Consider the following 444524-nt stretch of genomic DNA (forward strand, 5'->3'; position numbering starts at 1 on the left):
GACATCGCCGGGCGGCGTGACGCTCTGGCCGACCATCAGCGTCAGCGCGACGAGCGCCAGAACCACGGCGGCGAGCGCGGCAAGCTGCCCCGCGCGCCGGCGGCCACGCTGCCGCCGGGCAGCGGCGAGCGTGTCGGTCAGGGTTCCGGTGATGGGCGGCCGGCTCACAGGTCTTTCAGCTTCTGCCGGCGGACGATCCAGATGAAGACCGGCGCGCCGAGAAAGGCCGTCACGATGCCGACGTCAAGCTCCGACGGCCGGGCGATGACGCGGCCCGCCACGTCGGCGCCGATCAGAAGGGCCGCGCCCGTCAGGGCCGACAGCGGCAGCAGCCAGCGGTAATCCGGCCCGAAGATCAGGCGGCAGAGATGCGGCACCGCGAGCCCGACGAAGCCGATCGGCCCGCAGATCGCGGTCACCGCCCCGGCCAAGAGCACGGCCCCGAGCGCGGCGGCGGCCCGCGCCAGCATCACGCGCTCGCCGAGGCCCGCCGCCATCTCGTCCCCCAGCGCCAGCGCGTTCAGCGCGCCCCCCGAGGCGAGCGACAGGGCGCAGCCCGCGGCCAGGAAGGGCAGGACGGCGCGGATGCCCGCGAAGCCGGCGCCGCCGACGCCTCCCACCTGCCAGGCCTGCGCGCCACCGGCGATATCGGCATGGGGCAGAAGCACGGCGCTGATGAAGGCGCCGATGGCCACGGTGCTCGCGACGCCCGCGAGCGCCAGCTTGAGAGGGGTCGCCCCGCCGGGGCCGACCGAGGCGATGGCATAGACGAACCCCGCGGTCAGGCCGGCACCGGCGATGGCAGTCCAGATATAGGCGTGAAACCCCGCGAGGCCGAAGAAGGCGAGGCCCAGCGTCACCGCCAGCGCCGCCCCGGCATTGACGCCGAGGATGCCCGGATCCGCCAGCGGATTGCGCGTGACGCCTTGAAGGACGGCGCCGGAGAGCCCGAGCCCGGCGCCCGCCAGCGCGGCGAGCAGCGTCCGGGGCAGGCGCTTCGAGACCGCCGCCTCGCCGATGGTCTCGGTGGCGCCGGTGAGGCCGCCCCAGATCTCGGCGAGGCTGACGCTCCGCGTGCCGATGGCGACCGAGAGCGCGCAAAGCACCGCGAGCCCCGCGAGCACGGCCAGAAGCCAGAACCCGCGGGGCAGGGCGGCGCGCCGGTGGTGCGGCGCGGCGAGGCTGGCCTCGCTCACTCGCCCGCCCGCGCCGCCTCGGCGAGGAGCGCGACGTAATCGCCAAGCACCCAGGAGAGCGCCAGAGGCGTCGGGTTGGCGGCGGTGCCGAGCGGGTCATTGCCCAACGTCACGATGGCGCCGTTCTCGACCGCCGGCATCTTCGAGGTCAGCGGGTCGGCCTCCAGCGCGTCGATGAGCTCCTGCCCGCCATAGGTCACCACGAGGTCGACATCATCGAAGGCGTCGATCTGTTCGGCGCTGACCGAGCCGGAATAGGAGCCGCCGGCGGAGGCGTCGATGACGCTCTGCGGCATCTCGAGACCGAGGTCTTCGAAGAACTTCACCCGCGTGTCGGCGGTGGTGTAGAAATTGAGGACAGACAGGTCTGTCGTGTCGAGATGGGTGATGAACATCACCGACTTGCCGTCGAGCTCGGGATACTGGCCGATGGTCTCGTCGATCTCCGCCTCGATCTCGGCGATCAGCGCGTCGCCCTCTTCGGCCATGCCCATGCCGGTCGCATTGATGCGGATCGACTGGCGCCAGTCGGTCGCCCAGGGCGCATCGGGATAGGCGATGGTGGGCGCGATCTGGCTCAGCGTGTCGTAATCCTCCTGGCTGAGGCCGGAATAACCGGCGAGGATCACATCGGGCTCCGTCGCCGCGACCGCCTCGAAATCGATTCCGTCGCCTTCGTCGAAGAGCACCGGCGCCTCGGCCCCGAGCTCGGCCAGACGCTCCGTGACCCAGGGCAGGAGCCCGTCGCCATCGTCATCGCCGAAATTTGCGGCAGCAAAGCCCACGGGCACGATTCCGAGCGCCAGCGGCACCTCGTGATTGGCCCATTGCACCGTCGACACCCGCTCGGGCTTTGCGGTCAGAACGGTCGTTCCGAGCGCATGGGTGATGGTGACGGGATAATCCTCCGCCGCCTGGGCGAGAAGCGGCCCGGCCGGGAGAATGGCGGGCAGGGCGGCGACAAGAGCGGGGGCGAGGCGGTGCATGGAGAATCTCCTAGTGAATCTGTCGGATTTCTCAGACCAAGCCGCGCGGCGCTTGTCAACGCCCCCGCTGGCCCTCGCACCGCCGGAAGCGCCCGGAGGACGGGGTGGAACCTCCCGCGAGCCGGGTTAGTTTAACCATGACCGGCGGGGCAACCCGTCCGGCAACAGGGACGCTTTTCAGCGACGGAGGGACAGGAATGCCCAAAGAGGCAACGCCAGCCACATCGCCAAGCTTGCAGGATCTTGCGGCACATCGCCTCGCCATCGAGGCGGTCTCGCCCCAGGTCGATGCCGGCCGCTTCGCCGCCAAGGGCGTCGCCGGCTGGCCGCTGACCATCGAGGCCGACATCATGTCGGACGGGCATGAGGTCATCGCCGCCACCGTGGTGACCGCAGCCGGCGAGACGCCCATGACCAAGGGCCAGAACGACCGCTGGGAGGCCGATGTCTCCTTCGATCAGGTCGGGCCGGCGCGGTTCTCCATCCGGGCCTGGCGTGACCTCTGGGCCACCTGGGCCCGCGACACCGGCAAGAAGATCGCCGCCGGGCAGGATGTGACGGTGGAGGTGCAGGAGGCCGCGCAGCTCCTCGACCGCGTCAAGAAAGCCGGCCCCGAGATCGCCGACCTCATTCGCGCCGCCAAGGCGGGCGACACCTCCGTTCTGCTCTCCGACGAGACGACGGCGCTCATGGCCGCCCACGGCCCCCGCGCCAACGTCACCGAGAGCGAGGCCCTGCCGCTCTGGATCGACCGCGAGCGCGCCGCCTTCTCCGCCTGGTACGAGCTCTTCCCGCGCTCGACCGGCCCCGAGGGTCAGCACGGCACGTTCCGCGACGTGATCTCGCGGCTGCCTTACGTGAAGGACCTCGGCTTCGACGTCCTCTACTTCCCGCCGATCCACCCGATCGGCACGACCAACCGCAAGGGCAAGAACAACTCGCTGAAATCCGAGCCCGGCGACATCGGCTCGCCCTATGCCATCGGATCGCCCGAGGGCGGGATGGACGCGCTGCACCCCGAGCTCGGCACCTTCGCCGATTTCGAGGCGCTGGTGAAGGCGGCGGCTCAGGAGGGGATCGAGATCGCGATGGACATCGCGCTCAACGCCTCGCCCGACCACCCTTGGATCAGGGAGCATCCCGACTGGTTCGAGCGGCGCCCGGACGGGACGATCAAATACGCCGAGAACCCGCCGAAGAAATACGAGGATATCGTCAACTTCCGCTATTACCTCGACGACGGCGCCCCGAATGCGCCGTTCTGGGAGGCGATCCGCGATCTTTTCCTCTTCTGGTCCGACAAGGGCGTGAAGAACTTCCGCGTCGACAATCCGCATACGAAGCCCTTCCCCTTTTGGGAATGGATCATCGCGGAGGTGCGCGCCCAGTATCCGGGGACGGTGTTCCTCTCGGAGGCCTTCACCCGCCCGAAGGTCATGAAGCGCCTCGCCAAGGTCGGCTACAACCAGAGCTATACCTATTACACCTGGCGCAATACCGCTGCCGAGCTGCAGGAGTATCTGGAGGAGCTGACGACGGAGGAATGCCGCCACTACATGCGGCCGAACTTCTTCGTCAACACGCCGGATATCAATCCGATCTTCACTCAATATTCCGGCCGCCCGGGCTTCCGCACCCGGGCGATCATGGCGGCCTCCCTCTCGGGCAACTGGGGGCTTTATTCGGGCTTCGAGCTCTGCGAGGCGGCGCCGCTGCCAGGGAAAGAGGAATATCTCGACAGCGAGAAATACCAGCTCCGCCACCGCGATTTCGATGCCGAGGGGCATATCAAGGACGATATCCGCCTCATCAATCGCCTCCGGCGCGAGAACCCGGCGATGAAGGACTTCCTCAACCTGAAGTTCTTCACCGCCCATGACGAGCGCGTGCTGTATTACGGGCGCTTCGACCCGGTGGCGCGCAATTACCTTCTCTTTCATGTGCTGATCGACCCCCATGCGGGCGCGCAATTCAACTTCGAGGTCCCGCTCTGGGAATTCGGGCTGGAAGATGCCGCCTCCATCGAGGTGGAGGATGCCGTTCACGGCAATCGCTTCATGTGGCACGGCAAGGACCATATGCTGACGCTCGATCCCGAAAACCGACCCTATGCGATCTGGAAACTTTTCCCGCCCGGAGGTGCCGTATGAGTCTCGCCGAAACGACCATGGCCGAAGAGGGCCTCCAGTCGGCGGACTGGTACAAGGACGCAATCATCTACCAGCTTCACGTCAAGGCCTACATGGACAGCAACGGCGACGGGGTCGGCGATTTCGCCGGCCTCATGTCGCGGCTCGACCATGTGCAGTCGCTCGGCGCGACGGCCGTGTGGCTCTTGCCGTTCTATCCCTCGCCGCTCCGCGACGACGGCTATGACATCGCGGAATACAACGAGATAAACCCCTCCTACGGCACGATGGAGGATTTCGACGCCTTCGTCGCCGAGGCGCATCGCCGGGGGCTCAAGGTCATCACCGAGCTCGTCATCAACCACACCTCGGACCAGCACGAGTGGTTTCAGAAGGCGCGCCATGCGCCGAAGGGCAGCCCCGAGCGCAACTGGTATGTCTGGTCGGACGATCCGGCGAAATGGATGGACAAGACGCGGGTGATCTTCAACGACACCCACGATTCCAACTGGACTTGGGACCCGGTCGCCGAGCAATTCTACTGGCACCGCTTCTTCGACCACCAGCCGGATCTCAATTTCGACAATCCCGAGGTGCTGAAGGCCGTTCTCGATGTCATGCATTTCTGGCTCGACAAGGGGGTCGACGGCCTCCGGCTCGATGCCATTCCCTATCTGGTGGAGCGTGACGGCACCAACAACGAGAACCTGGACGAGACCCACGACGTGCTGAAGGCGATCCGCGCCGATCTCGATCAGCATTACGAGGGCCGGATGCTCCTCGCCGAGGCCAACCAGTGGCCGGAGGATACGCGGCCCTATTTCGGCGATGGGGATGAATGCCACATGGGCTTTCACTTCCCGCTGATGCCGCGTATGTACATGGCCGTCGCCCAGGAGGATCGGCACCCGATCACGGATATCATCCGGCAGACGCCGGAGATTCCCGACAATTGCCAATGGGCGATTTTCCTGCGCAACCATGACGAGCTGACGCTCGAGATGGTGACCGACAAGGAGCGCGATTACCTGTGGAATTTCTACGCCAGCGACAAGCGGGCGCGGATCAACATGGGCATTCGCCGCCGTCTTGCACCGCTTCTGCAGAACGACCGGCGGAAGCAAGAACTCCTCAATTCCATGCTGATGTCGATGCCGGGGACGCCGATCCTCTATTACGGCGACGAAATCGGCATGGGCGACAATATCTATCTCGGCGACCGCGACGGCGTGCGCACGCCGATGCAATGGTCGCCCGACAGGAATGCGGGCTTCTCCCGCGCCGAGCCGCAAAGGCTCTATCTGCCGACGATCCAGGATCCGGTCTTCGGCTATGAGGCGCGGAATGTGGAGGCGCAGTCGAACGACCCGTCGTCGCTGCTCAACTGGATGCGCCGCATGGTCGCCGTCCGCCAGAACCACGACGTGTTCGGGCGGGGCGAGATGCGGCTCCTTTATCCCTCCAACCGCAAGGTGCTGGCCTATATCCGCGAATACGAGGGCACGGCCGTCCTCTGCGTCGCCAACCTGTCGCGGCAGGCGCAGGCGGTCGAGATCGACCTCGGCGCCTATGCCGGCCGCGTGCCGGTCGAGCTGACGGGGCATTCTGCCTTCCCGCCGATCGGGGCGCTGCCCTATCTCGTCACCCTGCCGGCCTACGGCTTTTTCTGGTTCCTCCTCGCCGACGAGACGGAGGCGCCGAGCTGGCGCGCCGCGCCGCAGGAGATCCTGCCGGAATTCCTGACGCTGACGACCCGCGACGGCCGCGTCTCGAGCGCGCTTTCGGGCCGCGAGGGGCGGATGCTGCAGGAGGATGTCCTGCCGAACTACCTGCCGCTGCAACGCTGGTTCGCCGCGAAGGACAAGGTGATCAAGTCCACCTCCATCGCGCCCCTGGCCGATCTGGAGGAGGGCCGCGCCGCGCTGTCGCTTCTTGAGGTCGACCTCGGCGACGAGGTGCAGGAGTACCTTCTGCCGCTCGCCGCGCTCTGGGGGGAGGATCACGTCTCCTTCGGCTCGCCGACGCTCGGCTATACGCTCTCCAAGCTCCGCCGCGGGCCCTCCGTCGGCGGGCTCATCGACGGCACGGCCGATGTGCCGGCCATGACCGCGCTCTTCGAGAAGCTCCGCGAAGGCGGGGTGATCGAGGCGCGGGGCGGCCGGCTGATCCTCGACAAGGTGCCGGCGATGGATGCGCTGGAGGATCCGGGCGAGGCGCGCCTCCTTAACGTCGAGCAGTCGAACGCCACCATGGCCTTCTCCGACAAGGCGATCCTCAAGCTCTACCGCCGTCTCCGCGAGGGGGTGCAGCCCGATATCGAGGTCTCGCGCTACCTGACCGGCCCCGGCGGCTTCGACGGCACGCCTGCCTTCCTCGGCGAGCTCGCCTTCGAAAGCGATGCCGGCAAGCGCACCTCGCTCGGCGCCGCCTTCGGCTTCGTCCGCAACCAGGGCGATGCCTGGGCGGCGGTGACCGACGGGCTCGAGCGCATGGTTGCCGAGGCCGCCATCGACGATGGCGCCCCGGATTCCTACCTGCCGGGCCTCGACCTCGCCCCGCTGATCGGCCGGCGCACGGCCGAGATGCATGTCGCCCTCGCCAAGGGGACGGAGCCCGACTTCGCCCCCGAGGAGATGACGAAGGAGCGGCTGCGCGCCTTCACCGACGAGGTGACGGAGGAGCTGGACGCCGTGCTGGCCAGCCTCACCTCCACGAAGGACCTCTCGCCCGAGACCGCCGAGCTGGCGGAGCGGGTGCAGAAGGGCGGAAAGGCGCTGAAGAAGCGCCTGAAGGCGCTCGGCAAGATGACGCCCTCGGGCGCGCTCACCCGCATCCACGGGGATTACCACCTCGGCCAGGTGCTCGTCGCGCAGAACGACGTGATGATCATCGACTTCGAGGGCGAGCCCCGGCGGACGATGGACGAACGCCGCGCCAAGGCGGCGCCGCTCCGCGACCTCGCCGGCATGATCCACTCGCTGGATTACGCCGCCTTCGCGGCCCGCAAATGGACGAGGGGCGCCGGCGGCGACGACGCCGAAGCGGCCGCGCAGATCGACGCCTGGCACGACCGTGCCTCCGCCGAACTGCGCGAGGCCTATGATGCCGCCATCGCCCCCAGCCCCGCGCATCCGAAGGATCCCGCCTTCGCCGCGGCGCTGCTCGATGCGCTCTACATACAAAAGGCCGCCTATCAGGTCGGCTATGAACTCGCGATGCGGCCGACATGGCTCGACATCGGCCTCGCCGCGCTCGCGACGATGCTCCCAGAGGAAGGTGATGCATGACCAAGACACTCGACACGGCCCCGCCGCCGCAAGAGATCGACGCGATCATCCGCGGCCTGCAGGGCGACCCGTTCCGCTGGCTGGGGATGCATCAGGAAGAGGGCGGGCCGGTGACGGTCAGCGTCTTCTCCCCCGACGCCACCGAGATCACCGTGCTCGACGCCAAGGGCCGCCCCGTGGCGCCGCTGGAACAGCTCCGACCCGATGGCTTCTTCCACGGCGCGATGCCGAAGAAGAAGCCCTTCGCTTACCGACTGCACTACCGCAATGCCCAGGGGCATGAGTGGGAGCTGGCGGATCCCTATGCCTTCGGCCCGGTGCTGGGGGAGATGGACGAATACCTCCTCGGCGAGGGCCGCCACGAAGAGCTCTACCGCCGCCTCGGCGCGCATCCTGCGATTCATGAGGGCGTCGAGGGCACCGCCTTCGCCGTCTGGGCGCCGAATGCCCGGCGCGTCTCGGTGGTCGGCCATTTCAACGCCTTCGACGGGCGCCGCCACCCGATGCGCCGCCGCGGCGCGACGGGGGTCTGGGAGCTCTTCGTCCCCGGCATCGGCAAGGGCGAGATCTACAAATACGAGATCGTCGGCGCCTACGGCCACACGCTGCCCTTGAAGGCCGACCCGGTCGGCTTCCATGCCGAGAACCCGCCCGAGACCGCCTCCATCGTCCACGGCCTGCCCAAGCACGAATGGACGGACGACGGCTGGATCGCCGCCCGCGGCCGCGACCAGCGCCGCGAGCCCGTCAGCATCTACGAGGTGCATCTGGGCTCCTGGCGGCGGGGCGAGGGCAACGCCTATCTGAGCTACGACCAGCTCGCCGAGGAGCTCATCGCCTATGTGGGCGAGATGGGCTTCACGCATCTGGAGTTTCTGCCCGTCTCGGAACACCCGTTTTCCGGCTCCTGGGGCTACCAGCCCGTCGGCATGTTCGCCCCCACCTCGCGCTTCGGCGACCCCGAGGGCTTCGCGCGGATGGTCGACCGGCTGCACAATGCCGGCATCGGCGTCATCGTCGACTGGGTGCCCGCGCACTTCCCGACCGATGCCCACGGGCTCGGCAATTTCGACGGCACGGCGCTCTACGAACATGCCGACCCGCGGCAGGGCTTCCACCAGGACTGGAACACGCTGATCTACAATTTCGGCCGGCAGGAGGTGGCGAACTTCCTGCGCGCCTCGGCGACCTACTGGCTGAAGGAGCTGCATGTCGACGCGCTGCGCGTCGATGCCGTCGCCTCGATGCTCTACCTCGATTATTCGCGGAAAGACGGCGAGTGGATCCCCAACCGCTACGGCGGCCGCGAGAATCTCGATGCCATCGATTTCCTCAAGGGCGTCAACGAAGTGGCCCGCGACTACGCGCCGGGCGCGCTGACCATCGCCGAGGAATCGACGGCCTGGCCGGGCGTCTCGCGCCCCGTCCATGACGGCGGCCTCGGCTTCGACTTCAAGTGGAACATGGGCTGGATGCACGACACGCTGGCCTACATGAGCCAGGATCCGATCCACCGGAAGTATCATCACCACGAGATGACCTTCGGGCTGGTCTATGCCTTCTCGGAGAATTTTGTCCTGCCGCTCAGCCATGACGAGGTCGTCCACGGCAAGGGCTCGATGCTCGGCAAGATGCCGGGCGACCGCTGGCAGAAGTTTGCGAACTTGCGTGCCTATTACGGCTTCATGTGGGGGCACCCGGGCAAGAAGCTGCTCTTCATGGGCGGCGAGTTCGGGCAGGAGCGGGAGTGGAACCACGACCAGTCGCTCGACTGGCACCTGCTCTCCGACCCGCACCACGAGGGGCTGCGCAAGCTCGTCCGCGATCTGAACGGGCTCTACCGGGCCGAGCCGGCGCTCCATGAGCGCGACTGCTCGCCCGAGGGCTTCCGCTGGATCGAGGGCGGCGATGCCGAGAACAACGTTTTCTCCTTCGTCCGCTATGGCGAGGAGGGCACCAAGCCCGTCGTCGTCATCTGCAACATGGCGCCGGTGGTGCGCGAGGGCTACCGGATCGGCATGCCCTCGGCTGGAAATTGGGCAGAGCGCCTGAATTCCGACGCGCCCGAATACGGCGGCTCCGGTGCAGGGAACGGTGGGCGGGTCTACGCCGTTGAGGAAGGGCTGCACGGGCTGCCGGCCTCCGCCGCGCTGACCCTGCCACCGCTTGGCACGCTGTTCCTCACACCGGAGTAACCATCCATGAAAGCCCCCGCCGTGGTGACCGAGCGCCCGATTCTCGCCGGATCGGACGTGCCCCTCGGCGCGACATGGGACGGGACGGGGACGAACTTCGCCCTGTTCTCCGCCAATGCGACCAAGGTCGAGCTCTGCCTCTTCGACTCCCGCGGCCGCCGCGAGACGGCGCGGATCGAGCTGCCGGAATACACGCACCAGGTCTGGCACGGCTATCTGCCCGATGTGCGCCCCGGCCAGCTCTACGGCTACCGGGTGCACGGGCCCTATGCGCCCGAGGCGGGCCACCGCTTCAACCCGCACAAGCTGCTCCTCGACCCCTATGCGCTCCAGCACCGGGGAGACCTGCGCCCGCATTCAGCGATCTTCGGCTACCGGATGGGCCATTCGCAGGGCGACCTCAGCTACGACCGGCGCGACAGCGCCTTCGTCGTGCCGAAATCGGTGGTGGTCGACAGCGCCCATACCTGGGGCGGCGACTTCCGCCCAGGGCAACCCTGGGGCCGCACGGTGATCTACGAGGCGCATGTCGGCGGCATGACCATGGGCCGGCAGGACATCGAGCCGAAGCTCCGCGGCACGTTCGAGGGGCTGGCCGACCCGCGCGTCATCGACCATCTGGTGCAGCTCGGCGTCACCTCGCTGGAGCTGCTGCCCGTGCAGGCCTTCTATGACGAAGGGCACCTGACCGACAAAGGGCTCGTCAACTGGTGGGGCTATTCGACCCTCGGCTTCTTCGCCCCGGCGCCGCGCTTCCTCACCGACAACGGCTCGCTCCACGAGTTCAAGCTGATGGTCCGCCGCCTGCACGAGGCGGAGATCGAGGTCATCATGGATGTGGTCTACAACCACACCGCCGAGGGCAACCAGATGGGCCCGACGCTGAGCTTCCGCGGCATCGACAACGCCAGCTACTACACGCTCGCCGACGATCCGCGCTATTACTTCGACACGACCGGCACCGGCAACTCCTTGAATCTGCGCAATTCCCGCGTGCTGCAGATGGTGATGGACAGCCTTCGCTACTGGGTCGAGGAATGCCATGTCGACGGCTTCCGCTTCGACCTCGCCTCCACGCTCGGCCGCGACCGCGACAGCTTCTCGGAACATGCGGTCTTCCTCGAGGCGGTGCGGCAGGATCCGATCCTCGCCGGCGTGAAGCTCATCGCCGAGCCCTGGGACACCGGGCCGAACGGCTATCAGGTCGGCAATTTCCCCCCCGGCTGGGCGGAGTGGAACGACAAGTATCGCGACACCACCCGCGCCTTCTGGAAGGGCGACGGCGGCAAGCTGCCCGACATGGCGGAGGCGCTGCTCGGCTCGGCCCCGACCTTCCAGAAGGCCGGCCGCCGCCCCTGGGCGAGCGTCAATTTCGTGACCGCCCATGACGGCTTCACGCTGATGGATCTCGTCTCCTACAACGACAAGCACAACGAGGCGAATGGCGAAGAGAACCGCGACGGCCACAGCCACAACCTTTCGTGGAACTGCGGCGTCGAGGGGCCGACGGACGATCACGCCATCCTCGCGCTGAGGGATCGCCAGCGCCGCAACCTCATGGCCACGCTGATCTTTTCGCAAGGCACGCCCATGATCCTGATGGGCGACGAGCGCGGCCGCTCGCAGATGGGCAATAACAACAGCTATTGCCAGCCGGGCGAGATCAACTGGCTGGATTGGGAGGCGGGCGAAGAGCAGCTCGCCTTCGAAGAGTTCGTCCGCGGCCTTCTGCAGATCCGCGCCACGCGCGGCCTGTTCCTCGCCGAACGCTACCTCCACGCAGGCCCCGATGCCCGCCACGGGCGCTTCGCTAAATGGCTGCGCCCCGATGGCGAGGAGATGCGCGACGAGGATTGGGGCAATGGCGAGGCGCGCGCCGTGGGGCTCTTGCTGCACGAGGAGGGCACCTTCCTCTTCATGGCGCTCAACGCCTCCGACACCGACGTGGCCTTCCTGATGCCGGGCGATGCGAGCCGCACCTGGCGCCGGCTTGTCGACACCGCGACGGGCGTCGCCGATCCCGACGCGCCCCTGAAACCCGAAGATGGCGGCGCGGCCCTGCCGGCCCGCAGTTTCGCCCTGTTCGAGACCGAAATGCATGGATGATCAATCGTATAGCTGGGGCTGTATCCCGGCCGGCCCCGGCCAATGGCGCTTCCGTCTCTGGGCGCCGGGCTGCGAGCGGCTGACGCTTCGGCTCGGCGGCCACGATCTGCCGATGGTGGCGGAGGAGGGCGGCTGGTTCGCCCTCACCACCGAAGCGGCCGAGGGCGATGCCTATGCCTTCGTCCTGCCCGACGGAACCGCCGTCCCCGATCCCGCCGCCCGCCGGCAGGAGGGCGACGTGCACGGGCCATCGCTCGTCACCGCCCCCCGCACCGCCGAAGCCTGGCCGGGCCGGCTCTGGGAAGAGGCGGTGATCTACGAGCTGCACATAGGCACCTTCACCGAGGCGGGCACCTATCGCGCCGCCATCGACGAGCTGCCCCGGCTGGCCGGGCTTGGCATCACGGTGATCGAGATCCTGCCGCTCGCGCAATTCGGCGGCGACCGGGGCTGGGGCTATGACGGCGTTCTGCCCTATTGCCCCCACCCAACCTACGGCAGCCCGGATGACCTCTCCGCGCTGATCGACGCCGCCCATGACGCGGGGCTGATGGTCCTTCTCGATGTCGTCTACAACCACTTCGGGCCGGACGGAAATTACCTCCACGCCTATGCGGAGCCCTTCTTCGACGCCGCCCGCACCACGCCCTGGGGCGCCGGCATCGATTACACGGAAAGCCCCGTCCGCCGCTTCTTCATCGAGAATGCGCTTTACTGGCTGACGGAATTCGGCTTCGACGGGCTCCGCCTCGATGCGGTCGACCAGATCAAGGACAGCTCCGATCCCGAACTGCTGCTCGAACTGGCGTCGGAGGTGCGCAGCACGCTCAAGGGCCGCATGATCGTGCTGACGACGGAGGACAACCGCAACGTCACCCATCTGCACGAGCGCGAGACAGACGGGTCTGTCTTGCGCCATACAGGCGAGTGGAACGACGATTTCCACAATGCCGCCCATGCCTTGGCCACCGGCGAGGCGGAGGGCTACTACGCCGATTTCGCCGATGACCCGCTCCGCCATCTCGGCCGGGCGCTGGCGGAGGGCTTCTCCTTCCAGGGCGAGGGCGGGCGCGGCAAGCGCTCCACCCATCTGCCGCCGACGGCCTTCGTCGATTTCCTGCAGAACCACGACCAGACCGGCAACCGCGCACTCGGCGAGCGGCTGATCTCCCTGACGGACGCCGCGACGCTGGAGGCGCTGACCGCGATCCTCCTCCTGTCGCCGCATATCCCGCTGCTCTTCATGGGCGAGGAATATGGCGAGACGCGGCCCTTCACCTTCTTCGCCCATTTCGGCGGAGAGCTGGACGAGGCCGTCCGCTCCGGCCGCGCCGAGGAATTCGCGGCCTTCGCCTCCTTCTCCGGCGCCGACATCCCCGATCCGATCGCTGAGAGCACCTTCCGCGCCTGCAAACTCGACCCCGAGCGGCGTGACAGCGCCGAGGGCCGGGCCCATCAGGCGCGGCTCAAGACGCTCCTCGAGCTCCGCGCCCGCCATGTCGTGCCGCGCCTGGCCGAGACCGCCGGCGGCGCCGGTCATCTCATCAAGGCTGAGGACGGCATCCTTGCCGTCGACTGGCGGCTCGGTGGCGCGACGCTGCAGCTCCGCGCCAACCTTTCCGACGAGCCCCGCGACTTGCCGCGGACCACCGGCGAGGAGATTCACCGCACCGCTCCGCCCGGTGCCCCGAAATCCGCCGTGCACTGGATCAACGTGAGCTTATGAGCCTTCCCACCGCCACCTACCGCCTGCAGTTCCGGCAGGGGATGGATTTCGACAGCGCCGCGGCGCTGGTGCCCTATCTCGCCGATCTCGGCGTCTCCCATCTCTACGCCTCGCCGCTCTTCACGGCCGTGCCCGGCTCGACGCACGGCTATGACGTCACCGACCCCGGCGAGATCGAGCCCTCCCTCGGCGGGCTCGACGGCCTCCGCCGCCTGTCGGAGGCGCTGAAGGGCAGGGGGCTGGGCCTCGTGCTCGACATCGTGCCGAACCACATGGCCTTCTCGGTCGACACGCCCTGGCTGCGCGACGTGCTCCGCCACGGCGAGAAGAGCCGCTACGCCAAGCATTTCGACCTCGACCCCGCCGCCGAGCGCATCCGCCTGCCCTGGCTGCCGGCGCCCTTCGTGGAGGTGCTGCCGCAGCTCAAGATCGTCGATGCCGAGGACGGGCCAGTGCTCGATACCGGCGGGTTGCAGGTGCCGCTCTGCGGCACGCCCTCCGACGCCGCCCGCGACGGCGATCTCGAGGCGCTGCGCGAGCTCTACGAGGCGCAGCCCTGGCAGCTCGTCCACTGGCGGACGGAGAACGACATCCTCAGCCACCGGCGCTTCTTCTCGGTCACCGGGCTCGTCGGTGTCCGCGTCGAGGACGAGGCGGTGTTCGAGGATGTCCATCGGCTGCTCTTCCAGCTCGTGGATGAGGGCATCGTGAACGGCATCCGCATCGACCATGTCGACGGGCTGGCCGATCCGGCGGGCTATCTCGACCGGCTGCGCGCCCGCGTGGGCGACACGCCGATCTGGGTGGAGAAGATCCTCTCCGGCCCCGAGACGCTGCCCGATGCCTGGCCCATCGAGGGCACGACCGGCTATGTCGTCGCCCGGGCGCTGTCGCGGCTTCTGACCGACGGTGAGGGCCTCGAGCGCATCGCCGAGGATTACCGCGAGGCGACGGGCCGCACCGACGCGGTCGAGGAGATCATCCAGAGCGCTCGTCATCAGGTGATGACGCAGGACCTCGCCGCCGAGCTCTGGACGCTGCACCGGCTTTTCAGCGAGGTCGCCGCCGCCGATCCGCGCGGCTGCGAGTTCGGCCCCGAGACGCTCCGTGAGGCGCTGGTCGAGTTCATCTCCGCCTTCCCCCGCTACCGCACGTACATGACCGCGACCCGGATCTCCGAGGCCGACAAGGCGCTCGTGCGGGCCACGGCCGAGCGGGCGGCGGCGCGGCTCATCGACCCCGGCGCGCTGCCCTTCCTCGCCGAGGTGCTCACCCATGCGACGCCGGCCACCGCGCGGCTCCGCCTGCGCCTGCAACAGGTCACCGGCGCCGCCGTCGCCAAATCGGCGGAGGATACGGCCTTCTACCGCGAGGTGCGGCTCCTCTCCGCCAACGAGGTCGGCGGCGAGCCGGATGACGACCCGCTCGGCATCGAGGGCTTCCACCGCGCCATGGAGCGGCGGGCGGAGCATATGCCGCTCGGTCTGTCGCTGACCTCCAGCCACGACACCAAGCGCAGCGAGGATGCGCGGATGCGCATCGCCGCCATCACCTACGAGCCCGAATGCTTCGCGGCCTGGTTCCGCATCTGCCAGGGCTTCGCGCCGAAGCGGCTGAATGCCAACCTCGTCTGGTATGTCGCCCAGACCTTCCTCGCCATGGAACCGGGCGACGGCGACATGGCCGAGCGGCTCGCCGAGCATGTCGTGAAGGCGCTCCGCGAGGCGAAATCCGAAAGCTTCTGGACGGCGCCCGACGTGGCGCTGGAGGAGGCCGCGCAGGATTACGTCCGCCGGCTGGCCCAGCACTTCCCCCGCCATGCGCGGGAGGTGGATGCCATCATCACCGCCGCCGACCGGCTGTCGCTGATCCAGACGGCGCTGCACCTGACCGTGCCGGGCATCCCCGATCTCTATCAGGGCACCGAGCTCGCCAGCCATGCGCTGACCGACCCCGACAACCGCCGCGCCGTCGATTTCGACCTGCGGGCGCGGGCGCTGAAGAGCCCCGATCTTCTGCCCCGCAAGCTCGACCGGCAGAAGCTGGCGCTGACGCGCGACCTCCTTTGCCTGCGCCGGGCGGAGCCGGAGCTCTTCCTCACCGGCGGGTATCACCGCCTGCCGGCGCCGCCGGGCATCTGCGCCTATGAGCGGCGGAGCGGGGCGAAGCGGCTGCGGGTGGGGCTGGCGATCTCGGCCGAGGCGCGGGCGCTGGAAGAGGTCATCCAGACGCCGGGCACCTGGTGGCCGGAGGATCCGGCGGGCAGCCCGGTGCGCCTGTCCTTCGAGGGCTGAGGCGAGGGCCGAGACGGGGGCTGAGGCAGGCGGCGCCGCAAGGGCGCCGCCACTCGTTCTTACTCGCTCGCCAGGGGCAGGGTGCCCGCAGCGTCGAACTGCACGGGGCAGCCGTTCTGGTAGATCCCGGCCTCCCGCGTCCGCGCACAGAAATCCTGCGCGCCGGTCACGAGTTCCGAGATGCGCGCCTGCGCCTCCTCATAGCTCGTCACCTCGCCATGCACCGGCATGTTGATCGCCGGATCGAGCCCGTATTCGGCGACATTGGTGGCCATGCCGCCGGCCCAGAAGTGGAACTGCCAGGTGACATCCGAGAAGTCGCCCTCCATCAGCACCTGCTCCTCCGGCAGATAGGCGAAGACGCCGTCCGCCATGTGGAGATGGCCGAGCGTGTGGTAGATCTCGACGCGCCGGAGCTCGTCCTCCAGCACCAGCTCGCCATCGACGGGCAGGAAGTCGAGGGGCGCCATCGCCACGGCCTGCGCGTCGGGGAAGTTGGGCGCGGGGCGAGAGACCATCTCTTCGAAGATCTCGCGGTTGCCCCGCTCGGCGATCACCTGCAGCCCGCGCGACACCGCAGCCCGAAGCCCGCCCGTATGGTCGAAATGGTGGTGCGAGACGATGACCTGCGTCACCTCCTTGCCCGGCACGAGCTCGTTCGCGGCGTCGATCCGGGCGAGGGTGTCGGCCTCGCTGCCATAGGCCTCGAACATCACCAGATGGTCCGCCATCTCGATGACCGCGCCGCCGGCGCCGCCGAAACGGCCGGGGACGCGCAGGTCCCAGACGCCGGTCGCGACCTCGGTCACATCCACCTGCACCGGCGCGGCCTCGCCGCCCGAGGCGGTGACGGCCGGTTCGGGGAAGGCGGGCATCTGCTCGGCCGGCACGTCGATCCGGTAGCTGTCGACCTGGAACATCAGCTCCACCTGGTCGCGCCAGTCCATCTCGGATTGGATGCCCGTCGGCAGCATGATGCCGTCGAAGGGCAGGTAGCCGGTGAAGTAGACGGTATGCGCCACCTCGCCCAATGTGGCGCTCGGCCCGGTGTAGCGGACCCAGGCCGGCAGATCGTCTGCCGGATTGACGGCCATCCACATCGGCGCGCCGCCCTCGGGCGTGAACGAGACGATGGAGAGCCCGTCATCGACGGTGACGGGCCCGAGCGCGGTGCCCTCGTCCAGCGCCGCCAGCACGGCGGTGAGCGGATGGTCGAGCATCGCGTTGCCGGTCTGCAATTCGTTGGTCCGCGCCCAGTTGAGCCCGAATTCCCCCGCGAAGGGGAACTGATAGGCCCGCCGCTCCTGATTGAGCGCCTGCCCCCCCGCCAGATCGAAACTGCGCTGGGCGTCCGAGACGCTCTGCCACTTGGCGGGCACATGCGCCTCGCCCGTCAGGAAGCCGCCGCCGTTCTGGTAGACGCGCTGGCCGAAGCCGGTCATCACCAGATTCTGCAGCCCCTCCAGCCGCTCGGCGCCGCCCATCGCCTCCGCCACCTCGCCGATCAGCGCCTCCGCGGCGCTCTCGTCCTGGGCGAGGGCCGGATGGGCCGCGAGCGCCAGGGCAGAGACGGCCAAAACCGCCCTATGCCTTGCAAATGAAAGCATTTTTTCCTCCCTATATGTGTGGCGGCCCCATTCCTCCTCGGGAACCGCCGCCGCCGACTCTGACGGGGGCGGACCTAAAGTCAACCTTGGCAATGGATGGGTCGGGAGGGGCCCCTGGGGCCCGCGGGGCTCAGGTCTCGGCGGGCGAGAGGAGGGTCGCGAGCGTCCGGCGGAGCAGCGCCTCGCTCACCGGTTTGCGCAGGGTCGGCGCGGCGCGCAGGCGCTCGTTGTCGGCGAAGCGCGAGGAATTGTAGCCAGAGAGGAACATGAACGGCGTGCCGCGCGCGCCGAGAGCTTCGGCGATCGGCAGCGAGGTGCCGGCGCGGCCCAGATTGACGTCGAGGATCGCCACTTCGGGGCCGAAGGCCTCGATGGCGGCCATGGCGGCGGTCGGCGAGCCGTGGGGGCCATCGGCGACGAAGCCCCAGTCTTCGAGGGTCATCACCAGATCCATGCCGATCAGCACCTCGTCCTCGACCACGAGGATCCGGGCTCCGGCGGGCAGGGCGCTGCCCGCATCGGTCATTTCAGGTGCTGTCGGCAGAAACGGAATCGTCGGTCACCTCTCGGATTATTGTGCAGGACAGGCCGTCCTTAGCAAAGACAATGCCGATCTCCGCGCCGAGTTCCCGCTCGAGAAGCTGCCCGATCAGGAACGAGCCGAAGCCCTCGTGCTCGGGAGGGGAGACCTCCGGCCCGCCGGTTTCGCGCCAGACGATGCGGCGGAAATCGCCATTCTCCGCCTCGACCTCGACCGTCACGCGGCCGCCATCGACGGAAAAAGCCCCGTATTTCGCGGCGTTGGTGGCCAGCTCATGAAAGGCCAGCCCCAGCGACAGCGCCGTGCCGGGCGGCAGGAACACATCGTCGCCGCTGTAGCGGAAGCGCCCGCCGTCCTCGCCGGCATAGGGCGCAAGTTCCGTGGCGACCAGTTGGCGCAGCGTCTGTCCGCGCCAGTCGCTTTCCGTCAGCGCGTCATGGGTGCGCGAGATGGCGGCGAGCCGCTGGGTGAGGCTGGCGGCCATCTCCTCGCGCGTGCGGGCCATGCGGGCGGTGAAGCGGGCGATGGCCTGAACGGTGGCGAGGATGTTCTTCACCCGGTGCTCGAGCTCGGCCAGCAGCATGTCCTTGCGCTCGGTCGCCTCGACGCGCTCGGTGATGTCGATGGCGGAGGGCACGATCTCGCGCACCTCGCCGTCATCCCCGAAGATCGGGGCCATCTGGAAGTCGATGACGACCCGGTCGCCGCTGGCCGCCTTGATGGCCACATCGAAGCGCAGCGTCTGGCCTGCGGCCACGCGCGAGACGGCGGAGCGCAGCTCGGCCTGCGCCTCCTGCCCATAGGGCCACCAGAAGGTCTCCCAGATCTTCTTGCCGATGACCTCTTCGCGGGTGACGCCGCTGCGCTCCAGCGCCGCGGCGTTGATCTCGAGGAGCGTGCCGTCCGGGGAGACGAGCCCGACATAGGCGGCGAGAGAATCGTGCAGCCGCTGCAGGCGCTGCTTCTCGGCGACGTCGCGCTGCCGGGCCTTCACCTGGTCGGTAATGTCGAGCGAGAAGGAGATGACGCCCACGACCTTGCCGTCGGCGTCGAACCAGGGCTCGAGCACGTTGCGGTAGATCGCGGCGTCGCCGGTCTCGCGCCGGTGGGGCACCAGCGCCTCATGCTGCTCCTCGTCGCTCGACTGGCCGGTGGCGAAGACCTGCGCCATGCGTTGCATGAGCGGGGAGCCGTCGAGCTCTGGCATGGCCTCGGTGACGGGCAGGCCGATGATCTCGCGGCCGCCGATCTCCATCTGGTTGCGCGGGTTGGAATAGGTGGTCACGAAATCCGGCCCCTCGTGCATCGAGATGGCGACGGGCGCCTGATCGAAGAGCCGGCGCATCCGCGCCTCGCTCTCGAAGACCTGCCGCTCCAGCGCCCGCTGCTCGGTCACCTCGCGGACGGCACAGCCGACGGCGAAGACCTCGTCGCCGGCGCGAATCGGGAAGAAGTCGTCGATCCACTCGCGGGTGATGCCCGGCTCGTGCGGGGTCTGGCCGCGCACGGTAACGCCGAGCACCGGCTCGCCCGTCTCCAAGACCCGCCGCTGGATGTCGGCGATGGCCTCATGCACGGCGGGGATCAGCTCCGCCTGGCTCTTGCCGATATGCTCTTCGGGCGTGAAGCCGTTGATCTCGGCCAGCATCGGGTTGATGCGCAGCCATTTCAGATCGCGGTCGAGGACGCAGAGCCCGACCGGCGTCGTATCGTAAAGCACCTCCAGCTCGGCATATTGCTCGCTGAGGAGGCGGGCGTTCTCTTCCAGCTTGCGCTCGTAATCCTTCCTTGCGGTGATATCGACGAAGGTGATGACCACCCCGTCGAGCCGGTTGTCGACCGTCCGGTAGGGGCGCACGCGGGCCTGGAAGGTCTCGCCCGTCGCCGGCACCTGCAATTCGCGCTCGATGGGCTGGAGGCTGCGCTGCACGTCGGCCGCATCCTCCTTGAGCTGCGGGTAATCGACCTTGCTGGCGAGGTCGTGGATCGAACGGCCGATGTCGCGGTCCTGCACGCCGAAGAGCCGCGAGACCTCGGGCGTGAACAGGCGGACGCAATCGCGCTCGTCGATGAAAAGCGTCGCGATATCCGTGCTTTCCAGGAGGTTGTTCAAGTCGGAATTGGCGCGCCCGAGCTGGCGGTTGTTCTCGCTGAGCTCGGCGTTGATCGTCTCCAGCTCCTCGTTGATCGACTGCAGTTCCTCGCGCGAAGTCTCGAGCTCCTCATTGGAGCTCTGCAGCTCCTCGTTCATGGAGAGGAGCTCCTCGTTCGTGGCGCGGAGCTCCTGTTCGGCGGATTCGTACTCCTGCTGCAGCGCCACCACCCGTTTTCGGGTGAGCGCCAGCTCGCGGTCGAAATCCGGCGGCTGCGGCTGGAGCGGCAGCTCCCCCGATGCCTCGAGATCGCGGGCGCGGACCTCGATCATCGACAGAAGCACCCGCTCGTCCCCGGGCACCATCGGGCGGGCGATGAGGTCGAAGAGCCGCGGGCCGCCGGCCATCTCGACAACGACGTTGCGAACCTCCGCCCGCGCCTGCGTGCGCCGCGCCTCGGTCACGACGCCATGCGCCGGCAGCCGCAGCTCCTGGCGGAGGTAATCCTCGATCGCCATGCCGACCGCGCCGCGCGCGGGGCGGACGAAATCCGCCATCGCCTCCGAGACATAGATGACCTCGTTGTGGCGGTCGATCGCGGCGAAGGGCGGCGAGGCGTGGTGCAGGAAGGCCTGCTCCGCCTCGGCCTCGATGCCGCCGCCGCCGGTGCGCAGAGCCTGCGTCAGCGGCGTCCAGGAGGACGACGGCTGGATGCGGGTGGGCGAGAGCTGCGCGGCGGCCGCCGAATAGCTCGGCGGCGTCCTGTCGTCGCGCTGGAAGATCCGCGCCGTCCGGTCGACGATCCTGAAATAGCGCTCCTTGCGGCCGAGCGATTCCGAGGGCCCGAGCCAGAGATACCCCCCGGGGTTGAGCGCGTAATGGAAGCGCTGCAGGAGCGCCTCCTGGCTCTCCACGTTGAGGTAGATCATCACGTTGCGGCAGGACACGAGGTCGAGCTTCGAGAACGGCGGGTCGTGCAGCAGGTTGTGCGGGGCGAAGACGCAGGTCTCGCGCAGACCCGTGCGCACGTGCCAGTGCTCTTCATCGCGGCCGAAGAACCGCTCGCGCCGCTCGTCGGAGATGTTCTGCAGGGCCGAATCCGAATAGCGCCCCGAGCGGGCCTGGCGGAGCGCGTCGAGGTCGATATCGGTGCCGAAGATCTTGCAGGGCCGCGTGTCGCCCGCCGCCTCCATGATCTCGGTCACGAGCATGGCGAGCGAATAGGCCTCTTCGCCGGAGGAACAGCCCGGCACCCAGATGCGGAAGCTCGGCTGGTCGCGCGACAGGAGTTTCGTCAGCACCTCGCGCGAGAGAGTCGAGAACGTCTCGGGGTCGCGGAAGAACTGGGTGACGCCGATGAGAAAGTCTTGGGTGAGGAGCGTGCGCTCCTCCTGCCGGCTCCTCAGCGTCTCGAGATAGCCGTCGACGGTGCGCTGGCGCAGAAGCGTCATGCGCCGCGCCACGCGGCGGACGAGCGTGCCGGGCTTGTAGCCGGTGAAGGAATGGCCGGTGCTGTCGGCATCGAGGCATTCGAGGATCTCGCCGAGCCGCGCCTCGATCCGGTCCAGGAGCTCCTCGCGCCCGCCGTCATCCTCGACGGCGCGGCGGTGCTCGACGATCTGGAGGATCTTCTGCGGCATGTCTCCGGGGCGGAGCACCACGTCGACGAGCCCCGTGGCGGCGGCGCTGTCGGGCATGCCGGCGAAGCGGGCGGAATGGCTTTCCTGCACCATGGCGATGCCGCCGGCCGCCTTGATGGCGCGAATGCCGGCGGTGCCGTCCGATCCGGTGCCGGACAGGACGATGCCGAAGCCGCCGCGCTCGTCCGCCTCGGCGAGCGAGGCGAAGAACCTGTCGATCGGCGCGCGAAGCTGGTCGCTCTCGGGGATGGGCGTCAGGCGGAAGCGGCCGTTCTCGATATCGAGGTAATGCGCCGGCGGAATGACATGGACCGTGTCGGGCGCGATGGCGCCGCCGTTCTCGATGCGCAGGACGGGGAGCGTTGCATGGGCGCCAAGCAGCTTGGCGAGCAGCGAGGGTTGATTGCGCGCGAGATGCTGGACGATGACATAGGCGATGCCGGAATCGTTGGGGATCGCTTGCACGAATGCCTGCAGCGCCTCCAGCCCCCCGGCGGAGGCGCCAATACCCACGATCGGCGGCACCGTCGCCATGTGATCACACTCCCGCGTCGCTCCGCCGGCCCGGGCCTTTCACCCGGCAACGGCGCTGCACCCCTTTGTCCAGTCCCTCACGAAGGGCCGGGGCCCTTGACGCTGACGTCATGTTTACAACGGATTTTCCGGTGTTGGGGAAAATTGTTCCGGTTTTCGGAAGGAAACGCCGGATCGCGCCGGGGTCAGCGCGCCTCTGACGCCGCTTCGAGCGCGTCGGCGCCGTCGCCGGCCGCCCAGCCCTCCAGCCGCTCCACGACCTCCTGCGAGATGCTGCGCGGCTCGGCGGCGGCGAGCGGGCAGGGGGCCTTCAGCCGCTCTTCCATGTCACCAATGCGGAAGCTGTTCGGCGCATCGAGCCCGGCGAGCTCGTCCCAGGTCACCGGCACGGCCACCGGGGCGCCGGGGCGGGCGCGGAGCGAATAGGGGGCGATGGCCGTCGAGCCCCGCTCGTTGCGCAGCCAGTCGATGAAGATCCGGCCCTTGCGCTTGGCCTTCGACATGGTGGCGATGTAGCGGTCCGGGTGCCGCTCGGCGAGGATGGTGGCGAAGGCGCGCGAGAAGGTCTTGACCGTCTCCCAAGTCGCGGTGCGCCGGAGCGGCACGATCACATGCACGCCCTTGCCGCCGGAGACCATGGGCACCGGGTCGAGCCCGATCTCCTCTAGGCCCGCGCGCAGCTCCTCGCAGGCGGCCTTCACCGCCTTGAAGCCCAGCCCCTCGTCGGGGTCGAGGTCGAAGACCAGCCGGTCCGGCTTCTCCAGATTGTCACGCTTCGCGCCCCAGATATGGAACTCCACGGTCCCCATCTGCGCCGCGCCGATGAGGCCGGAGGCGGAGGAGACATACATGTAATCCTCCGTCCCGCCGTCCTTTTCCTCGATGGGCAGCGGCTTGATGGCGGCGGGCCAGCCCTTGCCGGCGTGCTTCTGGAAGAAGCTCTGGCCGTCCAGCCCTTCGGGCAGTCGGAGGAGCGAGACGGGCCGGTCTGCCGCCGTCACCAGCATCCTCTCGGTGACCCGCTCGTAGTGGCGGGCGATGTCGGCCTTGGTGATGCCGGCATCGGGAAAGACCGGTCTGTCTGCGCTGGAGATACGGATGCCGCCGACCTTGGCCTCGTCGCCGTCCTCGTCACTGAGTTCGCTCATTGTCGCCTCCCGTCCCGCGCTCACCTCTTCGGCCGGCTTGTCTTTCCGGAGCCCGTGGAACACGCCGTGCCGCACCCGGCCCTCTTCGGTGAATTCCGCATAGGCCACCTCGGCCACCAGCTTCGGCGTGATCCACTTGGCGCCTTTCACCTCGGCCGGCAGGTCGCCCGCCAGGGGCGTCGTCTTGCGCGCGAGGGGCTTCATGGCGGCCATCAAGGCCTCCTGTGTCTCGCCGTCGAAGCCGGTGCCGACCCGGCCGCGATAGACGAGTTCGCCGTCCTCGTAGGAGCCGAGGAGGAGGGAGGAGAACGCCCGCCCGCGCTTTTCGGACGGCGCCCAGCCGGCGATGACCAGCTCGGCGCGGCGGGTGCATTTTGCCTTGATCCAGCCGCGTGTCCGACGGCCGCGATAGGGCGCGTCGATCCGCTTGGAGACGATGCCCTCGCCGCCCGCTTCGCCGATGGCCCCCAGTGCCGCGGCACCGCTCCCCGCGAGTACCGGCGAGAGCCGGATCTGGCCGCGGGGCGGCAGAGGGCTGAGCAGCCCCTCCAGCGCGGCGCGGCGATCCTTGAGCGGCGCCTCCGTCAGATCCTCGCCGTCGAGATGCAGGAGGTCGAAGGCGTAGAAGGTCAGGCGGCCGCCCTCCTTCAACGCCCGTTGCAGCGCCCCGAAATCGCCGCCGCCGGAGCCGGCGATGACCTCGCCGTCGATCAGCGCCGCGCCGCAGGGGATGGCCTCCGCCGGCTCGGCGAGGTCGCCGAAGCGGTCCGTCCAGTCCTTGCCGTTGCGGGTGTAGAGCCGCACGCCGCCCTTGCCGAGCGCGATCAGGCAGCGGTAGCCGTCGAACTTCGCCTCGTGCTGCCAGCCGTCGCCCTCGGGCGGCGCATCCTCCAGCGTCGCGAGCTGCAGTGCGCGGAAGCGGGGGAGGGGCTTGCCGTGCCTCTCGGGCGGATCGGCAGGCTTCTCCGCCGCGATCTCACGCATGGTCCGGCCCGTGGTGACCGAGCGGGTGTGCTTGTTCAGAAGCGCATCGGCGGTGCGGGAGGCGTGATCGTCCTTCTCCTTGATGAGAAGCCAGTTCTCGCGGCCCTTGTCGCCCTTGCGGTTGCCCTTCATCCGCACCAAAGCCCAGCCGCCCTGCATCCGTGCGCCGTGCAGGTGGAAATGCAGCATTCCCTCCTTCAGCCCCTCCGCGGGGTCATGCAGCGGCTCCCACCAGCCGTTGTCCCAGAGCATGACGGTGCCGGCGCCGTATTCGCCCTCGGGGATCGTCCCCTCGAAGTTGCCGTAGGCGACGGGGTGATCCTCGGTGCGCACCGCCAGCCGCTTCTCAGACGGCAGGCCCGAGGGCCCCCGCGTCACGGCCCAGGACCAGAGCACCCCGCCCCATTCGAGCCGGAAGTCGTAATGGAGCCGGCTGGCATCGTGTTTCTGCACGACGAAGGCCTGGGTCTCGCCGCCCGCCGCCACCAGCTCGGCCCGCGGCTCGGAGGTGACCTCGAAATTCCGTTTCTTCGCATATGCCTCGAGCGTGTTCACGAAGCCTTCTTCCGTGAGGAGGAGGAGGACTTGCCCGAAGACCCGCCGGATTTCGCCCCGGAGGATTTCGCGCCGCTGCCCTTGGAATCCTTCAGGCTCTTCTTCAGCGCATCCATCAGGTCGACGACGTTGCTTTCTTCCGGCGGCTCGTCCTTGCCGCCCTTGGCGCGCGGCGTGCGCTTGTTCTTCATCTTGCGGTTGATGAGCTCGCGCAGCGCCATCGCGTAGTGATCCTCGAAATTCGAGGGGTGGAACGGGGCGGACTTGCGCTCGATGAGCTGGGTGGCGACCTCGAGAAGCTCGTCGTCCGACGCCTCGTCCTCGATGCCGGAGAAGAGCGGATCGGCGTTGCGGATGTCGCTCTCGTAATGGAGCGTCTCGAGGAGCAGCCCGTCGCCGCAGGGCCGGATCGCGCAGAGATATTCCTTGCCGCGCATGGTGAGCTGGCCGAGCCCGAGCTTGCCGGCCTTGCGCAGCGCATCGCGGACGACGCGATAGGCATCCTCCGCCAGCTCGTCGGTCGGCACGACGTAATAGGGCTTGTCGAACCAGATCGGCGCGATCTCGCCCTGTTCGACGAATTGCACCAGTTCCAGCGTCTTCTTGGTCTCGAGCTTGATGGCGTCGATCTCGTCGGGCTCGAGGAGGATGTAATCCCCGCCGTCGGTCTCGTAGCCCTTCATGATGTCGTCATTCTCCACCGGCCCGACGCCGGCCACGACCTTCTCGTAGCGGACGGGCTTGCCGGAGGGCTTGTGGATCTGCCGGAACGAGACCCTCGCGCCGGAGTTCTTCGCCGAATGGACCTCGACGGGGATGGAGACGAGGGAGAGCCTGAGCTGCCCCTTCCAGATCGCGCGCGATGCCATGGGTTCCCTCCAAGGTGATCCAGCGTCAGAACGCCGGGCCCCGGGGAATGGTTTCCCGGGAGCGTGCGGCTCCCGGGAAGGTGCATCCTTTTCGCCGTCAGTCGCCGTGGGCGCGCTTGCCCTTCACCGACGACCAGAAGGCGGCACCGATGAGGGCGACGCCGATGAAGCCGGTGATGACCTCGGGGATCGGGAAGAAGGCCTGGGCATACATGATGAGCGACAGAACGAGGATCGCGTAGAAGGCGCCATGCTCGAGGAAGCGGTACTGGTTGAGCGTGCCCTTCTCGACCAGCATGACGGTCATGGACCGCACGTACATCGCGCCGATGCCGAGCCCGATGGCGATGATGAAGATGTTGTGGCTGAGCGCGAAGGCCCCGATCACCCCGTCGAAGGAGAAGGAGGCGTCGAGCACTTCCAGATAGAGGAAGGCGCCGAGACCGCCCGCCGCCGTTCTTTGGGTGGAGCGGAGCCCGCCATCCATGATCGCGCCTCCGGCATCGACCAGAAGGAAGGTCAGCAGCCCGTAGGTCGCCGCCACGATGAACTGGCGGCCGTCTTCCTCGCCCGGCAGCAGGATCGAGGCGATGACGGCGAGCCCGAGGACGAGCGCCGCCTCAAGGCCCCGGATGCGCGCGGCACCGGCGACGCGGCGCTCGATCCGCCGGATCCAGTGCACCTCCTTCTCGGGGTCGAAGAAGTAGGTCAGCGCCACCATCATCAGGAAGGTCCCGCCGAAGGCCGCGATGGGCAGATGCGCCTCGTGCATCAGGTGGGAATATTCCTCCGGCCGCGTGGCGGCGAGCTTCAGCGCCTCCCAGGGGCCGACATTCGCCGCGACGACGATGATGAGCAGCGGAAAGACGATCCGCATCCCGAAGACGGCGATGAGGATGCCCCAGGTCAGGAAGCGCCGCCGCCAGACCTCGCCCATCGTCTTCAGCTTGCGGGCGTTGACGATGGCGTTGTCGAAGGAGAGCGAGATCTCCAGCACCGCGAGCACCGAGGTGATGAAGAGGAACGAAAGCGCGGCAGCGAGCGTGCCGCCGTAGATCCAGCCGACGACGAAGCCGAGGATCAGGCCGACCCCGGTGACGATGAAGGCCCATTTGAAATAGGGAAGGTGCGAATGTCCGGGCGCGCCTCTGTCGGGCATGATGGTCCCCTGTCGGGCGGTCGCCTTTCCGGCGCCGCCCTGCGGCTGTTTCTGGGTCTGCGCCGACATCGCAAGCGCGCCGCGAGACGCTTGCCAGAGGGGCCCGGTCGCCGGGGCGGCGCCCGCCGCCCCTTGTTGATCGTCCCTGTCGCAGATGCCGCAAGGCGCTGCAATCTCAGGTCCGCAGCACTCACAGATGGAGCGCCGCGGCGTGGCTTCAAGGCCGCCCCTGACGAGGGCGCGCCTCGGGCCGTTTGACCCTGCCGCGCCGGCAGGCCACTCTTCGCCGCGATACTGGCCCCCCCGGAGATGACATGCCCCAGCTCGACCCCGATCGCCTGTTCCCGGTGGAACCGCGCGCCCGCGCCCTCGCGCGTGAGTTGCACGAGGGCATCAGGGGCCTGCCGATCCTCTCGCCCCATGGCCATACGGATCCTGCCTGGTTCGCCGAGAACCAGCCCTTCCCCGACCCGGCGACGCTCTTCGTCAAGCCCGATCACTATGTCTTCCGCATGCTCTTCAGCCAGGGTGTGACGCTGGAGGATCTCGGCGTCCCCCGCGCCGACGGCGGCCCGGTGGAGACCGACGGCCGCAAGATCTGGCGCCGCTTCGCCGAGCACTACCATCTCTTCCGAGGCACGCCCTCGCGGCTCTGGCTCGATCATGCCTTCGCCGAGGTCTTCGGGATCGAGGCGCCCTTCGGCCCCGCCACGGCGGATGCCTTCTATGACGAGATCGATGCGGCGCTGAAGACCGAGGCCTTCCGCCCCCGCGCGCTCTTCGAGCGGTTCAACATCGAGCTGATCGCGACGACCGAGAGCCCGCTCGACGATCTGCGCCACCACCGCGCCATCCGCGACAGTGGCTGGGGCGGCCGGGTCGTCACCGCCTACCGGCCCGACCCGGTGGTGGACCCGGACACGCCCGGCTTCGTCGAGAACCTTGAGCGCTTCGGCGAGATCGCGGGCGAGGATGTCTCGACCTGGGCCGGCTATCTCGCCGCCCACCGCGCCCGGCGCGCCTTTTTCAAGGAGGTTGGCGGCGCCACCTCCTCCGATCACGGCCACCCGACGGCGCGGACGGAGAATCTCGGCCAGGCCGAGGCCGCCGCGCTCTACGAGGCCGTGCGCACGGGGACGGCGAGCGCCGCCGAGCGCGAGGCCTTCCGGGGGCAGATGCTGACCGAGATGGCCCGCATGAGCCTCGATGACGGGCTCGTGCTGCAGATCCACCCCGGCTCCCGGCGCAACCACGCCCCGGCGATGCTGGAGCGGTTCGGCCCCAATGTCGGCTTCGACATCCCCGGCCGGGTGGATTTCACCCGCGACCTGCAACCGCTCCTTCAGGCCCACGGGCTCGACCCGCGCCTGACGATCATCGTCTTCATGCTCGACGAGACCACGCTCGCCCGCGAGCTGGCGCCGCTCGCCGGTGTCTATCCGGCCCTGAAGCTCGGGCCGCCCTGGTGGTTCCACGACAGCCCCGAGGGCATGATGCGCTTCCGCCAGGCCACGACGGAGACGGCGGGCTTCTACAACACCGTCGGGTTCAACGACGACACGCGCGCCTATCTGTCGATCCCCGCCCGGCACGACGTCGCCCGGCGGGTGGATTGCGCCTATCTCGCCGGGCTCGTCACCACGGGCCGGCTGGGCGAGGCGGAGGCGCACGAGGTTGCGGCCGATCTCACCTACAATCTGGCGAAGCGCGCCTACAGGCTCTAGCGTTAGCGCAAACGGAGCGGCGCGGGGCCGCGAAGAGGGGGAGAGAGAATGATCCGCTGGGGAATCATCGGGCCGGGCGGCATCGCCGGCAATTTCGCGACCGGCCTGCAAGGTGCCGAGGGGGCCGAGCTTGCCGCCATCGCCAGCCGCACGGCCGAGCGCCGCGCCAGCTTCGGCGACCGGTTCGGCGTGGCCGAAGACAAGCGCTACGACAGCTACGAGGCAATGCTGGCCGATCCCGAGGTCGATGCCGTCTATGTCGCCACCCCGCATCCCTTCCATGTCCAGCAGGGGCTTATGGTGATCCGCGCCGGCAAGCATCTCCTCTGCGAGAAGCCGGCGGGGCTCAATGCCGCGGAGGTGCAGGTGCTGGTCGAGGCGGCGGCGGAGGAGGGGGTCTTCTTCGCCGAGGGCTTCATGTGGCTCTGCCATCCGCAGATCGCCCGCCTCGCCGAGCTGGTGGCCGAGCTCGGCGGGCCCGTCCACATCCGCGCGACCTTCGGCTTCAGCGCCGGGTTCAACCCGCAGTCCCGCCTCTATGCGCTGGAGCTGGCCGGCGGCGCGATCCTCGATGTCGGCGGCTATCCCATCTCCGCCGCGCGGATGATCGCGGGGCTGGCGGAGGGGCGCTTCGCCGACCCGGTGACGCTCCGCGGCACCGGCCGTCTGGGTCAGACGGGGGTCGACGAGGTGGCCTATGCGCTCCTCGGTTTCGCCAGCGGCGTGACGGCGGAGGTCGCCTGCGCCGTCGCCCGCACGATGGAGAACACCATCCGCGTCGAGTGCCCCGGCGGCGCCGTCACACTGACCGACCCCTGGGTCCCCGGCCGCGAGGTGGCGCCGGCCGATACAATCCTCATCGTCGAGGCGGGCGGCGAGCGGCGGGAAGAGCGCATCGCGGCGCCGAAGCAGCTCTATGCCTACGAGGCCGAGGCGGCGAGCCGCGCCATCGAGGCCGGGGCGGCGGGGCTGAGCTTCCCGCAGATGACGCCCGCGGGCTCCATCGGCAACAACCTCGCGCTCGACCGCTGGCGCGCCGAACTCGGCTACGCCACCCTCGCCGAGCGCCCGGGGGCCGACCGGCGCCTCTCCGGCGCCCTGCCGGACGGGCTGCCGCAGATCCCGAAGGCCGAGTTGCCGGGCGTCGGCCCGGTCTCGCGGCTCATCATCGGCTGCGACAACCGCAGCACCATCGCCGAGGGCGCCATCGTTTGGGATGCCTTTGCCGAGGCCGGCGGCAACACGTTCGACACCGCGCATATCTACGGGCAGGGCCTGCACGAGCGGGTGCTCGGTCAGTGGATCGCCGAGCGCGGCGTGGCGGGCGAGGTCAACGTCATCGTCAAGGGCGCGCATACGCCCTGGTGCGTGCCGGATGCCATCGGCGTGCAGCTCGAGATGTCGCTGGGGCGGCTGGGGCTCGACCGGGCGGCGATCTACATCATGCACCGCGACAACCCCGAGGTGCCCGTCGGCGAGTTCGTCGAGGCGGTGGCCCGCGAGCGGGACAAGGGGCGGATCGGCATCTGGGGCGGCTCCAACTGGACCATCGAGCGGTTTGCGGAGGCGGTGGCCTATGCCGAAGATCACGGGCTGGAAGGCCCGCGAATCCTCAACAACAACCTCAGCCTGGCGGTGATGGAGAAGCCGGTCTGGGCCGGCTGCCTCAGCTCCAACACGCCCGAGGCGCTGGCCTTCCTGCGCGAGCGGGGCGTCACGCATGTCGCCTGGTCGAGCCAGGCGCGCGGCTACTTCCTGCCCGAGGCGCTCCGGAACCGGCTGCCGGCCGACGAGGGGCCCGAGGCCTGCTTCGGCAGCGAAGCCAATGCCGAGCGGCGGCGGCGGGCGGAGGAGCTGGCGGCGTCGCGCGGCGTCTCGGCCCATAACGTCGCCACGGCCTGGGTGCTGGCGCAGAGCTTCCCCAGCTTCGCGCTCATCGGCCCGAGGAGCCCGCACGAGATCGCGACGACCCTGCCGGGTCTCGGGCTGGAGCTGACGCCGGACGAGGCGGCCTGGCTCAATCTGGAGGATTGAGGGGGCGGGTGGGCCGGGGGGGGCGGGCTGAAGCCCGCCCTACGCCCGCCCTACGCCCGCCATGCGAGGCGGTGGGGTGGAACCCCACCTCCATCTTGGCTCCGCGAGCCCGCCCGGAAGGGCGGGCCGGGCATCCTCCCGCCCTGGCGGGACTCCTGCAAGCCTGACGCAAAAAGGGCGCCCGAAGGCGCCCTCCCGTCCCGCTCCCCGAGGCTTACTTCGCCTCGTCCATCGGGCTGGCGTTGACGAGCGCATAGCGCTCGGCGCCGACGCGCTCGTAGAGGTCGAGCTGGGTTTCGAGGAAGTCGATATGGCCTTCCTCATCCGCGAGGAGCTCCTCGAAGAGCTTCATCGTCACGTAGTCGCCGAGGTCGTGGCAGGCCTCGCGCGCTTCCTTGTAGAGCGCCCGGGCGTCCTGCTCGGCGGCCAGATCGGCCTCCAGCGCCTCCTTCGGATTCTGGCCCACGCGGATCGGATCGAGCTTTTGCAGGTTCGGATGCCCGCCGAGGAAGATGATCCGCTCCATGAGCTTGTCGGCGTGGTGCATCTCCTCGATGCTCTCCGCCCGGCTCTTTGCGGCCATCTTGCCGAGGCCCCAGTCCTCTTGCAGCTTGTAATGCAGCCAGTACTGGCTGATCGCCGTGAGTTCGCTGCGCAGCGCGCTGTTCAGATACTCGATGACCTTTGCGTCGCCCTGCATGTCGCGCTCTCCTTGTTCGTCTCTGTCTGCGATGCCTGCCCGCCGAGGCGCGGCAGCATCGGGACCTCCAGATTATCGCTTCTGCGCATGGTGTCGAGGAAGAGCGGCATGCAACCGCCGCAATCGGCCCGCTTGCCGAGCGCGCGGTAGATCTTGCCGGGGGTGATGATCGTCTCCCCGTCCGAGGCGCGCATCCAGTCGATGGCGGCGCGGATGTCGTGATCCGAGATGGACTGGCAGTGACAGACGATCATGGCATGGCCCCTCGCGCCGCATGACCCGGCGGCGCGCCGAATGGCTGACAGATTCACTCGGGATCGTCAACCGGCCGAGCACCGCCCGGCGGCCGTCGCAGAAATTTACCTTGGGGAAAGAAAATGCAACAGCCCGTGAGCTGCAGAAATCGATGGGAACGCCTTTCCAGCTCGCGGCGTTAGCCTCGCATAATCGGATCAATTGGAACCAATGAAGGAGAAGGGACATGTCCGAAGACGACAAAGACCGCTTCTCCGGCTCTTCGTTCTGGTCCGGCCCCGCTGGCGTGATCGTCGTGGGCGCCCTCGTCGCCATTCTTGCGGTCGGGTCGCTCTTCTACGCGCGCCAGATGGTCTTCGGACACGACACCGGCAGCCTCGCGCTGCCGGCCTTTGAGGAGACACCGGAGGCGACAGCCGGGATCGAGACGCGCGACAGCGGATTGCTCGATGCAGGTATGCGCACCAAGCAGAGCCCGTGAACGGGCCGCTCCGGCAGGTAGGACAAACATCTGAAGCGGGCCGTCCGATGGGCGGCCCTTTTCGCGTCTGAGGGGAGGCCCGTCAGCCGGGCGCGGCGCCCGCATCATGTGCCGCCGAGGCGCCGTAGTAGGGTGCGAGCGCGGCCCGGATGCGGGCGAGCGCGACATCGTTGACGCGCATCGGCAGATCGCCCCGCGCCAGCGCCTCCGCGCAATCGGGCAGGGACTGGGAGACGAGGGGCAGGGGCCAGGGGCGGGCATCGAGATTGGCCTCGAGCCGCGCCACCGCCTCGGCGGCGGCGGGCCGCGCCCAGTAATAGCGGATGCGGTCGGACCAAGAGAAATGTCGCAGCCAGGCGGCCTCCGCGCCGCTGTAATGCCCCTGCCAGTCGGAAGGCGCGGCCAGCATCTCGGCCTCCATCACTGCGCGCAGGTTCGACGGCGCCTCGGGCGCCAGCTCGCGCTCGATGGCCTCGAGCGCATAGAGCGCCTCGCGCAGCGCGAAGGTCACGGCGGGGCCGACCTTGAGGATGGCGAAATGGCGGGCGACGAGGGCGGGATAGGCCTCCCGCCGCTGGTAATCGGTCGAATGCGCCTCATAGACGAGCCCGCCGAGCGCGGGGGCCTCGGCAGCCAGCGCATCGGCGGCGTCGGGGGCGAAATGGTGCACGCTGTCATTGCCGAAATCGAGCCCGGGCTGGACGACGACGGCCACGACGCGGGAGAAGGCGCGCTCAAGCCCGGCGGCGGCGAAGGCCTGCCGATGCGCCTCCACCGTGGCGCGGACGGCGCCGGCCTCCGTCGGGGCGATCTCGTGGCCGGCGCCCATGCCGCCCGGCGGCGGCACCTCGGTGCCGATGACATAGATGGGCCGCGATTCCTCCGGCGCCGTGCCGAGCGCCGCCTCGGCCGCGGCGGCGAGCCGGGCGGCGCGGGCGGCGATCACGGGTTCGGGCAGCGCCTCGGGGTCGCCCGCGCAGCGCATCGAGCAGTCCAGATGGATCTTGCCGAAGCCGGCGGCGACATAGGCCGCGACCATCGCCTCGGCGCGGGTCATCGCCTCCTCCGCCGGCAGATGCCGCCAGGGGTGCGGCCCGAGGTGATCGCCGCCGAGGAGGAGCCGGCCCTCTGCCAAGCCCGCCTCCGCCGCCGCGGCGCGCACGCGGGCGGCGTAATCGGCGGGGGTGAGGCCGGTGTAGCCGCCCTCCTGGTTGACCTGGTTGCAGGTCGCCTCGATCAGCGCGATCTGCCCGGCCTCCCGCGCCGCCTCGCAGGCCCCCCGGATCGCCAGAGGATGGGCGGAGCAGACGGAGGTGAGCGCCAGGGGCGCGCCACCGAGATTGCGCGCCAGAAGCGCGCGGGCGGCGGCCTGGGGGGAGGGGGCTGTGTCATCGCGGGTCATGGCGCCACCCTTGGCGAAGGGCGCGCGGCAGTAAAGCCGGGATCTGGGGCCGCGCCCGCGCCCGGCTACCCCGCGACCAGCGCCCCGACCGTCACCGCCCGGGGCGCGAGGTCGGCGCGGGTCGCCCGGCGGGCGGCCATCGGCGCCGGGGCGCGGGTGACGCGGGCCGCGCTTTTCGCGCCGAAGGCCCGGTCGATGATTGTCTCGTCATAGGCCTCCGGCCGCTCGGCGCTGGCGGCGGAGAGCTGCGTGCCGCCGCCGCCCAGCGTGGCGCCCGCGACCATCTCCTCGAAGGCGGGGCGGGCGAGTTTCTCGTCCTCCGTCAGGTCGTGATACTCGTTGTAGGGGAACCAGCCCACCGTCGTGGGCCAGTCTCCCGCGGGCAGGGCGGTGCCGTCGAGCCGCAGCGCCGTCAGCGCGAAGCGGCGGGGGCCGAGGATCGGCGCGCCCTGGAATATTTCCAGCGTCTCGCCCAGGGGCAAGACGGATTGCGTGATCTCCAGCGCCGCGCCCGGGTCCACCCCCGTCGCCCCCTCGGCCAGCACCACCGGCAAGGCCGCGCCGGTGAGCGCGGCGGGCTTCAGGGCCTCCGGGTCCTCCAGCGCCGTCCTCAGCCGCGCCGCGGCGTCCACGGCCGCCGGGGGCTCCGCCTGGCCGGAGCCGGTGGTGAGGTGGAGGTCTATCGTCTTCTCGAAGCCGAGGATCTCGAAGGTCGCATCGGCCCAGACCTCGATGGGATGGGGTCCGGTGACGCGCGCCGAGACGTCCACCGACAGAAGCACCGTGTTCCCCTTCGAGATCGAGGAGCCGAATTCGGTGCGGAAGTCGAAGCCGAAGGGGTCGAGGTAGATGATGGCGTCGAAGCCCATCCAGCCCCTGGCGGTGAAGCCCTTGAGGTCGGCGATCAGATCGACCCGCCCCCCGGCCATCAGCGCCCCGGGGCCGATGGCGAAATAACCCGAGAGCGAAAGCTCGGCGGCATCGCCCACCGGCAGCGCCGCGCGGATCCTGTTCGGCGTGCGGAAGCCCTCGGGCGGCTGGTAATCGGGGTGGAAGCCCCCGATGGAGAGCAGCATCGACGGCCGCCCCGAGAAGGTCGCCTTGAAGGCCATGCCGCCCGAGAGTTCGATGCGGGGGGCGTCGGGCACCAGCGCCGGGTCCGGCCCGATGAAGCTGTCGCGGAGGATCGCGGTCACCTCGACCAGCGCCTCGGTGAAGTCGAAGATGCCCACCACGTCGAGGTTGATCTGCACGAAGACCGGCACGCCCTCCGGCGCGTCGATCATCGGCAGGGCCAGCTTCATCTGGCCGAGCGTGATGAGGCGGAAGGGCGAGGGCAGCTCGACGACGACGCCCAGATTGCCGAGCGCGAAGACGCCCCAGCGGAACTGCACCAGCGCCCCGAAGAGGAACTGCCCCTCGGCGGCGGGAAAGACCGCCGCCACATCCTCGATGATCTGCGGCGCGTTGGCGATCGGGTCCACGGGGAAAAGCAGCGAATCGAGCGCGCCGTCGGCGAGCCGGTCAAGGAGCGCCTCGGTATCCACCGTGCGGTTGAGGCCGATCATGCCGCCGATGCCATTGAGCGAGAACGAGGGGAAGATCGGCAGCCCGCCGGGGAAGATCACGGTGACGGAGATATAGAGCGACCAGCCCTCCGAGCCGTCCGGCATCCGCGTCTCGATCAGTGCCACGGCGGTCAGCTCGAACTTGACGAAGCGGATGTTGCCGATGCCGGCATAGCGGCCGATGTCGGGCTCGATGGAGAGGTATCCTCCCCCGGAGATGACGCCGGCCGCGTCGATGGCGAGCCCGAGCCCGGTGGGCGGCTTGAAGCCGATGGTGAGGTCGAGATCGCCGAAGAGCCCGTCCTCCCCCTCCGCCGTCGGGTGGAGCCGGGCGGTGAGGCCGATGCCGTCCACCGTGAAGGCGATGACGCTGAGGTCGGCGCCGCCGGTGATGGCGACGAGCGCGGTCAACCCCTCCGCCCCGGCGCTCATGGCGAGGCGGAGTGCGTCGAGCCGGAAGGGCCCGGCCTCGAGCCCGAGCGGGAGCTCGATGTCGAAGCCGGCGCCACCGTCGAAGCGGATGCCGGTGGCGCTGTCGGCGGTGAGGCTGATCCCGGAGGTCACCTCGAAGGCGGTCTCACCGAGAAGGTCGCGCAGGAACCCGTCGCCATCGGCGGCGGTGATCACGGCGCGGAGCCCGTCACGGGCGGCGCCGCCGATGTCGATCGTGGCCGATGCGGCGGGGGGGCTGGTGGTGAGGCTGGCCTCGGCGCCGAACTTCGCCAGCTCCAGCCGGCTGCCGCCCGCTTTGCCGAAGAGGAGCAGCGGCTCGCCATCGCGGCTCAGCCCGGCCCGCGCGGTCAGCGCCGGCGCCGCGCCGAAGAGCTGCGGCCCGCCCGGGTGGATCGCCACGCCCGCCGCGCCATCGAGCGTGCCGGCGAGCGAGAGCGAAAGCGTCAGCCCGGCGCTCCCCGAGAGCGGCACATCGAGGGCCGCCTCGCCCGTGGCGGTGGCAGCGAGCGCGAGGCCGGAGACCCCGGCCTCCCCCGGCGCCTGCCGTCCGGTGAGCGACAGGTCGGCCTGCAGCATCACCCCGTCCGCCGGCGCGGGCAGCGGCGGCACGGGCAGGAGGAGCTGATAGGGCGTGCCCGCAGCATCCGGCTGAAGCTGGCTGCGCTGCGGCTCGGGCAGGGCGGTCAGCACCGGCTCGATCCCGTAGGCGGCCAGCACCGTGCCGAGGTTGCGCAGAAGGAGCGTCACGTCGAACGCCGCCCCGCCCCAGCCGTAGACCTCGGCGACGAGCCCGGCCGGATCCTCGAAGAGCTGCCCGAGTCGCGCCCAGTCGAGGCTGCGGGTGACGGCGCCATGGGGCCGGGGCAGGGGCTCCGCCCGGGCGATGCCGAGCAGGGCGAAGGGCGCCCAGATCTTCGGCTGGTAGACGGCCAGCCATTCCATGAGCATGACCTCGGGCAGCCGCTTCAGCGCCGCTTCCCAGAGGGCGGGGTCGGCGAGGTCCCCCGGCAGGGCGGCGAGGTCGGCGGGCGGGGCGTCCGCCAGGCCCTTCAGCGCGATCAGGAGGTCAGCGGCGGCGAGGGTGAGGGGGGCGAGGTCGTCGCCCGTCACCTCCTCCTCGGCGCTGAGCTCCACGGCGATGGCCACGAGCGCCTGCACCTGAGCGGTGACGTCGAGCAGCGCCGCCACATCCGCCTGCACCCCGTCATCGAGGAACACGTCGAGCCCGAGCTGCGCCAGCAGAAGCTCCATGTCCCGCCGATTGTCGAGCGCGGCGGTGAGCGGCGCGGCGAAATCGGCGGCGAAGGAGATGAGGAGGCGGATCATTGGGGATGCTCCGCCGCCATGACGGCCGTCACCTCGTCGTCGCTCCAGGCCTCGCCGGTGGCGCCGAGCGCGTCCTCGGCATCGGTGCGCCGCGCGGCAGTGTCGATCACCTTGCCGTCCCAGGGGATGAAGCTGTCGCTGCTCCGCCCCGTGACGCTGAGCTGAAAGGGCGGGTTCATCTGGAAGATGCGCCGCGCCAGCGCGGCGTTGACCACGCCGGTGCCGTCATCCATCGCCAGCTTCATCGCGAAGATCAGCCGGGGGGAGGCGGTGGCGAGCGTCGTGCCGCCGACGTCGGTCAGCCCCGCGGCAACATGCTCGAGCTGCTCGCCGATCAGCATCTCCTCGGTCTTGGCGACGCCGTCCACGCGCTTGACGATCCGCTTGAGCTTGGCGCGCACGGCCGTGTTCCGCGCGGCGTCGCCGGGGGCCGCGGCGAGGAAGCCGTTGATCTCGGTCTGGAACTCCTCGGCCCGGATCCGGGCGGCGCCGAGCGGCTCGTCCAGCGCATCGCCATAGACGGCCGGATCGCGCCAATGGCCGATGCGGTTCTCGTTATAGACGAACTCATAGGTCGGATCGACGGCCTGCCAGCCGCTGCCGTCGGCCGTCCGCAGCTTCGGGGGGCTTCCGGGCAGCCATTGCGCGGGGTCCTCCTCGAACATGCGCCGGATGTCGCCACGGAACTGCTTGAGAAACCCGCCGTGGAAGCTCCGCGACGAGCAGACGAGCGACGAGAGCGACCCGTAGCTCTTGAGCTGGCGGATGCGCAGCGCCCCGCCCTGCACCTGATAGACGAAATCCGGCCCCTTCTTGCCGGCGAGATAGACCTGCAGGCGAAGCCCGTTCACGCCCTCTTCCACGAGGTCCACCATGACCTCGAGCTCGAAGATATGGCCCGTCTGCCAGCCGTCGCGGCGTATGATCGCGTCGTAGAGCGCATCGAAGCCCTCGAGCTGGCGGAGCTGGTCGAAGCTCGCCGGATCGCCGGTGATCGCGGTGATCCAGCCGCGGGTCAGATCGTCCGCCTCGATCATCCGATGCGCGAGCTCCGTGGGGTGGAGCGCGCGGGAATAGATCGAGGTGACCCCGGCGGCGTCGAGATCGGCCAGGGTCAGCGCCTCGATCTCCTGATGCGTGGCGGCGGGCATGGAGGCGCCGGGATTGGCCTCGTGCCAGGCCTTGCGCCGGGCGCGGCGGGCATGGTTCGTCAGATAGGCCTCCATCCGCCCGGTCAGCGCATCCAGCACCTCGTCGGCCTGGGCCTCGCCGAGATCGGCGAAGGCCTGGGCGAGATGGCCGCGCAGCCCGGCGGTCGAGTTGAGCGCCAGGGCGCAGTCGGTGGCGGCGGCGGGGCCGGTCTCGCGGACGACGCGGCGCGTGTCGGTGGCCGTCCAGCGCTTCAGCGCATAGCGCGTCGGCGGCACATGGCCGAAGGTGCGCATGGCGGTCGGCCCCATCAGCGCATCGACGAGGATGGCGCCGCGGGTGTTGGAGGGCATCACCCGCCCGTCGCGATGCTGGATCGGGCGCCTGACGAATGACTGCGGGGAGTGGAAGACGGCCGCGATCTGGTCGTCCAACATCGTGTCGGCGCCGCCGACCACCTCCTGGATCCAGGCCCTCCGGCCCGCATCGTCGAGCTCGTTCCAGAGCGCGCGCTGGCGGAACTGCCAGGTGACGAAGGCCTCCTGCAGCTCCGGCAGGATGAAGCCGCTCGCGCCCTCCGGCCAGAGCGTGCGGAAGGCGAGGCCGGCATGGTAGACGGAGCTGCCCGGCAGCCGCGAGACCGCGAGGACCAGCCCGTCCACCGTACCGTCGAGCGCCGCGGTCACGCGCTGGCGCAGCGCGTCGTGGTCGAGCACCAGGGTGCCGTCGGGGCGACGCTCCACCAGGTCGACGGGCAGATCGTCCAGCGTCGCCGTGTCGACCCCGGCGCGGCGGCCCTGATGGTTGAGCGTCGGCGCCTCGGCCTTCTTCATGAGGGTTGTCGTCCGCGCCATGGGTCAGTCCCTCACGCCGTGCAGGAAATTCACATCGGACGGATCCGCCACATCGGCCATCGCCCGCAGGGCCCTGTTCGAGACGAAGGGCAGCGCGATGGCGCCCAACATCAACACCTGCTGCGCATGGGTCACCGGCTGGCCCCATCTGTCGGTGCCCGAATAGAGCGACCAGGCGAATTCGAGGACATCGGCCGCGTCGCCGACGCCGGGGATCAGGCCCAGGCCGACATCGACGAGAAGCTGGCCGGCGAAGGTGACGTTGGCGACGAACTCGGCGGCCTGCGCGCTGTTGAACGTCTCCATCGAATGCTGGAGCAGCACATTGCTCTCCCGTTCGAGGGGAAGGCCATCGGTGAGGTCATGCCAGTGCCCCCGCGCATCGGGCACGTCGGACTCGCTGAGGCCGAAGATCGCATCCCAGATGTCGTGCGTGCTCTCCCAGTCCGCCGGCAGGAAGTCGAGGCGCCCGCCCTGCGGCGCCACATCGGCCATCACGGCGCCCGGCCCCCGCGCCCGCCAGAAGGCGGCGGAGAGCGGGGCGTTGCGCGTGGCGAGGCTCTCCGCGCCGCCCGTCACGGCGGAATCGGGGAAGACATGGGTCGAGTGAACGAGCGCGAGGACGCCGATGTGCTCGGCCCAGCCGAAGGTCCCCTGCTCGATCTCCCGCCATTCCGCCACCCGCCGGCCGCAGAGCTGATAGGTGAACCGCTCGGTGCCCGAGAGCGGATCGACGGTCAGATGCAGCATCGCCTGCCGTGTCGGACCCCGGTAATGGCCGTCCGGCGCGCCCGGATCGCCCGTCATCGAGACCGCCGTGCCGGGCACGAGGATCGTCAGCCCGGTCTGCAGCGGCAGCGGGATCGGCCCGTCCGGGATGATCGCGGGGACGTTCTGCGGCTTCAGGACGACGTTGAAGTATTTCGCGTCGTCCCCGAGGTCGTAGAAGAGCTGGCCGACGCTCTGGTGCGGCGAGAGCGTGCCCGCCGTGATCGCAGTCACCTCATGGGTGAGCTGCTCCTCGGTGACGATCTCGGCGACATTGACCGAACGGCTGGCGGTGTAGATCAGCGGGTTGATCGGCGTGCCCTGCGGCGGGACGGCGCCGGCATCCTGCAGGCGGATCACCGCCATCTCGACGGTGGGCGGCCATTCGAGCCGCTCGATCTGCACGCCCGGCCCGGCGATGATGAGGAGGCGCGGGGTCGAGGTGCCGCCGAGCGCGGCGCGGGTCTCGGCGACGGCCGGCTCCTCCGCCGGCTCGGGCGCCGGCATGTAGGCCCAGGTGACGGCCTCCTCCAGCGTGTAGCCGAGGCTCTGATCGGTCAGCGACAGGCGGATCCCGGCATGGAGGTAATCGGGCAGGCGGAGGCGGATCGCGCCTCCGTCCCAGGTGGCCACCACGTCGTATTCCTCGTCGTAGAGCTCCATGTCCGCCCCCGGCAGGCCGTAGAGATGCGAGACGGTGAAGAGCCCGGCATTCACGACGTTTTCCAGCGCGATCAGGTGGTTGTCCCCGGCGATGCTGAACGAGACGGCATAGGCCTCGGGCGCCCAGCCGCCGGCATGGAGGATCGCCTGATGCGCCTTTTCCGCCACCCGGCGCGAGATGGTGCGGGGCCCGATGAGCGCCTGCGAGGCGTCGAGCGGCCTGACGAGGCCGAGCAGGCCTTCGAGGCGCAGCGGGTCGCGGAGCTGGTCCGGCCCCTGCGGCATCCCCGAGTAGAGCCGGTCGGGCCGCTCCGGGTCGCTGCTCCCCGCCCGGTCGGGCACGGGCCACTGGAAGGGCCCCTCCGTCAGCCGCTGGACGAGAACGGAGGCGGCGCTCACTGGCGCCACCGCCTCCTCCGGCAGGGGTTTGGCCTGGAAGGGCGCGCGGTGGCTCGCGAGGCCGGCGCGGTAGAAATCCGCCCCCGGCTTGTCGATGTAGCGGGGGTCGGCCCATTGTGACGGGCCCATCGGGACCTCACCGACAAAGCCCGGCTCCGCCATCGCCCGGGCGATCCGCCCGTAGCTCTGGCGGAGATAGCCGAGGGACTCGATGATCTCTCCCCGGTCGAACGGGTCGAGCTCCTGCGCCGTCAGAAGCGGGCCGTCGTGCCAGTGGCTCGGGTCGAGAAGCCCCAGCCGCCCCGGCGGCAGGCTGCCGGCCGGCGCCATCGCGGCGCCGGAGGTGCCGGGAGCGGAGCCCAGGAACCACGCCTCCGTCGCCCGCCCCAGATGCCACTGGAAGAAGGCCGTCACCGGCGCGAGGATCATCTGGGCATGGATGAGGATGAGATGCTCCGCCCGCTTCGGCAGATAGCGCCGGAATTGCGGCATGAAGTCCTCCGTCGGCACCATCTGGCCGGTGAGGCCGCTCTGCAGCGTCACCGGCCCCTCCATCCCGGCCGCGACGAAGGCGAAGAGATTGACGTCGAGCACGACATCCATGTCGGGCAGCGGCTGGCTCGTCCGCCGGCTGGCCGGGTCGCCGCCGCCGAGCGCATAGAGAGCATGGATGACGTAATGGTCGATGATCTCCGCCGTCGGCTTCGACCACCAGGCGCGGAAGCTCTGCCGGTAGTCCTCGACATCCAGCGCCGAGACGGAGATCGGCGGCGGCACGGCGCCTGGCTCGAGCCCGGCACCCGCCTTCTCCAGCCAGAGCCGCAGGCGGTGCGGCTCTTCCGGCGGGCCGGGCGGGCGGCTGGCGTGGGAGAGGAGGACGGCGCCGCCCGTGAGGTGCATGCGGGCCGTGTGGTCGTGGCACTCCACGTCGATATAGGGCACGTCGTAGCCGAGAAGGGCGAGCGTGGTGAGAAGTGGCGCCGCCTCGCCGAGAAGCACGCCCATGTCGGCATAGGAATAGCCCGTGGCCTCCTCGAAGGCCCGCGCGGCCTCCGGCCCCGGCCCGCCGGCGCCGACGAGATGGCGCACCCCCTGCCAACCGCGCCCCTGCGGGATCAGATGGCGGAAGAGCCCGGTCATCGCCGCCGCTCCCTGAGCCCGAGGCCGCCTTGGACAAGGGGCCCGCCCAGCCCCGTCCCGAGGCCGCCGCCCGGCCCGCCGGGCCCGCGCTGCTCCGACCCGTCGAGCGGCTGGCCGCTGGCATCCACCAGCAGGTCCACCTCCCGCGTGCTGACCGGCGGGCGGGGCGCCGGCCGCGCCTGCCGCCCGACCCAGAGGAGCAGCCGCCCGTCCGGCCCCCGCGCCGCCTGATAGCTCCGCGTCACCTGCAGCCCCTCGCGGGGCAGGGCGCCCTCGTCGAAGGCGAAGGGGCCGCCCGGGTCCAGCACCTCCGAACGCGGCCCGGCCTCGGCGGCCAGCTCCTCCGGCCAGCGCTCCCAGAGCGACAGGCGCGCGCGGGCGAGCTGGCCGGTCGGCAGGCTCGCCTTGTCGAGCTGCGGCAGGAAGGGGATCCAGTGGGGCGGCGTCTCCGTCTCCATCAGGTAGAGCCAGGCATCGGCCTCCGCCGGGGGCAGGCCCGCCGCCTCGGCCGCCGCCGCAGCCGCGGCACGGGTGGCGGCACGCATCCGCGCCCAGGCGGCGGCGCGGTCGTGGGGCCGGGCGGCGGGGCTTTCGATCTTCGTCTCGATGCCCCAGGCGAGGTTCGCGGCCTCGTCGCGCTTCAGGATCACCTCCTCCACCGGCCGCCCCTCCTGCCGGCTGGCGACCACGCGCGGCAGGTAGAGCCAGGGCGCGGCGCCCTGTTCGGGCGAGAGGTCGCCCGCCAGCTCGAAGAAGCGCCAGCCCCGTCCCGCGCCCTCGGCCCGCGCGTCCTTCACCGCGGCTGCCTCGATGGCGCGCCGCTCGCCGAAGACATCGCGCGCCGTGACGGAGGTGACGCGCGAGAGGGCGCCGCTCGGCAGGGTCAGCGGCGCGAGGTACCAGTCGTCGGAATGCACCGTGGCAAACTCGACGAGGAGGAGTTGCGGCAGCGCCGTCAGCCCCAGCTCCATCCCGCCGAAATTGACCCGCCCGTCCTCGATCGACCAGAAGCGCCGCGCCGGCTGGCCGGGGTAGCGCAGGCGCGAAACGAGGGGCTCCACTGCCGCACCCTTGCCGGGCGCGAAGGCGGCGCCGCTCGGGGAGGCAAGATCGACGCTCATCCAGTCGAACTCGCCGCCGCGGTAGCGCTCGGCGGTGAGCTCGGCCTCGACGGAGGAGGCGCGGAGCGTCGCCTCATAGGCAAAGCGCCCGGCCACCCAGGCGCCGCCGGCCTTCGGCGCGACGATGCGGGCGTTCTGCGCCCCGGCCCAGGCGTCGAGCGTCGCCATGACGCCGGAAGCCTTGCCGAAGATCTCCCCCGCCGCGGTCTCGATTGCCTTGCGGTCGTCGGTGAGCGCGGCGTGGAGCGCGGCGGCGTCGAAGGCGCGGGGGGCGAGCCGGCCGGTCGCCGCATCGCCGGAGGGGGCGGGGGCGAGCGGGTAGCTCTCGCGCAGCCAGTCGGTGAAGGCGGCGCGGCCCCCGGCCGGCAGGCGGGAGAGGAGGTCGAAGGCGGCCTCGATCCGCGCCCGGTGCCAGCCGGGCGTCAGGTGGATGGGCTCCGCCTCGAGGAAGGGCTCGACCGGCGGCGTATCGGCATCGAGCCGCACCGGGTCGGCCTTGCCGATGCTCATCTCGTCCACCGGCGCGCTCTCGGCGGCGATCTCCACGCTGATCGGGCTCGCGGCATCCTCGCCCTGAAGCGCCCCGAAGGCGCGCTGGCGGGCGAGCATCCAGAGCGGGTCGGCCAGCCGTGCCTCCAGCCCCTCGGCGAGCGAGGCATCGCGCGACAGCCCCCGGATCCGCGCCCAGCTCATGGCGAAGCCTCCTCTGCCAGGGGGTAGAGCGCGGCGGCGGTCTCAAAGAGCGAGCCGGAGGGGAAGATCGCCGGCAGGTGCTGGTCGAGCTCCGGCAGCGCCTCGCCGCCCCCGGCGCGGCGGCGCGACCAGGTCATCACCCCACGCACGGCGGAGAAGCCGTGGACGGGCTGCAGCGGTGGCTCGCCCGGTGCCTCGGGCAGGACGAGCACCATGACCTGCGGCGCCTCGGCATTCGGCGTCTCCAGCTCCAGCGCCAGCCCGGCGTCGCGCCGGGCGGGCGGGATGCGGTCGACCTGCGAGGCGAGGACGAGGGCGGTGAAGCCCTCCGTCAGCCGCTCCGGATCCTCGGCGCGGGAGAGGAGCAGGGCGGCGCCGCCGGAGGTGACGCTGCCGAGGGACGCGCCCGGGGCGTGCTCGGCGAACCAGGGCTCGGGGTCCTTCGGTTCGGGCCATTGGACGATCGCCGCCTCCGGCAGGGTCGCGCTGGCGGCCAGCTCGGCCATCAGCGCCTCGGCCACGGCGCGGGGCGCGGGCTGGGTGCGGCCCATGTCGGCGAGCCAGCCGAGCGGGGTGCGCCCCGTGGCGGGCAGGCGCCGGGCGGCGCCCGTGAGGCTGAGGGAAAGCCCGGCGCCGAGCGCCGCGGGCAGCACCGGCGGCACATGCAGGCCCGGGCCGAAGAGCGCCTTGGCGGCGGTGCGGAGGGCGGCGTTGGTCAGGGCCTTGCCGGGCGTGGCGGCGGCGGCGCCCCGCGCCTGCATCTCCGCCAGCACCTTGCGGCCGGTCTCGACGAGCGCCGCGCGGCGGGCGGCGTTGGCCGGGGGCGGGATGTCGGCGAGACCCCAGGCGCCGAACGGGGCAAGCACGGCGAGGGCGCCGTGGAGGGCCGTGAGGTCGGCGGGCAGCTCGGCGCCCTCGGGCGGCAGCGCCTGCCGCAAGGCGGTGAGCCGGCGGGCGAGGGCCTTCAGCGTGGCTTTGAGCGCCGCCGCATGGCCTTCATGCGCCGTGCCCTCGGTATTGGCGGGCGGCGCCTTGCCCGCGGGCAGGCCGAGCGAGAGGAGGTCCTCCGGCAGGGCGGCGCGCGCATCCATGAAGCTCGCCCGCCAGGTCTCGATCCTGAGGAGCGCGCCGGTCGGGTCCGCCGGGTCGAGCGCCGCCTCCCGGTCGCCGGTCAGCGCCGCGGCGGCGCGGGAGAGGGCCCGGGCGAGCGGGCTGCCGCCCTCGCCGGGCAGCGCCATCGAGAGGAGGTCGAGCGCGCCCAGAGGCTCCGGCAGATGCGCCAGCAGATCGGGGAGCGGCACGGTCAGCCGCAGCTTGCCCGTGAGCTGGAACCGCAGCCCTCCCGCCGGCCCCAGCGCCTGCCGCGCCAGCCGTTCGGACGCGGAGTCGAGCGCGGCGCGAAGGCTCCCCTGCGGCCAGCCCGTGGCCTCCGGCTCGCCCCCCGTCGCCAGCATCGTGTGGAGCGTGACCAGCGGCCCGATGTCGGGCGTCTTCAGCACCTGCAGGTCGGGCAGGGGGGCGGAGCCGTCGGCGACGGCGGCCAGGGTGGCGGCGGCGCGGGCCGTCTCGCCCCGGGCGAGGTCGAAGGTGGCATCGGCGAGGGCGAGATCTCCCATGGCGTCCGCGAGGCCCGCGATCTCGTCCGCCGCCTGGCGGATGCGCGCCGGGCGGGCGGGGGCGCTGCCGTCGCTCCGCCGCAGCGCCTGCACCAGCGCCGGCCGGCCGCTGCCATCCGCCCCCCAGAGCGCGGCGAGGGCGAGCCCGTCGAGCGGCGGCGCCGGCCGGCCTGCCTCTGTGCTGCCCGAGAGCTCCGCCACCGCCCGGCGGAGCGGGTCCACGAGGTCGCCCGCCCCGGCGCGGGCCAGCGCCGCCTCCGCCATCTGGCCGAGGAGGTCGCCGAGGTCCGCCCCGTCCCGCAGCGCGTCATAGACCCAGGCCGCCTCCCGCATCCGCGCCGAGGAGAGGTTCACATCCAGCGCCTCCGCCGCCGCGCCCGGGCCGCGCGCCTGCCGGCCGGAGCGCAGGAGCGCCGCCGTCTTGGCATGGGTGAGGCTGGGGGCGAGGACGAAGCTCTCCGACACCAGCGCCCCCTCGCCGCGCCAGCGGGGGCGGAGGTCCTCCACATAGCCGTAACCGCCGATGCGGAGCCCCTCGGGCCGCGCGGCGCGGGTGGCGTCGAGATCCTGCAGGAGCAGCGCCTGCCAGAAGGCATCGAGCCGCCAGCCGGCGAGGTCGAGCGTCTGCCGCAGCGCCAGCGCCAGCGTGCCCGGCCCGTGGCGGCGCATCTCGAGCAGCGCGTCGAGCATCTGCCAGAGGTCGGCGCGGGCGCGCTGGGCGGGGCCGGTGTATGCCCGGATCGCCCAGGCGTCGCGGCCCGCACCGCGCCGGGGCGGGCGGGGCTGGGGGCCGGTGGTGCTCTGGCCGGTGGACGAGAGGGCGGCGGTCAGCGCCCGCCGCCGGCTCTCCAGCCCCCGGGTCATGAGCTCGTAGAGGAGCGGCCGCGCGCCCTCCGCCCCCCAGTCTGGCGCCGGCGGATCCGGCCCCTGGCCGAGGTGAAAGCGCGCCCGGGCGATGAGGTGATCGAGCCAGGCCCCGGCGGGAAGGGGCGGCGGGGCGCCGTCCTCCCCCGGGATCTCCACCAGCCGCTCCTGTGGCCAGGCCCGCGCCTCCTCGCCGAAGAAGGCGAAGGCGATGTTGGGATCTTCGGTGCCGTAGCCGATGGGGCCCTTGAAGACCTCCGGCTCCGCCCCGGCGAGGGCGAAGGCCTCGTTGCGGGCCTCGTGTTCGTCCAGATGGGCGAGGAGGTTCTCGCAGAGGATGAAGGTCTCGGCGACGGCGACGAGGAAGGTCAGCGCCTCGGCCTCCGAGAGGTTCGGGCCGCTGACGGTGATATTGATGGTGTTGATCGTCGCCGCCGAAGGCTCCGTCAGCGGCAGCATCTGGCCGTTCGACAGGCGGCGCGCCTCGACATCGGCCTCGCGGGAGGCGGGCCAGGGATAGGCGGCGACGCGCTTGTCGAAGAGGTTGAGGTCGCTCGAGGCGATGAGGCCGACGATATCGGCCTTCTGCTGGTTTATGCTGTTGCTGTTCTCAGGCAGCCCGCCGTTGACGGCGAGGCGGCTGCGGATGCCCAGCCGCGCGTCGACGAGGTCGACATGCGGGTTCTGTTCCCAGAGCGCGAAGCGATACCACGACCAGTAGCTGTTGACGCTCGCCGTGCCGCTCGTGACCTCGCTCACCGCCAGATCGCGGGGATGCGGGCTGCGGGCGAGGGCTTCGGTGAGTGTCTCGCCGAGGTCGCTGCGGGGCACACCGTCTGCCAGCCGGGGAAGCGCCTCTGCGGCGGCATCCCAGAGCGGCGCCAGCGTCTGGAGGAGCAGCCAGAGCCGGTCGCGGCGGGGATCGCCGGGGCGGGGCCGGGCGGCGCGGGCGCTGAGGGCGAGCCCGTAGGGCACGTCCCCGACACGGAGCATGGGCAGCGCCGCGCCGCCCCGCAGGTAGCCGACGAAGAGATCGCGGAGCCAGAGCCGGTCGGCGAGCGTCAGGAAGTCCGGCGGGTCGAGGGTATTGCCCCGCGTGTAGCCCATCAGCTCCTCGAGCCAGGCGCCCCAGGTCACCGGCCAGAGCGCCTGGTTCATGGCGCGGGGCAGCGCCTCGCCGGAGGCGTCGGCGAAGGGCAGGCCGGCGGGCAGCTCCGCCCCTATGGCGGCGCCAAGGGTCGCGCCGTCGGCGACATTCGCCGGACCGGGCGCGCCGAAGGTGCCGTCCGCCACCGGGATCTCCGGCGGCGCGTTCAGGCCCTTGGGCAGGAGCCGGTCCAGCGCCTCGGCGCCCGGGGGCGGGGCGGCGGTGAAGCCGGTGCGGGCGTCCTCGGTGTTGTTGGTCGGCGTGCCTTGGGGGAGGAAGCCGGCGCCCCGGCTCCAGGCCAGCGCCTGCAGATGGGCGGCGAAGGCGGCGCCGTCCTGGGGCGGGCCCTCCTTCGGCTCCGGCGGGATGCCGAGGACGACGAGTTCGTCGAAGCCACCCGCCGCCGTATCCGGCAGGGCGAAGCGCTCGGCCATGCCGCGGGCGCGGGCCTCGCCGAAATCGGCCATCCAGCCGAGCGCGCCGGCCGTCTTCACGCCGGTATCGCCGAGGTCCTCCGGCAGGGGCGAGGCGGCAAGCCGGGCGGCGACGGGCTGAGAGAAGGCGGCATCGAGCACGATGGCACCGGCCACATAGCCGCGCACCCGCCAGCGGGCGGGGAGGAGCCGTGCGAGCGCCGGGCCCGCCTCCTCCGCCTTGCGGCCGGGTTTGAGGTCGTCCGCAAGGATGCAGGCGAGCAGGAACGCCGCCCGATGCGGGCCGACCTGCGCGGTGAGCGCGGCCCAGGCGGTGAGGCGGGCGGCATCCTGCGGCTTCGCGGCGCGGAAGGCGGGGGCATGGGCCTCGGCGAGGGCGGCCTCGGCGGGGGTGAGGCGCGGGTCGTGCCCGTCGATATGAAGCGCGTCGGGATAGACGCGGAGGAGAAGCTCGGGCTTCTCCTGATTGCGGAAGCGCGTCTCGATCCGCACGGGGAGGAGGAGCATCGGGTCGGTGGTCGCCTCGCCGGCCGCGGGGGCGCCGTCGTTCAGAAGGCCCTCCGCCACCTCACCCAGGATCCCGGCATCGGCCGCGGCATCCACCTCCGGCCGGTCGGGGAAGCGGCGGAGCGGCTGGCTGCCGCCCTCCCGGGGCGGCAGGTCCTGCGGCTGGCGGCCGTCCGGGGAGACCTTGCCGTCGGGCCGGCGGGGGTGCAGCTCGTCCGCGGCCCGGATGTAGGGCCCCGCCCCGGTGCCGTCCCGCCCGAGGCGTGGGCCGACCTTGCCGCCGGGGCGGCGGGGCTGGGCGGCGTCCGGGGCCGGAATGTCAGACCCGGGGGGCTCCCCGGTGCCGTCCCGCCCGAGGCGTGGGCCACCCTTGCCGCCGGGTCGGCGGGCCTTGCCGCCCTTGCCTGGGGAGCCGGGGCGCTTCACGGGCTCACCAGCCGGTCGGCATGGATGAGGACGCGCACCGGCGCCTGGAAGGTCATGGCGGCGACGGCAGCGGCGCCGGCATCCCACCTCAGCCCCTCGATGGGCGTCCCCGCCCAGGGCGGGGCGGCGGGGGCCTGGCGCAGCGCCTGCCACCCGGCTTCATCGGCCACGAGGTGTCCCCAGTGCAGCGCGTCGAGATCGGCGGGCGGCTGGCCGGCGGCGGGCGCCTCATAGGCGTCGAGCCCGAAGCGGGGGGCGAAGAGCGGCTCCTCGAGGGCGATGAACCAGCCGGGCGCCTTGGCCTGCCCGCCGGTGGCGGCGCCGCCGATCATCTCCGCCGCCGGCAGGTCCCAGCCGAAATAGCGCAGCCCCGGGCCGAGCCGCCCCTCGAAGCTCGGGGGCAGGGCGCGGGCGAGCTCGGCCTTGGTGACGCGGCGGGCGCCGGCCTTGGCGTCCCACAGCGCCGGCACGGCATAGATCAGCGTCTCGGGATAGCGCTCGAGCAGCTCGGCGCGGATGAGGAGGATCGTGCTCTCCGCCCCGCCCTCCACCTGCTTCGCGAGCCTGCCGTCATGGGGCCAGGAGCGGATCGGGGCGATGTCGCGGCGGGCGGGGTCGTCATAGGCCCAGAACCTGTCGAACCAGGTGTCATGCGTCGGCAACGGCAGGCCGCGCCAGGCGAATTCCCGCGCCGCTTCGTGGTTGAGCCCGGCGAGATAGGCGGCGAGGAAGGTCGGGTTGCCGGCGACGAGGGCGGCGCCGTTGAGGGGCACATCGCCGGCGCCCGGCACCAGCACCTGCGGCGCGCGCATCTGGATGTCGCGGACGGCGGCGACCTCGAAGCGGAAGCTCTGGGCGAGCGCCCGGGGGAGGGGCGCCTCCGCCCCGGCCGGAGCGGCACCGGCGGTCTGGAGGGGCAGCCGCGAAGCGAGCCGGGGCCCGGGGGCCAGGAGCTGCGGCAGGGCGTCGAGGCAGGCGGTGAAGGCGGCTTCGGCGGCGGGGGCGGAGAGGCTGCGGGGGGCGAAATCGCCGGCCCGGGGCGCGGCGGCGAGGGGCACCTTGCGGAGCGTGAGGGCCCCCGGGGAGAGCCGGCGGCGCGGGCCCGGCCGCGCGCCCTGGCCCGCCGCGAGCAGCGCCCGGCCACGCGCGCCAGTGAGCGCCGCGGCGATCGGCCCGCGCGGATGGGCGCGGGCGGCCCGAGCCTCGGCAGCGTTCAGGAGGGGGCTAGCCGGCCCGCCCACCGGCGCGAGGGTCAGGCCGCCATCCTCCTCCAGCCGCAGGCGCCCGGCGGCGCCGCCGGGGGCACTGAGCTCGAGCGCATAGCCGGGGCTGAGGCTCTTCGGGGCGGGGGCGGACCGGGGGCGCAGGCCGGTGCCGCCCGGCAGACGGGCGGCAAGGATCTCCTCCCCGAGTCCGCCGAGCTCCGCTGCCGCCTCCGGCCCCTCGCGGCGGCCGGGCTTGAGCTGCCGGCGGGCGCGGGCGGCGATGAAGCGGGCGAGCACGGGGCTCGCCGCGGCGCCAGGGCGGCGGGGCAGCGCTTCCATCAGCGCGGCGAGCGAGGGCGCGCCGGGCGCGGTGCGGAGCGCGCCATGGAGCGGGCGTGTCACCTGCAGCACCAGCCCGCGCGGCATCCGCCCGAGCCGCCGGGCGACACCGGCGGAGACATGGGCGGCGGTCCTGAGGCGCCGCGCCTCGGCGGAGGCGGCGCGCGCCTCCTCCAGCGCCTCCCAGGCGAGCGCGACATACTCCTCCTGCCGGGCGCGGAAGGCGCGGGCGGCAAGGCCGGCGGTGGCGCGGAGGCCCGGGTCGAGGTTGAGCTCGAGCGCCCAGTCGGTGCCGAGGGGCGCGGCGGGATGCTGCATCGCCCCATAGCCCGGCGGCGCGAGGACGGGATCGTCGCGGCGGGGGTCGTAGCCCGCCCGGCGCTTCGGCGGCGGGGCTCCGGCGGCGGAGAGGACCTCCTTCAACGCGGCCGCGAAGAGTGTCGCGTGCGGCTCGGGCGGGGCCTCGGCGGCCGAGCCGGTGGCGACCATCACGCCGGCATAGTCGCGGCTGACCCGGTGCCCCGCATCCCGGGGCGACAGCGCCGCCGCGGCGAAGCCGGGCCCGGGGTCGGTCACATCGAGCGGGCGGCGGCCGAGGCGCGGGTCGGGCGGGGCCGGGAAGATCCGCTCCGCCAGTTCCTCGAACCCCGCCGCGCCGGTGCTGAAACGCCAATGGGCATAGGCGGGCAGGGTGAGCGCGCCGGTCTCCGCCCCCCAGGCGGGGGCGGCGGAGCCATCGGGCGCCAGACCCAGCCCGGCGCGGCGGCCGGCCTCGAAGAGGGGGACGAGCGCGGCGATATAGGCGCGCCCGGGATCCAGCCGCGTCGGGCAGAGGATGCGGGCGGTGCCGCCCGCGGCATCCTCCTGTACATGGGCGAAGGCATAGGCGTCCTCGGGGCGGGGCAGGCGGGCGCCGGCCTCCGCCCCGATCTCCAGCAGCCACCGCCCGCCGCCCGCGGCGCGGATGCGGGTGCCCGGCTCCTCCGGCAGGGCGGCGAGCACCAGCCAGGGCGCCAGCCGCCCCTCGGGGGAGGGTGCGGCGGGGGTGTAGCGCCAGGGCAGCGCCGCATCGGCGAATTCAACGAGGGGGAAGGCGTTGTGCTCGAAGGCGCGCTCGCCGGCCTCGGGAAAGCGGCGGATGATGACGCCCTCGGCGAGGCCCGCGATGTCGCCGGGGCCGAGAAGCGTCAGCTCATGGGTGACGGGGGCGGTGAGCCCCTCTGCCTCGATGGCGAGGGTGAGCGCGAGTGCCCCCACAGGGGGCAGGCCCATCGCATCCGCAGGGGCGGATGCCGCATGACGGCCAAGCCCGAACCGGGCGTGATCGAAAAACCGTGCCAAAGCGCTGCCTGAAATGACGTGCGGAAATAATGCAGCCAGTCTGGGCGCAGGGTGGCAGCCCGGTCAAGCACGGAAAACCGGGCTTGCTTCGGGCGATCGCTCGTCTCTGTCGGGAAGGCCCTCGCGCGGGCCGGTCGGCGAATTGGAGCGGGCGATGAGATTCGAACTCACGACCCTTACCTTGGCAAGGTAATGCTCTACCCCTGAGCTACGCCCGCCTCCGTTTCGCTGCGCCGAGATAAGGGAGCAGCCCGGGGGCTGCAAGAGGAATTTTCGCCCTTCCGGCAAGTTCCCCCTCAGACCGCCAGCACCGGGGCGGGGCGGCGGTGGATCAGCCATTCGGCGATGGCGATGTTCGGCAGCCAGCAACTCCAGGCGACGATGACCGAGGCGGCGCCGTAGCTCTCGAAACCGAAACCGATGAAGAGGATCGGCAGTTGCAGGCGCAGCGACACCGCCGCGAGCGTCAGCGCGTAGGAGCGGATCATCCAGCGCCGGTGTGCCGCGATCTCGCGGCGGAGGATGTGGCGGAAGGCGAGGGCCGAGCTGCCCATCCAGGCGAGCGCCAGCAGGCCGAAGCCGAGCGATGCACCGGGCCGGCCGGTGGGCGAAAGCGCGAGGAGGAGGGCGCTGGTGCCGCCGATGGCGATGGCCGCGAGATAGACGCGGCCCGTCCAGCGGTGAAGGCGCGGGCGCCGGGCGCGGAGGCGCGGGAAGAACTGCAGCGCCCCGGTGGCCAGCGCCACGGGGGCGCTGAGGATGTGAACCGCCAGCGTCACCGGGCCCGCGGCGTGTATCGCCACGACCTCGCTGAAGGCCGGGCCCCAGCCGAGCAGCAGGAAGCGGTAGGAGGCGAGCGCGACGATGAACGCGAGGCTCGCCATCAGGATGGTCAGGGTGCGGCTCATGGGGGCTCCGGCGGGAGGGCGCTTTACAGTGTCAGGTAGCGGGCGTGCTTGACACTGTCAAGGCGCTCGGGCAAGGACGCCCGATGACCCAGACGCCCGACCTCCGCGCCGCGCTGATCGACGCCGGCCTCGCCATTCTGGAAGAGAGGGGCCTCGCCGCCCTGACGCTCCGCGCCTGCGCGGCGCGGGCGGGGGTGAGCCATGCGGCGCCGGCGCATCACTTCGCCGGCCTTCCGGGGCTTCGCGCCGCCATCGCCGCCATCGGCTTCCGCCGTTTCGCGGCGGAGATGCTGGCGGAGCGGGCGCGGGCGGGGGAGGAGCCGCGGGCGCGGCTGGTGGCCATCTGCCGGGGCTATCTGACCTTCGCCGAGCGCCACCCCGGGCTCTTCCACCTGATCTTCAACAGCAGCCTGCCGATGGCCGACGATCCCGAGCTATCCGAGGCCGGCGATGCCGCCTTCGAGGTGCTGCGCGAGGGCTGCGCCCCCTTCGCGCCGGTCGGCGACACGGCGATGTCCACCGAGGCCTTCGTCTGGTCGCTGATCCATGGCCGCGCCACGCTCGGCCTCGCCTGCCGCTTCGGCGAGCCCGAGCCGCATCGGCCCGAGCCGCCGGATCTCGCGGCGATGCTGGGGATCCTGACGCTCCGCTAGCCCATCTCGACCAGCAGGTCCTTGGCGTCGATCTGCGCGCCGGCGGAGACGTGGACGGATTTCACCGTCCCGTCCCGGTCGGCGTGGATGCCGGTTTCCATCTTCATCGCCTCGATGGTGAGAAGAAGGTCGCCCTTCTTCACCGCCATGCCCGGCTGGGCGGCGATGGTGGCGACCACGCCGGGCATCGGCGCGCCGATATGGGCGGGGTTGGCCGGGTCGGCTTTCGGCACGGCGGCCTTGCCGCCCTGGGCCTTGCGGTTCGGCACGCGGATCGTCCGCGGCTGGCCGTTCAGCTCGAAGAAGACGCGCACCTCGCCGTCGTCCTGCAATTCGCCGACGGCGGCGAGCCGCGCCTCGAGCGTCTTGCCCGGGTCGATCTCGACGGAGATCTCGTCGCCCGGCTCCATGCCGTAGAAGAACACCTTCGTCGGCAGGGCGCGCACGGGGCCGTAGACCTGATGGCGCGCCACATATTCGGTGAAGACCTTGGGATACATCAGGTACGCCGCGAGGTCGCGGTCGGCGATCTCTTCCAGCTCCAGGCCCGTCGCCTCGGCCAGCTCCTTGCGCTTCGCCGCGAGGTCGGTCGGCTTCATCAGGGCGCCGGGCCGCTCGGTGAGCGGCGCCTCGCCCTTCAGCACCTTCTCCTGCAGGGCCTTCGGCCAGCCGCCGGGGGGCTGGCCGAGGTTGCCCTTCATCATGTCGATGACCGAGTCGGGGAAGGCGACGTCGGTGGCGGGGTCCTCCACCTGCGCGCGGGTGAGGCCCTGGCTAACCATCATCAGCGCCATGTCGCCCACCACCTTGGAGGAGGGCGTGACCTTCACGATATCGCCGAACATCATGTTCACATCGGCATAGGTCTTGGCGACCTCGTGCCAGCGATCCTCGAGCCCGAGCGAGCGGGCCTGCGCCTTGAGGTTGGTGAACTGCCCGCCCGGCATCTCGTGCAGATAGACCTCCGACGCGGGTGCCTGCATGCCGCTCTCGAAGGCGGCATACTGGCCGCGCACCGCCTCCCAGTAGTTGGAGATCTCGCGGACGGCGGCGATGTCGAGCCCGGTGTCGCGCTCGGTGTGGCGCAGCGCCTCGACGATGGAGCCGAGCGTCGGCTGGCTGGTGTTGCCGGAGAGCGAATCCATCGCCGCATCCACCACGTCCACGCCGGCGGCCGCCGCCGCGAGGACGGTGGAGATGGCGGCGCCCGAGGTGTCATGCGTGTGGAAATGAAGGGGGATCGAGATCTCGTCCTTCAGCGCCTTGATGAGCTGCGTAGCGGCGGAGGGCTTCAGCAGCCCCGCCATGTCCTTCAGCCCGAGGATCTGGGCGCCGGCGGCCTCCAGCTCCTTGGCCATGCCGACGTAATACTTGAGGTCGTATTTGGCGCGGGCCGGGTCGAGGATGTCGCCGGTATAGCAGATCGCCGCCTCGCAGATCTTTCCGGTCGCGACCACGGCATCCATGGCGACGCGCATGTTCTCAACCCAGTTGAGCGAGTCGAAGACGCGGAAGACGTCGACGCCCTCCTCGGCGGCCTGGCGCACGAAGAACTGGACGACATTGTCGGGATAGTTCGTGTAGCCGACGCCGTTCGAGGCGCGCAGCAGCATCTGCGTCAGGATGTTCGGCATGGCGGCGCGGATATGGGCGAGGCGCTTCCAGGGGCTTTCCTGCAGGAAGCGGTAGGCCACGTCGAAGGTGGCGCCGCCCCAGCATTCGACTGAGAATAGCCCCGGCATCTTCTGCGCATAGGCGGGCGCGGCGCCCACCATGTCGATGGAGCGCATCCGCGTCGCGAGCAGCGACTGGTGCCCGTCGCGCATCGCGGTGTCGGTGATGAGGAGGGGCTTCGAGCCGAGGAGCCACTCCTGCACCGCCTTCACGCCGCCCTCGCGCAGGAGGTCGGCCGAGCCCTTCGGCACGTCGGAGGAGAAGCTCACCGGCGGCTTCGGCGGCTTGGCCTCGGCATGGGGGCGGGCGCGGCCCTCCGTCTCCGGATGACCGTTGACGGTGATGTCGGCGATATAGGTGAGGATCTTCGTCGCCCGGTCGCGCCTTTGGCGGAAGTCGAAGAGCTCGGGCGTCGTGTCGATGAACTTGGTCGTGTACTGGTTGCTGAGGAACGTCGGGTGCTTGAGCAGGTTGATGACGAAGTCGATGTTCGTCGAAACGCCCCGGATGCGGAACTCCCGAAGCGCCCGGTCCATCCGCGCGATGGCCATCTCGGGCGTGGGCGCCCGGGCGGTGACCTTGGTCAGGAGCGAATCGTAGTAGCGGGTGATGACCGCGCCGGAATAGGCGGTGCCGCCGTCGAGCCGGATGCCGGGGCCGGTGGCGCTGCGGTAGGTGCCGATCCTCCCGTAATCGGGGATGAAATTGTTGGTCGGGTCCTCGGTCGTCACCCGGCATTGCAGGGCGTGGCATTGCAGCGTGACGTCATATTGCGACGCCTTGCCGGTCGCCTCCATCAGGCTCTTGCCCTCGGCGACCATGATCTGGGCGCGCACGATGTCGATCCCCGTCACCTCCTCGGTGACGGTATGCTCGACCTGCACGCGGGGGTTCACCTCGATGAAGTAGAATTCGCCCGAATCCATATCCATCAGGAACTCGACGGTGCCGGCGCATTCGTAGTTCACATGCGCGCAAATCTGCCGGCCGAGGTTGCACAGGTTCTCGCGCTGGGCGGCGGAAAGGTAGGGGGCGGGCGCCCGCTCCACCACCTTCTGGTTGCGCCTTTGGACAGAACAGTCCCGCTCCCAGAGGTGGTAGATATTGCCATGGCTGTCGCCGAGGATCTGCACCTCCACATGCCGGGCGCGCTGGATCATCTTCTCGAGGTAGCCCTCGCCGTTGCCGAAGGCGGCCTCGGCCTCGCGGCGGCCCTCGAGCACCTTCGTCTCGAGCTCCTCCTCGTTCATGATCGGCCGCATCCCCCGGCCGCCGCCGCCCCAGGAGGCCTTGAGCATGAGCGGATAGCCGACCTCTGCCGCCTGCTCGCGGATGAGCGCCATGTCTTCGCCCAGCACCTCCGTCGCCGGGATGACCGGCACGCCGGCCTCGATGGCGACGCGGCGGGCGGAGGCCTTGTCGCCGAGGGCGCGCATGGTCTCGGCCTTCGGGCCGATGAAGGTGATGCCGGCGGCGTCGCAGGCATCGACGAAATCGGGGTTCTCGGAAAGAAGCCCGTAGCCCGGGTGGATCGCATCGGCGCCGGAGGCCTTGGCGACCCGGATGATCTCGGGGATCGAGAGGTAGGCGGCGACGGGGCCCATCCCCTCGCCGATCCGGTAGGCCTCGTCGGCCTTGAAGCGGTGGAGGCCCAGCTTGTCCTCCTCGGCGAAGACGGCGACCGTCTTCTTCCCCATCTCGTTCGCGGCCCGCATGATGCGGATGGCGATCTCGCCCCGGTTGGCGATGAGGATTTTCTTGAAGTCGGCCACGCCTTGTCCCCCGGGGCTGATTGCTGCGCAGCCCAGCCTAGCCATGCCGCGCTGCAGCGCAATCCCCTTCCGGCGGGGAAGTGTTGGCGCTAACGGCGGGGCGTGGGGGTGAGGGTGGCATGCGGGGGCTGCCGCCCCCGGCCCCCCGCCTCGGGGGGCGCTCGCGCCCCCCGAGATCCCCCCTGAGGATTTTTCGGGAGCAAAGACTGGGGGGCCGGGGCGCGGGGCGGGCGACGGCCGGCGCGATGGAGGGCGCCAAATGAAAAGGGAGCGTCCCGGGGGGCGCTCCCTCTTCTCGATCAAGGGCGGGAGATCACTCCGCGGGCTGGGCCTCGGGCTCCGGGCCGCGGCCGCGAAGCTTCGTCTCCTTCAGGCGGGTCGCGATGAGGATGCCCGTGAAGGCCAGCGCCGCGCCGATCAGGTAGTTCGGATGCAGCGCATGGGTGACGATCTCGGCCATCCGGTCGCGCACCTCCGCCGGCAGGCTGGCGAGCACGGCGGGGTCGAAGCCCTCGCCGGTAATCCCCGCGGGGGCGTTCTCGCCGATGCTGGCCGTCAGCCGCGCCGCGAAGATCGCGCCGAAGACCGCCGTGCCGACCGCCCCGCCGATCTGGCGGAACATGATGCCGGCGGCCGTGGCCGTGCCCATCACCTCGCGGGCGACGGAGTTCTGCACCGCCGTCGTCACCACGGGGAAGATCTGCCCCATGCCGAGCCCGACGAAGAGGATGAAGATCGCCGTCATCCAGTAGGGCGTCGTCGCCGTGAGCGTCGACAGGAGCAGCATCCCCACCATCAGCGAGGTGAGGCCGATCAGCGGCAGGATGAAATAGCGCCCGGTGCGGCCCATGTAGCGGCCGGCGAGCTGCGAGGAGATCATGATCCCCAGCGTCATCGGCAGGAGCTGCAGGCCCGAGATCGTCGGCGAGACGCCCTTGGCCACCTGCAGGTACATCGGCATGAAGGTGATCGCGCCGAACATCGCCGCCCCGCCGATCATGCCGATCATCGAGGTGACGACGAAGACGTTCTGCCGGAAGAGCCCGAGCGGGATGATCGGCTCCGCGGCCCGCGATTCCGACCAGATGAAGCCGGCGAGGCCGAGGAGGATCGCGGCGCCGAGCACGAAGGCCGGCATCGAGAGCCACGCGAATTCCCGCCCGCCGAGCGAGGTGAGAAGCACGACGCCGGTCAGGAGGATCGAGAGCGAGATCGCGCCCTCCCAGTCGATCCGGTGCTTCTTGCGCCGGCCGGTCGGCTTGAAGGCCGCGGCGAAGCCGAGCACGGCGAGAAGGCCGATCGGCAGGTTGATGTAGAAGATCCAGTGCCAGGACACGATCTCGACCAGGCCGCCGCCGATGAGCGGGCCGATCACGGAGGAGATCGAGAAGACGGCCGCGAAGACGCCCTGGAACTTGCCGCGGTCCTTCGGCGCGATCACGTCGCCGATGACCGAGAGGACGAGCACGAAGATGCCGCCGCCGCCCAGCCCCTGCAGCGCCCGGGCGAGGATCAGGAAGAGCATGGAATTGGCCATGCCGCACAGGACCGAGCCGATGAGGAACAGCGTCACCGAGATGAACACCATGTTCCGCCGGCCGTAGAGGTCGCCGAGCTTGCCGTAGAGCGGCGCGACGATGGTCGAGGTCAGGAAATAGGCCGTCACCACCCAGCTCAGGTGCTCCACCCCGCCGAGATCGGCGACGATGGTGGGCAGGGCCGTGGAGACGATGGTCTGGTCCAGCGCCGCCAGCAGCATGAGCGTGGCGATGGAGGCAATGATGAGCCGGATGTTGCCCTGGTGGGGCTCCGGCGCGGCGTCGGTTGGAGGCATGTCGGTCATGAGCGTACGGGGGATTCCGGGGAGGGGAGGGTTCGGCCCTCCCTATGCCCGGCGAATTTATGTGTCAACGGAACATTCTTGCTTACCGCAATTAAATTGACAATCCGCCCCGGGCCGCGCATGTCTGTGCCGCAGACAGGAGACCGGCCCCCGTGACGCAGCACAGACTTTCACCGTTCCAGGAGGGCGTGCCGGAGCTGATCGCCGCCCACGGGCTCAGCGCGGCGGCGGCCTCTTCGCTCCTCGATCTGGATCTGGCGATGTTCCAGTGGTCGCGCCGGATGCAGAAGGGCGAATGGGTGGCCGCGCTCCTCGGCCAGACCGGCGCGGATCTGGAGCTCACGCAGTTCCAGGCGCTCGCCGCGGTGGCGCGGCGTTGCCATGCGCCGGGCGGCGGGGATCAGGCGACGGTGGGCGACCTTGCCGAGATGATGCAGATCACGCCGTCGCGCGCCTCGCGGCTCGCCGCCGAGCTCGTCGCCCGCGGCTATTTCCGCCGGGCCGCGGCGCAGGAGGACGGGCGCAAATCCTGCCTCGAGCTGACGCAGAAGGCCGAGACCTTTCTCGCCAGCTTCCGCCAGCACAAGTGGGAGTTCCTGCTGTCGATCTACGAGAGCTGGCCGGAGGAGGACATCGCCACCTTCTCGCGGCTCTTCCGCCGCTATACGGACGGCGTCGCGCAGAAGCTGGCGCAGGGCTGACGGAACAAAGGGCTGACGGAACTCGGGGCTGACGGCAAGTCCGCCGCCGTTAACTCTTCGGAACATTGCGGGAACGAAGGCTTTCCAGCCGCCGCACTTCCCGGTATCCTCCCCCCATGAGCAGCGACCCCTTGCCCCTCAGCCAGCAGGCCATGGCGGCCCGTGGCGCGCCCTATCTCGACGAGCTGAACCCCGCGCAGCGCGCGGCGGTGGAGGCGCTCGACGGCCCCGTTCTCATGCTCGCCGGTGCCGGCACCGGCAAGACCAAGGCGCTGACGACGCGCATCGGGCACCTGCTGCTGACCGGCCGCTGCCGGACCAATGAGATCCTCGCCGTGACCTTCACCAACAAGGCCGCCCGCGAGATGAAAAATCGCGTCGGCCGGCTCATGGGAGAGGCGGTGGAGGGGATGCCCTGGCTCGGCACCTTCCATGCGGTGAATGTGAAGCTCCTCCGCCGTCATGCCGAGCTGGTCGGGCTGAAGAGCAACTTCACCATCCTCGATACCGACGACCAGATCCGGCTCCTCAAGCAGCTCCTCGTCGCCGAGAACATCGACGACAAGCGCTGGCCGGCGCGGATGCTCGCCGGCATCATCGACAACTGGAAGAACCGGGCGTGGACGCCCGACAAGGTGCCGGCCGGCGAGGCCTCCGCCTTCGACCGGCGCGGCGTGGCGCTCTATGGCCAGTACCAGGCGCGGCTGCGCGAGCTGAACGCCGTCGATTTCGGCGACCTCCTGCTGCACATGCTGACAATCTTCCAGACCCATGCCGATGTGCTCGCCCAGTATCAGCGCTGGTTCCGCTACATCCTGGTGGACGAGTATCAGGACACCAACGTCGCCCAGTATCTCTGGCTCCGCCTCCTCGCCCAGAGCCACCGCAACATCTGCTGCGTCGGCGATGACGACCAGTCGATCTACGGCTGGCGCGGGGCCGAGGTGGGCAACATCCTGCGGTTCGAGAAGGATTTCCCCGGGGCGAAGGTGATCCGGCTCGAGCAGAACTACCGCTCGACGCCGCATATCCTCGGCGCCGCCTCCGGCCTCATCGCCGCCAACAAGGGCCGGCTCGGCAAGACGCTCTGGACCGATGCGAACGAGGGCGAGAAGGTCCGCCTCATCGGCCATTGGGACGGCGAGGAGGAGGCGCGCTGGATCGGCGAGGAGATCGAGGCGATGCAGGGCGGCACGCGCGGGATGGAGCCGATGTCGCTGGACGACATGGCCATCCTCGTGCGCGCCTCGCACCAGATGCGCGCCTTCGAGGATAGATTCCTGACCATCGGGCTCAACTACCGCGTCATCGGCGGCCCCCGCTTCTACGAGCGGCTCGAGATCCGCGATGCCATGGCCTATTTCCGCCTCGCCGTTTCGCTGGACGATGACCTTGCCTTCGAGCGCATCGTCAACACGCCGAAGCGCGGCCTCGGCGACAAGGCGGTGCAGACCATCCAGCGCACGGCGCGGGAGCTCGGCGTGTCGCTGGTGGAGGGCGCGCGGGCCTGCGTCGATAAAGGGCGGCTCTCCGGCAAGGGCGCGAAGGAGCTCGGGCGGCTGGTGCAGGGGCTAGACCGCTGGCATGGCCAGGTGGTTGCCGAGGCCGACACCCATGTCGAGCTCGCAGAGATGATCCTCGACGAATCGGGCTACACCGGCATGTGGCAGGCCGACAAGACGCCGGAGGCGCCGGGGCGGCTCGAGAACCTCAAGGAGCTGGTCAAGGCTCTGGAGGAATTCGACAATCTGCAGGGCTTCCTCGAGCACGTGGCGCTCATCATGGACAATGAGAGCGACGCGGAGGACGAGAAGGTCTCGATCATGACGCTCCACGCCGCCAAGGGGCTGGAGTTCCCCGCGGTGTTCCTGCCGGGCTGGGAAGACGGGCTCTTCCCCTCGCAGCGCTCGATGGACGAGAGCGGTTTGAAGGGCCTCGAGGAGGAGCGGCGGCTCGCCTATGTCGGTATCACCCGGGCGGAGCGGGTCTGCACGATCTCCTTCGCCGGCAACCGGCGGGTCTACGGGCAATGGCAGAGCGCCTTGCCCTCGCGCTTCATCGACGAATTGCCGGCCGAGCATATCGAGGTGCTGACGCCGCCCGGGCTCTACGGCGGCGGCTTCGGCGCCGCGGCGCCTTCCGCCGGGCCCTCGGCCGTGCAGGAGCGGGCGATGCGGGCGGATGTCTACAACTCGCCGGGCTGGAAGCGGATGCAATCCCGCCAGACCCGGCCGATGGCGCAGCCGGGCGAGGCGCGGCACGTGACGATCGACCTCGAGGCCTCGTCGAGCTTCACGGAAGGCGAGCGCGTCTTCCACAAGAAGTTCGGTTACGGCGCCATCACCGGGATCGAGGGCGACAAGCTCGAGATCGCCTTCGACAAGGCCGGCGTGAAGAACGTCGTGGCGCGGTTCGTAGTGAGTGCCGATCTGGCGGACGACATACCGTTTTGAGGTGGCCATGTCTGGACGTTTTGACGAAGTTGACCATGCATTTCGAAGAGCGGAAACGTCTCTTGCAGAGCTGAAGAACTCTCAGTCCGGCTTTGAGTTAAAGAACTCTTGGGAAGATTTTCTCTCGCATTTTGGTCGAACGATTGGGAGATTGATTGATGCGTGTGCCGAAGATCCTAAGGGAAGGCCCTTTGCAGCACGATTGAAGAATTCTAGCGCTAAGGATGACATGGGGCTAGTTTACCTTAGAGAGGCCAGAAATCACTTTGAACATAGCCTGACGCCAGTGTCCGAGTATGGAGACGGTTTTTCTTCGCTAGGCGGCTTTGTGGGGTTGGGCCCCAATGTACAGGATGCCTATTTCTCCAACAACGTTTTTAATGGCGTCAACACCGGGACCTTTACTGTCTCTACTGACGGACAGGGGCGGATAAGCAAGCTAGTTAGCGACCGGCCAGTTCCCTTCAAATACCAGCCCGCTTCAATTCGCTTAAGAAGGATCCATTCTAGTAAGAAGAAGAGGTCATTCGATGTCCCCACTTCGTTGGGTGGCAAGGCGATTAGAATAGGGGACCCGATCTCTCTTGCAGAGGAGGCTGTGGAGTGGTTTCGGAGGGTTCGTCGGGAAGCGGGCGAACTTTTTCGTTAGTATTTGAGCACCGGCACCAGCGTCGCCACCAGCAGCACCGCCATGACGATGTTGAAGGCCCTGAGCCGCTTCCGGCCCTTCAGCACCTGCCCGGCGCCGACGCCGAGGGCGGCCCAGCTCGTCGTGCTGATGGTGGAGGAGAGGAGGAACGTCCCCGCCACCAGCGCCACGTCTCCCACCCGGTGCCCGGCCGCATAGGCGGTCGTCGCCGTCATCGCCATCGCCCAGGCCTTGGGGTTGACCCATTGAAAGGCGGCGGCCTGCAGGAAGGTGAAGGGCCGGCCCCGCGCCTCCGGCGTGTCCTCCGGCGGAGCGGCGGTCGCGATCTTGAAGGCCAGCCAGAGCAGATAGGCGAGGGAGGCCCAGGTGAGCACCTGCTCCACCAGCGGGTAGCGCTCGAAGACCAGCGACAGGCCGAGCCCGACGCCGAGGACCATCACCGAGAAGCCGATGCCGACGCCCAGCATGTGCGGCACCGTCCGGCGGAAGCCGTAGTTGGCGCCCGAGGCCATGAGCATCAGGTTGTTCGGCCCCGGCGTCGTGCTGGAGGCGAGCGCGAAGAGCAGCGCGGCGAGGAAGAGTTGCAGGTCCATGCCGGTGAGAATGCGCTCGCCCGGGCGGCATGAAATTGCAAAGATGCGGGCGCAGGAGCTTATGTTGCAACGGATTGCCCGGATGGACGCGATAGACCGCAGGATATTGCAGGAGCTGAGCGCCGACGGGCGGCTCACCAATCTGGCGCTCGCCGGGCGAGTCGGGCTCTCGCCCTCCGCCTGCCTGCGCCGGGTGCAGGAGCTGGAGCGCAAGGGCATCATCACAGGCTATCGCGCGGTGGTCGATCCCAAGGCGGCCGGGCGGGCGCTCGTCGTCTATGTGGCGATCTCGCTTTCGGAGCATACCAAGGCCGCGCAGGCGGCCTTCGAGCGGCGGATCGAGCCGGCAGAGGAGGTCCGCGAATGCCACAACGTGACGGGGGCGTTCGAATACCTCCTGCGCGTCGAGGCGGAGGATCTCGCCGCCTACAAACGCTTCCATACCGAGGTCCTGGGGACGATTCCGGCGGTCCGCCAGATCACCAGCTACATCGTCATGGGCTCCGCGAAGGACGCCAGGGCCTGAGTCGCGGCAGAAACATCACGGTTTTATGTCAGCCCGTGAAGTAAAAAGGGGGTCCTCCGCCTAAAAAAGCGGCGGCGGCACCCGGGAGGAGGTGGGTGCCGCCGCCTGAACACGTGTCCCGGGAGGAGGTGGGACCGCGCTTGGATGAGCGCACACCGGGAGGAGGTGGCGGCGCTCCCGAACGTCGCGGCGGGAGGAGGTGCCGCGCGCCCGGATCTGGGTGGCGGCAGCGCGGGAGGAGGATGCGCTGCCGCCGGTATTGGAAGCCCGGGAGGAGGTGGGCCCCAAAACTTGAAACTTGCGCGACGGCACCCGGGAGGAGGTGGGTGCCGCCGCATCAGGCCTGACGCTCCGGGAGGAGGTGGAGCGCCGGTCTATTCCGTGGCGGCGGCATCCGGGAGGAGGTGGATGCCGCCGCTTTGGTCAGGACCCGTCCAGGGAGGAGGAGGGACGGGGCCGAACCGGGACCGGGCAGGGAGGAGGACGCCCGGATCCCGAAAACTGTTATTCGCCGTATGCCGCAGTGCGGGCGACGGCCTTGATCATCGAGCGATGCAGGCCCAGATCGGCCAGATCGCGGTCGCCAAGCGAGCTGAGCTCCTTGACGGTGGAACGGTATACACGGGCCTGCGCCGCGCGCTCGCCCATGAAGGCAAAGCCCGACAGGAAGCGCTGGCCGATGGTGAAGCCCGCCAGGCGGGAAGAAGTTGCAAGGGCCATGTCAAACTCGTCTGCTCGTGTTACGCGGGTCACATCCGATCGGTTCACCGGGCTCTTTGCCCGCCGCCGACCGCTGCGGTCGTCTTGGACTGAGATTTGGTCCATTTGCTGCAGGTGCACAATGGCCGGTTCTGCAATGCTGCCATGCGGCATATGCATATTTCTTTTGCGGCTAGAATAATTGGCTCCGCTGCGGGTATTTGCCCGCCAATTGGGCGGATGATGAAGGCAAAAGCGCGACTCCGGCCCCGTCGGGCCGCGCGCGACGACGAGAGGAGGCCCCCTTGGCCGAGCGAGAAGACGAGATCCGGGCGGTTCTGAGCCGCCTCGAGCTGCCGGGCGGCGGCAATCTGGTGAGTCGCGACATGATCCGCGCGCTCTCTATCGAGGGCGGGCGCGTGCGCTTCGTCATCGAGGCGCCGAGCCCCGACGAGGCCCGCGCCATGGAGGGGCTGCGCCGCGCCGCCGAGGCGGCCACGGAATCGCTGCCCTGGGTCGAGAAGGCCTCGGTGGCGCTGACGGCGCATTCGGGGGGCGGGCAGGGGGCTGCCCCGTCCCGCGGGCAGCCCGGCGGACGGCCGGCCCCGCAGGAGGCGCCGCCGCAGATCCGCATCGGCGGCCACCCGACGCCGCAGCAGGGCGGGCCGCAGCCCGTCGCCGGCATCAAGCGCATCCTTGCGGTCGGCTCCGGCAAGGGTGGCGTGGGCAAGAGCACCGTCGCCGCCAATCTCGCCGTGGCGCTGGCGCGGGAGGGCAAGAAGGTCGGCCTTCTCGATGCCGATATATACGGCCCCTCCCAGCCGAAGATGATGGGCGTCACCGAGCGGGCGCGCTCGAACGACGGCAAGATCATCGAGCCGGCCCATGCCCACGGCGTCACCATGATGTCCATCGGGCTGATGCTGGAGCCGGAGAAGGCGGTGATCTGGCGGGGGCCGATGCTGATGGGCGCCATGCAGCAGCTCCTCGGCCAGGTGGCCTGGGGCGAGCTCGACGTGCTCATCATCGACCTGCCGCCGGGCACGGGCGATGTGCAGCTCTCCCTCGCGCAGCGCACGGCGCTCTCCGGCGCCATCGTTGTCTGCACGCCGCAGGATGTGGCGTTGATCGATGCCGTGAAGGCGATCGACATGTTCCGCACGCTGAAGGTGCCCGTCCTCGGGCTCATAGAGAACATGTCGATGTTCATCTGCCCGGAGTGCGGCCACGAGAGCCATATCTTCGGCCATGGCGGCGCGGCGCGGGAGGCGGAGCGGCTCGGCCTGCCGCTTCTGGGCGCGCTGCCCATCGACCTCGACACGCGCCTTGGCGGCGACAGCGGCAATCCGGTCGCGGCGGGTGAGGGGCTGATGGCCGAGGCCTACGGGCGACTCGCGCGGGGGCTGATCGAGGGCGGCATGGCCTGACGGGCGCGCCCGGGACGGGCCGGGGGAGCGCCCGGGATGACCCGGGATTCCCGCTGGGATGATCTGGGACGGGCCGGTTTCCGGCCCGTCCGACCCCCGAATCCGGCCCTTCTGCCCGGGATTTAATCGGCCAGAGCGGCATTTCGATCACAGACCCCGTGATCGCCTCCCCCACCAAATCCAGTGCCAGAGAGGGCCCTTTCGCTAGATATGGGGTGGTTCCCCGAGTCGCGCGCAATTTTCTGTGTCAACGATTTAGTTACCATGATTGGCCTCATGAGGCCCGATCCACCCGGAATCCACCTCCGCCCAGCTTATCCCAGATTCTCCCATTGATCGGGGGATCATCCCATGGCACAACAGGTTCACCGAGAGGGCAGCGACAAATACCGGGGCAGCAAACGACCCCAGACCCAGAGCAGGTTTCATACAGGCGGCTCCCTCTCGAACATCGTGATCCGGCGCGCGGGCGAGCAGACATCCCCCCAGGTGGCGCGCGCAGTCGGACCTCCCCCTAGAGGGGACAGGGCGGCGGATCGGTCAGTGGCAGCAGACCGATCCGCCGTTTCCTATTCGGGCAGTGGTTTCGGGGGGTGAGGACCGGGCGCCGCGTGAGCACCTTCACAGGCCAGATCGAGCAGAAACTGGACGGAAAGGGTCGCCTTTCCATCCCTGCCGCCTATCGCGCCGTCCTCGAGCAGAACGATGCCAAGTGGGAGCAGGGCAAGCCCGCCCGCCTGGCCGTCCAGCATTCCCGCGATCTCAAGGGTTACCTCAAGGTCTGGACGATGGACCGCATTACCGAGATCCGCGAGGGCATCGAGAAGATGCCAGAAGGCCCGCACAAGAAGGGCCTCGCCTATCTCTACAGCGTCGAGACGACCGATGTCTCGCTCGACAAGGACGGCCGCATGGTCTTGCCGCAGCGCATGCGCGACAAGCTGGACGTCGAGGGCGAGGCGCCGCTCGCGCTGCTCGGCTACGGCCGCTACTTCGAGATCTGGCGCGACGAGGCGACGACCAGCCGCGAGGACGAGGTCACGAGCTGGCTCGACAGCATCCCCGACGGCGTCGACCCCCTGTCGTTCATCGACTCCCCACCGGAATAGGCGATGGACGTGCCGGCTGCCCCGCATATCCCCGTCCTTCTCGCCCCCATCCTCGAGCGCGCCGCCCCGGTCACGGGCCGCTGGCTCGACGGGACCTTCGGGGCGGGGGGCTATGCCCGGGGCCTGATCGCCGCCGGCGCCGACGAAGTGATCGGCGTCGACAGGGACCCGAGCGCCTTCCGCCTCGCCGAGGGCTGGCGCGACGAATATGCCGGCCGGCTGATCCTCAAGGAGGGCCGCTTCTCGCAGCTCGACACGCTGGCAGACGGCCCGCTCGACGGGGTGGTGCTCGACCTCGGCATTTCCTCCATGCAGATCGACCAGCCGGAGCGGGGTTTCTCCTTCCAGAAGGACGGCCCGCTCGACATGCGCATGAGCGACACCGGCCCGAGCGCCGCCGATATCGTCAACGAGGCCTCCGAGGAGGAGATCGCCGACATCCTCTACCTCTATGGAGAGGAGCGCGCCTCGCGCCGGATCGCCCGCGCCATCGCCCGCGCCCGGCCGCTCGCCACCACGCTGCAGCTGGCGGAGGTCGTCGCCTCTGTCCTGCCGCGGCAGAAGCCCGGGCAGAGCCATCCGGCGACGCGCAGCTTCCAGGCGCTGCGCATCGCGGTGAACGAGGAATATGACGAGCTCTATTTGGGGCTTGCAGCGGCTGAGCGGGCATTGAAGCCGGGCGGCCTGCTCGCCGTCGTCACCTTTCACTCCATCGAGGATCGCATGGTGAAACGCTTCCTGCAGGCGCGGGGCTCCACCGGCGGCGGCTCGCGCCATGCGCCCGAGGTCACGGGGCCGGAGCCGAGCTTCGAGCCGCTCTCGAAGAAGGCCATCGACCCCACGGAAGACGAGATCGCCGCCAATCCGCGCGCCCGCTCGGCGCGCCTGCGCATGGCCCGCCGCACCGGGGCACCCGCCCCGGCGATGCCGGAGCCGAAGGCGCTTGGAATGCCAGTCAGGGGAGGGCGCCCATGAGGGGCTTTTTCTACGTTCTCATGACCCTGTCCGTCATGGGCCTCGCCTTCTGGGCCTATCAGGAGAACTATCAGACGCAGGATTCGCTCCGCCGCGTCGCGAACCTCCATGCCCAGATCGGCGAGAATCGCTCGCGGCTCGGCATCCTCAACGCCGAATGGGCCTGGCTCAACCGGCCCGACCGGCTCCGCGCCCTCAGCGATCTCAACTTTGCCCGGCTGGAGCTTCTGCCGATCCTGCCCGACGCCTTCGGCCATCTCTCCGACGTGCCGGAGCCGCTGCCGGAGCTGGCGGGCATCAACGATGTCGTCGAATTGTCGTCGCAGGGCTTTTCCGGCCCCATCAACCCCGATGAGGAGCCGCTGTGATCCGTCGCCCGCTCCGCCCGCTCGCCCGCATCCTGCAAGCCCGCCAAAGCGGCGAATCGACCGAGGCCATCGAGCGCGAGAACCTCCGCCACCGGCACGAGGAGATGCGCGAGAGGCTGCGCAGCCGCGCCGCCTCGCGGCTCAAGTTCATGAGCCTGTGCTTCTTCGTCGCCTTCTCGCTGATCGGCGGGCAGATGGCCGTCCTCGCCTCGTCCGATGCCGAGGAGCCGACGCTGCAGGCCGAGGGCGGGCCGGCGCCGATCCTCTCCGACCGCGCCGACATCACCGACCGGAACGGCCGGATCCTCGCGACGAACATGGAGACCTACAGCCTCTACGCCCAGCCGCAGGAGCTGATCGACCCCGAATATGCCGCCACCGAGCTGGCGCGCATCTTCCCCGAGCTCGATGTCGAGCGGCTCCGCGCCGATTTCACGGGCGACCGGCGGTTCCTGTGGATCCGCCGCCAGATCAGCCCCGAGCAGATGCAGGCCGTGCATGACATCGGCGACCCCGGCCTCCTCTTCGGGCCGCGGCAGATGCGGCTCTATCCGAACGGGCCCGTCGCCTCGCATATCCTCGGCGGCTCGTCCTACGGGCGCGAGGGGGTTTCCTCCGCCGAGGTGATCGGCGTCGCGGGGGTGGAGCGCTATTTCGATGCGCGCCTGCGCGATCCCTACAGCCCCGAGCCGCTGGTCCTGTCGCTCGACCTCACCGTGCAGTCGACGCTGGAGGAGGTGCTCGGCTCCGGCATGCAGCTCATGAACGCGCGCGGCGCCTCGGGAATCATCCTTGATGTGCATACCGGCGAGATCGTCGCCATGGCGAGCCTGCCGGATTTCGACCCCAACGACCGGCCCCGCCCGCCGACCGAGGGGTCGCCCGCCGATTCGCCGCTCTTCAACCGGGCGCTGCAGGGCGTCTACGAGCTCGGCTCGGTCTTCAAGATCTTCGCCGCCGCCCAGGCGCTCGACCTCGGCCTCGTCAATCCGCAGACCATGGTCGAAACCCGCGGGCCGCTCACCTACGGCCGCTTCCGCATCAACGACTTCCACGATTACGGGCCGGAACTGACGGTGACCGATGTCATCGTCGAGAGCTCCAACATCGGCACGAGCCGCCTGGCGCTGATGATCGGCATCGAGCGCCAGCAGGCTTTCCTCGGCTCGCTCGGGCTCCTGACGCCCACCTCGGTGGAGATGGCGGAGGCGCCGACCGGCCGCCCGCAGACGCCGGACAACTGGTCGGACCTGTCGCTCATGACCATCTCCTACGGCCACGGGCTCGCCGTCTCGCCGCTGCATCTCGCCGCGGCCTATGCCACGATCGTCAACGGCGGCACGCTGGTGACGCCGACGCTGCTGCGGCAGGACGAACCCGAACACGGCGAGCGCGTCATAAGCCCCGAGACCTCCGACCAGATCCGCTCGATCATGCGGCAGGTCGTGACGCGGGGCACCGCGAGCTTCGCCGAGGTCGAGGGCTACAATGTCGGCGGCAAGACCGGCTCGGCCGACAAGCCGCGCGAGAACGGCGGCGGCTATTACGACGACAAGGTGATCTCCACCTTCTCGGGCGTCTTCCCCGCCGATGATCCTCAATATGTCATCGTCATCTCGCTCGACGAGCCCGTCGATACCTCTGGCCCCATTCCGCGGCGGACGGCCGGCTACACGGCGGTGCCGGTGGCGGCCGAGGTCATCCGGCGGACGGCGCCGCTCATGGGCCTGCGGCCCGACGTTGTGCGCTGGGCGCCGGAGAGTATACATCAGGCCTCGCATTGAGGGGCCGGGATGGGCATGAGAACTGACAGGAGCACGTCGCTGGCCGATCTCGGCCTGACGGCACGGGGCGGGCGCGAGGCAGAGGTCACGGGGCTGGCGATCGACAGCCGCGAGGTGCGCGAGGGGATGCTCTTCGCCGCGCTGCCCGGCAGCCGGGTCCATGGCGGCGAGTTCATCCAATATGCGCTCCGCCAGGGCGCCGGCGCGGTGCTGACCGATCCCGAGGGGGCCGAGATCGCCGCCGATGTGCTGGAGGGCGCCGATGCCGCGCTCGTGCTCAGCGAGGATCCCGCCGCCGCGCTCGCCCGCGCCGCGGCGCTCTGGTACGGCGCCCAGCCGGCGGTGATGGTCGCGGTCACCGGCACGAACGGCAAGACCTCCGTCGCCTCCTTCTGCCGGCAGATCTGGCAGGCTCTGGGGCATGAGGCGGTCAACGTCGGCACCACCGGGGTTGAGGGCGACTACACGCTGCCCCTCCGCCACACGACGCCCGATGCGCTGACGCTCCACAGGGCGCTGGCGGAGGCGGCGACGGCCGGCATCACCCATGCGGCGATGGAGGCCTCCTCCCACGGGCTCGACCAGCGGCGGCTCGACGGCGTGGCCCTCTCGGCCGCCGGCTTCACCAACCTCAGCCAGGATCACCTCGACTACCACGCCGACATGCGCGCCTATTTCGAGGCCAAGCTCGGGCTCTTCGAGCGTGTGCTCGACGAGGAGGGCGTCGTGGTCGCCAATCTCGACGATGCCTATGGCGCCGAGATCGCCGGCCGCGCCGCCGCGCGCGGGCAGGAGGTCATCGGCATCGGCCGCGCCGCCGAGGCGCGCTTCCGCCTGATGGCGCAGCGCTTCGATGCCACGGGGCAGGAGCTGCGCTTCAACTGGGAGGGCGCGCCGCACATGCTTCGCCTTGAGCTGATCGGCGGCTTCCAGGCGGCCAATGTCGCCCTCGCGGCGGCGCTCGTCATCGGCGCCGGCGAGGCGCCGGAGGATGTCTTCGCCACCCTGCCGAAGCTGCGCACCGTGCGCGGCCGGATGGAGCTGGCGGCGACGCGTGACAATGGTGCCGCCGCCTATGTGGATTTCGCCCATACGCCCGATGCGGTGGCCACCGCGATCCAGGCGCTCCGCCCGCATGTGATGGGCCGCATCGTCGCCATCGTCGGTGCCGGCGGCGACCGCGACCGGGGCAAGCGCCCGCTCATGGGCCGCGCCGCCGCCGAGCACGCCGATCAGGTGATCGTCACCGACGACAATCCCCGCAGCGAAGACCCGGCGCTGATCCGCGCCGCCGTCATGGACGGCGCCCGCCAGGGCGGCGATGCGACCAAGCTCACCGAGGTCGCCGACCGGGCCGAGGCGATCCTGCGCGGCGTCGATGCGCTGGGGCCGGGGGACGCGCTCCTCATCTGCGGCAAGGGCCACGAGACCGGGCAGATCGTCGGAGACACGACCCATCCGTTCGACGATGCCGAGCAGGCCTCCATCGCCGTCGCGGCGCTCGAGGGCCGGGCATGAGCCTCTGGACCGCCGCCGAGGCCACCGCCGCCACGGGCGGCGAGGTGCGCGGCCGCTGGACGGCCGGCGGCGTCTCCATCGACACGCGGACGCTCAAGCCCGGCGATCTCTTTATCGCGCTGAAAGACGCTCGCGACGGCCACGAGTTCGTCGCCGCCGCGCTGGAGAAGGGCGCCGCCGCCGCCATGGTCAGCCACGTGCCGGAGGGCGTGCCGTCCGAGGCGCCGCTCCTGATCGTGCCCGACGTGCTCGCCGGGCTCACCGCGCTCGGCGCCGCCGGCCGCGCCCGCTCCCGCGCCCGGGTGGCGGCGATCACCGGCTCGGTCGGCAAGACCTCCACCAAGGAGATGCTGCGCGCCGCCCTCGCCGGGCAGGGCCGCGTCCATGCGGCGGAGGCGAGCTACAACAACCATTGGGGCGTGCCCCTGACGCTCGCCCGGATGCCGCGCGAGACGGACTTCGCGATCCTCGAGATCGGGATGAACCACCCCGGCGAGATCGCGCCGCTCGCGCGCCTCGCCCGGCCGCATGTGGCGATGATCACCACCATCGCCGCCGCGCATCTGGAGGCCTTCGACAGCCTCGAGGGCATCGCCGCGGAGAAGGCCGATATCTTCAAGGGGCTGACGCCCGACGGCACCGCCATCGTCAATGCCACGCTGCCAACCTCGCCCCTCATGATCCGCGCCGCCCGCTCGGCCGGCGCCTGGGTCGTGACCTTCGGGACCGAGGCGCCTGCCGACTGGCAGCTCGGCGCGGTCACCGTCTCGCGCGGTGCCACCACGGCGGAGGCGACCGGCGGCGGGCTCGATTTCGTCCTGAAGGTCGCGAGCGAGGGCGGGCATTTCGCACTCAACGCCCTCGGCGCGCTGGCGGCGGCCTCCGCCCTCGGCGCCGACCTCGCCCGCGCCCTCGTCGGCCTCGCCGACTGGGCGCCGCCCCCCGGCCGCGGCACCCGCGAGGAGGTCGTGCTAGACCCCGCCCGCGACGGCGAGACGCTTGACCTGATCGACGATGCCTTCAACGCCAACCCGACCTCGCTCTCCGCCTCGCTGGCGGTGCTGGCGGCGGCGCGGCCCCGCGACGGCGCCGGCCGCGTCGAGAAGGGGCGCCGCGTCGCCATCCTCGGCGACATGCTCGAACTGGGGCCGGACGAGATCGCCATGCATGTAGCCATGGCGGAGGATCCGGCGATGCCCGCCCTCGGCCTCATCCATTGCGTCGGCCCCCGCATGAAGCATCTTCACGAGGCCCTGCCGCTAGAGCGCCGCGGCCGCTGGGCGGCGACGGCCGAGGAGCTGATCCCGCAGGTCGCCCGGCTGGTCGACGCCGGCGATGTCGTGCTGGTCAAGGGCTCCAAGGGCAGCCATGTGTCGCGGATCGTTGACGCGATCCGCAATCTGGGGCATCGCGGCGCCTCGCGCGAACAGGAGGCGTGACAACATGCTCTACTGGCTGACCCTTTTGTCCGATGGCGGTGATTTCTTCAACCTTTTCAGGTATATCACCTTCCGCGCCGGCGGCGCCTTTCTCACCGCGCTCGTCTTCGGCTTCCTCTTCGGGCGGCCCTTGATCGAGGTGCTCCGCCGCCGCCAGGGCAAGGGCCAGCCGATCCGCGCCGACGGGCCGGAGGGGCATCTCGCCAAGGCCGGCACCCCCACGATGGGGGGGCTCCTCATCGTCGGCGCGGTCCTCACCGCGACGCTCCTCTGGGCGCGGCTCGACAATCCCTACATCCTGATGGTGCTCTTCGTGACGCTCGCCTTCGCCATCATCGGCTTCGCCGATGACTACGCCAAGGTCGCGCGGCAGAACACCAACGGCGTGCCCGGCAAGGTGCGGCTCGGCCTCGGCATCCTCGTCGGCGGCCTTGCCGCCTTCTGGGCGATGAGCTTTCACCCCGAGGGGCTGACGGGCGACCTCGCCTTCCCGGTCTTCCGCGAGCTTCTCGTCCATCTCGGCTGGTTCTTCATCCCCTTCGGGGCCTTCATCATCGTCGGCGCCGCCAATGCGGTGAACCTGACGGACGGGCTCGACGGGCTCGCCATCATGCCGGTGATGATCGCGGCGGCCACCTTCGGCGTCATCGCATATGCGGTCGGCCGGACGGACTTCACCGAATATCTCGGCGTCCATTACGTGCCCGACACCGGCGAGATCATCATCTTCTGCGCCGGCCTCATCGGGGGCGGGCTCGGCTTCCTGTGGTACAACGCCCCGCCGGCGGCGGTCTTCATGGGCGACACCGGCAGCCTCGCCCTCGGCGGCGCGCTCGGCGCCATCGCCGTCGCCACCAAGCACGAGATCGTCCTCGGCATCGTCGGCGGGCTCTTCGTGATCGAGGCGCTCAGCGTCATCATCCAGGTCTTCTACTTCCGGCGGACCGGCAAGCGTGTCTTCCTGATGGCGCCGATCCACCATCATTACGAGAAGATGGGCTGGTCGGAGCCGCAGATCGTCATCCGCTTCTGGATCGTCGCCCTGATCCTCGCCATGATCGGCCTCGCCACCCTGAAGGTGCGCTGAGGGCAAACCTGCCTCTGCCCCTTTTCAAATAGCCTTCGGGGGGTCCGGGGGGCAGACAGCCCCCCGGCCTCTCCACCAGGCCAGGAGGTCCCGCATGATCCCCGCCACCGGTTTCGAAGGCCAGCGCGTCGGCCTCCTCGGCCTCGGCCGCTCCGGACTCGCCACCGCCCGCGCGCTCATTGCAGGCGGCGCCATTCCCGTCGGCTGGGACGATTCCGTCCCGGCGCGCGAGGCGGCGGCCGCCACCGAAGGCATCGAGATCGCCGACCTGACGAAGGTCTCCAACGTCGAGCCCCTCGCGACGCTCGTCACCTCCCCCGGCATCCCGCATCTCTACCCGAGCGCCCATCCGGCGATCCGCGCCGCCTGGGAGGCGGGGGTGCCGGTCGACAACGACATCGGCCTTTTCTTCCGCGCCTTCGGCTCCTCGGCCTTCGCCGAATTCGACCGCCCGCCCCGCGTCGTCGCGGTCACCGGCTCGAACGGCAAGAGCACCACGGCGGCGCTCATCCATCACATCCTGACCGAGGCCGGCCGGCCCGCGCAGCTCGCCGGCAACATCGGCCGCGGCGTCTTCGACATCGAGCCGCCGCAGGATGGCGAGGTGATCGTCCTTGAGCTTTCCTCCTACCAGACCGACCTCGCCCGGGCGCTGACGCCCGACATCGCCGCCTTCACCAACCTCTCCCCCGATCATCTGGATCGCCACGCCGGCCCGGGAGGCTATTTCGCCGCCAAGCGGCGGCTCTTCGCGGAAGGAGGCCCGGACCGGGCGGTCATCGGGGTGGACGAGGACGAGGGGCTCTACCTCGCCAACCAGCTCGCCATGGGCCCGGGGGACGAGCGGGTGATCCGCGTCTCCGCCGCGCGCAAGCTGACCGGCCCCGGCTGGCTGGTCTTCGCGCGGAAGGGCTTCCTCAGCGAATGGCGGAAGTCCCGGCAGGTCGCCTCGATCGACCTGCGCGCCATCCCCGGCCTCCCCGGCGCGCACAACCACCAGAACGCCTGCACGGCCTTCGCGGTGACGCGGGCCCTTGGCCTCGGGCCGCGCGAGATCGAGGCGGGGCTCGCGAGCTATCCCGGGCTCCCCCATCGCTCGCAGCGCATCGCCGAGCGAAGCGGGGTGGTCTTCGTCAACGATTCAAAGGCGACGAATGCCGATGCCGCCGCCCATGCCCTCGCCGCCTTCCCGAAGATCCGCTGGATCTGCGGGGGGCTGGAGAAGGAAGGCGGCCTCGGCCGGCTGGAGCCGCATCTGGACCATGTCGTGAAGGCCTATGTCATCGGCCGCGAGGCCGAGGCCTTCGCCCGCCAACTCCCCGGCGTCGAGGCCGAGATCTGCCGGACGATGGAGGTCGCGGTCTCCCAGGCGGCGGCGGAGGCCGAGCCGGGCGAGGTCGTGCTCCTCGCGCCGGCGGCGGCGAGCTTCGATCAATACGACAATTTCGAGCGGCGGGGCGATCACTTCGCGGCGCTCGTGGCGGCGCTGTCGCCCTGACGGGGGCAGGCCCTCAGCGCCGCGATATGATGGAACGGGGCAAGGGGCGTAGGGCCTCCCGGGGGGAGCGGAGTGGCGGGAACCGCTGCAACCGTCGGGTAACTATTCCCGAGGACCTGTATATACAGGTGGGCGCCAGATAACCGGGCCAAGACCCGAACAGAGCCAGCTCCCTCGGATTTGCTTAAGGCCACTGGAATTGACCCGTTGCACGAGAAGAGCAGAAACCCGCCAGCCCCCCAGGTAATCCTCTCCCCCGCGTCCGGCAAGGGGGGCCTGCACCGCGCATCGCCGCCGCCGTAGGGTAGGTTTGCAACCCACCGATGGCTCAGCGCCCGAGCTATTCCCCGCCCGGTACGCGCCGGCACGGCGCAGGGCGAGCGCCGGCCCGTCCCGCGGGCTGGCGCTCTGGCTGGGTCTGGGCATGAGCCCGGAGCGAGGGCGGGGTTGCATTATATAGCGCTCCGACCAGCCGGCAGGAGCGCCAACCCCCGGGCCGGCGCTCGCCCCGCGCGGCCGGCGTTGCGCCGGGTTCCCGGGAAGGGTGGGTTACAAACCTACCCTACGATTGCTCATCTTGACCCGTGTTCACCAATTGTTCATGGTTTGCCCATGACCGATCTTCCCGCCCTCCAGCCCGGCCAGCTCATCGCCCGCGGCGTCTGCCGGCATCTGGCGGCGCATGATTTCGTCACCGTGGAAGAGCTCGTGCCCGATCGGGGCCTCCGCGTCGACGTCATGGCCGTCGGGCCGCGGGGGGAGATCTGGGTGATCGAATGCAAGTCGAGCCGCGCCGATTACATGGCCGACCGCAAGTGGCAGGGCTATCTGCCTTGGTGCGACCGCTTCTTCTGGGCGGTGGGCGAGGACTTCCCCGTCGATCTCCTCCCGGAGGAGACCGGCCTGATCATCGCCGACAGCTATGATGCCGAGATCTTGCGCATCGGGCCGGAGACGAAGCTCGCCGGCGCCCGCCGCAAGGCGCTGATGCTGCTTTTCGCCCGCCATGCGGCGCGGCGGCTCGCGGCGTATCGCGACCCGGGCGTCGGGGCCTTCGTGTCCTGAGGCCTAGCGCTTGCGCGTCTTCATCGCGCGGGCGGTGCGGGCGGCGGCGCGGATCTCTTCCGCGATTTCCTCCGCCTCCTCGGGGTCGAAATCCATCGGGATCTCGGTGGTCCCCGCCTCAATGAACAGCCGCACCATGCCGTGGTCGGTGGGGCCGATCTGCAGGTTCGCCTCGACGTCGCGCTCGGTATCGATGCCCATCTCGTCTCTCTTCGGGTGGTTCGGGATGGGCGGCAATAGCCCGGCCCGGCCCCCGGGTGCAAGCGGGCAAATACCTAACCGAGGCGCGGGGTCCCGGCAACGTTGGGCCCTCCGGCCCCACGAGCGGCACCGCGCCGCCGGCGCGCTCCCTGCGAGCGGCGGCTGGCCGCTCACCTCCTGGGCGCCGAAGGAGGCCTTCGTTCAGAAAACCCTGGACCAGAACTGGCCCCTAACCCTCCGACTGCCCCTTCATCTGGCCGGAAATATGCCGGAGGTGTGGAGGCAGAGCCTCCACTGCCGAAGGCACCCTCTCACCTCTGCCGCCTCACTTCGGCCGCGTCAGCGTGAAGGTCTCGCGGATCACCCCGTAATCCTGATAGCCGAGCCGCGTCAGCATCCCGAAGCGGGTGACGTCGAAGATCCCGTCCACCAGGCAATCCTCGCGGATATGCACGCCCGTGACCTCGCCGAGCACGAGATGGTTGTCGGCGCCGCGGAGGGCCACCACCTCGGTCAGCCGGCATTCGAGCGCCGCCGGCGCGCCGGCCACGCGGGCGCACGGCACTGTCTCGCATTCCTCTTTCTCGATGCCGGCGATATCGAATTCCGACAGGCTCCGGTCATGGCTGCCGGAGGTCTGGTTCATGGCATCGCGCATCGCATATTCCACGATGTTGCAGCAGAAGACCCCTGTTTCGAGGATGTTCTTGAGGCTGTCCTTCGTGCCGGTCGAGGCGAACATCACCTGCGGCGGCGTATAGGCGACGGCATTGAAGAAGGAATAGGGCGCGAGGTTGTCGACGCCCGTCTCCGCCCGCGACGAGATCCAGCCGATCGGGCGCGGCGAGACGAGGGCGTTGAACGGATTGCGGGGCAGGCCGTGGCCGTCTTCGGGGCGGTAGAACATGCGAAAACCTCGGGTTTGCCGCCGGGCCTAGCCTCATGTAAGGCCGGGGTCCAGCCGAAAGGGGGAGGTGGGGTGGAGGCCTATCCACAGGAAACGCCGGAAGATTGGTGGGAGGTCGAGGCGCTTTACGACAGCTGCTTCGCCCCGGGGCGCACCGCGCTCTCCTCCTACCGGCTGCGCGACGGGGTGCCGCCGGTCCCAGAGCTCTGCCGCATCCGCCGCGACCGGACGGGCGTCGTCGTCGGCGCCATCCGCTGCTGGCCGGTCCGGGTCGGCACCCTGCCGGCCTTGCTCCTCGGCCCCGTGGCCGTGCATGCGACGCGCCAGGGCGAGGGGCTCGGCGCGGCGCTCATTGGCGAGGCGGTGGAGCGGGCGCGCGCGCTCGGCCATGAGCGCATGATGCTGGTGGGGGACGAACCCTACTACCGGCGCTTCGGTTTCACGCGGCTGGAAGGCGTTCTCATGCCGCCGCCGACCAACCCCGCCCGGGTGCTCGGGCTGGCGCTCGCTCCCGGCGCGTGGGACGGCGTTACCGGCGAGGTCACCCGCGCCATGTGAGCGCTTGCCAAACGCGCCCTGCCGCCCCATCTCTTGACGCATGGCCGAGATGGATCCGATGCGTACCGTCAATTTCGACACGCCGCTCGACGATGCCGGCCGCGAGGAGATCGCGGCCCTGGCGCGGCGCCAGCTGTCTGCGGGCGGGCTCGTCATCAAGGCCGTGAACCTCGTCGGCGGCCAGGTCGAGGACGGGCTGAAGCTCCTGCCCAAGAAGACCCGCGAGCGCATCGAAGGCGCCGCGCGGCTGGGGCTGGAGCGGGCCTATCATCTGGCGCGCAAGGTCCCGAAGGCGCCGAAGGGCGACGGGATCCACCGGGCGCTCGGCACCGTCTCGGGCGCCATCGGCGGCATCGCCGGGCTGGGGACGGCGCTGGCGGAGCTTCCCGTCGCCACGACGATCATCTTCCGTGCCGTGCAGGGCGTCGCCGAGAGCTACGGCGAGGATCCCGATTCTGAAGAGACGCGGCTGCAGTGCCTCCGCGTCTTCGGCGCCGGCGCGCCGGGCGCGGCGGATGACGGGATCGACACCTCGTTCCTCGGCGCCCGCGTGGCGCTGACGGGGCCGGCGCTCCACCGGCTGCTCGGCAAGGTGGCGCCGAAGTTCGCCGCCGTCATGAGCCAGAAGCTCGCGACCCAGGCCGTGCCGATCCTAGGCGCTGTGGCGGGGGCCGGCACGAACTACGCCTTCGTCGGCTATTACACCGAGGTCGCCCATGTGCATTTCGGCCTGCGCAAGCTCGCCCGCACCTATGGCGAGGAGCAGGTGCTGGAGGCTTTCCACCGCGAGCTCGCCCGCCGGAAGCTGCCGGTGACGATGGCGGGCTGATCCGCCCTTCATCTGGCCCCAAATATCGCCGGGGGTGTGGGGGCAGCGCCCCCACGCGATCCGCGAGCCCGCTTGTCAGGGCGGGCCGAGCCTCACGCCCTCAGGCCACGTACCAGCCGGCGCGGCTCAGCCATTGCCGGAGCGGCCCCCGGATCGATTGCTCGCCGCTCTCGCGCGCGCGGTCGATCTCGGCGCGCACCTCGCGAAGGTCGACCGAGCGCAGAAGGTGTTTCACCGGCCCGATGGAGGCGGGGCGCATCGACAGGCTCGTGAAGCCGAGCGCCGCGAAGCAGAGCGCCTCGAGCGGCCGCCCCGCATCCTCCCCGCAGAAGGACAGCGGCGTGTCCGCGGCGCGGCATTTCTCGGCGATCAGCTCGAGAAAGCTGAGGAAGCTCACGTCGAGCGTGTCATAGCGGCGGCGGACACGCTCGTTCTCGCGGTCGGCCGCGAAGAAGAACTGCTTGAGATCGTTGCCGCCGATCGAGATGAAATCCACCTCCTCGAAGAAGGCCGCCGGCGCATAGGCGAGGCTCGGCGTCTCCAGCATTGCGCCGACCTCGGTGGTCTGCGGCAGCACATGGCCGAGGATGCGCTCGCGGTCCATCGCCTTGTCGAACTCGGCCCGCGCATCGCGGAACTCGTTCGGATGGGCGATGAAGGGGAACATGACGCTGAGCGGCCGGCCGTTCGCGGCGCGGATCAGCGCCTGAAGCTGCATCCGCAGCACCCCCGGCTTGTCGAGCCCGACGCGGATCGCCCGCCAGCCCATCGCCGGGTTCGGCTCGTCATTGGGCTTCATGTAGCTGAGGACCTTGTCCGAGCCGATGTCGAGCGTGCGGAAGGCGACGCGCTTGCCGCCGGCGGCGTCCATCACCCGCGAATAGAGCGCCGAGAGCTCGGCGCGCTTCGGCATCTGGTTGCGGATGAGGAATTGCAGCTCGGTGCGGAAGAGCCCGACCCCCTCGGCGCCCGAGGAGGGCAGGGAGGGCAGGTCGGCCATCAGCCCGGCATTCATCTGCAGCGAGATCGTCGTGCCGCAGCGCGCCGTCGCCGGCAGCTCGCGGATCGAGGCGTAGCGCTCGAGCGCCCGCTCGGCCATGGCGATCTTGTCGCCGAAGGCTTTCTTGACCTGCTCGTCCGGCCGCAGGTGCACCACGCCCTGGTCGCCATCGACGAGGATGGCATCGCCGTTCAGCGCCTCGGTCAGGACGCCGCGGGCATGGATCACCAGCGGGATCGCCCAGGCCCGGGCGACGATGGCGGCATGGGAGCCGACGGAGCCCTCTTCCAGCACGATGCCCTTGAGGCGCTTGCCGTAGTCGAGAAGCTCGCCTGGCCCGATGTTGCGGGCGACGAGCACCGGGTTGTCCGGCATCTCGGCCCCGGTGTCGCGGCCCTGGCCGGTGAGGATCCTCAGGAGCCGGTTGGACAGGTCGTCGAGGTCATGCAGCCGGTCACGCAGATAGGCGTCGCCCGACTGGCCCATGCGGGCGCGGGCGAGGCCCTGCTCCTTCTCCACCGCCGCTTCGGCGGAGAGGCCGGCGGCGACGTCGGCCTCCATCCGCCGCATCCACGAGCGCGAATTGGCGAACATCCGGTAGGCTTCCAGCACCTGGATCTGCTCGGCATCGACCGAGCGAGCGGTCGAGAGCATGTCGTCCACCATCGAGCGGAGCTGTTCGACGGCGGCGCGGAGCCGGCCGAGCTCGACCTCGGGATCCTCCGAGATCGGGTTGGTGACGACGACGCGGGGCTCGTGCAGATAGACATTGCCGGCGGCGGCGCCCTCCTGGCCCTGCGTGCCCCGGAAGAGCACGGGATGCGTGTGACGCGCCGAAAGCGCAGCGCCCTCGCCGACGAAGGCGCCGAGCTCGGCCATCTCGGCCAGCACCATGGCGACGACCTCGAGCGCATAGATCTCGTCGGCGGTATATTCGCGCGCGGCCTTGGACTGGACGACGAGCACGCCGAGCCGGTCGCCGAGCCGCTGGATCGGCACGCCGCAGAAGGAGGAGAAGCGCTCCTCCCCCGTCTCGGGCATGTAGCGGAAGCCGGGGGCGGCGGGGGCATCGGCGGTGTTGATGATCGTCCGGCTGCGGGCCGTGCGGCCGACGAGCCCCTCGCCGAGCCGCATCCGCGTCTGGTGGACGGCCTCGGGCATGAGGCCCTCGGTCGCGCAGAGCTCCAGCGTCTCGGCATCGCGGAAGAGGTAGATCGAGCAGACCTCGGTCTCCATCGAGGTGGCGATGAGATGGACGATCCTGTCGAGCCGCGCCTGCCCGGCGGCATCTTCTGCCAGCGCCTCGCGGAGCCGGCCGAGGAGCTTGCGGCTCTCTGTCTCCGGGCTCACCTCCGGCGACGCGGCAATGTCCGGTTGATCTGTCATGGCGCCCCTTCGCTCTCCGAGAGAGAGTTATAAGGGCTCGCGGCCGGAATTGCGATGGGCCGGACGTCGGGGAGGGGCGATTTGCCGGGTGGGCGACGGCGATCTGCCTCGCCTGGAAGCAGGGCTCGGCCCGCCGTGACGGGCGGGCTTGCGATGGCGTGGCGTCGCTCCCCCGAAGCCAAGAGGCCCGCCGGCGCCGCGCGGGGCGAGCGCCGGGCCGGGGGGTGGCGCTCCGACGGTTGGACGGCGCGCTTTATGGTGCCACACACCTCCCCGCTCGAAGCGATGCGCTGCCCCTCGAGAGCGCCAGCCCGCGGGACGGGCCGGCGCTCGCCCTGCGCCTTCGGCGCGTACCGGGGCGGGGCCCCATGTCACCGTTGCGCCGGCAACGGGATGAGGGAACCCGGCCCCCCTCAATACCGCCCGAGCCGCTCCGTAAGCAGCTCGAAGAACCCGTCGGCATCCACATCGCCGATGAAGAGCGCGTTCTTGGGTCTGTCCGTCACGCCCCACCAGTCGGCGACGGTCATGCCGCGGGTCAGCTCGCTCTCCACCTCGATCTCGACATTGATCTCGCGGCCCGAGAAGAGCTCGGGCTTCAAAAGCCAGGCGATCACGCAGGGGTCGTGGAGCGGCGCGCCCTCGCCGCCGTATTTCGCCACATCGAACCGCTCGAAGAAATCCGTCCAGGCGGCGACCGTCTCGCCGATCCTGCCGAGCGCGCGGAAGGCGTCGATCCGCGCCCGTGTCGTCAGCACCTTGTGCGTCACGTCGAGCGGCAAGACGGTGATCGGCACGCCGGATCCGAAGACCACCGCCGCCGCCTCGGGATCGACATAGATGTTGAACTCCGCCGCCGGGGTGATGTTGCCCACCTCGAAATAGGCGCCGCCCATCAGGACGATGCGGGCGATCTTGCCGGCGATGTCAGGGGCCTTCTGCAGCGCCGCCGCGATATTCGTGAGGGGGCCGAGCGGGCAGAGAATGATCTCGCCGGGCGCCGCGCGCAGCTCCTCGATGATGCGGTCGACGGCATGGCCCTCTGTCAGCGGCAGCTCGGGCTCGTAGACATCGACGCCGTCGAGCCCGGTCTTGCCATGCACATGCTCGGCGGTCACCAGCGGCCGCTTGAGGGGCGCGTCGCATCCCGCCAGCACCGGCACATCCGTGCGCCCGGCGATCTCGCAGACGATGCGGGCATTGCGCTGGGTGAGCGCGAGGGGGACGTTGCCGGCCACCGCGGTGATCGCCCGCACCTCCAGCTCCGGCGAGGCGAGGGCGAGGAGGATGGCGACGGCATCGTCCTGGCCCGGGTCGGTGTCGATGATGATCTTCTGGGCCATGCCGGGCTCCCCTGACTGTCGCGCCGGCCAGTTCATCACGGCCCGCCGCCAGATGCCAGCACCGCGCTCCCGGTTCCCTTAAGCTTGCGCCATCGCCGCGTGTCGGCGGGCCGGTGCCCGTTGCCGCTAGGGCGCATCGGTGGCGAATTGCCGAGCAAGGGCGGGGTGGTTTCCGCTCGCGCCGTTCGGCGGGTAAGCGCCTGTGATACATGCGGAAATCGGCGGGGAAATGTCACTCCCTGCCGGGCCTCTGGCGCTCTGCGGCGAGAGGGGCAATCTCTGTCTCAACCGCCGCGGATGAGCCGGGGCGGACGACAGACCGAAGGAGACGCTTCATGTCCCATACCACGAAACTCACCGCCCTCGGCGCCGCGCTTCTTGCCCTCGCCACCCCCGCCCTCGCGCAGGACGAGATGGTGACGGAGACCGACCCGATGGGGGCGGAGACGCTGACCATCGAGACGCTCGACACCGATGCCGACGGCTGGGTGAGCATGGCCGAACTGGCGGCCGTCTATCCCGAGACGGGCGAAGAGGTCTTCTCTGCCGCCGATGCGAATGCGGACGGCTATCTCGACGCCGAGGAGCTGGAGGCCGCCGTGGCAGCCGGTCTCTTCGATGCGCCTGCGGAGTGACGCGGGCCGCGTGATGCTGTTCGTTTGACCAGGCCGGCGGGGTGGCCTCCTCCCTTGCCACCCCGCCGCGCCGCCCGGTCAGCCCGGGGCATCAGCCCCGGGCGAGGGCGGCGACCCCTGTCCGCGCCAGCTCGTCGAGCCCGAGCGGCCGCATGAGATCCGCGAAAGCGTCGATCTTCTCGGGCGTGCCCGTCACCTCGAAGGTGAAGCTCTCCAGCGTGGAATCGACGACATTGGCGCGGAAGATTTCGGCGAGCCTCAGCGCCTCGATGCGCTTCTCGCCGGTGCCCGCCACCTTGAAGAGCGCCAGCTCACGCTCGACGGCGCGGCCCTCGACGGTGAGGTCATGAACCTCCTGCACCACGACGATCCGCCCGAGCTGGGCCTTGATCTGCTCGACGATGTGATCCGTCCCCGAGGTGACGATGGTGATCCTCGAGAAATGCCCCTCGTGATCCACCTCGGCGACCGTCAGGCTGTCGATATTGTAGCCCCGGCCCGCGAAGAGCCCGATGACCCGGGCAAGGACGCCCGGCACGTTCTCGACGATGACGGCGAGCGTGTGCTTGCGGATCGTCTCGTCCGCCGTCGAGCGGAGGTTGTAGACGCTGTGGCTCGTGGAGCCTTGTTCGATCTTGAGGGCGTTCATGTCAGGCCTCGTTGGGGTCCGTTGGAAAGGCCAGTGCGGCCAGGTCTCGCCGGCCGTGGGGCAGGGCGAGGATCGTGATGGTGTCGTGCGTCTCTCGGTAGACGATCAGGTGCTGGCCGGCCCGGAGCTGGCTGATGCCTTCGTGACCCGGTGCGCCGGTCAGCATGGAGAGGCTCCGCCCCCTCACATGCCCGGCGGCGATGGCCGAGAGACGCGCCGTCAGAGCTTCGGAATACCGGATGACCTGTGCTCGGCCGAAGGCCTCCAACGTCCACGTCTGGATGTCCTCGAATTCGGTCATGGCCCGGGCTGTGAAGACGATGGCTTTCATCCCGCATGGCGCTTCTCGCCGTTCCGCTCCAGCACTTCATTGGTCACGCGTTCGATGACATCCTGCCAGGGCTCGTCGATGATCTCATGCGTCCTGGGATCCGCCAGCAGCTCGTCCAGATACTCGGTCACCCGGCGCACCCGCTCCTCGTCCTCCTCCAAGAGCCGCAGCCCCGCCCGCATCGCCTCGCTGGCGTTCTGGTAGCGGCCGGAGGCGACCAGCCTGTCGAGCAGGCTGGCCTGGTGATCGGTGAGGACGACGTTGCGGGTGGGCATGGGCTCTCTCCTTTTATTGGCAATATATGCCAATCCCTGTCGTCAGACCAGCGCCCCGCCTTCGACGAAGGCCGCCGCCTCCGCCGCAAGCAGCATCTCGTTATGCGCCTTGCCGGAGGGGATCATCGGGAAGCAGTTCTCGTGCTTCTCGACGAGGCAGTCGAAGACCACCGGCCCGTCGTGCTCGATCATCTCCATGATCGCGTCATCGAGCTTCGAAGGGTCGGAGCACTGGATGCCCTTGGCGCCGAAGGCCTCCGCCAGCTTGACGAAATCGGGCAGCGCCTCCGACCAGCTCTGCGAATAGCGCTCGCCATGGAGCAGCTCCTGCCACTGGCGCACCATCCCCAACCGCTCGTTGTTGAGGATGAACTGCTTCACCGGGGTGCGGAACTGCATCGCTGTTCCGAGCTCCTGCATGTTCATCAGCCACGAGGCCTCGCCGGCGACGTTGATGACCAGGCTCTCGGGATGGGCGATCTGCACGCCGATCGAGGCGGGGAAGCCGTAGCCCATGGTGCCGAGCCCGCCGGAGGTCATCCAGCGGTTCGGGTCCTCGAAGCCGAGGAACTGCGCGGCCCACATCTGGTGCTGGCCGACCTCGGTCGTGATGTAGCGGTCATGGCCCTTGGTCAGCGCCTCGAGCCGCTGCAGCGCGTATTGCGGTTTGATCACCTTGTCGGAGCCCTGGTAGCTCAGGCAGTCCGAGCGCTTCCACGCCGCGATCTGCCGCCACCAGCCCGCCAGCTCGGCCCGCGCCGTCTTGCGGCCGCGCGCCGTCCAGATGGCCAGCGCCTCTTCGAGGACGGTGGCGACATCGCCGATGATCGGCAGGTCGACGCGGATGATCTTGTTGATCGACGAGGCGTCGATGTCGATATGCACCTTCGTCGAGCCGGGGGAGAACGCATCCGTCCGCCCCGTGATGCGGTCGTCGAAGCGGGCGCCGATGCAGATCATCAGGTCGCAATCATGCATGGCCATGTTGGCCTCGTAGAGCCCGTGCATGCCGAGCATCCCCAGCCAGTGCTTGCCGGAGGCCGGATAGGCGCCGAGCCCCATCAGCGTGGAGGTGATCGGAAAGCCGCTCGCCTCCACCAGCTCGCGCAGGAGCTGGCTGGCGCGGGGGCCGGAGTTGATGACGCCGCCGCCGGTATAGAAGATCGGCCGCTCGGCCTTTTCCATCAGGCCGACGAGCGCCTCGATGGCGGCGTTGTCGCCCTTCACCTTCGGCTGGTAGCGGGGCGCGATCTCGTCGCGGCCCGTATAGGTGCCGGAGGCGAACTGCACATCCTTCGGGATGTCGATCAGCACCGGGCCCGGGCGGCCGTGGGTGGCGACATGGAAGGCCTCGTGAAGCGTCTTGGCGAGCGCGTCGGGCTCCTTCAAGAGGTAATTGTGCTTGGTGCAGGCGCGGGTGATGCCGACCGTATCCGCCTCCTGGAAGCCGTCGGTGCCGATCATGAAGGTGGCGACCTGGCCCGAGAGCACGACGATGGGGATGGAATCCATCAGCGCGTCGGTCAGCCCGGTCACGGCATTGGTTGCGCCGGGGCCAGAGGTGACGAGGACGACGCCGGGCCGCCCGGTCGAGCGGGCATAGCCCTCGGCCATGTGCACGGCGGCCTGTTCATGGCGCACGAGGATGTGGCGAATGTCGTTCTGCTGGAAGATCTCGTCATAGATGGGCAGAACGGCGCCCCCCGGATAGCCGAAGATCGTGTCGACGCCCTGCTCCTTCAGGGCTTCGACGACCATCTTCGCTCCGGTCATTTCTCTGGACATGGGTCCTCGTCCTTCTCTCTCTCGGCTCTGTCGTTTCGGTGCCTTGGAAAACAAAAACCCCCGGCGGTGACCGGGGGCGCATGGGATCGGAAATGGGCGTGCCGCTCAGGGCCCCATGCGCCTTTTTCCGATAAGGACTACGATCCGCAGCATGCCTGCCTCCATCTGGTGCGGCGGACAATATGGAGCAGATTCGGGAAGGTCAACAGGGGGCGAAGACATTTTTGGCATTTCCCGGCGCGTCTGGCGTAACTTTATGGCGCGCCGAAGGGGCGCCACGCAATGCTGCGCCGGCTGAGAGGCCCCGAAACGGGCCCGGAACGCCCCCGGCAGACCACGCGAGACCGCCCCCCGGGCCGCGCCGATCACGGGTCCGCGATTCGCGCCGCCCCGGCCGGCGACCGGCGCGCCGGCACGTCAAATCGCCCTTCTGACCCGCAAAAACGCCCGCGAAGTGGGCATTTGCGACTTCGCGTTGCGAAAAAAATGTCAAGGTGAGGTATTTCGTCGCGGTCTTTCTCGGCTAAGCTCCCCTCCACCGAAACAAGCGCCCGGGAGGAGAACCGGGGCGACCTCAGGGAGGAGATCCACATGGACCGTCGGTCATTCATCAGAACGGGCGCCATTGGCGGCGCCGGTGCCGCCGCCTCCGCACTGGCCGCGCCGGCCTATGCGCAGGGCAACCGCACGCTCACAATGGTCACGTCGGTGCCGGACGGCTTTGCCGTCTTCGACGATGCCGCCGTCTACCTCGCCAATGCCATCACCGAGATGACCGATGGCCAGATCACCATCGACAAGCGCCCCGCCGGCAGCCTCGTCGGCGCCTTCGAGGTGTTCGACGCCGTCTCGTCCGGTCAGGCCGACATGTATCACTCGGCGGATTACTACTTCATCAACCAGCACCCGGGGTACGCCTACTTCACCGCGGTGCCCTTCGGCGGCACCGCGCAGGAGGTGATGAACTGGTACATGCACGACGGCGGGCGCGATCTGCATGACGAGCTCGGCCAGATCTTCGGCATCAAGAGCTTCCTCGCCGGCAACACCGGCATGCAGCCCGGCGGCTGGTTCAACAAGGAGATCAACTCCGCGGAGGACCTGCAGGGCCTGAAGTTCCGCATGCCCGGCCTCGGCGGCCAGGCGCTCGGCCTCACCGGCGCCTCGGTGCAGAACGTGCCGGGCGGTGAGATCTATCAGGCGCTCTCGTCCGGCGCCATCGACGGCGCCGAGTGGATCGGCCCCTTCGCCGACGAGCGGCTCGGCCTGCAGGAGGTCTGCGAGTTCTACTACACCTCCGGCTTCCACGAGCCGGGCTCGGCACTCTCGGCCGCCATGAACCTCGACGTCTGGGAGAGCCTGACGCCCGCGCAGCAGGCCATCGTCGAGCAGGCCTCGGTCGCCACCCACTCGTGGAACCTCGCGCAGAGCTACGCCAACAACGGCGCGGCGCTCGACCGGCTCCAGCAGGGCGGCACCAAGCTGATGACCTTCCCCGACGATGTCTGGGAAGCCTTCGGCACCGCCTCGTCCCAGGCGCTGGACGACTACATGGACGACGAGCTCTACGCGCAGATCCGCGAGAGCTTCGAGGCCTCCATGCGCAAGTCCTCGCGCTGGCAGACGGTGGCGGAAGACGCCTACCGCCAGCAGCGCGACCGTATCCTCGGCATGTAAGCCGGGCGGCCGGGCCCCCACACCGGGGCCCGGCCATGCAGGGACCGGCCGCCAAGCGCCGGATGAGGGCTCCGCCACGAAGGGCCCGGGGAGGGGATAGGCATGAATCTGGTGGAAAGCTGGGGCGGCAACCCCATCGGCTGGCTCATTGCCAACATCATCGAAGGCGTGCCGAACCTCTTTCTCGCGATCTTCCACTGGCGGAGCTGGCTCGACTGGCTGAGCTGGCAGGGCACGGCGGAGGACAAGGAGAGCGTCCTGCGCTTCATCTATTACGGCGCCTCGGTGGAGCTCTTCTTCGTGCTCTTCGACCTCGTCGTGATCCTCACGATCCTCGGCATCGTCTTTCCGCGCATGATGTGGGCCATGGTCCGGGGGCTCGAGGCCTTCGGCAACGGCGTGGGCCGCGTCTTCGCCTGGGCCGGCTTCCTGATGGTCATGCAGCAGGTCGTCATCATCTTCATGCAGCGCGTCTTCGCGGTCTCGCAGCTCTCCTTCGGCTTCGGGATGACCTTCACCAAGGATGTCTCCTGGTGGTCGGAGGAGCTGAAGTTCTACAACGCCATGGTCGTGACGCTCTGCCTTGCCTACACCTTCATCCAGGGGGGGCAGGTGCGGGTCGACCTCGTCTATGCCGCCGTCCGCCACCGCACCAAGCGCGCCATCGACATGTTCGGCTCGCTCTTCTTCATGATCCCGGCCGCTACGCTCATCTGGATCTACGCCTGGTTCTTCCAGTGGCGGCACCTGATCGTGCCCAACACCTCGGCCTCCGACACACTGGAGCGGCTCCTGCCCAAGGCCCGCGCCATGCGCTGGAGCGTCGAGACGATCGGCTTCAGCCCCAACGGCTTCAACGCCTATTTCCTCTTCAAGACGCTGCTCCTCGTGATGACCGCGATGATCGTGGTGCAGGCCGTCGCCTTCTTCTGGCGGAACGTCCTGGAGTTCCGCGAGGGCGAGGCCTCGGCGGACAAGTATCTCGACAAGGACGTACTGGACGGGGCGGAGGCCGAGATGGCCCATGCCGGCCACGCCAGCCATACGGAAGTCTAAGCCCATGCTCTTCGGTCTCGACGGCGTCGAACTCGGCCTGATCATCGTCTTCCTGACGCTCTTCGGCGCCATCCTCTCCGGCTTCCCGGTGGCCTTCGCGCTCGCCGGGGCGGGGGTCATCTCCTTCGGGATCATCGCCCTGCTCGATGGCGGCGGGCTTCTCGTCCACCAGGCCATCGACACCTCGTCGGAGGCCTATCGCGAGCTGACCGCCACGGGTGTGAGGCCCGATGCGATCTCGGTCTTCCGATATCCCGAGCTGCCCCGGATGGAGGTGCCGCTCTTCCCCGAGGGCTGGGAGCAGGCGCTCGACCGCAATCTCGGCTTCATCGTCAACCGCATCAACGAGCGGGTGCTGGCCGGGCAGTCCATCGAGACGCTGCTCGCCGTCCTCATGTTCGTCATGATGGGTATCACGCTGGAGCGGAGCCGCATCGCCGATGACCTCCTGACCACCATGGCGCGGGTCTTCGGGCCGCTGCCGGGCGGGCTCGCCGTCTCCATCGTCGTCGTCGGCGCCTTCCTTGCCGCCTCCACCGGCATCGTCGGCGCGACCGTGGTGACCATGGGCCTTCTCGCCCTGCCGACCATGCTGAAGAACGGCTATTCGCCGGAGCTCGCCACCGGCGTCATCTCCGCCTCCGGCACGCTCGGGCAGATCATCCCGCCCTCCATCGTCATCGTGCTGCTCGGCACGCTGGCGGGAGACATCTATTCCACGGCGCAGGAGAACCGCGCCCAGCTCGCCGGCTGCACCGATGCGCTGACCTATCTCGGCAAGCCCGCCGTCGTCTCGGTCGGCACGCTCTTCCAGGCGGCGATGCTGCCGGGGATCCTTCTGGCGCTGCTCTATGCCGGCTATGCCTTCGGCTATGCGCTCCTCAACCCCAAGAAGGCGCCCGCCGTGGCGCTCTCTTCGGGGGAGGGGGGCCAGATCTCCACCCGCGGCGAGAAGCTCACCTGGTTCCTCGGCGTGCCGCTGGTGCTGGTGGTGGCGCTGGTGGCGGCCGTCGAGGGCGGCGTGATCGGGGCGCAGAACGTCACCGCGCCGACCTATACCGCCGGCCCGCCGCAGGCGTCGCTCCGCACCAACGTGGGCGAGGAGTGCCAGGCGGCGATGATCGAGCTCCATGGCCAGCGCGCCTGGGATCGCGCTGTCGCCCAGCAGGAGGACATCATCGCCGGCGCCTACGAGCCCGCTCGCCCCCTGACGGACGAGGAGCGCGCCGAGGCCCGTGCGGCGCTCGTCGCCAATGCCGCCCCCATCGGCACGGGGATCGGCATGACGGCACTCCTCTTCGCCATCGCCTTCGCCATCGCCCGGGGCGTCGCGCCCATGGCGCCGCCCCTGCGGCTGGTGGTCGGCGGGGCGGGGATCGTGCTCCTCCTCATCGCTGATGCGGCGCTGGCGCCGCCGGCGATGGGGCCGGCAAGCCGGACGCTGCTCTTCGCGATCCCGCTCCTCATGATGCTCTGGGGCATGGCCGGGGCCGTGCGGATGATGGCGACTTCGGAGATCCTCCGCGTCGTCTTCCCGCCGCTGGTGCTGATCGTCGCCGTCCTCGGCTCGATCCTCGGCGGCATCACCAACCCGACGCCCGCCGCCGCCCTGGGCGCCGCCGGTGCCATCATGCTGGCGGCCTACCGCCGGCTCCGGGAACAGGGGCAATCGGGCGGCGTGGTCATCTGGGCCACCGGCGCCATCGTCCTGATGCTGCTGACGGGGATCAACTTCGACCTGCGGATCGGCCTCGCCGAGGTCGGCTTCAGCAACTGGCTGGCCTTCCTGATCGCGCTCGCGGCCTTCCTCTTCGCGATGTTCGGGCTTTTCTATTCCTGCTGGGTGCTGCTGCGCGGCCGCATCCTCGGGCCCGTCGTGCGCGAGACGGCGAAGGTCACCTCGATGGTCTTCACCATCCTCATCGGCAGCCAGGTGCTGAACCTCGTCATCATCTCCTTCGGCGGGGAGCATTACATCCAGGATTTCCTGCGCTCGTTCGACAACGAATGGACGGTGTTCCTCCTGGTGATGCTCGTCCTCTTCCTCCTCGGCTTCGTGCTCGACTTCCTCGAGATCATCTACATCGTCGTGCCGATCGTCGGCCCGGTGATATACGGCGGCACGCTGGAGCCGGCCTGGGTGACGATCATGATCGCGGTGAACCTGCAGACGAGCTTCCTGACGCCGCCCTTCGGCTTCGCGCTCTTCTACCTGCGGGGGGTGGCGCCGCCCTCCGTCACGACGGGGCACATCTACCGGGGCGTCGCGCCCTTCGTGCTGATCCAGGTGGGGGCGCTGGTGCTGCTGGCCCTCTTCCCGGGCGTCGTGACCATCGTGCCGTCGCTCCTGGGGCACTGAAAGGGGCGCTCGGGCGGCCCTTTGCTCTGACATGGGGGTGAAGGTGCTTCGTTCAAGAATGGCTTGAGCCCCCGGCGGCGCCTAGGATGGCCCGCCAGAAGCGGGAGGGCGCGGCATGGATGCAGCGGACGACAAGGCCCCGGACGGCAGCCCGTTCTACCACGGCACGCGGGCGGAACTGCCCATCGGAGCGCTCCTCACCCCCGGGCGGCCCTCGAACATCCGGCCCGAGATCGTGATGCGGCACATCTATTTCACTGCGCTGACGAGCACCGCCGCGCTGGCCGCCTGCCTCTGCCCGGGCGAGGGGCGCCCGCGCGTCTATCTGGTGGCGCCGACCGGAGCCTTCGAGGACGACCCGAACGTGACGGACAAGAAATTCCACGGCAATCCGACCCGCTCCTACCGGAGCGGCGCGCCCCTGCGCATCCTCGGCGAGGCGGAAGGCTGGACCCCCCTGACGCAAGAGGAGATCGCGGCCTGGCGCGCCCGGATTGCGGCGTCGGACGGGGCGATCCTGAACTGACTTCGATCACGGAATATTACACTTCGCCAAGGCGCTTCGCCGCCGCTAGGCTCCGCCCATGGCTTATGATTACGACGCCCTCTACGCCGCCACCCCCGACGCGCTCGGCCCGCCGACCGAGGTGATCGCCAAACATGCGGCCCGCATCAAGGCGCCCGGGATGCGGGCGCTCGACCTCGGCTGCGGGCAGGGGCGGGATGCGCTGATGCTGGCGCGGCTGGGGCTCACTGTCCACGGCATCGACAGCTCGCCCGCCGGCATCGCCGCGATGCTGGCAGCGGCGGAGGCGGAGGGGCTCGCCGTCACCGGCGAGGTGGCCGACCTTTCGGACTACACGCCGGGTGCGCCGGTGGATCTGATGCTCTTCGACAGGGTGCTGCACATGCTGCCCGAGGCGCCTCGCCACGCGGCGCTGGCCCGGCTCCTGCCCTTCGTGGCGCCCGGCGGGCATCTGATGATCGCCGACGAGACGTCCAACATGGCGGGGCTTCGGGAGATTGCCGCGACCCTCGATTGGGAGGAGCTGCTCGCCCGGAAAGGCTACCTCTTCCTTCGCCGGATCTGAGCGCTGGGATCAAAGAATTTTCGCAGAAAATTCTTAGGCAAAGAATTTTCCTCGAAAATTCTTTGGCCCTACCGCCGCCGCGGCGCCGGGTGGCTGTCGGGGAGCTGGATGCGCGCCACCTGCTCGGCGATGGGCGCGACCGAGAGCGGATGCGTCTCGGCCTTGTGCTCCTCGGGGTCGGTCAGAAGCTGCCACTTGCCGCGGGCATAGACCTCGAGCCCCTTGTAGCGCGCCTTGTAGCCCATCTTCGGCGAGCCGGGCACCCAATAGCCGAGGTAGACGTAAGGAAGCCCCATGTCGCGGGCGATCTCGACATGATCGAGGATCATGTAATTGCCGAGCGAGAGATCCTCGTACGCGGGATCGAAGAAGGAATAGACCATCGAGAGCCCGTCATCGAGCAGGTCCGTCAGGCAGGCGGCGCGGAGCGGCTGGCCGGAGGGCGCATATTCGATGAGCCGCGAGCGGATGGGCGTTTCCTCGATCATCGCCGAGAACTCGAAGATATCCATGTCGGCCATGCCGCCATCGGCATGGCGGGCGTCCAGATACTTGCGGAAGAGCTCGTATTGCGCGTCGGTCGCCCAGGGCGAGGTCGCGCGGCGGCGCAGCTCCTCGTTGCGCTTCTGGACGCGGCGCTGGCTCTTCGACGGCGCGAAGGCCGAGACGCGGATCCGCGCCGAGAGGCAGGCCGTGCAATCGGCGCAGGTCGGCCGGTAGAGCACGTTCTGCGACCGGCGAAAGCCCTGCTTGGACAGCGCGTCGTTGAGCCGTTCGGCATCCTCGCCCTGCAGCGCCGTGAACAGCTTCCGCTCCATCCGGCCGGCCAGATAGGGGCAGGGCTGCGGCGCCGTCACATAGAACTGGGGCGCGATGGGCAGGGAATGGCGCATGGGTCAGGCGGGCTCGGGCGTTGCTGCGGACGGGGTGAGTGGGAAACGTCTCGCGCCCGGAGCCTAGCAATGCCGCCCGCCGCCGCCAAGCCCCGGCCGCCCCCGCCATTTTGGGGGAGGCGGCGGGGCGCGCATGACGGTGCGGGAGGGGGTGGGGCGGGCCTGAGCCCGCCGCGCCGGTGGGGGGTGCCTGGTCCGGGTTGGAGGCCCTCGGTGGGTTGAAAACCCACCCTACCTGCGGCCGTGGCGTGCCCGCCCGGCGACCCAGATCAGGCCGGGCGGTTGATCGCCGCCGTGCCGATGAGGTGGTCGGTGAGGCCCTGCTTGCGGTCGGTGGCGATCATGAGCACCACCGAGATGAGCTGGAGTGGCGCGGCCGCCACCGAGACGAGATAGCCGAGCGTATGCACGGCCGCCGTGCCGGTGGACATCCGCCCGCCGTCGGCCTCGCGGAGCTGGATGCCCCAGAAGGCCATGCCCGGCGTCGCCGAGAAGGCGGCGATCGTCAGCCAGCGGTAGAAGAACGACACGCCCATCCAGAGCGCCCCGAAGAAGAAGATCCCGACGAAGGCGGTGAAGGGCAGCGCCAGGCAGGACAGGAGCAGCGTGGCGATGCCGTCACCGATCCACGCGAGCAGGCGCCGGCCGTTGACGCCGGCATAGAAGTCCGGGCGGCGGGCCGGGTCGGGGAGGGCGGCGGTATAGCTCTGGTCGGTCATGTCCCTGATGTCTCTTCGCAAAGGGTGGTGCCGGGCCCTCTGGCGGGCCGGCGAAGGGGGGAGGGCGCCCGGGCGCCCGCATCGGGGCGCCCGGGCTTTAGGTCAGGCGCGCTGGGCGCTGCCGGCCTGCCAGTCGGCATCGCTGCCGGCATCCCGGGGCTGGAGCGCGTCGCGCGGGGGCTCGTCGGCACTGATGGGGCCGGCCGCGCCGGAGACCTCCTCGGCCTCCTCGATCTCGCTCATCAGCGCCACGCGGGGGGCGGCGGGGACGGGCGGCACCTCGATCACCTCGCCGTCGCGCATATGCGGCGTCTGGGGCGTCTGGGGCGGCTCGGGCCGGCGGAAGGCGGCGATGGCCAGGGGCGAGGCGGCGGCGCGGCGGTTGGCGGCGGCGCGGGCGGCCCGCGCCTCCATGAAGTCGTCGAATTCCGACTGGTCCTTGGCGGCGCGGAGCCGGCCGAGGAAATCCTCGAAGCTGCGCTGCTCGTCCTCGAGCCGGCGCATCATGTCGTCGCGATAGGCGTCGAAGCTGGCATTGCCGGAGGGGCGTGGGCGCGGCCCCGGTTCGGCCTCGGGCGCCACATCGGCCACATCCGCCGGCGCACCGCCGAAATCGAGCGTCTGGAAGCCCTGCCAGATCAGCACGATGGCGATGGCGAGGCCCGCCCAAGTCTCCATCGAGAAGGCGACGGCGGTGGTGACGATGCCGTAGCCCGTGAAGAAGATCAGCGAGAGCACCTTCAGCGAGAGCTCGCGATGCGGCCCGAAGAAGCCGCCCTGTCCCATCTTCCAGGCGATGACCATGGCCAGCGCCAGGCCGGCCGGCCAGAAGGCCACGAAGGCGAGGATGGTGGCGATGAGCGCGAAGGCGGAGAAGAAGATGAGCGAGAGGACCTTCAGCGGGAAGGCGCCCTCTGCCTCGGGGGAACGGTTGGATCGGGGCATGTCATGACTTTCCTGGAAATATCTGTGCGGGGCGGTGCGGCGCTCCTCGCGCCAGTCGCGGTATTCGGCCTTGGCGTTGCGGCGGGCGGCCTTGGCGGCACGGCGCATCTCGCGTTTCGCATCCTTCGCGAACGTCTTCGCCTCGCGGGCCAATGCCCGCGCCTTGTCACGGCGTTCCCTGCGGGAGGGGCGGGTATAGGGGCCGGAGGCGGAGCCGTCCGGGTCCTGGGTCCAGTCCTTGTACATCCGGTCCTCCATCTCGGGAGATCATCTGTCGGGGGCGGCCGGGGGCCGCGGGGCCCGGGGGGTGAACGGGGGAGGGGAAAGGTCCCCCGGGCCGGCGCATGGCCGGCCCGGAGTGTTGGTCTCAGTAGCCGCCTTGCGGGCCCTGGTTCTGCGAGGGCTGATAGCCCTGGGACTGCGGCTCGGGGGCGCGGTCGTCATCGGCCGTGCGGCGGGCGCGCTCGTCCATGAACTGGTCGAACTCCGACTTGTCCTTGGCTTCGCGCAGGCGCTCGAGGAATTCCTCGAAGGCGCGCTGCTCGTCCTCGAGCCGGCGCAGCATGTCGGCCTTGTAGCTGTCGAAGGCCTGGTTGCCGGAGGGGCGCATCGCCGCGCGGGCGGCGTGCATCGGGTGACGGTGGCCGTGCATCGCGCTGCGATCCCAGCCGCGGTTGCAGGATTTGCTGAACATGCGTTTGCTCCAGATCATGTAGGCGAGGATGGCCAGCCCGATGGGCCAGAAGATGACGAAGCCGAGGACCATGGCGGCGATCCAGGCGCCCTTGCCCTTCTCGTCGAGCCAGGCTTCGGACTTGGCGAACCAGGACTGGTGGGCCTCGCCGGAGGGGCGGGGCGGGGTGACGTCGGTGGTACTCATGTGTCGCTCCTCTTGGGATGAGATGTAAATCGCTTTCACATGCTCGATATGGGAACCGGGGCGGACCGGTCAAGAGCCAATGTGAATGTTTTTCACATCTGGGAACGACGGGGCGAATTTCCCCCCTGGAGCCGTCAGGGACGCCAGGGAAGCCTAGGCGCCGTCCGACGGGGCGGTAAAGGCCGCCTCGCGCGCGCCGGAGAGGGCGAGGAGCTGCTCGGGAGAGATGCGGAAGATATGCCGCGGCGTGCCGGCGGCGGCCCAGACCTCATCGAAGTCCCGCAGCCGCGGGTCGAACCACGAGGGGACGGGCGCGGCATGAGCGATGGGCGCGACGCCGCCGATGGCGAAGCCGGTCCTGGCCCGCACCTCCTCGCCGCTCGCGCGCCGGAGCGGCTCGCCGGCAAGGGACGCGGCGAGGCCGGGATCGACCCGGTTGCCGCCGGCGGTGAGGAAGAGATAGACGGCGCCGCTTTCCTCCCCCGCGAAGATGATCGACTTGACGATCTGGTCGAGCGCGCATCCGGCGGCCAGCGCCGCCTCTTCCGCCGTGCGGGCCTGGCCGACCTCGACGGGTGCTTCGGGAAGGCCGGCCTCGGCGAGGGCGGCGGTGACGCGCTTCAGACTCTTGCTCATGGCGGCAAGGTGGCGGGGCGGCGCCCGGAAGGGAAGGGGGCAAAACTCTTCTGCGAAGAATTTTGGGGCGCTGGCGGCGAGGGCGGGCCCTGTGGCGGGCCGGGCCTGGGGGGCTGTCTGCCCCCCGTCGCCTTTGGCGACTCCCCCCGCGGATTCCCCTGGAGCAAAGACATGGGGGGTGGGGCGCGGGACAGGCGCCGTCGCGCTTGACGGGGCGGGGTCGGGGCGGCAGATGCGGGGCATGGAGCTGGCAAGACGCATCACCCGGGCGCCGCGGGCCTTCGACCCGGAGCGCGGGCGCGAGGCGCGCGCGGCGCTGCCGGAGATGTCGCCTGAAATGGGCGCGCTGATCGAGGGCGCCACCGGCTGCAGCCCCTATCTCGCCGGGCTCATGGCCCGCGAAGGGGTCTGGCTGGCCGAGGCCGCCGAGGGGCCGGAGGCGGCGCTCGAGGCGGAGCTGGCGGCCGTGGCGGCGCTGGCGCCGGGTGCGCTCGAGGGCGGGCTTCGGCAGGCCAAGCGGCGGGTGGCGCTTCTCGCCGGGCTCTGCGATCTCGGCGGGGCCTGGGCGCTGGAGGAGGTGACCGGCGCGCTCACGCGGCTCGCCGATGCCGCCTGCGAGGCGGCACTCGGGGCCGAGCTCGAGCGGGCCCGGCGCAAGGGCAGCCTCCCCGAAGGCGCGGCGCCGGCGATCTTCGCCATGGGCAAGATGGGCGCCAATGAGCTCAACTATTCCTCCGACATCGACCTCATCTGCCTCTTCGACGAGACGGCGATCCCCGAGGCGGCCTTCGACGAGGCGCGGGCCGGCATGGTGCGGGTGATCCGCAATGTGGCGCGGCTCCTCTCCGACCGGACGGCGGAGGGCTATGTCTTCCGCACCGACCTGAGGCTCCGGCCCGATGCCTCGGTGACGCCCGTCGCGCTCTCGATGGGAGCGGCGGAGCAATATTACGAGAGCGTCGGACGGAGCTGGGAGCGGGCGGCCTGGATCAAGGCGCGGCCCGCGGCTGGCGATCTTGCCGCGGGCGCCCGGTTCATCGAGACGCTCCGGCCCTTTATCTGGCGCCGGCATCTCGACTTCGCCGCCATCGAGGATGCGCATGACATTCGCCTGCGCATCCAGAGCCACAAGGGCACCGGCGGGCCGATCACCCTGCCGGAGCATGACATCAAGCTCGGCCGCGGCGGTATCCGCGAGATCGAGTTCTACGTGCAGACCCGCCAGCTCATCGCCGGCGGGCGAGATCCGGGGCTGAGGGTGCGGGGCACCGTCGAGGGGCTGGAGAAGCTGGCCGCGGCGGGCTGGGTGCCGCCGGAGGTCGCCGCGCGGCTGGCGGCGCTCTACCGGGCGCATCGCGAGGTGGAGCACCGGCTGCAGATGATCGGCGATGCCCAGACCCATGCGCTGCCGGGCAATGACGAGGGCTTTGCCCGGCTCGCCGCCTTCATGGGCGAGGAGGTGGGCACGCTCAAGAAGGACCTGACGGAGCGCCTGAACGAGGTCAGCGAGCTGACGGAGGGGTTCTTTGCCCCCGGCACCGCGCCCGCCCCGCCGGCCCTGCCTGATTACGCGCGCGCCGTGGTGGCGCACTGGCCCTCCTACCCGGCGCTCCGCTCGGCGCGGGCCGGCCAGATCTTCCGCCGGCTGCAGCCCGACCTCCTCGCGGCGCTGAGCGAGGCGGCGCATCCCGAGGAGGCGCTGGCGGCCTTCGACGGCTTCCTCGCCGGGCTGCCGGCCGGGGTGCAGCTCTTCTCGCTCTTCGAGGCGAACCCCGACCTCACCCGCCTCATCGCCGATATCGCCGGGACGGCGCCGGCGCTCGCGACCTATCTCTCCGCCAATGCCGGGGTGCTCGACGCGGTGATCGGCGGCGCCTTCTTCGCGCCCTGGCCGGGGGCGGCGGGGCTGGCGGCGCGCTTCGCCGAGGATCTGGCGCGGGAGGCGGATTACGAGCGGGTGCTCGACCGGGCGCGCGTGCTGGCCAAGGAATGGCACTTCCGGGTCGGCGTCCATCACCTGCGGGGCCTTGTCGCGGCGGAGGAGGCGGGGGCGCAATATGCCGATGTCGCCGAGGCGACGCTGGCGGCGCTCTGGCCGCATGTGGTGGCGGATTTCGCGCGGAAGCACGGGGCCCCCCCGGGGCGGGGCGCCGTGGCGCTCGGCATGGGCTCGCTCGGCGCCGGGCGGCTCAACGCGGGGTCGGATCTCGACCTCATCGTCATCTATGACGCCGCCGGGGTCGAGGCTTCGGACGGCCGCCGGCCTCTCCCCGCGCGAAGCTACTACGCCCGCCTCGCCCAGGCGCTGGTGACGGCGATGACCGCGCCGACGGCCGAGGGGCGACTCTACCAGATCGACATGCGCCTGCGGCCCTCCGGGCGGCAGGGGCCGGTGGCGACCTCGCTCGCCGCCTTCAAGACCTATCAGGCCGAGGAGGCCTGGGTCTGGGAGCATCTGGCGCTGACCCGCGCCCGCGCCGTGGCCGGGGAGGACCCGCTCGGGGCCGAGATCGAGTGCTTCCGCGAGGGGCTGATCGCCGCGCAGGAGGGGCAGGGCGGGCGCATCGCGCCGGAGGTCGCCGAGATGCGGGCGCGCATCGCCGCGGCGCGGGGCGAGGCGGCCTTCTGGGATGTGAAGGCCGGGCCCGGGCGGCTCCTCGATGTCGAGCTCGCCGCGCAGATGCTGGGGTTGATGGCGGGCAGCCCGGAGCGGCTGCCGGCGGCGCAGATCGCCGCCGGCCTGAATGCCGGGGTGATCGAGCCGGGGGAGGCGGAGGTGCTGGTGGCGGCGCAGCGGCTCTTCTGGCGGCTGCAGGCGACCGGTCGGCTCCTCACCGGCGGCCGGCTGGAGCCGGAGGCGCTCGGCGAGGGCGGGCGCCGGATGTTGCTGCGCGAGGCGGCGGAGGATGATATGCAGGGGCTCGAGGCCGCCGTCACGGCCCGCGCCTCCGCGGCGGCGGAGGTGATCGACAGGTTGATCGCCCGCCATGGCGGCGGGGCATGAGGGAGGCGAAGATGGCGGACGAGACGAAAAAAGGCTCTGGCAACGGCTCCGGCAAGGGCGCCGAGGGCGACCCCCAGGGGCTGATCCGCGAGGCCTACAGGATCGAGGGCATCACCCTCGAGCAATGCCGGACGATCTTCTTCGACTGGGCCGTGGGGCTGCCCGAGGGCACCGAGGCGCGCGACATGATCCCGACGCTGCTGGAACGGCATGGCGACGAGGGCCACCCGATGACCGACGTCCTGCGCGAGGGCCTCGCGACGCCGCCGAAGCCGGAGCGGCGGGGCGGCCGGTCGGCCCGCGTCAGCTGAGGGCGGAGCAGGGGGGCGCTGCCTTCGGGCCGAGACCCCGGCCTGTAACTGGACAATGAGATGGGGCGGCGGCCCCGGGGCAGGTCAGGCCCCGGGCCGCGCCGGGCGATCCTAGCCGCGTTCCGCCGAGCAGAGCTCGCGGCCGGCGAGGCCGGTCTCGATCAGCAGGCAGCGGTCGCGGGCCTCGTAGTAATAGCCCCGCGCATACCACATGACCGCCTCGTCGATGGAGCCGTCGGAGACGAGCCAGGCGCCGCGCAGGTAGCGGCCGGCATATTCGAGATTGGTCTCGGCATCGAGGAGCCCGGCCGGCGGGCCGTCGTAGCCCATGCTGCCGGCAGTGGCGGGCAGTATCTGCATCAGACCGTAGTACGGGCCGTTGCGCGCGCCGGGATTGTAGTCGCTTTCGCGCTGGATGACCCGGTGCAGCAGCTCTTCGGGGATGCCCAGCCGGTTGGCGTAGCTCCGGATGAGGTCGCGCATCTGCGGCGTCTCACCTGGGTAGAGCGCCGGAGCGGAGCGGGTCACCTCCGGTGCCGGGGCGGCACAGGCGGAGAGGGCAAGCGCCGCGAGGGCGGCAACGAGGGCGAGGGGCTTCATGAGGCGTGGACACTCCGCGAAAGACCGATCTCGTCAAGATGTGCGGCCAGGGCGGCGCTCGGCGCGCCCTCCCGGACCGCGGCGTCCTTCAGCGCGTCGAAGCGGCGGCGCAGCGCCGCTTTCTCCGCCCCGCGGCAATCATGCCAGGGGCGGCCCTGAAGGCCCATGACGAGAGCATAATAGCCGATGAAATGCGGGCGGATCCCGGTGCGGAGCACCGCCGTGTAGGCGGCGTCGGCACCGGCGGCCTCGATGGCCTCGGCAGAGGCGAATCCGGCCCGGAGGTAGTCGGCTTCCGAGGCCGGCCCGAGATTCGGTATCGTGGAAATCGCCCGCATGGCGGGCACTCTAGCCACGGGGGGCGGTATTTCCAGTTTGCCCTGAGGCCATCGGCGCCTCTCCGCCCATGGCAGGGCGGGCGGCGCGAAGGCCGGGCGGGTCACCTCGCCCGGCGTGCGCGTTCGGCCGGCGGCTGCCCGGGCCGCGCGCGAAAGTCGAAGCCGTCAGATCGCGGCGTAGTCGCGGAACATCACCGGAACGGGGGCCGGCTGCTTGGGGGGCGTCGCGGGGGTCTTGGGCTGGGGGGCCTGCTTGGTCATCATCTTGCTCGTCCTCAATGTCGCAGCGCCGGTTTCCCGGCGCCATCCACCCGTGGATTCTGAGTCCACTCTCGGATGCGGGCGCTCTTCGGACGCAACTGGGGCGGAATCAAGGTCCGTCGAGAAGCCGACCGCGCTTTCGCCAGATTCCGCCACAGGCGCGGCGGGCGCCGGGGCGAGAGGCGGGAGAAGAAAGCCCGACAAGCCTTTGAGAATAGGTCACAAGTTCCCGTGTTGCCCCTCGGGCTCACGCCCTCTCGCAAATCGTTAAAATTTGCGAGAGCGGCGGGCGGGGATCGCGCCGGAGGGTTGCTGGCCGGTAAACGGCCCCCGCCTCTCTGGCCCCCGGTCTTTCGATGCGGCGCCGCTTGTGAAAAGGTGGCGGTCACAGACAGGGGGTCCGATGGACGGCACGAAGGGCAAACCTCCCCGCCGGTCGCGGCCGGTGCGGGTGGCGGAGGAGATCAAGGGCTGGGTCGTCGCCCATGACCTCCGCCGTGGCGACAAGCTGCCGAGCGAGACAGAGATGATCGCGCGATTCGGCGTCTCGAAGGGCACCGTCCGCGAGGCCATGCGCATCCTCGAGGCGCAGGGCCTCGTGCAGACGCGCACGGGCCCCGGCGGCGGCAGCTTTGTCGGCGAGGTGACGGCGGAGCGGGCCAAGGAGCTTCTCGCCAACTACTTCTATTTCCAGGAGCTTTCGGTCTCCGACATCTACCAGGTGCGCCGCGCGCTCGAGCCCGAGCTCGCCGCCTCTCTGGCGGGCAAGCTCTCGGCCGCCCAGCTCGCCGAGCTGCAGGGGATCGCCGAGGCCTATGCCGCCCCCGCCGCCGATGCGGAGGAGGAGATGCAGCAGCATGTGGCGAGCCTCGCCTTTCACGCGCGGCTGGCGGATTTCTCGCAGAACCGGCTTCTGGGCTTCATCATCGCCTTCATGGCGCGGATCCTCACCGACCTCACGGTCTATCGCCGGCTCTACGAGCCGCCGAATTTCGAGCTCTGGGATCGCGGCCGCCGCCACCAGATCGACCTTGTGGAGGCGCTGCGCGCCGGGCGGGCCGAGGAGGCCCGCGCCATCATGCGCAGCCATATGGAGGGCGCCGAGGCGCTGATGAACCAGCAGGAGGCGCGCGTCCTCCGCCGCTTCATCGGCTGATCAAGGGGGCAGGGGCTCCCGCCCGCTCAGTCGAGGGAGGTGACTTCCGGCGTCTCTTCCGGCGCCCGCTGGCGGGCGGAGGCCACAGGCACCGTGTGCAGCCAGTCGGCGTAGGGCGAGCGCCGCGCCTCTGTCAGGAGCGCCGCGAGGTCGTCGAGCGGCGTCTGGCTCCTGTCGATGCGCAGGTCGAGCGGCGGCGCGTCGGGATGGAGCACCAGAAGGGCGGCGGAGCGGAGGCCGCGCCGGTCGCTCCCCGCCGCCTCGCCGGCGCGGAGCGCCGCGACGAGCCGCTCGGCGGGGTCGCCCGCGGCATCGTCCACCGCCGCCAGAAGCGCATCCAGCACCTTGGGGCCGGTCAGCATGTTGCCGGCGGCGACGCGCCGCCCTTCGGCGATATGCGCGGCGTAGGGCACGGAGGCGGTGCCGGTGAAGCCCGCCGCGCCGCCCTTGAGGTCGAGAAGAGAGAGCTGCCGATGCGCCCGGCCGGTATCCGGCCCGGTGAGCTGTGCCAGTGCCGTCCCCGCCTGTTCGCCGCCCCGCATGAGCGCCAGACCCTCGTCTCGCCAGAAGGTCGAGGGCGCCGTGCCCTGGCTCGCCGCGAGCCCCGAATCGATCCCGCCGCGAAGGACCCAGCCGCCGACGCAGAGGCTCCCCGTGGCCGCCGCGCCCATGTAGGCGCCCGATTTTTCGTCATATGCGAGAATGGAAAAGGTCACTTGGCCCCCGTCGTTGCAACAACAGGGTTGAATTTATCATGAGAATTTGTCCACCCTCAAATTGATAATGAAAAATTACCGCCACCCCGGACCCAAGCGGGGGGCGAAACAGGAGAGGACCAAGGATGAAACTTCTGACCCTGACCCGCCGCGCCCTGCTTGCCGCCGGTACTGCCGGGGCGCTGGCCTTCGCCGCGCCCGGCTATGCCCAGACGCCTCCGGGCGTGCTGATCGTCGGCCAGATCGCCGAGCCGCAGGCGCTCGACCCGGCCGCCGTCACCGCGGTGAACGACTTCCGCATCCTGATGAACATCTACGACGGGCTCGTCCGCTACGCCCCCGGCACGCTCGAGGTCGAGCCGGCGCTCGCGACGGATTGGGAGATCTCGGAGGACGGCACCGAATACACGTTCAACCTCCGCGAGGGCGTCAGCTTCCATGACGGCTCGCCCTTCAACGCCGAGGCGGTGGTCTTCAACTTCGAGCGGATGCTCTTCGAGGATCACCCGTACTACCACACGGGGCCCTTCCCGCTGTCGTTCAACTTCTCCGCCGTGACCTCCATCGAGGCGGTGGACGACCTGACCGTGAAGTTCACGCTGAGCGAGCCCTTCGCGCCGTTCCTTTCGAACCTCGCCTATCCGACCGGCCTGATCGTCTCGCCGGCGGCGGTGGAGGAATGGGACGAGGACTTCGGCCGCCATCCCTCCGGCACCGGCGCCTTCACCTTCGGCGAATGGCGCTCCAACGAGGCCGTCGTGATCGAGGCCAACCCCGATTACTGGGACGGCGCGCCGGAGCTCGAGGCCGTGGTCTTCCGCCCGATCACCGATGCCAACACCCGCACCGCCGAGATGCTGGCCGGTGGCATCGACCTCATGGTCGAGGTGCCGCCCGTGGCGCTCGGCCAGTTCCAGGGCGAGGAATTCGAGATCTACGAGCAGGCCGGCCCGCATGTCTGGTTCCTGATCCTCAACCTCCGCGAGGGGCCCTTCACCGACCAGCTCGTCCGCCAGGCCGCCAACTACGCCGTCAACAAGACGGCGCTGGTCGAGGATGTGCTCGAAGGCACCGCCGCCGTCTCTGCCGGGCCGACGCCGCCGGCGTTCAACTGGGCCTATAACGAAGAGCTGGAGCCCTATCCCTACGACCCCGACCGCGCCCGCGAGCTGCTGGCCGAGGCGGGCGTCGAGAACCCGGAAGTAACCTTCTACGTCACCGAAGGCGGCTCGGGCATGCTCGATCCCATCGCCATGGGCACCGCCATCCAGGCGGATCTGGAGGCCGTGGGCTTCGACGTCACCATCGAGACCTACGAGTGGAACACCTTCCTCGGCGAGGTGAACCCGGGGCTCGAGGGCAAGGCGGACATGGCCGAAATGGCCTGGATGACCAACGACCCCGACACGCTGCCCTTCCTGACGCTGCGCACCGCGGCCTTCCCCGAGGAGGGAGGCTTCAACTCCGGCTATTACTCCAACCCCGAGGTGGATGCGCTGCTCGACGAGGCCCGCGTCGCCACCGATCAGGAACAGCGCGCCGAGCTCTACAAGGAGATGCAGGCCATCGTGCAGGAAGACGCGCCCTGGGTCTTCGTGGCGAACTGGAAGCAGAACGCCGTGTCGAACGACCGGGTGGAGAACTTCGCCCTGCAGCCGAGCTTCCTTCTGGACCTCTCGGACGTGTCGAAGGACTAAAGCGATCCCCCGGGGCGGCCAGCCCGCCCCGGGGCCCGCATTCGATATGGAATGCGCCGGCGTCTTCGATAGGGAGGACGCTCCCCGCGGCAACGGAGGCGCCTGATGGGACGCTACATCGCCAAGCGGCTGCTCTCGGCCATACCGGTGCTCTTCGGCATCTCCGTCATCGTCTTCCTCATCATGGCGATGATCCCGGGCGATCCGGCGACGGCCATCCTCGGCTCCTACGCGACGCCCGAGAACGTCGCCCGCATCAACCGCGACCTCGGTCTCGATAAGCCTCTGGTCGCGCGCTATTTCATCTGGCTCGGCAACATGCTGACCGGCGATTTCGGGCGGAGCTTCTCGCTCAACCGGCCCGTCATCGACGAGGTGCTCGACCGCTTCGGCGCGACGCTGATCCTCGCGGGGACCTCCTTCGTCCTCTGCTCGATCCTCGGCGTCGCGGCGGGCGTCGTCTCCGCCGCCCGGCAATACGGTTTCGCCGACAAAGCGATCACCTTCGTCGTGCTGATCGGCATCTCGATCCCCAGTTTCTTCCTCGGCATGATGATGATCCTCATCTTTGCCGTGAAGCTGCGCTGGTTCCCCGTCTCCGGCATGTGGCCGATCTACGGGGACCGCAGTCTCGGCGCGCTCGGCGAGCATCTGCTGCTGCCGGCGCTGGCCCTCGCGGTGGTGGCTACCGGCGTCATCGCCCGGCTCGCCCGCTCGGCCATGCTGGAGGTGCTGCGGCAGGATTACATCCGCACCGCACGGGCGAAGGGGGTGCACGAGCGCTCCGTCATCTGGCGCCACGCGCTGCGGGCCGCCATGGTCTCGATCATCCCTGTGCTCGGCATCCAGGCGGGCTTCGTGCTGTCGGGAGCCGTCTATATCGAGATCGTCTTCCAGTGGCCCGGCGTCGGCCGGATGCTGGTGGACGCGATCCTGACGCGCGACATCCTCCTCGTGCAGGGCGGGGTCGTCTTCGTCGCCGCCTGCTATGTGCTCTTCAACATCGCGGTGGACGTGGCGCAATCGCTGCTCGACCCGAGGATCAAGACATGAACTTCCTGCGCCTCCTCGCCCGCAACCAGCTGGCGCTTGCCGGGCTGATCGTCATGGCGCTCGTCGTGCTCCTCGCGCTGGCCGTGCCGCTTCTGCCGCTGCAGCCGCCCAACGTCACCAACACCGCCGACCGTTTCATGGCGCCCTTCAGCGAGGGGCACCTCCTCGGGACGGACCACCTCGGCCGCGACCTTCTCTCGCGGCTCCTCCACGGCACGCGCCTGTCGCTGGCCGTGGGCTTCGCCGCCGCCGTCATCGCGGCTGTGCTGGGCGCGGCAGTGGGCATCGTCGCGGGCTATTACGGCGGGCGGACGGACAATGTCATCATGCGCCTCGTCGACATGCTGATGGCCTTTCCCTACATTCTCCTCGCGCTCGCCATCGTGGCGGCGCTGGGGCCGGGGCTCCTCAACGCGCTCGTCGCCGTCGCCGCCGTCAACATCCCCTTCTTCGCGCGGAACATCCGCGGCATCACGGTCGGCATCGCCCACAAGGAATTCGTGGATGCGGCGCGGCTTTCAGGGATGGGCGACCTCAGGATCATGCTCGGCGAGGTGCTGCCGAACGTCATCCCGGTGATCGTCATCGCCATGTCGACGACGGTCGGTTGGATGATCCTCGAGACGGCGGGCCTGAGCTTCCTCGGCCTGGGCAGTCAGCCGCCGGTCGCTGACCTCGGCTCGATGCTGGGCGAGGCGCGGGCGGCGCTGATCTCTTCCCCACATACCTCGGTGGTCCCGGGCGTCATGATCCTCATCATCGTCATGGCCATCAACCTGCTCGGCGACGGCATCCGCGATGCGCTCGACCCCCGGCTCCGCTCCGGCGCGCTCACGCGGCCGATGGCGGCGACGCTGGTCAAGCGCGAGGGGCCGGTGCCGGAGGCGCGGGAGGGAAAGCTCCTCGATATCAGGGCGTTGGAGACGCAATTTCATGTGAAATCCCGCGTCTACCGCGCCGTCGGCGGGGTGGATCTGGAGGTGAAACCCGGCGAATGCCTTGGCCTGATCGGCGAGAGCGGCTCGGGCAAGAGCGTCACGGCGCTCTCCGTCATGGGGCTCGTCGCCTCGCCGCCGGGCGTCATCACCGGGGGCCGGGTCGACTACAAGGGCACCGACCTGATCGGCGCGCCCTACGAGCACCTGCGGGGCCTCCGCGGCCGCGAGGTGGCCTATATCTTCCAGGACCCGCTGGCGACGCTGCATCCGCTCTACAAGGTGGGCGACCAGCTCATCGAGGCGATGAAGGTACATGGGAAGGGCGAAGGCGCGCGGGAGAAGGCGATCCAGCTTCTGAAGGATGTGCGCATCCCCAATGCCGAGAGCCGCTTCGACTCCTATCCTCATGAAATGTCGGGGGGAATGCGGCAGCGCGCCGGCATCGCCATGGCGCTGGCGAACGACCCCGACGTGATCATCGCCGACGAGCCGACGACGGCGCTCGACGTGACCGTGCAGGCGCAGATCCTCGCGCTGCTCAACGACCTGCGGAAGAGCCGGGGCCTCGCGATCATCTTCATCACCCACGATTTCGGCGTGGTGGGGCAGCTCTGCGACCGCGTCGCTGTCATGTATGCCGGCCGCATCGTCGAGGAGGGGCCGACGGCGGAGGTGCTGGCCACCTCGGCGCATCCCTACACCAAGCGCCTCATCGCCTGCGTGCCGGAGCTCGGCGAGGGCCGCCGCAAGCTCGCCGCGATCCCGGGCCTGCCGCCGCCGGTCGACAACCTGCCGGAGGGCTGCGCCTTCGCGCCCCGCTGCGACAAGGCGACGGAGGCCTGCACCGCTCGACCCATTCCGCTCATGCCCTTTGCCGGTGAGCGGGCGGTGCGCTGCATCCATCCCGAGAACGACGCCGCCGCGAGAGAGGCCGCCGAATGACCCATGCGCTTCGCCTGAAAGACCTCGCCAAGACTTTCGACGTGAGCGGCGGCCTCTTTGGCGGCACGCGCGGCAAGGTCCATGCCGTCAACCCGATCACGCTCGACGTCGAGACGGGCGAGACGCTGGGCATCGTCGGCGAATCGGGCTGCGGCAAGTCGACCTTGGCGCGGATGCTCGTCGGCCTCCTGCCGCCGACGGAGGGCTCGATCGAGATCGAGGGCGAGCCGCTCAGCCGCGCTGACCCGGCGGCCTTCGGCCAGAAGATCCAGTATGTCTTTCAGGACCCGATTTCCTCGCTGAACCCGCGCAAGACCATCCGCCAGATCATGGAGGCGCCGCTCAAGCACCTCCACGGCATGGGTCGGGAACAGCGGGAGGCGCGGATCGCCGAGATCTTCGCCGCCGTGAACCTCCGCGAGGAGTTCCTCGAGCGCTATCCGCACGAATTCTCCGGCGGGCAGGCGCAGCGGATCGGTATCGCAAGGGCGCTGGCGGCCAAGGCGCGGATCCTGATCCTCGACGAGCCGGTCTCGGCGCTCGATGTCTCGGTGCAGGCGCAGGTCCTGAACCTCCTGGCCGACCTCAAGCGGGAGTTCGGGCTCACTTATCTCTTCATCTCGCACGACCTCGCGGTCGTCGAGGCGGTGAGTGACCGGGTGGCGGTGCTCTACTTCGGCTCGGTGGTCGAGATCGGCCCGGCGGAGCGCATCTTCGCCGCGCCGCACCACCCCTATACGGCGCTTCTCGCCGGATCGGCCCCCGTGGTCGGCCGCGAGCTGACGCCGCCGGAGGCCAAGGGCACCGAGCTGCCCAACCCGCTCGACCCACCGCCCGGCTGCGCCTTCGCGCCCCGCTGCCCGCGGGCGACCGACAAATGCCGCGCCGAGGTGCCGGCGCTGATGGACATGGGCGACGGGACAAAGGCGGCCTGCTTCCATCCGCTGGGGCAGGGCGCCTGACCCCGGCCCGGGCGCGCATCCGCACCCGGGCCCCCGGGATTTTTCCTCGGCCGCGACAGGGCGTCGCTTGTCATCGCGGGCGCGGGCCGACACGATGGCGCCCGGGGGAGAACGGGGGCAGGCATGGATTTCGCCGACCGCAGACTGGATGACGCCGCGCGCGCGGCCTGGCTGTCGTATATCGCCGGCAAGAAGCAGGACGAGATCGCCCAGATCATGGGGATCTCGCGGCAATCGGCGCAGAGGCTCATCAGCCAGGCGCAGGCCGCGGGGCTGGTCAAGGTGCGCATCGATCACCCGATCGCCCGCTGCCAGGAGCTCGCCGCCGCGCTGACCGACCGCTACGGGCTGACGCTCTGCGAGGTCGTGCCCAGCCTCACCTCGCCCGAAGCCTCGCTCGCGGCCGTCGCCCAGGCGACCGGCGACATCCTCGAGACATGGCTCATGCGGCCCGAGCCGATGGTCATCGGGCTCGGCACCGGGCGGACGCTCCGGGGCGCCATCGAGCACCTGCCGCATCTCGATTGCGCGCAGCACAAGGTGGTCTCGCTCACCGGCAACATCGCCCCCGACGGCTCAACCGCCTATTACAACGTGCTGTTCACCATCACCGACAAGGTGACGGCCCAGACCTTCCCCATGCCGCTGCCGGTCATCACCTCTTCCCCCGCCGAGCGCGAGGCGCTCCTCGGGCAGGAGATGCTGGCGACGACCCGCGCGCTCGCGCAGCGCACCGATGTGCGCTTCGTCGGCATCGGCACGCTCGGCGAGAAGGCGCCCTTGCGGCTCGACGGTTTCATCACCGAAGCCGATCAGGAGCGGCTGCGCGCCAAGGGCGGGGCGGGCGAGGTCATCGGCTTCGTCTTCGACGCCGAGGGCCAGCTCATCGACGACGAGGTGAACGCCCGGGTGTCCTCCGCCGCGATCACCCCGCCGCCGCAGGCGCCGACCATCGCCGCGGCGCAGGGCCCCGAGAAGGTCACCGCGATTCGTGCGGCTCTCACCGGCGGGCTGGTGAGCGGCCTCGTCACCGACGAAGAAACGGCGGCCGCGCTCAGCGCCTGATCTTCCCGGACTGTTTGATCAACGCTCTCCGACTGTTAGCCGGCACTCCTCATGCCGCGGCGCCGCCCGTGCTGCGCTGCGGCGACGAATCCCTGTTGACCTCGCTCACCCGGATTTGAGAAAAAGCCCGAGAGCGTAGCATTTGCTCAAGACCTTGGGAGGATCTTATGACCAAGACCATCCGCGCCCTTCTGGGCGCCTCCGCGCTGTCTGCCGTCGGCATCGCCGCGGCCGCGCAGGACACCACCCTCACCATCGCCACCGTCAACAACGGCGACATGATCCGCATGCAGGGGCTGGCCGAAGACTTCACGTCTCAGCACCCCGACATCGCCCTCGAGTGGGTGACGCTGGAAGAAAACGTGCTCCGTCAGCGCGTCACGCAGGACATCGCCACCAACGGCGGCCAGTTCGACGTGATGACCATCGGCACCTACGAGGTTCCGATCTGGGGCGCGAACGACTGGCTCGTCTCGCTCGACGACATGCCCGAAGACTGGGATGCCGGTGACATCCTGCCCGCCATCGCCGGCGGCCTGACCGTCGACGGCACGCTCTATGCCGCGCCGTTCTACGGCGAGAGCTCGATGGTGATGTACCGCACCGACCTCATGGAAGAGGCCGGGCTCGAGATGCCGGATGCGCCCACCTGGGAGTTCATCCGCGAAGCCGCCGCGGCGATGACCGACGAAGAGGCCGAGATCTACGGCATTTGCCTCCGCGGCAAGGCCGGCTGGGGCGAGAACATGGCGTTCCTGACGGCCATGGGCAACTCCTTCGGCGCCCGCTGGTTCGACGAGGACTGGACCGCCCAGTTCGACACCGAAGCCTGGGCCAACACGCTCAACTTCTACATGGACCTGATGACCAACTACGGTCCTCCGGGCGCGGCCAACAACGGCTTCAACGAGAACCTCTCGCTGTTCCAGCAGGGCAAGTGCGGCATGTGGATCGACGCCACCGTCGCCGCCTCCTTCGTGACCAACCCGAACGACTCGGAAGTCGCCGACAGCGTCGGCTTCGCGCTGGCCCCCGACAACGGCCTCGGCCGCCGGGGCAACTGGCTCTGGGCCTGGTCGCTGGCGATCCCCGCCGGCACGGATGCCGAAGAGGCCGCCAAGACCTTCATCGCCTGGGCGACGTCCAAGGAGTACACCGCTCTGGTCGCCGAGAACGAAGGCTGGGCGAACGTGCCCCCGGGCACTCGCACCTCGCTCTATGAGAACCAGGAATACCTGGACGCGGCGCCCTTCGCGCAGATGACCCTTGAGTCGATCAACGCCGCCGACCCGACCAACCCGACGGTCGATCCGGTGCCGTATACGGGCGTCCAGTTCGTGGCCATCCCTGAGTTCGCCGGCATCGGCACCCAGGTAGGGCAGGAGTTCTCCGCCGCGCTCGCCGGTCAGCAATCCGTCGAAGAGGCGCTCGAGAACGCCCAGGCGCTGACCACCGACGAGATGGAAGCCGCGGGCTACTGAGCCCCGGCGCCCGCCGGGCGGCCCCACGCCGGGCCGCCCGGCCTTTCACGAGTGACGGGCAGGGAGGCCAGGGGCCTCACCCCCGATTGTCCGAGTAACTGGCAGAGGCGGCCCCGCCGCCCCGCGACAAAGAGGCCGGAGGGCGGATCGCCCGCCCTTCGGGATCGCTCCGGCAGGCCGTAGCTGACGGCGGCCCGACGGAGGTGGAGGGGGAGGACACGTCATGGCAACTCAACACTCGCGGTCTGCGGCACGGGTCATGATGGCCCCGGCCGTCATCCTGCTCCTGGCCTGGATGCTCGTGCCGCTCATCATGACGCTGGTCTTTTCCTTCATGGATTACAGACCCTTGCGCGGCGTCGTGGAATGCTGTGTCGGCTTCGACAATTACGTGCGCTTCGCCACCTCGTCGGCCTTCATCGACTCGGTGATCACGACGCTCGTCATGGTCGCCGGCATCCTCGCCATCACCGTGATCGGCGGCATCCTTCTGGCGCTTCTGCTCGACCAGCCGATATGGGGCCAGGGGATCGTGCGGATCCTCGTGATCGCGCCCTTCTTCGTGATGCCCACCGTCTCGGCGCTGGTCTGGAAGAACATGTTCATGGACCCGGTGAACGGCGTCCTTGCGCATCTGTGGCGCTTCTTCGGGATGCAGCCGCACGACTGGCTGAGCCAGTCGCCTTTGTTCTCGATCATCCTCATCGTCTCGTGGCAATGGCTGCCCTTCGCGACGCTGATCCTGTTGACCGCCATCCAGTCGCTCGACAGCGAGCAGCTCGAGGCGTCGGAGATGGACGGCGCGCCGATGCTGAAGCGCTTCTGGTTCATCGTGCTGCCGCATCTCAGCCGGGCGATCACCGTGGTGATCCTGATCCAGACGATCTTCCTTCTGTCGATCTTCGCCGAGATCTTCGTCACGACCCAGGGCTCCTTCGGCACCCGGACGCTGACCTATCTGATCTACCAGCGCGTGCTGGAGAGCCAGAACGTCGGCCTCGGCTCCGCAGGCGGCATCTTCGCCGTGATCCTCGCCAACATCGTCGCGATCTTCCTGATGCGGATCGTCGGCAAGAACCTCGATACCTGAGGGAGGACAGACCATGGCCCGCGCCGTCTCACCGCAGAAGAAGCTCATCACCACAATCGCCGCCTGGGCGATCGGCATCCTGATCTTCTTCCCGATCCTCTGGACGATCCTCACCAGCTTCAAGACCGAGGGCACCGCCGTCGCCAACCCACCGGTGTTCCTGTTCTTCAACTGGACGCTGGAGAATTACGAAACCGTCCAGGAGCGCTCCAACTACGTCCGCTATCTGTGGAACTCGATCGCCATCGCCGGCGGCTCGACCATCCTCGGGCTCATCGTCGCCGTCCCGGCGGCCTGGTCGATGGCCTTCGTGCCCGGCAAGCGGACCAAGGACATCCTGATGTGGATGCTCTCGACCAAGATGCTGCCGGCGGTGGGGGTGCTCTACCCGATCTACCTCATCAGCATCAAACTGGGGCTGCTCGACAGCAAGGGCGCGCTGATAGTGATCCTGATGCTGATCAACCTGCCGATCATCATCTGGATGCTCTACACCTATTTCCGCGAGATCCCGGGCGAGATCCTCGAGGCGGGGCGGATGGACGGGGCGACGCTCCGCGAGGAGATCCTCTATATCCTCACGCCCATGGCCGTGCCGGGCATCGCCTCGACGCTGCTGCTCAACTTCATTCTCGCCTGGAACGAAGCCTTCTGGACGCTGAACCTCACGGCCGTCAACGCGGCGCCGCTGACGGCCTTCATCGCCAGTTATTCGAGCCCGGAGGGGCTGTTCTTCGCCAAGCTCTCCGCCGCATCGACCATGGCCATCGCACCCATCCTGATCCTCGGCTGGTTCAGCCAGAAGCAGCTTGTGCGCGGCCTGACCTTCGGGGCGGTGAAATGAGCCGCCAGACGCAAATACGGGGAGGGGACCGGGCCGACCGCCTTGGCCCGGAAGGGAGAGAGTAATGGGACGCATTCAACTGAAACAGGTCCGCAAGGCCTTCGGCGAGGTGGAGGTCATCCCGCCCTTGGATCTCGAGATCAACGACGGCGAGTTCGTGGTCTTCGTCGGCCCCTCGGGCTGCGGCAAGTCCACGCTCCTGCGGCTGATTGCCGGGCTCGAGGATGTCTCCTCCGGGGTGATCGAGATCGACGGCGCCGACGCGACCATGGTGCCGCCGTCCAAGCGCGGGCTCGCGATGGTCTTCCAGTCCTACGCGCTCTATCCGCATATGAGCGTGCGCAAGAACATCGCCTTTCCGCTCCGCATGGCCAAGCTCGACAAGGCCGAGCAGGACCGGCGGGTGAATGCCGCGGCGGAGGTGCTGAACCTCGGGCCCTATCTCGACCGGCGGCCGGGGCAGCTTTCGGGCGGCCAGCGCCAGCGAGTCGCCATCGGCCGGGCCATCGTGCGCGAGCCGGCGGCCTTCCTCTTCGACGAGCCGCTCTCCAACCTCGACGCGGCGCTTCGCGTCGGCATGCGGCTGGAGATCTCGGAGCTGCACGAGCGGCTCGAGACGACGATGATCTACGTCACGCACGACCAGGTGGAGGCCATGACCATGGCCGACAAGATCGTCGTGCTGCAGGCCGGCAATATCGAGCAGGTGGGCAGCCCGCTGACGCTCTACCGCGAGCCGCGCAACCTCTTCGTCGCGGGCTTCATCGGCAGCCCGAAGATGAACCTCCTGACCGGCCCCGAGGCCGAAAAGCGTGGCGCCAAGACCATCGGAATCCGGCCCGAGCACATCACGCCGTCCTCCTCGGGGGGTGATTGGGCCGGCAAGGTGGGGGTGTCGGAGCATCTCGGCTCCGACACCTTCTTCCACGTCCATCTCGAGGGCCGCGAGGAGCCGATGACCGTTCGCGCCGTCGGCGAGGTCGATCTCCACCATGGCGACCCCATCTGGCTGACGCCGGAGGAGGAGCATATCCACCGCTTCGACGCGGCGGGTCTGCGCATCGCCTGACCAGAGCCATCGGGCGTCCGGGGCCTCTCCCCCCGGGCGCTCACCTCGTTTTCTTGCCAGTCTGGAACATCCCATGTCGGTGACCCTGTCCCTGTCGAACCTGGACGCCCTGCCGGAGGGCGTCCGCCGCCCCGCCTATGGCCGCGACGCGCTGTCCGCCGGCATCCTGCATTTCGGCGTGGGCAACTTTCACAGGGCGCATCAGGCGATGTATCTGGCCCGGCTCTTCGACAAGGGCCTCAGCCGCGACTGGGCGCTGGTCGGGGCCGGTGTCTTCGAGGGCGAGAAGAAGGGCAGGGCGGTGCTTGAGGCGCAGGACTGGCTGACGACGCTCGTCGAGCAGGAAGCGGAGGGCAGCACGGCCCATGTGCTCGGCTCGATGATCGATTTCGTCGAGCCGGCCGACGCGCCGGCGATCATCGCCCGGATGGCCAAGGAGGATATCCGTATCGTCTCTCTGACGATCACCGAGGGCGGGTATTTCCTCGATTCCAAGGATGATTTCGACCCCGAGCACCCGGCGATCAAGGAAGATGCGGCCGACCCGGCGCATCCGAAGACCGTCTTCGGCATGATCCTCGCCGGGCTCCGCGCCCGCCGCGACGCGGGCCTCGCCCCCTTCACCATCATGTGCTGCGACAACATCCCCCATAACGGCGCGGTCACCCGGCGGACCCTCGCGGGGCTCGCGCGCCTCTCCGAACCGGGCTTCGCCACCTGGATCGAGGAGAACGTGCATTTCCCCAATGGCATGGTCGACCGGATCACCCCGGCAACAGGCGACCGCGAGCGGCAGATCCTCGCCGAGGAGTTCGGCGTCACCGACGGCTGGCCGGTCTTCTGCGAGGGCTTCGTGCAATGGGTGCTGGAGGACGACTTCCCCCTCGGCCGCCCGGCCTTCGAGGCGGTCGGCGTGCAATTCGTGCCCGATGTCGCCCCCTTCGAGCTGATGAAGCTGCGCATCCTCAACGGCGGCCATGCGACCATCGCCTATCCGGGCGGGCTGATGGACATCCATTTCGTCCATGAGGCGATGGAGCATCCGCTCATCCGTGCCTTTCTGCGGAAGGTCGAGGAGGAGGACATCATCCCGACCGTCCCCCCGGTGCCGGGCACAGACCTGCACGAGTATTTCGACCTGATCGAGCGGCGCTTCTCGAATCCCAAGATCGGCGACACGATCCGGCGGCTCTGCCTCGACGGCTCCAACCGCCAGCCGAAGTTCATCGTGCCCGTCATCCGCGACGCTCTGGCGCGGGGCGGCTCCGTCGCCGGATTGGCGCTCGAATCCGCGCTCTGGTGCCGCTACTGTGCCGGCACAACCGATGACGGCGCCGAGATCGCTCCCAACGATCCGAGCTGGGACAGGCTCGTCCCCGTGGCGCGGCAAGCGAAGGAGCGGCCGCAGGCGTGGCTGGAGATGACAACGATCTACGGCAACCTCGGGGAGGATCCCCGGTTCGCGGAGGCCTTCGGCGCCTGGCTGCGCCGTCTCTGGGCGGAGGGGACGGAGGCGACGCTCAGGGCCTATCTGGACGGCTGAGCCCGATGGCGGCCTCTGACCGGCTCCCGGGTCCGCCCCCCGCGCTCGTCATCTTCGATTGCGACGGCGTGCTCGTCGACAGCGAGCCGATCTCGCTCGCGGTCACGCTGGACATGCTGGCCGAGGCGGGGCTCAGCCTCTCGCCCCGCGAGGGCTATGACGAGCTGCTCGGCCGCTCGCTTTCCACCATCTCCGCCTGGGCGGCGGCGCGGGGCGTCACGGTGACGCCGGCCCATATCGCCGCGCAGCGCGAGCGGCTCTTCGCCCGCTTCCGCGAAGAGCTGGCGCCGGTGCCCGGGGTGGCGGAGGCTGTGGCGGCGCTGCCCTGGCCGGTCTGCGTCGCCTCCTCCTCCCAGCCCGACCGCATCGCGCTCAGCCTCGAGATCACCGAGCTCCTGCCGCTCTTCACCCACCGCTTCAGCGCCTCGATGGTGGCGAACGGCAAGCCGGCGCCCGATCTCTTCCTCCTCGCGGCGGAGGTGATGGGCGTCGCGCCCGAGGCCGCGGTCGTCATCGAGGACAGCCCCGCCGGCATCGCGGCGGCGCGGGCGGCGGGGATGCGGGTGGTCGGCTTCACCGGCGGCGCCCATGCCGGGCCCGCCGGTCTCACCGAGGCGGTTGCAAATTCCGCCCCCGACGCCATCATCGGCGCGATGGCCGACCTGCCGGGTCTGCTCGGCGCCAGCGGCTGACGCGCCCCGGGGATCACGGGGGCGGGGAGGGGTGATGTCAGGCTACATCTGTGCCGTGGATGTGGGGACGCGTAGTGCCCGCGCCGGGCTCTTCGACGCCACCGGCCGGATGCTGGCGCGCGAGGTCGCGGGCTTCCGCGTCCATGAGGAGGGGCCGGAGCGCGCCGAATACGCGTCCGACGACATCTGGGCCTCGGTCTGCGCCGCCGTCCGGCAGGTGCGCGAGCGCGCCGGTGTGGCGGCGGAGGAGGTGCGCGCCCTCGCCTTCGATGCCACCTGCTCGCTGGTCCTGCAGGATGCCGACGGCGCCCCCCTGCCGCTCGGCCCCGGCGGCCGCGACACCATCGCCTGGTTCGACCACCGCGCCACGGCCGAGGCGGCAGAGGCCTCCGCCACCGGCCATGCGCTCATCCGCCACCACGGCGGCGCCCTCTCGCCCGAGATGCAGACGCCGAAGCTCATGTGGCTGAAGCGGCACCGGCCGGAGCTCTGGGAGCATCTCGCCTTTGCGCGCGACCTGACGGACCATCTGGTGGCGCGGGCGACCGGCCACCGCATTGCCTCCGCCTGCACGCTCTCGGCCAAATGGCCCTATTTGCCGGAGGCGGGCGGCTGGCAGCACGACCTTCTGGCAGAGCTCGGACTGGAGGATCTCATCACCCGCGCGGCCCTGCCGCAGGAGGCGACGCCGGTCGGCGCCCAGGCCGGCACGCTCACCGGCGCCGCTGCCGCCTCGCTCCGCCTCGCGGTCGGCACGCCCGTCGCCGTGGGGCTGGTCGACGCCTATGCCGGCGCGCTCGGCTGCCTGGCCGCGGCGGGGGAGGACGGGCGGGGCCTGACGCTGATCGCCGGCACCTCGATCAGCCTGATGGCGGTCACCGATGCGCCGGTCTTCGCGCCCGGCATCTGGGGCCCGTTCCGCGATGCGGTGCTACCGGGGCTCTGGTGCTCCGAGGGCGGGCAATCGGCGGCGGGGGCGCTCCTCGACTATGTGCTCGACCTCTGGCCCGGCCATTCCGCCGCCGCGCATCCGGCGCATGACGCGGTGCTCGACCGGATCGAGATCCTGCTCAGGGAGCAGGGCCCCGGCTTCGGCCGGCCGATCCACGTGCTCCCCGATTTCCGCGGCAACCGCTCGCCGCTCGCCGACAGCGCCAGCCGCGGCGTCATCGCCGGGCTGACGCTCGACCGCAGCTTCGACGGGCTCTGCGCGCTCTACTGGCGGGCCGCGGTGGGGCTCGCCCTCGGCGCCCGGCAGATCCTCGGCCACATGGCCGAGGCCGGGCTCGCCGCCGAGCGGCTGGCCATCGTCGGCGGCCTGACGCGTTCGGCCCTCATCTCGCAGCTCTACGCCGATGCGACGGGGCTGCAGGTCCACCGCCCCGAGGTCCGCGACGCCGTGCTCCTCGGCACCGCCATGGCCGGCGCCGTGGCCGCCGGCCTGCAGCCCAGCCTCGCCACCGCCGCCCGCGCCATGGCCGGCGCGGTCGAGAGCTTCACCCCCGACCCGGGGAGGGCCGCGGAATACGAGCGGGATTACAGGGCCTTCCGCCTGATGCAGGCGCAAAGGGAGGCGCTGGCGGCGGTGTGAGGGGGGCGTGGCGACAGCCACAAAAAAGCCCTCCACGGCGCTTGCCAGGAGGGCTGTTTTTTGGCTCCGGCGGTAGGGATCGAACCTACGACCAATTGATTAACAGTCAACTGCTCTACCGCTGAGCTACGCCGGACCACCGGCGGCGATATAGCAATGGGGGCGGGGGGTGTAAACGGGGCCGGGGCGAAAAAATCATAGGCGGTGGAAGCGGGCGTCCGGGGTGAGGGGGCCTTCGGGGCGGGCCAGATTTCTTTCCGTCAGATCAATGAGATGCGCGAGGACGTTGCGGGCGGCGGCGGGCAGCATCGCGGGGGGCAGGCCGGCGTAGAGCCGGGCCGCGAGCTCCTGCGGGCTCGCCGGGGTGGCGGCGAGGGCGGCGCGGATCTCTGCCTCGCGGGCGGCGCGGTGGTCGAGGAGCCAGGAGAGCCGGGCCGCGCCGGCCTCGACGACGTCGCCATGGCCGGGGAGGAGGCGCCCGGGCCCCAGCGCCAGCAGCCGCCGGCATGAGGCGCGGAACTGCGCGACGTCGCCGTCGGGCGGCGAGATGAGAGAGGAGGCCCAGCCCATGGCGAGGTCGCCGGTGAAGATGTCGTCCCCCAGGCGGAAGCTCAGATGGGCGCCCATGTGGCCGGGGGTCCAGAGCGCCTCCAGCGCCCAGCCGGGGCCCGAGATCACCTCGCCATCCGCGAGCCGGCGGTCGGGGCAGAAGGCCGCGTCCGCTCCCTCGCCGCCGCCCGTCAGCCCCTCCGCCGCCAGCCGGGCCATGACCGGCGAGCGGCCCTCCGCCGCGCCGCCATGGGCCATCACCGGGGCGCCGGTCGCCTCGGCCAGGGCCGGCGCCAGGGCGGAATGGTCGAGATGCGGATGCGTCACGAGGATCGCCGCGACCGGCCGGCCCCCGATCGCGGCCGTGAGCGCCGCCAGATGCGCCTCATCCGCCGGCCCGGGGTCGATCACCGCGAGCACCTCGCGTCCGATGAGCCAGGTGTTGGTGCCCCGCTCGGTCATCGGCGAGGGGTTGGGCGCGACGAGGCGGCGGACCTCCGGTACACCGCTCACCCTTCCGCTCCCGCCATGGCGGCGCTAGCCTTCGGCATGTTTCTCACCCGGGCCAAACCCCTTCTGCCGCGCGGCCTTTACGGGCGGGCGGCGCTTATCCTGATCCTGCCTGTCGTGCTTCTGCAGCTTTTCGTCTCCGTCAGCTTTGTCCAGCGCCATTACGAGGGGGTGACCGAGCAGATGACCCGCTCGATCCTCTATGACCTCGGGCTCGTGACGGAGGAGCTGGCCGCCGCGCCCTCCCTCGCCGCCGCGCAGCTCCGGGCCGGCGAGCTCGGGCGGGCGCTGCAGATCGCCATCGCGCTGCCCGTGGCGGATGCGCCGGCGGAGGACTGGCGCCAGCCCTGGGATCTCTCTGCCCGCGTCGTGACCGAGATGGCCGGCGCGGCGCTGCCCGGCTTCACGGCGATCAGCTTTCAGGACAAGCGGCGCGTGCGGCTCTGGCTCTCGACCGAGAGGGGGGAGATGCGGGTGACTTTCCGGCGGACGCGCGTCTCGGCCTCCAACCCGCATCAGCTGCTCCTCTGGACCATCGTCTTCGGGCTCCTCTTCGCGATGATCGCCTATGCGTTCCTGCGCAGCCAGCTTCGCCCGATCAAGCGCCTCGCGGCGGCGGCGAGCGCCTATGGCAAGGGCCGCGTGCTGCCCTACCGGCCCGGCGGCGCGGTGGAGGTGCATCAGGCGGGGCAGGCCTTCGTCGACATGCGGGACCGGATCGAGGCGCAGCGCGAGGCGCGGGTGCTCATGCTCTCAGGCATCAGCCATGACCTCCGGACGCCGCTGACGCGCCTGCATCTCGGGCTGGAGCTCATGAGCGAGGAGGAGGCGGAGCCGCTCCGCCGCGACGTGCGCGACATGGAGCGGATGGTGGCGGCCTTCCTCGATTTCGCCCGGGGGGATTCGGGCGATGTGGAGGAGGAGGTGCAGCCCGCCGAGCTCCTCGCCCGCGCGGCGGAGGATGCGGCGCGGGGCGGCGGGGCGGTGACGCTGGGCGAGAGCCCGGCGCTTGGTCCGGCGCGGCTCCGGCCGATGGCAATCCGCCGGGCGCTCGGCAACCTCATCGGCAATGCTCTGCGGCACGGGAAGGAGGTCCGCCTGTCGCTGGAGGCGGGGGAGGGCTGGCTGGCCTTCGTGGTCGAGGACGACGGCCCCGGCATCCCGGAGGCGCAGCGCGAGGAGGCCATGCGCCCCTTCGCGCGGCTCGACCCGGCGCGGAGCCAGTCTCCGGGCGATGTGGGGGGCGCCGGCGTGGGGCTCGGGCTCGCCATCGTGGACGACATCGCGCGGAGCCACGGCGGGCGGCTCGTGCTCGGCACCTCCGCGCTCGGCGGGCTCCGGGCGGAGATGCGGATCGCTCGGTAGGGCGGGAGGGCAGGCAGGAGACGGCCCAGGTGGTGAGGGCTCCGCACCAATCGCAAGGCCACACGCGCGGGGGTAGAAGGCGGCGGCGAAGGTGGGTTACAAACCCACCCTACGCGAGGCCCGAAGGCCGCGCCCCTTTTCGGGGTGATCACCTAGGCGGCGACGGTCCCGGCCGCGGAAGGTGGGTTACAAACCCACCCTGCGCCGTGTCCCTCAAGTGATCACGTTCGGCCCGTCGCGGCCGGAGCGGGCCTTGATGCCGGCGAGGGCCTCGGCGGCGGCGATGACCGGGGCGAGCGCCTCCTGGGGGTCGTCGCCGAGCTTCGCCGGATCGGTCTCCAGCCGCTCCAGATAGAGCCGGATCGTCGCGCCGACGGTGCCGGTGCCGGAGAGGCGGATGACCGCGCGCCCGCCGCCCTCGAAGCCGAAGATCAGCCCCTGCCGCTCGGAGCGGGAGCCGTCCACCGGGTCGTCATAGGCGAATTCCTCCGCGCTCTCGACCGTCAGCCCGCCGACCTTCTGCCCCGGCAGCGTTCCGAGCTGCTCGCGGAGCTCCTCCACCATCTCGCCCGCCACCCCGGCATCGACATCCTCGTAATCGTGGCGCGAGTAGTAGTTGCGGCCGTATCGTTGCCAATGCGCTTCCATCAGCTCGGCCACCGACTTGCCCGACGCGGCGAGGATGTTGAGCCACAGGAGCACGGCCCAGAGACCGTCCTTCTCGCGAACATGGTCGGAGCCGGTGCCGGCGCTTTCCTCGCCGCAGAGCGTGGCGCGGCCGGCGTCGAGGAGGTTGCCGAAGAACTTCCAGCCGGTGGGGGTCTCGTAGCAGGAGATGCCCATCGCCTCCGCCACCCGGTCGACCGCCGCCGAGGTGGGCATCGAGCGGGCGACGCCCTTCAGCCCGCCTTCATAGGCGGGGGCCAGATGCGCATTGGCCGCCAGCACCGCCAGCGAGTCGGAGGGGGTGATGTAAATGCCTTTCCCGAGGATCATGTTCCGGTCGCCGTCGCCGTCGGAGGCGGCGCCGAAATCGGGGGCGTCCTCACTCATCATCCGGTCGACCAGGGGCTTTGCCCAGATCGGGTTGGGGTCGGGGTGGCCGCCGCCGAAATCGGGCTTGGGCTCGGCATTAATGACGGTGCCCGGCGCGGCGCCGAGCCTGCCCTCGAGGATCGCCTTCGCATAGGGGCCGGTCACCGCATGCATCGCATCGAAGACCATGGAGAAGCCGCCCTTGAAGAGCGCCTCCAGCGCGTCGAAGTCGAAGAGCTCCTCCATCAGCGCCGCGTAATCCTCGACCGGATCGACGATCTCGATCTCCATCCTGCCGAGCCGCGCCTGGCCGGGCGCGGAGAGGTCCACGTCCGCCGTCTCGGCGATCTTGTAGCGCGTCAGGGTCTGCGTCGCCGCATGGATGCGGTCGCTGACGCCCTCCGTCGCCGGGCCGCCGTTCGGCATGTTGTATTTCAGGCCGAAATCCTCCTCCGGCCCGCCGGGGTTGTGGCTGGCCGAGAGGATCAGCCCGCCATCGGTGCCCCGCTTGCGGATGAGGTGCGAGGCGGCGGGCGTCGACATCAGCGCGCCCACCCCGACGATCACCTTCGCCGCGCCGTTGGCGGCGGCCATGCGCAGGATCACCTGGGCCGCCTGGGCGTTGAAATAGCGCCCGTCGCCGCCGAGGACGAGCACCTTGCCGCCCACGCCGCCGATGCCGTCGAAGATGGATTGCACATAGTTTTCAAGGTAATGCGGGGACATGAAGACATGCGTCTTCTTCCTCAGCCCCGACGTGCCGGGCTTTTGCCCCTCGATCGGCCGTGTCTCGATCTCGAGAATCTCCATGAGACCTTCCCCCGTGTTCAGTTACGCTTTGCCGTCGTCTCTTCCTGCACGAAGACGACGACGGAACTCTCCCTGACCCGCGCCACCTCGCGCGCCGGCTTCGGGCCGGCATAGGGGCGGGCGGTGTCGATATGGCGGACCCAGCGGCGCCCCTCGGGCGGCGGCGGCAGGGTGACGTTGACGCCCGCGCCGCCATTGTACACGCACAGGATCGCATGTTCCTGCGTCGCATATTCGGGGGTGCCCGAGGCGGTGCGCAATTCCGAGACGATGCAGCGCAGATCCGGCTGCGCCCAATCCTCCTCGCCCATCACCTCGCCGTCCGGGCGCCGCCAGAAGAGGTCGGGCTTGCCGTCGATGAGCCGGGGGCGGGAATGCAGGAAGCGCTTCTGCCGCAGGATCGGGTGATCCTTGCGGAAGGTGATGAGCTTTTGCACGAAGGCGAGGAAGTCGGGATCCGCCGCGCCCCAGTCCACCCAGCCGATCTCGTTGTCCTGGCAATAGGCGTTGTTGTTGCCGCGCTGGGAATTGCCCAGCTCGTCGCCGGCGAGGATCATGGGCGTGCCCTGGCTGAACAGCAGCGTCGCCAGCATGTTGCGCCGGCGGAGCGCGCGGGCGGCGCGGCGGGCCTTGTCGGTCGTCGGCCCTTCCTCGCCCATGTTGTCGGAGAGGTTCTCCGAATGGCCGTCGCGGTTCTCCTCGCCATTGGCCTCGTTGTGCTTCTCGGCGTAGCTCACCACGTCCATCAGCGTGAAGCCGTCATGGGCCGTCAGGAAGTTGACGGAGGAGGTGGCGGGCCGCGTGTCGTGGTCGAACTGCTGGGCCGAGCCGGTCAGCCGGTTGGCGAGCCGCGGCGCATGGCCGGCATCGCCCCGCCAGAAGGCGCGGACCTCGTCGCGGAACTTGTCGTTCCATTCCGAGAAGGGCGGCGGGAAGGCGCCGAGCTGGTAGCCGCCGGGGCCGATGTCCCAGGGCTCGGCGATGAGCTTGACGCGGCTCAGCACCGGGTCCTGCCGGATCGCGTCGAAGAAGGCCGCGCCGCGGTCGAAGCCGCCTTCCTCCGTCCGCCCCAGCGTCGAGCAGAGGTCGAAGCGGAAGCCGTCGACATGCATGATCTCGACCCAGTAGCGGAGGCTGTCCATGATCATCCGCAGGACCATCGGATGGTCGACGTTCAGCGTGTTCCCCGTGCCGGTGTCGTTGATGTAATAGCGCGGCGTCTCGGCGAGTCGGTAGTAGGAGGCGTTGTCGAGCCCCTTGAAGCTCAGCGTCGGCCCGAGCTGGTTGCCCTCCGCCGTGTGGTTGTAGACCACGTCGAGGATCACCTCGATCCCGGCGGCATGGAGCCGGGCGACCATGTGCTGGAACTCGCCGATGTCTTTCGTCGCCATGTAGCGCGGCTCCGGGGCGAAGAAGCCGATGGACATGTAGCCCCAGTAGTTCTTCAGCCCCTTGTCGAGCAGGAAGCGGTCATCGATGAAGGCATGGACGGGCAAGAGCTCGATGGCGGTGATGCCGAGCTTCACCAGATGGTCGATCACCGGGTCGGAGGCGAGGGCGAGGTAGGTGCCGGGCCAGGCCGTGCCGGGCTTCGCCGCCGTCAGCCCCTTCACATGCGCCTCGTAGATGATCGTCTCGTGCAGCGGCGTGCGCGGCGCGCGGTCGTTGCCCCAGGAGAAGCAGGGGTCCACCACGATGGATTTCGGCATGTAGGGGGCCGAGTTGCGGGTGTCGAACGTCAGGTCCTTGTGCATGGCGCTGACGTCGTAGCCCATCAGCGCATCGTGCCAGCGAGGCGCGCCCGAGAGCTTCTTGGCATAGGGGTCGATGAGCAGCTTGTGCGGGTTGAACCGGTGCCCCTCGTCCGGCCGGTAGGGGCCATGGGCGCGGTAGCCGTAATGCTGCCCGGGGCGGATGCCGGTCAGATAGCCGTGCCAGACATGGCCGTCATGCTCGGGCAGGTCGATGGTCAGCGTCTCGTCCTTGCCGTCCTCCGAGAAGAGGCAGAGCGTCATCCGCGTCGCATGTTCCGAGAAGACGGCGAAGTTGACGCCCTCGCCGTCGAAGGTGGCGCCGAGCGGCGTGGCCCGTCCGGGCTTGATGGCAAAGCGGCCGGGCATCAGCGGGCCCCGACCTCGTCATAGAGCCGCGCATAGGCGGCGGCGGAGCCCGCCCAGCCGACGGGCTGCGCCATGCCGTTCTTCTGCATCTGGCGGAAGGTCGGGCCGGCCTCGTAGAGGTCGCAGAGCCGCGAGAGGGCGTTCTTCAGCCCCTCGGCATCGGCCGGCCAGAACTGCAGGCCAGTGGCGACGCCGCGCTCCAGCGCCATGGGCGAGGCGTTGATCACGGTGTCTGCCAGCCCGCCGGTGAGGGCGACGAGCGGCACGGTGCCGTAGCGCAGGCCATACATCTGCGTCAGCCCGCAGGGCTCGAAGCGCGAGGGCACGAGGATGGTATCGGCGCCGGCCATCATCCGGTGCGAGAGCGCCTCGTCATAGCCGATGCGCACGGCGACATTGTCATGCGCCGCGGCGGCGTCGTTCAGCGCCGCTTCCATCGACCGGTGGCCCGAGCCGAGAAGCGCGAGCTGGCCGCCGCGCTCCAGGAGCACCGGCAGCGCCTCGATGAGAAGGTCGATGCCCTTCTGTTCGGTCAGGCGCGAGACGACGATGCAGAGCGGGCCGGCGGCCTCGCCGAGCCCGAATTCCTCGCGGAGCGCCGCCTTGTTGGCGGCCTTGCCGCGCGGCCTGGTGTAGGGCGCGGGGATCAGCGCGTCCTCGCCGGGGTTCCATGTCGCGTCGTCGATGCCGTTGAGAATGCCGGCAAGGTCGGCACGCCGCTCGCGCATCACCCCGTCGAGCCCCATGCCGAATTCGGGCCGCATCAGCTCGTTGGCATAGGTGGGCGAGACGGTCGTGAGCTTGTCGCAGGCCGTGAGCCCGGCCTTCAGCATCGAGACCTGGCCCCAGTATTCGAAGCCGCCTTGCGTATAGCGGCCGGGATCGAGCCGCAGATCCTCGAGCCGATGGGCGGGGACGAGGCCCTGGAAGGCGATGTTGTGGATCGTCAGGATCGTGCCGACATCGCTGACTCCCTGCTTCGCCAGATGGTCCGCCACCAGCCCGGCCTGCCAGTCATGTGCGTGGATCACCGACGGCCGCCAGCCGGGCAGGGCGCCCCCGGCGATGCGCGCGGCGATCCAGCTCAGCGCCGCGAAGCGCTCGGGATTGTCGGGCCAGTCGCGCCCCTCGGGGTCGAGATAGGGCCCGCACTCGCGCGCATAGAGATGCGGCGCCTCGATGGCGAGAATGTCGAGCCCCGCCGCCTGGCCGGCGACGACCCGCGCCGGGCCGCCGAAGAGCTCGGGCTCGTCGAGGAGCGTGCCGGAGGCGGCGCCGAGCGCGGCCATGACCTTGGGATAGCCCGGCAGCAGCGTCAGCACCCGGACGCCCTCGCCCTTCAGTGCTGCCGGAAGGGCGCCGACGACATCGGCGAGCCCCCCCGTCTTCACCAGCGGCGCGCATTCCGACGCCACCGAAAGCACGTCTCTCACAAGGTCTTCCCCGTTTCTCGGCCCCGGTCCGCCGGGGCTCGCCTATTGCGCCTCGGCGCGCCGGTCGAGCATCGCCTGGGTGATCAAGGTCACGCCACGCTCCGTGACGCGGAACCACTTGGCATCCTCGTCCGGATCCTCTCCGACGACCAGCCCCTCGGGGATGGTCACGGCCCTGTCGATCACGACACGCCGGAGCCGCGCCGAACGATTGACCGTCACATATGGCAGGACAACGGCATGATCGAGGACAGCGTAGGAATTCGTGTGCACCTGCGTGAAAAGCAGCGAATTGCGGACCTCGGTGCCAGAAATCACGCAGCCGCCGGACACCATGGACGAGATGGCGACGCCGCGCCTGTCCTTCTCGTCATGGATGAATTTCGCCGGCGGGGCGCCTTCGGAATAGGTCCAGATCGGCCATTGCGTGTCCCAGAGGTTGAGATCGGGGTCGAAATTCGTGAGGTCGATATTGGCCTGGTGGAAGGCATCGACGGTGCCGACATCCTTCCAGTAGGCGGGGCGGCCCGGGTCGCGCACGCAGCTGTCGTCGAAGCGATGCGCCATGGCCTTGCCACCTTTCACGAGGTCGGGAATCAGGTCATTGCCGAAATCGTGGGAGGAGTTGGGGTCCTCCGCATCGCGCACCAGGAGGTCGCGCAGGAGGCTCCAGTTGAAGACGTAGATCCCCATCGAGGCCAGCGCCTTGTCCGGCTCGCCGGGGATGCCGGGCGGGTCGGCGGGCTTTTCGAGGAAGGAGGTGATGCGGTCGGTCTCGTCGACATGCATGACGCCGAAGGCCGAGGCCTCTTCGCGCGGCACCGAGAGGCAGCCGATGGTGACGTCGGCGCCGCTTTCGACATGCTGGCGGAGCATGACCTCGTAATCCATCTTGTAGATGTGGTCGCCCGCGAGAATGATCACGTAATCAACGTCGTAGCTGTCGACGATATCGACGTTCTGGGTGACGGCATCGGCCGTGCCGCGATACCAGGAATTCTCGTCCATCCGCTGGCTGGCGGGCAGGATGTCGAGGAACTCGTTGCGCTCGGCGCGGAAGAAGTTCCACCCCCGCTGGACATGGCGGATGAGGCTGTGGGCCTTGTATTGCGTCGCCACCGCGACCTTGCGGATGCCGGAATTCATGGCGTTCGACAGGGCGAAGTCGATGATCCGCGCCTTGCCGCCGAAATAGACGGCCGGCTTTACGCGGTAATCCGTCAGCTCCTTCAGCCGCGAGCCGCGGCCGCCGGCGAGGACGAAGGCCATGGAGCGCTGGGTCAGTCGTCTCGATTCCATTCTGTCTCCTCCCTTGAGCGCCCCGTTCTGCGGGGCTTATGAGTGCAACTCCGGCCGGGCCCCGGTGTTTCCGCGACCCGCTCGGTCGTCGGCCGGGGCGGGCTGGGGCGCGCGGCGCCTCCATCCGGAAAAACCGGAACAATTGTCTGCATCATAGACCCCAAAGGGGCCGCGACAACCGGCAGGCTCGCGGGCCGAAACGGGGGCGTCACGCGCCCTCGAGCGTCATCGTCAGATCCGCCGGTAGGGCGCGGGCGATGATGCGCTCGGCATTGGGAAGATCGTTGCTCTCCACCCGGCGGATCGCGGCGGCGCGGGAGAGGCCGAAGCTTAGCCAGCGCTGGACGAGGCGGGCGCGCAGCTCGGCCTTCGGCACGTCGAGCCAGGCCGACAGGTCCCAGCCCTCCGCCAGCTCGCGCCAGGGGTGCTCGTCGAAGAGGAGGTAATTGCCCTCGACGATGACCACCGGGCAGCCGGAGGGCACGACCAGCGCACCGGCGATGGAGATGTCGCGCGTGCGGTCGAAGACGGGGCAGACGACCTCCTCCCCCTCGGCGAGGCGGGAGACGAGATAGACGAAACCGGCAGCATCGAAAGTCTCCGGCGCGCCCTTGCGGGAGCGCATCCCCATCTCGTCGAGCACGCCATTGTCGAGGTGAAAGCCGTCCATCGGCAGCACCTCGGCGGCGCAATGCTGGTCGCGCAGGCGCCGCTGCAACTCGCGCGCCAGCGTCGTCTTGCCCGAGCCCGGCGGCCCGGCGAGGGCGACGAGCTGGCGCGGCACCTCCTCCCGCGCGGCATGGATGCGCTCGGCAAGGGCGGAAACCTGGGCGGAGATGTTGAGCAAGGGGGCGCTCCGGCTGGCGGGTCTTCTTCCTCATAACGCCGGCGGCGCCATGGGGGAACGCAAACCGCGCGCCCCCCGCGGGAAATCGCCGCGCCGGGGCCGGGGGCAGGGTGACAAGGCGCTCCGCATCTCCCATGCTCGGCGGCATGAAGAACACCACACCCGTCCGGGTCGGCCGCGCGATCATCGCCAATATCTCCCGCGCCGATCTCGGTCTGGCGGCGGCGGGCGTGGCCTTCTTCGGCATGTTCGCGATCTTCCCGGCGCTGGCCGCGGTCATCGCGCTCTTCGGCATCCTCGCCGACCCGGTGATCGTCGAGGAGCAGTTCTCGCTCTGGCGGCAGTTCATGCCCGAGGATGTCTTCCGCATTCTCTACAGCCAAGTCTCGCGCCTGCTCGAGACGCAGAGCGACGCGCTGGGCTGGGCGACGGTGATCTCGGTGCTGCTGGCGCTGTGGACCTCGCGCGCCTCTGTCTCGTCGCTGGTGCGGGGGCTCAATGCCATCCATGGCGCGCCGGAACGCTCGGGGCTCGCGCATATGCTGCGGGTCGTCTCGCTGACGGGCGGGCTGATGCTCCTCGCCATCGCCGCGCTCCTCGTCGTCGTCATCGCCCCCCTCGTGCTGGCGGTCCTGCCGCTGCCGCTTCTGACGCAGCTCATCGCGCAGGGGCTGCGCTGGGTGGTCGGCGTCTTCATCGTCTTCGTGGGCGTGGGGGCGCTCTACCGCTGGGGGCCGAACGTGCCGGGGGACAGGGCCTCCATCGCCAATCCGGGGACGTTCTTCGCCGTGACCTGCGGCATTCTCGCATCGACCGGATTTTCAATCTATCTCAGCAACTTCGGCAGCTACAACGAGCTCTACGGCTCGATCGGCGCGGTCATGGCGCTGATGATGTGGCTCTACATCATGGCGCTGCTGACGCTGGTGGGCGCGGCAGTCAACGTGGCGCTCCGCGCCGAGCGGAGACGGCGGCGCGAGGCGCGGGCCGAGCGGCTCGCCAAGCGCCAGGCCGAGCGCGAGGCGGTCAAGGCCCGGCGCGAGGCCGAGCGGCATAAGGACGACGAGCAGCACGGGATGGCGGGCGACGAGATGACCCTGCCGAGCGAGGACGACATCTCCGTCGAGGAGTTCCGCGCCGAGATGGAGACGAAGGAAGCCGCCCGCGCCGTGGAGCGCGAGGCGGAGGAGGACGAGCGGCCGGGGCATATCCCGATCCCGGGCGGGTAGGGGGCTTGTGGGGGAGGCGAAGCACGGCTTGAGGCCATTAGCCGCCCGTCGGCTATGCCGTAGGGTGGGTTTTCAACCCACCATGGCGCAGCGCTCGAGCGGTGCCCCCGCCCGGTACGCGCCGGCACGGCGCAGGGCGAGCGCCGGCCCGTCCCGCGGGCTGGCGCTCTGTCGACGTCAGGCGCGGCGGTGAGCGAGGGCGGTGTTGCACCATAAAGCGCGCCGTCCAATCGGCAGGAGCGCCACCCCCCGGGCCGGCGCTCGCCCCGCGCGGCGACGTTCGGCTTGGATGGATGGGGAGGACGGTGGGTTGAAAACCCGCCCTACACCCGACCCGCGCTCTCGCCCTGTGCCGTGGCGTTCGGCTCGATTGAACGGGGGCAAGGTGGGTTTAAAACCCACCCTACGCCAGCACGAGCGCGCTCGGCCCCGATCCGGGCGTAGGGGCCACCTCCCCGCCCACGCTCACCCGAGCATCAGTACATCCGGCACCCCGAGGAAGCCCGGCAGGGTCACCCGGCCGCCGGGCATCGCGCTCATGCCGGCACGATCCGACCAACGGCCAGCGCGAACCGGCCGAGGACCAGTTCCCAGCCCGGCCCGTAGCCCGCCTGGATCGCCGTGGCGGCGCCGCCGAGCGCCTCCCAGCCGTCGTGCACCAGATGCACCATCGTGCCCTGGTCCGTCGGCGTGAAGGTCACCGTGACCTCCGTCGCCTCCGCCTCGTCGCGCCCGACATGCCAGGTGATCCCGAGCCGCGCGCCGGGCTGCCAGTCGCGGATGCGGCCCCAGGCCGCCTCCGTGCCGTCCGGCGCCGTCTCGAAGATGCGCCCGCCCTCGCGGGGCTCGACCGTCAGCCCGGCGGGCTCCTCTTCCCTTCCGGCGGCGATCGAATGCGTCTCGAGCGGCCACCATTCCTCCATCCGCTCGGTGAAGAGCCGGAAGGCCTCCTTCGGGCGAAGCGGGACGTGGACGCTCCGCTCCACCGGGGCCAGCTTGCCGGGATCAATGCCCATCCTTCTTCTCCTTCTCAGCCGCGGCCGCGAAGCCGGCAAAGGCGTCGCTCCACAAGGTCTCCACATAGGCGCGCAGCCGCGCGACGCCCTCGGGCGAGAGCGCGTAGATCCGCCGCGTCCCCTCCGCCCGCGCCTCGACCAGCCCGGCGCCCGAGAGCACCTTCAGATGCTGCGAGACGGCGGGCCGAGAGACGGGCAGCCCCTCGGCCAGCGCGCTGACGGCCAGCGGGCCGGCCCGCAGCCGCTCGATGAGCGCCCGGCGGGTCGGGTCTGCGAGGGCGGCGATCGCGCCATCGGCCTCGGGGGTTGCGCCTTCGTAAGTCATGACTTACCTTATCGCCGGGCCGAGCCTCTGTCAAAGCCCGATCGCAGACGCAGGCCCCGCCGCCCGGGCAGGCCGGCCCATCCGGCCGCTGCCCTTGAAGCCCCGTGGCCGCTTCTTTAAATGAGCCGAAGTTTTTCCGGCCCCAGAATGGCCGGGCGCCCCCCGCGCGAAGGAGCATTCCCATGCAAGACCCTGTCGAGACCTACATGAACCTCGTGCCGATGGTCGTCGAACAGACGAGCCGGGGCGAGCGCGCCTATGACATCTTCTCCCGCCTCCTCAAGGAGCGGATCATCTTCGTGAACGGCCCCGTGCATGACGGCATGAGCCAGCTCATCGTCGCGCAGCTTCTGCACCTCGAGGCCGAGAATCCGAAGAAGGAAATCTCGATGTACATCAACAGCCCCGGCGGTGTCGTCACCTCCGGCCTGTCGATCTACGACACGATGCAGTACATCCGCCCGAAGGTCTCGACCCTCGTCGTCGGCCAGGCGGCCTCGATGGGCTCGCTCCTTTCCTGCGGCGGCGAGGCCGGGATGCGCTTCTCGCTGCCGAACGCCCGCATCATGGTCCACCAGCCGTCCGGCGGCTATCAGGGCCAGGCGACGGACATCATGATCCACGCCGCCGAGACGCAGAAGATCAAGGACAAGCTGATCGCCATCTACGCCCGGCACACCGGCCATTCGCCCGAAGAGGTGCACAAGGCGCTCGAGCGCGACAACTTCATGTCGCCGGAAGAGGCGAAGGCCTGGAACCATATCGACGAGATCCTCGAATCCCGCGCCCAGGCGCCGAGCGCCTCCGAGAGCTGAGGCGAGAGCCGATCCGGGCCGGGGCCTCGCGCCCCGAGACCGAAAAAGCTTAAGAAATCCTTGCCGCCGCCCGGGCCATTGGCTCCGGCGGCGGCATCAACTCTTAACCGTCATTTGGCATTGTGGACCCTATCGCCCTGTTCTAGGCTGAGCCGAAAGCAGCCTTGGGCAGCAAGCGAAGGGCCGAACCAGCCAGGGGATTCAACATGGCGAACGCGAGCGGCGGCGACAGCAAGAACACGCTCTATTGCAGCTTCTGCGGCAAGTCCCAGCATGAGGTGCGCAAGCTGATCGCCGGCCCGACGGTCTTCATCTGCGATGAATGCGTCGAGCTCTGCATGGACATCATCCGCGAGGAGCAGAAATCCTCGGGGCTGAAGAGCGCCGACGGCGTGCCGTCCCCCCGCGACATCTGCGAGGTTCTTGACGATTACGTGATCGGCCAGGCCCACGCCAAGCGCGTGCTCTCCGTCGCCGTCCACAACCACTACAAGCGCCTCAACCATGCGGCGAAATCGGCCGATATCGAGCTGGCGAAATCCAACATCCTGCTGATCGGCCCCACCGGCTGCGGCAAGACGCTGCTCGCCCAGACGCTGGCGCGCATCCTCGATGTGCCCTTCACCATGGCCGATGCCACGACGCTGACCGAGGCCGGCTATGTCGGCGAGGATGTCGAGAACATCATCCTCAAGCTCCTGCAGGCGTCGGAATACAACGTCGAGCGGGCGCAGCGCGGCATCGTCTATATCGACGAGGTCGACAAGATCACCCGCAAGTCGGACAACCCCTCCATCACCCGCGACGTGTCGGGCGAGGGCGTCCAGCAGGCGCTTCTGAAGATCATGGAAGGCACGGTGGCGAGTGTCCCCCCGCAGGGCGGCCGCAAGCATCCGCAGCAGGAATTCCTGCAGGTCGACACGACCAACATCCTCTTCATCTGCGGTGGCGCCTTCGCGGGGCTCGACAAGATCATCTCGCAGCGCGGCAAGGGCTCGGCCATGGGCTTCGGCGCCGATGTGCGCGACCCCGATGCCCGCGGCGTCGGCGAGATCTTCCACGATCTCGAGCCGGAAGATCTGCTGAAATTCGGCCTCATCCCCGAATTCGTCGGCCGCCTGCCGGTGATCGCGACGCTCGAGGATCTCGACGAGCCGGCGCTGGTGACCATCCTCACCCAGCCGAAGAACGCGCTCGTCAAGCAGTACCAGCGGCTCTTCGAGCTCGAGGACACCAAGCTGACCTTCACCGAAGACGCGCTCTCGGCCATCGCCCGCCGCGCCATCGAGCGGAAGACCGGCGCTCGGGGCCTCAGGTCGATCATGGAGGATATCCTCCTCGATTCGATGTTCGAGCTGCCGAGCCTCTCCGACGTCACCGAAGTGGTGGTCAATGAAGAGGCGGTGGGCCCCGATGCCAAGCCGCTGATGATCTACGCGGAATCGAAGAAGGACTCCGCGAGTGTCGGCTGACGGGGCCGCGCCGGAGGGCATCCGGCGCATCTTCTCCGGCAGCGCCTTCGAGCCCAAAATCGGCTATTGCCGCGCTGTTGTTGCAGGCGGGTTCGTCCATGTCTCCGGCACCACCGGCCCGGGGCCGGACGGGACCTTCCCCGACGACGTTACCGCGCAATGCCGCAACGCCCTCGCCATCGTCGGCCGGGCGCTGGAAGAGGCGGGCTCGTCCTTCGCCCGCGTCGTCCGCGTGACCTATATCCTGCCCGACAAGGCGGATTTCGAACCCTGCTGGCCGGCCCTCCGCGAAGCCTTCGGCGACAATCCCCCCGCCGCGACGATGATCGAGGCGGGGCTGCTGACGCCGGCCATGAAGTTCGAGATCGAGGTCACGGCGCTGGCCTGAGAAGGGGCAGGGGGCCCGTCCAACCGTTGCCCCCCTCTTGGCCGCGAGTGGCCAATTCGCCCCCGGAGTATTTGCAAGAAAGCGAAAGGCAGGGTCCGCCCCTCCCCATCGCTGTTCCGAAAACACCGGCGGGGGAGTTTGAGGGGGCTGCAGGCCCCCTCATCGCACCAAAGAAATGCTCCGCAGGCGCTCCGCCTTCTATCAGACGTTGAGCAGAAGGTGCTCCCGCTCCCAGGGCGAGATCACCTGCAGGAACTCGTCGTATTCCGTGCGCTTCACGATCGAATAGACGCGGGCGAATTCCGGGCCGAGCACCTCGTGGATCTCCTTGGCCTCGTCGAAGAGGTCGAGCGCCGCATGCACGCCGCGCGGGATCGCGTCTTCCGCCTCATAGGCGTCACCGCGGAAGCGCTTGTCGGGGCGGATCTCGTTCATCATGCCGAGATAGCCGCAGGCCAGCGAGGCGGCGATGCAGAGATAGGGGTTGCAATCCATCCCGGCGAGCCGGTTCTCGATCCGCCGTTGCTCAGGCGGGCAGACGGGGATGCGGATGCCGGTCGTCCTATTGTCGCGCCCCCATTCGAGGTTGATCGGCGCCGCATGGTCGCGGACATAGCGGCGGTAGGAATTCACATAGGGCGCCATCACGGCGATGACGCTCGGCAGATGCTCCTGCAGCCCGCCGATGAAGTTGAAGAAGGCATCCGTCTCGCCGCCCTGGGGGCCGGCAAAGAGGTTGCGGCCCGTGGCGATGTCGGTGACCGAATGGTGGACATGCATGGCCGAGCCCGGCTCGCCCTCGATGGGCTTGGCCATGAAGGTGGCGAAGCAATCGTGCTTGAGCGCCGCCTCGCGGATCAGCCGCTTGAAGTAGAAGACCTCGTCGGCCAGCCGCACCGGGTGGCCGTGGCGGAGGTTGATCTCAAGCTGGCCGGCGCCGCCTTCCTGGGTGATGCCGTCGATCTCGAAGCCCTGCACCTCGGCGAATTCGTAGATGTCATCGATGACGGGGCCGTATTCATCGACGGCGGTCATCGAATAGGCCTGCCGCGCGGCGGCGGGGCGGCCCGTCCGGCCCATCATCGGTTCGATGGGCAGGCGCGGGTCGGTGTTGCGGCCGACGAGGTAGAATTCCATCTCCGGCGCCACGATGGGTTTCCACCCTTGCGCTTCATAGAGCTCCACCACGCGCATCAGCACGTTGCGGGGGGAATAGGCGACGCGGCGGCCGCGCTGGTCGTAGGCGTCGTGGATGACCTGCAGCGTGCCGTCGGAGGTCCAGGGCGCCGCCGTCGCCGTCGTGAGGTCGGGGCGCAGGATCATGTCGGGCTCGGTGAAGCCCTCGGGCCCCGCGGCCTCGCCCCAGTCGCCGGTGATCGTCTGGAAGAAGATCGAGTTCGGCAGGTGGAACTGCTGCTGCCGCTCCCATTTGGCCGCGGGCACGGCCTTGCCGCGAGCGATGCCCGGCAGGTCGGCGATGACGCATTCGACCTCGTCGAGCTTCTTCGTCTCCAGATAGGCGCGCGCCGCGTCGGGGATCCTGTCGAGCCAGTTCATGCCGGCACCCGTGCCTTGAAGAAGCCGGCGATCTCGTCGCCGAGCCGCGCATTGTCGTTCGGCAGGGGCAGGGAGGCCCGCGCCTGCTGCAGAAGGTGATCGGGCACGACGCCCGCGCCCCGCTTGTCGATCAGCCCCTCGATGAAGGCCGAGCCGAATTCGGGATGCGCCTGCACGGTGAAGATCCTGTCGCCATAGGCCAGCGCCGCATTGGCGCAGAACGGATGCGTGGCGACGACGCGGGCGCCCTTGGGCGCCTCCGTCACCTGATCCTGGTGCCAGGCGTTGAGCGCGCGGGTCTCGCCGTCGAAATCGTAGAGCTGCCGGCCGACGGCCCAGCCGCCGTTGAACTTCTCCACCCGCCCGCCGAGCGCCTGGGCGATGATCTGGTGCCCGAAGCAGATGCCGACCAAGGGCTTGCCCGCATCGCGGATCGCGCGGATCAGCGCCTCGAGCGGCGGGATCCAGGCATGGTCCTCATAGGCGCCGTGGCGCGAGCCGGTGATGAGCCAGCCATCGGCGGCCTCGGGCCCGGGGGGGAACTCCCCGTCGACGACATTGTAGGTGGCGAAGGAAAAGCCCTGGCCGGAGAGGAGCTGGCGGAAGAGATCCTCGTAATCGCCCAGCGCCGGGCGCAGCGCGTCAGGCGCGTGGCCGGTCTGTAGAATGCCGATAAGCATGAAACACCGTATTGGGATTTGTCCGCAAAGCGTAGACGGGGGCAGGCGGCAGGGCAAGCGGTGTCACGCGGGGCGCCGATAATGCAGATCGCGCCCATCCCGCCGGTCGAAGGTGAAGCCGAGCCGGGCGAGGAGAGCCTGCGAGGCGAGGTTCGCCTCGTCGGTGTCTGCGATGAGCCGCGTCACGCCGTAGCGCGCGACCAGCTCCGCGATGGCGAGCCGCGTGGCAGCGAGGCCGATGCCGCGCCCCCAATGGCGGTGGCCGAGCACGTAGGCGAGGCTCGCCTCCTCCCCCGTCACGGTCGCTTGGACGAAGCCGGTGACGGCCCCCTCCGCCAGCACGCACCAGTTGAGCCAGAGCGCGGCGCCGTCTCCCGGGCCACTGAACTGCCGGGCGATGCGGGCGCGGAGCACGTCCACGCTTTCCGGCGGCGGGATGTGCACGGGCGCATAGGTCTCGGCATTGCCGATGGCGGCGTGAAGCGCCTCGGCATCGCCCAGCGTCATGCGCCTCAGCCTCACCTCCATGGTGCCCTCCGTTCCGCGGCGGCGAAGCGCCACCTGCACGATTCCTGCATGCCCGGTGCTGGCCAGATGCGACAGCGGCGGTTATATGGTGCCGTCAGGACGGGCAGCAAGATCAGGAAAAGACCAGAAGATGGCAGACGATTTCGAACTCGATACCGACGATCTCAAGCGGCGGATGGACGGGGCCATCCAGGCGCTGCGCACCGAGTTCGCCTCGCTCCGCACCGGCCGGGCCTCGGCCTCGATGCTGGAGCCGATCATGGTCGATGCCTATGGGAGCCCGACGCCGATCAACCAGGTCGGCACCGTCAACGTGCCGGAATCGCGCATGGTCACCATCAACGTCTGGGACAAGGGCCTCGTCGGCAAGGTCGAGAAGGCCATCCGCGAGAGCGGGCTCGGCATCAATCCGCAGCTCAACGGCACGATCATCATGCTGCCGATCCCGGAGCTGAACGAAGAGCGGCGCCGCGAGTTGACGAAGGTCGCCGGCGATTACGCCGAGCGCGCCCGCGTTGCCATCCGCAACCTCCGCCGCGACGGGATGGACCAGATCAAGAAGGCGAAGGACGGCATGGCCGAGGATGACCAGAAGATCTGGGAGGCCGAGGTGCAGGACCTGACCGACACCTATATCGGTTATGTCGACAAGGCGCTGGAGACCAAGCAGGCCGAAATCATGCAGGTCTGACCTGCAGTCAAGGAGGGCATCTTGGCCCGAGACGATCAGACCGACACCTTCCGCCCCGGCCCCGAGCATGTGGCGATCATCATGGACGGCAACGGCCGCTGGGCGCAGCAGCGCGGGCGGCCCCGGCTCTATGGCCACCACGCCGGCGCGAAGCGGGTGCGCGACATTGTCGAGGCCTGCCCGGATCTCGGCGTGCGGTATCTCACGATCTTCGCCTTCTCGACCGAGAACTGGAAGCGGACCCAGACCGAGATCGCCGGGCTCATGGGCCTCTTCCGCCGCTATATCGAGCGTGAGGCGCGCGATCTGTGCCGGAACGGCGTCTGCGTGCGCTTCATCGGCGACCGGGTGAAGCTCGAGCCCAAGCTCGTCGACCTGATGGACAATCTGGAGCTGATGACGGCGGGCAACACCCGCATGAACCTGACGATCGCGCTCAACTACGGCGGGCGCGACGAGGTGACCCGCGCCGCGCGCCGGCTCGCCTACGAGGTGCAGGAAGGGCGCATCAAGCATGACGAGGTCGATGCCGAGATGCTGGCCCGCTTCCTCGACACCCGCGTCCTGCCCGACCCCGATCTGGTGATCCGCACCTCGGGCGAGGCGCGGATCTCCAACTTCCTGCTCTGGCAATCGGCCTATGCGGAATACGAATTCGTCGACACGCTCTGGCCGGATTTCACGCCGGCCGAATTCGCGACTGTCCTGAAGAGCTACACACAGCGCGACCGCCGCTTCGGGGCGGTCAAGGCCTGATCGGTGGCTGAACCGGCCAGCCGCTGGGCGGACCTGCGCGTCCGCGTGATCTCGGCCTCTGTCCTCGGCGTGGTGGCGCTGGCGGCGATCATCGCCGGCGACGGCTGGTGGCGCGCCTTCGCCGCCATCGCCGCGGGGCTGATGGTCTGGGAGGTCGCCGACATGAGCGCCCCCAACCGCCGCCGCCCCGCCATGGTGCTCTCGGTCGGCGCCGCCGCGGCGCTGACATTGCCCTGGCCGGTCTTCCTGATCATCGGCGCCGGGCTCGGCGTCACCGCCGCGCGGCATCGCGTGGCCGTCGGGCTCTACGCGGCGGCGATCCTCATCGGCGCCTCGTCGCTCGTCGCGCTTCGCGGCGAGGGGATGGGCTGGCTGCTCTGGGTGATCCTCGTCGTCATCGCCACCGATGTCTTGGGCTATTTCGCCGGCCGCTTCTTCGGCGGCCCGAAGTTCTGGCCCAAGGTCTCGCCCTCGAAGACATGGTCGGGCACCGTGGCCGGCTGGATCGGCGCGGCTGTGGTCGGCGGCATCTTCGCGGTGATCCTCGAGGCCGGCTTCGGGCTCGTCCTCGTCTCGGTCGCCGCCAGCATCGCCGGGCAGCTCGGGGATATCGCCGAGAGCTGGCTGAAGCGGCGCTTCGGCCTGAAGGACAGCTCCGACCTCATCCCCGGCCATGGCGGCGTGCTTGACCGGTTCGACGCGCTGACCTTCGCGGCGCTGCTCATCGCGCTCGTCACCCTCGCCGGCTGGATGCCGGGGCCGCTTTGATGCGGTCGGTCACGATCCTCGGGGCCACCGGCTCCGTCGGCCAATCCACCATCGACCTCATCGCCCGCGACCCCGACGCCTACCGGGTGGAGGCGCTGACGGGCGGGCGCAACATTGCTCAGCTCGCCGCCGATGCCCGCCGCCTGAAGGCCCGCCTTACCGTCACCGCGCATGAGGAGGCCCGCGAGGAGTTGGCGGCGCGGCTCGCCGGCACCGGCATCGAGGTCGCGGCGGGGGAGGCGGCGATCCGCGAGGCCGCCGCCCGGCCGGCGGACTGGACGATGTCGGCCATCGTCGGCTTCGCCGGGCTCGCGCCCGGGCTCGAGGTCCTGCGCCGCGGCGGCACGCTGGCGCTCGCCAACAAGGAGACGCTGGTCGCCGCCGGCAGCCTGGTGATGGAGACCGCCCGCCGCCACGGCGCGACGCTCCTGCCGGTCGACAGCGAGCATTCGGCGATCTTCCAGGCGCTCCGGGGGGAGGACCCCTCCTCCGTCGAGCGCGTCATCATCACCGCCTCGGGCGGCGCCTTCCGCGACTGGCCGCTGGAGCGGCTGCCGGAGGCAAGCCCCGAGCAGGCGGCGACCCATCCCAACTGGGCGATGGGCCAGCGGATCACCATCGACAGCGCCTCGATGTTCAACAAGGCGCTGGAGATGATCGAGGCGAAGGAATTCTTCGGCCTCGCCCCCGCGCAGATCGAGGTGCTGATCCACCGTGAGAGCCTCGTTCATGCCCTTGTCGGCCATGCCGATGGCGGCATCCTCGCCCATATCGGCCCACCTGACATGCGCCATGCGATCGGCTATGCGCTGTCCTGGCCCGCCCGCGCGCCGCTGCCCGTCGAGCGGCTCGACCTCGCCGCCATCGGCCAGCTCTCCTTCGCGGCGCCGGACGCGGCGCGCTACCCGGCGCTGGCGCTGGCGCATCGGGTGATGGAGGCGGGCGGCGCCGCGGGGGCCGTCTTCAACGCCGCCAAGGAGGCGGCGCTCGATTCCTTCCTCGCCGGCAATATCCGGTTTACCGACATGGCGGAGATTGTGGCGCGGGTGCTGGACAGATTCTTGTCCACCGAGGGGCGACAAATCGCCATTCTGGACCTAGATACCCTCATTGAGGAAGACAGGCGCGCCCGCGCCTGGGCGATGGAGGCGGTGGCAGAAGGCTCCGCCAGGACAGGAGGATAGCTTGGATCTGACCCAACTCCTGCCGCAGACCGGCTCTATCCTCTTCACGCTCATCGCCTTTCTCGTGGCGATCATCGTCATCGTCACGATCCACGAGCTCGGCCATTACCTGATCGGTCGCTGGTGCGGCATCCGGGCCGAGACCTTCTCGGTCGGCTTCGGCCCCAAGATCTTCGGACGCACCGACAAGCGCGGCACGCATTGGCAGATTTCCGCAATCCCTCTCGGGGGTTACGTGAAATTCGCGGGCGACGCGAATGCCGCCTCGATGGGACATGCCGACGGCGTGGCACGCAGGCGCGACACGATGCTGGGCGCCCCGCTCTGGGCGCGGGCGGCCACCATCGCCGGGGGGCCGCTCTTCAACTTCATCCTCGCCATCGCCATCTTCGCCGGCATCTTCATGCACGAGGGCACGCCGGTCAGCCCCCTGACCGTGCAGAGCGTCGCCCCGCTGCCCGAGACCGTCGAAGGCGGGCTCGAGCCGGGCGACCAGATCCTCGCCATCGGCGGCACCGAAGTGCCGGAAGACGCCCGTGCCTTCTATGCCATGCCGCGGCCCGCGGGCGACACGCTGGATTATCGGGTCCTGCGAAATGGCGAGGAGATCACCGTTTCCGCCCCGCCGTTCAACCCGCCCATCGTCGGCGCGGTGAACCCCAATTCCGCCGCCATGGCCGCGGGCCTGCGCGAGGGGGACGTCATCACTGCGGCCAACGGCGTGGCCGTCAGCCGCTTCTCCGAGCTGGTGGACCTCGTCGGCGCCTCCGAGGGCGCGCCGGTGGACCTGACCGTCTGGCGCGAGGGTGAGGGGACGCGCGAGCTGACCCTCACGCCCCGCCGCACCGATGTGCCCGGCGCCGGCGGCAGCTTCGAGACGCGCTGGCTCATCGGGATCATCGCCGGCGATTACTTCCGCCCGATGACCGAGAACCCCGGCCCGGTCGAGGCGCTCGGCCAGGCGGCGCGGCAGCTCGACTATGTGCTGCGCACCTCGCTCTCGGGCCTCTGGCAGGTGGTCACGGGGGGCATCTCCTCGTGCAACCTCTCGGGCCCCGTCACCATCGCCGAGACCTCCGGCCAGGTGGCGGCGCAGGGGGTGAGCAACTTCGTGTGGTTCCTCGCCATCATCTCCGCCGGGATCGGCCTTCTGAACCTTCTGCCGGTGCCCGTCCTCGACGGCGGCCATCTCGTCTTCATCGCCTACGAGGCGGTGGCCGGGCGGCAACCGTCGGAAGGCTCGCTGCGGGTGCTGACGGCAATCGGGCTGACGCTGGTCATGGGGCTGATGGTCTTCGCGCTGGCGAACGACATCTTCCTTTGCCCCTGAGTCCCTTGCCCCTCAGCCGGGCGGCGCGCTGACCACGACAGCGCCCCCCTCCGACCGCAATCGGGACACATTCGACCCCTATTTTCTCCCCCGGGCCACTCCGCCCGATGGAGAGAGATATGACTGCCGCCGCTGCCAAGCGCGGGCTGATCGCGCTGATCGACGCCAACCGCGACAGGCTGTTCTACGCCCTCGTAATCGTCGTGCTCCTCGGAGCCAGCGCCTGGGTCTCCTCGCTCGACTTCCTGATCCGCACCACGGTCGGCCAGCCCGTCTGACCAGCCCGTCTGAGGCACCGCCCGAATGGCAGCCGGGGCCTCTTCGCAGGCCCGTCCGGCGGGCTTTCCGGCACCTCTTTCCGCCGGTCGGAGCATTCCCCCGCATCTCTTTTGACAAGCAGGTCCCATCCGGGCTAGGTCGGATTGAATACGCTGCTGGGGCTAGAAAAATGAAAAGACCGGGGGGTCGGGCTGCCTTCTATCTGGGGGCATTGTCTGGAGTGGTTCTGAGTGCTCTGACGGCGTTTCCTGCCGTCTCCCAGAGCTTTTCCTTCACCAACGTGCAGATCGAGGGCAACCAGCGCATCGAGCCTGGCACGATTCTCTCCTACGCGGGCATCGCCCGGGGCGAGGTCGTCAGCGCCGGCGAGCTGAACGCCGCCGGTCAGGCGATCCGCCAGACGGGCCTCTTCGAGAGCGTCGACATCGTGCCGTCGGGCTCCACGCTCGTCATCCGCGTCGTCGAATATCCCATGATCAGCCAGATCGGCTTCGAGGGGAATGCGCGGATCGGCGACGAAGAGCTCGGGGCGCTCGTGCGCTCCACGCCGCGGCAGGTCTTCAACCCGAACATCGCCGAGGCGGATGTCGCCGCCATCACCGAGGCCTATGCGGCCCAGGGGCGCATCAACGCCGCGGTCACGGCGCAGATCATCGAGCGCAGCGACAACCGCGTCGACCTCGTCTTCGAGATCGCCGAGGGCGGCGTCTCGGAGGTCGAGCGCATCTCGTTCATCGGCAACGACAATTATTCCGAGCGGCGGCTGCGCGGCGTCCTCGAGACCAAGCAGGCCGGGCCGCTCGACTTCCTCGTCCAGCGCGACACCTTCGTCGCCGAGCGCATCGCCGCCGACCGCGAGGCCCTGAGCGATTTCTACCGCTCGCGCGGCTATGTGGATTTCACCATCCAGAACGTCGACGTGACGCTGACCCGCGCCCGCGACGGATATCTCATCACCTACAATGTCGAGGAAGGGCAGCAGTACCGGATCGGCAATGTCACCCTCGGCTCCGAGATGCCCGAGGCGCCGGCCTCGGAGTTCACCGGGGTCACGCGGCTCCGCGAGGGCTCCGTCTATTCGCCGGTGACCATCGACGAGGACATCGCCCGGCTGGAGCGCATGGCGATCCGGCTCGGCATCCCCTTCGTCGCCGTCGAGCCGCGCATCACGCGCAACCCGCGCGACCTGACGCTCGACATCCAGTACGTGCTCGTCCGCGCGCCGCGCCAGTTCGTCGAGCGGATCGACATCGAGGGCAACAACACCACGCTCGACCGGGTGATCCGCAACCAGTTCCGCACCGTCGAGGGTGACCCGTTCAACGCCCGCGAGATCCGCGAGAGCGCCGACCGCATCCGCGCCCTGGGCTATTTCGCCGCCGTCGACGTGAACACGCGGCCGGGCACGGCGCCCGACCAGATGATCGTCGATGTCGATGTCACCGAGCAGCCGACCGGCCGGCTGACCTTCGGCGGCAACTACAATTCCGACACGGGCCTCAGCTTCGTCGCCTCCTATTCCGAGGCGAACTTCCTCGGCCGCGGGCAGGGGATCGAGTTCGACCTGTCGACCTCGAAGCGTAACCGGGTCCTGAGTTTCAACTTCACAGAGCCGCAGCTCCTCGGCCGCAACCTCGGCTTCGGGCTCGAATCCAGCTACCGGCAGACGAACAACGACGCGGCGCTCTACGATACCGAGACCTTCCGCTTCAGCCCCTCGCTGAGCTTCCCCGTGTCGGAAAACGGCCGGCTGACCGGCTATGTCGCCGCCGAATATACCGACATCTACAACGTCGCCGGCAGCGACACGCCGGCCGACACGACCGACGACCCCTCGGTGGTCATCATCAACGAGGCGGCGCAGGGCGGGCTCTGGGCGACCTCGGTCGGCTATTCCTACAGCTACGACACGCGGCGGTCGGGGCTCGATCCGACCTCCGGCGTGCTGCTGCGCTTCGGGCAGGAATTTGGCGTCGGCGATACGGAGTTCATCCGCACCACCGCCCAGGCCTCGGCCGAGACGCGCGTCTTCAACGAGGAGGTCGTGCTTCGCGCGACGGTCGAGGGCGGCTATCTCGACTATTCCAAGGGCAATTCGCGCGTCACCGACCGCTACTTCCTCGGCTCGCGCTACATTCGCGGCTTCGAGTACCACGGCATCGGCCCGCGCGACGCGGTGACCGGCGACGCGCTCGGCGGCAATGCCTTCGCCGTGGCGCGGCTCGAGGCGGAGTTCCCGCTCGGCCTGCCGACGGAATACGGCATCTCCGGCGGGGCCTTCCTCGATTACGGCTCGCTCTGGGAGGTCGGCAACACCTATGGCGCGAGCGTCCTTTACGACGACTTCACGCCCCGGGCGACGGTCGGCGTCTCCATCTTCTGGGATACGCCGCTGGGGCCGCTGCGCTTCAACTTCACGGAGCCGCTGATGGCCGAGGATTTCGACGAGACGCGCAGCTTCGAGCTGACGATCGCCACGTCGTTCTGATGCGGCGCTGGCCGAGCCTCGCCCTCGCGGCGGCGCTGGTCGCCGCGGGGCCCGCGCTCGGGCAGGAGGAGCCGGACGGGGAGGTCTCGGGGCCCGCCCCGGTCCAGGTCCAGGCCCCCGACTTCGGCACCGGCCAGCTCGTCAGCCCCATCCTGACCATCGACCCCGACGCGCTGTTCGACGGCACCGCCTATGGCCAGCGCATCCGTGAGGAGCTGAGGGCCGCCAGCGAGGATCTCGCCGCCGAAAACCGCGAGATCGAGGCCACGCTGACCGAGGAGGAGCGGAGTCTCACCGCCCGCCGCCCGACGATGGAGCCCGACGCCTTCCGCGCCGAGGCACAGGCCTTCGACGCCCGCGTACAGCAGATCCGCAACGAGCAGGACGCCAAGGAGCGGGCCCTGCAGCAGATCCTCTCGCGCGGCCGCGAGGCCTTCCTGAGGGATGCCTCGCCCGTCCTCGGCCGCATGATGCTGGAAGCGGAATCCGCGGTGATCCTCGACCGGCGCAACGTCTTTCTCTCCGTCGGCGCGCTCGACATCACCGACGAGGCGATCGCCCTTATCGACGAGGCCCTGGGCGACGGGGCCGACGAGACCCTCGCGCCGACGCCCGACGAGGCCCCGGCCGACGAGTCCCCGGCGGATACGCCGGCGGAGCTGCCCGAGGTGACGCCCGAGGAGGCCCCCGAGCCGGCGCCAGATCAGGCGCCCGCGGAGGAGTAGGGCCTGCCCGCATCTTGCCGCCCCCGGCGCCGGTTGCTAGGCACATCAGAAGGCCTGAAGGAGAGACGACATGAGCGATGGGGCAGAGACCGGCACCGAGACCGGCGGCGCGCCGACGCGTGCAGATATCCACCTGATCCAGAAGATCCTGCCGCACCGCTACCCCTTCCTCCTCGTCGACCGCGTGGAAGAGATCGAGGGCACGAGCCGTGCCGTCGGGCTCAAGAACGTCACGATGAACGAGCCGCATTTCCAGGGGCATTTCCCCGGCAATCCGATCATGCCCGGCGTCACCATCATCGAGGCGATGGCCCAGACCGCCGCCGTCATGGTCGGCACGACGCTGGGGCTGACCGAGGGCAACCTCAACGTCTATTTCATGGGGATCGACGCCTGCAAATTCCGCCGCATGGTGGTGCCCGGCGATCAGCTCCGCATGGAGCTGACGACGACCCGCGGCCGCCCGGGCGGCAAGGTCTGGCGCTTCAAGGGCCAGGCCACCGTCGAGGGCGAGCTCGCCGCAGAGGCGGAGTTCACGGCGATGATGGATCTCGGCGGAAAATGAGCAAAGCCATCCACCCGACGGCCATCATCGAGGCCGGCGCCGAAATCGGCGCGGGGTGCGAGATCGGGCCCTTCTGCCACGTTGGCCCCAAGGTCCGGCTCGGCCCCGGCGTGGTGCTGAAGAGCCATGTGGTCGTCACCGGCCTGACGGAGATCGGCGAGGGGACGATCGTCTTCCCCTTCGCCGTCCTCGGCGAGGTGCCGCAGGATCTCAAGTTCGCCGGCGAGGAGACGCGCCTCGTCATCGGCGCCCGCAACCGCATCCGCGAGCATGTCACCATGCACACCGGCACCGCCGGCGGCGGCGGCGTGACGCGCGTGGGCGAGGGCGGGCTCTTCATGGCCGGCGCGCATGTGGCGCATGACGCCGAGGTCGGCGACCGGGTGGTCTTCGCCAATTCCGTCGCCATCGCCGGCCATTGCCGGATCGGCGATGACGTCATCATCGGCGGGCTCTCGGGCGTGCATCAATGGGTGCGCATTGGCCGCGGCGCGATCATCGGCGCCGTGACCATGGTCACCAAGGACGTGCTGCCCTACGGGCTCGTCCAGGCGCCGCGGGGCGAGCTTGAGGGGCTGAACCTCGTCGGCCTCAAGCGCGCCGGCGTCGCGCGAGACGAGATCGCGGCCCTCCGCGCCGCCTACGAGACGCTGAAGACCGGCGAAGGGACCTTTCACGAGCGCGCCGCCGCCCTTGCGGCGGGGGCCACATCGCCCCTCGTGCGCGAGGTGGCGGCCTTTATCCAGGACGAGTCCGACCGCTCGTTCCTGACTCCCGGCTGATGCTCGCGCTGGTCGCAGGCGAGGGGCGACTGCCGCCGATCCTGCGGTCCAGGCTCGGCGGCATGGTCTGCGCGCTGGAGGGCACCGCGCCCGATCTGCCGGTCGATTTGCGCTTCCGCATCGAGACCATCGGCACCTTCATCGCGCTCCTGCGGCGGCGCGGGGTGAACCGGATCTGCCTCGCCGGCGCCGTCCGCCGCCCCGAGATACGCCCCGCGCTGATCGACGCCGCCACCGCACCGCTGGTGCCCCGCCTGCAGGAGGCGCTGGCCCTCGGCGACGACGGGGCGCTGCGCATCGTCATCGCGCTCTTCGAGGAGGCGGGGATCCGCGTGTGCGGCGCCCATGAGCTTCTGCCCGACCTTCTGCCGCCGCCCGGCGTGCCGACGCGGCTCCAGCCGCCCGAGGGGGCGGAGGCCGATGCCCGCGCCGGGCTCGCGGCGCTGGAGGCGATGGGCCGCGCCGATCTCGGCCAGGCGGTACTGGTGCGAAACGGCTTCGTCGTTGCCCGCGAGCGGCAGGCGGGCACGGCCGCACTCATCAAGCTGGCGCCGCCCCGCGCCGTCCTCTTCAAGGGGCCGAAGCCGGGGCAGGACCTGCGCGCCGACATGCCGGTCATCGGCGCCGCGACGGCGGCAGAGGCCGCGCGGGCCGACCTCTCGGGCATCATCATCGCAGCGGGCGGCGTCATGCTCCTTGATCCGGAAGAGACCATCGCCCGCCTGAACGCCGCCGGCATGTGGCTCTGGGTGCGCCCGTGACGGAACCCGCCGCGCGGCCTCTCAAGATCTTTCTGATCGCCGGCGAGCCCTCGGGCGATGCACTCGGCGCGGCCCTGATGGCCGAGCTGACCGCGCTGGCGCCGGGCGTGAGCTACAGCGGCATCGGCGGGCCCGGCATGGCGGGGCAGGGGCTCTCGAGCCGCTTCCCGATGGAAGAGCTCTCGCTGATGGGGCTCGCCGAGATCCTGCCGAAATACTTCGCCCTCAAGGCCCGCATCCGCGAGACGGCGGCGGCGGTGGTGGCCGAGCGGCCGGATCTGCTCCTCACCATCGACGCGCCGGAATTCTCGCTCCGGGTGGCGAAGCTGGTGCGCGCGGCGGCGCCGGCGATCCCGATCACGCATTACGTCGCCCCCTCCGTCTGGGCCTGGCGGCCGGGGCGGGCGGCGAAGATGGCGGGCCATGTCGATCATGTGCTCGCGCTTCTGCCCTTCGAGCCGCCGCTCATGGAAGAGGCCGGCATGGCCGCCGATTTCGTCGGCCATCCGGTGGTGACGAACCGCCTCGCCACCGAGGCGGAGGCGACCTCCTTCCGCGAGCGCCACGGCATCGGCGCGGCGCCCCTGATCCTGGCGCTGCCCGGCTCGCGGCGTGGCGAGGTCTCGCGGCTGATGGGCCGCTTTGGCGCGACGCTGCAGCGGGTGCGCGGCGTGCGGCCCGAGGCCAAGGTGGTCCTGCCGATGGCGGCGCCGGTGGCCGGGCTCGTCCGCGACGAGCTCGCCGCCTGGCCCTTCGAGCCCATCGTCATCGACCCGGCCGGGGATCCCTCCGGCACCGAGAAGGCCGCCGCCTTCCGCGCCGCCGACCTGGCGCTCGCCGCCTCCGGCACGGTGTCGCTCGAGCTGGCGGCGAACGACACGCCGATGGTGATCGGCTACGACATGGCCTGGACGAGCCGGCAGATCATCGGGCGGATGCTGCGGACGGATACCGTGACGCTGGTCAACCTCGTCTCGAACACCCGCGCGGTGCCGGAATTCATCGGCGGCAATTGCGACCCCGACCTCATGGCCGATGCGCTTCTCACCGTTCTCGAGGCCCCGGGCGCCCAGCGCGCCGCCATGGCCCTGACGATGGAACGGCTCGGTGCCGGCGGCCCGCCGCCCGGCCGCCGTGCGGCCGAAGCGGTGCTTGCCCGGATCACTCCACCCCTGGCACGGCCTTGAGATAGGCGGCGATGGCGAGCCGGTCTTCCGGCGTCAGCTGCGAGGTCGACTGGATCACCTCGACCATGGCGCCGCCGGCCGTATCGAACTCCGGCGTGAAGCCCGAGGCGAGATATTCGGCGATCTGATCCTCCGACCAGGTGAGCGCCGCCGGGGTGATATTGGGCACGTTGCCCTCGCCGCCGGGCAGCGGCGCACCGGCGAGCCAGCGCGACGTGTCGGTGCCGCCGAGCGGCCCCCTCGGCGTGTGGCACTCGCCGCAATGGGCGAGGGTCTCGACCAGCACCCGGCCGCGCGCCACCTCTGCCGTCAGCTCGCCGGTCAGCACCGGCGCCTCGGTCAGATAGAGCCGCTTCCAGAGCCCCAAGGCCCGCCGGATGTTGAAGGGAAAGCCCACCTCATGCGGCTGGCTGGGCGTGGCGCTTGCGGGGAGCGTCTTCAGATAGGCGGCAATGTCGAACGCCGTCTGCAGGTCGCCCTTGGCATAGCTCGCATAGGGGAACGCGGGGTAGAGGTGGCGGCCCTCCGGCGTCACCCCCCGCATCATCGCCTGCACGATCTCGGCCTCCGTCCAGGTGCCGATCCCCGCCTCGGGGTCGGAGGAGATGTTGGGCGCGCGGAAGGTGCCGAAGGGCGAGGCGAAGGCCTGCCCGCCCGCGAGCGCCGGCGCCTCGCCCGGCACCGTGTCCGGCGCCATATGGCAATTGGCGCAGCCGGCGGCGGCGAAGCTGTAAGCCCCCGCCTCGGCATCGCCCGACAGGCCGGCAAGCTGCGCCGCCGGCAGGCGCTCGGGCGCCGAAAGCGCCCAGGCGGCGCCCGCCCCGATGAGGGCGAGCGCGCCGATCACGAGGAGGGCGCGGCGCACCTATTCGGATTGCCGGAAGCTGCGGTGGCAGCCGCCACAGGCGGCGCCGACGGCCCCGAAGGCGCCCTGCAGCGCCTCCGGCCCGTCGCCCGCCACCTCGGCCAGGGCGGTGGAGGCCGTGGCGAGCGCCGCCCAGGCCTCGGCAAAGCCCTCGGGGTTCTCCCAGATCGCGGGAAGCGCCTTGGTGCCCTCCATGTCCGCGCTCGACGTGCCTTCGGGGAAGTAGAAGCGCGGATCGACGGAGGAGACGGCGGCCAGGTTGGCCGCGGCGGCCGCGGCGGTCTCGGCATCGTACTCGATCTGCCCCTGCGCCATGCCGCCGAGAGGCATCAGGAACGTCTGCTGCAGCACCATGTGGCTCTGGCGGGCGTTGATGGCGGCGGCGGCCGGGTCCATCCCCTGCGCGAGGAGCGGTGCGGCAGGAAGGGTCAGGGCGAGGGCGATTGCGGCAAGACGGGACTGGGCGGGCATCTAAGCCTCCTGCAAAAGGAATCGTGACTTGCCCCCGATGCTATCGGGCTGCTTCGGTAAGACCATAGACCATTTCTGCAAGGGGCCTGCGGTTTGGCGCAGGGGGCGGCCGGTATGAGCGAGAACTGGGACGATCTGCGCTTCGTGCTGGCAGTGGCGGAAACCGGCGCCGTCTCGGCCGCCGCCAAGGCACTCGGGGTGAACCATGCGACCGTCCTGCGGCGCATCGGTGCCTTCGAGGCGGCGCATGGCACGATGATCTTCCGGCGCGAGGCGGCGGGCTATGCGGTGCTGCCCGGCCAGCTTCCCGTCATCGAGCGGGCGCGCGACGTCGCCCGCGCCATCGAGGCGGTGGCCCGCGCCGCCCGTGGTGGGGCGGAGGCGGAGGAGCGGCCGATCCGGCTCACCTCCACCGACAGCCTCTGCCAATACGTGCTGCCCGAGCTTCTCGCCGAGGTGGCGGCCGAGGGCGCGGCGGTGGAGCTCTATGCGGCGAACCATCACGTTGATCTCGGCCGTCTCGCCGCCGACCTGACGGTGCGCCCGGCGCGGGCGCTGCCGCCCGATCTGAGCGGCAGCATCGCGGCGCGGATGGGCTTTGCCGCCTATGCGGCCGAGGGCGGCGCCGAGAGCTGGCTCGGCCTTCGCGGGCCGCTCGCCCGCGCCGTCCCCGCCGACTGGCTGGAGCGGGAGGCGGGGGCCTCGGGGGCCGCGCGCGGCGGCGCCGACAGCTTCCTGGTGCTGGCGCGGATGGCGGCGGCAGGGATGGGCCGGGCGGTGCTGCCCTGCATCGTCGGCGATGCGGCACCGGAGCTGCGGCGCCTGCCCATCGACCTGTCGCATGTCTCGGTGCCCATCTGGGTGGCGAGCCATGTCGGCCTCGCCGATGCGCCTAGGCTGGCGACGATCCGCACGCGGCTCGCCCGGGCGCTCCGCCAGCGGGCCGCGGCCCTCTCGGGCTGGCCGACGGAGGTGGCGGCCGAGCGCGCCTCCTGACCCGGATCCCCTTTCATCTGGCCAAAAATACCTCGGAGGTGTGGAGGCAGAGCCTCCACCCGGCCCGGCACGGGCCGGCCCCCCCATCCGGCCCCACCACTCAGAACGTCGCCCGGATCCGCTCCGCTGCAAGCTCCAGCCCCAGCTCCATCCCGTAATCTGCCAGCACCTGCGGCAGGAGCGCGAATTGCACCAGCGCCGGGCTCGGCGGCTCCGGCGGGGGCTTGCCGAGAAGGCTTTCCCAGAGGCCCGGGTCGATGCGCAGGTCGCTGCCGGTGGCCGTCAGCGCCCAGTCATCGGCGTCGCTGCGCGCGACGGTGACCGCCCCGCCGAAGGGCATGGCGCTTTCGAAGCATTGCAGGATCAGGAAGGCGACGCGGGCCTCGCGGCGGGGCACCTCGCGCTCGACCTCCCAGGTGAAGGCGAGCTTGCCGCCGCGCGAGACGGCGGCGAGCGTCGCATGGATCTCGCCCCGGCCGAGCGTCGCCTCCGCCCCGGCATGGCCGAAGGCGATGCGGAAGAAGCGCAGCCGCGCGCTCGCCGCCTCGACGCTCTCGCCGATCAGCGCCATCTCCGGCCCGTCGATGCGATGCGACATGGCGAGAAGCTCCACCCCGTTGCCGATGGCGCCAAGGGGGGAGATAAGGTCATGGCAGATGCGCGAGCCGACAAGGGCGGAGAGGTCCACATCCCGGGCCCCGGGGCTCATGGCGCGGCCCTCCGCGGGCCAAGGCGCGACAGGGAGACCGCATGATCGGCGTCAACGACATACTTCTGCCGGGCATGATCGTCCGCCATCCGGACCAGCCGGATTGGGGCGAGGGCCAGGTGCAATCGACGATCGGCGGGCGAATCACCGTCAATTTCCGCGAGGCGGGCAAGCAGGTGATCGACGGCGAGCGCGTCGGGCTGACGCTCGTCTCCGCCGGGTAAGAAAGGTCGCGGCGCCGCCGCCGGACCGCCCCGGGCTGGGGTCATCGGTGAGTTCCCTCCCTCGCTCTGCCGGCGCATCCTTCGCCCAGGATCGCCTGTTCCCGCCGAGGATGGCCGCCTCAACCTTACCATAACGTTAACCATACCCGCTGCCGGCCTGGGCCCGAAGCCTTTTCCTGCCCGCCGCGAGCGACTAGACAGCGGGCCGCGGGCCGGGTGCCGCAGCCGGACGGGGAAGGGAGCAAGAGGGCCGATGAGCGATTCCGCGGGGCTGGAGCTGCGCCTGGCCACCACGCCCGGAGATCTCGCCGCCGCCGCCCGGCTGCGCTACGAGGTCTTCGTGCGCGAGCTCGGCGGCGACGGGCCGCTCGTCGACCACGAGGCGGGGCAGGAGCGCGACGGCTTCGACGCCTTCTGCGACCACATGATCGTGGTCGACCCGACCCGCCCCGAGGGGCGGCATGTGATCGGGCTCTACCGCCTGCTGACGGCCGAGGGCGCCCGCGCCGCGGGGCAGTTTTATTCCGAGAGCGAATACGACCTCGCGCCGCTCTTCCGCTCCGGCCAGCGCCTGCTGGAGCTCGGCCGCTCCTGCCTGCACCCGGCCTATCGCGGCGGCGGCGCGATGTTCCGGCTCTGGCAAGGGCTCGGGCAATATGTCTCCGAACGGGGGATCGAGCTGCTCTTCGGCACGGCCTCCTTTCATGGCACCGATCCCGATGCCATCGCCGGGCCGCTGACGCTCCTCCATCAGCAATATCTGGCGCCCGAGCCGGTGCGGCCGCGCTCCAAGGCCTTCGTCGAGATGGACCGGCAGATGGAGGTCGACCGCAAGGCGGCGATGATCGCCATGCCGGCGCTCATCAAGGGCTACCTTCGCCTCGGCGGCCATGTGGGCGAGGGCGCCTTCATCGACCGCGCCTTCAACACCACCGACATCTGCCTGATCCTGCAGACGGACAAGCTGACCGACCGCGCCCGGGGGCTCTATGGCTCGGGCAGCGGGGCTGGCCGCGCATGACCTGGGTTCCCGATGCCCCGCCCACCGCGCCGCGGATGGGCGCCCTTCACTGGGTCGTGGCGCTGCCGCGGCTGGTGCTCGCGGCTGTCCTGATCTTCGGCGGGCTCGGCTCCTATCTGGTGCTGCGGCAGGTGGAGCGGCTCTTCACCGGCGCGCGGCGCCCGGTGACCTCGCGGCTCCAGCAGGGCGTCAGCCGGGGGACGCTGGCGATCATGGGCCTCAAGGTCCGCCGGATCGGGGAGCCCCTGCACGAGGGCGGGGTGCTGGTGGCCAACCATGCGTCCTGGCTCGATATTTTCGTACTCTCCGCCGGGCAGCGACTGACGTTCGTCGCCAAGTCCGAGGTGGCGGGCTGGCCGGTGATCGGCTGGCTGGCCCGCGCGACGGGCACGCTCTTCATCCGCCGCGACCGCAAGGAGGCGGGCGCGCAGGTCCAGCAGATCGGCGCGGCGGCGGCGCGGGGGGAGCTTCTGCTCTTCTTCCCGGAAGGCACCTCCACCGACGGCCGGCGCATCCTGCCCTTCAAGGCGCCGCTCTTCGCCGCCTTCCTCGGGCCGGGCCTGGCAGAGGACCTTCGGCTCCAGCCCATCGCCATCCGCTATAGCGCCCCCCCGGGGGAGGAGCCGCGCTTCTACGGCTGGTTCGGCAGTCAGGGCTTCGCGCCGCATTTCCTCGCCGTCCTCGGCCGCTGGCGGCAGGGCAGGGTGGAGGTCCATTACGGCGCGCCCATCGCGGTGCGCGACGTGCCGGGGCGGAAGGCGCTGGCGGCCGCGGCAGAGGCGAGCGTCCGCGAGATGTTCGGCGAGGCGCCGGGGGCCTAGCCCCGCGCGGCGGCGAGGCGGGTGAGGGCGGCGGCGGCGTCGTCCTCGCGCCAGATCTCCTCGCCGAGAGCAAGGAAGTCGACCATCGGCGCCAGCGCGCGGATCAGGCCCTCGTCCAGCGCGCCCTCGGCGATCACCGGCACCTCGATCATCTGGCTCCACCAGGCGAAGAGCTCGGGGTCGACCGGCTCTCCCCGCCCCAGCGCCGAGGCGCCGGCGGGCCCGAAGGCGACGTAATCGGCGCCGAGCTCGCCGGCGTTCATCCCCTCGTGGCGGGAAGCCTCGCAGAAGGTGCCGACGATGCCGTCTTCGCCGAACTCCTTGCGCCAGGCCTTCACCTGCCGGGCCCCGTCGGTCAGATGCACGCCGTCGAGCCCGTGCGACTTGGCGATGAGCCCGTGGCTTTCGATGACGATGGGCACGTCGCGGGCATGGGCGGCCTCGCGGAGCCCGTCCGCCGCCCGGCCGATCCGCCCCTCGTCGCTGCCGGAGAGCGCCAGGCGCAGGCAGGCGACCGGCAGGGCATCGAGACAGGCCTCGAGCCGCGGCAGGAAGGCCGAGAGCTCGAAATCGCTCGGGGTGACGAGATAGATCTGCGGCAGATCGTCGGCCATGGCGGGTCCCTTCGTTGCGGGCCGGGGTTCTAGCGGGGAATCCCGGCGGCGGGAAGGGGCGCGCGCCGCTTAGAGCGGCGCGAAGAGGTCGATGCGGTGGCCGGAGGGATCCTCGACGGTGGCATAGCGCTGGCCCCAGGGGGCGTCGAAGGGCGCTGCGACGAAGGGATGGCCGGCGGCGGCGAGGGCAGCGGCGATGCTGTCGACCTCGGCGGGGCTGTCGCAGAGCAGCGCGAAGGCAGAGGCATTGCCGGCGCGCGGCGGCTCGCCGATCAGCCGCTCGATCAGGCTGGCGCTGTCGATCATCAGCCGCGGGCCGGGGCCCTCGGCCTCGACATGCTCCGTCGCCTCGTCGATGGCCGGGAAGGTGAAGCCCAGCGCCTCGTAGAAACGCATCGTTGCGGCAAGGTCATGGGCGAAGACGGCGACGGCGTCGATGCGGGGCATGGGGTTCTCCTGCTGGAACATTAGGGGAACATTAACCCTGACGACTATAGAGCGTCAATCGCTCCGGCGAGGAGGGCGAGCGCATGATCGCGCGCGGCGGCGCGAACCTGCGCCCGGCCGAGGGCGCCGAACTCGACGGTCTCGGTGCGCGTGCCGGCGGGCGCGGCGAGGCCGAAGCAGACGCGCCCCTCGGGCTTGTGCTCCGACCCGCCCGGCCCGGCGATGCCGGTGATCGAGACGGCGATGTCGGCAGGGCTGTGGGCGCGGGCGCCGGCGGCCATCTCGGCGGCGACCTCCTCCGACACCGCGCCATGGGCGGCGAGGGTGGCCTCGAGGACGCTCAGCATCTCGACCTTTGCGGCATTCGCATAAGTGACGAAGCCGCGCTCGAAGACGTCGGAGGAGCCGGGCACCTCCGTCAGCGCCGCCGCGACCAGCCCGCCGGTGCAGCTCTCCGCCGTGGCGAGACGGAGGCCCTTGGCGCGGGCGGCGGCGAGGATCGCCTCGGGGCCGGCCGAGGGGCTCACATCAAGAGCCCGTGTGCGGCGCCGGCGAGGACGATGGTGACGAGGGCGGCAAAGACGCCCGCCACCACATCGTCCATCATCAGGCCGAAGACATCGCCGCGCCGGTCCATCCGGCCGACGAGCCAGGGCTTCCAGATGTCGAAGAGGCGGAAGAGGAGGAATGCCGCGACCCAGCCCGGCCAGAGCCGCCAGACCTCCGCCCCCATCATCGCCGCCCCGAAGGTGACGGGCAGGAGCGCCACCATCTGGCCCGCCACCTCGTCGATGACGACATGTCCGGGGTCCTCGAGGCCGCTGGCGGCGACTTCGGCCCGGGCGGCGGGGAAGCCTACGGCAAAGACGACGATGAGCCCGGCGAGCACGGCCCAGGGGCCGCCGGCGAGGTGCAGCACATAGGTGAGCGGCAGGGCGCCGAGCGAGCCCCAGGTGCCCGGCCCGGGCTTCAGGCGGCCGAGGCCGAAGACGGTGGCGATCAGATGCATCATGGGCGGACCAATGTGGCTGTGGCGATGGCGGCGATCCCCTCCTCGCGGCCGGTGAAGCCCAGCCGTTCGGAGGTGGTCGCCTTGACGGAGACGGAATCGGCGGGGAGCCCCATGATCTCCGCCAGGCGCGCGCGCATGGCGCCGGCATGGGGGCCGACCTTCGGGCGCTCGCAGATGAGGGTGACATCGCCGTGGGTGATGCGCCAGCCCTGATCGCGGGCGAGGGCAGCGGCATGGGCGAGGAAGATATGGCTGGCGGCGCCCCTCCACTGAGGGTCCGACGGCGGGAAATGCGTGCCGATGTCGCCCGCCGCCAGCGCGCCGTAGATGGCATCCGTCAGGGCGTGCATCCCGACGTCGGCGTCGGAATGGCCTTGCAGGCCGCGGGTGTGGGGCACGGCGACACCGCAGAGCCAGACCTCCGATCCGGGGCCGAAGCGGTGCACGTCGAAGCCGTTTCCGGTGCGGATGTCCATCGTCGTGCCTTCCAGAATGCGGGCTGCCCGGGTGAAATCCTCCGGGTGGGTGACCTTGAGGTTGTCCTCCTCGCCGGGGACGATCGCAACCTCGATCCCCGCGGCGCGGGCGACGGCGACGTCATCGGCGGCCTCGCCCTCATGCGCCCGGTGGGCGGCAAGGATGGCGGCATAGCGGAAGCCCTGCGGCGTCTGCGCCCGCCAGAGCCCCTCGCGGGGGGCGGTGGCCTCGACCGTGGACCCGCCCCGCCAGAGCGCGTCGGTGACGGGCAGGGCGGGAGCGGCGGCCTCGGCGCTCTCGAGGGCGGCGAGGACGCGAGAGATCAGCGCGGGCGAGGCACAGGGGCGGGCGGCGTCGTGGATCAGCACCAGCTCCGGCGCCGTGCCCTCCAGCGCCTCCAGCCCCGCGCGCACCGAGGCGGCGCGGCTGTCGCCGCCCTGGGCAAGGGTCACGCCGGGGGCGAGGAGCGCCTGCGCCTCGGGGGCGGTGGGGTCCGGCGCGACGACGACGACAGCCTCCAGCCCGGGGATTTCCTCAAAGGCGGCAAGGGTATGGGCGATCAGCGGGCGGCCGGCCAGCGGGCGGAACTGCTTGGGCATCCCGCCCCCGGCCCGCAGGCCCCGCCCGGCGGCGGTGAGGATGAGGGCCCAGCCCATGAACGACCTCGCGGATTGCTTGAGGCTTCCTTAAGTCCTGTCGCGCAGAGGTGCAAATCGGGGGAATCCCGGGGGCTTTTGCCCAAATTTCGGGCAATCGCTGAATTGAAGACAAATGACGTTTGGGCGCGATTGCCATTTCAGCATGAGCGCGCCAAAAGGGCGGAGGGGCGCACAATGATTAGGCATTCGACCACCCACATGGCATCCGTTACCGCCAGCACCCTCCCCGGAGGCGCCGATCCGCGACCCGTCGCGCTCGCGCCCATGGCCGGCATCACCGATCTGCCGTTCCGCCGGCTGGTGCGCCGTTTCGGCGCCGGCTGGGTCACCTCCGAGATGGTGGCCACGCGCGAGATGCTGACCGGCCGCGCCGGGGCAGAGGCGCGGGCCGAGCTCGGCGACGGGGCCGAGGGCTCCGCCATCCAGCTCGTCGGTTGCGAGCCCGGCCCGATGGGCGAGGTGGCGCGCATGGTCGCCGGCTTCGGCGCCGCCGCCATCGACATCAACATGGGCTGCCCGGCGAAGAAGGTCACCGGCGGCCTTTCCGGCTCGGCGCTGATGCGCGACGAGGATGCGGCGCTGCGCATCATCGAGGCGGTGGTGGGCGCCACCGCGCCCCTGCCTGTGACGCTCAAGATGCGGCTCGGCTGGGACGATGACCAGCGCAACGCCGCCGCCATCGCGGCACGGGCCGAGGCTGCGGGCATCCGCCGCATCGTCGTGCACGGGCGGACGCGCTGCCAGTTCTACAAGGGCCGGGCCGACTGGGCGGCGATCCGCCCGGTGGTTCAGGCCGTGAGCATCCCGGTCATCGCCAATGGCGACATCACCGGCGTGGCCGAGGCGCGCGAGGCGCTGCGGCTTTCCGGCGCCGCCGGCATCATGGTCGGCCGCGGGGCGCAGGGCGCGCCCTGGCTTCTGGCCGAGATCACCGCGGCGCTCACGGGCGCGCCGGCGCCCCAGGTGCCGCAGGGCAGGGCGCTCGTCGCCCTCGTCGCCGAACATCAGGAGGCATCGCTGGCCTTCTACGGGGCGAGGCTCGGGGCGCGGGTCTTCCGCAAGCACCTCGGCTGGTACATGGACGGCGCCGCCACGCCGCCCGAGCTGCGCCGCCACCTGCTCACCGCCGAGCCGGCGGAGGTGGCGCGGCTCCTGCCCGATGCGCTCGCCGAGAGGCAGGCCGCATGATCCGCGACCCCGCGCTCTGGAACTCGCTGCCGCTGCCGGCGCTGCTCCTCGACGAGGGCGACGAGATCGTCGAGTCGAATCCGGCGGCCGAGAACTTCCTCAACCTCTCCTCGAAGGCGCTGACCGGCGCCTCCGTCTGGGAAAAGGTCGCCATCGCCGCCGATCTGGAGGAGGCCTTCGGCCGGGCGCGCGCGCAGAGCTCCTCGCTCTTCATCAACGATGTCGATGTCGGCTCCGGCGAGCGCCCGCCGATGCAGTGCAACATCCAGATCGCGCCGCTCGAGGGCACGCCCGGCACCATGCTGATGCTGATCGCCCCGCGCGAGATGGCGAGCCGCATGACGCAGAACGCCTCGTCCACCAAGGCCGCCAAATCGGCGATCGGCATGGCGGAGATGCTGACGCACGAGATCAAGAACCCGCTGGCGGGGATCACGGGGGCGGCGCAGCTTCTCTCGATGGGCCTCAAGGGGCCCGACCTCGAGCTCACCGATCTCATCGTCGCCGAGGGGCGGCGGATCGTGAAGCTGCTCGAGCAGGTCGAGCAGTTCGGCAACCTCCGCCCGCCGCTCCGCCGGCCGGTGAACATCCACGATATCCTCGACCGGGCGCGCCAGTCCGCCGCCGTCGGCTTCGGCGCGCATATGTATTTCCTCGAGGATTACGACCCCTCGCTGCCGCGCGTGCATGCCGATGGGGACCAGCTCCTGCAGGTGTTCCTGAACCTTCTGAAGAACGCCTCCGAAGCCGGCGCCCATGGCGGCACGATCCGGCTGCACACCTTCTACGAGGCCTCGCTCCGCCGGCGGACGGCCGATGGCGAGCTCGCCCGCCTGCCGGTGCAGGTCGAGATCATCGACGACGGCCCCGGCCTGCCGCCCGACATCGCGGGCGATATCTTCGAGCCCTTCGTCTCCGGCCGCGAGAACGGCACGGGGCTGGGGCTCGCGCTGGTGTCGAAGCTGATCGGCGACATCGGCGGCTGGATCTCGGTGGATTCGGCCCCCGGCCGCACCGTCTTCCGCATTTCCCTGCCCCTCGCCCCGGCCGATGCCGGCGAGGTCGAGACCGAGCCCAAGGAGTAGCAAATGGACGGAACTGTTCTTGTCGCCGATGACGACCGCACCATTCGCACGGTCCTGACGCAGGCGCTGACCCGCGCCGGCTGCAAGGTCCATGCGACCTCCTCGCTCGTCACGCTCATGCGCTGGGTGGACGAGGGCAAGGGCGACCTGGTGATCTCGGATGTCATCATGCCGGACGGCAACGGGCTCGATCAGATCCCCAAGATCGCCGAGACGCGGCCCGGCCTACCGGTCATCGTCATCTCGGCGCAGAACACCATCATGACCGCCATCCAGGCGGCCGAGGTTGATGCCTATGATTACCTGCCGAAGCCCTTCGACCTGCCGGACCTCATGAAGCGCGCCGCCCGCGCGCTCGAGGTGAAGCGCCGCGCGCCCACCCCGCGCGGCCCGGCAGCCGAGACGGCGGAGGATGGCGACCTGCCGCTCGTCGGCCGGACGCCGGCGATGCAGGCGCTCTACCGGCTGGTCGCTCGGGTGATGAACACGGCGCTGCCGGTGCTCATCACCGGCGAGAGCGGGACGGGCAAGAGCCTGATCGCCAAGGCGATCCACGACTTCTCCGACCGGCGGACGCTGCCCTTCGTCGTCGTCTCCGCCTCCGATCTGGAGGGCGCCGACGGGCCGTCCTCCGTGCTCGGGCGGGCGCGGGGCGGCTCGATCCTCTTCGACGAGGTGGGCGATTATCCGGCCGAGGCGCAGGCGCGGATCGTGCGGATGCTCGACACTCTGGGCGACAGCGCGCCGCGGATCATGTCGACCTCCCAGGTCGATCTGAAGGCGAAGATCGACGAGGGCGGCTTCCGCGAGGATCTGTTCTACCGGCTCGGCGGCGTCACCATCGCCGTGCCGTCGCTCCGCGAACGGGTCGATGACATCCCGCTCCTCGCAGATCACTTCCTCGCCCGGTCGGAGCGCGACGGCTTCACGCTCCGCCGCCTCAGCCAGCCGGCGCTCGATCTCGTGCGCTCCTATTCCTGGCCCGGCAACGTCCGCCAGCTCGAGAATGCCATCCGCCGCCTCGTGGTGACCGGCTCGGAGGAGGAGATCACCCGCCAGGAGGTCGAGACCGTGCTCGGCAACCAGCCGACGATGGAGCCGCTCCGGGGCGGCGGCGACGGCGAGAAGCTCTCGTCCTCCGTCGCGCGGCACCTCCGGCGCTACTTCGATCTGCATGGCGGCGTCCTGCCGCCGCCGGGGCTTTACCAGCGCATTTTGAAGGAAGTGGAGATGCCGCTCATCGAAATCGCGCTCGATGCGACCGGCGGCAACCAGGCCAAATGTGCCGACCTCCTCGGCATCAACCGCAATACCTTGAGGAAGAAGATCACCGATCTGGATATTCGCGTGACACGGCGCCGCAAATTGATGTAAAAGAGCCACAGAACCGTGGCAGCCAAGACATAGGCTGACCCGGCACAAATTGGGGCAGTGCCCCGTGGCAAGGCGGTAACAGTGCGGCGGTCGCTTACGACCAGGTCTGTGCAGCGGCTCAACCGCTGGAGGCAGCTTCGGCGGGTCCAGAATGCCGCGACGCTGCTTCTGGTTCTGCTTGGCCCGGTGCTTGCCGGCGCCACCTATTTTGTGCTCGGCCCGCTCGATCAGGGCGCCTCGGCGCCGGCCCTGCGCGTCGTCCTCCTCGGCGACCTCGTCTATGTGCTCGTGCTGGCGGCGCTCGTCCTGCAGCGTGTCGGCCGCATGGTGCTAGCGCGGCGGGCGCGCTCTGCCGGCTCCAACCTGCACCTGCGGCTCACCGGGGTCTTCGCGCTTCTCGCGCTCATTCCCACCGTCACGGTCGCCATCTTCTCCGTCCTGACCATCAATGTCGGGCTGGAGGGCTGGTTCTCCGACCGGGTGCGGGCGGTCGTGGGCACCTCGCTGGAGGCCGCGCAGGCCTATGAGGAGGAGCACCGGCTGGAGCTGACGCGCGACGGGCTGTCGCTCGCCGCCTGGCTCGACAACGAGCGCACGAAGACCTTCTTCATGTCGAACGGCGCCCTCCGCCAGGCGCTCGGGCAGGTGCAGCCGCAGATCGAGCGGGGGCTGTCGGAGGCCTTCGTGCTCGACGGCACCGGCTTCATCCGCGCCCGCGGCGCGCGGAGCTACGAGTTCTACTACGAGGAGCCGACGCCGGAGGATTTCGCCCGGGCGGACGCCGAGGGTCTGCGCATCATCGAGGATTACCCGAACAACGAGTTCAGGGCGCTGATTCCGCTGAGGAATTTCGAGGATGCCTATCTCTATGTGACCCGCCCGGTCGACGGCGGCATCCTGTCGCTTCTCGACGAGACGCAGGAGACCGTGTCGCTCTACGAGCAACTGGAAGAGGATCGCAGCCGCATCCTCTTCGAATTCGGGCTCCTCTACCTCGGCTTCGCGACGCTCCTCATCCTCGCCGCCGTCTGGCTCGGGCTCTGGTTCGCCGAGCGGCTCTCGCGCCCCGTCGGGCGGCTCGTCAGCGCGCTGCAGCGCGTCGGTGGCGGCGATCTCGACGTGCGGGTCGTCGAAAGCTCCGGCGAGGACGAGTTCGCCCAGATGGGCCGCTATTTCAACCAGATGACGGGCGAACTTAAAGCGCAGCGCAACGAGCTGATGGAAACGAACCGCCAGATCGAGGGCCGCCGGCGGGTGTTCGATTCCGTTCTCTCCTCCGTCACCTCCGGCGTCATCGGCCTTTCCCCCGAGGGCCGCATCGACTTCGCCAACCGTTCGGCCCGCCGGCTGCTCTATGTGGGCGAAGCGCAGGAGGAGATGCCGCTCAGCTTCGCCGTCCCCGAATTCGGCGCGCTCTTCGAGGAACTGACGGCGGGCGAGCGCGAGGTCGCGCAAGGCCAGGTCGCCCTCAGCCGCGGCGGCAAGCAAGAGACGCTGCTTGTCCGCATGGCGCCCCGCCGCACCGCCGATGGCGCGCTCGAGGGCTATGTGGTCGCCTTCGACGACGTGACCGACCTCGTCTCCGCCCAGCGCATGGCGGCCTGGGGCGATGTCGCCCGGCGCATCGCGCATGAGATCAAGAACCCGCTGACGCCGATCCAGCTTTCGTCGGAGCGCATCAAGCGCAAGTTCGGCCGGCTGGTCGGCGAGGAAGACAAGGCGGCGCTCGACCAGATGACCGATGTCATCATCCGCCAGACGCTTCACCTGCGCCGGATCGTCGATGAATTCTCCAAGTTCGCGCGGATGCCCGAGCCCGAGCGCGCGCCCTGCGACCTCGCCCAGCTTCTGCGCGATGCCGTCGTGCTCCAGCAGGCCGGCCAGCCGGAGGTGCAGATCGAGGCCGAGCTGCCGGAGGAGCCGGTGGCGGCCGATCTTGATGCCACGATGATCTCGCAGGCGCTGACGAACCTCATCAAGAACGCTGGAGAAGCTATTGATTCGCTGAGGGAAGCCGGCGCACCCGAGGGCCACGAGCCGCAGATCCGCATCAAGCTGGAGCCCGGTCCCGGCACGGCGCTCATCACCATTGCCGACAACGGCATCGGCCTGCCCGAAGACCGCGCCCGGCTCTTCGAGCCCTACGTCACCACCCGCGACAAGGGCACCGGCCTCGGCCTGCCCATCGTCAAGAAGATCATCGAGGAGCACGGCGGCAGCCTCGATCTGACCGATGCGCCACCCTTCGCCCCCGGCGCTCGCCCGGGCGCGGAGGCGCGCATCACCCTGCCGCTGATCGCACTCGAGGCAAGAAAAACAGCATGAGAGGGAGAGCATGAGCGACATTCTGATCGTCGATGACGAGCGGGACATCCGCGAACTCATCTCGGACATCCTGAAGGACGAGGGCTATACGACGCGCCTCGCCGGCAGCTCTGACGGTTGCCTGGAGGAGCTGGAGAAGGGCGAGCCCGCCCTCATGGTCCTCGACATCTGGCTGAAGGACAGCCGGATGGACGGCATCGACATCCTCAAGCACGCTAAGCGCGAGCATCCCGAGGTGCCGGTCGTCATCATCTCGGGGCATGGCAACATCGAAACGGCGGTGGCGGCGATCAAGCTCGGCGCCTACGACTTCATCGAAAAGCCCTTCAACATCGACCAGCTCCTCGTGGTGATCCGCCGCGCGATGGAGACCGCGCGCCTCCGCCGCGAGAATCTCGAGCTGAAGCGCGGCGAGCTGCCACCGGCCGAGATGCTGGGCGACAGCGCCTCGTTCCGGACGCTGCGCAGCCATCTCGACAAGGTGACCGGCTCCAACGGCCGCGTGATGCTCACCGGCCAGCCGGGCTCGGGCAAGGAAACCGCGGCCCGCTACATCCATGCCCGGAGCCCCCGCGCCGGCGCGCCCTTCGTCACCGTCAATTCCGCCTCCATCGAGCCGGAGCGGATGGAGGAGGTGCTCTTCGGCCGCGAGGGCGGCGAGCGCGGGGTGGAGAAGGGCCTCCTCGAGCAGGCCCATGGCGGCGTCGTCTATTTCGACGAGGTGGCCGACATGCCGCTCGGCACCCAGTCGAAGATCCTGCGGGTGCTGGTGGAGCAGGCCTTCACTCGCGTCGGCGGCACCGAGAAGGTGCATGTCGACATGCGGGTGATCTCCTCCACCAACCGCGACCTCAAGGCGGCCATCGCCGGCGGCAGCTTCCGTGAGGAGCTCTATCACCGCCTCAACGTCGTGCCGATCGCCGTGCCGAGCCTCGAGGAGCGGCGGGAGGACATCCCGCTTCTCGCTGAGCATTTCATCGGGGCGCTCAACCGCGAACAGGGCCTGCCGCTGAGGCTTCTCGGCGAGGATGCCAAGGCGCTCCTGCAGACGATGCTCTGGCCGGGCAACGTGCGGCAGCTCAAGAATGTGGTCGAGCGGATCCTGATCCTCGGCGAGCCGACGGGCGATATCTCCGCCAAGGAGCTGCCCGGCCCCGACGATGCGGGCGGGCAGGAGGAGGGCCGCGTGGTGCTCTCCGGCGGGCTCGCCACTCTGCCGCTCCGTGAGGCGCGCGAGCTCTTCGAGCGCGAATACCTGCTCACGCAGATCAACCGCTTCGGCGGCAACATCTCCCGCACCGCGAGCTTCGTCGGCATGGAGCGCTCGGCGCTTCACCGCAAGCTCAAGAGCCTCGGCGTCGTCACCTCCAACAAGTCGGGCGCCCGGGTGGCGCATGTGGGGGAGGATTGATCGGCCTTTCATCTGGCCGGAAATACCTCGGAGGTGTGGAGGCAGAGCCTCCACCCGGCTCCGGCCCCCCTCCTCGGGGGGCCGGGGGCGGCGCCCCCCCGATTGACCCCACCCCCCGCCTCTGGCACCCATGGCGCCAGGAACGGGGCCGCATCAGAGGGCATGCATGAAGGTCATCATCTGCGGCGCGGGCCAGGTCGGCTGGCAGATCGCCCGGCACCTGTCGGGGGAGCGCAATGACGTCACCGTCGTCGACCTCAACCCCGATCTCGTCCGCCGGGTGACCGAGAGCTTCGATGTGCAGGGCATCATCGGCCATGCCTCCTATCCCGACATCCTCGAGCGCGCCGGCGCCCCCGATGCCGACATGATCATCGCCGCGACCCATAGCGACGAGGTCAACATGGTCACCTGCCAGGTGGCGCATTCGGTCTTCGCCATCAGCCGCAAGATCGCCCGCCTGCGTTCGCAGAGCTATCTCGACGCGATCTATTCCGATCTCTACCGCCGCGATCACATGCCGATCGACGTGGTGATCTCCCCCGAGCGCGAGGTGGCGGAGGCCGCCATGCAGCGCCTCGCCGCACCCTCGGCCTTCGATACCGAGAGCTTCTTCGCCGGCAAGGCGCAGCTCCTCGGGCTCAAGATCGGCGAGGATTGCCCGATCATCGGCACGCCGCTGAGGCAGCTCACCGATCTTTTCTCCACGCTCCGCGCCATCGTCGTCGGCGTAAGGCGGAGCGGCAAGCTCTTCGTGCCGGCGGCGGATGACCAGCTCTTCGTCGATGACGAGGCCTATGTCTTCACCTCGTCCGAGGACGTGGGGCGGACGCTGGAGATCTTCGGCAAATCCACCGCCAAGCAGGACCGCGTCGTCATCATCGGCGGCGGCAATGTCGGGCTCGGCGTCGCGCGCGTGCTCGAGGAGCGGCGCATCCGCGTCAAGGTCATCGAGAAGGACCGCCGCCGCGCCGAGATCGCCGCCGACGCGCTGGAGCGCACCATCGTGCTCAATGGCGACGGGCTCGATGCGGCGCTTCTGGAGGAGGCGGGGGTCGAGGCGGCCGATGCCGTCCTCGCCGTCACCGATGACGACAAGACCAACCTCCTTGCCTCCGTCCGCGCCAAAGAACTCGGCGCCAAGATGTCGATCTGTCTCGTCAACGACCCGACGCTCCTTCCGCTGATGGGGCCGCTCAACATCGACGCCTATATCAACCCGCGCGCCACAACCGTCTCGTCGATCCTGCGCCACATCCGCCATGGCCGCGTCCGGGGCGTCTATTCCATCGGCGATGCCGAGGCCGAGATGATCGAGGCACAGGTGCTTGGCACCTCCACCATCGCCGGCCAGCGGGTGCGCGAGATCGCCTTCCCCGAAGGCGTGCGCGTCGGCGGCATCCTGCGCGACGGGAAATATGTGAAGCCGACCGGCGATGTCCGCATCGAGGAGGGCGACCTCGTGGCGCTCTTCGCCATGAGCCCCGACGTGCATCAGGTGGAGCGGCTCCTGCAGGTCTCCATCGACTTCTTCTGAAGGGGGGCCGCCGATGCAACTGGCAGAGCGCAAGGCCGGGGCCCCGTTCTTCGTCTATGCCATGGGCATCGGCACGGCGGCGATGCTGGTGCCGGCCCTTCATGCGCTGACGCTGGAGGATTTCCACACCGCGCGCATCTTCTTCTACGGTTTCATCCTCTTCGGGATGCTGACGCTGCTGATCGGCATCGCCACCCGGGGCGGCGCGCCGCGCTCGGCGCCGCAGGGCCAGCTCGTCGGCCTCCTCGCCGCCTTCCTGGTGCTGCCGGCGATGCTCGCCGTGCCCTTCTACATCGCGCTCGGGGAAGACAGCTTTCTCGACGCCTGGTTCGAGATGGTGGCGAGCTTCACCACCACCGGCGGCACCGTCTATGACAATTTCGGGCGGCTCAATCCCTCGCTCCACCTCTGGCGGGCGCTCGTCGGCTGGCTCGGGGGGCTGACCGTCTGGGTCACGGCCGCGGCGCTCCTTGCGCCCATGAACCTCGGCGGCTTCGAGGTGCAATCGGCCGCCGGCGCCGATGGCAACGCCGGCCGCCTGTCGCGCTTCGCCCGCCATGCGCTGCCGGCCGAGCGGCTGACCCGACAGGCGGCGGCGCTGGCGCCGGTCTATGCCGGGCTGACCGCGGCGCTCTGGATCGGGCTTCTGATCTCGGGCGAGGTGCCGCTCGTCGCGATCTGCCACGCCATGTCGACCATGGCGACCTCCGGCATCTCGCCCCTGCAGACCGGCACCTCCTTCACCGGCTCTGGCTTCTTCGGCGAGCTCCTGATCGCCTGTTTCATGATCTTCGCCCTGTCGCGCCACACCTTTGCCCGCCGCTCGATGCGCGAGCGCGGCAAGAGCTTCGTGAACGACCCCGAGATCACGATGGCGCTGGCGCTGGTCATCATCGTGCCGGCGCTGCTCTTCCTGCGGCATTTCATCGCCGCCTCTGGCGACGGGATCCATACCGGCGGGCTCGGCTCCGCCATCGGCGCGCTCTGGGGGAGCGTCTTCACGGTCCTCTCCTTCCTCACGACCACCGGTTTCGAGAGCGCCGAATGGCACCTGACGCAGGACTGGTCGGGCCTGCATACGCCGGGGCTCGTCCTCGTCGGCCTGGCGCTCGTCGGCGGCGGTGTGGCGACCACGGCTGGCGGCGTGAAGCTCCTGCGCATCTATGCGCTCTACAAGCACGGCGAACGCGAGCTGGCGCGGCTGGTGCATCCTTCCTCCGTTGGGGGCTCGGGGGAAAAGGCGCGGCGGATCAGGCGGCAGGGCGCCTATATCTCCTGGCTCTTCTTCATGCTCTTCGCGCTCAGCGTGACGACGGTCATGCTGCTCCTCAGCCTCTACGGCGTCCAGTTCGAGACCGCGATGATCCTCGCCGTGGCGGCGCTCGCCAATTGCGGGCCCATCGTCGAGATCGCGGGCGAATACCCGATCTCGCTCGACGGGGTGCCGGGGGAGGCGAAGGTGATCCTCGCCTGCGCCATGGTGCTCGGGCGGATGGAAACGCTGGCGCTCATTGCCCTTTTCAACCCTGCGGCCTGGCGCCGCTGAGCCCCGCCACATTGGGGGTGGAAACTCCGCAAGCCCCGCTTCATACTTGTGCAAACGACAGGGACAGGCCGATCGCGGCCGAGACAAGAAAAAGGGCTCATCGAATGGCCGCTGACAAGCAGAACCTGCAGGACGCGTTTCTCAACCATGTCCGCAAGATCAAGGTTCCGGTCACCATCTTTCTCATCAACGGCGTGAAGCTGCAGGGTGTCATCACCTGGTTCGACAGCTTCTGCGTGCTCCTGCGTCGTGACGGGCAGAGCCAGCTGGTCTACAAGAGCGCCATCTCGACGATCATGCCGAGCCAGCCGATCAACCTGAATGACAGTGACGATTGACAGACACGCTCCCTGAGGGCGCCACCGCCGCGGCCCCGACCCGCGCCCTGGTGCTCCACCCAGACATGAAGAACGACCCGGATCGCCGGGCCGCCGCGCCCGCCCTCGAAGAGGCGGTGGCGCTGGCTGCTGCCTTGCCGGCCATCGAGGTGGTGGCGGGCGAGGTCGTGCCGCTGCCGAAACCCCAGCCCGGGATGCTCTTCGGCTCCGGCAAGGTCGCCGAGCTCAAGAGCCGGATCGAAGCCGCCGAGATCGAGCTGGTGCTCGTCGACGGGCCCGTGAGCCCGGTGCAGCAGCGCAATCTGGAGAAGGAGTGGAAGGTCAAGCTCCTCGACCGGACGGGGCTGATCCTCGAAATCTTCTCCGACCGCGCCCGGACCCGCGAGGGCGTCCTGCAGGTCGAGATGGCGGCGCTCAGCTACCAGCGCACCCGGCTGGTGCGCGCCTGGACTCACCTCGAGCGCCAGCGCGGCGGCCTCGGCTTCGTCGGCGGCCCCGGCGAGACGCAGATCGAGGCGGACCGCCGCGCCATCGACGAGCAGCTCACGCGGCTCCGCCGTCAGCTCGGCAAGGTGCAGAAGACCCGCAGCCTCCACCGCGCGGCGCGGGCCAAGGTGCCGTACCCGATCGTCGCCCTCGTCGGCTATACCAACGCCGGCAAGTCCACGCTCTTCAACCGCCTGACCGGGGCGGAGGTCATGGCGAAGGACATGCTCTTCGCCACGCTCGACCCCACGATGCGGCGCCTGCGCCTCGACGGGCAGGAGGTGATCCTCTCCGATACGGTAGGCTTCATCTCCGACCTGCCGACCGAGCTCGTCGCCGCCTTCCGCGCCACGCTGGAAGAGGTGCTGGAGGCCGACCTCATCCTCCATGTCCGCGACATCGCCCATGCCGAGACCGAGGCGCAGGCAGAGGAGGTCGAGACCATCCTCGCCAGCCTCGGCGTCGATCCCGACGTGCCGGTGATCGAGGTCTGGAACAAGGTCGACCTCCTGCCCGAGATGGCGCAGGAGGCGGCCGAGCGCCGCGCCGGCCAGGAAGGCCCCGTGGCAATCTCGGCGATCACGGGGCAGGGGGTGACCGCCCTGACGGAGACCATCGCCGCCACCCTCGCGCCGGCCCGGACGGTGGAGGAGCTCTTCCTGCCCTTCGCCGAGGGCCGCAAGCGCGCCTGGCTGCATGAGCAGGAGGTGATCGAGGCGGAGGAGCAGACGGAGGAGGGCTACGCCCTCACGCTCCGCTGGACCTCCCGCCAGAAAGAGCGCTTCAAGGCGCTCTGACCGCCCCTGCCTCCTGCCCCTTTCCAAACACCTCGGGGGCGCGGGGGCAGCGCCCCCGCAGCGGAAACCACCTGGTTTTCGCTCCCTTTCAGCCGGTGGCGCGCGCCGCCTTGGCCGCGCCAATGGCCTCCAGCGTCGCCTCAAGCGCCAGCATGATCGAGCCGTGCCGGTTGGCATAGTCGCGCGCCGGGGCCAGCGCCTCGAGCCCGTCGAAGGGCGCTTCCGGCGGCGGGCCGCCGGCCAGCATGGCCTTCAGCTCGTCGCGCCCCTTGCGGATCGCCGCCTCGTCCAGCCCCACGACCACCGAGCCCACGACGGAAGCGGAGGCCTGCCCGAGCGCGCAGGCCTTCACCTCCTGCGCATAGTCGGTGACCGTCTCGCCGTCCCAGCCTATCGTCACGGTGACCGTCGAGCCGCAGGTCGGCGAGCGGCGGCGGGCCTCGCCATCGGGTGCGTCCAGCCGGCCGATGCGGGGCATCGTGGCGGTCAGCCCGAGGATGCGGGAGGAATAGAGCTTGATGAGGTCGCTGTCGGCCGACATTCGGGGGCTTTCGCTGGCTGTCTTCGGCCCCTAGATAGGCCCCCTGACCCGCCGAGGCAAAGGGAGAGCGCCCATGAGTTTCGACCCCGCGCGACTTCGTTACAACGACGCCGGGCTGATCCCGGCCATCGCCCAGGACGCCGCCTCGGGCGAGGTGCTGATGATGGCCTGGATGAATGCCGAAGCGGTGGCGCGCACGCTGGAGACCGGCCGCGTCACCTACTGGAGCCGCTCCCGCGCCGAATTCTGGGAGAAGGGCGCGACGTCGGGCCATACGCAACGCCTGGTCGAGCTGCGCTTCGATTGCGACGAGGATTGCCTGCTGCTCACGGTCGAGCAGCAGGGGCCGGCCTGCCACACCGGCCGCCGGAGCTGCTTCTATCGGGCGGTGCAGGACGGCGAGGTGGTGGAGCTGGAGGCGGCGCCCTGACGGGCGGTGGGTTGAAAACCCACCCTACGCCCGGGCGGCGCCGTAGTCGTAGGGTGGGGCTTCACCCCACCACGGGCGGCCTCTCCCGCCCCGCCCCGCGCCTCAGCCCGGCAGCCCCACCATCCGCCTGACGTCCGCCGGGCTCGCCCCCTCTTCCCGGTAGCGCGAGATCGCCCGGGCATCGTCGCGCTTGGCGAGCCGTTTGCCGGAAGCGTCGCGGATCAGCCGGTGGTGGTGATAGACGGGGCGGGGCAGGCCCAGCCGGTCCTGCAGCAGCGCATGGATCGCCGTCGCCTCGAAGAGGTCCTCGCCCCGCGTGACATGGGTGATGCCCTGCGCGGCATCATCCACCACGACCGAGAGGTGGTAGGACGTGCCCATGTCGCGCCGCGCCAGGATCACGTCGCCGATGCCGGCCACCATCTCCTCCGGGCTGAGCGTCACCTCGCCCCGGAGCTCGTCGGTGAACCGCACCGGCCCCGTCGCGGCGCGCGCCATGTCGAGCCGGATGGCATTGCCCGCCTCGCCGAGCCCCAGATGCCGGCAGGTGCCGGGGTAGACCGGCCCGTCGGGGCCGATGGGCGGATCGCCCTCCTGCGGGGCGGTGAGCGCCGCCTCGATGTCGCGGCGGCGGCAGGCGCAGGGATAGGTGAGGCCGGCATCGGTGAGGCGGGCGAGCGCCGCGCGATAGGCGGCGAGGTTGTCCGACTGGCGGAGCACCGGCTCCTCCCAGGCGAGGGCGAGCCAGCGGAGGTCGTCGAAGTTCTGCGCCTCCCATTCGGGGCGGGCGCGGCTCCTGTCGATATCCTCGATGCGGATCAGGAAGGCGCCGCCAGCGGCGCGGGCCATGTCATGGGCGAGGATCGCCGCATAGGCATGGCCGAGATGAAGGGGCCCCGTCGGAGAGGGCGCGAAGCGGGTTCTCACCTCTTCTCAAGGACATAGACCATGGACTTCACGTCCATGCTCGGCAGATGGGGGCCGAGCTCGGCAAAGCGCTGCACGGCAAGGCCGCTTTCGAGCGCCCGCGCATGAGCGGCCGGGAATTCCGGCACCTCGAGCGCATGGTCGTTGAAGGAGAAGCAGAAGAGCCCGCCTGAAGGCAGAAGATCAAGGCATTGATCGAAAAGCGAGATCGGCCCGGCGCCCGGGCCGATGACGCCGACGGCGGTCACGGCGCGGGGCTGCTCGGGCGGCGTCTCGCCGGCGGGGAAAAGGTGGCGGTAGAGCCCGCGGGCACGCGCCACCTTCAGCATCCCCTCCGACAGGTCGCAGCCGTCGATGACCTCAAACCCCTCGGCCGCGAGCGCGACGCCGGAAAGGCCCGTGCCGCAGCCCATGTCGAGAATGGGCGCATCCTTGGACAGGCCCGTGGCGGCGAGCGCAGCGGCGCAGCGGGCGGGCGTCGCATAGCCGGCCTGCCTCAACTCCGCGTCGTAACTCGCGGCCCAGCCGTCATAATAGTCGCGCACGGCACCCTCGCCGTCGAGATCATAGACGTTCTTCAGAAAGCCACCCATGGGCCCAAGTCTAGCAGGCGCTCAGGCCTCCGCCAATGCCGTTGCATCGAGCCAGGCGCGCCAGTCGGCCTTGGCGCGGGCTGTATAGGCCGGGTAGCGCTCCTTCCGGCCGCGCCGGCCGGATTTCGCTTCCGGCAGAGGGGGAAAGAGGCCGAAGTTCACGTTCATCGGCTGGAAGGTCTTGGCCTCCGCTCCGCCGGTGATATGGCTCACGAGGGCGCCGATGGCGGTGGTCGGCGGCACAGGAGGCAGGCTCTGCCCCCGGATCTCCGCCACCGCCAGTCGGGCGGCGAGGAGGCCCATCGAGGCCGATTCCACATAGCCTTCCACCCCGGTGATCTGCCCCGCGAAGCGGATATTGGGCCGGGTCTTGAGGCGCATCTGCGCGTCGAGCAGGGTCGGCGAGTTCAGGAAGGTGTTGCGGTGGATGCCGCCGAGCCGGGCGAAGCTCGCCTCCTCCAACCCCGGAATACGTTTGAACACCTCGGTTTGCGCGCCGTACTTCATCTTCGTCTGGAAGCCGACGATGTTATAGAGCGTGCCGAGCTGGTTGTCGCGGCGGAGCTGCACGACGGCATAGGGCTTCTCGTCCGGCCGGTGCGCGTTGGTCAGGCCGATGGGCTTCATCGGCCCGAAGCGCAGGGTCTCGCGGCCGCGCTCGGCCATGACCTCGATCGGCAGGCAGCCGTCGAAATAGCCGGCCGTCTCGCCCTCGTGGAACTCCGTCTTGTCGGCGGCGAGGAGCGCGTCGATGAAATCCTCGTACTGGGCCTTCGTCATGGGGCAGTTGAGATAGGCCTTCTGCTCCGCCTCCGTCTCGCCCTTGTCGTAGCGCGACTGCGCCCAGACGGTGCTCATGTCGATGGTCTCGGCATGGACGATGGGGGCGATGGCGTCGAAGAAGGCCAGCGCCTCGGCGCCTGTCTCGGCGGCAATGGCCTGGCCGAGGGCGGAGGAGGTGAGGGGGCCGGTGGCGATGATCCAGTGGCCGTCGCGCGGCAGCTCGGTGATCTCGCCCGGCTCGACCCGCACCCGCGGATGGGCGCGGAGCCGCGCGGTGACGGCGGCGGAGAAGCCCTCGCGGTCGACCGCGAGCGCCCCGCCGGCGGGCAGGCGATGGGCATCGCCCATCTCCATGATGAGGCCGCCGGCCTGGCGCATCTCCCAATGGAGGAGGCCAACGGCGTTGTTGTCGCTGTCGTCCGAGCGGAAGGAATTGGAGCAGACCATCTCGGCCAGATCGCCCGTCTTGTGGGCAAAGGTGCCGACGAGGGGGCGCATCTCGTGGATCACCACGTCGACGCCCGCCTCGGCGGCCTGCCATGCGGCTTCGGATCCGGCGAGCCCGCCGCCGACGATATGGAGTGTCTCTGTCATGGGGGCGAGATAGGCCGAATGCGGGCCAAGGGGAAGGGCGCGCCGCCGGTCGCGGCCGGGCGCAAAATTCTTCTGCGGATGAATTTTCGCTCAGAATTCTTCGGCGAAGAATTTTTGGCCCTCAGATCAACGCGATGCGCTCGCGCTGGCTGGCGTCGGGATAGGGGCGGTAGAGCCCGACATCGGCCTTGAGGATCATGGCATGCACCTGATCGTAGAGCCGCGTCACCTCTTCATCCTCCGCCAGTTCGCTCAGCGAGGTGAAGGCCCGCTCGAGTGCCACGAGGCTGCCGACCTCCACCTCGAGGATGAAATCGCTGTGCGCCCCGGAAGAGAGCCCGAGTTTGCGGCGGAAGAGCCGCCAGGAGGCGATCATCCGTCGTTCCTGCAGAAGGCCGAGCCAGGTTTCGACCGCGCGGGCGAAGAGCAGGGCCTTCGCGCCGTCCTTCAGTTCGATCATGCAGTGATACAGGTTCATGCGACGCTCCTCCCCGCCACCGGGGAGGAGCATGACGCCCCAAGCTGAAGAGAGCGTTAAGCCTCGCCGGGCTCTCCGGCCTCGTCATCGCCCGGCACCTCGGCCTCGTCCGCCTCGGCGATCCAGGCGACGGAGGCGACCTCCTCACCCTTGCCGGTGTTGAAGACCCGCACGCCCCCCGCCGAGCGCGAGCGGAAGGAGATGCCTTCCACCGGCACGCGGATCGACTGGCCGGTGGTCGTCACCAGCATGATCTGGTCGCCCATCTCGACCGGGAAGGACGAGACGATGGCGCCGCCGCGCATCGCCTTGTCCATCGCCATCACGCCCATGCCGCCACGCCCGCGGACGGGATAATCGTGGCTGGAGGAGAGCTTGCCGAGGCCGCGTGCGGTGATCGTGAGGATCAGGTGCTCGGCGGCCGACATCTCGGCATAGCGCTCGGTGCTGATGGCGCCGGCGGTGGCCTCTTCGTCCTCGGCCTCCGGCTCTTCGGTGACGCCGGCCATGGCGCGGCGCATCTTGAGATAGCCGGCGCGTTCCTCCGGGGAGGCCTCGAAATGCCGGATGACAGACATGGAGACCACACGGTCGCCATTGCTCAGCCTGATGCCGCGCACGCCGGTGGACGAGCGGCCCGAGAAGACCCGCACATCGGTGACGGGGAAGCGGATCGCCCGGCCGGAATCGGTGACGAGCATCACGTCGTCGCTCTCGGCGCAGATGCGGGCGCCGATCAGGCTGACGGAGCCGTCATCGGGCAGCTTCATGGCAATCTTGCCGTTTCGCATGACATTGGTGAAGTCGGAAAGGTGGTTCCGCCGCACGTCGCCCGCGCTGGTCGCGAAGACGATGTTAAGGCTGTCCCAATCCTCCTCCGGCCGGTCGACCGGCATGATTGCGGCGATGGAGACGCCGCCCGGGATCGGCAGGATGTTGACGATGGCCTTGCCGCGCGAGGTCCGCCCGCCGGCCGGCAGGCGCCAGCACTTCAGCTTGTAGACCATGCCGTCGGTCGTGAAGAACAGGAGCTGGTCGTGGGTATTGGCGACGAAGAGCGTCGTCACCACGTCCTCTTCCTTCAGCCCGCCGCCGGAGAGGCCCTTGCCGCCGCGCCGCTGCGAGCGGAAATCGGCGAGCGGGGTGCGCTTGATGTAGCCGCCCTGCGTGACGGTCACGACCATGTCCTCGCGCTCGATCAGGTCTTCGTCGTCGAGATCGCCGGCCCAGTCGGTGATCTCCGTCCGGCGCGGCACGGCGAAGAGGCTCTTCACCTCCTCCAGCTCGGCGCGGATGATGCCGATGATCCGGGCGCGGGAGCGCAGGATCTCGAGGCAATCCTTGATGGTGGCGGCGAGGGTCTCGAGCTCGTCGGTCACCTCCTTGACGCCGATCTGGGTGAGGCGCTGCAGGCGCAATTCGAGAATGGCGCGGGCCTGGGCCTCGGAGAGGTTGTAGGTGCCGTCGTCGTTGATCGTATGCGTCGGGTCGTCGATCAGCTTGATGTAATCGGCGATCTCGGCGGCCGGCCAGCGGCGGGTCATCAGCGCTTCGCGCGCCTCGGCGGCATCGGCGGAGCGGCGGATCGTGGCGACCACCTCGTCGACGTTGGAGACGGCGACGGCGAGGCCGCAGAGGATATGCGCCCGCTCGCGGGCCTTCCTGAGCTCGAAGGCCGTTCGCCGCGCCACGACCTCTTCGCGGAAGTCGAGGAAGGCGACAAGGAAGCCGCGGAGCGTCAGCACCTCGGGCTTGCCGCCGTTCAGCGCCAGCATGTTGCAGCCGAAGGAGGTCTGCATCGGCGTGAAGCGGAAGAGCTGGTTCAGCACCACCTCCGCCGTCGCGTCGCGCTTCAGCTCGATGACGACGCGCACGCCGTGGCGGTCGCTCTCGTCCTGCACATGGGCGATGCCCTCGATCCGCTTGTCCCGCGCCGCCTCGGCGATGCGGTCGATCATCGTCGCCTTGTTCACCTGATAGGGGATCTCGTCGATGATGATCGCCCAGCGGTCCTTGCGGATCTCTTCGGTGTGGGACTTCGCGCGGATGATGACGGAGCCGCGCCCTTCCAGATAGGCGCGCCGCGCGCCGGAGCGGCCGAGGATCAGCCCGCCCGTCGGGAAGTCCGGGGCGGGGACGAACTCGATCAGCTCCTCGGAGCTGAGATCGGGATTGTCGAGCAGCGCGAGGCAGGCGTCCACGACCTCGCCCAGATTGTGGGGCGGGATGTTCGTCGCCATGCCGACGGCGATGCCGCCCGCGCCGTTGACGAGCATGTTGGGGAAGCGCGCCGGCAGGACGGTGGGCTCACGATCCTTGCCGTCGTAATTGTCCTGAAAGTCGACCGTGTCCTTCTCGATATCGGCGAGAAGATAGGTCGCGGGCTTGTCCATCCGCACTTCGGTGTAGCGCATGGCGGCGGCCTGGTCGCCGTCCATCGAGCCGAAGTTGCCCTGCCCGTCGAGGAGGGGGAGGGACATCGAGAAATCCTGCGCCATCCGCACGAGGGCGTCGTAGATCGCGCTGTCGCCATGCGGGTGGTAGCGGCCCATCGTGTCGCCGACGGGGCGGGCGGACTTGCGATAGGCCTTGTCGGGCGTGTTGCCCGTCTCGTGCATCGAGAAGAGGATGCGCCGGTGCACCGGCTTCAGACCGTCGCGCAGATCGGGAATCGCCCGGCTGACGATGACGCTCATCGCGTAATCGAGATAGGCGGTCTTCAGCTCCTGGGAGATCGAGACGGTCGGGCCGTCATAGCTGCTCCGCGGGGTGCCGCCATCTTCATCATCTGTCGGGAAATCGGGCGTATCGGTCACGTCTGGCCTGTTCTTGTCGCGCCATATCTTGTTGCGGCTGACTATATCACCCGCCATCCCTAGGTTACAATGCCGGGGCGCCAACAAGGTTGGCAGCCAGCCGGACTCATTGCCAACATATTGTTTTCGTTGACTCTTAACCTGTCGCTGGCAAGCTGCTTCCGTGAGGTTGGCAAAGAGGGCCGGCGCCATGGCAGAATCGCAGGCAAGCGAGACGGAGCTGATGCTGAAGGGCTACGGGCTGACGACGGCCGAGCTCTTCTACCGGATGCCGGATTATCGCAGCGTTCTCAACAGCTTCATCTGGCAGGATTACGATCTGGCGCCGGATCACCCCCGGCTCTTCAAGCTCATCGAGCATTGGCAGGAGCATATCGAGGGCCCGCTGCATTCGGTGCGCTTCACGCATCGCCGCCGCCTCGCCTCGGGCGAATGGCGAAACGTCACCGGCGAATTCCGCTATTCCTGACGGCCCGGCAGCGGGCCGCCCGAAGGCGACAGGCCGGGCCTGACAGGTGGCGGGTCTCCCTCAGCGCATCGCGGGCGCGGCCCGGGCGGCGCGGAGCCAGATGAGCATGAGCACGAGCGAGAAGATCGCGTTCCAGCTCGCCATGGAGAGGCCCGCGAAGGCCCACGAGACCTGGTCGCAGAGCACGATCCCCGGCCCGTCGGTGGAGAGGAGGTCGGCGCCGCCGAGATCCCCGAGCCCGGTGCCGGAGGAGGTGCAGGAGGTCGGCCCCTCCCACCAGTCGCGCTCGACGCCGGTGTGGAAGATGCCGATGCCGGCAGTCACCGCCGTCGCCAGCGCGCCGAGCCAGGGCCAGATGCGGCCGGGGACGATCAGCATGGCGAGCCCGATCAGCACGGCGGCGGCATGCGGCCAGCGCTGCCAGAGGCACATCTTGCAGGGCAGGTAGCCGATGAGCTGAAAGCCGAAGGCGCCGGCCAGCAGCAGGAGCGACCCGGCGGCGGCGATCAGCGAAAGTTGCAGACGGGTCATAGATACCTCACAAGATAGAAGCCGCCGAAGAACAGCAGGCAGAGAAGGGCGAACACGAGCCCGAGCCGCCGCTCGATGAAGTCGCGCACCGGCTCACCAAAGCGCCAGAGCAGCAGGGCGACAAGGAAGAAGCGCAGCGCGCGCGCGATGATCGCGCACAGGATGAAGATCGGCAGCGACAGGCCGGTGGCCCCCGAGGCGATAGTGATGACCTTGAAGGGGAAGGGCGTCACGCCCGCAATCAGCACCGCCCAGGCGCCCCAGCTGTTGTAGCGCTCGGCGAAGGCGGAGAAATCCTCCGTCTTGCCGTATAGATCGAGGATCGGCTGGCCGAGCTGCTCGAAGAGCCCCCAGCCGATCAGATAGCCCGCGAGCGCGCCGGCCACCGAGGCCAGCGTCGCCACCAGGGCATAGTGGAAGGCGCGGCCCGGCCGGGCGATGATCATCGGGATGAGCACCACATCGGGCGGAATCGGGAAGAACGAGCTTTCGGCAAAGGCCACGATCGCCAGCGCCCAGAGGGCGCGCGGATGCGAGGCGAGCGAGATCGTCCAGTCGTAAAGGCGGCGGATCACGTCATTCCCCAAAACCCGATGGCTCCTTAGGACATGGCCGGGAACGATGGTCAATCACACGGCGTTCACGACAAAACGACGGGCCGGGACGGAGGGCACCACATGAAATGGCAGGGACGGCGGCAGAGCCGCAATGTGATCGACCGGCGCGGTCGGGGCGGCAGGGGCGGCGGGGCCGTGCGGCTCGGCGGGGCCGGGGGGCTCGGGCTCCTCGCCATCGTCGTGGTCGGCTGGTTCCTCGGCGTCGATCTGACGCCGCTTCTCGGCGGCAGCGACGGCGGGGGCGGCTATGTCTCGCAGCCCGGCAGCGAGCGCCCGCTCAGCGCCGAGGAAGAGGCCGCCGGCGATTTCGCCGCCGTGACGCTGGCCGATACCGAAGAGGTCTGGAGCGGCATCTTCGCCGAAGATGTGGGCCAGCCCTACGACCCCTCGACGCTGGTGCTCTTCTCCGGCTCGACCTCCTCCGCCTGCGGCGGGGCGAGCGCCATGACCGGCCCGTTCTACTGCCCGAACGACGAGCGCATCTATCTCGACACCCAGTTCTTCACGACGCTCGATCGGCAGCTCGGCGCCGGGGGCGATTTCGCCTCGGCCTATGTGATCGCCCATGAGGTCGCCCATCACGTGCAGGACGAGCTCGGCATCCTTTCCGAGGCGCAGGCCCTGCAGAGCCGCTCGAGCGAGGAGCAGGCGAATGCGATCTCGGTGCGCATCGAGCTTCAGGCCGATTGCTATGCCGGCATCTGGGCGCGCGCCGCCGAAAGCCAGCTCGGCACGATCGAGCCCGGCGACATCGCCGAGGCGATGAACGCCGCCGCGCGGATCGGCGACGACACGCTGCAGCGCCAGTCGGGCGGCCGCGTGCGGCCGGAGACCTTCACGCATGGCACCTCCGAGCAGCGCCAGCGCTGGTTCGAGACGGGCTACCGCAGCGGCGACATCACCGCCTGCGACACGTTCGGCGCCTCGCGGCTCTAGGGCCGCGAGGGAGGCCGCCCACGACGCGATTGACGGCGCCGGCCCGCTGCGGCTAGGTCGGCGCCAGGCCGGTGTGGCGGAATGGTAGACGCAGCGGATTCAAAATCCGCCGATGGCAACATCGTGTCGGTTCGAGTCCGACCACCGGTACCAGCATCGAAGTGAGGCGGCCCCGGGCGGGCCCGGGCCCGCTTTAGGCAAATTCGCCCGACTTTCCCCTTGGATATCTTGATTCGCATCTAGATTTGCGCCGTCTCTTCGGAGCTCCGGCACCAATCGGCCGGCTTTGCAAAGATTGGTTCAAAGTCGGAGACGAGGGGCGAGGCCGCCCCTCCGCCCCGCACCGCCCGCCCGGCCTGGGCTGACAGGTGGTCAGGCGTCAACAATCCGGATGGCAAACTCGTCCTTAAGTTGCATTACGCGCCCGGCACCGCCGCCCAAGGGTCGTGATTGGTTCCCTTGTCGCAACAATTCCCGCGTAGCCCTCGCAAATGAGGCAGGCTGCCCCGGACCTGCCGCGAGGTCCTCGGCAATTTGCCATCATCTTTCCAACAATTTTCGCTTTGTTCGCTCCAAATTCGCCGGTATCCAGATCGTGGCCCGAGTGACGGGCCCCCGGCTTGGGGGAGCCGGTCCGGCTGACAGGTCGGAAAAGTGGTCTGCTGCTGGGCTCGGTCTCAACGCGGAACAGGCTAGACGGCGCACCGCCACAAGGGCGGGCGCGCGCGGCGCTTGCGACAGGCGCCGTGCAGGACCTTTTTCTCGCGGCATCGCCGCGGCCGGCATGCCGGCGAGATTTGGAGTGGTAGAGATGGCTGGCACGATTGACGGCACCAGTGGCGACGACCGAATCCACGACGTCTACACCGGGGATCCGGAGAATGATGCGCCGGGCGAGGGCAATGACCTCGTCTACGGTGGGGCCGGCAACGACACCATCTGGACCTTCGGCGGAGACGACACGCTTTACGGCGGCGAGGGCAACGACCTTCTCGTCGGCGGCGCGGGCAACGACACGCTCGACGGCGGCGAAGGCGACGATACCGTCTGGGGCGAAGACGGTGCCGATGTGATCATCGCCTCGCGGGGCAACGACTGCTATCTCGGCGGCTCCGGCGGCCTCGACTGCGACACGCTCGACCTGCGCGAGATCGGCCGCTACGAGATCCTCTACATGGAGCCCGACGAGAACGGGAACGGCTATAACGGCACCATCGCGCTTCTCGACGACGACGGCCTGCCGACCGGCGAGCAGATCACCTTCTTCGAGATCGAGACCCTCATCGAGCCCGACGATCCGGGCGGCCCGGTCGACCCCGAGCCCACCGGCCCCGACGGCACCGTCGAGGGCACGGCCGGCAACGATGTCATCGACACGAGCTATGAGGGCGATCCCGAGGGCGACAAGGTCGACAATGACGACGCGCTGCTCGACGGGCACGACGGCAATGACGACCTGATCTACGCCAAGGGCGGCGACGACACGGTCATCGCCGGCGACGGCCAGGACACCGTCCATGGTGGCGACGGCAACGACGTCATCTATGGCGGCGACGGCGGCCTGCCGAAGTTCGACAATCCCTATCCGCCCCTGTCGCAGGATCCCGATCCCTACGACGACATGGACACGCTCTATGGCGGCGCCGGGGATGACACGATCTACGGCGGCGACGATGCCGACCGTCTCTACGGCGGCAAGGGCGACGACGTCATCAACGGCGGCATCGACAACGACTATATCCAGGGCGACAAGGGCGACGACACGATCATCGGCGGCGAAGGCTCCGACGTGATCATCGGCGGCGCCGGCGACGACGTGATCTACGGCGGCTACGGCCCGGACCTGCCCGACGAACTGAACATCCGCGATGACCAGGGCGACCTCGTCACCGACAACGGCAAGGATGTGATCTTCGCCTCGGCCGGCAACGACACCGTCTACGGCCTCGACGATGACGACACGATCTTCGGCCAGGACGGCAACGACTACCTCGATGGCGGCATCGACGACGACCTCATCTACGGCGGTCGCGGCAATGACACGATCATCGGCGGCCAGGGCAACGACTCGCTCTACGGCAACAACGACCGCGACATCTTCATCGGCGGCAACGGCGGCGATCATGTCGACGGCGGCGCCGGCGGCGACGATTTCGACACGCTCGACCTGACGGGGACCGACGTCGACTACATCGAGTATACCTCGAAGGACAAGGAAGACGGGATCGTCCACTTCAAGGACGGCACCACGATGACCTTCGTCGAGATCGAGAACGTCATCCCCTGCTTCACGCCCGGCACGGCCATCGCCACGCCGCGCGGCGAGGTGCCGGTGGAGAGCCTGCGCGAGGGTGACCGCATCATCACCCGCGACAACGGCATCCAGGAGATCCGCTGGGTCGGCCGCAAGGACGTCACCGCCCGCGACCTCTTCGGCGCCCCGCAGCTGAAGCCGGTGCTCATCAAGGCCGGCGCCCTCGGCAACGGCCTGCCGGAGCGCGACATGATGGTCTCGCCGAACCACCGGCTGCTGGTCGCCTCCGAGCGCACCCAGCTCTACTTCGAAGAGAGCGAAGTGCTGGCGGCGGCGAAGCATCTGGTCGGCATGCCGGGCGTGATGGAAGTGGAGGTCGCCTCGACCGCCTACATCCACTTCATGTTCGACCGGCACCAGGTGGTGCTGTCGAACGGCGCCTGGACGGAGAGCTTCCAGCCCGGCGACTACACGCTGAAGGGCATCGGCGACGAGCAGCGGGACGAGATCTTCTTGCTCTTCCCCGAGCTGAAGTCGCACACCGGCCTCAAGGATTACCAGGCCGCGCGGAAGTCGCTGAAGCGGCACGAAGCGCAGCTTCTGGCCCGCTAAGGCAGGCATGCAGCTGGCCCCCCTCGGGGCGGCCGCAGACGGCGGGGCTCTCGGGCCCCGCCGTTTCTGTTTGTGCTGGTTGCAAGGCTGGGGGCTGTCTGCCCCCGTCGCCATTGGTGCTTGAACCAATGGCGCACTCAATGGCGACCCCCCCGAAGGGTATTTGGAAAGGGGCAGAGGAAGGGGGCTTGTGTCAGCGGGAGCGGAAGGCGGCCCAGTCTTCCGGCGTGTCGAGGTCGAGGAGGGCGCGGTCGTCGGCGTAACGCACCAAATGTGTGCGAGCGCGGTTGGCCCGCACGATCGGGGCGGCGCCGGTGTCTCCTTCGAGCTTCGCGAATGCGGGGCGGAGGGAGGCATCGAAGAGGAGCGGGTGGCCGCCCTTGCCCTCGGGCGTGGCACCGCGCCAGATGAGCGCCTCCGGATGGGCCGCGCGCGCGGCGAGGAGGGCCGTGATGTCCGCCGCCTCGATGAGCGGCAGGTCGGCGGCGAGGATCAGGAAGGCGGGGCAGGCGGGCAGGGCGGCGACGCCCTCCCGGACGGTGCCGCCGAGCCCCTCCGCCGAGCCGGGGAGGGCGAGGGGCGTGACCTCCAGCCCCGCCATCAGCGCCGCGCGAGGGTGATCGAGCGCGGGGAGGGCGACGAAGACCGGAGCCGTTGCCGCGCAGGCGGCGCGGGCAGTACGGGTGAGCAGCGGCTCGCCCCCCACCTCCTCCGCCAGCTTGTCCGCCCCTCGCATGCGAGAGGAGCGGCCGGCGGCGAGGAGGAGGAGGGGGATCATCCCGAGCCTAGCCGCGCATCCGGGACCCGTCGCTGTCCCACATGTCTTCCGCCACCTGAACGGCGCGGCGGCGCTGGCCGAGGATCTCGATCTCGACCTCTAGCCCCGGCTCCCAGAGCTCGCGGGGGATCAGCCCGTAGGCGAGGCTCTTGCCCTGCCAGTGCGAATAGCCTCCGGAGGTGCAGAAGCCCTTCACCTCGCCGCCGATCCAGATCGGCTCGTAGGCGGTGACATCGGCATCCTCCGCCTCCACCTCGAAATGCGCGAGCCGGCGGGCGGGGGGCGCGGCGCGCTCGGCCTCTACCGGCGCGCGGCCGATGAAATCGGCGTTCTTGCCCCAGTGGATGAAGCGGTCGATGCCCGTCTCCGCCGGCGTGTAATCCGGCGAGAACTCACGGAGCCAGGAGCCGAAGAACCGGTCGAGCCGCAGCGACATCATCGCCCGCATCCCGAAGGGGGCGAGGCCGAGCGGCGCGCCGACCTTCGTCAGCGTGGCCCAGAGCTGCCGCTGGTCCATCGGGTCGCAATAGATCTCGTAGCCGAGATCGCCGGTGTAGCTGAGCCGCTGGACGATGCAGTTCGCCTGGCCGACCACCATCGGGCGGACGTCCATGAACCTGAGGTTCACCGGCTGGCGGGTGCAGGCGGCCAAGAGCTCCGTCGCCTTCGGCCCGGCGATCTGGAAGCCGGTGCGGCGGTCGGAGATGTTCTCCACCCGCACGCCCTCTTCCAGATGCTTCAGGAACCAGCGCAGATGGATGTTCTGCGCGCCATAGGAGGCGGTGAGCTGGAAGCTCTCCTTCCCAAGGCAGGAGATGGTGAAATCGCCGATGATCCGCCCCGACGGCGCCAGCATCGGGGTGAGCGACACACGCCCGGCCTTCGGCACCCGGCCGGCCATGATCCGGTCGAGCCACTCGCGGGCCTTGGGGCCCGTAACAGCGAACTTCCCGAAGTTCTGCACCTCGTTGATGCCGACCCCCTCGCGGACGGCCCGCACCTCGCGGCCGGTCGCCTCGAAGGCGTTGGTCCGGCGGAAGCTCGGGGTCTCGTAGCGGGGCTCGTCGCCCTTGGCGAAGTAGTTCACCACCTCCAGCCCAAATTGCTGGCCCCAGACCGCGCCCATGCCATCGAAGATGTCATACATCGGTGTCGTCCGGTGCGGACGGGCGGCGGGCTTTTCCTCGTTGGGATAGGCGACCGAGAAGCGCGTCTGGTAGTTCTCGATGACCTTCGGCACCGTGTAGCCGGGGCTGATCCAGGGCCCGAAGCGGGCCACGTCGAGCCCCGTCACGTCGCGCTCCGCCTCGCCTTCGATCATCCATTGGGCCAGCGTCAGGCCGACGCCGCCGCCCTGGGAGAATCCGGCCATGACGCCGCAGGCGCTCCAGTAGCCCGGCACGCCCGGCACCGGGCCGACGAGCGGGTTGCCGTCGGGCGCGAAGGTGAAGGGCCCGTGGATGACGCGCTTGACGCCGGCGCGTTCCAGCACCGGGAAGCGGCGATAGGCGAAGGCGACGCTGTCCTCGATCTTGTCGAAGGCCTCGTTGAGGAGCTCGTGCCCGAATTCCCAGGGCGTGCCGTCGACGGACCACGGCTCGCAGGGCTTCTCGTAGAAGCCGATGCAGAGCCCGCGGCCCTCCTGGCGCAGGTAGCTCTCGCCTCCCGGGTCCATCACATGGGGGAATTCCTGGCCGCGCTCGTAGATCTCGGGGATGTCGTCGGTCACCAGATACTGGTGGGCCATCGGCAGGAGCGGGGCGTAAAGCCCTGCCATCGCTGCGATTTCCCGCGCCCAGAGGCCGCCGGCATTGACGATGTGCTCGGCATGGACGGTGCCATGCTCGGTGACCACGTCCCACGTGCCGTCGCCGCGCGGGTTCAGTTCCAGCACCCGGTTGAGCAGCACGATCTCCGCCCCGCCCATCCGCGCCGCCTTGGCGTAGGCATGGGTGGTGCCGGAGGGGTCGAGATGGCCGTCTAATGGGTCATAGAGCGCGCCGATGATGCCGTCGGTGTTCACCTGGCCATCGGTCATGGCGCGGATCTCTTCCGGCCCGAGGATCTCGGTCTCCAGCCCCATGTAGCGGTGCTTGGCGCGCTCGGCCTTCAGCATGTCGAAGCGGTCGCGGTTGTCGGCGAGCGTGATGCCGCCGACATGGTGGAGCCCGCAGTTCATGCCGGTGATCTCTTCCAGCTCCTTGTAGAGCCGGATGGTGTAGCCCTGCAGCGCCGCCATGTTGGTGTCGCCGTTGAGGGTATGAAAGCCGCCCGCCGCGTGCCATGTGGAGCCCGAGGTGAGCTCGGAGCGCTCGATCAGCAGGACGTCGGACCAGCCGAGCTTGGTGAGGTGATAGAGCACCGAACAGCCGACGACGCCGCCGCCGATCACCACGACACGGGTGCTTGTCTTCATCTTTCGGCCTCCTGATGATGGCGGATGTTCTGGCGCCACCCTAGGGATGCCACGGGTGAGGGAAAGTGCAGGCGGCGACACCATTTGTCGCAAACGGGCGAGGGGAAGCACCATGGCGACACTGACCGGCATCTCGGAGACCGTGCTGCGCAAGGCGCTGGATCTGTGGCGGACGCTCTGGGTGCGCGTGGTGCTCTTCGGGCTCCTCGCGCTCATCTCCATCGGGCTGACGCAGGTCGTCTCGCCGCTTTTGCCGCAGGAATGGCGGGCCTATGTGGGCGGCGACAGCGCAGATAGGCTGCTCGACATCGTCTCCAACGCCATGCTCGCGGCGACGATCTTCTCGCTGACGATCATGGTCAGCGTCTATGCCTTTTCGGCCTCTCAATGGACGCCCCGCGTCCACCGGCTGATCGTGCAGGACCCCACGACGCAGAACACCATCGCCACATTCATCGGCGCCTTCGTCTACTCGCTGGTGGCGATCATCCTGCGCGAAGTGCGGGTCTATTCCGACGATGCGGCGCTGGTCCTCTTCCTGCTGACCGTCGTCGTCCTCATCCTCGTGGTGCTGGCGCTGATCCGCTGGGTGCTGCATTTGCAGGGCTTCGGCTCGCTCGACCAGACGGCCCGCCAGGTCGAGGACATCACCGCCCGCGAGCTGCGCAAGCGGCTCGACCAGCCCTGCCTCGGCGGCCATCCCCTCGGCGATCTGCCCGAGGGGGTGGAGCCGATCCGCACCTCGCAGGCCGGCTATATCGTGCAGATCTATCAGGACCGGCTCAACGAGATCGCCGAAGAGGCGGATTGCGAGATCTACCTGCCGGTCACGCCGGGGCATTTCGTCCATCTCGGCCAGCCCATCGCCTATGTCACCTGCGAGGTGACCGACGAACTGACGCGGGAACTGCGCGAGCATGTCGTGGTCGACGATGCGCGCGGCTATGTGCAGGACCCGCGGCTGGGGCTGATCGTGCTCGGCGAGATCGGCTCGAAGGCGCTCTCGCCCGGCATCAACGACAGCGGCACGGCCATCGACGTCATCACGCGGGTGGGGCGGATCCTCTCCTCCTTCGAGCGGGAGGAGGCGCATACGGGCGCGCCGACCTATCCACGGCTGCATGTGCCGGCGCTCGACCCCGAGGACCTCGTCTCTGACGGCTTCGGCGCCATCGCCCGCGACGGGGCCGACCGGCTGGAGGTGCAGCTCCGCCTGCAGGACGTGCTGACCGGCCTCATGACCCATGCGGAGGAGGGGATGGCCCTCGCGGCGCGCCGCGTCGCCATCCGCGAATACCGCCGGGCGATGCTGGCGATGAGCTTCGGGCCGGATCGCGACCGGCTGACCTCGGTCACCACCGAGGCGGTGCGCGAGGGCGCTGCCGCCGCCGACCGTGATGACGAGACGCGGGAGGAGAAGGAGGAGCGCGAGAAGCGCGAGGAGGGCTAGGGGCGCGGTTTCCCGCGCCCGGGCCGGGTCAGGGAATGATCCGCGTGTATTTCGTGCCCTCGACCGTCGCGCCGACGCGCAGCCCCGCCTGGGCGAAGACCACGGCGATCACAGGCGAAAGCGAGGTCAGCGCGTCGGCCCTGAGCATCTCGCCCTGGGACGGGATCGCGTATTCGATATCGCCGCCCGCCGACCAGCCATTGCCGGCGCGGAAGTCGAGCAGCGCGTCCTGCGTCATGAAGAAGAGCACATGCGAATATTGCTGGGCGCCGATTTGCAGCCCGGCGGAGGCGGCGGTGGCGAGATAGTAATCGACCGTCGCGCCGCCGACGCGGAGCGCGCCCCGGCCGTAGGAGCCGCCGAGCCCCAGACCGGCCTCGGTGATGAGCGGCATGACGAGCATCCCGGCGGCCTGGTTCGAGATGTCGACGGTGCCGGGATAGGCGCTGAACATGTGCTGGAGCGTCGCGTCGACCCGCGCGTCGATCTGCGTGGGCGCGGGGGATCCGATGCCGTTGCCGCAGGCGGCGAGCGAAAGGCTCGCCAGCGTCGCGCCGGCTCCGGCGAGGAGAGTGCGTCGGTTGGGTGTCATCATGTCCTGCTCATCTGCCGTGCGGCCTTATGGGCGGCCGCTTTGGGGGGCATCATAGAGCGTGGGGCGGCGTTTGTCATCGGCGGAGGCCGGGGCACGGAATTCGGGCCGAATTCCGTGCCGTTTCCAGATCGAGATCGGGGGCGGAAACCACCCGGTTTCCGCCCGCCCTCAGGCGAAGAACTCCATGGCCGGCGCCACGGCCTTCTGGATCGCCGGCCGCTCCATCATCCGCAGATGCCAGGCGGCAACCGCCGGATAGGGCTCGAGCAGGAGCCCCGCCTGGGCCAGCGTCGCCGCGGTGCAGGCGAGCGAGATATCGGCCAGCGTCATCTGGTCGCCGGCGATATAGTCCTTACCCTCCAGACCCTTGTCGAGAACCGAGAGGAGCTCGCCGGCATCCTTCACCGTCTTCTCGATCTTGCTCTCGTCCGGCTCGCCGAGCCCGAAGAGCGGCTTCAGCCGCCGCTCGAAGAGCACCTGCTGGATGGTCGGCGCGAAATGCACGGCGTGCCAGCTCTGCCACTGGTCGACCTGCGCCTGGGCGCGGGGGTCGCTCACCGGATAGAGCGTGCTGCCGGCCTTCACCGCCAGATAGGCCATGATGGCGCGGCTTTCCCAGAGCGTGAAGCCGTCATCCTCCTCCAGCACCGGGACCTTGCCGTTGGGGTTGAGGGAGAGGAATTCAGGGCTCTTCAGCTCGCCCGAGCGCATGTCCTTGTCGATGATCTCGACATCGAGGCCGAGCTCGTGGATCAGGGCCCGCACGCGGATGGCGTTGGGCGAGATGGGCATGGAATAGAGCTTCATCGGGGGGACCTCCGTCTTGTCCCCCTCGACATGGGTGCGGCGGGGCGCGGATCAAGCCGCGCCCGCACCTTCTATTCCGCGGCGATCTTGATCACCGGCTCCATCGAGGCGAGCTCGGCCTCGCTCAGCCAGCAGAGCGAGCGGTGCCCGTCGCCGAGGTCGCGGTAGGGCGGCAGCTCCGTCTCGCATTTGTTGTCCGGCACCCGGCTCTTCCAGCGGCAGCGCGTCTGGAAGGGGCAGCCCGGCGGCGGGTTCATCGCGGAGGGGATCTCGCCTTCCAGCACCACCTCCTTCTTGATGACCGAGGTATCGGCAATCGGCACCGCCGAGAGGAGCGCCTCGGTATAGGGGTGGTAGGGCGGCGCGAAGATCTGCTCCGTCGTGCCCATCTCGACGATATGGCCGAGGTACATGACCACGATCCGGTCGGAGAGATAGCGCACGATGGAAAGATCGTGGCTGATGAAGAGAAGCGTCGTCTTCTGCTCGCGCTGGATCTCCATCAGGAGGTCCGTCACCGCCGCCTGCACGCTCACGTCGAGCGCCGAGACCGGCTCGTCGGCCACGACGATCCGCGCATCGCCGGCGAAGGCGCGGGCGATGCCGACGCGCTGCTTTTGCCCGCCGGAGAGCTGGCGCGGCATCCGCTCGGCGAAGGCGCGGGGCAGCTTCACGAGGTCGAGGAGCGTCAGCATTCGCTCGCGCCGCTCGGCATCGTTCTTACCATAGCGAAAGATCTCCAGCGCCCGGATGATCTGCCTACCCACGCTCATCGAGGGGTTGAGCGTGTCGAACGGGTTCTGGAAGACCATCTGCACATCGGCAATCGTGCGGGTGTCGCGCTTCTCGATGGCGGTGTCGCCGATCTCGCGGTTGTCGAGCACGATCTTGCCGTCGGTCGCCACCTCAAGCCCCATCAGCACCTTGGCAAAGGTCGACTTGCCGCAGCCCGACTCGCCGACGATGGCGAGCGTCTCGCTCTCATGTGCCTCGAAGGAGATATCCTCGTTGGCCTTCACCACCTTGGTCGCGCCGCCCCGCCCGAAGAGCGAGGAGGCGGCGACCTCGTAGTATTTCTTGAGGTTCTCCATGCGCAGGACCACCTCGCCGATCTCGCCCTTCTTCTTCTGGATCACATCGGCCGGCGGCGCGGCCCAGTCGATCTCCTGAAAGCGGATGCAGCGCGTCTCGTGGCGCCCGTGCTCGGGCACGTCGAACATGGGGATCTCCTGCGCGTCGCAGCGGCCTTCGACGAAATAGTCGCAGCGCGGCCCGAAGTTGCAGCCCGGCGGGCGCTCGTGGGGCAGGGGGAAGTTGCCGGGGATGGAGATGAGCGGGCGGGCGTTCTTGTCGGCCCCGGGCAGCGGGATCGAGCGGAAGAGCGCCTGCGTATAGGGATGCTGCATCTTGTCGAAGACATCGCCGATGTCGCCGCGCTCCACCGCCTCGCCGGAATACATCACGCAGATGCGGTCGCAGGTCTCGAGTACCAGCCCGAGGTTGTGGGAGATGAACAGCATCGAGGTGCCGTATTTCTTGCCGAGGTCCTTCACCAGCTTCACCACAGCCGCCTCGACGGTCACGTCGAGCGCCGTGGTCGGCTCGTCGAGGATGAGGAGCTTCGGCTTCGACATCAGCGCCATGGCGATGACGATCCGCTGCTGCTGACCTCCGGAGAGCTGGTGCGGGTAGGATTTGAGGATCCGTTCGGCATCCGGCAGGCGGACGTCGGTCACCACCTCCAGCGCCCGCGCCCGGGCCTCCTTCTCGGAGATGCCCTCGTGGATCATCGGCACTTCCATGAGCTGCTTGCCGATCCGCATGGCGGGATTCAGGCTCGCCATCGGCTCCTGGTAGATCATGGCGATCTCCTTGCCGCGGATGCGGCGGAGCTCGCTTAGCGAGGCGGTGCAGAGGTCATCCCCGCAGAACTTGATGGAGCCGCCGACGATGCGGCCGTTGACGCCGAGGTCCTGCATGACCCCCAAGGCCACGGTGGACTTGCCGCAGCCGGATTCGCCGACGAGGCCGAGCGCTTCGCCCGGCATGACCTTGGCGGAGAAATCCATCACCGCCGGGATCTCGCGGAGCCGCGTGAAGAAGGAGATCGACAGCCGCTCGATCTCGAGCAGCGGCGATTGCTCGGCGAGGGGCGTCTCGGGCGCGTAGGCGGTGTCGGTCATGGCGTCACTCCTTGTCCTCGTCGTCGGTCTTTCCGGCCTTGCCCCAGGCGAGGGCGAAGGCCACCCCCAGCCCGGCGCCGATGGCGATGCCGGACGCCATGTTGTCCATCCCCACCCCGAGCGCGGCGCCCGCGGCGATGCCGAGCGCGAAGCCGGTGGTGTTGAACTGCGTCATCCCTCAGTCCTTCAGGCTCTCTTCGCGGAGCCCGTCCGCGAGGAGGTTGAGCCCGAGCACCAGGCTGAGGAGCGCCACCGCCGGCACCAGCGCCGGATGCGGGTAGATGGAGAGGAGCCTGCGGCCGAGGTTGATTGTCGAGCCCCAGTCCGGGCTCTCCGGCGGCAGGCCGAGGCCGAAGAAGCCCAGCGTGCCGAGCAGGATCGTCGTGTAGCCGACCCGCAGGCAGAAATCGACGATGAGCGGCCCCCGGGCGTTCGGCAGGATCTCCCAGAGCATGATGTACCACGGGCCCTCGCCGCGGGTCTGGGCGGCGGCCACGTAGTCGCGTGTCTTGATGTCCATGGCGAGGCCCCGGACGATGCGGAAGACCGTCGGCGAGTTCACGAAGACCACCGAGACGAAGACCACGAGGATCCCTCCCGGGATGTTGAAGAGGTCCAGCCATTCGGGGAGGAAGTTGATCGGCGTGCCGCGCTGCGAGATGGCCGAGAGATAGGCGATGCCGAGCACCGCCAGCACCACGGCGAGGATCGGGGTGCGGACCTTCGGCTGGGTGTGCCAGCGCGAGTTGATGAAGACCGCCGCGAAGATCAGCGGGAAGATGAAGAGCGTCATGGCCATGTAGCTCGGCAGGCCGGTCTGCACCATCTCGGGCGTCACCAGAAGGTAGAAGAGCAGGATCACCGGAAAGGCGAGGATGAGGTTCGCGAGGAAGCTCAGGAAAGTATCGAGCCGCCCGCCGTAATAGCCGGCCGGCAGGCCGAGGGTGATCCCCACCATGAAGGCGAAGAGCGTCGCGAAGGGCGCGATGACGATGACGGTGACCGAGCCGTAGACCATGCGGCTGAAGACGTCGCGCGCGAGGTTGTCGCCGCCGAGGAGGTAATGCGTGCCGGCGCCCAGCTCTTCCGCCGTGGGCATGGCCACGCCCGGGGGCTCGTTCTTGAGCCCCGAGACGGCGGTCAGCGGCGGATGGGTGGCGACGAGATCGAAGATGCCGGCGAAGAAGGCCGTGAACACCCAGAACATCACCAGCCCGAAGCCGATCATGCCGATCGTGCTGTCGAAAAGCTTGCCGTAGAGCCCGAGCTGCCGCTTGAAGGCGATGGAGAGCCCGAAGGTCACGAAGAGCGCGATCCAGACCGGCAGGAAGCGCTTGATGACGGCGCCGATGATCCCGGCCGAACCGTAAGGCATGACGATGCCGCCGATGAGCCAGGCGACGGCGTAGAGCAGGATCGCGAGCCCCGTCCACTGCACGGCCCGCTCGGCAAAGCCATATGCGCCGCTGTTGCGCTGGGCGAGGCTGCGGCCCGTCCGCGCCGCCTCGGGCGCGGCGGTGAAGGAGAGCACCAGGAAGGCCACCACCGCCACGGCGAAGGCGATGACGAGCGCGAGGCCGAGCGGGCCGAGAATGACGCCGGCGGGGCCGGCCCAGGAGAGGGGTTCCATGGCGATCTCCTCAGCTGATCCGGATGCGGGGGTTCAGATAGACATATCCGATGTCGGATATGAGCTGCGTGATGAGCACGACGAAGACAGAGACGACGGAGACGCCGAGCAGGAGCTCGATGTCGTTGTTCCCCGCCGCCTGCACCAGCGTCCAGCCGAAGCCCTTGTAGTTGAAGAGCGTCTCCACGATCACCACGCCGTTCAGGAGCCAGGGAAACTGGAGCATGATGACGGTGAAGGGCGCGATGAGCGCGTTCCGGAGCGCGTGGCGCATGACGATGTTTGAGAACTTCACGCCCTTCAGCCGCGCCGTGCGGATGTACTGGGCGGTCATCACCTCTGTCATGCTCGCGCGGGTCATCCGGGCGATATAGCCCATGCCGTAGAGCGCGATGGTCACCACGGGCAGGGTGAAGTTGACGAAGGTCGCATCCTCCATCGCGCTTGTCGCCGAGCCGTTGAACCACCTCAGCCCCACGGCGGAGGAGGCGAAGACGGTGATCAGCAGCACACCGGAGACATATTCCGGCGTCGCGGTGGTGAGGATCGACACGGCCGAGAGCGAGCGGTCCGTGCGGCTGCCCTCGCGCATCCCGGCGAGGACGCCGATGATGAGCGCGCCGGGCACCATGACCATCATGACCCAGAACATGAGCTTGCCGGTCAGCGCCAGCGAGCGGCCGATGATCTTGCCGACGGGTTCCTTGAAGACGGTGCTCTCGCCCCAGTAGCCCTGCAGCACGCCGCAGCGCGTGGGGGCCTCCTCGGGGTCGGAGCCGATGGGGATGCAGCGGCCGCGGATCGAGCCGTCAGTCTGTTCGATGACCCAGCCGGGCAGCACGCCCAGCCATTCGCCGTAGCGCACCAGCGTCGGCGCGCCATAGCCGTTGCGGTTCAGCCAGCTCTCGACCTCCTCGTCGGAGATGCGGCTGCCGGCTTCCGACTTGGCGACCTTCTCGAGATTGGGCGCCAGATTGGTGAGCGCGAAGACCACGAAGGTCAGGCAAAGCGCGGTGAACAGCATGGTCACCACGCGCGCCAGCAGGAATCGCAGCATTTTTGGCCCCCCGGCTCCTGTCGTTCTTATTGCCGCGTCTGGATGCGCGGGTGACGGAAAGTGCGGCGGGGGCCGGAATGCTCCGGCCCCCGCGCGTCAGGCGATCAGGATTCGACCGCCCACTTGTAGTGATGGTGCTCGAAGGTCGGGTGCATCTCGGCCCCGAGCACGCCCGGCCGGAAGTGCCGGTAGAGCGAGCGCCAGTAGGGCTGGATGGTCACACCCTGCTCCTGCATGATCGTCTCGAGCTTGGCCATGACCTCGGAGCGGGCCTCGGCATCGGCGATGCCGTTGGCCTCGTCGAGCAGGGCATCGAACTCCTCGTTCGAGAAGGCCGTCTCGTTCCACGAGGCGCCCGTCCGGTAGGCGAGGTTGAGGATCTGCACGCCGAGCGGGCGCATGTTCCATTCCGTCGCCGAGAACGGGTACTTCAGCCAGTCGTTCCAGAAGGTCGAACCGGGCAGGACCGTCCGCTTCACGTTCATGCCGGCGTCGCGCATCTGGGCGGCGACGGCATCGCAGGACGCGGCCTGCCAGTCGTCGTCGATCGAGATGAGGTCGAACTCGGTGTCGGCATGGCCGGCTTCCTCGAGAAGCGCCATGGCGGCCTCGGGGTCGACGGTCATCGGCGGCAGCTCGGCATATTCGGGGTGGATCGGGCAGACGTGGTGGTTCTCCGCCACGGTGCCGAGATCGTTGTAGCCGAGCTCGAGCACGACGGCATTGTCCACGGCCATCAGGATGGCGTTGCGGACTTCCTTGACCCCGTAGGGCTCGCTGTCCTGGTTGAAGCGCATGACCAGCGTCGAGGCGGTGATCGCCTCCGACTTCTCCCAGCCGAGGCTGTCGAAGATCTCGATGAAATCGCCCTGGGACTGGTAGGTCGCGTCGATCTCTTCCGATTCCACCGCCGAAACGATGGCGGAGGGGTCGGTGCCGTAGTCGATGTATTCGATGCGGTCGAGATAGGGCCCGCCATAGACCTCGGTGCCCCACCAGCTGTGGTCGGTGTTCTTTACCAGCACCTGACGGACGCCGACCTGGTTCTCTTCCGGCAGATAGGGGCCGGTGCCGATCGGGTTGTCGGAGGGATCGCCGCCGTCGTAGCTCGGGTGCACGATCGAGGCCGGGTAGTCGGCCATGTTGACGATGATCGAGATGTCGGGCGCCGAGAGGTTGAGCACGACCGTCTGGTCGTCGACCTTCTCGATGGCGCCTTCGCGCACCATGGAGGTCTCGGGATCCATGAGCTGGGCCATGCGGGTGGCCATCGAGTTGCCCTCGACGGTGCCGTCGCACCAGCGCTCGAGGTTGAAGATCACGTCATCGGCAGTGAAGGCATCGCCGTTGTTCCAGGTCGCGCCGGGGCGGACATGGAGCGTGAACTGGCTGGCGTCCTCGTTGGCTTCCCAGCTCTCAAGGAGCATGCCGCGCAGGCTGCCGTCGGGCTCGTATTCCACGAGATATTCCAGCCAGCCGCGGGCGAAGTTGCCCATCTCGGACCAGTCGAAAAGCCGCGGATCCTTGAGGGCCAGCGTTTCCATCTGCATCCTGAGCGTGCCGCCCATGGGCTTGTCCTGGGCGAGGGCCGGGGTGGGGGCCGTCAGGCCGATGAGGCCGTAGGCCGCCGGGGCCGCGACGCCGAGGGCGGTGGCGCGGGTGAGGAATTCGCGGCGGCTCAGTTTGCCGGCCTTGTGCTCCTCGGCATACATCCGGGCCGCGGCATGGGCCCGGTCCGTGAAGCTCTGGTGGTGCGTCATTGAGTTAGCTCCCTGTGACATGCGTCTTATAAATTTCGCCCGCCCCGTTCGGAGGGCGGGTCACGGGCGGTTGAGGGACGACATCCCCTTCTGCGAGGGGTTCACGGCCGTTCTGCGACATTGCGCCTCTGTTCGGGGCGGTCGGCATGAAGGCTTGCGTCATTCCTTGCGCTGTTTGCGACCTTTGCATGGTGGGGGAACGACATCAACCGAGGTTGCCGAGCCCTCGCGTCAACTCTTGGGCAAATGGCCGGGCCGGCCGCGGCGATATGCCACCTGTTTCGGCGGATTGCCGGCGGAATCGCGAGGGGCTGACCCCGACAGCGGCGTGAAAGGCGCGCGAGAAGTAGGCAGGTGAGGAAAAACCGAGCGCCGCGGCGATCTCCGCCACGGGTCGGCGCGTCTCGCTGAGCTGGCGGCGCGCTTCGTAGAGAATCCGGTCGGTCAGAAGGTCATGGGCCGACTTCCCGCAGGTCCGGCGGACGCAGCGGGTCAGATGCGTGGGCGTGACGCCGAGGGCCCGGGCGAAATCGGCGATGGCGCGGCCCTTGGCATAGTCGCGCTCCACCAGCGCCGTGAAGGCGGCGACCAGCTGGGCGGCGGCGCTGCCGGCGCGGGCATCGGGGGGCGTGCCCTCCTGCCGCTCCAGCGCCCGCTCGAAGAGCACGGCCAGAAGGCCGAGGTGATAATGCGCCGCGCGGGCATGGCCGGCGCGGTCGGATTTCAGCTCGCGCTCGAGGCTGTCGAAGGCGCTGGCGATGTCCTTTTGCATATGCACGTCGCGCAGGCGCAGGTGCACATGGCTCTCCGGCCATTCGCCGGCCATCGCATGGGGGATCGCCAGCATGTGGCCGAAGGTCGTCGGCCCGACCTCGAAGCCGTACATCGTGCCGGCGGGCAGGAAGATGAGATTGTTGGCGGTATAGCCGGAGGTCAGCCCGGCGATTGTGATCCGCCCCTGGCCCTTGGTGAAGAAGATCAGCCGCGGCGCCCGGTGCGCGCGCATCGCCTCGGTGCGCCAGCGGCTGGGGGCGCTTGTCTGCCCGATGGAGCTGAGGCTGAGCAGATGTCGATTGTCGGCCGCCATGGAAGCCCGTTTCCCCCGACCGGCCGCGATGGCCGCATCCCAGCAAGGTGGCCCATGGCCCGCCGTCCTGGCAACCGGTGCGTGCCGAAAAGGCAGAGAAAGATGTGGACAGTGTGGGGATAACGCCAGCGTGAACGGCGCCTTCCTCAGCGGCATCAGGCGGTTAGCCCTGAGAGAGCCAGGTCCAGCCGCGCATCCGCGCGCGAAACCAGCTCCGCTGGCGTTTTGCATATTGGCGCGAGAGCGTCAGCACCGCCTCGCGCAGCGCCGCTTCGGAGAGCCGGCCCTCGACATGGGCGACGAGCTCGCGGGCACCGATGGCCTTGCTCGCCGGATGGGCCGGCGAGAAGCCGGGCGCCATGGCGCGGCCCTCCTCGAAGAGGCCGGCCTCCATCATCTGCGCGAATCGCCTGGCGAGCCTCGGGTTCAGCCAGGGCGGCGGCGCCTCGAGCACGAAGGCGGCGGTCTGGTCGAGGTGCAGGAGCGGCGGCGGCGTCTCGTCCTGCCAGGCGCGGATGCCGGTGCCGGTGGCGGTCAGCACCTCCCAGGCGCGCTGCACCCGGGCGCGGTTGGCGAGGTCGAGCGCGGCACGGCTCGCCGCGTCGAGCCCGGCGACGAGGGCGGAGAGCGGCATCTCGTCCGCCGCGGCGCGCACCTCGGGCGGGGTCGGCGGGATCTCCGCCAGACCCTCGGTCAGTGCCGTGAAGTAGAGCCCCGTGCCGCCGGTGACGATCAGCCGCTCGCCCGAGGCGAGGAGGGGGGCGATGTCGCGGAGCCAGGCGCCCACCGAATAGGGCCGGTCGGGCGGCACATGGCCGTAAAGCGTATGGGGCGCGCGGGCGAGATCCGCCTCATCGGGGCGCGCCGTCAGGATGCGCCAGCCGGCGAAGACCTGCAGGGCATCGGCGTTCACGACCGTGCCGCCGAGCGCCTCGGCGAGGCCGAGCGCCAGCGCCGACTTGCCGCTGCCCGTCGGCCCGGCGATCAGGATATGGCGACGCTCCGGCGGCAGCGCCTCCAGCACCTGGTCTACCTGCGTCATCGCCTCCGGCGGCATTGAACCTCACCCGTTTTTGCCTATGGTCGCGGCCTAGCATGAAATCGGCGGAAGGGGATGCGCATGACCGAGGCGAGACCGACGTACAAGCGTGTCCTTCTGAAGATTTCCGGCGAGGCGCTGATGGGCGACCAGTCCTTCGGGCTGCATCCGCCGACCGTCCAGCGAATCGCCCGCGAGGTGCAGAGCGTCCACGAGCTCGGCGTCGAGATCGCCATGGTGATCGGCGGCGGCAACATCTTCCGCGGCCTGTCCGGCTCCGCCCAGGGGATGGAGCGTTCGACGGCCGATTACATGGGGATGCTGGCGACGGTGATGAACGCGCTCGCCATGCAGAGCGCGCTCGAGCAGCTCGGCATCTATGTGCGGGTGCAGACGGCGATCCCCATGGATCAGGTTTGCGAGCCCTACATCCGCCGCCGCGCCGTCCGGCATCTGGAAAAGAAGCGCGTGGTGATCTTCGCCGCCGGCACCGGCAACCCCTATTTCACCACTGACACGGCCGCGACGCTCCGCGCCAACGAGATGCATTGCGAGGCGATCTTCAAGGGCACCAAGGTCGACGGGGTCTATGACAAGGACCCGAAGAAATTCCCCGATGCCAAGCGCTACGACGAAGTGAGCTATGACGAGGTGCTGCAGAAGCACCTGGGCGTCATGGATGCCTCGGCCATCGCGCTGGCCCGGGACAATTCGCTGCCCATCATCGTCTTCTCGCTGGACGAGCCCGGCGGCTTCCGCGGCATCCTCGCGGGGCAGGGGACCTACACGATCGTCCGGGAATAGGCGTCAGCCGCCGTCGCGCAGCTCTTCGATGAGGCTCTGCCGGATCTGCCGCCGTTCGCGGCGGCTGAAGATCTGGCGCGTGAACGGCGTGAGCGGGATCACATCCGCCGGCGTCGCCCGCCGGTCGATGCGAAAGGCGCGGGTGGCCGCAATCTCCAGATCGTCGCCGCCGAAGGCGCAGATGACCATGATCTCGGCCTGTTCCACGTCATCCGCCGTCTCCGCCCGGCCCGCGAGCGTGATGTCGAGGAGCTTGCGGAAGCTGCCGAGGCTTATGAAGCCGGCGCGCTCCAGAGGCCCATGGCTCGTGACGCCCGGCGCCTCGGCCGCGTCGCCCGAATGGCTCAGTAGCTCGCGGTCGGTGATCGTTTCGGTCACCGGACCCGCGGGCAGATGCGCCGTGCATTTCGCGCTCTGCGGATAGATCGGCTCGGCGCTCATGTTCGACACGAGGCAGAGCGCGCCCAGATCAGAGCCGCCGCCGCGGTTGATGATGACCCGGGGGCGCCGCGCGCGGCGATAGGTCGTCACGAATAGCTGCAGATAGACGATCCACACCGCCAGCGTGCCGGGGCCGACAGCCAGGTTGAGGGCAGGGGCATTTGCGGCGATCCACTCCATCGGGGTGGCAACCGGCGAGGGGCGGAAAGGTTCCGAGGGGCGGCGGGGATGCCCGCCGCCCCTCGGGGTAGATCAGCTCGCCTTGGCGAGGTTCCTGAGCACGAAGTGCAGCACGCCGCCGTTCTCGATGTATTCGATCTCCGGCGCCGTATCGATGCGGCAGCGGATCTCGATTTCCTTCGACGTGCCGTCGCCATAGGTGATCGTCGCCTTGACCAGCTCCTGCGGCTTGACGGTCTCGAGCCCCGGGATGTCGACGGTTTCGTCGCCCTTCAGGCCGAGCGAAGACCGCGTGTCGTCGCCCGTGAACTCGAACGGGATGACGCCCATGCCGACGAGGTTCGACCGGTGGATCCGCTCGAAGTTCTCGGCGATCACCGCCTTGACGCCGAGAAGCGCGGTGCCCTTCGCCGCCCAGTCGCGCGACGAGCCGGCGCCGTATTGTTCACCGGCGAAGATCACCAGGGGCGTGCCCTCGGCCTGATAGGCCATGGCGGCGTCGTAGATCGCCATCTCGGAGCCGTCCGGCCCGAGCGTGTAGCCGCCTTCCACCCCGTCCAGCATCTCGTTCTTGATGCGGATATTGGCGAAGGTGCCGCGCATCATCACCTCGTGGTTCCCGCGGCGGGAGCCGTAGGAGTTGAACTCGCGGACGGGCACCTGGTGCTCGACCAGATACTTGCCGGCGGGCGTCGTGTCCTTGAACGAGCCGGCGGGCGAGATGTGGTCGGTCGTCACCATGTCGCCGAGGATCGCCAGCACCCGGGCGCCCTTGATCGATTTGATGGCGCCCTTCTCGGGGCCCATGTCCTCGAAATAGGGCGGGTTCTGCACATAGGTGGAGGCCGGCGGCCAGGAATAGGTCTCGCCCTTCGAGGTCTCGATGGCCTGCCAGCGCTCGTCGCCCTTGAAGACGTCGGCATATTTCTCCTGGAAGGCCTCGCGCGTGACGGTCCTGTCCACCAGCTCGGCGATCTCGGCCTGGCTCGGCCAGATGTCCTTCAGGTAGACCGGGTTGCCGTCCTGATCGTTGCCGAGCGAAGCGGTCGTGATGTCGACATTCATGTCGCCGACGAGCGCATAGGCGACGACGAGCGGCGGCGAGGCCAGGTAGTTGGCGCGCACATCGGGGCTGATCCGCCCCTCGAAGTTCCGGTTACCGGAGAGCACCGAGACGCCGATCAGGTCATTGTCGTTGATGCACTTGCTGATCTCGGGCTCGAGGGGCCCCGAGTTGCCGATGCAGGTCGTGCAGCCGTAGCCGACGAGGTTGAAGCCGATGGCGTCCAGATCCTCCTGCAGGCCGCCGGCCTCGAGGTAGTGCGAGACGACCTGGGAGCCGGGCGCCAGCGAGGTCTTCACCCAGGGCTTCCGCGTCAGGCCTTTCTCGCGGGCCTTGCGGGCCAGAAGGCCGGCGCCGATCATCACATAGGGGTTCGACGTGTTGGTGCAGGACGTGATCGAGGCGATCACGATGGAGCCGTCGTGAAGCTGGTAATGCCCGTCGTCCGTGGGGACGAAGCCGTGCATGTGGTGCCCCTCGTTGCCGGGGATGTCATGCGGCTCGGGGGCGCCGCCCTCACCTTCCCAACGCACCTCGGCGCGGGCGGAGGCGTCCTTGCCCTCGCGGATGCCTTTGACGTAGGCGTGGAAATTCCCCGCCGCCTTGTCGAGCGTGATGTAATCCTGCGGCCGCTTGGGGCCCGAGATGGCGGGCACGATGGTGCCCATGTCGAGCTCCAGCGTCGAGGAATAGACCGGCTCGTAATCCGGGCCCCGCCACATGCCGTTCTCCTTGGCATAGGCCTCGACCAGCGCGATGCGGCCCTCGTCGCGGCCGGTCTGGCGCAGGTAGCGCAGCGTCTCGTCGTCGATGGGGAAGAAGCCGCAGGTGGCGCCGTATTCCGGCGCCATGTTGGCGATGGTGGCGCGCTGGGCGAGCGGCAGGTTGTCGAGCCCGGGGCCGTAGAATTCCACGAACTTGCCGACGACGCCGTGCTGGCGGAGCATCTCGACGACCTTGAGCACGAGGTCGGTGCCTGTCGTGCCCTCCATCATCTCGCCGGTGAGCTTGAAGCCCACGACCTCGGGGATGAGCATCGAGATCGGCTGGCCGAGCATGGCCGCCTCCGCCTCGATGCCGCCGACGCCCCAGCCGAGGACGGCGAGACCGTTGACCATGGTGGTGTGGCTGTCGGTGCCGACGAGCGTGTCGGGGTAGGCGACCTCCTCACCCGACTGGTCGGTATCCGTCCAGACGGTCTGGGCGAGATATTCGAGGTTCACCTGGTGGCAGATGCCGGTGCCCGGGGGCACGACGCGGAAGTTGTCGAAGGCGCCCTGGCCCCATTTGAGGAACTCGTAGCGCTCCATGTTGCGCTCGTATTCGCGGTCGACATTGAGCTGGAAGGCGCGGGGATTGCCGAATTCGTCGATCATCACCGAGTGGTCGATGACGAGGTCGACGGGGTTCAGCGGGTTGATCTTCTGCGCATCGCCGCCGAGCGCCTTGATGCCGTCGCGCATCGCCGCGAGGTCCACCACGGCGGGGACGCCGGTGAAATCCTGCATCAGCACGCGCGCCGGGCGATAGGCGATCTCGCGGGGGTTCCTGCCGCCGTTGGCGCCCCATTCCGCGAAGGCGCGGATATCGTCGAGCGAGACGGAGAAGCCGTCATCCTCGAAGCGCAGGAGGTTCTCCAGCACCACCTTCAGCGAGGCGGGCAGCCGGCCGAAATCGCCGAGGCCGGCCTCGGTGGCGGCGGGGATGGAGTAATAGGACACGGTGGCCCCGCCCGCCGTCAGGCTGCGGCGGGTGTTGGCACTGTCTTTACCGGTGACGATGGGCATGGGGTGGCCTCCTCGGATGAGTATCGCGGGTGACGGACTTGCCCCTTCTCTCGCGCAAGCGAAGGGCGCGATCAAGGGCGGCTGGCCACCGTATACTGTTGTATACCGTGGAGTGCAAGAGGCGGATCGGCCACGCCTGCGGCCGCTCCCGGACGCGTCAACAAGCGTTGATTGGTCATTGCAGATGACCTCGGCTAGGGAGGGGGCATGATGAAGGCGGAGTATTCCATGCAGGCCTTGAAGGCAGGTATCATCGCATTTCTCATGGGCTTTTCGCCGGCGGTCGCACAAGACGCGCCGGCCGCGCCGCCCGTGGGTCAGCCGCCGGTCGTGGTGGAGCTCTATACCTCGCAGGGCTGCTCGTCCTGCCCGCCGGCCGATGCGCTTCTGCAGCAGCTCGCGGGCCGGCCCGAGGTCATCGCCCTCGCACTGCATGTCGATTACTGGGACTACATCGGCTGGGAAGACAGCTTCGCCCGGCCCGAGTTCACCCAGCGCCAGCGCCGCTATGCCCGCGCCGCCGGTGCCAGCGCGATCTACACGCCGCAATTCGTCGTCTCCGGCCAGCAGCATGTCATCGGCGCCCGGCCGATGGAGTTGATGGACGGCATCCGCGCCGCCGCCGCGGCGATGGAGCCGATGGGGCTGACGATCGAGCGGCAGGGCGACGGGGTGCGCATCCGTGCCTCCGCGCTGCCGCAGCCGCGCCCGCTCGTCGTGCAGCTCGTCCGCTACATGCCGCGCGAGACGGTCGATGTGCTGCGCGGCGAGAATGCCGGGCTGGCGCTCAGCTATGCCAATATCGTCACCGACTGGACCGCCGTCGCCGAATGGGACGGCGCCGCGCCGCTCGACATCGAGGTCGAGGCGCCGGGCGACGCGCCGCTCGTCGTGCTCGTGCAGGATGCCGGCCAGGGCCGCATCTGCGCGGCCGCACGGCTGCTGCCCGGCTGACCCGGCCCGCGTTTTCCGCTTGTTCGATGACCGCCGGTCCTGGCTGGTCAGAGGCTGGCCCGGGGCGCGCATTCCCGCGCCGCCGCCGCTCTCGCATATTCGGTCGGTCAGCCCGCCCCCATCGGCCGGCGCCGCACTCTCGAAGAGGTTATTCGTCCTCTTCGTCGTCTCCAACTTCGATGAGGGAGATCTCGCCCGCCTCGACGGCGGCGCGGATCGCGCCCACCATCTCGGACATGGCGGCCTCTCCCTCGGCCTTCTTCACGCGCCCGCGCTCGGTAACCCCCTCGCGCAAGGCCTCCGCCATCCGCCCCGGCAGGCCGGAGAGGATGAACTCCGCCGCCGCCGCCTCGTCGCCGCCGATCGAGGCGGCGGAGGCGAGCGCGGCGACAAGCACGTCGTTCTCGACATTGCGGGTGACCTTCGGCAGGTCGAGCGGCTGCACGCGCTCGGGGATGTTGCCGAAGGTGAAGATCGCCTTGCGGACGCCCTTCGCGAAGTCGGGATCTTCGGCATCCAGCGCCTCCAGCACCTCGTCACGGGTCTGCGGCTTGGAGGAATTTAGGATCGTGCCGAGCCGGGTCTCCGGCATGTCGGCAAAGGCGGTGGGCGGCCGGGTGCCGTATTCGGCGGCCAGCGCCTGACCGATGCGGGCCACGGCGGCGGGCGAGATGCCGGCCGTCTGGCTGACGGCGAAGGCGATGCGCCGCGCCCGCTCGCCCGGCAGCTTGCCGAGCAGCTCCGCCGCCTTGCCGGCGGGCAGCTTGGAGAGCGTGACGGCCGCGACCTCGGTGCATTCCTGCTCCATGATCGGCACCAGGTGCTCGACCTTGAGCGCGGCGACCTGAGACCAGGGGTCAGTGGCGCCGGAGGGCGTCTCCCGATGGAGCCGCGCGGCGGCGCTCGGCGACAGCCGGTCGCGGAGCGCGGCAAGAGCCTCCTCCAGCCCGCCGGCGCCGGTGAGGCCGATGCTTTCGAGATCGCCGAGAAATTCGTTGGCCACCGCCTCGACCGTCGCGCGGTCGATGACCTTGAGCTGGCCGAGCTCGCGCGTCAGGTCGAGCTGCACCTCCTCCGGCAGCTTCGAGAGCGAGATCTCGCTGCCGTCGCGCAGGAGCATCTGCACCACCATCGCCGCCTTGCGCCGCCGGGTGAGCCCGGTGACCGGGGCCGGGGCGGGCGCGGCCGACAGGGCCGGCGCCGCGGCCGGCTTGTTCAGGGCGGCCAGCGGGCTGGCCATTGGGGTGAAGGCAGGCGTGCTCATGGCAGGCGGGTCTCACAGCTTTGTCGTCTCGTCTTCCCCTCTTAGCGCCTCTTGGTGAACAGGGGATTGACCGCGGGACAGGCGCCCCGGCCCCCGCTGGCAGTAGAAGGCGATCGGCCCTAGGCTCGGGGCTCGCCAGCTCAGCCCGGAGGCCCCATGACCATCCCCGTCTTCGACGGTCACAACGACCTGCTCCTCGCCCTCGCCACCGGCGGCACGACTGTCGCACTCGTGCGCGACGGCGGCGGGCCGACGCAGATCGACGCGCCGAAGGCGCAGGCGGGCGGCCTCGCCGGCGGGCTCTTCGCGCTCTGGGCCTGGGACGAGGACGAGGATTTCGGCCCCCTCGAGGGCGCCAGCTACGACCCGCCCCTGCCGGGCGCGCTCGACGAGGGCGCGGCGCTCCGCCGGGTGATCGCCGAGGTCGCGGAGTTCCGGGCGCTGGCCGCGGCCGGCGTCATCCGCCCCTGCGTGACGGCGGCGGAGATCGAGGCGGCGCTGCCCGGGGAGGCGATGGCCGCCGTCCTCCACCTCGAGGGCGCCGATTGCATCGATCCCGAGTTCCGGGCGCTGCATGTGCTGCATGCGCTGGGGCTCCGCTCGATGGGGCTCGTCTGGAGCCGCAAGACGCGCTGGGCCGAGGGCGTGCCGTTCCGCTTCCCCTCCGGCCCCGACACCGGGCCGGGGCTGACGGAAGAGGGAAGGGCGCTTGTCCGCGAGGCGGGGACCTTGGGAATCGCGCTCGACCTCAGCCACCTCAACGAGAAGGGCTGCGACGACGTGGCGGCGCTGACGGGCAAGCCGCTCATCGCCAGCCATTCCTGCGCCCATGCCCTCGCCCCCCATGCGCGCAACCTCACCGACCGGCAATTGGACCAGATCGCCGAGACCGGCGGGCTCGTCGGGCTCAACTTCGCCCGCGCCTTCCTCAGCCCCGACGGCCAGATGGGCGCCGATGTGCGGCTCGAGACGGTAATCCGGCATCTCGACCACCTGCTGGAGCATCTGGGCGAAGGCGGCGTGGCGCTGGGCTCGGATTTCGACGGGGCGCAGGTGCCGGAGGAAATCGGCGACGCCGCCGGCCTGCCGGCCCTCATCGGCGCGATGGAGCGGGCGGGCTATGGCGAAGCGCTGATCCGGCGGATCGCGCACGGGAACTGGGTGGATGTGCTGAGGCGGACCTGGGGGGCGTGACCGTCCGGGGGGCCGGGCCTTTGGCCCGGGTGGAGGCTCTGCCTCCACACCTCCGAGGTATTTATGGCCAGATGAAAGGGGATCGGGGAGAAGGATCAGCGGCGGTGCCGAGGGGGGCGCGGGCCGAGGTAAGGCGCTGATTTGGCGGATCGTGCATGAATTTTGCTGTCGGGCAGGGCCGGCCCGTTGGGCCGGGTGGAGGCTCTGCCTCCACACCTCCGGCATATTTCCGGCCAGATGAAGGGGATCAGGACGAGAAGGACCAGCGGCCGGCGCCGAGGAGGGGGGCGGCCTTCTCGGTGGTGAGGGGGGAGCGGGAGAGGCGGATGGGGGTGCGCAGGCCCGGGATGCCCTCGGGGGCGATGGCCATGGCGCGGGCCTCGGCCTGGGGGTCGGCCAAAGCCTCGGGCACCCGGTTGATCGGGCCGCCGGGGACGCCGGCGGCGGTCAGCGCGGCGATGAGATCGGCGCGGGAACGGCCGGCGGTGGCGGAAGAGAGGATGGCGGCGAGGGCGGCGCGGTTGGTGACGCGGTCGCCGTTCGTCGCATAGGCGGGGTCGGCGGCGAGGGAGGGGAGGGCGAGCACCTCGCAGAGGGCGCGGAACTGCCGGTCGTTGCCGCAGGCGATGATGAGATGGCCGTCGGCAGCCGGGAAGACCTGATAGGGCACGATGTTCGGATGGGCATTGCCCAGCCGCCCCGGCTCCTGCCCGCCGATCAGCCAGTTCGCCGCCTGGTTCGCCAGCACCCCGAGCCCGGTGTCGAAAAGCGCCAGATCGAGCTGCTGGCCGAGGCCGGAGCGGGCGCGCTCGGCCAGCGCCGCCTGCACGGCGATGGTGCCGTAGAGCCCGGTGAAGATGTCGATCCACGCGACGCCGACCTTCTGGGGCTCGCCCTCGGGCTCTCCCGTGAGGTCCATGATGCCGCTCATGCCCTGGACGAGGAAATCATAGCCCGGCTGGGAGGCGCGGGGGCCGTCCTGCCCGAAGCCGGTGATGGAGGCATAGACGAGGCCGGGGTTGGCCTCGCGGAGGCTCGGATAATCGAGCCCGTATTTCGCGAGCCCGCCGACCTTGAAGTTCTCGATGAGGACGTCGGCCTCCGAGATCAGCGCCTTGAGGCGGGCGAGGTCGTCCGGCTGGCCGAAATCGCAGATGACGGAGCTCTTGCCCCGGTTGGTGGCGTGGAAATAGGCGGCGACGCGCTCGGTGCCGCCGCGGCCGTCATCGCGGTCGAGAAAGGGCGGGCCCCAGCGGCGGGTGTCGTCGCCCTCCGGCGCCTCGATCTTGATGACCTCCGCCCCGAGGTCGGCCAGCGTCTGGCCGAGCCAGGGGCCGGCGAGGATGCGGGCGAGTTCTACGACCTTGAGGCCTGCAAGCGGCGCGCTCATCCGAAGGCCTGTATCCCCGTCTGGGCCCGGCCGAGGATCAGCGCATGGACGTCATGCGTGCCCTCGTAGGTGTTCACCGTCTCGAGGTTCTGGGCATGGCGCATCACCTGATACTCGATCTGGATGCCGTTGCCGCCATGCATGTCCCGCGCCATCCGGGCGATGTCGAGCGCCTTGCCGCAATTGTTGCGCTTGATGAGGGAGACCATCTCGGGGGCGAAGCGGCCCTCGTCATAGAGCCGGCCCACGCGGAGCGCCGCCTGAAGGCCGAGCGCGATCTCGGTCTGCATGTCGGCGAGCTTCTTCTGGTAGAGCTGGGTGGCGGCCAAGGGCTTTCCGAACTGCTTGCGGTCGAGCCCGTAGGAGCGGGCGCGGTGCCAGCAGTCTTCGGCGGCGCCCATGACGCCCCAGGCGATGCCGTAACGCGCCCGGTTGAGGCAGCCGAAGGGGCCGCCCATGCCCTCGGCATCGGGCAGAAGCGCGTCTTCGGAAACCTCGACGCCCTCCATGACGATCTCGCCGGTGATGGAGGCCCGGAGGCTCAGCTTGCCGCCGATCTTGGGGGCGGAGAGGCCTTTCATGCCCTTCTCGAGCACGAAGCCCTTCACCTTGCCGCCGTGAGCGTCCGACTTCGCCCAGACCACGAACACATCGGCGAAGGGGGCGTTGGAGATCCACATCTTGGAGCCGGTGAGCCGGTAGCCGGAGGAGGTTTTCTCGGCGCGGGTCTTCATGCCGCCGGGGTCGGAGCCGGCATCGGGCTCGGTAAGACCGAAGCAGCCGATCCACTCGCCGGAGGCGAGCTTCGGCAGGTACTTCCTGCGCTGCTCCTCGGAGCCATAGGCATGGATGGGGAACATCACGAGAGAAGACTGGACGGACATCATCGAGCGGTAGCCCGAGTCCACCCGCTCCACCTCGCGGGCGACGAGCCCGTAGGTGACGTAGCCGGCGCCGAGGCCGCCGTATTCCTCCGGAATGGTGATGCCGAGAAGGCCCGCCTCGCCCATCTCGCGGAAGATGGCGGGGTCGGTCTCTTCGTTGAGATAGGCGGAGGTCACGCGGGGGGCGAGCTTGTCGGCGGCGAAGGCGCGGGCCGCCTCGCCGATCATGCGCTCGTCTTCCTCAAGCTGGTCGCGGAGGAGGAACGGATCCTCCCAGGTGAAGGGCTCGCCCTTGATGCCGGCCATGTCTCGCCTCCCTTGGTTGGCCTATCCTTGGCGCGGGGGGCGGCGGAGGGCAAGGCGGGGGGCCCGATGTCGCTCGGGCTTTGGCCCCGTCCGACGTCAGGTCTTTCCCCCGCCCGGCGCGGTGGCGGTCGTCCGGGCTGGGACCGTGTGGTGGGTTACAAACCCACCCTACGCCTCGGCCCATCGGTCCCGCCCATTCCCCCGCCCGGTGCGCGCCGCAGGCGCAGGGCGAGCGCCGGCCCGTCCCGCGGGCTGGCGCTCTGGTTGAGCAGCGCTGACATTCGGGCGGAGGATGTGGCGGCACCATAAAGTGCGATGCGGAATCGTCGGAGCGCCACCCCCCGGGCCGGCGCTCGCCCCGCGCGGCGAGGATTGCGCTTGGGGCGGGCGAGGCGGTGGGTTGGAAACCCACCCTACGCCTGGTCCGGCGTCGCGCGAGCGCGGGGCGGACCCACCGGGTTTACGCTCCTGCGCCCTTGCCGCCGGCGCACGCCCGGGCCAGTCTCGCCCGGCAACGAACGGGGGCGTCATGGCGGTCGAGCGAACGGATGTGCTGGTGGTCGGCGCGGGGCAGGCGGGGATCGCCATGAGCGAGCACCTCTCCCGCCAAAAGATCCCGCATCTCGTCCTCGAACGCGGCCGGATCGCGGAGAAATGGCAATCGGGCCGCTGGGATTCGCTCGTGACCAACGGCCCCGTCTGGCACGATTGCTTCCCCGGCCTCACCTTCGAGGGCGACACCGAGGCCTTCGCGCCGAAGGAGGAGGTCGCCGCCTATTTCCGCCGCTATGCGGAGATGATCGAGGCGCCGGTCCGCACGGGCGTCGAGGTCACCGAGGCGCGGCGCTGCGAGGGGCGGCCGGGCTTTCATGTCACCACATCGGAGGGGGAGGTCGAGGCGCGCTTCCTCGTCGCCGCGACCGGTGCCTTTCAGGTGCCGGTGATCCCTGATGTGGTGCCGCAGACGCCCGGGCTCACGCAGATCCATTCCTCCGACTACCGGAACCCCGGCCAGCTCCCCGAGGGCGGCGTGCTCGTCGTCGGCGCCGGGGCCTCCGGCGCGCAGATCGCCGAGGAGCTGCTGGAGGCGGGCAGGGCGGTGCATCTCGCCATCGGCGATCACGACCGGCCGCCGCGGCGCTACCGGGGGCGCGACTTCACCTGGTGGCTCGGGGTGCTCAACAAATGGGATGCCGAGGCCACCCCCGGCGATTCGCATGTGACCATCGCCGTCAGCGGCGTCGGCGGCGGCAAGACCGTCGACTTTCGGGCGCTGGCGGCGCGGGGGCTTCATCTGCATGGGCGGCTCGAGCGGCATGACCGGGGCACGGTGCATTTCGCCCCCGACCTCGCCCGCAGTCTCGCCGATGGCGACGCCAGCTACCTCAAGCTCCTCGACGAGGCGGATGCCTTCGTGCTGCGCAACGGGCTGAGCCTGCCGGAGGAGCCGGAGGCGCGGGAGATGCTGCCCGATCCGCCCTCCGTCACCGATCCCGTCCTCTCGCTCGACCTGACGGCGGAGGGGATCACGACGATCCTCTGGGCCACCGGCTTCCGGCAGGATTATTCCTGGCTCAAGACCGACAGTTTCGACGAGGACGGCCACCCGATCCACACCCGCGGCATCGGGCAGGAGCCGGGGACGTATTTCCTCGGCCTGCCCTGGCAGACGCGGCGCGGCTCCTCCTTCATCTGGGGGGTCTGGTACGATGCCGGCTATATCGCCGATCACATCGCCAAGCAGCGCGGCTATCTCGATTTCTCGCCGCCCCGCCCGATCCAGGAGCGCGACCCCGAAAGGAAAGCCTGATGGCACATCAACGCATCCGCCCCTTCAACACGGGCGACACCTATCCCGAGCAGCGGCTCGACAACGACCTCGCGCAGGGCGTCGTCGCCTCGGGGCGGGTCGTCTACCTTCGCGGCCAGTGCCCGCAGGACCTCGACACGGCGGAGAACATCGCCAGCCACGACCCGGCCGAGCAGGCGCACAAGGTGATGCAGAACATCCGCCAGCTCATCGAGGAGGCGGGCGGCGAGATGGCGCATCTGGTGAAGCTCGTCGTCTACCTGACGGACATCCGCAACCGCGAGCCGGTCTACCGGGTGATGGGCGAATACATCCGCGGCGTGCATCCCGTCTGCACCGGGCTCGTCGTCGTGGCGCTGGCCCGGCCGGAATGGCTGGTCGAGATCGACGCAACGGCGGTGATCCCGTGACCTTCTCCATCGTCGGCCGCTGTGCGGAGACGGGGCAACTGGGGATGGCCATCGCCTCCTCCTCGCCCGCCGTCGCCGCCCGCTGCGCCTTCGCCCGCGCCGGGGTGGGCGCGGTGGCGACGCAGAACGTCACCAACCCGGCGCTCGGGCCGGCGGTGCTGGCGCGGTTGGCGAAGGGGATGGAGGCCGAGGCGGCGCTGGCGGCGGTGATGGGGGAGGAGCACTTCCCCGAATTCCGTCAGGTGCTTGCGGTCGATTCCTCAGGCAGAACCGCCGTGCATTCCGGGCCCCGGGCGCTCGGCACATGGTCCTCCGCCATCGGCGAGGATTGCGCGGCCGGCGGCAACCTTCTTGCCGATGCCGGCGTCCCGGCGGCGATGGTTGCGGGCTTCTCCGCACCGGGTGCGCTCGGCGACCGGCTGATCGCCGCCATGGTGGCCGGGCTACGCGCCGGCGGCGAGGCCGGGCCGATCCATTCCGCCGGGATGCTGCTCGTCCATGAAGAGGCCTGGCCCTATGCCGAGCTCCGCTGCGACTGGACGGAGGGCGACCCGGTGGCCGAGATCGCCCGCGCGTGGGAGGTCTATGCCCCCCAGGCGGCCGACTACGTCACCCGCGCGCTCGACCCGACGGCTGCGCCCTCCTACGGGGTGCCGGGGGACGAGTAGTCCTTCGGCAGGGCGATCACGAAGACCTCCGCCGCGACCAGCAGCGTCAGCGCGAGCTGCAGAAGGAGCCCCCTTTGCCCGCCGTCGGTGAGGTCGAGCCCCTCGCTGAGCCAGACCGCCACGCCCACGACGAGCACGAAGACGAGCCCCGCCGACAGATGCGCCCAGAGGAGCGGTTGCGCCTTCAGCGCCGTCTCGAACCGCCGCGCCATGGCGGCGGCGAAGAACACCACCGGGATCGAGCCGAGCGCCACGAAGCCGCCGAGGAAGGGGAAGAAACGGATATAGGTCCAGAGGAAGTCGCCGGGCTCCCGCCAGCCGCCGGCGATCAACCCGTAGAGCGGGAAGATCAGCAGAAGTTCGGCCGCAAGGGCCGCGGCCCAGGCCTTGAAGACGGCATTCTCCGCCGGGGTCGCCGCTCGGCCGCCCTGGCGATGCATGCGCAAGAGGTCAGTCCTTGCCCCGGTAGGGCTCGACATATTGCAGGGCCATGTCCCAGGGGAAGAAGATCCAGGTGTCCTGGCTCACGCCCGTGATGAAGGTATCCACCATCGCCTCGCCCTTGGGCTTGGCATAGACCGTGGCGAAATGCGCCTTCGGATAGAGATCGCGGACGAGCTCCAGCGTCTTGCCCGTGTCGACGAGGTCGTCGACGACGAGAATGCCGGTGCCGTCGCCCATCATCTCGGCGTCCGGATGCTTGAGGACATTCGCCGAAGCCTGGCTCTGGTGATCGTAGCTCTTGACGCTGATCGTATCGACCGTGCGGATGTCGAGCTCGCGGGCCACGATCATCGCCGGGGCCATGCCGCCGCGGGTGATCGCCACCACGGCCCGCCATCCGCCCTCCGGCCCCCGCCCGTCGAGCCGCCAGGCGAGCGCGCGCGCGTCGCGATGGAGCTGGTCCCAGGAGACGTGAAAACCCTTTTCATGGGGCAGGCGGTCGGCGGCCATCGGCAAGTCTCCGTCACGGGGTCGGTGGTCGTGTCCGCCCGGCAGGGCGGCAGGGCAGGCCCGACGGGCCCGCGGGCCTTTTCTACTTCTCGATATCGGGGGCGTCGACCGCCTTCATGCCGACGACATGGTAGCCGGCATCCACATGCAGGCATTCGCCGGTGACGCCGGAGCCGAGGTCGGACAGAAGATAGAGCGCCGATTTGCCCACATCGCCTGTGGTGACATTGCGGCGGAGCGGCGAGTTGTATTCGTTCCACTTCAGGATGTAGCGGAAATCGCCGATGCCCGAGGCCGCCAGCGTCTTGATCGGCCCGGCGGAAATGGCGTTGACGCGAATGCCGTCCTTGCCGAGATCCTCCGCCATGTAGCGGACGGAGGCCTCGAGCGCCGCCTTGGCGAGGCCCTGGACGTTGTAATGCGGCATGACCTTTTCGGAGCCGTAATAGGTCAGCGTCACCATCGAGCCGCCCTCGTTCATCATCGCCGCGGCGCGCCGGGCGACGGCGGTGAAGGAATAGACCGAGATGTCCATCGAGACGCGGAAGTTCTCGCGGCTGGTGTCGACATAGCGGCCGCGAAGCTCGTTTTTATCAGAAAAGGCAATGGCATGGACGAGGAAGTCGATGTTGTCCCACCGCTCCTTCAGGGCGGTGAAGAGCCCGTCGATCGACTCGTCGGAGCCCACGTCGCATTCCGCCATGAAATCGGAGCCGAGCGAGGCCGCGAGCGGCTCCACGCGCTTCTTCAGCGCTTCGCCCTGGTAGGAGAACGCCAGCTCGGCGCCCGCCTCCGCCAGTGCCTTCGCGATGCCCCAGGCGATCGACTTGTCATTCGCCAGCCCCATGATGAGGCCGCGTTTGCCCTCCATCAACCGATCGCCCATCTCACCCTCTTGCCTTGCTGCCCCCCGCCCTCATCCTCTAGGCGATAGCTAAGATTGCATCAAGGCGTCGCGCGGCCAAGGGTCGCCGGCATGTACCCGGGGAGGCGCAGGTGGGTGAGAGGCAAGGGATTTTTGCGGGCGATGACCCTTTCGCGCTGGCGCGGGCCTGGCTGGCGGAGGCCGCGGCCAGCGAGCCGCGCGATGCCAATGCCATGGCGCTGGCAACGGCGGATGCCGCCGGCCTGCCCGATGTGCGCATGGTGCTTCTGAAGGAGATCGAGGACGACGGATTCGTCTTCTACACCAACTACGAGAGCGCCAAGGGGCAGGAGCTGGCGGAAAATCCGCAGGCGGCGCTGGTGCTGCACTGGAAGTCCCTCGGCCGCCAGGTGCGGGCGCGGGGGGCGGTGGAGCGCGTCGAGGGGGAGCAGGCCGATGCCTATTACCGCTCCCGCGCGCTGCAGAGCCGGCTCGGCGCCTGGGCCTCGCAGCAAAGCCGCCCGCTCGCCAGCCGCGCGGCGCTGATGGCCGAGGTGGCGAAGGTGGGCCTGCGCCACGGCACCGACCCGGAGCGGCCGCCCTACTGGGGCGGCTTTCGAATCCGCCCCTCCCAGATGGAATTCTGGGCCGACGGCGCCTACCGGTTGCACGACCGTTTTCGGTGGACGCGTCAAACGGGCACGCTCGCGTGGAAAGTTGACCGTCTGAACCCCTGAAAACCGCGCTTCGTGAAATGAAGGCGTTGCTAAGGGGGTTGTAATTAAAGCCCAGATTGGGTCAGTTTCTCGGTCAAGGACAGAAGGCGGTACGCCACTCACCTGCCGCCGGGGACCGGTAATGATGCAGACATACGATGCTGACCGGCCCGCGTTGCAGGGTCAGGTTAAATGGTTTGACCCGGCCAAGGGGTTCGGGTTCGTGATAGCCGACAGCGGCGGGCCGGATATCCTGCTCCACGCCAATGTCCTGAGGAATTTCGGGCAGAGTTCCGTGGCCGACGGCTCCCGCATCGAGCTGCGGGTGCAGCAGACCGATCGCGGCATGCAGGCGACGGAGGTGATTGCCATCGCGCCGCCCGCCGGGCCGGTGAATGCCGTCCTTGCCGATCTCGCCGAGCTCGACCCCGACATGCTCGCCTCCCGGCCGCTGGAGCCGGCCCGCGTCAAATGGTTCGACAAGGGGAAGGGGTTTGGGTTTGCCAATGTCTTCGGCCTCGGCGACGATGTGTTCATTCACGTCGAGGTGCTGCGCAAGTCGGGCCTCGCCGATCTCATGCCCGGCGAAGCCGTCTGCCTTCGGGTGATCGACGGCAAGCGCGGGCGGATGGCAACGGAGGTGCTGCCTTGGGATTCCGCCCTGTCAGAGGAAGGCTCGGAAGAGCCGTAGGCCGCGCGATTCTTGCCGCCACGCTCGCCACCACAGCCGTCACAGCCGCCGCCACAGCCGCCTGGGCCGTCGATTGCGACGAGGGCCGCGTCACGCTGCGCGGCGACTGGGGGCAGGCGAAGTTCACGGTCGAGCTGGCCGACGAGCCGGCGGAGCGCTCGCAGGGCCTCATGAACGTGCCCGAGATGCCGATGCTGGCCGGGATGCTCTTCGTCTACGAAGAGCCGACTCACGCCACCTTCTGGATGCGCAACACGCTCATCCCGCTCGACATGCTGTTCTTCGACCCCGAGGGCCGGCTGGTGACGCTGCATGAGAATGCCGTGCCGATGGACGAGACCGTCATAGATGGCGGCACCGGCATCCAGTACGTGCTCGAGATCAACGGCGGCATGGCGGCGCGGCTCGGCATCGCGGAGGGAGACCTCATGGCCCATCCCGCGCTCGGCGAGGGCGCGGCGCTCGCCTGCGACTGACCTTTGCGTTCGGGCAGGGCGCGGGGTAGAGAACCGGCGTCGGGGCGTAGCGCAGCCTGGTAGCGCATCTGCTTTGGGAGCAGAGGGTCGCAGGTTCGAATCCTGCCGCCCCGACCAATCCGCATATCAGTTCCATGAGCGCGGCTCTGCGCCGGCCCGGGCTTGGGGCCGGGCATGGGCAGCCCCGGCCGATTCTCCTGCCGCCCATATGTTGCGATTCCATGACAGCCGGCGGCGCCCCGCCGTTCTCCCTCCAGATTTGCCCATCATTTGTGCGGCGGCTACAATCGGTGGTATGCCGCCCCAGAGTTTGATGTGACCCTTGAGAACTGGCGGCCAAGCGGCTGCCCGTCTTGGATTTCTCCCGTCGGCCCTGCCTCGGGAGAACCCTGTGAGCAAATCTGTGCGGGAATCGGGTGAGCCACGGTCAAGCGCAAAAACCGCCCCAGAGGGGTGAAAAATCCGTTGACCTCGACCGTGAAAACCGGCCAGCTAGTGGGCGTCGACCCGATGCACACAAGATGTAGTGGTCGCAGGTTGCGAGAGCAGGTCTACTGATATTCCGCGGCGCCCCTTGACCGAAGGGGGCCGTCTGCCCCGGTGAGGGGTCCTGGCTTTCGCGCATCGTGACGCCCCGCCGAGGGGCGTTCTGGACACCAGACGGGCAGAAGCCCGCGAGCCGAACGAGGTAAGGGATGAAGATCGACCGCATGTTCACCGAGGCCGAGGGCGACGCCTACGACGGCATCGACTTCCGCGTCACCGCTTCGGAGATTCGCAATCCCGACGGCAAGGTCGTCTTCCGTCTCGACGAATGCGAGGTGCCCGCGGCCTGGAGCCAGGTCGCCTCCGACGTCATCGCGCAGAAGTATTTCCGCAAGGCCGGCGTGCCCTCCAAGCTGAAGCGCGTTCGCGAGAAGGGCGTGCCGAGCTTCCTGTGGCGCTCCGTCGCCGCCGAGGGCGCCGAGATGGGGGGCGAGACCTCCGCCCGCCAGGTCTTCGACCGGCTGGCCGGCGCCTGGGCCTACTGGGGCTGGAAGGGCGGCTACTTCACCACCGAGGCCGACGCCCGCGCCTATTACGACGAGATGCGCCACATGCTGGCCGCTCAGGTCGCCGCGCCGAACAGCCCGCAGTGGTTCAACACCGGCCTGCATTGGGCCTACGGCATCGACGGGCCGGCGCAGGGCCATTCCTATGTCGACGACAAGACCGGCGATTTGGTGAAGAGCTCCTCCGCCTATGAGCGGCCGCAGCCCCATGCCTGCTTCATCCAGTCCGTGCAGGACGATCTGGTGAACGAGGGCGGCATCATGGACCTCTGGGTCCGCGAGGCGCGGCTCTTCAAATATGGCTCCGGCACCGGGACCAACTTCTCGTCGCTGCGCGGCGAGGGCGAGTCGCTCTCCGGCGGCGGCAAGAGCTCCGGCCTCATGGGCTTCCTCAAGATCGGCGACCGCGCCGCAGGCGCCATCAAGTCGGGCGGCACGACGCGCCGCGCCGCCAAGATGGTCATCGTCGATGCGGATCACCCCGACATCGAGCAGTTCATCGAATGGAAGGTGCTCGAGGAGCAGAAGGTCGCGGCCCTCGTCGCTGGCTCCAAGATGCACGAGAAGCGCCTGAACGGCATCTTCGCGGCCATCAAGGCCTGGGACGGCAAGGTCGAAGACGCATACGACCCGGCCGTGAACCCGGGGCTGAAGGACGCCGTGCGCAAGGCCAAGCGCGACTCCATCCCCGAGACCTATATCAAGCGCGTCCTCGATTACGCGCGGCAGGGGCACGATTCGATCGAGTTCCCCACCTATGACACCGACTGGGACTCGGAGGCCTACAGCTCCGTCTCCGGCCAGAATTCCAACAACTCGATCCGCGTCACGGATGCCTTCCTCAAGGCCGTGCAGGACGATGCCGACTGGGAGCTGATCAACCGCACCTCCCGCAAGGTTGCGAAGACCGTCAAGGCGCGCGAGCTCTGGGACAAGATCGGCCATGCCGCCTGGGCCTGCGCCGACCCGGGCATCCAGTTCCACGACACCGTCAACGCCTGGCACACCTGCCCGGAAGATGGCGCGATCCGGGGCTCGAACCCCTGTTCGGAATACATGTTCCTCGACGATACGGCCTGCAACCTGGCCTCGATGAACCTCTTGACCTTCTTGGAGGGCGATGAATTCGCCGTCGAGCGCTACATCCACACGACGCGGCTCTGGACGATCACGCTCGAGATCTCCGTCGCCATGGCGCAGTTTCCGAGCGAAGAGATCGCCCGGCTCTCCTACAAGTTCCGCACCCTCGGCCTCGGCTATGCCAATATCGGCGGGCTCCTGATGAACATGGGGCTGAGCTACGACAGCGACGGCGGCCGGGCCATGGCCGGGGCGCTGACGGCGATCCTGACCGGCACGGCCTATGCGACCTCCGCCGAGATGGCGGGCGAGCTCGGCGCCTTCGCGGGCTACGAGAAGAACGCCGCCCACATGCTGCGCGTCATCCGCAACCACCGGACGGCCGCGCAGGGCAAGACCGAGGGCTACGAGGGCCTCGCGGTGAAGCCCGTCGCGCTCGACCACGCCTCCTGCCCCGACCGGCGCCTGCCGGTGCTGGCGGAACAGGCCTGGGACGAGGCGCTGACCCTCGGCCAGAAGCACGGCTACCGCAACGCGCAGGTCTCGGTCATCGCGCCGACGGGCACCATCGGCCTCGTCATGGATTGCGACACGACCGGCATAGAGCCCGACTTCGCGCTGGTGAAGTTCAAGAAGCTCGCCGGCGGCGGCTACTTCAAGATCATCAACCGCTCGGTGCCGGCGGCGCTGGAGCGGCTCGGCTACCGTGCCACCGAGATCCAGGAGATCATCGACCACGCGGTGGGCCGCAAGACGCTCGCCGACGCGCCGCGGATCAACCACACCTCGCTCCTCGGGCATGGCTTCGGCCAGGCGGAGCTGGACAAGATCGAGGCGGCGCTGCCGTCGGCCTTCGACATCCGCTTCGTCTTCAACCAGTGGACACTGGGCGAGGCCTTCTGCCGCGACACGCTGGGCATCCCGGCGGCGAAGCTGGCCGACCCGACCTTCGACCTTCTGAAGCACCTCGGCTTCACCAAGGCCGATGTCGAGGCCGCGAACGATTATGTCTGCGGAACCATGACCCTGGAGGGCGCCCCTTATCTGAAGGATGAACATCTCAGCGTGTTCGACTGCGCCAATCCCTGCGGCAAGAAGGGCAAGCGGTTCCTGTCGGTCCAGAGCCACATCACCATGATGGCGGCAGCTCAGAGCTTCATCTCCGGCGCCATCTCGAAGACGATCAACATGAGCAATGCCGCGACGATCGAGGATTGCCAGAAGGCCTACGAGCTCTCCTGGTCCCTCGGCGTGAAGGCCAATGCGCTCTACCGTGACGGCTCGAAGCTCTCGCAGCCCCTCGCCTCGGCCCTCATCGAGGACGACGAGGAGGCCGAAGAGATCCTCGAGACCGGCACCCCGGCCGCCCGCGCGCAGGTCATCGCCGAGAAGATCGTCGAGAAGGTCATCGTCAAGGAGATGGTGCGCACCCACCGCGAGAAGATGCCCGAGCGGCGCAAGGGCTACACCCAGAAGGCCATCGTCGGCGGCCACAAGGTGTATCTCCGCACCGGCGAATATGCCGATGGCTCGCTCGGCGAGATCTTCATCGACATGCACAAAGAAGGCGCCGGCTTCCGCGCCATGATGAACAACTTCGCCATCGCGGTGTCAGTCGGGCTCCAGTACGGGGTGCCGCTCGAGGAGTTCGTCGACGCCTTCACCTTCACCAAGTTCGAGCCGGCCGGGATGGTGCAGGGCAACGAGACGATCAAGTCGGCGACCTCGATCCTCGACTATATCTTCCGCGAGCTGGCGGTGAGCTATCTCGACCGGACGGACCTCGCCCACGTGAAGCCGCAGGGCGCGAGCTTCGACGATCTGTCGCATGTCGAGCCGCACTCGGAAGAGGCCAATCTCGGCCCCGTCACCGACGGCGCCGCCTACAAGAGCCTCGCGGTGCTCAAGCAGATCAGCTCAACCGGCTATCTGCGCAAGCGCCTGCCGCAGGAGCTCGTCGTCCTGCAGGGCGGCGCGGCGGTGGCGCTCAACGGCACCACCGGCGGCGCGGCCGCGGCGGCGACGCTGCCCACCGGCTCGCTCTCGGGCGTGGAGGCGAGCTCCGGGCTCGCCACAACGACCCAGATCTCTGCCCGCGACAAGGCGCGGATGCAGGGCTACGAGGGCGATCCCTGCGGCGAATGCGGGAACTACACGCTGGTGCGCAACGGCACCTGCATGAAGTGCAACACCTGCGGGGGCACGTCGGGCTGCAGCTGAACCAAGGCGGAGGGCGAGACATGCGGGTGATGGTGAACGGCCGGTTCACGGGGGCAGGGCGCAGCGTCGCGGTCTCGGCGCCGGTGGTGACCCTGCCCTCGGGCGAGCGGATCGCCTATGTCTCGCCCCCCTCCAAGGCCGTGCGCGGCTGGCTCGAGGAAGGCGCGGAGTTCGCCTTCGAGAGCGAGGATCCGGGCGACGTCGTGACCCCGGTGCTCTGGGGCCAGGCCTCGCCGGACTGGCGGGTCAGCGGCGCCTATGTCGACCTCTACGAGGTCGCCATCATGAATTGACGGAATCCCCGGCGCCTGCGGGCGTCACTGGGGGGAACGCGGGTCGGGCCGCAGGCAGAATACTTCGAGCGGTACACAAGTGAGCCCGATCAGCGAAACTCTACAAGGCGCCCCTCGGGGCGCCTTTTTTCTTGCGGCAGGGGCGGCGTGCCCCGGCGCTCACCTTCCCCCGGGCCGCGATCCGGCATGCCCCCGCGCGCGCCGCGCGCGGAGCATCTCCGTCAGGGCGACGGCGATGAGGAAGGCGGCGGCGGCGATGAAGAGCCAGTTGCCGATGAGGCCGAAGAGCAGCGCCCCCGCCAGCCCGCCGAGGGCGAAGGAGGTGAGGGTCGAGAAATGCAGGCGCAGCTTGGGGCGCGCCTCGGCCCGGGCCTCCTTCGTGCCGGCGAGGGCGGCCAGCTCGATGCCGATATCCGTCGCCATGCCCGAGACATGCGTCGTGCGGACGCGCGAGCGCGAGATCAGCGTCGTCGCCGCGTTCTGCAGCCCCATGACGAAGCTCAGCGCCAGCATCAGGTGGCCCGCCTCGGTGGCCGACCAGCGCAGCATCACCGCCCCGAGCCCCAGAAGGATCAGCCCCTCGGCGAGGATCGCGGCGGCATAGACCGAGCGGACGCCCCGGCGCTCGCCGGCCTGGATGGCCGCGGCGGCGAGCCCCGCCCCGCAGATGAAGGCCACCAGCAACCCGCCGAAGGACAGCGCCTGCAGGATCCGCCCCCCGGCCAGCTCGTCGGCCAGCGCCGAGACATTGCCCGTCATGTTCGCCGTGAAGGAGCCCGCGATCAGAAAGCCGACGGCGTTGAGCGCCCCGGCGACGAAGGAGAGGATCGCCGCGAGCGAGACGTCGATCCTGTCCGTCCGTTCATCGCCAACGCGGATCAGCATGGAAAAGCACCCTGGGCCCCGCTTGGGCCTTGGCCAGGGGCATCGCGCCCTCCATGCCACGCCCCGGTGCGAAATGTAAGGCGGCCCCGGTAGCCCTGGCGGTGGCGCACCCCGGGGCTCAGGGCTTGAGGATCGACAGCCCTTCGAGGATCGAGCGGGGCACCACCTCGCGCCAGATCGTCTGGTAGGCCTGCACGACGCTGTCCCTGTCGACGGCGATGCCCGGCAGCACGATCCAGCTCGGGCAGCTCCGGCCGAGAAGGTGGGTGAGCGTGGCGCGGGCCACGACCTCGCCCTGCTGGAAGGGCCGCTGCGCGGCGATGCCGACCACGTTCTGGTCGCGCGCGAGCTGCTCGGTGACCTGCTTGCCGAGGTCGATGGTGGTCACGGGCACGCGCAGGTTGCGGTGGCGGAGCTCGGCCAGGGCGGAATGGCAGGGCCCGTCCCAGATGACGAAGAGCCCCGCGAGCTCGGGCGCGCGGTCGATGAGCTCGCCCGTCAGGCGCCGCACATCCGCGAAGGCGCTGAACCGGCGGATGTCGACCGTGACATCCGGCCGGTGGCGGTCGAGCCAGGCGGAGAAGGCGATCTCGCGCTGGTCGGTCGGGAAGAACTCGGTGTCATAGCCGATGAGGCCGATCCGCGCCCGCTCGCCGACATGCGGCGACAGAAGCTGCGCGGCCATCTGGCCGAGCCCGTAATTGTCGGCCGAGACCAGCGAGCCGTAATGCCGCCCCGGCGTCAGCCCGGTCGGGGCATTGTCGATGAGCGTCAGATGGATGCCGTCCTCCGAGACGCGGCGGTGCGCCTCCGCCACATCCGCATTGGCGACGGGCAGCGAGATGATGGCGTCGGGCTCCTGCCGGCGCAGCCGGTCGAGCGCATGGGCCTGCGTCTCGGCCGAAAAGCCGCAATCGGCCACGTCGATCACCAGGGCGCCGCATTCGCCGAGGGTGCCGATCATGCCGCGCACCAGCCGGGTGGCCCAGTCGCTCTGCAGCGTGTGCACGACGATGCCGACGCGGAAATTCCGCTCCCGCGCCTGGGCGATGTCCTGCGGAAGGAGCGAGACCCGCTCGGGCGGCGCCGCGGTTTCGCCATGGGGGCCGAGGCCGAGTACGGTCATGCCGTCTTCACTCCCTGCGTGGTCTGTGCCGGATCCCGGCCCGCGCCGTCCTGCCGGGCGCCCCGGATGGCGGCGAAGGAGGGATGCGCCAGCGGCGTTCCCGCCGGCAGCCAGTCGCGGGCCACGGCCGGGCGGAAGAGCTCCTCCGTGCCGATCCATCCCGCGCCGATCAGGGCCGCCGAGCCGCTGAGCTGCGAGCGATGGATCTGCAGGTCCCGCGTCACCAGCGGGTGAGAGCCGCCATAGACCGCCTCCCGCACCACGGCGAGAAAGATGTCGTTGGATTGCGCGATGGTCCCCGAGAGCACGATGAGCTGCGGATCGAGCATGCTGGTGAGCGTCGCGAGCGTGCCCCCGACCAGCCGGGCGGCGCGGGAGACGATCTCGACCGAGCCGGCATCGCCCATCTGGGCCGCCTGGCAGATGTCGTTGACGCTCAGCTTCGAGACGCGGGCGACCAGATCGGCGAGGGCAGGGGAGCGGCCCTCCTCGATGGCTCTGAGGCCGGCGTCGCGGATGGCGGCGGCGCCGGCGCCGCTGTCGAGCGTGCCGCCACCCGTGCCGCCGGCGATTCCGGTCTGCCCGATCAGCCCGACCGCGCCCGAGGCGCCGCGATAGAGCTGCCCGCCGATGACCAGCCCGGCATTCACCCGCCCGCCGACATTGACGAAGAGCATGCCCCCCGCGCCCTGGCCGAGCCCGGCGCGCCATTCGCCCATGGTCATGGCATCGATGCTGGAGCGGACCCAGACGGGCACGCCGAAGGCATCGATCAGGCGGCCGACGAGATCGGCCTCCTGCCAGCCCGGGAGCACGTCGGGCGTCCGCTGCGCGAAGGGGGCGTCGTCGAGCGTCACCGGGCCCGGCACGGCAATCGAGATGCCCCAGAGCTCCGGCCCGCTGGAATGGCGGGAGTGAAAGCGGCGGATCACACCGAGCACGCGGTCGGCCAGATCGACCGGCTCGAGCCCCGGCTCGATTACCTCGTGATGCTCCGTTTGAAGCTGGCCCGACAGATCGACGAGCCCGACGCCGAGCGCGCCCTGGCTGATCGAGGCGACCAGCAGCCGCGCCCGCTGCGCGACGAAGCGCGTCAGCCGCGGCGCCCGGCCGCCGTTCGCGACGCCGGAGGCGCTCTCGTCCACGAGCCCGAGCTCGGTGAGCAGGGCCAGCCGGTCGGCGACGATCGAGCGGCTGAAGGGGCCGGCGCGTTCCAGCTCCTGCCGGGTCGTGGCCTGCCCCGTCCGCAGAAGGTTGAGCAGATCGACCATGCTGATGGTGGCCGCATCCGGAACGCGGGCCCGCGCGGCGCGGGAAGCAATCGTCTCTTGGTCCTGCGTCGCCACTCGTCTGCCTGCAATCTCGGTCTTTTCGGGAGCATAGAGGGCGGGCTTCCGCACGGCAACGGAACACTTAACCAGAAAATCTGCAAAAGAATGGCGAGTTGTGCAGATTGAAGGTTTACTTGACTCAACGATTCTGAATATGTCTGTCCCACGCCGCCCAGAGGAGGGGGGCAGGACAGTCGGGAGGAAGACGATGAGCCAGTGGAAGCTCGCCTATCACGCCAATTGCTGGGGTCCGCTCGGAGGCCAGGCGGAGGGGGTGACCTCGATCACGCGGCTCACCTACCGCACCTTCGGGGACATGGAGCGGGCGATGGCCGACATCGCGGCCGCCGGCTACGAGGGCGTCGAGCTGTTCGACGGCAACCTCCTCGACCATGACGCGCCGGCCTTCCGCCGCATGCTCTCCGATGCCGGGCTGAAGCTCGTGGCGGTCTATTCGGGCGGCAATTTCATCTTCGACGACGTGCTGCCCGAAGAGCTCGACCGGGTCACCAAGGCCGCCGACCGCGCGGCGGAGCTCGAGGCCGTTCATCTGGTCGTCGGCGGCGGCGCCCGCCGCTTCGACGGGGTGCGCGAGGCCGATTACCACAAGCTCGGCAGCACGCTCGACCGCATCACCTCCCTCGCCGAGGAGCGCGGCCTGACGGCGCAGTATCACCCCCACCTCTCGACCATGATCGAGGGGCCGGAGGAGGTCCGCAAGATCCTCGGGCTGACCGGGATCGATTTCTGCCCCGACACGGCGCATCTCGCCGCCGCCGGCGGCGATCCGGCCGCCATGATCCGGGAACATTCGGACCGTATCTCCTACGTGCACCTCAAGGGGCTGCAGCGCGAGCCCTTCGCCTTCACGCCGCTCGACGAGGGGGATGTGCCGACCGGCCCGATCCTCGAGGCGATGAAGGAGACGGGCTTCGACGGATGGGTCTGCGTCGAGCTCGACGCCTGGAGCGATCCGGCGGACGGCGCGCGGCGCAGCCGGGCGGTCCTGGGCGCCTGAGCGCGGGGACCCGCAAGACAGATAAAACCAGATCAATGGGAGGAAACCACATGATCAACCGCAGAGCCCTTCTGGGCACGGCCGCGATGTTCGCCGCCGCCACGCTCACCGCCGCCCCCGCCCTCGCCGATCCGGCCGAGGCGCTTCGGGCGCTGCAGGACACCGTCCTGTCCGTGGGGCCGAACGGCGAAGAGCCGGCCTCCGCCGCCGACGTGACGCTGACCGACGAGGAACTCGCGCAGATCCGCGAGATGGGCGCCACGGCCGCCATCGTGATGCACTACGGCGGCAACGACTGGAGCCAGGCCCAGATCAACGGCCTGCAGACCCGCTTCGAGGAAATGGGCATCGAGGTGATCGCGGTCACCGATGCCGGCTTCCGCGCCGAGAAGCAGGTCGCCGACATCGAGACCATCATGGCGCAATCGCCCGATATCATCGTCTCGATCCCGACCGATCCGGTCGCCACCGCCGCCGCCTATCGCGCCGCGGCCGAGGCGGGCGTCCACCTCGTCTTCATGGACAACGTGCCCTCCGGCTTCGTGGCGGGTGAGGACTACATCTCCTCCGTCTCCGCCGACAATTACGGCAACGGCGTCGCCGCCGCCCATCTGATGGCGCAGGCGCTCGACGAAGAGGGGCAGATCGGCCTCGTCTATCACGCTGCCGATTTCTTCGTGACGCAGCAGCGCTACGAAGGCTTCAAGGCCACCATCGCCAGCGACTATCCCGGGATCGAGATCGTCGCCGAGCAGGGCATCGGCGGGCCCGACTTCTCGGGCGACGCCGACCGCGCCGCCAACGCCATGCTCACCTCCAACCCGGGCCTCGACGGCATCTGGGCGGTCTGGGACGTCCCGGCCGAGGGGGTCATCGCCGCGGCCCGCGCGAGCGGCCTCGACGATCTCGTCATCACCACGATCGACCTTGGCGAGAACGTGGCGATCAACATGGCGCAGGGCGGCTATGTCTACGGTCTCGGCGCGCAGCGCCCCTATGACCAGGGCGTGACCGAAGCGACGCTGGCCGGCTACGGCCTCCTCGGCAAGGACGCCCCCGCCTTCGTCGCCCTCCCGGCGCTGCCGGTGACGCGCGACACGCTGCTCGACGGCTGGCAGGCGGTCTATGCGGCGCCGGCGACGGACAACATCGTCAGCAGCATGGACTGAACCGTCGGCCGCCCCTTCGCGGCCGGCCCCTTCGATCCAAGCACCCGGGAAGGCCGTTCGCGGCTTTCCCGGCCCCCCCGTCCAGGAGACATGAGATGACCAAGACGATGAACGTCGCCATGATCGGCGGCGGCTTTATGGGCAAGGCACATGCCATGGCCTATGCCTCGATGCCGATGTTCTTCTGGCCCGCGCCTGCCATTCCGCACCGCAAGGTCGTGGTCGATGTCGATCAGGCGATGGCCGAGGAAGCCCGCGCCCGGTTCGGCTTCGACGAGGCGTCGACCGACTGGAAGGCCGTCGTGAACCGCGACGACATCGACGTCGTCGACATCTGCACGCCGAACAACATCCACGCCGAGATCGCCATCGAGGCGGCCCGGGCCGGCAAGCACATCATCTGCGAAAAGCCGCTCTCGCGCACCGTGGAAGAGGCCGTCGAGATGGCCAAGGCCGTGGCCGAGGCCGGCGTGACCAACATGGTCGCCTACAATTACCGCCGGACGCCCGCGGTGGCGCTGGCGAAGAAATTCATCGACGAGGGCCGGATCGGGAAGATCCTGAACTTCCGCGGCACCTATCTGCAGGACTGGTCGGCCGACCCCGACGGGCCGCTCTCCTGGCGCTTCCAGAAGAAGATTGCCGGCTCCGGCGCCATCGGTGATATCGGCACCCATGTCGTCGACATGGCCCATTACCTGGTCGGCCCGGTGGCCGAGGTGAACGCGATCACGCGGACCTACGTGCCCACCCGGCCGGTGCAATCGGGCGGGGTCGACAAGCTCGGCGCCTCCGACAAGTCGGCGGACGGCCCGCGCGGCGATGTCGATGTCGATGACGAGTTCACCTCGCTCCTGAAGTTCGAGAACGGCGCCATCGGCTCGCTCGAGGCGACGCGGAACGGCTGGGGCCGCAACAACTTCATCACGCTCGAGATCCACGGCACCAAGGGCTCGATCCACTTCAACTACGAGCGCCGCGACGAGCTGCAGGTCTATTTCGCCGACGATCCCGGCGATGCGCGCGGCTTCCGCACCATCTATACCGGGCCCGCCCATCCCTATGGCGAAGGCCTCTGGCCGATCCCGGCGCTCGGCATTGGCTATTCCGAGACGAAGATCATCGAATGCCGCGACTTCTTCGCCGCGATCGCCTCGGGCGAGCCGGCGAGCCCCAGTTTCGCCGACGGTCTGCTGATCGAGCGGGTGGCCGATGCCCTCATCCGGTCGGGCGAGACGGGCGCCTGGACGGCGGTCTGATGCCCGGCTCGTCTGACATCGCGGTGCGGATGACCGGGATCTCGAAGAGATTCGGCGGTGTCCGCGCCCTGCAGGGCGTCGATCTCGAAGTGCGCGCCGGGGAGGTTCATGCCCTCCTCGGCGGCAACGGCGCCGGCAAGTCGACGATCCTGAAGATCCTCAACGGGGTGCATGTCCCCGACGAGGGCACCATCGAGGTGGGCGGCAAGCCCCTGACCAGCCACTCGCCCGAGGCCTCGCGCGCGGCCGGCATCGCCATGAACTACCAGGAGATGAGCCTGATCCCGACCCTGACGGTCGCCCAGAACATCTTCCTGACCCGCGAGGCGAAGACGGCCGCCGGATTCATCGACGACCGCACCGCCGTGACGCGGGCGTGCGAGCACTTCGACATGCTCGAAGTCTCCGTCGATCCCCGCCGGCTGGTGGGAGACCTCGGGGCCGGGCAGAAGCAGCTCACCGAGATCGTCAAGGCGATCAGCCAGGATGCGAAGGTGCTGATCCTCGACGAGCCCTCGACGGCGCTCGCGGTCTCGGATGTGGAGCGGCTCTTCGTCTTCCTGCGCAAGCTCGTGCAGCGCGGCGTGGCCGTCATCTACGTCAGTCACAGGATGGACGAGATCGCCCGCATCGCCGACCGCGCGACGATCCTGCGCGACGGGCAGAACGTCATCACCGCCGACATCGCCGATCTGCCCATCGACACGATGATCGAGCATATCGTCGGGCGCCGCTCGCTCGGGCTCGCGGATGTCGAGCGCGGCGACGCGAGCCGGGGCGAGGCGCTCCTTCAGCTCGACGGGCTGAGCGGTGTGCACAAGCCGAACGACGTGACGCTCACCGTCCATGCGGGCGAGGTCGTCGGCCTCGCCGGGCTCCTCGGCTCCGGCCGCAGCGCGCTCGCGCGGGTCATCGCCGGGCTCGAGCCCGCGGTGGCGGGGACCATCAGGGTCCATGGCAAGGCGGCGCAGATCCGCAGCCCGCATGACGCGATCGACGCCGGCATCGCGCTGGTGCCCGAGGCCCGCGCGACAGAGGGCATCATCCCCGACCATTCGGTCGAGACGAACATGACGCTCGCGGTGCTGGACAGGATCTCGCCCTTCGGCGTGACCGACCGGGCCGCAGCGCGGCGGATCACCGACGAGAAGATCAAGACGCTGGCCATCAAGACCGGCGGGCGGGACCTGGCGGTCTCGACCCTGTCGGGCGGCAACCAGCAGAAGGTCGTGATCGGGAAGTGGCTGGCGACGGATCCGGACATCCTGATCCTCGACGAGCCGACGGCCGGCATCGATATCGGCTCGAAATCCGAGATCATCCGCCTCGTCCGCGATCTCGCCCGGCAGGGCAAGGCCGTGCTGATGATCTCGTCGGAGCTCTCGGAGCTTCTGACCGCCTGCGACACCATCGCGATCATGGCGGACGGGCGGCTGCACGAGGTCCATCCGCGGGAGCATTTCGACGATCCGGCGCTGGCCGGCACGGATCTGGGGCACCGGCTCCAGGCGGCGGAACAGCAGCTCCAGAACAGGATTCAAGGCGCCCTCGCGGCGGGAGAGGAGAATCAGCATGTCGACAGCTGAGACACGTGACGGCGGCGGCGGGGCTCTTCGGGCCTGGCTCGGCGACTGGCGCCAGAACATCATCTACATCGGGTTCGTCGTCATCTTCGTCATCTTCGCGGTGACCCTGAATGACCGCGGTTTCCTCAACCCGAACAACCTTCTGAACATCATCCGCCAGACGGCGATGATCGCGGTGATGGCCATCGCGATGACCTTCGTGCTCTCGGCGGGCGAGATCGACCTGTCGGTCGGCGCCGTGGCCGGCCTCGCCAGTGTGACGGTGGCGCTGTCCATCGCCGCGGCCGGGCCGGTTGCCGGCGTTCTGGCCGGGCTCGCGACCGGGCTGGCCGTCGGCGTCTTCAACGGTTGGCTGACGACGCGGATCGGGATTCCCTCGTTCCTCACGACGCTCGCCATGATGGGCATCGCCAAGGGCGTGGCGATGTGGGTCTCCGATACTGCGGCCGTGCCGATCCTTCATCAGGGCTATGCCTGGGTCTTCGGCGGCGGCGCCGTGGGGCGGATCCCCGTCCTCCTTTTCTGGATGCTGGTCCTCGGGGTGATCGGGCATTTCACGCTCAAGCGCACGAGCTTCGGCCGCCGCGTGCTGGCGACCGGCGGCGGCGAGACGGCGGCGCGCTTCTCGGGCATCAACACCAAGAGCATGAAGTTCCGCGTGCTTGTCCTGTCCTCGCTCGCCGCCTCGCTCGCCGGGATGCTCTATGCCGGCCGGCTGCAATCGGGCCGCTTCCAGCTCGGCGAGGGCGACGAGCTCTCCGTCATCGCCGCGGCGGTGCTGGGCGGGACGAGCCTCTTCGGGGGCAAGGGCACGGTGATCGGCACCATCGTCGGCGCGCTGATGATCGGGCTGATCAACAACGGCCTGATCCTCATGGGCCTGGAGTTCAGCCAGCAGCTCATCGCCCGCGGCGGCATCATCATCCTCGCGGTGGCCCTCAGCCAGAAGCGCTGAGGCCGGCTCGGCGCGACCCTGCGCGCCGCTCCCGCAGCAAGGCCGGAAGGCGCCCCTTGCGGAGCCTTCTGCCGTTGGGGGCCGGGGCAGGGCACCCTCCGGCCCACCCCCAGTCGGTGTTGCCGACGGGGGAGGGGATGCGTATCCCTTGCCCAAGGCCCGCCTCGGCGGGCCGCTCTCCCAGCACCCGGAACGCCCTCATGACCGACACCATCGACCCGGCCTATCGCGCCCTCGCAGCGGAGCAGGAGCCCGAGATCATGCCCTTCGACGCCGCGCGGCTGGGCGAGGTCCGCGCCAATCGCCGGGCCGTCATGGGGCGCCTGCAGGGGCGGCTCGCGACGGTCTCGGTGACGCGCGACGCGGGCGGCGCGACCTTCGTGCCCGAGGGCGCGCGGAAGGGGCATATCCTCTATGCGCATGGCGGCGGCTGGACGGTCGGCGACAGCCAGACGCACGGGGCCATCATGTCCGACCTCGCCGGCGCCTCCGGCCTCACGCTCGTCGGGCCGGACTACCCGCTGGCGCCCGAACATCCCTGGCCCGCCGCGCTCGACGCGCTCGAGGCGCCGGCGGTCGAGCTCGCCGCCGCCGGCCCGCTCGTGCTCGCCGGCGACAGCGCCGGCGGCAATCTCGCGCTCGGCCTCGCGCTTCTCCTCAAGGATCTCGGCGTGAAGGTCGCGGGGATGATCCTCTTCTACGGCTGCTACCGGCGTGTCTTCGACACCGAGAGCCACCGCGCCTTCGGCGACGGGCGCGTCGGCCTCTCGACCGAGGCGATGCGCACCTATTGGGATCTTTATCTCTCCGGCGCCGATGGCTGGCCGGATGGCGATTTCGCGCCGCTCGAGGGCCCGGCCTTCAAGGGCCTCCCGCCGGCCTTCGTCGGCGATGCGGGGCTCGATGTGCTCCGCGATGACGGCGCTTGGCTCGAGGCGCGCCTCAGAGGCGCCGGCGTGCCGGTGGAGCGGCAGGTGGTGCCGGGCGTGCCGCACGGCTTTCTGCACCAATGCGGCCGCTACGACCCCGCCTTCGCTTTGATCGAGGCGGCGGGGCGCTTCGCCGCGCGGGTCACCGGATAGCCTGGCCCGCTTCGTCGAAGGCGTGCAGATCGGCCTCGCGCAGGCCGAAGGTTACGGCGGAGCCCGGTTCCGGCGCCTCCTGCCCCTCGGTCTCGGCGAGGGCGAGCGTGCCATCGGCCAGCTCGACATGCAGGATCGAGCCGCTGCCGACATATTCGACGAGCCGGACGGTGCCGGGCAGGTCCGCGCCGCCAAGCTGCAGATGCTCCGGCCGGATGCCGAGTTGGGCGGTGCCCCGGGGCAGCGGCGTCCCGGGCAGCAGTGCCGGGTCCATCACGTTCATCTTCGGCGAGCCGATGAACTGCGCCACGAAGAGGTTGGCGGGGCGGGCGTAGAGCTCCTTCGGCGAGCCCACCTGCTCCACCCGCCCGTCGCGGAGAACGACGATGCGGTCGGCCAGGGTCATCGCCTCGATCTGGTCATGCGTGACATAGACCATCGTATTGCCGAGCCGCTGGTGCAGGGCCGCGATCTCGGTGCGCATGTGGACGCGCAGCTCGGCATCGAGGTTGGAGAGCGGCTCGTCGAAGAGGAAGACCCCGGGCGCACCGACGATGGCGCGACCGATGGCGACGCGCTGGCGCTGCCCGCCCGAGAGCTCGCGCGGGAAGCGGTCGAGCAGCGCCTCGAGCTTCAGGCTGTCGGCGGCGGCGGCGACCTTGCGGGCGATCTCGGCCTTGGGCTCGCGGCGGACCTGCAGGCCGAAGGCGATATTGTCGCGGACGGTGAGGTGCGGGTAGAGCGCGTAGCTCTGGAACACCATGGCAACGCCGCGGTTGGCCGGCGGCACGTCGTTCATGCGCTTGTCGCCGATGGTGAGCGTGCCGCCCGAGATGTCCTCCAGCCCCGCGATCATCCGCAGAAGCGTGGACTTGCCGCAGCCCGAGGGGCCGACGAAGACGGTGAACTCGCCGTCGGCGATCTCCAGATCGACGCCGCGGATCACCTCCACCTTGCCATAGGCCTTGGTGAGGCCCGAAAGGGTCAGCCCGGCCATCAGTCGACCCGCCCGAAGAGTTCCATCCGCGGCGTCTCGGCCACCTCCTTCGACCAGGCGAGGGGGATGCCGAAATCGCCCGCGAGGAGCCGCTGGAAGTCTTCCAGGAGGGCAGGGGTCTCGCGCACGGCGCGGGGGCTCTCGCCCTTCTGCAGGCAATAGGCCGCCAGCGCGCCGACGCTCTCGCCGATGTTCCACTCCACCGGATGCAGCCGGTAGCAGCCGTTGGTGATATGGGTCGAGCCGATGTTCTTGCAGGCGGGCAGCAGGTTCTCCACCCGCTCGGGGATCAGCGCGCCGAGCGGGATCTGGAACGGCCAGTTGGCGATGTCGACATAGTTGCGGGGCGCCGTCGAGGGGTGCAGGTCGATCCGGTAGGAGCCGACGCCGACGCTGTCGTGGAAGACCTCCGCCCCCGTCTTGCCCTCGCGCGCCTCGACGCCCACATGGTTCTCGGTGACCGTGAAGAGCGCTTTGATCCGGCGGCTCTCGCGGATGTAGGGATAGACCGTCAGCCCGTCGAGCGTGCCCATGGCGGCGCCGGCGGGCTTGAGTCCCCGGTAGCCCTGGCCGCCGTCATGGCGGGGGGCCTCGGTCTGCATCCAGTAGAGCATCGACAGCGAGAGCTGCCGCGACCCTTCGAGATGCCGGGCGGCCTCCTCCGGCGAGACGCCGACGAGCGGGCCGTCGCAATAGTCGATCTGCGGCCAGTTCACGAGGCAGATGTCGGACGGATAGGTGCCGTCCGGGTAGTGCCGGCGGTAGAAGATGCGGCGGTAATGCCAGTTGTCGGGGGCGGCCTTCGCGTCGCTGTCGCCGACGAAGAGCGGCCGCTCGTCGGACTCCAGCGTCACCGGGTTGGGGCCGATGAAGCTGAGCTGGGGGCCGGGCCAGAAGTCGAGCTTGTAGTCCTTCCAGTAGTCATAGGTCTCGGGCCGCTCGATCGTGTGATCCTCGTCCGGGTGGTAGGACATGGCGAAGCACCAGGAATGGGCCTGCTGGTCCATCGGGTTCGCCACCTCCAGCGCCGCCGGCTCGCCCGTCTGGTCGCGGCTCTCGGCGCCGATGACATGCTCGACCGCGCCGAGCTCCAGAAGGTCGCCGAGCTCGGTTGCGTCGATCACGTAGCGGCCGCGCAAAACGAGCGGCCCGTTGTCGCGGCTGTCGACGGTGACCGCATCGAAACGGTCGCCGGTCTGCTCGACGCCCGTCGCCTTGGTATGCATCAGCACCGTGAGCCGGCCGGTGGCGAACCAGGGCGCGAGCATGTCATCGAGCGCGGCGACGGCGGCGCGGGGCTCGGCGCAGAGCGGCGAGACATTGCCCGAGCCGGGATTCAGCTTGGGATCGCGGGCCACCTCCTCCAGCATCGGGTAGTTCCGCGTATAATAGGCGCGGATGCTCTCGCGGAGCTTCAGATAGCTTGGCGTGCCGCCCTCTCTCTCGATCCAGGGGTTCTCGTCTGGCGGCACGGCCTGCGTCGTCATCTGCCCGCCCAGCCAGCAGGTTTCCTCCGCGAGGATCACGGAGCGGCCCATCCTGAGGGCGGAGAGGGCAGCGGCCACGCCGCCCAGGCCACCGCCGATGATGACGATGTCGGCTGAAAGGTCTTTCATGTCTTATCCTTTGACTCCGGAGAGGGCGAAGCTCTCGACGATCTGTCGCTGGGCGGCGACGTAGACGACGAGGATCGGCACCACGGCGAGCGAGGTCGCCGCCAGTTGCAGGTGCCACAGCGGCAGGCCGTAGGCGTCGGTGAAGTTCGACAGCGCCAGCGGCAGCGTGAAGAGCTTGAGATCGCTGAGGAACACTAGTGGCTCGAGGAAGAGGTTCCACGAGAAGAGGAAGGTGATGATGGCGACGGCGGCGAGCGCCGGCTTCGACATCGGCAGGGCGATCTTCCAGAAGATGCCGAGGCGCGAGAGCCCGTCCATCCGGCCCGCCTCCTCAAGCTCCTTCGGCAGGGCGGTGAAATACTGGCGCATCAGGAATGTCGCCATCACCCCCTGGCTGCCGAAGAGCGGCAGAAGGATCAGTGGCGCATGGGTGTTCATGAGCCCCAGATCCCGCATCAGGAAGAAGTTGGGGATGATCGTCACCTCCTCGGGCATCATCAGCGCCGAGACGAGCACGATGAGGAGGAGCGCCGCACCCGCGAAGCGGATGCGGGCCAGCGCATAGCCGGCGAGGGAGGAGATCAGCAGCGTCAGCGCCGTGACCGTCACGGCGATGTAGAGCGAATTGAAATACTGCCGCGCGAAGGGTTGGTAGGCAAAGACCTCGAGGTAATTGCCCCAGCGCGGCTCGCGCGGGATCAGTCGGGCGGTGTCGAAGATCTCCGCCGGCGCCTTGATCGCGCCGGAGAGCATCCAGAGGAAGGGAAAGACGAAGGGCACCGCGAAGAGCGCGAGCCCGACATACCAGCAGGCGCGGACGAGGGGGGAATGCTGCCTCATGCCGAGCGCCCGCGAAGCGCGAATTGCGCCAGTGTGAGGACGAGGATGAGCCCGAAGAGGATCACGGCGAGCGCGGCGGCATAGCCGACGTCGAAGAACTCGAAGCCCTGCTCGTAGATGTAATAGGCCAGCACCAGCGTGCCGTTCTCGGGGCCGCCGCCCGTCATCAGGTAGATATGATCGAAGACCTTGAGGCTGCCGACCACGGTGATGACCGTGATGACCAGCGTCGTCGGCGCGAGGAGCGGCCAGGTGATGCGGCGGAAGATCTGCAGGGCAGAGGCGCCCTCGAGCCGGGCCGCCTCTTCATAATCCCGCGGGATCGACTGCAGCGCGGCGATGAAGAGGATCATGTTGAGCCCGACGGTCTTGAGCACGCGCGTGACGATCACGGCGGCCATGGCCCATTCGGGCGAGCGCAGCCAGTTCGGCCCGTCGATGCCGATGAGCGCCAGAGCCTGGTTCACGGCGCCCGACTCGCCCTGCAGCAGGAAGCGCCAGACGATCGCCCAGGCGACGGCGGCGGTGACCATCGGCGCGAAGAAGACGGTGCGAAAGAAGATCGCCCCCCGGAAGGGCCGCGCCAGCGCCAGCGCGAGGCCGAGCGCCATGGCGATGTTGAGCGGCACGAGCCCGGCGGCGAAGACGAGCGAGTTCTTCAGCACCTTCCAGAAATCGGGATTGCGCGTGAGCGCGTCGGTATAGTTCGCCATCCCCACCCAGCTCGATTGCTGGGTGAGGAGGTTCCACTCGGTGAGCGAGTAGCCGAAGACGGCCACCAGAGGCCCGACGAAGAAGATCGCGAAGCCCAGGGTGAGCGGCGACACGAACAGCCAGCCGGTCAGCGCCTCGCGGCGCCGCAGCGTCAGCCATCCGGCAGGTCTGCTCGTGTCGGCCGTCATCACAGCAGCGGCTCGATCGCGGCGCAGAGACCGTCCATCGCCGCCTGCGGGTCGGCATCGGGCTGCCAGAGCGCATCGAAGGCCGGGCGCATCGCCGCCTCGATCTGCGGATAGGCCGGGTGGTCGGGCAGGACCTTGCCCGTCTCGATGCCGCCCGCGACGATCTGCATCTGCTCGGGCGTGACGGCGGGGTTGGACGACAGGTAATCGTCGCTCGACAGCACCGAGGCCCGCGCCGGCGGGAAGAAGGCCGACATGGTCGCCGTGTTCTCGGCATTGGTCATGAAGGCAATAAACTCCGCCGCGAGCTCGGGATGGGGCGCGTTGGCGAAGGCGACGACGGCCGCCTGGCCGACGACGCCGACATCACCGGCGGGCCCGGAGGGCAGGGGAGCGATGCCCCAGTCGAAATCCACGCCGTCGAGCTTCGAGACGCGGCTGATCTGCGTCATCGTCAGCGCGGCATTGCCGGTGAAGAAATCGCCCTGCTCGCCCGGCGGCACGGCGGCCTCGGTGCCGTAGATCATGTCGTGATAGAGCGTCGCCGCCTCGACCGCCTCGGGCGAGGCGAAGCCGCAGGTGCCATCCTCCGACCAGGCGTCGCCGCCATAGGCGCGGATGATCGGGATGAGCGTATGCATGGCGCGGCTGCCATAGCCCTCGCCATCGACGCTCTGGAAGCCGTAGACGCCATTGGCCGGGTCGGTCAGCGTCGCGGCCTGCTCGGCCAGCACTTCCCATGTCCATTCGCCATTGGCGGCGAGAACGTCGGGATGCTCGAGGCCGGCCGCGTCATACATGCTCGCGTTGTAGTAGATGATGAAGGGCGAGGTGGAGAAAGGCACGCCGTAGACGTCATCGCCCTCTTGCCAGAGGCCCATGGCCGGCTGGCTCAGGTCGTCGAAATCGTAGCCCTCGGTGCCGCGGAGCGTCTCGCCGATCTCGGCCAGGACGCCGGCCTGCACGAAGGTGGGGGCCGAGGTCTCGAGCAGCCAGCCCATGTCGGGCGCATTGCCGCCGGCGAGCTGCAGCGTGATCTTCTGCACGTAATCGGCGAAGGGCACCGTCTCGAAGCTGACCGTGACGCCCGGATGGTCCTCGGCGAAGGCGGCGGCAATGCCGTTCAGCATGTCGAGATGCGCCTCGCTGCCGGTCCAGACGGTCATGCGCAGATCCTGTGCCTGCGCCATGCCCGTGAGCGCCGTGGTGGACAGCGCCGCGAAGGCGCCGGCGGTGATGAACCGCTTAATCATCGTGCCGTGATAAGTCATGTCGTCTCCTCCCAGATGTGTCTCAGATGGCCGGGGGTTGCACCGTCTCGGACGGCTCCAGGGTGCAGGGCAGAACGCGCTGCACCGGGCTGGCGGCCCGGCCCGCCAACAGGTCGAGCAGGGCGCCGACCGCCGCCTCGCCCATCTTCTCGCGCGGGATGCGGATACGCGTCCAGCGACGGAACTCGGGTCGATCCTCCATCGGAGCGGCGAGCACCCCGATGGAGAGATCCTTGGGAACGCTGAGGCCGAGCCCCTTGAGCACCGCCTCGGCCGCCTCGGCATGGGCGGCGCTTTCGGTGAGGATCGCGGTGACGCCCTCGGCGCGCAGGCGGCTCATCCGGGCGGCGTCCAGATCCCCGGGCGCGAGGCGCAGGAGCCAGTCGTGGCGCTGCACCAGCCCCGCCGCCTCCAGCCCCGCCCAGTAGCCATGCTCGCGGTCGAGATGCTGCTCGCGCGGGTCCTTCTCGCCCAGATAGGCGATGCGCGCATGGCCGAGCCCGGCGCAATGGGCGACCATGTCGCGGGTCGCGCTCGCATAATCGGCGGCGATATAGCTGATCTGACCGGCGCTGATCTCGCGCCGGCCGATGGTGACGAAGGGAAACTCCTCGGCGACGAGGCGCGTCAGCTCGCTCTTGTCGGGCTCCTGCCCGAAGAGGATGGCGCCGTCGGCCAGCCGCAGGCGATTGGCGCCGGAGGGATAGATCTTGCGGCCCTCGGCCGTGTCGCCCTTCGCCTCGTCGCCCCGCGAGGTGAAGAGAAGGAGGTCATAGCCCGCCCGCTCGACCCCGCGCTCGATGCCGAGGAGGAAGGGGTAGAAGAAGTTCGCGCGATCCGAGGGAAACACCGGCTCGTAGGTGAAGACCCCGAGGAGCCGCCGCTCGCCCCCGGCCAGCGAGCGCGCCACGAGGTTCGGCACATAGCCGAGCCGCTGGACGGCATCATGCACGCGCTGGGCGGTCTCGGGCGCGACGCGGATCGAGGAGTTCTTCTTGGGGCTCAGGACCGCCGAGACGACCGCCGTCGACACGCCCGCCGCCCGCGCGACATCGCGCTGGGTCATGGCCCTCGGGCGCTTCTCTTGGCGCGCGGTCACGAATCGACCGGGGTGATTGAGCGCTTAATCATGCGCGAATGCTTAACGCCCGGGCGCGCCGCCTGTCAACAACCGCGCCGGGCGTGGCCGATGGGGCGCTCCCGCCAGTGTGACGGGCATCGGACAGGCGCCCTCTTAACGCGCCCGCGCAAACCGGATAACTCCCCCCCATGCTCGACGCCGCCGCCATCCTCGACGCCTCGCTTTTACCCGCCGCGCTCATCGCGCTGGCGGGGGGCGTGCTGTCGTTCCTGTCGCCCTGCGTCCTGCCCATCGTGCCGCCCTATCTCGCCTATATGGGCGGGGTCTCGGTGACGGAGATGGAGGGCCGCGCCCGGGGCCGGGTGCTGCTGGCGGCGCTCTTCTTCGTGCTTGGGCTCTCGACGGTCTTCCTGCTCCTCGGCTTTACCTTCTCGGCCATCGGCCGGGTCTTCCTCGGCTATCAGGACTGGTTCATCGCCGCCGCCGGCGTGACCATCATGATCTTCGGCGCGCATTTCATCGGCATCTTCCGGATCGGCTTTCTCGACCGCGAGGCGCGGATCTCGGCGGAGGGGCAGGGCGGCGCCTTCGGGGCCTATCTGCTCGGCCTCGCCTTCGCCTTCGGCTGGACGCCCTGCCTCGGCCCCGTCCTCGGCGCCATCCTCGGGCTCGCGGCCGGCGAGGCCTCCGTCACCCGCGGCACGGCGCTGCTCGCCGCCTATGCGCTGGGGCTCGGCCTGCCCTTCCTCGCCGTCGCCGCCTTCTTCCCGCGGCTCAAAGGGGTCATGGCAGCGATGAAGCGGCACATGGGGCGGATCGAGAAGATCTCGGGCCTGCTCCTCTGGACCGTGGGCCTTCTGATGCTCACCGGCCAGTTCACCGCGTTTTCGTGGTGGCTGCTGGAGACCTTCCCGGCGCTCGGCGCGGTCGGATAGCGGGGAGGGGGCTGTCTGCCCCCCGTCGGACTGAAGGCGTCGCCATCGCCGCTCGAACCGATGGCGCGGCGATGGCGACCCCCCCCCGAGGATTTTTCGGGAGCAAAGACTTGGGAGAAGCGGGGGCGGCATAGGCTTAATTTCGCCGAAAATGCGAAGTACCGTCGCGCCATGGCAGAGGCTGAGGCAGGGCAGGTCAGGCGGCGGCGGGTGTTCTACATCCCCGGCTATGACCCGATTCACCCAAGGCGCTACCGCGAGCTCTACCGCAAGGAGGGCGCGGCCCAGGCAGAGATCTCGGGCTACGGGCTCGAGCTGCGCCCCAAGGCGCCCGGCACCGGCGCCTATGGCTGGCATGTGACCGGCGCGATCGAGGGGGCGGAGGTCGAGGCCGAGGTCGAGGTGCTCGTATGGTCCGACATCGTGCGCCAGTCGATGCCGGGCTCCATCGGGGCGACCTATCTGCAGATGGTGAAGACCGCCTGGATCTACATCTCCACCGGCACGCTCCGGCGGCTGATGTGGATGCGCAAAGGCCCGGTGATCGCGGCGCTCTTCCCGGTGGGCGCGCTGATCCTGGAAGCGCTCCTCGCGTTCGCCGCCGGCTGGATCCTCGGGGCGCTGGCCGCCTGGGGCGCGCGGGCGATCTGGGTGCCGCTCGGGCCCTTCGTCTTCTGGCCGGTGCTGCTGGTCGTGGGACTTCTGGTGCTGAGGTGGTTCAAGTCGAAGGACGGCAAGATCTACGCCTATTACTTGATGCACGATTACGCCCATTCCGCCGGGCTCCGCGGCGCCTATCCGCCGGAGCTGGAGGTGCGGATGGCCGAGTTCCGCGCCCGGATCGCGGCGGCGCTGGAGGACGATGTCGACGAGGTGCTCGTCGTCGGCCATTCCTCCGGCTCCTACCTCGCGGTGACGATCCTTGCCGATCTCATCCGCGCCGGGGTGCCGGCGGGCGGGCCGGCGTTGTCGTTCCTGTCGCTCGGGCAGGTGGTGCCGATGGTGTCGTTCCTGCCGCGGGCCTGGCGGCTGCGGGCCGATCTCGCCTATCTCAGCACCCGGCCGGAGCTCTTCTGGCTCGACGTCACCGCGCCGGGGGACGGCTGCGCCTTCGCGCTCTGCGACCCCGTGGCCGTCTCGGGCGTGGCGCCGGAGGGGCAGCGCTGGCCGCTCGCCATCTCCGCCGCCTTCACGCAGACGCTCTCGCCCGAACGCTGGGCCGAGCTGCGCTGGCGGTTCTTCCGCCTGCATTTCCAGTATCTCTGCGCCTTCGACCGGCCGGGGGACTACGACTACTTCCGCATCACCGCCGGGCCGCAGACGCTCGCGGCGCGCTATACCGGCCGCGCGCCATCCAAGAGCCGCATAGATGTGCCGGCGTCGAAATACACTTCGGTCGCCCCGTGAGGCAGCCGCCGAAGCCGGCCGCGCGGGCGCAGAAGGTTTCGCTCCTTCGCTACCTGCGGCTCTTTCGGGAGGACATCCTCTCCGCCCAGCCGGCGCGGCTCTACCGGGCCTGGATGGCGGAGTTCCGGACGCCCTTCTTCCGCTCGTACCTCGCCAATGACCCGGCGCTCATCGACCTCGTGCTCAAGTCGCGGCCCGATGCCTTCCCCAAATCGACGCGGATCGCCGAGGGGCTGAGGCCGCTCCTCGGCAATTCGGTCTTCCTCACCAACGGTGCCACCTGGAAGCGCCAGCGGCGGATCATCGACCCGGCCTTCGAGGGCGGGCGGCTGAAGGACACCTTCCCAGCCATGCAGGCGGCGGCCGAGGCGGCGGCGCGGCGCCTCGCCGCGAAGGCCGGCGGGGAGCCGATCGAGATCGAGGAGGAGGCGAGCTTCGCCGCCGCCGACATCATCTTCCGCACGCTCTTCTCGATCCCCATCGAGCACGAGATCGCGCGGGAGGTCTTCGCCAAGTTCCGCGCCCACCAGCGCGCCCAGCCGATCCTCAACCTCGCCGCCTTCGTCCCGCTGCCCCGCTGGCTGCCGCGCTTCCATTCGCGCACGGCCCGGGCGACGGCGAAGGAGATCCGGGCGCTGATCACAAGGCTGACCGAGGCGCGGGCGGCCGAGATCGCGGCGGGCACGGCGCCCGATGACCTCGCCACCAAGATCATGACGACGCGCGACCCGGTGACGGGGGAGGGCTTCTCCCCCGAGGAGATGGTCGACCAGGTGGCGATCTTCTTCCTCGCCGGGCACGAGACCTCGGCCTCCGCCCTCGGCTGGGCGCTCTGGCTGCTGGCCGCCTTCCCGGACTGGCAGGCGCAGGTGGCGGCGGAGGCGCAGGCCTTCCCCGGCAGTTTCTCGGGCCTCTCGACGCTCAAGGTCACGCGCGACGTCTTCCGCGAGACGCTCCGGCTCTATCCGCCGGTGCCGATGATGGTGCGAGAGACGACGGAGCCCGAGACCTTCCGCGAGCGCCCCGTGCGCCCCGGGGCGCAGGTGGTGCTTTCGCCCTGGCACCTGCATCGCCATGAGCGGCTCTGGGCGCGGCCCGACGATTTCGACCCGGCGCGCTGGCAGAGCCCTGAAGGCAAGGCGAGCGCCCGCGCCGCCTATATGCCCTTCTCCGCCGGCCCCCGGGTCTGCACCGGGGCGGGGTTTGCCATGGCGGAGGGGGTGCTGCTCCTCACCAGCCTGATGAAGGAGCTTTCCTTCGAGGAGGTGCCCGGGCGCGAGCCGGTGCCGGTCGCGCATCTGACGGTGCGGGCGAAGGACGGGATCTGGCTGAAGGTGCGGCGGCGGGGGTGAGCTCGGCGCAAGTTCGTGGCCGTCAGCCCCGGAACATCCGCCCCCGCGGGCCGTTCGGCGTCAGCCAGTCCGGCCAGCCCCAGATCCGGTCCACCGCGTAGAGCGCCCCGCAGAGCACGATCACCGCCAGCACGACCACCACGGTCCGCGCCGCCGGTTGCCGGCGGGCGAGCATCGACATGCGGAGAAGGAGGTGCATCATCCGGGGAAGCGGACCTTGCCGATGAACGGCAGGTTGCGGTTGCGCTGGGCGTAGTCGATCCCGTAGCCGACGACGAATTCGTCGGGGATCGAGAAGCCGATCCAGTCGGCCTTCACATCCGCCTCGCGCCGCGTGGGCTTGTCGAGAAGGGCGATGGTCTTCAGCCGCGCCGGGCCGCGCCCCTTCAGCATGTGGATCACATGGGCGAGCGTGTGGCCGGTGTCGACGATGTCTTCGACCACCAGCACGTCGCGCCCCTCGATGCCGGAGCGGAGGTCCTTGAGGATCCGCACCTCGCGGCTCGATTCCATCGCATCGCCGTAGGAGGAGGCCTCGATGAAATCGACCTCCACCGCCAGGTCGAGCTCGCGCACGAGATCGGCGATGAAGACGAAGGAGCCGCGCAGGAGCCCCACCAGCACAAGCTGCGGTGTGTCGCCGAACTCGCCGCGGATCTCGCGCGCAAGCTCCTCGATCCGCGCGGCGATGGCCTTGGCGGAGATCATCTCGTCGATGACGTAATCCTTGCTCATGGCGCAGACATGCGGCAACGCGGCCGGCTTTGCAAAGGTGAAATCCCGCCCTTTGCCCTTGAACTCGCCGGCGCGGCGGACTTCATGAGGCCCCGAGAAGGGAGCGCCATGACCCACCATTCCGAGACCCGCCACCTGCCTTACACGCCCGACCAGATGTACGATCTGGTCGCAGACGTGGCGCGCTACCCCGAATTCCTGCCCTGGACGGCCGCCGCCCGCATCCGCTCGCGGGAGGACAAGGGCGATCACGAGGTCATGCTCGCCGATCTCGTCGTCTCCTTCCGGGTGTTCCGCGAGAGCTTCGGCAGCCGCGTGGTGCTCTGGCCCGCGGAGAAGGCGATCGACACCTCCTATATCGACGGGCCGTTCAAGCGGATGGACAGCCGCTGGGAGTTCCGCCCGGCGGAAGGCGGCTGCGAGGTGCATTTTACCGTCGATTTCGAGTTCAGGAACCGGCTCCTCCAAGGGGCGGCGGGGCTCTTCTTCACCGAGGCGATGAACTCCATCGTCCGCGCCTTCGAGGGGCGGGCGAAGGCGCTTTACGGCTGAGGGGGAAGGGGGCTGCCCCCGTCGCCCGAAGGGCGACTCCCCCCGCGGGTATTTGGAGAAGAGCGAGAGGCGGCTCAGCTCTTCGGGGGCAGGGCGCGGACGGTCGCGAGAGAGAGGGCGAGGAGGCGCGTCAGGGTGGCATCGTCCGCCAGGGCCTCGGGGCGCGGCGAGGACGAAGCCGCCCATGGTGCGGGCGCCCATGGTCATCGGGCCGACGCCGGGCAGGGCGAGGGCTTCCTCCATCGCCATCTTGCCGGGGCGGAAGAGCGCGGTGCCCTCCGATCCGGCGCAGGCGACCATGTGGCCCGAGATCATGAGCGCGAGGCCGCCGAACATGCGCTGTTCGGTGAGGCCGGGCTCCCCCGCCAGATGCTCGCGCAGCAGCTCCGCCACGCCCTCGTCATAGGCCATCCGCCCCTCCCGCTCCTCGCCGTGCTTGTGCGCTCACCGGGCGAAGCGTATCACGCCGCCCGATGAGTGACATTCCCTTCCTGCCCCCCGCCTTCGTGCTGGTCCGGCCCCAGATGGGTGAGAATATCGGCGCCGCGGCGCGCGGTATGCTCAACTTCGGGCTCGAGACGCTGCGGCTCGTCGCCCCGCGCGACGGCTGGCCGAACCCGGCCGCGGGCGCCATGGCCTCCGGCGCCGGGCGGCTGCTCGATGCGGCCGGGGTCTTTGACGACACCGCCGGGGCGCTGGCCGATTGCACGCGCGTTTATGCGACAACGGCGCGGCCACGCGGGTTGACGAAGCGCGTCGTCTCCCCCGAGCAGGCGATGCGCGAGGCGCATGCGGCGGCGCTCAAGGGCGAGCGGGCGGCGGTGATCTTCGGGCCGGAGCGGGCGGGGCTGGAGAACGAGGATATCGCGCGGGCGGAGGCCATCGTCTCCATCCCCGTGAACCCGGACTTCGCCTCGCTCAACCTCTCGCAGGCCGTCAACCTCCTCGCCTATGAATGGCGCCGCGCCGCGCTGGCGCCGGAAGCGGAGCGGCTGGAGCTGGCCGGTGCCGTGCCGGCGCCGGGGATCGAGCTCGAGAAGCTCGCCGAGCATTGGGAGGAGCGGCTGGAAGAGGCGCAGTACTTCTTCCCGCCCGACAAGGCGCCGGGGATGAAGATCGTCCTGAGGAATTTTCTGTCGCGCGCCGGGATGACGCGCGCCGATGTGCAGATGCTGCACGGGGTGATGCGCGCCATGGTGCGCTGGAAGGAGCGGGGCTGATGGCTCAGAAACCGAGAGCGATCTTCGAGGAGGTGGGCAGCACCCAGAAGGCGGCGGCGGCGCCGGGTGGCATCGACCGCGGCCGGCGCGACGCAAGGGGGGCGATCCGCATCTGGCTGGCCGTGCTCTTCTTGCTCGTCGTCGCCATGGTGCTGATCGGCGGGCTGACGCGGCTGACGGACTCGGGGCTCTCCATCACCGAATGGAACCCGGTCTCGGGCGCGCTGCCGCCCACCGATGCCGCCGCCTGGGACGAGGAGTTCGCCAAGTATCAGGCGAGCCCGCAATACGAGATCCTGAACCGGGGCATGGCGCTTTCCGAGTTCAAGACGATCTACTGGTGGGAATGGTCGCACCGGCAGCTCGGCCGGCTCGTCGGGCTCGTCTGGGCGGCGGGGTTCCTCGTCTTCCTCGCGACGCGGCGCATCCCGCCCGGCTGGACGGGGCGGCTCCTCGCCATCGGCGTTCTCGGCGGCATCCAGGGCGCCATCGGCTGGTGGATGGTGGCGTCGGGGCTGGAGGCGGGGATGACCTCCGTCGCCTCCTACCGGCTTGCGGTGCATCTGGGGCTGGCCTTCGGCATCCTCGGCGCCATCGCCTGGTTCTGGCTGCGCCTCGCCCGGCGCGAGTCCGACCTGCTGCAGGCGCGCCGCTCGGGGGAGAAGCGGCTCTTCGGGATGCTCACCGGGCTTCTCCACCTCACCTTCCTGCAGATCCTCATCGGCGCGCTGGTGGCGGGGATCGACGCGGGCCGTGCCTTCCCGCACTGGCCGACGATGGACGGGCGGAGCCTGTTGCCGCCCGACCCCTTCACCATCACGCCCCTCTGGCGCAACTTCTTCGAGGATGCGGGGCTCGTGCAGTTCATCCACCGGTTGGTGGCCTATCTGATCCTCGCCTTCGCCATCGGCATCCTCATGCGTGCCCGCAAGAGCCCACATGCCCATAGCCGCGGCGCCACCTATGCGGCGCTCGCCATGGTCCTGGTGCAGGCGGTGCTCGGCATCGTGACGGCGATCTATTCGGCGCCGGTGGCTTTGGCCTCGCTGCACCAGCTGGGCGCGGTTGTCACCATCTGCCTCATCCTCCGCGCGCGCTTCTTCGCGCGCTATCCGCTTGTCGCCTCCATCAGGGGAGCCACCCGATGACCGCTTTCGACGACCTCATGACCTATGTCCGCGAGACGGAGGCGCTCAGCCAGGTCGCCGGCCGGCTCGGCTGGGACATGGAGACGGTGATGCCCCCGGGCGCCATCCAGCAGCGGGCCGAGGAGAATGCCGCCATGGCTTCGGTGCTCCACGCCCGCCTCTCTGCCCCGCAGATCGGCGAATGGCTTGCGGCGGCCGAGGCGCCGGATGCGGCGGGGGCGGCACAGCTCCGGCTCATCTCCCGCGAGTTCGAGCGGGTGCAGAAGGTGCCGGCGCGGCTGGCGAGCGACCTCGCCCGGGCGACGGCGCGGGCTCACAAGATCTGGGCGAAGGCGCGGGAAGACGAAGACCCCGCCGCCTTCCTGCCCGCCCTCGCAGAGGTGCTGGCGATCCGCCGGGAGGAGGCGGCCTGCATCGCGGGCGAGGGGGGCGAGCTCTATGACGCGCTCCTCGGCGAATACGAGCCGGGGGCCAAGGCCACCGAGCTCGCCGCGATCTTCGACGCGCTCCGCCCCGGGCTGGTCGAGCTCCGCGCAGCGGTGCGCGGCCAGCCGAAGGCGCCCTCCGTCGCCGGCATCTTCGAGGAGGAGGCGCAGCTCGCCCTCTCCCGCGAGGTGGCGGCCGCCTTCGGCTACGATTTCGAGCGCGGGCGGATCGACAAGGCGGTGCACCCCTTCTCCTCCGGCTCGGGGCTCGATGTGCGAATCACGACGCGCACGTCGCCGACGGATCCGTTCAACTGCCTCTATTCGACGATCCACGAGGTCGGCCACGCCACCTACGAGCAGAATATCGACGCCGCCTATCTGCTGACCCCGGTTGGCGCTGGCGTCTCGATGGGAGTCCACGAGAGCCAGAGCCGCATCTACGAAAACCAGCTCGGCCGCAGCCGCGCCTTCACCGGCTGGCTCTACGGGCGGATGCGCGACCGCTTCGGCGATTTCGGCATCGCGGATGAAGAGGCCTTCTTCGCCGCCGTCAACGCCGTGCATGACGGCTTCATCCGCACGGAGGCGGACGAGGTGCAGTACAACCTGCATGTGATGCTGCGGTTCGACCTCGAGCGGGCGCTGATCTCGGGCGATCTGGAGGTCGCAGACCTCGAAGCCGCCTGGAACGAGCGGTTCCTGAAGGACTTCGGCTTCGCCGTCGACAAGCCGTCGCACGGCATGCTGCAGGATGTGCATTGGTCCGAAGGGCTCTTCGGCTACTTCCCCACCTATTCGCTCGGCAATGTCTATGCCGGCTGCCTGCACGAGGCGCTGCGCGCCGATCAGCCGGGGCTCGATGCCGACCTCGCGAAGGGCGACCCCTCGGCGGCGACGGCCTGGCTGCGCGAGAAGGTCCAGCGGCACGGCGGGCTCTTCGAGGCGCGCGAGCTGATCACCGAGGCCATCGGCACCGCGCCGACGGAAGCGCCACTTCTAAGTTATCTGAACGAGAAGTTCGGCGGGCTCTACGGGCTCTAAGGCAAAGATCTTTCTCGAAAAATCTTTGCGCCAAAAATTCTTCACAGAAGAATTTTTGCCCCCACCGCGCGCAAGAAAAAAGGGGGCCGGTCAGGGCCGGCCCCCAGTCGCTCAGGAAGCACCGGGGATCAGGGCTTCCAGAAAGGCAGAGAGCTCTCGAGCTCGGCGGCACGGCTGTCGAGGCCGATGTCGCGCAGCATGGCAGGGCTCAGACGGGCGAGGCGGCGGCGGCTCGTATAGCGGTGCTGCCAGGTCGCAATGGCACGCACCACGGCCGCAAGCCCGACCGGTCCGGCGACCCGGGTCGCGCTGGAGGTGGAGGCGGGAGCGATGAGGCGGTCCATGGGTCTGTTCCTTTGTATCAATACAATCTTGTGTTTGTGGTGATACATGCATACAATGAATGAAAAGTTCATGTCCACGGGAAGATTGTAATGGATACAAATTGGCTTCCGAATCTTGAAATGCCCGGCGCGCGGGCAAAACATCAGGCCATCGGCCTGTCGATTCGGGAGGCGATTTCCGGGGGTGAGCTGGCGGCCGGGGACCGGCTGCCGCCGGTGCGCGACGTGGCCTGGCGGCTCGGCGTGACACCGGGGACGGTGGCCCGCGCCTACAAGGATCTCGTCGATCAGGAGGTGCTCGTCTCCGGCGTCGGCCGCGGCACCTTCGTCGCCGGCGCGGCGCGTCCCGCCTATCCGCCGGCCGGGCTGCCCTACATGATGGTGGCGACCCCGCCGGACATCCTCAACCTCTCCACCGCGCAGGTGGCGCATGTGGGGCAGGGGGAGGTGCTTCACCGGCTGATGCTCGAGCTGCCCCCGCCCGTGGGGGAGGATTACGTCCGCTATCCGGTGCCCGAGGATGACCTCGTGCTCCGCCGGTTCATGGCCGAGCGATCGGGCGGCGAGGATCATGGGCAGATCGAGGCCGACGATGTCGTCCTCACCGCCGGCGCCCAGCAGGCGCTGGTCACGGCGCTGATGACGGTGCTGCACGGGCCGCGGCCGGTGATCCTGACCGAGGAGCTCTCCTACCCCGGCATCCGCCATGCCGCGGCGCTCATGCGGGCCGAGATCCGCGGCGTGCCGCTCGATGACGAGGGGCCGCTGCCCGAGGCCTTCGACCGGATCGCCGCGGAGACCGGGGCGCAGGTCTTCGTCACCTCCGCCAATGCCCACAACCCCACGACGATCCAGACGAGCCGGGCCCGCCGCGAGGCGGTGGCAGAGATCGTGCGGGCGCGGGGCATGCAGATCCTCGAGGACGATTGCTTCGGCTATGCCCAGGCGGGCCTGCCGGGGTACCGGCTGCTGGTGCCGGAGCGGGCCTGGGTCGCCACCTCGCTGTCGAAGGCGATCAGCCCCGACCTGCGGCTCGGCGCGCTGATCGGCACGCCGGGGCGCACGATCGCGGCGCGGACGGCGGCGCAGCAGCAGTTCTTCGGCATCCCCCGGCCCGTGCGCGAGCTGGTCATGCGGGCGATGGAGACCGGCGCGGCGGAGGAGATCCAGGCCCGCGTCAAGGCCAAGACCCAGGAGAGGGTGGAGACGACCCGCGCGGCGCTCGGCCGGTTTGGCATCGTCACCCGCGATTTCGTGCCCTTCGGCTGGCTGCCGATGCCGCGCGGCTGGCGCGCCTCGTCCTTCCTGCAGGCGGCGGAGCGTCAGTGCATCCGCCTCAAGCCCGCCGATGAATTCGCGCTGATTGACGGGCGGGCGCCCAATGCCGTCCGCCTCGCCTTCACGGCGGTGGCGGAGGACGAGGCCTATGCCGGGGCACTGCGGCGGCTCGCGGCGCTGCTCGACAAGCCGGTCGTGACGATGGAAGCGTGAGGTATTCTGATACCTATATTTCAAGCCATTGATTTTGCGCCAGTTTTCGGCGCGTCCCGGCCTTGACTGCACCAGCCCCATCTCTATAAGCCTGCCATCCGAGAGTTTTACGGGCGCGCCTCGCGCCCACGATCCGAAGGCAGACCAATGAAAACCTATTCCGCGACTCCGGCGGATATCGAGAAGAAGTGGGTTGTGATCGACGCCGAGGGCGTCGTTCTCGGCCGGCTCGCCTCGATCATCGCCATGCGCCTGCGCGGCAAGCACAAGCCCACCTTCACCCCGCACATGGACATGGGTGACAACGTCATCGTCGTGAATGCGGACAAGGTGCAGCTTACCGGCCGCAAGCGCGACAAGCCCAACTACTGGCACACCGGCTATCCGGGCGGCATCAAGTCGCGCACGACGGGCCAGATCCTCGAGGGCGCGCATCCCGAGCGCGTCGTCACCCAAGCCGTCAAGCGCATGCTGCCGGGTGGCAAGCTCAGCCGCCAGCAGATGACCCATCTGCGCGTCTTCGCCGGCCCCGAGCACAACCTCGAGGCGCAGAAGCCCGAGACGCTCGATGTCAAAGTCATGAACAAGAAGAACACGAGGAGCGCATGATGGCCGATCAAGTCAACTCGCTCGAAGAGCTGGGCGAGGTCGCCGGCGGCACCGAAGCGGCCACCGAGACCCTGACGCCCCGCGAGCCCGTCCGTGACGAGTTCGGCCGCGCCTATGCGACCGGCAAGCGCAAGGACGCCGTTGCCCGCGTGTGGATCAAGCCGGGCTCCGGCAAGTTCCTCATCCGCGACAACAAGGGCCAGATGGTCGATTACACCGTCTATTTCGCCCGTCCGGTGCTGCAGATGATCCTGCGCCAGCCCTTCCAGGTGGCCGGCGTGACCGGTGAATTCGACGTGCATGCCACCGTCGCCGGCGGCGGCCTCTCCGGCCAGGCCGGGGCGGTCAAGCACGGCATCTCGAAGGCCCTGCAGCTCTACGATCCTAGCCTGCGCGGCGCCCTCAAGGCGGCCGGCTTCCTCACCCGCGACAGCCGCGTGGTCGAGCGGAAGAAATACGGCAAGGCGAAAGCCCGCCGGAGCTTCCAGTTCTCCAAGCGCTGAGTTCGCTGGACATGTTTGCGAAAGGGCGGCCCCGGGGCCGCCCTTTTGCTATGTGCGCTGAAGGTTGCGGAAGACCTCCGCCTGCGCCTCATAGGCGCGGCGGAAGGCGGGCCGGGCCTCGCCGCGGGCGACATAGGCCGCAAGGTTGGGATGCGCCTCGAGAAGGTCCGAGCCGCCAATCCGGCGGAGCACCCCGATCATGACGAGATCACCGGCGGAGAAGGCGCCGTCGAGCCACTCCGCCTCGCCGAGCCGGGCGGAGAGCTGGCGGAGCCGCGCCGCGATGCGCCCGTCGATGAGCGGCTGGCGCTCCCGATGCCAGAGCTTGTCCGATTCCTGAAAGCGGGCGTTCTCGGCCTCCACAATCGGCTGTTCGACCGTGCCGATGGCGGCGAACATCCAGGTGATCGCCCGGGCGCGTGCCGCCGGATCCTCCGGCAGGAGCCCGGGCCAGCGCTCGGCGATATGCAGCGTGATGGCGGCCGACTCGAAGAGCGCCACATCGCCCTCCTCGAAGGTCGGGATTTGCCCGAAGGGCTGCAGCGCCAGATGCGCCGGCTCCTTCATCTCGGCGAAGGAGACAAGGCGCACCTCGTAGGGCTGCCCGACCTCCTCGAGCGCCCAGCGCAGGCGCATGTCCCGCGCCTGTCCGCGGCCGCGGTCGGGGGAGGCGGCGAAGGCCGTGATGGTGATCGTCATAAAGGTCTCCCGGGGCAGGGAGCCTGATCATGTCCGAGGGTTTGCCCTGCCGTCCAGCGCCTTCAGACAGGCCGCCTTCAGACGGGCCCGCGCATCGCGATCAGCGACTTGGTGAGCCCATAGGCCCGCTCGCGGGCGATCTCGGCATCGTCGAAGAGTTCGGCGAAGACGCGGGGGGTCAAGAGGTGGCAGCTCTCGGCGAGGGCGTAGCTGTCGAGCCGGCTCGAGACCTTGGGGAAATGGCCCATCTGCACGTGGCGGATCAGCCAGGCCTGCGCGCTCTTCGGCAGCCAGTGGAAGCCGGGCATGACGAAATGCGGCTCGATGGGGAACCAGAAGTTCGGCGTCTGGATGAAATAGCCGCGCGCGGCGCCGCGCACCGCATCGCGGAAGCGAATCATCTCGGCCACCTGGCCGACATGCTCGATGCAGGAGTTCGAAAAGCAGATGTCATAGGGGGCCTTGGCGGTGAAGCTGCGCGCATCGCCGGCCACGGCCGTGAAGATGTCGCGCCGCTCGACGTCCGGCGCCGTCAGGTTGACCAGCGTCACGCTGGCGCCGATCTCGCTCAGGTAGTCGAGCCCGACGGATTTCCAGAAGGTCTCCGTGCCGCCGAAATCGACGATGGAGAGGCGCTGCACGCCGGCATAATGCGTGGCCACGAAGCTCTTGAAGAGCGCGGCGCGCCGCGCGCGGTAGCCGTAGGCGAGGCCTTTGCCGTTCTCGTAATCGAAGATCGCCTGACGCGCCCCTAGCCCCATCATCCCCGCACTCCCGTCAATTCCCTCCGTCCTTGCGCGCCGATTGTGTCGCAAGCCGCTCGTCATTGGGGCAAAGCGGGGGCTCCTCACGTGACGCGCAGAAGGGCCTGGAGGGCGGCGATGGCCGAGCGGAGCTCGACATATTCGCCCGTCAGCCGGTTCACTTTCTCCGCATAGGCAGCGAGGCGGGGGCTCGGCGCGATGCCGCCGTCGCTGGTGATCCGGTCGATGAGGTCGGAGCCGTCGGGCAGCCGCGCCGTGCTGCCGGCGCAGGCGGCCGCGGTGGTGCGGTAGAGAAGCGCGAAGGGCCCGAAGGTCTCGCCGGTGGCGGCGGTGATCGGCGGGGTGACGACGCGCGCATCGGCGCGCATCTGGTCGCCCGTCAGCATCTGGCCGGAGGATATGAGCCGCCGCCGGATGACGATGCCGTCATAGCCCGCCGCGGCGCTGTAGCCGAGCGCGAGGTAGCGATGCGGCGCCTCGGGGTTGGCGATGGCTTCCGGCGCGCGGAGGATGGCGGCGATATCGTCCATCCCCGCCACGCGGGGCGCGAAGGCATTGCCGTAGAAGCGCACGCAGCCGGCGAGCACGAAGGGCGCCCCCTCGCTTTGGAGGACCGAGGTCTGCCCGGCCCGCATCGGCAGCAGCGACGGCTGGCCCAGCACCTCGCGTGCCGCACCCATGGCGATCTCGTAGCCATGCGCGGCGACGATCTCGGCGCGGAAGGTGGGGGCGTCGTTCGCCTCCGGCAGGGGCGCGCCGGGGGAGAGGAGGATGTCGCGGGTCAGCACCGTCTCGATCCGGGCGAATTCCTCCACCCAGTCGGCATAGGTGCGGCTCGCCGACCAGCTCCGCACCAGCGCGCGGACGGCCGCGGGGCCCCTCAGATCTCCCTCGCTCGCGAGCTGGAGCGCCCGCGACGTGGCGACGGCGAGGCTGGCGAGGGCCAGCGTGTCGGCGGAGGGGCGATAGGCCGAGATCTCGCCGACGACGCTGGTCAACTCGCGGTCGAGATCGGCGAGGATCGCCGCGCCGCAGTCCGGCCGGCAGAGATCGAGCTGGAAGCTGAGGCCGACGAGCCGGCGCTGATAGGCGCGGATGTCGGCGGAATCGAGCTGGGCGGCGAGGCTTTCTGTCAGCGTCTGGCCGGAGGCGAGGCCGAGGTAATCCGTCAGCCGGCTGTCGAGCCCGGCGATGGCCGCCGAAAGCTCCTGCTGGTTCTCGGCGACGTCATCGCCATAGACCAGCGTGTCGAGCGTGTTCAGCGTATCGAGCGTGAACTTGAGCGCCCCAAGGGCCGAGCCCTGCGCGGCCGCGGCCAGCGGCGCGAGGGCGAGGCCGGCGGCGAGGGCAAGCCCGGCGAAGGGGCGGAAGGGGCGAAGGCGGGTCATGGCCGCCCATCGTTAGCGCGGCGGCGGGCGGCTGCAAAGGGCGAGAGGGCTCCGGAGTGCCTCGGCCCGGGCCCGATCACGGAAATCTTCACCTCCCTGAAGATTTCGACAAGTTTTTGAGATGACGGACGGCGCCGGATGGGGTAACGCTGAGGAAGATATTTTAGAGATTTCTTAGAATTCCTTTGAGGACATCATGGCTTACCTGGACGGGCGCTTTTATTCGCTGACGGGCGACAACTTCATCGACATGATGACCCATGGCTACTGCTGGGATGTCCCTTCCGGCAGTTCCATCTCTCTCTCGCTCTCCGAAGCGCCCTCGTTCGACTGGGACGAGATCTTCTGGATTCAGTGGACCTACATCGATCTCTACGCCGAGATCGACCAATATGTGGATGTCAGGCTGACGTTCAGGGGTTTGTTTCCCGACGCCGAAAACGCGCAGGACTATGGGGCGGATATCAACATCGCGTTCGATGTCGGCGATTACGTCTCGTGGTTCCCGACGTTCACCGGCGTCTACTCGACCGTGAGCTTGCCGCAGCCCGGCCGACCTGAGCTCGGCAATATCTTTCTGAATGCACTCAGCCCGATGGGCACAATCGATCTCGAGACGAAGGGCGGGCTCGGCTATTTCGTCGTCCTGCAGGAGATCGCCAATACGCTCGGCCTGAAGCATCCCGATGAATATGGGTTCTCCGGACGGCCGACCTTCGGGGCGCTGGGCCTCGAGGAGTTCGACGACACGCTCTACACCGTCATGTCGAAGAATTTCGATTACGGCGACGACGGCGAAGGCGGCGGCGCGTCCAATCCCGGCACGCTGATGGCCTACGACATCCTGGCGCTGCAGTATATCTACGGCCCCAACATGGCGAGCAATGCCGGCGACGACTGGTACGAGCTGTCGCGGGACAGGGTCTTCGAATCGATCTGGGATGCCTCGGGCATGGATGCGATCGATGCGCGCGAGGCGGGCGAGGGCTGGTACATCACGCTGCCCGACATGCCGATGTCCGAGCTCGTCGACACGAAGGTCGGATACGCGAAGCCTTTGGCCGATTCCGGGGCGGCGCGGCCGACCGACATGTACTGGCTTCTCGGCGATTTCGAGAATGTCTATGGCAGCCAGTTCGCCGATGTCGTGAATGCCAATGCGTTCGACAACCTGATCAAGGGCATGGGCGGGCGCGACAAGCTCTACGGCTTCTCCGGCGACGATCTCATCAACGGCGGCCCGGATGCCGACGAGATCTACGGCGGCGACGGCGCCGACGTGCTGGCCGGCTACACCGGGTGGGACGAGATCTATGGCGCGGAGGGCGACGATCTTCTGCTCGGCGGCGACGGCGCGGATGCGCTCGACGCCGGCGACGGGGACGACCGCGTGAACGGCGGCCCGGGCGGCGACACGATCTTCGGGCATCAGGGCGACGACCTTCTGAACGGCTCCTATGGCAAGGACTGGATCAACGGCGGCACCGGCAACGATTTCATCAACGGCGCGGCCGACAAGGATGTGCTCTACGGCGCCGGCGGCCATGACAAGGTGGTCGGCGGCCAGGGCAACGACATGATCCGCGGCGGCGCCGGCTCCGACACGCTGCGCGGCAATATCGGCAGCGACCAGCTCGACGGCGGCAACGGCCACGATTTCCTGCGGGGCGACGGCGGTGCCGACAAGCTGACCGGCGGGCTCGGCATCGACACGCTGATGGGCGGGGCGGACAACGACAAGTTCGTCTTCATCAGCACCGACGACAGCCGCGGCAACGTCGTGGCGGCCGACAAGATCCTGGATTTCGAGAAGGGCGACAAGATCGACCTGCACTGGATCGACGCAAGCGAGATCCGCGAGGGCAACAACACCTTCGTCTTCTCCGGCACGGGGGCGCTCGGCACCGACTCCTACGGCGAGGTGGTCTATCGGCAGATCGATCTGGCCGGATCGAAGGACGATTACACGATGGTCTATCTCGACACCGACAGCGACAAGGCGCCCGAAATGGCGATCTATCTTGCCGGTCTGATAGACCTCACCGCATCCGATTTCATTCTCTGACGAGACCCGCTTTTTGGGAGATGACGACGTCAGAGAAGTGGGGTAACGTTTCGTAAACTGCCAACCTTAACTTAAATTCAGCATAGTCTTTTCGGGGGGGGCCATGGCCTATCTTAACGGACAGTATTTTTCGGAGACGGGCGACGCCCTCGTCGACATGATGACACATGGTTACGTGTGGGACACGGGGACGGAGGGCCGGATCGACTGGTCCATCTCCGATTCGCCGTCGATCATCTGGGCGGATCCGGCGGGCATCATCGCGGCCTACAGCCAGCTCTTCGCCGAGATCGACCAATATGTCGCCGTGGATTTCGTGTTCAGCGGTCACTACGACGATGCCGATGACGCCTATGCCTACGGCTCCGACGTCAACATCGCCTTCGATGACGGCGACTACGTGTCGTGGTTTCCCTACGAACCCAGCACATTCGCCATCGGGAACTTTCCCGAGCCCGGCGATATGCGGGCGGGGGACATTTTCCTGAACGCCTACAGCCCCATGGCCGATATCGACCTGACGACCAGGGGCGGGCTCGGCTATTTCGTCGTCATGCACGAGATCGGTCACACGATCGGGCTGAAGCATCCGCATGACGATGGCGGCACCGGCCGGCCGACCTTCTACGAACTCGGGCTCGACTATCTCGACGACACGCTCTTCACCGTCATGTCCTACGATTTCTCCTATGGCGATGACGGTCGCGGCACCGGCCAGTCCAATCCGGGCACCATGATGGTGCTCGACGTCCTGGCGCTGCAATATCTCTACGGCGCCGACATGAGCACCAATGCCGGCAATACGTTCCACGTCATCGAGAGCGATCTGGTCTACGAGACGATCTGGGACGCCTCCGGCACCGATACGCTGGATGCGCGCGAGGCCGAGGAAGGCTGGAGCATTTCGCTGCCGGACACGACGTTTTCGGATCTCGTCGACACGATGGTGGGCGCGGCCTTGCCGATCGAGGATCTTCTCAGCGAGCGCCCGAGCGACTTCCTGTGGCTCCTCGGCGATATCGAGAATGTCTACGGCAGCCAGTTCGCCGATCTCATTTCGGGCAACGCCCTCGACAACCTGCTCAAGGGCAATGGCGGCCGCGACGAGCTCTATGGCAACAGCGGTGACGACATCATCAACGGCGGCGACGATGCCGACGTGATCGATGGCGGCGAAGGCTTCGACATTCTCGCCGGCGGCGCCGGCTGGGACGTCATCACCGGCGGCTATGGCGAAGACCTGCTCCTCGGGCATGGCGGCGCCGACATCCTCGGCGGCGGCGTCGGCGGAGACCGGATCAACGGCGGCGCAGGCGGCGACACGATCAACGGCCAGCTCGGCAATGACATCATCAACGGCGCCTCGGGCCGCGACTGGATCAACGGCGGCATCGGCCAGGACCTCATCAATGGTGGGGCCGATCGCGATGTCGTCGACGGCGGCGGCGGCCATGACAACGTCCGCGGCGGGGCGGGGCACGACATCGTCTCCGGCGGCAACGGCTGGGATACCGTGCGCGGCAACATCGGCAACGACCAGCTCGACGGCGGCAACGGCAATGACTTCCTGAAGGGCGATGGCGGCTTCGACCGGCTGACCGGCGGGCTCGGCATTGACCGGATGATGGGCGGCGCCCAGGCCGACAAGTTCGTCTTCACGAGCACGACGGAGAGCCGCGCCAACGCTGCCAGCGCCGACCGGATCCTCGATTTCGAGGCGGGCGACAAGATCGACCTGCATCTGATCGACGCGAGCTCGCTGCGGGGCGGCAACAACAAGTTCGTCTTCTCGGGGACGGACAAGATCGGTTCCGAATCCTACGGCGAGGTCGTGTACCGGCAGGTCGATCTGGCGGGCGAGGACAAGGACTTCACCATGGTCTATATCGACACCGACAACGACAAGGGCGCGGAGATGGCGATCTACCTCTCCGGCCTCGTCGACCTGACGGCGTCGGATTTCATCCTCTGATCAAAGACTTGCGCGCCGCATTTGATGTGGCGCGCAAGCTCTGTTCTGCAAGTCGCGGAATGCGCGCGATTTCCGTGCGAGAGCTACGCGCTACATGCGCCGCAGCTCAGGCCGCCGGCAGGACCACCAGGGCCTTTTCGTCCCAGGTCACCCGGGCCGGCGTGCCGACGTCGAGCACCGGGCGGCCGATGAGGTTCTTCATCGACAGGCGGAGCGGCGTCTCCACGCCCGGGATGCGCACGTCGTAATAGGTCATGTCGCCGTAATAGACGACCTCGTCCACCACCGCCTCCGTCACCCGCCCGCGGTCGGGCTCGCCCTCGAAGAGCAGCGACAGTGTCTCCGGCCGGATGCCGATACGCGCCGGGCCGGTGAAGGCGCCGGAGGTCATTTGGTCGGGCGCGACGCCGGCGCGGCCGAGGCCGGGCATATCGACCTCGCCGGGGCCGGTCACCTCGCCGGGGAGGAAGTTCATCATGCCGATGAACTCCGCCACCCGCGCCGAATTGGGCCGGCGATAGAGGCTCTCGGGGTCGCCGAGCTGGCCGATCTCTCCCTCGAACATCACGGCGATGCGGTCGGACATGACCAGCGCCTCCTCCTGGTCATGGGTGACGAGGATGAAGGTGATGCCGACCTCGCGCTGGAGCTTCATCAGCTCCACCTGCATCTGCTCGCGCATCTTCTTGTCGAGCGCGGAGAGCGGCTCGTCGAGCAGCAGAACCTTGGGCTTGAGGATCAGCGCCCGCGCCAGCGCCACCCGCTGCCGCTGCCCGCCGGAAAGCGCATGGGCGGCGCGCGAGCCGTAGCCCGCCAGCCCCACCATCTCCAGCGCCTCGCCGACGGCCTTGGTCTTCTCGGCCTTGCTGCGGGAATCGCGGCGAAGCCCGAAGCCGACATTTTCGGCGACGCTCAGATGCGGGAAGATCGCATAGCTCTGGAAGACCATGTTGGTCGGCCGGTGGTTGGGCGCCACGCGCGCCATGTTGCGCCCGTCGATATGGAGCGCGCCGTCAGAGATCGGCTCGAAGCCGGCGATGGTGCGCAGAAGCGTCGTCTTCCCGCAGCCGGAGGGCCCCAGCAGCGAGAAGAACTCGCCCGAGCGGATCTTCAGGTCGATGCCGCGGAGCGCATGGTAGTCGCCATACCATTTGTGCACGGCCTTCAGCTCGATCAGCGCATTGCTCTCGGCGTTCAAATGAAGCCTCCCGGGTCCTTGATGCCGGCGCGGCGGAGGCCCCGGCGGCGGAAATATTCGGCCGTCGACAACAGGATGATCGACAGCGTGACGAGGATGGTGCCCAAGGCCATGACCACCGGCAGTTTCGCCGGAAAGCGCAGCAGGCCCCAGATGTAGACGGGCATCGTCGGGTTCGCGCCGGTGAGGAAGAAGGCGATGATGAACTCGTCGAGCGAGATGGTGAAGGCGATCAGCATCGAGGAGATGATGCCGGGCATCACCAAGGGCAGGATCACCAGACGGAAGGCGCTCCAGCGGTTCTCGCCGAGGTCCATCGCGGCCTCTTCCATCGCCGGATCGAGGCTCTGGAAGGCACCGTTGAGGATCGCGACCGAGAAGGGGGTGCACATGAGGGTATGCGCGGCGATGACCGTCCAGTTGCTAAGGCTCATGTCGAGCACCTGGCGGAGCATGACGAGCAGCGACACGGCGACGATGATCTCCGGCAGCACCAGCGGCAGCATGATGAAGCCGATGATCCCGCCCTTGCCGGGGAAGTTCGCCATGGCGCCGGCGCGGGCGGTGAGCATCCCGAGCAGCGTCGAGAAGAGGGCCGTCAGCACGGCGATGAAGAGCGAGTTCTTCACTGCGTCATGCAGCGCCTTGGTCGTCCAGAGCTCGCCGAACCACTGGGTGGTGAACCCTTGGAGCGGGAAGGCGATGATCGTGCCGTCGTTGAAGGCGAAGATCGGCAGAAGCACGATCGGTGCGTAGAGGAAGATCAGGTAGGCGATGGCGTAGATGCGAAGGCTCATGGGCTCACCTCAGCCAGCGGCGGTTGAGGAAGATGAGGATGAGCGAGATCGCGGTCACGCAGAGCATGGCGATAATGGCGAGCGCGGCGCCGAGGGGCGCGTTGTTGAGCTGCAGGAACTGCGTCTGGATCATGTTGGCGATGAGCTTGCCGCCCGAGCCGCCCATGAGCTCCGGCGTCACATAATCCCCGATGGTGGGGATGAAGACGATCAGCACGGCGGCCATGAGGCCGGGCATCGAGAGCGGCAGCGTCACGCGCAGGAACGTGGTGAAACGGTTCTCGCCCAGGTCCCGCGCCGCCTCGAGGAGCGAGCGGTCGATCTTCTCCAGCACCACGAAGATGGGCAGGATCGCGAAGGGCGCGAAGGCATGGGCCAGCGTGATGATGACCGAATTCACCGAATAGAGGATGAAGGTCAGCGGCTCGTCGATCAGCCCGATCTCCAGGAGCCCCGAATTGATGACGCCGTTGTAGCCGAGGATCACCTTCCACAGGAACACGCGGACGAGATAGCTCGTCCAGAACGGGATGGTGATGAGGAAGAGCCAGAGCGACTTCCTGGCGTTCGGCACCTTGAACGAGATGAAATAGGCGATGGGATAGGCGAGGATCACCGTGATGGCGGTGACGATGGCCGAGACCTTCAGCGAGCGGCCGAGCAGCACCTGATAAACCTGGCCGTCGAGGAACTCGCGGTAATTGTCGAGCGTGAAGTCGGGAACGACGTCGTAGCCGTCCTTCCGCCAGAACGAGAAGAGGATGATGGCGCCCAAGGGGACGGCGAGGAGGAGAAGGGCATAAAGGAACGGCGGCGCGACAAGGGCGGCGCTGCGCCCCCGCTCGGTGGAAAGAAATCCGCCGGCCATGATCCCGTTCGTGCCCCCGCGCGTCTCTTGTTCGCACAAGGCTTTGCGATGCGGGCCAAAAGATCAATGGGGAAAGTTGCGGCAGGGCGGCTGCAGCGCGCCCTGATGAAAAATCGCGCAGGCAGGGCGGCGCGGGGCCGCCCTGCCGCTCGGTTACTCGGAGCGTTGCTCTGCGATGGCGTCGGTCGCCTCGATGATCGCGGCCATCTCTTCGTAATAGGCCGGCACGTCGAGCTTGAAGGTCGAGGTGCTGCCCGTCAGCTCCCAGCCCCAGCTCTCGAGGCCGAGCGCGTCATAGGCCTCATCCACCGGGATACCCTCGCGGACGATCTCTTCCATGCGGTCGTTCATCTCGTGCACGTTCTCGCCGTATTGCACGACCTCCTCGCGGGTCAGCAGCCGGCCGTGTCCGGAGACGACCGTCTCGAAATCGAGCTTGAGCATCTCGTAGACGGCATCCGCCCAGCCGATGGCGCTGCCGCCGCGCGGGTAGTCGATATGCGGCATCGCTTCGAGCATCACGTCGCCGCCATGGATGATTTTGAGATCGGGGAAGAAGATCACGCTGTCGCTGGCGGTATGGCTCATCGGCAGGTGGATCATCTCGACGCGGACGCCGCCGAGCGTGATCGAGCCGTGGTCGCCATAGGTGATGCGGGGGATCGGCTCGCCCTCATCCGCGGTGTCGCGGGCATATGCGGTGCGGAAGTCGTCCTGCACCACCACCTCCACGCCTAGCTTCATCAGCTCGCTGAGGCCGCCATTGTGGTCGCCATGCGCGTGGGTGGCGACGGCGTAGCGGATCGGCTGGTCGGTAACGGTGCCGATCAGGCGCACGAGCTCCTCGACATGGAAGTCGAACTTGCTATCGGCGATGATGACGCCCTCGGGCGTGACTCGAACGGCAACGACTCCGGGCTCGTGGATGATGCCGTCATCGCCCCAGGTATCGGAGCAGAAGCCGCCGGGCGTGCAGACGTAGAGCGGGCCGCGGACGATGTAGAAACCCTCAGTGACATATTCGATCCACATGCCACGGGGGGTGAGCGTGTCGAAATCCTCCTGCGGCTGGGCGACATCGGTCGGCGGCGGGAAGTTCGACAGGTCGCCCTCCAGCGCCCAGTCGGGCAGCGGGTCGGGCTGGTTCTGTGCCAGGGCCGGGGTTGCGACGCCGGCGACGGCAATCGCCGCGGCGGCGAGCGCCGCGCGTAGAGTCGTTTTCATGGTTTCTCCTCCCAAAGGCCGGGCAGGGGCGCCGGGCCGGACGGCCCGCGATCAATGCCCGGATCATTGACTGGGTGTGAATCCGGGCGGCACCTCCTCGTACCGCCCGCCAGCCAATTCCGAGGCTAGAGACGCGGCCGGCCGCCGGCAATGTGCCAGGTTGGCTCAGCGGCAATCCGCCGAGTGCTGTCGCTCAGTCGTCCGGCCGGATCAGCCCGAGCCCGCGCAGATAGACGCCGATGCCGGTCTCGAGGAGGTCCTCCGGCGGGAAGGGCGATTTGGTGCCCGGCGAGCCCCGCGCGAAGAGCTCCACCACCCCGTGGCTCAGCGCCCAGATATGGGCGGAGAACATCTGCGGCGGCGGCCGGCGGCTGGCCGGGATATGCTCCGAGAGCTTGACCGCGGCCTTCTGCATGACGCCGAGCGCCTTGTCGGCGGCGGCGGCCAGATCGGGGTTGCGCTGGATCGAGATGCCGCTTTCGAACATCGCGACGTAGTGCCCAGGGTACTTGCGGGCAAAGGCGAGATAGGCGCGGCCGACCTTCTCGAAGGCGGCGAGCGCCGTGGGCTTGCCGCCGTTATAGGCGTAATCCATCAGGTCGCCGAAGATCTCGTAGCCCTGCCGCGCCGCCTCGGCGATCAGATCCTCCCGGCCCTCGAAATGCCGGTAGACGGCGGCGGGCGTGACGCCGGCGCCGCGCGCGGCTTCCGAGAGCGTGAAGCCGGTCGGCCCCTTCTCCTCGATCAGCTCCAGCGCTGCCTGCACCAGCGCCTCGCGCAGGTTGCCGTGGTGATAGCCCTGTTTCGCCATGTCAGGCGGCCGCCTCAGCCACGGGTCCAGAGCTCCGGGCCGCCCGCGATGGATTCGTCGACCGGGCCGATCTCTTCGAGATCCTTGCCGTCGTAGTCGAGCCCGTGCAGCAGCGCGCGGATGAGGTTGATCCGCGCCCGGCGCTTGTCGTCGGAGCGCACGATGGTCCAGGGCGCGCCGGTGGTATGGGTGACGAAGAGCGTCTCTTCGATGGCCTCGGAATAGGCATCCCAGCGCTTGAGACCCTCGACGTCGATCCAGCTCAGCTTCCATTGCTTGAGCGGCTCGGTCTCGCGGTCGAGGAAGCGGTCGAGCTGGCTGGCGCGGCCGACGTTGAGCCAGAACTTGAAGAGCTTGATGCCCTCGCCGGTGAGGAGCTCCTCGAAGGGGTTCACCTGCTCGAACCAGCGGGCGCGCTCCTCGTCGGTGCAGAAGTCGAAGACCTTCTCGACGATGCCGCGATTGTACCAGGAGCGGTCGAACAGCACCATTTCACCGGCCGCGGGCAGATGCTTCACATAGCGCTGGAAGTACCATTCGGTGGCTTCCGTCTCCGTCGGTTTGGGCAGCGCGATGACAGGGGCGCCGCGCGGGTTGAGATTTTCGGTGAGTGCCTTGATCGTGCCGCCCTTGCCGGCGGCATCGCGCCCCTCGAAGACGACGGCGATCCGGTCGCCCCGCGCCTTGACCGAGGCCTGCAACCGCACGAGCTGGCGCTGCAGCCGCGCCATCTTGCGCTTGTATTTCTTCTTCGAGAGCCGCTCGGCATAGGGCCAGTCGGGGTTGGTCACGTCGCCCTTCTTCGCCTCCTCGAGCAGCTCGCGGACCTCGTCCGGCGCCTCATGCTCGAGATAGTGGGAAATGGCGCCGTCGAAGGGCAGGGTCATGGGGGTCCAATCGGTTAACGGCCGCGAAGCTACAAGGAAATATGGGGCCGGGAGGGGCCTAGATCAATCCGGCGCTGCGGGCGGCGCGGGTTATCGCGGCCTGCGTGGCCTCCGGGTCGGCATGGTGCGGCATGTGGCCGACGCCGGGCAGAAGCGTCAGCGTGGCGCGGGGCAGGCAAGAGGCGATGCCCCGGGCATTGAGATCGGCGCCACAGGTGGAATCGGCCAGCCCGTGGACGACCTCAACCGGGATACCGAGGCTCGGGTAATCCGGCGCCATGAGGTGGAGCGCGGCGGAGAGGCCGCGCACCTGCCGGCCGTTCTCGGCGAGCGAGCGACGGCGGAGCGTGAGCGGCGCGCCGATGGCCTCCACATAGCCGGGCGGCGGGGTCTGGGGGGCGAAGATGCCGCCCAGCGCCCTCGCCACGTCGCGCTTGCGGGCAAAGACGCTCATGAGCGGCGCGGTCGTCCAGCGGCCCCACCAGGAGCCGGTGGCGGCATAGAAGCTGCTGAGCGGCCCGTCATAGGGCATCATGGCGCCGCCGAGCGTGACGATGGCGGCAGCGGAGCCGTCACGCGGCCAGCCGAGGGCCACGGCGGCTCCGAAGGAATGGCCGACGATGACGGCGGGCGCGGCGCCGAGCTGCGCCGCCGCCTTCGCCAGATGGCGAGCCTGATCGGCGGGCGCCGGATGGCCGGGCAGGGGGGCCGAATGGCCGAGCCCGGGCCGGTCGAAGGCGATGACCCGGAACTGCGGCGCCAGGCGCGCCATGAGGTCGAAGGAGAAATTCCGCAGGTTCCCCCCCGCGCCATGGATGAGGATCACCGCCGGGCCGCGCCCTGCCTCGAGCACATGGACCTTGAGCCCGTCTACCTCGATCAGGCGCCCGACGGGCGGGCAGGCGGCCTCGGCCCGGGCGCGCTGGCGGCGGACGCCGAGGGCGACGAGCGCCACCGCCGCCGCCAGCACCCCGAGCGCCCAGATCATCTGCCGATCTCGGCAAGGTCGAACGGCGTCGTCTGGTAGATCTCGTTGATCCAGTTGCCGTAGAGGAGATGCGCGTGGCTCCGCCAGCGGTTGATCGGCGTCTTCGTCGGATCATTGCCCGGATAGTAATTCGCCGGCACGTCGATCGGGGTCCCGGCCGCGATGTCGCGGTCGTATTCCTCCTTCAGCGTGTGGCTGTCGTATTCCAGGTGATTGATGATGTAGAGCGCCCGGTGGCCCGGGTCGTGCACGAGGCAGGGGCCCGTCTCGTCGGCGGTCATCAGCGTTGTGAGGCCGGGGGCGCGGTCGATATCCTCCTGTCGCATCTCTGTCCAGCGGCTGACGGGCATGGTGCAATCGTCGGAGAAGCCCCGAAGGAACGGCGAGGCGGGGGCGAGGCTGTGGTGGCGGAAGCAGCCGAAGGCCTTCTTCGGCAGGATGTGCTTCGGCACGCCGTGGAAATGCCAGGCCATGGCCATGCCGCCCCAGCAGACGCCGAAGGTCGAATGCACATGGGTCTGCGTCCAGTCCATCACCCGGGTGAGTTCCTCCCAATAGGTGACATCCTCGAACTCGAGGTGCTCGATGGGGGCGCCGGTGATGATGAAGCCGTCGAAGCGCTCGCCGGCGGCCTCGACCTCGCTGAAGGGGCGGTAGAACTCCTCCATATGCGCGGCGGCGGTGTTGCGCGCCTGGTGATCGCTCATGCGGATGAGGCTGAGCTCGATCTGGAGCGGCGTCGCGCCGATCAGCCGGGCGAACTGCGTCTCCGTCTGGATCTTCTTCGGCATGAGGTTGAGGAGCCCGATGCGGAGCGGGCGGATGTCCTGCCGCGCGGCGCGCAGATCGCCCATGACCATGACGCCCTCACCGTCGAGAACGGTGTAGGCGGGCAGGGTCTCGGGCAGCTTGATGGGCATCGGGGCCTCCTTCGGGGAAGGCCGTTATCTAGGCCGCGGCGGCGCGACGCTCAAGGGCGGCGGCGATGACGTGGTTGAAGCTCTCTTCATCCGCCACGCCCGCGGCCTCCTCGGCAGAGATCGTGACCCCCCGGCGCGCCATGGCCGCATAGCGCGGCTGGCGATGCGCGAGGGCGCGCGCATAGGCGAAGCGGATGAAGGCATCGGGGTCGACCGCCTCGGGCGCCTTGCCGGTCTCGGCGAGATAGAGCGCCCAGACCTCGGCGAGGAAGGCCGGCTGATAGGCCATGGGCTTCGGCGCCGCATCGAAGCGGCGGATCAGTTCGGCCTCGTGCTCGGGCGTGCCCTCGATCCAGACGAGGAGGCAGGTTGCCTCGAGCTCCGCCAGGATCGGGTCGTCCGGATCTTCCGGCGCGACCCATTCGCAGATGGAGCCGCCGGAATCGCAGATGAAGTTCGGATAGCCGTAGAGCGACTCGGCCCGGGTGGCGAAATGCGCGGTGTCGTGCAGCGCCGCGATCTCGGCCTCGCGGAAGCGCGCCTGCCGCGCCTGGTATTCCGCCACCGCGAGCCCGCCCTTCGCCGGATCGCCCGGCTTGCCGAGCCAGGACGAGACGGCGGCGAGATTGCCGAAGGTGAGGTTGGCGGTGACGCGGATCGAATCCGTCATCAGCAGCTCGCGCAGGAAGGGCACGGCCATGGCCTCGCGCTTGGCGTTGTCGGCGATGGCCTCGTCGAGATAGCGCGAGCCGATGCGGTAATCGACCGAGTAGTGAAACCAGCGGCCGGTGGCGCGCAGGCGCTGGCTGATATGCGTCTTGCCAAGGCCGGACATGCCGAAAAGAAGCACGCGCTTCTCCGACGCCGCCAGCCAGTCCTCCGCGGTCTCATAGAGCATGGGGAGGGGTTACCTCGGCGCCTGACGCCGCGCCAGACGGATTCGGCGGATGAGCCTGCCATCTATGGCCACAAGGCCGCAGGCGATGAGCGCGAAGCCGGGCCAGGCGCGCAGGGGCAGCGTCTCGCCGAGGATGACGGCGCCGAGCGCCACGCCGATGGGCGCGACGAGCAGCGTCACCAGCAGCGTGTTGCCCGAGCCGGCCGCGGCCATGATGCGATAGTAGAGGATGAAGGCGAAGGCCGTGGCGGCGAGCGCGAGGTAAAGGACGGCGCCGATGGCCCCGGCCGGCAGGGCGCCCGGCGGGCCGGAGAGCGCGAAGGCCAGCGGCACGGCGAGAAGCGAAGCGCCGGTGAGCATCCCGGCGGCGGAGGTGAGCGGCGGCAGATGCGCAAGGCGCCGCCGCGCCCAGACGCTGGCGAGCCCGTAGCTGACCGTCGCGCCGAGGATGGCGAGCTGGCCAAGCGCCGTCGGGTCGAAGCCCGAGAGCGCCGCCGGCCCGATGACCAGCACGACGCCGGAGAAGCCCAGGGCCAGCCCCGCCGCCTTGGCGCCCGTCATCCGCTCGTCGGTGAAGGCGATGGCGGCGAAGCTCATCCCCCAGAGCGCCGTGGAGGCATTGAGGATCGCGGCCAGCCCCGAGGGCACATGCTGCTGACCCCAGGCGATCAGCGTGAAGGGGATGACATTGTTGAGCCCGCCCATGACGATCAGCGCCCCCCAGAGCCCCCAGCCGCGCGGCAGGGGCTGGCGGGCGACGAGCACGGCGATCCAGAGGACGGGCACCGACAGTGCCGTCCGCCCGGCCGTGATCCAGGCCGGGGCCGTGCCGCCGAGGGCGACGGAATTGGCAAGGAAGGTGGCGCCCCAGATCAGCGCCAGGGTGAGCATCTGCGCCCAGGTGACGCCGGAGATGGATTTCTGAACGGGGAGTGCGGTCATGGATCCGCTTGTCCACCGCGGCGCGGGGGCGCGCAATCCGGAACCTGCGGGAAGGCGCGCCCCGGGGAGAGCCCCCGGGGCGCGACGCGGTCAGAAGCGGAAGCCCAGCGACAGGCCGTAGGCCAGCGAATGGTTGCCGCTGAAGTCCGCGTTGGTGAATTCGGCGGTGGTGTCGCCGAAGCGGGTGTAGTTCACCCCCGCGGTGATCTCGGCATTGCCGACGGTATAGGTGCCGCCGACGCTCAGCCCGATCCGCCCGTCGGTCGGATCGAGGTTCGAGGCCGGCAGCTCGTTCGACGCTTCATACCGCACCGTCGCCGAGGCGGCGAAGGCCTCGGAGAAGCGGTAGCCGACGCCGAGGCTGTAGGTATAGACGTCGTTGCTGTAGTCGATCAGGTCGGTGCCGGTCTGGCCGATGTCGATGTCGGTTTCCGTCCAATCCGACCAGCGCACGCCCGCCATCAGAAGCGTGTTGGCGGCGATCCCGGTCTGGACGTCGAGGCTCACCGATTGCGGAAATTCGTATTCCGTCGGCCCGAAGTTGATGACGCCGGCACCGGCAATGCCAGTGGTCTCGTGGCTCATCGAGATAGCCGAGGCATAGGTCAGCGCGGCGCGGAGCGCGATATCGGGGATCTCGTAGCTGGCGCCGACCAGATATCCGGTGCCCGAGGCGGGGGCGAAATCGGTCGTCACGGCGCCCATGGTCAGCGTGCCGTCGGCCGTGACCATCCGGGCCCCGGCGTGGACGGCGAAGTTCTCGTTCAGCCGGTAGCGGCCGAGCGCCGTCACGCCGACGCTGGAGATCGTGCCGACCGCATCGACGGGATAGCCCGGATCGGCGTCGGAATAATCGATGCCGGCGCCATAGGGCGTGTCGATGATGATGCCGAAGGACAGGTTGGTGCCGATATCGGTCTTCAGCGCGAAGCTGTACTGGCTGTAATCCTGCAGCATGTTGCCGGAGCTGAGGACGCCGCCGATCTGGCCGGAGACATCGGGCATCACGAGCCCGTAGCTCAACTCGGCATAGCCGCCACTCTCGAAGATCGGCGAGATGTCGATGCCGGTGCGGTCGAGCCCGCCGGCGAAGGCGGGGGCGGCGCCGGCAAGAAGCGCGGCAACGGCGGCCGCCGACTTATGCAGGTGTGTCATGTGGTTCCTCCCAAGAACGCGTCACCGGAATGTGAAACGTTAATCGCGCCGCTCTCCCTTGGGTCAATATGCGACCCCGCGTCACGGAAAATGGGCCTGCCGGACGTGTCTTCAGCGCCGCGCCGGGGCCTGGCCGCGGGTGAGGTTCAGCGTGTTGCCGGCGAAGATCAGCGCCGCGCCGAGGAAGACGAAGATGTCGAGCGGCTCGGCGTAGAAGATCGCCCCGATGACGGCGATGAGCGGCAGGCGGGCGAAGTCGATGGGCATGACGATGGCCGCCGGCGCCAGCTTCAGCGCCGTCGTCAGGCAGAAATGCGCGACGACCCCGCCGCAGCCGACGATGACCAGCCAGCCGATGTTGCGCATCCCCGGCAAGGCGATGTCGCCGTCATAGCCAGCGCAGATCAGCCCGAAGGCGGCCTGCATGATGACGAGCCAGAAGAGGATCGAGGTGATCTTCTCGTGCCGCGTCAGCCGCCGCGTGAAGATCGCCGTGAGCGCGAAGCCGATGGCCGCCAGCGCCGCGGCGACCAGCCCGGGCGAGAGCGCCTCGGGCGAGGGGCGCGTGACCACGAGGATGCCGGCAAAGCCCATCAGCGCCGCGAGGAGGCCGATGGCGGTGATCCGTTCCTTCAAGAGCAGCGGCGAGAGCAGGATGACCCAGATCGGCGAGGTGAATTCCAGCGCGAAGACCTGGGCGAGCGGGATGAGCGGGATGGCGAAGAACCACAGGTTCTGCCCGGTGAAATGGCACAGGTTGCGGATGGCATGAAGCGGCAGGCGGCTCGCCCGTACGTCCTTCAGGTGGCCCGTGGCCGCGGCCGTGCCGAGGACGAGCACGATGCCGACCAGCGAGCGGTAGAACATGATCTCGAACGTGTCGAACTGCCCCGCAAGGCTTCGCCCGGCGATGGCCATCGTCGAGAAGGCGACGACGGCGCCGATCATCCAGACGGCGGCTTTCCCGGCCTCCGAACGCACGCTGATCTCCTCCCCCCATGCAACGCCGGGACGCTAGGCGCGGGCGCGGGGAATGGAAAGGGCGGACGGGCGGGTGCCTGCGAGGTCAGGGCAGAAGCGCCTGGGCCCGGCCATCAAGGTCGCGCCGGGCGCGCCGCGGATCAGCCGGCGTGCGCGCGGATCATTCCCACTCGATCGTGCCGGGCGGCTTGGAGGTGATGTCGTAGGTCACGCGGTTGATGCCGCGGACCTCGTTGATGATCCGCGTCGCCGTCTCGCCGAGAAACTCGTGGGAGAACGGATAGTAATCCGCCGTCATCCCGTCGACGGAGGTCACGGCGCGGAGCGCACAGGCGTAATCGTAGGTCCGCCCGTCGCCCATCACGCCCACGGTCCGCACCGGGAGGATGGCGACGAAGGCCTGCCAGATCTCGTCATAAAGCCCGTGGCGGCGGATCTGGTCGATATAGATCGCATCGGCCTTGCGCAGGATCTCCAGCTTGTCGCGGGTGATCTCGCCCGGGCAGCGGATCGCGAGGCCCGGGCCGGGGAAGGGATGGCGGCCGATGAATTGCGCCGGCAGGCCGAGCTCGTGGCCGAGGGCGCGCACCTCGTCCTTGAAGAGCTCGCGGAGCGGCTCGACGAGTTTGAGGCCCATCTTCTCGGGCAGGCCACCGACGTTGTGGTGCGACTTGATCGTCACCGAGGGCCCGCCGGAGAAGCTGACCGATTCGATCACGTCGGGATAGAGCGTGCCCTGCGCCAGGAACTCCGCCCCCTCGATCTCGCCGGCATAGCGCTGGAAGACGTCGATGAAGAGCCGGCCAATGGTCTTGCGCTTCAGCTCGGGGTCGGAGACGCCCTCGAGCGCTTTCAGGAACAGCTCCGATTCATCGGCGTGGATCAGCGGCAGGTTGTAATGGTCGCGGAACATGCCGACGACCTCCTCCGCCTCGTTGAGCCTGAGGAGCCCGTGGTCGACGAAGACGCAGGTGAGGTTCTCGCCGATGGCCTCGTGCAGAAGCACGGCAGCGACGGAGGAATCGACCCCGCCCGAGAGCGCGCAGATCACCTTGCGGTCGCCGACCTGCTCGCGGATCTTGCGCACCGCCTCCTCGCGATAGGCCTCCATCGTCCAGTCGCCCTTGAAGCCGGCGAGCTTCACGAATTCCTCGTAGAGCCGCTTGCCGTTCGGGGTGTGATGCACCTCGGGGTGGAACTGCACGGCGTAGAAGTGCCGCGAGGCATCGGCGGTGATGGCGAAGGGCGCGCCGGGGGAGGTGGCATAGACCTCGAAGCCCGGGGCGATCCTCGCCACGTGGTCGCCATGGCTCATCCAGACCTGCTCGCGCCCGGCGTCGAACCAGCCGGCGAGAAGGTCGAGCGGCTGCGAGGGCGTCACATAGGCGCGGCCGAATTCGGCGGTGCCGTCGCCGCGCTCCACCTTGCCGCCGAGCATCTCCATCATCACCTGCTGGCCGTAGCAGATGCCGAGGATCGGCACGCCGAGGGAAAAGACCTCCTCCGGCGGGCGGGGGGAGCCCTCGTCGATCACCGAGGCGGGGCCGCCGGAGAGGATCACCGCCTTCGGCGCGAAATCGGCGAGGAAGGCCGCCGTCACCGCCTGGAAGGGGTGGATCTCGCAATAGACGTTCAGCTCGCGCAGGCGCCGCGCGATGAGCTGCGTCACCTGAGAGCCGAAATCGATGATGAGAAGGCGGTCATGCGCCTTGGCGATGGGGCTGGTCATGCCTCCGATTAGGCAGGCGCGGGGCAGGGCGCAAGAGGGGCGGGGGAGGATAACATTTGATGGAGCCCCACGCGGGAAACACAGCCATCGGCGCGGCGTTGTAGGGGCAAGGCGGGCGACAGGCCCGCACCAAGCCAAGGAGGCTGACCATGAAGGATCTGCAAGAGCTGTTCGTCCACTTCCTCCGCGACATCTACTACGCGGAGAAGAAGATCGCGAAAACGCTGCCGAAGATGGCCCGCAAGGCCGAATCGGCGGACCTGAAGGAGGCGTTCGAGTCGCATCTCGAAGAGACCGAGGGCCATATCGCCAAGCTCGAGACCGTCTTCGAGCTTCTGGGCCTCAAGGCCCGCGGCGTCACCTGCGCCGCCATCAACGGCATCCTCGAAGAGGGTGACGAGATCATATCCGAAGCCGAGAACGGCGACACGCGCGATGCCGGCATGATCGCCGCGGCGCAGGCCGTCGAGCATTACGAGATCACGCGCTACGGCACGCTCGTCGCCTGGGCCAAGACGCTCGGCCACAAGGGTGCCATCGCGCCGCTCGAGGAGATCCTCGATCAGGAATATGCCGCCGACAAGAAGCTGTCCTCCTTCGCCGAAAAGCGGCTGAACGAGGAAGCCGCCTGAAGGTCGGCCCTGGATGGGGCGCCAGAGGGCGCCCCTGACGGCGCCCGAGACGGTCGCGCGGCCTGGTTGTGAGCGGGGCGGCGCGGCAGAAGGCCCGGGAGGGAGACCTCCCGGGCCTTTCGCATGCCGCAGAGCCCGGCTCGGGCGGCGCCATGTCGTTTTCTCCCCCCAGATGGCGCAAACCTCTCCCCCCTCTTTCCGCTTAAGCCGTATCAGGCCGGAAACGGATCCGCGAAAGGGCGCGTGCGATGACTGATGTGGCGGAACAGCGGCGGGGCCGGGCCGGCCGGGGCGGCGGGGCCGCGCGGCGGGCGGAGCGGACGGCGGTCAGCTTCGAGACGGCGCGATACATCGAGCGCAACGTGCCGAATCTCGAGGTCCTCAATGCCGAGGCCATCGAGATCATCGAGGCCAATGCCGAGACGGTGCTCGAAGAGATCGGCGTCTCCTTCCCCGACAATCCGCCCGCCCTGGAGCGCTGGCGCAACGCCGGGGCCGATGTGCAGGGCGACCGCGTGCGCCTGCCGAAGGGCCTCGCCCGCGAGCTGGTGAAGACCGCGCCCGGCAGCTTCACCCAGCACGCCCGCAACCCCGAGCGCTCGGTCGAGATCGGCGGGCGCAGTCTCGTCCTCGCCCCGGTCTACGGCCCGCCCTTCGTGCGCGACCAGGCCGGCGGCCGGCGCTATGCGACGATGGCGGATTTCGAGAAATTCGTGAAGCTCGCCTACATGTCGAAATGGCTGCACCATTCCGGCGGCACGGTCTGCGAGCCGACCGACGTGCCGGTCAACAAGCGGCATCTCGACATGCTGCTCGCCCACATGACGCTGAGCGACAAGCCGTTCATGGGCTCGGTGACGGAGCCCAGCCGCGCCGCCGACAGCGTCGAGATGGCGAAGATCCTCTTCGGCGCCGATTTCGTCGACCAGAACACGGTCATGACCTCGCTGGTCAACATCAACTCGCCGCTCACGTTCGACGCCACCATGATGGGCGCGCTCGAGGTCTATGCGGCCGCCAACCAGGCCTCCATCGTCTCGCCCTTCATCGTCGGCGGCGCCATGGCGCCGGTCTCGGTCGCGGGCACGCTGACGCAGGTGACGGCGGAGATCCTCGCCGGCGTCTCCTATTCCCAGCTCGTCCGGAAGGGTGCGCCGGTGATCGCCGGGGCCTTCGTGACCTCGATCGACATGAATTCCGGCGCGCCGACCTTCGGCACCCCGGAAGCCTCGATGGTCACCTATGGCATGGGCCAGATCGTCCGCCGGCTGGGGCTGCCCTATCGCTCCGCCGGGGCCTTCTGCGGCTCCAAGCTGCCCGATGCGCAGGCCGGCTACGAGAGCGCCAATTCGCTGAACATGGGGCTCCTCTCCGGGGTGAACTTCATGCTTCACGCCGCGGGCTGGCTCGAGGGCGGGCTCGTCGCCTCCTTCGAGAAATTCGTGATGGACGCCGACCAGCTCGGCATCCTCCACCGGCTCGCCGCCGGGGTGGATGTGAGCGAGAACGCCCAGGCGATGGACGCGCTGCGCGAGGTCGGCCCGGGCGGGCATTACCTCGGCTGCGCCCATACGCAGGCCAATTTCAAATCGGCCTTCTGGCGGTCCGACGTGCTCGACTACAAGCCCTTCGAGACCTGGGAGGAGGAGGGTGCCCGCACCACCGAGTCGCTCGCCGCAGCGCGGGTCGAGAAGCTCCTCGGCCAGTACCAGGCCCCGGCGATGGACCAAGGCACCGAAGAGGCGCTGCGGTCGTATGTGGCCGAGAAGAAGGCCTCGATGCCCGACGCCTTCACCTGACGGGCGCGGGTCACCCGGAGGCCGACCGCCCCCAACGCCCGTAGGGCGGGCTTCAGCCCGCCGCCCCCTCAGCCCGCCACCTCGCGCGCCGCGCCGCGGCGCGGATGAGCCGCGCCTCGCCCATGAGCGCGATCAGGTGCTCCACATGGCGCTGCACCGCGTAATCCGCGGTGCCGGCGCGGCGGCGGACATCGGCCTCCGCCTCCAGCTCCAGGAGTTCGAGCACGGCCGCGCCGGAGCGGGGCGGGGCGAGGGCCCCCAGAAGGCGCGGCAGCATCTGCTCGCGCCGATACTGCTCCACCCCCGCCCGCGCGGCGCGGACGAGCAGCCGCGGCCGCTCGAGCTGACCGATCATCCCCAGGATGTCCTGCATGGCGATACCCTTATCAAGCCGTTGACGGGGGGAGTGTGGCACGATGCCGGGGGCTGTTGCCGCGCCGTCCCGGGGCGCGGCGGGGGACCGTTCCGCGCGATTAAGGGAGGGGAAACCTGACTTAACGCGGCGCTCACTGTTTACGGACTGGTAACAGTTGCAACCGCAGGTTGTCCCCATCGCCGGCCCACTGCCGGGTCGGTGGACAGGTCTGCCTCGGGGGTAACGAGTATGAACACGACGCGCGCCGTTCCGACCGCTCGCAGGATTTCCGGGCTGCCCGACTGGGTGCCGGACGCCGTTCACCACTATCTGAGCCATACCGAGGGCGGCCATCCGATCCGCGCGCTGGCGCGGTCTGCGGATGTGCACGCCTCCACAATCCTGAGGCAAGTCAGGAAGATAGAGGCGCGGCGCGACGATCCTTTGGTCGATGGCGCCCTCCGCCGCCTGGCCGGCACGGGCGCGGGCGCCAAGGCGGGGCGGAGCGCTGGGGGTGCCGGCGGGATGCCGGGGCCGGGCGAGGAGGCGGAGGTGCACTCCGTCCTCATGCGCCTTGCCCGCTCGCGGACGGTGCTGGCCGTCGCGCGCGACATGGATATCGGCGTGATTGTTTCCGAAAGCGAAACGGGAGAGATCCGCCGCGAGGCCACCGTCGAGCGCCGGCTCGCCGAGGCGCTGGCGCTCCGCGACTGGATCGAGCCGCAGGACCCGGCCGCCCGCGTCGTCCGCTACGCGCTGACGGGCGCCGGGCGGGCGGCGCTGCGCAGCCTCGGCGCCGCGCCCAGCCACTCCCACGGCCTTGCCGAGGCGCCGGCACGCTTCCGCCATCAGGAGGAGGACCTGCCCGAGGCCGACACGCGGCTCCGGCACATGCGCTCCGCCCTCGCCGAAAGCCCGCTCAGCGGCCTCTCCCGCCGCCGCGACCGCGAGGGGCGGCCCTTCCTGCCGCGCCCGCTGGTCGCCGCCGGCGAGCGGATGCGCGAGGATTACGAGCTCTCCCGCCTCGGGCCCGCGCTGGAAGCGGCTTGGGAGGCCCATGTCGAGGCCGGCAGCGGCGCGCCCTTCGCGCCCGAGGCGCCCGCCGCCGATGCGGGGGCCGAGGCGGCCCGCCGGCGGCTCCTCGATGCGTTGAGCGAACTCGGCCCCGGCCTTGCCGATGTGGCGCTGCGCTGCTGCTGCTTTCTGGAGGGCATGGAGGCGCTCGAAAAGCGCATGGGCTGGTCGGCCCGCAGCGGCAAGATCGTCCTGCGCATCGCGCTCCAGCGGCTCGAGCGGCACTATGCCGAGACGCAGGGCCGTTTCGCCCCGATGATCGGGTGACGGTTTCCTCCAATCGGGCCTCATTCCGGCGGGCTTCTGCCGGGCGGAATTGCGCGGCGGGCAGGGCGCCCCTATCTGAGAGCTAGCCCGACGTTTTCCTGCAAGATGAGGACCTTCCGATGCCGAACCGCACCAAGAGCCGCACCAAGAGCCACGCCGCGACCGGCCTTGCCGCCGGCGTCGCGCTCCTTGCCGCCCCGGCCCTCGGCCAGGGCGCGGCGGGGCCCGGCGAGTCGGTGACCGAGGCCTGGGCGGCCTGGGCGGAGGCGCAGGGCATCGCGGTGACGACGCTGGCCGTCCTGGCGCATGGCAAGCTCGTGGCGGAGGAGGGGATCGGCACCGATGCCGGCACGCCGCGCCCCGTCGCCAGCCTCTCCAAGCCCATCACCGCCGCCTGCGCCGCCGCCATCCCGGGCCTCACCTCCCAGACCCGCGTCGGCGATCTGCTCGGCGACCTCCTGGACGGGGCCGGCCCCGCCGCTGACGCCACGCTGGCCCAGCTCCTCACCCACAGCTCCGGCATCGCCCCCGATTCCACCCAAGGCAATCCCGCCCTCATAGGCGTCGAGGCGACGATGATCCGCGAGGTCGCGGCGGAGAGCCTGTCGCGCGATCCGCAGGAGGGCACGCCGGGCAGCTATGCCTACAACAACGAGAATTACGCGCTCATCGGCGCGATGATCGAGGCGGCCAGCGGCCAGAGCTATGTCGACGCCTGCAACGCCGCGCTGATCGAGCCGCTGGGGCTGGCCACCGCCACGCTCAGCGGGCCTTGGATGGGGCAGGGCTCCTGGGGCGGCTGGCAGATCTCCGCCGCCGATCTCGCCCGCTTCGCCTGGAGCGAATACGGGCCGGAGGGCCGCGTCGGCGCCGATCCCGCCGCCCGGCCGCGGCTGGAGCTCGGCGACGGCCTCGCCACCACCGAGGGCGTCCTCACGGTGCCTCTGCCGGCGGCGGAGAGCGACCTCTTCTGGAGTACCGGCCTTCTCTGCTGGGGCGATGCCGGCGACGGCGGCTATTTCGCCAGCTACGGCAACGGCGTGGTCGTCGCCGTCACCTTCGCGGGCTGCATCGCCGAGGGCGATGCGCTGCAGGCGCTCGACGCCGCGCTTTTCGAGGCGGCGGCGGGGTAGGGCGTCCCGCCCGGCGGCCGCCAGCGCCCCACTCGCGTTGACGGCTCGCGGTCCTTCTGCCAAGGGGTTTGCCCGACAAGGAGCCCCAACAGATGAACCTCTTCGCCGATATCCGCCTCGCCGTCACCGACGCGCTGGAGGCGATGATGGTGGCGGGCGCGCTGCCCGCCGGCCTCGACCTCGCCAATGTCACGGTGGAGCCGCCCCGCGATGCGGGCCACGGCGACATGGCCACGAATGCCGCGATGGTGCTGGCGAAGCCCGCCGGGATGAAGCCCCGCGCCATCGCCGAAGAGCTGGCCGGCCGGCTGGCCGACGATCCGCGCATCGCCTCCGCCGAGGTGGCGGGGCCGGGCTTCCTCAACCTCCGCATCGCGCCCGAGGCCTGGCACGGGGTGATCCGTGCGGCGCTGAGCGAAGGCTACGGCCGCTCGCAGATGGGCCAGGGGCAGCGCGTCAACGTCGAATATGTCTCCGCCAACCCGACGGGGCCGATCCATGTCGGCCATACGCGGGGCGCGGTCTATGGTGACGCGCTCGCGTCGCTCCTCGCCTTCTCGGGCCATGAGGTGACGCGGGAATATTACGTCAACGACGGCGGCGCCCAGATCGATGTCGTCGCGCGCTCCGCCTTCGAGCGCTACCGCGAGGCCTGCGGCCAGGCGCCGGAGATCGCCGAGGGGCTCTATCCGGGCGATTACCTCATCCCCGTCGGCGAGGCGATCAAGGCGAAATACGGCGAGAGCCTTCTCGGCAAGCCCGAAGCCGACTGGCTCGCCGAGCTGCGCGATTTCGTCACCGACGAGATGATGGCGCTCATTCGCGGCGACCTGAAGGCGCTCGGGATCGAGATGGATGTCTATTACTCCGAGAAGAGCCTCTACGGCACCGGCCGCATCGAGGCGGCGCTCGAGGAGCTGGACCGCAAGGGGCTCATCTATCGCGGCGTTCTGGAGCCGCCCAAGGGCAAGATGCCGGAGGATTGGGAGCCGCGCGAGCAGACGCTCTTCCGCTCCACCGAGCATGGCGACGACGTCGACCGCCCGGTGCGGAAGTCCGACGGCGCCTGGACCTATTTCGCCCCCGACATCGCCTATCACTACGACAAGATCGACCGGGGCTACGAGCAGCTCATCGACGTCTTCGGCGCCGATCACGGCGGCTATGTGAAGCGCATCAAGGCGGTCGTCGCGGCGCTGTCGGACGGCCGGGTGCCCGTCGATGTGAAGCTCTGCCAGCTCGTCAGGCTCTACAAGAACGGCGAGCCCTTCAAGATGTCGAAGCGGGCCGGCAATTTCATCATGCTGCGCGACCTGGTGGAGGGCGTCGGCAAGGATGCCGTGCGCTTCCACATGCTCACGCGCAAGAACGACGCGCCGCTCGATTTCGACTTCGACAAGGTGCTGGAGCAGTCGAAGGAAAACCCGGTCTTCTACGTGCAATATGCCCATGCCCGCGTGCATTCGGTGCTGCGCAAGGCCGCCGAGCAGGGCGTCGACGTGGCGCCCGCCGCGCTGGCGGAGGCGGATTTCGCGTCGCTTTCCGACGAGGCCGAACTGAAGCTGGCCCGCTCCATCGCCGAATGGCCGCGCCTGGTGGAGATCGCGGCCCGCACGCATGAGCCGCACCGGATCGCCTTTTACCTCTACGACCTCGCCAGCGACTTCCATGCGCTCTGGAACAAGGGCAATGACGATGCCTCGCTGAGGTTCCTGCAGGACGATATGGCAACAGCCGCGGCGAAGATCGGCCTTGCCCGGGCCGCGGCGATTGTCATCGCGGCCGGTTTGGGTATCCTTGGCGTGACCCCGGTGGAGGAGATGCGCTAAGGCGCGGCTCCCTTCAGACGGCGCGACAAAGCGCTGCGGCTGCCGGGCGGTGAGCGAGGTAGAAAAGGGCGGCGAGGGGCCGCCCGGGCAGTGAGGCGAACATGGCGGCGATCCCTGAAGGCAACTTGCCGGGGCGCCGGGGCATGGCCCCGGGCGCTTTGGTGCAACTTGGCGGGGCGCTGCTCTCGCTGGCGCTCGTGGTCGGTATCGGCGTCTGGGGCTACAAGCTCATGCTGCGCGACGCGACCGGCGTGCCCGTGGTGCGCGCCATGTCCGGCCCGATGCGCGAGGCACCGGCCTCGCCCGGCGGCGAAGTGGCGCCGCATATGGGCCTGTCCGTCAACGAGGTCGCGGCGCTCGGCACGGCCGGGCCGGAATCGGATGCGCTGGTGCTGGCGCCCCAGCCCCTGCCGCTGGCCGATGAGGACCTCGCCCATGTGATGACCGCCGAGGCCGACGAGCTGCGCGCCGATGAGGATGCGGGCGATCTGAGCCTCGTCTCCGAAGCGCTGGCCGCCGAAGGGGTCGAGCGGCCGGGGGCCGCCGAAGCCGCGGCCGAGGCCGAAGCGCTGGCAGAGGCGATCCTCGCCAGCGCCGAGGTGACGGGTGCGACCACGGCCGCGGCCCCCGCACCGAGGGACCCGGCCGACGAAGAGATCACCCAGCCGCTCGAGGAGCTCTCCGAGGAGGCGGCCGTGGCCGACGTGGTGGCGGAAGCGGTGCCCGACGCGCTGCCGGAAGGGGGCGAGCCCGCCGGCGCCCAGCTCATCGCGGCCTCCGTGCCCGGCGTCAGCTCGGCGCCGCGCCCGCCGGCCCGGCCGGCGAGCGCCGTGCCCGCCAGCGCTCGCGCCGCGGCGGCGCCGGTCGAGGCGCTGACCGTCGCTGAAGAGCCCTTGCCCGCCGGCACCGTCCTCGTGCAGCTCGGCGCCTTCGCCAGCGCCGATCTCGCCAGCGACGCCTGGGCGGCGATCCAGGCCGATTTCGGCGAGCTGATCGGCGAGCGGCAGCCCCTGGTGCAGACCGCCACCGCCGGCGGCTCGACCTTCTACCGCCTGCGCATGCAGGGCTTCGAGGCGCTGGGCGATGCCCGCCGCTTCTGCTCGGCGCTCGCCGCCGAGAATGCCGGCTGCATCCCCTATCTGGTCGAAGGATGACAGCGGCCGCCATCCTCGGGATCGCCGGCCCGGAGCTGACGGCCGACGAGCGCGGCTTCCTGCCGGTCGTGCAGCCCTGGGGCTTCATCCTCTTCGGCCGCAACATCGTCGACCGCGAGCAGCTCTCGGCGCTCACCGCCTCGCTCCGCCATACCGTCGGCCGGGACGTGCCGATCCTCATCGACCAGGAGGGCGGCCGCGTCGAGCGCATGGGCCCGCCGCACTGGCCGCATTACCTGCCGGCGCTCGACCAGATGGCGGTGGCGCGCGACCCGCTGCGCGCCCAGTGGCTCCGCAACCGGCTGATCGCCCATGATCTTCATGCCGTCGGCATCGACGTGAACTGTGCGCCGCTCGGCGACCTCGTGGAGCAGGAGACGCATCCGATCCTCCTCAACCGCCTCTATGGCGGGGTGCCGAAGGAGGTGGCCGATGCCGCCCGCGTCGCCGCGGCGGCGATGCTGGAGGGCGGCGTGCTGCCGGTCCTCAAGCACATCCCCGGCTATGGCCGCGCCCATGTGGACAGTCACCTCGAGCCCGCGCGCGTCACCGCCTCGGCCGAGGCGCTCCGCGCCCGGGACTTCGCGCCCTTCCGCGCGCTCCGCGACATCCGCATCGGCATGACCGCCCATGCTATCTACGAGGCCATCGACCCCGACGCCCCCGCCACGCTTTCCGCCCCCGTCATCGGCCTGATCCGCGAGGAGATCGGCTTCGACGGGCTCCTGATGACCGACGACATCGGCATGGAGGCGCTCTCCGGCACGCTGGAAAGCCGCGCCGCCAAGGCCATTGCGGCGGGCTGCGACCTCGTGCTCCACTCGAACGGCAATTTCGAGGAGATGGTGAGGGTGACGGAGACTGTCGGGCAGATGAGCGCGGAGGCGGAGCGGCGGGGCGACGCCGCCCTCGCCCAGCGCCGGCCGCCCGAGCCGATCGACGCCGTGCAGCTCCGCGCCGAGCTGGAGGCGCTGACGGGCCGGGGATGAGCGAGAGCAACGTCACCTCCATCGAGGCGCGCCGCGCCGCCGAGGCCCTGATCGTCGATCTGGATGGCTACGAGGGGCCGCTCGACGTGCTCCTCACGCTGTCGCGCACCCAGAAGGTCGACCTGCGGGCGATCTCGATCCTCGCGCTTGCCGAGCAGTATCTGGCCTTCGTCGAGGAGGCGAAGTCGCTCCGCATCGAGCTCGCCGCCGACTACCTCGTCATGGCCGCCTGGCTCGCCTTCCTGAAATCCCGCCTGCTCCTGCCGCCCGATCCGGCGGAGGAGGGGCCCTCCGGCGAAGAACTGGCGGCGCATCTCGCCTTCCAGCTCGAGCGGCTCTCGGCCATGCGCGAGAAGGCGGCAGAGCTGATGGCGCGCGACCAGCGGGGCCGCGACTTCTTCGCCCGGGGCATCACGGCGGATGTCACCCGCGTCCGCCGCATCACCTGGACGGCGACGCTCCTCGACCTCATGCAGGCCTATGCGCGGCTGCAGACCAAGGGCGAGTTCCGCCCCTATGCGCTCGACCGCGAGTCGATCTACACGATGGAAGAGGCGCTCGGCCGCCTCCGCCCGCTCATCGGCTTCGCCGGGGCCTGGGCGGATATCTCCAGCTTCTTGCCCGAGGGCTGGCAGGGCGAGCCGAAGAAGCGCCGCTCCGCCACCGCCGCGACCTTCGCCGCCATGCTGGAGCTGGTGAAGGAGGGCCGCGCCGAGCTTCGCCAGTCAGAGACCTTCGCCCCCATCGAGGTGCGCGGGCGGGAGCGGCCGGATGGCTGACGAGAAGGAACAATCGCTCTTCGAGGCGCCGCCGATGGGCGAGCAGGAGCGTATGGTCGAGGCCATGCTCTTCGCCTCCGCCGAGCCCTTGACCGTGCAGCAGATGATCGGCCGGATGCCGCATGGCTCCGAGCCCGCCGAGGCCGTCCAGCACCTCCGCCGCCGCTACGAGGGGCGGGGCGTGCAGGTGGTGAAGGTCGGCGACGCCTTCGCCATCCGCACCGCGCCTGACCTCGGCTTCCTGATGCGCGAGGAGGTGGTGGAGCAGAAGAAGCTCTCCCGCGCCGCCATCGAGACGCTGGCGATCATCGCCTATCACCAGCCGGTGACGCGCGCCGAGATCGAGGAGATCCGCGGCGTCTCCGTCTCCCGCGGCACGATCGACCAGCTCCTCGAACTCGACTGGATCAAGCTCGGCCGCCGCAAGATGACCCCGGGCCGGCCGGTGACCTTCGTGGTGACGCCGGCCTTCCTCGACCAGTTCGGGCTCGAGAGCGCCCGCGACCTGCCGGGCCTGCGCGAACTCCGCGCCGCCGGCCTCCTGGAGAACCGCCCGCCCCCCGGCACCGAGCCGGAGGAGGACGAGGAGACGGCGGACGACGGCTCGCAGAGCGACATGTTCGGCGAATGAGCGCCAATCCGGGGCCCCGGGATACTGTTTCTTAAGTTTGAGGACTGATTCTGCCGCGACCGCTGGGGGGCGTTCGAGGAGGGCAGAACCGCCCATGAGAGCTGTATCCCAACTCTCCGCGCAGAGCATCGGGGAGTTCCGCAAGGCTGTCGCGATCTCGCGGGGGCTCGAGCATCTGGCGCCCGATTTCGCCATGCTGGCCATCGCGCTCGCCCTCGTGGCGCTGGCCGGCCATGCGAGCGCCGAGCCGGGGCTCTATCTCGCCACTCTGGGGGGCCTCTCGCCCCTGACCGCGATCATTGCGCTTCTCATCGGGGCCGCCGCCTTCTCCTCCGCCTCCCGGCTGGGGGCCGGGCAGCTCCGGCGTGTCTTCGCCTGGGGCGCCATGCTCGTCCTCGCCTGCTCGGGGATGCGGCTCGTCGGCTCCGGCGGGATGCTGCCCGACCCGCTCTGGCAGGAGCCGCCGGGGCCGAACAGCATCATGCTTCTTCTCCTCGCGGCCCTGTCGCTGCTGGGCCGCCGTCGCTCGGTGATCGCGCTCGGCATGGGGCTCGGCGGGCTGGCGCTGATCCTGTCGCTCGTCCTCTCCTATGGCCATGCGGCCGGCGGGCTGCACGGCACCGAACCTGCGACGATGCTCATCGCGGCCCTGCTCCTCACCGCCGCGCTTTGCCGGCAGGGGCATCCGGCGGTGCTGCGGCTGATGATCTCGGAAGGGACCACGGGCAAGGTGCTGCGCCGGCAGCTTCTCTATTCGCTCGCGGGGCTCTGGCTGCTCGCGGTGGTGCTGCTGCATATCGACGCTTCCGCCTGGGCCGAGGCCGCGCCGCTCTTCGTCACCATGCTGGCGGTGGCGGCGGTGCTCGGCATCGGCTCGACCATCGGCCTTCTTGCCGCGGCGGAGAATGCGCGGCAGCGGCATCTCATCCGGCTGGAGCAGCTCTCGGCGACCGACATGCTGACCGGCCTGGCCAACCGCCGCGCCGCGAGCGCCTATGCGGAGGCGACCTTCCACGCCGCGCGCCGGCACGGGCGGCCGCTCGCGATCCTCATGATCGACCTCGATCATTTCAAGCGCATCAACGACCGGCACGGTCACAAGATCGGCGACGAGATCTTGGCGGAGGCCGCGCATCTCTTCCGCTCGATCCTGCGCCCGTCCGACATGATCTCGCGCTGGGGGGGCGAGGAATTCCTCGCCATCCTGCCCGAGACCCAGCTCGCCGGCGCAGTGAAGACGGCCGAGCGGCTCCGCCAGTCGCTGGAGGATTCGCTGGTGCTGCCGGGCGGCAGCTTCGTCACCGCCTCCTTCGGCTGCGCCGAGATGGCGCCGGGGGACATGGATCTGGACGATCTTCTCGGTCGCGCCGACGCGGCGCTCTACGAGGCCAAGGATCAGGGCCGCAACAGCGTGGCGCCCATGCTGCCGCCGCGCCTGCAGAGCGACGCGGCGAGTTTCGACTCTGCCGTCGCCTGAGCTGCCTTCGGGACCGCTGCCCGGCCTCAGCCTTCCGCGAAATGCTTGGCGAGCCGCAGGCCCTGGCCCTGGTAGTTCGACGCGATCTCGCGCCCGTAGAGCCGGGCGGGCGGCGCCGCCATGCGCTCGTAGACCAGCCGGCCGACGATCTGGCCGTGTTCGAGCACGAAGGGCGCCTCGTGGCAGCGCACCTCCAGCACCCCGCGCGAGCCGGCGCCGCCGGCCTCGGAATGGCCGAAGCCGGGGTCGAAGAAGCCGGCGTAATGCACGCGGAACTCGCCGACCATGGCGAGATAGGGGGCCATCTCGGCGGCATGTGTCGGCGGGATCGTCACCGCCTCGCGGCTGACGAGGATGTAGAAGGCGCCGGGGTCTAGGATCACCCCGCCGCGCTCGGCCTTCACCGGCTCCCAGAACTCGCCGGGCGGGTAATGGCCGATGCGGTCGAGGTCGATGACGCCGGAATGCGGCTTGGCCCGCCAGCCGGCGAGCGCGCCGCCGAGATCGACGGAAAAGCCCAGGCCCTCATCGATATGCGGCGTGCCGTCGACGAGCGGCGTTTTGGCATGAAGCGCGGCGAGCTCGTCATCCGTCAGCCGCGCCTCGCCGGCGCGGAAGCGGATCTGGTTCAGCCGCATCCCCGGCCGCACCAGCACCGAGAAGCTGCGCGGGCAGATCTCGGCATAGAGCGGCCCGTGATAGCCGGCGGGGATCCGGTCGAATTCCGCGCCGCCGTCGATGATCGTCCGGGTCAGGAGGTCGAGCCGCCCGGTGGAGCTCTTGGCATTGGCGACGGCGGAGGTGCCCTCCGGCAGCGCCAGCCGCTCCACCAGCGGCACGAGATAGACGCAGCCCTTCTCGAGCACGGCGCCGGGCGTCAGGTCGATCTGATGCATCGCGAGCCCGTCCAGCCGGTCCTCCACCCGCCGGCCCTCGCCGGGCAGGAAGGAGGCGCGGAGCCGCCAGGCCTTGGCGCCGAGCCGCAGGTCGAGCGAGGCGGGCTGCACCTGGCCCTCGAGCGGGGCCACATCGGCCGCGATCTGGCCGGCGGCCAGCATCGCCTCGATCGTCTGACAGGGAAGTACGCCGCTCATCTTGCCCCTCCTGGGCTCTGCCCCGACCGGGTTCGGGCCTGCCGGAGACATGCCCCCCGGGGACGGGGGCGGAGCGGGTGTTTGGTCGGGCTAGCAGGACTTGAACCTGCGACCTTCCGTCCCCCAGACGGACGCGCTACCAGGCTGCGCTATAGCCCGACACCGGGGGCGTTATGGACATAACCGCGCCCCCGCGCAAGCCGAAAGCTGCGGCTATTTTCCGGCGCTTGCGAGGAGGTCGCGATGCGCTGCGAGCCGCCCCGCAAGGGCGCGGAGAGCGGGGCCCTCGGAGCCGAGCGCCGGGCGCGGGGCCGCGGCCAGCCGGCCAAGGAGCCAGTGCCGGCGGCGGGGCAGGGCGGGGGCGACCGGCGCCGCCGCCTGCTCTTCCGGAGGTGCTGCAAGCTCTTCCACCGGCACGATCTCGGCCTCTTCGGGGGCAGGCTCTGCCTCGGGCGGGGCTTCGGGGACGATCTCCGCCTCCTCGACCTCATCGGGCTCCTCCGCCGCCGCCGCTGCCGCGGCATAGGTGGTGAAGGCCGGGGCCTCTGCCGCCTCGTCCTCCGCCGCCTCTTCCGGCGAATCCTCGACGACGCGCAGCATCGGCCGGGCGAGCCGGCCCTCGAACACGTCGTCGCCCGGATGCGGCGGGGCGAGGGCGGCGACATGGGCGGCGCCCTGCTCGCGCAGGAGCTTCTGCACGCCCTTGATCGTCATGCCCTCGTTGTGAAGGAGCGCCTTGATGCCGCCGAGCAGGGCCATGTCATCGGGGCGGTAATACCGCCGCCCGCCGGCGCGCTTCACCGGGCGGACCTGGCTGAATTTCGATTCCCAGAATCGCAGCACATGCGCCGGCGTTTCCAGCCAGTCGGCGACCTCGCTGATGGTGCGGAAGGCGTCCTTGGACTTGGCCATGCCGCGCGTGCCCTCTCGCTAGCCGCGATTCCCATCGGCGACGCGATCCTTCATCAGGTGCGAGGCCCGGAAGGTCAGCACACGCCGGGGATGAATCGGCACCTCTTCGCCCGTCTTGGGGTTGCGCCCGATCCGCGCCGCCTTGTCGCGGACGGAAAACGTCCCGAAAGACGAGATCTTCACGCTTTCGCCCGCCACCAGAGCGTCGGAGATGTGGTTCAGCACGGATTCGACCATCTGCGCGGAATCGTTGCGCGAGAGGCCGACCTCGATGTGGACGGCCTCGGCAAGGTCCATCCGAGTCAGCGTCTTGGCAGCCATATCACTCCCCCATTTTGGGAAGGAGACTGTAAGGCTGACGAAACAATGTCAATATCAACGGCTTGCGGCGCGTGCTGAAAGTTTCCCCTGCGTCAGTGATAGCGGTATCGGGGTCACTCTCCGGGCAGGGCCCGGCCGAGGTCACCAGCGCAGCACGACCGAGCCCCAGGCCAGCCCGCCCCCGATGGCTTCGGTGACGAGAAGATCGCCCTCGGCGATCTGCCCGCGCTCGACCCCGACGGAGAGCGCGAGGGGAATGGAGGCGGCGGAGGTGTTGCCGTGATCCTGCACGGTCACGACGACCTTGCTCATCGGCAGGCCCATCTTCTGCGCCGTCGCGGTGATGATCCTGAGGTTCGCCTGATGTGGCACGATCCAGTCGACATCCGCCGCGGTGAGCCCGGCCTTCTGCAGCGCCTCATGCGCCGTGGCGGCCAGCTTCTCGACCGCATGGCGGAAGACCTCGCGCCCCTGCATCCGAAGGACGCCCGTGGTGCCGGTCGAGACGCCGCCGTCGACATAGAGGAGCTCGCGGTAGCTGCCGTCGGAATGCAGATCCGTGGACAGGATGCCGCGGTCGGTCGGCTCGCCGTCGCCGATCTCGGCCTCGAGCACCAGCGCGCCTGCGCCATCGCCGAAGAGCACGCAGGTGGCGCGGTCCGTCCAGTCCATCAGCTTCGAGAAGGTCTCGGCCCCGATGACCAGCACGCGCCGCGCCTGGCCGGAGACGATGAGCGCATTGGCCTGGGCCAGCGCATAGACGAAGCCGGCGCAGACGGCCTGCACGTCGAAGGCGAAGCCGCCCTTCATGCCGAGCTGCTGCTGCACCATGGTCGCGGCGGAGGGAAAGGTGAAATCGGCGGTGGAGGTGGCGAGGATGATGGCGTCGAGATCGGCGCCGGTCAGGCCCGCCTTCGCCAGCGCCGCCTCGGCGGCCGCCGTGGCCATCGACGAGGTCGTCTCGCCCTCGCCGGCGAAATGCCGCCGCTCGATGCCGGAGCGGGTGCGGATCCACTCGTCCGACGTGTCGAGCGTCGCCTCGAATTCGGAATTGGGCACCATTCGCGCGGGCAGGTAATGCCCGACGCCCCTCACCACTGCCCTGACGGTCATTTGTCTGCCTTGCTTGCCGCCGCACCCGCGGGCGCGGCCTCTCCTGCCTCGTTGCCATCCTGTGCCAGCGCCGTCGCGGTTGCAACCCGAGCGGCCAGCCTGTCCGCAAAGCCGGAGCGGGCGAGCTTGGCCGCAAGCTCCAGCGCCGCCTCCATGGCTGTGGCATCGGCGGAGCCGTGGCTTTTCACCACGGTGCCGTTGAGCCCCAGGAACACGCCGCCATTGGCGCGGCGCGGGTCCATGCGCTTCCGCAAGCGGCGGATCGAGGTATAGGCGAGAAGCGCGGCGATGCGGCTCAGCGGCGTCTTCATGAAGGCCTCGCGCATGAAGCCGCCGAGAAGCTGCGCCGTGCCCTCGCCGGTTTTCAGCGCCACATTGCCGGTGAAGCCGTCGGTGACGATCACGTCCACCCGCTCGGAGGCCATCTCGGAGCCCTCGACGAAGCCGACGAAGTCGAACTCCGCCCGCGGCGCCGCCTTGGCGATGAGCTCCTGCGCGACCTTCAGCTCGGCGCGGCCCTTGTGCTCCTCGACGCCGACGTTGAGGAGCCCGACGCGCGGCCGCTCGATGCCGAGTCCGTTGCGCGCATAGGAGGCGCCCATGAGCGCATAGGTCAGCAGGTCGTCCTGATCGGCGCGGATGTCGGCACCGGCATCGAGGAGGATGTTGTAGCCCGAGGGATTGCGGCTCGGCCAGAGCCCGGCGATGGCGGGGCGGTTGACGCCCTCGACCTTGCGCAGGCGCAGCATCGACAGCGCCATGAGCGCCCCGGTATTGCCGCAGGAGACGCAGACGGAGGCCTGCCGCTCGCGCACCGATTCGAGCGCCGACCACATCGAGGTGCCCTTGCCATGCCGCATGACCTGGCTCGGCTTGTCATGCATCGAGACGGTGCCCTCGGCATCGACGATCTCGACATGCGCCTCGAGCTTGCGGCGCGCCACGAGGCGCGTCAGCTCGTCCTTCGGCCCGTGCAGCAGCACGCGGACATCGGGGTCGGTCTTGAGGAAGCGGGCGAGCCCGGCGACCACCATGGCGGGGCCGGCATCGGAGCCCATCGCATCGACGGACAGAACGACAGGGCCCGGAGGCGCCGTCACGGTGCTCTCCGGGCCCTGATGAGTCATGCGTTCAGACCTTCGACCGGGCGGGCTCAGGCCGCGTCGTCGTCGATGTCGATCTCGGTGCCGACGGCCACGACCTCACGATCGGCATAATGGCCGCAGGAGGGGCAGACATGGTGCGGGCGCTTCAGCTCGCCGCAGTTCGGGCATTCGTTGGGATTCGCACCCGAAAGCGCGTCGTGGGCGCGGCGCATGTCGCGGCGCGACTTGGAGACCTTATTCTGTGGGACGGCCATGTCTCAACCTCTGATCCGTAGCGGGCCGCTGGCCCGAAAAATTCCGATATATTCGGTGACGGCGCCTCATAGCCGCCGACCGGCGACTTGTCGAGCCGCCTCGTCCCGAAAGAGCGCGCACCATACGGAGGATTGCAAAAGACGCAAGGGGGGCGGGGCAGGCGGGGCCGCGGCGCGCCGCGGGACATGGGGCCGAAAATTCTTCGAGGAAGAATTTTGGGCGCCGGCGGAGAGGGCGGTGCCGCGGGGCGGCCGGGGAGGGGGGCTGTCTGCCCCCCGTCGCCCTTGGCGACTCCCCCCGAGGATTTTTCGGGAGCAAAGACGGGGAGGGAAGAAGAGGGCGGGGCGCCCGGCCGTCACTCGTCGTCCTGCATCTTGTCCTTGAGGGCTTGCAGGGCGGCGAAAGGGTTCTCGCGCTCCTCGGCGCCCGGATCCTCGCCTTCGCCCGCATGGGCCTCGACTGGCGGCGCGTCCGCCGCGCGGGGCCAGGGGGGCAGGGCGAGGGCGAGCGCCTCCTCGACGACCTCGGCGAGGTCCAGCCGGTTGGGCAGCGGCTCGACCGTCTCGTCCTGCGGCATCTCCACCTCGCCGGGGGGCGGCGGCGGCAGGTCGGGCAGGTAGCGGCGGCGCAGCTCCTCCTCCAGCCGGGTGGTCACCGGCTTGAGGGTCGCCACGCATTCTTGCACCACGGTCGCGCCCAAGGTGCCCGTCAGCTCCCAGCCATGCTGGCCGGTGGGCTCGAGCGCGCCGGTGAAGCGGAGTTTCTTCACGCCGAGGATGCCGAGCCCCTCGGCGAGCCGCGCCAGCTCCTCCCCCTCCGGGGCGAGGCTGAGCTCGCGGCGGGTGCGGCCGGCGGCGGGGCCGGTCATCTGAAGGACGTGGCGGGCGAGAAAGGCCAGGGGGCATCCTTTCTTGAAGAGGGGCGGGCGGGTGTTGTAAGCGTCGCTGAAAGCCCTAGGCCATCGGCCGGGGGCGAGCAAGGAGCGGGGGGCCACCTCCGGCGGGGGCGGATATGCGGCAGGTCTTGGCAGGTACGGGCGCGCGGGCGCTGGCGTTCGCGGCGATGCTGGGGCTCTCGGCCTGCGTCGCCCAGTACCGCGACCACGGCTTCGTGCCGAGCGCCGAGGCCGCCGCCACGATCACCCCCGGCGCCGACACCCGCGAGACCATCGCCGAGCGCATCGGCACGCCGACCACCGGCGGCATCATCCAGAACGGCAGCTATTACTACGTCGCCTCGCGCTTCCGCCATTACGGGCTTCTGGAGCCCGTCGAGATCCGCCGCGAGGTGCTGGCGCTCGATTTCGATGCGGGCGGCGTCCTGCGCAATATCGAGCGGCTGGCGCTGGAGGACGGGCGGGTCCTCGAGCTGGAGCGGCGGGTGACCGACGACAATCTCGGCGACGTCTCCTTCCTCACCCAGCTCGTCGGCGGCATCGGCCGCGTGCAGGCGAGCGACTTCATCGGCTCCGAATAGCCGCCGCCGCTGGCGCCGCGGGGGCCCTGGGCCCTATCCTTGCCGCGATGCCGGCGGGAGAATCAGCCATGCTGCTCAAGGGGCGCTATCGGGCGCGCCCGGCCGAGGGGCCGGAGGATCTGGCCGCCTGCCAGCGCCTGCGCCACGAGGCGTTCATCACCCGTGCCGGGCTGCCCGGACGGCCCGGCGGGCTGGAGGCCGATGGCTTCGATGCGCGGGCCCGACACATGATGGTCGAGGAGCTGGCGGGCGGCCGGCTCGTCGCGACCTTCCGCCTGATGCATCTGGCGAGCGGGGCGGACATCGGCCTGAGCTATGCCGCGCAGTTCTATGACCTTGCGGGCCTTTCGGGCTTCACCGGGCCGATGGTCGAGATGGGGCGCTTCTGCATGGCGCCGGGCCTGCCGGACGCCGCCGATGTATTGCGCATCGCCTGGGGGGCGATGACGCGGGAGGTGGAGGCGGCCGGGGCGGAGATGCTCTTCGGCTGCACCTCCTTCGCGGGGACGGGGGCGGAGGCGCATCGCGCCGCCTTCGGCTATCTGGCCGAGCGGCATCTGGCGCCGGAGCGCTACCGGCCCGGGGCGAAGGCGGCGGAGGTCGTGGCCTTCGGCGGGCTGCCGGGCGGCGGCGATCCACGCGCCGGCCTCCTCGCCCTGCCGCCGCTCCTTCGAACCTATCTGACGATGGGCGGTTGGGTCAGCGATCACGCCGTGGTGGATCGGGAGCTCGGCACGCTGCATGTCTTCACCGGGGTGGAGACGCGGGCGATCCCCGCCGCGCGGGCGCGGGCGCTCCGCGCCGTCGCGAGCTGAGGGGCGCCCCTGCGGGGCGCGCCGGCCGGCGCCCCTGCGGGGTGCCTCTCTCTTGCGCCCCTTGCGGGGCGACGGACGCCGGGATAGCCCCCGCGCATGGCACGGGCACCCCTTCTCCAACTCACCGATATCGCGCTGACCTTCGGCGGCGCGCCCATCTTCGACGGGCTATCCGCCGTGGTGCAGGAGGGCGACCGGATCGCCCTTGTCGGCCGCAACGGCTCCGGCAAGTCGACGCTGATGAAGCTCATGGCCGGGCGGATCGAGGCCGACCGGGGCGCCCGCGCGCTCGGCCCCGGCGTGACCACCGCCTATCTGGAGCAGGATCCGCAGATGGAGGGCTTCGCCACCTTGGGCGATTTCGCCGCCGGCGCCGTCGGCGAGGCGGAGCGCTACCGGGTCGAGCGGGTGGCTGAGGGGCTGGCCTTCGACCTCGACCGGCCGGTCAGCGCCGCCTCGGGCGGCGAGCGGCGGCGGGCGGCGCTGGCGCGGCTCCTCTCGGAAGAGCCGGAGCTGATGCTCCTCGACGAGCCGACCAACCATCTCGACATCACCGCCATCCGCTGGCTGGAGGACGAGCTGGCCGCGACCCGCGCCGCCTTCGTCCTCATCTCGCACGACCGGGCGTTCCTCTCGCGGCTGACGCGGGCGACGCTCTGGCTCGACCGGGGCGAGCTCCGCCGGCAGGAGGCCGGGTTCAAGGCTTTCGAGACCTGGCGCGAGAAGGCCTGGGAGGAGGAGGACCTCGCCCGCCACAAGCTCGACCGCAAGATCAAGGAAGAGGCCCGCTGGGCCGTCGAGGGCATCTCGGCCCGGCGCAAGCGCAACATGGGCCGGGTGCGGGCGCTCGGCGACCTCCGCGCCGAGCGGGCGAACATGATCCGCCGGCAGGGCACGGCGGCGATGGAGCTGAGCGAAGGCAAGAGCTCGGGCAAGAAGGTGATCGAGGCCAAGGGGCTGACCAAGGGCTATGGGCAGCGGCCGCTGTTCAGCGTGCTCGACCTCACCTTGCAGCGGGGCGACTGCCTCGCCGTGGTCGGGCCGAACGGCGCCGGGAAGACGACGCTTCTGAAGGTGCTCCTCGGCGAGGAGGCGCCGGACGAGGGGACGATCCGCTACGGCACCAACCTCGCCACGGCGCATTTCGATCAGGCGCGGGCGGCGCTGAAGCCCGACGAGACGCTCTGGGACGCGATGACGACTGGCGAGGCCGGAGTCTCCGGCCGGTCGGATCAGGTGATGGTGCGGGGCCAGCCCCGGCATGTCGTGAGCTATCTGAAGGACTTCCTCTTCGACGATGCGCAGGCGCGGGCGCCGGTCCGCTCGCTCTCGGGCGGCGAGAAGGCGCGGCTGCTGCTGGCGCGGATCATGGCGCGCGAATCGAACCTTCTGGTGCTCGACGAGCCGACCAACGACCTCGACATCGAGACGCTGGATCTGCTGCAGGAGGTCTTGGGCGAGTATCCGGGCACCGTGATCCTCGTCAGCCACGACCGGGATTTCATCGACCGGGTGGCGACCATGACGCTCCTCCTCGAGGGCGGGCAGGCGACGCTCTATGCCGGCGGCTGGAGCGACATCGCGGCCCAGGGTGGCGCGCCGATGAGTGGCGGGCCGGCGCCGGAGAAGAAGGCCCCGCCGAAGGCGGCGGTGACGGCTGAGGCGCCGGCTCCCGCGCCGAAGAAGGCGGGCCTCAGCTTCACCGAGAAGCACCGTCTGGAGGCGCTGCCGGCGGAGATCGACCGGCTGACGGCGGAAATCGGCAAGCTCGAGGCGCTGATGGCCGACCCCGAGCTCTTCACGCGCGAGCCGGTCAAGTTTCGCAAGGCGACCGAGGCGCTCACCGAGCGGCAGGCGGCGCTGGCGGCGGCCGAGGAGGAATGGCTGGAGCTGGCCGAGAAGGCGGAGGGCTAGGTGGGCTCGGCCCGCCCTGACGGGCGGGCTCGCGGGCGTCTGCCGGCCCGTGCCGGGCCGGGTGGAGGCTCTGCCTCCACACCTCCGAGGTATTTTCGGCCAGATGAAAGGCGGATCAGGCCGGCGCTTCCCAAAGCTCGATGGCATTGCCCTCCGGGTCGTGGACGCGGGCGAAGCGGCCGGTCTCCGGGCTGTCCCATTCGGGCCTGGTCTCGACCGCGATATTGGCGGCGCTGAGCGTGGCGATCATCTCGTCGAGCGCCGTCACCCGGAAGTTGATCATGGTGCCCTGGGCGGGCGGGAAGTAGTCCGTCTCTTCCCGGAAGGGCGCGAAGATGAGGGGGCCGCCCTCGGCGGTCCAGCCGAAGGCCTCGGTCGCGCCGAAGGGCGAGAGCCCGGGGCCGACGCCCAGATGCCCGGCATACCAGGCGGCGAGGGCCTCGGGGTCGCGGGCGCGGAAGAAGATGCCGCCAATGGCGTGAACGGGCATGAGAGACTCGCTTTTTCGGCGAGCCTAGCCGCGGGCCAGCGGCCCGGCAATCGGCCTTCCCTCTGTTCCTCGCCCATGCTAACCGCGCCTCCGACCCGACATGCCGGCCGAGGCCGGCCCCAGAAACGAGAGAGGCTAGCCCCATGGCGACCGAACGCACGCTGTCCATCATCAAGCCCGATGCCACCCGCCGGAACCTGACCGGCGCCATCAACAAGAAGTTCGAGGACGCGGGCCTGCGCATCGTCGCGCAGAAGCGCATCCTTCTGACCCCCGCCCAGGCCGGCGCCTTCTATGCCGTCCACAAGGAGCGGCCCTTCTTCGGCGAACTCGTCGAGTTCATGGCCTCCGGCCCGGTCGTCGTGCAGGTGCTGGAAGGCGAGAGCGCCATCTCGAAGAACCGCGAAGTGATGGGCGCCACCAACCCGGCCGACGCCGCCCCGGGCACGATCCGCGCCGAATTCGCCGAGAGCGTCGGCGAGAACTCCGTCCACGGCTCCGACGCGCCGGCGACGGCGGCCGAAGAGATCGCCTTCTACTTCTCCGGGCTCGAACTGGTCGGCTGAGCCGATCCGGGCCGAAGATCGAGGGGGCCGCGCTTTCGGGCGCGGCCCCTTTGCTTTTGGCGGGGGCGCCCGGCTTTGACAGTCAAGACAAGGGCTTACCTGCGCCGCGCCCTTATGTGATAGTCCGCAGGCGGCGGATCCCGGCCCCAATCGGGGCGGCCCGCCTTCGCAGGGAATTGACATCGCGCGCCATGACCAGCTTCACCGTCTATCAGGACCGCATCGACTTTGACGACCGGCAGGGGAAGAGGTCGGCCTCCGCAGAGGCCCTTCCCCTGTCGATGTTCCGCACGCTTCTGTCCGAGTTCAGCAAGTATCCCTATTATTTCGGGGCGTTCGAACGCGTCTTCATGCAGCAGACGACGGATTACGAGAGCGGCTTCGAGGATGCCTATGGGTTCGTTCTGAACGGGGCCAGCGGCTATGACCCGGATGCCGAAGGGCATATCCGGGTCGTCTTCAAGGGCGATCAGATGAAGCGCGGAGACTTCGATTACATGGCAATGGCCGCGCCCGATACGAGTACGGCCTACAAGCGAGGCCGCCGCATCGCGCCGGAGGAGACGTATTTCAAGATCGAGCGCGCCTTCTGCAAGAGTGATGAGGATCGCCCGCTGGAGTGGTTTCGAGAGCAGATCGAAAGGGTTGTCTCCGTCGCCGAGAGGCTGGATCGCGCGACGGCCAGCCTCGAGAGCTGGGCGGCGAGCGGCATGTCCATGCGGGCCGTCTGCGCCCAGAGTATCTTCTGCAGCCGGAGATACGGCGAGGCGGATGTCATCAGCCATGAAAGGCTGTCGGGCTACGCGCAGAAAGGGTGGTCGCTCGATGAGTTCAAATCGCGGCTGACCTGCAGGCGCTGCGGCTCGCCTGCCGGGCGCCTGGTGCCGATGTCGCGCCTGCGGCCGGCGGAGGCCGAAGGATCACCCGGGGGCGGGAGCGGACGCTGAGGGCTCGGCCCTCGGTCTCCCTTTGTGAAAATCCTCTCGGGGGGGCGGCCCTAGCGGGGCAGCGCGGCGGCCTCGGCGGCGAGGGCGGTGATGCCCTCCCAATCTTCGCCCGCGATCATCTCCTTCGGTGCCACCCAGGAGCCGCCGACGCAGAGCGTGTTCGGAAGGCTCAGGTAGTCGCCGGCGTTCTTCAAAGAGATGCCGCCCGTCGGGCAGAACTTGATCTGGGGGAGCGGCGAGGCCAGCGAACCCAGCGCCTTCGCGCCGCCGGCCGCCTCGGCGGGGAAGAACTTCATCGTCCGGTAGCCGCGTTCGAGGAGGGCCATCGCCTCCGTCGCCGTGGCGGCGCCGGGCAGGAGCGGCAGGTCGTTGGCCTCGCAGGCCTCCAGGAGCAGCTTGGTGGAGCCGGGGGAGACGCCGAAGGTGGCGCCCGCCTTCTTGGCGGCCTCGACATCGGCGGGGGTGATGAGCGTGCCGGCGCCGACGACACCGCCCTCGACCTTTGCCATCTCGGCAATGGCCTCGAGCGCGGCGGGGGTGCGCAAAGTCACCTCCAGCGCCGGCAGGCCGCCGGCGATGAGGGCGCGGGCCAGCCCCTCGGCCTTCGAGGCATCGTCGAGGACGAGCACCGGGATCACCGGGGCGAGGAGGCAGGTCTTGGCGGTCAGCTCGGAGGCATGTTCAGGGGTCATCGGTCACACTCGCATGAGGGAGGAGGCGCCGCTGGTCGCGGGGCCGGCGTTCTGGCGGAAGACCTCGAAGAGCTCGCGCCCGAGGCCGAAGGCATTGGCGGAAAGGTCGGGCGTCGCGGGCTCGCGGCCCGACAGGTCCTCCAGCACCTTTAGACTGCCGGTGGTGGCGTCGAGCCGCATCCGGTCGCCATCCCGAATGAGAGCGATTGGCCCGCCATCGGCCGCCTCGGGGGAGACATGGATGGCCGCCGGCACCTTGCCGGAGGCGCCGGACATGCGGCCATCGGTGACCAGCGCCACCTTGAGGCCGCGATCCTGCAGGACGGAGAGCGTCGGCGTCAGCGAGTGCAATTCGGGCATGCCGTTGGCTTTAGGGCCCTGGAAGCGCACGACGACCACCGTGTCCTCGGTGAATTCCCCGGCGCGGAAGGCGGTCTTGACGCTTTCCTGATCGTGGAAGACCCGGGCCTTGCCCTCGACCACCCGCCGCTCCGGCGCGACGGCGGAGACCTTGATGACGGCGCGGCCGATGTTCCCCTCCAGCTGGACGAGGCCGCCGGTCTTGGCGAAGGGCTCGCCGGCGGGGCGGAGGATCTTGTCGTTCTGGCTCTGGCCAGGGCCCGGCTCCCACGACAGCTTGCCGTCCCTCAGCTTCGGCTCCTCGGTGTAACGGGCGAGCCCGGTGCCGGCGACGGTTTCCACATCGGGGTGGAGGAGGCCGGCGTCCAGAAGCTCGCCGATCATGTACTGGAGGCCCCCGGCGGCGTGGAAATGGTTCACGTCTGCCAGGCCGTTCGGATAGACCTTCGCCATCAGCGGCGTGATGGCGGAGAGGTCGGCGAAATCCTCGAGGTCGAGGTGGATGCCGGCGGCGCGCGCCATGGCGGGCAGGTGGAGGACGAGGTTCGTCGAGCCGCCCGTCGCCATGAGGCCCACGATGCCGTTCACGAAGGCCCGCTCGTCGAGGATCTGCCCCACGGGGCGGTAATCATTGCCAGCGGCGGTGATCTGGGCTGCGCGCTCGACACCGGCCACGGTCAGCGCCTCGCGGAGCGGGGTGCCGGGGTTCACGAACGAGGCGCCCGGCATATGGAGCCCCATGAACTCCATCAGCATCTGGTTGGTGTTGGCGGTGCCGTAGAAGGTGCAGGTGCCCGGCCCGTGGTAGCTGGCCATCTCGGCCGCCATCAGCTCTTCGCGGGTCGCCTCGCCGGCGGCATAGCGGTTGCGCACCGCCGATTTCTCGTCGTTCGGCAGGCCGGAGGTCATCGGCCCGGCGGGAATGAAGATCCCCGGGATATGGCCGAAGGCGGCGGCGGCGATGACGAGGCCGGGCACGATCTTGTCGCAGACGCCGAGGTAGAGCGCCGCGTCATAGGTGTTGTGGCTGAGCCCCACCGCGGCGGCCATGGCGATGACATCGCGCGAGAAAAGCGACATCTCCATCCCCGTCTGGCCCTGTGTGACCCCGTCGCACATCGCCGGCACCCCGGCGGAGACCTGGGCGGTGGCGCCGACCTTGCGGGCGGCCTCGCGGATGGTGGCGGGGAAGGTCTCGAAGGGCTGATGCGCCGAGAGCATGTCGTTGTAGGAGGTGATGATGCCGATGTTGGGCACACGGCCCTCCGCCAGCGCCTCCTTGTCCGCCCCCATGGCCGCATAGGCATGGGCCTGGTTGCCGCAGGCGAGGTGGCCGCGCGTCACGCCGGCGTCGCGGGCGGCGGAGAGCCTCTCCAGATAGGCGCCGCGCGGGCCTTCGGAGCGGGCGCGGATGCGGTCGGTGATCTCGGCTACTTTGGGATGGAGCGGCATGGGGGGCCTTTCCGGGCAGGGTCCTTGAGGGGTCGGCGCTGGTCTAGCAAATGCCGTTAGCGCTAACAAGGTGCGGAGCGGGATTTCGCTTGCGCCGGGGGCGGGATAGGAGAGCGCATGTCAGAGACTTACCCCACCATCCGCCTGATGCCAAAGGCCGAAGCCCGGGCGATCCGCCACGGCTTCCCTTGGGTCTATGCCAACGAGCTGGTTCTCGACCGTCGGACCAAAAATCTGGCACCGGGCACATTCGCCGTGCTGGAGGATGCCGAGCGCCGGCCGATGGCGCTCGTGACCGTAAACCCCGCGAGCCGTATCGCGGCGCGGGTGATGGACATGGATCCGGCCGCCGTGGTCGACGGCGCCTGGGTGCGGGTGCGGCTGGCAGCGGCGCTTGCCCATCGCGAGCGGCTCTACAGCGCGCCCTATTACCGGCTCGTCCATGCCGAGGCCGACCGGCTCCCCGGGCTCGTCGTCGACCGCTTCGGTGACACCGCCGTCATGCAGCCGAACGCCGCCTGGGCGGAGGCGATGGCGGGCGAGATCGCGGCGGCGCTGGTCGAGGTCGCGGGCGTGGCGCATGTCGTGAAGAACGGCACCTCTCGCGGGCGGGGGCTCGAGGGGCTGCCGGAGGAGATGGCGGTGCTGGAAGGGGCGGCGCCGGAGGGCCCGGTGCCGGTGCCGATGAACGGCGCCACCTATCTGGCCGACCTGATGGAGGGGCAGAAGACCGGGCTCTTCTTCGACCAGCGCGAGAACCACGCCTTCGCGGCGCGGCTGGCGACTGGCGGGCGCGTCCTAGACGTCTTCGCCCATGTGGGTGGCTTCTCCTTGGCGGCACTGGCCGGCGGGGCGGCGGAGGCGCTGGCGGTCGATTCCTCCGCCCCGGCGCTGGCGCTGGCGGGGCAGGGGGCCGCGGCCGGAGGCATGGAGGCGCGCTTCGCCACGCGGCAGGGCGATGCCTTCGACACGATGGCGGCGCTGGCGGCGGAGGGCGAGAGCTTCGACCTCGTCATCTGCGACCCGCCGGCCTTCGCCCCCAACAAGGCGGCACTCGACAAGGGCCTGCGCGCCTATGAGCGGGTCGCCCGGCTCGCGGCGCCGCTGGTGCGCGAGGGCGGCTATCTGGGGCTCTGCTCCTGCTCCCACGCCGCCGATCTGGCGAACTTCCGCGCCGCCTCGGCGCGCGGCATCGGCAAGGCGGGGCGGCGGGGGATGCTGATCCACACCGGCTTCGCCGGGCCCGATCATCCGCAGCTCCCCCAACTGGCGGAAAGCGGCTACCTCAAGTCCGTGTTCTTCCGGCTGTAGGGATGCGCGCGGTTCTCGACGCTTGCGTGCTCTACCCGACGGTCATGCAGAAGATGCTGCTCGGCGCCGCCGGCGCCGGGCTCTTCGAGCCGCGCTGGTCGGCGCGGATCGAGGAGGAATGGGCGCGTGCGGCGGCGCGGAAGGGGCAGGAGCCCTTCGCCCGCGGCGAGATCGCCGCCGCCAACGCCGCCTTCCCCCGCGCCCGGGTGACCTGGCCGCCGGAGCTGGAACGCCGGCTCTGGCTGCCCGATCCGGCGGATGTGCATGTGCTGGCGGCAGCGGTGGCGAGCTCGGCGGACATTATCGTCACGGCTAATGCGAAGGACTTCCCGCGGGGGCTTCTCGCCGAGGAGGGGCTGTCCCGCGCCGACCCTGATGCGTTGCTCCTCGGCCTCTACGAAGGCTCGCCCGAGGTGGTGGCCGGGGTCGCCGAGGCGGTGCTGGTGGAGGCGCGGCGCCTCTCGGAAGAGGACTGGCAGATGCGGCCGCTCATGAAGAAGGCGCGGATGCCGCGGCTGGGGAAGGCGTTGGCGAGGGCGGGGGCGGCGGGCTGAAGCCCGCCCTACGGGGGAGGAGGCGCGGCGGTGGGTTGAAAACCCACCTACGCCCGCGTTGGAGCGCGCGCCCTGAGCCAGGTGTAGGGTGGGTTTCCAACCCACCATCCGCTCGCCACCAGTCGCACCGGTGCCGCGCAGGGCGAGCGCCGGGCCGTGGGGTGGCGCTCCTGCCGTTCATTAGAGCGCTTTATGGTGCAACCCCGCCCTCTCTGAGCTCATGCCAAGCCCCACCGGAGCGCCAGCCCGCGGGACGGGCCGGCGCTCGCCCTGCGCGGCACCGGCGCGCACCGGGCGGGGGAACAGCACGACCGTCGGGAAAGGGGTGGATGGGTGCGTTTCGCTCGAAACCGCCGCCCTCAGCCGCGGTGGATCCAGCCCCCGCCGAACACCCGCGTACCTTCGCCCGCATAGAAGACGCAGGCCTGACCCGGGCTGACGCCTTCTTCGGCGAAGGCGAGCTCGACCTCCGCCTCGCGCGGGCCCGTCGGGCGCACCACTGCATCCACCGGCGGCTTGGTCGAGCGCACCTTCACGCGGAGGTGGTATTCCTCCTGATCCGTGAAGGCGCCGTCGCCGAGCCAGTTCACTTCCTTCACCGGAATGCGCCGCACCGCGAGCATCTCGCGGGGGCCGACCACAACCTGGCGGCGATCGACATCCAGACGAATTACGTAAAGTGGTTCCGACAAACCGCCGATGCCGAGGCCCCGGCGTTGGCCGATCGTGTAGTGAATCACCCCCTCATGGGTGCCGAGCACGCGGCCGTCGGCATGGACGATCTCGCCCGGCTGGGCGGACCCCGGCCGGATCTTCTGGATCAGCTTGGCGTAATCGCCGTCGGGCACGAAGCAGATATCCTGGCTGTCGGGCTTGTCGGCGACGCCGAGCCCGTAGCGCTGCGCCAGCTCGCGCGTCTCGGCCTTGCTCTTTAGATGCCCCAGCGGGAATCGCAGATAGGCCAGCTGCTCCTTCGTCGTCGAGAAGAGGAAATAGCTCTGGTCGCGCGCCGGATCGGCGGCCATGTGCAGCTCCGGCCCGTGCTCCCCTTCGAGGCGGCGGATGTAATGGCCGGTCGCCATGCAGGCGGCCTCCAGATCCTTCGCCGTGCCCAGAAGGTCTTGAAACTTCACGCGTTCGTTGCAGCGGATGCAAGGTACAGGCGTCGCGCCGCCGAGGTAGCTTTCGGCGAATTCGTCGATCACCGCCTCGCGGAACATGTTCTCGTAATCGAGCACGTAATGGGGGAAGCCCATCGTCTCGGCCACCCGCCGCGCGTCATGGATGTCGCGCCCGGCGCAGCAGGCGCCCTTCTTGGCGAGCGCGGCGCCGTGGTCGTAGAGCTGCAGCGTCACGCCGACGACATCGAAGCCCTCCTCCGCCAGCATGGCGGCCACGACCGAGCTGTCGACGCCGCCCGACATGGCGACGACAACACGGGTGTCGGCAGGGGCGCCGGCGAGGCCGAGCGCGTTCAAAGAGCTTTCCAGCGGCATGTGAGATCCTTCGCGAATGGCCGGAAATATAGGAAAATCCTTCGCATCTACAAGCGCATGATTTACGAGCCGTTAACGCCCCATCGCGGATGGTCCCGCCCGCAAATGATCCACGGAGGGGTGAGATATGTATTTGCGCAAGGTGGACGGCCCGAGGGCCGTGCAGCTGCCGGACGGCAGCTATATGTCGCGCGCCGACCTGCCGTCGCCCGACACGCGGCGCTGGGTGGCGTCGCGCAAGGCGGCGGTGGTCAGGGCCGTGAAATACGGGCTGATCTCGCAGGAGACGGCGCTCGAGGATTACGGCCTGTCGGAGGACGAATTCGTCAGCTGGGTCCATGCGGTCGAGACGCATGGCGAGGCGGCGCTGAAGGCCACGGCACTGAAAAGGTATCGTGAACCATAGCTATCGACCGCGCGGCCGTCGTAGGGTAACGTTGGGTTAACCATATACTGGTTAGCTTCCGTATGTGCTGAGTAAACGGAGGGCCGCATGCGTGTTTTGCTGGTTGAGGACGATCCCACGACGTCCAAGTCTATCGAGTTGATGCTGACCCACGCCAATCTCAACGTCTATGCCACGGACATGGGCGAAGAGGGGATCGATCTGGCCAAGCTCTATGATTACGACCTGATCCTGCTCGACCTCAATCTGCCGGACATGACCGGTCATGAGGTGCTCCGTCAGCTCCGCGTCAGCCGGGTCGATACGCCCATTCTTGTGCTGACCGGGGATGACGCGACCGAAAGCAAGCTGAAGAGCTTCGGCTTCGGGGCGGATGACTACCTGACCAAGCCCTTCCACCGGGAGGAGCTGATCGCCCGCATCCACGCGATCATCCGCCGCTCGAAGGGCCATGCGCAATCGGTCATCAAGACGGGGCGCATCACGGTCAATCTCGATGCCAAGACGGTCGATGTCGACGGCTCGCCGGTGCATCTGACCGGCAAGGAATACCAGATGTTCGAGCTGCTTTCGCTCCGCAAGGGCACGACGCTGACGAAGGAGATGTTCCTCAACCATCTCTACGGCGGCATGGACGAGCCGGAGCTGAAGATCATCGACGTCTTCATCTGCAAGCTGCGCAAGAAGCTCAGCCAGGCGACCGGCGGCGAGAACCATATCGAGACGGTCTGGGGCCGCGGCTATGTGCTTCGGGACCCTGAGCCCGTCAGCAGCGAAGAGCAGCTGGCGATCGGCGCCTGAGCGCAAGGCCCTGAGCGCAGCCCGGCCCCCGGGCGGCGGAGTGCTGGACGGCCCGGCAGGGCCGGCCTAGACCTTGGCCGAGGGCGCGAGGGTCGCGCCGCGGCGGAGGGGCCATGAGCGAGCCAGGCGCGAGGGATGGTGCGGCGACGGGGCCGGAGGGCACGCAAGGCGCTGCCGCGGCCGATGCGGCCGAGGCCCTGCCCGGGCCCCATGCGCAGACGCCCGTGGCGGAGCTTGGCCCCGAAGGCGCCGAGGCGGAGCTGGCACGGCTCGCCGATGTGCTCTCGCGGGCCAATGATGCCTATCACGGGGCAGACGATCCCTTCATCGACGACGCGGCCTATGACCGGCTGAAACGCCGCAATGCCGAGATCGAGGCGGCCTTCCCGGAGCTGAAGCGCCCCGATTCCCCGTCAGATCAGGTGGGCGCCGCGCCCTCCGAGGGCTTCGGCAAGATCACCCACGAGATGCGTATGCTCTCGCTGGCCAATGCCTTCACCGACGAGGACATCGCCGATTTCGACCGCGGCATCCGGCGGTTCCTCAACCTCGGCGAGGGCGCCCCGCCGCTCGCCTATACGGCCGAGCCGAAGATCGACGGGCTGTCGCTGTCGCTGCGCTACGAGAAGGGCGCGCTCATCTATGCCGCGACCCGCGGCGATGGCGCGACGGGGGAGAACGTCACGCAGAACGCTTTGACGATCGCCGAGATCCCGCAGCAGTTGAAGAATGCCCCGGATGTCCTTGAAATCCGGGGCGAAGTCTATATCCGACACGACGATTTCGCCGCGCTCAACGCAAGGCTGGAGGAGGCGGGGCAGAAGACCCTCGCCAATCCGCGCAACGCCGCCGCCGGCTCGCTCCGCCAGCTCGACCCCTCCGTCACCGCCTCCCGCCCGCTGCGCTTCTTCGCCTATGCCTGGGGCGTGACTTCGGAGCCCCTGGCCGACACCCAGTCCGGCGCGCTCAAGCGCCTGAAATCGCTCGGCTTTCAGACCAACCCCGAGACGCGGCTCTGCGAAGGTCCGGCGGAGATGCTCGCGGCCTATGGCGACCTTGTCACCGCCCGGCCCGGGCTCGGCTATGACATCGACGGAGTGGTCTACAAGCTGGACGATCTGGCCCTGCAGGCCCGGCTCGGCTTCCGCTCCACGACGCCCCGCTGGGCCATCGCCCACAAGTTCCCTGCCGAACTCGCCTGGACCCGGCTCGAGGCCATCGACATCCAGGTCGGCCGCACCGGCGCGCTCTCGCCCGTCGCCCGGCTGGCGCCGGTGACCGTCGGCGGTGTCACCGTCTCCAACGCCACGCTGCACAACGAGGATTACATCGCGGGCCGCGATTCCTCCGGCGAGGAGATCCGGGGAGGCAAGGATGTGCGGCTGGGCGACATGGTGCAGGTCTATCGCGCCGGCGACGTGATCCCCAAGATCGCCGATGTCGACCTCGCCAAGCGGCCGGCCGAGGCCAAGCCCTACCGCTTCCCCGAGACCTGCCCCGAATGCGGCTCGCCGGCCGTGCGCGAGCCGGGCGATGCGGTGCGCCGCTGCACGGGCGGCCTCATCTGCCCTGCGCAGGCCGTTGAAAAGATGCGCCATTTCGTCTCCCGCGCCGCCTTCGACATCGAAGGGCTCGGCGCGCGGCAGGTGGAGGAGTTCCACGCCCGCGGCCTCATCCGCGAGCCCGCCGACATCTTCACGATGGAGGCGCGGCAGGAGGCGGGCGAGATCGACCTCTACCGCCGCGACGACAAGGGCCGCCCGACCAACGAGAAATCCGTCCAGAACCTCTTCGCGGCCATCGCCGAGCGGCGCAAGATCGAGCTCGCGCGGCTGATCTTCGGCCTCGGCATCCGCCATGTCGGCGAGGTCGCCGCCAGTGACCTCGCGCGCCACTACGGCTCCTGGGAGGCGCTTCAGGAGGCCATCGACCTCTCGCGCCCCGCCGCGCTCGCCCACCGCGCCGCCGACGAGGCCGAGGCCGCCGAGCGCCTGGCCGCTGCCGAGGAGGGCCGCCGCGCCCGCATCACCGAGGCGCGCGACAAGGCCGCCGCGGAGGCGGAAGCGCCGGAGGAGGCGCGCGCCGCCTGGGACCATCTCGTCAATGCCGACGGCATCGGCCCGGTCCTCGCGCTCTCGCTCTCCGACGCCTTCGCCAACGACCACGAGCGCGCCTCGATCGACCGGCTGGCGGCGCTTCTCGACGTGATCCCGCCGGAGGCCCCGGCCTCCGACAGCCCCGTCGCCGGCAAGACCGTCGTCTTCACCGGCACGCTCGAGAAGATGACCCGCGCCGAGGCCAAGGCGCGGGCGGAGAGCTTGGGCGCCAAGGTGGCGGGCTCCGTCTCTGCCAAGACCGACCTGCTTGTCGCAGGCCCCGGCGCCGGGTCGAAGGCGAAGAAGGCGGCCGAGCTCGGCATCGAGACCATCGACGAAGACGCCTGGCTGGCGCTCATCGGCGATGGCTGAGCCGCGCGGCCGCCCCGAGGTGCTCTGGCCGCTCTTCGCGGCCCTGACGGCGCTCGACGGGGTGGGCGACAAGAGCGCCCAGCTCCTCGCCCCCGCCGGCATCGAGCGCCCGAGAGACATGCTCTTCACCCTGCCGCATACCGGCATCGACCGGCAGATGCGCCGCTCGGTGAAGGGGCTGACCTTCCCCACGACTGCGACGATCCAGGTGCGCGTCGGCGCCCATCACGCCCCGCGCGTGAAGGGCCGCCCGCATCTGGTGGAGGTGGAGGACGAGGAGACGAGCTTCCAGCTCGTCTTCTTCCACGCCTCGTCCGGCTGGCTCGCGAAGCTCCTGCCGCCCGGCGAGCGGCGCGTCGTCTCCGGCAAGCTGGAGCTTTATGACGGCGTGCCGCGGATGGTGCATCCCGACCATGTGCTGCGCCCCGAAGAGGCGGAGGCGATCCCGCCCTATGAGCCGGTCTACCCTCTGGTCGCCGGCATCACCCAGAAGCTGATGTTCCGCGCGAGCCGCTCGGCGCTCGGCATGGCGCCGGACCTGCCCGAATGGATCGACCCGGGCGTCATGGCCCGCGAGGGCTGGCCCGACTGGCGCGCGGCTCTGCGCGCCGCCCATGCGCCCACCGGCGCCGAGGCGCTCGACCCCGCCGACCCGCCCCGCCGCCGGCTCGCCTATGACGAGCTCTTTGCGCATCAGATGACCCTCGCGCTCGCCCGCGCCCGGGCCCGGCGCGGCAAGGGGCGGGCGACGGTCGGAGACGGGAGCCTCCGCGCCAAGGTGCTGGCAACGCTGCCCTATCGCCCGACCGGCGCCCAGCTGAGGGCCAGCGAGGAGATCGCGGCCGACATGGCCTCCGAATTCCGGATGAACCGGCTCCTGCAGGGCGATGTCGGCGCGGGCAAGACGCTGGTGGCGCTCATGGCGCTGCTCAACGCCGTCGAGGCGGGCGGGCAGGGGGCGCTGATGGCGCCGACGGAGATCCTCGCCCGCCAGCATGCCGCCGGCCTCGCGCCGCTCGTGATGGCCGCCGGGGTGCGGATGGAGCTGCTGACGGGCCGCGACACGGGGCAGGCGCGGGCCGACAAGCTGCGGGCGCTGGCGGAGGGGCGGATCCAGATCCTCGTCGGCACCCATGCGATCTTCCAGGCGGGCGTGGAATTCCGCGACCTCCGCCTCGCCGTCGTCGACGAGCAGCACCGTTTCGGCGTCCGCGAGCGGATGGAGCTCGGCGCCAAGGGCCGCGCCGCCGACATGCTGGTGATGACGGCGACGCCGATCCCGCGGTCGCTGGCGCTCGCGCAATACGGCGACATGGATGTCTCGGTGCTCGATGAAAAGCCGCCGGGGCGGAAGCCGATCGCGACGGCGGTGCTCTCGACCCAGCGGCTGGAGGAGGTGCTGGAGCGGCTCCGCGCGGCCCTCGCCGAGGGGCGGCAGGCCTATTGGGTCTGCCCGCTGGTGGAGGAATCGGAGACCTCTGATCTGGTGGCGGCGGAGGACCGCTTTACCTGGCTCCGGGCGCGGCTCGGCGAAGGGCGCGTCGGGCTAGTGCATGGCCAGCTCCGGCCGGAGGAGAAGGACGCCGCCATGGCCCGCTTCGCCTCGGGCGAGACGGGGCTCCTGGTGGCGACGACGGTGATCGAGGTCGGCGTCGACGTGCCCAATGCCTCGATCATGGTCATCGAGCAGGCGGAGAGCTTCGGGCTCGCGCAGCTCCACCAGCTCCGCGGCCGCGTGGGGCGGGGCGAGGCGGCCTCGACCTGCCTCCTCCTCTACCGGCCGCCGCTCAGCGAAGGCGGGCGACGCCGGCTGGAGATCCTGCGCCAGAGCGAGGACGGCTTCCGCATCGCCGAGGAGGACCTCGCGATGCGCGGCTATGGCGACCTGATCGGCACGGCGCAATCGGGGATGCCGCGCTTCCGAATCGCGGACCCCGAGCGGCAGGCGGCGCTGATGGAGATGGCGCAAGCCGATGCGCGGGCGCACCTCGCGCGCGATCCGGGGCTGGACTCGGCGCGGGGCGCGGCGGTGCGGACGCTCCTTTGGTTAACCGAACAAGACCGTGCGATCCGCATGCTAGGAGTTGGTTAACCAGTTTGAGCCGTCTTTGTTCGCGTTTGTTCCGCGAAAGTTCTTTACACGGCCGGAACAATGTGAGAACAAGGATCCATCGAAAGCGATGGAGGCCATGATGGCACAGCGGATCAGACGGGTGATCACCAAGGCAGAGCAAAGCTGGCTGGGTGAAGCTGTCGGCGCGGCGGGCCTGTTCCTCCTGCTTTTCGCAGCCCTTCAGATGGGCGGGTTTTCCTAGGGTTCTGCCTGGCGATGCTCGCGTGAAGATCCGGATCGGGTGTGTTGCCTCGCACCCTGCCTGAAGCTGCCTCTTCGGGCCCCTGTCCCCCGGGTTCTTCTGTCCCCACGAGTTCGCTGACTGCCGCCGCCGCCCCCTGCCCGGGCGGCGGCGGATTTTTCTTGTTCAGGGGGGCAGCGGGCGGGGGGCTCTTCGGCGGTGCCGGCAGCCGCGCGTCAGGAACCGCTGGCGCGCCGCGGCCCGACGCGCCGCCAGCCTCCTCGCCCAACTCTGCCTCTGCCCCTTTCCAAATACCCTTCGGGGGGCGCGGGGGGCAGACAGCCCCCCGCTCAGACATCGGCCACCTGGCCCGAGCTCAGAGCTTGCGCGCGATCCAGGACGCGAGCACTGCCATCACCAGCACGGCGATGCCCGCCGGCACCGGCGTGCCGTTGAAGGCCAGCCCCACGGGCGCGGCGATCAGTACGGCGGCGACCGTGCTGAAGGCGGTGATCATCGAGGCGGCCATGCCGGCGATATGGCCGAGCGGATGCAGCGCCAGCGCGTTCAGATTGCCCATCGTCAGGCCCATCTGGAAGAAGATCGAGATGAGCCAGAGGTAGAAGAGCGGAAAGCGCCAGCCCTCCGGCGCGAGACTCCAGCCCGCCAGCATGACGAGCGCCAGCACGATCTGCACCGCCATCATGATGCGCACCACGCTGCCCATGCCGATCCGCCCGACGATCTGGGCATTGAGCGGCCCGCCGATCGAGGCGACGACGGCGACGCCGCCGAACCAGAGCGGGAAGCTGTCGCCGAGCCCGAAGCTCTCGGCGAAGATCTGCTGGATCGAGTTCAGCACCGAGAAGAGCATGGCGAAGATCAGCGCCTGCATCACGGTCGAGCGGAGCGCCACCGGCTCGCGGAGCACCTCGCGGAAGGCGGCGGAGAGGAGGGCCGGGCGCAGCGCCCGGCGGCGCGCGGGCGCGAGGCTCTCGTCCAGCCGCGTGCCCATCCAGATCATCGTCACCAGCGAGAAGGCGGCGAGGAAGGCGAAGATGCCGCGCCAGTCGGCCAGCCAGAGGATCGCCGAGCCGAGCATCGGGGCGAGCGCCGTCAGCAGCGCGAAGATCATCATGACGAAGGACAGGAGCCGCGCCATCTCGTTGCCGTCGTAGCGGTCGCGGATGCAGGCGAGCGCCACGACGCGCGGCGCCGCGGCGCCGATGCCCTGCAGGACCCGCGCCGCCAGAAGCCAGCCGAGATCGTGGGAAAGCGTCGCCAGCGCGGCCCCGGCGAGGTAGATCGCCACCCCGGCGAAGATCGCCGGCCGCCGGCCGATCGCATCCGAGATCGGGCCGGCGAAGAGCGTGCCTGCCCCCATGCCGAAGAGGAAGAAACCGACGACGAGCTGGGCGCGGTTCGGCGCCTCGGGCGTCAGCGTCTCGGCGATGGAGGGCAGGGCCGGCAGCATGGAATCGACCGACAGGGCGACCGTCGCCGTCAGCGCCGCCATCAGCGCGATGAACTCGAACCGGCCCATGGCGGGCCGGGCCGTCGCAGCGGGTGTCGTCACTGGGCGCCCATCCCTTCGATCTCGTCGATGACCTGCGCCCAGAGCTCCGGCGGCTGCGCTCCCGAGACGACATGGCGCTCGGCGACGACGAAGGTCGGCACGGCGCTGACGCCCATGCCGCGCGCCTGCAGGTCGAGATCGCGGATCTCGGCCACATCGGCATCGGAGCCGAGGAGGCGCAGGATCATCTCGCGGTCCATCTCGGCCACTTCCGCGATATCGGCCAGCACCTCGGCCTGGCCGATGTCGCGCCCCTCCTGCCAATAGGCGGTGAAGAGGGCCGAGACGACGGGCGTCGCGCGGCCCTCGAGCGTCGCCCAGTGGATCAGCCGGTGGGCGTCGAGTGTGTTGGGGATCCGCGCGATGCGGTCGTGCTGCAGCGTGAGCCCGGCCTTCTCGGCATGGGCATTGACGGCCTTGTAGGCCTCCGCCGCGCGCTCCTTGCCGAACTTCGCTTCCAGATAGCCCTTCCGCTCCACGCCCTCGCGGGGCATGTCGGGGTTGAGCTGGAAGGGGCGCCAGGTGATCTCGAACGGGCTAAGTTTGCCCTCCAGCGCCTTGAAAAGATTGGTCTTGCCGATGTAGCACCAGGGGCAGACGGGGTCGGAGAAGATGTCGAGCCGGACCATGGGCGGCCTTTCGCTGCGGGGTCGGAGGATGCCCGGGGCGGCCCCCGGACGATGCGCCCTCCTTACGCCCGGCTGCGGGCCATGTCCAACCGCGCTCCATTGCCCGGGCACCGGCCCCGGCCTATAAGCCCTTCATGTCACTGGCAGAGAACGGCTCGATCCTGCGCCTCGCGCGCGAAAACGGCGTGGAGGAGCCGGCCCTGCCGCTCGACCTCGGCGCCCGGGTGCGCGAGCTGCGCAAGGCCCAGGGCTGGACGCTGGAGCAGGCCGCCGTACAGGCCGGGCTCGCCCGCTCGACGCTGTCGAAGATCGAGAACGGCCAGATGTCGCCGACCTATGACGCGCTGAAGAAGCTGGCGACGGGGCTGAAGATCTCCGTCCCGCAGCTTTTCACGCCGCCGTCGCCGGGGCAGGTGACGGGGCGCATGGCGCTGACGCGGGCCGGGGAGGGGACGGCGCATCCGACGGCGACCTACGAGCACGAGCTCCTCTCCGCCTCGATGCGCGCCAAGAAGATGCTGCCCTATCGCGCCCGGGTCCGCGCCCGGCGGATGGAGGAGTTCGACGGCTGGGTGCGCCACGATGGCGAGGAATTCCTCTACGTGCTGACCGGCGTCATCCGGCTCTTCACGGAGTTCTACGAGCCCGTCGAGATGAAGCGCGGCGACAGCGCCTATTACGACGCCTCGATGGGCCACAACGTGGTGTCCGTCAGCCCGGAGGATGCGACGATCCTCTGGGTCACGTCCCTGGGCTGAGGCCAGCGGCGGAAACCATATGGTTTCCGCCTGCGATTGCCACGATCGCCGCGCGAAGACGCCGGATCACTCGTCGTCTTCGGATTCCTCCAGCTCGCCCTCGATCTCGCGCGCGTCGAAATTCTCGAGGAAGTCGCCGAGCTCTTCCTCGGCCTCCTCCTCGTCGAGCCCCTCGGTCTCGGCGAGATAGGCGAGGAAGCCCGCCTCGTCGCCCTCCATTTCCTCGAGAACCTCCTCATCCATGTCCGGCCAGCGGGCGAGGATGAAGGGCAGGCTCTCCTGCCAGTTTTCTTCGATGCGGTTCCAGTTCATCGCGTGCTTGCCTCATCTGCGCGTTTGACAGGAAGAAACCGGGAGCGCGCCCCCGGTTCCATGCCTTTTCGCGATTTTCGCCTCTGGGGCTAGTGGCTACTGCGCCGCAGCCTCCTCCGACCACCAGACATCCGGCAACCAGCCCGGCCAGTCGCCGAAGAGCGGGATGTGCTCGGGGTGATGCAGCTCGGCATTATAGGCGATATAGGTGTTGTTCCACTGATAAATCGGGATCACGTAGCGCCCCGCCATCAGCACCCGGTCGAGCGCCTTCGCCGCCGAATAGAAGCCGTCCTGGCTCTCGGCATTGAGCAGCGCGTCGATCATCGCATCGACGGCGGGAGACATGACGCCCATGGCGTTCCGCCCGCCGGTCTCGGCCTGTTCGGAGCCGAAGTAGAGATATTGCTCGTTGCCGGGCGAGAGCGACAGGCCGACCCGGTAATAGGTCATGTCGAACTCGTATTCCTGCGTCCGCTCGGTGAACTGGGCGCTGTCGGCCTGCACGACGCTGACGTCGATGCCGAGCCCGTCGAGCGCCTGCTCGAAGATGTCGATCATCGCCTGCTGCTCGGTGACGCCGGTCTGGGTGAGGATCTCGAAGGTGAAGGGCTCGCCGTCCGGCCCGGTCATCACGCCGTTCTCGACCGTGTAGCCGGCCTCCTCCATCAGCTCCAGCGCCCGGCCCATGCCGGCGCGGTTGCGCTCGCTGCCGTCGGAGACGGGGAGCGAATAGCCCTCGATGGCGCCGGGCAGGAGCTCGTCGGCAAAGGGCTCGAGGAGCTCGAGCACCATGCCGTCTGCGGGGGCGCCGGGCTCCATCCCCAAGGGAGAGTTGGAGAAATACGAGGTGATGCGCGGCTGCTGGGCGCCGGTCATCGTCTCGTTGATGAACTCGAAGTTCCACGCCTCGATCATTGCCTGACGGACGCGCCAATCCTCGAACATCTCGCGGCGGGTGTTCATGACGAAGCCGGTCATGCCCGAGGGGCGGGAATGGGTGAAGGTCTCCTTCACCACCTCGCCGTTCTCGACCCGCGGGAAATCGTAGTTCGATTCCCACCGGGCGACGTTGAATTCACGGGTGAAGTTCACCTCGCCGGTCTTGAAGGCCTCGAAGGCGGCGGTCTCGTCGCCGAAGAACTCGATGCGGTACTCTTCGATATTGTAGGTGCCGCGGCGGAAGGGGATGTCCCAGCCCCAGTAATCGGGGTTGCGCTCGAGCGTCAGGTAGCGGCCGGCCTCGAAATCGCCGATGATATAGGGGGAGGAGACGATGGGCACGATCTCCGTCCCGCCGGTCTCGGCGAAGTCGACGCCTTCCCATTGCGCCTTCTTAAGGATCGGGCGGAGCCCGGCGAGGAGCGCCAGCTCCGGATTGTCCTCGCTGAAGGTCAGCCTGACGGAGAGATCGCCGGTCTGCTCGATGCTCTCCACTTGGGCCCAGAAGCCGGCGTAGCGGCCGTGGCCCTCGGTGCCGAGGATTTCGAAGGACCAGATGACATCCTCGACCGTCACGGGCGAGCCGTCCTGGAACTCGGCGGCCGGGTTCAGTGTGAATTCCACCCATTCCCGATTCGGCCCCGTCTCGACGGATTCGGCCAGAACGCCGTAGAGGGTGAAGGGCTCATCGAGCGTGCGGCCCATGAGGCTCTCGCCAATGACATAGCGGAGTTGCCACGGCACGTTGCCCTTGCGGACCCAGGGGTTAAGGCTGTCGAAGCTGCCGACGGTTGCCTCGACCAGCGTTCCGCCGGCGGGCGCCTCGGCATTGGCATAGGGCAGAGCCACAAAATCCGGTGGGAGGGCGGGCTCCCCATACATGGATATGCCATAGGAGGGGTCCGCCATGGCGGACCCGGAGAGGAGGGCGGCAGCGGCCGCGCCCCTCAGAATGGAGAAAATCTGCCCGTGCTTCATCACTGCGCGCTCCCCGCTTGTTCAGCTTGATTGAGGGAAGCCTAAGGGCGGCCCCCTTTAATTACAAACTTTTAGCTTGGAGAGCGGCGCGAGATTGCTTATAACAGCCTCACTGCTCGATAGGTTTCTTGCCTGTATGAAACCTGCCTCAATAACTCAACGCCCGCCTCGTGCGGGCGTTTTTTTATTGGGTCCTTCGGCCTCGCGCGGCCGGGCATAGGCCCGACTCCGCCCCTCGCTTTTCCGTGATTCCGGTCGGGCGGGCATGGCTCTGTCGATGAGCTGTGACGATTACAGTTTTCGGCAAGTGCGACAGGCTGCCGCAGGCGGCGCTTCGGCTGTGCCTTGCCGCCCCCTCGGCGGAGCGCTGCCCGGCCTGTCCTTTTCGCATCCGGCGGCTAGAGTGCGCATCGACAGCAATGCGGAGGCACCTTCCATGTCACTCACCGGCAAGCGCGCCATCGTCACCGGCTCCAACTCCGGCATCGGGCTCGGCATCGCCCGGGAGCTGGCGAAGGCGGGGGCGGAGGTCGTCCTCAATTCCTTCACCGACAGCGAAGAGGATCACGCCCTGGCGGAGGAGCTTGCCGCCGAGACCGGCGCCAGCGTGCGCTACATCCGGGCCGATCTCTCGCAAGGGGAGGAGGCGCGGGCGCTGGTCGAGGCGGCGGGGGGCTGCGACATCCTCGTCAACAATGCCGGCATCCAGCATGTGGCGAAGATCGAGGAATTTCCCGTCGCCAAGTGGGACGCGATCATCGCCATCAACCTCTCCAGCGCCTTTCACACCAGCGCCATGGCGCTGCCGGGGATGAAGGAGCGCGGCTGGGGGCGGATCATCAACGTCGCCTCGGCGCACGGGCTCACCGCCTCGCCCTACAAATCGGCCTATGTGGCCGCCAAGCACGGCATCGTCGGGCTGACGAAGACGACGGCGCTCGAGGTGGCGGGGCAGGGGATCACGGCGAATGCCATCTGCCCGGGCTATGTGCTGACCCCGCTCGTCGAGGCGCAGATCCCCGATCAGATGAAGACCCACGGCATGGACCGCGAGACGGTGATCCGCGAGGTGATGCTGGAGCGCCAGCCCTCGCGGCAGTTCGCGACGGTGGAAGAGCTCGGGGGGACGGCGGTGTTCCTGTGCTCCGAGGCCGCGAAGCAGATCACCGGCACGACGATCAGCGTCGACGGCGGCTGGACGGCGCTTTGAGGGATCGGCGGAAAGGCACCGGCCTTTTCCGTTGATATTGGATATCCCGGCCGGCTCCGTGCATGTGTCGGGCAAACGAGCAGAAAGGATTCCCCATGCTTCGCACCTATATCGCCGCCGCCTTCGGCCTTGCCCTCTCCGCCCTGCCGCTCGCGGCGCAGGATGCGATCACCCTGCCGGCGGGCGCGCAGCTCGTCCCGGTGCCCGAAGGCGCCTGCGGCCTGCAGGGCATCGTCGTGCTGGCCGACGGCTCGCAGGAAGTGCTGACTCTCGAGGGCGAGGTCCGCCCGGTGGGCGAGGCGGATGTCGTCTGCCTGACGCAGCTCGTCAGCAACGGCTGAGGTCAGAGCCAGAAGTCGCTGAGGAGCTTCACGGCGATTGCCCACATGACGAGCGCGACGAGCGCATCGAAGATCGCCCAGGCGCGGCGGCTCTGCATCAAGGGTGCCAGGAGCCGCGCGCCGAAGCCCAGCGAGAAGAAAAAGACGAAGGAGGCGAGCGTGGCTCCTATTCCATAGGCCAGCCGCTCCGCCCCGTCGAACTGCAGCGACACCGCGCCGACGAGCCCCAGCGTGTCGAGATAGACATGCGGGTTCGCCCAGGTGAAGGCGGCGGCGATGGCGATGACGCGGCCGAGCGAGCCGCCGCCGCCCGCCGCCGTCAGCCCGCCCGTCCCCTTGATCGCGGCGCGCATCCGAAGGCCCCCGTAAACGATCAGGAAGCCGGCACCGGCCAGCGCCATGGCGGCGGGCAGCCAGGGCAGGGCGGTCGTGGCGGCGCCGAAGCCGGCCACCCCGGCGGCGATCAGGATGGCATCAGAGAGCGCGCAGAACAGCACCAGCGGCAGCACATGCGCCCGCAGGAGCCCCTGCCGGAGCACGAAGGCATTCTGCGCCCCGATAGCGAGGATCAGCGAGAAGCCGGTGGCGAAGCCGGTGAGCGCAGGTCCGAACATCTGGCTCCCGTCAGGAGGCGCGGCCCCTCACGGGCAGCGGGATCGCGGCCCGCCCCTCGGGCTCGCGATCGGCCGGATAGACGAGCCCGGCGGAGATGACCAGCTTGGCGGCATCCTCCACGCTCATGTCGAGCACGACCACGTCGCCGCGCGGCACGAAGAGGAGGAAGCCCGAGGTCGGGTTCGGCGTCGTCGGCAGGAAGACGGTGACGATATCCTCCTCCTCGCCGAAATGCTGGCGGATCTCGCCCTTGGCGGGGGTGGAGATGAAGGCGATGGCCCAGAGCCCGCGCCGTGGATATTCCACCAGCACCGCCTCGTCGAAGCTCGTCTCGGTCTGCGCGAAGACCGTCTCGGCGATCTGCTTGACGCCGTTGTAGATCGAGCGGACGACCGGCATCCGGTCGACGAGGCTCTCGCCCCAGCCGAGAAAGCTCCGCCCGATCAGGCCCTTGGCGACCCAGCCGACGAGCACGGTGAAGATCAGGAAGAGGACGACGCCGACGCCGTGGATGTTCACATGGATGAAGTCGGGCAGCGTCGGGTCGGCCTGGCCGGTGGCGTTGACGTTGCCGAAGGCGCGGTTGACCAGCGATTCCGGCGTCCAGGCGTCGGGCACGAAGGGCAGCACCCAGCCGTCGAACCAGCCGATGACCGTCCAGATCAGCCAGACCGTCAGGCCGATGGGCGCAATGACCACCACGCCGGCGAGGAAATTGTTCCTCAGCCGGTTGAAGATGCCGGAGCGGGATTTCGGGGGCAGCTCGGACATCCATGAGCCTCATGCGGGTGCCGCCCCAATCTAGGGGGCGGCCCGCGCTATCGCAATGAAGCCCGGGGCCCGGGCCGAAAATTCACCGTGACTGCGCCAGTTCGCCCGCGATCGCGGCAGCGAGGCGGGCATTGTTCTTCACCAGCGCGATATTCGCGGTGAGCGAGGCGCCCTCGGTCAGCTCGAAGATGCGTTGCAGCAGGAAGGGCGTCACCGCCTTGGCGGCGATTCCCTGATCCTCCGCCTCGCCGAGGGCCTGCTGGATCACGGGCAGGAGGTCCGCCGCCGGGATCTCGTCCTCCACCGGGATCGGATTGGCGATGAGCTGGCCGCCCGGCAGGCCGATCATGCCGCGCAACCGGTGGGCGCTCGCGATCTCGGCGGCGCTGTCCATCCGGAGCGGGGCGGCGAGGCCCGAGCCGCGCGACCAGAAGGCCGGCAGCTCGTCCTGCCCATAGGCGATGACGGGGACGCCGAGGGTTTCGAGCACCTCCAGCGTCTTCGGCAGATCGAGGATCGCCTTGGGGCCGGCAGCGACGACCGTGACGGCGGTCTGCGCGAGCTCCTGAAGGTCGGCGGAGATGTCGAAGCTGAGTTCGGCCCCCCGGTGAACGCCGCCGATGCCCCCGGTGGCGAAGACCTCGATCCCGGCGAGCCGGGCGGCGATCATCGTGGCGGCGACGGTGGTGGCACCTGTGCCGCCGCGGGTCAGATGCACCGCGAGATCGGCACGCGAGAGCTTGGCGACATGCGTCGCCTCGGCGAGCTCGGTGAGCTGGTCAGAGGTGAGGCCGGCATGGAGCGTGCCGCCGAGGACGGCCATCGTGGCGGGGACGGCGCCGGCTGAGCGGACCTCCGCCTCGACCGCGCGGGCGGTCTCGATATTCTGGGGATAGGGCATCCCGTGGGTGATGATCGTCGATTCAAGGGCGACCACGGGGGCGCCTGCGGCGAGCGCCTCGGCGACCTCGGGGGAATGCTGGAGCGGGATCAATGCGGGGTTTCTCCGGAGACATAGGTTGCGGCGGCGCGCAGGGCGCGGGCGAAGGCGGCCTCCGGCGCCATGCCGGCGCGTTCGGAGGCGATGTGGGCGGCCATGAAGGTGTCGCCGGCGCCGGTGACGCGGGTCACCAGCACCGCCGGCGGCGCGAGGCGGAGGAGCCCGCCGGCCGAGGCCTCCGCCGCCTCCGCCCCGCCATGGGTGACGAGGGCGCGGGCGACGCCGCGGCGGACGAGCGCCTCGGCGGCCTCGGCGGCGCTGTCGAAGGCGCTCTGGCAGAGGATGCCCGCCTCCTCGAGGTTCACATAGAGGCAGGCGGAGGGATGGCCGACGAGCGCCATCAGCCGCCCCGCCTTGCCGGGCGAGGCGGGCGCAACGCGGAGGTCGGCGCTGGCGAAGAGCGGCGAGGCGGCGATGCGGGAGAGGAGGCTCTCGGTCAGGTTGCCGTCGAGCGCCACGGGGCCGGCCCAGGGTGCCGCCTCGGTGCCGAGCCGCCCGTCGGAGAGGGGGGCGAGGATCTTCTCGCCCGCGGCCTCCAGCGAATGGGCATCGGCGATGGCGGCGACGAGGCCGTTGGCACCCTCGCAGGCCATGTAGATATCGGTCGGCAGATCGGGGGAGCGGTAGGCGTAGCCCGTCGCCACCCCCAGCTCCTCCGCCCGCTCGGCCAGCTCGTCGCCGGCCGGGTCGCGGCCGATGGCGGTGAGCACGGCGGGCCTGAGCCCGAAATGGGCCAGCGTCATCGCGATGTTCATCGCCACCCCGCCCGGCAGGCGGGTGATCCGGCCCGGCACGTCGCTGCCGACCTTCATGTGGCTGGCGGAGCGGCCGATGATGTCCCAAAGGACGGCGCCGATGCAGAGAATGTCGGGGGGCGTGTCAGGGCTGCGCATGGGGCCCAATGGCCCGGGGGCAGGGGGGCTTGTCAATGCCCTCCCTCGTGCCCAGATCCTGTCTGCCCTTGCGCCGGGGCGGACCCGCTGCTAAAGGCGCGCCACTGAAAAAACTCAGGCGGAGGCGGGCCTCTCGGGGAGACATCCCGAAAAGGTCCACCGGTTGGAGCGATCCTTACCCTCCGCCCTAGGCATGAAACCGGAAAGGAATCAAAGGCATGGGCCTTCCTGAATTCTCCATGCGCCAGCTTCTCGAGGCCGGCGTTCACTTCGGCCACCAGACGGCGCGCTGGAACCCGCGGATGGGCGAGTACATCTACGGCGCCCGCAACGGCATCCATATTCTCGACCTGACGCAGACCGTGCCGCTTCTCGACCAGGCGCTGCATGTGATCCGCGAGACCGTCGCCAAGGGCGGCCGCATCCTCTTCGTCGGCACCAAGCGCCAGGCCTCCGCGGCCATCGCCGAGGCGGCCGAGAAATCGGCGCAGTTCTACATGAACCACCGTTGGCTCGGCGGCACGCTGACCAACTGGCAGACCGTCTCGCAGTCGATCTCGCGCCTGAAGGCCATCGACGAGGCCGCCGAGAACGGCTTCGACGGGCTGACCAAGAAGGAGCGGCTCGGCATGGAGCGCGAGCAGGCCAAGCTTCAGGCCTCGCTCGGCGGCATCCGCGAGATGGGCGGCGTGCCGGACCTGCTGTTCGTGATCGACGTCAACAAGGAAGACCTGGCCATCGCCGAAGCCCGCAAGCTCGGCATCCCGGTCGTCGCCGTCGTCGACACCAACTGCTCGCCGGCCGGTGTGGATTACATCATCCCGGGCAACGATGACGCCGCCCGCGCCATCGCGCTCTACTGCGACCTCGCCGCCCGTGCGGCGCTCGACGGCATGTCCGCCCAGCTCGGCGCCGCCGGCGTCGATCTCGGCGAGATGGAAGCCGCGCTGGCCGAGGAAGGTCTCGAGCAGGCGCCGGCCGAAGAAGAAGCCGCGAGCTGACGGGTCGGCTGACAGGGCAGGGGGCTGATCCGCCCCCGCTGTCGCCGCTGTCACAAGGCATTTACCCCGCGCCGTAGGATCGGCGCGGGGACAAGACATCCCGAAAGGAGAGATGAGATGGCGATCACCGCGAGCATGGTGAAAGAGCTGCGCGATTCCACCGGCGCCGGCATGATGGACGCCAAGAAGGCGCTGACCGAAACCGACGGCGACATGGAAGCCGCCGTCGACTGGCTGCGCACCAAGGGCCTTGCCAAGGCCGCCAAGAAATCCGGCCGCACGGCTGCCGAGGGCCTCGTCGCCGTGGCGATCGAGGGCGGCAAGGGCGTCGCCGTCGAGGTGAACTCCGAGACCGACTTCGTGGCCAAGAATGCCGAATTCCAGGGCATGGTCGCGAGCATCGCCAATGCGGCGCTGACCGTCGACAGCGTCGACGAGCTGGCCGCGGCCGAGGTCGACGGCAAGCCGGTCTCCGACGTGCTGACGGGCGCCATCGCCAAGATCGGCGAGAACATGACGCTGCGCCGGATGGGCAAGATCGAGGGCGAGACCGTCGTTCCCTACATCCACAATGCCGCCGCTGACGGCATGGGCAAGATCGGCGTGCTCGTCGCGCTCTCGGGTGACGAGACCTTCGGCAAGCAGGTCGCGATGCATATCGCCGCCGCCAACCCGGCCGCGCTGGGTGAAAGCGACCTCGACCCGGCTATCGTCGAGAAGGAAAAGCAGGTCCAGATGGACATCGCCCGCGAGAGCGGCAAGCCCGAGGCTGTCATCGAGAAGATGATCGTCGGGCGGATGAAGAAGTTCATCGCGGAATCGACGCTGCTCGGCCAGGCCTTCGTCATCAACCCCGACCTGACGGTCGAGGAAGCCGCGAAGCAGGCCGGCGCCACGATCACCGGCTTCATCCGCTTCGAGGTCGGCGAAGGCATCGAGAAGGAAGAGAGCGACTTTGCCGCCGAGGTCGCCGCCGCCCGCGGCTAAGCCCTTCCCACCTATGGATAAAATGAACGGGCCGCCACCGAAAGGGGCGGCCCGTTTGCTGTCGGTCGGGAGGCACCGGCAGCACTCCCGGGAGGAGGAGTGGCGACGCCGCCTCGGGGGGCGACGCCGCCGGGCGCGCATCCAGGGGACGAGGAGAACGCACCAGGAGCCTCTGCGCCGGCCAATAGCGGCCAGAGACCGACCGGGAGACCCGGTGGGGAGTGCGGACCGGAGGATCCGATAATCGTCGGCACACCGGCCCGCTGTTCCTGGCCTTAGGCCACCACTCACGGAACGGTTAACTTATGGCAAAGCGCGCCCGCGCAAGGCAGTAAGGGATTCCTGACCCGTTTTTGAAAGGCTGCGTCGTTTGACGGGGCGTCAGATTGCCGAAGATTGCGGGACGTCCTCGAGCACGAACATCTGGTTGTAGAACGCCGCCTTCAGCACGGCCTGCGCGGTGGTCTCGACATCGAGCGCCTCGCGCGCCAGCCGCAGGTGCTTTTCCACCGTCGCGGCCGTGAGCCCGAGGATCACCGCGATGTCCTGCGTGGTCTTGCCGTCGCCGACCCATTGCAGCACCTCGATCTGCCGCTTGGTCAGGCTGCGGTTGCCGGACCAGGGCAGGGTGAGGAGCTTGAGGTGAAAGACGTTGTTCATGACCATCAGGTCGGCGCCCTCGCGGGCCCAGATGGCATCGACCTCGGCCTGGCTGACACCGGGCGCTGCCGTCAGCGCCATCGCGCCCTTGGTGCGCTCCGAGACCGACTTGAACGACAGCGTGTAGCCGGCGGTCACGCCCATCTTGCGGTTGAACTCCATGACCTTCAGCTCGGCCGCCGTCAGGCCCTGCGTCGCGTTCATCTCCTGCAGCCAGCTCCAGGAGCAGGCGCCGGAATTCTCCAGCGCCCAGCGGGTCATCGGTGCCTGGCGGAAGAGGTCGTCCTCGAGGAAGCGCGCCATGTATTCCGGCGCGTGGTTGGTGAGCATCACCCAGTCCTGCGGATCGCCGAAGGACTGGCTCGAGAGATAGCGCGTGTAGCCGTAAAGGACGCGGGTGAAGCCGCGCCGCGCCATCTCGTCGATATGCAGCGCCCAGAGCTCTTCGACGCGCGGGGCGTTGGTGATGGCTTCCAGATGGTCGAGGAGTGAACTCATGCCGCGGAAACTGACCACCTGGTCGATTTCTGTCAAAGAAAAACAGCAGCAAAAGGCTTGGAGCTCTCCGGGGGCATCCGTTTATTTGACATAATACATATTATGCGAAATATGGGTGCGGGGAGCGAGGGCCTGCCGAACGCCGCCCTATCCCTTGACGACGAGCCCCGGCGGTGTCGCTGCGAGCCGTTCGGCGCCCGTATCGCTGATGAGGATCGGCTCCGTCGTCTCGATGCCGCCGTCGTCGAGCCAGAGCGCCGGCATGAAGTGAAAGCACATGCCGGGCCGAAGCTCGGTCGTGTCGCTCTCGCGGAAGCTCATCGTATGCTCGCCCCAGTCCGGCGGATAGCTGAGGCCGATGGAATAGCCGCAGCGGCTGTCCTTGGTGAAGCCGTGGCGCTTCAGCGTGGCGTTGAACGCCCGCGCGACATCGCCGCAAAGAGCCCCCGGCCCCGCCTCGGCCAGCGCCGCCTCGGTGGCGTCGGCCACGGCGGCCTCGGCCTCGCGGTAGCGCTTCGGCGGCTCGCCGAGGAAGAGCGTGCGCGACTGCGGCGCATGATAGCGGCGATAGACGCCGGCGATCTCGAAAAACGTGGATTCTCCAGCCCTTAGCGGCTGGTCATCCCAGGTGAGATGCGGCGCCGTGGCGTCTAGCCCCGAAGGCGTCATCGGCACGATGGCCGGGTAATCGCCCCAGGCGCCCTCGGTGCCGAGGATACCGGCCTTGGTGATCTCGGCCACCAGCGCGTTCTTCGGCAGGCCCGGCTCGGCCAGCTCGGCGATGACCTCGTGCATCCGCGTGACGATGCCGGCGGCCTTGCGCATGAAGGCGATCTCGGCGGGCGATTTCACCGCCCGCGCCCAGTTGACGAGCCCGGTGGCATCGACGCGTTCGGCCTGCATGGAGGTGAAGAGCGCCTCGCAAGCCTTTGCGGAGAAGTAGTAATTGTCCATCTCGACGCCGAAGCGCCCGCCCGCGAGCCCTCGGGCCGCGAGCTGCGCGGCGAGGTCTTCCATCGGGTGCTTTTCGGGGTTCTGGACGTAGCTGTCCTCATACGAGAGGATCAGATCGTCGGCCATCCAGATGGTGCGCTTCGCGCCGGCGCGATCCATGCCGCGCCCCCACCAGAGCGGATCGCCCGAGGCGGGCACGACAACCCCCTGATGGACATAGAAGGACCAGCCGTCATAGCCGGTCAGCCAGGCCATGTTGGAGGGGTCGGAGACGAGAAGGACATCCAGCCCCTGCCCCGCCATCCGCGCCTGCACATCGGCAAGCCGCGCCGCATATTCGGCGCTGGTGAAGGCGGGAGCGGGATTGGCCACCGGAAGTTACTCCGCGGCGGCCGGGGTGTCGCTGTCGCCCTGCTGCTCGGCCTTGGGCGTGCGGCGGCGGCGCGGGCGCTTGGGCGCGGCCTGGGCCGATTCCTCGGGCGTCTCGACGAGCCCGGAATCGCTGGAGGGCTGATCGCCCTCGTCATTGCCGTTATCGTCGCCACCCTCGCCGTTGGAGGCGTCTTCCTGGGCGCGGAGCCGTTCGGAGCGCTCGCGGTCGCGCTCAGCCTGACGGTCGCGCTGCTCTTTCTCTTGCTTTTCGCGGGATTTTTCCATCTCGCGCTGCGCCTCTGCGAGCATGCGCAGGTAATGCTCGGCATGCTGGGCGTAATTCTCGGCATCCACCCGGTCGCCGGCAAGCTGGGCGTCACGGTGAAGCTGGGTGTATTTGTCGATGATCTGCTGCGGGGTGCCTCGCACCTTGCCGTCCGGCCCGCTGGAATCGAAGACACGGTTGACGATATTGCCGCCCGAAGGCCGGTTGTTGCGGTTCTTGTTGCGCGAGCGCGATTTCGAAGATCTCATAAGATTATGGAGTTCCGGCCTGATTGCAGTTTCGCGGCCCGCGGCGCTTTGATTGGCGCTCCTTTCGGGCATCGCGATTGTCTGGCGACTGCCGGCGGGGAGTTGCCTCACCTCACCGGGCACCTTGAGTAAGCATGGGCGGCGCCAAAGGGCAAGCCCAAACCGCTCCTGGCCTCGATATGGCAGCAAAAGAGGGCTTTGCAACCGCTTTCAGCCGATTTCCGCCATGACGACGCGGTCGCGCCCGTCGAGATCGCGGATGATCGAGACATGGGGGAAGCCGGCCGCATAGGCGAGGCTCATGACCTCGTGCCCCTGCCCCGGCCCGATCTCCATCAAGAGACGGCCGCCAGGCATCAGATGCTCCGGTGCGCCGGCGGTGATGGCGCGATACGCGCCCAATCCGTCGCCGAAATCGGTGAGCGCAAGATGCGGCTCGAACTCGCGGACCTCGGGCGCGAGCCCCGCCATCTCGGCCGCCGCCAGATAGGGCGGGTTGGCGGTGATGAGGTCGAACTGCCGGGTGAGCCCGTCGAACCAGTCGCCGGCGGCGAATTCCGCCTTGATGGAGAGGTTGAGCTCTGCGGCATTGGCGGCCGCATTCGCGAGCGCGGCGGGCGAGATGTCGATGCCGAGGCCCCGGGCCCCGGGCATTTCTGCCAGCAAGGTCAGAAGGATGCAGCCCGTTCCTGTGCCGAGGTCGAGGAGCGTCTCGAAAGGCTGGGCCAGTGCCGCCTCGATCAGCATCTCGGTCTCCGGCCGCGGGTCGAGCACATCGGCGGAGACGGCGAAGCGCCGGCCGTAGAAGAGCCGCTCGCCGGTGATATGGCTCACCGGCTCGCGGGCGGCGCGGCGGGTGATGCAGGCGTCATAGGCGGCGGCGGAATCGGGGCTCACCGGCTCCGGCAGGGCCAGCGTCAGCCGCCCGGGCGCCAGCCCCAGCGCATGGGCGAGGAGCCGGCGCGCATCGCCCGCCGGCTCCGCCACGCCCGCCTCCGTCAGCCGGCGGATCGCCGGGCCGAGGAGGTCGGCCGCCCTCACGCCTCCATCTCCGCCAGAAGCGCCGCCTGGGCGTCGGCGGTCAGCGCGTCGATCACCTCGTCGAGGTCGCCGTTCATGACGGCATCGAGCTTGTAGAGCGTGAGGTTGATGCGGTGGTCGGTCAGGCGGCCTTGGGGGAAGTTGTAGGTGCGGATGCGCTCGGAGCGGTCGCCACTCCCCACCTGGGCGCGGCGATCGGCCGACCGGGCATCGGCGGCGCGGCGCCGCTCCATGTCGTAGAGCCGCGAGCGCAGCACCTCCATCGCCAGCTCGCGGTTGCGGTGCTGCGACTTCTGCGAGGAGGTCACGACGATCCCGGACGGCAGGTGCGTGATGCGCACCGCGGAATCGGTGGTGTTGACGTGCTGGCCCCCGGCGCCGGACGAGCGCATCGTGTCGATGCGCAGGTCATTCGGATCGATGTCGATATCCACCGCCTCCGCTTCCGGCAGGACGGCCACAGTGGCGGCGGAGGTGTGGATGCGGCCGCCCGATTCCGTCTCCGGCACGCGCTGCACGCGGTGGACGCCGCTTTCGTACTTCAGCCGCGCGAAGACGCCGGCGCCCTCTATGCGGGCGATGACCTCCTTGAGGCCGCCGATCTCCGTCCCCTGCTCCTCGATGATGTCGAAGCGCCAGCCGTTGGCATCGGCATAGCGCTGATACATGCGAAGGAGGTCGGCGGCGAAAAGCGCCGCCTCCTCGCCGCCGGTGCCCGGGCGGATCTCGAGGACGGCGGGCCGCGCGTCGGCGGCATCCTTGGGGATGAGCGCCAGTTGCAGCGCCGCCTCGGCCGCCTCGATGCGGGCGCGGATCTGGGGGAGCTCCTCCTCGGCGAGGGCGCGCATCTCGGGGTCGGCGAGCATCGCTTCGGCCCCTGCGCGCTCGTCCTGCAGCGCCCGCCAGGCCTCCGCCGTCTCATGCACCGGCTTTAGCTCGGCATATTCCTGGGCGAGCTTGACCATCTCGCTGCCATCTGCGCCCGAGGCCATGCGGGCCTCGAGATATTCGAAACGCTGGCGGATCTGGGCGAGCTTGTCTTCAGGGATCATCGGGGGCCTTCCTCGGGTCCCCCCCGATTACGCGCCCCCTGCCCCCGCTTCAAGCGCGGCCAGCCAGGCCTCGACCCGCTTGCGGTTGACGCCCATGTCGCCGCGGCCGAAGCGCAGGCGGGCGTGGATCGTGAGCCGCCCCTCCGCCACATCCGCGGTCGTGAAATCGGGGAAGCCCCAGAGCGCGGAGCGCGTGATCCAAGTGATCCGCCCCTCCGCCGGGCTGCCGGCGAGCCGGTGGGTGCGGGGCGTATCGAGCGCGATGGCATCGAGGCGCGAGAGCGCCTCAGCCCCGGGCTCGGAGAGGGTGCGGACGGCAATGAAGGCGCCCTCCGCCGGGTAATCGCCGGGCGGCGCGGCGGGCGGGGCGATGTGCCACTCGTCCGGGTCGGTCGGCGCGAGGCGGACGTAGAGCCCGGCCGCGACGATGACGACCGCGAGCGCGATGAGGACTATGGCGAGCCAGCTCACGCGCGGCGGGTCCAGAGCATCAGGCACAGGATCTCCATCGCCACATGGGCGCCGGCGACGGCCGTGGCGCCGCCCGCGTCGAAGGGCGGCGAGACCTCGACGATGTCGCCGCCGACGATGTTCGCCCCCGCGAGGTCGCGCAGGATCGCCGCCGCCTGCCAGGAGGCGAGCCCGCCCCAGACCGGCGTGCCGGTGCCGGGTGCGAAGGCCGGGTCCAATGCGTCGATATCGAAGGAAAGGTACGTAGCCCCCTGCCCCACAATGCCTTTCGCCTTGGCGACAGTCGCAGCGATGCCGGCCTCATGCACCTCGCGGGCCGAGATGACGTTGACGCCGCAGTAATCCTCCGTCTCCGTCCGGATGCCGATCTGCACGGAGCGGGCGGGGTCGACGAGGCCGGACTTCACGGCCTTGTACATCATCGTCCCATGGTCGATCCGCGCGAAATCGTCATCCGGCCAGAGGTCGGAATGCGCGTCGAACTGGATCACGCCGAGCGGCCCATATTTGGCCGCATAGGCCTTGAGGATCGGGAAGGTGATGTAGTGATCGCCGCCGAGCGTCACGGCGCCCGAGACATGGGTCAGGATCCCTTCCATATGCGCCGTAAGCGCCTGGGGGAATTCGGACACCATGGCGTAGTCGAAGGCGAGATCGCCGTAGTCGATGATGTCGAACTCCGACAGTGGATCGAACCCGTCCCAGCCGAAGGGCGGGTCGTAGGGCTGCAGCGTCGAGGCTTCGCGGATGGCGCGGGGCCCCAGCCGCGTGCCCGGGCGGTTGGTCACCGCCTGGTCAAAGGGCACGCCGGTGATGGCGAGATCGGCGCCGCCCAGGTCCTTTGAATAGCGCCGGCGGAGGAAGGAGGTGGCGCCGCCGAAGGCGTTCTCCCCAACCAACCCGCGTGAAGATCGCGCCGTAAAGGCCTCATCGACCTTGGCTTTCGCATCCTGCAGCGCCATTCAGGCTACCTTCTCTCCTTCGCGGATGAGGCCGTCGGCCACCTGGTCGAGTGCCTTGCGGAGCTTCTCGATGATCTCCGCCACCTCCGCTTCGGAGATGATGAGCGGCGGCGACATGACATTCAAGTGCCCCATCGGCCGGACGAGCAGCCCCATCGCCTCGGCGGCGTCGGAGACGCGCTTGCCGATGTTCAGCTCGTCGGGATGGAGCGCCTTCGTCTCCTTGTCCGCCACGTTCTCGATGCAGCCGATCAGCACCTCGCCGCGCGCCTGGCCGACGAGCGGGTGATCCTCGAGCGATTTCAGGCCCTTCTGGAAGATCGCGCCGACATGGCGGGCGTGCTCCAGAAGGCCGTCGCGCTCGATGATCTCGATGCTCTTCAGCGCCGCGGCGCAGGCGATCGGATGGCCGGAATAGGTGAAGCCGTGGGTGAACCAGCGGTCGCCCGACATCTCCTGCCAGAGCTCTTCGGAAAAGATAAGCGCGCCAAGGGGTTGATAGCCGGAGGTGAGGCCCTTGGCCGAGGTGATCATGTCCGGCACCACACCGAAGATCGTCTCCGAGGCGAACCATTCGCCGAGGCGGCCGAAGGCGGTGACCACCTCGTCGGCGACGACGAGGATGCCATGCTTGCGGCAGGTCTCGGCCATGCGACGGAAATAGCCCTTGGGCGGAATGATGACGCCGCCGGAGGCCTGGACCGGCTCGGCGAAGAAGGCGGCGATGTTCTCGGCGCCCACCTCGGCGATCTTGTCCTCCAGCTCCTGGATCAGCCAGTCGCAGAAGCCCTCCTCGCTGACGCCCTCTGGCCGGCGATAGGGGTTCGGCGCCGACAGATGGTGGATCGTCCGGGTGAGATAGGAAAATTCCTCGATCCGGTCGCCGTCGCGCATCCCGATGGAGGCGGAGGCGAAGGTCGAGCCGTGGTAGCTCGAATGGCGCGACAGGATATGCGTGCGGCCCGGGAAGCCCCGGTGATGCTGCACGAATTGCGCCATGCGGTAGGCGCTGTCGACGGCGGTCGAGCCACCGGTGGTGAAGAGCGTGCGCGTCATGCCCTTCGGTGCGATCTCGGCGATCTTGGCGGCGAGCCGGGCGGAGGGCGCGTTGCCCATGTCGACGAAGGTCGAGGTATAGGCCAGCGTCCGCGCCTGTTCGGCGAGGGTCTCGGCCATCTCCTCGTTGCCGAGGCCGATCTGCGTGCACCACATGCCGCCGACGGCATCGAGGTATTGGCGGCCGGATTCGTCCCAAAGGTGCGTGCCCTGCCCTCGTGTCATCACGAGCGGACCATCGCGCTCGGCCTGCTCGAAATGCGTCCAGGGATGCATGTGGTGGTCGCGGTCGAGCGCCGCGAGCTCTGTGATCTGGTTTGTCATGGCGGCAGGATGACGCCCGGATTCGGGGATTGTCAATACTGACTGTTTAGTCAATATGACGCGGCTACCCCCGGACCGGCAGCGCCCTCTCGATGATCCGCGCGAAGTATGACGCCCCGTAAGGCGCTGTTTCGTCGCTGAAATCATAGGCCGGATGGTGCACATCCGCCGTGTCGCCATTGCCGAGGAAGATATAGGCACCGGGCTTGGCCTTCAGCATGTAGGCGAAATCCTCGCCCCCCATCTCGGGCAGCGCATCGCGGGAGGCGACGGTGCCGACCTCCTCCGCCACGTTGAAGGCGAACTGGGCGGAATCGGGGTCGTTGACGGTCGGCGGCTCCCATTCGATGTAGTCGAGCGCCACCTTGACGCCGAAGGTCGCCTCCACCCCCGCGCAGATCTCGCGGAGCCGCCGCTTGGCGGTCGCCTGGGCGGCCTCCGAGAAGCTGCGGACGGTGCCGGAGAGCGTCGCCTTCTCCGGCGTGATGTTGTTGGCGGTGCCGGCGTGGAACTGCGTCACCGCCACCACCAGCCGGTCGAGCGCATAATGATCGCGGCTGAGGATCGTCTGGATCGCCGCATGGATCGCGGCGCCGGCAGTGATCGGGTCGCGCGTCAGATGCGGATAGGCGCCATGGCCGCCGATGCCGGTCACCACGATCTCGAACTCGTCGATCCCCGCCATGGTCGCCCCGGCATTGCCGTAGAAAGTGCCGACCGGCGTGCCCGGCATGTTGTGGATGGCGAAGACCTGGTTGACCGGCCAGCGCTCGAAAAGCCCGCCGTCGACCATCACATGCGCGCCGGAGCCCCATTCCTCCGCCGGCTGGAAGATCAGCACGGCGGTGCCGGCGAAATTGCGCGTCTCCGCCAGGTAGCGTGCGGCGCCGAGGAGCATGGTGGTATGCCCGTCATGGCCGCAGGCATGCATGGCGCCGGGCACGAGCGAGGCATGGGGCTTGCCGGAGGCCTCGTCCATCGGCAGCGCGTCCATGTCGGCCCGAAGGCCGATCATCGGCCCCGGCTCGCGCCCGTGGATCAGCGCCACGACGCCGCTTTCCGCGAGGCCCTCGTGGATCTCGTCCACCCCGAATTCCTTCAGCCTTTCAACGACGAAGGCGGCGGTCTTGTGGCAGTCGAAGCGGGTCTCGGGGTGCCGGTGCAGATGCTGGCGCCACTCCCTCATCTCGTCCGAATAGGCGGCGATGCGGTTGAGGACGGGCATGGAAATCTCCCTCGCGTTTCGGCAGGAAGGAAAGCGAACGGAACGGGGGATGTCCATGGATGACGCGCTGATCTTCGACGAGACGCTGGACGCCGGCCTTCAGATGCGGCGGCTTCTGGCGATCATGGCGCGGCTGAGGGACCCGGAGACGGGCTGCCCCTGGGACATCGAGCAGGATTTCGCCTCCATCGCCCCCTACACGATCGAGGAGGCCTATGAGGTCGCCGATTCCATCGCCCGCGAAGACTGGCCGGGGCTGGAGGGCGAGCTGGGCGATCTGCTCCTGCAATCCGTCTACCACGCGCAGATGGGCGCGGAGGCCGGGCATTTCACCTTCGCCTCGGTGGCGAAGGGCGCGTCCGACAAGATGGTGGCGCGCCATCCGCATATCTTCGGGGCCGAAAGCCGCGAGAAGAGCGCGGAGCAGCAGACGGAGGATTGGGAGAAGATCAAGGCCGCCGAGCGCGCCGGCGCCGGCGAGGCGGGCGTGCTCGACGGGGTGGCGCTCGCCCTGCCCGCGCTCATGCGCGCCGCCAAGCTGCAAAAGCGCGCCGCCCGCGTCGGCTTCGACTGGCCCGCCATCGACGAGGTGCTCGCGAAACTGCAGGAAGAGGCGGCCGAGCTGGCCGAGGCCCGCGAACTCGGCCCCGAGGCGCTGGAGGAGGAGATGGGCGATCTCCTCTTCGTCGCCGCGAACCTGTCGCGCTGGCTGGGTGTGGAACCCGAGACGGCGCTGCGCAAGGCGAACGACAAGTTCACCCGCCGTTTCAAGGTGATCGAGGCCGAACTTCAAGCGCGCGGCAAGACCCCGGCCACGAGCAGCCTCGAGGAGATGGACGCGATCTGGAACGAGGTCCGCGCCGCCGACAAGGCGAACACGAGCGCGTGATTGCTATAGACGAGCTTTTTTGTCGGATATAAGGATCCGTCAAACCAGCAAGGAGCTCTTCGATGATCCGACCCTCCCTTCTCGCACTCGCGGTCGCCGCGCCGCTCGCCGGCCCCGCGCTGGCGGATGTGAACATCTACACCACGCGCCAGCCCGAGCTCATCGAGCCCGTGCTCGACGCCTTCACCGAAGAGACGGGCATCGGCGTCAATCTGGCCTTCGTGCAGGAGGGCCTGCCGGAGCGGCTCCGCGCCGAGGGCGAGCGCTCGCCGGCCGATCTCATCATGGTCGTCGACATCGCCAACCTGGCACAGATCGTCGAGACGGGCGCCATCCAGCCCGTCCAGTCCGACGTGCTCGAGGCCGCCGTGCCCGAGGCGCTCCGCGACCCCGAGGGGCTCTGGTACGCGCTCACCACCCGCGCCCGCATCGTCTATGCCAGCAAGGAGCGGGTGGCCGATGGCGAGGTGACGACCTACGAGGATCTGACCTCGCCGGAATGGGCGGGCCGCATCTGCACCCGGTCCGGCACGCATAACTACAACCTCGCGCTTCTCTCCGCCGTCATCGCCCATCATGGCGAGGAGGCGGCGCGCGACTGGGCCGCCGGCATCAAGGCCAACCTGGCCCGCCGGCCCGAGGGCAACGACCGTGCGCAGGTCCGGGCCATCTGGGCCGGCCAGTGCGACATCTCGCTCGGCAACACCTATTACATGGGCCTCATGCTGAACGATCCCGACCAGCAGGAATGGGCCAATTCCGTGCGCATCATCTATCCGGAATTCGAGGATGGCGGCACGCATGTGAACATCTCCGGCATCGCCATGACCAAGGCCGCGCCCAACCGCGAGGAGGCGCTGCAGCTCATGGAGTACCTCGTCTCCCCCGCCGCGCAGGAGATCTATGCCGAGGTGAACAACGAATTTCCGGTGCTGGCCGAGGCCCAGCCGTCCGAGCTCGTCGCGAGCTGGGGCGAGATGACGCCCGACAATGTGTCGCTGGCCGAGCTGGCGAGCCACCGGGCGCAGGCGCTGCGCATCATGGAAGAGGTCGATTTCGACGGCTGATGCCGCTCGTCCTCGGGCCGGCGCGCAGGTCGCGCGCCGGCCCTCTCCCTAAGGTGGCCATCGCCTGCCGGTCGCAGGCGCCGCTACCATATGTCAGTTGACATTCTCCCGCCCGCTTCGGAGTCTTCCGGCATCCAGGTTCAGGAAAACGGGAGGTTTCCATGAAGGTGCTTTTGTCCGGCCTTGTCGTCACCTGTCTCGCGGGCGCCGCCTCCGCCGAGATGTCCGCCCAGCTCATGGGCGCGTGGACGGGCGGGCCGATCCCCGAGGGGCAGCATTGCGCCCTGCAGGGCGGTGACGGCGCGACGCCGCCGATCCAGATCACGGGAATTCCGGAAGGCACGGCCTTCATCGTCGCCTCGTTCAGCGACACGACCTATGCGCCGATGGCCGATGGCGGCCACGGCACGATCATGTTCCCGGTCAGGGGCGACAGCGCCGAGCTGCCCGCGGTGCCCGGCATGACCGCCACCGACCTGCCCGGCGGCGCGGTGATCGCCGCCCCGGCGCGCGGCTCGGGCGATTATGCCAGCCCCGGCTACCTGCCGCCCTGCTCCGGCGGCAACGGCAACCGCTATGCGGTCGACCTGACGGCGATCGACGCCAGCACGAACGAGCTCGAGAAGATCACCGACTTCACCATCGGCACCTATTGAGGGCGCAAGGGGGCGGAAACCACGGGGTTTCCGCCTTCGATCTCCATCCGTGCCCTAGCGCTGGCTCAGCGCCTCGGTCAGAAGCGCCTCCACGGCCTCGCCCGGCACGTCTGACGTGACGAAGGCCTCGCCGATGCCGCGGGCGAGGATGAACCTCAGCCGCCCGTCCTGGACCTTCTTGTCCTGCATCATCAGCGCCATCAGCGCGGGCGCATCGGGCAGTTCGCCGGCGATATCGGCAAGGCGGCGCTTCAGCCCCATCGCCTCCAGATGCGCGGCGACGCGCCCCGGCTCTTCCTGCGGGCAGAGCCCGAGCCGTGCGGAAAGCTCGAAGGCCAGCGCGCAGCCAATGGCGACGCCCTCGCCGTGGAGCAGCCGGTCGCCATAGCCCGTCGCCGCCTCCAGCGCATGGCAGAAGGTATGGCCGAGGTTGAGGAGCGCCCGCTCCCCCTGCTCGGTCTCGTCCCGCGTGACGATCCCCGCCTTCATCTCGCAGGAGCGGCGGACGGCATGGGCCAGCGCCGCGGGGTCGCGGGCCTTCACGGCGGCGGCGTTGGCCTCGAGCCAGGCGAAGAAATGCGCATCGCCGAGAAGCCCGTATTTCACCACCTCGCCATAGCCGGCGAGGTAGTCGCGCTCGGGCAGCGTCGCCAGCAGATCGAGATCCGCCAGCACCAGCACCGGCTGGTGAAAGGCGCCGGCGAGGTTCTTGCCCTCGGGCGTGTTGATCCCCGTCTTGCCGCCGACGGAGCTGTCGACCTGCGCCAGAAGCGTCGTCGGCACCTGCACGAAGCGCAGGCCCCGCCGCGCGATGGCCGCCGCGAAGCCCGCGAGGTCGCCGATCACGCCGCCGCCGAAGGCGATGACGAGGTCGGAGCGCTCGAACCGGTGCTTGAGGAGGAACTCGGTCGCCTGACGGAGGCCCTCCCAGCTCTTCGTGCTCTCGCCCGGGGGGAGTTCCAGCCATTCGGCGTCGATCCCGGCCAGCCCCCCCTCCAGCGCGGCGCGGTGGGCGGCAGAGACGCGCGCCTCGGTGATGACCGCGACGCGGGGGCGCTTCAGGAAGGGCGCGAGGTGCCCGGCGGCGTCGGCCAGCAGGCCGGAGCCGATGCGGATCTCGTACTCCCGCCCCGGAAGCGGCACGAAGACCGTCTCGTAACTCATTGGAGGCTCTCCAGAATGTCCGGCCGGCTCTTCAGGAGCTTCAGCGCCTTGCCGGTGGTCTCGTCGATCGAGGCGCGGGGCGCCGAGGTCACACGCAGCTCCGCCAGCGCGTAAATTGGCCGTCGTGCGGCCTCGAGCTCGGCGAGGGTCTGCCGCGGGTTCTCGGTGGCGAGGAGCGGCCGCGTGCTCTTGTGACGCACCCTGTCCCAGAGCGTCGGCAGATCCGCGTCGAGCCAGAGCGCCACACCCGCTGCGCTGATGGCCTTCCGGTTGCGCTCCGCAAGGTAAGCTCCTCCGCCAGTTGACAAAATCCCCGGCGGCCCGGCGAGAAGCCGTGCGATCACCGCCGCCTCGCGGTCGCGGAAGAAGGCCTCGCCGTCGCGGGCGAAGATCTCGGCGATGGTCGCCTGGGCCGCCTCCTCGATGGCGGCGTCGCTGTCGTGGAAGGGCACGCCTAATCGCAGCGCCAGCGCCTTGCCGATGGCCGTCTTCCCGGAGCCCATCATGCCGACGAGCGCCACCGGGCGCTTGAGGCGCGTGGCTCCCGACCTTGTTGACGGCTCTTGCATGGGCTCCCCTCGGCCCGGGACTGCCGATCCCCGGGGCCGGGCGCCTCAATGACGTGATCTTGCGCAAAAGACCATATATAAACGCGACAACAACAGGCAGGGTAGAGGCAAAAAAACCATGTGGAGACTGATCAAGTTCCTGATCTATCTGATCATTCTGGCGGGCATCGGGCTCGTCGCCTTCGCCTATCTGGGGCCGATCTTCATGCCCGGCGATTTCGATCCGCCGGCGGGCGAGGTCTCCATGCCGGTGGATCTGGGCCAATGAGCAGGACGGGGAGGGTCGCGGCCGCCGCCGCGCTCGCGGCACTCGCCGCGCTGCCGGTCACTGCGCAGGAGTCGCAGCCCCTCTCCGCCATCGACTGGCTGTCGCGCTCCGTCGCCGCCCCGCAGGCGGAGACGCGCGACCCCGAGCCGCCCGTGGCCGAAAGCGGCGCGCCGCCGGAGGTGACGGTGACGCCGCTCGACACGCTGTCGCTCGACGGCGTCGGCCTTTACGGGCCGGCCGAAACCGGCCTGCCCCGCGGGCTCTGGGCGGGCAGCGACAGCGCCATGCTGGTGACGCTGATCGCGGCCGAGCGGCGCCAGTCCTTGCCGGCGATCGACGATCTCTTCGCCCTTCTGCTGCTGGCCCAGGCCGATCCGCCGCTCGGCGGTGGCGGGGAGGACGGGCTCTTCCTCGCGCGGGTCGACAAGCTCCTCGACCTTGGCCGCCTCGACGAGGCCGAGGCGCTGCTCGGCGCCGCCGGGGTGGAGCATCCCTCCACCTTTCGGCGCTGGTTCGACATCTCGCTGCTGACGGGCTCCGAGAATGTCGCCTGCGCGCAGATGCAGTCGCGCCCCGCGCTCGCGCCCACCCTGCCCGCCCGGGTCTTCTGCCTGTCGCGCGCCGGGGACTGGAATGCCGCGGCGCTGACCCTCGGCACCGCCCGCGCCATCGGCGCCGTCTCGGATGCGGAGGACGAGCTCCTGACCCGCTTCCTCGACCCGGCGCTGGCGGAGGGCGAGACGCCGCTCGGCCCGCCGGAGCGGCTGTCGCCCCTCATCTTCCGTCTCTACGAAGCCATCGGCGAGGGGATGCCCACCGGCCCCCTGCCCCTCGCCTTCGCCCATGCGGACCTCCGCGGCCTCTCCGCCTGGCGGACGGAGGTGGAGGCCGCCGAGCGCCTTTCCCGCGCCGGCGCCGTGCCTCCGCAGGAGCTGGCGCGCATCTATCTCGGCGGCACGCCCGCCGCCTCGGGCGGCATCTGGGAGCGGGTCGATGCCGTGCAGGATCTCGACCGGGCGCTCGACAACGGCGATGATGACGCCCTCGCCGAGGCCCTGCCCCGCGCTGCCGAGCTCCTCGGCGCCATGCATCTCGAACCGGCGCTCGCCCGGCTCGTCACCCCGCGCCTCACCGGCAAGGAACTGACCGGCGCGGCCGAGGCGACGGCCTTCCGCCTCGCGCTTCTCACCGGCCATTACGAGGATGCGGCGCAGAGCCACGAGCCCGCCGGCCCCCGCGAGCGGCTCCTTTCCGGCATCGCGCGCGGCAGCGTCGGCGGGCTGACCGGCGAGACCCCGCGCGAGACCGCGCTCCTCGCCGCCTTCTCGGGTGAGACCGAGCCGCCCGAGGTGCTGACGCGGCTCGCCTCCGAAGGCCGGCTCGGCGAGGCGCTTTTGCGCGCCATCGCGCTCTTCAACGAGGGGCTTTCGGGCGATCCGCAGGCGGTGGGCGAGGCGCTCGCCTTCTTCCGCGCGGTGGGGCTGGAGGATGTGGCGCGGCAGGCGGCGCTGCAATACCTCCTCCTCGAGGAGGTCGCGTGACGGCCCCGGCCGACACCTCCGGCTGGATCAGCATCTATCTCGAGGCCGCGCGGGCCGAAGCCGGCGCCGCCACCAACACCGCCCTCGCCTATGGCCGCGACCTCAAGGATTTCGCCGGTCACCTGGCCGGCAAGGGGCTCGGTTTCGGGGTCGCCGGCGAGACCGACATCTCGGCCTATCTCGTCGCTTGCGAGGCGGAGGGCCTGTCGAAGGCGACGCGCGCCCGGCGGCTCTCGGCCATCCGCCAGCTCTACCGCTTCGCCTATGAAGAGGGCTGGCGCGCCGACAACCCGGCGATCAAGCTCAAGGGCCCCGGCCGGTCGCGCAAGCTCCCCGGCGTGCTCAGCGAGGCGGAGATGTCGCGCCTCATCGCCGCCGCCGCCGAGGGGCGCGATGCCGATAGGCGGAGCTGCCTTCTCGAGCTCGCCTATGCGACGGGTCTGCGCGTGACCGAGCTCGTCTCGCTGCCGCTCTCGGCCGCCCGCGGCGATCCGGCGATGATCCTCGTCCGCGGCAAAGGTGGCAAGGAGCGCATGGTGCCGCTCGCCGCCCCCGCCCGCGCCGCGCTGGCCGCCTGGGCCGCCACCCGCGAGCGGCAGGAGGAGGAGGCGCGCCTGGCCGGCCGCCCCGCCGCCCGCGCGCTCTTCCCCTCCCGCGGCAAGGCCGGGCATCTGACGCGGCAGGGCTTCTTCGCGCTCCTCAAGGATCTCGCGGTCGAGGCCGGGCTCGACCCGGCCCGGGTCACGCCACATGCGCTCCGCCATGCCTTCGCGACGCATCTTCTGGCCGGCGGGGCGGACCTCCGCTCGATCCAGCTCCTCCTCGGCCATGCCGACCTCTCCACCACCGAGATCTACACCCATGTGCTCGACGAGAAGCTGAAAGAGCTCGTCCTCAGCCACCATCCATTGGCCCGCCGCCGCGCCGAGACTTGAAGCGGGCCGCCCGCATCTCCATAACTCCTTCATCAAACCCAAAACCCGGACACCATGCCCGCCTCCCTAGACGCCGCCTTCTGGATCACCTCCGGCGCGATCCTCCTTCTCCTCGTCCTTTCAGCCTTCTTCTCGGGCTCGGAGACCGCCCTGACCGCGGCCTCCCGCGGCAAGCTCCGGGCGCTGGCCGACAAGGGATCGGGCGGCGCGACGCAGGCGCTGAAGGTGACGGAGGACAGCGAGCGCCTGATCGGCTCGATCCTCCTCGGCAACAACGTCGTAAACATCCTCGCCACCTCGCTGGCGACGGCACTGCTCACCCGGGTGATGGCCAATGGCGGCGTCGGCATCGCGACGCTGGTCATGACGCTGCTCGTGCTGATCTTCGCCGAGGTCCTGCCGAAGACCTACGCCATCACCAATGCCGAAAGCACGGCCGCCCGCGTCGCCCCGCCGATCGCGGTGATCGTGCTCCTCTTCTCGCCCATCGTCTCGCTGATCCGCGCCATCGTCCGCGCCGTGCTGCGGCTCTTCGGCGTGCGCCCCGACCCGGGCGCCAATATCCTCGCCGTGCGCGAGGAGATCGCCGGCGCCCTGCAACTCGGCCATTCCGAGGGCGTGGTCGAGAAGGAGGACCGCGACCGCATCCTCGGCGCGCTCGACCTCGCCGACCGCACGGTCGAGGAGATCATGCGCCACCGCTCCGGCATCGAGACCATCGACGCCGACCGTCCGGTGACCGAGATCCTCGCCACCGTGCTCGAAAGCCGCCACACCCGCCTGCCGCTCTGGCGCGGCGAGCAGGAGAACATCGTCGGTGTGCTCCACGCCAAGGATCTCCTCCGCGCGCTGCACCGGCGGCTCGACGAGGGCCAGATCGCCCCGGACGAGCTGACGGCCTTCGACATCATGGATGTCGCGATGGAGCCCTACTTCATCCCCGAATACACGACGCTCGACGACCAGATGCGCCAGTTCCTGAAGCGCCACACGCATTTCGCGCTGGTGGTCGACGAATACGGCGCGCTGCAGGGGCTGATCACGCTGGAGGACATCCTGGAGGAGATCGTCGGCGAGATCGCCGACGAGTTCGACGAGCCCGAGGAGGCCCCCGCCTCCGTCTCGGCCGATGGCAGCTACGAGGTCGACGGCGCCATGACGATCCGCGACCTCAACCGCACCTACGACTGGTCGCTCCCCGATGACGAGGCCAACACGCTGGCGGGGCTGGTGATCCACGAGGCGCAGATCATCCCGGCCGAGGGGCAGGTCTTCTCCTTCCACGGCTTCCGCTTCGAGGTGGTCGCGAAGGAAGAGAACCGCCTGACCCGGCTCAGGGTGACGCCGCTGGATTCGCCCTACGAGTAGGGTTCGCGCGCTGCCGCTTCTGCAGGCAGCCCGCTGAACTGCTGTGCAACAAAATCTGGACGCTGCGCTATCGGCCGTGCCATCGTGCCCGCACGGGCCGGAGCGGCGGCCCGCTGCCGGCGTCGAGGAGGGCGCCCGCGGCACCGCCGCAGGAGTGATGGCCCGGGGCCAACCCGGCTGTGCCGGTGCGGCCACCTCCCCGCGCGCCGGCCCCCGGGTGCGGAGGACCTCACATGGGGCCACATATCTCTTGGGAGGAGAGACATGACCACCACCAGAACCGCGAGCGCCTCGGCGCTCGCCCTTGTTGCTGTGCTCGGCTTCGCCGCGCCGGCCCTGGCGCAATATGCCGAAAACCAGGATCCGCCGGAGGGCGTGGAGGCCCTCGAGAGGGACCTTTTCACCACGACGGATTTCTACCTCGATGCCGATCTCTGGGAGGACCCGCGCTACACGCGCTGCAACACGCCGGTGCGGCTCGACGACATGTGGGTCGACAATTTCGTCGGCGAATGGGGTGATTGCTCTGAGGGTCTGACCCTCGCCGAGCTGCAGAGCCCCTATGAGTACCAGAGCGCCGAAGAGCATTACCGCGCCCTGATGGCCGAGGCCGAGGCCAATGGCGGCATCGACCATTACAGCCGCGAGAATCCGCCGCCCGACTGGTCGGGCTGGTACAATTCCCGCACGCTTCAGCCCGAACAATGGAGCTTCGGCAACAACGTGCAGGCGGGCGTGCTGATGCAGGCGCTGACGCCCGAATATCAGTGGCGCTTCGCTCAGGTGATGTACCACACGGCGGTCGACAACTCGCCGCAATGGTCGTCGTCGCATTGCAACCCCGAAGGCATGGTCCGCTGGTTCGGCCAGGCAATCCGCGACATCGAGTTCCTCGTCACGCCCTATCAGGTGAACATGCTGTCGGGCACGGCGCTCGACATCCTGCGCCAGGTGGCGATCGACCAGGAGCCGGTGACCGAGATCAGCCAGTGGTACGGCGAGTCGGTCGGCTTCTGGCACGACGAGACGCTCGTGGTCTGGACGACCAACGTCCAGGGCTGGTGGATGAGCCACGCCCTGCCGGAGTTCTCCTCCTCCTTCGAGATGGTGGAGACCTTCACGCGCGACGCCGAGGGCAATCTGCATGACGAGGTCATCATGTACGATCCCGAGGCCTTCCTGCAGCCGATGAAGCTCGACGTCATCTATAGCTGGCTCGACGGCATGCAGAGCAACATCCGCTTCCAGTGGAAGGAATGCCAGACGAACCTGTGGAACGTCGGCGGCCGCCTGACCCCGGTCAATCCGGGCACGGTCATCGAATACCGCATCCCCGACTGGTATTCCCGCCCCTGGGCGGCGGTCTGGCAGGAGAACTTCGAGGAGGGCATGCAAGGCCCCCCGCAAGACACCGCGCTCTTCGGCTTCGACGGAGACTGACGGTAGGGGCGCCTTAGTGAGCCCTCGCAGAGACTGGGAGACCCGCCGGCGGAAGCTGGCGGGTTTTCATTCTGAAGAAAGAGCTTTCGCTGAGGCTCATAGGCGGCCGCTCTGCCTGTTCAACACGCCTCAGCCATCTCGACCCGCGCGGATTGACAATATTGGGGATAGTCCTTGATGACTTAACGTATTCATATCCCCGGGTGCACTATGAGTCAGCTCGAAGAGGCACAAAGAGTTGTCCAGAACTATTCAAACCTTAGCCACGGCTACGAGAAGCAGATACATGTATGGCTCGGCATCGGCTCAGCAGGCGGTGCAGTAGCTCTCACTACCCTCGCCGCGGGATTATCCGATCCAAACTATGCGCTTGTTTTCATCGCGCCGTCGTTGTGGAGCTTCCTTCTTGGCGTAGTCTGGGCCGGTTTGACGGTTTATTTTCTTCGCGGCCGATATAGCGCTCTATCAGAGCACTATGCTGCGGCCTACAATCGGCAGGTAGCGGGTGAGACCGCCGCCAGGCAGCCCTTAGTTTTCTCGATGCCAGAGCGCCTAGCTGAGGAATTCAATGAAGGTCGAAACAAGCTCATCGAGAAGGAAGCTTCTTCCGACGCCGTGGCTGAAGCGGCGTGGCTAAGATACAGAATTTTCAGTTTTCTTTGGGCTGCAGCGCTAGCAGTTTCGACAATCTCATTTGTCGTTGGGTTTGCTATTCCGCTTGTTAAGATCCAGTTTCTGAATCTCACAATCCAGTAGGAGTTGCTCACCCTTCAGACCCGCCCGCTCCCCGACAGCATCACAGCGACCGGCCGCAAGGCGCGCACCTCGGCGAAGACCAGCACCAGGCTCGCCGTCAGCGGCACGGCCAGCACCGCCCCCGCGAGGCCCCAGATCGTCCCCCAGGAGGCGAGCGCCAGCAGCACCACGAGGGGCGAGAGGTTGAAAGCGCGGCCCATCATGCGGGGTTCGAGCCAGAAGCCCACCACCATCTGCGCCGCCGAGAGCGAGACGAAGACCCAGGCGGACATCCACAGGTCGCCGAACTGCGCGAGCGACAGGAGCACCGGGAAGATCACGCCGATCATCGAGCCGATGTAGGGCACGTAGTTGAGAAAGGCGATCAGCACCGCCCAGAAGAGCGCGAACTCGATGCCGAGGATCAGCATCAGCACATAGGAGGCCGCGCCGAGGATGACGTTCAGCACCGTCTTCACCAGAAGGTAGCCGCCGATCCGCTCGTTGATCCGCGACATCAGCACCAGCGCCCGCCGCCCGTCCTCCGGGGTGCGGGAGGCGGTGATGACCTTCTGCTCCAGCACCCCCCGCTCGGCCATGAAGAACGAGGCATAGAGCACCATGAGGAAGAGAAGCGCCCCGAGCCCGCGCAGCGACAGGAGCGTCGGGGTGATGAGCGAGCCCACGTCGATCCGGTCGATGGTGGCGCGGCGCAGGTTTTCCCAGGTCGGCTCGTCCTCGATGCCGACGAGGCTGGCCGTCTGCGTCACCAGAAGGTCGAGATTGGCCTCGTAACGCGGCAGCGCCACGGCCACCTGCGCCAGATTGTTGAGGATCAGCACGAACAGCAGCACGACCGACAGCGTGAAGCCTCCGAGAACGGCGATATGGATCGCCCAGGGCGGCATCCAGCGCAGCACCGGCACGGCGCGGATCGCGTCCACCGCCGCCAGCAGGATGCAGACCGAGATCAGCGCCGCCGCGATGGGCACGAGCACCGGCTGGCCGATCCAGAGGAGCCAGCCGACCATCAGCGCCAGCGCCAAGGCATAGGTTGCCCGTTTGAGCGTCTCGCCGTGCTCCAAGCCCGCCTCCCTAAAGCCGGACGGCCACGACATGCCGGCCCTTGGCGGCCAGCGCCACCTCGCCGGCGCAGAGCTGCAGCGCCTCCTCGCCGAAGACCTCGCGGCGCCAGCCGGAGAGGCACGGCAGATCGCGCTGCCCGGCGGCGAGCGCGTCGAGCTCCGCCGAATTGGCGATGAGCTTCTGGGCGACGTCGGAGGCCTCGGCGCGGGCCTTGAGAAGCACGCGCAGAAGATCGGCCAGCGCCGGGTTTACCTGCCGCTGGTCGTCGCGCCGCTCGGCATGGGGCAGCGCGTCGGCCGGCAGGGTCTGTGCCCTCGCGATGGCCGCGAGGATGCCCTCGGCGATCTCGCCTCGCCGGGCCTCGCGCAGCAGGAGCCGCGAGCGCGACAGGTCCTTGTCGGTCTTCGGCTTGGTCGAGGCGAGCTCGACCAGCGCGTCGTCCTTGTAGACGCGGTTGCGCGGCACGTCGCGCTCCTGCGCATAGGCCTCGCGGAAGGCGGCGAGCTCGCGGACGATGGCGAGGAACTTGGGGCTGGCGGTGCGGGTCTTCACCCGCTTCCAGGCATCCTGCGGCTCCGTCCGGTAGGTGGCGGGGTCGGTCAGGACGGCCATCTCCTCCTCCACCCAGGGCGTGCGGCCGGTCTGCTCCAGCCGGGCGGAGAGGCTCTCATAAACGGTGCGAAGATGTGTCACATCCGCCAGCGCATAGCGCATCTGGGCGTCGGTCAGCGGCCGGCGCGACCAGTCGGTGAAGCGCGAGGATTTGTCGATCTCGGCCTTGGCGATCTTGCGCACGAGCGTCTCGTAGCCGACCTGCTCGCCGAATCCGCAAACCATTGCAGCGACTTGCGTATCGAAGAGCGGCTTGGGGATCTCGCCGGTGGCGGTGACGAAGATCTCCAGATCCTGCCGCGCGGCGTGGAAGACCTTCACGACCGTCTCGTCGCGGAAGAGCCCATAGAGCGGCTCGAGGCTCAGCCCCTCGGCCAGCGGATCGACGAGGACGGCGCTCTCCTCCCCCTCGGCCGGATAGGCGATTTGCACAAGGCAGAGTTTGGCGTAATAGGTCCGCTCGCGAAGGAACTCGGTGTCGACGGTCACATAGGAATGGCGGGCGGCCTCTGTGCAGAAATCTGCAAGTTCCGCCGTGGTTGTGATGACGCGCATGGAACTCCTGCCTCGGGCTGCCTGCTCGGCATAGGCAATCCCGCCGTCGTTGAAAAGTCCAGTCCGCGCCACTTCGTTGGCGTAAATCTGGGGGAAAGGCTTTTAGCCTAGGTACTTAAGCTTGGGACAACGAGGTCCGACACCATGAAGACTGTCACACTCTATCTCACCGGTGACCAGATCGGCACCTTTACGTCCGTCTCGCATACCGGCAACGGCGATGACATGGTCGTGACGCTGGACGGCACGCAGGCCCTCGGCGGGCCGGAAGACATCTTCAAGCTCGAGGTGCGCCAGGTCGGCGACAGCCAGGACGAATTCACCAACGGTCAGTGGCTGAAGATCACGCCCTATCAGGAGGGCGGCGGCGACGAAGAGCCCATCGTCGACAATCTCGACCCGCAGCACGACATGTTCCAGGGCCGGGCCTCGTCGACGGAGCATCAGATCTTCGTCAATCCCGGCAATTACGTCATCGACCTGAACGGCATCGACGCGGGCACGATGACCTACGGGCCGGGACCGGAGCCGGTGCGCGCCGACCAACTGCCCTTCTCCTGCTTCCCCAGCACGCCGCCGACGGTGCCCTGCTTCGCCGCCGGCACGCTGATCGACACGCCGGATGGCCCCCGCAAGGTGGAAGAGCTCGCCGCCGGCGACATGGTGCTCACCCGCGACCACGGCGCGCGCCCGATCGTCTGGGTCGGCCGGCGCCGCGTGCCCGGCCGCGGCCGCCTCGCGCCGGTGGAGATCGCGGCGGGCGCGCTCGGCAATGCACGGCCACTTCGCCTCTCGCAGCAGCACCGGGTGCTCCTCGAAGGCTGGCGCGTTGCCCTGCATTTCGGCGAGACGGAGGCGCTGACGGCCGCCAAGCATCTCGTCAACGACAGCACCATCCGCATCGCCCCCTGCGACGAGGTGGAGTATGTGCACCTGGCGCTCGACGCGCATGAGATCCTCTTCGCCGAGGGGCTCGCGACGGAGAGCCTGCATCTCGGCCCCGGCGCCCTCGCCTCGATGGGCCACGAGGCCCGCGCGGAACTTCTGGAGATCTTCCCCGAGCTCGAAGACGGCCTCGATACGCCCCTCTCGCGCCTCGGCCTTGCCGGCTGGGAAGGTCGTCTCGCGGCACGGCTCGGCGCCTGACATGGCAACGGCGGCCCGGATGCTGCATCCGGGCCCCTGCCCCTTCAGATCAAGCCAATCGGCGCGGCCTCGGGCACGTCTCAGCCACCCTCAGCCGGGGTTCAGCCCTCGACCGCCTCGTCCAGCATCAGCGGCGCCCGCTCGCCCTCGATGAAACGGCGGAGCACGGCCGGATAGAGCCGGTGTTCCAGCGGCAGCACACGGGCGGCGAGGCTCTCGGCCGTCTCCTCCTCGCGGATCGCCAGCCGTGCCTGGCCGAGGATCGGCCCGCCGTCGAGCTCGGCCGTGACCTCATGGACGGTGCAGCCATGCGCCGTCTCGCCCGCGGCGAGGGCGCGGGCATGGGTGTCGAGCCCGCAGAACTTCGGCAGGAGCGAGGGGTGGATGTTGAGCATCTTCCCTGCCCAGGCATCAATGAAGCCCGGCGTCAGCACCCGCATGAAGCCGGCGAGGCAGACGACATCCGGCGCCGCCGCCTCCAGCCGCTCAGACAGCGCCGCCTCGAAGGAGGCCCGGTCGCCGAGGAAGGGCCGGTGGTCGATCACCGCCGTGCGGATGCCCCGCGCCTCCGCCTTGGCGAGCCCGCCCGCCTCCGGGCGGTTGGAGAGCACCAGCACCGGCCGCCCGGGATGCCCGGCACCCATGCTGTCGGCCAGCGCCTCCATGTTGGAGCCGGAGCCGGAGATGAGGATGGCGACGCGGGCAGACGATCCGGTCACGGGGCGAGCCGGCCCTTGTAGGTGACGCCCTCGCCCGCAGTGACCCGCCCGAGGGTGAAGACCGTCTCGCCGGCCTCCGTCAGGGCGCTTGCGACGCGACCGGCCGCCTCTTCGGCGACGACGGCGACCATGCCGATGCCGACATTGAAGCTCCGCAGCATCTCGGCCTCGGCGACGCCACCCTCGGCCATCAGCCAGGCGAAGACGGGCGGCAGGCGCCAGGCGCCGAGGTCGATCTCGGCCCCGAAACCCTCGATGACGCGCGGCAGGTTCTCGGTGAGCCCGCCGCCGGTGATATGGGCGAGCGCATGGATGCCGCCTTGTTCCAGCGCCGCGAGCGCCGGCTTCACATAGAGCCGCGTCGGCGTCAGCAGCGCCTCCCCGAGCGGGCCGTCCGTGAAGGGCGCGGGCGCCTCCCAGCCGAGCCCGGTGCTCTCGACGATCCGCCGCACGAGCGAATAGCCGTTGGAATGCACGCCATCCGAGGCGAGGCCGAGGAGCACGTCGCCCTCCGCCACATCCGCTGGCAGGCTCCGCCCCCGCTCCATCGCGCCGATGGCGAAGCCGGCGAGGTCGAAATCACCGCCCTGATACATGCCCGGCATCTCGGCGGTCTCGCCGCCGATGAGCGCGCAGCCCGAGGCGCGGCAGCCGGCGGCGATGCCCTCCACCACGCGGGCGGCGGCATCGACATCGAGCTTGCCGGTCGCGAAATAATCGAGGAAGAACAGGGGTTCCGCCCCCTGGCAGATCAGATCGTTGACGCACATGGCGACGAGGTCGATCCCGATGCCGTCCACGATCCCCGTCTCGATGGCGATCTTCAGCTTGGTGCCGACGCCGTCGGTCGCGGCCACCAGCACCGGGTCGTCATAGCCCGCCGCCTTGAGGTCGAAGAGTGCCCCGAAGCCGCCCAGACCGGCCATGACGCCGGGCCGGTCGGTCGATTTCGCCGCCGGCTTGATCCGCTCGACCAGCGCATTCCCGGCGTCGATATCGACGCCCGCATCGCGGTAGGAAAGTCCGTTCTTGCGGTCCATGGCCCTGCCCCTCTGGTATCGCCGCCGCACCTAGCCCAAAGCCGCCCCCCGCGCAACGCGGCCGCGCGACGCTTGACCGCCCCCGCCCCGCCACTTAGGCAAGCCGCCACGGTGGGCCTGTAGCTCAATTGGTTAGAGCAGACCGCTCATAACGGTTTGGTTGGGGGTTCGAGTCCCTCCGGGCCTACCAGTCCCCCTGTCTCGCGCTTTCTTTCAAATACTCCGGGGTCGCCACCCAAGTGCGCCATTGGGTCAAGCACCAATGGCGACGGGGCTGGCCCCCACTTCCGCCTTTGCAACCATTCCGCCCCATGCCGCGTTCTCCCAGTCAGCACCAGATGTCGCAAAGGGTCACTGCCATGACACCATATGCTGATCTCGCCGGGCGCTCCGGCATTGCTCAATACCAGGCCGGCGATCACTATCTCGACGTGCGCTTCAAAGATGGCGCCCTCTACCGCTATACGCGCGCCACCGTGGGCCAGCCCAATCTGACGATGATGGTCGCCCTCGCCGGTGCCGGTCACGGGCTCAACGCCTACATCAACCGCAACGTGCGGGACCAATATGCGGCGAAGTTCGCCTGAGGCTGAAAGGGTGCGGGTCGGTCAGGAGCCCAGGATGGCGACGACGTAGCCCTGCGTCTCGGCATAGGGCGGGATGTCGCCATAGCGCGCCACTGCCTCCGGCCCGGCGTTGTAGGCGGCAAGCGCCAGCCGCCAGGAGCCGAAACGGTCGTATTGCAGGCGCAGGTACCGCGCCCCGCCGTCGAGATTCTGGCCCGGGTCGTTCGCATCGACGCCAAGGACCCGCGCCGTCTCCGGCATGAGCTGCGCCAGGCCCTGCGCGCCCTTCACCGAGACCGCCGCGGCATTCCAGCCGCTTTCCTGCTGCACAAGGCGCAGGAAGAGATCGGCGGGCACGCCGTGGCGCTGGGCCGCGGCGCGGGCGAGCGCCAGATAGGGGCCGCTATAGGCGCCGATGAAGGTCGGCACCGTCTCGGCGGATTCGGCCCGCGGCGGCTGCAGCCGCGTCGAGTTGCGATACTGGTCGGCCGCGCGGCCATCGAGAACGGAAAGCTGGCTGGCGAGCAGATCGGCACGCGACATGGTCGAGAGCGTATCCGCCCCCGCGCCGCCTGCCAGGGTCACGGCCAGCAAGACTGCCAGCGCCGCGCCCGGGAAGATGCCTGTCATCCGCTCCACGCTGCTGCTCTAGCAGGCCCCGGCCGAACCGCCAATGGGATTTCGGACGGGCGCCGGCGGCGGCCCGCCGCCCTCCCCCGATTTGGGCCTTTCCGCCACCGGCGCTTTTTGCTGTAAGGTGGGCCCAACCAAGACGGAAAGGGAGCGATATGGCCGGCAGCGTCAACAAGGTGATCCTCATCGGCAATCTCGGCCGCGACCCCGAAGTGCGCACGTTCCAGGACGGCGGCAAGCTGTGCAACCTGCGCATCGCCACCTCCGAGAACTGGAAGGACCGGAACACCGGCGAGCGCCGCGAGCGCACCGAATGGCATTCGGTGGTGATCCGTGGCGACGGGCTGGTGCGGGTCGCAGAGCAGTATCTGCGCAAGGGCTCCAAGGTCTATATCGAGGGCCAGCTTCAGACCCGCAAATGGCAGGACCAGTCCGGCCAGGACCGCTACTCGACCGAGGTCGTGGTCTCCGGGTTTGGCGGGACGCTGACGATGCTCGACGGACGGGGCGAAGGCGGCTCGGGCGGCGGCGGTGGCGGCGGAGGCTATGACGACCGGGGCGGTTACGACCGCGGCGGCGCGTCTTCGTCTGGCGGAGGCCAGGATTCCGGCGGCTACGGCAACGACATGGACGACGAAATCCCGTTCTAAAGGCCGCATCCCGAGGGGGCGCCATCCGCGAGCCCGCCCGTCAGGGCGGGCCTAGCAGGTCCTGCCGGTTGCCGCGCAGGGCCAGCGCCGGTCCGGGGGGTGGCGCTCCACCGGTGCCGCTTCGCACTTTATGATGCAAGCAACCTCCCCGCTCTGAGCGACGGCCCGGCCCCACCAGAGCGCCAGCCCGCGGGCCGGGCCGGCGCTGGCCCTGCGCCTGCGGCGCGTACCGGGCCGGGGCTGCAGCAGAACCAATAGGACAGGCCTCTCCGCCTGGCCTCCCGCCCCCCCTTGCCGCCCCCGCCGCTTTGCGGCAATGCCCCCCCATGCTCCGCATCGACGCCATCAATTATTCCATCGCCGGCCGCCCGCTCTTCGAGGAGGCCTCCGCCACGATTCCCGAAGGCCACAAGGTCGGCCTCGTCGGGCGGAACGGCACGGGCAAGACGACGCTCTTCAAGCTGATCCGGGAGGAGCTTGCCCTCGACGGCGGCGCCATCTCCGTCCCCCGTGCCTGGCGCATCGGCGGCGTCGCGCAGGAGGTGCCGGGCAACGAGGTGTCGCTGATCGACACCGTCCTCAAAGCAGATACCGAGCGCGCGGCGCTGATGGCCGAGCAATCCTCCGACCCCAGCCGCATCGCCGAGATCCAGACCCGCCTCGCCGATATCGACGCATGGTCGGGCGAGGCACGGGCGGCGACTATCCTCAAGGGGCTCGGCTTCACCGATGACGAGATGCATCAGCCCTGCTCCGCCTTCTCCGGCGGCTGGCGGATGCGCGTGGCGCTGGCCGGTGTGCTCTTCTCCGAGCCCGACCTCCTTCTCCTCGACGAGCCGACCAACTACCTCGACCTCGAGGGCGCGCTCTGGCTCGAGGCCTATATCGCCCGCTATCCGCATACGGTGCTGATCGTCAGCCACGACCGCGAGCTCCTCAACCGCTCCGTCACCGGCATCCTGCATCTGGAGAACCGCAAGCTCACCTACTGGACGGGCACCTACGACCAGTTCGCCCGGGCCCGGGCCGCCAAGCATGCGCTGATCGCCGCCGAGGCGAAGAAGCAGGAGGCGCGGCGCGCGCATCTGCAAAGCTTCGTCGACCGCTTCAAGGCCAAGGCCTCCAAGGCCCGGCAGGCGCAGAGCCGCGTCAAGATGCTGGAAAAGATGGAAACGATCCGCCTCCCCGAGGATGCGGCGCGCACCGTCTTCACCTTCCCCGAGCCGGAGGAGCTCTCGCCGCCGATCCTCGTCACCGAGGGCGCCTCGGTCGGCTATGACGGCAAGGCGGTGCTGACGAAGCTCGACCTCCGCATCGACCAGGACGACCGCATCGCGCTCCTCGGGCGCAACGGCGAGGGCAAGTCGACGCTGGCGAAGCTCCTCTCCGAGCGGCTGCCGGCGCTGGGCGGGCGTGTGACCAAGAGCAACAAGCTCAAGGTCGGCTTCTTCGCGCAGCACCAGGTGGAGGAGCTGCGGCCGGAGGAGACGGCGCTGCAGCACATCGCCCGCGCCCTGCCCGACCTCGCGCCCCCCAAGCTCCGCGCCCGGCTCGCCGGCTTCGGGCTCGGCGAGGCACAGGCGGAGGTCGCGGTCGCCCGCCTCTCCGGCGGGCAGAAGGCGCGGCTGTCGCTGCTGCTCGCGACCTATCACGCCCCCCAGCTCCTCATCCTCGACGAGCCGACCAACCACCTCGACATCGAGAGCCGCGAGGCGCTGATGGAGGCGCTGACCGCCTATTCCGGCGCCGTCATCCTCGTCAGCCACGACATGCATCTGCTCTCCATGGTCGCCGACCGGCTCTGGCTGGTGAAGGACGGCCGCGTCGCGCCTTACGACGAGGATCTGGAGGCCTATCGCAAGATGCTCCTCGGCACGGACAAGCCGAAGGACGACAAGACCAAGGCCCCGAAGGCCAAGGCGAAGCCCGCCGATCTCGCCGCGCTCCGTGCCGATGTGAAGGCCTGCGAGGCCCGCGTCGGCAAGATCGAGGACATGCGCGACAAGCTGGCCAAGAAGCTCGCCGACCCGGCGCTCTACGAGGACGGCCGCGCCGGCGAGCTCGAGACGTGGAACAAGAAATACGCCGAGGTGATGGACGGGCTCCACCGCGCCGAAGCGCTCTGGATGTCGGCGCTCGAGAAGCTCGAGCGGGCGAGCGCGTGAGCCTGACGCTCCGCGAGGCCGGGCCCGGCGACTGGCCGGCGCTCTGGCCCATCGTCCGCGCCGTGATCCGCGCCGGCGACAGCTACACGGTCGATCCGGGGCTCAGCGAGGCCGAGGCCCGCGCCTTCTGGACCGGCCCGCCCTCGACCATCGTCACGCTGGCGGAGGAGGCGGGCGAGGTCCTCGGCACCGCCCATATGGGCCCCAACCGCCCCGGCCCGGGCGCCCATGTCGCCAACGCCAGCTACATGGTGGCCGAGGGCGCGCGGGGGCGCGGCGTGGGCCGGGCGCTGGTGGAGGACAGCCTCGCCCGCCTGACCAAGGCCGGCTTCACCGCCGTCCAGTTCAACGCCGTCGTCGAGGGCAACCCGGCCGTCGCGCTCTACGAGGCGCTTGGCTTCACGATCATCGGCACCGTGCCCGGCGCCTTCCGCCATCCCTCCCGCGGCGACGTGGGCCTTCATGTGATGCACCGCCCCCTGCCCTGAGCCGGGTTGCCGGGCGGGGCCCGCGCCCCTAGGCTCGCGGGCAAAGGGAGTTGCATCATGGCCCGACGCAGCCGCCGCCGGCGCTGGATTATCCTCCCGATCCTCATCCTCCTCCTCGGAGCCGCCCTCTGGGCGCTCTTCCGGCCACCGGCCGCGACCATTGGCCAGTGGCGGAGCGCCGAGGGGCAGGAGGTCTACCGCGCCGCCTATGCCGCCGCCATGGAGGCTCTGCCGGAGCCGGCCGAGGTGCGCGACCTTCGCAGCCCCTGGGGGCTCGTCCGGCTCTACCGCTTCGCCGGGGCCGGCGGGGGAGAGGCGCTCCTCCTCCTCCCCGGCACCGCCTCCGGTACGCCGGTCTGGGCCGACAACCTGCCGGGGCTCCTTGAGATCGCCGATGTCTACACGCTCGACCTTCTGGGCGAGCCCGGGCTCAGCATCCAGGAGCGGCCGATCACCAGTGCCGCCGACAAGGCGGCCTGGCTCGATGCCGTGCTCGCCGCCCTGCCGGAGGCGCAGGTGCATGTCGTCGGCCTGTCCATCGGCGGCTGGACGGCGGCGAATCTGGCGATCCACCGGCCGGATCACGTCGCGAGCGTCACGCTCATCGACCCCGTTTTCGTCTTCGATTCGATCCCCCTCGGCACCATGATCCGTGCCGGCGCCGCCACCCTGCCCTGGGCGCCGGAGGCGTGGCGCGACAGCTTCAACGCCTATACCGCTGGCGGCGCCGAGGTGGAGGATGTGCCGGTTGCCGACATGATCGCCGCCGGCATGGCGCATTACGCCATGCGCCAGCCGCCGCCCGCCCGGATCGACGCCGCCGCGCTGAGTGCCGCCCCGGTGCAGATCCTCGCCATCCTCGCCGGGCAATCCGTGATGCACCGGCCCGAGGAGGCCCGCGCCGCCGCCGAGGCGCTCGCCGATGCGGTGCGCGTCTATCCCGAGGCGAGCCATGCCATCAACGGCGAGCACCCCGCCGAGATCGCGGCGGACATCGCCGCCTTCCTCGCCAGCCTCGACTGAGGGCGTCGCCCGCCGGGGGCTGCGCCACCACGTCTCGCGCCGCGCCACGGCGCGCCGCGCTGAGCGCCCTCCCTGTTGCCCCCCCCTACCCCTCCCGCCCCCTCGCCTCTTGCCTCGCGCCCCGCAAGCCGCCACATCTTGCCCATGATCGAACCGGCCGCCCTCATCACCGTCTTCACGACGCTCTTCGTGATCATCGACCCGCCGGGGCTGGTGCCGGTCTTCATCGCGCTGACGCGGGGCATGTCCGCCGCCCACCGGCGCACGCTGGCGCTCCGCTCGATCGCGGTCTCCGCTGTGCTGATGGTGGCCTTCCTCCTCCTCGGCGAGAAGCTTCTCGGCGCCGTCGGCATCACGCTGCCGGCCTTCCGCGTCGCCGGCGGGGTGCTCCTCTTCCTCACGGCGCTCGACATGCTCTTCGAGCGGCGGCAGGAGCGGCGCTCGGGCCATGCCGAGCAGGAGGCGGCGCAGCCCGATCACGACCCCTCGGTCTTTCCGCTCGCCCTGCCGCTGATCGTCGGCCCCGGCGCGATCACCACGCTCATCCTCTTCGCCGGCCAGTCGGACGGCGCGGCCGACCTCTTCGCCGTCGCCGCCGTCGCGGCGGCGATCCTCGCCATCGTCTTCCTGGCCTTCCTCGCCGCACCCAGCATCGAGAGGATCCTCGGTGCCGTCGGGCTCAACGTGGTGACGCGGGTGCTCGGCATGCTGCTGGCGGCGCTCTCCGTGCAGTTCATCCTCGACGGGCTTCGCGGCGCGGGGCTCACGCCATGACCGGCAACGGCCTCGGCGAGGCGGAGATGATGAACCTCCTCTATCTCCTCCTCCTCGGCGGGGCGCTGCTCGGCGCCTTCCTGCTGGCGAGCCGGGGGCGGCTCTTGCGCACCGCGGCGCAGCTCGCCGTCTGGGGGCTGATCTTCCTCGGCGCCATCGCCGTCTACGGGCTTTGGGACGACATCTCCCGCCAGGTCCGCCCCGCCGCCTCGATACTGGAGGACGGGCGCATGGTGATCCCCCGCGGGCGCGACGGACATTACCATGTGACCGCGCTGGTGAACGGCACGCCGGTGCCTATGATCGTCGATACCGGCGCCTCCGGCGTCGTCCTCAGCCGCGAGGATGCGCTGCGCGCCGGGCTCGACCCCGACCGGCTCGCCTATGTGAACTCCGCCCAGACGGCGAGCGGCACGGTGGCCATCGCCGAGGTCCGGCTGGCCACGCTGCAAATCGGCGATTTCGTCGACGACGGGCTCTTCGCCTCGGTGACGGAGGGCAATCAGGGCCTGTCGCTCCTCGGCATGGATTACCTCTCGCGGCTCTCCCATATCGAGATCACCGGCGGCGAGATGATCCTCACCCGCTAGAGCCGCCCTGGCTCTCGGCCTTCTTTTGCCATCTGCCGCCCTCCTGCGCCCAGTACTGGGCCTTGACCCCGGCGCCTGTCAGCGCCTTCCACTGGCCGCGCGCCACCTGCAGCACCGCCTCGTCGGCCCCGTCGAAGAGCACGCAGGCGCGCGTCAGCGCCGCGACTTCTTCCGCCGAGATATCCGCCCCGCCCACGCTCATGACGCAGGATGGCGCATTGGCCGCCGCCTCCCCGGCCGTCAGCAGCACCGGCTGGCGGGCGTCATGCGCGCCGCCCGCCCGGCCATGGGGGAGGAAGCCCTCCTCCGCCCCGAGCCAGAGCGCCGCATCGAGCCGGTCCATCGCCGCCGCCTCGCGGCCGCGAAGCTCGATGGTCCAGCCCGCCTCCAGCGCTTTGCCGAGAAGGGGCGGCAGCGCCCGCTCCAGCGGGCTCTCGGTCAGGTGATAGAAGAACACGTCTCCCAAAGACCCACCCTCCCTTTCATCTGACCATAAATACCTCGAGGGGGTCCGGGGGGGCCGCGTCCCCCCGGCCTCTCAACCCGGAGCCTAGCCCTCGAACCCGTCGCGCACCAGCCGGTCGAGCGCCAGTACGCCCCAGCCGGTCGCCCCCTTGGGCGCGAGCTCGGTGCCCGTCTTCGTCCAGGCGGTGCCGGCGATGTCGAGATGCACCCAGGGCACCTCGGGCTTGACGAAATTGTTGAGAAAGCGCGCCGCGATCACCGCGCCGCCGGGCCGGCCGCCCACGTTCTTCAGATCGGCGACGCGGCTCTTCAGGAGCGTGTCATAGGCCGGCGTCAGCGGCATGTGCCAGGCGCCCTCGCCCTCCGCCGCCGCCGCCTTCAGGACGCGCGCGGTGAAGGCATCGTCATTGCCGAAGACGCCGGTGTGGTCATGCCCCAGCGCCACGACGATGGCGCCGGTCAGCGTGGCGAGATCGACCATGGCGGCGGGCTCGAACGTCTCCTGCGCGTACCAGAGCACATCGGCGAGGACGAGCCGGCCTTCCGCATCGGTGTTGATGTTCTCCACCGTGTCGCCCTTCATCGAGCGCACCACGTCGCCGGGCCGGGTGGCCTTGCCGGAGGGCATGTTCTCGACGAGCCCGACGAGGCCGACGACATTGGCCTTGGCGCGCCTGAGCGCCAGCGCCCGCATGACGCCGGCGACGGTGCCGGCGCCGCCCATGTCCATCACCATGTCCTCCATCCCCGGCCCCGGCTTCAGCGAGATGCCGCCGGTGTCGAAGACGACGCCCTTGCCGATCAGCGCCAAGGGCGGCTCCTTGCCGCCGCCGTTCCAGCGCATCACCACCATCTTGGTGGGGCTGTCGGAGCCCTGCCCGACGGAGAGGAGGAGCCGCATGCCGAGCTTCTCCAGCTCCGCCTCCTCGAAGATCTCCACCTCCAGCCCCAGCTCCTGCATGGCAGCGAGCCGGGCGGCGAAATCGTCGGTTGTCAGCACGTTGGCGGGCGTGCTCACCAGATCGCGCGTGAAGAAGACGCCCTCGGCCAGGGCGGCCATCGGGGCGGAGGCGGCGGCGACCGCCTCGGGCTTGGCGCACATCATCTCGACCTTTGCGGCCGGTGTCGCCTCGCCGCTGCGGAATTCGCGGAAGTCATAGGCGCGCAGCGCATAGCCGAAGGCCAGCTCGGCGGCGCGGGGGAAGGTGGCGGAGGCGATGGTCACGCGGGGGCTCTTGGCGGCGGCGGCGATGGCGGCGCCGGCCTTGCGGGCCGTGGCGACATCCGCCCGCCGCGCCAGCTTCACCACCAGCAGCATCTCCGCCGTCATCCCTGCCGGCATGGCGAGCTCGACGAGCGCGCCGTCGTCCAGCGCCTCCCATCTCTTGCTCTCCGCCAGCCGGGCGAGGGCCTTGCGCGTCGCGGTGTTCACCCGCCGCGCGGCGGCGTCCATCTCGCCCCCCGGGCCCAGGATCACGGCGACCGTCCCTTCCCGCCTGAGGAGCGCCGCAGCGTCGGTCTCGGCGAAGGTGACGGGGACGGGAGAGGTCATGAGGGACTCCATGATGGGGATCGGAGAGGGGGATCGAGAGCCCGAACGTAGTCACGCCTCCGTCGATTGGCCAGAAACGAGTTGGGTCCGGCGGCGGGCTCAGCTAATTTGCCGCGGGCGGCGGGGGCACCCCCCGGGCGCGAGGGAGCGAGGAGGGCCATGGGCCGGTTCGACCGATATGTAATGGGCCAGCTCCTGGCGCATTTCGGCTTCTTCGCCCTGGTGCTGATCCTTGTCTACTGGATCAACCGGGCGGTGGCGCTCTTCGATCAGCTCATCGGCGACGGGCAGAGCATCGGCACGTTCCTGGAACTGACGGCCCTGTCGCTTCCCGGGCTCATCCGCATCATCCTGCCCATCGCCGCCTTCATCGCCGCCATCTCGGTGACGAACCGGCTGTCGAACGAGAGCGAGCTCGTGGCCGTGCAGGCGCATGGCTTCTCGCCCTGGCGGCTGGCGCGGCCGGTGGCGGGCTTCGGGCTGCTGGTCATGCTCCTCGTCTGGACGCTGACGCATGTGCTCTCGCCCCTCTCGCAGGCCCAGCTCGGCGAGCGCCGGGCCGAGATCGCCGAAAGCGCCGCCGCGGCGCTTCTGCAGGAGGGGCAGTTCATCACGCCGACGCCGGGCGTGACCTTCTACGTCCGGTCGATCACCGCGGAGGGCGAGCTTCGAGACATCTTCCTCACCGATTCCCGCGCCGAGGGGCAGAGCATCACCTACACGGCAGCGAGCGCCTATTTCGTGCGCTCGGGCGGCGGCGCGCAGCTCGTCATGATCGACGGCATGGCGCAGACTTACCGGCGCGCGGCGGGCACGCTCGGCGTCACGGCCTTCGAGGATCTCGCCTATGACATCGGCGCCATGATCGGCTCCGGCGAGGGCCGCGCGCCGGCGCCGAACGAGCTCTCGACCATGCGTCTGCTCACCGCCGATGCGGCGCTGGCGGAGGCGACGGGCCGCACCATCGGCGCGCTGGTGGCCGAGGGGCACGACCGTTTCGCGCAAGGCATCCTCGGCCTCGTCGGGCCGCTCATCGGCTTTGCCACGCTCCTCGTCGGCGGCTTCTCGCGCTTCGGTATCTGGCGGCAGATCGTCGCGGCGGTCGGGCTCATCGTCGTGGTAAAGGTGGTGGAAAGCGGCGTCACCGGGCTCGTCCGCGCCGATCCGGCCGCCTGGCCGGCGCTCTACCTGCCCGGCGCGCTCGGGCTCGCCATGGCGCTCTTCGCGCTTCACCTCGCCGCCCGCCCGCGGCTCTTCCGGCGCAGACGCGAAAGGGCCGCGGCATGATCCTTCACCGCTATTTCGCCCGCCGCTTCGCGCTGGACTTCGCGGTGATCCTCGCCGGGCTGACGCTGCTTCTCGTCTTCATCGAGCTCATCGAGCAGGCGCGGCGCCACAGCGACGATGCCGGCTTCTGGGTGGTCGTGCAGCTCGCGCTCCTGTCGCTGCCGGCGAGCCTTTACCAGCTCATGCCGATCATCGCGATTTTGGCGACGATCATGCTCTTCCTCTCGCTCTCCCGCTCCTCGGAGATGGTGGTGACCCGCGCCTCCGGCCGCTCGGCACTGCGGGCCCTCGTGGCGCCGGTGCTCGTGGTGCTCACCTTCGGGGCCGCCGCCCTCGCCATCCTCAACCCGCTCGCCGCCGCAACGGTGCGGGAATACGAGGCGCGGACGATGGCGCTCACCGGCACGACGCCCGTGCAGGCGCTCGCCGAGGGCGGGCTCTGGCTCCGCCAGGGCGGGGAGGCCGGCCCGAGCGTCATCCACGCCGCCCGCGCCTCGCTCGACGGCACCGAGCTGGCCGAGGTCTCGCTCCTCACCTTCGGAGAGGACGGCCGCCCGGTGGAGCGGATGGAGGCCGAGACCGCCCGCCTCACCCCCGGCGCCTGGGCGCTGACGGGGGTGAAGCGCTGGCCGCTCTCCGCCGCCAATCCCGAGGCCGCGGCCGAGACGCTCGCCGAGGCCTCCCTGCCCTCCACCCTCACCGCCCAGTCGATCCGCGACAGCTTCGGCGCCCCGGGCTCCATCCCGGTCTGGGAGCTGCCGCGCTTCATCGCGGAGCTCAAGGCGGCCGGCTTCTCGGCCCGCCGCCATGCGGTGCATCTGCAGATGGAGCTGGCGGGGCCGCTCTTCCTCGTCGCCATGGTGCTGATCGGCGCCGGCTTCACCATGCGCCACCAGCGCGGCGGGCGGACGGGGATGATGGTGCTATTCGCGATCCTCCTCGGCTTCGCCGCCTATTTCATCCGCAACTTCGCCCGGGTCCTCGGCGAGAACGGCGACATCCCCGCCGCCCTCGCCGCCTGGGCGCCGCCCGCCGCCGCCATCGCCATGGCGCTCGGCCTTATCCTGCATCTGGAGGACGGTTGATGCTCCGCCCCGTCCGCCACCTTCTCCGCCGCCTCCTGCGGGCCGCCTTCCCAACCCGCGCCCCTCTCCTCCTCGCCCTCCTCCTGCTCCTCGCCCCGGCAGCGCAGGCCCAGTCCCTGCCCTCCCTCATCGCCGACAGCCTCAGCGTCGACGGCCAGACGCTCGTCGCCGACGGCAATGTCGAGGTCTTCTACGAGGGCACGCGCCTCTCCGCCGCGCGGCTGACATACCGGCGCGAGACGGATCACCTGACCATCGACGGGCCGATCTTCATCGAGACCGCCGAGGGCGAGATCCTCACCGCCACCCGGGCCGAGCTCGATCCCCGCCTGCAGAACGGCCTCCTCCTCGGGGCCCGCCTCGTCCTTGACCGGCGCCTGCAGCTCGCCGCCGCCGCCATCCGCCGGGAATCGCCTCTTTCCGAGCTCACCGAGGCCGTCGCCACCTCCTGCCAGGTCTGCGCCGGCCGTCCGCCGCTCTGGGAGATCCGCGCCGCCCGCGTCACCCATGACGAGGAGGCCCGCCAGCTCTGGTTCGAAGAGGCGCGCTTCGCCATCCGCGGCGTGCCCGTCGCCTATATCCCCCGCCTGCGCCTGCCCGAGCCCGGCGTCAGCCGGGCCACGGGGCTTCTCTTCCCCGATATCAAGACCTCCGACCGGCTCGGCATCGGCCTCCGCCTGCCCTATTTCATCGCGCTGGGCGACAGCCGCGACCTGACGCTGACGCCCTACCTCTCCCCCGCCACCCGCACCTTCGAGGCCCGCTATCGCCAGGCCTTCTTCGCGGGGACGACGGAGATCCGCGGTGCCATCAGCGATGACGACCTGATGCCCGGCGCCCTGCGGGGCTATGTCATGGCCGAGCTCGACCTGGCGCTCGGCGCCTGGACCCTCGATGGCGATCTGCAGCTCGCCTCCGACCGCGCCTATCTGTCCACCTACGGCTATTCCGATGCCGATCTGCTGACCTCCGCGCTCCGCCTCAGCCGGATCGAGGAGGACCGGATGACGCGGGCGGAGGCGGATTACTTCTCGACCCTGCGCACCGACGAGCGGCAGCGCGACCTGCCGCCGGTGGCCCTTTCCTTCAGCCACGAGCGGCGCGTGGCGCTCTCGCCCGTCACGCGGCTCGACCTCGGCGCCTCGGCGGATGCCTTCCGCCGCACCGGGGCGGGCCGCGACATGGCGCGGGCCGGAGCCTGGGGCGCGCTCGGCACCACGCGGATCCTGCCCGGCGGGCTGGTGGCGGAGGCCGAGGCACGGCTCACCGCCGACGCCTACCGGATCGACGACGGCCCCGATCAGGGTTTCGTCACCCGCGCCCAGCCCGCGGCCATCGCCACGCTCCGCTGGCCCCTCATCCGCGCCAGCGCCCGCGCCACCCAGACGCTGGAGCCCATCATCGCCCTCGCCTGGTCCGAGACGCTCGGCACCTCGCCGCCCAACGAGGACAGCCCCTATCCCGAGCTCGACGAGGCCAATCTCTTCGCCCTCTCGCGCTTCCCCGGCGAGGATGCGACCGAGCGCGGCTGGCGGCTCGCGGCGGGGCTCGCCTGGACGGCGGACATGGCGTCGGGGGCCCATATCCGCCTGACCTTCGGGCAGATCCTGCGCCCCGGGCCCGGCCAGGATCCGGGGGCGGCCTTCACCGCCTCCTCCGGCCTCGCCGGCGCCAGCTCCGACCTCCTTCTCGCCTCGCAGCTCGCCTTCCCGTCGGGCCTCACGCTAACCGCGCGGACGCTCTGGGACGAGGCCACGGGCTTCGGCAAGACCGGGGCGGAGATCGACTGGGCCGCGGGGCGCGTCGACCTCAATGCCGCCTATGTCTGGCTGCCCGAGGATGCCGGCGAGGGCCGTGCGCAGCCCGTCGCCGAATGGTCGCTCGACGCGGCCTACCGGATCAACGAGCGCTGGAACATCCGCCTCGACGGGCGCTATGACATTGCCAATTCCCAGCCCGCCCGGGCGGGGGTCGGCCTCGGCTGGCGCAATGAATGCGTGAGTGTGGATTTTTCCCTGACGCGCCGCTACACCAGCGCTACCGCCGGGCCGCCGGTGACGGATCTGGGGCTTTCCGTCTCGCTCGACGGGTTCAGCACCGGCGCCACCACCCCGGTCGCCGCCTCCGCCTGCCGGGGGTGAGGCCATGGAACGGACGATGGCAGGAACGAGCAGCAAGGCCGCGTCAGCCGGCTGGAAGAGAGGACGGCGCATGACGGCCCGCAGGACAGCACACGTGACATCTCACCCGAGCCTCTTCGGCCACCCAAGCCTCTTCGGCGCCCTGCGCCGCCGGCTCTCGGGCCTCGCGATCTGCGGCGCCCTGGCCCTGACGGCTCTGGCGGCCCCTTCGGCTGCGCAGAACCTCTTCTCCCCCGTCGCCACCGTCGGTGGCCGCGTGGTGACCAATTACGAGCTCCAGCAGCGGCGGATGCTCCTGGAGCTCTTCCGCACCCCCGGCGATCTCGATGAGCTGGCGCTCGAGCAGCTCATCGACGAGCGCGTCAAGCAGGGGGCGCTGCAGCGCGCCGGCCTCGCGCTCACCGGCGACGGGCTTGAGGCGGCCATGACCGATTTCGCGCAGGGCGCCAACCTGCCGCTCGACCAGTTCCTCGGCATCCTCGCCGAGACGGGCGTCTCGGAGGAATCCTTCCGCGACTACGTCTCCGTCAACGCCGCCTGGCGCGATTACATCCGCCTCCGCTACGGCAGCTCGGTCACGATCTCGGAGGCCGAGATCGACCGCGCGCTCGAAGGGCTCGGCCCCGACGCCTCGGGGATCGACCTCCTGCTCAACGAGATCATCCTGCCCGCCCCGCCGGATCGCGTCGCCGAGGCGCAGGCCGTGGCAGAGCGGATCGGGCAGATCCGCTCCATCCCCGAGTTCGAGGCGGCGGCGCGCGAGGTCTCCGCCGCGCAGAGCCGCGAGCGCTCGGGCCGGCTCGACTGGACGCCGCTCAGCAATTATCCCGCGCAGCTCCACCCCGTCTTCCTCGGGCTTGAGCCCGGCGAGGTGACGCCGCCCCTCAACGTGACGAACGGCATCGTGCTCTTCCAGCTCCGCGCCGTGCGCGAAAGTGCCGTGTCGCGGCCGGCCCCGGCCGAGATCGACTACGCCATCTTCACGCTGCCCAATACCGAGGGCAGCCTCACCGAGGCCGCCACCATCGCCGCCGGGCTCGACACTTGCGACGATCTCTACGGCACCGCCTATGGCCTGCCCGAAGACCGGCTGATCCGCGAAAGCCGCGCCCCCGGCGCCATCCCGCAGGACATCGCGCTGGAGCTGGCGCGGCTGGATGCGGACGAGACCTCCGTCCGCCTCACCAGCGCCGACGGCGCCTGGCGTTACCTGCTGATGCTCTGCGCCCGCCTGCCGGCCGAGAGCGTCGGCGCCGACCGCGACGCGGTGGAAAGCCGCCTGCGCTCCGAGCAACTCGCGGGACTGGCCGATGCGCTCCTGGCGGATCTGAAGGCCGCCACGCCGATCACCTTCCCATGAGGATCCCGCCGCCGGTCGTCTCCTGCGGCGAGCCCGCCGGCGTCGGCCCCGAGGTCGCCGCCAAGGCCTGGGATGCGCTTCGGGGCGAATTGCCCTTCGCATGGATCGGCGATCCCTCGCATCTTCCCGCCGGCACGCCCTGGGACGAGATCCGCGCCCCGGCCGAGGCGCAGGCGGTGGCCGAGCGCGCCCTGCCCGTCCTCTTCCTGCCGTTCGAGCGCCCGGCGATCCCGGGCGTGCCGCAGAAGAGCCATGCCGAGGCGGTGATCGAGGCGATCCGCTACGGCGCCGACCTCGCGGCTAGCGGCGCGGCCTCCGCACTCGTGACGGGGCCGATCAGCAAGGCGGCGCTGATGAGCGGCGCCGGCTTCGCCTTTCCCGGCCATACGGAGTTCCTCGCGCATCTGGCGGGGGACGTGCCGGTGGCGATGATGCTCGCCTGCAGCGAGCTGCGCGTCGTGCCGGCGACGATCCATGTCGCGCTCTCCGAGGTGCCTAAGGTGCTGACGCCGGCGCGGCTGGAGGAAGTGATCCGCCTCACCCATGCCGGGCTCCGCCGCGACTTCGGCATCACGGGGCCGCGCCTCGCCGTCGCCGGGCTCAACCCCCATGCGGGCGAGGACGGGCGCATGGGCCGCGAGGAGCAGGACTGGATCTCCCCCCTCCTCCTCAGCCTGCGCGCCGAAGGGCTGAGCCTCACCGGCCCGCACCCGGCCGACACGCTCTTTCATGCCGCGGCCCGCGCCCGCTACGACGCGGCCATCGCCATGTATCACGATCAGGCGCTGATCCCGATCAAGACGATCGACTTCGCGGGCGGCGTGAACGTGACCCTGGGCCTGCCCTTCATCCGCACCTCGCCGGATCACGGCACGGCCTTCGACATCGCCGGGCGGAACCGGGCGGATCCGACCTCGATGATCGCGGCGCTCCGCATGGCGAGCGACATGGCCGCCCGCAAGGCGCGCGCCCCCGCATGAGCCCTTCTCGCTTTTCTCCAGATACCCGCGGGGGGAGTCGGCCCTTCGGGCCGATGGGGGGCAGTGCCCTCCTCCCGGCGGCCGCAGAATGACCCAGATCGACAGCCTGCCGCCCCTCCGCGAGGTGATCGCGACGCATGGCCTTTCGGCCCGCAAGGCGCTCGGCCAGAACTTCCTTCTGGATCTCAACCTCACCGCCAAGATCGCCCGCGCGGCGGGGGATCTCACGGGCGCCGATGTGCTCGAGATCGGCCCCGGCCCGGGCGGCCTCACCCGGGGCCTTCTCGCCGAGGGTGCCCGCCGCGTGGTGGCGGTTGAGAAGGATGCCCGCTGCATCCCGGCGCTGGAGGAGATCGCGGCCGCCTATCCGGGCCGGCTCGAGGTGCTGGAGGGCGATGCGCTCGCCGTCGACCTCACCGGCCGCCTGACGCCGCCGGTGAAGATCGCCGCCAACCTGCCCTACAACGTCGGCACCGAGCTATTGGTCCGCTGGCTGACCCCGCCCGCCTGGCCGCCCTTCTGGCAGAGCCTGACGCTGATGTTCCAGCGCGAGGTGGCCGAGCGCATCGTGGCGAGGCCCGGGAGCAAGGCCTACGGGCGCCTCGCGCTTCTCGCCGGCTGGCGCTGCGAGGCGCGGATCGTCATGGACCTGCCGCCCTCCGCCTTCACCCCGCCGCCGAAGGTCTCTTCCGCCGTGGTGCATCTGACGGCCCTGCCCGAGCCCCACTTCCCCGCCGAACCGGCCAAGCTCGAACGGGTCGTGGCGATGGCCTTCAATCAGCGGCGGAAGATGCTGAGGGCGGCGCTGAAGGGGCTGGGGCCGGATGTGGAGGACAAGCTCGTCGCCGCCGGCATCCCGCCCACGGCCCGCGCCGAGGAGATCGAGCTGGAGCGGTTCTGTGCGCTGGCGCGGCTGGTGTGAGGGGGGCCTTCACACGCCGCCTGGCGTAGGGTGGGTTTTCAACCCACCTTTTTCGGCGGTCTGGCTCATGGCGTGGCGGGCTGAAGCCCGCCCTACGGGGGCCGGGGATAGGCCCCGAGGTCTCAACTATAGCCCCCGCCCGGTACGCGCCGCAGGCGCAGGGCGAGCGCCGGCCCGACCCGCGGGCGGTCTCGCGGCCTGCCCTACCCGAGCGCGTAGCCCGAGCCGCGTACCGTGCGGATGGGGTCTTCGCCGCCGGTCTGGGCGAGGACTTTCCTCAACCGCCCGACATGCACGTCGACCGTGCGGGTATCCACGTAGATGTCCCGTCCCCAGACGCGGTCGAGAAGCTGCTCGCGGCTCCAGACCCTCCCGGGCTTTTCCATGAAGGTCGCGAGCAGGCGGAACTCGGTCGGCCCGAGCCGCAGGAGCTCGCCGCCGCGATGAACCCGGTGCGTCTCGGCATCCAGTGTGATGTCCTCGAACTCCAGCACCTGCCCCATCGCCGAGGGCCGCACGCGTCGGAGCTGGGTGCGCACCCGCGCCAGAAGCTCGGAGAGCGAATAGGGCTTCACGACGTAATCGTCCGCCCCGGTCTCGAGCCCGCGCACGCGGTCGACCTCCTCCGACCGGGCGGAGAGCATGATGATCGGCACGTTGCGGGTCTCGGCCCGCGCCTTCAGCCGCCGGCAGATCTCGATGCCCGAGACCGAGGGGAGCATCCAGTCGAGCACGATGACATCCGGCAGTTCCTCGCTGACGAGGGTCAGCGCCTCCTCGCCATCGGCGGCGGAGAAGGTGCGGAAGCCCTCGGCCTCGAGATTGTAGGACAGGACCTCCCGCTGGGCCGGCTCGTCCTCGACGACCAGCACCAGGGGCGGCTGGGCGTGCACGCTCATGTCATTCCTCCAGCTCGTGGCTGATGGCCGTCAGATCCTCTTTCGGGCGCTCGGCCCGCGGCATCTCGCCGGTGGCGACATAGATGACCTGTTCGGCCATGTTGGTCACCAGATCGCCCATCCGCTCGATGTTCTTGGCGATGAAATGCAGATGCATGCAGGAGGTGATGTTGCGCGGATCCTCCATCATGAAGGTGAGGAACTCGCGGAAGAGCGCATTGTACATCTGATCGACGTCGAGGTCGCGCTGGATGACATCCTCGGCCAGCGCCTTGTCGCGCTGCACGAAGGCGTCGAGCGTGTCCTTCAGCATCGACTGCACCTCCCGCGCCATCCGGCGGAGCGTCACGTCCGAGCCGGTGAGCGGGTTCATCGCCGTCAGCACCGTGGTGCGCTTGGCGATGTTCTTGGCGTAATCGCCGAGCCGCTCGAGCGCGGCGGAGAGGCGGAGCACCGAGAGGACGATGCGCAGGTCGGTGGCGATGGGGGCGCGGAGTGCGATGCAGCGCGCCGCCTCCTCGTTCACCTGGTCTTCGAGCGCGTCGATGGCGGCGTCGCCGTCGCGGACCTTCTCGGCCAGCTCGGTGTCGCGCGATTCCAGCGCCCTTGCGCCGTCGAGGATGGCCGCCTCGACGAGGCCGCCCATCTTGATGACCATCGCCTGGATGGCTTCGAGGTCGCGGTCGAAGGCGGAAACGATGTGCTGCTCGCTCATGGGGCTATCCCTCCTCAGCCGATCCGGCCGGAGATGTAGCTCTCCGTGCGCGGGTCCTGCGGGTTTGTGAAGATCTTTCCGGTCTCGTCGTATTCGACGAGGTTGCCGAGGTGGAAGAAGGCGGTCTTCTGGCTGACGCGCGCGGCCTGCTGCATCGAATGCGTGACGATCACCACGGAGTACTGGCTGCGGAGCTCGTCGATCAGCTCCTCCACCTGGCCCGTGGCGATGGGGTCGAGCGCCGAGCAGGGCTCGTCCATCAAAAGGACCTCCGGCTCGGTGGCGACGGCGCGGGCGATGCACAGGCGCTGCTGCTGGCCGCCGGAGAGGCCGGTGCCGGGCTTGTCGAGCCGGTCCTTCACCTCGTCCCAGATGGCGCCGCGGCGGAGCGCCCGCTCGACGATCTCGTCGAGCTCGGCCTTGTTCCGCGCGAGCCCGTGGATGCGGGGGCCGTAGGCGACGTTGTCGTAGATCGACTTCGGGAAGGGGTTGGGCTTCTGGAAGACCATCCCGACCTTGGCCCTGAGCTGCACCGGATCGACGCGGGCATCGTAGATGTCCTCGCCGTCGATGAGGATGTCGCCGGTGACGCGGCACGAGTCGATCGTGTCGTTCATCCGGTTGAGGCACCGCAGGAAGGTCGACTTGCCGCAGCCCGAGGGGCCGATGAAGGCGGTGACGGTCTTGTCGGCGATCTCGACGTTCACATCCTTGATCGCATGGGTATCGCCGTAATGGACCTGCACGTTGCGCGCGGCGATCTTGATATCCTGCATGTCCACTTCCCGGTCGGTAAGACGCTGATCTTTCATGATATTCTCCTTACCACCGCCGCTCGAAGCGTCGGCGCAGCAGGATGGCGATGATATTGAGCGCAAAGAGCAGCGCCAGCATGACGATGATGGCCGCCTGCGCCAAGCCCTCGCGGACCGGCGTGTCCTGGTTCTGCGCGAAGAGATAGACGACGGTCGGCATGGATTGCGCCTGCTCCATAAGCCCGCCCGTGAAGGGCGACGACAGGATGCCGGCGCCGGTCGAGACCGAGAGCCCGATGAGCAGGAGCGGCGCCGTCTCGCCCAGAGCCTGCGCGATGCCGATGATGGTCCCCGTCAGGATGCCGGGCATGGCGAGCGGCAGCGTGTGGTGGAAGACCGTCTGGATCTTCGAGGCGCCGACGCCGAGCGCGGCATCGCGGATCGAGGGCGGCACCGCCTTCAGCGCCGCGCGGGTGGCGATGACGATGGTGGGCAGCGTCATGAGGCTGAGGACGATCCCGCCGAGCAGCGCCGTCCCCCGGATCGACGAGCCGAAGCCGAGATCGCCCAATGCCAGGAGGATCGCGGCCCCGAGGATGCCGAAGACGATGGAGGGCACGGCGGCGAGATTGGCGATGTTGATCTCGATGAGGTCGGTCAGCCGGTTCTTCGGTGCGAATTCCTCGAGATAGATCGAGGCGGCGACACCGAAGAGCAGCGAGAAGACCAGCACGACGAGCATCATGTAGGCCGAGCCCATGAGCGCCGGGCCGATGCCCGCCACCTCGCCGGACTGGCTGTATTCGTTGGTGAAGAAGCTCCAGCGGAAGTTCCGGTCAATGAGCCCGGCCGCCTGCATCTGGTCGATGAGGTCGAGCTGCTCGCGCGTGAAGCCGGGCGGCATCCCCGCGCGGCCCTCGCCCGAGAGCTCGCCCGTCAGATAGCGCGTGAGGTTGAGCGAGATCGGCACGCCGACGGAGACGGTCTGCCCCACCAACCCCGGGTCGGCCACCAGCTCGTCGCGCACATCGCGCCGGTTGGCGGCGTAGATCAGCGCCGAGAGCTCGCCGTCGTCATAGGCGCTGGTGTCGATGCCGTTCTCTTCCAGCGTCCGGCGGAGCGAGTCGGCGAAGATGCCGCGCTCGATGTCGGAGCGGAGCGAGAGCCCGGCCAGCGCCTCGGGCCCCTGCCCGTCCGCCTCGAGCACCTCGGGGTCGTAGTAGAGCTGGATCTCGGCCTGGTGCTGGAAGAAGGCCGGCAGGCCCCGCGACAGGATCGACCAGAGGAGCACCCCGAGGAAGAAAAGCACCAGCACGATGGCCGTGAGGCCGAGGTATTTGAGGACCGAGCCCCGCCGGTAGCGGCGGCGGACATTGGCCGTGCGCATGAAGAGCGACTGGCCCGTCCGGGGGCTGGCTTCGGGCGTGATATCGGTCATTCGTATTGCTCCCGGTATTTGCGGACGATCCGCTGGGCGAGCAGGTTGAGCCCGAGGGTGATGAAGAAGAGCGTGAAGGCCAGCGCGAAGACGGCCAGAACGTCGATGCTGTCAAAGCCCGAGGCCTCGCCGGTCAGCACCGAGACGATCCGCGTGGTGACCGTGACGACGGCGCCGAACGGGTTGGGCTCCAGCCCCTGCACGTTCGACAGGGCGCCGGCCGCCAGCACCACGATCATCGTCTCGCCGATGGCGCGCGAGGCCGCGAGCACGATGGCGCCGACGATGCCGGGAAGCGCGGCGGGCAGGATCACCTTGGTGATCGTCTCCGACGGGGTGGCGCCGAGCCCGAGCGAGCCGTCGCGCATCGCCTGCGGCACGGCGTTGATGACGTCATCGGACAGCGACGAGACGAAGGGCACGAGCATCATGCCCATCACCACGCCCGCGGTCATGACCGAGACGGTGTTGGGCATGATCGTCGTGCCGACGACCGCCTGCAGGAAGGGGCCGATCGTCACGAGCGCGAAGATGCCGTAGACGATGGTCGGCACGCCGGCCAGCACCTCCAGCGCCGGCTTCACCCAGGCGCGCACCTGGCGGCTCGCGAATTCGCTGAGGTAGACGGCGGCGAGGAGCCCCAGGGGCGTCGCCACCACCAGCGCCACCGCCGAGATGTAGAGCGTCCCCCAGATCAGCGGCAGGAAGCCCAGGAGGCTCTCGTATTCGCCCTCCGGCCCCTGCGGCAGGCCGACGGTATCGCCTGCCGGCGCCCAGGTCAGCCCGAAGAGGAAGTCGATCACGCCGTATTCGGCGAAGAAGGTGATCGAGGGGAAGGTGACGGCGGCGAGGATGCCGAGCGTCGTCAGGATGGCGACGGTCGAGGCGAAGATCAGCAGGCCGACGATCCAGCGCTCCACCACGTTGCGGGCGCGGAACTCGGTGCCGATGGCGGCGAGCGACCAGAGGAAGCCGGCAATCGCGATCAGCGCCACAAGGATCGGCCCGGCGATGGAGAGCGCCCGGTTGAAGCCCTGCAGGGCCTTGGCGGCCTCGAACATCCCGGGCGTCACGCCGAGCGGCGCCACCTGGCCGGCATCGCGCAGGAGCGCGCCGATATCATCCGTGCCGGCGTCCCAGCCCTCGATCTCGCGCGGCGAGATCACATCGCTGGCCGTGGCGCCGTGGAGCGCCTCGGCGAGTGTGCGGACATTGCCGAGGAAAAGCTCGCGCCGCGCCGCCTCGCGCACCTCGATCTCCTCGGCCTCGAGGCCCTCCTGTTCCGCTTCAGGCAGCCGAAGCTCGGCAAGATCGGTGCCGACGGTGGCGCCGAGATAGAGGTTGGAGACGAAGCCCTGCGCCAGCGCCCAGATCACCATCACCGCGAAGGCGGGGATCAGCGTCGCCAGCACGACATGCCAGCCGTGATGCACGGGCCGCGAATGCAGCCGCCGCGTCTCGCCGTTCACGGCGCGTCGCGCCCGGGCGCGGCCGAGGAGGGAGCCGGCGACGCACAAGAGCGCCACGAGGATCAGGGCCGCCGGAAAAGTGAGAAGGCCGCTCATCAAGGATGTCCTTTGGAGTTGGGTCGGGGCGACCGGTACCGGCCGCCCCGCCTGCAATCAACCGATGGGGTCGATCACATGGTCTCTTCGGCTTCGATCATCGCCTGGGTGGCGGCGATCTCGGGGTCGGAGACGAGGCCGTATTCGGCGAGCGGGCCGTCCGGGCCGGCCATGTCGTCGGACATGAAGAACGCGGCATATTCCTTCAGGCCCGGGATGACGCCGATATGGGCGGCCTTGATGTAGAAGTAGAGCGGACGCGAGACCGGATATTCGCCGGTGGCGATCGTGTCGGTCGAGGGCGTGACGCCGGACATCGTGGCGACCTGCAGGCGGTCGGTGTTGTTCTCGTAGAAGGCGAGACCGAAGACGCCGATGCCGTTCGGCGTCGAGTCGAGGTTCGCGAGCGTCTGCGTGTAGTCGCCTTCGATGTCGACCGAGGTGCCGTCGGTGCGGATGGTCATGCAGGCTTCTTCGGCCGCATCTTCATCCATGCCCATGCCGATCATGGCTTCCATGGCGCCCGATTCCTCGCAGCCGGCGAGGATGACGTTCTCCTCGAAGACTTCGCGGGTGCCGTGGTTGGTGCCGGGGATGAAGGTGTTGATCGCCTGGTCGGGCAGATCGCCGTTCACTTCATTCCAGTTGGTGTAGGGGTTGGCGACGAGCTCGCCGTCGACGACGACCTCGGCGGCCAGCGCCTTGTACCAGTCGGCGGGGGTGAAGGCGAATTCCGGGCCGTTGATGTCGGAGGCGAAGACGATGCCGTCATAGCCGATGCGGACCTGGATGATGTCGGTCACGCCGTTGGCGGCACAGGTCTCGATCTCGCTGTCCTTGATGGCGCGGGAGGCATCGGCGATGTCGATGGTGCCTTCGCCGACGCCCTCGCAGAAGCGGGAGAGGCCGGTGGAGGAGCCGCCGCCCTCGACGACGGGCGTCGGGAAGTCGGATTCGGCACCGAAGGCCTCGGCCACGATGTTGGCATAGGGCAGCACGGTGGAGGAGCCGGCGATCTGGACGGTGTCGCGCGATTGAGCCACGGCAGCGGTCGTGAAGGCAGCAGCGATCGCCATCGTCGAGGCGGTCAGTTTCACGAGGGACATAGGTATCTCCTGTCAGTTCGGGCCGGTCTGAGGCGCCGGCCACAAGGCGCCGGCTTAGGGGGCTCGGGCTATGCTTTTGTGACAGGGATGTAAGAGTTTTGTGACGGTGGGGGCTTCAAAAACGAACCCGGATTTCATCTCTCGGGGGGGGCCCCAAATCTCTTGTTGTCGTCAATTGGGGGAAGAAGGCGTAGATTCCGCTTCCATAACTTCCCTAATTGCATCTCTCACAGATGGCACAACGAGTCCCTTGGCCTCGTCATACATAACTTCATGTGCCAGAAGCATGTCGTCAGGCGTCAAATCCGGGGCCTCACCCCGGCCAAGAGACCTCGCACTCACGTGATCCCATAAGGTCTGGTGTAGCGCCGAGGAGGCTCTCATTCGTTCGAACAGTTGCAAAAGATAATGATAGCCTTCTTCTAGATCAGTGCGAAACGACTGATCTTCGCGATCGCTAGCGAAATACCGAAGTAACGCACCACTCCTCATGATCTGCTTCGGAAGCGGCAATTCTCCAGAGAAGCCGTGAATGCGACAAATGCCCAAATGGTTGCAGCCGAGGTACTCGTTTCGGTAAGCTTGCGCTAATCTAATCACTGAAAAGGCTTCGAGATTCTCGTAGTGATAATCATAATCTACATAGCCACCCAGCGACGCAATATTTCCCTCGTCGCCCATAACATCATGAAATACATTTCCGAGAAATAGTTTCGGATCATGCCCTTTATGGATGCATTGATGTATTTCGTAGGAAGTCAGAGGAAGAATGCTAAAAATTGGATCTGTTGAGGCGCGCGCCAAAATCTTTGCGACTCGGTGTTCTAAGTGGGATACCTGATCTCGCAACGCAATCAGAGCTTCGCTTCGACTAGATGCGTTATTCACGCTTTCCGAAAATAGCAAGATGAGATCAACGTCAGACGCTGTTGCACCCTGCGGCACAAAATTCCGACCACTCCGATTGATCAAACTACCAAAAATAAGGATCTTAGAGAAACTCTTAGGAACGGCGGAAGCCGCCGCCCAATCTTTGATCGCGCCATTGATCTCTTCGATATATACTCCGCGCTCCACTATTACTCCAATCCAGTGCATGCAGAGAATATCATGTTCTCAACAAGCAGTGCAAAGTGATGTGGCCCAAAGGTTCTATTTCTCATTGAGTAGGTTATGTACTTTATGAAAAATTCATCACTGAAGTTGAGGTAGCGCTCTGCGTATTTCCAAAAGCACTCCACACCATCGCAAAGTCCATTTTGCGCTCTGCTACAGTTCTCTAACACTCTATCTTGAAAGTTCCCATATCTGCGATGGGCCGCTGCAATTTCAAGGGCAAAATGAAGGGCAACCAATTCATTTATGTTTGCGGCATCGTTGTTGGAAATATTCTCAAATCCGCGTTCCGTGCTAGGCCTGATCAACTTAATTGGCTTCAGTTTCCTAACCCAGAAGCCCCAATAGCCAGCCCATTTTGCAATCGAAACTGAGCCGCGTTGTTGTTTGTCAATTCTGTAAATGTCTCGGAGAAAGAACTCTGTGACTTCGGAATTTATTTCTCGGTCGATGTTTACTTCTATTTCGCGCACACCAAGTGACGACAGAATTTCGCCAAGTATAGTATATGAGCGATCAGCGAAAAATTTTATCTCGTCGCTTGGCAACGAGTCCATCGCTTTTCCTTTTCAGAGTTTACGCAGACTCTTTTCTACGTAGGCGTCGCAGAACAGTTCCGTGAATATTGTCGCCGCGGCCAAGCGCACCAACAACTTTAGCAAACGTATACCGATTTGGTCCACCGTTTTTCGGCTCTACAGATCGATCTTTCCGGTAGTCCGCTTTCGGAGCATCTTTACTGTCGGGTACGCCGCTTTCGGGTATCTTTTTCATCGAGTCTTTGCCTCTCGCCTCATCGGCTCATCTGCGCGAGCCATGAGCGACCTATAGCACAAAATGTTGTATGTCACAACGTGAGTTGCGGCGTATATATATGAGGAGACGACCGGTAGTAGTTTAGCCCACATTTCGGCGTACACATACCAGCCCCTCCGATGTCGTCCGCCCGCTTTGCCAAGGGGCAATTTCGCCCGCTCTGCCAAGGGGCAATTTCGCCCGCTCTGCCAAGGGGCAATTTCGCCTTAGTTGATGATTTGCACCGTCACGTCAATATTATCGGCGGGAAGTTGCCAAACTCTAACAGCTCGCCCCACCGGCAACACCAGCGCTTACACCGTCCCCACCCCCCTTCCCGCTCTCCACCCTCACCCTCCCCCGGTGTCTCGGCTTCGTCTCCCAGGCAAGGCCCCAACTCCCCCCTACCCCTCCTCCCCCCCGCTCAGCCGGTCCATCGCCCAGCCCACGGTGAACCCGTGCAGCAGCGTCGAGAGCAGGATCGCCAGCGCCACCAGCGCCCAGATGGCGTTCTCGTCGACGAACTCGATGTGCTCTCCGGCGTAGCAGAGGTAGTAGATCGAGCCGACGCCGCGGACGCCGTAGACCGACAGGACCGCCCGGTCCGTCTTCGGCAGCCCCCTCCCCGCCAGTCCGATCCAGCCGGCGAGCGGGCGGATCAGCACCAGGAGCAGCGCCGCGATGGCGATATGCGGCCACTGGAGGGAGGCGAGGAGGTCGGGCAGCATCAGCCCGAGCCCGACGAGGAGCACCGCCGTCAGCGCGTGCTCGATCGATTCGGTGAAGTCGTGCAGGCGGCGGTGGAAGTGGTGGGCCTCCTCCACCCGGCGCAGCGTCAGCCCCATCACGGCCACGGCGATGAAGCCGTAGCCCTCGAGGAGCTCCGTCGAGCCATAGCAGAGGATCACGCCGGCGAACGCGACGACGCCGGAGCCCGTCTCGGCCAGGACGGCGCGGCGCGGGATGACGAAGAGCACCCAGCCGAGCGCCCGCCCGCCGAGCCAGCCCATGATGGTGCCGGCGGCGATGCGGTAGAGGACGTCGCGAAAGAGCCATTCCGCCGCCCATTCGCCCGGGCTCAGCCCCTCGGCGGCGATGATGAGGCCGAGATAGACGAAGGGAAACGCCAGCCCGTCGTTCAGCGCCGCCTCGGTGGTCAGCCCGAAGCGCACCGGATGCTCCGTGCCCTCCTGCGGCGGCTCCACCTGCACGTCGGCGGCGAGCACCGGATCGGTCGGCGCCAGGACGGCGCCGACGAGGACGGCGCCGGCGAAGGTCATCCCGGCCAGCCAGACGCCGAGGAGCGCGACGGCGAGGATGGTCAGCGGCATGGTGATGGCCAGAAGCCGCACCGTCGTCCGCCACTTGCCCCAGGGCCTGAGCCTGTCGAGCCGCATCCCCGCCCCGAAGAGCGCGATGATCACGGTCATCTCGCTGATGAGCGTCCAGGGCGCCGGTGCCGAGCGCGGGTCGGGGATCGGCGGCAGCCCCGGGATGAAGAGCGCGGCGGCGGCGCCGAAGAGGATCATCAAGGGCGCCGCCGTCGGCTCGCGGTTGGACAGGAACCGCGGCAGCCAGTTGGCCGCGATGATGAGCCCGCCGATGAGGGCGAGGGCGACGTGGTAACTGCTGAACTCGAACACGGGACCTCGGGTGTGGGTTTCCGGAGAGCGTAAGGCGGCGGAGGGCGGGGGGAAAGGTGGGTTGGACGCCCGGCGCCGGGTCGGCAGGGGCCGGGGCCTGTGGTCAGACCCTCGTAGACAGAGGCCCGTCATCGGGCGCCGGCTCGGGGGAGCGGCGCCTCGACCCACTCCGGCGCGCTTGGGACGGGAGAGGCCAATCCAGCGTGACACGCGCGCCCGGTACATGGCCCCCGGCTTTCGGCGCGAGGGGCAAGAAAAGCCCCCTCACCCGACGGGCAGCACCAGCGTGAACACCGTCCCCACCCCCTCCTCGCTCTCCACCCGGAGCCTCCCCCGGTGCCGGTTCACGATGTGCTTCACGATGGCGAGCCCGAGCCCCGTCCCCCCCACCTCGCGGGAGCGGTGCGAATCCACGCGGTAGAAGCGTTCCGTCAGCCGGGGGATGTGGTGGGCCGGGATGCCGTCTCCCTCGTCCCGCACCGAAAGCCGCAGGCCCTCCGTCCTGAGCGCCGGTTCCGGGGCGGGTCCGGTGAGGGCGATCTCCACCACGCCGCCGCGGCTGCCGTATTTCAAGGCGTTCTCCACGAGGTTGTTGAGCACCTGGCGAAGCTGGTCGGGATCGCCCGGCACGGGCGGCACCGCCTCCGCCAGGGTCAGCACCAGCCGCACCCCGGCCGTCTTCGCCTGCGGCTCGAAGGCGGCGGCCACCGATTCGGCGAGGGCGCGGAGGTCGACGGAGGTCATCGGGCGCACCCGTTCCTCCTCCTCGACGCGGGAGAGCGACAGGAGGTCGGCGACGAGCTGCGCCATGCGGCCGGCCTCGCGCTCCATGATCCCGAGGAAGCGCTCGCGTGCGACGGGGTCGTCCTTCGCCGGGCCGCGGAGCGTCTCGACGAAGCCGAGGAGCGCCGTCAGCGGCGTGCGCAGCTCGTGCGAGACGTTGGCGACGAAATCGCGGCGGATCTGCCCCGCCTCCTCGACCGCCGTGATGTCCTCGAAGGCGAGGAGCACGGCGCGGCCGTCGCCCGTCTCGACCGGCGCCACCTGCACGCGCCATGTGGCGTCGCGGTTGCCGGCCTGGGCGAGGTAGCGGCTCTGGCGCACCTCGCCGTCGCGGAAGACCTGCTCGACGGCATCGAGCAGCACCGGCTGGCGGAGCGCGGTGATGTAGTGCCGCCCCGCCCCGTCCCAGCCGAAGAGGCGGCCGGCGGCGATATTGGCGGCGAGGACGCGTTCGGTGGGGCCGATGAGCAGGGCCGGCATCGGCAGCGCGTCGAGAAGGGCGGCGGCAAGGGAGCGATCCATGCCGCCTGATAGCCGGGGGCCGATGGCGCTGTCCATCGGCGCCGGTGACGCGCCTTGCCAAAGCGGCGAATCCCCCTGAAACTGCGGCTATTCTGGAAGTCCGGGGCGGGGGACGATGGCGGCGGGCGAGGCACGCCGATCTGAACGGACGAAAAGGCGTGAGCGTGCGCAATCAGCTTGTCATGCTCGTGGTCGGCAACCTGCAGCGATGGGAATTGAAGGGCATCGAGCCGCCGCAGCTCGAGGGCACGCGGTTCATCACCTTCGATGCGCTGGACGGACCGCTCCTCGCCGGGCTCTGCCCCGATCTGGTGGTCTCGCCGCTCCTCGCCGAGGGGTTCGATGCGCTCGATCTGGCGCGGCGGCTGGCGGAGCTCGGCTACCGGGGCCGCTACCGCGCCGTGGCGCTCAGCCTGCCCGACCCCGGCCTCGTGCAGGACGAGGTGCGCGCCGTGGCGCCGGATCTCGATTTCGACGTCTACCTGCTGGAGGATTGAGGGCGGAGCCCCTCGCGAAAGCGCCGGGCATTCTCGACGTAATGCGCGGCGGAGGCCTTGAGGCCCGCCACCTCGGCTTCCGTCAGCTCGCGGGCGACGCGGCCCGGGGCGCCTATCACCAGCGAGCCGTCGGGGATCTCCTTGCCTTCTGTGACGAGCGCGCCGGCGCCGATGAGGCAGCCCCGGCCGATCCGCGCGCCGTTGAGCACCGTCGCGCCCATGCCGATCAGGCTCCCCTCGCCGATGGTGCAGCCGTGCAGCATCGCCTTGTGGCCGATGGTGCAGCCGGCGCCGATTGTGAGGGGAAAGCCCATGTCGGTATGGAGGACGCTGTTCTCCTGGATGTTCGTGCCGGCGCCGATGCGGATCTCCTCGTTGTCGCCGCGGAGCGTCGCGCCGAACCAGATCGAGGCCTCCGCCTCCAGCACCACGCGGCCGATCACATGGGCGCCGGGTGCGATCCAGACATCCGCCGCCACCTCGGGCGCCACATCCCCCAAGGCATAGATCATGCGCTCGCCTCCTGCTCGTCGCCGAGGGCGCGGACGAAATCCTTGAGCCACGGCTGGCGCGAGCGGCGGAGCCGTTCGGCGGCGACGATGGTGCGGACCTCCTCGGCGCAGCGGTCGAGGTCGTCATTGACCAGCACATGGTCATATTCCGCCCAGTGGCTGATCTCGGCGAGGCTCTTCTCCATCCGCGCGCGGATCACCTCGGCGCTGTCCTGCCCCCTGCCCTTCAGCCGTGATTCCAGCGCGGCGATGGAGGGCGGCAGGATGAAGATCGAGACGACATCGGCATTGAGATCCGAGACCTTGATCTGCTGGCCGCCCTGCCAGTCGATGTCGAAAAGCGTATCCTCGCCCGCGGCCATGGCGGCGGCGACGGGGGCGCGGGGCGTCCCGTAGAGCTGGCCGAAGACGCGGGCGTGTTCGAGCATGTCGCCGCGGGCGACCATGGCCTCGAACTCCTCGGGCGTCACGAAGTGATACTCCCGCCCGTCGACCTCGCCCGGGCGCGGGGCGCGCGTCGTGGCCGAGACCGAGAAGCGGATCGAGGGGTCCCAATCGCGCAAGGCCCGGGCCAGCGAGGATTTTCCGGCGCCCGAGGGCGAGGAGAGGATGATGAGCAGCCCCCGACGAGGGCCGCGCGTCTTGTCACTCATGACTCATTCCACATTCTGGATCTGCTCGCGCATCTGGTCGATCACCGCCTTGAGGTCCAGCCCGATCCGGGTGAGCTCGGCATTGCCGGATTTCGAGCAGAGCGTATTGGCCTCGCGGTTGAACTCCTGCGCGAGAAAGTCGAGCTTGCGGCCGACGGCGCCCCCGGCGGCGAGAAGCGCGCGGGCGGCGGCGACATGGGCGGTGAGGCGATCGATCTCCTCCGTCACGTCGCCCTTCACGGCGAGGAGCGCCAGCTCCTGCGCGAGGCGCGCGGGGTCGACATCCGCCTGGGCGAGGATCTTCGCGACCTGCGCCTCGAGAAGCGCCGGGGCTTCGGCGGCGCGGGCGGCGGCGGCCTTGGCGGCCTCGGAGGTCAGCGCCTCGATGGCGTCGAGCTGGCCGGTGATGAGCCCGGCGAGGGCGGTGCCCTCGGTTGCGCGCATGGCGAGGAAATCTTCGAGGAGCGCCGCGAAATCCGCCGTCAGCGGCTCCAGAAGCTGGGCAGCGCCCGGCCCCGTCGGTGCGCGAAGGACGCCGCGGATGGAGAGGAGCTCGGCGGCCGTGACCGGCGCCAGCACCAGCCCCTGCGCCTCCGCCCGGGCGCGGACGGCCTGCATCTGGACGAGCACGGCATCGAGCGCCGCCTCGTCGATCACCGGGGCGCCCTCCGCCTCCCCTGCCCCGAGCCGGAGTGAAACGGAGACATTGCCGCGCGCCACGGCGCCGGTGACGGCGGCGCGGATCGCGGCCTCCAGCCCCGGAATGCCATCGGGAAGCCGCAGGCGCAGATCGAGCCCCCGGCCGTTGACGGCGCGGATCTCGAACGCCCACTCCTGCAGGCCCTCGCGGCCCGTGCGGCTGGCAAATCCCGTCATCGAGGCGATCATGGGCAGGCTCCCTTCACTCCCAAGGGGGTTAGGAGATCAGAAATCTTTCGGCAAGGGCGCGGGGAATTAACTGTTTCCTAACCTCGGTGGCGACAATTTTCATTAAAGGCACTAAGATCAACTTATCTGTAAGGTAACGATGGAATCGGGCATGACCGGCGACAGCCCCTTTGAACCTCTCTCGACCCAGACCGGGCCTCTCGTTCAACTCGAACGGTACTGGCGGAGCCTTGGGCGCCCGCAGAAGTTGCCGGCGCGCGGAGAGATCGACCCCAATCGCATCGACGACGCCCTGCCCCATGCGTTCATCCTTGAAAAGGTGGCGCCCGGGATCGGCCGGATGCGCGTCGCGGGCCATGCGCTCAGCGCCGAACTGGGGATGGAGCCGCGCGGGATGCCGATCTCGGCCTTCTTCCTGCCGGAGGCGCGTGGCGCCCTTCGCATGTGGCTCAACCAGCTCTGGTCCGTGCCGGCGCTCGTCGACCTGCCCGTCCATTCCTCGCGCGCCATCGGCCGGCCGCGCGCCTCGGGGCGCCTGCTGCTCCTGCCCCTCGCCGACGAGGCGGGCGAGACCACCCGCGCGCTTGGCGCCCTGGTGCTCGACACCCCCGCCGGCCGCACGCCTCGGCGCCTGTCCATCGGGCCGAGCGAGACGCTCCGCTGGGAGCCGGCGATGCGCCAGAGCTTCTCGCCCCGGCTGGTGACGGAAGAGGACAGCGTGATGGCGATGGCCGGGCCGCGCCCGAGCCGCGAGGCGCGCCCGCAGCTCCGCGTGATCTCCGGCGGCGTCTGACCGGGGGCTAGAACCACATATCCGCGACCGTGCCGCGGCTATGGTAGGGCGCCGTGCCCTCCAGCATGTCGCCGTGAAAGACGGGCACGCCGGCCACTTCCTCCGGCTCCGCCATGCGCAGGTTGACCGCGGCGCGCCGCCGCCCGTCCGGATGCGGCGAGACGGCCCTCCAGAACGGAATGGCGCCGCAGGTGGTGCAGAAGTGGAACTCGATCTCGCGATCCTCGCGGAGGAAGACGCGGGTCTCCTCCAGCCCGAAGAGGCTGATCTTCCCGCCGACCCAGTCGTAGGACCAGAGCGCGGCATAGCGCCGGCAGCTCTCGCAATTGCAGGCGGTGGCCGTCTCGGGCAGGCCTGCCCAGTCCCATCCGGTCTTGCCGCAGTGACAGGTGCCGCGCATCCTTGCCCTCCCTCAGGCCCAGAGATCGGCGATGCACTGATCGCCGCGCTTCGGGATGTCCTCGAATGTCACCAGCCCCTCGAAGGGCTGCACGGGGATCGCCGCCACCTCCGCCGGGTCATCCGCCATCCGCAGGTTGACCGAGAAGCGGTGCGGGCCGTCCTCTTCCGACTGATCCGTCCAGCCGAGGAAATTCCCGCAGGTCGGGCAATGGTGGAAGGCAATGTAGCGGTCGCCCCAGATGTATTGGAAGGTCTCGCCGGTGATCTCGCCGCCCTGCCCCTCTTCGGCATAGGCCATGAGCACGCCGAAGCGGCGGCAATGGGTGCAGTTGCAGGAGGTGGCATCCTCCGGCATCTCCGTCAGCCGCCAGCCCGTGGCGCCGCAGACGCAATGTCCTGTCAGCATGATCCCGCCCCTCCCTCTCACGACAAAGGGGCCCAGAAAGGCCCCTTTGCGCAAGAGATATGTAAGGGCGCTCAGCTCACCGCGACATCGGCCAGCCGGCTCCGCCGCGCCACCAGCTCCTCGGCAACGAGGAAGGCGAGCTCCAGCGACTGGCTGGCATTGAGCCGCGGGTCGCAGGCGGTGTGGTAGCGGTCGGACAGGTCCTCGTCCGTTACGGCGCGGACGCCGCCGGTGCATTCGGTCACGTCGCGGCCGGTCATCTCGAAATGGACGCCGCCGGGGATCGTGCCCTCCGCCGCATGGACGGAGAAGAACTCGCGCACCTCGCGCAGCACCGATTCGAAGGGCCGGGTCTTGTAGCCCGAGGCCGCCTTGATCGTGTTGCCATGCATCGCGTCGCAGACCCAGGTGACCTTGGCGCCCTCTTCCTCGACGGCCCGGATGAGCCGCGGCAGATGCTCGCCGACATTGCCGGCGCCGAAGCGCGAGATCAGCGTCAGCCGCCCCGGCTCGTTGGCCGGGTTCAGCTTGGCGATCAGCGCCTTCAGATGGCCGGAGGTCATCGACGGCCCGCATTTGAGCCCGATCGGGTTCTGCACGCCGCGGCAGAACTCCACATGCGCGCCGTCGGGCTGCCTTGTGCGGTCGCCGATCCAGATCATGTGGCCGGAGCCCGCGAGCCATTTGCCCGAGGTCGAATCGAGCCGGCAGAGCGCCTCTTCGTATTCGAGCAGCAGCGCCTCGTGGGAGGTGTAGAACTCCACCGTCTCCATCGCATGGCGCGCCTCGCCGTTGATGCCGGCGGCTGCCATGAAATCGAGCGTATCGGTGATGCGCATCGCCATGTCGCGATACTTCTCCGCCTCGGGCGCGCCGGTGAAGCCGAGCGTCCAGGCGTGCACCTTGTGCACATCGGCATAGCCGCCGGTGGAGAAGGCGCGGATGAGGTTCAGGGTCGCCGCCGCCTGCAGATAGGCCTGCTCCATGCGGGCCGGATCGGGGTTGCGCGCCTCGGGCGTGAAGTCGAAGCCGTTGATGATGTCGCCGCGGTAGGAGGGCAGCTCGACGCCATCCTTCACCTCGGTCGGGGCCGAGCGCGGCTTGGCCATCTGGCCGGCCATCCGGCCCACCTTCACCACCGGCACCTTGGCGCCCCAGGTCAGCACCATGGCCATGGAGAGCATGACCTTGAACGTGTCGCGGATGCCGTCGGCGGAGAATTCCGCGAAGCTCTCGGCGCAGTCGCCGCCCTGAAGCAGGAAGGCCTCGCCCCTCTGGGCGGCGGCGATCTCGGCCTTCAGCCGCCGGGCCTCGCCGGCAAAGACGAGGGGCGGATAGGAGGAGAGCTTGGCCTCGACGGCATGCAGCGCCGCCTCATCGGTATATTCGGGCATCTGCACCCGCGGCAGGTTGCGCCAATCCGATTTCTTCCAGTTGCTCATCTCGTCCTCCATAGGTCGCAGGGGCCCCTTCCCTTTTCCGGGCGCCGCCGCAGGGCGGTCGTATAGCGGCCTTGCGGGGCCAAGGCCAATGGAAAAGGCCGCCGCGGCGCGGCATGAGCGTCGCAGGGCCGGGGCCGGGCCCCGGTGGGGCCGCGGCTGACCCCGGGGGGCGCCGCCCGGGGCTGCCCCGGCGCGGGCAAACCGGAAAGGGACAAATGCGACAATGTCTTGTCGCGTTCGATTGCCCTTGCGGAGTAGCTGCAAACCTGCTGAGGCTCCCTGAAACCGGGTGCGCCATGCGAAATACGATAGAACCACAAACCGTCCCGATCGAGAACGCGCCCGACAAGCCGCGCCGCTTCGTCTTCGTGCTGCTCGACAATTTCACCATGCTCTGCTTCTCCTGCGCCGTGGAGGCACTGCGCATCGCCAACCGCATGGCGGGCCGTCAGCTCTATACCTGGTCGCTGGCTGGCGAGGGCGGCACTTTCGCGCGCTGCTCGGCCGGCACCGAGTTCCGGCTCGATGCCGATCTCGACGAGCTGACCCGCGATGACATCGTGCTCCTTTGCGGCGGCATCGACGTGCAGGCGGCCACGACCAAGCGGGTCCTGTCCTGGCTCCGCCGCGAGGCGCGGCGCGGCGTGACGATGGGCGGGCTCTGCACCGCCTCCTACACGCTGGCGAAGGCCGGGCTTCTCGACGGCAAGCGGGCGACGATCCACTGGGAGAACCAGGACAGTTTCGCCGAGGAATTCGAGGATGTGACGCTGACCAAGTCCGTCTTCGTCGTCGACGGCAACCGGATCACCACGGCGGGCGGCACCGCCTCCATCGACCTGATGCTGAAGCTGATCGCCGATCATCACGGCGAGGATCTCGCCAATGCCGTCGCAGACCAGCTCATCTATTCCTCGATCCGTACCGATCAGGACACGCAGCGCCTGTCGATCCCGACGCGCATCGGCGTCCGCCATCCCAAGCTCAGCCGCGTCATCCAGCGGATGGAGCAGGCGATCGAGGATCCGATCTCTCCCGCGGCGCTGGCGACGGAGGTCGGCATGTCGACCCGTCAGCTCGAGCGGCTCTTCCGGCGCTACCTGTCGAAGAGCCCGAAGCGCTACTACATGGAGCTGCGGCTCCAGAAGGCGCGCAACCTGCTGATGCAGACCGACATGAGCGTCATCAACGTGGCACTGGCCTGCGGCTTCACCTCGCCCTCGCATTTCTCCAAATGCTACCGGGCGCATTACGACACCACCCCCTACCGCGAGCGCGGCAGCCACGCGGCGCGGCTCTCCGTCTGAGCGGCGAGCGGAAACCATATGGTTTCCGCCTGCGATTTCCATATGGAAATCGCCGCAGCCCGGGCGGCCCGCCCAACCTGCGGGCAGATGCTCGAAAACCGGCGCCTGGGGGCGCAGCGGCATCTTTCATTTCCGTGATCGCCAGTCTAGCCTGCCGGGCAGGACTGAAACGTCCAAGACAGGGAGAACCACAATGAAAAAGCTCATGCTCGCCACCGCGAGCGCCGCGCTCATGGCCGGTGCCGCCTCGGCCGAAGACGTCAAGATCGGCATCATCCTCGGCTTCACCGGGCCGCTGGAATCGATCACCCCCGCCATGGCGGAAGGCGCCGAGATGGCCATTGCCGAGGTCAACGCCTCCGGCATGTCCGAGAACACCTATGAAGCGGTCCGCGCCGACAGCACCTGCATCGACAGCGCCGCCGCCACCGCCGCCGCCGAGCGTCTGGTGACCTCCGACGGCATCGCCGCCATCATGGGCGCCGACTGCTCGGGCGTCACCGGCGCCATCCTGCAGAACGTCGCGCGCCCGAACGGCGTGATGATGATCTCGCCGTCGGCCACCTCCCCCGGCCTCTCCACCGCCGAGGACGACGACCTGTTCTTCCGCACCGCCCCCTCCGACGCCCGTCAGGGCGTGGTCATGACCGAGATCCTGATGGATCGCGGCATCTCCGAAGTGGCGCTGACCTACACCAACAACGACTACGGCAAGGGCCTGGCCGACAGCTTCGAGGCCGCCTTCACCGAGGCCGGCGGCACGGTGACGATCAACGCCGCCCACGAGGACGGCAAGGCCGACTATTCCGCCGAGGTGGCCTCGCTCGCCGCCGCCGGTGGTGAGGTGCTCGTCGTCGCCGGCTACACCGACCAGGGCGGCAAGGGCATCATCCAGGGCGCGCTCGATTCCGGCGCCTTCGACACCTTCGTGCTGCCCGACGGCATGGTCGGCCAGCAGCTCGTCGATGACATCGGCTCCGGCCTCGACGGCTCCTTCGGCCAGTATCCCGGCACCGACAGCGAAGGCGCCGAGATCTTCCAGGGCCTCGCCTCCGAAGCCGGCTTCGACGGCACCTCGGCCTTCGCGCCCGAGAGCTACGACGCCGCCGCGCTGATCATGCTCGGCATGGCCGCCGCCGGCTCGACCGACAGCGCCGCCGTCTCCGCCACGATCATGGATCTGGCCAACGCCCCCGGCGAGCCGATCCTGCCGGGCGAGCTCGGCAAGGCGCTGGAGCTCATCGCCGCCGGCACGGATATCGACTACATCGGCGCCACCGCGGTGGAGCTGATCGGGGCCGGCGAGAGCGCCGGCAACTACCGCGAGATCGAGATCCAGGGCGGCGTGATCGAAACGGTCCAGTTCCGCTGACCTGACGACGCCGGGCCCGGGAGATGCCTCCCGGGCCCGGCCACCAACAAAAAGCCCGAACGGGCCAGCCTGAGGGGACCAGGCAGTGATCAGGGTCGAGAACCTACACAAGCATTTCGGCGGCTTTCATGCCGTGGACGGCGCATCGCTCGAGATCGCCGCAGGCTCCATCACCGGGCTCATCGGCCCGAATGGCGCCGGAAAGACGACGCTTTTCAACGTGATCGCCGGGCGGCTGCCGCCGACCTCCGGCCGCGTTTTCATGGACGGGGAGGAGATCACCGGCCTGCCGCCGCATGACCTCTTCCATATGGGCCTCCTCAGGACCTTCCAGATCGCCCACGAGTTTTCCTCGATGACGGTGCTGGAGAACCTCATGATGGTCCCCGCCGCGCAGACGGGCGAGAGCATCTGGAGCGCCTGGGTCCACCGCGCCCGCATCCGCGAGGAAGAGAAGGCGCTCAAGGAAAAAGCAAGCGATGTCCTCGACTTCCTGACCATTTCTCACCTGGCGGAGGAGAAGGCCGGCAACCTGTCCGGCGGGCAGAAGAAGCTGCTCGAGCTCGGGCGGACCATGATGGTCGATGCCAAAATCGTCTTCCTCGACGAGGTCGGCGCCGGCGTGAACCGCACGCTCCTCGGCACCATCGGCGACGCCATCCAGCGGCTCAACACCGAGCGCGGCTACACCTTCTGCATCATCGAGCACGACATGGATTTCATTGCCCGGCTCTGCGACCCGGTTATCGTCATGGCGGAGGGGCGCGTGCTCGCCACCGGCTCGTCGGACGAGATCCTGCAGAACGAGGCGGTCATCGAGGCCTATCTGGGGCGCGGTCTCAAGAACAAGGGGGCGGCGTGAGCGATTACGGCAGCCGCGGCAATAACGACCGCTCGATCACCCGCGACAACGCGCCGCTGAGTGCCCCGCCGGGGCGCTCCACCTATCCCGCCACCGCGCGGGAGGGCGCGCCCTTCCTCATCGGCGAGGCGATGACCGGCGGCTACGGCCGCGGCGCCGACATCCTGCATGGCTGCACCATCGCCGCCGAGGCGGGGCAGATCGCCGTGATCGTCGGCCCGAACGGCGCCGGCAAGTCCACCGCGATGAAGGCGATCTTCGGGATGCTGCGGCTCCGCTCGGGCTCCGTCACCATCGACGGCGAAGACATCTCCGGCCTCTCGCCGCAGGATCGCGTCGCCAAGGGCATGGCCTTCGTGCCGCAGACGCAGAACGTCTTCACCTCTATGTCGGTCGAGGAGAACCTCGAGATGGGGGCGTTCCTGCGCCGCGACGACATCCGCGGCACGATGGAGACGATCTACGATCTCTTCCCGATCCTGAAGGACAAGCGCCGCCAGCCGGCTGGCGAGCTTTCGGGCGGTCAGCGCCAGCAGGTGGCCGTCGGCCGGGCGCTGATGACTCAGCCGAAGGTCCTGATGCTCGACGAGCCGACGGCGGGGGTCTCCCCCATCGTGATGGACGAGCTCTTCGACCGGATCATCGAGATTGCGCGGACGGGTATCACCATCCTCATGGTGGAGCAGAACGCCCGCCAAGCCCTTGAAATTGCGAACAAGGGCTATGTGCTCGTCCAGGGCGCCAATGCCTATGAAGGCACGGGCGCGGAGCTTCTGGCCGATGAGGAGGTGCGCCGCACCTTCCTGGGCGGCCGCTGATGCGGGCTGCCCTCGCCCTCCTCTGCCGAGGCGCCGGTGGTGACGCTCGGCTTCGACGGCACCTTGGTGGCGCTTGCCTGCGCGCCCCTCTCGGGCCCCGCCGCGCCCATATCGCTCCTCGCGATCTCCGAGGAAGCGCAATGAGATATGCGGCACTCCTCATCCTCTGCCTCGGCTCCGCCGCGCAGGCCGAAGGCGCGCGGCAGGTGTTCGACTGCACCATCACGCAGCGCTGCGGCGCCTCCGGGGCCTGCGGCTCGGGCCGCGACCCGGTGGTCTTCACGCTCGACCCCGAAGAGGTCGATGCCGACGGCGCCGGAAGTTACCGGATCGGCTGGGACGAAGCCGCCGCCCCGATGCAGGCCGGCTCCAGCCTCGGCCCGTTCACCTGGGCGGAGGGCGACCGCCGCCACACCCTGCTCTTTTCCAGCGAAACCAACATGCTCTGGCATGATCTTGATCTCTCGCGCGGCGAGGCGAGCGTGGCCTTCCTGACCTGCGAGGTGATCCGGTGAACCGGGCCGGGGTCGTTGCCCTGCAGCTCGCGCCGATCGTCGTCATCGGCGGCGGTGCGCTCGCGGTGGCCCTCATGGTCGCCCGCGGCAACCAGGGCCGGCATGACGAGACCTATGGCCCCGCCCGCGTTGCCACCTGCACCTTCGACCCGCCCCAGCCCACGCAAGGGCTGAGCGGCAGCTTCCAGCTCGTCGAAAACGGCGCCTACGGCCGCCGCTATGCCGGCCCCGAAGACGGGCCGCAGCCGCAGCTCCATGTCTCCGGCCGCTCCGAGGACGGCATCGAGGACGCCTATACGGCAGAGATCGCGGAGGGCCGCGAGACCGACAACCAGCACGCCTTCCGGCTCTGGCCGGACGGCCGCTTCGAGTACCGGCTGCGCATCGGCTATGACGGCGAGACTCTCGCCGCCGGCAGCGGCCGGTGCACCGATTACATCCCGGCCCCGGCGCCGGCATGAGAAAGGGACGCCCTTGGACTTTCTGAACGCGATCGTCGCGCTCTCCAATTTCGTCATCGTCCCGGCGCTGGCCTATGGCGCCCAGCTCGCCCTCGGCGCGCTCGGGGTGACGCTGATCTACGGGATCCTCAGGTTCTCCAATTTCGCCCATGGCGACACGATGGCCTTCGGGACGATGATCACCATCCTCGTCACCTGGGGCTTCCAGTCTCTCGGCATCAGTTTCGGCGTCCTTCCGACGGCGCTCCTTGCCCTGCCCTTCGGCATTCTCGGCACGGCATTGTTCCTCCTCGGGACAGACCGGGCGGTCTATGCCTTCTACCGCAAGCAACGGGCGGCGCCGGTGATCCTCGTCATCGTCTCGATGGGGGTCATGTTCGTAATGAACGGCGTCGTGCGCTTCGTCATCGGCGTCGATGACATCGGCTTCGCCGACGGCGAGCGGTTCATCATCAACGCCCGCGTGTTCAGGGAGATGACCGGCCTCGAGGAGGGGCTCGCCATCCGCACGACCACGGTTATCACGCTGGTGACCGCCGCCATCGCCGTCGCCCTGCTCTTCTGGTTCCTCAACCGCACCCGTACCGGCAAGTCGATGCGCGCCTTTTCCGACAACGAGGATCTGGCGCTCCTCTCCGGCATCAACCCCGAGCGGGTCGTCGCCATCACCTGGATCATCGTCGCCGCGCTCGCCACCACGGCCGGCGTGCTCTACGGGCTCGACAAGTCCTTCAAGGCCTTCACCTATTTCCAGCTCCTGCTGCCGATCTTCGCCTCCGCCATCGTCGGCGGCCTCGGCAGCCCGGTCGGCGCCATCGCCGGCGGCTTCGTCATCGCCTTCTCGGAGGTGACGGTGACCTATGCCTGGAAGAAGGTGCTCGGCTACATGGCGCCCGAGGGGCTCGAGCCCTCCGGCCTCGTCCAGCTCCTGTCGACGGATTACAAGTTCGCGGTCTCCTTCGCGATCCTGATCATCGTTCTGCTGTTCCGGCCCACGGGCCTTTTCCGGGGGCAATCGGTATGACGCGCGGCTTGATCCTTTATGCGCTGATGGCGCTGCTGCTTCTCGTCACAGGCCTCACGCAGGGCTGGTCGGTGACGCTGACAATCGTCAACTACGGGCTGATCTCGGCGATCATGGCTTTGGGCGTGAACCTCCAATGGGGCTTCGCCGGGCTCTTCAACATCGGGGTGATGGGCTTCGTGGCCCTCGGCGGGCTCGCCGCCGTGCTCACCTCCGTGCCGCCGGTGGCCGAGGCCTGGGCGGCCGGGGGCGTCCGTCTGATCGGCGCGCTCCTCCTCGGCGCCGCGATCATCGCCGGCGCGATGCTGCTCTGGGCGCGGCTGCCGAAGGGCAAGCTGGCGGGGCTGGTGCTTCTCGCCTATCTCGTCGCCGGCTTCTTCCTCTACCGCTGGGTCTTCGACGGCGCGGTCGAGCGGGTGGAGGCGATCAACCCCGCGGCCACCGGCTATCTCGGCGGGCTCGGCCTGCCGATCCTCGTCTCCTGGCCGCTCGGCGGCGTCCTCGCCGCCGGTGCCGCCTGGGTGATCGGCAAGACCGCCCTTGGCCTCCGGTCGGACTACCTCGCCATCGCCACATTGGGCATCGCCGAGATCATCATCGCCGTCCTCAAGAACGAGGACTGGCTGGCGCGCGGCGTCAAGAACGTCGCCGGACTGCCCCGCCCCGTGCCCTATGAGGTCGATCTGCAGCAGGATCCGGCCTTCCTCGAGCGCGCCGCCGCCTGGGGGATGGATGCCGTGACCGCCTCGTCGCTTACGGTGAAACTTGCCTATGCCGGGCTCTTCGCCGCGGTGCTGGTGGTGCTCCTCATCCTCGCGCAGATGGCGCTCGCCTCGCCCTGGGGCCGCATGATGCGCGCCATCCGCGACAACGAGGTCGCGGCCGAGGCCATGGGCAAGGACGTGACCCGCCGCCACCTGCAGGTCTTCATCCTGGGCAGTGCCGTCGTCGGCATCGCCGGCGCGATGATGACGACGCTCGACGGCCAGCTCACCCCCGGCACTTACCAGCCGCTCCGCTTCACCTTCCTCGTCTGGGTCATGGTGATCGTCGGCGGCTCGGGGAACAACTTCGGCTCCGTCCTCGGGGGGATGCTGATCTGGTGGCTCTGGGTGATGGTCGAGCCGATGGGGCTCTGGCTGATGGATGTCATCACCTCCGGCATGTCGGAAGGCTCCTGGCTCCGCGGCCACCTGCAGGACGCGGCCGCGCATATGCGGCTCCTGACGATGGGGCTCGTCCTCCTCCTCGTCCTGCGCTTCAGCCCGCGCGGGTTGCTGCCGGAGCGCTGAGGCTCCCCGGTCTTTGCTCCCGGGCATCCTCGGGGGGAGGCGCCGAAGGCGACGGGGGGCAGACAGCCCCCCGCCCGGCCGGCACCCGGGAGTTTCGCGCGATGTTCGGGCCCGCTCAGCCGGCGGCGCGCAGGCGCTTGAAGAGCGAGGAGGTATCCCACCGCCCGCCGCCCATCTTCTGCACATCCTTGTAGAACTGGTCGACCAGCGCCGTGACCGGCAGCGAGGCGCCCACCTCGTCGGCCGCCTGCAGGCAGATGGCGAGGTCCTTGCGCATCCAGTCCACCGCAAAGCCATGCTCGAACTCATCCTCCAGCATCGTCTCGTAGCGGTTGACCATCTGCCAGGAGCCCGCGGCGCCCTGGCTGATCACCTCCACCACCGCCCGCCCGTCGAGCCCGGCCTTCTCGGCGAAATGCAGGGCCTCCGAGAGGCCCTGCACCAGCCCGGCGATGGCGATCTGGTTGGCGGCCTTGGTGACCTGCCCGGCGCCGACCTCGCCGAGGCGCCGGCAGATCTTCGCATAGGCCGCGATCACCGGCTCGGCGGCGGTGAAATCCGCCTCCGCCCCGCCGCACATGACCGAAAGCTGGCCCTTCTCGGCCCCCGCCTGCCCGCCGGAGACGGGCGCGTCGACATAGCCGAGCCCGAGGGCGCCCGCGCGCTCGGCCAGCTCGCGCGTCACAGCCGGCGAGACCGTCGTGTGATCGACGAAGATCGCCCCCTTGCCCATGCCGAGGAAGGCGCCGGTCTCGCCAAGGCAGACCGCCCGCAGATCGTCGTCATTGCCGACGCAGGCCATGACGAAGGCGGCGCCGGCCGCCGCCTCCTGCGGGCTCGGCGCCGCGCGGCCGCCATGGGCCTCGACCCAGGTTTCGGCCTTTGAAGCGGTGCGGTTGTACACCGCCACCTCATGCCCCGCGGCCGCCAGATGCCCGGCCATGGGAAAGCCCATCACCCCGAGCCCGAGAAACGCAACCTTCGCCATGAGACATTCCTTCTGCCCGTGATGTTTGCTAGGCGAGCCTAGAAGTCCGGGCCGGGGCGTCAACGCCCCGGGCCCCGAGGGAAGGCAGGGGGACATACCATGGGGATCGCGCTGCGCTGGCTCTTCCGCCTGGCGGTGGGGCTTGTCGGACTGGTCATCGCCGCCGCCTTCCTCGTCTGGTATTTCGCCTCGCGCTCGCTTCCCGATTACGATGGCAGCTTCACCGTCGCGGGCATCTCGGCGCCGGTCGAGATCGTCCGCGACAATGCCGACGTGCCGCATATCTTCGGGCAAACCGACGACGACGTCTATTTCGCGCTCGGCTTCGCCCATGCGCAGGACCGCTTCTGGCAGATGCTGACCCTCCGGCGGACGGCGCAGGGGCGCCTCTCCGAGCTCTTCGGCACGCGCACGCTGCAGACCGACATCCTCCTCCGCCGGCTCGACGTCTACGGCGCCGCCACCGCCTCCGTCGCCGCGCAGGACCCTTACGCGCTCTCGGCGCTCGAGGCCTATTCTGCCGGGGTGAACGCCTGGATCTCCGAGGTCGGCGAGGGTTCGCGCGGGCGCGGCGCGCCGGAGATGTGGCTCTTCAACCATCCGATCTCCCCCTGGCAGCCGGCCGATTCCCTCGCCATCGCCAAGATCATGGCCCTGCAGCTCACCACCAATTTCGCGGACGAGGTGCTCCGCGCCCGCCTGTCGCTGGCGCTGGAGCCGGAGCGGGTGCGCGACCTGATGCCGGACGACCCCGGTGCCGGCATCGCCTCGCTGCCGGAATATGCCGCGCTCGTCCCCGAGGCGCCGGAGGCCAGCTTCGCCGCCGCCGAGCACCCCGAATACGGGCCCTTCTCGCCGGTGACGCCCCCTGCCCTCGCCGGTGCCTCCAACGCCTGGGCCGCGGCGGTGAGCCGCGCCGCCACCGGCTCGACGCTCCTCGCCAACGATCCGCATCTGGGGCTGACGGCGCCGTCGATCTGGTATCTGGCGCGGCTGGAGCTGGAATCGGGTGGCGTCATCGGCGCCACCGTGCCGGGGATGCCCAACATCCTCACCGGCCGCTCCGCCGATCTCGGCTGGGGGATCACCACCACCTATCTCGACGATGTCGACCTCTATCAGGAGGAGGTGAACCCGGCCAATGCCGACCAGTATCGCGGCCCGGACGGCTGGGAGGAGTTCGTCCAGCGCGATTCGATCATCACCATCGCCGATGCGCCGCCCCTGACGGTCCATCTGCAATGGACGGCCAATGGCCCCGTCCTTCCGGCCGACCAGTTCGGCCTGCCCTATATCCGGCCGCCCGGCCATGTGACCTCCGCCGCCTGGACGGGCCTCAGCCGCGAGGATACCTCCGTCTCCGCCGGGCTGGCGCTCATGCGCGCGCATTCGGTGGAGGAAGGCCAGGAGGCGCTCTCGCGCTTCGTCGCCCCGGCGACGACAGTGACGCTGGCCGACCGCAACAACATCGCGCTGCAGGTCGCCGGGCAGATGCCCCGCCGCGACCCCGCGCACCAGAGCCAGGGCCGCCTGCCGACCCTCGGCTATCTGGAGGAAAACCGCTGGCAGGGCTTCTATCCCTATGAGGACAATCCCTCCTTCAACGATCCCGACGGCGGCATCCTCGGCAATACCAACAACAAGATCGTCGACCGCCCCTTCCCGCGGCACCTGACCTTCGACTGGGGCGACAGCCAGCGCGTGCAGCGCTGGACCTTTCTGATGCAGGAGCGCGAGGTGCATACCCGCGACAGCTTCATCGAGACGCAGCTCGACACGATCTCCCCCGCCGCACGGACGCTCCTGCCGCTCATTGGCGCCAACCTCTGGTACACCGGCGAAGCCGCGCCCGAGGGCACGCCCGAGAAGCGCCGGCAGGAGGCGCTGGCGCTCCTCGCCGACTGGAACGGCGAGATGAACGAGCATCTGCCCGAGCCGCTGATCTATGCCGCCTGGGTCCGCGCCCTGCAGGCCCGGCTCATCGAGGATGACCTCGGCCCCTTCGCGGAGGAATTCACCCATGTCGAGCCGCTCTTCCTCGAGCGGGTCTACCGCGACGTCGGCGGCGCCAGCGCCTGGTGCGACGTGCGCCAGTCGGCACCGGAGGAGAGCTGCGTCGATGTCGCGCGCATGGCGCTCGACGATGCGCTCGTCTGGATCGGCGAGCATTACGGGCAGGATCTGCAAAGCCTGCGCTGGGGCGATGCGCATGTGGCGCGGCACGACCATCAGGTCATGGGCGAGGTGCCGGTGCTCTCGTGGTTCGTGAACATCCGCCAGTCGACCTCGGGCGGCGATTTCACTCTGAACCGTGGCGTGACGGCCGGGACGGGAGACACGCCCTTCGCCAATGTCCACGCCGCCGCCTATCGCGGCGTCTACGATTTCGCCGACCCCGATTCCTCGGTCTTCGTGATCTCGACGGGTCAGTCGGGCCACCCGCTCTCGCGGCATTACGACGATCTGGGCGAGCTCTGGCGGCGCGGCGAATACATCCCCATGTCGCTCGACGCCGGCCTCGCCCGCGCGGCGGCGACGGGCATCATCACGCTGGAGCCGGCGGAGTAGCGCCGCCCGGGGGGACGCTGTCCGGGCTCAGGTGAAGCGCGTCGCTCGCAACCGGGCGTAGGGTGGGTTTTCAACCCACCATGTCCCCGCCGCGCTCGGCAAGCCTACTCCGCCGCCATGCCGGCGGAGGCCTCCTCCAGCGCCGGCAGGAACTGCTGCTCATAGGCGGCGCCGATGAGCGGGCCGACGAAGCGGAAGAGCACCTCGCCCTCGCCATCGACGAGGAAGGTCTCCGGCGGGGCGGTGACGCCCCAGTCCACGGCCGTGCGCCCGCGCGGGTCGAAGGCGGAGGCGAAGAACGGGTCGCCCTCGTCCTCGAGATAGCCCTGCGCCGCCGGCTCCTCATCGCGGAAGTTGACGCCCGCGACCCGGTAGCCCTCGGCCGCCAGCGCCATCAGCGTCGGATGCTCCAGCCGGCAGGGCGGGCACCAGGAGGCCCAGAAATTGACGATGGTGAGCTCGCCGCTGCGCAGCATCTCGTCGGTCAGCGCCGGCTTGCCGGGCAGCGCCTCGACGGGCAGCGGCGGCGCCGCGCGGCCGATCAGCGTCGAGGGCAGCGCATCGTCGCGGTTGACGACCATGCCGCCGAGAAAGAGCCCGGCGATGGCCGCGAAGATCGCCGGCGGCAGGATGACGAGCGGCGAGAGCCTAGCCATTGCGGGTCTCCCTCGCCTCCCCTGGGGCCTCCCCCAGCGCCTCGGCCCGCTCCACCGCGGCCCGCGCCCGGCGCGCCTGCGCGAAGGAGAGCCAGACGAGCCCGCCGATCAGGAGGAGCGAGACGATATAGGCCGAGATCACCTCGGCGGCGTAGTCCCCGAGGAAGGTCATGCCGGCTCTCCCGTGGCGAGGCGCGCCTCCGTCCGGCGCTCCAGCGCTGCCGCGCGGCGAAGCGCGATCTCGGATCGGGTGCGCAGCAGCACCAGCCCGATGAAGAGCAGCACGAAGCCGGCGATGGAGACGAGGAGCGGATAGTAGAACACATCCGCCACATGCTCCTCGGGGTCGAGCGACAGCGAGGCACCCTGATGCAGACCCTGGTTCCAGAAGAGCACTGCATAGCGCGAGAGCACGGCGAAGACCGAGCCCACGATGCAAAGGACGGCGGTCAGGTCGGCCGCGGTATCGGCATCGTCGATGGCGGCCCAGAGCGCCATGTAGCCGAGATAGAAGAGAAAGAGGATGAGGAAGGAGGTGAGCCGCGGGTCCCAGGCCCAGTAGGTCCCCCACATCGGCTTGCCCCAGATCGCCCCGGTGGCGATGGCGATGAGCACCATGACCATGCCGACCGGCGCCGCCGCCTTCGCGGCCAGCGCCGAGACATGATGCCGCCGGATCAGCCAGATGAGCGAGGCCACCAGCATCATGAACCAGGCGTTGATGGCCATCAGCGCGCTCGGCACATGCAGATAGATGATCTTCACCGTGGCGCCCTGCCGGTAATCCTCTGGCGTGAAGAACACGCCCCAGACGAGCGCGCCCGCGAGGCACAGAAGCGCCAGACCGAGGATCCAGGGGATCAGCGGCGTCACCGTCTCGGTGAACTTCTTGGGGTTCGCATATTGCCAGAACGACATGGGGATCTCCTACCTCGGGGGGGCGGCGGCGTCCATCGGGCTCACCGGAGGTTGACGCGCAGCGCCGCGGCGGCGGCGAAGGGCATGAGCGCGAGGCAGCCGAGGCTGAGCGCCGCCAGCATGGCCGGCGCCGCGCCCTGCGCCAGCCCCTCGGCGCCGCGGCGCGCCATCTCTGCCCCGAAGATCAGCGTCGGCACGTAGAGCGGCAGGACGATGAGCGACAGGAGCAGCCCGCCCCGGCGGATGGAAAGCGTCAGCGCCGCGCCGAAGGCCCCGATGAGCGAGAGCGCCGGCGTGCCGAGGGCGAGCGAGAGGAGGAGCCAGGGCGCGGCCCCGGCCGGCAGCGCCAGAAGCGGGCCGAGGAGCGGAGCGGCCAGCGTCAGCGGCAGGCCGGTGGTCAGCCAGTGGGCCAGGGCCTTGGCGAGGATGAGGGATTCCAGCGGCAGGGGCGCGGTGGCGAGGAGCTGGAGCGCGCCGTCCTCGTGGTCGAGCGCGAAGAGCCTGTCGAGCGTCAGCAGCGCGGCAAGGAGCGCCGCGACCCAGAGCATCCCGGGCGCGATCCGGGCGAGGAGCGCGCGTTCGGGGCCGATGCCGAAGGGCACGAGCACGATGACGATCAGGAAGAAGGCCAGCCCCAGCCCGAAGCCGCCGCCGGAGCGGAGCGCGAGGCGGAGGTCTCGCAGCAGGAGCGCGCTCACAGGAAGGCCTCATCGCCCGCGGCCGCGGCCGCCTCGGGGCCCGCCCGATGGGCGGCGAGATCGAGGCTCGGCGCCTCGAGGCCGAGCGGGATATGCGTGGCAATGACGGCGGAGCCGCCCCCGGCGAGATGGACCTCCCGCAGCCAGGCAGCGAAGCGGGCCACGGAGGCGGCATCGAGCGAGACGGTGGGTTCGTCGAGAAGAAGGAGCGGCCGCCCGATTACCGCCAGCCGCGCCAGCCCGAGCCGCCGCCGTTGGCCGGAGGAGAGCGCCCCGCCCGGCCTGTCGGCGAGGGCGGCGAGGTCGAAGGCGGAAAGGACGGCGGGGTCGCAGGGTCGGCGATAGAGCGCCGCCCAGAAGGCCAGGTTCTCGGTGACGGTGAGCTGCGCCTTCACCCCGTCGGCATGGGAGGCATAGGCAGCCTCGGCATTGCCGCTGACCTCCCCCGCCTCGGGCGGCTGCAGCCCGGCGAGGCAGCGCAGCAGCGTCGTCTTGCCGATGCCGTTGGGGCCGGTGAGCAGCAGCGCCGCGCCGGGGGCGAGGGTGAAGCTCACCCCTTCGAGCAGGCGCCGCCCGCCCCGCGCCACGCTCAGGCCCCGGACCGCCAGCATGGGCGTCAGAGCGCGAGAAGCGCGGCGCCGACGCGGCGGCCCTCGCTGAGAAGGACGTTGTAGGTGCGCGCCGCCGCCGGCGAGGCCATCGGCTCGGCGGCGATGCCGGCGCCCTCCATCGCGGTGCGGAAGGGCTGCGGCAGATAGGCCATCTCGGCGCCGGTGCCGACGAAGAGCACGTCGAGCAGCTCGGCGGCCTCCAAGAGCGGCGCCATATCCTCGAGCCCGCCCCAGTGCCCGGCGCCGGAGGGCAGGACGAGCGCATGGCCCTCGATCAGCTTACCGCCGACCCGCCAGAAGCCGGGGGCGTAGCCGTCGATCGGCAGCGCATTGTCGTAGCGGATTTCGTTGAGGCGCATAGCGGGTCTCCCGGGGGGAAGGGGTAGGACGGGGGGCGCGGGAGGGCAAGGGGGGCGTACGGGGGCGGCCTGCCCGAAGAGGTGGGTTACGAACCCACCCTACGGGGGCGACGGTGCCGCTTTCGCCCCCGCCCGGCACGCGCCGGAACGGCGCAGGGCGAGCGCCGGCCCGCCCCGCGGGCTGGCGCTCTGGTGACGCCGGGCATGAGCTCGGAGCGGGGATGTGGCTGCGCCATAAAGCGCTCCGTCCAGCCGTCGGAGCGCCACCCCCCGGGCCGGCGCTCGCCCTGCGCGGCACCGTTGGGAAAGGCGGAGGCGGGGAGACCCTGAGCGAAGCGCTCAGAATGCCAGCGCAGCTTTGGCCGCAAACCCCGGGGGGCTGTCGGCCCCCCGAGATCCCCCCCTGAGGACTTTTGGGGAGCAAAGACGATCAGGGCGGGGTGAAGTCGGTCAGGCGTTTGCCCTCCTCGTCGACGAAGAGCTCGGGGAGCGCGCGCAGATGCGTCAGGCGGTCGACGCGGAGTTCGAGGAAGGCCGCCGCCTCTTCCGCCCAGGCCGTCAGCACCCAGACGCGGCCCCAATAGGCGATCTTCAGGGGGCGGAGCGTGTCTGCCCCGCCCTCCCAGGCGGCGCGAAGCTTCTGGCGGGCGCGGAGCGCGGCGCGGATCTGCGGCAGCCAGGCATGGGCCTCCGGCGCCTCGGCGAAGGGGCCGATGGCATGGCCGAAGCCGGCGGGCGGGCTCTGGCGATCCTGCGGCAGGGCGGCGTCGATCTTGGCCGAAAGGCTCTCGGCCGCCGCGCTGAGCTCGGCATCCGCCCCCGCCCCCACGGCGGCTAGCCCCAGATGCAGCGCCTCCAGCTCCGTCAGGCTGAGCGTCAGCGGCGGCAGCGCCAGATCCTCCGTCGCCCGGTAGCCGAGCCCGCGCGCCCCCTCGATCGGCACGCCGGAATCGATGAGCACATCCATGTCGCGGTAGATCGTGCGCAGCGACACGCCGAGCCGCGCCGCCAGATCCTCCGCCCGGATCACCCGGCCGCTCCGCAGAAGCTGCATCAGTGCGAACAATCTGTCTTTCCGGGCCATCACCCCTCCTGACAGCTTTTTGACAGAAAATGCGACGAAGGCCAGCCTTTCCCGCTTCCGCCCTCCCCTGGCGGCGCTTAGACAGGGGCCATCAGGAGCAGCGCGCCGCCCGTGAGGGGCGGCCGGATCAGGGAGACGCGACATGCTCAACAACATCGGCCTTCCGGGCCTTCTGCTCATCGCCGTGGTGGTGCTGGTGCTCTTCGGCCGCGGGAAGATCTCCTCGCTCATGGGCGAGGTCGGCAAGGGCATCACCGCCTTCAAGCGCGGTGTCGACGATTCCAAGCGCGAGCTGGACGACGCCTCGGCGGAGAGCGCCCGTGACGTGACGCCCGAGGGCGAGAAGAAAGAAGCCTGAGGCGCCCCCGGCGCCTCGCCCTAGGGGGTCTTCATGTTCGATATCGGCTGGTCCGAGCTCATGGTGATCGGCGTGGTCGCGCTGATCGTCGTCGGCCCGAAGGATCTTCCCGGCATGTTCCGCACCATCGGCCAGGTCACGGGGAAAGCCCGGGCCATGGCCCGCGATTTCTCGCGCGCGATGGAAGCGGCGGCCGACGAATCGGGGATGAAGGACATCTCGAAGACCATCGAGGCGGCGGCCCGGCCGGTGCACTTCACCTCCAAGTCGCTGGCGAACAGCCTGAAGCCCGGCGGCGAAACCGAGCGGCTTTCGGCGCAGCGCAAGGCCCAGGCCGAGAAGATCCGCGAGACGGCGGCGAAGAAGGCCGAGGAGCGCAAGGCCCGCGAGGCGGCGGAGCTGGATGCGGCTGAACTTTCGGACGAGCCGGAGCCCGTGGCGGAGGAAGACCTCGCCAAGGGCAGCGTGACCTCCCGCGACGCCGCGCCCGAACCCTCGGCCCCGATCAAGGGGCCGGTGAAGGCGGCGGCCGGAACGAAAGCCGAGGCGGCAGCCGAGACGGCGCCGGCTGAAGCCCCCGCGAAGGCGCCGGCGGCGAAGAAGCCGGCGGCCAAGAAGACCACGACGAAGAAGGCCCCCGCAAAGTCGAGCGCCAAGGCCGAGGCGGCTGAGGCCGCACCGGCAAAGGCCGCGCCCGCGAAGACGTCCCCCGCGAAGTCGGCGCCGGCCAGGAAGACCGCCGCCAAATCCAAGACCACCGCCAAGCCCAAGGGCGACGCCGCCCCGAAGCCGCGCGCCCGCAAGGCGGCCCCCAAGGCCGAGGCCCCTGCCCCCGCCAAGGCCCCCCGCAAGGCGCCCGACGTCTCCGGCACGGCGGCGGAGAAATATGCCTCCGGCCCGACCTCCGGCCCGACACCCGACCCCGCCGCGCCTGACGCTCCGGAGACCGCGCGCAAGACCGGGAGCGATAAGTGACCCAGGCCGACGACATCGAAGACAGCTCCGCCCCGCTCATCGAGCATCTGGCCGAGCTGCGCACCCGGCTCATCTATTCCGTCATCGCCTTCATGGTCGGCATGGTGCTCTGCTTCACCGTGGCCGGGAACATCCTCGACTTCCTGCTCGTGCCCATCGAGCAGACCATGCGGAACCTCGGCAACGAGAACCCGGTGATGCAATACACCGCGCCGCAGGAGTATTTCTTCACCCTCGTGCGCATCTCCGTCGTCGGCGGGCTGGCGCTCGGCTTCCCGGTGATCGCCTACCAGATGTGGCGCTTCGTCGCCCCGGGGCTCTACCGGAGCGAGAAGAACGCCTTCCTGCCCTTCCTCATCGCCTCGCCGGCGCTGTTCCTTCTCGGCGCCGCCTTCGCGCAATATGTCGTCGTGCCGCTGGCGATGAACTTCTTCCTCGGCTTCGCCGATGTGCCCTCGGTCATCGCCGCCTATTTCAACGGCGGGGTCGAGACGGTGCGCGAGACCGGCATCGACATCGTCTTCCAGGGCAAGGTCAACGAGAGCCTCGACATCACGCTGAAGATGATCGTCGCCTTCGGGATCTGCTTCCAGCTGCCCGTGCTGCTAACGCTGATGGGCCTTGCCGGGCTCGCCTCGTCGCGGGGCCTGCGCAGCACGCGCAAATATGCCGTCGTCGGCATCCTGGTGGTCGCCGCGCTGGTGACGCCGCCGGATGTGGTGACGCAGGTCATCCTCTTTGTGGTGGTCTACGGGCTCTACGAGATCTCGATCTTCCTCGTCGCCCGCGTCGAGCGGAAGAAGGACCAGGAGGCCCGCGCCGAGGGCGTGATCGGTGAGGACGAGAGCCTCTTTGACATCCCCGGCGAAGACGACGAGCCCGAACCGGAGCAGGATCCCAAGGCGTGAGCGACGATCCGATGCTGCGCATTGCCCAGGCGCTGGAGCGCCTGGCGCCGCCGCCCGCGGCAGACCCCGATTTCGCCGCCGCCACCGGCTTCGTCTGGCGCGCCGCGCCCGAGGCGCTCCTGCCGGTGAAGGCGATCAACCGGGTGGAGATCGGGCTCCTCAAGGGCATCGACCGGGCGCGGGAGACGCTGCTGGCCAACACCCGCCGCTTCGCGGAAGGTCTGCCGGCCAACAATGCGCTCCTCTGGGGCGCGCGCGGCATGGGCAAGTCGAGCCTCGTGAAGGCCGTCCACGGCGCGCTCCTCGCCGACTACCCCCGCCTCAAGCTGGTGGAGATCCAGCGCGAGGATCTGCCGAGCATCGGCCGCCTCCTCTCCTATCTCCGCGCCGCGCCGGAGCGCTTCGTGCTCTTCTGCGACGATCTGTCGTTCACGCAGGACGATGCGCATTACAAGAGCCTGAAGGCCGTACTCGACGGCGGCATCGAAGGCCGCCCCGACAATGTGGTGCTCTACGCGACTTCGAACCGCCGCCACCTGATGCCGCGCGACATGATCGAGAACGAGCGCTCCACGGCCATCAATCCGGCCGAGGCGGTGGAGGAGAAGGTCTCGCTGTCCGACCGCTTCGGGCTCTGGCTCGGCTTCCATCCGACGGATCAGGACACCTATCTCGCCATCATCGAGGGCTATTGCGCCGCCTATGGCGTCGAGATCTCGCCCGAAGAGCTCCGCGCCGAGGCGATCGAATGGCAGGCCACACGCGGCGCCCGCTCCGGCCGCGTCGCCTGGCAGTTCTTTACAGACCTCGCCGGCCGCAAGGGCGTGACCCTCTCCTGAGGGCCCCGATGTCTTTGCTCCCAAAAATCCTGGGGGGTCGCCATTGAGTGCGCCATTGGTTCAAGCACCAATGGCGACGGGCAAAGCCCCCACCGTACGCAAGACAATGCGCCGCAGGCGTTCAATTGACCTCGAAGACGAAGCAGCGGTCGCGGCGGATCATCAGCCAGAGCGGCGTCCCCGGCTTCGGCAGGAAGACTGAGGGGACAGAGGCGCTGAGCAGCGAGCCGTCGAATTCCATGCGGAAGTCGACGAGGCTCTCGGCGCCGAGGTAGCGCGCCCGCTCGACGATGCCGCGCGCCGGCGTGCCTTCGGAGGCGGTCGGCAGCGGCCCCCGGCCCGCGCGGTCGAAGTCGATGCGCAGGTGATGCGGGCGGATGACGATCTCCACCTCGCTGCCGTCCGGCACGCCGGGGGCGAGGAACTGGCCGAAGGCCGTCTCCGTCAGCGCGCCCTCGACCCGGCCGCGGATCACGTTGATGTCCGAGAAGAAGGCCGCCGCCTCGCGGTCGGCGGGGGCGTTGTAAATGTTGTAGGGCGAGCCGGTCTGCACGATGCGGCCGCCGCGCATCAGCGCGATCTCGTCGGCCATGCGCATGGCCTCCTCCGGCTCGTGGGTCACCAGCAGCACCGCCGTGCCCTCGGCCTTCAGCAGCGCCAGCGTCTCGTCGCGGATCCCGTCGCGGAGCCGGTTATCGAGGCCGGAGAAGGGCTCGTCCATCAGCATGATGCGGGGGGACGGGGCGAGCGCACGCGCCAGCGCCACCCGCTGCTGCTCGCCACCCGAGAGCTCATGCGGATAGCTCGCCTCGCGCCCCGCCATGCCGACCCGCTCCAGAAGCGCGCCGACCCGCGCCGCGACCGCCGCCCGGGGGCGGCCCTTCAGGCCGAAGGCGACATTGCCGGCGATGGTCAGATGCGGGAAGAGCGCGAAATCCTGGAACATGAGCCCGATGCCCCGCGCCTCGGGCAGCACCATCCGCCCGGGGCCCGCCAGCAGCTCGCCATCGGCGAGGATCTCGCCCGAATCCTGCCGGTCCACGCCCGCGATCATACGCAGCGTCGTCGACTTGCCGCAGCCCGAGGGGCCGAGGAGGCAGGTCACCTGCCCCGGCTGGATCGTCAGCGAGACGTCATCGACCACCCGCCGCCCGCCGAAGGCCCGCGTCAGGTTGCGGATATCGAGGCGGGGGGTCGGCAAGGCAAGCCTTTCAGTCGGGATTGCGCCCGGATAGCAGCGCCGCCGGACGCCGTCCAGCATGTGCTGGCGCCAGTCATCCCACGGTTCAACTGAGCCGTAGGGTGGGTTTCCAACCCACCATCCCCCGCGGGCCCGGCGCAACCTCGCCCTGCGTTGTTCCGGCGCGCGACCCGGGCGGGGCACCACCCGAGCCGCCCCCCCTCACAACGTCGCGTTGATCGCGCCGCCGTCCATCAGGATGTTCTGCCCGACGATGAAGCCCGCATGTTGCGAGCAGAGGAAGGCGCACATGGCGCCGAATTCCTCCGGCGTGCCATAGCGCCGCGCCGGGATGGTCGCCTCGCGCTTGCGCTTGGCGTCCTCCAGCGAGATGCCCTCCGCCTGCGAGACGCCGGTGTCGAGGCTCACCGCCCGGTCCGTGGCATGGATGCCGGGGAGGAGGTTGTTGATCGTCACGCCCGAGGGCGCCACCTGCCGCGCCGTGCCGGCGACATAGCCGGTCAGCCCGGCCCGCGCGGAGTTCGACAGCCCCAAAGCCGCAATCGGCGCCTTCACCGATTGCGAGGTGATGTTGACGACGCGGCCCCAGCCCCGCTCCATCATCCCGGGCAGAAGCGCCTTCATCAGCGCGATGGGCGTCAGCATGTTGGCGTCGAGCGCGCGGATGAAATCCTCCCGCTCCCAGTCGGCCCAGGAGCCCGGCGGCGGGCCGCCGGCATTGGTGACGAGGATGTCCACGTCTCCGGCCAGCTCCAGGAGCGCCGCCCGCCCCTCCTCGCGCGTCACATCGACGGCGAGGGTCACGACCTCCACGCCATGCGCGGCGCGGATTTCTGCCGCCGCCGCCTCCAGCGCCTCGGCGCCACGCGCGTTCATCACCAGATCGACGCCCGCCGCGGCCAGCGCCTCGGCGCAGCCGCGGCCGAGCCCCTTGGAGGAGGCCGAAACCAGCGCCCGCTTGCCGGAAATCCCGAGGTCCATGTCATCTCTCCCTTGTTCCTCGCCTTGGTGGCACGGCCCGGCCCGCCCGGCAAGTTGACCGCCCGCCCTCCCGCGCCCTAGAACAGGCCCGAGGGCAGGACAGATCCATGACAGAAACGCTCCCCGTCTATCGGGCCGAGGAATTCACCGTCAGCCATGGCGTGGCGGAGGGGGACCCCGTGTCCTTCGCCGATGAGCTCGTCATCGACGACAGCTACATGCTTGCCCGCGCGGCCACCCGGGGAGAGCTGAAGCTCGACCGCACCGAGGCCGCCTTCCGCGTCGCTCCCGGCAGCGCGCTCGGCGGTGCCGGCCGCACCGTGCATCTGGACTCTTGCCTGACGCTCATGGGCTCCGGCGGCGACACTCTGGAGGCGCTGATCCTCGTCGAGGTCGAGGATGGCGCCGCCGAGGGCATCTATCTGCTGCCGCTCGCCCCGCTCTCGCCCGAAGCCGAATACCGGCTCGTCGGCATCGACCGGCACGCCGCCACGCGCCGCTTCGCAGAGGTCGCCTGCGTCGCCTTCGCGCGCGGCACGCTCATGACCATGGCCACCGGCGAGCAGCGCCCCATCGAGGCGCTGAAGCCGGGCGACCGGCTATTGACGCGGGACGACGGCGCGCGGCCGCTCCTCTGGATCGGCCAGCGGACGCTGCGGGCCCGGGGCGATTTCGCGCCCGTCCTGATCCGCAAGGGGGCGCTCAACAACGAGAACGATCTCGTGCTCTCGCCCGACAACCGGGTCTTCGTCTGGCAGCGGCAGGATGCCATCGGCGCCGGCCGCTCCGAGCTGCTCGTGAAAGCGCGCCATCTCGTCAACGGCGAGACGGTGGTGCGCGTCGAGGGCGGCTTCGTCGATTACTTCCAGCTTCTGTTCGAGCAGCACCAGATCATCTTCGCCGAAGGCATCGCCGCCGAGTCGCTTCTCGTCGACACCCGCACCCGCGAAGCCCTGCCGGAGGAGGTGCGCGAGGAGCTGATGCAGGGCGCGCCGGGTCACGGCGCGCGCCGGCATCTGGGCTATGCGGTGGCGGAGACGCTGCTCTCCAGCCCCGACGCGGTGGAGCTCCTCCGGCGCGCGGCGGCGGGCTAGCCCTGCCCCCGCGCCACGTGCCTCAGTCCGTCCGCTCGGCGATGAACGTGCCGTCCATCGTGTAGAAGCCGCCGTTGTGCGACAGGGTCGCCTCGCTGCCGCCCTCGATCATCCCCAGCCCGTCGCCGTGGAAATCGCCGTTCATCGTGCCAGCCACCACGACATCGCCGAGGGTCTCCGAGAGGAGCGTGCCCGAGAAGGTGGCGCCGAACGTCCGGTCGCGCCCCGTGCCGGCCGAGCGGTTGATGAAGCTGCCGGCGATGTCGAGATCACCGCGGAGGCCCAGTTCGCCGTTGTCGCGCACATGGCTGATCCGCCCGGTGAGCGGGTTGGCATTGGTCGAGAAATCGACGCCGAGCGACAGGTCGCCGGCGATGTCGGCCATGTGGCGGTTGCCCTGGTTCACCTCGCCGTAAAGGACGCCCTCGTAGGAGGCCGAGCCCGCATAGGGCAGCGCACCGGCGGCGACGGCGGGCGTGCCGCGCCAGTCGTCCTGCAGCGCATCGGCGCTTTCCATCATGCGCTCGAAGCTCCGCCCGGAGCTTTCCTTCGGCCCGTTCCCGCTGCTGCAGGCGCCGAGGGTCGTGGCGAGCGCCAGGGCGCCCAGAATGGTGGTGCGTCTCATGCCTCACTCCCGGCCGTTCATCGGCCTTATCTGCTCGATATGCCCCGGGGCAGCGCGACAATGCCCTGCCCGGGATTCGGATTGTCCGCATGATTGCGCCGACGGCCCCGCCGTTTCAACGCCCAAGCCCCCCGGGGCGCGCGGTTTCCCCCGCCGCTGGGGCAATTGCGCACTCCTGTGGAAGCGGCTAGAGCCTCGGCCATGTCCAACCGCCCTGCCCTTCCGCCCGAAATCGCCCGCCGCCGGACCTTCGCGATCATCTCGCATCCCGACGCCGGCAAGACGACGCTGACCGAGAAGTTCCTGCTCTTCGGCGGCGCCATCCAGATGGCCGGGCAGGTGCGCGCCAAGGGCGAGGCACGGCGGACGCGGTCTGACTTCATGAGCATGGAAAAGGAGCGCGGCATCTCCGTCTCCGCCTCCGCGATGTCCTTCGATTTCAAGACCTTCCGCTTCAATCTCGTCGACACGCCCGGCCACTCCGACTTCTCGGAAGATACCTACCGGACGCTGACGGCGGTGGATGCCGCCGTCATGGTCATCGACGGCGCGAAGGGGGTGGAGAGCCAGACGCGCAAGCTTTTCGAGGTCTGCCGCCTCCGCGACCTGCCGATCCTGACCTTCTGCAACAAGATGGACCGCGAGAGCCGCGACACGTTCGAGATCATTGACGAGATCCAGGAAAACCTCGCCATCGATGTGACCCCGGCGAGCTGGCCCATCGGTGTCGGGCGGGATTTCATCGGCTGCTACGATCTCCTCCGCGACCGGCTGGAGCTGATGGACCGCGCCGACCGCAACCGCCGCGCCGCCTCGATCGAGATCAACGGGCTCGATGATCCGGAGATCGAGAAGCACGTGCCCGAGGCGCTCCTCGCGAAGCTCCGCGAAGAGGTCGAGATGGCCCGCGAGCTTCTGCCCGCCATCGACATGAAGGCGGTGGCAGAGGGCACGATGACGCCGATCTGGTTCGGCTCCGCCATCAATTCCTTCGGCGTGAAGGAGCTGATGGACGGGATCGGCACCTACGGCCCCGAGCCGCAGCCGCAATCCGCCGAGCCCCGCCAGATCGCGCCGGAGGAGACGAAGGTCGCCGGCTTCGTCTTCAAGGTGCAGGCCAACATGGACCCCAAGCACCGCGACCGGGTGGCCTTCGTCCGCCTCGCCTCGGGCCATTTCGAGCGGGGCATGAAGCTTCTGCACGTCCGTTCGAAGAAACCGATGGCGGTGACCAACCCGGTGCTCTTCCTCGCCGCCGACCGCGAGCTGGCGGAAGAGGCTTGGGCGGGCGACATCATCGGCATCCCCAACCACGGGCAGCTGCGCATCGGTGATACGCTGACCGAGGGCGAGGCCTTGCGCGTCACCGGCATCCCGAGCTTCGCGCCGGAGCTTCTGCAGAACGTTCGCGCCGGCGATCCGATGAAGGCCAAGCACCTCGAGAAGGCCCTGATGCAATTCGCCGAGGAAGGCGCCGCGAAGGTCTTCAAGCCCTCCATCGGCTCGGGCTTCATCGTCGGCGTCGTCGGGCAGCTGCAGTTCGAGGTGCTCGGGCGGCGGATCGAGGAAGAATACGGCCTGCCCGTCCGCTTCGAGCCCTCGCAATTCACCTCCGCCCGCTGGGTCTCCGGCCCCCGCGACAAGGTCGAGGCCTTCGCGGCGGCCAACAAGCAGCACATGGGCAACGACAACGACGGCGACCTCGTCTACCTGACGCGCCTGCAGTGGGACATCGACCGCGTGGAGCGCGACTACCCGGAGGTGCGGCTGACGGCGACGAAGGAGATGATGGTGGCGTGAGGGGGCGGAGGGTTACAAACCCACCCTACGCCAACGCGAACCGTCACCGCGCGTCCCCCGCGCGGAATCAAGCCGCAGGCGCCGCGCGATCGCCGGCCCGTCCCCGCGGGCTGGCGCTCTGGCTGAGCTGGGTGCTCCGCTCGGAGCGAAGAGGTTGGTTGCACGATAAAGCGCTCCGCGGCGGCGTTGGAGCGCCATCCCACGGGCCGGCGCGCGGGCGTGGTGCAGGTTGAGAGGCCCCCGGCCTCAGGTCGCCGCCGGGCCGCCCTCCTCCGCCTGCCGCTGCGCCCTTTGCCGGCGCATCTCGGCGAAATCCTTTTGGCGGTCCAGATGTGCCTGGCGCTCGGCTTCGGCCTGGCGAGCGGCGCACTCTTCCGCCCGGCGTTCGGCGCGGGTTCTCTGGCGGGCCTTGAGGGCCATCCAGACGACAAGGGCCACGATCAGGCAGAGGAAAGCCGGGCCCGGCGGCCAGAGCATCTCGCCCACATTGCCGATGACGTTGATCGGGTCGCCCTGACCCATGCCCTCCTGCAGGGTCGCGGTGATGCCGTCCAGCTCCTGCGCCACGGCGGCGGATGGCTCCGCCGCGGCGGTGGCCTCGGCGGCCGGGCCGCCTGCAACGCCATCCCCCTGAACACTCAGGGTATTTTCCTCGATATGCAGGCGCGCCTCGGCGCCGGGGGCATAGGAATGCCCGTCGTGATCGTCGAAAGACTTCATGGCCGGCCCTCAACTTGCACCACCGTTTACCGCGGCGATCCTGCCCGGGAATGCGGCAGCATTCGGCCCCGGACGGGGCGTTCCGGCGGATATTGCCGTCAAGCCCTTCCAGCGTTGACCTTTTCGCCCCCGGGGTCTAAGGGAGGCCTCGCAAGTGACGCCCGGCAATCCGGCCGGGACGGGCCGCGCATGGCAGGCGGCCGTTGGCTGCTCCCAAGCGTAGAAGGACCCTATGACTGCATTTTCAGATCTGAAGCTCGACCCCAAGGTGATCAAGGCCATCGACGAGGCCGGGTACACCACGCCGACGCCCATCCAGGCCGGCGCCATTCCCCATGCGCTCGAGGGCCGCGACGTCCTTGGCATCGCGCAGACCGGCACCGGCAAGACGGCCAGCTTCACGCTGCCGATGATCACGCTGCTGCAGAAGGGCCGCGCCCGCGCGCGGATGCCGCGGAGCCTCGTGCTGGCGCCGACGCGTGAGCTCGCCGCCCAGGTGGCCGAGAACTTCGACGTATACGCCAAGCACACCAAGCTGACCAAGGCACTCCTGATCGGCGGTGTGAGCTTCAAGGAACAGGACCAGCTCATCGACAAGGGCGTCGACGTGCTGATCGCCACCCCGGGTCGCCTGCTCGACCATTTCGAGCGTGGCAAGCTGCTGCTCACCGGCGTGCAGATCATGGTCGTCGACGAGGCCGACCGGATGCTCGACATGGGCTTCATCCCGGATATCGAGCGCATCTTCTCGCTGACGCCTTTCACGCGGCAGACGATGTTCTACTCCGCCACCATGGCGCCGGAGATCGAGCGGATCACCAACATGTTCCTCTCGTCCCCCGCGCGCATCGAGGTGGCCCGCCAGGCCACCGCGTCGGAGACGATCACCCAGGGCGTCGTCATGTTCCGCGCCGGCCGCCGCGACCGCGAGGCGACCGAGAAGCGGGCGCTCCTGCGCGCCATGATCGACGCCGAGGGCGAGGCCTGCACCAACGCCATCATCTTCTGCAACCGCAAGGTCGAGGTCGATGTGCTGGCCAAGTCCTTGAAGAAGTACGGCTATGATGCCGAGCCGATCCATGGCGACCTCGACCAGTCGCAGCGCACGCGCACGCTCGACGGCTTCCGCGCCGGCTCCGTGCGCATCCTCGTCGCCTCCGATGTGGCGGCGCGCGGGCTCGACATTCCGGCCGTGTCCCACGTCTTCAACTACGACGTGCCGAGCCATGCGGAGGATTACGTCCACCGCATCGGCCGCACGGGCCGCGCCGGGCGCTCCGGCAAGGCGATGATGATCTGCGTGCCGAAGGACGAGAAGAACCTCGCCGATATCGAGCGGCTGATCGACAAGGAGATCCCGCGGCTCGAGCCGCCCGAGGGCCACAAGAGCGCCCCCGCGCCCGTCCCCGCCGCCTCGGACGAGGCCGGCGAGGAGAAGCGCCCGCGCCGCAGCCGGAGCCGCAGCCGCTCGCGTGACGAGGCCCCCAGCGAGGCGCCGAAGCAAGCGCCGGAACCCGTCGAGGCCGAGGCCAAAGCAAGCCCCGAAGCCGCGCCCGAGGCCGTCGAGAGCCCGCGCGACGAGACCCCGCGTGAGACCGAGACTCGGAATGAAAGCCGGGGCGAGGGTCGCAGCGAAGGCCGGGGCGGCCGCCGCGGCGAGGGCCGTGGCCGGCGTGGCGGCAAGGACGATGCCGTCGTCGGCATGGGCGACGACACGCCCGCCTTCATCGCCAAGAGCTTCGCCGAGCGCCGCGCCGGCTGAGCCGGCGCCCTCAGGCTGACGACCTGAGGGCCTCCCCGGCGCCCAGCTCGTCCTCGATCATCGCGCGCCAGGGCGCGCCGGCGAACGGCAGGGCTGCGACCAGATGGCTCGCGCGGTCGTCCCCCGCGCGGCCCGTTTCCGTCAGAACGCTGCCGAGGCTCCCCAGCGGCCCCTCCCGCTCGAGCGCGAAGGCGAGCGCCGCGCCGGCGCCCGGCCCCTCCGGCAGCTCGGCCAGTACGCCCGCGACACTCCGGCGGAGGACGGCGCCCGAGAGCGTCGCCAGCGGCGCCGCCCAAGGGTCGTCCAGCAGCGCCTGGCCCGTCACTTTCTCCGGCAACCCTGCCCCGCGCGGGCACTCCTCGCCTGCGACTTGCACGCCGTCGAGGACCATCGGGCAGTCGGGATGGACGGTCAGATAGGCGCTGAGGAGTTCGAGCCGCCGATTGTCCGTCCAGCGGTCGGGCGCCTCCAGAAGCGCGATATGCTCGCCCTTGCACCGGGCGAGGAGCGCCGCGAAGGCGGCGGCCCGGCCGACGGGCGCCTCGGCCCGCATCAGCTCGATGCGGAACGGATATTGCTCCGCCAGCGCCTCGATCGCCTCGACTGTGCCATCCGTCGAGCCGTCGTCATAGACGACGATCTCGCTCGCGACCTCGATCTGCCTCAGCACGCTGAGCAGCGTCTCGCGGATGCCGTCCACCGCGTTCCGGCAATAGACCAGCGTGGCCACCGGATGGCCGATGCCGAAACTCCGGCGGATGTCGCCGACACCGCGAGCCGAATGCGCGACACGGCTGACCCGGGGGCGGTCGTCGAAATCGTCGTAGTCGAGCACCACCTCGTCGATGAAGAGCGGCTCCGTCACTGCCGAATAGCGCAGCGCCAGCTCCCAGTCGTCGTAGATGCTCTGGCGCATGTCGATCCCGCCGTAGTCGAGATAGAGATCGCGGTGATGCACGATGACGCCCATGTCGATGTAGTTGCGCTTCAGGAGCGCGGCCCGGTCGAAGGGGCGGCCCATCTCGCGGCCGTCGCTCATATGGGCGATCTTGGCATAGGCGAAGCGCGCCTCCGGCGCCGCCTTGAGCGCCCGCGCATAGGCCGCAAGGCAGCCCGGGCGCATGGCGTTGTCGCTGTCCGCATAGGCGATCCAGGGGCCGCGCGCGATGGCGAGCCCGACATTGCGGGCCGCAGGCGCCCGGCGGTTCTGCGGCAGGCGGACATAGCTGATGCGCCCCTCCTCGATCTCGGCGGCATAACGGCTGGCGATCAGCGCGCCGGTCTCGTCGGTCGAGGCATCATCGACGATAATGAGCTCGAAGGCCCGGTGGTGCTGCGCGAGGACGGCATCGATGGCCCGGGCGATCAGCCCGGCGCGATTGTAGGTGGCCATGACGACCGAGAAGAAGATCTCCTCCATCGGCTCAGCCCGCATCCGGGGCGGGGTGCGGGAAGCGGCCGGCGCGGGCGCCGAAGCGGATGTAATGGCCCGCCGCCGTCTGGCCGTCGCGGGCCACATCGCCGTTGACCTCGAGGTAGGTCTCTTCATGCGGCAGGCCCATCTCGGCGGCGCGGGCGGCGAGGGCCAGCCAGCGGGCCTCCGCCTCCTCCCCCGTGCCGACAGCCTCGGCAAGGAGCTGCCCCATCGCCTGCAGCGCCGCGCGTTGCGCCTCGCTGCGGGCGCGGAGCGTCTCTGCCTCGAGCCGCCGCCGCTCGGACGCGGCCTCCGCCCGGCGGAGCGCGGCGCGGAGGGCGGCGATCTCGTCCCTCAGGTGATGGGTGCCAAGCACGTTTGCGGCGCGCTGGTCGCGCAGCCGGCCCTCGGCGCCGCGCGCCATCGCCAGCAAGCGGCGGTGCAGCAGCGCGGTCTCGGCGCGGAGCGACACTGCGTCGCCAGCCGGGATTGTCGCCTCACCGGCGGGCAAGTTCGTCTTGGTGTCTTCCATCACGGGGCCCCCAACGCCGTCACGGCGGCTGCACTCTGCCGCCGTCGCGCCGTTGGGTCAACCCGCGGGGCCGGTCGTCAGCTCAGGCGGCTGACGACAACCGTGACCTCGGGCTTCTTGCCGATCTCGTCCTGCGTGGTGCGGCGGGCGATGGAGCGAAGCTCCTTTTCGAGCCGTTCCTCGCTGCGGATGATCTTGGCGCCGGCGCGGCCGACAAATTGCGCGAGATCCGCCTCGAGCACCTCGGCCAGCGCGGCCTTGGAGCGCCCGATCTCCGGCAGGCCCATGAGATCGACCCAGGGGTCGCCGATGGGCTCGTCCTGCTCGTCGAGCACCAGCGTCACCATCACATGGCCGTTGAGCGCCATGCGCATCCGGTCGCGGACGACACCGTCGAGCGCGCCGATGAGCACCGCGCCATCGAGATAGGTCCGCCCGGCGTCGACATATTCCGCCACCTGCGGCCGGGTGCCGCCGAGGTCGAGCATCATGCCGTTGGTGGCGATGATGGCGGGGATGCCCGCCGCCTCGGCCACGGCCTTGTGCCGGCGCAGGTGCCGGTGCTCGCCATGCATGGGCACGATCATCTCCGGCTTCACCAGCCGGTGCATCTCTTCGAGATCCGGCCCGTTGGCATGGCCCGAGACGTGATAGGCGCCCGAGTCGCCCTCCACGATGTCGACGCCCTTCTCGGAGAGCTGGTTCATGATCTTGATGACCCCACGCTCGTTGCCGGGGATGGTCTTGGACGAGAAGAGGAAGAGGTCGCCCTCCTGCAGCTTCAGCCCGAGGTAGCTGCCCTGCGCGAGCTGGGCCGAGGCGGCGCGCCGCTCGCCCTGGGAGCCGGTGACGAGCAGCATCACCTTGCCGCGCGGCATGTCGGCGGCCTCTTCGGGCGAGATCACCGCGGGGAAGTCGTTGAGGATGCCGGTATCCTCGGCCGCCTTCACCATGGTGCGCATGGCGCGCCCGAGAAGCACGACGGAGCGGCCGGCCGCCCTGCCCGCCTCGGCCAGCGTCTTCAGCCGCGCGACGTTGGAGCCGAAGGTGGTGGCCGCCACGAGTCCGGGCGCCTCGCGGATGAGCTCGGTGATCGGCCCGGCGAGGGTCGATTCAGACCGGCCCGGATGCGGCGAGAAGACATTGGTCGAATCGCAGACCAGCGCCTTGACGCCAAGCGCCCCGATCTCGCCCCAGAGCACCTTGTCGAAGGGCTCGCCGACGACCGGGTTCTCGTCGATCTTGAAATCGCCGGAATGGACGATCCGGCCCGCGGGCGTCTCGATCACGAGGCCCGAGCTTTCCGGGATCGAATGCGAGATCGGCACGAAGCCGACGCGGAAGGGCCCGGCCTGGGTCATGGCCGGCCAGGCTTCGGCGATATGCAGCGCCGTATCGGGCGCCCCGGCCTCGTCCAGCGCCTCGCGGGCGATCTGGGCGGTGAACTTGCGGGCGTAGATGGGGGCGCGGAGCCGATCCCAGCTCAGGCCCACGGCGCCCACATGGTCCATATGGGCATGGGTGATGAAGACCGCCTCGATCCGGTCGCGCCGGTCGAGAAGCCATTTGATGTCGGGCAGGATCAGCTCGACGCCGGGGGTGCCGTCCATGTCGGGGAAGGTCACGCCGAGGTCGACGACGATCAGCCGCTCCTCCCCGGGTTTGCCGTAGCCGTAGACATAGGTGTTCATGCCGATCTCGCCGGCGCCCCCGAGGGGAAGGTAAATAAGGCGTTCGCCGCTCATGTGTTGTCCTTGTTATAGCGGTGAATAATGGTCAGGCCGTGCATGGTCAGGTCGTCCTCGACCTTGTCGAAGAGCACGTCGCCTGTTGCGAAGAGGGGCGCGAGACCGCCGGTGCCGATGATCGGCATGTCGCGGCCGCGCTCAATGCGGATGCGCTCGCAGATGCCGCGCACAAGGCCCACATAGCCCCAGAAGATACCGGATTGCATGCAGGCCACGGTATTTGTGCCGATGACCTGCTGCGGTTTTGTCACGTCCACATGCGGCAGCGCCGCCGCCGCTTGGTGGAGTGCCTCGAGAGAGAGGTTGACGCCGGGCGCGATGACGCCGCCCACATAGGCTCCGTCGTCGTCCACCACGTCGAAGGTCGTGGCCGTGCCGAAATCGACGACGACGAGATTGCCGCCGTGCCGCTCATAGGCGCCGGCGGTGTTCACCAGCCGGTCCGGCCCGATCTGCGTGCCGGCATCGACCCGGGGCGCGACGGGCAGAAGGCAGTCGGGCTTGCCGACGACCAGCGGCCGCGTGTTCCAGTAGCGGTCGCAGAGGACGCGCAAGTTGAAGACCACCCGCGGCACGGTGGAGGAGATGATGACATCATCTATGGCCACATCGAGGTTCGAGATGCGCATCAGCGTCGAAAGCCAGACGTAGTACTGGTCGGCCGTGCGCTGCCATTCGGTAGAGGTGCGCCAGGTCCCGAGGAACTGCTGCCCGTCCCAGATCGAGAAGACCGTGTTGGTGTTGCCGCAGTCGATGCAGAGCAGCATGAAGAGACCTCAGAAATGCACCTCCGCCGCCGGCAGCACATGGGGGCCGGTGGCGGTGGTGAGGATCAGATTGCCGGCGGCGTCGATCCCGTCGAAGCGGCCGCGTGTGTCGCCCCGGGGTGTCCGGGCACGGATGTCCTGCCCGAGCCGGGCGGCGCTGGCGAGCCAGGCTTCGCGGATCGGGGCGAAGCCTTGGGTGGCGAGCCGCTGCTCCCAGCCGGCGAAGGCGGGGGCGAGCCGGTCGAGGAAGGCCTCGGGGCCGATGGCCGTGCCGGTCTCGCCGAGCAGCGAGACGGGGCGCACCGCCCCCTCCGGCAGATCGGCCGCCTCGGGCGCGGCCGCAAGGTTGACGCCGATGCCGATGGCGAGTGCGGTGCCGAAATTCTCGAGGAGAATCCCCGCGACCTTGCCGCCGTTCAGAAGAACGTCGTTTGGCCACTTGAGCTCCAGATGGGCGCTCGGGGCCGTCTCCGCAAGGGCGTCGCGAAGCGCGAGGGCAGCGGCGAAGCTGCGCTGCGCGCGGGCCTCGGGCCCCGCCTCGGGGGCGAAGATCAGCGTCGCCGCGAAATTGCCCGCGGGCATCATCCAGGGGCGGCCCTGCCGGCCGCGCGCCGCGGATTGCTCGAGCGCGAGAAGCCAGAGCGGCCCGCGCTCGCCCTCCCGGACGAGGCGGGCCGCCTCGTCCATCGTCGAGGTCAGGCTGGGATAGACACGCCGCGCAGGGGCGCTGGTGGTGCCCTCAGTGAACAAGGGCCGCGGCCGCCTCGGCGGCGAGGCTGTCGACACCGAAGAGATTGACGACACCGAAGACCATGGCCAGCGCCGATAGCATCAGGAAGCTCCAGAGCACCGGCGAGGTCGGCGGGTCCAGCGCCTCGCGCTCGGTGCCGAAGTACATGTAGTAGACGATGCGCAGGTAATAGAAGGCCGAGATCACCGAGGCGATGACGCCGAGGATCGCGAGCCAGCTGAGCCCCCCCTGCACCGCCGCCTGCAGCACGTAGAGCTTGCCGAAGAAGCCCACGAGCGGCGGCACGCCGGCGAGGCTGAAGAGCAGCACCAGCATGGCGAGCGCGCGGAGTGGCTCGCGCTTCGAATACATGTTCAGCGCCTCGATATCCGTGACCGGCCGCCCCTCCCGCTCCATAGAGAGGATGAAGGCGAAGGTGCCGACGTTCATGGTGAGGTAGATCGCCATGTAGATCAGCATCGCCTGCACGCCGAATTCCGTGCCCGAGGCGAGGCCCATGAGCGCGAAGCCCATGTGGCCGATGGAGGAATAGGCCATCAGCCGCTTGATGTTGCGCTGCCCGATCGCCGCGATGGCGCCGATGAAGAGCGACAGCACCGACAGGAAGGCCACGATCTGCTGCCAGTCGGAGACGATGCTGCCGAAGGCGTCGTGCACGACGCGGGCGAAGAGCGCCATGGCGGCGAGCTTCGGCGCGGTGGCGAAGAAGGCGGTGACCGGGGTCGGCGAGCCTTCGTAGACATCCGGCGTCCACATGTGGAAGGGCGCGGCGGAGACCTTGAAGGCGAAGCCGGCCATGAGGAAGGCGAGGCCGAAGAGCAGGCCAAGCGAGATGTCGCCCGCGGCCGCCTCGATCACGCCCGAGAACAGCGTCGTGCCGGCGAAGCCGTAGGTCAGCGAGGCGCCGTAGAGCATGAGGCCGGAGGAGAGCGCGCCGAGCACGAAATACTTCAGCCCCGCCTCGGTCGAGCGCACCGAGTCGCGCCGGAGCGAGGCGATGACGTAGAGCGCCAGCGATTGCAGCTCGAGCCCCATGTAGAGCACCATCAGATCCCCGGCGGAGACCATGACCATCATGCCGACGACGGAGAGCGCCATCAGCACCGGGTATTCGAACCGCAGGAGCCCGCGGCGGCTCATGTAATCCATGCTCATCAGAAGGATGGCCGCAGCGGCGATCAGCACGCCCACCTTGGAGAAGCGCGCGAAGGAATCGTCGACGAAGCTGCCGGAGAAGGCGGTCTGCGTGCCGCCGCCGGTATAGGCGATCCAGAAGGCGAGGCCCGCGAAGACGACGACCGTGAGGAGGGTCAGCGCCCGGGCGGCGGCATCCTTGCCGGTGTAGACCACGACGATCAGCGCCACCATCGCATAGAAGGCGAGCATGATCTCCGGCAGAAGGATCGAAAGATCGCTGGACATGTGCGCTACCTCTATTGGGACATCGCGGTCTGGAGGACGCCCGCAGCCGCCTCCTGCGCCACGCCGACGTCATGCAGAAGATTGGCGGTCGAGGCCCCGATGATATCGGTCACGAGGCTCGGATAGACGCCGAGAAGGATGGTCATGACGATCAGCGGGGCGAAGATCGCCTTCTCGCGGGCCGTCATGTCGGTGATGGAGCGCAGCGCCTCCTTGATGAGGTCGCCGAGCACGACGCGGCGATAGAGCCAGAGCGCATAGGCGGCCGAGAGGATGACCCCCGTCGTCGCCACCAGCGCCACCCAGGTGTTGGCCTGGAACATGCCCATGAGCGTCAGGAATTCGCCGACGAAGCCGGAAGTCCCCGGCAGGCCGACATTCGCCATGGTGAAGAGCATGAAGACGGCGGCATAGGCCGGCATGCGGTTCACGAGCCCGCCATAGGCGTCGATGTCGCGGGTGTGCATCCGGTCGTAGATCACGCCCACACAGAGGAAGAGCGCGCCGGAGACGAAGCCGTGCGAGATCATCTGGAAGATGGCGCCGTCGATGCCCTGCTGGTTCGCCGCGAAGATGCCCGCCGTCACGTAGCCCATGTGGGCGACGGAGGAATAGGCGATCAGCTTCTTCATGTCCTCCTGCACCAGCGCGACGAGCGAGGTGTAGACGATGGCGATGGCCGAGAGCCAGAGGACGAAGTTCGCCAGAAGCTCCGAGGCGACGGGGAACATCGGCAGCGAGAAGCGGAGGAACCCGTAGCCGCCCATCTTGAGGAGGATCGCCGCCAGCACGACCGAGCCGGCCGTCGGCGCCTGCACGTGCGCATCCGGCAGCCAGGTATGGACCGGCCACATCGGCATCTTCACCGCGAAGCTGGCGAAGAAGGCGAGCCAGAGCAACGTCTGCAGGCCGCCGGTGAGCTGCCAGCCGAGGATCGGCAGGGCCTCCGACGAGAAGTTGTAGGTCAAGAGCGCCGTGTTGCCCTCGCCGCAGGCGGCGATGCAGGTGGTGCCGGCCACATTGGCCATGGTGACCATGGCGACGAGCATGAGAACGGAGCCGAGGAAGGTGTAAAGGAAGAACTTGAATGCCGCATAGATGCGGTTCTGCCCGCCCCAGATGCCGATGATGAGGAACATCGGGATCAGGCCGCCCTCGAAGAACAGGTAGAAGAGCACCAGATCGAGCGCCATGAAGACGCCGAGCATCAGCGTCTCGAGCACCAGGAAGGCGATCATGTATTCCTTCACCCGCGTCGTGACGTTCCAGCAGGCGGCGATGGTCAGCGGCATGAGGAAGGTCGTCAGCAGCACTAACAGCACAGAGATGCCGTCGACGCCCATGCGGTAGTGCAGGCCGAGCAGCCACTCGTGATCCTCGACCATCTGGAAGGCGGCGACATCGCTGTCGAAGCCGGCGAGGATGAAGAGCGAGGCGATGAAGGTGAAGACCGTCGCGCCGAGCGCCACCCATTTGGCATTGGCCTGGGCGGCGGCATCGTCGCCGCGCAGGAACAGCGCCAGGATCGCCGCGCCGATGAGCGGCATGAAGGTGGTGAGCGAGAGAATGTTGCCCATCAGTTCGCTCCCCCGGCGATCGAGAGCCAGGTGATGACGAGCGCGATGCCGATCACCATGGCGAAGGCGTAAGTGAAGATGTAGCCGGACTGCCAGCGCCCCGCGAGGCGGGTCAGCATGGGCACGAAGCCCATGGAGATGCCGTTGATCGTGCCGTCGATCGCCGCGCCGTCGCCCCGCTTCCACAGGAGCCGGCCGAGCGCGAAGGCGGGCCGCACGAAGAGGAAGCCGTAGATCTCGTCGAAATACCACTTGTTGTAGAGGAAGTTGTAGAGCGGCTTCTGGTTGGCGGCGAGCTTCGCCGGGAAATCCGGACGGCGGATATACATGACCCAGGCGAGCAGGAGCCCGATCAGCATGGCGGCAAAGGGCGAGGCCTTGACCCAGGCGGGGGCATGGTGCGCCTCGTCCATCACGTGGTTGTCGGCGGCCATGTAGATGGCCCCCTGCGGCGCGGTGAGCGGCTCGGCGGGCTCTGCAGGCTCTGCGGCGGCCAGCTCTTCGGACGCTTGCGCATCCGCCTCGCCAGCCGCATCGGCAACAGGCTCGTCCGCCTCGGCCTCGCCGGCTTCAGCCTCGGCCATGTCGGAGGGTTCGGCGACGGCGCCATGCGCCTCGTCCTCGCCCTCGGCGGCCTCTTCCGCGTGATGCGGCAGGTTGAAGAACGTCGCCACCCGGTCGTGATCGCCGAAGAAGGGCGCATACCAGAGCATCCCGGCGAAGATCGCGCCGAGCGACAGCACGCCGAGCGGCACCAGCATCACGCCGGGGCTCTCATGCGCATGCTCATGCGTGTGATGATCGCCCCGCGGCTTGCCGAAGAAGGTCAGGAAGATCAGCCGCCAGGAATAGAAGCTCGTGAAGAGCGCGGCGATGACCAGCATCCAGAAGGCGAAGCCGTTGACCACGAAGGCGCTCTCGATGATCGCATCCTTGGAGAGGAACCCGGCGAAGCCGATATGCGTGAGCGGGACGCCGACGCCGGTGATGGCGAGCGTGCCGATCAGCATAGCGGCGAAGGTATAGGGAATCTTCTTCCGCAGGCCGCCGTAGTTCCGCATGTCCTGCTCGTGGTGCATCGCGTGGATGACCGAGCCGGCGCCGAGGAAGAGCATGGCCTTGAAGAAGGCATGGGTGAAGAGGTGGAACATCGCGGCGCCGTAGACGCCCGCGCCGGCGGCGACGAACATGTAGCCGAGCTGCGAGCAGGTCGAATAGGCGATGACGCGCTTGATGTCGTTCTGCACGAGGCCGACCGTCGCCGCGAAGAAGGCGGTCATGGCGCCGATGTAGATGATGAAGGTCTTCGTCTCGGGCGCGTATTCGAAGAGCGGCGACATGCGGCAGACGAGGAAGACCCCGGCGGTGACCATGGTCGCCGCGTGGATGAGGGCGGAGACGGGCGTCGGTCCCTCCATCGCGTCCGGCAGCCAGGTGTGCAGGAAGAGCTGGGCCGATTTGCCCATGGCGCCGACGAAGAGGAGGAAGGCCGCGAGGTTGGCGGCGTTCCAGTCGCGCCAGAGGAAGGTCAGCTCGGACTCGGCGAGCCGCGGCGCCTCGGCGAAGATCACGTCGAGCTGGATGGAATCGGTCAGCAGGAAGAGCGCGAAGATCCCGAGGATGAAGCCGAAATCCCCCACCCGGTTGACCACGAAGGCCTTGATCGAGGCGGCATTGGCCGAGGGTTTGCGGAAGTAGAAACCGATGAGCAGGTAGGAGGCGACGCCCACGCCCTCCCAGCCGAAGAAGAGCTGCAGGAGGTTGTCGGAGGTCACCAGCATCAGCATGGCGAAGGTGAAGAACGACAGATAGGCGAAGAAGCGGGGCCGGTAGCTCTCGCCTTCGCGGAAATTGTCGTCATGGGCCATGTAGCCCATGGAATAGAGGTGCACGAGCGCCGAGACGGTGGTGATGACGATCAACATGATCGCCGTCAGCCGGTCGAGCCGGATGGCCCAGTCGGTCGTCAGCGTGCCCGAGTCGATCCATCGCATCAGCGTGATCTGCTCGGTGCCCTCCGGCAGCGTGAAGAAGGTGATCCAGCTCAGAAGAGCGGCGAGAAAAAGCAGCAGCGTCGCCGTCCATTGCGCGGCGGCATCGCCGATCTGCCGCCAGAGGAAGCCCGCGATCAGCGCGCCGACGAGGGGGGCGAAGAGGATGATGGTGGTCATGATCGCTCCTCAGAAGATCAGCGCGACAGGCATGGGGTGGATGCGCATCTCGTCTCAGCCCTTCATCACGTTGACGTCTTCGACGTCGATCGTGCCGCGGTTGCGGAAGAAGCAGACGAGGATGGCGAGGCCGATGGCGGCCTCGGCGGCGGCGACGGTCAGCACGAAGAGCGTGAAGACCTGCCCGACCAGATCGCCGAGGAAGCTCGAGAAGGCGACGAAGTTAACGTTGACCGACAAGAGGATCAGCTCGATCGACATCAGGATGATGATGATGTTCTTGCGGTTCAGGAACAGCCCGAAGATGCCGATCACGAAGAGCGCCGCCGCGACGGCGAGGTAATGTTCAAGCCCGATCATATCGTCCCCTCGTTCATGTCTCCGGCACTTTCCGGGTAGAAGACCCGGCAGCCGCAGGTCTCGCCGCCCGTGCGGCCGGCGCGGTAGTCGATGTTGTTCATCACCGCTTGTTCGGCGAGGTACACCGGCACGTCCCCGGGCGCCAGAGTGGCGGCGTGGGATATCAGCAGCTCCGTGGCCGCGCGGCGGTCGGCGAGCGCCTCGCCGGGGCCGGAAAAGGCCAGATCCGTCAGGCGGACCCAGGCGCCGCTGGCGCAATGGGTGACCTCGGTGCGCTCGCTGCCGAAATAGGTGCCGCCCGCCTCGACGAGCCGCGTGGCGACATTGCCGTTGCCGAGATCGCGCGGAATGTCGGTGGAGAGCGTGCCGCGGGTCGTGGCGCAATCGGCGGCCTCGAGCTCGTTCGTGGCACAGCCGGCGAGCCCGGCGGCGAGGGCCGCACCTGCGAGGCGCGCCGTGCTCCAGCCCGTCCTGCCCCAGCCCGTCATCTGCCGTCCCTCGTTCATGGGCGCCCTTCTGACAGGTCCGGCGCCGCCGTCAACCATGCGCGCGCTGAGAGCCGCCCCTCTCACCTCATTTCCTCCGCCACATCGCAGTCGCAGCGGCCGATCTCTTCATCGCCGATATAGGCTTCGGCGCCGTATTCCTCGGCGAGGTTCTGGGCGATCTGCCGCATCGTGTAGCTGCGCGGGCTCTCCAGCATGGTGAAGAAGCGCAGGTGGAGCTGCTGCACCCCGACGGGGCCGGCGGCGGCCAGCATGTAGCCATGGCCGGTGCAGGAATGCAGCAGCACCCAGCCGTTGTCATCGACATCCCAGAAGTAGCCGGCGACGAAGCCGTTGGCATAGGGCTCGGGGAAGTAGTCGAAGCCCGGGCCGCCCGGCCCGGAGATCCGGTGCTCGAACGGATCGAAGGTGCAGGGCGCCGGGGGCGGCGCTTCTGCCGACACGCCCCCCGCGGCCAGTGCCAGGGCGAGCGCGAGGGCGTTGGAGCCCCTCCGGCGCCGCCTCACGTCGTCCCGCCCTGCCCCCATCTTTCCCTCCTTAGCCGAGCCCCAGCGACAGGCAGTCGCAATTGCCGATGTCATCGGTGGAGAGCGTCGTCTCCACATCCGCGCCGATGCCGGCGGCGATGTCGGCGAGCGACATCGCGCCCGCGCCTTCCATCAGCGCCTCGAATTCCCAGATGAGCCCGCCGCGCCCGGACGAGCCGGCGTCGATCGAGAGCGCCGCGCCGGAGGCGCAGTCATGCACAACGATGGTCATGCCGCCCGCGCCCCGAATGAAGAACGAGGCATAGCCGCCATCCTCGGCGACGGGGCTGATCTTACCGGCATCGCCGCCCGCCCCGGCCTCGTCGGTGATGCGACCGTTCGCCGGGTCGTAATAGCAGGCCTCCTGCGCGCCCGCGGTGCCGGCGGCGAGGGCCAGCGCGGTCGCTGCAAGGATCGTGGTCAGAGAATGGGTCAACGCGTTCCTCCTCGGTCGCGATGAAGGCCCGCCCCGGCCGGCGGGCAGGTGGCCCGGCGGCAAGCGCCCCCTCGCGCCCGCCGCCGGGAAGATCACAGCCCCTGCCCGGGCTTGACGTCCTTCATCTCCAGCGTCTTCGCCGGATCGCGGGACATCTGCACCAGCACGTTCTGGCGCTTGATGTCCTGCCGATGGCGGAGCGTCAGAACGATGGCGCCGATCATGGCCGTCAGAAGGATCAGCCCGGCGAGCTGGAAGAGCAGGAAATACTGGTCGTAGAGAACGATGCCGAGGAGCCGCGTGTTCAGCCCCTCGCCGATGGGCGCCGCGAGGTTGCCCTCGGCCCCCTCGCCGAATTCCCAGACGCCGAAGGCCAGGAGGAGCTGCATGATGATGACGACGCCGATGAGCAGCGCCAGCGGCATGTAGCGGGCCATTTCGGCCTTCAGCTCGGCGAAATCGATGTCGAGCATCATGACGACGAAGAGGAAGAGCACCGCGACCGCGCCGACATAGACGATGACGAGCAGCATGGCGACGAATTCCGCCCCCGCGAGCACGAAGAGCCCTGCCGCAGAGAGGAAGGCCAGGATCAGCCAGAGCACCGAATGCACCGGGTTGCGGGCGAGGACGGTCATGAGCCCGCCGCCCAGCATGGTGATCGCGAAGAGATAGAAGGCCAGGGCGGCTACGGTCATCGGTCTTTCTCCTCGTCCATGGCCTCTTTGGCCAGTTCCAGCGCCCGGCTCATCGCCGGCAGGCCGCCGAAGAGGCCGGCCATCTGGATGGTTTCTGCAATCTCCTGCTTCGTCGCGCCGGCCTCGATGGCGTGGCGGACCGTCAGGCGGAGCTGCGGTTCGCCTTGCGCGCCGAGGACGGTGAGGCCCATCAGCGTCAGGAGCAGGCGGGTCTTCGAATCGAGCCCGCCGGGGTTGAAGGTGCGGCCCCAGAAGGTCTCCATGACCTCCTTGGGCATGGTCGGCCAGAGCGCTTCGAAGCCCTTGGGGCTGAAGCTCTCGAGCGCCGGATTGACGGCGCGGGCCCAGTCCTGGCCCGCCTTCATCATCGCCTCGAAGGGGTTCTGGCTGCTCATGACGCAGCCGCCTTGGCGAGCCGCGCTTCCAGATCGGCTATCGTGCGGGCGAAGGCGTCGAGCTGCTGCCCCTCCTGCCAAAGCCCCGCGAGTTCGGAGACCTTGGGATTGGCGAGGAGCCCGTTGACGGCGCCGCGGGCGCCGGCGAGCAGCGCCGGCTCGGCCCGAACGTCGGACGCATGGGCGGCCATCTGGACCTTGAAGCGTTCGGGATCGGCGCCCATCGGGAAGTCCGACGGCCCGCCGCGCATCGGATGGCCGTGGCAGGCCGCGACGATCTCGCCGAGCGCGATCAGCCGCCCGCCGAGATCGGCGTCGATGAAGCCGTCACCCTGCCGGTCGTCGGGCTGGGCCAGGACCTCGCGCAACGCATCCGTGCCCCGCTCCTCATAGGCGAGCAGCAGGTCCATCGCGTCGTCATTGTCGAACGGTCCGGGGCCCCAGGCTCCCATGGGATGCTCCTCAGCGGTAGGGCGCGTCGATCTCGAGGTTGCGGGCGATCTCGGATTCCCAGCGGTCGCCGTTCGCGAGCAGCTTCTCCTTGTCGTAGAAGAGCTCCTCCCGCGTCTCGGTGGAGAATTCGAAGTTCGGCCCCTCGACGATGGCATCGACCGGGCAGGCCTCCTGGCAGAAGCCGCAGTAGATGCATTTCGTCATGTCGATGTCGTAGCGCGTCGTGCGGCGCGAGCCGTCCTCGCGCGGCTCGGCGTCGATGGTGATCGCCTGGGCCGGGCAGATCGCCTCGCAGAGCTTGCAGGCGATGCAGCGTTCCTCGCCGTTGGGATAGCGGCGCAGCGCATGTTCGCCGCGGAAGCGCGGGGACAGCGGGCCCTTCTCGAACGGATAGTTCACCGTCGGCTTCGGCTTGAAGAAGTACTTCATGCCGACGCGGAAGCCTTTGAAGAAGTCCGCGAGCAGGAAGTACTTCGCGGCGCGGGTGTAGTCGATCTGGGTCATGAATCGTTCCTCGAGATCGGCATCATTCGGAGAGGCTCCAGGCGGTGACGAGCGCCGCGCGCTCCTCGGCCGGCATGGCGGCTTCCGTCTCGGCGACGAAATCGGCCGCCTCTTCGGCTGCCGGGGCCTGATAGCAGGTCAGCAGTTGGTCGCCGAAGTTCAGCTTCAGCGCCGCCAGCATCTTCACGCCGCCCGAGGCCTCGTAGGTGGCGACGTCGAGACCCGACACCTCCTCCTCGATGGCGGCGAAGATCTCCGCTCCGGCGCGATAGCGGGTCAGCTCCTCGCTTTCGCCCTCCACCGGCGCCGGAATGGTCACCCCCGGCACGCCGCGCAGTGCCGTCCAGACGGTATCACAATCCTGCGCCTGAGCGGCGATGGGCATCAGCGCAAGGGTCAGAGGCAGGGCAAAGGAAAGACGCAGCATCGGGATCAACCCCCCATGGTCCAGCGAGCCCAGGCGCCATCGAGCACCTGGTACTTCGCGAGGAAAGAAACGAGCACGACCCAGCCGAGCGACAGGGGCAGGAAGACCTTCCAGCCAAGGCGCATGAGCTGGTCGTAGCGGTAGCGCGGGGTGACGGCCTTCACGAGCGCGAAGATGAAGAAGCAGAAGAGGATCTTCGCGAACATCCACAGGAAGCCGTCGGGCAGCCCCGGGATCGGCGAGAGCCAGCCGCCGAGGAACAGCAGCGACACCAGCGAGCAGATCAGGACCATGGCGACATATTCGCCGATCATGAAGAGCAGGAAGGGCGTCGAGGAATATTCCACCTGATAGCCGGCCACGAGCTCCGATTCCGCTTCGGGAAGGTCGAAGGGCGGCCGGTTCGTCTCGGCGAGGCCCGAGATGAAGAAGAGGAACAGCATCGGCAGATGCGGCAGCCAGTACCACGAGAAGAGCCCGAAGCGGCCGTCCTGCGCATGGACGATGTCGGTGAGGTTCATCGAGCCGGTCGAGATGATCACCCCGATGATGATGAGGCCGATGGAGACCTCGTAGGAGATCATCTGCGCGGCGGAGCGGAGGCTGCCGAGGAAGGGATATTTCGAGTTCGACGCCCAGCCGCCCATGATGACGCCGTAGACCTCGAGCGAGGAGACGGCGAAGACATAGAGGATGGCGACGTTGATGTCGGCCATCACCCAGCCTTCGTTGAAGGGGATCACCGCATAGGCGACCACCGGCAGGGCGAAGGCGAGGATCGGCGCGAGGAAGAACACCGTCCGGTCGGCGCCGGCGGGGACGACGACCTCCTTGACGATGTACTTGATGAAATCCGCGAAGCTCTGCAGCAGGCCGAAGGGGCCGACGACGTTCGGGCCGCGGCGGATCTGCACGGCGGCCCAGACCTTGCGGTCGGCATAAAGCAGGAACGCCAGCGCCACGAGCAGGGGCACGAGGATCAACAGGCACTGCCCGATGATGACCAGCAGGATGCCGAAGTTGGTGTCAGTGAAAAACGACATGGGGCCCCCTCGTCATACCGTCGGAATGCCGGCCTGGGCGCATTCTGCGACGGCCACTTCGGCGTCAATGGTGGCGAGCCCTTCGGGCAGCGCCGCCGAGATGGTGTAAACAGCATCCGCCCGCCAGATGCCACCCTCTTCCTCGGTGAGAGTGCGGACATGGCGGGCAAATCCGTAGCCGCGCACGAGCGCATATTGCGCCGCCGCGCAGGCGGCATAGCGGGTCGCGGCCTCGGCCGAGCCGCCGCGCATCGCCACCTCGAAATCGACGAGATCGCCGTCGAGGAGCCGCGTGGCGACGCCGAGATATTCGGCCGGCCCGCCGGCCGTGCCCTCAGCCTCGCAGCCGGCGAGAGCGGGCAGCGCGGCGAGGGGGAGGAGGCAGGCCAAGCGCCTCACTCCGCGGCGATCTTCTCGGCCTCGCGGGCCGCGGCACGGGCGGAAAGCTCGGCCATCAGCGCCGAGGCGCGGGCGATGGGGTTGGTGAGGTAGAAATCCGTCACCGGGGTCGCGAAATCTCCCGACCCGAGCTCGCCCTCGGGCAGCGGCGCGCCCTCGTTCTCGGCCACCTCGTCGAGATCGGCCAGATGCGGGTGGGCGGCGGTCAGCGCGGCGCGCAGCGCGCCGAGGCTGTCATAGGGCAGCACGTTGCCGAGCTCACCAGACAGCGCGCGCAGGATCGCCCAGTTCTCCTTCGCCTCGCCCGGCGGGAAGCCGGCGCGTGAGGCGAGCTGCGGCCGGCCCTCGGTGTTCACGAAGAGCCCCGATTCCTCGGTATAGGCCGCGGCGGGCAGGATCACGTCGGCGCGGTGGGCGCCGCGGTCGCCGTGGGAGCCCTGGTAGATTACGAAGGCGCCATCCGGCATCTCGATCTCGTCGGCGCCGAGGTTGTAGATCACATCGGCCCCGAGCGCCGCCTCGATGCCGCCCTCGCAGGTGGCGCCGACGTCGAGCGCGCCGACGCGGGAGGCGGCGGTGTGCAGGATCATGACGCGGCTGCCGGCGGCCTCGGCCGTCTTCAGCGCCAGTGCCAGCACGGCGGCGCCGTCGTCACCGGTCAGGGCGCCCTGCCCGATGATCATGACGCCGCGGCTGTCTTTCTTGTCCGAATGGTCCTGCTCGGCCAGCCACGCGAGGCTGTCGCGGCCCGTGCCGATCTCGGCGACGTCATAGGTGAGGTCGGCGACCGCCCCGATCCGCGCGACCTTGGCGCCGCGCAGCCAGGCCCGGCGGATGCGGGAATTCAGCACCGGCGCTTCCTCGCGCGGGTTGGTGCCGATGAGGAGGATGTTGTCCGCCACGTCGATATCGGCGATCTGGGCATTACCCACATAGCCGAGCCGGTTGCCGGCGGGGAGCTTCGCGCCGTCGGTGCGCGATTCCACCATGCCGCCCTGCCCTTCGATCAGGCCCTTGAGCGCGAAGGCGGCCTCCACCGGGGCGAGGTCGCCCACGATCCCGGCGAGGCGCGTCGCCCCCTTGACCGCCGCTGCGGTCTTCTGGAGCGCCTCGCCCCAGGTGGCGGGGCGCAGCTTGCCGTTCTCGCGGATATACGGGCGGTCGAGCCGCTGGCGGCGGAGCCCGTCCCAGACGAAGCGGGTCTTGTCCGAGATCCACTCCTCGTTCACCCCGTCATGGTTGCGGGGCAGGATGCGCATGACCTCGCGGCCCTTGGCATCGACGCGGATATTGGCGCCGAGCGCATCCATCACGTCGATGCTCTCGGTCTTCGACAGCTCCCAGGGCCGCGCCGTGAAGGCATAGGGCTTGGAGACAAGCGCGCCGACCGGGCAGAGGTCGATGATATTGCCCTGCATGTTGGAATGCAGCGTCTCGCCGAGGTAGCTGGTGATCTCTGCATCCTCGCCGCGGCCGGTCTGGCCCATCGTGTAGATGCCGGCGACCTCGGTCGTGAAGCGCACGCAGCGCGTGCAGGAAATGCACCGCGTCATATGCGTCTCGACCAGCGGCCCGAGATCCAGATCCTCGTTGGCGCGCTTCGGCTCGCGGTAGCGCGAGAAGTCGACGCCATAGGCCATCGCCTGGTCCTGCAGGTCGCATTCGCCGCCCTGGTCACAGATCGGGCAATCGAGCGGGTGGTTGATGAGGAGGAACTCCATCACCCCCTCGCGGGCCTTCTTCACCATGGGCGAATTGGTCTTCACCACCGGCGGGGCGCCGTCCTTGCCGGGGCGGAGGTCCTTGACCTGCATGGCGCAGGAGGCGGCGGGCTTCGGCGGGCCGCCGACGATCTCCACCAGGCACATGCGGCAGTTGCCGGCGATGGAGAGGCGCTCGTGATAGCAGAAGCGGGGGATCTCGATCCCGGCCTGCTCGCAGGCCTGGATGAGCGTCATGGCCCCGGGGACCTCGACCTCCCGGTCGTCGATGATGACTCGTTTGAGGTCTGACATGGCACGCGCCCCTTTCGCCCGAGGGCGGCGCCACCGATCCGGCGGCGCCGGTTTTCGGCCTTCTAGCGCGGCTCGCCGGGGGAGAAAAGGGAGGAGGGCGACAAAGCTGCCGCCCTCCTGTCAGGCTCGGGATTTTGACCGCGGATCGGGCGCCGCCTGGGTGCGGGCCCTGGCTTTCGCATCGATCAGCGCAGAAGCCGGCCGATCGCGGTGCCTTCGGCCATCTGCTGGCGCCCAACGGCGCAATGGCTTTCCTCGTCGCCCCGCGTGGCGCCGAGCGCGGCCAGCCGCTCGCGGGCCAGCGCTTCAAGACGCGCCTTTTCGCCGCGGTCGCGCACGAAGGCCTCGATCTCTTCATCGGTATAGCCGAGCGCGCTCGCCTGCGACTTGAGGCCATTGAGGGCCGAGATGCCCCGCAGGAGCCGCGCGTCGATCGGCCCGCAGACCTCCGAGATCTCGTAGGCGATGGCGATGTCGATCAGCCCGTCGGTGATCTCGTTGACCGAGCCGAGCGCCGGCTTGGCGGCGCTGGCGCCGGCGAGAATCGAGAAACCGAGGATGAGGCCGGTGGCGGCGGCAAAGGGCTTGCCGAGGCGGGACCGGCCACGGGGCGTCTTGTGGGGGCGGGTGGGCATTTTCGCTCTACTCCGGGAATGACTGCTCTCTCCCCGAGATTGGCCCAGGACGGCCGCTATTCAATATCGAGATGTCGCGAGGCTCTCGTGATCGGCGGGACACCGCCGCAGAGGCGCCCTGCCCCGGCCTTCTTGCCGAAAGTCCCTCAAGAGGGAGTCGCCAAATGCAACGGGGGGCGCGAACGCCCCCCGGTAAGTCCTCATCGAAGCGTTTTGCCCCGTCCGCCCTCAGGCGTCGACGTCGGCGAACTGCCCGCCGGTCGGGGTCGACGGCTTGTCCCAGTCGCGCTTCACGCCGAGCATCAGGACGATGTTCTTGGCGACATAGATCGAGGAATAGGTGCCGACCACGATCCCCCAGGTGATCGCGAAGACGAAGCCGCGGATCACGTCGCCGCCGAGCACGAGGAGCGCGATCAGCGCAACCAGCGTCGTGCCGGAGGTCATGACCGTCCGGCTCAGCGTCTCGTTGGCCGAGATGTTGAGCACCTCGATCAGGGGCCGCGTCTTGAACTTCCTGAGGTTCTCCCGCGCCCGGTCGAAGACGACGACCGTGTCGTTGATCGAATAGCCGACGATGGTCAAAAGCGCCGCGATGATCGCGAGGTCGAACTTGATCTGGAAGAGCGAGAAGATCCCGATGGTCAGCGCCACGTCATGAACGAGCGCGGCCACGGCGCCGATCGAGAACTGCCATTCGAAGCGCAGCCAGATATAGACGAGGATCGCCGCCATGGCGCCGACGACGGCGAGGACGGCGGTGCGAATGAGCTCGCCCGACACTTTCCCGCCGACCGAATCGACGGCCATGAATTCCAGCGTCGGATCGACGCCTTTCAGCGCCGCCTCGACGGCGCCCATGGTTTCGTTCGAGACGGATTCATGCCCCTCCTGGGCCTGGATGCGGACCTGCGCGACATGCTGGTCGTCGTCGAAGCCGGGGTCGAACACCTCCGAGATGGTGACATCGCCGAGGTCGAGCCCCGAGAGCGCGTCCCGATAGGCGCCGATGTCCACCGGCTGTTCGGCCTCGGTGCGGATCGAGGTGCCGCCGGTGAAGTCGATCCCGTAGTTCAGCCCCATCGTGAAGAAGAGGATGATCGAGGCGATCACCGCCACCACCGAGGCACCGAAGGTGATCCGTGCCGCGGCGAAGAAGTTGATATTCGTGTCGTCTGGGACGATGCGGATGGGCATGGTGTCAGATCCTGAGCGTCTTGGGCCGGCGCCGGTCATACCACATCACGACCAGCACGCGCGTCACGAAGAGCGCGGTGAAGACCGAGGTGAGAATGCCGAGGCCGAGGGTGATGGCGAAGCCGCGCACGGGGCCCGAGCCGAGGAAGAAGAGGATGCCCGCCGTGATGAGCGTCGTGATGTTGGCGTCGATGATCGCCGAGAGCGCCCGCTCGTAGCCGAGCTCGATGGCCCGTGCCGGGCCCTTGGCGGTGCGCATCTCCTCACGGATCCGCTCGTAGACGAGCACGTTGGCGTCGACCGCCATGCCCATGGTCAGCACGATGCCGGCGATGCCGGGCAAGGTGAGCGTGCCGCCAAGCATTGAGAGCGCCCCGAAGAGCAGGATCATGTTGATGCCGAGTGCGATGTTCGCGAACCAGCCGAAGAGCCCGTAGCTGAGCGCCATCACGGCGATCACCGCGACGCCGCCGACGATGGCGGCGAGCTTGCCGGCGTCGATGCTGTCCTGCCCGAGCTCCGGCCCGATGGTCCGTTCCTCGAGGAAGGTCAGTTCTGCCGGCAGGGCGCCGGCGCGAAGGAGCACGGCGAGATTCGTCGATTCCTCCACCGTGAAACTGCCCATGATGATGCCCGAGCCGCCGGGGATCGCCTGGCGGATCTGCGGCGCCGAGATCACCTCGTCATCGAGGACGATGGCGAAGAGCGCGCCGACATTCTCGGCCGTATAGGTCCCGAAGGCACGGGCGCCCGCCGGGTTGAAGCGGAAGGAGACGGCCGGCAGCCCGTTCTGGTCGAAGCTCGGCTGCGCGTCGACGAGCTCCTCGCCGGTCACCACCGGGGCGCTCTCGAGAACGTAATAGACGCCCTCCTCCTCCAGCGAGGGCAGCACCTCGGCGCCGGCCGGGGCCACCGCATTGGCATCCGTCGTCCGGGTGAGGACGGGCTGGAAGGTCAGCTGCGCCGTGGTGCCGATGATGTCCTTCACCTCCTGCGCGGAGCCGACGCCCGGCACCTGCACGAGGATGCGGTCCTGCCCCTGGCGGATGATCGTCGGCTCGCGGGTGCCGACCTCGTCGATCCGGCGGCGGACGATCTCCAGCGCCTGGCGGACGGTGCGGTCGTCGCTCGCGGCCTTCTCGGCCTCGGAGAGCTGCACGGTCAGCAGCGTGCCGTTCATCGAGATCTGCAGGTCGGAGGCCCCTGCCCCGGTCAGCGTCGTGACCGGCGTCGCGAGGCCGCGCGCCAGCTCCAGCGCCCGCTCGGCGCCGGCGGCTTCTGAGATGCGGATGCGCAGCTCCCCCTCCGGTGCCTCCTCGCGGGTCACGAAGCCGACGGTCTCGCGCTCGGCGGCCAGCGTGTCGCGCAGCTCCGGCCAGAGCGCCTCCATCCGGGCGGCATAGACCTCCTCGACCTGGACCTCGGCGAGGAGGTGTGCCCCGCCCCTGAGGTCGAGCCCGAGGTTGACGAGCCCGTCCGGCAGGAAGGACGGCCAGAGCGCGGCCTCAGCCTCCAGCTCGTCGGTCGTCAGCCCGCGCGCGATGGCGGCTTCGGCATCATTGGAGCGCTCGACCCGCTCGTAGAAGGCATTCGGCAGGGCAAGGAGGAGCCCGGCCAGGCAGACGGCCCAGATGAGGATCCGCCGCCAGAGGGGGATGTGCAGCATGCGTTCAGCTCTTGGCCGGCTCGGTCTTGGAAATGACCTGGGCGATGGTCGCCTTGACGACGCGGACGGTGACGCCGGCGGCGATCTCGACCTCGATCTCGTCGCCTTCTTTCACGCGGGCCACCTTGCCGACGATGCCCCCCTGCGTGACGACCTGATCGCCGCGGCGGAGGGCGGAGACCATGGCCTGGTGCTCCTTCACCTTCTTCTGCTGGGGGCGGATCAGGAAGAAATACATGATCGCGAAGATGGCGATCAGCGGGAGGAGGGATGCAGCGCCTTCCATGGGACCTCTCTGACGTCTCGGGCCGCTTCTGGCCCCCATTTGGCAGGGGGGCGGCACTTCTCGGGACCGGCGGAAAGGCTTGCCCGCCGGGGGGTTCGGATGGCCATATAGGCGAGAGCGGGATGGAGGGCTAGGGGGATGGGGGCATTCACCGAAGGGGTTCACGTCAGCGGGATGGCACTGGCGGTGGCAACGCTGGTGGCCTTCGTAGTGGGCTGCTCGCTGGTGGTCTGGCTTGTGGCGCTCGGAATGGGGCGGACGCCGAAGGTGCGGGAGCTGTGGTCGACGGAGGGCGTCGCCGCGCTTGGCAGGGCGCTGTCCCCGGTGGCAGTTGCCCTCGTCCTGCTGGCCTTGGTGGCGGTCTTCGCGGTGTTATGGCGTACGATCTTTCTCTCCGCTGGCGGCGCGAGCGGCCTCTGGGGGCGGGTGTTCGGGGGACCTTCGGCTCCGGCCGCCGGGCTTGGCACCAGCGCCCTGATCGCTGCGGTGCTCGGCGCGCCCTTCGTGATCTGGCGAAGCTGGGTGGCGCACCGGACGGCCGAGACAGCAGAGATCGGACTCTTGGCCGAGAGGATATCGAACGTCGTTGAACTGCTCGGCTCCGGCGACGAAGCCGTGCGGATGGGAGCTGTTTATACGTTGGAAGCGATCATGCTGGATTCCGCTCAATCCAAGGTAATGATGTGGACAATACTGAACCAGTTCTTAAGCTATCGGCAAAAGAACCTGGAGCAGACTAGCGATCCGCCGGACCTTCCCATAGATATTCAGGCCGCCCTGACGGTAATCACCAGAACCAGACAGGACTAAGCAAATGCAGACCTTCCCGGCCTTTCGATTGAATGTCAGAGCAGCGAAACTTGCACGCGCAAATCTCGAACGTGCTGATCTGACCGAGGCAAAGGCTTCCGGTGTCGACTTCCGATATGCCAACCTCCGAGACGCCCGCGTCGTGCGGGCCATGCTGCAGGACGCTCGTCTCGACAATGCCGACTTGAGCGGGGCCGACTTTACCGAAGCGGACCTCACTGGGGCAGTCCTGCAGGATACCGACATTCGGGGCACAAATTTCAGCGGTGCCAAGGGCCTGACCGAGGCTCAGTTGCAGGTCGCGATCGGAGACGACGATACAATTTTGCCCGATGGCCTTTGTCGTCCGAGCCACTGGGCGGGTGCCACAGCCACGGCCTCCTGACGCGCCGCCCTTCCCCTCCGCCCCCACATCCGGCATATCCGCCTCACCTCGAGCAAAGGAGAGAGGACATGCACGACATCCGCGCCATCCGCGAGAACCCGCAGGCCTTCGATGCGGCCCTGGGCCGCCGGGGGTTGTCGTCCGTCTCCTCCGAGATCCTTGCCCTCGACGAAGCCCGCCGGGCCAAGATCCAGGCCGCCGAGGAGGCGCAGGCTGAACAGAACCGGGCCTCCAAGGAGGTCGGCGCCGCCAAGGCCAAGGGGGATGACGCCGAGTTCGAGCGGCTCCGGGCGCTCGTCGCCGAGAAGAAGGCCGAGGTGGCGCGGCTCAATGACGAGGCCAAGGCGGAGGATCAGCGGCTCCGCGACATGCTCCTCGGCATCCCGAACCTGCCCTATGACGACGTCCCCGACGGGGCGGACGAGGCGGACAATGTCGAGCTGAAGCGCTGGGGCTCCCCCCGCAACTTCTCCTTCACGCCGAAGGAGCATTACGAGATCGCGGGCATCGCCCCGGGGCTCGATTTCGAGGCCGCGGCCAAGCTCTCCGGCAGCCGCTTCGTGGTGCTGAAAGGCGCCGCCGCGCGGCTCCACCGGGCGCTTGCGCAGTTCATGCTCGACCTGCATGTCGAGGAGCACGGGCTCCTCGAGACGGCCACGCCCGTCCTCGTCCGCGAGGAGATGATGGTCGGCACCGGGCAACTGCCGAAATTCGGCGAGGACAGCTACCAGACCACCACCGGCTGGTGGTTGATCCCGACGGCGGAGGTGACGCTCACCAATCTGGTGAACGGCGAGATCGTCGAGGAGGCCACCCTGCCCCGCCGCTACGTCGCCCATACCCAGTGCTTCCGCTCCGAGGCCGGCTCGGCGGGGCGCGACACGGCCGGCATGCTCCGCCAGCACCAGTTCGAGAAGGTCGAAATGGTGTCGGTGACCACGCCCGAGACCTCCGCCGCCGAGCACGAGCGGATGACGCGTTGTGCCGAGGCGGTGCTCGAGAAGCTGGAGCTGCCCTATCGCCGCGTGGTGCTCTGCACGGGCGATCTCGGCGCCGGGATGCGCAAGACGCATGACCTCGAGGTCTGGCTGCCGGGGCAGGATGCCTATCGGGAGATTTCCTCGGTCTCCGTCGCCGGCGACTACCAGGCGCGGCGCATGAATGCCCGCTACCGGCCCGACGGGGGCGGCAAGCCGGAATTCGTGCATACGCTGAACGGCTCGGGCCTCGCCGTCGGCCGCACGCTGATCGCCGTGGTGGAGAACGGCCAGCAGGAGGACGGCTCGGTGGCGTTGCCCGCTGCCTTGCACCCCTACCTTCGGGGCGCGACGCGCATCTCCGCCGAGGGTGTGCTGGTCTGAGGGCGGCCGGGCCGTTGGCCCGGGTGGAGGCTCTGCCTCCACACCTCCGAGGTATTTTCGGCCAGATGAAGGGGATCCGGGGGGCTCAGGGCCTTGTCGCGTAGCGGCGCATCTCGGCCGGGAGCCAGGCGGAGAAGCGGGGCGCGAGCCGCTCGTAGCGGGCGATGAAATCGGGGTGGCTCTCGTAGATCTGCGCGAGGCCGGCATAGGCCTCGGGCGGGCAGGCCTTGCCCCAGAAGCGGGCGACGAGGTCGCGGTGGCGGTCGAAGGCGGCTGTTGCCGTGGTGCCGGTCTCGCCGGCCTCGAAGGCGGCGACGAGGGCGGCCTCGGCGGTGCGAAGCTCCTCCATCAGCCCCTCCATCCCGGCCGGGTCGGTGGCGACGGCGGCGCGGGCCGCCTCGATGTCGCGGGCCATGGGGGCGCCGTAGGTCTCGATCAGCCAGGCCTCGTAGCCGGCCTGCCTCTCCGCGGAATGGGGCACGTAGAGCGCGTCGGTCATGTCGAAATCTCCCGTCTCGATGCTGAGAATGGTGCGGTCGAGCTCGGCGAGAAGGCCGGTGAGCCGCGCGGCCTCCGCCGCCAGCTTGCCCCGCTGGCTGCGCAGGCGCGCCGCGGCGCCGCCGGGCTCCTCCAGCATCGCCCCGATCTCGGCGAGGCCGAGGCCGAAGGCGCGGTAGAAGAGGATCTCCTGCAGGCGGAGCCGTTCGGCGCGCCCGTAGAGGCGGTAGCCGTTGGCGCCCTGATGCGCCGGCAGGAGGAGGCCGATCTCGTGGTAATGGTGCAGCGTCCTGACGCTCACCCCGGCCAGACCGGCCAGCTCCGATACCGTGAAGTCTTGCTGAGTCGTTCGCATGGAGGCCCTTATCGGGCCTCACGTGGCGTTAGGGTCAAGGCCCCTCGGTCGGCCGCCACTGGCGACGCGCCCGGGGGCCGGGCGCGGGGCGCGTCCGGCGCTCCGATCGGCCCCCAGGCGCGGAGGAGCCGGGCGACGATGCCGCCGCGCGGGCCCGCTGGCGGGGCGAGCTGCCCCGCTCCCTCGCCGCGCGGGGCGGCGAGGGCTGCAAATTCCAGATGTGTCATGAGGGCTCCTGCCGTCAGTCGTAGGAGACGACCTCGATCTCGACGCCGTTCTCCTCCTCGAAATAGAAGCGGCGGCCGGGCTCGTAATCGGCATGGGAATGCGGCTCGTAGCCTTCGGCCTTCACCCTCGCCTCGGCCTCGTCCAGATCGCTCACCACCACGCCGATGTGATTGAGCCCGGCGCGGCGGACATAACTGTCCCCCGCCGGCTCCTGCGGGCGGTTGCCGGGGCCGGTGTAGAGGGCCAGATACGTGTCCTTTGTGCCGACATGCACGGTGTGGCCGCCGTGGATGGAGGCGCCCTGCCAGCGCACCTGCCAGTTGAACAACCGGCACAGAAGCGCCGCGGTCGCCTCGGGATCGGCGACGGTGACGTTGACATGTTCAAGTCGGGCCATGGAAACTTCCTTTCATCGTTGGACGAATCAGGTGTACTTTCTCAAGTGCGCTTTAGATCAAGTGACTTTATGAGTGCGGTCAGGGGGGTACATGGCGGGGCTGGCGATCGGGGATGTGGCGGAGCGGACCGGCCTGGCGGTCTCCGCCATCCGGTTCTACGAGGAACACGGCATCGTCCGGCCGCTGCGGAATGCGGGCGGGCACCGGCGGTATGACCGGGCCGACATCCGCCGCCTCTCGTTCGTGATGGTCGCCCAGCGGCTCGGCTTTCCGCTGGCGCGGATCGCGGCGCTGCTCGACGAGCTTCCCGACAACCGCCAGGTGACCAAGGCCGACTGGACGCGGATCTCCAGCCAGTTCCGGGAGGAGATCGACGCGCGGATCTACGCGCTCGAGGCGCTGCGCGACAAGCTGGACGGCTGCATCGGCTGCGGCTGCCTCAGCCTCGAGACCTGCGCGCTGCACAACCCCGCCGACGTCAAGGGCCAGCAGGGCCCCGGGCCGCGGGAGCTTCTGCCGCCGGAAGGGCAGCTTCCGGGTTGACGGCGGGGCCGCGCCTTGGGCCTCTGGCGGGGCCCGAGCCCAGGAGAGAGCCATGGCCGATACCGGAGCCACCTTCCGCGCCCTGCATGTCAGGGGCGCGCCCTTCATCCTCGCCAATGTTTGGGACGCGGGCTCGGCCCGGCTGATGGCGGGGCTCGGCGCGAAGGCGCTCGCCACCTCATCGGCCGCCCATGCCTTCACGCTCGGCCGCGTCGATACCGAGGTGACGCGCGACGAGGCGCTGGCTCATGCCGAGAGCATCGTCGCCGCGACCCCCCTGCCCGTTCAGGGCGATTTCGAGGATGGCTTCGGCCCGGGCCCCGAGACCTGCGCCGAGACGGTGCGGCTCGCCGCCGAGGCGGGGCTCGCCGGCATCTGCATCGAGGATGTGAGCCCGGCGGCGGAGGCCTATGGCTTCGAGGCGGCGGTCGAGCGCATCCGCGCCGCCGCGAGCGCCGCCCGCGCCCTGCCGCGCGACTTCGTGCTGACGGCCCGGGCCGACGGGGTCATGCACGGGATCTACGATCTGAACGAAGCGATCCGGCGCCTGCAGGCCTTCGAGGCCGCGGGGGCGGATGTGCTCTACGCGCCCGTCCTGCCCTCGATGGAGGCGGCGGCACGGCTGATCGGCAGCGTCACGGCGCCGGTGAACCTGCTGGTGACCCGCTTCGAGGAGAGGAGCCTCGCCGAATTCGGCGAGATCGGCGCGGCGCGGGTGTCGCTGGGCTCGGCCCTGTCGCGGGCGGTGCAGAAGGTGATGCTGGAAGCCGGACGGGGGATGTTCGGCGCGGGGCGGTTCGAGAGCCTCCTCGCACCGGGCGTCGGCGGCGAGGTGGACGCGATCCTGAAGGCTTTCTGAGGGCGCCTCCCGTTCGGGAGGCGGTGGAGGCTCTGCCTCCACACCTCCGAGGTATTTTCGGCCAAATGAAGGGGATCAGGCGGGGCGCGAGAGCGTGCCGCCCCCGATGGCGGCGGCGACGCCGGTGGTGGCGGGGCAGCTCGTCGGCAGGCCGCGCGCGACGCGGGCGGCGAGATAGGCGAAGGCCTGGGCCTCGAGGAGGTCGCCGTCTAGGCCGACCGCCTCCACGGGGGCGACGGGGCAGCCGGCGCCGGCGGCGATCATCGCCATGAGCGTTGCATTGTGGCGGCCGCCGCCGGTGACGAGGAGCCGTTCAGGGGGAGCCGGCAGGAGCTCAAGGCCGGTGGCCACGGCGGCGGCGGCGCAGGCGGTGAGGGTGGCGGTGGCATCGGCGTCGGCGAGGTGGGCGACGGCACCTGCGAGGGAGAAATCGCCGCGGTCCAGGGACTTGGGCGGCATTCTTGAGAAATAACGGTGGGCGAGAAAGGCGTCGAGCACGGCGGCGTCGACCTCGCCGCTGGCGGCGAGCGCGCCGCCCCTGTCACAGGGCGCGCCGCGGCGGGCGGCCATCAGGTCGTCGATGGGGGCATTGGCCGGGCCGGTGTCGAAGGCGAGGAGCGCGCCCGGCTCCTCGGGGCGAGCGGCCGCCGGGTCCACCCAGGTGAGATTGCCGATGCCGCCGAGGTTGAGGACGGCGAGCGGCGCCGTGGCGCCGAGGTGCTTCGCCAGCGCGAAATGGTAGAAGGGCGCGAGCGGCGCGCCCTCGCCGCCCATCGCCACATCGGCGGAGCGGAAATCCCAGGCGACCGGCCTCCCCAAAGCCTCCGCCAGCGCCGCGCCGTCGCCGGCCTGGAGCGTGCCCCGCCCCTTCGGCTCATGTGCCAGCGTCTGGCCGTGGAAGCCGACGAGATCGGCCTCCATCCCCGCGAGCAGCTCGGCATGAGCGCGGGTCACGAGCTCGGCCGCCGCCGCCACCTCCGGCCCCTCCCAGAGCCCGAGCGCCGCCCGCAGCACCGCGCGCTCCGCGCCCGTATAGGGCCGGTAGCCGCCCGCCCCGAAGGCGAGGATCGCCTCGCCATCCGTCTGGAGAAGCGCCGCATCCACGCCGTCGAGCGAGGTGCCCGACATCGTGCCCGCGACCCACCAAGGCCCGCCCCGGTTCATGGCTTTTCCTTGCCCCCTGCCCGGCCTATAGACTGGCCCGACCAACAGGCAGGGGCAAGAGATGGGCTTTCATCCCAAGTCGGAATTCTTGAGCGAGATCATCGCGCGCGGCTTTCTGGCCGATTGCACCGCGCTGGAGGAGCTCGACACCCGTCTCTATCAGGGCCGGGTCACCGGCTATATCGGCTTCGACCTGACGGCCACGAGCCTGCATATCGGCAACCTCGTGCAGATCATGCTCCTGCGCTGGATGCAGAAGACCGGCCACCGGCCGATCACGCTGATGGGCGGCGGCACGACCAAGGTCGGCGATCCCTCCGGCAAGGACGAGATGCGCAAGATCCTCTCGGTCGAGCAGATCAACGCCAATGCCGACGGGATCCGCCGCGTCTTCGCGAATTACATCACCTATGGCGAGGGCGAGACGGACTCGCCGCTCGTCAACAACGCCGAATGGCTCGACAAGCTCGGCTACATCGACTTCCTGCGCGACATCGGCAAGCATTTCACGGTGAACCGTCTGCTGGCGTTCGAGAGCGTCAAGTCGCGGCTCGACCGGGAGCAGGCGCTGAGCTTCATCGAGTTCAACTACATGCTCCTGCAGAGCTACGATTACCTCGAGCTGCATCGCCGCTACGGCTGCGCCCTGCAGATGGGCGGGTCGGACCAATGGGGCAACATCGTCTCGGGCGCCGACCTCATCCGCCGCGTCGAGGGGGCGGAGGCCTTCGGGCTGACGACGCCGCTGGTCACCCGGTCGGACGGCAAGAAGATGGGCAAGTCGGCCGATGGCGCGGTCTGGCTCAACGACGACATGATGTCTCCCTACGAGTTCTGGCAGTGGTGGCGGAACGTTGCAGATGCCGATGTGGGCAAGTTCCTGAAGATGTTCACGGAACTCCCCGTCGACGAATGCGAGCGGCTGGGCGCCGTCGGCGGCTCCGAGATCAACGAATCGAAGGTGCGGCTGGCGAACGAGGTGACGACGCTCCTCCATGGCGCGGCGGCGGCGGCGGCGGCCGAGGCGACGGCCCGCGAGGTCTTCGAGCGGGGCGGCACGGGCGAGGAGCTGCCGACGCTGGTGCTCTCCGCCGGCGAGGTGGCGGACGGCATCTCCATCGTGCAGCTCTTCGTGCGGGCCGGGCTCGCGGGCTCCGGCAAGGAGGCGAAGCGCCTGATCGCCGATGGCGGGGCACGGCTGGCGGATGCGCCGGTGACGGATGCGGGGCTGATGCTGGGCGCGGCGGATCTCGGCGCGCCGGTCAAGCTCTCCGCCGGCAAGAAGCGGCACGCGCTGGTGCAGCTCGGGTAAGGAGGTGGCGGGCTGAAGCCCGCCCTACGACCCCCGCGTAGGGTGGGTTTGTAACCCACCTTTTGCCAAACGGTTGAGTTCTGTCCCCCGCCCGGTACGCGCCGAAGGCGCAGGGCGAGCGCCGGCCCGTCCCGCGGGCTGGCGCTCCGGTTGGGGCAGGCCCGGCCTCGGAGCGAGTGCGGGCTTGCTCCATAAAGCGCGCTGCTCAGCCGTCAGGAGCGCCACCCCACGGGCCGGCGCTCGCCCCGCGCGGCACCGGCGCACCCCGGAAGGCGCCGTGTCGCGCTCGCAGGGGCTTGCCGGAAACGTGCCTCCGCGGCCAAGGTGCCGGCGACACCCGGAGGAGGATCCCATGGCCATAACCGTCATCACCGAGGCGCGCCGCGTCGCCACGCCGCGCCTTGAGACCCGCGTGCTCTTCAGCGGGCCGGAGGATGGCACGCCCGTCATCTTCATCCACGGCAACCTCTCCGCCGCCACCTGGTGGGAGGAGACGATGCTCCGCCTGCCGCCCGGCTTCCGCGGCATCGCGCCGGACCTGCGCGCCTATGGCGAGGCGGATGCGGCGGTGAAGGTCGATGCCACGCGGGGCCTCAAGGATTTCGCCGACGATCTCGACGCGCTGATGGAGGCGCTGGGGATCGAGGCCGCCCATATGGTCGGCCATTCGCTCGGCGGCGGCGTGCTCTGGCAGATGCTGGCCGACCACCCGGCCCGCGTGCTCTCGCTCACCCAGGTGGCGCCCGCCTCGCCCTATGGTTTCGGCGGCTGCTTCGCCGATGGCACGCCCTGCTTCGCCGATGGCGCCGGCTCCGGCGCCTCGGGGGTGAACCCCGATTTCGCCCGGCTCCTCGCCGAGGGCGCGACGGGGGACGAGACGCCGCTCCATCCCCGCAACGTCCTCAACGCCTTCGTCTGGAAGCCGCCCTTCGTGCCGGAGCGGATGGAGGATATCCTCGCCGCCGCGCTCGCCCAGCATACGGGCGAGGCCGATTACCCCGGCGATGTCGCCCCGTCGGAGAACTGGCCGACCGTCGCCGCAGGCAAGCTCGGCCCGATCAACGCGCTGACGCCCAATTACATCAAGGACCCGCTCGGCTTCACCAAGGGGCCGACCCCGCCGATCTGCTGGATCCGCGGCGCGGAGGATGCCGTCGTCTCCGACGCCTCCGGCTTCGACCTTGGCGCGCTCGGCGCCATGGGGGCGGTGCCCGGCTGGCCGGGGGAAGAGGTCTTCCCCGCCCAGCCGATGATCGGCCAGACGGCGGCGGCGCTCGACGCCTATGCGGCCAGGGGCGGCCGGGTCGAGCGGCATGTCTTCGAGGAGTGCGGCCATTCTCCCTATCTGGAGAAGCCGCAAGCCTTCGATGCCGCCTTCCACGGCTTCCTGAAGAGCCTCTAGAGGAGGAGGCTCCCCAGCCAGAGGATCAGCCCCGCCGGCAGCGCGATGCCGAGCGCGAGCAGCGCGGCGCCGGCCGGGGTCAGTCGCGGGGCGGCAGGCCCGGTAGCGATCCGGGCGGTCGCTACCCCGGGGCGGGCTCTTGGGTCTTGCATCGGGCGCTCCTTTTTGGGGAATCGGTGCGCTCCCATTAAGCCGGCGTTAGGTAAATGCCGCCCTAATGGGGCCATGCCGCGTGACCATGCCCTCACCGAACTCGCCCTGCCGCTACAGCAGAGCCCCGCGTTCGCGGCGGCGCTGGCGCGGCAGGGCATCGCCGCCGACCATGTGACACTGGATCGGGGCGGCACGATCCTCTGCCAATGCCTGATGCTGCGCCGCTGGGGGCTGACGCTGGCGCCGCGCGGGCCCGTCTTCCGGGAGGATCTGCCGGCCGAGCTTCGCGCCGGGCTGATCGGCAAGCTGGCCCGCGAGGGGCTGCGCCTCGCCGAGCCCGACACGCCGGAGGGGATGCGCGCGGGCGGTTTCACGCAGGTCATGACCCCCGGCTGGGTCGCCGAATGGGACATCCGCCCCGCCGAGGCGGAGCTCCGCGCCGCCATGCGCCCAAGCTGGCGGCAGGCGCTGGCGCAGGGCGAAGCGGCAGGGCTCGAGGCGTGGTGGCACGGCATCCTCTCCCGCGCCGGGGCGGAGCTCTTCGCGCGAGAGGCGGCGCAGCGCCGCGCCCGCCGCTACCGGGCGCTGCCGGTGCGGCTCTGGCGCGGCTGGCCGGGCGGCGAGGTTCTTGAGCTTCGGGTGCCCGATGGCGGGCTGGCGGCGCTGATGCTCTTCCTGCCGCATGGGCGCGTCGTGACCTACCAGATGGGCTGGGCGTCGGAGGCCGGCCGCCGCCTCGGCGCGCACCGGGTCGGGCTGATGCTGGCCGCCAACCGCTTCGCCGCCGCCGGCATCGAGCGGATGGACCTCGGCCAGATCGACGCGGCCCAGCCGGGGCTCATGCGCTTCAAGCTCGGTTCCGGCGCCAGCGCCCGGCCGCTCGGCGGCTCCTGGCTTCGCCTGCCGTGGCGCGGCCGGCGCTGAGAGGGCACAGGCGGCCTGCGCTCACGAGGGGGGCGCCCTCGCGGCATGCGGGACCTCGCCTGCCCCCTCCCCACTGGCGCCCGCCCGCGCCGCCGGCTAACGAGGGACATGACCGAGGACGCCTCCTCCAAGGACGCCGCGCGCGCGAACATGCGTGGTGCCACCATCATGGTGCTTTCCATGGCGCTCTTCGCGGTGGAGGACCTCTTCATCAAACTGCTGGCCAGCGCCGTGCCGCCCGGGCAGCTCCTCATCTGCCTCGGCGCCATCGGCGCGCCGATCCTCTTCGTCCTCTCCCGCGCCCGCCGCGAGCCCATCGACTGGCAGGCGCTGCGCCACAAAAGCGTCGCCTGGCGCACGCTCGGCGAGGCCTTCGGCACCTTCGGCTACATCCTCGCCCTGTCGCTGGCGCCGCTCGCGCTCGCCTCCGCAATGCTGCAGGCCGTGCCGCTGGCGGTGACGCTGGGCGCCGCCGTCCTCCTCTCCGAGCCCGTCGGCTGGCGGCGGTGGAGCGCCATCGCCATCGGCTTCGCCGGCGTCCTCGTCGTCGTCGAGCCCTGGGGCGCCGGCTTCGAGCCGGCGGCGCTCTTCGCGCTGATGGCCATCGCCGGGCTCGGCGCCCGCGACCTCGCCACCCGCATGACGCCCCGCGCGGTGACCGGGCTGCAGCTCTCGACGCTCGCCTTCCTCTCGCTCGTGCCGACCGGCGCGCTTCTCATGGCGCTCTCGGGCACGCCTTTTGCGCCGCTCGGGCCGCGGGAGCTCCTGATCCTGCCGATGATCCTCACCTTCGGCATCACCGGCTACCTGACCGTCGTCGCCGCCACCCGGGCGGGCGATGTCGGCTTCGTCGCGCCCTTCCGCTACTTCCGCATCCTCTTCGCCCTGATCCTTGCCCGGGCGGTGCTCGGCGAGGCGATCACCCCGGCGATGCTGATCGGCTCGGCAATGATCGTCGGCTCGGGGCTCTACAGCTTCTGGCGGGAGCGGCGGCTGCGGCGGGCCGCTTCCCTCATGGCCCCCCGCGGGCTATAGGGGCGGCAAACCCGCATGCCCCGGAGGCCCCTTATGAGCACCATCATCGACATCCACGCCCGCGAGATCCTCGACAGCCGCGGCAACCCGACGGTCGAGGTCGACGTGACGCTCGAGGATGGCTCGATGGGCCGCGCTGCCGTGCCCTCCGGCGCCTCCACCGGCGCCTATGAGGCGGTCGAGAAGCGCGACGGCGACAAGTCCCGCTACCTCGGCAAGGGTGTCCGCGAGGCGGTGGCCGCGGTCAACGGCGAGATCGCCGAAGAGATCCTCGGCATGGACGCGACCGACCAGGTGGATATCGACGAGGCGATGATCGATCTCGACGGCACGCCGAACAAGGGCCGGCTCGGCGCCAATGCCATCCTCGGCGTGTCGCTGGCGACGGCCAAGGCGGCGGCGGAATTCTGCGGCCAGCCGCTCTACCGCTATGTGGGCGGCACCGCGGCGCGGGTCCTGCCGGTGCCGATGATGAACATCATCAATGGCGGCGAGCATGCCGACAACCCGATCGACATCCAGGAATTCATGATCATGCCGGTGGCGGCCGAGAGCATTGCCGAGGCCGTGCGCATGGGCTCCGAGGTGTTCCACACGCTGAAGAAGGAGCTCTCCGCCGCCGGCCATCTGACGGGCATCGGCGACGAGGGCGGCTTCGCGCCCAACCTCTCCTCCACGCGCGATGCGCTGGATTTCATCCTGCGCTCGATCGAGAAGGCCGGCTACAAACCGGGCGAGGACATCTATCTGGCGCTCGATTGCGCGGCGACGGAGTATTTCAAGGACGGCGTCTACGACATGAAGGGCGAGGGCACGAAGCTCTCCTCCGCCGAGAATGTCGACTATCTAGCGGCGCTGGTCGGCGACTACCCGATCATTTCCATCGAGGACGGCTGCTCGGAGGACGACTGGGAGGGCTGGAAGCTGCTGACCGAGCGGCTTGGGCACAAGATCCAGCTCGTCGGCGACGATCTCTTCGTGACCAACCCCGAGCGGCTGGCCATGGGCATCGAGCGGGGCGCCGCGAATTCCATGCTGGTCAAGGTGAACCAGATCGGCTCGCTGACCGAGACGCTGACCGCCGTCGAGATGGCGCACCGGGCGGGGATGACCAACGTCATGTCCCACCGCTCGGGCGAGACCGAGGATGCGACCATCGCCGACCTCGCGGTGGCGACGAATTGCGGGCAGATCAAGACCGGCTCGCTCAGCCGCTCCGACCGGATCGCCAAGTACAACCAGCTCATCCGCATCGAGGAAGCCCTTGGCGCCACGGCGAAATTCGCCGGGCGGTCTATCCTGAAGTGACCGAAGTCCGGCAGATCGGCGGCCTTCCGGCGGCCGTTCTGCCGGCCGAGGGGCCGGTGCTCACCGGCGAGGCCGGGGCGCTGGAGGCGCTCGGCGAGAGCTATGGGGCGGAGGCGGAGCTGCTGGTCATCCCGCTCGCGCGGCTGGGGCCGGACAGCCTCGACCTATCCACCCGCCAGCTCGGGCTGATGCTGCAGAAATTCGCCAATTACCGCCAGCGGGTCGCCTTCCTCGGCGAGACCGACGCGCGCGCGGCCGAGAGCCAGGCGTTTCATGACTTCCGCTACGAAGCAAACAAGGGTCGTCAGGTGCTGTTCGTGGCGGATGAGGCGGAGCTGGCGGCGCTGCTGGAGCGGTAGGCTAGCGAAAACCATATGGTTTCCGCCTCCAATTTCCATATGGAAATCGGCGCCCGCCAAGGGCGGAATAGGATGTCGTGATAGCTCTGCCAGTACCTGAAGATACCGTGGTATTGTATCCAAATGCAGCAGGGAGGGCTCACGATGTCTGCTACGAAATCGGTCGTTCGAGGAAGGTGCTCAAGTTGCGGCTGGAATAGCCGCCGACAGTTCCGAAACATGCATAAGCCCTGCCCAAAATGCGGCGGCACTATGGTGGTGAATTCTGAGGACCACCAACAGCTAAAGATGGTCGCGATTATCGCTCTGATTGTTACAGCAGTGATCGCAATTGTCGCCACGGTTGTGGAGAGCAATCTCTAGTAGTGAGGGTTAGGCCCCTTCTTTCTCCTTCAGCTTCGCCGCCAGATCCCGCGCAATCGCAAACGCCCCCTTGATCTTGTCGCTGTCGCGCGCCCAGTCGCGCTTCACAACCACCTTGTTGTCGGTGATCTTCGCGAGCCCGCGCTGCTCCTCGATGAACTCCACGAGGCCACCCGGCGCCGCGAACTTGTCGTTGTGGAAGCGGATCGTCGCGCCCTTCGGGCCCGCGTCCAGCCGGCCGATCCCCGCCCGCTTGCACATCGCCTTGATGCGCACGACGGTCAGGAGGGTGTTGACCTCCTTCGGCAGCGGCCCGAAGCGGTCGATCAGCTCGGCGGCGAAGCCTTCCAGCTCGACCCGGGTCTCGAGGTCGCTGAGCCGCCGATAGAGCCCGAGCCGCACGTCGAGATCGGGCACATACTCCTCCGGGATCAGCACCGGCACGCCGAGGTTGAGCTGCGGCGCCCATTGGCCCGATTCCTCCGGCAGCCCCTCGGCCTCGCCGGAGCGGATGCGGGCGATCTCTTCCTCCAGCATCTGCTGGTAGAGCTCGTAGCCGACCTCGCGGATCTGGCCCGACTGCTCCTCGCCGAGGAGGTTGCCCGCGCCCCGGATGTCGAGGTCCTGCGAGGCCAGCGCGAAGCCCGCCCCGAGCGAGTCGATGCTCCCCAGCACCCGCAGCCGTTTCTCGGCCGTGTCCGTCAGCTTCATGCGCGGCGTTGTCGTGAGGTAGGCATAGGCGCGGGTCTTCGACCGCCCCACCCGCCCCCGGATCTGGTAGAGCTGGCTGAGGCCGAACATGTCGGCCCGGTGGACGATCATCGTGTTGGCCGTCGGGATATCGAGGCCGGATTCCACGATGGTCGTTGCCAGGAGCACGTCGTATTTGCCGTCGTAGAAGGCGTTCATCCGGTCGTCGAGCTCGCCGGCCGCGAGCTGGCCATGGGCGGCGACATAGGTCACCTCCGGCACCTCGCGTTTCAGCCAGTCCTCCATCTCCGGCATGTCGGTGATGCGCGGCACGACGAGGAAGCTCTGCCCGCCCCGGTAGTGCTCGCGCAACAGCGCCTCGCGCACCGTCACCGTGTCGAATTCCGACACATAGGTGCGGATCGCCAGCCGGTCGACCGGCGGCGTGCCGATGATCGAGAGGTCCCTCACGCCGGAGAGCGACATCTGCAGCGTCCGCGGGATCGGCGTCGCCGAGAGCGTCAGAACATGCACGTCGGAGCGGAGCTGCTTCAGCCGCTCCTTGTGCTGCACGCCGAAGCGCTGCTCCTCGTCGATGATGAGAAGGCCGAGGTCATGGAAGCGCACGCCCTTGGCCAGCACCGCATGGGTGCCGACGACGATGTCGACCTGCCCCTTGGCCAAGCCGTCGCGCGTCCGCGTCGCGTCATTGGCCGAGACGAAGCGCGAGAGGGGCGCCACGTTGATCGGGAAACCGCGGAAGCGCTCGGCGAAGGTCTTGTAGTGCTGGCGGGCGAGGAGCGTCGTGGGGGCGATGACCGCGACCTGCACGCCCGACATGGCGGCGACGAAGGCGGCGCGGACGGCGACCTCGGTCTTGCCGAAGCCGACGTCGCCGCAGATCAGCCGGTCCATCGGCTTGCCCGACCCGAGGTCTTCCAGCACATCCTCGATGGCCTGAAGCTGGTCCTCCGTCTCCTCATAGGGGAAGCGCGCGAGGAAGGCGTTCCACATGCCCTCCGGCGGGTCGAGGACGATGCCCTTGCGCAGCTCGCGCTCCGCCGCGATGCGGATGAGCCGCGCGGCCATCTCGCGGATGCGCTCCTTCAGCCGCGCCTTCTTCGCCTGCCAGGCGCCGCCGCCGAGCTTGTCGAGCAGGCCCGTCTCATGGCCGAAGCGGGAGAGGAGCTCGATATTCTCCACCGGCAGGTAGAGCTTTGTATTCTCGGCATATTCGAGCGCGATACACTCGTGATCCGCGCCGGCGGCGGTGATGACCTCGAGCCCGAGATACCGCCCGACCCCGTGGTCGACATGGACGACGAGGTCGCCGGGCGAGAGCGATTGCGCCTCGGTGAGGAAGTTCTCCGCCCGGCGCTTCCGCCGCGCCTGCCGGATCAGCCGCTCGCCGAGCACGTCCTGCTCGGAGATCACGGTGAGGCCCGGCGCCTCGAACCCCGCTTCCAGCGACCAGACAGAGAGGTAGAGCCCCGGCCCCTTCACCTCACCGAAATGCGCGATGGGCGTGGCCTTGCCGGCGCCCTCGTCGGCGATCAGCCCGGACAGCCGCTCGCGCGCGCCCTCGGAATAGGAGGCGACGATGACGGGCCCCTCGGCGACGCGCTTCTTGATGTGGGTCGCCAGCGCCGCGAAGAGATTGACGTTCTCCAGCTTCCGCTCCGGCGCGAAGTCGCGGCCGGGCTTGGCGCCGGCGTCGATCACCCCCGGGCCGGGCGGGCGGTGAAGCGCGACGAAGCCGAGTGTCCGCCGGCTCTCCAGCGCGGCGTCCCAGGCGGCTTCGCCAAGATAGAGAAGCTCCGGCGGCGCGGGCTTGTAGGGCGAATCGATCTTCGAGCGCCCGCCCATGGCCTGCCGCCGCGTCTCGTACTGATCGGCGATCCCCTCCCAGCGGCTGGCGCGGGCCGGGGTGATCTGCTCGTCCAGCGTGACCGTGGCGCGGGGGAGGTAGTCGAAGAGCGTCTCGAGCCGCTCGTGGAAGAAGCCGAGCCAGTGCTCCATGCCCTGATGCTTCCGCCCGGCGGTCACCGCCTCGTAAAGCGGATCGTCGAGCCCGGCGGCGCCGAACTCGGCGCGGTAGCTCTGGCGGAAGCGGGCGATGGCGGGCTCGTCGAGGATCACCTCGGAGACCGGCGCCAGCTCCACACGGGCGAGCTTCTCGGTGGTGCGCTGCGTGGCGGCGTCGAAGCGGCGGGCGCCTTCGAGCACATCACCGAAGAGGTCGAGCCGGACCGGCCCGCCCTCGCCCGGCGGATAGATGTCGATGATGCCGCCGCGAATGGCGAAATCGCCGGGCTCTGTGACGGTCGGCGCATGGGAAAAGCCCATGCGGGAGAGGAAGTTGCGCAGCGCCCCCTCGTCGATCCGCCGTCCGACCTCGGCCGTGAAGGCGGCGCCGCGCAGCACCTCGCGCGCCGGCACGCGCTGCATGGCGGCATTGAGCGTCGTCAGGAGGACGAAGCGCTCCGGCATGTCATGGACGAGCGCCGCCAGTGTCGCCATCCGCGCCGCCGAGATGTCGGGGTTGGGCGACACGCGGTCATAGGGCAGGCAATCCCAGGCGGGAAAGGTGAAGACCGGCAGGCCGGGGTCGAAGAACTCCAGCGCCGCCGCCATCGCCGCCATGCGCTTGTCGTCGCGCGCCACATGCAGGACGGGTGCGCCGGCCTTGCCGAGCTCGTTAAGGATCAGGCGGGCGTCGAACCCCTCCGGGGCGCCGGAAACGGTGATGTGGTCGGCCATGGCGGGCTTTCGGATGAAACTGGGGAGCGCGGCCCGTCAGTAGAAGGGCACCACGACGAGCGTCTTGTACATGCCGTAAAGCGCGGTGACCACCAGGGAGCCCATGCCGATGAGCTGCACCTGGAAGCGCTGGCGGCGGAGGCGCTGGAAGATCGTCTCCGGCTCTGGCCGGCCCTCCTCGAAGTCGCGCTCGATGGCGGCGGCGGTGGAGATCGACAGGAGCGCCACCCCGGTCATCGGCAGGGCGATGAATTCCACCGCCTGCGCCATCTCCACCCCGTACCAGATCGCGAGGAGCAGGAGCGCGGTGTGGAGGAAGAAGACGAAGCCGAGCAGCCAGAGCCCCGAGACGCGGGCGAAATGCAGCATCCGGCCGGCGTGGATGGAGGTGAGCGTCAGGAACTCCTCTTCCGCCGCGCCGCCCTGCCGCCGCGCGCGCATCACCAGATCCCAGGGCACGCCCATGACGAAATGGCTGGCGGAGGACCAGGCCACGGCAAGCACGATCCAGTACCAGATGTTCGAGAACGACCGGAAGTCGATGACTTGGAAAAGGAGATCGGTAAAGGACACGGGGGCGCGGGAACTGACTGTCTGGAAGTTTGGCGCAACCTATAGGCCGGCCGCGGGAATGGCGAGACTTGAAGCGGCCTGCCGTTCCATGGCAGGCCGCACGGGCACGCCCTGCTCGCCCTGCTCCCCCCGAGGCCCCCCATGTTCACGCCCCCGCCCTTCCCCGCCGCCCGCCCCCGCCGGCTTCGCCGCACGCCTGCGCTCCGCGCGATGGTCTCGGAGGCCGTGCTGACCCCCGCCGATTTCATCTGGCCGGTGTTCCTGACCGAGGGCGAGGGGATGGAGACGCCCGTCGCCTCGATGCCCGGCGTGGCGCGGCTCTCGGTCGACCGGATCGCTGGCGCGGCGGCGGAGGCGGCGGCGCTCGGCATCCCCGCCATCTGCCTCTTCCCCTATACCTCCCTCACGGCGCGGACGGAGGATTGCGCCATGGCCTGGGACAGGGACAACCTCACCAACCGCGCCATCTGCGAGATCAAGGACAAGGTGCCCGAGATCGCGGTGATGACCGACATCGCGCTCGACCCCTACAATGCCGACGGCCATGACGGGCTCGTGCGCGGCGGCGAGATCGTCAATGACGAGACCGTCGAGGCGCTGGTGAAGATGGCGCTGGCCCAGGCGGAGGCCGGGGCCGACATCCTCGGCCCCTCCGACATGATGGACGGCCGGATCGGCGCGATCAGGCAGGCGCTGGAGGCGGAGGGGCACACCCACGTCACCATCCTCTCCTACGCCGCCAAGTTCGCGAGCGCCTTCTACGGGCCGTTCCGCGATGCGGTCGGCGCCTCGGCGGCGCTCAAGGGCGACAAGAAGACCTATCAGATGGACCCAGCCAATGGCGACGAGGCGCTGCGCATGGTGGCGCGCGATCTTGCCGAGGGGGCCGACATGGTGATGGTGAAGCCGGGGATGCCCTATCTCGACGTGGCGCGGCGGGTGAAGGAGGCCTTCGGCGTGCCGACCTTCGCCTATCAGGTCTCCGGCGAATACGCGATGCTGCAGGCCGCGGCGCAGAACGGCTGGCTCGACGGCGAGCGGGTGATGATGGAGAGCCTGATGGCCTTCAAGCGCGCCGGCTGCGACGGCGTTCTCACCTATTTCGCGCCGGCCGCCGCGCGGCTTTTGAACGGGTGACGGGCGCACTCCCCGCAAGCCGTCGCATGGTGGGTTGAAAACCCACCCTACGAAGAGGGGCCTTCAGGCGATCCCGAGCTTCGCGAGCCGGTTGGCGCGCAGCCGGGCGAAATCGTCGCCGGCGTGATAGCTCGAGCGGGTCAGCGGCGTGGCCGAGACCATGAGGAAGCCCTTGCCGTAGGCCGTGCGCTCATAGCTCGCGAACTCCTCCGGCGTCACGAATTCATGCACCGCATGGTGCTTCGGCGTGGGCTGGAGGTACTGGCCAACGGTCAGAAAATCGACGCCGGCGGTGCGCATGTCGTCCATCACCTGCAGCACTTCGGCGCGGCTCTCGCCGAGGCCGACCATCAGGCCGGACTTGGTGAACATCGCCGGGTCGAGCTCCTTCACCCGCTGCAGGAGCCTGAGCGAATGGAAGTAGCGCGCCCCGGGCCGCACGCTCGAATAGAGCCCCGGCACGGTTTCGAGATTGTGGTTGAAGACATCGGGCTTCGCCGCGACCACGACCTCCAGCGCCTCGGGCCCGCATTTGAGGAAGTCGGGCGTCAGCACCTCGATCGTCGTGTGGGGCGCATGGCGGCGGATGGCGCGGATCGTCATGGCGATATGCTCGGCGCCGCCATCCTCCAGGTCGTCGCGGTCGACGGAGGTGATGACGACGTGGTTCAGCCCGAGCTTCTTCACCGCATCGGCGACGCGGCCGGGCTCGAAGACGTCGAGCGCATCCGGCCGGCCGGTGGCGATGTTGCAGAAGGTGCAGCCGCGCGTGCAGATGTCGCCCATGATCATCATCGTGGCGTGGCCCTGTGACCAGCACTCGCCGACATTCGGGCAGCCCGCCTCTTCGCAAACGGTCGAAAGCCGGTGCTCGCGCATGATCTCGCGGGTCTGGCGGTAGCCCTCGGAGGTCGGCGCCTTCACGCGGATCCAGTCCGGCTTCTTCGGCTGCGGCTGGTCGGGGCGATGCGCCTTTTCGGGATGGCGCTGGCCGGGGATCTTCAGGTCACGCACGTGCGGGTCCTCCTCCATGAGGCCGATCTAACCACCCGGGGGCGGAATGTCCAAGGCGCCGAAGCTGCATGGCCGCCTTGCGCGGGGCGGGAATCTTGCAGGACATTGCGGGGTTTGCCTGGCCCCCCGCCTGACCACTGCCTTGCCCCGGGGGGTCAGACGCGCAGCTCGACGGTTACATGGCCGATGCCGAATTCCTCCGCCATCACCCGCTTGATGCCGTCCCGCACCGCCTCTGGCGCGGCGCCGGGGGCGAGGTCGGCCTCCAGCGTCGCCATCAGGCGTTCCTCGCTGATGCACCAGGCGTGGAGGTGATCGACGCCGGCGAGCCCCGGCACGGCATCCGCCAGCCGGGCGCGGGCGCGGGCCGGATCGAAGCCGCTCGGCGTGCCCTCGAGAAGGATATGCCCCGCCTCCGACAGCACCCGCCAGGCCGAGCGCAGGATCAGCACTGAGACGAGCACCGAGAGGATCGGGTCGATCGGCGTCCAGCCCGTCGTCATGATGATCAGCGCCGCAGCGATTGCGCCGACGGAGCCGAGGAGATCGCCCATCACATGCAGCGCCGCGGCGCGGGTGTTCAGCCCGCCCTCCGCCCCGTGGAGGATGCGGAAGGCGATGATGTTGACGATGAGCCCGGCCACGGCGACCCAGAGCATGAGCCCGCCGAGGATCGGCGCGGGGTCGAGGAAGCGCTGGATCGCCTCGATGGAGATCCAGAGCGCGATGACGAAGAGCGCGAGCCCGTTGACGAAGGCGGCAAGGACGGAGACCCGGTCGAAGCCGTAGCTCCGCCGCGCATCCGCCGGGCGCCGCGCGAGGCGAACGGCGAAAAAGGCGAGGAGCAGCGACGCGAGGTCCGTCGCCATGTGCCCGGCATCGGCGAGCAGCGCCAGCGAGCCAGAGACGAGGCCGCCCACGACCTCCGCCACCATGAAGAACCCGGTCAGCCCGGCGGCGATCCCGAGCGCCCGGGCGCCGCCGCCGTGGTGGTGGGCGTGGCTGTGGCCAGGGCCGTGGTGATGCCCGTGGTCGTGGCTGTGCCCGTGGTCGTGCCCGTCGTGGTCGTGCCCATGGTCCGGCATCTCGAGTCCTTCCCCGGCTCAGGCCAGCAGCAATGCGAGCTGGCGCAGCGCGAGCTGGTAGCCATGCGTGCCGCAGCCGGCGATCACCCCGTCGGCCCTGGACGACACGAAGGAATGGTGCCGGAAGGTCTCGCGCCGGTGGATGTTGGAGATATGCACCTCGATCACCTTGCCCTCGAAGAGGTTTAGCGCATCGAGCACCGCGACGGAGGTATGCGAATAGGCGGCGGGGTTGATGACCATGCCGCGGGCCGCCCCGCGGGCCGCCTGGATGCGCTCGACGAGCGCGCCCTCGCCGTTCTCCTGCGCGAAGCTGCCGATTTCGAGCCCGAGCTCAGGGGCCAGCGCGCGGCAGGCGGCCTCGACATCGGCGAGCGTCTGGTGCCCGTAGATCTCCGGCTGGCGCTGGCCGAGCAGGTTGAGATTGGGGCCGTTGAGGATGTGGATGACCGGCATGTCGGGGCTCGCCTTGGTGGTTCGCCCCACCCTTACAGGCCCGGGGCGCGCGGCGAAAGCGGCCGGCGCCAGGCTCGCGCGCCCGCGTGTCCGCGGCGTATCGCCGCCGGCCGGCCCTGTCCCCCTGGCCTCAGGGCCCGGCCAGCGCGGCGAGGCTGTCCGGCAGGGTCTTCATCGTGGCGGTGAAGCGGCAGCCCTTCTCGCGCTCCGGCAGGCTTTCGAGCTCCAACGAGCCGCCATAGGCCTCGCAGATATGCCGGGCGATGGGCAGGCCCATGCCGCTGCCTTCCACCTCGTCGCGGGGCCGCAGCGTCGACATGAAGGCGAAGGCGCGCTCGCGGTCGGCCTCGGCAATGCCCGGGCCGTCATCGCTGACGGTGACCGTGACGCCGCTGCCCTCGGGGGCGATCTCGATGGCGATGCGCCCCGCGCCGGTGTCGTGGTGGCGCACGGCGTTGGAGATCAGCGCCGAGAGCAGCCGGTCGAGATCGGCCGGCCCGAGCACGGGCCGCGGCCCCGGCGCGATGGTCACGGCGATCTCGAACTCCTGCGGCACGCTCAGCCGGCGGAGCACGTCGGCGACGGCGGAGGCGAGGTCGATGGCAAGCGGCTCCTGCATCCGGCCGATGCGGCTGTGGGTCAGTAGGTCGGCGATGAAATTGTGCATCCGCCCCGCCTGCCGGCGCATGAGTTCCAGATAGCGGCCCACCTGCCCCGGCAGCGAGATGCCGGCGGCGGAGAGATCCTCCTCCACCCAGCCGGGCAGGTCGTGAAGCGCCCGCGCCGGGGCGCGCAGATCGTGGCTGATGCGGTAGACGATCGCCTCGAGCTCGGCCGAGCGCGCCAGGCTTTCGGCGGTGGCGGGGCGCGGCGCATCGGGCCCCTGCGACTCCGGGGCGGCCGCATCCGCTGCGGCGCCCTTCTCCAGAACGTTCATCTTAGGCTCCTTCGGCCTGATCGGTTTGTCCCAATCTGCCGGCCGAATCTTCACACTTGGCTAACGCCCGCATGAAAGACTGTGGCGGAATTGGGGCAGAGGGCCTCTTTTCAAGCGCAAGGAGGTGCCGGGTGCCGGCGGCGACGATATTGATCGTGGATGACGACCCCGTTTGCGTGATGGCCGTCGAGCGCACGTTGAAGCGCATGGCCCTGCCGAACCCGGTCGTCAGCGCCCGCAGCGCGCCCGAGGCGCTCGACATGCTGGCCGGCACCAACGGGCGCGAGCGCCTGCGGCGGCCGGTGCTGATCCTCCTCGACATCTCCATGGTGCCGATGAGCGGCATCGACATGCTGGACGAGCTGCGCGCCGATCCCGATCTGCATTCCACGGTCGTCTTCATGCTGTCGAGCTCCGACGCGCCGAAGGATGTCGAGGCCGCCCATGCCCGCAACGTCGCGGGCTATCTGATGAAGGGCGCCTCGCCGGAGGAATTCCGCCAGACGATGGAGCTGATCGAGCGCTATCTCGATCAGGTCCCCCTGCCAGGCTGAGCCCCGATGCCGCGGCCCGCCAACCTCCGCCTCCTCGCCCCCGGCCCGGCCGGCGCGCGGCAGGTCCCGCTCTTTCCCCCCGGCAGAAGGATCGCCGCCATGGATCACGCCTCGCTTCTGGCCGCCCCGCCGCTCGCCCCCCGGCCCGAGGAGGCGCCGCCCCTGCGGCTCGTCTCCACCCGCCCGGCCATGCCGCTGCGCCTGCGCGTTCTGGTGCTGGAGGACAGCGAGGTGGACCAGATCCGCATCGCCCGGCTCCTCGGCCACACCAATGGCGTGGTCGAGACCGAGTTCACCCGCTCGCTCACCGAATTCGAGGAGGCGCTGGACGACGGCCGCGTCGACATCGCCATCCTCGATTATTCCCTGCCCGACGGCACGGCGCTCGATGCGCTGCACAAGCTCAGGCAGCACCCGGGCCAGGCGGCGGCCCGGCCCATCGTCGTCGCCGGCGAGGGCCGGACGGAGATGGCCGTGGCCGCGATGAAGGCGGGCTCCTGCGATTTCATCGAGAAAGGCGCGCTGACGGAAGAGATCCTCCGCCGCGCCATCGCCTCCGCCCTCGCCGGGGCGATCCGGCATCCGAACGGCGAGGCCGAGGCGGTGGAAGCCGTGCTGGCGGCGGTCGACGAGCTTTGCCTCGCGCAGCTCCGCCCCGCCACCCGCGCCATGGTTCGCCAGGTCGACGAGGTGCGCCGCCACCGCGGCGCGGGACCGGAGGCGGAGCAGGCGCTGCAGGAGCTCGGCGCCCTCTGCCACACGCTCATGGCCTTCGTCGGGGCCCTGTCGGGCGAGGTCCAGGCCCGCGCGGCCCGGGTCTCGTGACCGCGGCCGCGGCCCCCGCCGCCCTTCACCGTGCGCCAGGGGGCGCGGCTGCGGAGGCGCCTTCCGCCGCCCCCGGGCCGGGCGATCTGGCGGGGCTGCGGCTGCTCGTCATCGACCCGGACGAGGGCGACCGGCAGCGCCTGTGCAAGCAGCTCACCGTCTGCGGTCTCGGCCAGAGCGTCGCCGCCGCCCCGACCGTCGCGGCGGCCGCCGGGGTCGCGGCCGATTGCGACCTCGCCTTCGTCGACTACCGCGCCGAGGGCAAGCTCGGCCAGGCGGCGATGGTGGCGCTGACGCGGCAATATCCGCGGCTCGGCATCATCATGACCTCGGCGCTGACGAGCGACCACCTCGCCGGGCTCGCGATCCGGCTCGGCGCGCTCACCTATCTGCCGAAGAGCGAGATGTCGCCCCGGGCGCTCCGCCGCGCGCTGGAGATGGCGGCCACCATGATCGAGATGCGCGCGCGGCTCCTGCGCAAGCAGCAGGAGATGGAGCTCTTCGCTCATGCGCTCGCCCATGACCTGAAATCGCCCGCCAAGCTCGCCAGCTTCCTCGCGCATTCGATCGCCGGCGATCTGGCCGCCGGGCATACGGAGGATCTGGCGGCCGATGCCGCGGCGCTCGGCAGCCTCGGCGACAGGATGGTCTCGCTGATCGACACGCTGGCGCTGCATCTGTCGCTCGACCGGCCGGTGCCGGTGGCGCCCGTGCCGCTCGACGAGGCGCTCGACTGGGCGCTTGCCAACCTGACGCTCGACATAGGCACGGCCGGCGCGCGGATCCTGCGGCCGGAGGCGCTGCCGGTGGTCTCGGGCGATCTCCCGCAGATCGGCCAGCTCTTTCAGAACCTGCTGTCGAACGCCCTGCGCTATGCCGGCCCCAATGTGCCGCGCATCACCATCTCGGCCGAGCCGCAGGCGGAGGG

General features: G+C 69.3%; 407 protein-coding genes and 6 tRNA genes (2 of these 413 cut by a window edge). 197 read left to right on the top strand and 216 right to left on the bottom strand.

Features of this window, described 5'->3' with window-relative positions; translation table 11 throughout:
• The 3 genes in view from ACAZ03_RS06490 to ACAZ03_RS06500 are tightly spaced (each overlapping or abutting the next) and all read right to left on the bottom strand, a layout consistent with a single transcriptional unit that may run on beyond the window.
• Nucleotides 1-168: the 5' portion of a FecCD family ABC transporter permease gene (locus ACAZ03_RS06490; protein ID WP_373356598.1), read on the bottom strand. It extends 885 nt beyond the left edge of the window; only the first 168 of its 1053 coding nucleotides appear in the window; the start codon lies at nucleotides 166-168; its stop codon lies off the left edge, out of view.
• A complete protein-coding gene (locus tag ACAZ03_RS06495; protein ID WP_373356599.1) occupies nucleotides 165-1196 on the bottom strand; it encodes a FecCD family ABC transporter permease in 1032 nt (343 codons plus the stop codon). Before ACAZ03_RS06495 ends, ACAZ03_RS06490 begins: the two co-directional genes overlap by 4 nt.
• The gene (locus ACAZ03_RS06500; protein WP_373356600.1) at nucleotides 1193-2182 is read right to left on the bottom strand and encodes an iron-siderophore ABC transporter substrate-binding protein; all 990 of its coding nucleotides are present in this window, start codon (nucleotides 2180-2182) and stop codon (nucleotides 1193-1195) included. The genes ACAZ03_RS06495 and ACAZ03_RS06500 overlap by 4 nt, the downstream gene beginning before the upstream one ends.
• Before the next feature lie 197 nt (nucleotides 2183-2379).
• Between ACAZ03_RS06500 and ACAZ03_RS06505 the strand changes: the two genes are divergently transcribed.
• From ACAZ03_RS06505 to treY, 6 genes are read left to right on the top strand one after another with little or no spacing between them, the layout of a single operon-like run.
• Complete coding sequence (locus tag ACAZ03_RS06505; RefSeq protein WP_373356601.1) at nucleotides 2380-4332, top strand: alpha-1,4-glucan--maltose-1-phosphate maltosyltransferase; 1953 nt, start codon at nucleotides 2380-2382, stop codon at nucleotides 4330-4332.
• On the top strand, nucleotides 4329-7598 hold the full coding sequence (gene treS / locus ACAZ03_RS06510) for a maltose alpha-D-glucosyltransferase (protein WP_373356602.1): 3270 nt from the start codon (nucleotides 4329-4331) through the stop codon (nucleotides 7596-7598). Before ACAZ03_RS06505 ends, treS begins: the two co-directional genes overlap by 4 nt.
• The gene (gene glgB / locus ACAZ03_RS06515; RefSeq protein ID WP_373356603.1) at nucleotides 7595-9793 is read left to right on the top strand and encodes a 1,4-alpha-glucan branching protein GlgB; all 2199 of its coding nucleotides are present in this window, start codon (nucleotides 7595-7597) and stop codon (nucleotides 9791-9793) included. The genes treS and glgB overlap by 4 nt, the downstream gene beginning before the upstream one ends.
• 6 nt (nucleotides 9794-9799) lie before the next feature.
• Nucleotides 9800-11899, top strand: coding sequence for a glycogen debranching protein GlgX (gene glgX, locus ACAZ03_RS06520; RefSeq protein ID WP_373356604.1), 2100 nt, complete (start codon nucleotides 9800-9802; stop codon nucleotides 11897-11899).
• The gene (gene treZ / locus ACAZ03_RS06525; protein ID WP_373356605.1) at nucleotides 11892-13625 is read left to right on the top strand and encodes a malto-oligosyltrehalose trehalohydrolase; all 1734 of its coding nucleotides are present in this window, start codon (nucleotides 11892-11894) and stop codon (nucleotides 13623-13625) included. The genes glgX (ACAZ03_RS06520) and treZ overlap by 8 nt, the downstream gene beginning before the upstream one ends.
• Complete coding sequence (gene treY, locus ACAZ03_RS06530; protein WP_373356606.1) at nucleotides 13622-15919, top strand: malto-oligosyltrehalose synthase; 2298 nt, start codon at nucleotides 13622-13624, stop codon at nucleotides 15917-15919. The genes treZ and treY overlap by 4 nt, the downstream gene beginning before the upstream one ends.
• A gap of 59 nt (nucleotides 15920-15978) precedes the next feature.
• Here treY and ACAZ03_RS06535 read toward each other — a convergent pair whose 3' ends face one another.
• The 6 genes from ACAZ03_RS06535 to ACAZ03_RS06560 all read right to left on the bottom strand — a co-directional run bounded on the left by ACAZ03_RS06535 (nucleotide 15979) and on the right by ACAZ03_RS06560 (nucleotide 27049).
• A complete protein-coding gene (locus ACAZ03_RS06535) occupies nucleotides 15979-17496 on the bottom strand; it encodes an MBL fold metallo-hydrolase (RefSeq protein ID WP_373356607.1) in 1518 nt (505 codons plus the stop codon).
• Between the two features lie 160 nt (nucleotides 17497-17656).
• Complete coding sequence (locus tag ACAZ03_RS06540) at nucleotides 17657-18052, bottom strand: response regulator (protein WP_373356608.1); 396 nt, start codon at nucleotides 18050-18052, stop codon at nucleotides 17657-17659.
• Between the two features lies 1 nt (nucleotide 18053).
• Entirely contained in the window at nucleotides 18054-22334 is a 4281-nt protein-coding gene (locus ACAZ03_RS06545; protein WP_373356609.1) for a CheR family methyltransferase, read from the bottom strand.
• 185 nt (nucleotides 22335-22519) lie between these two features.
• Nucleotides 22520-25021, bottom strand: a complete 2502-nt coding sequence (gene ligD, locus ACAZ03_RS06550) for a DNA ligase D (RefSeq protein WP_373356610.1) — start codon at nucleotides 25019-25021, stop codon at nucleotides 22520-22522.
• Nucleotides 25018-25890, bottom strand: a complete 873-nt coding sequence (locus ACAZ03_RS06555; protein ID WP_373356611.1) for a Ku protein — start codon at nucleotides 25888-25890, stop codon at nucleotides 25018-25020. The genes ligD and ACAZ03_RS06555 overlap by 4 nt, the downstream gene beginning before the upstream one ends.
• Nucleotides 25891-25987: 97 nt before the next feature.
• Nucleotides 25988-27049: a DUF475 domain-containing protein gene (locus ACAZ03_RS06560; RefSeq protein ID WP_373356612.1), complete on the bottom strand. Its 1062-nt coding sequence runs from the start codon at nucleotides 27047-27049 to the stop codon at nucleotides 25988-25990.
• 314 nt (nucleotides 27050-27363) lie between these two features.
• Between ACAZ03_RS06560 and uxaC the strand changes: the two genes are divergently transcribed.
• Entirely contained in the window at nucleotides 27364-28773 is a 1410-nt protein-coding gene (gene uxaC / locus ACAZ03_RS06565; RefSeq protein ID WP_373356613.1) for a glucuronate isomerase, read from the top strand.
• 48 nt (nucleotides 28774-28821) lie between these two features.
• A complete protein-coding gene (locus ACAZ03_RS06570; protein ID WP_373356614.1) occupies nucleotides 28822-30807 on the top strand; it encodes an aldo/keto reductase in 1986 nt (661 codons plus the stop codon).
• Nucleotides 30808-31021: 214 nt separating this feature from the next.
• Here ACAZ03_RS06570 and bfr read toward each other — a convergent pair whose 3' ends face one another.
• Together bfr and ACAZ03_RS06580 are read right to left on the bottom strand one after the other, a co-directional pair.
• Complete coding sequence (gene bfr / locus ACAZ03_RS06575; protein WP_373356616.1) at nucleotides 31022-31507, bottom strand: bacterioferritin; 486 nt, start codon at nucleotides 31505-31507, stop codon at nucleotides 31022-31024.
• Entirely contained in the window at nucleotides 31474-31761 is a 288-nt protein-coding gene (locus ACAZ03_RS06580; protein ID WP_373356617.1) for a bacterioferritin-associated ferredoxin, read from the bottom strand. The genes bfr and ACAZ03_RS06580 overlap by 34 nt, the downstream gene beginning before the upstream one ends.
• Nucleotides 31762-31988: 227 nt before the next feature.
• Between ACAZ03_RS06580 and ACAZ03_RS06585 the strand changes: the two genes are divergently transcribed.
• Nucleotides 31989-32243: a hypothetical protein gene (locus ACAZ03_RS06585; RefSeq protein ID WP_373356618.1), complete on the top strand. Its 255-nt coding sequence runs from the start codon at nucleotides 31989-31991 to the stop codon at nucleotides 32241-32243.
• Nucleotides 32244-32325: 82 nt separating this feature from the next.
• On the opposite strand, the gene ACAZ03_RS06590 is transcribed toward ACAZ03_RS06585, so the two are convergent.
• From ACAZ03_RS06590 to ACAZ03_RS06630, 9 genes are all read right to left on the bottom strand, one after another.
• The gene (locus ACAZ03_RS06590) at nucleotides 32326-33645 is read right to left on the bottom strand and encodes a class II D-tagatose-bisphosphate aldolase non-catalytic subunit (protein WP_373356619.1); all 1320 of its coding nucleotides are present in this window, start codon (nucleotides 33643-33645) and stop codon (nucleotides 32326-32328) included.
• Between the two features lie 65 nt (nucleotides 33646-33710).
• Nucleotides 33711-36992, bottom strand: a complete 3282-nt coding sequence (locus ACAZ03_RS06595; protein ID WP_373356620.1) for a DUF6603 domain-containing protein — start codon at nucleotides 36990-36992, stop codon at nucleotides 33711-33713.
• Nucleotides 36989-38995 (bottom strand): hypothetical protein, encoded by a 2007-nt coding sequence (locus ACAZ03_RS06600; RefSeq protein ID WP_373356621.1) that lies wholly within the window; start codon nucleotides 38993-38995, stop codon nucleotides 36989-36991. Before ACAZ03_RS06600 ends, ACAZ03_RS06595 begins: the two co-directional genes overlap by 4 nt.
• A gap of 3 nt (nucleotides 38996-38998) precedes the next feature.
• The gene (locus ACAZ03_RS06605; protein WP_373356623.1) at nucleotides 38999-41965 is read right to left on the bottom strand and encodes a hypothetical protein; all 2967 of its coding nucleotides are present in this window, start codon (nucleotides 41963-41965) and stop codon (nucleotides 38999-39001) included.
• Nucleotides 41962-43779, bottom strand: a complete 1818-nt coding sequence (locus ACAZ03_RS06610; RefSeq protein WP_373356624.1) for a hypothetical protein — start codon at nucleotides 43777-43779, stop codon at nucleotides 41962-41964. Before ACAZ03_RS06610 ends, ACAZ03_RS06605 begins: the two co-directional genes overlap by 4 nt.
• Nucleotides 43776-48773, bottom strand: a complete 4998-nt coding sequence (locus ACAZ03_RS06615; protein WP_373356625.1) for a hypothetical protein — start codon at nucleotides 48771-48773, stop codon at nucleotides 43776-43778. Before ACAZ03_RS06615 ends, ACAZ03_RS06610 begins: the two co-directional genes overlap by 4 nt.
• Nucleotides 48770-51589 (bottom strand): hypothetical protein, encoded by a 2820-nt coding sequence (locus ACAZ03_RS06620; RefSeq protein WP_373356626.1) that lies wholly within the window; start codon nucleotides 51587-51589, stop codon nucleotides 48770-48772. The genes ACAZ03_RS06615 and ACAZ03_RS06620 overlap by 4 nt, the downstream gene beginning before the upstream one ends.
• Before the next feature lie 212 nt (nucleotides 51590-51801).
• Nucleotides 51802-51876 (bottom strand) — tRNA-Gly (locus ACAZ03_RS06625).
• 78 nt (nucleotides 51877-51954) lie between these two features.
• Entirely contained in the window at nucleotides 51955-52566 is a 612-nt protein-coding gene (locus tag ACAZ03_RS06630) for a DUF2306 domain-containing protein (protein ID WP_373356627.1), read from the bottom strand.
• A gap of 83 nt (nucleotides 52567-52649) precedes the next feature.
• Here ACAZ03_RS06630 and ACAZ03_RS06635 point away from each other — a divergent pair, with 83 nt between their 5' ends.
• Nucleotides 52650-53219, top strand: coding sequence for a TetR/AcrR family transcriptional regulator (locus ACAZ03_RS06635; RefSeq protein WP_373356628.1), 570 nt, complete (start codon nucleotides 52650-52652; stop codon nucleotides 53217-53219).
• On the opposite strand, the gene ACAZ03_RS06640 is transcribed toward ACAZ03_RS06635, so the two are convergent.
• Together ACAZ03_RS06640 and ACAZ03_RS06645 are read right to left on the bottom strand one after the other, a co-directional pair.
• A complete protein-coding gene (locus ACAZ03_RS06640; protein ID WP_373356629.1) occupies nucleotides 53216-56665 on the bottom strand; it encodes a pyruvate carboxylase in 3450 nt (1149 codons plus the stop codon). The genes ACAZ03_RS06635 and ACAZ03_RS06640 overlap by 4 nt on opposite strands.
• 313 nt (nucleotides 56666-56978) lie before the next feature.
• Complete coding sequence (locus ACAZ03_RS06645; RefSeq protein ID WP_373356630.1) at nucleotides 56979-58508, bottom strand: MDR family MFS transporter; 1530 nt, start codon at nucleotides 58506-58508, stop codon at nucleotides 56979-56981.
• A gap of 152 nt (nucleotides 58509-58660) precedes the next feature.
• Here ACAZ03_RS06645 and ACAZ03_RS06650 point away from each other — a divergent pair, with 152 nt between their 5' ends.
• Nucleotides 58661-59209 carry a MarR family winged helix-turn-helix transcriptional regulator gene (locus tag ACAZ03_RS06650; protein ID WP_373356631.1) on the top strand — a complete coding sequence of 183 codons (549 nt, stop codon included), beginning with the start codon at nucleotides 58661-58663 and terminating at the stop codon, nucleotides 59207-59209.
• 116 nt (nucleotides 59210-59325) lie between these two features.
• The gene (locus ACAZ03_RS06655; protein ID WP_373356632.1) at nucleotides 59326-61662 is read left to right on the top strand and encodes an ATP-dependent helicase; all 2337 of its coding nucleotides are present in this window, start codon (nucleotides 59326-59328) and stop codon (nucleotides 61660-61662) included.
• A 645-nt stretch (nucleotides 61663-62307) separates the two neighbouring features.
• On the opposite strand, the gene ACAZ03_RS06660 is transcribed toward ACAZ03_RS06655, so the two are convergent.
• The gene (locus ACAZ03_RS06660) at nucleotides 62308-62904 is read right to left on the bottom strand and encodes a LysE family translocator (protein WP_373356633.1); all 597 of its coding nucleotides are present in this window, start codon (nucleotides 62902-62904) and stop codon (nucleotides 62308-62310) included.
• Nucleotides 62905-62986: 82 nt separating this feature from the next.
• On the opposite strand from ACAZ03_RS06660, the gene ACAZ03_RS06665 reads away from it, so the two are divergent.
• Nucleotides 62987-63430, top strand: a complete 444-nt coding sequence (locus ACAZ03_RS06665) for an Lrp/AsnC family transcriptional regulator (protein WP_373356634.1) — start codon at nucleotides 62987-62989, stop codon at nucleotides 63428-63430.
• A 504-nt stretch (nucleotides 63431-63934) separates the two neighbouring features.
• Here ACAZ03_RS06665 and ACAZ03_RS06670 read toward each other — a convergent pair.
• Nucleotides 63935-64303, bottom strand: a complete 369-nt coding sequence (locus tag ACAZ03_RS06670; protein WP_373356635.1) for a DUF1127 domain-containing protein — start codon at nucleotides 64301-64303, stop codon at nucleotides 63935-63937.
• A 131-nt stretch (nucleotides 64304-64434) separates the two neighbouring features.
• On the opposite strand from ACAZ03_RS06670, the gene ACAZ03_RS06675 reads away from it, so the two are divergent.
• The 10 genes from ACAZ03_RS06675 (at nucleotide 64435) to ACAZ03_RS06720 (ending at nucleotide 76399) form a co-directional block, all read left to right on the top strand.
• The gene (locus tag ACAZ03_RS06675; RefSeq protein ID WP_373356636.1) at nucleotides 64435-65556 is read left to right on the top strand and encodes an Mrp/NBP35 family ATP-binding protein; all 1122 of its coding nucleotides are present in this window, start codon (nucleotides 64435-64437) and stop codon (nucleotides 65554-65556) included.
• Nucleotides 65557-66167: 611 nt separating this feature from the next.
• Nucleotides 66168-66665 carry a division/cell wall cluster transcriptional repressor MraZ gene (locus ACAZ03_RS06680; protein WP_373356637.1) on the top strand — a complete coding sequence of 166 codons (498 nt, stop codon included), beginning with the start codon at nucleotides 66168-66170 and terminating at the stop codon, nucleotides 66663-66665.
• Nucleotides 66666-66668: 3 nt separating this feature from the next.
• Entirely contained in the window at nucleotides 66669-67640 is a 972-nt protein-coding gene (rsmH, locus tag ACAZ03_RS06685) for a 16S rRNA (cytosine(1402)-N(4))-methyltransferase RsmH (RefSeq protein WP_373356638.1), read from the top strand.
• Complete coding sequence (locus ACAZ03_RS06690; RefSeq protein WP_373356639.1) at nucleotides 67637-68008, top strand: cell division protein FtsL; 372 nt, start codon at nucleotides 67637-67639, stop codon at nucleotides 68006-68008. The genes rsmH and ACAZ03_RS06690 overlap by 4 nt, the downstream gene beginning before the upstream one ends.
• The gene (locus ACAZ03_RS06695; protein WP_373356640.1) at nucleotides 68005-69792 is read left to right on the top strand and encodes a peptidoglycan D,D-transpeptidase FtsI family protein; all 1788 of its coding nucleotides are present in this window, start codon (nucleotides 68005-68007) and stop codon (nucleotides 69790-69792) included. The genes ACAZ03_RS06690 and ACAZ03_RS06695 overlap by 4 nt, the downstream gene beginning before the upstream one ends.
• A 15-nt stretch (nucleotides 69793-69807) precedes the next feature.
• On the top strand, nucleotides 69808-71310 hold the full coding sequence (locus ACAZ03_RS06700) for a UDP-N-acetylmuramoyl-L-alanyl-D-glutamate--2,6-diaminopimelate ligase (RefSeq protein ID WP_373356641.1): 1503 nt from the start codon (nucleotides 69808-69810) through the stop codon (nucleotides 71308-71310).
• A complete protein-coding gene (gene murF, locus ACAZ03_RS06705) occupies nucleotides 71307-72749 on the top strand; it encodes a UDP-N-acetylmuramoyl-tripeptide--D-alanyl-D-alanine ligase (protein ID WP_373356642.1) in 1443 nt (480 codons plus the stop codon). Before ACAZ03_RS06700 ends, murF begins: the two co-directional genes overlap by 4 nt.
• 4 nt (nucleotides 72750-72753) lie before the next feature.
• Entirely contained in the window at nucleotides 72754-73836 is a 1083-nt protein-coding gene (gene mraY, locus ACAZ03_RS06710) for a phospho-N-acetylmuramoyl-pentapeptide-transferase (RefSeq protein ID WP_373356643.1), read from the top strand.
• Between the two features lie 94 nt (nucleotides 73837-73930).
• Nucleotides 73931-75334 carry a UDP-N-acetylmuramoyl-L-alanine--D-glutamate ligase gene (gene murD, locus ACAZ03_RS06715; RefSeq protein WP_373356644.1) on the top strand — a complete coding sequence of 468 codons (1404 nt, stop codon included), beginning with the start codon at nucleotides 73931-73933 and terminating at the stop codon, nucleotides 75332-75334.
• Between the two features lie 612 nt (nucleotides 75335-75946).
• Complete coding sequence (locus ACAZ03_RS06720) at nucleotides 75947-76399, top strand: MmcB family DNA repair protein (RefSeq protein WP_373356645.1); 453 nt, start codon at nucleotides 75947-75949, stop codon at nucleotides 76397-76399.
• Nucleotides 76400-76402: 3 nt separating this feature from the next.
• Here the strand turns inward: ACAZ03_RS06720 and ACAZ03_RS06725 are convergent, their stop codons facing one another.
• Together ACAZ03_RS06725 and ACAZ03_RS06730 are read right to left on the bottom strand one after the other, a co-directional pair.
• A complete protein-coding gene (locus ACAZ03_RS06725; RefSeq protein ID WP_373356646.1) occupies nucleotides 76403-76600 on the bottom strand; it encodes a DUF6324 family protein in 198 nt (65 codons plus the stop codon).
• Between the two features lie 325 nt (nucleotides 76601-76925).
• On the bottom strand, nucleotides 76926-77507 hold the full coding sequence (locus tag ACAZ03_RS06730; protein WP_373356647.1) for a flavin reductase family protein: 582 nt from the start codon (nucleotides 77505-77507) through the stop codon (nucleotides 76926-76928).
• A gap of 72 nt (nucleotides 77508-77579) precedes the next feature.
• Between ACAZ03_RS06730 and ACAZ03_RS06735 the strand changes: the two genes are divergently transcribed.
• Nucleotides 77580-78065 carry a GNAT family N-acetyltransferase gene (locus ACAZ03_RS06735; protein ID WP_373356649.1) on the top strand — a complete coding sequence of 162 codons (486 nt, stop codon included), beginning with the start codon at nucleotides 77580-77582 and terminating at the stop codon, nucleotides 78063-78065.
• Nucleotides 78066-78105: 40 nt separating this feature from the next.
• Entirely contained in the window at nucleotides 78106-78894 is a 789-nt protein-coding gene (locus ACAZ03_RS06740) for an EcsC family protein (protein WP_373356651.1), read from the top strand.
• 100 nt (nucleotides 78895-78994) lie between these two features.
• Here ACAZ03_RS06740 and ACAZ03_RS06745 read toward each other — a convergent pair whose 3' ends face one another.
• A complete protein-coding gene (locus ACAZ03_RS06745) occupies nucleotides 78995-81280 on the bottom strand; it encodes a putative PEP-binding protein (RefSeq protein WP_373356653.1) in 2286 nt (761 codons plus the stop codon).
• 413 nt (nucleotides 81281-81693) lie between these two features.
• The gene (locus tag ACAZ03_RS06750) at nucleotides 81694-82623 is read right to left on the bottom strand and encodes a nucleoside hydrolase (protein ID WP_373356654.1); all 930 of its coding nucleotides are present in this window, start codon (nucleotides 82621-82623) and stop codon (nucleotides 81694-81696) included.
• 335 nt (nucleotides 82624-82958) lie between these two features.
• Here ACAZ03_RS06750 and ACAZ03_RS06755 point away from each other — a divergent pair, with 335 nt between their 5' ends.
• Nucleotides 82959-83258, top strand: coding sequence for an EF-hand domain-containing protein (locus ACAZ03_RS06755; RefSeq protein WP_373356656.1), 300 nt, complete (start codon nucleotides 82959-82961; stop codon nucleotides 83256-83258).
• 91 nt (nucleotides 83259-83349) lie between these two features.
• Here ACAZ03_RS06755 and ilvN read toward each other — a convergent pair whose 3' ends face one another.
• Genes ilvN through ACAZ03_RS06775 form a run of 4 tightly spaced genes read right to left on the bottom strand, consistent with a single transcriptional unit; the run spans nucleotide 83350 to nucleotide 86298 of the window.
• Nucleotides 83350-83907, bottom strand: a complete 558-nt coding sequence (gene ilvN, locus ACAZ03_RS06760) for an acetolactate synthase small subunit (protein WP_373356657.1) — start codon at nucleotides 83905-83907, stop codon at nucleotides 83350-83352.
• A gap of 1 nt (nucleotide 83908) precedes the next feature.
• On the bottom strand, nucleotides 83909-84238 hold the full coding sequence (locus ACAZ03_RS06765; RefSeq protein WP_373356658.1) for a type II toxin-antitoxin system RelE/ParE family toxin: 330 nt from the start codon (nucleotides 84236-84238) through the stop codon (nucleotides 83909-83911).
• Nucleotides 84235-84513, bottom strand: coding sequence for a type II toxin-antitoxin system ParD family antitoxin (locus ACAZ03_RS06770; RefSeq protein WP_373356659.1), 279 nt, complete (start codon nucleotides 84511-84513; stop codon nucleotides 84235-84237). The genes ACAZ03_RS06765 and ACAZ03_RS06770 overlap by 4 nt, the downstream gene beginning before the upstream one ends.
• A 42-nt stretch (nucleotides 84514-84555) precedes the next feature.
• Nucleotides 84556-86298 carry an acetolactate synthase 3 large subunit gene (locus tag ACAZ03_RS06775; RefSeq protein ID WP_373356660.1) on the bottom strand — a complete coding sequence of 581 codons (1743 nt, stop codon included), beginning with the start codon at nucleotides 86296-86298 and terminating at the stop codon, nucleotides 84556-84558.
• A 591-nt stretch (nucleotides 86299-86889) separates the two neighbouring features.
• Here ACAZ03_RS06775 and ACAZ03_RS06780 point away from each other — a divergent pair.
• The 5 genes from ACAZ03_RS06780 to ACAZ03_RS06800 all read left to right on the top strand — a co-directional run bounded on the left by ACAZ03_RS06780 (nucleotide 86890) and on the right by ACAZ03_RS06800 (nucleotide 92481).
• Nucleotides 86890-87975, top strand: coding sequence for a TRAP transporter substrate-binding protein (locus ACAZ03_RS06780; protein ID WP_373356661.1), 1086 nt, complete (start codon nucleotides 86890-86892; stop codon nucleotides 87973-87975).
• Between the two features lie 102 nt (nucleotides 87976-88077).
• Nucleotides 88078-89031: a TRAP transporter small permease subunit gene (locus tag ACAZ03_RS06785; RefSeq protein ID WP_373356663.1), complete on the top strand. Its 954-nt coding sequence runs from the start codon at nucleotides 88078-88080 to the stop codon at nucleotides 89029-89031.
• 4 nt (nucleotides 89032-89035) lie between these two features.
• Entirely contained in the window at nucleotides 89036-91390 is a 2355-nt protein-coding gene (locus ACAZ03_RS06790; RefSeq protein WP_373356664.1) for a TRAP transporter large permease subunit, read from the top strand.
• Between the two features lie 115 nt (nucleotides 91391-91505).
• Nucleotides 91506-91916: an NAD(+)--rifampin ADP-ribosyltransferase gene (locus ACAZ03_RS06795; protein ID WP_373356665.1), complete on the top strand. Its 411-nt coding sequence runs from the start codon at nucleotides 91506-91508 to the stop codon at nucleotides 91914-91916.
• A gap of 58 nt (nucleotides 91917-91974) precedes the next feature.
• Nucleotides 91975-92481: a class I SAM-dependent methyltransferase gene (locus ACAZ03_RS06800; protein ID WP_373356666.1), complete on the top strand. Its 507-nt coding sequence runs from the start codon at nucleotides 91975-91977 to the stop codon at nucleotides 92479-92481.
• Between the two features lie 68 nt (nucleotides 92482-92549).
• Here ACAZ03_RS06800 and ACAZ03_RS06805 read toward each other — a convergent pair whose 3' ends face one another.
• From ACAZ03_RS06805 to ACAZ03_RS06825, 5 genes are all read right to left on the bottom strand, one after another.
• Nucleotides 92550-93374 (bottom strand): arginyltransferase, encoded by an 825-nt coding sequence (locus tag ACAZ03_RS06805; protein ID WP_373356667.1) that lies wholly within the window; start codon nucleotides 93372-93374, stop codon nucleotides 92550-92552.
• A gap of 269 nt (nucleotides 93375-93643) precedes the next feature.
• Nucleotides 93644-94093: an RDD family protein gene (locus ACAZ03_RS06810; protein WP_373356668.1), complete on the bottom strand. Its 450-nt coding sequence runs from the start codon at nucleotides 94091-94093 to the stop codon at nucleotides 93644-93646.
• Nucleotides 94094-94195: 102 nt separating this feature from the next.
• Nucleotides 94196-95296, bottom strand: coding sequence for a DUF2852 domain-containing protein (locus ACAZ03_RS06815; protein WP_373356669.1), 1101 nt, complete (start codon nucleotides 95294-95296; stop codon nucleotides 94196-94198).
• 109 nt (nucleotides 95297-95405) lie between these two features.
• A complete protein-coding gene (locus tag ACAZ03_RS06820; RefSeq protein ID WP_373356670.1) occupies nucleotides 95406-95918 on the bottom strand; it encodes a DUF2852 domain-containing protein in 513 nt (170 codons plus the stop codon).
• Between the two features lie 153 nt (nucleotides 95919-96071).
• Nucleotides 96072-96554 (bottom strand): YbaK/EbsC family protein, encoded by a 483-nt coding sequence (locus tag ACAZ03_RS06825; protein WP_373356671.1) that lies wholly within the window; start codon nucleotides 96552-96554, stop codon nucleotides 96072-96074.
• Nucleotides 96555-96795: 241 nt separating this feature from the next.
• Between ACAZ03_RS06825 and ACAZ03_RS06830 the strand changes: the two genes are divergently transcribed.
• The gene (locus ACAZ03_RS06830; RefSeq protein WP_373356672.1) at nucleotides 96796-99558 is read left to right on the top strand and encodes a glutamine-synthetase adenylyltransferase; all 2763 of its coding nucleotides are present in this window, start codon (nucleotides 96796-96798) and stop codon (nucleotides 99556-99558) included.
• An 11-nt stretch (nucleotides 99559-99569) separates the two neighbouring features.
• The gene (locus ACAZ03_RS06835; RefSeq protein ID WP_373356673.1) at nucleotides 99570-99869 is read left to right on the top strand and encodes a hypothetical protein; all 300 of its coding nucleotides are present in this window, start codon (nucleotides 99570-99572) and stop codon (nucleotides 99867-99869) included.
• Nucleotides 99870-99980: 111 nt separating this feature from the next.
• On the opposite strand, the gene ACAZ03_RS06840 is transcribed toward ACAZ03_RS06835, so the two are convergent.
• Together ACAZ03_RS06840 and ACAZ03_RS06845 are read right to left on the bottom strand one after the other, a co-directional pair.
• Nucleotides 99981-100469: a transglycosylase SLT domain-containing protein gene (locus tag ACAZ03_RS06840; protein ID WP_373356675.1), complete on the bottom strand. Its 489-nt coding sequence runs from the start codon at nucleotides 100467-100469 to the stop codon at nucleotides 99981-99983.
• Entirely contained in the window at nucleotides 100466-100807 is a 342-nt protein-coding gene (locus ACAZ03_RS06845; protein ID WP_373356676.1) for a TfoX/Sxy family DNA transformation protein, read from the bottom strand. The genes ACAZ03_RS06840 and ACAZ03_RS06845 overlap by 4 nt, the downstream gene beginning before the upstream one ends.
• Before the next feature lie 664 nt (nucleotides 100808-101471).
• Here ACAZ03_RS06845 and ACAZ03_RS06850 point away from each other — a divergent pair.
• Nucleotides 101472-102224 (top strand): FadR/GntR family transcriptional regulator, encoded by a 753-nt coding sequence (locus tag ACAZ03_RS06850; RefSeq protein WP_373356677.1) that lies wholly within the window; start codon nucleotides 101472-101474, stop codon nucleotides 102222-102224.
• 26 nt (nucleotides 102225-102250) lie between these two features.
• Here the strand turns inward: ACAZ03_RS06850 and ACAZ03_RS06855 are convergent, their stop codons facing one another.
• Nucleotides 102251-102940, bottom strand: a complete 690-nt coding sequence (locus ACAZ03_RS06855) for a DUF1028 domain-containing protein (protein ID WP_373356678.1) — start codon at nucleotides 102938-102940, stop codon at nucleotides 102251-102253.
• Nucleotides 102941-103065: 125 nt separating this feature from the next.
• Here ACAZ03_RS06855 and ACAZ03_RS06860 point away from each other — a divergent pair, with 125 nt between their 5' ends.
• From ACAZ03_RS06860 to ACAZ03_RS06915, 12 genes are all read left to right on the top strand, one after another.
• Complete coding sequence (locus ACAZ03_RS06860) at nucleotides 103066-104637, top strand: ABC transporter substrate-binding protein (RefSeq protein WP_373356679.1); 1572 nt, start codon at nucleotides 103066-103068, stop codon at nucleotides 104635-104637.
• Between the two features lie 105 nt (nucleotides 104638-104742).
• Nucleotides 104743-105690: an ABC transporter permease gene (locus ACAZ03_RS06865; RefSeq protein ID WP_373356680.1), complete on the top strand. Its 948-nt coding sequence runs from the start codon at nucleotides 104743-104745 to the stop codon at nucleotides 105688-105690.
• A complete protein-coding gene (locus ACAZ03_RS06870; RefSeq protein WP_373356682.1) occupies nucleotides 105687-107570 on the top strand; it encodes a dipeptide/oligopeptide/nickel ABC transporter permease/ATP-binding protein in 1884 nt (627 codons plus the stop codon). Before ACAZ03_RS06865 ends, ACAZ03_RS06870 begins: the two co-directional genes overlap by 4 nt.
• Nucleotides 107567-108532, top strand: coding sequence for an ABC transporter ATP-binding protein (locus ACAZ03_RS06875; RefSeq protein ID WP_373356683.1), 966 nt, complete (start codon nucleotides 107567-107569; stop codon nucleotides 108530-108532). Before ACAZ03_RS06870 ends, ACAZ03_RS06875 begins: the two co-directional genes overlap by 4 nt.
• Before the next feature lie 123 nt (nucleotides 108533-108655).
• Entirely contained in the window at nucleotides 108656-109597 is a 942-nt protein-coding gene (locus tag ACAZ03_RS06880) for a sugar-binding transcriptional regulator (RefSeq protein WP_373356684.1), read from the top strand.
• A gap of 167 nt (nucleotides 109598-109764) precedes the next feature.
• Complete coding sequence (locus tag ACAZ03_RS06885) at nucleotides 109765-111078, top strand: sugar ABC transporter substrate-binding protein (RefSeq protein ID WP_373356685.1); 1314 nt, start codon at nucleotides 109765-109767, stop codon at nucleotides 111076-111078.
• Nucleotides 111079-111301: 223 nt separating this feature from the next.
• Nucleotides 111302-112168: a carbohydrate ABC transporter permease gene (locus ACAZ03_RS06890; RefSeq protein ID WP_373356686.1), complete on the top strand. Its 867-nt coding sequence runs from the start codon at nucleotides 111302-111304 to the stop codon at nucleotides 112166-112168.
• Between the two features lie 13 nt (nucleotides 112169-112181).
• Nucleotides 112182-113012 (top strand): carbohydrate ABC transporter permease, encoded by an 831-nt coding sequence (locus ACAZ03_RS06895; protein WP_373356687.1) that lies wholly within the window; start codon nucleotides 112182-112184, stop codon nucleotides 113010-113012.
• 64 nt (nucleotides 113013-113076) lie between these two features.
• Entirely contained in the window at nucleotides 113077-114081 is a 1005-nt protein-coding gene (locus ACAZ03_RS06900; protein ID WP_373356688.1) for an ABC transporter ATP-binding protein, read from the top strand.
• A gap of 73 nt (nucleotides 114082-114154) precedes the next feature.
• Nucleotides 114155-115624, top strand: coding sequence for a mannitol dehydrogenase family protein (locus tag ACAZ03_RS06905; RefSeq protein ID WP_373356689.1), 1470 nt, complete (start codon nucleotides 114155-114157; stop codon nucleotides 115622-115624).
• 5 nt (nucleotides 115625-115629) lie between these two features.
• Nucleotides 115630-116316 carry an HAD family hydrolase gene (locus ACAZ03_RS06910; protein WP_373356690.1) on the top strand — a complete coding sequence of 229 codons (687 nt, stop codon included), beginning with the start codon at nucleotides 115630-115632 and terminating at the stop codon, nucleotides 116314-116316.
• A 34-nt stretch (nucleotides 116317-116350) separates the two neighbouring features.
• Entirely contained in the window at nucleotides 116351-117907 is a 1557-nt protein-coding gene (locus ACAZ03_RS06915; protein ID WP_373356692.1) for an FGGY family pentulose kinase, read from the top strand.
• Nucleotides 117908-117968: 61 nt separating this feature from the next.
• Here the strand turns inward: ACAZ03_RS06915 and ACAZ03_RS06920 are convergent.
• Nucleotides 117969-118043 (bottom strand) — tRNA-Asn (locus ACAZ03_RS06920).
• Nucleotides 118044-118102: 59 nt separating this feature from the next.
• Nucleotides 118103-118969, bottom strand: coding sequence for an MBL fold metallo-hydrolase (locus tag ACAZ03_RS06925; protein WP_373356693.1), 867 nt, complete (start codon nucleotides 118967-118969; stop codon nucleotides 118103-118105).
• A gap of 36 nt (nucleotides 118970-119005) precedes the next feature.
• On the opposite strand from ACAZ03_RS06925, the gene ACAZ03_RS06930 reads away from it, so the two are divergent.
• On the top strand, nucleotides 119006-120331 hold the full coding sequence (locus ACAZ03_RS06930) for an ATP-binding protein (protein ID WP_373356694.1): 1326 nt from the start codon (nucleotides 119006-119008) through the stop codon (nucleotides 120329-120331).
• Nucleotides 120332-120544: 213 nt separating this feature from the next.
• Here ACAZ03_RS06930 and ACAZ03_RS06935 read toward each other — a convergent pair whose 3' ends face one another.
• The 5 genes from ACAZ03_RS06935 to ACAZ03_RS06955 all read right to left on the bottom strand — a co-directional run bounded on the left by ACAZ03_RS06935 (nucleotide 120545) and on the right by ACAZ03_RS06955 (nucleotide 127875).
• The gene (locus ACAZ03_RS06935) at nucleotides 120545-122176 is read right to left on the bottom strand and encodes an alpha-D-glucose phosphate-specific phosphoglucomutase (RefSeq protein WP_373356695.1); all 1632 of its coding nucleotides are present in this window, start codon (nucleotides 122174-122176) and stop codon (nucleotides 120545-120547) included.
• A gap of 17 nt (nucleotides 122177-122193) precedes the next feature.
• Nucleotides 122194-124296: a glycogen debranching protein GlgX gene (gene glgX, locus ACAZ03_RS06940; protein ID WP_373356696.1), complete on the bottom strand. Its 2103-nt coding sequence runs from the start codon at nucleotides 124294-124296 to the stop codon at nucleotides 122194-122196.
• Nucleotides 124296-125729, bottom strand: a complete 1434-nt coding sequence (gene glgA, locus ACAZ03_RS06945) for a glycogen synthase GlgA (protein ID WP_373356697.1) — start codon at nucleotides 125727-125729, stop codon at nucleotides 124296-124298. The genes glgX (ACAZ03_RS06940) and glgA overlap by 1 nt, the downstream gene beginning before the upstream one ends.
• A gap of 42 nt (nucleotides 125730-125771) precedes the next feature.
• Nucleotides 125772-127028, bottom strand: a complete 1257-nt coding sequence (gene glgC, locus ACAZ03_RS06950; RefSeq protein ID WP_373356698.1) for a glucose-1-phosphate adenylyltransferase — start codon at nucleotides 127026-127028, stop codon at nucleotides 125772-125774.
• A gap of 208 nt (nucleotides 127029-127236) precedes the next feature.
• The gene (locus ACAZ03_RS06955; protein ID WP_373356699.1) at nucleotides 127237-127875 is read right to left on the bottom strand and encodes a nucleoside triphosphate hydrolase; all 639 of its coding nucleotides are present in this window, start codon (nucleotides 127873-127875) and stop codon (nucleotides 127237-127239) included.
• A 146-nt stretch (nucleotides 127876-128021) separates the two neighbouring features.
• Here ACAZ03_RS06955 and ACAZ03_RS06960 point away from each other — a divergent pair, with 146 nt between their 5' ends.
• Nucleotides 128022-129104 carry a YihY/virulence factor BrkB family protein gene (locus ACAZ03_RS06960; RefSeq protein ID WP_373356700.1) on the top strand — a complete coding sequence of 361 codons (1083 nt, stop codon included), beginning with the start codon at nucleotides 128022-128024 and terminating at the stop codon, nucleotides 129102-129104.
• A gap of 536 nt (nucleotides 129105-129640) precedes the next feature.
• On the opposite strand, the gene ACAZ03_RS06965 is transcribed toward ACAZ03_RS06960, so the two are convergent.
• Nucleotides 129641-130120 (bottom strand): SRPBCC domain-containing protein, encoded by a 480-nt coding sequence (locus ACAZ03_RS06965; RefSeq protein WP_373356701.1) that lies wholly within the window; start codon nucleotides 130118-130120, stop codon nucleotides 129641-129643.
• Nucleotides 130110-130445, bottom strand: a complete 336-nt coding sequence (locus ACAZ03_RS06970) for an ArsR/SmtB family transcription factor (protein ID WP_373356702.1) — start codon at nucleotides 130443-130445, stop codon at nucleotides 130110-130112. The genes ACAZ03_RS06965 and ACAZ03_RS06970 overlap by 11 nt, the downstream gene beginning before the upstream one ends.
• Before the next feature lie 182 nt (nucleotides 130446-130627).
• Here ACAZ03_RS06970 and ACAZ03_RS06975 point away from each other — a divergent pair, with 182 nt between their 5' ends.
• The 3 genes from ACAZ03_RS06975 (at nucleotide 130628) to ACAZ03_RS06985 (ending at nucleotide 133120) form a co-directional block, all read left to right on the top strand.
• A complete protein-coding gene (locus ACAZ03_RS06975) occupies nucleotides 130628-131260 on the top strand; it encodes an ATP-dependent Clp protease proteolytic subunit (protein WP_373356703.1) in 633 nt (210 codons plus the stop codon).
• A 206-nt stretch (nucleotides 131261-131466) separates the two neighbouring features.
• Nucleotides 131467-132732, top strand: a complete 1266-nt coding sequence (clpX, locus tag ACAZ03_RS06980) for an ATP-dependent Clp protease ATP-binding subunit ClpX (RefSeq protein WP_373356704.1) — start codon at nucleotides 131467-131469, stop codon at nucleotides 132730-132732.
• Nucleotides 132722-133120, top strand: coding sequence for a RidA family protein (locus tag ACAZ03_RS06985; protein WP_373356705.1), 399 nt, complete (start codon nucleotides 132722-132724; stop codon nucleotides 133118-133120). Before clpX ends, ACAZ03_RS06985 begins: the two co-directional genes overlap by 11 nt.
• A gap of 201 nt (nucleotides 133121-133321) precedes the next feature.
• Here ACAZ03_RS06985 and ACAZ03_RS06990 read toward each other — a convergent pair whose 3' ends face one another.
• The 3 genes from ACAZ03_RS06990 to ACAZ03_RS07000 form a co-directional block, all read right to left on the bottom strand.
• The gene (locus ACAZ03_RS06990) at nucleotides 133322-134677 is read right to left on the bottom strand and encodes a glutamine synthetase family protein (RefSeq protein ID WP_373356706.1); all 1356 of its coding nucleotides are present in this window, start codon (nucleotides 134675-134677) and stop codon (nucleotides 133322-133324) included.
• On the bottom strand, nucleotides 134674-135357 hold the full coding sequence (locus ACAZ03_RS06995; RefSeq protein WP_373356707.1) for a type 1 glutamine amidotransferase: 684 nt from the start codon (nucleotides 135355-135357) through the stop codon (nucleotides 134674-134676). The genes ACAZ03_RS06990 and ACAZ03_RS06995 overlap by 4 nt, the downstream gene beginning before the upstream one ends.
• Nucleotides 135358-135420: 63 nt before the next feature.
• The gene (locus ACAZ03_RS07000) at nucleotides 135421-135885 is read right to left on the bottom strand and encodes a GNAT family N-acetyltransferase (RefSeq protein WP_373356708.1); all 465 of its coding nucleotides are present in this window, start codon (nucleotides 135883-135885) and stop codon (nucleotides 135421-135423) included.
• Between the two features lie 130 nt (nucleotides 135886-136015).
• Between ACAZ03_RS07000 and frr the strand changes: the two genes are divergently transcribed.
• From frr to lpxB, 12 genes are all read left to right on the top strand, one after another.
• Nucleotides 136016-136576: a ribosome recycling factor gene (gene frr, locus ACAZ03_RS07005; protein ID WP_373356709.1), complete on the top strand. Its 561-nt coding sequence runs from the start codon at nucleotides 136016-136018 to the stop codon at nucleotides 136574-136576.
• Between the two features lie 21 nt (nucleotides 136577-136597).
• The gene (gene uppS / locus ACAZ03_RS07010; RefSeq protein ID WP_373356711.1) at nucleotides 136598-137332 is read left to right on the top strand and encodes a polyprenyl diphosphate synthase; all 735 of its coding nucleotides are present in this window, start codon (nucleotides 136598-136600) and stop codon (nucleotides 137330-137332) included.
• A gap of 3 nt (nucleotides 137333-137335) precedes the next feature.
• Nucleotides 137336-138100: a phosphatidate cytidylyltransferase gene (locus ACAZ03_RS07015; protein ID WP_373356712.1), complete on the top strand. Its 765-nt coding sequence runs from the start codon at nucleotides 137336-137338 to the stop codon at nucleotides 138098-138100.
• Nucleotides 138100-139284 carry a 1-deoxy-D-xylulose-5-phosphate reductoisomerase gene (gene dxr, locus ACAZ03_RS07020; protein ID WP_373356713.1) on the top strand — a complete coding sequence of 395 codons (1185 nt, stop codon included), beginning with the start codon at nucleotides 138100-138102 and terminating at the stop codon, nucleotides 139282-139284. The genes ACAZ03_RS07015 and dxr overlap by 1 nt, the downstream gene beginning before the upstream one ends.
• A gap of 1 nt (nucleotide 139285) precedes the next feature.
• Nucleotides 139286-140614: an RIP metalloprotease RseP gene (rseP, locus tag ACAZ03_RS07025; protein ID WP_373356714.1), complete on the top strand. Its 1329-nt coding sequence runs from the start codon at nucleotides 139286-139288 to the stop codon at nucleotides 140612-140614.
• Between the two features lie 119 nt (nucleotides 140615-140733).
• Nucleotides 140734-140892, top strand: coding sequence for a hypothetical protein (locus ACAZ03_RS07030; protein ID WP_373356715.1), 159 nt, complete (start codon nucleotides 140734-140736; stop codon nucleotides 140890-140892).
• Nucleotides 140893-141062: 170 nt separating this feature from the next.
• Nucleotides 141063-143381 (top strand): outer membrane protein assembly factor BamA, encoded by a 2319-nt coding sequence (bamA, locus tag ACAZ03_RS07035; RefSeq protein WP_373356716.1) that lies wholly within the window; start codon nucleotides 141063-141065, stop codon nucleotides 143379-143381.
• A complete protein-coding gene (locus ACAZ03_RS07040; RefSeq protein WP_373356717.1) occupies nucleotides 143381-144106 on the top strand; it encodes an OmpH family outer membrane protein in 726 nt (241 codons plus the stop codon). The genes bamA and ACAZ03_RS07040 overlap by 1 nt, the downstream gene beginning before the upstream one ends.
• 70 nt (nucleotides 144107-144176) lie before the next feature.
• Entirely contained in the window at nucleotides 144177-144671 is a 495-nt protein-coding gene (gene fabZ / locus ACAZ03_RS07045) for a 3-hydroxyacyl-ACP dehydratase FabZ (protein ID WP_373356718.1), read from the top strand.
• Complete coding sequence (lpxA, locus tag ACAZ03_RS07050) at nucleotides 144668-145453, top strand: acyl-ACP--UDP-N-acetylglucosamine O-acyltransferase (protein ID WP_373356720.1); 786 nt, start codon at nucleotides 144668-144670, stop codon at nucleotides 145451-145453. The genes fabZ and lpxA overlap by 4 nt, the downstream gene beginning before the upstream one ends.
• Nucleotides 145453-146214, top strand: a complete 762-nt coding sequence (locus ACAZ03_RS07055) for an LpxI family protein (RefSeq protein WP_373356721.1) — start codon at nucleotides 145453-145455, stop codon at nucleotides 146212-146214. The genes lpxA and ACAZ03_RS07055 overlap by 1 nt, the downstream gene beginning before the upstream one ends.
• Nucleotides 146211-147401 carry a lipid-A-disaccharide synthase gene (gene lpxB, locus ACAZ03_RS07060; RefSeq protein WP_373356722.1) on the top strand — a complete coding sequence of 397 codons (1191 nt, stop codon included), beginning with the start codon at nucleotides 146211-146213 and terminating at the stop codon, nucleotides 147399-147401. Before ACAZ03_RS07055 ends, lpxB begins: the two co-directional genes overlap by 4 nt.
• On the opposite strand, the gene ACAZ03_RS07065 is transcribed toward lpxB, so the two are convergent.
• A complete protein-coding gene (locus tag ACAZ03_RS07065) occupies nucleotides 147376-148266 on the bottom strand; it encodes a c-type cytochrome (RefSeq protein WP_373356723.1) in 891 nt (296 codons plus the stop codon). The genes lpxB and ACAZ03_RS07065 overlap by 26 nt on opposite strands.
• A complete protein-coding gene (locus ACAZ03_RS07070) occupies nucleotides 148267-148737 on the bottom strand; it encodes a cytochrome c (RefSeq protein WP_373356724.1) in 471 nt (156 codons plus the stop codon).
• 114 nt (nucleotides 148738-148851) lie between these two features.
• Here ACAZ03_RS07070 and ACAZ03_RS07075 point away from each other — a divergent pair, with 114 nt between their 5' ends.
• Nucleotides 148852-149733 carry a LysR family transcriptional regulator gene (locus ACAZ03_RS07075; RefSeq protein ID WP_373356725.1) on the top strand — a complete coding sequence of 294 codons (882 nt, stop codon included), beginning with the start codon at nucleotides 148852-148854 and terminating at the stop codon, nucleotides 149731-149733.
• A 100-nt stretch (nucleotides 149734-149833) separates the two neighbouring features.
• Here ACAZ03_RS07075 and ACAZ03_RS07080 read toward each other — a convergent pair whose 3' ends face one another.
• Nucleotides 149834-150442: a histidine phosphotransferase family protein gene (locus ACAZ03_RS07080; RefSeq protein WP_373356726.1), complete on the bottom strand. Its 609-nt coding sequence runs from the start codon at nucleotides 150440-150442 to the stop codon at nucleotides 149834-149836.
• A 41-nt stretch (nucleotides 150443-150483) separates the two neighbouring features.
• Between ACAZ03_RS07080 and ACAZ03_RS07085 the strand changes: the two genes are divergently transcribed.
• The 3 genes from ACAZ03_RS07085 to ACAZ03_RS07095 all read left to right on the top strand — a co-directional run bounded on the left by ACAZ03_RS07085 (nucleotide 150484) and on the right by ACAZ03_RS07095 (nucleotide 152508).
• Nucleotides 150484-150666: a DUF3553 domain-containing protein gene (locus ACAZ03_RS07085; protein ID WP_373356727.1), complete on the top strand. Its 183-nt coding sequence runs from the start codon at nucleotides 150484-150486 to the stop codon at nucleotides 150664-150666.
• A 253-nt stretch (nucleotides 150667-150919) separates the two neighbouring features.
• Nucleotides 150920-151687: a GNAT family N-acetyltransferase gene (locus ACAZ03_RS07090; RefSeq protein ID WP_373356728.1), complete on the top strand. Its 768-nt coding sequence runs from the start codon at nucleotides 150920-150922 to the stop codon at nucleotides 151685-151687.
• On the top strand, nucleotides 151684-152508 hold the full coding sequence (locus tag ACAZ03_RS07095) for a lysophospholipid acyltransferase family protein (RefSeq protein ID WP_373356729.1): 825 nt from the start codon (nucleotides 151684-151686) through the stop codon (nucleotides 152506-152508). The genes ACAZ03_RS07090 and ACAZ03_RS07095 overlap by 4 nt, the downstream gene beginning before the upstream one ends.
• Here the strand turns inward: ACAZ03_RS07095 and ACAZ03_RS07100 are convergent.
• The 5 genes from ACAZ03_RS07100 to ACAZ03_RS07120 all read right to left on the bottom strand — a co-directional run bounded on the left by ACAZ03_RS07100 (nucleotide 152505) and on the right by ACAZ03_RS07120 (nucleotide 155714).
• Nucleotides 152505-153122: a thiamine phosphate synthase gene (locus tag ACAZ03_RS07100; RefSeq protein ID WP_373356730.1), complete on the bottom strand. Its 618-nt coding sequence runs from the start codon at nucleotides 153120-153122 to the stop codon at nucleotides 152505-152507. The genes ACAZ03_RS07095 and ACAZ03_RS07100 overlap by 4 nt on opposite strands.
• A gap of 69 nt (nucleotides 153123-153191) precedes the next feature.
• The gene (locus ACAZ03_RS07105; RefSeq protein ID WP_373356731.1) at nucleotides 153192-153569 is read right to left on the bottom strand and encodes a VOC family protein; all 378 of its coding nucleotides are present in this window, start codon (nucleotides 153567-153569) and stop codon (nucleotides 153192-153194) included.
• Nucleotides 153570-153613: 44 nt separating this feature from the next.
• Complete coding sequence (locus tag ACAZ03_RS07110; protein ID WP_373356732.1) at nucleotides 153614-154096, bottom strand: CinA family protein; 483 nt, start codon at nucleotides 154094-154096, stop codon at nucleotides 153614-153616.
• Nucleotides 154093-154578, bottom strand: a complete 486-nt coding sequence (locus tag ACAZ03_RS07115; RefSeq protein WP_373357057.1) for a phosphatidylglycerophosphatase A — start codon at nucleotides 154576-154578, stop codon at nucleotides 154093-154095. Before ACAZ03_RS07115 ends, ACAZ03_RS07110 begins: the two co-directional genes overlap by 4 nt.
• Nucleotides 154578-155714, bottom strand: coding sequence for a bifunctional 2-C-methyl-D-erythritol 4-phosphate cytidylyltransferase/2-C-methyl-D-erythritol 2,4-cyclodiphosphate synthase (locus tag ACAZ03_RS07120; RefSeq protein WP_373356733.1), 1137 nt, complete (start codon nucleotides 155712-155714; stop codon nucleotides 154578-154580). Before ACAZ03_RS07120 ends, ACAZ03_RS07115 begins: the two co-directional genes overlap by 1 nt.
• 201 nt (nucleotides 155715-155915) lie before the next feature.
• Here ACAZ03_RS07120 and dusB point away from each other — a divergent pair, with 201 nt between their 5' ends.
• The 9 genes from dusB (at nucleotide 155916) to hflX (ending at nucleotide 167804) form a co-directional block, all read left to right on the top strand.
• Complete coding sequence (gene dusB / locus ACAZ03_RS07125) at nucleotides 155916-156905, top strand: tRNA dihydrouridine synthase DusB (RefSeq protein ID WP_373356734.1); 990 nt, start codon at nucleotides 155916-155918, stop codon at nucleotides 156903-156905.
• Entirely contained in the window at nucleotides 156902-157990 is a 1089-nt protein-coding gene (locus ACAZ03_RS07130; RefSeq protein WP_373356735.1) for a nitrogen regulation protein NR(II), read from the top strand. The genes dusB and ACAZ03_RS07130 overlap by 4 nt, the downstream gene beginning before the upstream one ends.
• 3 nt (nucleotides 157991-157993) lie before the next feature.
• A complete protein-coding gene (locus tag ACAZ03_RS07135; protein ID WP_373356736.1) occupies nucleotides 157994-159364 on the top strand; it encodes a response regulator in 1371 nt (456 codons plus the stop codon).
• 81 nt (nucleotides 159365-159445) lie between these two features.
• On the top strand, nucleotides 159446-161689 hold the full coding sequence (locus tag ACAZ03_RS07140) for an ATP-binding protein (RefSeq protein WP_373356737.1): 2244 nt from the start codon (nucleotides 159446-159448) through the stop codon (nucleotides 161687-161689).
• A 10-nt stretch (nucleotides 161690-161699) separates the two neighbouring features.
• A complete protein-coding gene (locus ACAZ03_RS07145) occupies nucleotides 161700-163100 on the top strand; it encodes a sigma-54-dependent transcriptional regulator (protein WP_373356738.1) in 1401 nt (466 codons plus the stop codon).
• Nucleotides 163101-163266: 166 nt separating this feature from the next.
• Nucleotides 163267-164637, top strand: a complete 1371-nt coding sequence (gene trkA / locus ACAZ03_RS07150) for a Trk system potassium transporter TrkA (RefSeq protein WP_373356739.1) — start codon at nucleotides 163267-163269, stop codon at nucleotides 164635-164637.
• Nucleotides 164638-164650: 13 nt separating this feature from the next.
• A complete protein-coding gene (locus ACAZ03_RS07155) occupies nucleotides 164651-166183 on the top strand; it encodes a TrkH family potassium uptake protein (protein WP_373356740.1) in 1533 nt (510 codons plus the stop codon).
• Nucleotides 166184-166287: 104 nt separating this feature from the next.
• Nucleotides 166288-166521: an RNA chaperone Hfq gene (gene hfq, locus ACAZ03_RS07160; protein WP_373356741.1), complete on the top strand. Its 234-nt coding sequence runs from the start codon at nucleotides 166288-166290 to the stop codon at nucleotides 166519-166521.
• A complete protein-coding gene (gene hflX, locus ACAZ03_RS07165) occupies nucleotides 166518-167804 on the top strand; it encodes a GTPase HflX (RefSeq protein WP_373356742.1) in 1287 nt (428 codons plus the stop codon). The genes hfq and hflX overlap by 4 nt, the downstream gene beginning before the upstream one ends.
• An 88-nt stretch (nucleotides 167805-167892) precedes the next feature.
• On the opposite strand, the gene ACAZ03_RS07170 is transcribed toward hflX, so the two are convergent.
• Nucleotides 167893-168345 carry an iron-sulfur cluster assembly scaffold protein gene (locus ACAZ03_RS07170; RefSeq protein ID WP_373356743.1) on the bottom strand — a complete coding sequence of 151 codons (453 nt, stop codon included), beginning with the start codon at nucleotides 168343-168345 and terminating at the stop codon, nucleotides 167893-167895.
• Nucleotides 168346-168418: 73 nt separating this feature from the next.
• On the opposite strand from ACAZ03_RS07170, the gene hisI reads away from it, so the two are divergent.
• Nucleotides 168419-168775 carry a phosphoribosyl-AMP cyclohydrolase gene (hisI, locus tag ACAZ03_RS07175; protein WP_373356744.1) on the top strand — a complete coding sequence of 119 codons (357 nt, stop codon included), beginning with the start codon at nucleotides 168419-168421 and terminating at the stop codon, nucleotides 168773-168775.
• A gap of 102 nt (nucleotides 168776-168877) precedes the next feature.
• On the opposite strand, the gene gluQRS is transcribed toward hisI, so the two are convergent.
• The 5 genes from gluQRS to gyrA all read right to left on the bottom strand — a co-directional run bounded on the left by gluQRS (nucleotide 168878) and on the right by gyrA (nucleotide 174966).
• Nucleotides 168878-169702 (bottom strand): tRNA glutamyl-Q(34) synthetase GluQRS, encoded by an 825-nt coding sequence (gene gluQRS, locus ACAZ03_RS07180; RefSeq protein ID WP_373356745.1) that lies wholly within the window; start codon nucleotides 169700-169702, stop codon nucleotides 168878-168880.
• Complete coding sequence (locus ACAZ03_RS07185; RefSeq protein WP_373356747.1) at nucleotides 169699-170295, bottom strand: class I SAM-dependent methyltransferase; 597 nt, start codon at nucleotides 170293-170295, stop codon at nucleotides 169699-169701. The genes gluQRS and ACAZ03_RS07185 overlap by 4 nt, the downstream gene beginning before the upstream one ends.
• 21 nt (nucleotides 170296-170316) lie before the next feature.
• Nucleotides 170317-171672: a methylenetetrahydrofolate--tRNA-(uracil(54)-C(5))-methyltransferase (FADH(2)-oxidizing) TrmFO gene (gene trmFO, locus ACAZ03_RS07190; RefSeq protein WP_373356748.1), complete on the bottom strand. Its 1356-nt coding sequence runs from the start codon at nucleotides 171670-171672 to the stop codon at nucleotides 170317-170319.
• 121 nt (nucleotides 171673-171793) lie between these two features.
• Nucleotides 171794-172150: a DUF6614 family protein gene (locus ACAZ03_RS07195; protein ID WP_373356749.1), complete on the bottom strand. Its 357-nt coding sequence runs from the start codon at nucleotides 172148-172150 to the stop codon at nucleotides 171794-171796.
• Nucleotides 172151-172206: 56 nt separating this feature from the next.
• On the bottom strand, nucleotides 172207-174966 hold the full coding sequence (gyrA, locus tag ACAZ03_RS07200; protein ID WP_373356750.1) for a DNA gyrase subunit A: 2760 nt from the start codon (nucleotides 174964-174966) through the stop codon (nucleotides 172207-172209).
• Between the two features lie 190 nt (nucleotides 174967-175156).
• On the opposite strand from gyrA, the gene ACAZ03_RS07205 reads away from it, so the two are divergent.
• On the top strand, nucleotides 175157-175435 hold the full coding sequence (locus ACAZ03_RS07205) for an usg protein (RefSeq protein ID WP_373356751.1): 279 nt from the start codon (nucleotides 175157-175159) through the stop codon (nucleotides 175433-175435).
• A gap of 60 nt (nucleotides 175436-175495) precedes the next feature.
• On the opposite strand, the gene ACAZ03_RS07210 is transcribed toward ACAZ03_RS07205, so the two are convergent.
• Both ACAZ03_RS07210 and ACAZ03_RS07215 read right to left on the bottom strand, forming a co-directional pair.
• A complete protein-coding gene (locus ACAZ03_RS07210; protein ID WP_373356752.1) occupies nucleotides 175496-175966 on the bottom strand; it encodes a disulfide bond formation protein B in 471 nt (156 codons plus the stop codon).
• Nucleotides 175963-176541 (bottom strand): YqaA family protein, encoded by a 579-nt coding sequence (locus tag ACAZ03_RS07215; RefSeq protein ID WP_373356754.1) that lies wholly within the window; start codon nucleotides 176539-176541, stop codon nucleotides 175963-175965. Before ACAZ03_RS07215 ends, ACAZ03_RS07210 begins: the two co-directional genes overlap by 4 nt.
• A gap of 102 nt (nucleotides 176542-176643) precedes the next feature.
• On the opposite strand from ACAZ03_RS07215, the gene ACAZ03_RS07220 reads away from it, so the two are divergent.
• The 3 genes from ACAZ03_RS07220 (at nucleotide 176644) to ACAZ03_RS07230 (ending at nucleotide 180385) form a co-directional block, all read left to right on the top strand.
• Complete coding sequence (locus ACAZ03_RS07220) at nucleotides 176644-177519, top strand: neutral zinc metallopeptidase (protein WP_373356755.1); 876 nt, start codon at nucleotides 176644-176646, stop codon at nucleotides 177517-177519.
• 67 nt (nucleotides 177520-177586) lie between these two features.
• Nucleotides 177587-177672, top strand: a tRNA-Leu gene (locus ACAZ03_RS07225).
• A 658-nt stretch (nucleotides 177673-178330) separates the two neighbouring features.
• Nucleotides 178331-180385, top strand: coding sequence for a Hint domain-containing protein (locus ACAZ03_RS07230; RefSeq protein ID WP_373356756.1), 2055 nt, complete (start codon nucleotides 178331-178333; stop codon nucleotides 180383-180385).
• Nucleotides 180386-180578: 193 nt separating this feature from the next.
• On the opposite strand, the gene ACAZ03_RS07235 is transcribed toward ACAZ03_RS07230, so the two are convergent.
• Nucleotides 180579-181163, bottom strand: a complete 585-nt coding sequence (locus ACAZ03_RS07235) for an NTP transferase domain-containing protein (RefSeq protein WP_373356757.1) — start codon at nucleotides 181161-181163, stop codon at nucleotides 180579-180581.
• Nucleotides 181164-181170: 7 nt separating this feature from the next.
• Complete coding sequence (locus tag ACAZ03_RS07240) at nucleotides 181171-183579, bottom strand: FAD-dependent oxidoreductase (protein WP_373356758.1); 2409 nt, start codon at nucleotides 183577-183579, stop codon at nucleotides 181171-181173.
• Nucleotides 183580-183691: 112 nt separating this feature from the next.
• Here ACAZ03_RS07240 and ACAZ03_RS07245 point away from each other — a divergent pair, with 112 nt between their 5' ends.
• Nucleotides 183692-185029 (top strand): DUF2254 domain-containing protein, encoded by a 1338-nt coding sequence (locus ACAZ03_RS07245; protein ID WP_373356760.1) that lies wholly within the window; start codon nucleotides 183692-183694, stop codon nucleotides 185027-185029.
• Between the two features lie 28 nt (nucleotides 185030-185057).
• Here ACAZ03_RS07245 and ACAZ03_RS07250 read toward each other — a convergent pair whose 3' ends face one another.
• The 9 genes from ACAZ03_RS07250 to miaA all read right to left on the bottom strand — a co-directional run bounded on the left by ACAZ03_RS07250 (nucleotide 185058) and on the right by miaA (nucleotide 195190).
• Complete coding sequence (locus tag ACAZ03_RS07250; protein WP_373357058.1) at nucleotides 185058-185621, bottom strand: YSC84-related protein; 564 nt, start codon at nucleotides 185619-185621, stop codon at nucleotides 185058-185060.
• A gap of 171 nt (nucleotides 185622-185792) precedes the next feature.
• The gene (locus ACAZ03_RS07255) at nucleotides 185793-186431 is read right to left on the bottom strand and encodes a glutathione S-transferase family protein (RefSeq protein ID WP_373356761.1); all 639 of its coding nucleotides are present in this window, start codon (nucleotides 186429-186431) and stop codon (nucleotides 185793-185795) included.
• A gap of 71 nt (nucleotides 186432-186502) precedes the next feature.
• Nucleotides 186503-188614 (bottom strand): dipeptide ABC transporter ATP-binding protein, encoded by a 2112-nt coding sequence (locus tag ACAZ03_RS07260; RefSeq protein ID WP_373356762.1) that lies wholly within the window; start codon nucleotides 188612-188614, stop codon nucleotides 186503-186505.
• Between the two features lie 4 nt (nucleotides 188615-188618).
• Nucleotides 188619-188789, bottom strand: a complete 171-nt coding sequence (locus tag ACAZ03_RS07265; protein ID WP_373356763.1) for a hypothetical protein — start codon at nucleotides 188787-188789, stop codon at nucleotides 188619-188621.
• A gap of 3 nt (nucleotides 188790-188792) precedes the next feature.
• Nucleotides 188793-190244, bottom strand: a complete 1452-nt coding sequence (locus ACAZ03_RS07270) for an ABC transporter permease (protein WP_373356764.1) — start codon at nucleotides 190242-190244, stop codon at nucleotides 188793-188795.
• A 10-nt stretch (nucleotides 190245-190254) separates the two neighbouring features.
• A complete protein-coding gene (locus ACAZ03_RS07275; protein WP_373356765.1) occupies nucleotides 190255-191301 on the bottom strand; it encodes an ABC transporter permease in 1047 nt (348 codons plus the stop codon).
• A gap of 104 nt (nucleotides 191302-191405) precedes the next feature.
• On the bottom strand, nucleotides 191406-193061 hold the full coding sequence (locus ACAZ03_RS07280) for an ABC transporter substrate-binding protein (protein ID WP_373356766.1): 1656 nt from the start codon (nucleotides 193059-193061) through the stop codon (nucleotides 191406-191408).
• Nucleotides 193062-193266: 205 nt separating this feature from the next.
• Nucleotides 193267-194148, bottom strand: a complete 882-nt coding sequence (locus ACAZ03_RS07285; protein ID WP_373356767.1) for a helix-turn-helix domain-containing protein — start codon at nucleotides 194146-194148, stop codon at nucleotides 193267-193269.
• Between the two features lie 163 nt (nucleotides 194149-194311).
• Nucleotides 194312-195190 (bottom strand): tRNA (adenosine(37)-N6)-dimethylallyltransferase MiaA, encoded by an 879-nt coding sequence (gene miaA, locus ACAZ03_RS07290; RefSeq protein WP_373356769.1) that lies wholly within the window; start codon nucleotides 195188-195190, stop codon nucleotides 194312-194314.
• Nucleotides 195191-195268: 78 nt separating this feature from the next.
• On the opposite strand from miaA, the gene pyrH reads away from it, so the two are divergent.
• Complete coding sequence (gene pyrH / locus ACAZ03_RS07295; protein WP_373356770.1) at nucleotides 195269-195991, top strand: UMP kinase; 723 nt, start codon at nucleotides 195269-195271, stop codon at nucleotides 195989-195991.
• A 3-nt stretch (nucleotides 195992-195994) separates the two neighbouring features.
• Here pyrH and ACAZ03_RS07300 read toward each other — a convergent pair whose 3' ends face one another.
• A complete protein-coding gene (locus ACAZ03_RS07300; protein ID WP_373356771.1) occupies nucleotides 195995-196612 on the bottom strand; it encodes a hypothetical protein in 618 nt (205 codons plus the stop codon).
• Between the two features lie 72 nt (nucleotides 196613-196684).
• Entirely contained in the window at nucleotides 196685-199462 is a 2778-nt protein-coding gene (gene acnA / locus ACAZ03_RS07305; protein ID WP_373356772.1) for an aconitate hydratase AcnA, read from the bottom strand.
• 207 nt (nucleotides 199463-199669) lie between these two features.
• Between acnA and ACAZ03_RS07310 the strand changes: the two genes are divergently transcribed.
• On the top strand, nucleotides 199670-200416 hold the full coding sequence (locus ACAZ03_RS07310; protein WP_373356773.1) for a DUF1223 domain-containing protein: 747 nt from the start codon (nucleotides 199670-199672) through the stop codon (nucleotides 200414-200416).
• A 148-nt stretch (nucleotides 200417-200564) separates the two neighbouring features.
• Here the strand turns inward: ACAZ03_RS07310 and ACAZ03_RS07315 are convergent, their stop codons facing one another.
• Nucleotides 200565-201656, bottom strand: coding sequence for a FliG C-terminal domain-containing protein (locus ACAZ03_RS07315; RefSeq protein WP_373356774.1), 1092 nt, complete (start codon nucleotides 201654-201656; stop codon nucleotides 200565-200567).
• 180 nt (nucleotides 201657-201836) lie between these two features.
• On the opposite strand from ACAZ03_RS07315, the gene ACAZ03_RS07320 reads away from it, so the two are divergent.
• Entirely contained in the window at nucleotides 201837-202874 is a 1038-nt protein-coding gene (locus tag ACAZ03_RS07320; RefSeq protein WP_373356775.1) for a dipeptidase, read from the top strand.
• A gap of 247 nt (nucleotides 202875-203121) precedes the next feature.
• Here the strand turns inward: ACAZ03_RS07320 and ACAZ03_RS07325 are convergent, their stop codons facing one another.
• Nucleotides 203122-204264: a CaiB/BaiF CoA transferase family protein gene (locus ACAZ03_RS07325; RefSeq protein WP_373356776.1), complete on the bottom strand. Its 1143-nt coding sequence runs from the start codon at nucleotides 204262-204264 to the stop codon at nucleotides 203122-203124.
• The gene (locus ACAZ03_RS07330) at nucleotides 204261-205454 is read right to left on the bottom strand and encodes an acyl-CoA dehydrogenase (RefSeq protein WP_373356777.1); all 1194 of its coding nucleotides are present in this window, start codon (nucleotides 205452-205454) and stop codon (nucleotides 204261-204263) included. Before ACAZ03_RS07330 ends, ACAZ03_RS07325 begins: the two co-directional genes overlap by 4 nt.
• A gap of 529 nt (nucleotides 205455-205983) precedes the next feature.
• Here ACAZ03_RS07330 and ACAZ03_RS07335 point away from each other — a divergent pair.
• The 3 genes from ACAZ03_RS07335 to ACAZ03_RS07345 are packed head-to-tail and all read left to right on the top strand — an operon-like array spanning nucleotide 205984 to nucleotide 208342.
• Complete coding sequence (locus ACAZ03_RS07335) at nucleotides 205984-207264, top strand: flavin-containing monooxygenase (protein ID WP_373356778.1); 1281 nt, start codon at nucleotides 205984-205986, stop codon at nucleotides 207262-207264.
• Nucleotides 207264-207674 (top strand): RidA family protein, encoded by a 411-nt coding sequence (locus ACAZ03_RS07340; RefSeq protein WP_373356779.1) that lies wholly within the window; start codon nucleotides 207264-207266, stop codon nucleotides 207672-207674. Before ACAZ03_RS07335 ends, ACAZ03_RS07340 begins: the two co-directional genes overlap by 1 nt.
• Complete coding sequence (locus ACAZ03_RS07345) at nucleotides 207671-208342, top strand: DUF1028 domain-containing protein (RefSeq protein WP_373356780.1); 672 nt, start codon at nucleotides 207671-207673, stop codon at nucleotides 208340-208342. The genes ACAZ03_RS07340 and ACAZ03_RS07345 overlap by 4 nt, the downstream gene beginning before the upstream one ends.
• Here ACAZ03_RS07345 and ACAZ03_RS07350 read toward each other — a convergent pair.
• The 3 genes from ACAZ03_RS07350 to fabI form a co-directional block, all read right to left on the bottom strand.
• Nucleotides 208318-208788, bottom strand: a complete 471-nt coding sequence (locus ACAZ03_RS07350; RefSeq protein ID WP_373356781.1) for a hypothetical protein — start codon at nucleotides 208786-208788, stop codon at nucleotides 208318-208320. The genes ACAZ03_RS07345 and ACAZ03_RS07350 overlap by 25 nt on opposite strands.
• A gap of 4 nt (nucleotides 208789-208792) precedes the next feature.
• Complete coding sequence (gene gpt, locus ACAZ03_RS07355; protein WP_373356782.1) at nucleotides 208793-209296, bottom strand: xanthine phosphoribosyltransferase; 504 nt, start codon at nucleotides 209294-209296, stop codon at nucleotides 208793-208795.
• Between the two features lie 82 nt (nucleotides 209297-209378).
• A complete protein-coding gene (fabI, locus tag ACAZ03_RS07360; protein ID WP_373356783.1) occupies nucleotides 209379-210182 on the bottom strand; it encodes an enoyl-ACP reductase FabI in 804 nt (267 codons plus the stop codon).
• Nucleotides 210183-210292: 110 nt separating this feature from the next.
• On the opposite strand from fabI, the gene pdxH reads away from it, so the two are divergent.
• The 6 genes from pdxH (at nucleotide 210293) to ACAZ03_RS07390 (ending at nucleotide 216689) form a co-directional block, all read left to right on the top strand.
• The gene (pdxH, locus tag ACAZ03_RS07365) at nucleotides 210293-210898 is read left to right on the top strand and encodes a pyridoxamine 5'-phosphate oxidase (protein WP_373356784.1); all 606 of its coding nucleotides are present in this window, start codon (nucleotides 210293-210295) and stop codon (nucleotides 210896-210898) included.
• Nucleotides 210899-211022: 124 nt separating this feature from the next.
• Nucleotides 211023-211568 (top strand): cold-shock protein, encoded by a 546-nt coding sequence (locus ACAZ03_RS07370; protein WP_373356785.1) that lies wholly within the window; start codon nucleotides 211023-211025, stop codon nucleotides 211566-211568.
• A complete protein-coding gene (locus tag ACAZ03_RS07375) occupies nucleotides 211526-212044 on the top strand; it encodes a DUF192 domain-containing protein (protein WP_373356787.1) in 519 nt (172 codons plus the stop codon). Before ACAZ03_RS07370 ends, ACAZ03_RS07375 begins: the two co-directional genes overlap by 43 nt.
• A 40-nt stretch (nucleotides 212045-212084) precedes the next feature.
• Nucleotides 212085-212161 (top strand) — tRNA-Pro (locus ACAZ03_RS07380).
• A gap of 578 nt (nucleotides 212162-212739) precedes the next feature.
• Complete coding sequence (locus ACAZ03_RS07385; RefSeq protein ID WP_373356788.1) at nucleotides 212740-216396, top strand: vitamin B12-dependent ribonucleotide reductase; 3657 nt, start codon at nucleotides 212740-212742, stop codon at nucleotides 216394-216396.
• Nucleotides 216397-216416: 20 nt separating this feature from the next.
• Entirely contained in the window at nucleotides 216417-216689 is a 273-nt protein-coding gene (locus tag ACAZ03_RS07390) for a hypothetical protein (RefSeq protein WP_373356789.1), read from the top strand.
• Between the two features lie 159 nt (nucleotides 216690-216848).
• Here ACAZ03_RS07390 and ACAZ03_RS07395 read toward each other — a convergent pair whose 3' ends face one another.
• The 3 genes from ACAZ03_RS07395 to ACAZ03_RS07405 form a co-directional block, all read right to left on the bottom strand.
• Nucleotides 216849-217574, bottom strand: coding sequence for a YoaK family protein (locus ACAZ03_RS07395; RefSeq protein ID WP_373356791.1), 726 nt, complete (start codon nucleotides 217572-217574; stop codon nucleotides 216849-216851).
• Between the two features lie 118 nt (nucleotides 217575-217692).
• Entirely contained in the window at nucleotides 217693-218700 is a 1008-nt protein-coding gene (locus tag ACAZ03_RS07400; protein WP_373356792.1) for a substrate-binding domain-containing protein, read from the bottom strand.
• Nucleotides 218697-220046 (bottom strand): ROK family protein, encoded by a 1350-nt coding sequence (locus tag ACAZ03_RS07405; protein ID WP_373356793.1) that lies wholly within the window; start codon nucleotides 220044-220046, stop codon nucleotides 218697-218699. Before ACAZ03_RS07405 ends, ACAZ03_RS07400 begins: the two co-directional genes overlap by 4 nt.
• A 193-nt stretch (nucleotides 220047-220239) precedes the next feature.
• Between ACAZ03_RS07405 and ACAZ03_RS07410 the strand changes: the two genes are divergently transcribed.
• The 6 genes from ACAZ03_RS07410 to ACAZ03_RS07435 all read left to right on the top strand — a co-directional run bounded on the left by ACAZ03_RS07410 (nucleotide 220240) and on the right by ACAZ03_RS07435 (nucleotide 227100).
• Nucleotides 220240-221049, top strand: coding sequence for a sugar phosphate isomerase/epimerase family protein (locus ACAZ03_RS07410; RefSeq protein WP_373356794.1), 810 nt, complete (start codon nucleotides 220240-220242; stop codon nucleotides 221047-221049).
• A gap of 50 nt (nucleotides 221050-221099) precedes the next feature.
• On the top strand, nucleotides 221100-222218 hold the full coding sequence (locus tag ACAZ03_RS07415; RefSeq protein WP_373356795.1) for a substrate-binding domain-containing protein: 1119 nt from the start codon (nucleotides 221100-221102) through the stop codon (nucleotides 222216-222218).
• A gap of 95 nt (nucleotides 222219-222313) precedes the next feature.
• Nucleotides 222314-223477, top strand: a complete 1164-nt coding sequence (locus ACAZ03_RS07420; protein ID WP_373356796.1) for a Gfo/Idh/MocA family protein — start codon at nucleotides 222314-222316, stop codon at nucleotides 223475-223477.
• Nucleotides 223477-225063, top strand: coding sequence for a sugar ABC transporter ATP-binding protein (locus ACAZ03_RS07425; RefSeq protein WP_373356798.1), 1587 nt, complete (start codon nucleotides 223477-223479; stop codon nucleotides 225061-225063). The genes ACAZ03_RS07420 and ACAZ03_RS07425 overlap by 1 nt, the downstream gene beginning before the upstream one ends.
• On the top strand, nucleotides 225050-226018 hold the full coding sequence (locus tag ACAZ03_RS07430; RefSeq protein WP_373356799.1) for an ABC transporter permease: 969 nt from the start codon (nucleotides 225050-225052) through the stop codon (nucleotides 226016-226018). Before ACAZ03_RS07425 ends, ACAZ03_RS07430 begins: the two co-directional genes overlap by 14 nt.
• A gap of 200 nt (nucleotides 226019-226218) precedes the next feature.
• Complete coding sequence (locus ACAZ03_RS07435; protein WP_373356800.1) at nucleotides 226219-227100, top strand: alpha/beta hydrolase; 882 nt, start codon at nucleotides 226219-226221, stop codon at nucleotides 227098-227100.
• On the opposite strand, the gene ACAZ03_RS07440 is transcribed toward ACAZ03_RS07435, so the two are convergent.
• The 6 genes from ACAZ03_RS07440 to ACAZ03_RS07465 are packed head-to-tail and all read right to left on the bottom strand — an operon-like array spanning nucleotide 227090 to nucleotide 233792.
• Nucleotides 227090-228097 carry an ABC transporter ATP-binding protein gene (locus ACAZ03_RS07440; protein WP_373356801.1) on the bottom strand — a complete coding sequence of 336 codons (1008 nt, stop codon included), beginning with the start codon at nucleotides 228095-228097 and terminating at the stop codon, nucleotides 227090-227092. The genes ACAZ03_RS07435 and ACAZ03_RS07440 overlap by 11 nt on opposite strands.
• Complete coding sequence (locus tag ACAZ03_RS07445; protein WP_373356802.1) at nucleotides 228097-229713, bottom strand: FAD-dependent oxidoreductase; 1617 nt, start codon at nucleotides 229711-229713, stop codon at nucleotides 228097-228099. The genes ACAZ03_RS07440 and ACAZ03_RS07445 overlap by 1 nt, the downstream gene beginning before the upstream one ends.
• A 3-nt stretch (nucleotides 229714-229716) precedes the next feature.
• Nucleotides 229717-230553: a carbohydrate ABC transporter permease gene (locus ACAZ03_RS07450; RefSeq protein WP_373356803.1), complete on the bottom strand. Its 837-nt coding sequence runs from the start codon at nucleotides 230551-230553 to the stop codon at nucleotides 229717-229719.
• The gene (locus ACAZ03_RS07455) at nucleotides 230550-231455 is read right to left on the bottom strand and encodes a carbohydrate ABC transporter permease (protein WP_373356804.1); all 906 of its coding nucleotides are present in this window, start codon (nucleotides 231453-231455) and stop codon (nucleotides 230550-230552) included. The genes ACAZ03_RS07450 and ACAZ03_RS07455 overlap by 4 nt, the downstream gene beginning before the upstream one ends.
• Nucleotides 231455-232726 carry a sugar ABC transporter substrate-binding protein gene (locus ACAZ03_RS07460; protein ID WP_373356805.1) on the bottom strand — a complete coding sequence of 424 codons (1272 nt, stop codon included), beginning with the start codon at nucleotides 232724-232726 and terminating at the stop codon, nucleotides 231455-231457. Before ACAZ03_RS07460 ends, ACAZ03_RS07455 begins: the two co-directional genes overlap by 1 nt.
• A 22-nt stretch (nucleotides 232727-232748) precedes the next feature.
• Nucleotides 232749-233792, bottom strand: a complete 1044-nt coding sequence (locus ACAZ03_RS07465) for a LacI family DNA-binding transcriptional regulator (protein ID WP_373356806.1) — start codon at nucleotides 233790-233792, stop codon at nucleotides 232749-232751.
• Nucleotides 233793-233995: 203 nt separating this feature from the next.
• Here ACAZ03_RS07465 and ACAZ03_RS07470 point away from each other — a divergent pair, with 203 nt between their 5' ends.
• From ACAZ03_RS07470 to ACAZ03_RS07480, 3 genes are all read left to right on the top strand, one after another.
• Nucleotides 233996-234742: a cytochrome c biogenesis CcdA family protein gene (locus tag ACAZ03_RS07470; protein WP_373356807.1), complete on the top strand. Its 747-nt coding sequence runs from the start codon at nucleotides 233996-233998 to the stop codon at nucleotides 234740-234742.
• A 171-nt stretch (nucleotides 234743-234913) separates the two neighbouring features.
• On the top strand, nucleotides 234914-236149 hold the full coding sequence (locus ACAZ03_RS07475; protein WP_373356808.1) for a hypothetical protein: 1236 nt from the start codon (nucleotides 234914-234916) through the stop codon (nucleotides 236147-236149).
• Nucleotides 236146-237501, top strand: a complete 1356-nt coding sequence (locus ACAZ03_RS07480; protein WP_373356809.1) for a cytochrome P450 — start codon at nucleotides 236146-236148, stop codon at nucleotides 237499-237501. The genes ACAZ03_RS07475 and ACAZ03_RS07480 overlap by 4 nt, the downstream gene beginning before the upstream one ends.
• A 22-nt stretch (nucleotides 237502-237523) precedes the next feature.
• Here the strand turns inward: ACAZ03_RS07480 and ACAZ03_RS07485 are convergent, their stop codons facing one another.
• Together ACAZ03_RS07485 and hpt are read right to left on the bottom strand one after the other, a co-directional pair.
• Entirely contained in the window at nucleotides 237524-237700 is a 177-nt protein-coding gene (locus tag ACAZ03_RS07485; protein WP_373356810.1) for a hypothetical protein, read from the bottom strand.
• The gene (hpt, locus tag ACAZ03_RS07490) at nucleotides 237700-238236 is read right to left on the bottom strand and encodes a hypoxanthine phosphoribosyltransferase (RefSeq protein ID WP_373356811.1); all 537 of its coding nucleotides are present in this window, start codon (nucleotides 238234-238236) and stop codon (nucleotides 237700-237702) included. The genes ACAZ03_RS07485 and hpt overlap by 1 nt, the downstream gene beginning before the upstream one ends.
• Nucleotides 238237-238344: 108 nt before the next feature.
• Between hpt and ACAZ03_RS07495 the strand changes: the two genes are divergently transcribed.
• The 5 genes from ACAZ03_RS07495 to ACAZ03_RS07515 all read left to right on the top strand — a co-directional run bounded on the left by ACAZ03_RS07495 (nucleotide 238345) and on the right by ACAZ03_RS07515 (nucleotide 242625).
• Nucleotides 238345-238788 (top strand): type II toxin-antitoxin system RatA family toxin, encoded by a 444-nt coding sequence (locus ACAZ03_RS07495; RefSeq protein WP_373356812.1) that lies wholly within the window; start codon nucleotides 238345-238347, stop codon nucleotides 238786-238788.
• Between the two features lie 135 nt (nucleotides 238789-238923).
• Nucleotides 238924-239265, top strand: coding sequence for a hypothetical protein (locus tag ACAZ03_RS07500; RefSeq protein WP_373356813.1), 342 nt, complete (start codon nucleotides 238924-238926; stop codon nucleotides 239263-239265).
• Complete coding sequence (locus tag ACAZ03_RS07505) at nucleotides 239262-240008, top strand: RNA methyltransferase (protein WP_373356814.1); 747 nt, start codon at nucleotides 239262-239264, stop codon at nucleotides 240006-240008. The genes ACAZ03_RS07500 and ACAZ03_RS07505 overlap by 4 nt, the downstream gene beginning before the upstream one ends.
• On the top strand, nucleotides 240008-241156 hold the full coding sequence (gene ctaA, locus ACAZ03_RS07510) for a heme A synthase (protein ID WP_373356815.1): 1149 nt from the start codon (nucleotides 240008-240010) through the stop codon (nucleotides 241154-241156). Before ACAZ03_RS07505 ends, ctaA begins: the two co-directional genes overlap by 1 nt.
• Nucleotides 241153-242625 (top strand): carboxypeptidase M32, encoded by a 1473-nt coding sequence (locus ACAZ03_RS07515; protein WP_373356816.1) that lies wholly within the window; start codon nucleotides 241153-241155, stop codon nucleotides 242623-242625. Before ctaA ends, ACAZ03_RS07515 begins: the two co-directional genes overlap by 4 nt.
• A 128-nt stretch (nucleotides 242626-242753) precedes the next feature.
• On the opposite strand, the gene ACAZ03_RS07520 is transcribed toward ACAZ03_RS07515, so the two are convergent.
• Nucleotides 242754-242969, bottom strand: coding sequence for a DUF1127 domain-containing protein (locus tag ACAZ03_RS07520; RefSeq protein ID WP_373356817.1), 216 nt, complete (start codon nucleotides 242967-242969; stop codon nucleotides 242754-242756).
• Nucleotides 242970-243089: 120 nt separating this feature from the next.
• Here ACAZ03_RS07520 and ACAZ03_RS07525 point away from each other — a divergent pair, with 120 nt between their 5' ends.
• The 3 genes from ACAZ03_RS07525 to rpsI all read left to right on the top strand — a co-directional run bounded on the left by ACAZ03_RS07525 (nucleotide 243090) and on the right by rpsI (nucleotide 245572).
• Nucleotides 243090-244460, top strand: a complete 1371-nt coding sequence (locus ACAZ03_RS07525; RefSeq protein ID WP_373356819.1) for a PLP-dependent aminotransferase family protein — start codon at nucleotides 243090-243092, stop codon at nucleotides 244458-244460.
• Between the two features lie 147 nt (nucleotides 244461-244607).
• Nucleotides 244608-245069 (top strand): 50S ribosomal protein L13, encoded by a 462-nt coding sequence (gene rplM, locus ACAZ03_RS07530; protein WP_373356820.1) that lies wholly within the window; start codon nucleotides 244608-244610, stop codon nucleotides 245067-245069.
• Nucleotides 245069-245572 carry a 30S ribosomal protein S9 gene (gene rpsI, locus ACAZ03_RS07535; RefSeq protein WP_373356821.1) on the top strand — a complete coding sequence of 168 codons (504 nt, stop codon included), beginning with the start codon at nucleotides 245069-245071 and terminating at the stop codon, nucleotides 245570-245572. Before rplM ends, rpsI begins: the two co-directional genes overlap by 1 nt.
• Before the next feature lie 48 nt (nucleotides 245573-245620).
• Here rpsI and ACAZ03_RS07540 read toward each other — a convergent pair whose 3' ends face one another.
• The 3 genes from ACAZ03_RS07540 to ACAZ03_RS07550 all read right to left on the bottom strand — a co-directional run bounded on the left by ACAZ03_RS07540 (nucleotide 245621) and on the right by ACAZ03_RS07550 (nucleotide 248423).
• Nucleotides 245621-246271 carry a glutathione S-transferase family protein gene (locus ACAZ03_RS07540; protein WP_373356822.1) on the bottom strand — a complete coding sequence of 217 codons (651 nt, stop codon included), beginning with the start codon at nucleotides 246269-246271 and terminating at the stop codon, nucleotides 245621-245623.
• A gap of 77 nt (nucleotides 246272-246348) precedes the next feature.
• Nucleotides 246349-247035, bottom strand: coding sequence for a hypothetical protein (locus tag ACAZ03_RS07545; RefSeq protein ID WP_373356823.1), 687 nt, complete (start codon nucleotides 247033-247035; stop codon nucleotides 246349-246351).
• An 83-nt stretch (nucleotides 247036-247118) separates the two neighbouring features.
• Nucleotides 247119-248423 carry a hypothetical protein gene (locus ACAZ03_RS07550; RefSeq protein ID WP_373356824.1) on the bottom strand — a complete coding sequence of 435 codons (1305 nt, stop codon included), beginning with the start codon at nucleotides 248421-248423 and terminating at the stop codon, nucleotides 247119-247121.
• A gap of 196 nt (nucleotides 248424-248619) precedes the next feature.
• Between ACAZ03_RS07550 and ACAZ03_RS07555 the strand changes: the two genes are divergently transcribed.
• Together ACAZ03_RS07555 and ACAZ03_RS07560 are read left to right on the top strand one after the other, a co-directional pair.
• The gene (locus ACAZ03_RS07555) at nucleotides 248620-250488 is read left to right on the top strand and encodes a hypothetical protein (RefSeq protein ID WP_373356825.1); all 1869 of its coding nucleotides are present in this window, start codon (nucleotides 248620-248622) and stop codon (nucleotides 250486-250488) included.
• 103 nt (nucleotides 250489-250591) lie between these two features.
• Complete coding sequence (locus ACAZ03_RS07560) at nucleotides 250592-252460, top strand: M10 family metallopeptidase C-terminal domain-containing protein (protein ID WP_373356826.1); 1869 nt, start codon at nucleotides 250592-250594, stop codon at nucleotides 252458-252460.
• A 106-nt stretch (nucleotides 252461-252566) separates the two neighbouring features.
• Here ACAZ03_RS07560 and ACAZ03_RS07565 read toward each other — a convergent pair whose 3' ends face one another.
• The 13 genes from ACAZ03_RS07565 to guaA all read right to left on the bottom strand — a co-directional run bounded on the left by ACAZ03_RS07565 (nucleotide 252567) and on the right by guaA (nucleotide 265858).
• Nucleotides 252567-253658: an ABC transporter ATP-binding protein gene (locus ACAZ03_RS07565; protein ID WP_373356827.1), complete on the bottom strand. Its 1092-nt coding sequence runs from the start codon at nucleotides 253656-253658 to the stop codon at nucleotides 252567-252569.
• Nucleotides 253655-254455 carry an ABC transporter permease gene (locus ACAZ03_RS07570; protein ID WP_373356828.1) on the bottom strand — a complete coding sequence of 267 codons (801 nt, stop codon included), beginning with the start codon at nucleotides 254453-254455 and terminating at the stop codon, nucleotides 253655-253657. The genes ACAZ03_RS07565 and ACAZ03_RS07570 overlap by 4 nt, the downstream gene beginning before the upstream one ends.
• Before the next feature lie 4 nt (nucleotides 254456-254459).
• Nucleotides 254460-255323, bottom strand: a complete 864-nt coding sequence (locus ACAZ03_RS07575) for an ABC transporter permease (RefSeq protein ID WP_373356829.1) — start codon at nucleotides 255321-255323, stop codon at nucleotides 254460-254462.
• Between the two features lie 153 nt (nucleotides 255324-255476).
• Nucleotides 255477-256547 carry an MBL fold metallo-hydrolase gene (locus tag ACAZ03_RS07580; RefSeq protein WP_373356830.1) on the bottom strand — a complete coding sequence of 357 codons (1071 nt, stop codon included), beginning with the start codon at nucleotides 256545-256547 and terminating at the stop codon, nucleotides 255477-255479.
• A 193-nt stretch (nucleotides 256548-256740) separates the two neighbouring features.
• Complete coding sequence (locus ACAZ03_RS07585) at nucleotides 256741-257358, bottom strand: TetR/AcrR family transcriptional regulator (RefSeq protein ID WP_373356831.1); 618 nt, start codon at nucleotides 257356-257358, stop codon at nucleotides 256741-256743.
• A gap of 14 nt (nucleotides 257359-257372) precedes the next feature.
• Nucleotides 257373-258245 (bottom strand): polyphosphate kinase 2, encoded by an 873-nt coding sequence (gene ppk2, locus ACAZ03_RS07590; RefSeq protein ID WP_373356832.1) that lies wholly within the window; start codon nucleotides 258243-258245, stop codon nucleotides 257373-257375.
• A gap of 58 nt (nucleotides 258246-258303) precedes the next feature.
• A complete protein-coding gene (locus ACAZ03_RS07595) occupies nucleotides 258304-259233 on the bottom strand; it encodes an alpha/beta fold hydrolase (RefSeq protein WP_373356833.1) in 930 nt (309 codons plus the stop codon).
• Nucleotides 259230-260153, bottom strand: coding sequence for a homoserine O-succinyltransferase (metA, locus tag ACAZ03_RS07600; protein WP_373356834.1), 924 nt, complete (start codon nucleotides 260151-260153; stop codon nucleotides 259230-259232). The genes ACAZ03_RS07595 and metA overlap by 4 nt, the downstream gene beginning before the upstream one ends.
• Before the next feature lie 28 nt (nucleotides 260154-260181).
• Nucleotides 260182-261051, bottom strand: coding sequence for an ATPase (locus tag ACAZ03_RS07605; protein WP_373356835.1), 870 nt, complete (start codon nucleotides 261049-261051; stop codon nucleotides 260182-260184).
• 9 nt (nucleotides 261052-261060) lie between these two features.
• Complete coding sequence (locus tag ACAZ03_RS07610) at nucleotides 261061-261993, bottom strand: DMT family transporter (protein WP_373356836.1); 933 nt, start codon at nucleotides 261991-261993, stop codon at nucleotides 261061-261063.
• A gap of 90 nt (nucleotides 261994-262083) precedes the next feature.
• Nucleotides 262084-263148: an OmpP1/FadL family transporter gene (locus tag ACAZ03_RS07615; RefSeq protein ID WP_373356838.1), complete on the bottom strand. Its 1065-nt coding sequence runs from the start codon at nucleotides 263146-263148 to the stop codon at nucleotides 262084-262086.
• A 111-nt stretch (nucleotides 263149-263259) separates the two neighbouring features.
• On the bottom strand, nucleotides 263260-264129 hold the full coding sequence (locus ACAZ03_RS07620) for a DMT family transporter (protein WP_373356839.1): 870 nt from the start codon (nucleotides 264127-264129) through the stop codon (nucleotides 263260-263262).
• Between the two features lie 160 nt (nucleotides 264130-264289).
• A complete protein-coding gene (gene guaA, locus ACAZ03_RS07625) occupies nucleotides 264290-265858 on the bottom strand; it encodes a glutamine-hydrolyzing GMP synthase (RefSeq protein ID WP_373356840.1) in 1569 nt (522 codons plus the stop codon).
• Between the two features lie 149 nt (nucleotides 265859-266007).
• Between guaA and ACAZ03_RS07630 the strand changes: the two genes are divergently transcribed.
• Nucleotides 266008-266490 carry a ferritin-like domain-containing protein gene (locus ACAZ03_RS07630; RefSeq protein ID WP_373356841.1) on the top strand — a complete coding sequence of 161 codons (483 nt, stop codon included), beginning with the start codon at nucleotides 266008-266010 and terminating at the stop codon, nucleotides 266488-266490.
• A 248-nt stretch (nucleotides 266491-266738) separates the two neighbouring features.
• A complete protein-coding gene (locus tag ACAZ03_RS07635) occupies nucleotides 266739-268289 on the top strand; it encodes a trimethylamine methyltransferase family protein (RefSeq protein WP_373356843.1) in 1551 nt (516 codons plus the stop codon).
• A gap of 52 nt (nucleotides 268290-268341) precedes the next feature.
• Here the strand turns inward: ACAZ03_RS07635 and ACAZ03_RS07640 are convergent, their stop codons facing one another.
• Nucleotides 268342-268662, bottom strand: coding sequence for a DUF6477 family protein (locus tag ACAZ03_RS07640; protein ID WP_373356844.1), 321 nt, complete (start codon nucleotides 268660-268662; stop codon nucleotides 268342-268344).
• Nucleotides 268663-268893: 231 nt separating this feature from the next.
• Here ACAZ03_RS07640 and ACAZ03_RS07645 point away from each other — a divergent pair, with 231 nt between their 5' ends.
• The 8 genes from ACAZ03_RS07645 to ACAZ03_RS07680 all read left to right on the top strand — a co-directional run bounded on the left by ACAZ03_RS07645 (nucleotide 268894) and on the right by ACAZ03_RS07680 (nucleotide 277977).
• Nucleotides 268894-269985 (top strand): DUF6456 domain-containing protein, encoded by a 1092-nt coding sequence (locus ACAZ03_RS07645; RefSeq protein ID WP_373356845.1) that lies wholly within the window; start codon nucleotides 268894-268896, stop codon nucleotides 269983-269985.
• A gap of 119 nt (nucleotides 269986-270104) precedes the next feature.
• Complete coding sequence (locus ACAZ03_RS07650; RefSeq protein WP_373356846.1) at nucleotides 270105-271118, top strand: serine hydrolase domain-containing protein; 1014 nt, start codon at nucleotides 270105-270107, stop codon at nucleotides 271116-271118.
• A 92-nt stretch (nucleotides 271119-271210) separates the two neighbouring features.
• Nucleotides 271211-272947 (top strand): arginine--tRNA ligase, encoded by a 1737-nt coding sequence (gene argS, locus ACAZ03_RS07655; RefSeq protein WP_373356847.1) that lies wholly within the window; start codon nucleotides 271211-271213, stop codon nucleotides 272945-272947.
• 161 nt (nucleotides 272948-273108) lie between these two features.
• The gene (locus ACAZ03_RS07660; RefSeq protein WP_373356848.1) at nucleotides 273109-274101 is read left to right on the top strand and encodes an SPOR domain-containing protein; all 993 of its coding nucleotides are present in this window, start codon (nucleotides 273109-273111) and stop codon (nucleotides 274099-274101) included.
• Entirely contained in the window at nucleotides 274098-275090 is a 993-nt protein-coding gene (locus ACAZ03_RS07665; RefSeq protein ID WP_373356849.1) for a glycoside hydrolase family 3 N-terminal domain-containing protein, read from the top strand. The genes ACAZ03_RS07660 and ACAZ03_RS07665 overlap by 4 nt, the downstream gene beginning before the upstream one ends.
• Entirely contained in the window at nucleotides 275087-275869 is a 783-nt protein-coding gene (locus tag ACAZ03_RS07670) for a ScpA family protein (protein ID WP_373356850.1), read from the top strand. The genes ACAZ03_RS07665 and ACAZ03_RS07670 overlap by 4 nt, the downstream gene beginning before the upstream one ends.
• Nucleotides 275862-276500, top strand: a complete 639-nt coding sequence (gene scpB / locus ACAZ03_RS07675) for an SMC-Scp complex subunit ScpB (protein WP_373356851.1) — start codon at nucleotides 275862-275864, stop codon at nucleotides 276498-276500. Before ACAZ03_RS07670 ends, scpB begins: the two co-directional genes overlap by 8 nt.
• Nucleotides 276501-276594: 94 nt before the next feature.
• Nucleotides 276595-277977, top strand: coding sequence for a diguanylate cyclase (locus tag ACAZ03_RS07680; RefSeq protein ID WP_373356852.1), 1383 nt, complete (start codon nucleotides 276595-276597; stop codon nucleotides 277975-277977).
• 26 nt (nucleotides 277978-278003) lie between these two features.
• On the opposite strand, the gene ACAZ03_RS07685 is transcribed toward ACAZ03_RS07680, so the two are convergent.
• The 8 genes from ACAZ03_RS07685 to ACAZ03_RS07720 all read right to left on the bottom strand — a co-directional run bounded on the left by ACAZ03_RS07685 (nucleotide 278004) and on the right by ACAZ03_RS07720 (nucleotide 283646).
• A complete protein-coding gene (locus ACAZ03_RS07685; RefSeq protein WP_373356853.1) occupies nucleotides 278004-279071 on the bottom strand; it encodes a 2'-deoxycytidine 5'-triphosphate deaminase in 1068 nt (355 codons plus the stop codon).
• An 82-nt stretch (nucleotides 279072-279153) separates the two neighbouring features.
• Nucleotides 279154-279230: transfer RNA gene (locus tag ACAZ03_RS07690), tRNA-Pro, on the bottom strand.
• Nucleotides 279231-279284: 54 nt separating this feature from the next.
• Nucleotides 279285-279983, bottom strand: a complete 699-nt coding sequence (locus ACAZ03_RS07695; RefSeq protein ID WP_373356854.1) for a MerR family transcriptional regulator — start codon at nucleotides 279981-279983, stop codon at nucleotides 279285-279287.
• 18 nt (nucleotides 279984-280001) lie between these two features.
• Nucleotides 280002-280304 (bottom strand): integration host factor subunit alpha, encoded by a 303-nt coding sequence (gene ihfA, locus ACAZ03_RS07700; RefSeq protein ID WP_373356855.1) that lies wholly within the window; start codon nucleotides 280302-280304, stop codon nucleotides 280002-280004.
• Nucleotides 280305-280445: 141 nt separating this feature from the next.
• Nucleotides 280446-281417: a beta-ketoacyl-ACP synthase III gene (locus ACAZ03_RS07705; protein ID WP_373356856.1), complete on the bottom strand. Its 972-nt coding sequence runs from the start codon at nucleotides 281415-281417 to the stop codon at nucleotides 280446-280448.
• Nucleotides 281414-282544 carry a phosphate acyltransferase PlsX gene (plsX, locus tag ACAZ03_RS07710; protein ID WP_373356857.1) on the bottom strand — a complete coding sequence of 377 codons (1131 nt, stop codon included), beginning with the start codon at nucleotides 282542-282544 and terminating at the stop codon, nucleotides 281414-281416. The genes ACAZ03_RS07705 and plsX overlap by 4 nt, the downstream gene beginning before the upstream one ends.
• 26 nt (nucleotides 282545-282570) lie before the next feature.
• Nucleotides 282571-282777 carry a 50S ribosomal protein L32 gene (rpmF, locus tag ACAZ03_RS07715; RefSeq protein WP_373356858.1) on the bottom strand — a complete coding sequence of 69 codons (207 nt, stop codon included), beginning with the start codon at nucleotides 282775-282777 and terminating at the stop codon, nucleotides 282571-282573.
• A 356-nt stretch (nucleotides 282778-283133) separates the two neighbouring features.
• Nucleotides 283134-283646: a DUF177 domain-containing protein gene (locus ACAZ03_RS07720; protein WP_373356860.1), complete on the bottom strand. Its 513-nt coding sequence runs from the start codon at nucleotides 283644-283646 to the stop codon at nucleotides 283134-283136.
• Between the two features lie 143 nt (nucleotides 283647-283789).
• On the opposite strand from ACAZ03_RS07720, the gene ACAZ03_RS07725 reads away from it, so the two are divergent.
• From ACAZ03_RS07725 to ACAZ03_RS07735, 3 genes are all read left to right on the top strand, one after another.
• On the top strand, nucleotides 283790-284254 hold the full coding sequence (locus ACAZ03_RS07725; RefSeq protein ID WP_373356861.1) for an outer membrane protein assembly factor BamE: 465 nt from the start codon (nucleotides 283790-283792) through the stop codon (nucleotides 284252-284254).
• A gap of 68 nt (nucleotides 284255-284322) precedes the next feature.
• The gene (locus tag ACAZ03_RS07730) at nucleotides 284323-285069 is read left to right on the top strand and encodes a GNAT family N-acetyltransferase (RefSeq protein ID WP_373356862.1); all 747 of its coding nucleotides are present in this window, start codon (nucleotides 284323-284325) and stop codon (nucleotides 285067-285069) included.
• 96 nt (nucleotides 285070-285165) lie between these two features.
• The gene (locus ACAZ03_RS07735; RefSeq protein WP_373356863.1) at nucleotides 285166-286983 is read left to right on the top strand and encodes an ABC-F family ATP-binding cassette domain-containing protein; all 1818 of its coding nucleotides are present in this window, start codon (nucleotides 285166-285168) and stop codon (nucleotides 286981-286983) included.
• A 115-nt stretch (nucleotides 286984-287098) separates the two neighbouring features.
• Here ACAZ03_RS07735 and ACAZ03_RS07740 read toward each other — a convergent pair whose 3' ends face one another.
• Nucleotides 287099-287473, bottom strand: coding sequence for a VOC family protein (locus ACAZ03_RS07740; RefSeq protein WP_373356864.1), 375 nt, complete (start codon nucleotides 287471-287473; stop codon nucleotides 287099-287101).
• Nucleotides 287474-287616: 143 nt separating this feature from the next.
• Between ACAZ03_RS07740 and ndk the strand changes: the two genes are divergently transcribed.
• Nucleotides 287617-288039: a nucleoside-diphosphate kinase gene (gene ndk, locus ACAZ03_RS07745; RefSeq protein WP_373356865.1), complete on the top strand. Its 423-nt coding sequence runs from the start codon at nucleotides 287617-287619 to the stop codon at nucleotides 288037-288039.
• 191 nt (nucleotides 288040-288230) lie between these two features.
• A complete protein-coding gene (locus ACAZ03_RS07750) occupies nucleotides 288231-288986 on the top strand; it encodes a hypothetical protein (RefSeq protein ID WP_373356866.1) in 756 nt (251 codons plus the stop codon).
• Between the two features lie 50 nt (nucleotides 288987-289036).
• On the opposite strand, the gene eda is transcribed toward ACAZ03_RS07750, so the two are convergent.
• Together eda and edd are read right to left on the bottom strand one after the other, a co-directional pair.
• The gene (gene eda / locus ACAZ03_RS07755) at nucleotides 289037-289678 is read right to left on the bottom strand and encodes a bifunctional 4-hydroxy-2-oxoglutarate aldolase/2-dehydro-3-deoxy-phosphogluconate aldolase (RefSeq protein ID WP_373356867.1); all 642 of its coding nucleotides are present in this window, start codon (nucleotides 289676-289678) and stop codon (nucleotides 289037-289039) included.
• A 3-nt stretch (nucleotides 289679-289681) separates the two neighbouring features.
• Complete coding sequence (gene edd, locus ACAZ03_RS07760) at nucleotides 289682-291490, bottom strand: phosphogluconate dehydratase (protein WP_373356868.1); 1809 nt, start codon at nucleotides 291488-291490, stop codon at nucleotides 289682-289684.
• A 117-nt stretch (nucleotides 291491-291607) separates the two neighbouring features.
• Here edd and ACAZ03_RS07765 point away from each other — a divergent pair, with 117 nt between their 5' ends.
• The gene (locus ACAZ03_RS07765) at nucleotides 291608-292801 is read left to right on the top strand and encodes an RSP_2647 family RNA methyltransferase (RefSeq protein WP_373356869.1); all 1194 of its coding nucleotides are present in this window, start codon (nucleotides 291608-291610) and stop codon (nucleotides 292799-292801) included.
• A gap of 2 nt (nucleotides 292802-292803) precedes the next feature.
• Nucleotides 292804-293355, top strand: coding sequence for an RSP_2648 family PIN domain-containing protein (locus tag ACAZ03_RS07770; protein ID WP_373356870.1), 552 nt, complete (start codon nucleotides 292804-292806; stop codon nucleotides 293353-293355).
• 359 nt (nucleotides 293356-293714) lie between these two features.
• On the opposite strand, the gene mnmA is transcribed toward ACAZ03_RS07770, so the two are convergent.
• Entirely contained in the window at nucleotides 293715-294851 is a 1137-nt protein-coding gene (gene mnmA, locus ACAZ03_RS07775; protein ID WP_373356871.1) for a tRNA 2-thiouridine(34) synthase MnmA, read from the bottom strand.
• A gap of 127 nt (nucleotides 294852-294978) precedes the next feature.
• Here mnmA and ACAZ03_RS07780 point away from each other — a divergent pair, with 127 nt between their 5' ends.
• The 5 genes from ACAZ03_RS07780 (at nucleotide 294979) to ACAZ03_RS07800 (ending at nucleotide 300841) form a co-directional block, all read left to right on the top strand.
• The gene (locus tag ACAZ03_RS07780) at nucleotides 294979-295257 is read left to right on the top strand and encodes a DUF1153 domain-containing protein (protein WP_373356872.1); all 279 of its coding nucleotides are present in this window, start codon (nucleotides 294979-294981) and stop codon (nucleotides 295255-295257) included.
• A gap of 87 nt (nucleotides 295258-295344) precedes the next feature.
• The gene (gene ctrA / locus ACAZ03_RS07785) at nucleotides 295345-296058 is read left to right on the top strand and encodes a response regulator transcription factor CtrA (RefSeq protein WP_373356874.1); all 714 of its coding nucleotides are present in this window, start codon (nucleotides 295345-295347) and stop codon (nucleotides 296056-296058) included.
• A gap of 113 nt (nucleotides 296059-296171) precedes the next feature.
• Nucleotides 296172-298526, top strand: coding sequence for an NAD-dependent DNA ligase LigA (gene ligA / locus ACAZ03_RS07790; RefSeq protein ID WP_373356875.1), 2355 nt, complete (start codon nucleotides 296172-296174; stop codon nucleotides 298524-298526).
• Nucleotides 298519-300618 carry an ATP-dependent DNA helicase RecG gene (gene recG / locus ACAZ03_RS07795; protein ID WP_373356876.1) on the top strand — a complete coding sequence of 700 codons (2100 nt, stop codon included), beginning with the start codon at nucleotides 298519-298521 and terminating at the stop codon, nucleotides 300616-300618. The genes ligA and recG overlap by 8 nt, the downstream gene beginning before the upstream one ends.
• A gap of 88 nt (nucleotides 300619-300706) precedes the next feature.
• Nucleotides 300707-300841 carry a hypothetical protein gene (locus tag ACAZ03_RS07800; RefSeq protein ID WP_373356877.1) on the top strand — a complete coding sequence of 45 codons (135 nt, stop codon included), beginning with the start codon at nucleotides 300707-300709 and terminating at the stop codon, nucleotides 300839-300841.
• A gap of 355 nt (nucleotides 300842-301196) precedes the next feature.
• Here the strand turns inward: ACAZ03_RS07800 and ACAZ03_RS07805 are convergent, their stop codons facing one another.
• Together ACAZ03_RS07805 and ACAZ03_RS07810 are read right to left on the bottom strand one after the other, a co-directional pair.
• Complete coding sequence (locus ACAZ03_RS07805; protein ID WP_373356878.1) at nucleotides 301197-302396, bottom strand: multidrug effflux MFS transporter; 1200 nt, start codon at nucleotides 302394-302396, stop codon at nucleotides 301197-301199.
• Nucleotides 302393-303025: a DsbA family protein gene (locus ACAZ03_RS07810; protein ID WP_373356879.1), complete on the bottom strand. Its 633-nt coding sequence runs from the start codon at nucleotides 303023-303025 to the stop codon at nucleotides 302393-302395. Before ACAZ03_RS07810 ends, ACAZ03_RS07805 begins: the two co-directional genes overlap by 4 nt.
• A gap of 134 nt (nucleotides 303026-303159) precedes the next feature.
• On the opposite strand from ACAZ03_RS07810, the gene ACAZ03_RS07815 reads away from it, so the two are divergent.
• Nucleotides 303160-303783 (top strand): helix-turn-helix domain-containing protein, encoded by a 624-nt coding sequence (locus ACAZ03_RS07815; protein WP_373356880.1) that lies wholly within the window; start codon nucleotides 303160-303162, stop codon nucleotides 303781-303783.
• A 66-nt stretch (nucleotides 303784-303849) separates the two neighbouring features.
• Here ACAZ03_RS07815 and ACAZ03_RS07820 read toward each other — a convergent pair whose 3' ends face one another.
• Both ACAZ03_RS07820 and ACAZ03_RS07825 read right to left on the bottom strand, forming a co-directional pair.
• A complete protein-coding gene (locus tag ACAZ03_RS07820; protein WP_373356881.1) occupies nucleotides 303850-304095 on the bottom strand; it encodes a hypothetical protein in 246 nt (81 codons plus the stop codon).
• A gap of 96 nt (nucleotides 304096-304191) precedes the next feature.
• Nucleotides 304192-305946 carry an extracellular solute-binding protein gene (locus ACAZ03_RS07825; protein WP_373356882.1) on the bottom strand — a complete coding sequence of 585 codons (1755 nt, stop codon included), beginning with the start codon at nucleotides 305944-305946 and terminating at the stop codon, nucleotides 304192-304194.
• A gap of 505 nt (nucleotides 305947-306451) precedes the next feature.
• Between ACAZ03_RS07825 and ACAZ03_RS07830 the strand changes: the two genes are divergently transcribed.
• Together ACAZ03_RS07830 and ACAZ03_RS07835 are read left to right on the top strand one after the other, a co-directional pair.
• Nucleotides 306452-307225 (top strand): 3-hydroxybutyrate dehydrogenase, encoded by a 774-nt coding sequence (locus ACAZ03_RS07830; protein WP_373356883.1) that lies wholly within the window; start codon nucleotides 306452-306454, stop codon nucleotides 307223-307225.
• A gap of 95 nt (nucleotides 307226-307320) precedes the next feature.
• On the top strand, nucleotides 307321-307566 hold the full coding sequence (locus ACAZ03_RS07835) for a hypothetical protein (RefSeq protein ID WP_373356884.1): 246 nt from the start codon (nucleotides 307321-307323) through the stop codon (nucleotides 307564-307566).
• 2 nt (nucleotides 307567-307568) lie between these two features.
• On the opposite strand, the gene ACAZ03_RS07840 is transcribed toward ACAZ03_RS07835, so the two are convergent.
• From ACAZ03_RS07840 to ACAZ03_RS07855, 4 genes are all read right to left on the bottom strand, one after another.
• Nucleotides 307569-308180, bottom strand: coding sequence for a LysE/ArgO family amino acid transporter (locus ACAZ03_RS07840; protein WP_373356885.1), 612 nt, complete (start codon nucleotides 308178-308180; stop codon nucleotides 307569-307571).
• 10 nt (nucleotides 308181-308190) lie between these two features.
• Nucleotides 308191-308952, bottom strand: coding sequence for a DUF502 domain-containing protein (locus ACAZ03_RS07845; RefSeq protein ID WP_373356886.1), 762 nt, complete (start codon nucleotides 308950-308952; stop codon nucleotides 308191-308193).
• An 82-nt stretch (nucleotides 308953-309034) separates the two neighbouring features.
• Nucleotides 309035-309946 (bottom strand): pseudouridine-5'-phosphate glycosidase, encoded by a 912-nt coding sequence (locus tag ACAZ03_RS07850; RefSeq protein ID WP_373356887.1) that lies wholly within the window; start codon nucleotides 309944-309946, stop codon nucleotides 309035-309037.
• Complete coding sequence (locus tag ACAZ03_RS07855; protein WP_373356888.1) at nucleotides 309943-310845, bottom strand: PfkB family carbohydrate kinase; 903 nt, start codon at nucleotides 310843-310845, stop codon at nucleotides 309943-309945. The genes ACAZ03_RS07850 and ACAZ03_RS07855 overlap by 4 nt, the downstream gene beginning before the upstream one ends.
• A gap of 218 nt (nucleotides 310846-311063) precedes the next feature.
• Here ACAZ03_RS07855 and rpsB point away from each other — a divergent pair, with 218 nt between their 5' ends.
• Nucleotides 311064-311846 (top strand): 30S ribosomal protein S2, encoded by a 783-nt coding sequence (rpsB, locus tag ACAZ03_RS07860; RefSeq protein ID WP_373356890.1) that lies wholly within the window; start codon nucleotides 311064-311066, stop codon nucleotides 311844-311846.
• A gap of 117 nt (nucleotides 311847-311963) precedes the next feature.
• Entirely contained in the window at nucleotides 311964-312833 is an 870-nt protein-coding gene (gene tsf, locus ACAZ03_RS07865; RefSeq protein ID WP_373356891.1) for a translation elongation factor Ts, read from the top strand.
• A gap of 381 nt (nucleotides 312834-313214) precedes the next feature.
• On the opposite strand, the gene ACAZ03_RS07870 is transcribed toward tsf, so the two are convergent.
• The 9 genes from ACAZ03_RS07870 to ACAZ03_RS07910 form a co-directional block, all read right to left on the bottom strand.
• Nucleotides 313215-313991, bottom strand: coding sequence for a LuxR family transcriptional regulator (locus ACAZ03_RS07870; RefSeq protein WP_373356892.1), 777 nt, complete (start codon nucleotides 313989-313991; stop codon nucleotides 313215-313217).
• A gap of 147 nt (nucleotides 313992-314138) precedes the next feature.
• Entirely contained in the window at nucleotides 314139-315317 is a 1179-nt protein-coding gene (locus tag ACAZ03_RS07875; protein WP_373356893.1) for a M24 family metallopeptidase, read from the bottom strand.
• 6 nt (nucleotides 315318-315323) lie between these two features.
• Complete coding sequence (locus ACAZ03_RS07880) at nucleotides 315324-315851, bottom strand: DUF4167 domain-containing protein (RefSeq protein ID WP_373356894.1); 528 nt, start codon at nucleotides 315849-315851, stop codon at nucleotides 315324-315326.
• Nucleotides 315852-316061: 210 nt separating this feature from the next.
• Nucleotides 316062-316892 (bottom strand): peptide chain release factor N(5)-glutamine methyltransferase, encoded by an 831-nt coding sequence (gene prmC, locus ACAZ03_RS07885; protein WP_373356895.1) that lies wholly within the window; start codon nucleotides 316890-316892, stop codon nucleotides 316062-316064.
• On the bottom strand, nucleotides 316889-317944 hold the full coding sequence (gene prfA / locus ACAZ03_RS07890) for a peptide chain release factor 1 (protein WP_373356896.1): 1056 nt from the start codon (nucleotides 317942-317944) through the stop codon (nucleotides 316889-316891). The genes prmC and prfA overlap by 4 nt, the downstream gene beginning before the upstream one ends.
• A gap of 27 nt (nucleotides 317945-317971) precedes the next feature.
• Nucleotides 317972-318442, bottom strand: coding sequence for a DUF1499 domain-containing protein (locus ACAZ03_RS07895; RefSeq protein ID WP_373356897.1), 471 nt, complete (start codon nucleotides 318440-318442; stop codon nucleotides 317972-317974).
• Nucleotides 318412-319377, bottom strand: a complete 966-nt coding sequence (gene speB / locus ACAZ03_RS07900) for an agmatinase (RefSeq protein WP_373356898.1) — start codon at nucleotides 319375-319377, stop codon at nucleotides 318412-318414. The genes ACAZ03_RS07895 and speB overlap by 31 nt, the downstream gene beginning before the upstream one ends.
• Nucleotides 319378-320757, bottom strand: coding sequence for an aminotransferase (locus tag ACAZ03_RS07905; protein WP_373356899.1), 1380 nt, complete (start codon nucleotides 320755-320757; stop codon nucleotides 319378-319380).
• Nucleotides 320758-320821: 64 nt separating this feature from the next.
• Entirely contained in the window at nucleotides 320822-321982 is a 1161-nt protein-coding gene (locus ACAZ03_RS07910; protein WP_373356900.1) for a M20 aminoacylase family protein, read from the bottom strand.
• Between the two features lie 55 nt (nucleotides 321983-322037).
• Between ACAZ03_RS07910 and mazG the strand changes: the two genes are divergently transcribed.
• The 3 genes from mazG (at nucleotide 322038) to ACAZ03_RS07925 (ending at nucleotide 324594) form a co-directional block, all read left to right on the top strand.
• Nucleotides 322038-322871: a nucleoside triphosphate pyrophosphohydrolase gene (gene mazG / locus ACAZ03_RS07915; RefSeq protein ID WP_373357059.1), complete on the top strand. Its 834-nt coding sequence runs from the start codon at nucleotides 322038-322040 to the stop codon at nucleotides 322869-322871.
• Nucleotides 322872-322933: 62 nt separating this feature from the next.
• On the top strand, nucleotides 322934-323938 hold the full coding sequence (locus tag ACAZ03_RS07920; RefSeq protein ID WP_373356901.1) for a Fe(3+) ABC transporter substrate-binding protein: 1005 nt from the start codon (nucleotides 322934-322936) through the stop codon (nucleotides 323936-323938).
• Between the two features lie 161 nt (nucleotides 323939-324099).
• Nucleotides 324100-324594 carry a hypothetical protein gene (locus ACAZ03_RS07925; RefSeq protein WP_373356902.1) on the top strand — a complete coding sequence of 165 codons (495 nt, stop codon included), beginning with the start codon at nucleotides 324100-324102 and terminating at the stop codon, nucleotides 324592-324594.
• A 54-nt stretch (nucleotides 324595-324648) separates the two neighbouring features.
• Here the strand turns inward: ACAZ03_RS07925 and aroB are convergent, their stop codons facing one another.
• Both aroB and ACAZ03_RS07935 read right to left on the bottom strand, forming a co-directional pair.
• Nucleotides 324649-325758: a 3-dehydroquinate synthase gene (gene aroB, locus ACAZ03_RS07930; RefSeq protein ID WP_373356903.1), complete on the bottom strand. Its 1110-nt coding sequence runs from the start codon at nucleotides 325756-325758 to the stop codon at nucleotides 324649-324651.
• Entirely contained in the window at nucleotides 325755-326327 is a 573-nt protein-coding gene (locus ACAZ03_RS07935; RefSeq protein WP_373356904.1) for a shikimate kinase, read from the bottom strand. Before ACAZ03_RS07935 ends, aroB begins: the two co-directional genes overlap by 4 nt.
• A 118-nt stretch (nucleotides 326328-326445) precedes the next feature.
• Here ACAZ03_RS07935 and ACAZ03_RS07940 point away from each other — a divergent pair, with 118 nt between their 5' ends.
• The 6 genes from ACAZ03_RS07940 to ACAZ03_RS07965 all read left to right on the top strand — a co-directional run bounded on the left by ACAZ03_RS07940 (nucleotide 326446) and on the right by ACAZ03_RS07965 (nucleotide 332635).
• Complete coding sequence (locus tag ACAZ03_RS07940; protein ID WP_373356906.1) at nucleotides 326446-326595, top strand: hypothetical protein; 150 nt, start codon at nucleotides 326446-326448, stop codon at nucleotides 326593-326595.
• The gene (locus tag ACAZ03_RS07945; protein WP_373356907.1) at nucleotides 326592-328136 is read left to right on the top strand and encodes a hypothetical protein; all 1545 of its coding nucleotides are present in this window, start codon (nucleotides 326592-326594) and stop codon (nucleotides 328134-328136) included. The genes ACAZ03_RS07940 and ACAZ03_RS07945 overlap by 4 nt, the downstream gene beginning before the upstream one ends.
• Entirely contained in the window at nucleotides 328133-329071 is a 939-nt protein-coding gene (locus ACAZ03_RS07950) for a tyrosine recombinase (protein ID WP_373356908.1), read from the top strand. The genes ACAZ03_RS07945 and ACAZ03_RS07950 overlap by 4 nt, the downstream gene beginning before the upstream one ends.
• A 54-nt stretch (nucleotides 329072-329125) precedes the next feature.
• Nucleotides 329126-330439, top strand: coding sequence for an HlyC/CorC family transporter (locus ACAZ03_RS07955; protein ID WP_373356909.1), 1314 nt, complete (start codon nucleotides 329126-329128; stop codon nucleotides 330437-330439).
• A gap of 264 nt (nucleotides 330440-330703) precedes the next feature.
• On the top strand, nucleotides 330704-331879 hold the full coding sequence (locus tag ACAZ03_RS07960; RefSeq protein ID WP_373356910.1) for a hypothetical protein: 1176 nt from the start codon (nucleotides 330704-330706) through the stop codon (nucleotides 331877-331879).
• Nucleotides 331880-332089: 210 nt separating this feature from the next.
• Nucleotides 332090-332635 carry a hypothetical protein gene (locus tag ACAZ03_RS07965; protein ID WP_373356911.1) on the top strand — a complete coding sequence of 182 codons (546 nt, stop codon included), beginning with the start codon at nucleotides 332090-332092 and terminating at the stop codon, nucleotides 332633-332635.
• 14 nt (nucleotides 332636-332649) lie between these two features.
• Here the strand turns inward: ACAZ03_RS07965 and ACAZ03_RS07970 are convergent, their stop codons facing one another.
• Together ACAZ03_RS07970 and rnd are read right to left on the bottom strand one after the other, a co-directional pair.
• Nucleotides 332650-333699: an AI-2E family transporter gene (locus ACAZ03_RS07970; RefSeq protein WP_373356912.1), complete on the bottom strand. Its 1050-nt coding sequence runs from the start codon at nucleotides 333697-333699 to the stop codon at nucleotides 332650-332652.
• Between the two features lie 10 nt (nucleotides 333700-333709).
• Entirely contained in the window at nucleotides 333710-334867 is a 1158-nt protein-coding gene (gene rnd / locus ACAZ03_RS07975; RefSeq protein ID WP_373356913.1) for a ribonuclease D, read from the bottom strand.
• Nucleotides 334868-335011: 144 nt separating this feature from the next.
• Here rnd and ACAZ03_RS07980 point away from each other — a divergent pair, with 144 nt between their 5' ends.
• On the top strand, nucleotides 335012-336013 hold the full coding sequence (locus ACAZ03_RS07980; protein ID WP_373356914.1) for a Hint domain-containing protein: 1002 nt from the start codon (nucleotides 335012-335014) through the stop codon (nucleotides 336011-336013).
• A 101-nt stretch (nucleotides 336014-336114) separates the two neighbouring features.
• Here ACAZ03_RS07980 and purN read toward each other — a convergent pair whose 3' ends face one another.
• Both purN and purM read right to left on the bottom strand, forming a co-directional pair.
• Entirely contained in the window at nucleotides 336115-336732 is a 618-nt protein-coding gene (gene purN, locus ACAZ03_RS07985) for a phosphoribosylglycinamide formyltransferase (RefSeq protein WP_373356915.1), read from the bottom strand.
• On the bottom strand, nucleotides 336729-337772 hold the full coding sequence (gene purM, locus ACAZ03_RS07990) for a phosphoribosylformylglycinamidine cyclo-ligase (protein ID WP_373356916.1): 1044 nt from the start codon (nucleotides 337770-337772) through the stop codon (nucleotides 336729-336731). Before purM ends, purN begins: the two co-directional genes overlap by 4 nt.
• A gap of 113 nt (nucleotides 337773-337885) precedes the next feature.
• On the opposite strand from purM, the gene ACAZ03_RS07995 reads away from it, so the two are divergent.
• Nucleotides 337886-337962, top strand: a tRNA-Ile gene (locus tag ACAZ03_RS07995).
• 169 nt (nucleotides 337963-338131) lie between these two features.
• Complete coding sequence (locus tag ACAZ03_RS08000; protein ID WP_373356917.1) at nucleotides 338132-338359, top strand: hypothetical protein; 228 nt, start codon at nucleotides 338132-338134, stop codon at nucleotides 338357-338359.
• Nucleotides 338360-338380: 21 nt separating this feature from the next.
• On the opposite strand, the gene ACAZ03_RS08005 is transcribed toward ACAZ03_RS08000, so the two are convergent.
• Nucleotides 338381-338968, bottom strand: a complete 588-nt coding sequence (locus ACAZ03_RS08005; protein WP_373357060.1) for a lytic transglycosylase domain-containing protein — start codon at nucleotides 338966-338968, stop codon at nucleotides 338381-338383.
• 158 nt (nucleotides 338969-339126) lie between these two features.
• Here ACAZ03_RS08005 and ssb point away from each other — a divergent pair, with 158 nt between their 5' ends.
• From ssb to ACAZ03_RS08035, 6 genes are all read left to right on the top strand, one after another.
• On the top strand, nucleotides 339127-339621 hold the full coding sequence (ssb, locus tag ACAZ03_RS08010; RefSeq protein ID WP_373356918.1) for a single-stranded DNA-binding protein: 495 nt from the start codon (nucleotides 339127-339129) through the stop codon (nucleotides 339619-339621).
• A gap of 326 nt (nucleotides 339622-339947) precedes the next feature.
• Nucleotides 339948-341786 (top strand): ABC-F family ATP-binding cassette domain-containing protein, encoded by a 1839-nt coding sequence (locus tag ACAZ03_RS08015; RefSeq protein WP_373356919.1) that lies wholly within the window; start codon nucleotides 339948-339950, stop codon nucleotides 341784-341786.
• The gene (locus tag ACAZ03_RS08020) at nucleotides 341783-342274 is read left to right on the top strand and encodes an N-acetyltransferase family protein (protein WP_373356921.1); all 492 of its coding nucleotides are present in this window, start codon (nucleotides 341783-341785) and stop codon (nucleotides 342272-342274) included. The genes ACAZ03_RS08015 and ACAZ03_RS08020 overlap by 4 nt, the downstream gene beginning before the upstream one ends.
• A 57-nt stretch (nucleotides 342275-342331) precedes the next feature.
• Entirely contained in the window at nucleotides 342332-343297 is a 966-nt protein-coding gene (locus ACAZ03_RS08025) for an alpha/beta fold hydrolase (RefSeq protein ID WP_373356922.1), read from the top strand.
• Nucleotides 343298-343441: 144 nt separating this feature from the next.
• A complete protein-coding gene (locus ACAZ03_RS08030; protein WP_373356923.1) occupies nucleotides 343442-344071 on the top strand; it encodes a MarC family protein in 630 nt (209 codons plus the stop codon).
• Nucleotides 344068-344661, top strand: a complete 594-nt coding sequence (locus ACAZ03_RS08035; protein ID WP_373356924.1) for a TIGR02281 family clan AA aspartic protease — start codon at nucleotides 344068-344070, stop codon at nucleotides 344659-344661. The genes ACAZ03_RS08030 and ACAZ03_RS08035 overlap by 4 nt, the downstream gene beginning before the upstream one ends.
• On the opposite strand, the gene ACAZ03_RS08040 is transcribed toward ACAZ03_RS08035, so the two are convergent.
• Nucleotides 344651-345127, bottom strand: a complete 477-nt coding sequence (locus ACAZ03_RS08040; protein ID WP_373356926.1) for a DNA polymerase III subunit chi — start codon at nucleotides 345125-345127, stop codon at nucleotides 344651-344653. The two genes, ACAZ03_RS08035 and ACAZ03_RS08040, sit on opposite strands and share 11 nt — an antisense overlap.
• Before the next feature lie 84 nt (nucleotides 345128-345211).
• The gene (locus ACAZ03_RS08045; RefSeq protein WP_373356927.1) at nucleotides 345212-346678 is read right to left on the bottom strand and encodes a leucyl aminopeptidase; all 1467 of its coding nucleotides are present in this window, start codon (nucleotides 346676-346678) and stop codon (nucleotides 345212-345214) included.
• Between the two features lie 159 nt (nucleotides 346679-346837).
• Here ACAZ03_RS08045 and lptF point away from each other — a divergent pair, with 159 nt between their 5' ends.
• The 6 genes from lptF to rsmA all read left to right on the top strand — a co-directional run bounded on the left by lptF (nucleotide 346838) and on the right by rsmA (nucleotide 354453).
• Entirely contained in the window at nucleotides 346838-347965 is a 1128-nt protein-coding gene (lptF, locus tag ACAZ03_RS08050) for an LPS export ABC transporter permease LptF (RefSeq protein ID WP_373356928.1), read from the top strand.
• Nucleotides 347962-349050 (top strand): LPS export ABC transporter permease LptG, encoded by a 1089-nt coding sequence (lptG, locus tag ACAZ03_RS08055; RefSeq protein ID WP_373356929.1) that lies wholly within the window; start codon nucleotides 347962-347964, stop codon nucleotides 349048-349050. The genes lptF and lptG overlap by 4 nt, the downstream gene beginning before the upstream one ends.
• The gene (locus ACAZ03_RS08060) at nucleotides 349050-351191 is read left to right on the top strand and encodes an LPS-assembly protein LptD (protein ID WP_373356930.1); all 2142 of its coding nucleotides are present in this window, start codon (nucleotides 349050-349052) and stop codon (nucleotides 351189-351191) included. The genes lptG and ACAZ03_RS08060 overlap by 1 nt, the downstream gene beginning before the upstream one ends.
• A gap of 94 nt (nucleotides 351192-351285) precedes the next feature.
• Nucleotides 351286-352551: a peptidylprolyl isomerase gene (locus ACAZ03_RS08065; RefSeq protein WP_373356931.1), complete on the top strand. Its 1266-nt coding sequence runs from the start codon at nucleotides 351286-351288 to the stop codon at nucleotides 352549-352551.
• Complete coding sequence (gene pdxA / locus ACAZ03_RS08070; protein ID WP_373356932.1) at nucleotides 352548-353531, top strand: 4-hydroxythreonine-4-phosphate dehydrogenase PdxA; 984 nt, start codon at nucleotides 352548-352550, stop codon at nucleotides 353529-353531. The genes ACAZ03_RS08065 and pdxA overlap by 4 nt, the downstream gene beginning before the upstream one ends.
• An 88-nt stretch (nucleotides 353532-353619) precedes the next feature.
• Nucleotides 353620-354453 carry a 16S rRNA (adenine(1518)-N(6)/adenine(1519)-N(6))-dimethyltransferase RsmA gene (gene rsmA, locus ACAZ03_RS08075; protein ID WP_373356933.1) on the top strand — a complete coding sequence of 278 codons (834 nt, stop codon included), beginning with the start codon at nucleotides 353620-353622 and terminating at the stop codon, nucleotides 354451-354453.
• Nucleotides 354454-354656: 203 nt separating this feature from the next.
• Here the strand turns inward: rsmA and phoB are convergent, their stop codons facing one another.
• From phoB to ACAZ03_RS08125, 10 genes are all read right to left on the bottom strand, one after another.
• A complete protein-coding gene (gene phoB / locus ACAZ03_RS08080) occupies nucleotides 354657-355352 on the bottom strand; it encodes a phosphate regulon transcriptional regulator PhoB (RefSeq protein ID WP_373356934.1) in 696 nt (231 codons plus the stop codon).
• 1 nt (nucleotide 355353) lies between these two features.
• Nucleotides 355354-356067, bottom strand: a complete 714-nt coding sequence (gene phoU, locus ACAZ03_RS08085; protein ID WP_373356935.1) for a phosphate signaling complex protein PhoU — start codon at nucleotides 356065-356067, stop codon at nucleotides 355354-355356.
• Between the two features lie 14 nt (nucleotides 356068-356081).
• Nucleotides 356082-356879, bottom strand: a complete 798-nt coding sequence (pstB, locus tag ACAZ03_RS08090; RefSeq protein WP_373356936.1) for a phosphate ABC transporter ATP-binding protein PstB — start codon at nucleotides 356877-356879, stop codon at nucleotides 356082-356084.
• 10 nt (nucleotides 356880-356889) lie between these two features.
• Nucleotides 356890-358260, bottom strand: coding sequence for a phosphate ABC transporter permease PstA (gene pstA, locus ACAZ03_RS08095; RefSeq protein ID WP_373356937.1), 1371 nt, complete (start codon nucleotides 358258-358260; stop codon nucleotides 356890-356892).
• Nucleotides 358257-359825: a phosphate ABC transporter permease subunit PstC gene (gene pstC / locus ACAZ03_RS08100; protein ID WP_373356938.1), complete on the bottom strand. Its 1569-nt coding sequence runs from the start codon at nucleotides 359823-359825 to the stop codon at nucleotides 358257-358259. Before pstC ends, pstA begins: the two co-directional genes overlap by 4 nt.
• A gap of 74 nt (nucleotides 359826-359899) precedes the next feature.
• Complete coding sequence (locus ACAZ03_RS08105; protein ID WP_373356939.1) at nucleotides 359900-360931, bottom strand: PstS family phosphate ABC transporter substrate-binding protein; 1032 nt, start codon at nucleotides 360929-360931, stop codon at nucleotides 359900-359902.
• Between the two features lie 171 nt (nucleotides 360932-361102).
• Nucleotides 361103-362029, bottom strand: coding sequence for a hypothetical protein (locus tag ACAZ03_RS08110; protein WP_373356940.1), 927 nt, complete (start codon nucleotides 362027-362029; stop codon nucleotides 361103-361105).
• On the bottom strand, nucleotides 362011-362604 hold the full coding sequence (locus ACAZ03_RS08115; protein WP_373356941.1) for a hypothetical protein: 594 nt from the start codon (nucleotides 362602-362604) through the stop codon (nucleotides 362011-362013). The genes ACAZ03_RS08110 and ACAZ03_RS08115 overlap by 19 nt, the downstream gene beginning before the upstream one ends.
• Before the next feature lie 642 nt (nucleotides 362605-363246).
• A complete protein-coding gene (locus ACAZ03_RS08120; protein ID WP_373356942.1) occupies nucleotides 363247-364485 on the bottom strand; it encodes a cation:proton antiporter in 1239 nt (412 codons plus the stop codon).
• 264 nt (nucleotides 364486-364749) lie between these two features.
• Nucleotides 364750-365790: a sensor histidine kinase gene (locus ACAZ03_RS08125; protein ID WP_373356944.1), complete on the bottom strand. Its 1041-nt coding sequence runs from the start codon at nucleotides 365788-365790 to the stop codon at nucleotides 364750-364752.
• Nucleotides 365791-365954: 164 nt separating this feature from the next.
• On the opposite strand from ACAZ03_RS08125, the gene ACAZ03_RS08130 reads away from it, so the two are divergent.
• Nucleotides 365955-366287, top strand: coding sequence for a hypothetical protein (locus ACAZ03_RS08130; protein WP_373356945.1), 333 nt, complete (start codon nucleotides 365955-365957; stop codon nucleotides 366285-366287).
• Here the strand turns inward: ACAZ03_RS08130 and ACAZ03_RS08135 are convergent.
• The 3 genes from ACAZ03_RS08135 to ACAZ03_RS08145 are packed head-to-tail and all read right to left on the bottom strand — an operon-like array spanning nucleotide 366269 to nucleotide 368340.
• The gene (locus ACAZ03_RS08135) at nucleotides 366269-366799 is read right to left on the bottom strand and encodes a gamma carbonic anhydrase family protein (protein ID WP_373356946.1); all 531 of its coding nucleotides are present in this window, start codon (nucleotides 366797-366799) and stop codon (nucleotides 366269-366271) included. The two genes, ACAZ03_RS08130 and ACAZ03_RS08135, sit on opposite strands and share 19 nt — an antisense overlap.
• Nucleotides 366796-367452, bottom strand: coding sequence for a guanylate kinase (gmk, locus tag ACAZ03_RS08140; protein WP_373356947.1), 657 nt, complete (start codon nucleotides 367450-367452; stop codon nucleotides 366796-366798). Before gmk ends, ACAZ03_RS08135 begins: the two co-directional genes overlap by 4 nt.
• A gap of 3 nt (nucleotides 367453-367455) precedes the next feature.
• Nucleotides 367456-368340, bottom strand: coding sequence for a YicC/YloC family endoribonuclease (locus ACAZ03_RS08145; protein ID WP_373356948.1), 885 nt, complete (start codon nucleotides 368338-368340; stop codon nucleotides 367456-367458).
• Between the two features lie 151 nt (nucleotides 368341-368491).
• On the opposite strand from ACAZ03_RS08145, the gene ACAZ03_RS08150 reads away from it, so the two are divergent.
• A complete protein-coding gene (locus ACAZ03_RS08150; protein ID WP_373356949.1) occupies nucleotides 368492-369133 on the top strand; it encodes a PAS domain-containing protein in 642 nt (213 codons plus the stop codon).
• 7 nt (nucleotides 369134-369140) lie between these two features.
• Here ACAZ03_RS08150 and ACAZ03_RS08155 read toward each other — a convergent pair whose 3' ends face one another.
• The 3 genes from ACAZ03_RS08155 to ACAZ03_RS08165 form a co-directional block, all read right to left on the bottom strand.
• Nucleotides 369141-369533 (bottom strand): GFA family protein, encoded by a 393-nt coding sequence (locus ACAZ03_RS08155; protein ID WP_373356950.1) that lies wholly within the window; start codon nucleotides 369531-369533, stop codon nucleotides 369141-369143.
• A 12-nt stretch (nucleotides 369534-369545) separates the two neighbouring features.
• Nucleotides 369546-369941 (bottom strand): GFA family protein, encoded by a 396-nt coding sequence (locus ACAZ03_RS08160; RefSeq protein WP_373356951.1) that lies wholly within the window; start codon nucleotides 369939-369941, stop codon nucleotides 369546-369548.
• 71 nt (nucleotides 369942-370012) lie between these two features.
• Nucleotides 370013-371383: a class II 3-deoxy-7-phosphoheptulonate synthase gene (locus ACAZ03_RS08165; RefSeq protein ID WP_373356953.1), complete on the bottom strand. Its 1371-nt coding sequence runs from the start codon at nucleotides 371381-371383 to the stop codon at nucleotides 370013-370015.
• 296 nt (nucleotides 371384-371679) lie between these two features.
• Here ACAZ03_RS08165 and ACAZ03_RS08170 point away from each other — a divergent pair, with 296 nt between their 5' ends.
• From ACAZ03_RS08170 to ACAZ03_RS08205, 8 genes are all read left to right on the top strand, one after another.
• Nucleotides 371680-372690 carry a GlxA family transcriptional regulator gene (locus ACAZ03_RS08170; RefSeq protein WP_373356955.1) on the top strand — a complete coding sequence of 337 codons (1011 nt, stop codon included), beginning with the start codon at nucleotides 371680-371682 and terminating at the stop codon, nucleotides 372688-372690.
• A gap of 193 nt (nucleotides 372691-372883) precedes the next feature.
• A complete protein-coding gene (locus ACAZ03_RS08175) occupies nucleotides 372884-374062 on the top strand; it encodes an ABC transporter substrate-binding protein (protein ID WP_373356956.1) in 1179 nt (392 codons plus the stop codon).
• A gap of 85 nt (nucleotides 374063-374147) precedes the next feature.
• A complete protein-coding gene (locus ACAZ03_RS08180; protein ID WP_373356958.1) occupies nucleotides 374148-374924 on the top strand; it encodes an ABC transporter ATP-binding protein in 777 nt (258 codons plus the stop codon).
• A 131-nt stretch (nucleotides 374925-375055) separates the two neighbouring features.
• Complete coding sequence (locus ACAZ03_RS08185; RefSeq protein ID WP_373357061.1) at nucleotides 375056-375742, top strand: ABC transporter ATP-binding protein; 687 nt, start codon at nucleotides 375056-375058, stop codon at nucleotides 375740-375742.
• A 140-nt stretch (nucleotides 375743-375882) separates the two neighbouring features.
• A complete protein-coding gene (locus ACAZ03_RS08190) occupies nucleotides 375883-376257 on the top strand; it encodes a hypothetical protein (protein ID WP_373356960.1) in 375 nt (124 codons plus the stop codon).
• Entirely contained in the window at nucleotides 376254-376718 is a 465-nt protein-coding gene (locus ACAZ03_RS08195; RefSeq protein WP_373356961.1) for a hypothetical protein, read from the top strand. Before ACAZ03_RS08190 ends, ACAZ03_RS08195 begins: the two co-directional genes overlap by 4 nt.
• Before the next feature lie 13 nt (nucleotides 376719-376731).
• A complete protein-coding gene (locus ACAZ03_RS08200) occupies nucleotides 376732-377742 on the top strand; it encodes a branched-chain amino acid ABC transporter permease (protein ID WP_373356962.1) in 1011 nt (336 codons plus the stop codon).
• Complete coding sequence (locus tag ACAZ03_RS08205) at nucleotides 377739-379034, top strand: branched-chain amino acid ABC transporter permease (RefSeq protein WP_373356963.1); 1296 nt, start codon at nucleotides 377739-377741, stop codon at nucleotides 379032-379034. The genes ACAZ03_RS08200 and ACAZ03_RS08205 overlap by 4 nt, the downstream gene beginning before the upstream one ends.
• Nucleotides 379035-379149: 115 nt before the next feature.
• Here ACAZ03_RS08205 and ACAZ03_RS08210 read toward each other — a convergent pair whose 3' ends face one another.
• A complete protein-coding gene (locus ACAZ03_RS08210; protein ID WP_373356964.1) occupies nucleotides 379150-380022 on the bottom strand; it encodes an NAD(P)-dependent oxidoreductase in 873 nt (290 codons plus the stop codon).
• Between the two features lie 99 nt (nucleotides 380023-380121).
• Here ACAZ03_RS08210 and ACAZ03_RS08215 point away from each other — a divergent pair, with 99 nt between their 5' ends.
• The gene (locus ACAZ03_RS08215; protein ID WP_373356965.1) at nucleotides 380122-382590 is read left to right on the top strand and encodes a penicillin acylase family protein; all 2469 of its coding nucleotides are present in this window, start codon (nucleotides 380122-380124) and stop codon (nucleotides 382588-382590) included.
• Between the two features lie 104 nt (nucleotides 382591-382694).
• Here ACAZ03_RS08215 and ACAZ03_RS08220 read toward each other — a convergent pair whose 3' ends face one another.
• From ACAZ03_RS08220 to ACAZ03_RS08250, 7 genes are all read right to left on the bottom strand, one after another.
• Nucleotides 382695-383246: a DsbE family thiol:disulfide interchange protein gene (locus ACAZ03_RS08220; RefSeq protein WP_373356966.1), complete on the bottom strand. Its 552-nt coding sequence runs from the start codon at nucleotides 383244-383246 to the stop codon at nucleotides 382695-382697.
• Nucleotides 383239-383418 carry a heme exporter protein CcmD gene (ccmD, locus tag ACAZ03_RS08225; RefSeq protein WP_373356967.1) on the bottom strand — a complete coding sequence of 60 codons (180 nt, stop codon included), beginning with the start codon at nucleotides 383416-383418 and terminating at the stop codon, nucleotides 383239-383241. The genes ACAZ03_RS08220 and ccmD overlap by 8 nt, the downstream gene beginning before the upstream one ends.
• Complete coding sequence (gene ccmC / locus ACAZ03_RS08230; protein ID WP_373356968.1) at nucleotides 383415-384164, bottom strand: heme ABC transporter permease CcmC; 750 nt, start codon at nucleotides 384162-384164, stop codon at nucleotides 383415-383417. The genes ccmD and ccmC overlap by 4 nt, the downstream gene beginning before the upstream one ends.
• Nucleotides 384165-384205: 41 nt before the next feature.
• Nucleotides 384206-384862, bottom strand: a complete 657-nt coding sequence (ccmB, locus tag ACAZ03_RS08235) for a heme exporter protein CcmB (protein ID WP_373356969.1) — start codon at nucleotides 384860-384862, stop codon at nucleotides 384206-384208.
• Nucleotides 384859-385473: a heme ABC exporter ATP-binding protein CcmA gene (ccmA, locus tag ACAZ03_RS08240; protein WP_373356970.1), complete on the bottom strand. Its 615-nt coding sequence runs from the start codon at nucleotides 385471-385473 to the stop codon at nucleotides 384859-384861. Before ccmA ends, ccmB begins: the two co-directional genes overlap by 4 nt.
• Nucleotides 385474-385478: 5 nt before the next feature.
• Nucleotides 385479-385832: an Mth938-like domain-containing protein gene (locus ACAZ03_RS08245; RefSeq protein WP_373356971.1), complete on the bottom strand. Its 354-nt coding sequence runs from the start codon at nucleotides 385830-385832 to the stop codon at nucleotides 385479-385481.
• A 430-nt stretch (nucleotides 385833-386262) separates the two neighbouring features.
• Nucleotides 386263-386916, bottom strand: coding sequence for a helix-turn-helix transcriptional regulator (locus tag ACAZ03_RS08250; RefSeq protein WP_373356972.1), 654 nt, complete (start codon nucleotides 386914-386916; stop codon nucleotides 386263-386265).
• A 142-nt stretch (nucleotides 386917-387058) separates the two neighbouring features.
• On the opposite strand from ACAZ03_RS08250, the gene ACAZ03_RS08255 reads away from it, so the two are divergent.
• The 4 genes from ACAZ03_RS08255 to ACAZ03_RS08270 are packed head-to-tail and all read left to right on the top strand — an operon-like array spanning nucleotide 387059 to nucleotide 389996.
• On the top strand, nucleotides 387059-387274 hold the full coding sequence (locus ACAZ03_RS08255; protein ID WP_373356973.1) for a twin-arginine translocase TatA/TatE family subunit: 216 nt from the start codon (nucleotides 387059-387061) through the stop codon (nucleotides 387272-387274).
• 33 nt (nucleotides 387275-387307) lie between these two features.
• A complete protein-coding gene (tatB, locus tag ACAZ03_RS08260) occupies nucleotides 387308-388249 on the top strand; it encodes a Sec-independent protein translocase protein TatB (RefSeq protein WP_373356974.1) in 942 nt (313 codons plus the stop codon).
• Nucleotides 388246-389157: a twin-arginine translocase subunit TatC gene (gene tatC / locus ACAZ03_RS08265; protein ID WP_373356975.1), complete on the top strand. Its 912-nt coding sequence runs from the start codon at nucleotides 388246-388248 to the stop codon at nucleotides 389155-389157. Before tatB ends, tatC begins: the two co-directional genes overlap by 4 nt.
• An 11-nt stretch (nucleotides 389158-389168) precedes the next feature.
• Nucleotides 389169-389996 (top strand): ATP-binding protein, encoded by an 828-nt coding sequence (locus tag ACAZ03_RS08270; protein WP_373357062.1) that lies wholly within the window; start codon nucleotides 389169-389171, stop codon nucleotides 389994-389996.
• Nucleotides 389997-390117: 121 nt separating this feature from the next.
• On the opposite strand, the gene ACAZ03_RS08275 is transcribed toward ACAZ03_RS08270, so the two are convergent.
• Both ACAZ03_RS08275 and ACAZ03_RS08280 read right to left on the bottom strand, forming a co-directional pair.
• Complete coding sequence (locus ACAZ03_RS08275) at nucleotides 390118-391197, bottom strand: ABC transporter ATP-binding protein (protein WP_373356976.1); 1080 nt, start codon at nucleotides 391195-391197, stop codon at nucleotides 390118-390120.
• A gap of 201 nt (nucleotides 391198-391398) precedes the next feature.
• On the bottom strand, nucleotides 391399-392178 hold the full coding sequence (locus ACAZ03_RS08280) for an SDR family oxidoreductase (protein ID WP_373356977.1): 780 nt from the start codon (nucleotides 392176-392178) through the stop codon (nucleotides 391399-391401).
• Nucleotides 392179-392285: 107 nt separating this feature from the next.
• On the opposite strand from ACAZ03_RS08280, the gene ACAZ03_RS08285 reads away from it, so the two are divergent.
• Entirely contained in the window at nucleotides 392286-393272 is a 987-nt protein-coding gene (locus ACAZ03_RS08285) for a Hint domain-containing protein (protein WP_373356978.1), read from the top strand.
• Nucleotides 393273-393294: 22 nt separating this feature from the next.
• Here the strand turns inward: ACAZ03_RS08285 and ACAZ03_RS08290 are convergent, their stop codons facing one another.
• Entirely contained in the window at nucleotides 393295-393897 is a 603-nt protein-coding gene (locus ACAZ03_RS08290; protein ID WP_373356979.1) for a hypothetical protein, read from the bottom strand.
• A 201-nt stretch (nucleotides 393898-394098) separates the two neighbouring features.
• Between ACAZ03_RS08290 and ACAZ03_RS08295 the strand changes: the two genes are divergently transcribed.
• Nucleotides 394099-395697, top strand: coding sequence for a peptide chain release factor 3 (locus ACAZ03_RS08295; protein ID WP_373356980.1), 1599 nt, complete (start codon nucleotides 394099-394101; stop codon nucleotides 395695-395697).
• Nucleotides 395698-395943: 246 nt separating this feature from the next.
• Here the strand turns inward: ACAZ03_RS08295 and ACAZ03_RS08300 are convergent, their stop codons facing one another.
• On the bottom strand, nucleotides 395944-396417 hold the full coding sequence (locus ACAZ03_RS08300; protein ID WP_373356982.1) for a hypothetical protein: 474 nt from the start codon (nucleotides 396415-396417) through the stop codon (nucleotides 395944-395946).
• 232 nt (nucleotides 396418-396649) lie between these two features.
• On the opposite strand from ACAZ03_RS08300, the gene ACAZ03_RS08305 reads away from it, so the two are divergent.
• Nucleotides 396650-398179 (top strand): DEAD/DEAH box helicase, encoded by a 1530-nt coding sequence (locus ACAZ03_RS08305; protein WP_373356983.1) that lies wholly within the window; start codon nucleotides 396650-396652, stop codon nucleotides 398177-398179.
• A 10-nt stretch (nucleotides 398180-398189) separates the two neighbouring features.
• Here ACAZ03_RS08305 and ACAZ03_RS08310 read toward each other — a convergent pair whose 3' ends face one another.
• From ACAZ03_RS08310 to yajC, 24 genes are all read right to left on the bottom strand, one after another.
• The gene (locus tag ACAZ03_RS08310; RefSeq protein ID WP_373356984.1) at nucleotides 398190-399599 is read right to left on the bottom strand and encodes a glycosyltransferase; all 1410 of its coding nucleotides are present in this window, start codon (nucleotides 399597-399599) and stop codon (nucleotides 398190-398192) included.
• A gap of 4 nt (nucleotides 399600-399603) precedes the next feature.
• The gene (locus tag ACAZ03_RS08315; protein WP_373356985.1) at nucleotides 399604-400125 is read right to left on the bottom strand and encodes a hypothetical protein; all 522 of its coding nucleotides are present in this window, start codon (nucleotides 400123-400125) and stop codon (nucleotides 399604-399606) included.
• A gap of 77 nt (nucleotides 400126-400202) precedes the next feature.
• Nucleotides 400203-401870, bottom strand: coding sequence for a ribonuclease J (locus tag ACAZ03_RS08320; protein ID WP_373356986.1), 1668 nt, complete (start codon nucleotides 401868-401870; stop codon nucleotides 400203-400205).
• On the bottom strand, nucleotides 401867-402640 hold the full coding sequence (locus ACAZ03_RS08325) for a type III pantothenate kinase (protein ID WP_373356987.1): 774 nt from the start codon (nucleotides 402638-402640) through the stop codon (nucleotides 401867-401869). Before ACAZ03_RS08325 ends, ACAZ03_RS08320 begins: the two co-directional genes overlap by 4 nt.
• Before the next feature lie 9 nt (nucleotides 402641-402649).
• A complete protein-coding gene (locus ACAZ03_RS08330; RefSeq protein ID WP_373356988.1) occupies nucleotides 402650-403390 on the bottom strand; it encodes a biotin--[acetyl-CoA-carboxylase] ligase in 741 nt (246 codons plus the stop codon).
• Nucleotides 403380-404813: an NADH-quinone oxidoreductase subunit NuoN gene (gene nuoN / locus ACAZ03_RS08335; RefSeq protein ID WP_373356989.1), complete on the bottom strand. Its 1434-nt coding sequence runs from the start codon at nucleotides 404811-404813 to the stop codon at nucleotides 403380-403382. The genes ACAZ03_RS08330 and nuoN overlap by 11 nt, the downstream gene beginning before the upstream one ends.
• Before the next feature lie 11 nt (nucleotides 404814-404824).
• Nucleotides 404825-406390, bottom strand: a complete 1566-nt coding sequence (locus ACAZ03_RS08340; protein WP_373356990.1) for an NADH-quinone oxidoreductase subunit M — start codon at nucleotides 406388-406390, stop codon at nucleotides 404825-404827.
• Nucleotides 406390-408561: an NADH-quinone oxidoreductase subunit L gene (gene nuoL, locus ACAZ03_RS08345; RefSeq protein WP_373356991.1), complete on the bottom strand. Its 2172-nt coding sequence runs from the start codon at nucleotides 408559-408561 to the stop codon at nucleotides 406390-406392. Before nuoL ends, ACAZ03_RS08340 begins: the two co-directional genes overlap by 1 nt.
• A gap of 54 nt (nucleotides 408562-408615) precedes the next feature.
• Nucleotides 408616-408921 carry an NADH-quinone oxidoreductase subunit NuoK gene (gene nuoK, locus ACAZ03_RS08350; RefSeq protein ID WP_373356992.1) on the bottom strand — a complete coding sequence of 102 codons (306 nt, stop codon included), beginning with the start codon at nucleotides 408919-408921 and terminating at the stop codon, nucleotides 408616-408618.
• Nucleotides 408918-409427 carry a hypothetical protein gene (locus ACAZ03_RS08355; RefSeq protein WP_373356993.1) on the bottom strand — a complete coding sequence of 170 codons (510 nt, stop codon included), beginning with the start codon at nucleotides 409425-409427 and terminating at the stop codon, nucleotides 408918-408920. The genes nuoK and ACAZ03_RS08355 overlap by 4 nt, the downstream gene beginning before the upstream one ends.
• Nucleotides 409428-409489: 62 nt before the next feature.
• Nucleotides 409490-409954 (bottom strand): hypothetical protein, encoded by a 465-nt coding sequence (locus ACAZ03_RS08360; RefSeq protein ID WP_373356994.1) that lies wholly within the window; start codon nucleotides 409952-409954, stop codon nucleotides 409490-409492.
• 10 nt (nucleotides 409955-409964) lie between these two features.
• Entirely contained in the window at nucleotides 409965-410390 is a 426-nt protein-coding gene (locus tag ACAZ03_RS08365; RefSeq protein ID WP_373356996.1) for a hypothetical protein, read from the bottom strand.
• Between the two features lie 92 nt (nucleotides 410391-410482).
• Nucleotides 410483-411088 (bottom strand): NADH-quinone oxidoreductase subunit J, encoded by a 606-nt coding sequence (locus ACAZ03_RS08370; protein WP_373356997.1) that lies wholly within the window; start codon nucleotides 411086-411088, stop codon nucleotides 410483-410485.
• Entirely contained in the window at nucleotides 411085-411483 is a 399-nt protein-coding gene (locus ACAZ03_RS08375; RefSeq protein WP_373356998.1) for a carboxymuconolactone decarboxylase family protein, read from the bottom strand. Before ACAZ03_RS08375 ends, ACAZ03_RS08370 begins: the two co-directional genes overlap by 4 nt.
• Nucleotides 411480-411935, bottom strand: coding sequence for a DUF4259 domain-containing protein (locus ACAZ03_RS08380; RefSeq protein WP_373356999.1), 456 nt, complete (start codon nucleotides 411933-411935; stop codon nucleotides 411480-411482). The genes ACAZ03_RS08375 and ACAZ03_RS08380 overlap by 4 nt, the downstream gene beginning before the upstream one ends.
• Before the next feature lie 10 nt (nucleotides 411936-411945).
• Nucleotides 411946-412440 (bottom strand): NADH-quinone oxidoreductase subunit NuoI, encoded by a 495-nt coding sequence (gene nuoI / locus ACAZ03_RS08385; RefSeq protein WP_373357000.1) that lies wholly within the window; start codon nucleotides 412438-412440, stop codon nucleotides 411946-411948.
• A 22-nt stretch (nucleotides 412441-412462) separates the two neighbouring features.
• Nucleotides 412463-412867: a hypothetical protein gene (locus ACAZ03_RS08390; RefSeq protein ID WP_373357001.1), complete on the bottom strand. Its 405-nt coding sequence runs from the start codon at nucleotides 412865-412867 to the stop codon at nucleotides 412463-412465.
• 5 nt (nucleotides 412868-412872) lie between these two features.
• Nucleotides 412873-413910 (bottom strand): NADH-quinone oxidoreductase subunit NuoH, encoded by a 1038-nt coding sequence (gene nuoH, locus ACAZ03_RS08395; RefSeq protein WP_373357002.1) that lies wholly within the window; start codon nucleotides 413908-413910, stop codon nucleotides 412873-412875.
• 12 nt (nucleotides 413911-413922) lie between these two features.
• Nucleotides 413923-414300, bottom strand: a complete 378-nt coding sequence (locus ACAZ03_RS08400; RefSeq protein ID WP_373357004.1) for a hypothetical protein — start codon at nucleotides 414298-414300, stop codon at nucleotides 413923-413925.
• Nucleotides 414301-414305: 5 nt separating this feature from the next.
• Nucleotides 414306-416324: an NADH-quinone oxidoreductase subunit NuoG gene (nuoG, locus tag ACAZ03_RS08405; protein WP_373357005.1), complete on the bottom strand. Its 2019-nt coding sequence runs from the start codon at nucleotides 416322-416324 to the stop codon at nucleotides 414306-414308.
• Between the two features lie 185 nt (nucleotides 416325-416509).
• Nucleotides 416510-416959, bottom strand: coding sequence for a DUF5333 domain-containing protein (locus tag ACAZ03_RS08410; protein ID WP_373357006.1), 450 nt, complete (start codon nucleotides 416957-416959; stop codon nucleotides 416510-416512).
• A 228-nt stretch (nucleotides 416960-417187) separates the two neighbouring features.
• Nucleotides 417188-418156, bottom strand: a complete 969-nt coding sequence (gene secF / locus ACAZ03_RS08415) for a protein translocase subunit SecF (protein WP_373357008.1) — start codon at nucleotides 418154-418156, stop codon at nucleotides 417188-417190.
• A 4-nt stretch (nucleotides 418157-418160) separates the two neighbouring features.
• Entirely contained in the window at nucleotides 418161-419822 is a 1662-nt protein-coding gene (gene secD / locus ACAZ03_RS08420; protein WP_373357009.1) for a protein translocase subunit SecD, read from the bottom strand.
• A 4-nt stretch (nucleotides 419823-419826) separates the two neighbouring features.
• On the bottom strand, nucleotides 419827-420108 hold the full coding sequence (gene yajC, locus ACAZ03_RS08425; RefSeq protein WP_373352672.1) for a preprotein translocase subunit YajC: 282 nt from the start codon (nucleotides 420106-420108) through the stop codon (nucleotides 419827-419829).
• Nucleotides 420109-420246: 138 nt separating this feature from the next.
• Here yajC and ACAZ03_RS08430 point away from each other — a divergent pair, with 138 nt between their 5' ends.
• From ACAZ03_RS08430 to serS, 3 genes are all read left to right on the top strand, one after another.
• The gene (locus ACAZ03_RS08430; RefSeq protein ID WP_373352674.1) at nucleotides 420247-420918 is read left to right on the top strand and encodes a hypothetical protein; all 672 of its coding nucleotides are present in this window, start codon (nucleotides 420247-420249) and stop codon (nucleotides 420916-420918) included.
• 4 nt (nucleotides 420919-420922) lie between these two features.
• The gene (locus ACAZ03_RS08435; protein WP_373352676.1) at nucleotides 420923-421303 is read left to right on the top strand and encodes a pentapeptide repeat-containing protein; all 381 of its coding nucleotides are present in this window, start codon (nucleotides 420923-420925) and stop codon (nucleotides 421301-421303) included.
• Between the two features lie 68 nt (nucleotides 421304-421371).
• Nucleotides 421372-422664: a serine--tRNA ligase gene (serS, locus tag ACAZ03_RS08440; RefSeq protein ID WP_373352678.1), complete on the top strand. Its 1293-nt coding sequence runs from the start codon at nucleotides 421372-421374 to the stop codon at nucleotides 422662-422664.
• Between the two features lie 85 nt (nucleotides 422665-422749).
• Here the strand turns inward: serS and ACAZ03_RS08445 are convergent, their stop codons facing one another.
• Nucleotides 422750-423517, bottom strand: coding sequence for a MerR family transcriptional regulator (locus tag ACAZ03_RS08445; protein ID WP_373352679.1), 768 nt, complete (start codon nucleotides 423515-423517; stop codon nucleotides 422750-422752).
• 241 nt (nucleotides 423518-423758) lie between these two features.
• Complete coding sequence (locus ACAZ03_RS08450; protein ID WP_373352681.1) at nucleotides 423759-424142, bottom strand: VOC family protein; 384 nt, start codon at nucleotides 424140-424142, stop codon at nucleotides 423759-423761.
• 91 nt (nucleotides 424143-424233) lie between these two features.
• Here ACAZ03_RS08450 and soxR point away from each other — a divergent pair, with 91 nt between their 5' ends.
• On the top strand, nucleotides 424234-424686 hold the full coding sequence (soxR, locus tag ACAZ03_RS08455; protein WP_373352683.1) for a redox-sensitive transcriptional activator SoxR: 453 nt from the start codon (nucleotides 424234-424236) through the stop codon (nucleotides 424684-424686).
• Between the two features lie 52 nt (nucleotides 424687-424738).
• Nucleotides 424739-425545, top strand: coding sequence for an oxaloacetate decarboxylase (locus ACAZ03_RS08460; RefSeq protein ID WP_373352684.1), 807 nt, complete (start codon nucleotides 424739-424741; stop codon nucleotides 425543-425545).
• A gap of 75 nt (nucleotides 425546-425620) precedes the next feature.
• Here the strand turns inward: ACAZ03_RS08460 and ACAZ03_RS08465 are convergent, their stop codons facing one another.
• Nucleotides 425621-426709: an anhydro-N-acetylmuramic acid kinase gene (locus ACAZ03_RS08465; RefSeq protein ID WP_373352686.1), complete on the bottom strand. Its 1089-nt coding sequence runs from the start codon at nucleotides 426707-426709 to the stop codon at nucleotides 425621-425623.
• A 61-nt stretch (nucleotides 426710-426770) separates the two neighbouring features.
• Between ACAZ03_RS08465 and tyrS the strand changes: the two genes are divergently transcribed.
• A complete protein-coding gene (tyrS, locus tag ACAZ03_RS08470; RefSeq protein ID WP_373352687.1) occupies nucleotides 426771-428021 on the top strand; it encodes a tyrosine--tRNA ligase in 1251 nt (416 codons plus the stop codon).
• Nucleotides 428022-428373: 352 nt separating this feature from the next.
• Nucleotides 428374-429423, top strand: coding sequence for an alpha/beta fold hydrolase (locus ACAZ03_RS08475; RefSeq protein WP_373352689.1), 1050 nt, complete (start codon nucleotides 428374-428376; stop codon nucleotides 429421-429423).
• On the opposite strand, the gene ACAZ03_RS08480 is transcribed toward ACAZ03_RS08475, so the two are convergent.
• On the bottom strand, nucleotides 429420-429575 hold the full coding sequence (locus ACAZ03_RS08480) for a hypothetical protein (protein ID WP_373352690.1): 156 nt from the start codon (nucleotides 429573-429575) through the stop codon (nucleotides 429420-429422). The two genes, ACAZ03_RS08475 and ACAZ03_RS08480, sit on opposite strands and share 4 nt — an antisense overlap.
• Before the next feature lie 73 nt (nucleotides 429576-429648).
• Here ACAZ03_RS08480 and ACAZ03_RS08485 point away from each other — a divergent pair, with 73 nt between their 5' ends.
• The 4 genes from ACAZ03_RS08485 (at nucleotide 429649) to ACAZ03_RS08500 (ending at nucleotide 433202) form a co-directional block, all read left to right on the top strand.
• A complete protein-coding gene (locus tag ACAZ03_RS08485; RefSeq protein ID WP_373352692.1) occupies nucleotides 429649-430500 on the top strand; it encodes a GNAT family N-acetyltransferase in 852 nt (283 codons plus the stop codon).
• A 108-nt stretch (nucleotides 430501-430608) separates the two neighbouring features.
• Entirely contained in the window at nucleotides 430609-431535 is a 927-nt protein-coding gene (locus ACAZ03_RS08490; protein ID WP_373352694.1) for a DMT family transporter, read from the top strand.
• A gap of 33 nt (nucleotides 431536-431568) precedes the next feature.
• Entirely contained in the window at nucleotides 431569-432843 is a 1275-nt protein-coding gene (gene eno, locus ACAZ03_RS08495; protein WP_373352696.1) for a phosphopyruvate hydratase, read from the top strand.
• On the top strand, nucleotides 432840-433202 hold the full coding sequence (locus ACAZ03_RS08500) for a DUF4180 domain-containing protein (protein WP_373352698.1): 363 nt from the start codon (nucleotides 432840-432842) through the stop codon (nucleotides 433200-433202). Before eno ends, ACAZ03_RS08500 begins: the two co-directional genes overlap by 4 nt.
• Nucleotides 433203-433574: 372 nt before the next feature.
• On the opposite strand, the gene mfd is transcribed toward ACAZ03_RS08500, so the two are convergent.
• Nucleotides 433575-437015 (bottom strand): transcription-repair coupling factor, encoded by a 3441-nt coding sequence (gene mfd / locus ACAZ03_RS08505; RefSeq protein ID WP_373352699.1) that lies wholly within the window; start codon nucleotides 437013-437015, stop codon nucleotides 433575-433577.
• Nucleotides 437016-437051: 36 nt separating this feature from the next.
• Nucleotides 437052-437588, bottom strand: a complete 537-nt coding sequence (locus ACAZ03_RS08510; protein WP_373352700.1) for a component of SufBCD complex — start codon at nucleotides 437586-437588, stop codon at nucleotides 437052-437054.
• 141 nt (nucleotides 437589-437729) lie between these two features.
• Between ACAZ03_RS08510 and hemB the strand changes: the two genes are divergently transcribed.
• Nucleotides 437730-438725: a porphobilinogen synthase gene (gene hemB / locus ACAZ03_RS08515; protein WP_373352702.1), complete on the top strand. Its 996-nt coding sequence runs from the start codon at nucleotides 437730-437732 to the stop codon at nucleotides 438723-438725.
• A 63-nt stretch (nucleotides 438726-438788) separates the two neighbouring features.
• Here the strand turns inward: hemB and lipA are convergent, their stop codons facing one another.
• From lipA to ACAZ03_RS08535, 4 genes are all read right to left on the bottom strand, one after another.
• Nucleotides 438789-439739, bottom strand: coding sequence for a lipoyl synthase (gene lipA / locus ACAZ03_RS08520; protein ID WP_373352704.1), 951 nt, complete (start codon nucleotides 439737-439739; stop codon nucleotides 438789-438791).
• A gap of 155 nt (nucleotides 439740-439894) precedes the next feature.
• Complete coding sequence (locus tag ACAZ03_RS08525; protein ID WP_373352706.1) at nucleotides 439895-440824, bottom strand: cation diffusion facilitator family transporter; 930 nt, start codon at nucleotides 440822-440824, stop codon at nucleotides 439895-439897.
• A gap of 18 nt (nucleotides 440825-440842) precedes the next feature.
• Entirely contained in the window at nucleotides 440843-441280 is a 438-nt protein-coding gene (locus tag ACAZ03_RS08530; protein ID WP_373352708.1) for a type II 3-dehydroquinate dehydratase, read from the bottom strand.
• 130 nt (nucleotides 441281-441410) lie between these two features.
• On the bottom strand, nucleotides 441411-442217 hold the full coding sequence (locus ACAZ03_RS08535; RefSeq protein ID WP_373352710.1) for an ATP-binding protein: 807 nt from the start codon (nucleotides 442215-442217) through the stop codon (nucleotides 441411-441413).
• 131 nt (nucleotides 442218-442348) lie between these two features.
• On the opposite strand from ACAZ03_RS08535, the gene ACAZ03_RS08540 reads away from it, so the two are divergent.
• The 3 genes in view from ACAZ03_RS08540 to ACAZ03_RS08550 are tightly spaced (at most 6 nt apart) and all read left to right on the top strand, a layout consistent with a single transcriptional unit that may run on beyond the window.
• Nucleotides 442349-442771, top strand: coding sequence for a response regulator (locus tag ACAZ03_RS08540; RefSeq protein WP_373352712.1), 423 nt, complete (start codon nucleotides 442349-442351; stop codon nucleotides 442769-442771).
• Between the two features lie 6 nt (nucleotides 442772-442777).
• A complete protein-coding gene (locus ACAZ03_RS08545; RefSeq protein WP_373352714.1) occupies nucleotides 442778-443596 on the top strand; it encodes a response regulator in 819 nt (272 codons plus the stop codon).
• Nucleotides 443593-444524: the 5' portion of an ATP-binding protein gene (locus tag ACAZ03_RS08550; protein WP_373352716.1), read on the top strand. The gene runs 298 nt beyond the window's last position; 932 of the gene's 1230 nt are visible here — the first part of the coding sequence; it begins with the start codon at nucleotides 443593-443595; its stop codon lies off the right edge, out of view. The genes ACAZ03_RS08545 and ACAZ03_RS08550 overlap by 4 nt, the downstream gene beginning before the upstream one ends.

It is taken from the genome of Pseudoroseicyclus sp. CXY001 (genome assembly GCF_041714655.1).
GTDB lineage: Bacteria > Pseudomonadota > Alphaproteobacteria > Rhodobacterales > Rhodobacteraceae > Pseudoroseicyclus_A.

What these genes read in the sequence shown, in the direction of transcription:
- ACAZ03_RS07230 (WP_373356756.1), top strand. Translation starts at nt 178,331, where the DNA reads ATGGCTGGCACGATTGACGGCACCAGTGGCGACGACCGAATCCACGAC.
- ACAZ03_RS08280 (WP_373356977.1), bottom strand. Translation starts at nt 392,178, where the DNA reads ATGGACCTCGGGATTTCCGGCAAGCGGGCGCTGGTTTCGGCCTCCTCC.
- ACAZ03_RS07910 (WP_373356900.1), bottom strand. Translation starts at nt 321,982, where the DNA reads ATGCCCGTCCTCAACCGCATCGCCGCCTATTCGGACGAGATGAGGGAG.
- mnmA (WP_373356871.1), bottom strand. Translation starts at nt 294,851, where the DNA reads ATGCCGCTGGAAAGCTCTTTGAACGCGCTCGGCCTCGCCGGCGCCCCT.
- ACAZ03_RS06790 (WP_373356664.1), top strand. Translation starts at nt 89,036, where the DNA reads ATGCTCTTCGGTCTCGACGGCGTCGAACTCGGCCTGATCATCGTCTTC.
- ACAZ03_RS06870 (WP_373356682.1), top strand. Translation starts at nt 105,687, where the DNA reads ATGAACTTCCTGCGCCTCCTCGCCCGCAACCAGCTGGCGCTTGCCGGG.
- ACAZ03_RS07955 (WP_373356909.1), top strand. Translation starts at nt 329,126, where the DNA reads ATGCCCGCCTCCCTAGACGCCGCCTTCTGGATCACCTCCGGCGCGATC.
- ACAZ03_RS06505 (WP_373356601.1), top strand. Translation starts at nt 2,380, where the DNA reads ATGCCCAAAGAGGCAACGCCAGCCACATCGCCAAGCTTGCAGGATCTT.
- ACAZ03_RS08250 (WP_373356972.1), bottom strand. Translation starts at nt 386,916, where the DNA reads ATGGCCCGGAAAGACAGATTGTTCGCACTGATGCAGCTTCTGCGGAGC.
- ACAZ03_RS06725 (WP_373356646.1), bottom strand. Translation starts at nt 76,600, where the DNA reads ATGGGCATCGATACCGAGCGCGACGTCGAGGCGAACCTGCAGATCGGC.
- rsmH (WP_373356638.1), top strand. Translation starts at nt 66,669, where the DNA reads ATGGACGTGCCGGCTGCCCCGCATATCCCCGTCCTTCTCGCCCCCATC.
- ACAZ03_RS08530 (WP_373352708.1), bottom strand. Translation starts at nt 441,280, where the DNA reads ATGCCGGTCATCCACATCCTCAACGGCCCCAATCTCAACCTGCTCGGC.
- ACAZ03_RS06860 (WP_373356679.1), top strand. Translation starts at nt 103,066, where the DNA reads ATGAAACTTCTGACCCTGACCCGCCGCGCCCTGCTTGCCGCCGGTACT.
- ACAZ03_RS07040 (WP_373356717.1), top strand. Translation starts at nt 143,381, where the DNA reads ATGCGGCGCTGGCCGAGCCTCGCCCTCGCGGCGGCGCTGGTCGCCGCG.
- ccmC (WP_373356968.1), bottom strand. Translation starts at nt 384,164, where the DNA reads ATGTCGTTCTGGCAATATGCGAACCCCAAGAAGTTCACCGAGACGGTG.
- ACAZ03_RS07470 (WP_373356807.1), top strand. Translation starts at nt 233,996, where the DNA reads ATGCTCGACGCCGCCGCCATCCTCGACGCCTCGCTTTTACCCGCCGCG.
- ACAZ03_RS07810 (WP_373356879.1), bottom strand. Translation starts at nt 303,025, where the DNA reads ATGGTCCGGCTCGACATCTTCTCCGACCCCGTCTGCCCCTGGTGCTAC.
- plsX (WP_373356857.1), bottom strand. Translation starts at nt 282,544, where the DNA reads ATGACTCATCAGGGCCCGGAGAGCACCGTGACGGCGCCTCCGGGCCCT.
- ndk (WP_373356865.1), top strand. Translation starts at nt 287,617, where the DNA reads ATGGCGACCGAACGCACGCTGTCCATCATCAAGCCCGATGCCACCCGC.
- ACAZ03_RS07580 (WP_373356830.1), bottom strand. Translation starts at nt 256,547, where the DNA reads ATGAAAACGACTCTACGCGCGGCGCTCGCCGCCGCGGCGATTGCCGTC.
- ACAZ03_RS06720 (WP_373356645.1), top strand. Translation starts at nt 75,947, where the DNA reads ATGACCGATCTTCCCGCCCTCCAGCCCGGCCAGCTCATCGCCCGCGGC.
- ACAZ03_RS07335 (WP_373356778.1), top strand. Translation starts at nt 205,984, where the DNA reads ATGGCGGTCGAGCGAACGGATGTGCTGGTGGTCGGCGCGGGGCAGGCG.
- ACAZ03_RS07370 (WP_373356785.1), top strand. Translation starts at nt 211,023, where the DNA reads ATGCAGACATACGATGCTGACCGGCCCGCGTTGCAGGGTCAGGTTAAA.
- ACAZ03_RS08220 (WP_373356966.1), bottom strand. Translation starts at nt 383,246, where the DNA reads ATGGCTAGGCTCTCGCCGCTCGTCATCCTGCCGCCGGCGATCTTCGCG.
- ACAZ03_RS07425 (WP_373356798.1), top strand. Translation starts at nt 223,477, where the DNA reads ATGCCCGGCTCGTCTGACATCGCGGTGCGGATGACCGGGATCTCGAAG.
- rnd (WP_373356913.1), bottom strand. Translation starts at nt 334,867, where the DNA reads ATGCGCGTCATCACAACCACGGCGGAACTTGCAGATTTCTGCACAGAG.
- ACAZ03_RS07235 (WP_373356757.1), bottom strand. Translation starts at nt 181,163, where the DNA reads ATGATCCCCCTCCTCCTCCTCGCCGCCGGCCGCTCCTCTCGCATGCGA.
- ppk2 (WP_373356832.1), bottom strand. Translation starts at nt 258,245, where the DNA reads ATGACCCTGCCCTTCGACGGCGCCATTTCCCACTATCTCGAGCATGAG.
- ACAZ03_RS08450 (WP_373352681.1), bottom strand. Translation starts at nt 424,142, where the DNA reads ATGGCCCGACTTGAACATGTCAACGTCACCGTCGCCGATCCCGAGGCG.
- ACAZ03_RS07965 (WP_373356911.1), top strand. Translation starts at nt 332,090, where the DNA reads ATGAGTCAGCTCGAAGAGGCACAAAGAGTTGTCCAGAACTATTCAAAC.
- ACAZ03_RS07935 (WP_373356904.1), bottom strand. Translation starts at nt 326,327, where the DNA reads ATGCAAGAGCCGTCAACAAGGTCGGGAGCCACGCGCCTCAAGCGCCCG.
- ACAZ03_RS07070 (WP_373356724.1), bottom strand. Translation starts at nt 148,737, where the DNA reads ATGCCCGCCCAGTCCCGTCTTGCCGCAATCGCCCTCGCCCTGACCCTT.
- ACAZ03_RS06540 (WP_373356608.1), bottom strand. Translation starts at nt 18,052, where the DNA reads ATGACCGATGCGGGCAGCGCCCTGCCCGCCGGAGCCCGGATCCTCGTG.
- ACAZ03_RS08205 (WP_373356963.1), top strand. Translation starts at nt 377,739, where the DNA reads ATGACGCGCGGCTTGATCCTTTATGCGCTGATGGCGCTGCTGCTTCTC.
- ACAZ03_RS06865 (WP_373356680.1), top strand. Translation starts at nt 104,743, where the DNA reads ATGGGACGCTACATCGCCAAGCGGCTGCTCTCGGCCATACCGGTGCTC.
- edd (WP_373356868.1), bottom strand. Translation starts at nt 291,490, where the DNA reads ATGCCGCTCCATCCCAAAGTAGCCGAGATCACCGACCGCATCCGCGCC.
- rpsI (WP_373356821.1), top strand. Translation starts at nt 245,069, where the DNA reads ATGGCCGATCAAGTCAACTCGCTCGAAGAGCTGGGCGAGGTCGCCGGC.
- ACAZ03_RS07610 (WP_373356836.1), bottom strand. Translation starts at nt 261,993, where the DNA reads ATGACCGCACTCCCCGTTCAGAAATCCATCTCCGGCGTCACCTGGGCG.
- ACAZ03_RS08525 (WP_373352706.1), bottom strand. Translation starts at nt 440,824, where the DNA reads ATGCCGGACCATGGGCACGACCACGACGGGCACGACCACGGGCACAGC.
- ACAZ03_RS06960 (WP_373356700.1), top strand. Translation starts at nt 128,022, where the DNA reads ATGAAGAACACCACACCCGTCCGGGTCGGCCGCGCGATCATCGCCAAT.
- ACAZ03_RS06775 (WP_373356660.1), bottom strand. Translation starts at nt 86,298, where the DNA reads ATGTCCAGAGAAATGACCGGAGCGAAGATGGTCGTCGAAGCCCTGAAG.
- ACAZ03_RS06840 (WP_373356675.1), bottom strand. Translation starts at nt 100,469, where the DNA reads ATGAAGCCCCTCGCCCTCGTTGCCGCCCTCGCGGCGCTTGCCCTCTCC.
- ACAZ03_RS06655 (WP_373356632.1), top strand. Translation starts at nt 59,326, where the DNA reads ATGAGCAGCGACCCCTTGCCCCTCAGCCAGCAGGCCATGGCGGCCCGT.
- treS (WP_373356602.1), top strand. Translation starts at nt 4,329, where the DNA reads ATGAGTCTCGCCGAAACGACCATGGCCGAAGAGGGCCTCCAGTCGGCG.
- ACAZ03_RS07665 (WP_373356849.1), top strand. Translation starts at nt 274,098, where the DNA reads ATGACAGCGGCCGCCATCCTCGGGATCGCCGGCCCGGAGCTGACGGCC.
- ACAZ03_RS07560 (WP_373356826.1), top strand. Translation starts at nt 250,592, where the DNA reads ATGGCCTATCTTAACGGACAGTATTTTTCGGAGACGGGCGACGCCCTC.
- ACAZ03_RS06820 (WP_373356670.1), bottom strand. Translation starts at nt 95,918, where the DNA reads ATGAGTACCACCGACGTCACCCCGCCCCGCCCCTCCGGCGAGGCCCAC.
- secD (WP_373357009.1), bottom strand. Translation starts at nt 419,822, where the DNA reads ATGCTGCACATCCCCCTCTGGCGGCGGATCCTCATCTGGGCCGTCTGC.
- ACAZ03_RS08290 (WP_373356979.1), bottom strand. Translation starts at nt 393,897, where the DNA reads ATGAGACGCACCACCATTCTGGGCGCCCTGGCGCTCGCCACGACCCTC.
- ACAZ03_RS06815 (WP_373356669.1), bottom strand. Translation starts at nt 95,296, where the DNA reads ATGGAGGACCGGATGTACAAGGACTGGACCCAGGACCCGGACGGCTCC.
- ACAZ03_RS06900 (WP_373356688.1), top strand. Translation starts at nt 113,077, where the DNA reads ATGGGACGCATTCAACTGAAACAGGTCCGCAAGGCCTTCGGCGAGGTG.
- ACAZ03_RS07525 (WP_373356819.1), top strand. Translation starts at nt 243,090, where the DNA reads ATGCCCGGCGCGCGGGCAAAACATCAGGCCATCGGCCTGTCGATTCGG.
- ctaA (WP_373356815.1), top strand. Translation starts at nt 240,008, where the DNA reads ATGGCTCAGAAACCGAGAGCGATCTTCGAGGAGGTGGGCAGCACCCAG.
- ACAZ03_RS06500 (WP_373356600.1), bottom strand. Translation starts at nt 2,182, where the DNA reads ATGCACCGCCTCGCCCCCGCTCTTGTCGCCGCCCTGCCCGCCATTCTC.
- nuoG (WP_373357005.1), bottom strand. Translation starts at nt 416,324, where the DNA reads ATGTCAGACCTCAAACGAGTCATCATCGACGACCGGGAGGTCGAGGTC.
- ACAZ03_RS06590 (WP_373356619.1), bottom strand. Translation starts at nt 33,645, where the DNA reads ATGACCCGCGATGACACAGCCCCCTCCCCCCAGGCCGCCGCCCGCGCG.
- ACAZ03_RS08390 (WP_373357001.1), bottom strand. Translation starts at nt 412,867, where the DNA reads ATGCTGCGTCTTTCCTTTGCCCTGCCTCTGACCCTTGCGCTGATGCCC.
- rpsB (WP_373356890.1), top strand. Translation starts at nt 311,064, where the DNA reads ATGGGCCTTCCTGAATTCTCCATGCGCCAGCTTCTCGAGGCCGGCGTT.
- ACAZ03_RS06610 (WP_373356624.1), bottom strand. Translation starts at nt 43,779, where the DNA reads ATGAGCTGGGCGCGGATCCGGGGGCTGTCGCGCGATGCCTCGCTCGCC.
- ACAZ03_RS07330 (WP_373356777.1), bottom strand. Translation starts at nt 205,454, where the DNA reads ATGGCCGGCATCAAGGGCGAGCCCTTCACCTGGGAGGATCCGTTCCTC.
- ACAZ03_RS07695 (WP_373356854.1), bottom strand. Translation starts at nt 279,983, where the DNA reads ATGGCCAAGTCCAAGGACGCCTTCCGCACCATCAGCGAGGTCGCCGAC.
- ACAZ03_RS07495 (WP_373356812.1), top strand. Translation starts at nt 238,345, where the DNA reads ATGACCCACCATTCCGAGACCCGCCACCTGCCTTACACGCCCGACCAG.
- rplM (WP_373356820.1), top strand. Translation starts at nt 244,608, where the DNA reads ATGAAAACCTATTCCGCGACTCCGGCGGATATCGAGAAGAAGTGGGTT.
- ACAZ03_RS07115 (WP_373357057.1), bottom strand. Translation starts at nt 154,578, where the DNA reads ATGCATCTGATCGCCACCGTCTTCGGCCTCGGCCGCCTGAAGCCCGGG.
- ACAZ03_RS06780 (WP_373356661.1), top strand. Translation starts at nt 86,890, where the DNA reads ATGGACCGTCGGTCATTCATCAGAACGGGCGCCATTGGCGGCGCCGGT.
- ACAZ03_RS08060 (WP_373356930.1), top strand. Translation starts at nt 349,050, where the DNA reads ATGCTCCGCCCCGTCCGCCACCTTCTCCGCCGCCTCCTGCGGGCCGCC.
- ACAZ03_RS08315 (WP_373356985.1), bottom strand. Translation starts at nt 400,125, where the DNA reads ATGGAAGACACCAAGACGAACTTGCCCGCCGGTGAGGCGACAATCCCG.
- aroB (WP_373356903.1), bottom strand. Translation starts at nt 325,758, where the DNA reads ATGAGTTACGAGACGGTCTTCGTGCCGCTTCCGGGGCGGGAGTACGAG.
- ACAZ03_RS08160 (WP_373356951.1), bottom strand. Translation starts at nt 369,941, where the DNA reads ATGCTGACAGGACATTGCGTCTGCGGCGCCACGGGCTGGCGGCTGACG.
- pdxA (WP_373356932.1), top strand. Translation starts at nt 352,548, where the DNA reads ATGAGGATCCCGCCGCCGGTCGTCTCCTGCGGCGAGCCCGCCGGCGTC.
- ACAZ03_RS08535 (WP_373352710.1), bottom strand. Translation starts at nt 442,217, where the DNA reads ATGAACGTTCTGGAGAAGGGCGCCGCAGCGGATGCGGCCGCCCCGGAG.
- ACAZ03_RS06745 (WP_373356653.1), bottom strand. Translation starts at nt 81,280, where the DNA reads ATGACAGATCAACCGGACATTGCCGCGTCGCCGGAGGTGAGCCCGGAG.
- ACAZ03_RS07090 (WP_373356728.1), top strand. Translation starts at nt 150,920, where the DNA reads ATGAGCGATTCCGCGGGGCTGGAGCTGCGCCTGGCCACCACGCCCGGA.
- ACAZ03_RS08490 (WP_373352694.1), top strand. Translation starts at nt 430,609, where the DNA reads ATGACCGAGGACGCCTCCTCCAAGGACGCCGCGCGCGCGAACATGCGT.
- ACAZ03_RS06875 (WP_373356683.1), top strand. Translation starts at nt 107,567, where the DNA reads ATGACCCATGCGCTTCGCCTGAAAGACCTCGCCAAGACTTTCGACGTG.
- trmFO (WP_373356748.1), bottom strand. Translation starts at nt 171,672, where the DNA reads ATGACAGAGACACTCCATATCGTCGGCGGCGGGCTCGCCGGATCCGAA.
- ACAZ03_RS07550 (WP_373356824.1), bottom strand. Translation starts at nt 248,423, where the DNA reads ATGACCCGCCTTCGCCCCTTCCGCCCCTTCGCCGGGCTTGCCCTCGCC.
- ACAZ03_RS06605 (WP_373356623.1), bottom strand. Translation starts at nt 41,965, where the DNA reads ATGACCGGGCTCTTCCGCCATCTGATCCCGCAGGGGCGCGGTTGGCAG.
- ACAZ03_RS07275 (WP_373356765.1), bottom strand. Translation starts at nt 191,301, where the DNA reads ATGCTGCGATTCCTGCTGGCGCGCGTGGTGACCATGCTGTTCACCGCG.
- ACAZ03_RS06765 (WP_373356658.1), bottom strand. Translation starts at nt 84,238, where the DNA reads ATGAAAGCCATCGTCTTCACAGCCCGGGCCATGACCGAATTCGAGGAC.
- ACAZ03_RS06770 (WP_373356659.1), bottom strand. Translation starts at nt 84,513, where the DNA reads ATGCCCACCCGCAACGTCGTCCTCACCGATCACCAGGCCAGCCTGCTC.
- ACAZ03_RS08110 (WP_373356940.1), bottom strand. Translation starts at nt 362,029, where the DNA reads ATGCACTGGATTGGAGTAATAGTGGAGCGCGGAGTATATATCGAAGAG.
- ACAZ03_RS08190 (WP_373356960.1), top strand. Translation starts at nt 375,883, where the DNA reads ATGAGATATGCGGCACTCCTCATCCTCTGCCTCGGCTCCGCCGCGCAG.
- ACAZ03_RS07105 (WP_373356731.1), bottom strand. Translation starts at nt 153,569, where the DNA reads ATGCCCCGCATCGACGCCGTCGCCGTCTTCGCCCATGACCTTGCCGCA.
- ACAZ03_RS08360 (WP_373356994.1), bottom strand. Translation starts at nt 409,954, where the DNA reads ATGGGGGCAGGGCGGGACGACGTGAGGCGGCGCCGGAGGGGCTCCAAC.
- ACAZ03_RS08270 (WP_373357062.1), top strand. Translation starts at nt 389,169, where the DNA reads ATGCTGCGCATTGCCCAGGCGCTGGAGCGCCTGGCGCCGCCGCCCGCG.
- ACAZ03_RS07940 (WP_373356906.1), top strand. Translation starts at nt 326,446, where the DNA reads ATGTGGAGACTGATCAAGTTCCTGATCTATCTGATCATTCTGGCGGGC.
- ACAZ03_RS07825 (WP_373356882.1), bottom strand. Translation starts at nt 305,946, where the DNA reads ATGGCGGACCCCTCCTATGGCATATCCATGTATGGGGAGCCCGCCCTC.
- ACAZ03_RS08340 (WP_373356990.1), bottom strand. Translation starts at nt 406,390, where the DNA reads ATGGGCAACATTCTCTCGCTCACCACCTTCATGCCGCTCATCGGCGCG.
- fabI (WP_373356783.1), bottom strand. Translation starts at nt 210,182, where the DNA reads ATGGGCGATCGGTTGATGGAGGGCAAACGCGGCCTCATCATGGGGCTG.
- lptF (WP_373356928.1), top strand. Translation starts at nt 346,838, where the DNA reads ATGGGCCGGTTCGACCGATATGTAATGGGCCAGCTCCTGGCGCATTTC.
- ACAZ03_RS07240 (WP_373356758.1), bottom strand. Translation starts at nt 183,579, where the DNA reads ATGAAGACAAGCACCCGTGTCGTGGTGATCGGCGGCGGCGTCGTCGGC.
- ACAZ03_RS07880 (WP_373356894.1), bottom strand. Translation starts at nt 315,851, where the DNA reads ATGAGATCTTCGAAATCGCGCTCGCGCAACAAGAACCGCAACAACCGG.
- ACAZ03_RS07750 (WP_373356866.1), top strand. Translation starts at nt 288,231, where the DNA reads ATGACCAGCTTCACCGTCTATCAGGACCGCATCGACTTTGACGACCGG.
- mfd (WP_373352699.1), bottom strand. Translation starts at nt 437,015, where the DNA reads ATGGCCGACCACATCACCGTTTCCGGCGCCCCGGAGGGGTTCGACGCC.
- ACAZ03_RS08300 (WP_373356982.1), bottom strand. Translation starts at nt 396,417, where the DNA reads ATGAAGTCTTTCGACGATCACGACGGGCATTCCTATGCCCCCGGCGCC.
- ACAZ03_RS08380 (WP_373356999.1), bottom strand. Translation starts at nt 411,935, where the DNA reads ATGGGAGCCTGGGGCCCCGGACCGTTCGACAATGACGACGCGATGGAC.
- ACAZ03_RS08295 (WP_373356980.1), top strand. Translation starts at nt 394,099, where the DNA reads ATGTCCAACCGCCCTGCCCTTCCGCCCGAAATCGCCCGCCGCCGGACC.
- ACAZ03_RS07120 (WP_373356733.1), bottom strand. Translation starts at nt 155,714, where the DNA reads ATGGGCTGGGCCCTCATCCTCACCGCCGCCGGGCGGGGCCTGCGGGCC.
- eda (WP_373356867.1), bottom strand. Translation starts at nt 289,678, where the DNA reads ATGACCCCTGAACATGCCTCCGAGCTGACCGCCAAGACCTGCCTCCTC.
- ACAZ03_RS07640 (WP_373356844.1), bottom strand. Translation starts at nt 268,662, where the DNA reads ATGCAGGACATCCTGGGGATGATCGGTCAGCTCGAGCGGCCGCGGCTG.
- ACAZ03_RS08475 (WP_373352689.1), top strand. Translation starts at nt 428,374, where the DNA reads ATGGCCATAACCGTCATCACCGAGGCGCGCCGCGTCGCCACGCCGCGC.
- ACAZ03_RS06595 (WP_373356620.1), bottom strand. Translation starts at nt 36,992, where the DNA reads ATGATCCGCCTCCTCATCTCCTTCGCCGCCGATTTCGCCGCGCCGCTC.
- ACAZ03_RS08175 (WP_373356956.1), top strand. Translation starts at nt 372,884, where the DNA reads ATGAAAAAGCTCATGCTCGCCACCGCGAGCGCCGCGCTCATGGCCGGT.
- ACAZ03_RS07465 (WP_373356806.1), bottom strand. Translation starts at nt 233,792, where the DNA reads ATGACCCAGCGCGATGTCGCGCGGGCGGCGGGCGTGTCGACGGCGGTC.
- ACAZ03_RS07085 (WP_373356727.1), top strand. Translation starts at nt 150,484, where the DNA reads ATGATCGGCGTCAACGACATACTTCTGCCGGGCATGATCGTCCGCCAT.
- ACAZ03_RS07455 (WP_373356804.1), bottom strand. Translation starts at nt 231,455, where the DNA reads ATGACGGCCGACACGAGCAGACCTGCCGGATGGCTGACGCTGCGGCGC.
- glgX (WP_373356696.1), bottom strand. Translation starts at nt 124,296, where the DNA reads ATGCCCGGCCGCTTTGCCATCAAGCCCGGACGGGCCACGCCGCTCGGC.
- ACAZ03_RS07460 (WP_373356805.1), bottom strand. Translation starts at nt 232,726, where the DNA reads ATGACTTATCACGGCACGATGATTAAGCGGTTCATCACCGCCGGCGCC.
- ACAZ03_RS08165 (WP_373356953.1), bottom strand. Translation starts at nt 371,383, where the DNA reads ATGAGCAACTGGAAGAAATCGGATTGGCGCAACCTGCCGCGGGTGCAG.
- tatB (WP_373356974.1), top strand. Translation starts at nt 387,308, where the DNA reads ATGTTCGATATCGGCTGGTCCGAGCTCATGGTGATCGGCGTGGTCGCG.
- ssb (WP_373356918.1), top strand. Translation starts at nt 339,127, where the DNA reads ATGGCCGGCAGCGTCAACAAGGTGATCCTCATCGGCAATCTCGGCCGC.
- ACAZ03_RS07945 (WP_373356907.1), top strand. Translation starts at nt 326,592, where the DNA reads ATGAGCAGGACGGGGAGGGTCGCGGCCGCCGCCGCGCTCGCGGCACTC.
- ACAZ03_RS07185 (WP_373356747.1), bottom strand. Translation starts at nt 170,295, where the DNA reads ATGGGTGGCTTTCTGAAGAACGTCTATGATCTCGACGGCGAGGGTGCC.
- bamA (WP_373356716.1), top strand. Translation starts at nt 141,063, where the DNA reads ATGAAAAGACCGGGGGGTCGGGCTGCCTTCTATCTGGGGGCATTGTCT.
- ACAZ03_RS07705 (WP_373356856.1), bottom strand. Translation starts at nt 281,417, where the DNA reads ATGACCGTCAGGGCAGTGGTGAGGGGCGTCGGGCATTACCTGCCCGCG.
- ACAZ03_RS06600 (WP_373356621.1), bottom strand. Translation starts at nt 38,995, where the DNA reads ATGGCGCGGACGACAACCCTCATGAAGAAGGCCGAGGCGCCGACGCTC.
- ACAZ03_RS08285 (WP_373356978.1), top strand. Translation starts at nt 392,286, where the DNA reads ATGACAGAAACGCTCCCCGTCTATCGGGCCGAGGAATTCACCGTCAGC.
- ACAZ03_RS08210 (WP_373356964.1), bottom strand. Translation starts at nt 380,022, where the DNA reads ATGGCGAAGGTTGCGTTTCTCGGGCTCGGGGTGATGGGCTTTCCCATG.
- frr (WP_373356709.1), top strand. Translation starts at nt 136,016, where the DNA reads ATGGCAGACGATTTCGAACTCGATACCGACGATCTCAAGCGGCGGATG.
- uxaC (WP_373356613.1), top strand. Translation starts at nt 27,364, where the DNA reads ATGCCCCAGCTCGACCCCGATCGCCTGTTCCCGGTGGAACCGCGCGCC.
- ACAZ03_RS08370 (WP_373356997.1), bottom strand. Translation starts at nt 411,088, where the DNA reads ATGACCGTAGCCGCCCTGGCCTTCTATCTCTTCGCGATCACCATGCTG.
- ACAZ03_RS08150 (WP_373356949.1), top strand. Translation starts at nt 368,492, where the DNA reads ATGACCGGCGACAGCCCCTTTGAACCTCTCTCGACCCAGACCGGGCCT.
- ACAZ03_RS07265 (WP_373356763.1), bottom strand. Translation starts at nt 188,789, where the DNA reads ATGACGCAGTTCAACACCACCGGCTTCGCGCTCGGCATCGCCGCGGGC.
- ACAZ03_RS08185 (WP_373357061.1), top strand. Translation starts at nt 375,056, where the DNA reads ATGACCGGCGGCTACGGCCGCGGCGCCGACATCCTGCATGGCTGCACC.
- ACAZ03_RS07435 (WP_373356800.1), top strand. Translation starts at nt 226,219, where the DNA reads ATGACCGACACCATCGACCCGGCCTATCGCGCCCTCGCAGCGGAGCAG.
- ACAZ03_RS07080 (WP_373356726.1), bottom strand. Translation starts at nt 150,442, where the DNA reads ATGAGCCCCGGGGCCCGGGATGTGGACCTCTCCGCCCTTGTCGGCTCG.
- ACAZ03_RS06740 (WP_373356651.1), top strand. Translation starts at nt 78,106, where the DNA reads ATGGCCGAGATGGATCCGATGCGTACCGTCAATTTCGACACGCCGCTC.
- ACAZ03_RS07485 (WP_373356810.1), bottom strand. Translation starts at nt 237,700, where the DNA reads ATGCACCTCCTTCTCCGCATGTCGATGCTCGCCCGCCGGCAACCGGCG.
- scpB (WP_373356851.1), top strand. Translation starts at nt 275,862, where the DNA reads ATGGCTGACGAGAAGGAACAATCGCTCTTCGAGGCGCCGCCGATGGGC.
- ACAZ03_RS07920 (WP_373356901.1), top strand. Translation starts at nt 322,934, where the DNA reads ATGATCCGACCCTCCCTTCTCGCACTCGCGGTCGCCGCGCCGCTCGCC.
- phoB (WP_373356934.1), bottom strand. Translation starts at nt 355,352, where the DNA reads ATGAGCGTGCACGCCCAGCCGCCCCTGGTGCTGGTCGTCGAGGACGAG.
- ACAZ03_RS06555 (WP_373356611.1), bottom strand. Translation starts at nt 25,890, where the DNA reads ATGGCATCGCGCGCGATCTGGAAGGGGCAGCTCAGGCTCTCCCTCGTC.
- mazG (WP_373357059.1), top strand. Translation starts at nt 322,038, where the DNA reads ATGGATGACGCGCTGATCTTCGACGAGACGCTGGACGCCGGCCTTCAG.
- ACAZ03_RS07030 (WP_373356715.1), top strand. Translation starts at nt 140,734, where the DNA reads ATGACTGCCGCCGCTGCCAAGCGCGGGCTGATCGCGCTGATCGACGCC.
- ACAZ03_RS07570 (WP_373356828.1), bottom strand. Translation starts at nt 254,455, where the DNA reads ATGAGCCTTCGCATCTACGCCATCGCCTACCTGATCTTCCTCTACGCA.
- glgC (WP_373356698.1), bottom strand. Translation starts at nt 127,028, where the DNA reads ATGGAATCGAGACGACTGACCCAGCGCTCCATGGCCTTCGTCCTCGCC.
- ACAZ03_RS07575 (WP_373356829.1), bottom strand. Translation starts at nt 255,323, where the DNA reads ATGGCCGGCGGATTTCTTTCCACCGAGCGGGGGCGCAGCGCCGCCCTT.
- ACAZ03_RS07605 (WP_373356835.1), bottom strand. Translation starts at nt 261,051, where the DNA reads ATGCTCTATGAGACCGCGGAGGACTGGCTGGCGGCGTCGGAGAAGCGC.
- ACAZ03_RS06690 (WP_373356639.1), top strand. Translation starts at nt 67,637, where the DNA reads ATGAGGGGCTTTTTCTACGTTCTCATGACCCTGTCCGTCATGGGCCTC.
- ACAZ03_RS07680 (WP_373356852.1), top strand. Translation starts at nt 276,595, where the DNA reads ATGAGAGCTGTATCCCAACTCTCCGCGCAGAGCATCGGGGAGTTCCGC.
- ACAZ03_RS06580 (WP_373356617.1), bottom strand. Translation starts at nt 31,761, where the DNA reads ATGATCGTCTGTCACTGCCAGTCCATCTCGGATCACGACATCCGCGCC.
- ACAZ03_RS07765 (WP_373356869.1), top strand. Translation starts at nt 291,608, where the DNA reads ATGTCAGAGACTTACCCCACCATCCGCCTGATGCCAAAGGCCGAAGCC.
- mraY (WP_373356643.1), top strand. Translation starts at nt 72,754, where the DNA reads ATGCTCTACTGGCTGACCCTTTTGTCCGATGGCGGTGATTTCTTCAAC.
- ACAZ03_RS08045 (WP_373356927.1), bottom strand. Translation starts at nt 346,678, where the DNA reads ATGACCTCTCCCGTCCCCGTCACCTTCGCCGAGACCGACGCTGCGGCG.
- ACAZ03_RS08355 (WP_373356993.1), bottom strand. Translation starts at nt 409,427, where the DNA reads ATGAACGAGGGACGGCAGATGACGGGCTGGGGCAGGACGGGCTGGAGC.
- ACAZ03_RS06835 (WP_373356673.1), top strand. Translation starts at nt 99,570, where the DNA reads ATGGCGGACGAGACGAAAAAAGGCTCTGGCAACGGCTCCGGCAAGGGC.
- ACAZ03_RS07145 (WP_373356738.1), top strand. Translation starts at nt 161,700, where the DNA reads ATGAGCGACATTCTGATCGTCGATGACGAGCGGGACATCCGCGAACTC.
- ACAZ03_RS07450 (WP_373356803.1), bottom strand. Translation starts at nt 230,553, where the DNA reads ATGAGGCAGCATTCCCCCCTCGTCCGCGCCTGCTGGTATGTCGGGCTC.
- ACAZ03_RS08485 (WP_373352692.1), top strand. Translation starts at nt 429,649, where the DNA reads ATGCCGCGTGACCATGCCCTCACCGAACTCGCCCTGCCGCTACAGCAG.
- ACAZ03_RS07685 (WP_373356853.1), bottom strand. Translation starts at nt 279,071, where the DNA reads ATGAGCGGCGTACTTCCCTGTCAGACGATCGAGGCGATGCTGGCCGCC.
- ACAZ03_RS06830 (WP_373356672.1), top strand. Translation starts at nt 96,796, where the DNA reads ATGGAGCTGGCAAGACGCATCACCCGGGCGCCGCGGGCCTTCGACCCG.
- pstC (WP_373356938.1), bottom strand. Translation starts at nt 359,825, where the DNA reads ATGAGCGGCCTTCTCACTTTTCCGGCGGCCCTGATCCTCGTGGCGCTC.
- ACAZ03_RS07315 (WP_373356774.1), bottom strand. Translation starts at nt 201,656, where the DNA reads ATGGCCAGCCCGCTGGCCGCCCTGAACAAGCCGGCCGCGGCGCCGGCC.
- ccmA (WP_373356970.1), bottom strand. Translation starts at nt 385,473, where the DNA reads ATGCTGGCGGTCCGGGGCCTGAGCGTGGCGCGGGGCGGGCGGCGCCTG.
- dxr (WP_373356713.1), top strand. Translation starts at nt 138,100, where the DNA reads ATGCGGTCGGTCACGATCCTCGGGGCCACCGGCTCCGTCGGCCAATCC.
- ACAZ03_RS06915 (WP_373356692.1), top strand. Translation starts at nt 116,351, where the DNA reads ATGTCAGGCTACATCTGTGCCGTGGATGTGGGGACGCGTAGTGCCCGC.
- ACAZ03_RS08015 (WP_373356919.1), top strand. Translation starts at nt 339,948, where the DNA reads ATGCTCCGCATCGACGCCATCAATTATTCCATCGCCGGCCGCCCGCTC.
- ACAZ03_RS08320 (WP_373356986.1), bottom strand. Translation starts at nt 401,870, where the DNA reads ATGAGCGGCGAACGCCTTATTTACCTTCCCCTCGGGGGCGCCGGCGAG.
- ACAZ03_RS07430 (WP_373356799.1), top strand. Translation starts at nt 225,050, where the DNA reads ATGTCGACAGCTGAGACACGTGACGGCGGCGGCGGGGCTCTTCGGGCC.
- ACAZ03_RS07540 (WP_373356822.1), bottom strand. Translation starts at nt 246,271, where the DNA reads ATGACGATCACCATCACGGCCTTCGCCGCCTCCCCCGACCGCGGCCGC.
- ACAZ03_RS07170 (WP_373356743.1), bottom strand. Translation starts at nt 168,345, where the DNA reads ATGTCGGCCGACAGCGACCTCATCAAGCTCTATTCCTCCCGCATCCTC.
- ACAZ03_RS07250 (WP_373357058.1), bottom strand. Translation starts at nt 185,621, where the DNA reads ATGACACCCAACCGACGCACTCTCCTCGCCGGAGCCGGCGCGACGCTG.
- ACAZ03_RS07300 (WP_373356771.1), bottom strand. Translation starts at nt 196,612, where the DNA reads ATGGAGTGGATCGCCGCAAATGCCCCTGCCCTCAACCTGGCTGTCGGC.
- ACAZ03_RS07280 (WP_373356766.1), bottom strand. Translation starts at nt 193,061, where the DNA reads ATGACGCACCACCAGAGCTTCACGGACCGGGCCCATGCCGCGGCCCGG.
- ACAZ03_RS07820 (WP_373356881.1), bottom strand. Translation starts at nt 304,095, where the DNA reads ATGAACTGGAACCGCATCGAAGAAAACTGGCAGGAGAGCCTGCCCTTC.
- ACAZ03_RS06785 (WP_373356663.1), top strand. Translation starts at nt 88,078, where the DNA reads ATGAATCTGGTGGAAAGCTGGGGCGGCAACCCCATCGGCTGGCTCATT.
- ACAZ03_RS08145 (WP_373356948.1), bottom strand. Translation starts at nt 368,340, where the DNA reads ATGATCGCCTCGATGACGGGATTTGCCAGCCGCACGGGCCGCGAGGGC.
- treZ (WP_373356605.1), top strand. Translation starts at nt 11,892, where the DNA reads ATGGATGATCAATCGTATAGCTGGGGCTGTATCCCGGCCGGCCCCGGC.
- recG (WP_373356876.1), top strand. Translation starts at nt 298,519, where the DNA reads ATGGCTGAGCCGCGCGGCCGCCCCGAGGTGCTCTGGCCGCTCTTCGCG.
- ACAZ03_RS07595 (WP_373356833.1), bottom strand. Translation starts at nt 259,233, where the DNA reads ATGATCTGGGCGCTCGGGGTGCTGGCGGCGGCGGTGGCGCTCGTCGCC.
- ACAZ03_RS08005 (WP_373357060.1), bottom strand. Translation starts at nt 338,968, where the DNA reads ATGACAGGCATCTTCCCGGGCGCGGCGCTGGCAGTCTTGCTGGCCGTG.
- ACAZ03_RS07440 (WP_373356801.1), bottom strand. Translation starts at nt 228,097, where the DNA reads ATGGCCGGGCTGACCCTTTCGGGCCTCACCAAGGCCTATGGCAAGGTG.
- ACAZ03_RS07800 (WP_373356877.1), top strand. Translation starts at nt 300,707, where the DNA reads ATGGAGGCCATGATGGCACAGCGGATCAGACGGGTGATCACCAAGGCA.
- ligA (WP_373356875.1), top strand. Translation starts at nt 296,172, where the DNA reads ATGAGCGAGCCAGGCGCGAGGGATGGTGCGGCGACGGGGCCGGAGGGC.
- ACAZ03_RS07520 (WP_373356817.1), bottom strand. Translation starts at nt 242,969, where the DNA reads ATGGACCGCCTCATCGCTCCCGCCTCCACCTCCAGCGCGACCCGGGTC.
- nuoI (WP_373357000.1), bottom strand. Translation starts at nt 412,440, where the DNA reads ATGACCCAGATCGACTACACCCGCGCCGCGAAGTACTTCCTGCTCGCG.
- hemB (WP_373352702.1), top strand. Translation starts at nt 437,730, where the DNA reads ATGTTCACGCCCCCGCCCTTCCCCGCCGCCCGCCCCCGCCGGCTTCGC.
- ctrA (WP_373356874.1), top strand. Translation starts at nt 295,345, where the DNA reads ATGCGTGTTTTGCTGGTTGAGGACGATCCCACGACGTCCAAGTCTATC.
- ACAZ03_RS06670 (WP_373356635.1), bottom strand. Translation starts at nt 64,303, where the DNA reads ATGCCGCATGGCAGCATTGCAGAACCGGCCATTGTGCACCTGCAGCAA.
- ACAZ03_RS06995 (WP_373356707.1), bottom strand. Translation starts at nt 135,357, where the DNA reads ATGCTTATCGGCATTCTACAGACCGGCCACGCGCCTGACGCGCTGCGC.
- ACAZ03_RS07195 (WP_373356749.1), bottom strand. Translation starts at nt 172,150, where the DNA reads ATGAACCTGTATCACTGCATGATCGAACTGAAGGACGGCGCGAAGGCC.
- ACAZ03_RS07395 (WP_373356791.1), bottom strand. Translation starts at nt 217,574, where the DNA reads ATGCTGATCCGCGTTGGCGATGAACGGACGGACAGGATCGACGTCTCG.
- metA (WP_373356834.1), bottom strand. Translation starts at nt 260,153, where the DNA reads ATGCCCATCAAGCTGCCCGAGACCCTGCCCGCCTACACCGTTCTCGAC.
- ACAZ03_RS08035 (WP_373356924.1), top strand. Translation starts at nt 344,068, where the DNA reads ATGACCGGCAACGGCCTCGGCGAGGCGGAGATGATGAACCTCCTCTAT.
- ACAZ03_RS06910 (WP_373356690.1), top strand. Translation starts at nt 115,630, where the DNA reads ATGGCGGCCTCTGACCGGCTCCCGGGTCCGCCCCCCGCGCTCGTCATC.
- ACAZ03_RS08545 (WP_373352714.1), top strand. Translation starts at nt 442,778, where the DNA reads ATGCCGCGGCCCGCCAACCTCCGCCTCCTCGCCCCCGGCCCGGCCGGC.
- ACAZ03_RS07835 (WP_373356884.1), top strand. Translation starts at nt 307,321, where the DNA reads ATGCTTCGCACCTATATCGCCGCCGCCTTCGGCCTTGCCCTCTCCGCC.
- ACAZ03_RS07770 (WP_373356870.1), top strand. Translation starts at nt 292,804, where the DNA reads ATGCGCGCGGTTCTCGACGCTTGCGTGCTCTACCCGACGGTCATGCAG.
- ACAZ03_RS06825 (WP_373356671.1), bottom strand. Translation starts at nt 96,554, where the DNA reads ATGAGCAAGAGTCTGAAGCGCGTCACCGCCGCCCTCGCCGAGGCCGGC.
- gpt (WP_373356782.1), bottom strand. Translation starts at nt 209,296, where the DNA reads ATGGCCGCCGACCGCCTGCCCCATGAAAAGGGTTTTCACGTCTCCTGG.
- ilvN (WP_373356657.1), bottom strand. Translation starts at nt 83,907, where the DNA reads ATGAACGCCCTCAAGATCGAACAAGGCTCCACGAGCCACAGCGTCTAC.
- ACAZ03_RS07735 (WP_373356863.1), top strand. Translation starts at nt 285,166, where the DNA reads ATGGCACGGGCACCCCTTCTCCAACTCACCGATATCGCGCTGACCTTC.
- ACAZ03_RS06585 (WP_373356618.1), top strand. Translation starts at nt 31,989, where the DNA reads ATGTCCGAAGACGACAAAGACCGCTTCTCCGGCTCTTCGTTCTGGTCC.
- murD (WP_373356644.1), top strand. Translation starts at nt 73,931, where the DNA reads ATGATCCCCGCCACCGGTTTCGAAGGCCAGCGCGTCGGCCTCCTCGGC.
- phoU (WP_373356935.1), bottom strand. Translation starts at nt 356,067, where the DNA reads ATGAGCGAGCAGCACATCGTTTCCGCCTTCGACCGCGACCTCGAAGCC.
- ACAZ03_RS07630 (WP_373356841.1), top strand. Translation starts at nt 266,008, where the DNA reads ATGAAGGATCTGCAAGAGCTGTTCGTCCACTTCCTCCGCGACATCTAC.
- ACAZ03_RS07855 (WP_373356888.1), bottom strand. Translation starts at nt 310,845, where the DNA reads ATGCGCAGCCCTGACACGCCCCCCGACATTCTCTGCATCGGCGCCGTC.
- glgB (WP_373356603.1), top strand. Translation starts at nt 7,595, where the DNA reads ATGACCAAGACACTCGACACGGCCCCGCCGCCGCAAGAGATCGACGCG.
- nuoN (WP_373356989.1), bottom strand. Translation starts at nt 404,813, where the DNA reads ATGTCCAGCGATCTTTCGATCCTTCTGCCGGAGATCATGCTCGCCTTC.
- nuoH (WP_373357002.1), bottom strand. Translation starts at nt 413,910, where the DNA reads ATGTCGTTTTTCACTGACACCAACTTCGGCATCCTGCTGGTCATCATC.
- guaA (WP_373356840.1), bottom strand. Translation starts at nt 265,858, where the DNA reads ATGACCAGCCCCATCGCCAAGGCGCATGACCGCCTTCTCATCATCGAT.
- ACAZ03_RS06890 (WP_373356686.1), top strand. Translation starts at nt 111,302, where the DNA reads ATGGCAACTCAACACTCGCGGTCTGCGGCACGGGTCATGATGGCCCCG.
- hisI (WP_373356744.1), top strand. Translation starts at nt 168,419, where the DNA reads ATGAGTTTCGACCCCGCGCGACTTCGTTACAACGACGCCGGGCTGATC.
- ACAZ03_RS07410 (WP_373356794.1), top strand. Translation starts at nt 220,240, where the DNA reads ATGAGCCAGTGGAAGCTCGCCTATCACGCCAATTGCTGGGGTCCGCTC.
- ACAZ03_RS08215 (WP_373356965.1), top strand. Translation starts at nt 380,122, where the DNA reads ATGGGGATCGCGCTGCGCTGGCTCTTCCGCCTGGCGGTGGGGCTTGTC.
- ACAZ03_RS08245 (WP_373356971.1), bottom strand. Translation starts at nt 385,832, where the DNA reads ATGCGCCTCAACGAAATCCGCTACGACAATGCGCTGCCGATCGACGGC.
- ACAZ03_RS08155 (WP_373356950.1), bottom strand. Translation starts at nt 369,533, where the DNA reads ATGCGCGGCACCTGTCACTGCGGCAAGACCGGATGGGACTGGGCAGGC.
- ACAZ03_RS08030 (WP_373356923.1), top strand. Translation starts at nt 343,442, where the DNA reads ATGATCGAACCGGCCGCCCTCATCACCGTCTTCACGACGCTCTTCGTG.
- ACAZ03_RS06975 (WP_373356703.1), top strand. Translation starts at nt 130,628, where the DNA reads ATGCAAGACCCTGTCGAGACCTACATGAACCTCGTGCCGATGGTCGTC.
- ACAZ03_RS06845 (WP_373356676.1), bottom strand. Translation starts at nt 100,807, where the DNA reads ATGCGGGCGATTTCCACGATACCGAATCTCGGGCCGGCCTCGGAAGCC.
- ACAZ03_RS07245 (WP_373356760.1), top strand. Translation starts at nt 183,692, where the DNA reads ATGGCGACACTGACCGGCATCTCGGAGACCGTGCTGCGCAAGGCGCTG.
- lpxA (WP_373356720.1), top strand. Translation starts at nt 144,668, where the DNA reads ATGAGCAAAGCCATCCACCCGACGGCCATCATCGAGGCCGGCGCCGAA.
- ACAZ03_RS07870 (WP_373356892.1), bottom strand. Translation starts at nt 313,991, where the DNA reads ATGAGTTCACTCCTCGACCATCTGGAAGCCATCACCAACGCCCCGCGC.
- ACAZ03_RS06805 (WP_373356667.1), bottom strand. Translation starts at nt 93,374, where the DNA reads ATGCGCCATTCCCTGCCCATCGCGCCCCAGTTCTATGTGACGGCGCCG.
- dusB (WP_373356734.1), top strand. Translation starts at nt 155,916, where the DNA reads ATGGCATCCGTTACCGCCAGCACCCTCCCCGGAGGCGCCGATCCGCGA.
- ACAZ03_RS06665 (WP_373356634.1), top strand. Translation starts at nt 62,987, where the DNA reads ATGGACGCGATAGACCGCAGGATATTGCAGGAGCTGAGCGCCGACGGG.
- bfr (WP_373356616.1), bottom strand. Translation starts at nt 31,507, where the DNA reads ATGCAGGGCGACGCAAAGGTCATCGAGTATCTGAACAGCGCGCTGCGC.
- ACAZ03_RS07130 (WP_373356735.1), top strand. Translation starts at nt 156,902, where the DNA reads ATGATCCGCGACCCCGCGCTCTGGAACTCGCTGCCGCTGCCGGCGCTG.
- ACAZ03_RS07445 (WP_373356802.1), bottom strand. Translation starts at nt 229,713, where the DNA reads ATGAAAGACCTTTCAGCCGACATCGTCATCATCGGCGGTGGCCTGGGC.
- ACAZ03_RS08410 (WP_373357006.1), bottom strand. Translation starts at nt 416,959, where the DNA reads ATGCCCACCCGCCCCCACAAGACGCCCCGTGGCCGGTCCCGCCTCGGC.
- ACAZ03_RS08305 (WP_373356983.1), top strand. Translation starts at nt 396,650, where the DNA reads ATGACTGCATTTTCAGATCTGAAGCTCGACCCCAAGGTGATCAAGGCC.
- tsf (WP_373356891.1), top strand. Translation starts at nt 311,964, where the DNA reads ATGGCGATCACCGCGAGCATGGTGAAAGAGCTGCGCGATTCCACCGGC.
- ACAZ03_RS06935 (WP_373356695.1), bottom strand. Translation starts at nt 122,176, where the DNA reads ATGGAGATTCTCGAGATCGAGACACGGCCGATCGAGGGGCAAAAGCCC.
- ACAZ03_RS07000 (WP_373356708.1), bottom strand. Translation starts at nt 135,885, where the DNA reads ATGGAGGTGAGGCTGAGGCGCATGACGCTGGGCGATGCCGAGGCGCTT.
- purM (WP_373356916.1), bottom strand. Translation starts at nt 337,772, where the DNA reads ATGGACCGCAAGAACGGACTTTCCTACCGCGATGCGGGCGTCGATATC.
- ACAZ03_RS06730 (WP_373356647.1), bottom strand. Translation starts at nt 77,507, where the DNA reads ATGTTCTACCGCCCCGAAGACGGCCACGGCCTGCCCCGCAATCCGTTC.
- hfq (WP_373356741.1), top strand. Translation starts at nt 166,288, where the DNA reads ATGGCCGCTGACAAGCAGAACCTGCAGGACGCGTTTCTCAACCATGTC.
- ACAZ03_RS07615 (WP_373356838.1), bottom strand. Translation starts at nt 263,148, where the DNA reads ATGACACACCTGCATAAGTCGGCGGCCGCCGTTGCCGCGCTTCTTGCC.
- ACAZ03_RS07545 (WP_373356823.1), bottom strand. Translation starts at nt 247,035, where the DNA reads ATGATGGGGCTAGGGGCGCGTCAGGCGATCTTCGATTACGAGAACGGC.
- tyrS (WP_373352687.1), top strand. Translation starts at nt 426,771, where the DNA reads ATGGGCTTTCATCCCAAGTCGGAATTCTTGAGCGAGATCATCGCGCGC.
- ACAZ03_RS07075 (WP_373356725.1), top strand. Translation starts at nt 148,852, where the DNA reads ATGAGCGAGAACTGGGACGATCTGCGCTTCGTGCTGGCAGTGGCGGAA.
- pyrH (WP_373356770.1), top strand. Translation starts at nt 195,269, where the DNA reads ATGACCGAGGCGAGACCGACGTACAAGCGTGTCCTTCTGAAGATTTCC.
- ACAZ03_RS06880 (WP_373356684.1), top strand. Translation starts at nt 108,656, where the DNA reads ATGGATTTCGCCGACCGCAGACTGGATGACGCCGCGCGCGCGGCCTGG.
- ACAZ03_RS07555 (WP_373356825.1), top strand. Translation starts at nt 248,620, where the DNA reads ATGGCTTACCTGGACGGGCGCTTTTATTCGCTGACGGGCGACAACTTC.
- ACAZ03_RS07320 (WP_373356775.1), top strand. Translation starts at nt 201,837, where the DNA reads ATGACCATCCCCGTCTTCGACGGTCACAACGACCTGCTCCTCGCCCTC.
- ACAZ03_RS06560 (WP_373356612.1), bottom strand. Translation starts at nt 27,049, where the DNA reads ATGCCCGACAGAGGCGCGCCCGGACATTCGCACCTTCCCTATTTCAAA.
- ACAZ03_RS06930 (WP_373356694.1), top strand. Translation starts at nt 119,006, where the DNA reads ATGTTTCTCACCCGGGCCAAACCCCTTCTGCCGCGCGGCCTTTACGGG.
- ACAZ03_RS06810 (WP_373356668.1), bottom strand. Translation starts at nt 94,093, where the DNA reads ATGACCGACCAGAGCTATACCGCCGCCCTCCCCGACCCGGCCCGCCGC.
- eno (WP_373352696.1), top strand. Translation starts at nt 431,569, where the DNA reads ATGAGCACCATCATCGACATCCACGCCCGCGAGATCCTCGACAGCCGC.
- pstB (WP_373356936.1), bottom strand. Translation starts at nt 356,879, where the DNA reads ATGAAAGATCAGCGTCTTACCGACCGGGAAGTGGACATGCAGGATATC.
- argS (WP_373356847.1), top strand. Translation starts at nt 271,211, where the DNA reads ATGAACCTCTTCGCCGATATCCGCCTCGCCGTCACCGACGCGCTGGAG.
- ACAZ03_RS07980 (WP_373356914.1), top strand. Translation starts at nt 335,012, where the DNA reads ATGAAGACTGTCACACTCTATCTCACCGGTGACCAGATCGGCACCTTT.
- ACAZ03_RS08480 (WP_373352690.1), bottom strand. Translation starts at nt 429,575, where the DNA reads ATGCAAGACCCAAGAGCCCGCCCCGGGGTAGCGACCGCCCGGATCGCT.
- ACAZ03_RS07725 (WP_373356861.1), top strand. Translation starts at nt 283,790, where the DNA reads ATGCGGCAGGTCTTGGCAGGTACGGGCGCGCGGGCGCTGGCGTTCGCG.
- ACAZ03_RS08375 (WP_373356998.1), bottom strand. Translation starts at nt 411,483, where the DNA reads ATGAGCAGCCAGAACCCCTTCGAGGCGATGATGAAGGCGGGCCAGGAC.
- ACAZ03_RS06570 (WP_373356614.1), top strand. Translation starts at nt 28,822, where the DNA reads ATGATCCGCTGGGGAATCATCGGGCCGGGCGGCATCGCCGGCAATTTC.
- ACAZ03_RS07420 (WP_373356796.1), top strand. Translation starts at nt 222,314, where the DNA reads ATGACCAAGACGATGAACGTCGCCATGATCGGCGGCGGCTTTATGGGC.
- gmk (WP_373356947.1), bottom strand. Translation starts at nt 367,452, where the DNA reads ATGAGTGACAAGACGCGCGGCCCTCGTCGGGGGCTGCTCATCATCCTC.
- ACAZ03_RS07650 (WP_373356846.1), top strand. Translation starts at nt 270,105, where the DNA reads ATGCCGAACCGCACCAAGAGCCGCACCAAGAGCCACGCCGCGACCGGC.
- ACAZ03_RS07325 (WP_373356776.1), bottom strand. Translation starts at nt 204,264, where the DNA reads ATGAGCGCGCCGCTTGCAGGCCTCAAGGTCGTAGAACTCGCCCGCATC.
- lptG (WP_373356929.1), top strand. Translation starts at nt 347,962, where the DNA reads ATGATCCTTCACCGCTATTTCGCCCGCCGCTTCGCGCTGGACTTCGCG.
- ACAZ03_RS07220 (WP_373356755.1), top strand. Translation starts at nt 176,644, where the DNA reads ATGAAATGGCAGGGACGGCGGCAGAGCCGCAATGTGATCGACCGGCGC.
- ACAZ03_RS07670 (WP_373356850.1), top strand. Translation starts at nt 275,087, where the DNA reads ATGAGCGAGAGCAACGTCACCTCCATCGAGGCGCGCCGCGCCGCCGAG.
- murF (WP_373356642.1), top strand. Translation starts at nt 71,307, where the DNA reads ATGAGCCTCTGGACCGCCGCCGAGGCCACCGCCGCCACGGGCGGCGAG.
- ACAZ03_RS08465 (WP_373352686.1), bottom strand. Translation starts at nt 426,709, where the DNA reads ATGAACCGGGGCGGGCCTTGGTGGGTCGCGGGCACGATGTCGGGCACC.
- ACAZ03_RS08430 (WP_373352674.1), top strand. Translation starts at nt 420,247, where the DNA reads ATGGGGGCATTCACCGAAGGGGTTCACGTCAGCGGGATGGCACTGGCG.
- ACAZ03_RS06755 (WP_373356656.1), top strand. Translation starts at nt 82,959, where the DNA reads ATGTCCCATACCACGAAACTCACCGCCCTCGGCGCCGCGCTTCTTGCC.
- ACAZ03_RS07155 (WP_373356740.1), top strand. Translation starts at nt 164,651, where the DNA reads ATGCAACTGGCAGAGCGCAAGGCCGGGGCCCCGTTCTTCGTCTATGCC.
- ACAZ03_RS07415 (WP_373356795.1), top strand. Translation starts at nt 221,100, where the DNA reads ATGATCAACCGCAGAGCCCTTCTGGGCACGGCCGCGATGTTCGCCGCC.
- ACAZ03_RS07270 (WP_373356764.1), bottom strand. Translation starts at nt 190,244, where the DNA reads ATGGAACCCCTCTCCTGGGCCGGCCCCGCCGGCGTCATTCTCGGCCCG.
- ACAZ03_RS07055 (WP_373356721.1), top strand. Translation starts at nt 145,453, where the DNA reads ATGCTCGCGCTGGTCGCAGGCGAGGGGCGACTGCCGCCGATCCTGCGG.
- nuoK (WP_373356992.1), bottom strand. Translation starts at nt 408,921, where the DNA reads ATGATCGGGCTTGAACATTACCTCGCCGTCGCGGCGGCGCTCTTCGTG.
- ACAZ03_RS07390 (WP_373356789.1), top strand. Translation starts at nt 216,417, where the DNA reads ATGCGGGTGATGGTGAACGGCCGGTTCACGGGGGCAGGGCGCAGCGTC.
- ACAZ03_RS07285 (WP_373356767.1), bottom strand. Translation starts at nt 194,148, where the DNA reads ATGGCGGCCGACAATCGACATCTGCTCAGCCTCAGCTCCATCGGGCAG.
- ACAZ03_RS08000 (WP_373356917.1), top strand. Translation starts at nt 338,132, where the DNA reads ATGACACCATATGCTGATCTCGCCGGGCGCTCCGGCATTGCTCAATAC.
- ACAZ03_RS06795 (WP_373356665.1), top strand. Translation starts at nt 91,506, where the DNA reads ATGGATGCAGCGGACGACAAGGCCCCGGACGGCAGCCCGTTCTACCAC.
- ACAZ03_RS08310 (WP_373356984.1), bottom strand. Translation starts at nt 399,599, where the DNA reads ATGGAGGAGATCTTCTTCTCGGTCGTCATGGCCACCTACAATCGCGCC.
- treY (WP_373356606.1), top strand. Translation starts at nt 13,622, where the DNA reads ATGAGCCTTCCCACCGCCACCTACCGCCTGCAGTTCCGGCAGGGGATG.
- ACAZ03_RS07905 (WP_373356899.1), bottom strand. Translation starts at nt 320,757, where the DNA reads ATGACAAACCAGATCACAGAGCTCGCGGCGCTCGACCGCGACCACCAC.
- ACAZ03_RS06990 (WP_373356706.1), bottom strand. Translation starts at nt 134,677, where the DNA reads ATGAACTGGCTCGACAGGATCCCCGACGCGGCGCGCGCCTATCTGGAG.
- ACAZ03_RS08435 (WP_373352676.1), top strand. Translation starts at nt 420,923, where the DNA reads ATGCAGACCTTCCCGGCCTTTCGATTGAATGTCAGAGCAGCGAAACTT.
- ACAZ03_RS07720 (WP_373356860.1), bottom strand. Translation starts at nt 283,646, where the DNA reads ATGACCGGCCCCGCCGCCGGCCGCACCCGCCGCGAGCTCAGCCTCGCC.
- clpX (WP_373356704.1), top strand. Translation starts at nt 131,467, where the DNA reads ATGGCGAACGCGAGCGGCGGCGACAGCAAGAACACGCTCTATTGCAGC.
- hpt (WP_373356811.1), bottom strand. Translation starts at nt 238,236, where the DNA reads ATGAGCAAGGATTACGTCATCGACGAGATGATCTCCGCCAAGGCCATC.
- miaA (WP_373356769.1), bottom strand. Translation starts at nt 195,190, where the DNA reads ATGACGCAGGTAGACCAGGTGCTGGAGGCGCTGCCGCCGGAGCGTCGC.
- ACAZ03_RS08135 (WP_373356946.1), bottom strand. Translation starts at nt 366,799, where the DNA reads ATGATCTATGCCTTGGGGGATGTGGCGCCCGAGGTGGCGGCGGATGTC.
- ACAZ03_RS07840 (WP_373356885.1), bottom strand. Translation starts at nt 308,180, where the DNA reads ATGTTCGGACCTGCGCTCACCGGCTTCGCCACCGGCTTCTCGCTGATC.
- ACAZ03_RS07400 (WP_373356792.1), bottom strand. Translation starts at nt 218,700, where the DNA reads ATGACCGTACTCGGCCTCGGCCCCCATGGCGAAACCGCGGCGCCGCCC.
- secF (WP_373357008.1), bottom strand. Translation starts at nt 418,156, where the DNA reads ATGCCCATCCGCATCGTCCCAGACGACACGAATATCAACTTCTTCGCC.
- ACAZ03_RS07505 (WP_373356814.1), top strand. Translation starts at nt 239,262, where the DNA reads ATGAGTGACATTCCCTTCCTGCCCCCCGCCTTCGTGCTGGTCCGGCCC.
- ACAZ03_RS07960 (WP_373356910.1), top strand. Translation starts at nt 330,704, where the DNA reads ATGACCACCACCAGAACCGCGAGCGCCTCGGCGCTCGCCCTTGTTGCT.
- ACAZ03_RS08170 (WP_373356955.1), top strand. Translation starts at nt 371,680, where the DNA reads ATGCGAAATACGATAGAACCACAAACCGTCCCGATCGAGAACGCGCCC.
- ACAZ03_RS07260 (WP_373356762.1), bottom strand. Translation starts at nt 188,614, where the DNA reads ATGACCGACACCGCCTACGCGCCCGAGACGCCCCTCGCCGAGCAATCG.
- ACAZ03_RS07730 (WP_373356862.1), top strand. Translation starts at nt 284,323, where the DNA reads ATGCTGCTCAAGGGGCGCTATCGGGCGCGCCCGGCCGAGGGGCCGGAG.
- ACAZ03_RS07135 (WP_373356736.1), top strand. Translation starts at nt 157,994, where the DNA reads ATGGACGGAACTGTTCTTGTCGCCGATGACGACCGCACCATTCGCACG.
- ACAZ03_RS08115 (WP_373356941.1), bottom strand. Translation starts at nt 362,604, where the DNA reads ATGGACTCGTTGCCAAGCGACGAGATAAAATTTTTCGCTGATCGCTCA.
- ACAZ03_RS07310 (WP_373356773.1), top strand. Translation starts at nt 199,670, where the DNA reads ATGATGAAGGCGGAGTATTCCATGCAGGCCTTGAAGGCAGGTATCATC.
- ACAZ03_RS06800 (WP_373356666.1), top strand. Translation starts at nt 91,975, where the DNA reads ATGGCTTATGATTACGACGCCCTCTACGCCGCCACCCCCGACGCGCTC.
- ACAZ03_RS07925 (WP_373356902.1), top strand. Translation starts at nt 324,100, where the DNA reads ATGAAGGTGCTTTTGTCCGGCCTTGTCGTCACCTGTCTCGCGGGCGCC.
- ACAZ03_RS08125 (WP_373356944.1), bottom strand. Translation starts at nt 365,790, where the DNA reads ATGGATCGCTCCCTTGCCGCCGCCCTTCTCGACGCGCTGCCGATGCCG.
- ACAZ03_RS08255 (WP_373356973.1), top strand. Translation starts at nt 387,059, where the DNA reads ATGCTCAACAACATCGGCCTTCCGGGCCTTCTGCTCATCGCCGTGGTG.
- ACAZ03_RS06895 (WP_373356687.1), top strand. Translation starts at nt 112,182, where the DNA reads ATGGCCCGCGCCGTCTCACCGCAGAAGAAGCTCATCACCACAATCGCC.
- ACAZ03_RS06970 (WP_373356702.1), bottom strand. Translation starts at nt 130,445, where the DNA reads ATGACTTACGAAGGCGCAACCCCCGAGGCCGATGGCGCGATCGCCGCC.
- ACAZ03_RS07210 (WP_373356752.1), bottom strand. Translation starts at nt 175,966, where the DNA reads ATGACCCGTCTGCAACTTTCGCTGATCGCCGCCGCCGGGTCGCTCCTG.
- ACAZ03_RS08460 (WP_373352684.1), top strand. Translation starts at nt 424,739, where the DNA reads ATGGCCGATACCGGAGCCACCTTCCGCGCCCTGCATGTCAGGGGCGCG.
- ccmD (WP_373356967.1), bottom strand. Translation starts at nt 383,418, where the DNA reads ATGACCTTCCTCGGGGACTACGCCGCCGAGGTGATCTCGGCCTATATC.
- ACAZ03_RS06660 (WP_373356633.1), bottom strand. Translation starts at nt 62,904, where the DNA reads ATGGACCTGCAACTCTTCCTCGCCGCGCTGCTCTTCGCGCTCGCCTCC.
- speB (WP_373356898.1), bottom strand. Translation starts at nt 319,377, where the DNA reads ATGGCGCTGCAGGATGCGAAAGCCAAGGTCGATGAGGCCTTTACGGCG.
- rpmF (WP_373356858.1), bottom strand. Translation starts at nt 282,777, where the DNA reads ATGGCCGTCCCACAGAATAAGGTCTCCAAGTCGCGCCGCGACATGCGC.
- ACAZ03_RS07100 (WP_373356730.1), bottom strand. Translation starts at nt 153,122, where the DNA reads ATGGCCGACGATCTGCCGCAGATCTATCTCGTCACCCCGAGCGATTTC.
- serS (WP_373352678.1), top strand. Translation starts at nt 421,372, where the DNA reads ATGCACGACATCCGCGCCATCCGCGAGAACCCGCAGGCCTTCGATGCG.
- yajC (WP_373352672.1), bottom strand. Translation starts at nt 420,108, where the DNA reads ATGGAAGGCGCTGCATCCCTCCTCCCGCTGATCGCCATCTTCGCGATC.
- ACAZ03_RS06545 (WP_373356609.1), bottom strand. Translation starts at nt 22,334, where the DNA reads ATGGCGACGGTGCCGCCGATCGTGGGTATTGGCGCCTCCGCCGGGGGG.
- pstA (WP_373356937.1), bottom strand. Translation starts at nt 358,260, where the DNA reads ATGACCGATATCACGCCCGAAGCCAGCCCCCGGACGGGCCAGTCGCTC.
- ACAZ03_RS06885 (WP_373356685.1), top strand. Translation starts at nt 109,765, where the DNA reads ATGACCAAGACCATCCGCGCCCTTCTGGGCGCCTCCGCGCTGTCTGCC.
- ACAZ03_RS06630 (WP_373356627.1), bottom strand. Translation starts at nt 52,566, where the DNA reads ATGAGCCGCACCCTGACCATCCTGATGGCGAGCCTCGCGTTCATCGTC.
- ACAZ03_RS06620 (WP_373356626.1), bottom strand. Translation starts at nt 51,589, where the DNA reads ATGGGCCTGCCCCCTGTGGGGGCACTCGCGCTCACCCTCGCCATCGAG.
- ACAZ03_RS07340 (WP_373356779.1), top strand. Translation starts at nt 207,264, where the DNA reads ATGGCACATCAACGCATCCGCCCCTTCAACACGGGCGACACCTATCCC.
- ACAZ03_RS07830 (WP_373356883.1), top strand. Translation starts at nt 306,452, where the DNA reads ATGTCACTCACCGGCAAGCGCGCCATCGTCACCGGCTCCAACTCCGGC.
- ACAZ03_RS07845 (WP_373356886.1), bottom strand. Translation starts at nt 308,952, where the DNA reads ATGTCCGAGCTGCCCCCGAAATCCCGCTCCGGCATCTTCAACCGGCTG.
- ACAZ03_RS07385 (WP_373356788.1), top strand. Translation starts at nt 212,740, where the DNA reads ATGAAGATCGACCGCATGTTCACCGAGGCCGAGGGCGACGCCTACGAC.
- ACAZ03_RS08025 (WP_373356922.1), top strand. Translation starts at nt 342,332, where the DNA reads ATGGCCCGACGCAGCCGCCGCCGGCGCTGGATTATCCTCCCGATCCTC.
- ACAZ03_RS07095 (WP_373356729.1), top strand. Translation starts at nt 151,684, where the DNA reads ATGACCTGGGTTCCCGATGCCCCGCCCACCGCGCCGCGGATGGGCGCC.
- ACAZ03_RS06850 (WP_373356677.1), top strand. Translation starts at nt 101,472, where the DNA reads ATGGACGGCACGAAGGGCAAACCTCCCCGCCGGTCGCGGCCGGTGCGG.
- ACAZ03_RS08105 (WP_373356939.1), bottom strand. Translation starts at nt 360,931, where the DNA reads ATGTCCCTCGTGAAACTGACCGCCTCGACGATGGCGATCGCTGCTGCC.
- soxR (WP_373352683.1), top strand. Translation starts at nt 424,234, where the DNA reads ATGGCGGGGCTGGCGATCGGGGATGTGGCGGAGCGGACCGGCCTGGCG.
- rsmA (WP_373356933.1), top strand. Translation starts at nt 353,620, where the DNA reads ATGACCCAGATCGACAGCCTGCCGCCCCTCCGCGAGGTGATCGCGACG.
- ACAZ03_RS06635 (WP_373356628.1), top strand. Translation starts at nt 52,650, where the DNA reads ATGACCCAGACGCCCGACCTCCGCGCCGCGCTGATCGACGCCGGCCTC.
- ACAZ03_RS06965 (WP_373356701.1), bottom strand. Translation starts at nt 130,120, where the DNA reads ATGGGCATTGATCCCGGCAAGCTGGCCCCGGTGGAGCGGAGCGTCCAC.
- ACAZ03_RS06645 (WP_373356630.1), bottom strand. Translation starts at nt 58,508, where the DNA reads ATGACCGACATGCCTCCAACCGACGCCGCGCCGGAGCCCCACCAGGGC.
- fabZ (WP_373356718.1), top strand. Translation starts at nt 144,177, where the DNA reads ATGAGCGATGGGGCAGAGACCGGCACCGAGACCGGCGGCGCGCCGACG.
- ACAZ03_RS07515 (WP_373356816.1), top strand. Translation starts at nt 241,153, where the DNA reads ATGACCGCTTTCGACGACCTCATGACCTATGTCCGCGAGACGGAGGCG.
- ACAZ03_RS06905 (WP_373356689.1), top strand. Translation starts at nt 114,155, where the DNA reads ATGTCGGTGACCCTGTCCCTGTCGAACCTGGACGCCCTGCCGGAGGGC.
- ACAZ03_RS07645 (WP_373356845.1), top strand. Translation starts at nt 268,894, where the DNA reads ATGAACACGACGCGCGCCGTTCCGACCGCTCGCAGGATTTCCGGGCTG.
- ACAZ03_RS06700 (WP_373356641.1), top strand. Translation starts at nt 69,808, where the DNA reads ATGAGAACTGACAGGAGCACGTCGCTGGCCGATCTCGGCCTGACGGCA.
- ACAZ03_RS07205 (WP_373356751.1), top strand. Translation starts at nt 175,157, where the DNA reads ATGGCAGAATCGCAGGCAAGCGAGACGGAGCTGATGCTGAAGGGCTAC.
- ACAZ03_RS07740 (WP_373356864.1), bottom strand. Translation starts at nt 287,473, where the DNA reads ATGCCCGTTCACGCCATTGGCGGCATCTTCTTCCGCGCCCGCGACCCC.
- ACAZ03_RS08445 (WP_373352679.1), bottom strand. Translation starts at nt 423,517, where the DNA reads ATGCGAACGACTCAGCAAGACTTCACGGTATCGGAGCTGGCCGGTCTG.
- nuoL (WP_373356991.1), bottom strand. Translation starts at nt 408,561, where the DNA reads ATGACCACCATCATCCTCTTCGCCCCCCTCGTCGGCGCGCTGATCGCG.
- ACAZ03_RS07255 (WP_373356761.1), bottom strand. Translation starts at nt 186,431, where the DNA reads ATGAAGCTCTATTCCATGCCCATCTCGCCCAACGCCATCCGCGTGCGG.
- ACAZ03_RS06750 (WP_373356654.1), bottom strand. Translation starts at nt 82,623, where the DNA reads ATGGCCCAGAAGATCATCATCGACACCGACCCGGGCCAGGACGATGCC.
- glgX (WP_373356604.1), top strand. Translation starts at nt 9,800, where the DNA reads ATGAAAGCCCCCGCCGTGGTGACCGAGCGCCCGATTCTCGCCGGATCG.
- ACAZ03_RS08325 (WP_373356987.1), bottom strand. Translation starts at nt 402,640, where the DNA reads ATGCTGCTCTGCATCGACTGCGGCAACACCAACACGGTCTTCTCGATC.
- ACAZ03_RS07815 (WP_373356880.1), top strand. Translation starts at nt 303,160, where the DNA reads ATGTCACTGGCAGAGAACGGCTCGATCCTGCGCCTCGCGCGCGAAAAC.
- ACAZ03_RS07585 (WP_373356831.1), bottom strand. Translation starts at nt 257,358, where the DNA reads ATGGCGAAACAGGGCTATCACCACGGCAACCTGCGCGAGGCGCTGGTG.
- ACAZ03_RS07475 (WP_373356808.1), top strand. Translation starts at nt 234,914, where the DNA reads ATGGCAGAGGCTGAGGCAGGGCAGGTCAGGCGGCGGCGGGTGTTCTAC.
- ACAZ03_RS07780 (WP_373356872.1), top strand. Translation starts at nt 294,979, where the DNA reads ATGTATTTGCGCAAGGTGGACGGCCCGAGGGCCGTGCAGCTGCCGGAC.
- ACAZ03_RS07635 (WP_373356843.1), top strand. Translation starts at nt 266,739, where the DNA reads ATGACTGATGTGGCGGAACAGCGGCGGGGCCGGGCCGGCCGGGGCGGC.
- prfA (WP_373356896.1), bottom strand. Translation starts at nt 317,944, where the DNA reads ATGATCCCTGAAGACAAGCTCGCCCAGATCCGCCAGCGTTTCGAATAT.
- ihfA (WP_373356855.1), bottom strand. Translation starts at nt 280,304, where the DNA reads ATGGCTGCCAAGACGCTGACTCGGATGGACCTTGCCGAGGCCGTCCAC.
- acnA (WP_373356772.1), bottom strand. Translation starts at nt 199,462, where the DNA reads ATGCCCATCGTCACCGGTAAAGACAGTGCCAACACCCGCCGCAGCCTG.
- trkA (WP_373356739.1), top strand. Translation starts at nt 163,267, where the DNA reads ATGAAGGTCATCATCTGCGGCGCGGGCCAGGTCGGCTGGCAGATCGCC.